The organism is Geodermatophilus dictyosporus (assembly GCF_900115505.1).
Taxonomy (GTDB): domain Bacteria; phylum Actinomycetota; class Actinomycetes; order Mycobacteriales; family Geodermatophilaceae; genus Geodermatophilus; species Geodermatophilus dictyosporus.
This window is the reverse complement of record NZ_FOWQ01000001.1, coordinates 56,041-517,413: the sequence shown is the minus strand read 5'-3', so window position 1 is coordinate 517,413 and position 461,373 is coordinate 56,041. Positions and strand designations below refer to the sequence as shown.

General features: G+C 76.2%; 414 protein-coding genes, 1 tRNA gene, 5 pseudogenes and 2 riboswitches (2 of these 422 cut by a window edge). Of the genes and pseudogenes, 203 read left to right on the top strand and 217 right to left on the bottom strand.

All coding sequences use genetic code 11. From position 1 onward, the window contains the following. From iolC to BMZ33_RS02315, 9 genes are all read left to right on the top strand, one after another. A protein-coding gene (gene iolC, locus BMZ33_RS02355) for a 5-dehydro-2-deoxygluconokinase (protein ID WP_169063778.1) crosses the window boundary here: on the top strand, positions 1-798 show its 3' portion. The gene continues 180 nt to the left of window position 1, outside the view; only the last 798 of its 978 coding nucleotides appear in the window; its start codon lies off the left edge, out of view; the stop codon is at positions 796-798. Continuing rightward, the gene (locus BMZ33_RS02350; protein WP_169063777.1) at positions 791-1,714 is read left to right on the top strand and encodes a class I fructose-bisphosphate aldolase; all 924 of its coding nucleotides are present in this window, start codon (positions 791-793) and stop codon (positions 1,712-1,714) included. Before iolC ends, BMZ33_RS02350 begins: the two co-directional genes overlap by 8 nt. Before the next feature lie 11 nt (positions 1,715-1,725). Next, positions 1,726-2,649 (top strand): 5-deoxy-glucuronate isomerase, encoded by a 924-nt coding sequence (gene iolB / locus BMZ33_RS02345; RefSeq protein WP_091107336.1) that lies wholly within the window; start codon positions 1,726-1,728, stop codon positions 2,647-2,649. Then, positions 2,646-4,583, top strand: coding sequence for a 3D-(3,5/4)-trihydroxycyclohexane-1,2-dione acylhydrolase (decyclizing) (iolD, locus tag BMZ33_RS02340; RefSeq protein ID WP_091107334.1), 1,938 nt, complete (start codon positions 2,646-2,648; stop codon positions 4,581-4,583). Before iolB ends, iolD begins: the two co-directional genes overlap by 4 nt. Positions 4,584-4,609: 26 nt before the next feature. Further along, positions 4,610-5,566 (top strand): sugar phosphate isomerase/epimerase family protein, encoded by a 957-nt coding sequence (locus BMZ33_RS02335; RefSeq protein ID WP_091107332.1) that lies wholly within the window; start codon positions 4,610-4,612, stop codon positions 5,564-5,566. Beyond that, positions 5,563-6,645 carry a Gfo/Idh/MocA family protein gene (locus BMZ33_RS02330; protein WP_169063776.1) on the top strand — a complete coding sequence of 361 codons (1,083 nt, stop codon included), beginning with the start codon at positions 5,563-5,565 and terminating at the stop codon, positions 6,643-6,645. Before BMZ33_RS02335 ends, BMZ33_RS02330 begins: the two co-directional genes overlap by 4 nt. Further along, positions 6,642-7,517 (top strand): sugar phosphate isomerase/epimerase family protein, encoded by an 876-nt coding sequence (locus BMZ33_RS02325; protein WP_091107330.1) that lies wholly within the window; start codon positions 6,642-6,644, stop codon positions 7,515-7,517. Before BMZ33_RS02330 ends, BMZ33_RS02325 begins: the two co-directional genes overlap by 4 nt. A gap of 10 nt (positions 7,518-7,527) precedes the next feature. Then, the gene (locus tag BMZ33_RS02320; protein ID WP_091107328.1) at positions 7,528-9,021 is read left to right on the top strand and encodes a CoA-acylating methylmalonate-semialdehyde dehydrogenase; all 1,494 of its coding nucleotides are present in this window, start codon (positions 7,528-7,530) and stop codon (positions 9,019-9,021) included. Between the two features lie 75 nt (positions 9,022-9,096). After that, positions 9,097-9,951 (top strand): mycofactocin-coupled SDR family oxidoreductase, encoded by an 855-nt coding sequence (locus tag BMZ33_RS02315; RefSeq protein WP_091107327.1) that lies wholly within the window; start codon positions 9,097-9,099, stop codon positions 9,949-9,951. Here BMZ33_RS02315 and BMZ33_RS02310 read toward each other — a convergent pair. Continuing rightward, positions 9,905-10,489 (bottom strand): Lrp/AsnC family transcriptional regulator, encoded by a 585-nt coding sequence (locus BMZ33_RS02310; RefSeq protein WP_169063775.1) that lies wholly within the window; start codon positions 10,487-10,489, stop codon positions 9,905-9,907. The genes BMZ33_RS02315 and BMZ33_RS02310 overlap by 47 nt on opposite strands. A gap of 155 nt (positions 10,490-10,644) precedes the next feature. Here BMZ33_RS02310 and hppD point away from each other — a divergent pair, with 155 nt between their 5' ends. Beyond that, positions 10,645-11,850: a 4-hydroxyphenylpyruvate dioxygenase gene (gene hppD / locus BMZ33_RS02305; protein WP_091107322.1), complete on the top strand. Its 1,206-nt coding sequence runs from the start codon at positions 10,645-10,647 to the stop codon at positions 11,848-11,850. A 32-nt stretch (positions 11,851-11,882) separates the two neighbouring features. Here the strand turns inward: hppD and BMZ33_RS02300 are convergent, their stop codons facing one another. Continuing rightward, positions 11,883-14,207 (bottom strand): transketolase-like TK C-terminal-containing protein, encoded by a 2,325-nt coding sequence (locus BMZ33_RS02300; RefSeq protein WP_091107319.1) that lies wholly within the window; start codon positions 14,205-14,207, stop codon positions 11,883-11,885. Positions 14,208-14,279: 72 nt separating this feature from the next. Here BMZ33_RS02300 and BMZ33_RS02295 point away from each other — a divergent pair, with 72 nt between their 5' ends. Then, on the top strand, positions 14,280-14,633 hold the full coding sequence (locus tag BMZ33_RS02295; RefSeq protein WP_091107318.1) for a nuclear transport factor 2 family protein: 354 nt from the start codon (positions 14,280-14,282) through the stop codon (positions 14,631-14,633). Between the two features lie 32 nt (positions 14,634-14,665). Here BMZ33_RS02295 and BMZ33_RS02290 read toward each other — a convergent pair whose 3' ends face one another. Genes BMZ33_RS02290 through BMZ33_RS02280 form a run of 3 tightly spaced genes read right to left on the bottom strand, consistent with a single transcriptional unit; the run spans position 14,666 to position 17,514 of the window. Continuing rightward, positions 14,666-15,691 carry an NAD(P)-dependent alcohol dehydrogenase gene (locus tag BMZ33_RS02290; protein WP_091107316.1) on the bottom strand — a complete coding sequence of 342 codons (1,026 nt, stop codon included), beginning with the start codon at positions 15,689-15,691 and terminating at the stop codon, positions 14,666-14,668. Continuing rightward, on the bottom strand, positions 15,688-16,458 hold the full coding sequence (locus tag BMZ33_RS02285) for a metal-sulfur cluster assembly factor (protein WP_091107314.1): 771 nt from the start codon (positions 16,456-16,458) through the stop codon (positions 15,688-15,690). Before BMZ33_RS02285 ends, BMZ33_RS02290 begins: the two co-directional genes overlap by 4 nt. A gap of 12 nt (positions 16,459-16,470) precedes the next feature. Beyond that, entirely contained in the window at positions 16,471-17,514 is a 1,044-nt protein-coding gene (locus BMZ33_RS02280) for an amidohydrolase family protein (RefSeq protein WP_091107312.1), read from the bottom strand. A 195-nt stretch (positions 17,515-17,709) separates the two neighbouring features. Here BMZ33_RS02280 and BMZ33_RS02275 point away from each other — a divergent pair, with 195 nt between their 5' ends. The 3 genes from BMZ33_RS02275 to BMZ33_RS02265 all read left to right on the top strand — a co-directional run bounded on the left by BMZ33_RS02275 (position 17,710) and on the right by BMZ33_RS02265 (position 22,507). Continuing rightward, the gene (locus BMZ33_RS02275) at positions 17,710-19,179 is read left to right on the top strand and encodes an AAA-type ATPase lid domain-containing protein (protein ID WP_169063774.1); all 1,470 of its coding nucleotides are present in this window, start codon (positions 17,710-17,712) and stop codon (positions 19,177-19,179) included. Positions 19,180-19,250: 71 nt separating this feature from the next. Further along, complete coding sequence (pta, locus tag BMZ33_RS02270; protein WP_091107310.1) at positions 19,251-21,308, top strand: phosphate acetyltransferase; 2,058 nt, start codon at positions 19,251-19,253, stop codon at positions 21,306-21,308. After that, positions 21,305-22,507 carry an acetate/propionate family kinase gene (locus BMZ33_RS02265; RefSeq protein ID WP_091107308.1) on the top strand — a complete coding sequence of 401 codons (1,203 nt, stop codon included), beginning with the start codon at positions 21,305-21,307 and terminating at the stop codon, positions 22,505-22,507. The genes pta and BMZ33_RS02265 overlap by 4 nt, the downstream gene beginning before the upstream one ends. Before the next feature lie 163 nt (positions 22,508-22,670). On the opposite strand, the gene BMZ33_RS02260 is transcribed toward BMZ33_RS02265, so the two are convergent. Then, a complete protein-coding gene (locus BMZ33_RS02260; protein ID WP_091107306.1) occupies positions 22,671-23,390 on the bottom strand; it encodes a class F sortase in 720 nt (239 codons plus the stop codon). 73 nt (positions 23,391-23,463) lie between these two features. Further along, positions 23,464-24,228: a hypothetical protein gene (locus BMZ33_RS02255; protein WP_091107303.1), complete on the bottom strand. Its 765-nt coding sequence runs from the start codon at positions 24,226-24,228 to the stop codon at positions 23,464-23,466. 269 nt (positions 24,229-24,497) lie between these two features. On the opposite strand from BMZ33_RS02255, the gene BMZ33_RS24370 reads away from it, so the two are divergent. Then, a complete protein-coding gene (locus tag BMZ33_RS24370) occupies positions 24,498-25,172 on the top strand; it encodes a copper resistance CopC family protein (protein ID WP_091107301.1) in 675 nt (224 codons plus the stop codon). Further along, positions 25,169-26,578 (top strand): CopD family protein, encoded by a 1,410-nt coding sequence (locus BMZ33_RS02245; RefSeq protein ID WP_169063773.1) that lies wholly within the window; start codon positions 25,169-25,171, stop codon positions 26,576-26,578. The genes BMZ33_RS24370 and BMZ33_RS02245 overlap by 4 nt, the downstream gene beginning before the upstream one ends. A gap of 9 nt (positions 26,579-26,587) precedes the next feature. Here BMZ33_RS02245 and metH read toward each other — a convergent pair whose 3' ends face one another. Next, positions 26,588-30,391, bottom strand: coding sequence for a methionine synthase (gene metH, locus BMZ33_RS02240; protein WP_091107296.1), 3,804 nt, complete (start codon positions 30,389-30,391; stop codon positions 26,588-26,590). Positions 30,392-30,529: 138 nt separating this feature from the next. On the opposite strand from metH, the gene BMZ33_RS02235 reads away from it, so the two are divergent. Further along, positions 30,530-31,393 (top strand): PAC2 family protein, encoded by an 864-nt coding sequence (locus tag BMZ33_RS02235; protein ID WP_091107294.1) that lies wholly within the window; start codon positions 30,530-30,532, stop codon positions 31,391-31,393. A 169-nt stretch (positions 31,394-31,562) separates the two neighbouring features. On the opposite strand, the gene BMZ33_RS02230 is transcribed toward BMZ33_RS02235, so the two are convergent. The 5 genes from BMZ33_RS02230 to BMZ33_RS02210 all read right to left on the bottom strand — a co-directional run bounded on the left by BMZ33_RS02230 (position 31,563) and on the right by BMZ33_RS02210 (position 38,136). Then, positions 31,563-32,591: an HD domain-containing protein gene (locus BMZ33_RS02230; RefSeq protein ID WP_091107292.1), complete on the bottom strand. Its 1,029-nt coding sequence runs from the start codon at positions 32,589-32,591 to the stop codon at positions 31,563-31,565. Then, positions 32,591-33,856, bottom strand: a complete 1,266-nt coding sequence (gene mshC, locus BMZ33_RS02225; RefSeq protein ID WP_091107289.1) for a cysteine--1-D-myo-inosityl 2-amino-2-deoxy-alpha-D-glucopyranoside ligase — start codon at positions 33,854-33,856, stop codon at positions 32,591-32,593. The genes BMZ33_RS02230 and mshC overlap by 1 nt, the downstream gene beginning before the upstream one ends. Positions 33,857-33,933: 77 nt before the next feature. Beyond that, on the bottom strand, positions 33,934-35,454 hold the full coding sequence (gene glpK / locus BMZ33_RS02220; RefSeq protein WP_091107287.1) for a glycerol kinase GlpK: 1,521 nt from the start codon (positions 35,452-35,454) through the stop codon (positions 33,934-33,936). Positions 35,455-35,513: 59 nt separating this feature from the next. After that, entirely contained in the window at positions 35,514-36,239 is a 726-nt protein-coding gene (locus BMZ33_RS02215) for an MIP/aquaporin family protein (RefSeq protein ID WP_169063772.1), read from the bottom strand. 151 nt (positions 36,240-36,390) lie between these two features. Continuing rightward, entirely contained in the window at positions 36,391-38,136 is a 1,746-nt protein-coding gene (locus tag BMZ33_RS02210; protein ID WP_169063771.1) for a glycerol-3-phosphate dehydrogenase/oxidase, read from the bottom strand. A gap of 161 nt (positions 38,137-38,297) precedes the next feature. Here BMZ33_RS02210 and BMZ33_RS02205 point away from each other — a divergent pair, with 161 nt between their 5' ends. Continuing rightward, positions 38,298-39,323 (top strand): sugar-binding transcriptional regulator, encoded by a 1,026-nt coding sequence (locus BMZ33_RS02205; RefSeq protein WP_169063770.1) that lies wholly within the window; start codon positions 38,298-38,300, stop codon positions 39,321-39,323. A gap of 16 nt (positions 39,324-39,339) precedes the next feature. After that, positions 39,340-40,062, top strand: a complete 723-nt coding sequence (locus tag BMZ33_RS02200) for a maleylpyruvate isomerase family mycothiol-dependent enzyme (RefSeq protein ID WP_091107285.1) — start codon at positions 39,340-39,342, stop codon at positions 40,060-40,062. Here BMZ33_RS02200 and BMZ33_RS02195 read toward each other — a convergent pair. From BMZ33_RS02195 to BMZ33_RS02175, 5 genes are all read right to left on the bottom strand, one after another. Then, the gene (locus tag BMZ33_RS02195; RefSeq protein WP_091107283.1) at positions 40,059-40,445 is read right to left on the bottom strand and encodes a VOC family protein; all 387 of its coding nucleotides are present in this window, start codon (positions 40,443-40,445) and stop codon (positions 40,059-40,061) included. The two genes, BMZ33_RS02200 and BMZ33_RS02195, sit on opposite strands and share 4 nt — an antisense overlap. A gap of 117 nt (positions 40,446-40,562) precedes the next feature. After that, positions 40,563-41,306 carry an SCO1664 family protein gene (locus BMZ33_RS02190; protein ID WP_091107281.1) on the bottom strand — a complete coding sequence of 248 codons (744 nt, stop codon included), beginning with the start codon at positions 41,304-41,306 and terminating at the stop codon, positions 40,563-40,565. 13 nt (positions 41,307-41,319) lie between these two features. Then, positions 41,320-41,871 carry a DUF3090 family protein gene (locus BMZ33_RS02185; RefSeq protein WP_091107279.1) on the bottom strand — a complete coding sequence of 184 codons (552 nt, stop codon included), beginning with the start codon at positions 41,869-41,871 and terminating at the stop codon, positions 41,320-41,322. 35 nt (positions 41,872-41,906) lie between these two features. Continuing rightward, positions 41,907-42,611: a histidine phosphatase family protein gene (locus BMZ33_RS02180; protein WP_091107277.1), complete on the bottom strand. Its 705-nt coding sequence runs from the start codon at positions 42,609-42,611 to the stop codon at positions 41,907-41,909. A 41-nt stretch (positions 42,612-42,652) separates the two neighbouring features. Beyond that, on the bottom strand, positions 42,653-43,486 hold the full coding sequence (locus BMZ33_RS02175; RefSeq protein WP_091107275.1) for an undecaprenyl-diphosphate phosphatase: 834 nt from the start codon (positions 43,484-43,486) through the stop codon (positions 42,653-42,655). A gap of 177 nt (positions 43,487-43,663) precedes the next feature. On the opposite strand from BMZ33_RS02175, the gene BMZ33_RS02170 reads away from it, so the two are divergent. Beyond that, positions 43,664-44,644 (top strand): aldo/keto reductase, encoded by a 981-nt coding sequence (locus BMZ33_RS02170; RefSeq protein WP_091107273.1) that lies wholly within the window; start codon positions 43,664-43,666, stop codon positions 44,642-44,644. Next, positions 44,641-46,602, top strand: coding sequence for an AAA family ATPase (locus BMZ33_RS02165; RefSeq protein WP_091107271.1), 1,962 nt, complete (start codon positions 44,641-44,643; stop codon positions 46,600-46,602). Before BMZ33_RS02170 ends, BMZ33_RS02165 begins: the two co-directional genes overlap by 4 nt. On the opposite strand, the gene BMZ33_RS02160 is transcribed toward BMZ33_RS02165, so the two are convergent. Further along, entirely contained in the window at positions 46,599-47,363 is a 765-nt protein-coding gene (locus BMZ33_RS02160; RefSeq protein WP_091107270.1) for a DUF2470 domain-containing protein, read from the bottom strand. The genes BMZ33_RS02165 and BMZ33_RS02160 overlap by 4 nt on opposite strands. A 121-nt stretch (positions 47,364-47,484) precedes the next feature. Between BMZ33_RS02160 and surE the strand changes: the two genes are divergently transcribed. Further along, positions 47,485-48,273 (top strand): 5'/3'-nucleotidase SurE, encoded by a 789-nt coding sequence (surE, locus tag BMZ33_RS02155; protein ID WP_091107268.1) that lies wholly within the window; start codon positions 47,485-47,487, stop codon positions 48,271-48,273. A gap of 8 nt (positions 48,274-48,281) precedes the next feature. Here surE and BMZ33_RS02150 read toward each other — a convergent pair whose 3' ends face one another. Continuing rightward, positions 48,282-48,542 (bottom strand): hypothetical protein, encoded by a 261-nt coding sequence (locus tag BMZ33_RS02150; protein ID WP_091107266.1) that lies wholly within the window; start codon positions 48,540-48,542, stop codon positions 48,282-48,284. A 130-nt stretch (positions 48,543-48,672) separates the two neighbouring features. Between BMZ33_RS02150 and BMZ33_RS02145 the strand changes: the two genes are divergently transcribed. After that, complete coding sequence (locus tag BMZ33_RS02145) at positions 48,673-48,876, top strand: DUF5703 family protein (RefSeq protein ID WP_091107896.1); 204 nt, start codon at positions 48,673-48,675, stop codon at positions 48,874-48,876. Between the two features lie 4 nt (positions 48,877-48,880). Here the strand turns inward: BMZ33_RS02145 and BMZ33_RS02140 are convergent, their stop codons facing one another. Next, entirely contained in the window at positions 48,881-49,687 is an 807-nt protein-coding gene (locus tag BMZ33_RS02140; protein WP_091107264.1) for an SDR family oxidoreductase, read from the bottom strand. Positions 49,688-49,694: 7 nt separating this feature from the next. Beyond that, positions 49,695-50,393 (bottom strand): aspartate/glutamate racemase family protein, encoded by a 699-nt coding sequence (locus BMZ33_RS02135; RefSeq protein WP_091107262.1) that lies wholly within the window; start codon positions 50,391-50,393, stop codon positions 49,695-49,697. Between the two features lie 81 nt (positions 50,394-50,474). On the opposite strand from BMZ33_RS02135, the gene BMZ33_RS02130 reads away from it, so the two are divergent. Continuing rightward, on the top strand, positions 50,475-51,347 hold the full coding sequence (locus tag BMZ33_RS02130) for a LysR family transcriptional regulator (RefSeq protein ID WP_091107894.1): 873 nt from the start codon (positions 50,475-50,477) through the stop codon (positions 51,345-51,347). Here BMZ33_RS02130 and BMZ33_RS02125 read toward each other — a convergent pair. Then, entirely contained in the window at positions 51,344-52,663 is a 1,320-nt protein-coding gene (locus BMZ33_RS02125) for a M20/M25/M40 family metallo-hydrolase (RefSeq protein WP_091107260.1), read from the bottom strand. The genes BMZ33_RS02130 and BMZ33_RS02125 overlap by 4 nt on opposite strands. Positions 52,664-52,796: 133 nt before the next feature. Between BMZ33_RS02125 and BMZ33_RS02120 the strand changes: the two genes are divergently transcribed. Next, positions 52,797-53,897, top strand: coding sequence for a GGDEF domain-containing protein (locus tag BMZ33_RS02120; RefSeq protein ID WP_169063769.1), 1,101 nt, complete (start codon positions 52,797-52,799; stop codon positions 53,895-53,897). A gap of 16 nt (positions 53,898-53,913) precedes the next feature. Further along, positions 53,914-53,998, top strand: a tRNA-Leu gene (locus BMZ33_RS02115). 101 nt (positions 53,999-54,099) lie between these two features. On the opposite strand, the gene BMZ33_RS02110 is transcribed toward BMZ33_RS02115, so the two are convergent. Together BMZ33_RS02110 and BMZ33_RS02105 are read right to left on the bottom strand one after the other, a co-directional pair. After that, positions 54,100-55,305, bottom strand: coding sequence for a tyrosine-type recombinase/integrase (locus BMZ33_RS02110; RefSeq protein WP_091107258.1), 1,206 nt, complete (start codon positions 55,303-55,305; stop codon positions 54,100-54,102). A 335-nt stretch (positions 55,306-55,640) separates the two neighbouring features. Next, positions 55,641-56,270 carry a TetR/AcrR family transcriptional regulator gene (locus BMZ33_RS02105; protein ID WP_091107256.1) on the bottom strand — a complete coding sequence of 210 codons (630 nt, stop codon included), beginning with the start codon at positions 56,268-56,270 and terminating at the stop codon, positions 55,641-55,643. A 69-nt stretch (positions 56,271-56,339) separates the two neighbouring features. Here BMZ33_RS02105 and BMZ33_RS02100 point away from each other — a divergent pair, with 69 nt between their 5' ends. From BMZ33_RS02100 to BMZ33_RS22955, 3 genes are all read left to right on the top strand, one after another. Next, positions 56,340-57,221: an SDR family oxidoreductase gene (locus BMZ33_RS02100; protein ID WP_091107255.1), complete on the top strand. Its 882-nt coding sequence runs from the start codon at positions 56,340-56,342 to the stop codon at positions 57,219-57,221. A gap of 18 nt (positions 57,222-57,239) precedes the next feature. Next, on the top strand, positions 57,240-58,670 hold the full coding sequence (locus BMZ33_RS02095; RefSeq protein WP_091107252.1) for an MFS transporter: 1,431 nt from the start codon (positions 57,240-57,242) through the stop codon (positions 58,668-58,670). A gap of 543 nt (positions 58,671-59,213) precedes the next feature. After that, positions 59,214-59,663, top strand: a complete 450-nt coding sequence (locus BMZ33_RS22955; protein ID WP_169063768.1) for an SRPBCC family protein — start codon at positions 59,214-59,216, stop codon at positions 59,661-59,663. 183 nt (positions 59,664-59,846) lie between these two features. On the opposite strand, the gene BMZ33_RS22950 is transcribed toward BMZ33_RS22955, so the two are convergent. The 5 genes from BMZ33_RS22950 to BMZ33_RS02065 form a co-directional block, all read right to left on the bottom strand. After that, entirely contained in the window at positions 59,847-59,987 is a 141-nt protein-coding gene (locus BMZ33_RS22950; protein WP_169063767.1) for a hypothetical protein, read from the bottom strand. Positions 59,988-60,385: 398 nt separating this feature from the next. Then, positions 60,386-62,920, bottom strand: coding sequence for an excinuclease ABC subunit UvrA (locus tag BMZ33_RS02080; protein ID WP_091107246.1), 2,535 nt, complete (start codon positions 62,918-62,920; stop codon positions 60,386-60,388). Positions 62,921-63,735: 815 nt separating this feature from the next. Further along, the gene (locus tag BMZ33_RS02075; protein WP_136697175.1) at positions 63,736-64,548 is read right to left on the bottom strand and encodes a hypothetical protein; all 813 of its coding nucleotides are present in this window, start codon (positions 64,546-64,548) and stop codon (positions 63,736-63,738) included. A 417-nt stretch (positions 64,549-64,965) separates the two neighbouring features. Then, positions 64,966-65,163, bottom strand: a complete 198-nt coding sequence (locus tag BMZ33_RS02070; protein ID WP_091107242.1) for a site-specific integrase — start codon at positions 65,161-65,163, stop codon at positions 64,966-64,968. Between the two features lie 23 nt (positions 65,164-65,186). Further along, positions 65,187-65,714, bottom strand: coding sequence for an acyl-CoA-like ligand-binding transcription factor (locus BMZ33_RS02065; protein ID WP_169063839.1), 528 nt, complete (start codon positions 65,712-65,714; stop codon positions 65,187-65,189). A gap of 178 nt (positions 65,715-65,892) precedes the next feature. Between BMZ33_RS02065 and BMZ33_RS24620 the strand changes: the two are divergent. The 9 genes and pseudogenes from BMZ33_RS24620 to BMZ33_RS22945 form a co-directional block, all read left to right on the top strand. After that, positions 65,893-66,123: pseudogene (locus BMZ33_RS24620) on the top strand (SDR family NAD(P)-dependent oxidoreductase); the annotation flags it as partial. Between the two features lie 8 nt (positions 66,124-66,131). Continuing rightward, the gene (locus BMZ33_RS02060; protein ID WP_169063766.1) at positions 66,132-66,743 is read left to right on the top strand and encodes an SDR family oxidoreductase; all 612 of its coding nucleotides are present in this window, start codon (positions 66,132-66,134) and stop codon (positions 66,741-66,743) included. A 148-nt stretch (positions 66,744-66,891) separates the two neighbouring features. After that, positions 66,892-67,713, top strand: a complete 822-nt coding sequence (locus BMZ33_RS02055; RefSeq protein ID WP_091107237.1) for a mycofactocin-coupled SDR family oxidoreductase — start codon at positions 66,892-66,894, stop codon at positions 67,711-67,713. 104 nt (positions 67,714-67,817) lie between these two features. Next, a complete protein-coding gene (locus tag BMZ33_RS02050; RefSeq protein ID WP_091107235.1) occupies positions 67,818-68,654 on the top strand; it encodes a mycofactocin-coupled SDR family oxidoreductase in 837 nt (278 codons plus the stop codon). Positions 68,655-68,673: 19 nt separating this feature from the next. Beyond that, a pseudogene (locus tag BMZ33_RS02045) lies at positions 68,674-68,769 on the top strand (SDR family oxidoreductase); the annotation flags it as partial. A gap of 3 nt (positions 68,770-68,772) precedes the next feature. Beyond that, positions 68,773-69,846, top strand: a complete 1,074-nt coding sequence (locus BMZ33_RS02040; RefSeq protein ID WP_169063765.1) for an AAA family ATPase — start codon at positions 68,773-68,775, stop codon at positions 69,844-69,846. A gap of 66 nt (positions 69,847-69,912) precedes the next feature. Next, positions 69,913-70,845 carry a vWA domain-containing protein gene (locus BMZ33_RS02035; RefSeq protein WP_091107886.1) on the top strand — a complete coding sequence of 311 codons (933 nt, stop codon included), beginning with the start codon at positions 69,913-69,915 and terminating at the stop codon, positions 70,843-70,845. Positions 70,846-71,129: 284 nt separating this feature from the next. Further along, positions 71,130-72,419 (top strand): glycerophosphodiester phosphodiesterase, encoded by a 1,290-nt coding sequence (locus BMZ33_RS02030; protein ID WP_091107232.1) that lies wholly within the window; start codon positions 71,130-71,132, stop codon positions 72,417-72,419. Then, positions 72,416-72,589, top strand: a complete 174-nt coding sequence (locus BMZ33_RS22945; protein WP_169063764.1) for a hypothetical protein — start codon at positions 72,416-72,418, stop codon at positions 72,587-72,589. The genes BMZ33_RS02030 and BMZ33_RS22945 overlap by 4 nt, the downstream gene beginning before the upstream one ends. A gap of 440 nt (positions 72,590-73,029) precedes the next feature. Here the strand turns inward: BMZ33_RS22945 and BMZ33_RS02025 are convergent, their stop codons facing one another. The 31 genes and pseudogenes from BMZ33_RS02025 to BMZ33_RS01870 all read right to left on the bottom strand — a co-directional run bounded on the left by BMZ33_RS02025 (position 73,030) and on the right by BMZ33_RS01870 (position 111,982). Then, positions 73,030-74,706: a phytoene desaturase family protein gene (locus BMZ33_RS02025; RefSeq protein ID WP_091107230.1), complete on the bottom strand. Its 1,677-nt coding sequence runs from the start codon at positions 74,704-74,706 to the stop codon at positions 73,030-73,032. Between the two features lie 36 nt (positions 74,707-74,742). Continuing rightward, positions 74,743-75,543: an AfsR/SARP family transcriptional regulator gene (locus BMZ33_RS02020; RefSeq protein WP_091107228.1), complete on the bottom strand. Its 801-nt coding sequence runs from the start codon at positions 75,541-75,543 to the stop codon at positions 74,743-74,745. A 78-nt stretch (positions 75,544-75,621) separates the two neighbouring features. Next, entirely contained in the window at positions 75,622-75,744 is a 123-nt protein-coding gene (locus BMZ33_RS24365) for a hypothetical protein (protein ID WP_280139171.1), read from the bottom strand. Positions 75,745-75,912: 168 nt separating this feature from the next. Further along, positions 75,913-77,256, bottom strand: a complete 1,344-nt coding sequence (locus tag BMZ33_RS02015) for a hypothetical protein (protein ID WP_091107226.1) — start codon at positions 77,254-77,256, stop codon at positions 75,913-75,915. Next, a complete protein-coding gene (locus BMZ33_RS02010; RefSeq protein WP_091107225.1) occupies positions 77,253-78,086 on the bottom strand; it encodes a tetratricopeptide repeat protein in 834 nt (277 codons plus the stop codon). The genes BMZ33_RS02015 and BMZ33_RS02010 overlap by 4 nt, the downstream gene beginning before the upstream one ends. A gap of 9 nt (positions 78,087-78,095) precedes the next feature. Continuing rightward, positions 78,096-81,878: an eCIS core domain-containing protein gene (locus BMZ33_RS22940; RefSeq protein ID WP_169063763.1), complete on the bottom strand. Its 3,783-nt coding sequence runs from the start codon at positions 81,876-81,878 to the stop codon at positions 78,096-78,098. Positions 81,879-81,881: 3 nt separating this feature from the next. Then, entirely contained in the window at positions 81,882-85,118 is a 3,237-nt protein-coding gene (locus BMZ33_RS01995) for a hypothetical protein (RefSeq protein ID WP_091107223.1), read from the bottom strand. Continuing rightward, positions 85,115-86,377 carry a hypothetical protein gene (locus BMZ33_RS01990; protein ID WP_091107221.1) on the bottom strand — a complete coding sequence of 421 codons (1,263 nt, stop codon included), beginning with the start codon at positions 86,375-86,377 and terminating at the stop codon, positions 85,115-85,117. Before BMZ33_RS01990 ends, BMZ33_RS01995 begins: the two co-directional genes overlap by 4 nt. 1 nt (position 86,378) lies before the next feature. Further along, complete coding sequence (locus BMZ33_RS01985; protein WP_136697174.1) at positions 86,379-87,635, bottom strand: coiled-coil domain-containing protein; 1,257 nt, start codon at positions 87,633-87,635, stop codon at positions 86,379-86,381. Continuing rightward, on the bottom strand, positions 87,632-89,644 hold the full coding sequence (locus tag BMZ33_RS22515; RefSeq protein WP_136697173.1) for an ATP-binding protein: 2,013 nt from the start codon (positions 89,642-89,644) through the stop codon (positions 87,632-87,634). Before BMZ33_RS22515 ends, BMZ33_RS01985 begins: the two co-directional genes overlap by 4 nt. Next, positions 89,637-91,373, bottom strand: a complete 1,737-nt coding sequence (locus tag BMZ33_RS01975) for a hypothetical protein (protein WP_091107216.1) — start codon at positions 91,371-91,373, stop codon at positions 89,637-89,639. Before BMZ33_RS01975 ends, BMZ33_RS22515 begins: the two co-directional genes overlap by 8 nt. Continuing rightward, positions 91,370-93,178, bottom strand: coding sequence for a phage tail protein (locus BMZ33_RS01970; RefSeq protein ID WP_136697172.1), 1,809 nt, complete (start codon positions 93,176-93,178; stop codon positions 91,370-91,372). Before BMZ33_RS01970 ends, BMZ33_RS01975 begins: the two co-directional genes overlap by 4 nt. A 416-nt stretch (positions 93,179-93,594) precedes the next feature. Further along, positions 93,595-95,829, bottom strand: coding sequence for a putative baseplate assembly protein (locus tag BMZ33_RS01965; protein ID WP_091107212.1), 2,235 nt, complete (start codon positions 95,827-95,829; stop codon positions 93,595-93,597). A gap of 1 nt (position 95,830) precedes the next feature. Continuing rightward, the gene (locus BMZ33_RS01960; protein ID WP_091107210.1) at positions 95,831-96,226 is read right to left on the bottom strand and encodes a GPW/gp25 family protein; all 396 of its coding nucleotides are present in this window, start codon (positions 96,224-96,226) and stop codon (positions 95,831-95,833) included. Next, complete coding sequence (locus tag BMZ33_RS01955) at positions 96,223-97,920, bottom strand: hypothetical protein (RefSeq protein ID WP_091107208.1); 1,698 nt, start codon at positions 97,918-97,920, stop codon at positions 96,223-96,225. Before BMZ33_RS01955 ends, BMZ33_RS01960 begins: the two co-directional genes overlap by 4 nt. Next, positions 97,917-98,588, bottom strand: a complete 672-nt coding sequence (locus tag BMZ33_RS01950; protein WP_091107205.1) for a phage baseplate assembly protein V — start codon at positions 98,586-98,588, stop codon at positions 97,917-97,919. Before BMZ33_RS01950 ends, BMZ33_RS01955 begins: the two co-directional genes overlap by 4 nt. Positions 98,589-98,600: 12 nt before the next feature. Beyond that, positions 98,601-99,683 carry a phage late control D family protein gene (locus tag BMZ33_RS01945; protein WP_091107203.1) on the bottom strand — a complete coding sequence of 361 codons (1,083 nt, stop codon included), beginning with the start codon at positions 99,681-99,683 and terminating at the stop codon, positions 98,601-98,603. After that, positions 99,676-99,858 carry a hypothetical protein gene (locus tag BMZ33_RS01940; protein WP_136697171.1) on the bottom strand — a complete coding sequence of 61 codons (183 nt, stop codon included), beginning with the start codon at positions 99,856-99,858 and terminating at the stop codon, positions 99,676-99,678. Before BMZ33_RS01940 ends, BMZ33_RS01945 begins: the two co-directional genes overlap by 8 nt. Next, positions 99,855-101,120 carry a CIS tube protein gene (locus BMZ33_RS01935; protein ID WP_091107198.1) on the bottom strand — a complete coding sequence of 422 codons (1,266 nt, stop codon included), beginning with the start codon at positions 101,118-101,120 and terminating at the stop codon, positions 99,855-99,857. Before BMZ33_RS01935 ends, BMZ33_RS01940 begins: the two co-directional genes overlap by 4 nt. Continuing rightward, the gene (locus BMZ33_RS01930; RefSeq protein ID WP_091107196.1) at positions 101,120-101,629 is read right to left on the bottom strand and encodes a phage tail protein; all 510 of its coding nucleotides are present in this window, start codon (positions 101,627-101,629) and stop codon (positions 101,120-101,122) included. The genes BMZ33_RS01935 and BMZ33_RS01930 overlap by 1 nt, the downstream gene beginning before the upstream one ends. Continuing rightward, on the bottom strand, positions 101,626-103,686 hold the full coding sequence (locus tag BMZ33_RS01925) for a phage tail sheath C-terminal domain-containing protein (protein ID WP_091107194.1): 2,061 nt from the start codon (positions 103,684-103,686) through the stop codon (positions 101,626-101,628). Before BMZ33_RS01925 ends, BMZ33_RS01930 begins: the two co-directional genes overlap by 4 nt. Further along, positions 103,683-104,138 carry a phage tail protein gene (locus BMZ33_RS01920; protein ID WP_091107192.1) on the bottom strand — a complete coding sequence of 152 codons (456 nt, stop codon included), beginning with the start codon at positions 104,136-104,138 and terminating at the stop codon, positions 103,683-103,685. The genes BMZ33_RS01925 and BMZ33_RS01920 overlap by 4 nt, the downstream gene beginning before the upstream one ends. 28 nt (positions 104,139-104,166) lie before the next feature. Further along, on the bottom strand, positions 104,167-106,008 hold the full coding sequence (locus BMZ33_RS01915) for a phage tail sheath family protein (protein WP_091107190.1): 1,842 nt from the start codon (positions 106,006-106,008) through the stop codon (positions 104,167-104,169). Positions 106,009-106,035: 27 nt separating this feature from the next. Then, positions 106,036-106,914, bottom strand: coding sequence for a hypothetical protein (locus tag BMZ33_RS01910; protein ID WP_091107188.1), 879 nt, complete (start codon positions 106,912-106,914; stop codon positions 106,036-106,038). Continuing rightward, entirely contained in the window at positions 106,911-107,498 is a 588-nt protein-coding gene (locus BMZ33_RS01905) for a Pvc16 family protein (protein ID WP_169063762.1), read from the bottom strand. Before BMZ33_RS01905 ends, BMZ33_RS01910 begins: the two co-directional genes overlap by 4 nt. Positions 107,499-107,552: 54 nt before the next feature. Continuing rightward, positions 107,553-108,185: a class F sortase gene (locus BMZ33_RS01900; RefSeq protein ID WP_169063761.1), complete on the bottom strand. Its 633-nt coding sequence runs from the start codon at positions 108,183-108,185 to the stop codon at positions 107,553-107,555. Between the two features lie 857 nt (positions 108,186-109,042). Further along, positions 109,043-109,552 (bottom strand): hypothetical protein, encoded by a 510-nt coding sequence (locus BMZ33_RS01890; protein ID WP_091107181.1) that lies wholly within the window; start codon positions 109,550-109,552, stop codon positions 109,043-109,045. Positions 109,553-109,560: 8 nt separating this feature from the next. Next, complete coding sequence (locus BMZ33_RS01885; RefSeq protein WP_091107179.1) at positions 109,561-110,388, bottom strand: tyrosinase family protein; 828 nt, start codon at positions 110,386-110,388, stop codon at positions 109,561-109,563. Between the two features lie 447 nt (positions 110,389-110,835). Beyond that, the gene (locus tag BMZ33_RS23885; RefSeq protein WP_244524225.1) at positions 110,836-111,369 is read right to left on the bottom strand and encodes a cupin domain-containing protein; all 534 of its coding nucleotides are present in this window, start codon (positions 111,367-111,369) and stop codon (positions 110,836-110,838) included. Further along, positions 111,370-111,624: pseudogene (locus tag BMZ33_RS24615) on the bottom strand (cupin domain-containing protein); the annotation flags it as partial. A 55-nt stretch (positions 111,625-111,679) separates the two neighbouring features. Beyond that, positions 111,680-111,982: a hypothetical protein gene (locus BMZ33_RS01870; RefSeq protein WP_091107175.1), complete on the bottom strand. Its 303-nt coding sequence runs from the start codon at positions 111,980-111,982 to the stop codon at positions 111,680-111,682. 1,260 nt (positions 111,983-113,242) lie between these two features. On the opposite strand from BMZ33_RS01870, the gene BMZ33_RS01860 reads away from it, so the two are divergent. From BMZ33_RS01860 to BMZ33_RS24610, 3 genes are all read left to right on the top strand, one after another. Next, on the top strand, positions 113,243-113,959 hold the full coding sequence (locus BMZ33_RS01860; RefSeq protein ID WP_136697169.1) for a hypothetical protein: 717 nt from the start codon (positions 113,243-113,245) through the stop codon (positions 113,957-113,959). A 511-nt stretch (positions 113,960-114,470) separates the two neighbouring features. Further along, positions 114,471-116,501 carry an SIR2 family NAD-dependent protein deacylase gene (locus BMZ33_RS01855; protein WP_169063760.1) on the top strand — a complete coding sequence of 677 codons (2,031 nt, stop codon included), beginning with the start codon at positions 114,471-114,473 and terminating at the stop codon, positions 116,499-116,501. Continuing rightward, positions 116,387-116,995 (top strand): glycerophosphodiester phosphodiesterase, encoded by a 609-nt coding sequence (locus BMZ33_RS24610; RefSeq protein WP_425283679.1) that lies wholly within the window; start codon positions 116,387-116,389, stop codon positions 116,993-116,995. Before BMZ33_RS01855 ends, BMZ33_RS24610 begins: the two co-directional genes overlap by 115 nt. 305 nt (positions 116,996-117,300) lie before the next feature. On the opposite strand, the gene BMZ33_RS01850 is transcribed toward BMZ33_RS24610, so the two are convergent. Beyond that, positions 117,301-117,888, bottom strand: coding sequence for a hypothetical protein (locus BMZ33_RS01850; RefSeq protein ID WP_091107169.1), 588 nt, complete (start codon positions 117,886-117,888; stop codon positions 117,301-117,303). 183 nt (positions 117,889-118,071) lie between these two features. Here BMZ33_RS01850 and BMZ33_RS01845 point away from each other — a divergent pair, with 183 nt between their 5' ends. Further along, entirely contained in the window at positions 118,072-118,431 is a 360-nt protein-coding gene (locus BMZ33_RS01845) for a carboxymuconolactone decarboxylase family protein (protein WP_091107167.1), read from the top strand. A gap of 96 nt (positions 118,432-118,527) precedes the next feature. Here BMZ33_RS01845 and BMZ33_RS01840 read toward each other — a convergent pair whose 3' ends face one another. Together BMZ33_RS01840 and BMZ33_RS01835 are read right to left on the bottom strand one after the other, a co-directional pair. After that, positions 118,528-119,565: an alcohol dehydrogenase catalytic domain-containing protein gene (locus tag BMZ33_RS01840; protein WP_091107880.1), complete on the bottom strand. Its 1,038-nt coding sequence runs from the start codon at positions 119,563-119,565 to the stop codon at positions 118,528-118,530. Between the two features lie 217 nt (positions 119,566-119,782). Further along, entirely contained in the window at positions 119,783-120,634 is an 852-nt protein-coding gene (locus BMZ33_RS01835; RefSeq protein WP_091107165.1) for a mycofactocin-coupled SDR family oxidoreductase, read from the bottom strand. 280 nt (positions 120,635-120,914) lie between these two features. Here BMZ33_RS01835 and BMZ33_RS01830 point away from each other — a divergent pair, with 280 nt between their 5' ends. The 3 genes from BMZ33_RS01830 (at position 120,915) to BMZ33_RS01820 (ending at position 124,118) form a co-directional block, all read left to right on the top strand. Then, positions 120,915-122,393, top strand: a complete 1,479-nt coding sequence (locus tag BMZ33_RS01830) for an amidase (RefSeq protein WP_091107163.1) — start codon at positions 120,915-120,917, stop codon at positions 122,391-122,393. Between the two features lie 313 nt (positions 122,394-122,706). Next, the gene (locus tag BMZ33_RS01825; protein WP_091107161.1) at positions 122,707-122,994 is read left to right on the top strand and encodes a hypothetical protein; all 288 of its coding nucleotides are present in this window, start codon (positions 122,707-122,709) and stop codon (positions 122,992-122,994) included. Between the two features lie 197 nt (positions 122,995-123,191). Then, positions 123,192-124,118, top strand: a complete 927-nt coding sequence (locus tag BMZ33_RS01820) for an alpha/beta fold hydrolase (RefSeq protein ID WP_169063759.1) — start codon at positions 123,192-123,194, stop codon at positions 124,116-124,118. 130 nt (positions 124,119-124,248) lie between these two features. Here BMZ33_RS01820 and BMZ33_RS01815 read toward each other — a convergent pair whose 3' ends face one another. The 6 genes from BMZ33_RS01815 to BMZ33_RS01790 all read right to left on the bottom strand — a co-directional run bounded on the left by BMZ33_RS01815 (position 124,249) and on the right by BMZ33_RS01790 (position 130,169). Further along, positions 124,249-125,256, bottom strand: coding sequence for an alpha/beta fold hydrolase (locus BMZ33_RS01815; RefSeq protein WP_169063758.1), 1,008 nt, complete (start codon positions 125,254-125,256; stop codon positions 124,249-124,251). Positions 125,257-125,380: 124 nt separating this feature from the next. Continuing rightward, on the bottom strand, positions 125,381-126,289 hold the full coding sequence (locus BMZ33_RS01810; RefSeq protein WP_091107876.1) for an NAD-dependent epimerase/dehydratase family protein: 909 nt from the start codon (positions 126,287-126,289) through the stop codon (positions 125,381-125,383). A gap of 85 nt (positions 126,290-126,374) precedes the next feature. After that, positions 126,375-127,898, bottom strand: a complete 1,524-nt coding sequence (locus BMZ33_RS01805) for an amino acid permease (protein ID WP_091107156.1) — start codon at positions 127,896-127,898, stop codon at positions 126,375-126,377. A gap of 179 nt (positions 127,899-128,077) precedes the next feature. After that, a complete protein-coding gene (locus tag BMZ33_RS01800) occupies positions 128,078-128,347 on the bottom strand; it encodes a hypothetical protein (RefSeq protein ID WP_091107154.1) in 270 nt (89 codons plus the stop codon). A 131-nt stretch (positions 128,348-128,478) separates the two neighbouring features. After that, a complete protein-coding gene (locus BMZ33_RS22935; RefSeq protein ID WP_169063668.1) occupies positions 128,479-128,766 on the bottom strand; it encodes a cyclic nucleotide-binding domain-containing protein in 288 nt (95 codons plus the stop codon). Then, positions 128,757-130,169, bottom strand: coding sequence for an MFS transporter (locus BMZ33_RS01790; protein ID WP_169063757.1), 1,413 nt, complete (start codon positions 130,167-130,169; stop codon positions 128,757-128,759). The genes BMZ33_RS22935 and BMZ33_RS01790 overlap by 10 nt, the downstream gene beginning before the upstream one ends. A gap of 115 nt (positions 130,170-130,284) precedes the next feature. Between BMZ33_RS01790 and BMZ33_RS01785 the strand changes: the two genes are divergently transcribed. The 3 genes from BMZ33_RS01785 (at position 130,285) to BMZ33_RS01775 (ending at position 133,006) form a co-directional block, all read left to right on the top strand. Further along, entirely contained in the window at positions 130,285-131,001 is a 717-nt protein-coding gene (locus BMZ33_RS01785) for a DUF2652 domain-containing protein (protein ID WP_091107149.1), read from the top strand. A 96-nt stretch (positions 131,002-131,097) separates the two neighbouring features. Beyond that, the gene (locus tag BMZ33_RS01780; RefSeq protein ID WP_091107147.1) at positions 131,098-132,528 is read left to right on the top strand and encodes an APC family permease; all 1,431 of its coding nucleotides are present in this window, start codon (positions 131,098-131,100) and stop codon (positions 132,526-132,528) included. Position 132,529: 1 nt separating this feature from the next. Next, positions 132,530-133,006, top strand: coding sequence for a universal stress protein (locus BMZ33_RS01775; protein WP_091107145.1), 477 nt, complete (start codon positions 132,530-132,532; stop codon positions 133,004-133,006). A gap of 23 nt (positions 133,007-133,029) precedes the next feature. Here BMZ33_RS01775 and BMZ33_RS01770 read toward each other — a convergent pair whose 3' ends face one another. Together BMZ33_RS01770 and BMZ33_RS01765 are read right to left on the bottom strand one after the other, a co-directional pair. Beyond that, positions 133,030-133,704 carry a response regulator gene (locus BMZ33_RS01770; RefSeq protein ID WP_091107871.1) on the bottom strand — a complete coding sequence of 225 codons (675 nt, stop codon included), beginning with the start codon at positions 133,702-133,704 and terminating at the stop codon, positions 133,030-133,032. Next, the gene (locus tag BMZ33_RS01765; RefSeq protein WP_091107144.1) at positions 133,701-134,870 is read right to left on the bottom strand and encodes a sensor histidine kinase; all 1,170 of its coding nucleotides are present in this window, start codon (positions 134,868-134,870) and stop codon (positions 133,701-133,703) included. Before BMZ33_RS01765 ends, BMZ33_RS01770 begins: the two co-directional genes overlap by 4 nt. 129 nt (positions 134,871-134,999) lie before the next feature. On the opposite strand from BMZ33_RS01765, the gene BMZ33_RS01760 reads away from it, so the two are divergent. From BMZ33_RS01760 to BMZ33_RS01745, 4 genes are all read left to right on the top strand, one after another. Further along, on the top strand, positions 135,000-135,473 hold the full coding sequence (locus BMZ33_RS01760; RefSeq protein ID WP_169063756.1) for a hypothetical protein: 474 nt from the start codon (positions 135,000-135,002) through the stop codon (positions 135,471-135,473). 1 nt (position 135,474) lies between these two features. Next, positions 135,475-136,551, top strand: coding sequence for a serine hydrolase domain-containing protein (locus tag BMZ33_RS01755; protein ID WP_091107142.1), 1,077 nt, complete (start codon positions 135,475-135,477; stop codon positions 136,549-136,551). Beyond that, on the top strand, positions 136,548-137,087 hold the full coding sequence (locus BMZ33_RS01750) for an LURP-one-related family protein (protein ID WP_091107140.1): 540 nt from the start codon (positions 136,548-136,550) through the stop codon (positions 137,085-137,087). Before BMZ33_RS01755 ends, BMZ33_RS01750 begins: the two co-directional genes overlap by 4 nt. 77 nt (positions 137,088-137,164) lie before the next feature. Then, on the top strand, positions 137,165-137,620 hold the full coding sequence (locus tag BMZ33_RS01745; protein ID WP_091107138.1) for a hypothetical protein: 456 nt from the start codon (positions 137,165-137,167) through the stop codon (positions 137,618-137,620). A gap of 16 nt (positions 137,621-137,636) precedes the next feature. Here the strand turns inward: BMZ33_RS01745 and BMZ33_RS01740 are convergent, their stop codons facing one another. Next, a complete protein-coding gene (locus BMZ33_RS01740) occupies positions 137,637-138,632 on the bottom strand; it encodes a site-specific integrase (protein WP_169063755.1) in 996 nt (331 codons plus the stop codon). 169 nt (positions 138,633-138,801) lie between these two features. Here BMZ33_RS01740 and BMZ33_RS01735 point away from each other — a divergent pair, with 169 nt between their 5' ends. Together BMZ33_RS01735 and BMZ33_RS01730 are read left to right on the top strand one after the other, a co-directional pair. After that, positions 138,802-140,025, top strand: coding sequence for a coiled-coil domain-containing protein (locus BMZ33_RS01735; protein WP_091107134.1), 1,224 nt, complete (start codon positions 138,802-138,804; stop codon positions 140,023-140,025). Positions 140,026-140,149: 124 nt separating this feature from the next. Beyond that, a complete protein-coding gene (locus BMZ33_RS01730; protein ID WP_091107131.1) occupies positions 140,150-141,460 on the top strand; it encodes an FAD-dependent oxidoreductase in 1,311 nt (436 codons plus the stop codon). On the opposite strand, the gene BMZ33_RS01725 is transcribed toward BMZ33_RS01730, so the two are convergent. Beyond that, positions 141,453-141,695, bottom strand: a complete 243-nt coding sequence (locus BMZ33_RS01725; RefSeq protein ID WP_091107129.1) for a hypothetical protein — start codon at positions 141,693-141,695, stop codon at positions 141,453-141,455. The genes BMZ33_RS01730 and BMZ33_RS01725 overlap by 8 nt on opposite strands. A gap of 118 nt (positions 141,696-141,813) precedes the next feature. Between BMZ33_RS01725 and BMZ33_RS01720 the strand changes: the two genes are divergently transcribed. Then, positions 141,814-142,662 carry a tryptophan 2,3-dioxygenase gene (locus BMZ33_RS01720; protein ID WP_091107127.1) on the top strand — a complete coding sequence of 283 codons (849 nt, stop codon included), beginning with the start codon at positions 141,814-141,816 and terminating at the stop codon, positions 142,660-142,662. A gap of 12 nt (positions 142,663-142,674) precedes the next feature. On the opposite strand, the gene BMZ33_RS01715 is transcribed toward BMZ33_RS01720, so the two are convergent. The 4 genes from BMZ33_RS01715 to BMZ33_RS01700 all read right to left on the bottom strand — a co-directional run bounded on the left by BMZ33_RS01715 (position 142,675) and on the right by BMZ33_RS01700 (position 148,601). Continuing rightward, complete coding sequence (locus tag BMZ33_RS01715) at positions 142,675-144,321, bottom strand: thiamine pyrophosphate-binding protein (RefSeq protein ID WP_091107125.1); 1,647 nt, start codon at positions 144,319-144,321, stop codon at positions 142,675-142,677. Beyond that, positions 144,318-145,094: a cyclase family protein gene (locus BMZ33_RS01710; RefSeq protein WP_091107123.1), complete on the bottom strand. Its 777-nt coding sequence runs from the start codon at positions 145,092-145,094 to the stop codon at positions 144,318-144,320. The genes BMZ33_RS01715 and BMZ33_RS01710 overlap by 4 nt, the downstream gene beginning before the upstream one ends. A 75-nt stretch (positions 145,095-145,169) precedes the next feature. Beyond that, on the bottom strand, positions 145,170-146,564 hold the full coding sequence (locus tag BMZ33_RS01705) for an aspartate aminotransferase family protein (protein ID WP_091107121.1): 1,395 nt from the start codon (positions 146,562-146,564) through the stop codon (positions 145,170-145,172). 63 nt (positions 146,565-146,627) lie between these two features. Next, positions 146,628-148,601: a glucuronyl esterase domain-containing protein gene (locus BMZ33_RS01700; protein ID WP_091107118.1), complete on the bottom strand. Its 1,974-nt coding sequence runs from the start codon at positions 148,599-148,601 to the stop codon at positions 146,628-146,630. Between the two features lie 109 nt (positions 148,602-148,710). Here BMZ33_RS01700 and BMZ33_RS01695 point away from each other — a divergent pair, with 109 nt between their 5' ends. From BMZ33_RS01695 to BMZ33_RS01685, 3 genes are read left to right on the top strand one after another with little or no spacing between them, the layout of a single operon-like run. Further along, on the top strand, positions 148,711-149,592 hold the full coding sequence (locus tag BMZ33_RS01695) for an ATP-grasp domain-containing protein (protein WP_169063754.1): 882 nt from the start codon (positions 148,711-148,713) through the stop codon (positions 149,590-149,592). Next, positions 149,589-150,947 carry a circularly permuted type 2 ATP-grasp protein gene (locus BMZ33_RS01690; protein ID WP_091107114.1) on the top strand — a complete coding sequence of 453 codons (1,359 nt, stop codon included), beginning with the start codon at positions 149,589-149,591 and terminating at the stop codon, positions 150,945-150,947. Before BMZ33_RS01695 ends, BMZ33_RS01690 begins: the two co-directional genes overlap by 4 nt. 53 nt (positions 150,948-151,000) lie before the next feature. After that, a complete protein-coding gene (locus BMZ33_RS01685) occupies positions 151,001-152,128 on the top strand; it encodes a nucleotide disphospho-sugar-binding domain-containing protein (RefSeq protein WP_091107112.1) in 1,128 nt (375 codons plus the stop codon). Positions 152,129-152,155: 27 nt separating this feature from the next. Here BMZ33_RS01685 and BMZ33_RS01680 read toward each other — a convergent pair whose 3' ends face one another. Beyond that, on the bottom strand, positions 152,156-154,243 hold the full coding sequence (locus BMZ33_RS01680) for a DEAD/DEAH box helicase (RefSeq protein ID WP_169063753.1): 2,088 nt from the start codon (positions 154,241-154,243) through the stop codon (positions 152,156-152,158). 310 nt (positions 154,244-154,553) lie between these two features. On the opposite strand from BMZ33_RS01680, the gene BMZ33_RS01675 reads away from it, so the two are divergent. Further along, positions 154,554-155,255, top strand: coding sequence for an NRDE family protein (locus BMZ33_RS01675; protein ID WP_091107110.1), 702 nt, complete (start codon positions 154,554-154,556; stop codon positions 155,253-155,255). A gap of 25 nt (positions 155,256-155,280) precedes the next feature. Here BMZ33_RS01675 and BMZ33_RS01670 read toward each other — a convergent pair whose 3' ends face one another. After that, positions 155,281-156,513 carry a YbfB/YjiJ family MFS transporter gene (locus BMZ33_RS01670; protein ID WP_169063752.1) on the bottom strand — a complete coding sequence of 411 codons (1,233 nt, stop codon included), beginning with the start codon at positions 156,511-156,513 and terminating at the stop codon, positions 155,281-155,283. 163 nt (positions 156,514-156,676) lie between these two features. Here BMZ33_RS01670 and BMZ33_RS01665 point away from each other — a divergent pair, with 163 nt between their 5' ends. Both BMZ33_RS01665 and BMZ33_RS01660 read left to right on the top strand, forming a co-directional pair. Continuing rightward, a complete protein-coding gene (locus BMZ33_RS01665; protein WP_091107106.1) occupies positions 156,677-157,138 on the top strand; it encodes an ester cyclase in 462 nt (153 codons plus the stop codon). Between the two features lie 122 nt (positions 157,139-157,260). Next, positions 157,261-157,887, top strand: a complete 627-nt coding sequence (locus tag BMZ33_RS01660) for an antibiotic biosynthesis monooxygenase (RefSeq protein WP_091107104.1) — start codon at positions 157,261-157,263, stop codon at positions 157,885-157,887. Positions 157,888-157,898: 11 nt separating this feature from the next. Here BMZ33_RS01660 and BMZ33_RS01655 read toward each other — a convergent pair whose 3' ends face one another. Continuing rightward, positions 157,899-158,864, bottom strand: a complete 966-nt coding sequence (locus BMZ33_RS01655; RefSeq protein ID WP_091107102.1) for an NAD-dependent epimerase/dehydratase family protein — start codon at positions 158,862-158,864, stop codon at positions 157,899-157,901. Continuing rightward, positions 158,861-160,570 (bottom strand): FAD-dependent monooxygenase, encoded by a 1,710-nt coding sequence (locus tag BMZ33_RS01650; RefSeq protein ID WP_091107101.1) that lies wholly within the window; start codon positions 160,568-160,570, stop codon positions 158,861-158,863. The genes BMZ33_RS01655 and BMZ33_RS01650 overlap by 4 nt, the downstream gene beginning before the upstream one ends. A 184-nt stretch (positions 160,571-160,754) precedes the next feature. On the opposite strand from BMZ33_RS01650, the gene BMZ33_RS01645 reads away from it, so the two are divergent. Further along, positions 160,755-161,870 carry a biosynthetic peptidoglycan transglycosylase gene (locus BMZ33_RS01645; RefSeq protein WP_169063751.1) on the top strand — a complete coding sequence of 372 codons (1,116 nt, stop codon included), beginning with the start codon at positions 160,755-160,757 and terminating at the stop codon, positions 161,868-161,870. A gap of 86 nt (positions 161,871-161,956) precedes the next feature. On the opposite strand, the gene BMZ33_RS22930 is transcribed toward BMZ33_RS01645, so the two are convergent. The 7 genes from BMZ33_RS22930 to recD2 all read right to left on the bottom strand — a co-directional run bounded on the left by BMZ33_RS22930 (position 161,957) and on the right by recD2 (position 169,901). Next, positions 161,957-162,190 carry a phosphoketolase family protein gene (locus BMZ33_RS22930; protein WP_280139177.1) on the bottom strand — a complete coding sequence of 78 codons (234 nt, stop codon included), beginning with the start codon at positions 162,188-162,190 and terminating at the stop codon, positions 161,957-161,959. A 254-nt stretch (positions 162,191-162,444) separates the two neighbouring features. Further along, positions 162,445-163,836, bottom strand: coding sequence for a diacylglycerol/lipid kinase family protein (locus BMZ33_RS01635; RefSeq protein ID WP_091107099.1), 1,392 nt, complete (start codon positions 163,834-163,836; stop codon positions 162,445-162,447). Positions 163,837-163,936: 100 nt separating this feature from the next. Further along, positions 163,937-164,548, bottom strand: coding sequence for a GNAT family N-acetyltransferase (locus BMZ33_RS01630; protein ID WP_136697166.1), 612 nt, complete (start codon positions 164,546-164,548; stop codon positions 163,937-163,939). 61 nt (positions 164,549-164,609) lie between these two features. Continuing rightward, complete coding sequence (locus BMZ33_RS01625; RefSeq protein ID WP_091107095.1) at positions 164,610-164,867, bottom strand: hypothetical protein; 258 nt, start codon at positions 164,865-164,867, stop codon at positions 164,610-164,612. A gap of 82 nt (positions 164,868-164,949) precedes the next feature. Next, entirely contained in the window at positions 164,950-165,999 is a 1,050-nt protein-coding gene (locus BMZ33_RS01620; protein WP_091107093.1) for a PD-(D/E)XK nuclease family protein, read from the bottom strand. A 67-nt stretch (positions 166,000-166,066) separates the two neighbouring features. After that, the gene (locus BMZ33_RS01615; RefSeq protein ID WP_091107091.1) at positions 166,067-167,551 is read right to left on the bottom strand and encodes a DEAD/DEAH box helicase family protein; all 1,485 of its coding nucleotides are present in this window, start codon (positions 167,549-167,551) and stop codon (positions 166,067-166,069) included. Positions 167,552-167,663: 112 nt separating this feature from the next. After that, positions 167,664-169,901 carry an SF1B family DNA helicase RecD2 gene (recD2, locus tag BMZ33_RS01610; RefSeq protein ID WP_091107089.1) on the bottom strand — a complete coding sequence of 746 codons (2,238 nt, stop codon included), beginning with the start codon at positions 169,899-169,901 and terminating at the stop codon, positions 167,664-167,666. Between the two features lie 161 nt (positions 169,902-170,062). Between recD2 and BMZ33_RS01605 the strand changes: the two genes are divergently transcribed. Both BMZ33_RS01605 and BMZ33_RS01600 read left to right on the top strand, forming a co-directional pair. Then, positions 170,063-170,551 (top strand): single-stranded DNA-binding protein, encoded by a 489-nt coding sequence (locus BMZ33_RS01605; RefSeq protein WP_091107086.1) that lies wholly within the window; start codon positions 170,063-170,065, stop codon positions 170,549-170,551. 185 nt (positions 170,552-170,736) lie between these two features. Continuing rightward, positions 170,737-171,711 (top strand): zinc-binding dehydrogenase, encoded by a 975-nt coding sequence (locus BMZ33_RS01600; protein ID WP_091107084.1) that lies wholly within the window; start codon positions 170,737-170,739, stop codon positions 171,709-171,711. Positions 171,712-171,719: 8 nt separating this feature from the next. Here the strand turns inward: BMZ33_RS01600 and BMZ33_RS01595 are convergent, their stop codons facing one another. Next, a complete protein-coding gene (locus tag BMZ33_RS01595; protein ID WP_091107082.1) occupies positions 171,720-171,932 on the bottom strand; it encodes a hypothetical protein in 213 nt (70 codons plus the stop codon). A gap of 80 nt (positions 171,933-172,012) precedes the next feature. After that, positions 172,013-172,834 carry an AfsR/SARP family transcriptional regulator gene (locus BMZ33_RS01590; RefSeq protein ID WP_091107080.1) on the bottom strand — a complete coding sequence of 274 codons (822 nt, stop codon included), beginning with the start codon at positions 172,832-172,834 and terminating at the stop codon, positions 172,013-172,015. 204 nt (positions 172,835-173,038) lie between these two features. Here BMZ33_RS01590 and BMZ33_RS22925 point away from each other — a divergent pair, with 204 nt between their 5' ends. The 3 genes from BMZ33_RS22925 (at position 173,039) to BMZ33_RS01575 (ending at position 176,134) form a co-directional block, all read left to right on the top strand. Further along, entirely contained in the window at positions 173,039-173,869 is an 831-nt protein-coding gene (locus BMZ33_RS22925; RefSeq protein ID WP_169063749.1) for a helix-turn-helix transcriptional regulator, read from the top strand. 82 nt (positions 173,870-173,951) lie between these two features. Further along, positions 173,952-175,514, top strand: coding sequence for an MFS transporter (locus BMZ33_RS01580; RefSeq protein ID WP_091107077.1), 1,563 nt, complete (start codon positions 173,952-173,954; stop codon positions 175,512-175,514). Next, complete coding sequence (locus BMZ33_RS01575; RefSeq protein WP_091107075.1) at positions 175,511-176,134, top strand: TetR/AcrR family transcriptional regulator; 624 nt, start codon at positions 175,511-175,513, stop codon at positions 176,132-176,134. The genes BMZ33_RS01580 and BMZ33_RS01575 overlap by 4 nt, the downstream gene beginning before the upstream one ends. Here BMZ33_RS01575 and BMZ33_RS01570 read toward each other — a convergent pair. Beyond that, positions 176,131-177,747 (bottom strand): amidohydrolase, encoded by a 1,617-nt coding sequence (locus tag BMZ33_RS01570; RefSeq protein WP_091107073.1) that lies wholly within the window; start codon positions 177,745-177,747, stop codon positions 176,131-176,133. The two genes, BMZ33_RS01575 and BMZ33_RS01570, sit on opposite strands and share 4 nt — an antisense overlap. After that, entirely contained in the window at positions 177,744-179,297 is a 1,554-nt protein-coding gene (locus BMZ33_RS01565) for an APC family permease (protein WP_169063748.1), read from the bottom strand. The genes BMZ33_RS01570 and BMZ33_RS01565 overlap by 4 nt, the downstream gene beginning before the upstream one ends. Positions 179,298-179,427: 130 nt before the next feature. On the opposite strand from BMZ33_RS01565, the gene BMZ33_RS01560 reads away from it, so the two are divergent. From BMZ33_RS01560 to BMZ33_RS01545, 4 genes are all read left to right on the top strand, one after another. Beyond that, positions 179,428-180,060: a TetR/AcrR family transcriptional regulator gene (locus BMZ33_RS01560; protein WP_091107071.1), complete on the top strand. Its 633-nt coding sequence runs from the start codon at positions 179,428-179,430 to the stop codon at positions 180,058-180,060. 39 nt (positions 180,061-180,099) lie between these two features. After that, a complete protein-coding gene (locus BMZ33_RS01555) occupies positions 180,100-180,975 on the top strand; it encodes an amidohydrolase family protein (RefSeq protein WP_091107070.1) in 876 nt (291 codons plus the stop codon). Positions 180,976-181,078: 103 nt separating this feature from the next. Further along, positions 181,079-182,362, top strand: a complete 1,284-nt coding sequence (gene aztD / locus BMZ33_RS01550) for a zinc metallochaperone AztD (protein WP_091107069.1) — start codon at positions 181,079-181,081, stop codon at positions 182,360-182,362. Next, entirely contained in the window at positions 182,359-183,228 is an 870-nt protein-coding gene (locus BMZ33_RS01545) for a metal ABC transporter substrate-binding protein (protein ID WP_091107068.1), read from the top strand. Before aztD ends, BMZ33_RS01545 begins: the two co-directional genes overlap by 4 nt. Positions 183,229-183,243: 15 nt before the next feature. On the opposite strand, the gene BMZ33_RS01540 is transcribed toward BMZ33_RS01545, so the two are convergent. From BMZ33_RS01540 to BMZ33_RS01530, 3 genes are all read right to left on the bottom strand, one after another. Then, entirely contained in the window at positions 183,244-183,648 is a 405-nt protein-coding gene (locus tag BMZ33_RS01540) for a hypothetical protein (protein WP_091107067.1), read from the bottom strand. 30 nt (positions 183,649-183,678) lie between these two features. Then, the gene (locus BMZ33_RS01535; protein WP_091107065.1) at positions 183,679-184,539 is read right to left on the bottom strand and encodes an amidohydrolase family protein; all 861 of its coding nucleotides are present in this window, start codon (positions 184,537-184,539) and stop codon (positions 183,679-183,681) included. Positions 184,540-184,609: 70 nt separating this feature from the next. Beyond that, on the bottom strand, positions 184,610-185,407 hold the full coding sequence (locus BMZ33_RS01530; protein ID WP_091107062.1) for an enoyl-CoA hydratase-related protein: 798 nt from the start codon (positions 185,405-185,407) through the stop codon (positions 184,610-184,612). A 78-nt stretch (positions 185,408-185,485) separates the two neighbouring features. Here BMZ33_RS01530 and BMZ33_RS01525 point away from each other — a divergent pair, with 78 nt between their 5' ends. Together BMZ33_RS01525 and BMZ33_RS01520 are read left to right on the top strand one after the other, a co-directional pair. After that, positions 185,486-186,244, top strand: coding sequence for an SDR family NAD(P)-dependent oxidoreductase (locus BMZ33_RS01525; RefSeq protein ID WP_091107060.1), 759 nt, complete (start codon positions 185,486-185,488; stop codon positions 186,242-186,244). Between the two features lie 76 nt (positions 186,245-186,320). Further along, the gene (locus BMZ33_RS01520; protein ID WP_169063747.1) at positions 186,321-186,725 is read left to right on the top strand and encodes a RidA family protein; all 405 of its coding nucleotides are present in this window, start codon (positions 186,321-186,323) and stop codon (positions 186,723-186,725) included. 95 nt (positions 186,726-186,820) lie between these two features. Here the strand turns inward: BMZ33_RS01520 and BMZ33_RS01515 are convergent, their stop codons facing one another. Both BMZ33_RS01515 and BMZ33_RS01510 read right to left on the bottom strand, forming a co-directional pair. Continuing rightward, a complete protein-coding gene (locus tag BMZ33_RS01515) occupies positions 186,821-187,288 on the bottom strand; it encodes a P-loop nucleotide/nucleoside kinase family protein (RefSeq protein WP_091107858.1) in 468 nt (155 codons plus the stop codon). Positions 187,289-187,344: 56 nt separating this feature from the next. Continuing rightward, positions 187,345-188,181, bottom strand: coding sequence for a PaaX family transcriptional regulator (locus tag BMZ33_RS01510; RefSeq protein WP_169063746.1), 837 nt, complete (start codon positions 188,179-188,181; stop codon positions 187,345-187,347). Between the two features lie 121 nt (positions 188,182-188,302). Between BMZ33_RS01510 and BMZ33_RS01505 the strand changes: the two genes are divergently transcribed. Genes BMZ33_RS01505 through BMZ33_RS01495 form a run of 3 tightly spaced genes read left to right on the top strand, consistent with a single transcriptional unit; the run spans position 188,303 to position 192,907 of the window. Further along, positions 188,303-189,913: an AMP-binding protein gene (locus BMZ33_RS01505; protein WP_091107056.1), complete on the top strand. Its 1,611-nt coding sequence runs from the start codon at positions 188,303-188,305 to the stop codon at positions 189,911-189,913. Between the two features lie 5 nt (positions 189,914-189,918). Further along, positions 189,919-192,288 carry a bifunctional salicylyl-CoA 5-hydroxylase/oxidoreductase gene (locus tag BMZ33_RS01500; RefSeq protein WP_091107054.1) on the top strand — a complete coding sequence of 790 codons (2,370 nt, stop codon included), beginning with the start codon at positions 189,919-189,921 and terminating at the stop codon, positions 192,286-192,288. 55 nt (positions 192,289-192,343) lie between these two features. Then, a complete protein-coding gene (locus tag BMZ33_RS01495) occupies positions 192,344-192,907 on the top strand; it encodes a DUF6158 family protein (RefSeq protein WP_091107052.1) in 564 nt (187 codons plus the stop codon). Here the strand turns inward: BMZ33_RS01495 and BMZ33_RS01490 are convergent. Beyond that, the gene (locus BMZ33_RS01490; RefSeq protein WP_091107050.1) at positions 192,891-193,736 is read right to left on the bottom strand and encodes a PaaX family transcriptional regulator; all 846 of its coding nucleotides are present in this window, start codon (positions 193,734-193,736) and stop codon (positions 192,891-192,893) included. The two genes, BMZ33_RS01495 and BMZ33_RS01490, sit on opposite strands and share 17 nt — an antisense overlap. 178 nt (positions 193,737-193,914) lie before the next feature. Here BMZ33_RS01490 and BMZ33_RS01485 point away from each other — a divergent pair, with 178 nt between their 5' ends. The 6 genes from BMZ33_RS01485 to BMZ33_RS01460 are packed head-to-tail and all read left to right on the top strand — an operon-like array spanning position 193,915 to position 199,533. Next, the gene (locus BMZ33_RS01485; protein WP_091107048.1) at positions 193,915-195,147 is read left to right on the top strand and encodes an ABC transporter substrate-binding protein; all 1,233 of its coding nucleotides are present in this window, start codon (positions 193,915-193,917) and stop codon (positions 195,145-195,147) included. A 40-nt stretch (positions 195,148-195,187) separates the two neighbouring features. Next, complete coding sequence (locus tag BMZ33_RS01480) at positions 195,188-196,078, top strand: branched-chain amino acid ABC transporter permease (RefSeq protein ID WP_091107046.1); 891 nt, start codon at positions 195,188-195,190, stop codon at positions 196,076-196,078. Then, positions 196,075-197,112 carry a branched-chain amino acid ABC transporter permease gene (locus tag BMZ33_RS01475; RefSeq protein WP_091107044.1) on the top strand — a complete coding sequence of 346 codons (1,038 nt, stop codon included), beginning with the start codon at positions 196,075-196,077 and terminating at the stop codon, positions 197,110-197,112. The genes BMZ33_RS01480 and BMZ33_RS01475 overlap by 4 nt, the downstream gene beginning before the upstream one ends. After that, a complete protein-coding gene (locus tag BMZ33_RS01470; protein WP_091107042.1) occupies positions 197,109-197,900 on the top strand; it encodes an ABC transporter ATP-binding protein in 792 nt (263 codons plus the stop codon). Before BMZ33_RS01475 ends, BMZ33_RS01470 begins: the two co-directional genes overlap by 4 nt. Beyond that, positions 197,901-198,602: an ABC transporter ATP-binding protein gene (locus tag BMZ33_RS01465; protein ID WP_091107040.1), complete on the top strand. Its 702-nt coding sequence runs from the start codon at positions 197,901-197,903 to the stop codon at positions 198,600-198,602. Positions 198,603-198,609: 7 nt separating this feature from the next. Continuing rightward, the gene (locus BMZ33_RS01460; RefSeq protein WP_091107037.1) at positions 198,610-199,533 is read left to right on the top strand and encodes a DMT family transporter; all 924 of its coding nucleotides are present in this window, start codon (positions 198,610-198,612) and stop codon (positions 199,531-199,533) included. Here BMZ33_RS01460 and BMZ33_RS01455 read toward each other — a convergent pair. Both BMZ33_RS01455 and BMZ33_RS01450 read right to left on the bottom strand, forming a co-directional pair. Further along, on the bottom strand, positions 199,527-201,509 hold the full coding sequence (locus tag BMZ33_RS01455) for an HNH endonuclease signature motif containing protein (protein WP_091107854.1): 1,983 nt from the start codon (positions 201,507-201,509) through the stop codon (positions 199,527-199,529). The genes BMZ33_RS01460 and BMZ33_RS01455 overlap by 7 nt on opposite strands. A gap of 105 nt (positions 201,510-201,614) precedes the next feature. Next, the gene (locus tag BMZ33_RS01450; protein ID WP_169063745.1) at positions 201,615-202,256 is read right to left on the bottom strand and encodes a GNAT family N-acetyltransferase; all 642 of its coding nucleotides are present in this window, start codon (positions 202,254-202,256) and stop codon (positions 201,615-201,617) included. A gap of 134 nt (positions 202,257-202,390) precedes the next feature. Between BMZ33_RS01450 and boxC the strand changes: the two genes are divergently transcribed. The 6 genes from boxC (at position 202,391) to BMZ33_RS01420 (ending at position 209,807) form a co-directional block, all read left to right on the top strand. Next, positions 202,391-204,121, top strand: a complete 1,731-nt coding sequence (gene boxC / locus BMZ33_RS01445) for a 2,3-epoxybenzoyl-CoA dihydrolase (protein WP_091107033.1) — start codon at positions 202,391-202,393, stop codon at positions 204,119-204,121. 2 nt (positions 204,122-204,123) lie between these two features. Beyond that, positions 204,124-205,605 (top strand): benzoyl-CoA 2,3-epoxidase subunit BoxB, encoded by a 1,482-nt coding sequence (boxB, locus tag BMZ33_RS01440; protein WP_169063744.1) that lies wholly within the window; start codon positions 204,124-204,126, stop codon positions 205,603-205,605. Between the two features lie 135 nt (positions 205,606-205,740). Next, the gene (locus BMZ33_RS01435) at positions 205,741-207,423 is read left to right on the top strand and encodes a benzoate-CoA ligase family protein (RefSeq protein ID WP_169063743.1); all 1,683 of its coding nucleotides are present in this window, start codon (positions 205,741-205,743) and stop codon (positions 207,421-207,423) included. Next, on the top strand, positions 207,420-208,487 hold the full coding sequence (locus BMZ33_RS01430) for an NAD(P)/FAD-dependent oxidoreductase (RefSeq protein ID WP_091107031.1): 1,068 nt from the start codon (positions 207,420-207,422) through the stop codon (positions 208,485-208,487). Before BMZ33_RS01435 ends, BMZ33_RS01430 begins: the two co-directional genes overlap by 4 nt. 29 nt (positions 208,488-208,516) lie before the next feature. Next, the gene (fdxA, locus tag BMZ33_RS01425) at positions 208,517-208,849 is read left to right on the top strand and encodes a ferredoxin (protein WP_091107029.1); all 333 of its coding nucleotides are present in this window, start codon (positions 208,517-208,519) and stop codon (positions 208,847-208,849) included. Between the two features lie 40 nt (positions 208,850-208,889). Next, positions 208,890-209,807, top strand: a complete 918-nt coding sequence (locus BMZ33_RS01420; RefSeq protein ID WP_091107027.1) for an LLM class flavin-dependent oxidoreductase — start codon at positions 208,890-208,892, stop codon at positions 209,805-209,807. A 7-nt stretch (positions 209,808-209,814) separates the two neighbouring features. Here BMZ33_RS01420 and BMZ33_RS01415 read toward each other — a convergent pair whose 3' ends face one another. The 5 genes from BMZ33_RS01415 to BMZ33_RS01395 all read right to left on the bottom strand — a co-directional run bounded on the left by BMZ33_RS01415 (position 209,815) and on the right by BMZ33_RS01395 (position 216,184). Next, complete coding sequence (locus tag BMZ33_RS01415; RefSeq protein ID WP_169063742.1) at positions 209,815-211,620, bottom strand: feruloyl-CoA synthase; 1,806 nt, start codon at positions 211,618-211,620, stop codon at positions 209,815-209,817. Positions 211,621-211,671: 51 nt separating this feature from the next. Continuing rightward, positions 211,672-213,243, bottom strand: coding sequence for a DUF6297 family protein (locus tag BMZ33_RS01410; protein ID WP_091107024.1), 1,572 nt, complete (start codon positions 213,241-213,243; stop codon positions 211,672-211,674). After that, complete coding sequence (locus BMZ33_RS01405; RefSeq protein ID WP_091107021.1) at positions 213,240-213,941, bottom strand: ABC transporter ATP-binding protein; 702 nt, start codon at positions 213,939-213,941, stop codon at positions 213,240-213,242. Before BMZ33_RS01405 ends, BMZ33_RS01410 begins: the two co-directional genes overlap by 4 nt. Then, complete coding sequence (gene serA, locus BMZ33_RS01400) at positions 213,931-215,145, bottom strand: phosphoglycerate dehydrogenase (RefSeq protein ID WP_091107019.1); 1,215 nt, start codon at positions 215,143-215,145, stop codon at positions 213,931-213,933. Before serA ends, BMZ33_RS01405 begins: the two co-directional genes overlap by 11 nt. 172 nt (positions 215,146-215,317) lie before the next feature. Continuing rightward, entirely contained in the window at positions 215,318-216,184 is an 867-nt protein-coding gene (locus BMZ33_RS01395) for an SDR family NAD(P)-dependent oxidoreductase (protein WP_169063741.1), read from the bottom strand. 268 nt (positions 216,185-216,452) lie between these two features. Here BMZ33_RS01395 and BMZ33_RS22920 point away from each other — a divergent pair, with 268 nt between their 5' ends. Next, positions 216,453-216,770, top strand: a complete 318-nt coding sequence (locus BMZ33_RS22920) for a hypothetical protein (RefSeq protein ID WP_169063740.1) — start codon at positions 216,453-216,455, stop codon at positions 216,768-216,770. 35 nt (positions 216,771-216,805) lie between these two features. On the opposite strand, the gene BMZ33_RS01385 is transcribed toward BMZ33_RS22920, so the two are convergent. Beyond that, complete coding sequence (locus BMZ33_RS01385) at positions 216,806-217,540, bottom strand: HpcH/HpaI aldolase family protein (protein ID WP_091107013.1); 735 nt, start codon at positions 217,538-217,540, stop codon at positions 216,806-216,808. A 449-nt stretch (positions 217,541-217,989) separates the two neighbouring features. Continuing rightward, entirely contained in the window at positions 217,990-219,045 is a 1,056-nt protein-coding gene (locus BMZ33_RS01380) for a zinc-dependent alcohol dehydrogenase (protein WP_091107011.1), read from the bottom strand. Positions 219,046-219,235: 190 nt separating this feature from the next. Between BMZ33_RS01380 and BMZ33_RS01375 the strand changes: the two genes are divergently transcribed. From BMZ33_RS01375 to BMZ33_RS01345, 7 genes are all read left to right on the top strand, one after another. After that, positions 219,236-219,706 carry a heme-degrading domain-containing protein gene (locus BMZ33_RS01375; RefSeq protein WP_091107010.1) on the top strand — a complete coding sequence of 157 codons (471 nt, stop codon included), beginning with the start codon at positions 219,236-219,238 and terminating at the stop codon, positions 219,704-219,706. Positions 219,707-219,720: 14 nt separating this feature from the next. Beyond that, positions 219,721-221,031, top strand: a complete 1,311-nt coding sequence (locus BMZ33_RS01370; protein WP_169063739.1) for a D-arabinono-1,4-lactone oxidase — start codon at positions 219,721-219,723, stop codon at positions 221,029-221,031. Between the two features lie 168 nt (positions 221,032-221,199). Next, positions 221,200-221,709, top strand: a complete 510-nt coding sequence (locus BMZ33_RS01365; protein WP_091107008.1) for a sigma-70 family RNA polymerase sigma factor — start codon at positions 221,200-221,202, stop codon at positions 221,707-221,709. Beyond that, entirely contained in the window at positions 221,693-222,784 is a 1,092-nt protein-coding gene (locus tag BMZ33_RS01360) for a hypothetical protein (RefSeq protein ID WP_091107007.1), read from the top strand. The genes BMZ33_RS01365 and BMZ33_RS01360 overlap by 17 nt, the downstream gene beginning before the upstream one ends. Further along, positions 222,781-223,767 (top strand): ABC transporter ATP-binding protein, encoded by a 987-nt coding sequence (locus BMZ33_RS01355; RefSeq protein WP_091107005.1) that lies wholly within the window; start codon positions 222,781-222,783, stop codon positions 223,765-223,767. Before BMZ33_RS01360 ends, BMZ33_RS01355 begins: the two co-directional genes overlap by 4 nt. Beyond that, entirely contained in the window at positions 223,764-224,621 is an 858-nt protein-coding gene (locus tag BMZ33_RS01350) for an ABC transporter permease subunit (RefSeq protein ID WP_091107003.1), read from the top strand. Before BMZ33_RS01355 ends, BMZ33_RS01350 begins: the two co-directional genes overlap by 4 nt. Before the next feature lie 20 nt (positions 224,622-224,641). Next, complete coding sequence (locus BMZ33_RS01345) at positions 224,642-225,151, top strand: phosphohydrolase (RefSeq protein WP_091107001.1); 510 nt, start codon at positions 224,642-224,644, stop codon at positions 225,149-225,151. Positions 225,152-225,156: 5 nt separating this feature from the next. Here the strand turns inward: BMZ33_RS01345 and BMZ33_RS01340 are convergent, their stop codons facing one another. Next, positions 225,157-226,350, bottom strand: a complete 1,194-nt coding sequence (locus tag BMZ33_RS01340) for a cytochrome D1 domain-containing protein (protein ID WP_091106999.1) — start codon at positions 226,348-226,350, stop codon at positions 225,157-225,159. A gap of 194 nt (positions 226,351-226,544) precedes the next feature. Here BMZ33_RS01340 and BMZ33_RS01335 point away from each other — a divergent pair, with 194 nt between their 5' ends. The 4 genes from BMZ33_RS01335 (at position 226,545) to BMZ33_RS01320 (ending at position 232,964) form a co-directional block, all read left to right on the top strand. After that, positions 226,545-227,582 carry a 3-oxoacyl-ACP synthase III gene (locus BMZ33_RS01335; protein WP_091106996.1) on the top strand — a complete coding sequence of 346 codons (1,038 nt, stop codon included), beginning with the start codon at positions 226,545-226,547 and terminating at the stop codon, positions 227,580-227,582. Next, positions 227,579-230,128 (top strand): alpha/beta fold hydrolase, encoded by a 2,550-nt coding sequence (locus tag BMZ33_RS01330; RefSeq protein WP_169063738.1) that lies wholly within the window; start codon positions 227,579-227,581, stop codon positions 230,126-230,128. Before BMZ33_RS01335 ends, BMZ33_RS01330 begins: the two co-directional genes overlap by 4 nt. After that, complete coding sequence (locus BMZ33_RS01325; RefSeq protein ID WP_091106994.1) at positions 230,125-231,138, top strand: NAD-dependent epimerase/dehydratase family protein; 1,014 nt, start codon at positions 230,125-230,127, stop codon at positions 231,136-231,138. The genes BMZ33_RS01330 and BMZ33_RS01325 overlap by 4 nt, the downstream gene beginning before the upstream one ends. Positions 231,139-231,215: 77 nt before the next feature. Continuing rightward, positions 231,216-232,964 (top strand): PHA/PHB synthase family protein, encoded by a 1,749-nt coding sequence (locus BMZ33_RS01320; protein WP_091106992.1) that lies wholly within the window; start codon positions 231,216-231,218, stop codon positions 232,962-232,964. Positions 232,965-232,968: 4 nt separating this feature from the next. Here BMZ33_RS01320 and BMZ33_RS01315 read toward each other — a convergent pair whose 3' ends face one another. From BMZ33_RS01315 to BMZ33_RS01300, 4 genes are read right to left on the bottom strand one after another with little or no spacing between them, the layout of a single operon-like run. Continuing rightward, a complete protein-coding gene (locus BMZ33_RS01315) occupies positions 232,969-233,802 on the bottom strand; it encodes an alpha/beta fold hydrolase (RefSeq protein WP_244524230.1) in 834 nt (277 codons plus the stop codon). A gap of 47 nt (positions 233,803-233,849) precedes the next feature. Continuing rightward, complete coding sequence (locus BMZ33_RS01310; protein ID WP_091106991.1) at positions 233,850-235,811, bottom strand: 3-oxoacyl-ACP synthase III family protein; 1,962 nt, start codon at positions 235,809-235,811, stop codon at positions 233,850-233,852. 25 nt (positions 235,812-235,836) lie between these two features. Then, complete coding sequence (locus BMZ33_RS01305) at positions 235,837-241,329, bottom strand: ATP-binding protein (protein WP_091106988.1); 5,493 nt, start codon at positions 241,327-241,329, stop codon at positions 235,837-235,839. Positions 241,330-241,370: 41 nt separating this feature from the next. Then, positions 241,371-242,186 (bottom strand): 3-oxoacyl-ACP reductase family protein, encoded by an 816-nt coding sequence (locus BMZ33_RS01300; protein ID WP_091106986.1) that lies wholly within the window; start codon positions 242,184-242,186, stop codon positions 241,371-241,373. Between the two features lie 191 nt (positions 242,187-242,377). Here BMZ33_RS01300 and BMZ33_RS01295 point away from each other — a divergent pair, with 191 nt between their 5' ends. Further along, complete coding sequence (locus BMZ33_RS01295; RefSeq protein WP_091106985.1) at positions 242,378-242,647, top strand: YciI-like protein; 270 nt, start codon at positions 242,378-242,380, stop codon at positions 242,645-242,647. A gap of 6 nt (positions 242,648-242,653) precedes the next feature. Here the strand turns inward: BMZ33_RS01295 and BMZ33_RS01290 are convergent, their stop codons facing one another. Beyond that, positions 242,654-243,589 carry an AraC-like ligand-binding domain-containing protein gene (locus BMZ33_RS01290; protein ID WP_169063737.1) on the bottom strand — a complete coding sequence of 312 codons (936 nt, stop codon included), beginning with the start codon at positions 243,587-243,589 and terminating at the stop codon, positions 242,654-242,656. A 165-nt stretch (positions 243,590-243,754) separates the two neighbouring features. Here BMZ33_RS01290 and BMZ33_RS01285 point away from each other — a divergent pair, with 165 nt between their 5' ends. Next, on the top strand, positions 243,755-245,884 hold the full coding sequence (locus BMZ33_RS01285) for a molybdopterin-containing oxidoreductase family protein (RefSeq protein ID WP_091106980.1): 2,130 nt from the start codon (positions 243,755-243,757) through the stop codon (positions 245,882-245,884). Positions 245,885-245,912: 28 nt separating this feature from the next. On the opposite strand, the gene BMZ33_RS01280 is transcribed toward BMZ33_RS01285, so the two are convergent. Further along, positions 245,913-246,794, bottom strand: a complete 882-nt coding sequence (locus BMZ33_RS01280; protein WP_169063736.1) for a 3-keto-5-aminohexanoate cleavage protein — start codon at positions 246,792-246,794, stop codon at positions 245,913-245,915. A gap of 61 nt (positions 246,795-246,855) precedes the next feature. Between BMZ33_RS01280 and BMZ33_RS01275 the strand changes: the two genes are divergently transcribed. Further along, positions 246,856-248,031, top strand: a complete 1,176-nt coding sequence (locus BMZ33_RS01275) for an MFS transporter (RefSeq protein ID WP_169063735.1) — start codon at positions 246,856-246,858, stop codon at positions 248,029-248,031. Positions 248,032-248,037: 6 nt separating this feature from the next. On the opposite strand, the gene BMZ33_RS01270 is transcribed toward BMZ33_RS01275, so the two are convergent. Further along, positions 248,038-249,309, bottom strand: coding sequence for an RNA polymerase sigma factor (locus tag BMZ33_RS01270; RefSeq protein WP_091106975.1), 1,272 nt, complete (start codon positions 249,307-249,309; stop codon positions 248,038-248,040). 1 nt (position 249,310) lies between these two features. Next, positions 249,311-249,652 carry a YciI family protein gene (locus BMZ33_RS01265; RefSeq protein ID WP_091106972.1) on the bottom strand — a complete coding sequence of 114 codons (342 nt, stop codon included), beginning with the start codon at positions 249,650-249,652 and terminating at the stop codon, positions 249,311-249,313. A gap of 208 nt (positions 249,653-249,860) precedes the next feature. On the opposite strand from BMZ33_RS01265, the gene BMZ33_RS01260 reads away from it, so the two are divergent. The 4 genes from BMZ33_RS01260 to BMZ33_RS01245 all read left to right on the top strand — a co-directional run bounded on the left by BMZ33_RS01260 (position 249,861) and on the right by BMZ33_RS01245 (position 254,169). Continuing rightward, positions 249,861-251,225 (top strand): cytochrome P450, encoded by a 1,365-nt coding sequence (locus BMZ33_RS01260; RefSeq protein ID WP_169063734.1) that lies wholly within the window; start codon positions 249,861-249,863, stop codon positions 251,223-251,225. 90 nt (positions 251,226-251,315) lie between these two features. Next, positions 251,316-251,750 (top strand): hypothetical protein, encoded by a 435-nt coding sequence (locus tag BMZ33_RS01255; protein ID WP_136697162.1) that lies wholly within the window; start codon positions 251,316-251,318, stop codon positions 251,748-251,750. 202 nt (positions 251,751-251,952) lie between these two features. Continuing rightward, positions 251,953-252,366, top strand: a complete 414-nt coding sequence (locus BMZ33_RS24605) for a WhiB family transcriptional regulator (protein WP_169063733.1) — start codon at positions 251,953-251,955, stop codon at positions 252,364-252,366. A 126-nt stretch (positions 252,367-252,492) separates the two neighbouring features. After that, entirely contained in the window at positions 252,493-254,169 is a 1,677-nt protein-coding gene (locus tag BMZ33_RS01245; protein ID WP_169063732.1) for an AMP-binding protein, read from the top strand. A gap of 114 nt (positions 254,170-254,283) precedes the next feature. Here BMZ33_RS01245 and BMZ33_RS01240 read toward each other — a convergent pair whose 3' ends face one another. After that, positions 254,284-254,889: an SACE_7040 family transcriptional regulator gene (locus tag BMZ33_RS01240; protein WP_169063731.1), complete on the bottom strand. Its 606-nt coding sequence runs from the start codon at positions 254,887-254,889 to the stop codon at positions 254,284-254,286. 48 nt (positions 254,890-254,937) lie between these two features. Between BMZ33_RS01240 and BMZ33_RS01235 the strand changes: the two genes are divergently transcribed. The 6 genes from BMZ33_RS01235 to BMZ33_RS23880 are packed head-to-tail and all read left to right on the top strand — an operon-like array spanning position 254,938 to position 261,762. Beyond that, positions 254,938-256,569 carry a carboxyl transferase domain-containing protein gene (locus BMZ33_RS01235; protein WP_169063730.1) on the top strand — a complete coding sequence of 544 codons (1,632 nt, stop codon included), beginning with the start codon at positions 254,938-254,940 and terminating at the stop codon, positions 256,567-256,569. A 5-nt stretch (positions 256,570-256,574) separates the two neighbouring features. Beyond that, entirely contained in the window at positions 256,575-258,560 is a 1,986-nt protein-coding gene (locus tag BMZ33_RS01230; protein ID WP_169063729.1) for an acetyl/propionyl/methylcrotonyl-CoA carboxylase subunit alpha, read from the top strand. Then, a complete protein-coding gene (locus BMZ33_RS01225; protein ID WP_091106967.1) occupies positions 258,557-259,501 on the top strand; it encodes a hydroxymethylglutaryl-CoA lyase in 945 nt (314 codons plus the stop codon). Before BMZ33_RS01230 ends, BMZ33_RS01225 begins: the two co-directional genes overlap by 4 nt. Before the next feature lies 1 nt (position 259,502). After that, a complete protein-coding gene (locus BMZ33_RS01220) occupies positions 259,503-260,654 on the top strand; it encodes an acyl-CoA dehydrogenase family protein (protein ID WP_091106965.1) in 1,152 nt (383 codons plus the stop codon). Positions 260,655-260,689: 35 nt separating this feature from the next. Further along, the gene (locus BMZ33_RS01215; RefSeq protein ID WP_091106962.1) at positions 260,690-261,340 is read left to right on the top strand and encodes a class I SAM-dependent DNA methyltransferase; all 651 of its coding nucleotides are present in this window, start codon (positions 260,690-260,692) and stop codon (positions 261,338-261,340) included. Continuing rightward, positions 261,340-261,762 carry a dienelactone hydrolase family protein gene (locus BMZ33_RS23880; protein WP_091106960.1) on the top strand — a complete coding sequence of 141 codons (423 nt, stop codon included), beginning with the start codon at positions 261,340-261,342 and terminating at the stop codon, positions 261,760-261,762. The genes BMZ33_RS01215 and BMZ33_RS23880 overlap by 1 nt, the downstream gene beginning before the upstream one ends. Here the strand turns inward: BMZ33_RS23880 and BMZ33_RS01205 are convergent. Beyond that, positions 261,725-262,594, bottom strand: coding sequence for a DUF6807 domain-containing protein (locus BMZ33_RS01205; RefSeq protein ID WP_169063728.1), 870 nt, complete (start codon positions 262,592-262,594; stop codon positions 261,725-261,727). The two genes, BMZ33_RS23880 and BMZ33_RS01205, sit on opposite strands and share 38 nt — an antisense overlap. Then, positions 262,587-263,759: a Gfo/Idh/MocA family protein gene (locus BMZ33_RS01200; RefSeq protein WP_091106954.1), complete on the bottom strand. Its 1,173-nt coding sequence runs from the start codon at positions 263,757-263,759 to the stop codon at positions 262,587-262,589. Before BMZ33_RS01200 ends, BMZ33_RS01205 begins: the two co-directional genes overlap by 8 nt. A gap of 278 nt (positions 263,760-264,037) precedes the next feature. Here BMZ33_RS01200 and BMZ33_RS01195 point away from each other — a divergent pair, with 278 nt between their 5' ends. Further along, positions 264,038-265,429, top strand: a complete 1,392-nt coding sequence (locus tag BMZ33_RS01195) for an MFS transporter (RefSeq protein ID WP_169063727.1) — start codon at positions 264,038-264,040, stop codon at positions 265,427-265,429. Positions 265,430-265,571: 142 nt separating this feature from the next. Here BMZ33_RS01195 and BMZ33_RS01190 read toward each other — a convergent pair whose 3' ends face one another. Further along, positions 265,572-266,633, bottom strand: a complete 1,062-nt coding sequence (locus BMZ33_RS01190) for a LacI family DNA-binding transcriptional regulator (RefSeq protein ID WP_091106952.1) — start codon at positions 266,631-266,633, stop codon at positions 265,572-265,574. 170 nt (positions 266,634-266,803) lie between these two features. On the opposite strand from BMZ33_RS01190, the gene BMZ33_RS01185 reads away from it, so the two are divergent. The 3 genes from BMZ33_RS01185 to BMZ33_RS01175 are packed head-to-tail and all read left to right on the top strand — an operon-like array spanning position 266,804 to position 270,005. After that, positions 266,804-267,970: a Gfo/Idh/MocA family protein gene (locus BMZ33_RS01185; RefSeq protein ID WP_091106951.1), complete on the top strand. Its 1,167-nt coding sequence runs from the start codon at positions 266,804-266,806 to the stop codon at positions 267,968-267,970. Continuing rightward, the gene (locus BMZ33_RS01180) at positions 267,967-269,148 is read left to right on the top strand and encodes a dihydrodipicolinate synthase family protein (protein ID WP_091106949.1); all 1,182 of its coding nucleotides are present in this window, start codon (positions 267,967-267,969) and stop codon (positions 269,146-269,148) included. The genes BMZ33_RS01185 and BMZ33_RS01180 overlap by 4 nt, the downstream gene beginning before the upstream one ends. Further along, positions 269,145-270,005, top strand: coding sequence for a sugar phosphate isomerase/epimerase family protein (locus BMZ33_RS01175; RefSeq protein ID WP_091106947.1), 861 nt, complete (start codon positions 269,145-269,147; stop codon positions 270,003-270,005). The genes BMZ33_RS01180 and BMZ33_RS01175 overlap by 4 nt, the downstream gene beginning before the upstream one ends. 15 nt (positions 270,006-270,020) lie before the next feature. Here the strand turns inward: BMZ33_RS01175 and BMZ33_RS01170 are convergent, their stop codons facing one another. Then, complete coding sequence (locus BMZ33_RS01170) at positions 270,021-270,947, bottom strand: VldE C-terminal domain-containing protein (RefSeq protein WP_091106945.1); 927 nt, start codon at positions 270,945-270,947, stop codon at positions 270,021-270,023. 190 nt (positions 270,948-271,137) lie between these two features. Continuing rightward, a riboswitch (cyclic di-AMP (ydaO/yuaA leader) is annotated at positions 271,138-271,287 on the bottom strand. A 159-nt stretch (positions 271,288-271,446) separates the two neighbouring features. Continuing rightward, on the bottom strand, positions 271,447-272,796 hold the full coding sequence (gdhA, locus tag BMZ33_RS01165; RefSeq protein ID WP_091106943.1) for an NADP-specific glutamate dehydrogenase: 1,350 nt from the start codon (positions 272,794-272,796) through the stop codon (positions 271,447-271,449). A 107-nt stretch (positions 272,797-272,903) separates the two neighbouring features. Here gdhA and BMZ33_RS22495 point away from each other — a divergent pair, with 107 nt between their 5' ends. Both BMZ33_RS22495 and BMZ33_RS01155 read left to right on the top strand, forming a co-directional pair. Continuing rightward, positions 272,904-273,425, top strand: a complete 522-nt coding sequence (locus BMZ33_RS22495; RefSeq protein ID WP_136697161.1) for an ArsC/Spx/MgsR family protein — start codon at positions 272,904-272,906, stop codon at positions 273,423-273,425. 59 nt (positions 273,426-273,484) lie between these two features. Beyond that, entirely contained in the window at positions 273,485-274,882 is a 1,398-nt protein-coding gene (locus BMZ33_RS01155) for an MFS transporter (protein ID WP_169063726.1), read from the top strand. Here the strand turns inward: BMZ33_RS01155 and BMZ33_RS01150 are convergent. The 3 genes from BMZ33_RS01150 to BMZ33_RS01140 are packed head-to-tail and all read right to left on the bottom strand — an operon-like array spanning position 274,879 to position 278,098. Further along, on the bottom strand, positions 274,879-276,537 hold the full coding sequence (locus BMZ33_RS01150) for a bifunctional 3'-5' exonuclease/DNA polymerase (protein WP_091106942.1): 1,659 nt from the start codon (positions 276,535-276,537) through the stop codon (positions 274,879-274,881). The genes BMZ33_RS01155 and BMZ33_RS01150 overlap by 4 nt on opposite strands. A 50-nt stretch (positions 276,538-276,587) precedes the next feature. Then, positions 276,588-277,532: a phosphoglycerate dehydrogenase gene (locus BMZ33_RS01145; RefSeq protein ID WP_091106940.1), complete on the bottom strand. Its 945-nt coding sequence runs from the start codon at positions 277,530-277,532 to the stop codon at positions 276,588-276,590. Positions 277,533-277,570: 38 nt separating this feature from the next. Next, positions 277,571-278,098: a DNA-directed RNA polymerase subunit alpha C-terminal domain-containing protein gene (locus BMZ33_RS01140; RefSeq protein ID WP_091106938.1), complete on the bottom strand. Its 528-nt coding sequence runs from the start codon at positions 278,096-278,098 to the stop codon at positions 277,571-277,573. A 78-nt stretch (positions 278,099-278,176) separates the two neighbouring features. Here BMZ33_RS01140 and BMZ33_RS01135 point away from each other — a divergent pair, with 78 nt between their 5' ends. From BMZ33_RS01135 to BMZ33_RS01115, 5 genes are read left to right on the top strand one after another with little or no spacing between them, the layout of a single operon-like run. Further along, positions 278,177-278,770 (top strand): sugar O-acetyltransferase, encoded by a 594-nt coding sequence (locus tag BMZ33_RS01135; RefSeq protein WP_091106936.1) that lies wholly within the window; start codon positions 278,177-278,179, stop codon positions 278,768-278,770. Further along, the gene (locus BMZ33_RS01130) at positions 278,767-279,321 is read left to right on the top strand and encodes a TetR/AcrR family transcriptional regulator (RefSeq protein WP_091106934.1); all 555 of its coding nucleotides are present in this window, start codon (positions 278,767-278,769) and stop codon (positions 279,319-279,321) included. The genes BMZ33_RS01135 and BMZ33_RS01130 overlap by 4 nt, the downstream gene beginning before the upstream one ends. Positions 279,322-279,344: 23 nt before the next feature. Continuing rightward, positions 279,345-280,550, top strand: coding sequence for an MFS transporter (locus tag BMZ33_RS01125; protein WP_091106933.1), 1,206 nt, complete (start codon positions 279,345-279,347; stop codon positions 280,548-280,550). Positions 280,551-280,585: 35 nt separating this feature from the next. Then, on the top strand, positions 280,586-281,605 hold the full coding sequence (locus BMZ33_RS01120) for an alpha/beta hydrolase (RefSeq protein WP_169063725.1): 1,020 nt from the start codon (positions 280,586-280,588) through the stop codon (positions 281,603-281,605). After that, positions 281,602-282,984: a carboxylesterase family protein gene (locus BMZ33_RS01115; protein WP_169063724.1), complete on the top strand. Its 1,383-nt coding sequence runs from the start codon at positions 281,602-281,604 to the stop codon at positions 282,982-282,984. The genes BMZ33_RS01120 and BMZ33_RS01115 overlap by 4 nt, the downstream gene beginning before the upstream one ends. On the opposite strand, the gene BMZ33_RS01110 is transcribed toward BMZ33_RS01115, so the two are convergent. Beyond that, on the bottom strand, positions 282,939-284,828 hold the full coding sequence (locus tag BMZ33_RS01110; protein ID WP_169063723.1) for a serine/threonine-protein kinase: 1,890 nt from the start codon (positions 284,826-284,828) through the stop codon (positions 282,939-282,941). The two genes, BMZ33_RS01115 and BMZ33_RS01110, sit on opposite strands and share 46 nt — an antisense overlap. Before the next feature lie 259 nt (positions 284,829-285,087). Continuing rightward, positions 285,088-288,462, bottom strand: a complete 3,375-nt coding sequence (locus BMZ33_RS01105; protein ID WP_091106931.1) for a pyruvate carboxylase — start codon at positions 288,460-288,462, stop codon at positions 285,088-285,090. Between the two features lie 205 nt (positions 288,463-288,667). On the opposite strand from BMZ33_RS01105, the gene BMZ33_RS01100 reads away from it, so the two are divergent. Continuing rightward, positions 288,668-289,633 carry an NADPH:quinone oxidoreductase family protein gene (locus BMZ33_RS01100; RefSeq protein WP_091106928.1) on the top strand — a complete coding sequence of 322 codons (966 nt, stop codon included), beginning with the start codon at positions 288,668-288,670 and terminating at the stop codon, positions 289,631-289,633. Positions 289,634-289,759: 126 nt separating this feature from the next. On the opposite strand, the gene BMZ33_RS01095 is transcribed toward BMZ33_RS01100, so the two are convergent. The 3 genes from BMZ33_RS01095 to BMZ33_RS01085 all read right to left on the bottom strand — a co-directional run bounded on the left by BMZ33_RS01095 (position 289,760) and on the right by BMZ33_RS01085 (position 297,037). Then, positions 289,760-294,418 carry an HAD-IC family P-type ATPase gene (locus tag BMZ33_RS01095; protein WP_091106926.1) on the bottom strand — a complete coding sequence of 1,553 codons (4,659 nt, stop codon included), beginning with the start codon at positions 294,416-294,418 and terminating at the stop codon, positions 289,760-289,762. 139 nt (positions 294,419-294,557) lie between these two features. Next, on the bottom strand, positions 294,558-295,613 hold the full coding sequence (locus BMZ33_RS01090) for a class I SAM-dependent methyltransferase (RefSeq protein ID WP_091106924.1): 1,056 nt from the start codon (positions 295,611-295,613) through the stop codon (positions 294,558-294,560). 191 nt (positions 295,614-295,804) lie between these two features. Next, positions 295,805-297,037, bottom strand: a complete 1,233-nt coding sequence (locus BMZ33_RS01085; RefSeq protein WP_169063722.1) for a PucR family transcriptional regulator — start codon at positions 297,035-297,037, stop codon at positions 295,805-295,807. 110 nt (positions 297,038-297,147) lie between these two features. Here BMZ33_RS01085 and BMZ33_RS01080 point away from each other — a divergent pair, with 110 nt between their 5' ends. The 5 genes from BMZ33_RS01080 to BMZ33_RS01060 all read left to right on the top strand — a co-directional run bounded on the left by BMZ33_RS01080 (position 297,148) and on the right by BMZ33_RS01060 (position 303,707). Next, positions 297,148-298,650, top strand: a complete 1,503-nt coding sequence (locus BMZ33_RS01080; protein ID WP_091106922.1) for a flavin-containing monooxygenase — start codon at positions 297,148-297,150, stop codon at positions 298,648-298,650. After that, complete coding sequence (locus BMZ33_RS01075; protein WP_091106920.1) at positions 298,647-299,594, top strand: alpha/beta fold hydrolase; 948 nt, start codon at positions 298,647-298,649, stop codon at positions 299,592-299,594. The genes BMZ33_RS01080 and BMZ33_RS01075 overlap by 4 nt, the downstream gene beginning before the upstream one ends. Continuing rightward, complete coding sequence (locus BMZ33_RS01070) at positions 299,591-300,442, top strand: SDR family NAD(P)-dependent oxidoreductase (RefSeq protein WP_091106918.1); 852 nt, start codon at positions 299,591-299,593, stop codon at positions 300,440-300,442. Before BMZ33_RS01075 ends, BMZ33_RS01070 begins: the two co-directional genes overlap by 4 nt. Positions 300,443-300,462: 20 nt before the next feature. Then, positions 300,463-301,659 carry an AGE family epimerase/isomerase gene (locus tag BMZ33_RS01065; protein ID WP_169063721.1) on the top strand — a complete coding sequence of 399 codons (1,197 nt, stop codon included), beginning with the start codon at positions 300,463-300,465 and terminating at the stop codon, positions 301,657-301,659. 557 nt (positions 301,660-302,216) lie between these two features. Continuing rightward, positions 302,217-303,707: an HNH endonuclease signature motif containing protein gene (locus tag BMZ33_RS01060; RefSeq protein ID WP_169063720.1), complete on the top strand. Its 1,491-nt coding sequence runs from the start codon at positions 302,217-302,219 to the stop codon at positions 303,705-303,707. A gap of 132 nt (positions 303,708-303,839) precedes the next feature. Here BMZ33_RS01060 and BMZ33_RS01055 read toward each other — a convergent pair whose 3' ends face one another. Next, the gene (locus BMZ33_RS01055) at positions 303,840-304,250 is read right to left on the bottom strand and encodes a DUF6221 family protein (protein ID WP_091107813.1); all 411 of its coding nucleotides are present in this window, start codon (positions 304,248-304,250) and stop codon (positions 303,840-303,842) included. A gap of 174 nt (positions 304,251-304,424) precedes the next feature. Between BMZ33_RS01055 and BMZ33_RS01050 the strand changes: the two genes are divergently transcribed. Beyond that, on the top strand, positions 304,425-304,727 hold the full coding sequence (locus BMZ33_RS01050; RefSeq protein WP_091106916.1) for a hypothetical protein: 303 nt from the start codon (positions 304,425-304,427) through the stop codon (positions 304,725-304,727). Between the two features lie 216 nt (positions 304,728-304,943). On the opposite strand, the gene BMZ33_RS01045 is transcribed toward BMZ33_RS01050, so the two are convergent. Further along, the gene (locus BMZ33_RS01045; RefSeq protein ID WP_091106914.1) at positions 304,944-306,077 is read right to left on the bottom strand and encodes a serine hydrolase domain-containing protein; all 1,134 of its coding nucleotides are present in this window, start codon (positions 306,075-306,077) and stop codon (positions 304,944-304,946) included. 102 nt (positions 306,078-306,179) lie between these two features. Between BMZ33_RS01045 and BMZ33_RS01040 the strand changes: the two genes are divergently transcribed. Beyond that, positions 306,180-307,064, top strand: a complete 885-nt coding sequence (locus BMZ33_RS01040; RefSeq protein WP_091106912.1) for a bile acid:sodium symporter family protein — start codon at positions 306,180-306,182, stop codon at positions 307,062-307,064. 96 nt (positions 307,065-307,160) lie between these two features. On the opposite strand, the gene BMZ33_RS01035 is transcribed toward BMZ33_RS01040, so the two are convergent. Then, the gene (locus BMZ33_RS01035) at positions 307,161-308,000 is read right to left on the bottom strand and encodes a DivIVA domain-containing protein (RefSeq protein WP_091106911.1); all 840 of its coding nucleotides are present in this window, start codon (positions 307,998-308,000) and stop codon (positions 307,161-307,163) included. Next, a complete protein-coding gene (locus BMZ33_RS01030; RefSeq protein ID WP_091106908.1) occupies positions 307,997-309,136 on the bottom strand; it encodes a globin domain-containing protein in 1,140 nt (379 codons plus the stop codon). The genes BMZ33_RS01035 and BMZ33_RS01030 overlap by 4 nt, the downstream gene beginning before the upstream one ends. Positions 309,137-309,499: 363 nt before the next feature. Here BMZ33_RS01030 and BMZ33_RS01025 point away from each other — a divergent pair, with 363 nt between their 5' ends. Beyond that, positions 309,500-310,747: a globin domain-containing protein gene (locus tag BMZ33_RS01025; protein ID WP_091106906.1), complete on the top strand. Its 1,248-nt coding sequence runs from the start codon at positions 309,500-309,502 to the stop codon at positions 310,745-310,747. On the opposite strand, the gene BMZ33_RS01020 is transcribed toward BMZ33_RS01025, so the two are convergent. Beyond that, positions 310,715-312,001 (bottom strand): FAD-binding oxidoreductase, encoded by a 1,287-nt coding sequence (locus BMZ33_RS01020; protein WP_091106904.1) that lies wholly within the window; start codon positions 311,999-312,001, stop codon positions 310,715-310,717. The two genes, BMZ33_RS01025 and BMZ33_RS01020, sit on opposite strands and share 33 nt — an antisense overlap. Before the next feature lie 127 nt (positions 312,002-312,128). Here BMZ33_RS01020 and BMZ33_RS24780 point away from each other — a divergent pair. Beyond that, positions 312,129-313,943 (top strand): annotated as a pseudogene (locus tag BMZ33_RS24780) (AfsR/SARP family transcriptional regulator); the annotation flags it as partial. Positions 313,944-314,887: 944 nt separating this feature from the next. Here BMZ33_RS24780 and mug read toward each other — a convergent pair. From mug to BMZ33_RS01000, 3 genes are all read right to left on the bottom strand, one after another. After that, on the bottom strand, positions 314,888-315,565 hold the full coding sequence (gene mug / locus BMZ33_RS23870; RefSeq protein WP_091106900.1) for a G/U mismatch-specific DNA glycosylase: 678 nt from the start codon (positions 315,563-315,565) through the stop codon (positions 314,888-314,890). Continuing rightward, positions 315,562-316,752: an FAD-dependent oxidoreductase gene (locus BMZ33_RS01005; protein WP_091106898.1), complete on the bottom strand. Its 1,191-nt coding sequence runs from the start codon at positions 316,750-316,752 to the stop codon at positions 315,562-315,564. Before BMZ33_RS01005 ends, mug begins: the two co-directional genes overlap by 4 nt. A gap of 87 nt (positions 316,753-316,839) precedes the next feature. Beyond that, positions 316,840-317,118 carry a hypothetical protein gene (locus BMZ33_RS01000; protein ID WP_091106896.1) on the bottom strand — a complete coding sequence of 93 codons (279 nt, stop codon included), beginning with the start codon at positions 317,116-317,118 and terminating at the stop codon, positions 316,840-316,842. Between the two features lie 13 nt (positions 317,119-317,131). On the opposite strand from BMZ33_RS01000, the gene BMZ33_RS22910 reads away from it, so the two are divergent. Next, positions 317,132-317,305, top strand: coding sequence for an alpha/beta fold hydrolase (locus BMZ33_RS22910; protein WP_169063719.1), 174 nt, complete (start codon positions 317,132-317,134; stop codon positions 317,303-317,305). 13 nt (positions 317,306-317,318) lie between these two features. Here BMZ33_RS22910 and BMZ33_RS00995 read toward each other — a convergent pair whose 3' ends face one another. Next, positions 317,319-317,867 carry an alpha/beta hydrolase gene (locus BMZ33_RS00995; protein WP_169063718.1) on the bottom strand — a complete coding sequence of 183 codons (549 nt, stop codon included), beginning with the start codon at positions 317,865-317,867 and terminating at the stop codon, positions 317,319-317,321. A 372-nt stretch (positions 317,868-318,239) separates the two neighbouring features. Between BMZ33_RS00995 and BMZ33_RS00985 the strand changes: the two genes are divergently transcribed. Both BMZ33_RS00985 and BMZ33_RS00980 read left to right on the top strand, forming a co-directional pair. Further along, complete coding sequence (locus tag BMZ33_RS00985) at positions 318,240-319,769, top strand: ATP-dependent DNA ligase (protein WP_091106891.1); 1,530 nt, start codon at positions 318,240-318,242, stop codon at positions 319,767-319,769. A 42-nt stretch (positions 319,770-319,811) separates the two neighbouring features. After that, a complete protein-coding gene (locus tag BMZ33_RS00980) occupies positions 319,812-320,999 on the top strand; it encodes an MFS transporter (protein WP_091106889.1) in 1,188 nt (395 codons plus the stop codon). 16 nt (positions 321,000-321,015) lie between these two features. On the opposite strand, the gene BMZ33_RS00975 is transcribed toward BMZ33_RS00980, so the two are convergent. From BMZ33_RS00975 to BMZ33_RS00965, 3 genes are all read right to left on the bottom strand, one after another. Continuing rightward, on the bottom strand, positions 321,016-321,324 hold the full coding sequence (locus BMZ33_RS00975) for a PspC domain-containing protein (protein WP_091106887.1): 309 nt from the start codon (positions 321,322-321,324) through the stop codon (positions 321,016-321,018). A gap of 97 nt (positions 321,325-321,421) precedes the next feature. Further along, positions 321,422-322,450, bottom strand: coding sequence for an LLM class flavin-dependent oxidoreductase (locus tag BMZ33_RS00970; RefSeq protein WP_091106885.1), 1,029 nt, complete (start codon positions 322,448-322,450; stop codon positions 321,422-321,424). Positions 322,451-322,559: 109 nt separating this feature from the next. Then, positions 322,560-322,844 (bottom strand): Ltp family lipoprotein, encoded by a 285-nt coding sequence (locus BMZ33_RS00965; protein ID WP_091106883.1) that lies wholly within the window; start codon positions 322,842-322,844, stop codon positions 322,560-322,562. 76 nt (positions 322,845-322,920) lie between these two features. Between BMZ33_RS00965 and BMZ33_RS00960 the strand changes: the two genes are divergently transcribed. Beyond that, positions 322,921-323,151 (top strand): hypothetical protein, encoded by a 231-nt coding sequence (locus BMZ33_RS00960; protein ID WP_169063717.1) that lies wholly within the window; start codon positions 322,921-322,923, stop codon positions 323,149-323,151. A 626-nt stretch (positions 323,152-323,777) separates the two neighbouring features. On the opposite strand, the gene BMZ33_RS22905 is transcribed toward BMZ33_RS00960, so the two are convergent. After that, entirely contained in the window at positions 323,778-323,939 is a 162-nt protein-coding gene (locus BMZ33_RS22905) for a hypothetical protein (RefSeq protein WP_169063716.1), read from the bottom strand. A gap of 286 nt (positions 323,940-324,225) precedes the next feature. On the opposite strand from BMZ33_RS22905, the gene BMZ33_RS00955 reads away from it, so the two are divergent. Together BMZ33_RS00955 and BMZ33_RS00950 are read left to right on the top strand one after the other, a co-directional pair. Beyond that, the gene (locus BMZ33_RS00955) at positions 324,226-325,872 is read left to right on the top strand and encodes a glycoside hydrolase family 13 protein (protein ID WP_091107809.1); all 1,647 of its coding nucleotides are present in this window, start codon (positions 324,226-324,228) and stop codon (positions 325,870-325,872) included. Positions 325,873-325,912: 40 nt separating this feature from the next. Further along, on the top strand, positions 325,913-326,308 hold the full coding sequence (locus BMZ33_RS00950) for a YchJ family protein (RefSeq protein ID WP_091106879.1): 396 nt from the start codon (positions 325,913-325,915) through the stop codon (positions 326,306-326,308). Positions 326,309-326,312: 4 nt separating this feature from the next. Here BMZ33_RS00950 and BMZ33_RS00945 read toward each other — a convergent pair whose 3' ends face one another. Both BMZ33_RS00945 and BMZ33_RS00940 read right to left on the bottom strand, forming a co-directional pair. After that, complete coding sequence (locus BMZ33_RS00945) at positions 326,313-326,981, bottom strand: response regulator (protein ID WP_091106878.1); 669 nt, start codon at positions 326,979-326,981, stop codon at positions 326,313-326,315. After that, entirely contained in the window at positions 326,978-328,600 is a 1,623-nt protein-coding gene (locus BMZ33_RS00940) for a sensor histidine kinase (protein ID WP_211202792.1), read from the bottom strand. The genes BMZ33_RS00945 and BMZ33_RS00940 overlap by 4 nt, the downstream gene beginning before the upstream one ends. Positions 328,601-328,743: 143 nt before the next feature. Between BMZ33_RS00940 and BMZ33_RS00935 the strand changes: the two genes are divergently transcribed. Together BMZ33_RS00935 and BMZ33_RS00930 are read left to right on the top strand one after the other, a co-directional pair. After that, entirely contained in the window at positions 328,744-330,162 is a 1,419-nt protein-coding gene (locus BMZ33_RS00935; RefSeq protein ID WP_091106874.1) for a cation:dicarboxylate symporter family transporter, read from the top strand. A gap of 104 nt (positions 330,163-330,266) precedes the next feature. Further along, positions 330,267-331,424, top strand: a complete 1,158-nt coding sequence (locus tag BMZ33_RS00930) for a lycopene cyclase family protein (protein WP_169063714.1) — start codon at positions 330,267-330,269, stop codon at positions 331,422-331,424. A 28-nt stretch (positions 331,425-331,452) separates the two neighbouring features. Here the strand turns inward: BMZ33_RS00930 and BMZ33_RS00925 are convergent, their stop codons facing one another. The 5 genes from BMZ33_RS00925 to BMZ33_RS00905 form a co-directional block, all read right to left on the bottom strand. Further along, positions 331,453-331,821 carry a hypothetical protein gene (locus BMZ33_RS00925; protein WP_091106871.1) on the bottom strand — a complete coding sequence of 123 codons (369 nt, stop codon included), beginning with the start codon at positions 331,819-331,821 and terminating at the stop codon, positions 331,453-331,455. Positions 331,822-331,823: 2 nt separating this feature from the next. Beyond that, positions 331,824-332,342, bottom strand: a complete 519-nt coding sequence (locus tag BMZ33_RS00920) for a universal stress protein (RefSeq protein ID WP_091106869.1) — start codon at positions 332,340-332,342, stop codon at positions 331,824-331,826. A gap of 106 nt (positions 332,343-332,448) precedes the next feature. Next, positions 332,449-333,597, bottom strand: coding sequence for a low temperature requirement protein A (locus tag BMZ33_RS00915; protein ID WP_169063713.1), 1,149 nt, complete (start codon positions 333,595-333,597; stop codon positions 332,449-332,451). A 100-nt stretch (positions 333,598-333,697) separates the two neighbouring features. Further along, a complete protein-coding gene (locus BMZ33_RS00910; RefSeq protein WP_091107805.1) occupies positions 333,698-335,452 on the bottom strand; it encodes a potassium channel family protein in 1,755 nt (584 codons plus the stop codon). Between the two features lie 16 nt (positions 335,453-335,468). Continuing rightward, the gene (locus BMZ33_RS00905; RefSeq protein WP_169063711.1) at positions 335,469-335,867 is read right to left on the bottom strand and encodes a DUF6394 family protein; all 399 of its coding nucleotides are present in this window, start codon (positions 335,865-335,867) and stop codon (positions 335,469-335,471) included. Positions 335,868-336,216: 349 nt separating this feature from the next. Between BMZ33_RS00905 and BMZ33_RS00900 the strand changes: the two genes are divergently transcribed. Both BMZ33_RS00900 and BMZ33_RS24360 read left to right on the top strand, forming a co-directional pair. Next, on the top strand, positions 336,217-336,594 hold the full coding sequence (locus BMZ33_RS00900) for a CU044_2847 family protein (RefSeq protein ID WP_091106865.1): 378 nt from the start codon (positions 336,217-336,219) through the stop codon (positions 336,592-336,594). Continuing rightward, a complete protein-coding gene (locus tag BMZ33_RS24360) occupies positions 336,591-339,170 on the top strand; it encodes a CHAT domain-containing protein (RefSeq protein ID WP_091106863.1) in 2,580 nt (859 codons plus the stop codon). Before BMZ33_RS00900 ends, BMZ33_RS24360 begins: the two co-directional genes overlap by 4 nt. Before the next feature lie 81 nt (positions 339,171-339,251). Here BMZ33_RS24360 and BMZ33_RS00890 read toward each other — a convergent pair whose 3' ends face one another. Next, entirely contained in the window at positions 339,252-341,090 is a 1,839-nt protein-coding gene (locus BMZ33_RS00890; protein WP_091106861.1) for a flavin-containing monooxygenase, read from the bottom strand. Between the two features lie 103 nt (positions 341,091-341,193). Between BMZ33_RS00890 and BMZ33_RS00885 the strand changes: the two genes are divergently transcribed. The 4 genes from BMZ33_RS00885 (at position 341,194) to BMZ33_RS00870 (ending at position 345,079) form a co-directional block, all read left to right on the top strand. Continuing rightward, positions 341,194-342,393 carry a sigma-54-dependent transcriptional regulator family protein gene (locus BMZ33_RS00885; protein ID WP_091107801.1) on the top strand — a complete coding sequence of 400 codons (1,200 nt, stop codon included), beginning with the start codon at positions 341,194-341,196 and terminating at the stop codon, positions 342,391-342,393. 37 nt (positions 342,394-342,430) lie between these two features. Continuing rightward, positions 342,431-342,733 (top strand): DUF2795 domain-containing protein, encoded by a 303-nt coding sequence (locus BMZ33_RS00880; protein ID WP_091106859.1) that lies wholly within the window; start codon positions 342,431-342,433, stop codon positions 342,731-342,733. Between the two features lie 79 nt (positions 342,734-342,812). Beyond that, a complete protein-coding gene (locus BMZ33_RS00875) occupies positions 342,813-344,402 on the top strand; it encodes a tetratricopeptide repeat-containing diguanylate cyclase (protein WP_169063710.1) in 1,590 nt (529 codons plus the stop codon). An 86-nt stretch (positions 344,403-344,488) separates the two neighbouring features. Beyond that, entirely contained in the window at positions 344,489-345,079 is a 591-nt protein-coding gene (locus BMZ33_RS00870; RefSeq protein ID WP_169063709.1) for a peroxidase-related enzyme, read from the top strand. A 12-nt stretch (positions 345,080-345,091) separates the two neighbouring features. On the opposite strand, the gene BMZ33_RS00865 is transcribed toward BMZ33_RS00870, so the two are convergent. Beyond that, positions 345,092-346,204 (bottom strand): alpha/beta hydrolase fold domain-containing protein, encoded by a 1,113-nt coding sequence (locus tag BMZ33_RS00865; protein ID WP_136697160.1) that lies wholly within the window; start codon positions 346,202-346,204, stop codon positions 345,092-345,094. Between the two features lie 183 nt (positions 346,205-346,387). Between BMZ33_RS00865 and BMZ33_RS00860 the strand changes: the two genes are divergently transcribed. After that, positions 346,388-348,121 (top strand): GAF domain-containing SpoIIE family protein phosphatase, encoded by a 1,734-nt coding sequence (locus tag BMZ33_RS00860; protein ID WP_169063708.1) that lies wholly within the window; start codon positions 346,388-346,390, stop codon positions 348,119-348,121. A 58-nt stretch (positions 348,122-348,179) separates the two neighbouring features. Next, positions 348,180-349,199: an LLM class flavin-dependent oxidoreductase gene (locus tag BMZ33_RS00855; protein WP_091106850.1), complete on the top strand. Its 1,020-nt coding sequence runs from the start codon at positions 348,180-348,182 to the stop codon at positions 349,197-349,199. Here the strand turns inward: BMZ33_RS00855 and BMZ33_RS00850 are convergent. Further along, positions 349,182-350,072 carry a diacylglycerol/lipid kinase family protein gene (locus BMZ33_RS00850; RefSeq protein ID WP_091107796.1) on the bottom strand — a complete coding sequence of 297 codons (891 nt, stop codon included), beginning with the start codon at positions 350,070-350,072 and terminating at the stop codon, positions 349,182-349,184. The two genes, BMZ33_RS00855 and BMZ33_RS00850, sit on opposite strands and share 18 nt — an antisense overlap. A 33-nt stretch (positions 350,073-350,105) precedes the next feature. Between BMZ33_RS00850 and BMZ33_RS00845 the strand changes: the two genes are divergently transcribed. Continuing rightward, the gene (locus tag BMZ33_RS00845) at positions 350,106-351,239 is read left to right on the top strand and encodes a MalY/PatB family protein (protein WP_091106848.1); all 1,134 of its coding nucleotides are present in this window, start codon (positions 350,106-350,108) and stop codon (positions 351,237-351,239) included. Positions 351,240-351,243: 4 nt separating this feature from the next. Here the strand turns inward: BMZ33_RS00845 and BMZ33_RS00840 are convergent, their stop codons facing one another. Further along, positions 351,244-352,617 carry an FAD-dependent oxidoreductase gene (locus tag BMZ33_RS00840; RefSeq protein WP_091106846.1) on the bottom strand — a complete coding sequence of 458 codons (1,374 nt, stop codon included), beginning with the start codon at positions 352,615-352,617 and terminating at the stop codon, positions 351,244-351,246. 25 nt (positions 352,618-352,642) lie between these two features. Beyond that, complete coding sequence (locus tag BMZ33_RS00835) at positions 352,643-353,083, bottom strand: flavodoxin family protein (RefSeq protein WP_091106844.1); 441 nt, start codon at positions 353,081-353,083, stop codon at positions 352,643-352,645. A gap of 71 nt (positions 353,084-353,154) precedes the next feature. On the opposite strand from BMZ33_RS00835, the gene BMZ33_RS00830 reads away from it, so the two are divergent. Together BMZ33_RS00830 and BMZ33_RS00825 are read left to right on the top strand one after the other, a co-directional pair. Next, positions 353,155-353,748, top strand: a complete 594-nt coding sequence (locus tag BMZ33_RS00830) for a dihydrofolate reductase family protein (protein WP_169063707.1) — start codon at positions 353,155-353,157, stop codon at positions 353,746-353,748. A 128-nt stretch (positions 353,749-353,876) separates the two neighbouring features. After that, positions 353,877-354,221 (top strand): VOC family protein, encoded by a 345-nt coding sequence (locus tag BMZ33_RS00825; protein WP_169063706.1) that lies wholly within the window; start codon positions 353,877-353,879, stop codon positions 354,219-354,221. Between the two features lie 38 nt (positions 354,222-354,259). On the opposite strand, the gene BMZ33_RS00820 is transcribed toward BMZ33_RS00825, so the two are convergent. Beyond that, positions 354,260-354,553 carry a hypothetical protein gene (locus tag BMZ33_RS00820; protein WP_091106840.1) on the bottom strand — a complete coding sequence of 98 codons (294 nt, stop codon included), beginning with the start codon at positions 354,551-354,553 and terminating at the stop codon, positions 354,260-354,262. A gap of 65 nt (positions 354,554-354,618) precedes the next feature. Here BMZ33_RS00820 and BMZ33_RS00815 point away from each other — a divergent pair, with 65 nt between their 5' ends. Beyond that, positions 354,619-355,188, top strand: coding sequence for a hypothetical protein (locus BMZ33_RS00815; protein WP_091106837.1), 570 nt, complete (start codon positions 354,619-354,621; stop codon positions 355,186-355,188). A gap of 9 nt (positions 355,189-355,197) precedes the next feature. Beyond that, positions 355,198-355,776 carry a GNAT family N-acetyltransferase gene (locus BMZ33_RS00810; RefSeq protein ID WP_091106835.1) on the top strand — a complete coding sequence of 193 codons (579 nt, stop codon included), beginning with the start codon at positions 355,198-355,200 and terminating at the stop codon, positions 355,774-355,776. 20 nt (positions 355,777-355,796) lie between these two features. Here the strand turns inward: BMZ33_RS00810 and BMZ33_RS00805 are convergent, their stop codons facing one another. Both BMZ33_RS00805 and icmF read right to left on the bottom strand, forming a co-directional pair. Then, the gene (locus BMZ33_RS00805) at positions 355,797-356,627 is read right to left on the bottom strand and encodes a helical backbone metal receptor (RefSeq protein ID WP_169063705.1); all 831 of its coding nucleotides are present in this window, start codon (positions 356,625-356,627) and stop codon (positions 355,797-355,799) included. Beyond that, a complete protein-coding gene (gene icmF / locus BMZ33_RS00800) occupies positions 356,627-359,863 on the bottom strand; it encodes a fused isobutyryl-CoA mutase/GTPase IcmF (RefSeq protein ID WP_091106831.1) in 3,237 nt (1,078 codons plus the stop codon). Before icmF ends, BMZ33_RS00805 begins: the two co-directional genes overlap by 1 nt. Before the next feature lie 81 nt (positions 359,864-359,944). Between icmF and BMZ33_RS00795 the strand changes: the two genes are divergently transcribed. The 3 genes from BMZ33_RS00795 (at position 359,945) to BMZ33_RS00785 (ending at position 363,146) form a co-directional block, all read left to right on the top strand. After that, a complete protein-coding gene (locus tag BMZ33_RS00795; protein ID WP_091106829.1) occupies positions 359,945-361,786 on the top strand; it encodes a SpoIIE family protein phosphatase in 1,842 nt (613 codons plus the stop codon). After that, positions 361,768-362,547 carry a sporulation protein gene (locus BMZ33_RS00790; RefSeq protein ID WP_091106827.1) on the top strand — a complete coding sequence of 260 codons (780 nt, stop codon included), beginning with the start codon at positions 361,768-361,770 and terminating at the stop codon, positions 362,545-362,547. Before BMZ33_RS00795 ends, BMZ33_RS00790 begins: the two co-directional genes overlap by 19 nt. A gap of 86 nt (positions 362,548-362,633) precedes the next feature. After that, on the top strand, positions 362,634-363,146 hold the full coding sequence (locus BMZ33_RS00785) for an NUDIX hydrolase (RefSeq protein ID WP_169063704.1): 513 nt from the start codon (positions 362,634-362,636) through the stop codon (positions 363,144-363,146). A gap of 1 nt (position 363,147) precedes the next feature. Here the strand turns inward: BMZ33_RS00785 and BMZ33_RS00780 are convergent, their stop codons facing one another. Genes BMZ33_RS00780 through BMZ33_RS00760 form a run of 5 tightly spaced genes read right to left on the bottom strand, consistent with a single transcriptional unit; the run spans position 363,148 to position 366,242 of the window. Then, a complete protein-coding gene (locus BMZ33_RS00780; RefSeq protein ID WP_091106824.1) occupies positions 363,148-363,537 on the bottom strand; it encodes a DUF4267 domain-containing protein in 390 nt (129 codons plus the stop codon). Continuing rightward, the gene (locus tag BMZ33_RS00775) at positions 363,534-364,091 is read right to left on the bottom strand and encodes a hypothetical protein (protein WP_091106822.1); all 558 of its coding nucleotides are present in this window, start codon (positions 364,089-364,091) and stop codon (positions 363,534-363,536) included. Before BMZ33_RS00775 ends, BMZ33_RS00780 begins: the two co-directional genes overlap by 4 nt. After that, complete coding sequence (locus BMZ33_RS00770; RefSeq protein ID WP_091106820.1) at positions 364,088-364,735, bottom strand: class I SAM-dependent methyltransferase; 648 nt, start codon at positions 364,733-364,735, stop codon at positions 364,088-364,090. Before BMZ33_RS00770 ends, BMZ33_RS00775 begins: the two co-directional genes overlap by 4 nt. Before the next feature lie 32 nt (positions 364,736-364,767). Next, positions 364,768-365,658: an alpha/beta fold hydrolase gene (locus BMZ33_RS00765; protein ID WP_091106818.1), complete on the bottom strand. Its 891-nt coding sequence runs from the start codon at positions 365,656-365,658 to the stop codon at positions 364,768-364,770. Between the two features lie 29 nt (positions 365,659-365,687). After that, complete coding sequence (locus tag BMZ33_RS00760) at positions 365,688-366,242, bottom strand: TIGR03086 family metal-binding protein (RefSeq protein WP_091106816.1); 555 nt, start codon at positions 366,240-366,242, stop codon at positions 365,688-365,690. Between the two features lie 36 nt (positions 366,243-366,278). On the opposite strand from BMZ33_RS00760, the gene BMZ33_RS00755 reads away from it, so the two are divergent. Then, entirely contained in the window at positions 366,279-367,130 is an 852-nt protein-coding gene (locus BMZ33_RS00755; protein WP_091106815.1) for a helix-turn-helix domain-containing protein, read from the top strand. A gap of 79 nt (positions 367,131-367,209) precedes the next feature. On the opposite strand, the gene BMZ33_RS00750 is transcribed toward BMZ33_RS00755, so the two are convergent. After that, positions 367,210-367,623 (bottom strand): TIGR03618 family F420-dependent PPOX class oxidoreductase, encoded by a 414-nt coding sequence (locus BMZ33_RS00750; protein WP_091106813.1) that lies wholly within the window; start codon positions 367,621-367,623, stop codon positions 367,210-367,212. Positions 367,624-367,829: 206 nt separating this feature from the next. Between BMZ33_RS00750 and BMZ33_RS00745 the strand changes: the two genes are divergently transcribed. Next, positions 367,830-368,537, top strand: a complete 708-nt coding sequence (locus BMZ33_RS00745) for an ANTAR domain-containing protein (protein ID WP_091106811.1) — start codon at positions 367,830-367,832, stop codon at positions 368,535-368,537. Between the two features lie 145 nt (positions 368,538-368,682). Here BMZ33_RS00745 and BMZ33_RS00740 read toward each other — a convergent pair whose 3' ends face one another. From BMZ33_RS00740 to BMZ33_RS00730, 3 genes are all read right to left on the bottom strand, one after another. After that, on the bottom strand, positions 368,683-369,543 hold the full coding sequence (locus tag BMZ33_RS00740) for an NAD(P)-dependent oxidoreductase (RefSeq protein ID WP_091106809.1): 861 nt from the start codon (positions 369,541-369,543) through the stop codon (positions 368,683-368,685). 36 nt (positions 369,544-369,579) lie between these two features. After that, complete coding sequence (locus BMZ33_RS00735) at positions 369,580-371,124, bottom strand: MFS transporter (RefSeq protein ID WP_169063703.1); 1,545 nt, start codon at positions 371,122-371,124, stop codon at positions 369,580-369,582. Between the two features lie 95 nt (positions 371,125-371,219). Further along, the gene (locus tag BMZ33_RS00730) at positions 371,220-371,627 is read right to left on the bottom strand and encodes a RidA family protein (protein WP_091106807.1); all 408 of its coding nucleotides are present in this window, start codon (positions 371,625-371,627) and stop codon (positions 371,220-371,222) included. 58 nt (positions 371,628-371,685) lie between these two features. Here BMZ33_RS00730 and BMZ33_RS00725 point away from each other — a divergent pair, with 58 nt between their 5' ends. From BMZ33_RS00725 to BMZ33_RS00715, 3 genes are read left to right on the top strand one after another with little or no spacing between them, the layout of a single operon-like run. After that, positions 371,686-372,297 (top strand): TetR/AcrR family transcriptional regulator, encoded by a 612-nt coding sequence (locus tag BMZ33_RS00725; RefSeq protein ID WP_169063702.1) that lies wholly within the window; start codon positions 371,686-371,688, stop codon positions 372,295-372,297. Between the two features lie 55 nt (positions 372,298-372,352). Beyond that, entirely contained in the window at positions 372,353-373,276 is a 924-nt protein-coding gene (locus BMZ33_RS00720; protein WP_169063701.1) for a helix-turn-helix domain-containing protein, read from the top strand. Continuing rightward, positions 373,273-373,821, top strand: a complete 549-nt coding sequence (locus BMZ33_RS00715) for a dihydrofolate reductase family protein (protein WP_091106804.1) — start codon at positions 373,273-373,275, stop codon at positions 373,819-373,821. Before BMZ33_RS00720 ends, BMZ33_RS00715 begins: the two co-directional genes overlap by 4 nt. A gap of 9 nt (positions 373,822-373,830) precedes the next feature. Here BMZ33_RS00715 and BMZ33_RS00710 read toward each other — a convergent pair whose 3' ends face one another. The 7 genes from BMZ33_RS00710 to BMZ33_RS00680 all read right to left on the bottom strand — a co-directional run bounded on the left by BMZ33_RS00710 (position 373,831) and on the right by BMZ33_RS00680 (position 379,766). Next, a complete protein-coding gene (locus BMZ33_RS00710) occupies positions 373,831-374,430 on the bottom strand; it encodes a YceI family protein (RefSeq protein ID WP_091106802.1) in 600 nt (199 codons plus the stop codon). Positions 374,431-374,508: 78 nt separating this feature from the next. Next, positions 374,509-375,321, bottom strand: a complete 813-nt coding sequence (locus BMZ33_RS00705) for an acyl-CoA thioesterase (protein WP_091106799.1) — start codon at positions 375,319-375,321, stop codon at positions 374,509-374,511. A gap of 60 nt (positions 375,322-375,381) precedes the next feature. Continuing rightward, a complete protein-coding gene (locus tag BMZ33_RS00700) occupies positions 375,382-376,527 on the bottom strand; it encodes a thiolase family protein (RefSeq protein ID WP_091106797.1) in 1,146 nt (381 codons plus the stop codon). 60 nt (positions 376,528-376,587) lie between these two features. Continuing rightward, positions 376,588-377,352, bottom strand: coding sequence for a crotonase/enoyl-CoA hydratase family protein (locus tag BMZ33_RS00695; RefSeq protein ID WP_091107785.1), 765 nt, complete (start codon positions 377,350-377,352; stop codon positions 376,588-376,590). 47 nt (positions 377,353-377,399) lie between these two features. Next, a complete protein-coding gene (locus tag BMZ33_RS00690; protein WP_091106795.1) occupies positions 377,400-378,512 on the bottom strand; it encodes a CaiB/BaiF CoA transferase family protein in 1,113 nt (370 codons plus the stop codon). After that, positions 378,509-379,210: a dienelactone hydrolase family protein gene (locus BMZ33_RS00685; protein WP_280139175.1), complete on the bottom strand. Its 702-nt coding sequence runs from the start codon at positions 379,208-379,210 to the stop codon at positions 378,509-378,511. The genes BMZ33_RS00690 and BMZ33_RS00685 overlap by 4 nt, the downstream gene beginning before the upstream one ends. 55 nt (positions 379,211-379,265) lie before the next feature. Further along, a complete protein-coding gene (locus BMZ33_RS00680; protein ID WP_091106791.1) occupies positions 379,266-379,766 on the bottom strand; it encodes a winged helix-turn-helix transcriptional regulator in 501 nt (166 codons plus the stop codon). 63 nt (positions 379,767-379,829) lie between these two features. On the opposite strand from BMZ33_RS00680, the gene BMZ33_RS22900 reads away from it, so the two are divergent. The 4 genes from BMZ33_RS22900 to BMZ33_RS00665 all read left to right on the top strand — a co-directional run bounded on the left by BMZ33_RS22900 (position 379,830) and on the right by BMZ33_RS00665 (position 384,301). Further along, positions 379,830-380,081 carry a hypothetical protein gene (locus BMZ33_RS22900; protein WP_169063699.1) on the top strand — a complete coding sequence of 84 codons (252 nt, stop codon included), beginning with the start codon at positions 379,830-379,832 and terminating at the stop codon, positions 380,079-380,081. 166 nt (positions 380,082-380,247) lie between these two features. Continuing rightward, a complete protein-coding gene (gene mftD / locus BMZ33_RS00675) occupies positions 380,248-381,489 on the top strand; it encodes a pre-mycofactocin synthase MftD (RefSeq protein WP_091106788.1) in 1,242 nt (413 codons plus the stop codon). Between the two features lie 114 nt (positions 381,490-381,603). Beyond that, the gene (locus BMZ33_RS00670) at positions 381,604-382,593 is read left to right on the top strand and encodes an LLM class flavin-dependent oxidoreductase (RefSeq protein ID WP_091106786.1); all 990 of its coding nucleotides are present in this window, start codon (positions 381,604-381,606) and stop codon (positions 382,591-382,593) included. 58 nt (positions 382,594-382,651) lie between these two features. Continuing rightward, on the top strand, positions 382,652-384,301 hold the full coding sequence (locus BMZ33_RS00665) for a Na+/H+ antiporter (protein WP_091106784.1): 1,650 nt from the start codon (positions 382,652-382,654) through the stop codon (positions 384,299-384,301). Between the two features lie 10 nt (positions 384,302-384,311). On the opposite strand, the gene BMZ33_RS00660 is transcribed toward BMZ33_RS00665, so the two are convergent. Together BMZ33_RS00660 and mscL are read right to left on the bottom strand one after the other, a co-directional pair. Beyond that, on the bottom strand, positions 384,312-385,142 hold the full coding sequence (locus tag BMZ33_RS00660; RefSeq protein ID WP_091106781.1) for an alpha/beta hydrolase: 831 nt from the start codon (positions 385,140-385,142) through the stop codon (positions 384,312-384,314). 70 nt (positions 385,143-385,212) lie between these two features. Continuing rightward, positions 385,213-385,623 carry a large conductance mechanosensitive channel protein MscL gene (gene mscL, locus BMZ33_RS00655; RefSeq protein ID WP_091106779.1) on the bottom strand — a complete coding sequence of 137 codons (411 nt, stop codon included), beginning with the start codon at positions 385,621-385,623 and terminating at the stop codon, positions 385,213-385,215. A 232-nt stretch (positions 385,624-385,855) separates the two neighbouring features. Here mscL and BMZ33_RS00650 point away from each other — a divergent pair, with 232 nt between their 5' ends. The 4 genes from BMZ33_RS00650 to BMZ33_RS00635 all read left to right on the top strand — a co-directional run bounded on the left by BMZ33_RS00650 (position 385,856) and on the right by BMZ33_RS00635 (position 388,750). Further along, the gene (locus tag BMZ33_RS00650; RefSeq protein WP_169063698.1) at positions 385,856-386,584 is read left to right on the top strand and encodes an ANTAR domain-containing protein; all 729 of its coding nucleotides are present in this window, start codon (positions 385,856-385,858) and stop codon (positions 386,582-386,584) included. Continuing rightward, positions 386,581-387,366 carry an MEDS domain-containing protein gene (locus tag BMZ33_RS00645; RefSeq protein ID WP_091106777.1) on the top strand — a complete coding sequence of 262 codons (786 nt, stop codon included), beginning with the start codon at positions 386,581-386,583 and terminating at the stop codon, positions 387,364-387,366. Before BMZ33_RS00650 ends, BMZ33_RS00645 begins: the two co-directional genes overlap by 4 nt. After that, on the top strand, positions 387,363-388,277 hold the full coding sequence (locus tag BMZ33_RS00640; protein WP_091106775.1) for a hypothetical protein: 915 nt from the start codon (positions 387,363-387,365) through the stop codon (positions 388,275-388,277). The genes BMZ33_RS00645 and BMZ33_RS00640 overlap by 4 nt, the downstream gene beginning before the upstream one ends. A 92-nt stretch (positions 388,278-388,369) precedes the next feature. Further along, complete coding sequence (locus tag BMZ33_RS00635) at positions 388,370-388,750, top strand: hypothetical protein (RefSeq protein WP_091106773.1); 381 nt, start codon at positions 388,370-388,372, stop codon at positions 388,748-388,750. Between the two features lie 66 nt (positions 388,751-388,816). On the opposite strand, the gene BMZ33_RS00630 is transcribed toward BMZ33_RS00635, so the two are convergent. The 5 genes from BMZ33_RS00630 to BMZ33_RS00610 all read right to left on the bottom strand — a co-directional run bounded on the left by BMZ33_RS00630 (position 388,817) and on the right by BMZ33_RS00610 (position 393,325). Continuing rightward, positions 388,817-389,401, bottom strand: coding sequence for a hypothetical protein (locus tag BMZ33_RS00630; RefSeq protein WP_091106771.1), 585 nt, complete (start codon positions 389,399-389,401; stop codon positions 388,817-388,819). A gap of 103 nt (positions 389,402-389,504) precedes the next feature. After that, positions 389,505-390,926 carry an NADP-dependent succinic semialdehyde dehydrogenase gene (locus BMZ33_RS00625; protein ID WP_091106768.1) on the bottom strand — a complete coding sequence of 474 codons (1,422 nt, stop codon included), beginning with the start codon at positions 390,924-390,926 and terminating at the stop codon, positions 389,505-389,507. Between the two features lie 87 nt (positions 390,927-391,013). Further along, positions 391,014-392,387 (bottom strand): chromate efflux transporter, encoded by a 1,374-nt coding sequence (chrA, locus tag BMZ33_RS00620; RefSeq protein ID WP_091106766.1) that lies wholly within the window; start codon positions 392,385-392,387, stop codon positions 391,014-391,016. Positions 392,388-392,402: 15 nt separating this feature from the next. Next, entirely contained in the window at positions 392,403-392,834 is a 432-nt protein-coding gene (locus tag BMZ33_RS00615) for a chromate resistance protein ChrB domain-containing protein (RefSeq protein ID WP_091106764.1), read from the bottom strand. Then, positions 392,831-393,325, bottom strand: coding sequence for a Chromate resistance protein ChrB (locus BMZ33_RS00610; protein WP_169063697.1), 495 nt, complete (start codon positions 393,323-393,325; stop codon positions 392,831-392,833). The genes BMZ33_RS00615 and BMZ33_RS00610 overlap by 4 nt, the downstream gene beginning before the upstream one ends. 181 nt (positions 393,326-393,506) lie before the next feature. Here BMZ33_RS00610 and BMZ33_RS00605 point away from each other — a divergent pair, with 181 nt between their 5' ends. Continuing rightward, positions 393,507-394,235 carry a hypothetical protein gene (locus tag BMZ33_RS00605; protein ID WP_169063696.1) on the top strand — a complete coding sequence of 243 codons (729 nt, stop codon included), beginning with the start codon at positions 393,507-393,509 and terminating at the stop codon, positions 394,233-394,235. A gap of 40 nt (positions 394,236-394,275) precedes the next feature. Here BMZ33_RS00605 and BMZ33_RS00600 read toward each other — a convergent pair whose 3' ends face one another. After that, positions 394,276-395,472 (bottom strand): HNH endonuclease signature motif containing protein, encoded by a 1,197-nt coding sequence (locus BMZ33_RS00600; protein WP_091106760.1) that lies wholly within the window; start codon positions 395,470-395,472, stop codon positions 394,276-394,278. Between the two features lie 112 nt (positions 395,473-395,584). Continuing rightward, on the bottom strand, positions 395,585-396,562 hold the full coding sequence (locus tag BMZ33_RS00595; protein ID WP_091106757.1) for a sulfotransferase family protein: 978 nt from the start codon (positions 396,560-396,562) through the stop codon (positions 395,585-395,587). Between the two features lie 76 nt (positions 396,563-396,638). Between BMZ33_RS00595 and BMZ33_RS00590 the strand changes: the two genes are divergently transcribed. The 4 genes from BMZ33_RS00590 to BMZ33_RS00580 all read left to right on the top strand — a co-directional run bounded on the left by BMZ33_RS00590 (position 396,639) and on the right by BMZ33_RS00580 (position 398,766). After that, positions 396,639-397,550, top strand: coding sequence for a glycoside hydrolase family protein (locus BMZ33_RS00590; protein ID WP_091106756.1), 912 nt, complete (start codon positions 396,639-396,641; stop codon positions 397,548-397,550). Positions 397,551-397,658: 108 nt separating this feature from the next. Then, entirely contained in the window at positions 397,659-397,739 is an 81-nt protein-coding gene (locus tag BMZ33_RS24600) for a putative leader peptide (RefSeq protein WP_425283680.1), read from the top strand. A gap of 56 nt (positions 397,740-397,795) precedes the next feature. Beyond that, a complete protein-coding gene (locus BMZ33_RS00585) occupies positions 397,796-398,353 on the top strand; it encodes a cysteine dioxygenase (protein WP_169063695.1) in 558 nt (185 codons plus the stop codon). Then, positions 398,350-398,766 carry a rhodanese-like domain-containing protein gene (locus BMZ33_RS00580; protein WP_169063694.1) on the top strand — a complete coding sequence of 139 codons (417 nt, stop codon included), beginning with the start codon at positions 398,350-398,352 and terminating at the stop codon, positions 398,764-398,766. The genes BMZ33_RS00585 and BMZ33_RS00580 overlap by 4 nt, the downstream gene beginning before the upstream one ends. 51 nt (positions 398,767-398,817) lie before the next feature. Here BMZ33_RS00580 and BMZ33_RS22895 read toward each other — a convergent pair whose 3' ends face one another. Genes BMZ33_RS22895 through BMZ33_RS00570 form a run of 3 tightly spaced genes read right to left on the bottom strand, consistent with a single transcriptional unit; the run spans position 398,818 to position 401,098 of the window. Further along, positions 398,818-398,994, bottom strand: coding sequence for a hypothetical protein (locus BMZ33_RS22895; protein WP_169063693.1), 177 nt, complete (start codon positions 398,992-398,994; stop codon positions 398,818-398,820). Continuing rightward, positions 398,991-400,043 (bottom strand): glycosyltransferase, encoded by a 1,053-nt coding sequence (locus tag BMZ33_RS00575; RefSeq protein WP_091106754.1) that lies wholly within the window; start codon positions 400,041-400,043, stop codon positions 398,991-398,993. Before BMZ33_RS00575 ends, BMZ33_RS22895 begins: the two co-directional genes overlap by 4 nt. Beyond that, on the bottom strand, positions 400,040-401,098 hold the full coding sequence (locus BMZ33_RS00570) for a glycosyltransferase family 9 protein (RefSeq protein WP_169063692.1): 1,059 nt from the start codon (positions 401,096-401,098) through the stop codon (positions 400,040-400,042). The genes BMZ33_RS00575 and BMZ33_RS00570 overlap by 4 nt, the downstream gene beginning before the upstream one ends. Positions 401,099-401,180: 82 nt before the next feature. On the opposite strand from BMZ33_RS00570, the gene BMZ33_RS00565 reads away from it, so the two are divergent. The 3 genes from BMZ33_RS00565 to BMZ33_RS00555 are packed head-to-tail and all read left to right on the top strand — an operon-like array spanning position 401,181 to position 405,045. Continuing rightward, positions 401,181-402,434 (top strand): glycosyltransferase, encoded by a 1,254-nt coding sequence (locus BMZ33_RS00565; protein WP_091106749.1) that lies wholly within the window; start codon positions 401,181-401,183, stop codon positions 402,432-402,434. Then, positions 402,431-404,215 carry a glycosyltransferase gene (locus BMZ33_RS00560; RefSeq protein ID WP_091106746.1) on the top strand — a complete coding sequence of 595 codons (1,785 nt, stop codon included), beginning with the start codon at positions 402,431-402,433 and terminating at the stop codon, positions 404,213-404,215. Before BMZ33_RS00565 ends, BMZ33_RS00560 begins: the two co-directional genes overlap by 4 nt. Before the next feature lie 29 nt (positions 404,216-404,244). After that, on the top strand, positions 404,245-405,045 hold the full coding sequence (locus tag BMZ33_RS00555) for a hypothetical protein (RefSeq protein ID WP_091106744.1): 801 nt from the start codon (positions 404,245-404,247) through the stop codon (positions 405,043-405,045). Between the two features lie 46 nt (positions 405,046-405,091). Here the strand turns inward: BMZ33_RS00555 and BMZ33_RS00550 are convergent, their stop codons facing one another. The 3 genes from BMZ33_RS00550 to BMZ33_RS00540 form a co-directional block, all read right to left on the bottom strand. Beyond that, positions 405,092-405,598 (bottom strand): hypothetical protein, encoded by a 507-nt coding sequence (locus BMZ33_RS00550; RefSeq protein WP_091106742.1) that lies wholly within the window; start codon positions 405,596-405,598, stop codon positions 405,092-405,094. A 147-nt stretch (positions 405,599-405,745) separates the two neighbouring features. Beyond that, on the bottom strand, positions 405,746-406,834 hold the full coding sequence (locus tag BMZ33_RS00545; RefSeq protein WP_169063691.1) for a zinc-dependent alcohol dehydrogenase: 1,089 nt from the start codon (positions 406,832-406,834) through the stop codon (positions 405,746-405,748). Between the two features lie 526 nt (positions 406,835-407,360). After that, a complete protein-coding gene (locus tag BMZ33_RS00540) occupies positions 407,361-407,723 on the bottom strand; it encodes a hypothetical protein (protein WP_091106739.1) in 363 nt (120 codons plus the stop codon). Between the two features lie 310 nt (positions 407,724-408,033). On the opposite strand from BMZ33_RS00540, the gene BMZ33_RS24355 reads away from it, so the two are divergent. From BMZ33_RS24355 to BMZ33_RS00495, 9 genes are all read left to right on the top strand, one after another. After that, positions 408,034-409,059, top strand: coding sequence for a bacteriorhodopsin (locus BMZ33_RS24355; RefSeq protein ID WP_169063690.1), 1,026 nt, complete (start codon positions 408,034-408,036; stop codon positions 409,057-409,059). A gap of 2 nt (positions 409,060-409,061) precedes the next feature. Further along, a complete protein-coding gene (locus BMZ33_RS00530) occupies positions 409,062-410,078 on the top strand; it encodes a Brp/Blh family beta-carotene 15,15'-dioxygenase (RefSeq protein WP_169063689.1) in 1,017 nt (338 codons plus the stop codon). Position 410,079: 1 nt separating this feature from the next. Next, the gene (locus BMZ33_RS00525) at positions 410,080-410,487 is read left to right on the top strand and encodes a four-helix bundle copper-binding protein (RefSeq protein ID WP_091106735.1); all 408 of its coding nucleotides are present in this window, start codon (positions 410,080-410,082) and stop codon (positions 410,485-410,487) included. Between the two features lie 141 nt (positions 410,488-410,628). Next, complete coding sequence (gene pdxY / locus BMZ33_RS00520) at positions 410,629-411,480, top strand: pyridoxal kinase PdxY (protein ID WP_091107772.1); 852 nt, start codon at positions 410,629-410,631, stop codon at positions 411,478-411,480. Between the two features lie 64 nt (positions 411,481-411,544). After that, on the top strand, positions 411,545-413,020 hold the full coding sequence (locus tag BMZ33_RS00515; RefSeq protein WP_091107770.1) for an amino acid permease: 1,476 nt from the start codon (positions 411,545-411,547) through the stop codon (positions 413,018-413,020). 116 nt (positions 413,021-413,136) lie between these two features. After that, the gene (locus BMZ33_RS00510) at positions 413,137-414,399 is read left to right on the top strand and encodes an NRAMP family divalent metal transporter (protein ID WP_091106733.1); all 1,263 of its coding nucleotides are present in this window, start codon (positions 413,137-413,139) and stop codon (positions 414,397-414,399) included. A gap of 14 nt (positions 414,400-414,413) precedes the next feature. Beyond that, positions 414,414-415,163, top strand: a complete 750-nt coding sequence (locus tag BMZ33_RS00505) for a LamB/YcsF family protein (RefSeq protein WP_091106731.1) — start codon at positions 414,414-414,416, stop codon at positions 415,161-415,163. Beyond that, the gene (locus tag BMZ33_RS00500) at positions 415,163-415,762 is read left to right on the top strand and encodes a 5-oxoprolinase subunit B family protein (protein ID WP_091106728.1); all 600 of its coding nucleotides are present in this window, start codon (positions 415,163-415,165) and stop codon (positions 415,760-415,762) included. Before BMZ33_RS00505 ends, BMZ33_RS00500 begins: the two co-directional genes overlap by 1 nt. After that, entirely contained in the window at positions 415,756-416,589 is an 834-nt protein-coding gene (locus BMZ33_RS00495) for a 5-oxoprolinase subunit C family protein (RefSeq protein ID WP_091106726.1), read from the top strand. Before BMZ33_RS00500 ends, BMZ33_RS00495 begins: the two co-directional genes overlap by 7 nt. A gap of 15 nt (positions 416,590-416,604) precedes the next feature. Here BMZ33_RS00495 and BMZ33_RS00490 read toward each other — a convergent pair whose 3' ends face one another. Beyond that, positions 416,605-418,203 carry an ABC transporter permease gene (locus tag BMZ33_RS00490; RefSeq protein ID WP_091106724.1) on the bottom strand — a complete coding sequence of 533 codons (1,599 nt, stop codon included), beginning with the start codon at positions 418,201-418,203 and terminating at the stop codon, positions 416,605-416,607. After that, positions 418,200-419,132: an ABC transporter ATP-binding protein gene (locus BMZ33_RS00485; protein WP_091106721.1), complete on the bottom strand. Its 933-nt coding sequence runs from the start codon at positions 419,130-419,132 to the stop codon at positions 418,200-418,202. Before BMZ33_RS00485 ends, BMZ33_RS00490 begins: the two co-directional genes overlap by 4 nt. Before the next feature lie 160 nt (positions 419,133-419,292). On the opposite strand from BMZ33_RS00485, the pseudogene BMZ33_RS24350 reads away from it, so the two are divergent. Beyond that, a pseudogene (locus tag BMZ33_RS24350) lies at positions 419,293-419,454 on the top strand (MarR family transcriptional regulator); the annotation flags it as partial. Between the two features lie 55 nt (positions 419,455-419,509). Here BMZ33_RS24350 and BMZ33_RS24345 read toward each other — a convergent pair. From BMZ33_RS24345 to BMZ33_RS00440, 9 genes are all read right to left on the bottom strand, one after another. After that, on the bottom strand, positions 419,510-420,568 hold the full coding sequence (locus BMZ33_RS24345; protein WP_169063688.1) for an aldehyde dehydrogenase family protein: 1,059 nt from the start codon (positions 420,566-420,568) through the stop codon (positions 419,510-419,512). Beyond that, positions 420,478-420,801, bottom strand: a complete 324-nt coding sequence (locus BMZ33_RS24340; RefSeq protein WP_280139174.1) for an aldehyde dehydrogenase family protein — start codon at positions 420,799-420,801, stop codon at positions 420,478-420,480. Before BMZ33_RS24340 ends, BMZ33_RS24345 begins: the two co-directional genes overlap by 91 nt. Before the next feature lie 335 nt (positions 420,802-421,136). Continuing rightward, the gene (gene pcaC / locus BMZ33_RS00470) at positions 421,137-421,547 is read right to left on the bottom strand and encodes a 4-carboxymuconolactone decarboxylase (RefSeq protein ID WP_169063686.1); all 411 of its coding nucleotides are present in this window, start codon (positions 421,545-421,547) and stop codon (positions 421,137-421,139) included. Then, positions 421,544-422,323 carry a 3-oxoadipate enol-lactonase gene (gene pcaD, locus BMZ33_RS00465; protein ID WP_091106719.1) on the bottom strand — a complete coding sequence of 260 codons (780 nt, stop codon included), beginning with the start codon at positions 422,321-422,323 and terminating at the stop codon, positions 421,544-421,546. The genes pcaC and pcaD overlap by 4 nt, the downstream gene beginning before the upstream one ends. Then, on the bottom strand, positions 422,320-423,651 hold the full coding sequence (gene pcaB, locus BMZ33_RS00460) for a 3-carboxy-cis,cis-muconate cycloisomerase (protein ID WP_169063685.1): 1,332 nt from the start codon (positions 423,649-423,651) through the stop codon (positions 422,320-422,322). The genes pcaD and pcaB overlap by 4 nt, the downstream gene beginning before the upstream one ends. Before the next feature lie 34 nt (positions 423,652-423,685). After that, complete coding sequence (gene pcaG / locus BMZ33_RS00455) at positions 423,686-424,330, bottom strand: protocatechuate 3,4-dioxygenase subunit alpha (protein WP_169063684.1); 645 nt, start codon at positions 424,328-424,330, stop codon at positions 423,686-423,688. Continuing rightward, complete coding sequence (pcaH, locus tag BMZ33_RS00450) at positions 424,327-425,082, bottom strand: protocatechuate 3,4-dioxygenase subunit beta (RefSeq protein ID WP_091106717.1); 756 nt, start codon at positions 425,080-425,082, stop codon at positions 424,327-424,329. The genes pcaG and pcaH overlap by 4 nt, the downstream gene beginning before the upstream one ends. 73 nt (positions 425,083-425,155) lie before the next feature. Then, positions 425,156-426,841, bottom strand: a complete 1,686-nt coding sequence (locus BMZ33_RS00445; protein WP_091106715.1) for an FAD-dependent oxidoreductase — start codon at positions 426,839-426,841, stop codon at positions 425,156-425,158. Further along, positions 426,838-427,716 carry a hypothetical protein gene (locus tag BMZ33_RS00440; protein WP_169063683.1) on the bottom strand — a complete coding sequence of 293 codons (879 nt, stop codon included), beginning with the start codon at positions 427,714-427,716 and terminating at the stop codon, positions 426,838-426,840. The genes BMZ33_RS00445 and BMZ33_RS00440 overlap by 4 nt, the downstream gene beginning before the upstream one ends. A gap of 271 nt (positions 427,717-427,987) precedes the next feature. On the opposite strand from BMZ33_RS00440, the gene BMZ33_RS00435 reads away from it, so the two are divergent. Then, a complete protein-coding gene (locus tag BMZ33_RS00435) occupies positions 427,988-430,504 on the top strand; it encodes an ATP-binding protein (RefSeq protein ID WP_169063682.1) in 2,517 nt (838 codons plus the stop codon). A gap of 2 nt (positions 430,505-430,506) precedes the next feature. Here the strand turns inward: BMZ33_RS00435 and BMZ33_RS00430 are convergent, their stop codons facing one another. Beyond that, a complete protein-coding gene (locus BMZ33_RS00430; RefSeq protein WP_091106708.1) occupies positions 430,507-431,367 on the bottom strand; it encodes an acetoacetate decarboxylase family protein in 861 nt (286 codons plus the stop codon). Between the two features lie 86 nt (positions 431,368-431,453). On the opposite strand from BMZ33_RS00430, the gene BMZ33_RS00425 reads away from it, so the two are divergent. Further along, positions 431,454-432,230 (top strand): IclR family transcriptional regulator, encoded by a 777-nt coding sequence (locus tag BMZ33_RS00425; RefSeq protein WP_091106706.1) that lies wholly within the window; start codon positions 431,454-431,456, stop codon positions 432,228-432,230. 51 nt (positions 432,231-432,281) lie between these two features. Next, complete coding sequence (locus BMZ33_RS00420) at positions 432,282-433,448, top strand: 4-hydroxybenzoate 3-monooxygenase (RefSeq protein WP_091106704.1); 1,167 nt, start codon at positions 432,282-432,284, stop codon at positions 433,446-433,448. Here the strand turns inward: BMZ33_RS00420 and BMZ33_RS00415 are convergent. From BMZ33_RS00415 to BMZ33_RS00405, 3 genes are all read right to left on the bottom strand, one after another. After that, on the bottom strand, positions 433,445-434,278 hold the full coding sequence (locus BMZ33_RS00415; protein WP_169063681.1) for a hypothetical protein: 834 nt from the start codon (positions 434,276-434,278) through the stop codon (positions 433,445-433,447). The two genes, BMZ33_RS00420 and BMZ33_RS00415, sit on opposite strands and share 4 nt — an antisense overlap. A 9-nt stretch (positions 434,279-434,287) precedes the next feature. Then, on the bottom strand, positions 434,288-435,205 hold the full coding sequence (locus BMZ33_RS00410; protein ID WP_091106702.1) for a ribonuclease Z: 918 nt from the start codon (positions 435,203-435,205) through the stop codon (positions 434,288-434,290). Positions 435,206-435,312: 107 nt separating this feature from the next. Next, on the bottom strand, positions 435,313-435,708 hold the full coding sequence (locus BMZ33_RS00405) for a TFIIB-type zinc ribbon-containing protein (protein WP_091106700.1): 396 nt from the start codon (positions 435,706-435,708) through the stop codon (positions 435,313-435,315). Between the two features lie 63 nt (positions 435,709-435,771). On the opposite strand from BMZ33_RS00405, the gene BMZ33_RS00400 reads away from it, so the two are divergent. Beyond that, positions 435,772-436,950 (top strand): DUF3616 domain-containing protein, encoded by a 1,179-nt coding sequence (locus tag BMZ33_RS00400; RefSeq protein WP_091106698.1) that lies wholly within the window; start codon positions 435,772-435,774, stop codon positions 436,948-436,950. On the opposite strand, the gene BMZ33_RS00395 is transcribed toward BMZ33_RS00400, so the two are convergent. Continuing rightward, positions 436,850-438,061, bottom strand: coding sequence for an MFS transporter (locus tag BMZ33_RS00395; protein ID WP_169063680.1), 1,212 nt, complete (start codon positions 438,059-438,061; stop codon positions 436,850-436,852). The genes BMZ33_RS00400 and BMZ33_RS00395 overlap by 101 nt on opposite strands. 230 nt (positions 438,062-438,291) lie before the next feature. Between BMZ33_RS00395 and BMZ33_RS00390 the strand changes: the two genes are divergently transcribed. From BMZ33_RS00390 to BMZ33_RS00365, 6 genes are all read left to right on the top strand, one after another. Next, on the top strand, positions 438,292-439,467 hold the full coding sequence (locus BMZ33_RS00390; RefSeq protein ID WP_091106694.1) for an acyl-CoA dehydrogenase family protein: 1,176 nt from the start codon (positions 438,292-438,294) through the stop codon (positions 439,465-439,467). Positions 439,468-439,474: 7 nt separating this feature from the next. After that, positions 439,475-440,656 (top strand): acyl-CoA dehydrogenase family protein, encoded by a 1,182-nt coding sequence (locus BMZ33_RS00385; RefSeq protein ID WP_091106691.1) that lies wholly within the window; start codon positions 439,475-439,477, stop codon positions 440,654-440,656. Between the two features lie 86 nt (positions 440,657-440,742). After that, positions 440,743-441,987: a serine hydrolase domain-containing protein gene (locus BMZ33_RS00380; RefSeq protein WP_091106689.1), complete on the top strand. Its 1,245-nt coding sequence runs from the start codon at positions 440,743-440,745 to the stop codon at positions 441,985-441,987. A 176-nt stretch (positions 441,988-442,163) separates the two neighbouring features. After that, a complete protein-coding gene (locus BMZ33_RS00375; protein ID WP_169063679.1) occupies positions 442,164-443,693 on the top strand; it encodes a Re/Si-specific NAD(P)(+) transhydrogenase subunit alpha in 1,530 nt (509 codons plus the stop codon). 2 nt (positions 443,694-443,695) lie between these two features. After that, positions 443,696-445,105, top strand: a complete 1,410-nt coding sequence (gene pntB / locus BMZ33_RS00370) for a Re/Si-specific NAD(P)(+) transhydrogenase subunit beta (RefSeq protein ID WP_091106685.1) — start codon at positions 443,696-443,698, stop codon at positions 445,103-445,105. A 47-nt stretch (positions 445,106-445,152) separates the two neighbouring features. Continuing rightward, on the top strand, positions 445,153-445,584 hold the full coding sequence (locus BMZ33_RS00365) for a hypothetical protein (RefSeq protein WP_091106684.1): 432 nt from the start codon (positions 445,153-445,155) through the stop codon (positions 445,582-445,584). Here BMZ33_RS00365 and BMZ33_RS00360 read toward each other — a convergent pair. Beyond that, entirely contained in the window at positions 445,581-446,408 is an 828-nt protein-coding gene (locus tag BMZ33_RS00360; protein WP_091106681.1) for a pentapeptide repeat-containing protein, read from the bottom strand. The two genes, BMZ33_RS00365 and BMZ33_RS00360, sit on opposite strands and share 4 nt — an antisense overlap. 19 nt (positions 446,409-446,427) lie before the next feature. Between BMZ33_RS00360 and BMZ33_RS00355 the strand changes: the two genes are divergently transcribed. Continuing rightward, positions 446,428-446,811: a VOC family protein gene (locus BMZ33_RS00355; RefSeq protein WP_091106679.1), complete on the top strand. Its 384-nt coding sequence runs from the start codon at positions 446,428-446,430 to the stop codon at positions 446,809-446,811. On the opposite strand, the gene BMZ33_RS00350 is transcribed toward BMZ33_RS00355, so the two are convergent. From BMZ33_RS00350 to BMZ33_RS00330, 5 genes are all read right to left on the bottom strand, one after another. Next, positions 446,808-447,215 (bottom strand): hypothetical protein, encoded by a 408-nt coding sequence (locus tag BMZ33_RS00350; RefSeq protein WP_091106677.1) that lies wholly within the window; start codon positions 447,213-447,215, stop codon positions 446,808-446,810. The two genes, BMZ33_RS00355 and BMZ33_RS00350, sit on opposite strands and share 4 nt — an antisense overlap. Before the next feature lie 33 nt (positions 447,216-447,248). After that, positions 447,249-447,977, bottom strand: a complete 729-nt coding sequence (locus BMZ33_RS00345) for a DUF72 domain-containing protein (protein WP_091106676.1) — start codon at positions 447,975-447,977, stop codon at positions 447,249-447,251. Between the two features lie 64 nt (positions 447,978-448,041). After that, positions 448,042-448,701: a class I SAM-dependent methyltransferase gene (locus BMZ33_RS00340; protein ID WP_091107759.1), complete on the bottom strand. Its 660-nt coding sequence runs from the start codon at positions 448,699-448,701 to the stop codon at positions 448,042-448,044. Between the two features lie 123 nt (positions 448,702-448,824). After that, a complete protein-coding gene (locus BMZ33_RS00335) occupies positions 448,825-449,799 on the bottom strand; it encodes an aggregation-promoting factor C-terminal-like domain-containing protein (RefSeq protein ID WP_169063677.1) in 975 nt (324 codons plus the stop codon). 212 nt (positions 449,800-450,011) lie between these two features. Then, positions 450,012-450,151: riboswitch (cyclic di-AMP (ydaO/yuaA leader) on the bottom strand. A 161-nt stretch (positions 450,152-450,312) separates the two neighbouring features. Next, positions 450,313-451,212 (bottom strand): DivIVA domain-containing protein, encoded by a 900-nt coding sequence (locus tag BMZ33_RS00330; protein WP_091106674.1) that lies wholly within the window; start codon positions 451,210-451,212, stop codon positions 450,313-450,315. A gap of 241 nt (positions 451,213-451,453) precedes the next feature. On the opposite strand from BMZ33_RS00330, the gene BMZ33_RS00325 reads away from it, so the two are divergent. After that, the gene (locus tag BMZ33_RS00325) at positions 451,454-452,551 is read left to right on the top strand and encodes an LLM class flavin-dependent oxidoreductase (RefSeq protein ID WP_091106672.1); all 1,098 of its coding nucleotides are present in this window, start codon (positions 451,454-451,456) and stop codon (positions 452,549-452,551) included. Next, positions 452,548-453,165 (top strand): FMN reductase, encoded by a 618-nt coding sequence (locus BMZ33_RS00320; protein WP_091106669.1) that lies wholly within the window; start codon positions 452,548-452,550, stop codon positions 453,163-453,165. Before BMZ33_RS00325 ends, BMZ33_RS00320 begins: the two co-directional genes overlap by 4 nt. A gap of 48 nt (positions 453,166-453,213) precedes the next feature. Here the strand turns inward: BMZ33_RS00320 and BMZ33_RS00315 are convergent, their stop codons facing one another. From BMZ33_RS00315 to BMZ33_RS00300, 4 genes are all read right to left on the bottom strand, one after another. Beyond that, a complete protein-coding gene (locus BMZ33_RS00315; protein WP_091106667.1) occupies positions 453,214-454,788 on the bottom strand; it encodes an FMN-binding glutamate synthase family protein in 1,575 nt (524 codons plus the stop codon). Between the two features lie 99 nt (positions 454,789-454,887). After that, positions 454,888-456,348, bottom strand: coding sequence for a GntP family permease (locus BMZ33_RS00310; RefSeq protein WP_091106665.1), 1,461 nt, complete (start codon positions 456,346-456,348; stop codon positions 454,888-454,890). A 17-nt stretch (positions 456,349-456,365) separates the two neighbouring features. After that, positions 456,366-457,910 carry a gluconokinase gene (locus BMZ33_RS00305; RefSeq protein WP_091106663.1) on the bottom strand — a complete coding sequence of 515 codons (1,545 nt, stop codon included), beginning with the start codon at positions 457,908-457,910 and terminating at the stop codon, positions 456,366-456,368. Between the two features lie 49 nt (positions 457,911-457,959). Beyond that, entirely contained in the window at positions 457,960-459,294 is a 1,335-nt protein-coding gene (locus BMZ33_RS00300) for an MFS transporter (RefSeq protein WP_091106661.1), read from the bottom strand. Between the two features lie 123 nt (positions 459,295-459,417). Here BMZ33_RS00300 and BMZ33_RS00295 point away from each other — a divergent pair, with 123 nt between their 5' ends. After that, positions 459,418-460,047 (top strand): TetR/AcrR family transcriptional regulator, encoded by a 630-nt coding sequence (locus BMZ33_RS00295; RefSeq protein ID WP_091106659.1) that lies wholly within the window; start codon positions 459,418-459,420, stop codon positions 460,045-460,047. A 9-nt stretch (positions 460,048-460,056) separates the two neighbouring features. Here the strand turns inward: BMZ33_RS00295 and BMZ33_RS00290 are convergent, their stop codons facing one another. Then, positions 460,057-461,373: the 3' portion of an MFS transporter gene (locus tag BMZ33_RS00290; protein ID WP_169063676.1), read on the bottom strand. 108 nt of this gene lie beyond the right edge of the window; only the last 1,317 of its 1,425 coding nucleotides appear in the window; its start codon lies beyond the right edge, outside the window — the gene reads right to left on this strand; its stop codon occupies positions 460,057-460,059.

The window sequence follows — 461,373 nt, the reverse complement described above, 5'->3', positions numbered from 1 at the left end:
GGCGACGACCCCTTCGGCCGGTTCGTGCGGCGGGCGCTGCGGGACCTCTCGGTCGACGACCGGTTCGTCGTCGTCGACCCCGAGCACCCGACGCCGGTGACCTTCTGCGAGGTCTTCCCGCCCGACGACTTCCCGCTGTGGTTCTACCGCCGGCCCACCGCGCCCGACCTGCAGGTGCGCCCCGCCGACCTCGACCTCGACACCGTCCGCGACGCGCGGCTGTTCTGGGCCACGGTGACCGGCCTGTCCGAGGAGCCCTCCCGCTCGGCGCACCACGCCGCCTGGGAGGCGCGCGGACGGCGGCGGCACACCGTGCTCGACCTCGACTACCGGCCGGTGTTCTGGTCCTCCCCGGAGGAGGCCGGAGAGCAGGTCCGGGCGGCGCTGCCGCACGTGACCGTGGCCGTCGGCAACCGCGAGGAGTGCGAGGTCGCCACCGGCGAGACCGACCCCGACCGCGCCGCCGAGGCGCTGCTCGACGCCGGCCTCGAGCTCGCCGTGGTCAAGCAGGGTCCCCGCGGCGTCCTCGGCAGGACCCGCACCGAGCGGGTGGTCGTGCCGCCCACGCCGGTCGAGGTCGTCAACGGCCTGGGCGCCGGCGACGCCTTCGGCGGCTCGCTGGTGCACGGCCTGCTCGCCGGCCTGCCGCTGGAGCAGGTGCTGCGCAACGCCAACGCGGCCGGGGCGATCGTCGCCTCGCGCCTGGAGTGCTCGACCGCGATGCCGACCGCCGACGAGGTCGCCGCGCACGTCGCTGCGCACGCCCCCTCCCCCACCCTGGAGAGCACCCGTGTCTGACACCGCCCTGGACCTGCCCGACGTCGGCACGAGCGCACCCCTGTGCGCCACCTACGCCGAGGTCACCGAGCTGCGCAGCCGCCACCCCGAGGCGATCGGGCAGGCGCTGGCCACCCGCCGCCGGCGCCCGTCGTTCCTGCCCGAGGACGGCCGGCTGATGCTGGTCGCCGCCGACCACCCCGCCCGCGGGGCGCTGGCCGCGCAGGGCCGGCCGACGGCGATGAACAGCCGCACCGACATGCTCGACCGGCTGCGCACCGCGCTGGCCCGGCCCGGCGTCGACGGCCTGCTGGCCACCGCCGACATCGCCGAGGACCTCCTGCTCCTGGGCGCCCTGGAGGACAAGGTCGTCGTCGCCTCGATGAACCGCGGCGGCCTGGCCGGCTCCACCTTCGAGATGGACGACCGGATGACCGCCTACGACGTGCGCGGCGTGGTCGAGGCCCGCTTCGACGCGGCCAAGATGCTCAACCGCTTCGACCTCGACGACCCGGGCACCGTGGTGTCGATGGAGTCGGCCGGCCGGGCGGTGACCGAGCTGGCCCGCGCCGGGGTCGTCGCCATGCTCGAGCCGTTCCTCTCCCGCCGGGTCGACGGCCGGGTCGTCAACGACCTCTCCCCCGACGCGGTCGTCAGGAGCGTGCACATCGCCCAGGGCCTGGGCGCCACGTCGGCCTACACCTGGCTGAAGCTGCCGGTGGTCGACGAGATGGCGCGGGTCATGGACGCCACCACGCTGCCCACGCTGCTGCTCGGCGGCGACCCGTCGCGGCGCCCGGAGGAGACCTACGCGCAGTGGCGCGACGCGCTGGCGCTGCCCTCGGTGCGCGGCCTGGTGGTCGGCCGCACCCTGCTCTACCCGCCCGACGACGACGTCGAGGCCGCGGTGGACACCGCCGTCTCCCTCGTGCACTGACGGGCGACGCCGTGACCGCCACCGCGCCCGACACCCGCGCCCTGCACCTGCCCGCCGGCAGCGCCGCCGCCGGCGACTACGCCCTCGAGGTCACCCCCGAGTCGGCCGGCTGGGGCCACTCCGGCCTGCGCGTCCTGGAGCTGCCCCCCGGCGGCACGCACACCCTGCACACCGGCGAGGACGAGGTCGTCGTCGTGCCGCTGTCCGGCGGCCTGGTCGTGTCCTGCGACGGGGAGATCCTCACGCTGGCCGGCCGGCCGGACGTGTTCGCCGGGCCGACCGACTTCGCCTACCTCCCGCGCGAGGCCACCGCGCAGCTCAGCAGCGAGCGCGGCGGCCGGTTCGCCCTCTGCAGCGCCCGGGCGGGCCGGCGCCTGCCGGTCCGCTACGGGCCCGCGGCCGGCGTGCCGGTCGAGCTGCGCGGCGCCGGCGCCTGCAGCCGGCAGGTCAACAACTTCGCCACCGCCGGCGTCTTCGAGGCCGACGCGGTCATCGCCTGCGAGGTCATCACCCCCGGCGGGAACTGGTCGAGCTACCCGCCGCACAAGCACGACGAGACCAGCGACGCCGAGAGCGAGCTCGAGGAGATCTACTACTTCGAGGTCGCCCCCGGCCCGCAGGGGCAGCCGGGCCTGGCCTACCACCGGGTGTACGGCACCCCGGAACGGCCGATCGACGTGCTCGCCGAGGTCCGCGACCGCGACGTCGTCCTGGTGCCGCACGGCTGGCACGGCCCCTCGATCGCCGCACCCGGGCACGACCTCTACTACCTCAACGTCATGGCCGGCCCCGGCCCCGAGCGGGCCTGGCGCATCGTCGACGACCCCGAGCACGCCTGGGTGCGCGGCACCTGGGCGCAGCAGGACGTCGACCCGCGGCTGCCCCTGCACTCCCCCACCGCCCGCCCCGACCAGAACGGAGCGACCCGACCGTGAGCGCCCCGTCCCACCCCCCGGCCCGGACCGAGACCGTCCGGCTGACCGTCGCCCAGGCGGTCGTCAAGTTCCTCGCCCAGCAGCACACCGAGCGCGACGGGCAGCGTCAGCGGCTGTTCGCCGGCTGCCTGGGCATCTTCGGCCACGGCAACGTCGCCGGCCTCGGCCAGGCGCTGCTGCAGGCCGAGGTCGACGAGCCCGGCGCGCTGCCCTACGTGCTGGGCCGCAACGAGCAGGCGATGGTGCACACCGCCGTCGCCTACGCCCGGGCCAGGGACCGGCTGCAGACCTGGGCGCTGTCGACCAGCGTCGGGCCGGGCTCCACCAACATGCTGACCGGCGCGGCCCTGGCGACGATCAACCGGCTGCCGGTGCTGCTGCTGCCCGCCGACACCTTCGCCACCCGCTCGGCCGGGTCGCTGCTGCAGGAGCTGGAGCTGCCCGCCTCCGGCGACGTCACCGTCAACGACGCGTTCCGGCCGGTGTCGCGCTACTTCGACCGCATCTGGCGGCCCGAGCAGCTGCCCGGGGCGCTGCTGGGCGCCATGCGGGTGCTCACCGACCCGGCCGAGACCGGCGCGGTCACCCTCTGCTTCCCGCAGGACGTCCAGGCCGAGGCCTTCGACTGGCCGGTGGAGCTGTTCGCCGAGCGCACCTGGCACGTCGGCCGGCCGCTGCCCGAGCGCGCCGCGCTGCAGCGCGCCGCCGAGGTGATCCGCTCGGCCCGCCGGCCGCTGATCGTGGCCGGCGGCGGGGTGATCTACTCGCACGCCACCGGGGCGCTCGACGCCCTCGCCACCGCCACCGGCGTCCCGGTCGCCCAGACCCAGGCCGGCAAGGGCGCGCTGCCCTTCGACCACCCGCAGTCGGTCGGGGCCATCGGCTCCACCGGGACGACGGCGGCCAACGCCCTGGCCCGCGACGCCGACGTCGTCATCGGGATCGGCACCCGCTACCAGGACTTCACCACCGCCTCCCGCACCGCCTTCAGCGACCCCGGCGTGCGCTTCGTCAACGTCAACGTCGCCTCCCCCGACGTGGTGAAGCACGCCGGTGTCGCGGTGCAGGCCGACGCCCGCGAGGCGCTCACCGCCCTCGGCGAGGCGCTGGCCGGCTGGTCGGTCGACGACGCCCACCGCGCGCGCACCGCCGAGCTCGCCGCCGCGTGGGAGGCCACGGTCGAGGCGGCCTACCACCCGCCGGTGCCCAGCGCCGGCGAGGGCGGCCGGCTCACCCAGAACGAGGTCATCGGCCTGGTCAACGAGGTGTCGGCGCCCCGCGACGTGGTCGTCTGCGCCGCCGGCTCGATGCCCGGCGACCTGCACAAGATGTGGCGGGTGCGCGACCCGAAGGGCTACCACGTCGAGTACGGCTACTCGTGCATGGGCTACGAGATCCCCGGCGGCATCGGCATCCGGATGGCCAGCCCCGACCGCGACGTCTTCGTGATGATCGGCGACGGCTCCTACCTGATGATGCCGACCGAGCTGGTCACCGCCGTCCAGGAGGGCGTCAAGATCGTCGTCGTCCTGGTGCAGAACCACGGCTTCGCCTCGATCGGCGCCCTGTCCGAGCAGCTGGGCTCCCAGCGGTTCGGCACCCGCTACCGCGCCCGGGCCGCCAACGGCCGGCTCGAGGGCGACGTGCTGCCGGTCGACCTCGCCGCCAACGCCGCCAGCCTCGGCGTCGACGTCCTCACCGCCCAGGACGGCCCCAGCCTGGAGGCCGCCCTGCGCAAGGCCAAGGCCGGCGACCGCAGCACCGTCGTCCACGTCGAGACCGACCCGCTGGTCGACGCCCCCTCCAGCGAGTCGTGGTGGGACGTGCCGGTCAGCGAGGTGTCCACCCTTGAGAGCACCCGGCGCGCCCGCGGGGTCTACGAGCAGTGGAAGGCGCGCCAGCACCCCTACCTGACGCCGTCCGAGCGTCCCTGACCGCACCCCTCCGAGGAGAGGACGACATGACCGTGCAGCAGCCAGGAGGCGCCCGGATCCGGGTCGGGTCCGCGCCCGACTCGTGGGGCGTCTGGTTCCCCGATGACCCCCAGCAGGTGCCCTGGCCGCGCTTCCTCGACGAGGTCAGCGCCGCCGGCTACGAGTGGATCGAGCTCGGTCCCCACGGCTACCTGCCCACCGACCCCGCCCGGCTGGCCGACGAGCTGGCCGCCCGCGGCCTGCGCGTCTCGGCCGGCACGGTGTTCGAGCACCTGCACCGCCCCGACTCCTGGGACGACGTGTGGCGCCAGGTCGGCGACGTCGCGACGCTCACCGCCGCGATGGGCGGCGCCCACGTGGTCGTCATCCCCGACGTCTGGCGCGACCACAGGACGGGCGAGGCGGTAGAGCCGCGCGAGCTCACCGCCGAGGCGTGGGCACGCCTGGCCGCGGGCGTGGACCGGCTCGGCCGGGCGGTGCAGGAGGAGTTCGGCCTGTCCATCGCCTTCCACCCGCACGCCGACAGCCACGTCGGCCGCCAGCCCGAGATCGAGCGCTTCCTCGCCGAGACCGACCCGCGCTACGTCCCGCTGTGCCTGGACACCGGGCACGTCAGCTACTACGGCGGGGACAACCTCGACCTCATCCGCCGCTACCCCGAGCGGATCGGCTACCTGCACCTCAAGCAGGTCGACCCGGCGGTGATCGAGCGGGTGCACGCCGAGGACGTCCCCTTCCCCCAGGCCGTGCAGCTCGGCGCCATGATCGAGCCGCCGCACGGCGTGCCGGACCTGCCGCCGCTGCTGGCCGAGGTCGAGCGGCTGGGCCTGGACGTGTTCGCGATCGTCGAGCACGACCTCTACCCCTGCCCGCCCGACGTGCCGCTGCCCATCGCGCAGCGCACCCACCGGCTCATCGGCTCCTGCGGACTGCCCTCGCTGCAGATCGGCCGGCCCCGCACCCCCGCGGCGGAGCAGGCGTGACCGCCGCCGAGGTCCTGCCCGCCGTCACGCCGGCCGGGGCGGAGACCGCGGACCTGCGCGTCGCCGTCCTCGGCGTCGGCCTGATGGGCGCCGACCACGTCGCCCGGCTGTCCCGCCGGGTGTCCGGTGCCCGCGTGACCGTCGTCAGCGACGCGGCCACGGACCGCGCCGACCAGGTCGCCGCCGGGGTGCCCGGCGCCCGCGTGGTCCCCGACCCGCTGGCCGCGATCGCCGACCCCGGGGTCGACGCGGTCGTCGTCGCCAGCCCGGGCCGCTTCCACGAGGAGCAGGTGCTCGCCTGCATCGAGCGCGGCGTGCCGGTGCTGTGCGAGAAGCCGCTGACCATGGACGCCGACAGCTCGCTGGCCGTCGTCCGCGCCGAGGACGCGTACACCGCGCGCACCGGGCAGCGGCTCGTGCAGGTCGGGTTCATGCGCCGCTTCGACCCCGAGTACGCCGCGCTGCGCGAGCTCGTCGCCTCCGGCGGCCTCGGCGAGCCGCTGCTCGTGCACTGCGCGCACCGCAACCCCGCCGTGCCCGCGGGCGTGACCACCGAGTCGGTCGTCAACGACTCCGTCGTCCACGAGGTCGACGTCGCCCGGTTCCTGCTCGGCGAGGAGATCGCCGCGGTCACCGTGCTGCGTCCGCGGTCCACCCGGCGCGCCGCCGAGGGCCTGTCCGACCCGCTGGTGGTCCTCCTCGAGACGACCGGCGGCCGGCTGGTCGACGTCGAGTGCTTCGTCAGCACCGGCCTGGCCTACGAGGTGCGCACCGAGGTCGTCGGCGAGGACGGCAGCGCGCTGATCGGCCTGGACCCCGGGCCGGTCCGGCTGTCCGCCGGCCCGGGCGGCGCCGTCCGCGGCTCCACGGCCGCCCCCGGCTTCCGGGAGCGCTTCGGCCGCGCCTACGACATCGAGGTGCAGCGCTGGGTGGACGCCGCCCGGCACGGCGGGATCGACGGCCCCGGCGCGTGGGACGGCTACGCCGCCCAGGCCGTCTGCGCCGCAGGAGTGGAGGCGCTGCGCACCGGCCGGCGCACCGAGGTCCGGATGGAACCGCGAGGAGGAACCCGATCGTGAGGATCGCGCTGGACCCGCAGATGCTGCGCGACGTCCCCCTGCTGGAGCTGCCCGACGAGGTGGCCCGGATGGGCTACGAGTGGATCGAGCTCTCGCCCCGCGAGGACCTCGTCCCCTTCTTCAAGCACCCCCGCACCGACACCGCCACCGTCCGGGCGTTCAAGTCCCGGCTGGCCGACGCCGGGGTCGGCATCACCTCGGTGCTGCCGGTCATGCGCTGGTCGGGGCCCGGCGAGGTGGAGCGGCAGGCGGCCGTCCGGTACTGGAAGCGCGCCATCGAGATCTGCGTCGAGCTCGGCGTGGACACGATGAACAGCGAGTTCAACGGCCGGCCCGAGGCGCCCGAGCTCGCCGAGGCGATGTTCTGGCGCTCGATGGAGGAGCTGCTGCCGCTGTTCGAGCGCGAGGGGCTCAAGCTGGCGCTCGAGCCGCACCCCGACGACTTCATCGAGCTCGGGCACCCCGCGATCGACATGGTCCGCGGCATCGACAGCCCCTGCGTGTCCTTCCTCTACTGCACGCCGCACACGTTCCACCAGGGCGACGACGCGCCGGGCATCATCGCCCACGCCGGCGAGCTGCTCACCCACGTGCACGTCGCCGACTCGATGGACCACCGCGCCTCCGACGGCCTGCGGTACATCACCAACCCGCCGGGCAACACCACCCGTGTGCACCAGCACATGGAGATCGGCCGGGGCGACGTCGACTTCGACGAGGCCTTCGCCGCCCTGGCCGGCATCGGCTTCGACGGCGTCCTGACCACCTGCGTCTTCGGCTGGGACGACCAGGCCCGCGAGTCCGGCACCCGGATGCTGCAGGCCATCCGCGAGCTGGTCACCAAGCACTTCCCCGACACCACCCCCTCCTGAGAGGTCCCCCATGCCCACCTCCATCCCGCACTGGATCGACGGCGCCCGCCGCGAGGGCGCCAGCGGCCGCACCGGCGAGGTGACCGACTCGGCGACCGGCGAGGTCACCGGCGAGGTCGCGCTGGCCAGCACCGAGGAGGTCGACGCGGCGGTCGCCGCCGCCGCGGCCGCCTTCCCCGCCTGGCGGGACACCTCGCTGGCCAAGCGCACCGCGGTGCTCTTCCGCTTCCGCGAGCTGCTCAACGCCCGCAAGCCCGAGCTCGCCGCGATCATCACCGCCGAGCACGGCAAGGTCCTCGACGACGCCCTCGGCGAGGTCTCCCGCGGCCAGGAGGTCGTCGAGTACGCCTGCGGCGTGCCCTCCCTGGTCCGCGGCGGCTTCACCGAGAACGCCTCGACCAGCGTCGACGTCTTCTCCATCCGCCAGCCGCTCGGGCCGGTCGCGGTCATCAGCCCGTTCAACTTCCCGGCGATGGTCCCGATGTGGTTCTTCCCCATCGCGATCGCCACCGGCAACACCGTCGTCCTCAAGCCCAGCGAGCAGGACCCCTCCGCGTCGATCTGGATGGCCGAGCTGTGGAAGGAGGCCGGCCTGCCCGACGGCGTGTTCAACGTCGCCCAGGGCGACAAGGTCGCCGTCGACCGGCTGCTCGAGCACCCCGACGTCAAGGCGGTGTCCTTCGTCGGGTCCACCGACGTCGCCCGCTACGTCTACGAGACCGGCACCCGGCACGGCAAGCGCGTGCAGGCCCTCGGCGGCGCGAAGAACCACATGGTCGTGCTGCCCGACGCCGACCTCGACCTCGCCGCCGACCAGGCGGTCAACTCCGGCTTCGGGTCGGCCGGCGAGCGGTGCATGGCCATCAGCGCGGTGCTCGCCGTCGGCGGGGTCGGCGACGACCTGGTCGCCCGCATCGCCGAGCGGACGAGGACCCTGCGCACCGGCGACGGCCGCAAGGGCTGCGACATGGGCCCGCTGATCAGCGAGCGGCACCGCGACCGCGTCGCCTCCTACGTCGAGGCCGGCGAGCAGCAGGGCGCGAAGGTCGTCGTCGACGGCCGGCAGGTGCAGCCCGACGGCGGCGAGGACGGCTTCTGGCTCGGTCCCACGCTGGTCGACCACGTCGAGCCGCACATGAGCGTCTACACCGACGAGATCTTCGGCCCGGTCCTGTCGGTGCTGCGGGTGGACACCTACGAGCACGCCGTCGAGCTGATCAACGGCAACGAGTACGGCAACGGCACCGCGATCTTCACCAACGACGGCGGCGCCGCCCGGCGCTTCCAGCACGAGGTGGAGGTCGGGATGATCGGCATCAACGTGCCCATCCCGGTGCCGATGGCCTACTACTCCTTCGGCGGGTGGAAGAACAGCCTCTTCGGCGACTCCCACGCCCACGGCGCCGAGGGCGTGCACTTCTACACCCGCGGCAAGGTCGTCACCTCCCGCTGGCTCGACCCCAGCCACGGCGGCCTCAACCTGGGTTTCCCGCAGAACAGCTGACGCCGCCCGGCGCCGGCGGGCTCCCCCGCCGGCGCCGGCGACCCCTCCCCCACCCCCCGCACGAGGAACGAGGACATGGCCCCCACAGCGTTCGACCCGCACCGCTTCGCCGGCCGGGTCGCCTTCATCAGCGGCGCCGGGCGCGGCCAGGGCCGGCAGTTCGCCGTCGACCTCGCCCAGGAGGGCGCGGACATCGTCGGCTTCGACATCTGCGAGGACATCCCCGGGGCCAGCACGCCGATGGCCACCAAGGCCGACCTCGAGGAGACCCGCGCCCTCGTCGAGGCCACCGGCCGGCGGATGGTCGCCGAGCGCGCCGACGTCCGCGACTACGCCTCCGTCGAGGCGGTGCTGAGGAAGGGCCTGGCCGAGTTCGGCCGGGTCGACGTCGTGGTGGCCAACGCCGGCATCTGCTGCGGCGCGGGACCGTTCTGGGAGATCGGCCTGCAGGAGTGGAAGGACACCGTCGAGACCGACCTCACCGGCGTCTGGCACACCGTCCGCGCCGCCACCCCGGCGATGATCGAGGGCGGCCGCGGCGGCGCCATCATCATGATCGCCTCGGCCGGCGCGACGAAGGGCTTCCCGAACATCACCCACTACGTGGCCGCGAAGACCGCGCTCGTGGGGATGCTCAAGCCGATGGCCGCCGAGCTCGGCCCGCACTCCATCCGGGTCAACGCGCTCTCCCCGACCAACGTCAACACGGCCATCTACATGACCGAGACGAACAAGCGGCTCTTCCTCCCGGACAACCCCGCCCCCACCGACGAGGAGTACGAGATCGCCTCCCGGCCGCAGCACGTGCTGCCCATCGGCTGGATGGAGACCCGGGACACCTCGGCCGCGCTGCGCTACCTCGCCTCCGACGACGCCCGCTACGTCACCGGGCTGGAGCTGCGCGTCGACGCCGGCGTGGTGCTGCGCTGAGCTCCGCGCCGGGGGCTGCCGGCCGCTCGCCCTCCCGCCGGTAGGGCGAGCGGCCCGACCCGCTGGCCGCCTCGGCGGCCAGCAGCGGCAGCGTCCGCCAGGCCACCAGCTCCGAGAGCACCACCACGCTGGTGGAGCGCACCACCGCCGAGGACCGGTTGAGGTCGACCAGGATCTGCTGCAGCGCCTCGTGCGAGCCCGCCGCCACCCGGCACAGCACGTCGCCGCTGCCGGTGGTCGCGTGCGCCTCCAGCACGCCCGGGATGGCCTCCAGGTCGCGGCGGACGGCGTCGATGGCGCCCTGGGCGATCTCCAGGGTGACGAACGCCTGCACGCCGCACCCCGCGGCGGCGACGTCGACGTCCGGCCCGTACCCGGTGACCACGCCGGCCTCCTCCAGGCGCGCCAGCCGGGCGGTCACCGTCGCGCGGGCCACGCCGGTGAGCCGCGAGAGCTCCAGGTCGCCGGCGCGGTGGTGCTCGCGCAGCGCGGCGAGCAGGGCCACGTCCAGCGCGTCGAGCGGCCGGCCTGCGGTCACGTGCGCCTCCAGCTGTGCGGGTTGCCCACCCCGGCCGGGGTGCAGCTGTGCCATCTGAGCACACCGGGCAGTCGCAGCGACACCGGTTGCCCAGCCGGGTCAGCGGGTGTGCGCTGCCCCCGACGCTGCCGGCACGCCCGACGGGAGACCCGACGATGAGCCTCGACCAGGTCCTCAACGACGAGGAGCGGCTCGCCCGCCTCGATCTCGACCAGCTCAAGCAGCTCGTGGGGCTGGTCGAGCACGACGACTCCGCCGACCCGTTCCCCGTGTCGGGCTGGGACGCGCTGGTGTGGGTGGTGGGCAACGCGCTGCAGACGGCGCACTTCCTGCAGTCGGCGTTCGGCATGGAGCTGGTCGCCTACTCCGGTCCGGAGACCGGCAACCGCGACCACCACGCCTACGTGCTGCGCTCGGGCGCCGCGCGGTTCGTCGTCCAGGGCGCCTACGACCCCGACAGCCCGCTGGCCGACCACCACCGCCGGCACGGCGACGGCATCGCCGACATCGCGCTGGCCGTCCCCGACGTCGACCGCTGCGTCGCGCACGCCCGGGCGCAGGGCGCCACCGTCCTCGAGGAGCCGCACGACCTCACCGACGAGCACGGCACCGTGCGGCGTGCGGCGATCGCCACCTACGGCGACACCCGGCACGGCCTGGTCGACCGGTCCCGCTACAGCGGCCCGTACGTGCCCGGCTTCGTCGCGCGGACGTCGTCCTTCGTGCCCCGCCCGGGCCGGCCGCGGCGGCTGTTCCAGGCCGTCGACCACGTCGTGGGCAACGTCGAGCTCGGCGCGATGGACGCCTGGGTCGACTTCTACAACAGGGTCATGGGGTTCACCAACATGGCCGAGTTCGTCGGCGCGGACATCGCCACCGACTACTCGGCGCTGATGAGCAAGGTGGTGGCCAACGGCAACCACCGGGTGAAGTTCCCGCTCAACGAGCCGGCCCTGGGCAGGAAGCGGTCGCAGATCGACGAGTACCTCGACTTCTACCGCGGCCCGGGCGCCCAGCACGTGGCGCTGGCGACGAACGACATCCTGGCCACCGTGGACGCCATGCGCGCCGAGGGCGTCGAGTTCCTGGCCACCCCCGACTCCTACTACGAGGACCCCGAGCTGCGGGCGCGCATCGGCGAGGTGCGGGTGCCGATCGAGGAGCTGCAGGCCCGCGGGATCCTGGTCGACCGCGACGAGGACGGCTACCTGCTGCAGATCTTCACCCGGCCCACCGGCGACCGGCCGACGGTGTTCTTCGAGCTCATCGAGCGGCACGGCTCGCTGGGTTTCGGCAAGGGCAACTTCAAGGCGCTCTTCGAGGCCATCGAGCGCGAGCAGGCGAGACGCGGCAACTTCTGACCGACCCCCCGCCGCGCTCGGCCGGGTGCTCCTCAGTCGACGAGGTCGAGGGCGGCGCCCACCACCGAGTCGACGTCGAGGCCGTGGGAGCGGTAGACGCTGTCGAGGTCACCGCTCTGGCCGAAGCGGGTCACGCCCAGGTGGGTGGCCGGCACGCCGCGGACGCCGGCCAGGAAGGCCAGCGTGTGGGGGTGGCCGTCGAGCACCGTGACCAGCGGGGCGGCCCGCTCGGCGGGGAACGCGGCGTCGAGCACCCAGCCGGGGGCCTCGTCCAGGCCGCGGCGGGCCTGCACCCCCCGGAACAGCAGGTCGGGGCTGGTCACGCAGACGACGTCGGCGGGGAAGCCGAGGCCGTCGAGCCGCTCGGCGGCGGCCAGCACCTCGGGGACGACGGCGCCCACCGCGGCGAGGGTGACCGCCGGGCGGGCGGCGCGCCGCAGCGGGTACGCGCCGGCCACGACCTGCCGGCGGCGCCGCTCGCGGGCCGCGGGGTCGGCGGGGACGGCGGCCAGCGCCTGGTCCACCGGCCGGGTGGAGAGCCGGACGTAGGAGCTCGACCCGCCGGGACGCCCCATCTGCCCGAGCGCGGCCAGGAGACACCACTCGGTGTCGAGGGCGAAGGCCGGCTCGTAGGACAGGCAGCCGGGCTGCTCCAGCCCGACCGACGGCGTGGTGATCGACTGGTGCGCGCCGCCCTCGGGGGCCAGCGTGACGCCCGAGGGCGTGCCCACCAGCAGCGACTGCCCGCCCGCGTAGATCGTGAACGACCACGGCTCCAGCGCCCGCTCGACGAACGGGTCGTAGAGCACGCCGATCGGCAGCAGCGGCCGGCCCCAGCGCGACCAGGTGGCGCCCAGCTCGCCGATGGCGCCGACCAGGTTGGTCTCGGCGATGCCCAGCTCCACGTGCTGGCCCGAGGGCCGCTCCCGCCAGTGCAGGATCGTCTCGGCGTCGTCGGCGAACCAGTCGCGCCGGTCCTCGTGCGACCAGACGCCGACCTTGTTCACCCAGCCGCCGAGGTTGGTCGAGCTCGACACGTCGGGGCTGACGGTGACCACCCGCCGGCCCACCTCCGGCGCGGCCCGGTTGAGGTCGAGCAGCGTGCGGCCCAGCGCGGCCTGGGTGGTCGCCGTCCCCGAGGGGGTGCGGCCCAGGTCGGCCGGCACCGGCGGCGGCGCCTGTAGGGGGACGTCGGCGCGGCGCAGCCGGCCGGCGGCCGCGGCGAGCAGCCGCCCCGGCGCGCTGTCGGCCGGGAAGCCCGCCCACGGGTCGGCCGGGTCGACGCCGACGTGCGCGGCCAGCTCGTGCAGCTGGGCCTCGGTCAGCAGCGCCGAGTGGTTCTGCGGGTGGCCCTCGGTGGCCAGCCCGTAGCCCTTGAGCGTGTAGGCGATGACCACGGTGGGCCGGGTGTCGTCGATCCGCGTGAACGCCTGGCGCAGCGCGGCGAGGTCGTGGCCGCCGAGGTTGCGCACCGCCGCGACCAGCCCGTCGTCGGGCACGCCGGCGACGAGCGCCGCGACGTCGTCCGCGCCGGGCCCCTCCCCCGGCAGGGTCCGCCGGATCTCGGCCGGTGCGCGGCGCAGCATGCGCTGGTACTCGGCGTTGCTCATCCCGTCGATGCGGTCGCGCAGCGCGGGCCCGCCGGGGCGGGTGAACAGCTCCTCGAGCAGCCGGCCGTACTTGACGGTGAGCACCTGCCAGCCGGCGGCGGCGAACATGCCCTGCAGCCGGGTGGCGCCCATGGTGGGGACGACGCGGTCGAGCGACTGCCGGTTGAGGTCGACCACCCACACGACCTCGCCGAGCTCGGCCACCATCGGGTCGAGGACGGCCTCCCAGATCGCGCCCTCGTCGAGCTCGGCGTCGCCGACCAGCGACCACTGCCGGCCCGTGCCGCCCGCGCCGAACCGGGTGTTGACGTAGCGGCGGGCCAGCGCACCCCAGATCGGGGCGGTGGCGCCGATGCCGACGCTGCCGGTCGAGTAGTCGGCCGGGACGGGGTCCTTCAGCCGCGACGGGTAGGACTGCAGCCCGCCGAACCGGCGCAGCGTGGTCAGCCAGGAGGCGTCGAGCTGCCCGAGCAGGAACTCCAGGGCGTGCAGCACCGGGGAGGCGTGCGGCTTGACGCTCACCCGGTCGTCGGCGCGCAGGTGCTCCAGCCACAGCGCCGTCATGATCGTGACCATCGAGGCGCTGGAGGCCTGGTGGCCGCCCACCTTGAGGCCGCTCGGGTTCGGGCGCACCCGGTTGGCGTGGTGCACGACCGCCGTCGCCAGCCACAGCACGCGCTGCTCGACCTCCCGCAGCGCGGCGTCGTCGGAGCCGGTGGCGGGGGGCCGCGGGGCGGTCAGCGTCATGGTCTCTCCTGTCGGGCGGTCGGGGCACCAGGATGGCGGGTGCCCGGGCCGCCGTCGCGAGAGGACCCGTCCATGACCGCACCCGACCGCGCAGCGCAGCTGCACTCGCTCTACCGGGCGTTCAGCACGCGCGACCTCGACGCGGTGCTGGCCGCGATGAGCCCCGACGTCGACTGGCCCAACGGCTGGGAGGGCGGCCGCGTCCACGGGCGCGAGGGCGTCCGCGACTACTGGGCGCGCCAGTGGGCGCAGATCCGCCCGGTGCTCCGCCCGACCCGGGTCACCGAGCGCCCCGACGGCGCGGTCGAGGTCACCGTCGCGATGACCGTGCGCGACCCCGGCGGCACCCTGCTCTCGCGGGAGACCGTCCGGCACGTGTACCGCTTCGACGGCGACCTCGTGCGGCGGATGGACACCGAGCGGTAGGCCCCGGCCGGTCACCCGGCCGGGACCCCTCCTCACGGCACGAGGATGGCCCGGCCCCGGACCTTCCCGGCGTCGAGGTCGCGGATCGCGTCCACGGCCCGGTCGAGCGGGTACTGCTGGGTGTGCAGGGTGACCTTCCCGGCCTGCGCGAGCACCATCAGCTCGGCGAGGTCGGTGTAGGTGCCGACGATGTTGCCGACGACGTTCTTCTCGCCGGCGACGAACTCCAGCGTCGGGATCCGCAGCTCGCCGCCGTACCCGATGACGTAGAGGGAGCCGGCCGGGCCGGTCATGTGCCAGCCGTCCATCTCCGCGCCCTGCTCGGCGACGAAGTCGAAGACGACGTCCGCGCCTCCGCCGGTGAGCTCCTGCACGGCCTGCACCTGGTTCCCGTCGGCGACCACGGTCTCGTCCGCGCCGATCTGGCGGGCGAGCTCGAGGGCGTCGGGGTTGCGGTCGACGACGACCACCCGGGCGCCCGACAGCGCGGCCAGGCACTGCACGCCGATGTGGCCGAGACCGCCGGCACCCTGCACGACCGCCGTCGTGCCCGGGTGCAGCAGCGGCAGGGCCTTGCGCACGGCGTGGTAGGCGGTGATGCCGGCGTCGGCGAGCGCGGCGACGTCCGCGGGGTTGGTGGAGGGGTCCAGCTTCACGCAGGCGCGGGCGGTGGTGCGCAGGTACTCCGCCATGCCGCCGTCGTCGTTCGACAGCCCCGGGAAGAAGGCGTGCTCGCACTGCATGTCCCGCCCGGCGCGGCAGGCCAGGCACAGGCCGCAGCTGGGCTGGGGGTGCAGGATCACCGTGTCACCGACGGCGACGTTGGTGACCCCCTCCCCGACCCGGTGCACCCACCCGGCGTTCTCGTGCCCGATGACGTAGGGCAGCTCCGGGTCCTGGATGTCGGCCCACTGGCCCTCGAGGATGTGCAGGTCGGTGCGGCAGACCCCGGCGCCGCCGATCTTGACGATGACGTCGAGGGGGCCCTGGAGCTCCGGCTCCGGGATGTCGTCGATGCTGGGGTCGGCGTGGTACTCGTGCACGCGGACGGCCTTCATGAGCGCACCTCCAGGGGGATCAGCGGTCGGTCCTCGGGGCGGGGGGTCTGGTCGGCCTCGGACCCCGGGTAGCGGGTGGTGAGCAGCCCGCGGCAGAAGTGTGCGTTCCCGTCGACGGAGATGCGCACCGAGCGGGCCCGCCGCAGGAAGTGCGCCGCGGCGTCGTGCGTGGGCCGGGTGCCGTCGGCCTCGACCAGCACCGGTGCGCCCGGGTCCAGCGGCAGGCCCACCGCGGCCCGGCGGCGCAGCAGCGCCTCGGTGGTGGGCTCCCCCGCCGGCAGGTCGCCGAGGGTGAGCGCCGCGACGTCCACCGCCGGGTCGAGCCGGAGCAGGGCGGTGACCGCCCGCTCCATCGCGGCGGTGTGCGCCTTGCGGGTGAAGGTGGCCCGCAGCTCGTCGAGGGACTCCTCCGCCTCGTGCCCGAAGGTGCCCCGGTAGCCCAGGCCCGCGGCCAGGCCCCGGTTGATCAGCTCGGAGTCGTGGTGGTCGTCGAGCTCGACGACCACCCGCCCCACCCCGGGCACGGCCGACACCGCGTCGGAGGCGTCGGAGACCATCAGCCAGGCGAAGTTGGGCGCGCAGAACGAGGTGGGCAGCCGCAGGTGCACCTCGACGTGCACCCCGTCACCGGACCCGGCGACCGCCACCGAGCGGACGAAGCCGAGGTCGGTGATCGGCTCGTCGAGCTCGGGGTCGACGACGGTGCCCAGCGCCGCGCGCACCTCCCGCTCGGAGACGGCGGCCCGGTCGGTCAGGACGGCGGTCATGCAGCGTCCCCCTCAGACCGTCGCGAGGTCGGCGGCGGCCGGGTCCCGCGGGCCGGTCTGGGTCTCGTCGGCCTCGGGCAGCCGCAGGTGCTCGGGCACCTGCAGGTCGTAGAGGCGGGCGGCGTTGAGGCCGAGCACCTTCTTCCTCTGCGCGGTGGTGATCGGCGCGTACTCGGTCATGTCCTCGGGGATCTGGAAGTCCACGAACCGCTCGACGAGCCACTTCGGCGTCCAGAGGGCGTAGTCGCTGGAGAACAGGATCCGGTCCTCGCCGATCCAGTAGAGGAGCTCGCCCATGATCTGGGCGAAGTAGCGCGGCCGGGTGTGGATGAAGGGCATCGCCACCGCCAGGCCGCCGTAGACGTTGGGCTCCTGGGTGGCGATCCAGCAGAAGTCCTCCAGCCGCGGCAGGCCCACGTGCTCCACGACGAAGTTCAGGTCGGTGAAGTCGGTGGCCACGTGGTCGACGTCGGCCACGTCGAAGGCGTCGCGGTCCAGCGGGCGGATGGTGGGGCCCTTGTGGATGTGGATGTTCCGGATGCCCAGCTCGCGACAGACCTCGAAGTAGCGGTAGGCCATCGGGTCGGTGAGCTTCCAGCCGCGGGACTCGCCGTGCCAGTCGGCGGTGTAGAGCTTCACGCCCGTGAGCTGCATGCGCTCGGCGTTCTCCCGGAGCTTCTCCAGGCCGTTCTCGCCGTCGCGCGGGTCCCAGTAGTGGTTGTAGGTGAGCTTGTCCGGGTGGGCCTGGGCGAGGGCGAACGCCTCCTCGGTCTGGCCGAAGCCCCGGTGGTAGAACTCCGCGAGGCGGGCCGGCTGGAAGACGGCGTGGTCGACGATGCCGTCGACGAACACGTCGCGCATCAGCCGCTCGCCGCCCTGGTAGAGGTACTCCTCGTAGCCCCAGGTCTCCGACTCCGGCGACAGGTTGCGGTGGTAGTCGTAGAAGCAGTCGATGAACTGCTTGCCGTGGATGTTGCGCTGGTTCTCGGGGCGGGCGTCCCACAGCGCGATGTGGGCGTCCACGACGTAGTACTGCTCGCCGTCCTTGCTGTACATCCGGGGCCTCCGTCGGCGTCGGTGTGAGTGGGGTCACCGTCTGGCCGCCGACGCTAGGCACCGCACCGCCCGCGGTGTAGCCGCGCGGTGTCTCACTTCGGGACAGCGGTGACCACGCTGGAGTGGGTACACTGCGTGGTCTGCGCCACAGCCGGCGCGGCTCCCGTGGCCGGCCTCCCAGCACCGGAGGGACCCGTGGACGACCTGCCGGCCCGCAGCCTCGCCGACCCCGACCTCGCCGGCCGGGTCGCCGCCCCGAGGCTGCGCGCGTCGTGGCACCGCAGCCAGGACTACGGCGTGCCGCCCGACGAGGTCATCCCGGTCTTCACCGGCTCCCCCGACACCGGCTCGCTGCTCTACGAGTGCGCCCACCGGGTGCTCACCGACCTGCAGTCGACCATCGCCAACGAGCCGGTGAGCCTGATGGTCGCCGACTCCGACGGGCTGGTGCTCGCCCGCCTCGGCGACGACCGCGACATCCGGCGCTCCCTGGACCGGGTGCACCTCGCCCCCGGGTTCACCTACAGCGAGCGCAACGCCGGCACCAACGGCCTGGGGCTGTCGCTGGCCGACCGCGCCCCCTCGCTGGTGCGCGCCGGTGACCACTACTGCACCGACCTGCGCGGCTACACCTGCGCCGCGGCGCCGGTGCTCGAGCCGCTCACCGGGCAGCTGGCCGGCAGCATCAACCTGACCACCTGGTCGGAGTCGTCCTCGGAGCTGCTGCTCGGCCTGGCGCAGACCGCGGCGTCGGCCACCAGCGCGCTCATGCTGGTGCGGGCCGGCGGCCGCACGGTCCGCCCCGCGCCGCGCGGCGAGGTGTTCTCCGTCGTCCGCGGGTCCGCCGGGGACGACGACGGCGACCTGTGCGTCTCGGCCGGCTGGCGGGCCGCCCTCGACGAGGCCGCGCGGGCGGTCGCGGCGGGCCGGGTGCTCACCGTCCTCGGCGAGCCCGGCGCGGGCAAGGCGACGCTGGCCGCGCTGGCCCGGCGCCGGCTGGCGGTGCGGCAGCGGCTGCTGCACGCCCGCGCGCCGGAGGGCGGGGACGTCGCGGCCTGGCTGGAGCTGTGGACGCCGGAGCTGCACGACCCGGACACCTGCGTGATCGTCTCGGGCCTGCCGCACCTGCCCGCGTGGGCCGCCGGCGACCTCGCCCGCACCCTGGCCGCCGCGCGCCGCCCCGGCCGGCCGCAGCCGTTCGTGCTGTCGGCGCCGGAGTTCGCCGTGCTGCCCGACCAGCTCGCCCGGCTGGCCGACGCGGTCGTCGAGGTGCCGCCGCTGCGGGCGCGCACCGAGGACGTGCTGCCGCTGGCGGGCCTGTTCGCCCGGCAGGAGCGGCACCGCACCGTCGCCCTCACCCCGCGCGCCGCCCGCGCGCTGACCGGCTGCCCGTGGCCGGGCAACGTGCGCCAGCTGCGCCGGGTGGTGCGCGAGGCCGCCGCCCGCGCCGACGTCGTCGACGTCCACCACCTGGCGCCGGAGGTGCTCGACGGCGGCAGCCGGCCGCTGTCGCGGCTCGAGCGGCTGGAGCGCGACGAGATCGTCCGGTGCCTGACCGAGCCGGGGACGACGATGACCCGGGTCGCCGAGGAGCTCGGCATCGGCCGCGCCACCCTCTACCGCAAGATCGCCCAGTACAAGATCGCGGTGCCGCGGTCCGGCTGAGGCCCCCGCGCTCCGGACGCCGCCCCGCCGCCGGGCCCCTAGGGTCGCGGCAGGGGCGGAGGGAGACGCGGGTGTCGGACGGGCTGTACCTCACCGGCTGCGAGCCGGCGACCGGCAAGTCGGCCGTGGCCCTGGGGGTGTTCGAGCTGCTCTCCCGGCGGGTCGGCCGGCTCGGCGTGTTCCGCCCGGTGGTGTCCTCCCGCGACGGCGCCGACCCGGTCGTGGAGCTGCTGCTGCCCCGCTCGCCCACCGCGCTGCCCGAGGAGGGCTGCGTCGGGGTGCCCTACGCCGAGGTCCTCGCCGACGAGGACCGGGCGCTGTCGGAGATCGTGGCCCGCTACCGCGCGCTGGCGGCGCGCTGCGACCGGGTGCTGGTCGTCGGCTCGGACTTCAGCGAGGCCGGTGCCTCCCGCGAGCTGGCGCTCAACGCCCGCATCGCGGCCAACCTGGGGCTGCCGGTGCTGTGCGTCGTCTCCGGCCGCGACCGCGACCCCGGCGACGTCGCGGTCGCCGTCGGCGTCGGGGAGACCGCCGTGCGGGCGGCCGGCGGCGAGGTGGTCGCCGTCGTGGCCAACCGGGTGCCGCCGCGGCTGCTGCCGGCCGTGCGGGAGCGGGTCGGCGGCGGCGGGGTGCCGGTCTACGTGCTGCCCGAGGCGCCGGTGCTGACCGCGCCCACCGTGGCCGAGGTGGCGCGGGCCTGCGACGCCCGCGTGCTCGCCGGCGACGACGCGGCGCTGGGCCGGGAGACCTCGGGCGTGCTGGTGGCCGCCATGACCATCCCCAACCTGCTCGAGCGGCTGGTCGACGACGTCGTGGTGATCACCCCCGGCGACCGCGCCGACGTCGTCCTCGGGGTGCTGGCCGCGCACCTGTCCGGCGGTCTGCCCGCCCCCGCCGGGCTGGTGCTCACCGGCGGCATCGCGCCGGCCGAGTCGGTCATGCGCCTGGTCGAGCGGCTGCCCGCGGTCGTCCCCGTGGTGGTCACCGACCAGGACACCTACGCGACCGCGACGCTGGCCGGGTCTGCGCCGGGCCGGATCGGGCCGGGGGCGCCGCGCAAGGTCGACGTGGCGCTGGCGCTGGTGGAGGAGCACGTCGACGGAGAGGAGCTGCTCGACCGCACCGCGGTGGCCCGGCCGCGGGTGACCACGCCGCTGATGTTCGAGTACGAGCTGCTCGACCGGGCCCGCGCCGACCGCCGCCACGTCGTCCTCCCCGAGGGCACCGACGAGCGGGTGCTGCGCGCCGCCGAGCGGCTGCTGCGCCGCGGCGTGGTCGACCTGACCCTGCTCGGCGACGCCGCCGAGGTGCGCGCCGCCGCCGCCCGGGCCGGGGTCGACGTGGCCGGGGCGCGGCTGCTCGACCCGTGCGACCCGGAGCTGCGCGAGCGGCTGGCGGTGGAGTACGCGCGGCGGCGGGCGCACCGCGGCGTGACCATGGACGCCGCCCGCGACCTGGTCGTCGACGTCTCCTACGCCGGCACGCTGATGGTCGCCCTGGGCCTGGCCGACGGCATGGTCTCCGGCGCCACGCACACCACCGCGCAGACCATCCGCCCGGCGCTGGAGCTGATCAGGACCACCGAGGGCGTCTCGCTGGTGTCCAGCGTGTTCTTCATGTGCCTGGCCGACCGGGTGGTGGTCTACGGCGACTGCGCGGTCAACGTGCACCCCGACGCCGGGCAGCTGGCCGAGATCGCGGTCACCTCGGCGGGGACGGCGGCGCGCTTCGGCGTCGAGCCTCGGGTGGCGATGCTGTCCTACTCCACCGGCACCTCGGGCAGCGGCGAGGACGTCGAGCGGGTGCGCGCGGCCACCGAGCTGGTGCGCTCGCGCGCGCCCGGCCTGCCGGTGGAGGGGCCGATCCAGTACGACGCCGCCGTCGACGCCGGGGTGGCGCGCACCAAGCTGCCCAGCAGCGAGGTGGCCGGGCGGGCCACCGTGTTCGTCTTCCCCGACCTCAACACCGGCAACAACACCTACAAGGCGGTGCAGCGCAGTGCCGGCGCGGTGGCGGTCGGCCCGGTGCTGCAGGGACTGCGCCGGCCGGTCAACGACCTGTCCCGGGGCGCGACGGTGCAGGACATCGTCAACACCGTGGCGATCACCGCCATCCAGGCGCAGTCGTGACCGGGCGGGTGCTCGTCGTCAACTGCGGCTCGTCGTCGCTGAAGTACCGGCTGGTCGACGTCGGCGCCGGCCAGGCGCTGGCGTGGGGGCTGGCCGAGCGGGTCGGGCAGCCCTCGGGCCGGCTCACCCACTCCCGGGCCGGTGGCGAGCCGTCGGTGGTGGAGCGCCCGCTGCCCGACCACGCCGGCGCGCTGGCCGCGGCGCTGGAGGCCTTCGAGCACTCCGGACCGTCGCTGGCCGACGCCGGCCTGACCGCCGTCGCCCACCGCGTCGTGCACGGCGGCGACCGGTTCTCCGCGCCCGTGCGCATCGACGACGACGTCGTCCGCGCGGTGCGCGAGCTGGCCACGCTGGCGCCGCTGCACAACCCGGTCAACGCCGTCGGCATCGAGGTGGCCCGGCGGGCCTTCCCCGGCCTGCCGCACGTGGCGGTGTTCGACACCGCCTTCCACGCCACGCTGCCGCCGCACGCGCACACCTACGCGGTGCCGCCCCAGTGGGCCCGCGAGCACGGGGTGCGCCGCTACGGCTTCCACGGCGCCTCGCACGCCCACGTCTCCCGCGCCGCCGCCGAGCTGCTGGGCCGGCCCCTGTCCGAGACGAACACGGTGGTGCTGCACCTGGGCAACGGGGCCAGCGCCACCGCCGTCGCCGGGGGTCGCAGCGTCGAGACGTCCATGGGGATGACGCCGCTGGAGGGGCTGGTCATGGGCACCCGCTCGGGCGACCTCGACCCCGCCGTCGTCGCGCACCTGCACCGGGTGGCGGGCCTGTCCCCGGCCGAGGTCGACCGGGCGCTGAACTCCTCCAGCGGGATGCTCGCGCTGGCCGGCACCAACGACCTGCGGGAGGTGCACCGGCGCATCGCCGACGGCGACGAGGCGGCCGCGCTGGCCCTCGACGTGTTCTGCCACCGGGTGCGCAAGTACGTGGGCGCCTACCTGGCCGTGCTGGGCCGCACCGACGCGATCGCCTTCACCGGCGGCATCGGGGAGAACGACGCCGTCGTCCGCGCCGCCTCGCTGGCCGGGCTGGAGACGCTGGGCATCCGGCTCGACGAGGAGCGCAACGCCGTCCGCGCCCCGGGCGGGCGCCGGGTCTCGGCCGACGGCAGCCCGGTCGCCGTCCTCGTGGTGCCCACCGACGAGGAGCTGGAGATGGCCCGCCAGACCGTCGACCTCCTCGCCGCCGGCTCCTAGGACGGACGGCGGACGAGCCGTGTCGGGGAAGCCCGACAGCGCACCGGCCGGGCAGCAGGACGCGACCGTGACCGCACCGCCGCCAGCCTCGTCGGCAGGAGCGACGAGGACCGCAACGGCCGGGTGCTCGCCGCGCCGGCCCACCTGCGCTCCTGACCCCGGCTCAGGCCGGGCGGGTGCCGACCAGCGTGGCGAAGGCGACGACGTTGTCCTCGTAGCTGCCCGCCCCGGGGTCGAAGGCGCCGCCGCAGGTGATCAGCCGCAGCTGGGCGTCGTCGGTGTTGCCGTAGACCGCGACGGTCGGGAAGTCGTCCTTGGCGTGCCGCTCGACCCGGTCGACGGCGAACACCGCGACCGTGCCGTCGGCGCGGGACACCTCGACCTCGTCGCCGGGCGCGAGCGCGCCGAGGTCGAAGAAGACGCCCGGCCCCCACTCGGCGGAGTCGACGTGCCCCAGCAGGACCGCCGGGCCCACCGCGCCGGGCGCGGGGCCGTTCTCGTACCAGCCCGCCCGGTCGTCGGGGGCCAGCGGCGGCACCTCGACGGTGCCGTCGTCGTTGAGGCCCAGCCGCAGCAGGTCGCTGCTCACCCCGATTTCGGGGATGCCGACCGACACCGGCTCGGCCACGTCGGCCGGGGCGTCGGCGGGGGTCGTGTCCGGGGCGGGAGGTGGGGTGGGCGGCGGCACGGTGGAGGGCGCGGAGGAGGCCACGGCGGAGGAGCCCACGGCGGAGGAGCCCACGGCGGTGGGGGCCGCGGCCGGGGTGGGGGCGCTGCGCTGCCCGGTCAGTGCCACGACGAGGGCACCGACGCCGACGACGGCCAGCACGGCGGCGAGGACCAGCCAGGTGCGGGACCTGCGGCGGGCGGGGGGCTCGGTCACAGCGGTCCTCTCGGGAGACGGGGGCCGGGGCCGGGCCGCGCGGGAGGGATCCCGCGCGGCCCGGCCGGCAGGGTCAGGCCTGGTCGGCCTGGCGGCGGCGGTAGCCCACGACGCCGGCGGCGGCCGCACCGGCGAGGGCGAGGGCGCCCACCCCGATCACGGCCTGCTGCTCGACGCCGGCGGTGCTGCCCCCACCGGTCTCGGCGCCGCCGTGGGGCGCGGTGCCCATCTGGGCGGAGACCAGCGGGGCGCAGGCGGCCGGGGCGGTGGCCTCCATCGGCAGCGACGGGTCGAGGTCGCTCATGACGTCGCCGTCGTAGGTGCCGCTGCCGTTCTCGTCGACGCCGTGCAGGACCAGCACCGCGGTGCCGGCGGCGAAGGAGTCGGCCGTCTCCTGCGAGACCTCGAAGGTGCGCTCGTAGCTGATCGTGCCCTCGGTCGGGAAGCGGTCGATCGCCAGGCCGCTGTCGGGCGAGGTGTCGCCGCTGGTGGTCAGCGACGAGCCGATCGCGCCGTAGTAGGGCGCGCCCTCGGTGACGCTGACGAAGCCGTCGCCGTTCTCGTCGTCGGCGTCGGTCGGGCACTGGCCCTGCGCGGCGATGTGGAAGTGCTGGGCGTGGGGAGCGCCCTCGAGCAGGCCGGTCGCCTCGACCATGACCGTGGCCGTGGTGCCGTCGAGGGTCACCATGCCGGTGCCGCTGACACCGGAGCCGTTGAGGGCGGCCAGGTCGGCCTGGTAGCTGCCGCCGTGGTCGTCCGCCAGGGCGGGCGACAGGGTCAGCAGCGGGAACGCGGCCGCGGCGAGGGCGATGGTGGGGACGGCGAGTGCCTTGCGCACAGTGGGCTCCTCCGGGAGTGGTGGGGTCGTGCCGGCACCCGGGGGTGACGGCACGCGGACACGGTTGGGAACCGGGTCCGCCGTGCACCGCGGACGCGTCCCTGCGCCCGCGGCCGGGGTCCCGCAGGACCCCTCGGACCGGTCGGGTCCCCCCTCCGCTCGTGTGCGGAGTCCCGGGCCGTCCACCGCTGCCTTCGTCGTGGGACTCCGGATCGGTTCACACCCGATCGGGTGCAATCCACCGGGCGGCCGGCGGCCGAACACCGGTCATGCGCGTCCACCGCACCCCCGCCCCCGCGCGGGACACCGCCCTCCACCGCCCTGCCGCACTGCTCCTGGTGCTGGGTGCGGCGCTCGTCCTGCTCGGCACCGGCGTGGCACCGGCGGCGGCGCACGACGAGCTGGTGGGCAGCGTCCCGGCGGCCGGGGCCACCGTGCCGGCGCCGGCGCAGGTGGAGCTGCAGCTGAGCGCCCCGGCCCAGGCGCTGGGCACGCAGGTGCTGGTGAGCGGGCCCGACGGCGCCGCGGTGTCGGAGGGTCCGGCCGCGCTCGCGGGCAGCACCGTCGTCCAGCCGCTGCGCGCGGACCTCCCGGCCGGCGGCTACACCGTCGAGTGGCGGGTCACCTCCTCCGACGGGCACCCGCTGGAGGGCGCCTTCTCCTTCACCGTCACCGGACCCGCCACCGCCGCACCGACGGCCGGCCGTCCCCCGTCCACCGCACCGCCGGCCGCGCCCGCTCCGGCCGCTCCCGCTGCGGCGGATCCCGCCACGTCCGATCCCGCCGCGTCCGATCCCGCCGCGTCCGATCCCGCCGCGTCCGATCCCGCCGCGTCCGGGGCGGACGGCGCCGGGGCGGGCGTCTCCCCCGCCTGGCTGGCCGGCGGCGGGCTGCTGGCCGCGGCCGCGGTCCTCGGCACCCGGTCGCTGCGCCGCCGGTCGTGACCGCCACCGCGCGGCCGGAGGCGCCCCCGCCCGCCCGCCCGGCCCGCCGGCTGCCCTCCGGCGTGCTGCCGGCGGTGCTCGGGGTGCTGGGCGTCCTCGTGCTGGCCCTCGCGGTGGGGGGCGCCGTCGGGGCCCCGGCGCCCGCGGGGCTGCCCCGGGCCGGGGCGCCGGTCGAGTGGGGCCTGCCCGTGGCCCGGCTCGCCGCGCGGGTCACCGGGATCGCCACGGTCGGGACGCTGCTCTTCGCCGCCTTGCTGCTGCCCGCTCCCGGCGGCGTGCTCCCGGGAGCGTCGCTGCGGGCGGTCCGGGCGGCCGCGGCGTGGGCCGCGGCGTGGGCGGCGGCGACCGCGCTCACCGCGCTGCTCACCGTCAGCGACCTGCTGGGCGTCGCACCCGGCGGCCTGACCGGGACGGTGCTCGGGACCTTCCTCGCCGGCACCCCCGCCGGCCGGGCCGCGCTCACCGTCGTGCTGCTCGCCGTGGCCGTGGCGCTGCTCGCCCGCCGCTGCCGCCGCACCCCCGCGTCCGGCGCGCTGCTGCTGGCCGCGCTCGCCGGGCTGGTCGTGCCCGTCGTCCTCACCGGGCACTCCGCCGCGGCCGGCGACCACGTGCCGGCGGTCACCGGCCTGGCCGTGCACGTGGTCGCCGCGGCGGCGTGGGTGGGCGGACTGGCCGCCCTCCTCGTGCACGGCCGCGCCGCCGGCGACCTCGCCCCGGCCGCGGCCCGGTACAGCGCGGTGGCGCTGGCCTGCTCCCTGCTCACCGGCGCCTCCGGGCTGCTCGGCGCCTGGCTGCTGCTGGGCGGGGACCTCGCCGGCCCCGCCGCCGCGGCCGGCACCGGCTACGGGTGGCTGCTGCTGGCCAAGACCGCCGCGCTGGTCGCGCTCGGCGTGCTCGGGTGGCGGCACCGGCGCGGCACGCTGCCCCGGCTGCGCGCCGGCGAGCCGGGCGCCTTCCGCCGGCTGGCGGTGGCCGAGGTCGTGCTGATGGCCGCCACCGTGGCGGTCGCGGTGGCGCTGTCGGCGTCCCCGCCCCCGCCCGGCACACCGGAGGCGGCCACCGGCCCGGCCGCGGCTCCCGCCGCCCCGGCGTCACCGGGCACGCCTGCCCCGACGGCGGCGCCCGACCCGATGGCCGGCCACGACCACGGGGAGCTCTCCGTCGGGGTGCTGGTCGACGGCGAGCGCTTCCACGTCCCCCGGCCGGTGGCCCCGGGCTCGCGGGTCACGGTCTTCAACAGCAGCGACACCGAGGTCACGCTGACCGCCGACGACGGCGGCTTCGACGTCGTCGTCCCCGGGCACGCGCTGCTCACCTTCCCCGCCCCGGGGGCACCGGGCGAGTACGGCTTCACCAGCCGGCACGACCCCGGCTTCCGCGACGTGCTCGTCGTCGCCGCGCCCTGACCGGGGCCGCTACTCCTCGTCGGTGCGGTAGCCGAGGTTGGGCGAGAGCCAGCGCTCGGCCTCGGCCAGGGTCCAGCCCTTGCGGCGGGCGTAGTCCTCGACCTGGTCGCGGCCGAGCCGGCCGAGCACGAAGTACCGCGACTCGGGGTGGGAGAGGTACAGCCCGCTGACGGCGGCACCCGGCCACATCGCCATCGACTCGGTCAGCTGCAGCCCGGTGGCGGCCTCGACGTCGAGCAGGTCCCAGATGGTCTGCTTCTCGGTGTGCTCGGGGCAGGCCGGGTAGCCCGGCGCCGGGCGGATGCCCCGGTACCGCTCGGCGATGAGCGCCTCGTTGTCGAGGTGCTCGTCGGCGGCGTAGCCCCAGAACTCCCGGCGCACCCGCTCGTGCAGCCGCTCGGCGAAGGCCTCGGCCAGCCGGTCGGCCAGCGCCTCGAGCATGATCGCCGAGTAGTCGTCGTGCTCGGCCCGGAACGCCGCCACCCGCTCGGCCGAGCCCAGCCCGGCGGTGACGGCGAACGCGCCGACGTGGTCGCGCAGCCCGGTCGCCCTGGGCGCGACGAAGTCGGCCAGCGACCTGCGCGGGGAGCCGTCGCGGCCCTCGGTCTGCTGGCGCAGCTGGTGCAGCACCGCGCGCACCGCCGTCCGCGACTCGTCGGTGTAGACCTCGACGTCCTCCGAGCCGTCCACCCGGTTGGCGGGGAACAGCCCGACGACGCCGTTGGCGGTCAGCCACCGCTCGCCGACGACCCGGTCGAGCATCGCCTGGGCGTCCTCGTACAGCCGCCGGGCGGCCTCGCCGGTGGTCGGGTTGTGCAGGATGTCGGGGAAGCGGCCCCGCATCTCCCACGCGTTGAAGAACGGCTGCCAGTCGATGTAGCCGCGCAGCTCCTCGAGCGGGTAGTCGCGCAACCGGCGGACGAACTGGCCCGCCTCGCCGTGCCGGTGGTCGCAGCCGGGGCCGGTGCAGGCGTCGCGGGCCTGCTGGGCCAGCATCCGCGGCCGCGGCGGGGTGTAGGCCGACCAGTCCAGCGGCGGCGCCGCGGCTCGCGCGGCCTCGAGGGACAGCAGCGCGCGGGTGTCGGTGCGGGCCGCGTGCCGCTCGCGCAGCCCCTCGTACTCGGACTCGACGTCGGCGAGCAGCTGCGGCCGCTGGTCGTCCGACAGCAGCGCGGCGACCACGGGCACCGACCGCGACGCGTCCTTCACCCAGATGACCGGGCCGTGGTAGCGCGGGGCCACCTTGACCGCGGTGTGCGCCCGCGAGGTGGTCGCCCCGCCGATGAGCAGCGGGACGTCGAAGCCCTGCCGCTCCATCTCCGCGGCCAGGTCCACCATCTCGTCCAGCGACGGGGTGATCAGGCCCGAGAGGCCGATGACGTCGGCACCCTCGGCCTTGGCCGTGTCGAGCACCTTCTGCGCCGGCACCATCACGCCGAGGTCGACGACGTCGTAGTTGTTGCACTGCAGGACGACGCCGACGATGTTCTTGCCGATGTCGTGGACGTCGCCCTTCACGGTGGCCATGACGACCTTGCCGTTGCTGCGCTCGGCGTCGCCGGGCCGCTTCTCCGCCTCGATGAACGGGATGAGGTGGGCGACGGCCTTCTTCATCACCCGCGCGGACTTCACCACCTGCGGCAGGAACATCTTCCCCGCGCCGAACAGGTCGCCGACGACGTTCATGCCGTCCATCAGCGGGCCCTCGATGACCTCGATCGGCCGGCCGCCGCGGGCGGCGATCTGCAGGCGCAGCTCCTCGGTGTCGGACTCGACGAACTCGTCGACGCCCTTGACCAGCGCATGGGTGATCCGCTCGCCCACCGGCAGCGCCCGCCACTCCTCGGTGGCCGCCTCCTTCGCCGCGCCGTCCCCGGCGTAGTCGCCGGCGATCTGCAGCAGCCGCTCGGTGGCGTCGGGCCGGCGGGCCAGGACGACGTCCTCGATCCGCTCGCGCAGCTCGGCGGGGACCTCCTCGTAGACCTCCAGCGCCCCGGCGTTGACGATGCCCATGTCCATCCCGGCGGCGACGGCGTGGAAGAGGAACACCGCGTGGATGGCCTCGCGCACCGGGTTGTTGCCGCGGAAGGAGAAGGAGACGTTGGAGACGCCGCCGGACACCAGCGCGCCGGGCAGGTTCTCCTTGATCCAGCGGGTGGCCTCGATGAAGTCCAGCCCGTACCGGGCGTGCTCCTCGATGCCGGTGGCCACCGCGAAGACGTTGGGGTCGAAGATCACGTCCTCGGCGGGGAAGCCGACCTGCTGGGTGAGGACGTCGTAGGCCCGCCGGCAGATCTGCCGGCGCCGCTCGAGGGTGTCGGCCTGGCCCTGCTCGTCGAAGGCCATGACGACGACGGCGGCGCCGTACTTGCGGCACAGCCGGGCCTGCTCGACGAACTCCTCCTCGCCGTTCTTCAGCGAGATCGAGTTGACGATCGACTTGCCCTGCAGCTGCTGCAGGCCGGCCTCGATGACCTCCCACTTGGAGGAGTCGACCATCACCGGCACGCGGCAGATGTCGGGCTCGGCGGCGACGAGGCGGGTGAAGCGGGTCATCGCCGCGACGCCGTCGATCATGCCCTCGTCCATGTTGACGTCGATGACCTGCGCGCCGGCCTCGACCTGCTGGCGGGCGACGGCCAGCGCGGTCGGGTAGTCGCCGTCGCGGATCAGCCGGCGGAAGCGGGCCGAGCCGGTGATGTTGGTGCGCTCGCCGACGTTGACGAACAGCGAGTCGGCGTCGACGGTCAGCGGCTCCAGGCCCGACAGGCGCAGCGCCGGGCGCCGGGCCGGCGGGGTGCGCGGCGGCAGGTCCGCCACGGCGGCGGCGATCGCCGCGACGTGCTCGGGGGTGGTGCCGCAGCAGCCGCCCACGATGTTGACGAAGCCGTCCTCGGCGAAGCCGCGCAGCACCCCGGCGGTCTCGGCCGGTGCCTCGTCGTACTCGCCGAAGGCGTTGGGCAGCCCGGCGTTCGGGTAGCAGGAGACGAAGGTGCCGGCGACCCGGGCCAGCTCGGCGACGTAGGGCCGCATCTCCGCGGCACCCAGCGCGCAGTTGAGCCCGACGGCCAGTGGGCGGACGTGGCGCACCGAGTTCCAGAACGCCTCGGTGGTCTGCCCCGACAGCGTGCGGCCGGAGGCGTCGGTGATCGTGCCCGAGACGACGACGGGCCAGCGCCGGCCGTGCTCCTCGAACAGCGTCTCCAGCGCGAAGACCGCCGCCTTGGCGTTGAGCGTGTCGAAGACGGTCTCGACCAGCAGCAGGTCGGCACCGCCGTCGACCAGGCCGCGCGCCTGCTCCAGGTAGGCCTCGACCAGCTCGGGGAAGGTGACGTTGCGCGCGCCGGGGTCGTTGACGTCGGGCGAGATGGACGCCGTCCGGCTGGTCGGGCCGATGGCGCCGGCGACCCAGCGCGGGCGGTCGGGGGTGCGCGCGGTCATCGCGTCGGCCTCGCGGCGGGCCAGCCGGGCCGCGGCCACGTTGATCTCGTAGGCCAGCGCGGACATGCCGTAGTCGGCCAGCGAGATCGACGTGGCGTTGAAGGTGTTGGTCTCGACCAGGTCGGCGCCGGCCTCGAGGTACTCGCGGTGGATGCCCGCGACCAGCTCGGGCGCGGTGAGCACCAGCAGGTCGTTGTTGCCCTGGACGTCGGTGCGCCAGTCGGCGAAGCGCTCGCCGCGGTAGCCGGCCTCGCTCGGCCGGTCGCGCTGGATGGCCGTCCCCATCGCCCCGTCGAGCACGAGGATGCGCTGCTCGAGCAGGGCGGTCAGCTCCGCCGTCGCGTCGGGACGGGGGGTGGGGGCGTCGGTCACGGGCGTCCTCGGGGGTTCGGTCGGCGGCGGGCGGGCCTGCTGCACGCTCAACGGTCCCGGGCCCTGCCTGTTGTTCCGGGGGCCATCCTCCCACCTCGCTCCCCCGGCGGGACGCCGCGACCGACGTAGGCTCGCAGGGTGACCGACCCCAAGTCCGCCTCCGAGGACCTGCCCCAGCTCGACCGGCCGGTGGTGGTGGTCGCGTTCGAGGGCTGGAACGACGCCGGGGACGCCGCCACCGGGGCGCTCGAGCACCTGGAGCTGATCTGGGACGCCACCCCCCTCGCGGCGCTGGACCCCGAGGACTACTACGACTTCCAGGTCAACCGGCCCACCGTCTCCCTGGTCGGCGGGATCAGCCGCCGCGTCGAGTGGCCGACGACGCGCATCTCGGTGGCCCGCCCGCCGGACAGCGACCGCGACGTCGTGCTCATCCGCGGCATCGAGCCCAACATGCGCTGGCGCGGCTTCTGCGAGGAGCTCATCGAGCTGTGCCGCGAGCTCGACGTGCAGACCGTCGTCGCGCTGGGCGCGCTGCTCGCCGACACGCCGCACACCCGCCCCACGCCGGTCACCGGCTCGGCCTACGACGCCGAGTCCGCCGAGCGCTGGGGTCTGGAGACCTCCCGCTACGAGGGGCCCACCGGCATCCTCGGCGTCTTCCAGGACGCCTGCGTGCAGGCCGGGCTCCCGGCGGTGAGCTTTTGGGCCGCCGTCCCGCACTACGTGTCGCAGCCGCCCTCGCCGCGGGCCACCGTGGCGCTGCTGCAGCGGGTCGAGGAGGTGCTGGAGGTCGCCGTGCCGCTGGGCGCGCTGCCCCAGCAGGCCGACGAGTGGGTCAAGACCGTCGACGAGATGGCCCAGGAGGACGCCGAGGTCGTCGAGTACGTCCGGTCGCTGGAGGAGCGGCAGACCGAGACCGACCTCTCCCAGGCCAACGGCGACCAGATCGCCCGCGAGTTCGAGCGCTACCTCCGCCGCCGGGGTTCCTCCCCCAACTAGCCCGACCCGGTCGCCGGTCCCTCCCGCGGCGGCCGGTCCGGTCGTGCGGCAGTTGGGGATAACGGTCACCCGGTGGAATCCGTCAAGCTGCCGCTCCTGGGGCGTTCCTCGTCCTCCCGGAGCCCCGCAGGACCCCCGGCCCCCGCAGGACACCCCAGGAGGGACGGGGTCAGGTGCGCAGCAGCGGGGTCATGCGGGCCGCGGCGTCCTCGCCGAAGAGCCGGTCGTGGGTGGCCAGCGCGAACCGGTCGGTCATCCCCGACACGTGGTCGACCACCTGCGTCACCAGGTCGGCCTCGGTGTCGCGGTAGGTGGGCGGGATGAGCTCGGGGTGGGCGAGGTGGTGGTCGACCAGCCGGCGGATGACGTCGACCGCCAGCTGCTTCTGCCCCGCGGCGGTCTCGGACACGTACACCCGCCGGAACATGAACGCCCGCAGCTCGTGCATGGCCGCCAGCGACCCGGCCGCCATCACCACTTCTCCCCCGTCGGCGAGCGACCCGGTGACCACGGCGTCGACCATCGCCCCGACCATCGCGCTGCCCGGCTCGCCGAACGCCGCGCGGGCGACCGCCGGCAGGTCGCCGGGCCGCAGCACCCCGGCGCGGACGGCGTCCAGGGCGTCGTGCGAGAGGTAGGCGATCCGGTCGGCGTAGCGCACGCACTCGCCCTCGCGGGTGGCCGGCGGCGGGGTGATCTTCCAGCTGTGCGCGCGGATGCCGTCGCGGACCTCCCAGGTGAGGTTGAGGTGCTCGAGCACCTCCACGATCCGCACCCCCTGCGCCGCGTGGTGCCAGCCACCGGGGACGTAGGGGTCGAAGGCGTCCTCGCCGATGTGGCCGAACGGCGAGTGCCCGACGTCGTGGCCGAGCGCGATCGCCTCGGCCAGCGTCTCGTTGAGGCCCAGCGCCCGGGCGATCGCGCGGGCCACCTGGGTGACCTGCAGCGTGTGGGTGAGCCGGGTGACGAAGTGGTCGCCGTCGGGGTTGAGGAAGACCTGCGTCTTGTGCTTGAGCCGGCGAAAGGCCTTGGCGTGCAGGATCCGGTCCCGGTCACGCTCGTAGGCGGTGCGCAGCCGGTCCTCGGGCTCGGCGACGGCGCGGCCGCGGCCGGCCGCCGAGCGCGCCGCGGCGGGGGCGAGCCCGGACTCCTCCGCCTCGCGCGTCGCGCGGTCGGTGAGCCTGAACCCGCCGGTCATCAGCCCTCCTGCAGCGCGGCGCCGAACAGGTCGACGCCCAGCAGCGCGTCGACCGCGTCGGCCACCATGGCCGGGGCGCCGTCCTCGCCGTCCCCGCCGCCGGCGAGGGTGGCCGCCGCCCAGGTGTCGACGAGGGCGATGGCGCCGGGGCTGTCGAGGTCGTCGGCCAGGCGCTCGCGCAGGCCCGCCAGCACCGGGGCGGCCGGGGCGCCGGTGCTGCAGGCCGCGGCGCGCCTCCAGGTGGCCAGCCGGTCCTGCGCGGCGGCCAGCAGATCGGCGGTCCAGGCGCGGTCGGTGCGGTAGTGGCCCGACAGCAGCGCGAGCCGGATCGCCATCGGGTCGACGCCCTCGCCGCGCAGCTTGGAGACGAACACCAGGTTGCCCCGGCTCTTGCTCATCTTCTCCCCGTCCAGACCGATCATCGCCGCGTGCACGTAGGCCCGGGCGAAGGGCTTGGTGGCGGTGAGCGCCTCGGCGTGGACGGCGGAGAACTCGTGGTGCGGGAAGACCAGGTCGCTGCCGCCGCCCTGCACGTCGAAGCCCATGCCGATGGTGGCCAGCGCGATGGCGGCGCACTCGATGTGCCAGCCCGGCCGGCCCTCGGTGCCGCGCGGGCCGGGCCAGGACGGCTCGCCCTCGCGGCGCCCGCGCCACAGCAGCGGGTCGAGCCGGTTGCGCTTGCCCGGGCGGTCGGGGTCGCCGCCGCGCTCGGCCGACAGCGCCAGCATGGTGGCCTCGTCGTAGCCGGACTCCTCGCCGAAGCCCGGGGCCTGGGCGACGTCGTGGTAGACGTCGCCGGTGCCGTCGTCGAGCGCGTAGGCCAGGCCCTCGTCGAGCAGGGTCTCCACGTGCGCGACGATCCGCGGGATGGTCGCCACCGCCCCCACGTAGTCGTCGGGCGGCAGCACCCGCAGCGCCGTCATGTCCTCGCGGAACAGCGCGGTCTCGCGCATCCCGAGCACCACCCAGTCCTCGCCGTCGCGCTCGGCGCGCTCGAGCAGGGGGTCGTCGATGTCGGTGACGTTCTGCACGTAGTGGACGCCGTGCCCGGCGTCGCGCCACACCCGGTTGACCAGGTCGAAGGCCAGGTAGGTGGCGGCGTGGCCGAGGTGGGTGGCGTCGTAGGGGGTGATCCCGCAGACGTACATCCGGGCCACCCGGTCGGGCGTGGTGGCCACGACCTCCCCGCGGGCGGTGTCGAACACCCGGAGGACCGGGCCGGCACCCGGCAGGGTCGGCAGGAGCGGGGCGGGCCAGGCGAGCACGACGCCGAGCCTAGTTGCGTGGTCGGGCCCACCCCGCGGACGCCGCCCCCACCTGGGGACGGCGCCCGCGGGACGGCTCAGGCGTCGTCGTCGTCGTCGACCCAGTCGAGGGTGCGGGCCACGGCCTTCTGCCACTTGCGGTAGTAGCGGTCGCGGGTGCCGGCGTCCATGGCCGGCGACCACCGCTGGTCCTCCGCCCACTGGCTGGTCAGCTCGTCCTCGTCGGCCCAGAAGCCGACGGCGAGCCCGGCGGCGTAGGCCGCGCCCAGCGCCGTCGTCTCGGCGATCTGCGGCCGGACGACGTCGACGCCGAGGACGTCGGCCTGGAACTGCATGAGCAGCTCGTTGACCACCATGCCGCCGTCGACGCGCAGCTCGGTGAGGTCGACGCCGGAGTCGGCGTTCATCGCCTCCACGACCTCGCGGGTCTGGTAGGCGGTGGCCTCCAGGACGGCGCGGGCCAGGTGGCCGCGGTTGACGTAGCGGGTCAGCCCGACCAGCGCGCCGCGGGCGTCGGAGCGCCAGTGCGGGGCGAACAGGCCGGAGAACGCGGGCACGAAGTAGGCGCCGCCGTTGTCCTCCACCGAGCGGGCCACCGCCTCGATCTCGCCGGCGCCGCCGATGAGCCGCAGGTTGTCGCGCACCCACTGCACCAGCGAGCCGGTGACGGCGATGGAGCCCTCGAGGGCGTACACCGGCCTGCGGTCGCCGATCTTGTAGCAGACCGTCGTCAGCAGGCCGTTCTTCGACGACACCGCCTCCTCGCCGGTGTTGAGCAGCAGGAAGTTGCCCGTGCCGTAGGTGTTCTTGGCCATGCCGGGCGAGAAGCAGACCTGCCCGAAGGTGGCCGCCTGCTGGTCGCCGAGCGAGCCGGCGATCGTGACGCCCGCGAGCGCGCCGGCCTTGCGGCCCTCGCCGTAGACCTCGGAGTTGGAGCGGATCTCCGGCAGCATCGACACGGGGATGCGCATGTCCGCGGCGATCGACTCGTCCCAGGCCAGCGTCCGGTAGTCCATGAGCATCGTGCGCGAGGCGTTGCTGACGTCGGTGATGTGCTGCCCGCCGTCGGTGCCGCCGGTCATGTGCCACAGCAGCCAGCTGTCGATCGTGCCCATGAGCAGGTCGCCGCGCTCGGCCCGCTCCCGGGCGCCCTCGATGTTGTCGAGGATCCAGGTCACCTTGGGCCCGGCGAAGTAGGTGGCCAGCGGGAGGCCGACCTTCTCCTTGTACCGGTCGGCGCCGCCGCCGAGCTCGCCGAGCTCGGTGACGATGCGGTCGGTGCGGGTGTCCTGCCAGACGATGGCGTTGTAGACCGGCTCGCCGGTGGTCCTGTCCCACACGACGGTGGTCTCGCGCTGGTTGGTCAGGCCCACGGCGGCGAGGTCGGCGCCGGTCAGGTCGGCGCGGGCCAGCGCCTGGCCGACCACCTCGCGGACGTTGGCCCAGATCTCGACCGGGTCGTGCTCGACCCAGCCGGCGCGCGGGAAGATCTGCTGGTGCTCCTTCTGGCCGACGGCCACGACGGCGCCGTCGTGGTCGAAGACCATGCAGCGGGTGCTGGTGGTGCCCTGGTCGATGGCGGCGATGTACTGGCTCACGGGGACCTCCGGGTGCGTCGTTGCAGGTGGGGGTGCGGGCGTGTGGAGCGGGGAGCGGGTCAGAAGACCCGGGCGAGCAGGCCAGCGAGGACGCCGCCGATGACGGGGCCGACCACCGGGACCCAGGCGTAGCCCCAGTCGCTGCCCTTCTTGCCGCGGATGGGCAGCACGGCGTGCGCGATGCGCGGGCCGAGGTCGCGGGCGGGGTTGATGGCGTAGCCGGTCGGCCCGCCGAGCGAGGCGCCGATGCCGACGACCAGCAGGGCGACCGCCACCGGGCCGATCTCGGTCGGGGTGTTGCCGAACCTCAGGATCACGTAGACCAGCACGAACGTGCCGACGAGCTCGGTGACCACGTTCCAGACCGGCCGGCGGATGGCCGGCGCGGTGGAGAACGTCGCCAGGACCTCGCCCGGGTCGGGGTGGGCGGCGTAGTGCTCGTGGTAGGCCAGCCAGGCCACGACGGCGCCGAGGAAGGCGCCGACGAACTCGCCGGCGAAGTAGACCAGCGTGCTGCCGACGGTGATGTCGACGCCGGGGGCGTACTCCTCGGCTCCCGAGGCCCACAGGCCCAGGGTGACGGCGGGGTTGAGGTGGGCGCCGCTGCGGTAGGCGGCGTAGACGCCGATGAAGACCGCCAGACCCCAGCCGAAGTTGATCAGCAGCCAGTCGGCGCCGCGGCCCTTGGAGTCGGTGAGCAGGACGTTGGCGACCACGCCGACGCCGCCCAGCAGCAGCAGTCCGGTGCCGAGCACCTCGGAGAAGAATACGGAGACCAGTGACACGTCCTGGGACCTCTCTGTCCGGTTGTGCCGTACGGGGGCCCGCCCGCATCCGGGCGGGTCGTGCGGGATCCGCGCTCCTCCTCTCGCGGGTTCGCGGTCGACGGGGTCGGGGGGGGGGCGGGGCCGGCCGGGTCACCGGCCGGCCCCGGGCTCAGGAGGCGTCGGCGAAGGGCCGGATCTCGGGGGCGCGCAGCCGGGCGGCCTCGGCGGAGCTGTCGTCGGGCATGACCTCGGCGGCCCGCTCGGCCTCGACGCGGGCGAGGTAGCTGGAGACCTCGCGCTCGAGCTGCGCGTCGTCCCAGCCCAGGGGCCCGGCCATGAGCGCGGCGGCCGCGCGCGCCGACGCCGTCCCCCGGTCGGCCTGCTCGTAGGACAGCCGGGTGCGCCGGGTCAGCACGTCCTCCAGGTGCAGCGCGCCCTCGGCGGTGACCGCGTAGAGGACCTCGGCCCGCAGGTAGTCCGGGGCACCCTCGAGCGGCCGGCCGAGGTCGGGGTCGGCGTCGACGAGGGCCAACACCTCGTCGACCAGGCTGCCGTAGCGGTCGAGCAGGTGCTCCACGCGCGTCTCGGTCCAGCCGTGCGCGGCGGCGAGGTGGGCCTTGCGGTTCCAGCGCACCTGGTAGCCGTCGGCGCCGACCAGGGGCAGCTCCTCGGTCAGCGACGCCGGGACCGTCGCGGCCGGGTCCTCGCCGGGCGCGCGGTCGGCCAGCGCCATGTCGACGACGTCGCGGGCCATGACCCGGTAGGTCGTGTACTTGCCGCCGGCGATGACGGTCAGCCCGGGCCGGACGGTGGCCACGGTGTGCTCGCGGGAGACCTTCGTCGTCGAGCCGCTGCCGTCGTCGACCGGCTGCAGCAGGGGGCGCAGGCCGGTGTAGACGCCGAGGACGTCGTCGCGGGTGAGCGGGCGCTCGAGGACGGCGTTGGCGTGCTCGAGCAGGTAGTCGACGTCGGCGGAGGAGGCGACCGGGTGGTCCTTGGCCAGGTCCCACGGGGTGTCGGTCGTGCCGATCACCCAGTGGGTGGGCCACGGGATGATGAACAGCACGCTCTTCTCCGTGCGGAGGATGAACCCGTCCTCGCCGGCGATCACCGACCGCGGGACGGCGATGTGCACGCCCTTGGAGGCCCGCACCGTGAGGCCCTGGGCGCGGAAGAGCTCCTGGGTCTGGTCGGTCCACACGCCGGTGGCGCCGACGACGTGGCGGGCCCGGATGGTGAGGTCGCGGCCGGTCTCGAGGTCCACGGCGCGCACGCCCGCGACCCGGCCGTCCTCCTCCAGGTAGCCGGTCACCTGCGTGCGGCTGGCGGCCAGCGCGCCGTGGCCGACGGCGGTGCGCACGAGCACCTGCACCAGGCGGGCGTCGTCGACCTTGGCGTCCCAGTAGCGGATGGCGCCGATGGCGGCGTCCTCGCGCAGCGACGGGGCGACCCGGCGCAGCGCCTCCTTCGACAGGTGCCGGTGCAGCGGCACCCCCCGGCCGCCGACCCGGCCGAGCAGCCCGCCGAGGGTGTCGTAGAGCGCGATGCCGGCGCCGATGTAGACCCGTTCCCACAGCCGGTGCCGGATCGGGTAGAGGAAGGGCACCGGGTGCACCAGGTGCGGGGCGAGCCGGCCGACGAGCAGGCCGCGCTCGTGCAGCGCCTCGCGGACCAGCGCGAAGTCGAGCATCTCCAGGTAGCGCAAGCCGCCGTGGACCAGCTTGCTCGCCCGGCTCGAGGTGCCCGAGGCCCAGTCGCGCTGCTCGAGCAGGCCGACGGTCAGGCCGCGGCTGGCGGCATCCAGGGCGGCCCCGGCGCCGGTCACACCACCTCCGATCACGAGGACGTCGAGGACCTGGGAGGACATGCGGTCGAGTGCGTCGGAGCGGTTCTGCAGGGACAGGGCGGTGGGCACGGGCACTCCCGGGAGGTGCGCTGGTCACCGACGTGGACGCCGGTTAGCTGAACACCTCAGAGCCTGCCCGGGGTGCGCCGCTAGAGCAGCCCGGTGCACGGATGTGCAGCGGCGGACTACCGTCGCCGGTGGCGAGGACTCGCCGGGGAGGAGCTGCCGACGTGACGCCCGACGACCGCATCGAACGGGTCGCCCGACGGTTCTGGCTGGACAGGGCCACGATGGAGACGATCGCCAACGAGGAGGGCGTCTCCCGGTCGACCGTCTCCCGGGCCCTCGACACCGCGCGGGCCACCGGCGTCGTGTCCATCACGGTCAACCCCGTGCACGGACGTGCAGCCGCGATGGCCGCGGAGCTCGGCCGCCGGCACGGCATCTCGGCCCGCGTGGTCCCCGTTCCGGAGGACGCGACCGGCCCGGCCCGGCTGCAGGCGGTCGCGGCCGAGACCGCCGTGCTGCTCGACGAGGTGGTCGACTCCGGCACCACCCTGGGCCTGGCGTGGGGCACCACGACCAGCGCGGTGGGCCAGCACCTGCGGGCGCGCCCGCTGCGGGACGCGCACGTCGTCCAGCTCAACGGGGCGATGAACACCCACAGCAGCGGGGTCGGCTACGGCAGCGACGTCCTCGGCCGGTTCGGGACGGCGTGGGACGCCCGGGTGCACCACTTCCCGGTGCCGGCGTTCTTCGACCGGCCCGAGACGCGCCAGGCGATGTGGCGCGAGCGCAGCGTGCGCCGCGTCCTCGACCTCCAGCAGGGGGCCGGCGTCGCGCTGTTCGGCATCGGGGCGATGACCGGCGCGGTGCCCTCGCGGGTGCACACGGAGGGCTACCTGACCCCCGGGGACCGCGCCGACCTCCTCGCCGGCCACGTGGTGGGCGACGTCTGCACGGTCTTCCTGCGCGCTGACGGCTCGTGGGAGGGGATCCCGCTCAACGCGCGCACCAGCGGCCTCCTCCCGCCGCTGCTGCGCCGCATCCCCCGGCGGGTGTGCGCGGTCGCCGGCGACGACAAGGTCGCCGGTCTCGTCGCCGCGCTGGCCGCGGGCCTGGTGACCGACCTGGTGCTCGACTCGCGGGCGGCCCAGGAGCTGCTCACCTCCCGTCCGCCCACCCGGCCCGCGGCGTTGTGGCGGCCGCCGCCGGGCCACCCGTCACCGACCGGCGCTAGCGTCCGGGGTACCTGACCCGGGGAGGCCGCCGATGGACCCGTCCGCCCACCTCGCGGCGCTGCGCCGGGCCGACGCCCGCTTCGCCGATGCCGCCGCCGAGGCCGTGCTGGCCGCCGGCTGGGGCGCCGCGGTGCCCGGCTGCCCCGGCTGGACGCTGTCGGACCTGGTCTGGCACCTCGGCGAGGTGCAGCACTTCTGGGCGTGGGTGGTGCGCACGCGCGCACCGCACCCCGGTGGCTACGAGGGCCCGCAGCGCCGTCCCGACGACGAGCTGCTGGGCTGGTCGGCCGGGCAGTCAGCGGAGCTGGAGGTCGCGCTGGCCGCCGCCGACCCCGCCGAGCGGGTCTGGACCTGGGCGCCGCGGCAGGACGTCGCCTTCGTGCTGCGGCGGCAGACGCACGAGGCCGTCGTGCACACCGTCGACGTCGAGCAGGTGTTCGGCGACGTGCGGCCGGTCCCGGCCGACGTGGGCCTCGACGGCGTCGACGAGTGGCTGGAGGTCGTGGTGCCCGGGGTCTTCCCCGACGGCCCGCCCGAGGGCGCCCACCCGGTGGTGCTGCACGCGATCGACGCCGGGCAGGAGCGGACCCTGTTCGCGGGCTCGCGGCCGCAGCCGGTGGCCACGTTGCGCGGCACGGCCGGTGACCTGCTGCTGGCCTGCTGGCGGCGGGTGCCGCTGGAGGTGCTCACCGTGGACGGCGACGGCCTGCAGGCGGCGGCGATGATCGACCTCGTGCGCCTGGACGCGCCCTAGGGCCAGGCCACGGCGTAGCGCTCGAACGCCTCGCCGGTCTGCACGCCGACCACGCAGAACACCAGCCCGGCGGGGTCGGTCATCTGCCAGAACGAGCCCATGTCGGCCAGCCGGCGGGCGCCCAGCGTCTCCAGCCGGGCCACCTCGGCGGGCACGTCGTCGGTCTCGACGTCGACGTGCCAGCGCGGCGGCGTCCCCTCCCCCGTGCGCTGCACCTCCAGGTGGAGGCCGCCGGCGAGGGAGCCGAGGGAGGCCCAGCTGTCGTCGGCGGGGTCGGGGGCGGCGGTGCGGCCGGTGGCGCCGGCCCAGAACGCGGTGCCCGCGGCGTGGTGCGCGGGCGGCAGGTCGAGCAGCAGGACGGCCAGGCGGGATCGGTGCGGCACGTGTCCACTGTCGCTCTGCCGGGCTCCGACCGCGGCCAGGAGCCGTACCCGACCTGCGCCGAGCCCCGCCTCGTCACACCTCGGGAGGCCTCCGGCCCCCACGCGGCGCGACGACCCTCAGAAGGGCGGCCAGGGCAGGGCGGGCCACTCGCCGGAGGGCTCGGGGTGCAGCTGGGTGCGCAGCAGCTCGGCCACCCGCTGCTGGGTCGAGCGCACCTCGCGGCGGGTGAGGTGCTCGTGCAGCGCCTCGCCGAGGTCGCCGCGCAGCTCGTCGGCCAGGCGCTCGAGCACCTCCAGGGCCTCCAGCGGCAGCGGCCTGCCGGCCCAGCGCCACAGCAGCGTGCGCAGCTTCGGGTCGGAGGAGAAGCAGATGCCGTGGTCGACGCCGTACACGTGGCCGGCCGAGGTCGGGATGATGTGCCCGCCCTTGCGGTCGGCGTTGTTCACCACCGCGTCGAACACCGCCATCCGGCGCAGGCCGGGGTGGTCGGAGCGGACGAAGGCGGCCAGGTCGACGTCGGGGTCGCCGTCGATCCACAGCTGCACCATGCCGGGGCCGAACGGGCCGTCGCGCAGCACCGTGGGCGGCACGACCGACCAGCCGGTGGCCTCGCTGACCAGCGCCGCCGACACCTCGCGGCCGGCCAGCGTGCCGTCGGGGAAGTCCCACAGCGGTCGCTCGCCGGCGACCGGCTTGTACACGCACTCGGCCTCGAGATCGCCGGTGCGGACGACGCCGACGAGGGTGACGTTGCTGGCGTCGAGCATCCGGCCCTCGAGGTCGATCTCCCCCTCGAGCAGCAGGCGTCGCGCCTCGGCGTCGCCGACCGGGGTGCGCAGCTCCCGCGCGGGCTCGCTCACCGTCGTCCCCGGTTCAGCGGCGGTAGCCGTTCTGCCGGGGGCAGACGTGCCCGGTCGGGTCCAGCGGCAGCGAGCACAGCGGGCAGGACGGGCGGCCGGCGGCGACGACGCGGCGGGCGCGGGCGACGAACGAGCGGGCCGCGCCCGGGGTGATCGTCACGCGCAGCGCGTCGGGGCCCTCCTCGGCGTCGGAGAGGATGGCCTCCTCGTCGACCGGCTCGTCGGTGGCCGCCACGGCCTCGACGACGACGGCCTGCGCCTCGCCGTCCCAGGCCAGGCCCATCGCGGCGACGCGGAACTCCTCGTCGACCGGCGCGGTGAGCGGCTCGAGGTCGTCGACGTCGGCCTGCGCGGGGACGACGGTGCCGGGCCGGGTGGCCACCTCGTCGAGCAGCTCGTCCATGCGCTCGGCGAGCACCTGCACCTGCGACTTCTCCAGCGCGACGCTGACCACGCGGCCCTCGGCGTCGGAGGCCTGCAGGTAGAAGGTCCGCTCGCCCGGCTGCCCGACCGTGCCGGCGACGAACCGGGACGGGCGGTCGAAGCGGTAGACCTGGCGGGGCACGCGCCCAGGTTACGCGGGCCTCCCGACCACCGCGTTCAGGGAACCGCCGCGCCGGCGCCGCCGCCGACGACCGCGTCGGAGTCCCTCCCCCTGCGGCGCCGGGGCCGCTTCTTCGGCGGGATCAGCGCGGCGACGTCGCCGCCGGTGTCGTTGACCCGGACGACGAACGGGCGGGTCTCGGTGTAGGTGACCACCGAGATCGACGCCGGGTCGACGACGATCCGCTGGAAGCCGTCGAGGTGCAGGCCCAGGGCGTCGGCGAGCACGGCCTTGATGACGTCGCCGTGGCTGCAGGCCAGCCACACCGCGTCGGGGCCCAGGCGGGCGTTCCACTCGCGGACGGCGGCCACCGCGCGGGCCTGGGTCTGCGCCAGCCCCTCGCCCCCGTCGCCGGGGAACACCGCGGCGGAGGGGTGCTGCTGCACGACCTTCCACATCGGGTCCCTGACCAGCTCCTTGAGCGGCCGGCCGGTCCAGTCGCCGTAGCGGGCCTCGCCGAGCCGCTCGTCGGTCTGCAGCTCCAGCTCCCGGCCGGCGAGCACCGCCCCGGCGGTCTGGCGGCAGCGGTCCAGCGGGCTGCTGACCACCGCGGCCAGCGGCACCGGCGCCAGCCGCCGGCCCACCGCGGCCACCTGCGCCTGCCCGGTCTCGTCGAGCTCGACGCCCGGGGTCCAGCCGGCCAGCACGCCACCGGCGTTCGCCGTCGTCCGGCCGTGCCGCAGGAGGATGACGGTGGTCACGACGCCCGAGCCTAGGCGGGCGGAGCGGACGGTGCCGTCCCTCAGTTCGGGGCCAGGACCCCCACGCCGACCAGCGCGAGCAGCGCCAGGCCCAGCACCACCCGGTAGACGACGAACGGGGTGAAGGTGCCGCGGTCGAGGTAGCGCAGCAGCCAGGCGATGACCGACAGGCCCACCCCGAAGGCGATGGCGGTGGCGAGGGCCGTCGGCCCCCAGGAGATCGTCTCGCCGGCGACGTCGCCGGTGAGGGTCTCGTAGACCTGGAAGAACCCCGAGCCGAGGACCGCGGGGATGGCCAGCAGGAACGAGTACCGCGCCGCCGCCGCCCGGGTGTAGCCGAGGACGAGCCCCATGGTGATCGTGCCGCCCGAGCGGGACACGCCCGGCACCAGCGCCATCGCCTGCGCCAGGCCGAACAGCAGCCCGTCGCGGACGGTGAGGTGGCGCAGCTCCCGCTCCTTGCGGCCCACCCGGTCGGCCCAGTAGAGGACCAGCGAGAACGCCACCAGCGCGATCGCGACGATGCGCAGGTCGCGGAAGGTGGTCTCGATGTCCTCCTGGAACAGCAGGCCGAGCACCACGATCGGGATGCTGCCGACGATGATCAGCCAGCCCATCCGGGCGTCGGGGTCCGACCGCTTCGAGCGGTCGGTCAGCGCGCGCAGCCAGGCGACGACGATCCGCGCGATGTCCCGGCGGAAGTACAGCAGGACGGCGGCCTCGGTGCCGATCTGGGTGATCGCGGTGAACGCCGCCCCCGGGTCCCCCCAGCCCGTCGCCTCGCCGACCACCCGCAGGTGGGCGCTGGAGGAGATCGGCAGGAACTCCGTCAGGCCCTGCACCAGGCCCAGGACGACGGCCTCGAGCCAGCCCACCGCCGGTCAGCCCCGGCGTCCGGACGGCGGGCGGGCGGGCGCGGCGGAGGTCAGCGGAGGCACGGGAGGACAGCCTAGGTCGGGTCGCCGGGACGGTCCGGACGCGACCCGCGCGCCGTCCACCACACCGCCCGTGTGCCCGGCCCGTGTCGGCGTCCGGCGGTAGGTTGGCCCGTCGTGGAACAACGGGCGCTGGGGCGCAGCGGCCTGGTCGTCTCCCGGCTGGGGCTGGGCACCATGACCTGGGGCCGGGACACCGACGAGGACGAGGCGGCGCTGCAGCTGACCGCCTTCGCCGACGCCGGCGGCACCCTGGTCGACACGGCCGACGTCTACTGCGACGGCGACAGCGAGCGCCTGCTGGGCCGGCTCATGGCCGACGTCGTCCCCCGCTCGGAGCTGCTGGTGGCCACCAAGGCCGTGGGCCGCACCGGCGCCGGGCCGATGGGCCGCGGCGCCTCCCGCGGGCACCTGCTGGCCGCGCTGGACGCCTCGCTGGAGCGGCTCGGCGTCGACCACGTCGACCTGTGGCAGCTGCACGCCTGGGACGACGTGACGCCGGTCGAGGAGACCCTCGCCGCCTGCGACGCCGCGGTCGCCTCCGGCCGGGCCCGCTACGTCGGGGTGAGCAACTTCACCGGCTGGCAGACCGCGCAGGCGGCCACCTGGCAGCGCGCCTGGCCCGGCCGCACGCCGCTGGTCAGCACCCAGGTCGAGTACTCCCTGCTGCAGCGCGGTGTGGAGCGGGAGGTGGTGCCCGCCGCGGAGGCGCTGGGGCTCGGCGTCCTGGCCTGGTCGCCGCTGGGCCGGGGGCTGCTCACCGGCAAGTACCGCGCGGGCACCCCCGACGAGTCGCGCGGCGCCTCGCCGCAGTGGGCCGGGTTCATCGACGACCTGCGCTCGCCGGCCGCCGACCGGATCGTCGAGGCCGTGGTGACCGCCGCCGACGGGCTGGGCACCACGCCGCTGGCCGTGGCGCTGGCCTGGGTGCGCGACCGGCCCGGCGTCGTCGCTCCGGTGGTCGGCGCGCGCACCGCCGAGCAGCTGCAGGCCTCGCTCGACGCGGAGACCGTGCGGCTGCCCGCCGCGATCCGCACGGCGCTGGAGGACGTGTCGGCGCCGCACTTCTCCTACCCGGACCAGCGGTCGGCCCGATGAGCGCGGTCCCCACCCCAGCGGCTCCCGACCCGGTCTTCGCCGCGTTCTGCGCCGCGGGCCTGTGGCCGGGCCTGGGCAAGCGGGCCGCCGCCGAGCTGCCCGGCGCCGGGATCACCTCGCCCGACGACGTGACCGCCGCGAAGCTGCAGAAGCTGCCGCGGGTCGGCACCCAGCGCGCCGAGCGGCTGTTCTCCTCGTTCCTGTCCGCCCAGCCCACCTACGGCGTGGTGGAGCTGCTGGTCACGGCGGGGCTGGAGGCCCGGCTGGCGTCCTCGGCCGCCGACGCGCTGGGCGAGGACGCCGCCCGCCGGCTGCGCGACGACCCGTGGGCGCTGCTGCGGCTGTCCACCGTCAGCCTGCGCGACGCCGACCGGCTGGCCATCTCGCTGCTGCCCGGCGCCGACCGCAGCGACAGCCGCCGCGGCCGGGCGATCGTCCTCGTGACGCTGCGGACGGCGGCGCGCGACGGGCACACCGTGCTGCCCGCCGACCTGGTGGTGGCCGCACTCCGCGCCGAGGGCGTGGCCGACCCGGTGGCGGCGGTGGTGGCGGCGGTCGAGTCGGGCGAGGTGCTCGACCACGAGCCGCCGGAGCCGGAGTTCGACGAGGACGCCGATCCGGACGCCGAGCCCCCCGAACCCGACCCGGCGCTGCGGACGCTCTCGCTGGCGCGCTTCGGCATGGCCGAGGAGGCCGTCGCCGAGGGCGTGGCGCGGCTGGCGGCCACCGCCGAGCGGATCGCCGACCCCGCCGCCGTCCGGTCGGTGGCCAAGGGCCTCGACGACGCGCAGAAGGCCGCCGTCGCGCAGGTGCTCGGCGCGGGCGTCTCGCTGCTGACCGGCGGGCCCGGCACCGGCAAGAGCCGCACGGTGGCCGCCGTCGTCCGGCTGCTGAGGGCCAAGGGCAGCGAGGTGGCGCTGGCCGCACCCACCGGGCGGGCGGCCAAGCGGCTCGAGGAGCTCACCGACCACCCGGCGACGACGGTGCACCGGCTGCTGGGCTCCCAGGGCTTCGGCGGCGGGTTCGCCCGCAACGAGGAGTGGCCGCTGGACGCCGACGTCGTGGTGGTCGACGAGGCCTCGATGCTCGACGTCGAGCTCACCGCGGCGCTGGTCGAGGCCTGTCCCGACGGCACCCACCTGCTGCTGGTCGGCGACCCCGCGCAGCTGCCCTCGATCGGCCCCGGGCACGTGCTCGGCGACCTCATCGACTCCGGGGTCGTGCCGGTGACCGAGCTGACCACCCTCTACCGGCAGGCCGAGGGCGGCGCGATCGCCCGGCTGGCCAACGCCGTCCGCGGCGGGCAGCTGCCGCCGGTGGACTCCCCTGACCGCGAGGTGGTCGTCGTCCCCGCGTCGGGCAGCGGCGAGGCGGCCCGGCGGGTGGTGCAGCTGGTCACCGACTCGATCCCGCGGGCCCTGCGGATCGAGCCGCGCAACGTGCAGGTCGTGACGCCGGTGCACCGCGGCCCAGCCGGCACGATCGAGCTGAACCGGGCGCTCAAGGAACGGCTGAACCCCGGCGAGGGGACGGTGTTCGGCTTCGACGTCGGCGACCGGGTGGTGGCCACCGCCAACCACCTCGACATCGAGCCGATCGGGTTCGCCAACGGCGAGGTGGGCGTGGTGACCGGCACCGGCGACGGCACGCTCGACGTCGCCTTCGCCTCCGGGCCGGTGACGGTTCCCAACGACGCGCTGCCCGACCTCAAGCACGGGTGGGCGATCACCGTGCACCGGGCGCAGGGCTCGGAGTGGCCGGGCGTGGTGGTCGTGCTGCCGCCCGAGGCCGGCGGGATGCTGTCGCGGCCCCTGGTCTACACCGCGCTCACCCGCGCGCAGCAGCACCTGTCGATCGTGCACGCGTCGGGGGCGGCGCTGGCGCGGGCGGTGCGGGAGGTCGACGTCCGCCCCCGCCGCACCCGCCTGGCCCGGCTCCTGCGTGAGAACGCCGGCTAGTCCCGGCGCGCGAGGCCGGCGCGCAGGGCGCACAGCAGGCGCGACGTCGCCGCGCGCAGCTGGCCCGGGCAGGTCAGCGGCCGCGGGAAGGGCACCCGGACGTCGCGGTGCCCGCCGGGCCGCTCCACCCGCAGCCGGTAGCCGAACCGGTCGACGCCGAGCGGGCGCACCACCTCGCCGGGGCCGACGGCGACCCGGCTGCGCAGCGCGGCGAGGACGTCGGGGTGGTCGCGCTCGAGGTGCTGCAGCACCCCCGCCTCGACGGCGGCGAGCGGGTCGGGGCGGGCGGCGGCGAACCCGGCCGGCGAGACCTCGGTGCAGCCGCCGCCCTCGCGCAGCACCACCTCGGCCAGGTCCAGGCGCAGCAGCGCCGCCGCGCCGCCGACGTCGAGCAGCGCGCCCTCGGGCCGCACCTCGGCGAAGGCCAGCGCGGCGGCGGTGCGGTCGGCCGGGGGCACGGCGGTCAGCCAGCCCGAGAGCCACAGCGTGGCGCGCACCGGGTCGCGCAGCGGCACCGGCGCCCGGTCGCTGACCATCAGCAGCGCCGACAGGTCGGCCCGCTCCTCCACCGCGCGGGCCACCTCGCCGTCGGCGGGGACCAGCACCAGCACCTGGCCGGCCGCCGTGGTGGCGTGCGCGAGCGGGCGGGCCGGCTCGTGCCCGGGCAGGCAGACGGCGGCGGCCGTCCGGGCGGCGGCGGTGCGGGCCCGTTCGGCGGCGCCGGCGACGGACGGTGCCTGCGGACCGGAGCAGGTGGTCACGGAGCTCCCTTGGGTCGATGAGTTAGGACAGCCTAACCACACCCGGCGTGCGGCGGAAGTGTGCCCGGGCTGCCCGCCGGGCAGGACGCCGGCGACCCGCACCGGCTCCCCGGGAGGCCCCGTGACCCGCTCCGGCACACCGCGGCGCGCCCTGGTGACCAACGACGACGGGATCGACAGCCCCGGCCTGCACGCGCTGGCCCGGGTGGCGGTGCGGGCCGGCCTGGAGGTGACGGTGGCCGCGCCGCACGAGGAGCACAGCGGGTCGGGCGCCGCGCTGACCGCGGTGCACTCCTACGGCCGGCTGGTGCTGCACCGGCGGCAGCTCCCCGGGGTGGACGCCGTCCGCACGCTGGCGGTCGAGGCCTCCCCCGGGTTCATCGCCTTCGCCGGCGTCCGCGGCGCGTTCGGCGAGCCGCCCGACATCGTGCTGTCGGGGGTGAACAAGGGACCCAACACCGGGACGGTCGTGCTGCACTCGGGCACCGTGGGCGCCGCGCTCACCGCGACCACGCAGGGGCTGCCCGGGCTCGCGGTCTCGCTGGAGGGCGCCGCGGACTGGACCGCCGAGCACGCCTGGGACACCGCCGAGGAGGTGACCGCCCGCGCGCTGCGCTGGGTGCTGGCGCACCCGCCGGGACCGGTGGTGGTCAACGTCAACGTGCCCGACGTCCCGCCCGGCCGGCTGCGCGGCCTGTGCGCGGCGCGGCTGGCTGCCCACGGCGCGGTGCAGGTCGAGGTCGGCGAGACCGGCGAGGACTTCGTGACCCTGACCTACCGCGAGGCACCCGGGCGGCCGGCGCCCGGCAGCGACGTCGCGCTGCTGCGCGAGGGCTGGGCGACGGTGACCCTGCTGGGCCCGCCGGGCGAGGTGCCCGGCGCCGGCTACCCGGGGCTCGACCCCGCCTGAGCGGCGGGTCAGTCGGTGCGCTCGTCGTCGTCCAGGGGGACGTCGGCCTCCTGCTCGAGGACGTCGGCCTCGTCGGCGTCGCGGTCGCCGACGCCGCGCGGGGTGCCGGCGGTGCCGGGCGAGGTGGCCAGCTGCTGCTCGAGCGCGTCGGCCTCGGGGACGCCGTCGCCGATGCCGCCGACCTCGCCGGCCGAGACGGGGGCGGCGGGCTCGACCAGCGCCTGCTGCTCGGCGCGGTCGGCGTCGTCGGCGGTGCCGGGATCGGTCACGTCGTCCTCCCTCGGTGCGGTGCGTCGGTCGCCGCCCATCCTGCCGCCCCGCCGCCGGTCCCGGCAGCCCCGTGGACGGCAGGTGGCAGACGGGTGACCGGGGGTCGTCGTGCGTGGCAACATCGGTCGGGTGGACGGCGCCGACGACTACGAGTACGCGCCGCTGCGGATCCCGCCGGGCACGTCCCGGTCCGCAGCGGCGACCATGCTGAGCCTCCAGGTCGACGTCGGCGGGTGGGAGCTCGCCCGCCTCCAGCTGCACGCCGACGGCACCCGCAGGGCCGTGCTGCGGCGGCGGGCGCGGCTGTCCTACCTGCCGATGCCGGTCACCTGAGCGGTCACCGCATCGACGGGGGCCGCAGGGCCTCCGGGACGACGGCGGTCTCGCCGGTCGCCGTCCTGGCGCTGGGCACGCCCTTGAACCGGTAGGGCACGGTGCCGACGCCGGGCTGGACGACGTAGGCCGCGCCCGGCTCGCCGGACTCCCACGCCATGACCATCGCGGCGGCGACCTCGGCGGCGGGGATCACCGGGAACCGCGCCGCCTCGAACTCGTGCCGGATGCGGTCGATGATCGCGGTGTCGGCGAACCCCGGGCAGATCGCGGTGATGGTGGTGCCCTCGCGGGCCAGCCGGGGCGCCATCGACCGGACGAAGGCGATCGCGCCGCCCTTGGCCACGCTGTAGCCGGGGTCGGTGGCCATGGGCGAGAGGCCGGCCAGCGAGGCGGTCACCACGATGGCGCCGCCGCCGGCCCGTCTGATCGCCGGCCGCGCGGCCTGCACGCCGTAGACGACGCCGAACAGGTCGATCTCCACCACGCGCATGAACTCGTCGAGGTCGAGGGCGTCGTCGCTCTTGGCGGCGGAGATGCCGGCGTTGAGGTAGGCGGCGTCGAGCCGGCCGTGCTCGGCCTCCACCTGCGCGACGACGGCCTCGTTGGCCGCCCGGTCGGCGACGTCGAGGGCGGCGAAGTGCGCACCCAGCTCCTGCGCCACCGACCGGTTGCGCTCGGTGTCGAGATCGGCGGCGACGACGGTGACGTCCCGCTCGCGCAGCTGCTGCGTCAGCGCGCGGCCGAAGCCGCCGGTGCCCCCGGTGATCAGCGCGACGGAGCCCGGGCCGGGAGGTGTGGGTGAGGTCACCCGGGCATCACACCACGCCCGCCGGGACGGCCAGCGCGCGGTCGACGGCGGCGGTCGCGTGCAGCCGGGCCGACGGCAGCAGCGGCACCGGGGAGTCGTCCGGGCCGAGCAGCAGCTCGAGCTCGGTGCAGCTCAGCGCCACCGCCTGCGCGCCGCGGTCGGCGAGGCGGGCGACCACCCCGCGCAGGTCGGCACGGGTCGCGTCGGAGAGGACGCCGCGGCACAGCTCGCCGAAGATGGCGGCGTCGACCCGGTCCACGTCGTCCGCCGGAGGCACCAGCACGGTGAGCCCGCGGGCGGCCAGCCGGTCGCGGTAGAACGGCGCGCGCACGGTGCCGGCGGTGCCGAGCAGCCCGACCACCGGTCCCGGCGCGGCCGCGGCCACCGCGTCGGCGATGTGCAGGAAGGGCACCGACAGCGCGGCCTCGACCGCGGGGGCGACCCGGTGCATGTAGTTGGTGCACAGCAGCACCAGGCCGGCGCCCGCCCTCTCCAGCGCGCGGGCCTCGGCGGCGAGCAGGGCCGCGGCGTCGTCCCAGCGGTCCTCCACCTGGCAGGCGCGCACGCTGCGGAAGTCGAGGCTGCGCACCAGCAGTGAGGCGCTGGCCAGGCCGCCGAGGCGGTCGCGGACCAGCTCGTTGGCCACCCGGTAGTACAGCGCCGTCGACTCCCAGCTCATGCCGCCCAGCAGTCCGATCGTCTCCACGGCCCCAGGCTGGCGGCACGCGACCTCGTGGACCAGACGACGGGATCGACCACCGGACCCAAGCGCTGCTTGGATGTGCCCGTGGACGCCCGCCGCCTGCTCGTCCTCCGCGAGGTCGCGCACGCCGGCTCGCTGGCCGGCGCCGCACGGGCCCTGGGAACGACCCAGCCGGCGGTGAGTCAGCAGGTCCGGAAGCTGGAGGCCGAGACCGGCACCCCGCTGGTCGTGCGCGAGGGGCGCGGCGTGGCGCTCACCGAGGCCGGCCGGCGGCTGTTGCGCCACGCCGAGGCGATCGCCGACCGGCTCGCGGCGGCCGAGCAGGACCTGGCCTCGCTGACCGGGCTGGCCACCGGGGTCGTGCGGATCGCCGCGTTCCCGACCGCCGCCGCCGTCCTGGTGCCCCCGGCGCTGGCGGCGCTGCGCGACCGGGCACCGGCGCTGGAGGTGCACTTCGCCGAGCTGGAGCCGCCGGAGGCCGAGGCCTCGGTGCGGGAGGGCGGCAGCGACCTCGCCGTCGTCTTCCGGCACGAGGACGACGGCGACGACGTCCCCGGTGACCTCCTGCGCGAGCCGCTGACGCGCTCCCCCGTGCAGGCCATCGTCCCCGCCGGGTCGCCCACCCCCGCCGCGCTGGCCGACCTGCGCGACGAGCCGTGGATCGCCGGCTGCGCCCGCTGCCGCCGGCACCTGCTGCGCTGCGCGCGACGGGCCGGGTTCGTCCCCGACGTCCGCTTCGCCACCGACGACCACGTGGTGGTGCAGCGGCTGGTCGCGCGCGGGCTCGGCGTGGCGCTGCTGCCCAGCTGGGCGCTCGCGGTCAGCGCCCAGCCCGGGGTGGCCGCCGTCGACCTGCCCGACGTCGACGGGCGGGTGGTGGAGACCCTCGTCCGCCCCGACGCGCGCCGGGTGCCCGCGGTGGCCGCGGCGCTCGAGGCGCTGCGGGCCGCCTGCTAGACCGCGCGGAGGAACCGGTCGAGCACCCGGACGCCGAAGCGCAGCGACTCCACCGGTACCCGCTCGTCGATGCCGTGGAACAGCGAGGCGAAGTCCAGGTCGGCGGGCAGCCGCAGCGGGGAGAAGCCGAAGCAGCGCATGCCCAGTCGCTGGAAGCTCTTGGCGTCGGTGCCGCCGCTCATGGTGAACGGCACCGGGCGGGCGCCGTCGTCCTCGCTCCTGAGCGCCGCGACCATCTGGTCGACCAGCGGGCCGTCGAACGTCGTCTCCACGGCCTGGTCGTGGACGATCCACTCGCGCTGGACGCCCTCGCCGATGAGCGAGGCGAGCTGGCGCTCGAACTCCTCCTCCTGGCCGTGCAGGAAGCGGCCGTCGACGGTGGCGCTCGCGGTCCCGGGGATGACGTTGGTCTTGTAGCCGGCCTGCAGCATCGTCGGGTTGGCGGTGTTGCGCAGCGCCGCGCCGATCATCCGGCTGATGCTCCCCAGCCGGGCCAGGGCCTCCTCCGGCTGGTCGGGGTCGATCTCGACGCCGTAGGCGTCCTCGACGGCGGCGAGGAAGTCCCGCATCGGCGGGGTGAGCACGGTGGGCAGCCGGGCCGAGCCGAGCCGGGCGACGGCCTGGCAGAGCCGGGTGACGGCGTTGTCGTCGTGGACGAACGAGCCGTGCCCGGGGCGTCCGCCGGCGGTCAGCCGCATCCAGGCCAGGCCCTTCTCCGCCGTCTGCACGAGGTAGAGGCGCAGGTCGTCGCGGACGGTGATGCTGAAGCCGCCCACCTCGCTGATGGCCTCGGAGCAGTCGGCGACCAGGTCGGGGTGCTCGTCGACCAGCCAGCGGGCGCCGAGCGCGCCGCCGGCCTCCTCGTCGGCGACGTAGGCGAGCACGATGTCGCGCGGCGGCTGCACGCCGGTGCGGGCCCAGTCGCGCACGAGGGCCAGGACCATCGCGTCCATGTCCTTCATGTCGACCGCGCCGCGGCCCCACACGTAGCCGTCGCGCTCCCCGCCGGAGAACGGGTGCACGCTCCACTCCGCCGGGTCGGCGGGGACGACGTCGAGGTGGCCGTGCACCAGCAGCGCCGGGCGGCTGGGGTCGGTGCCCGGGATGCGGGCGACGAGGCTGGCCCTCCCCCGCTCGGACTCGAGGATCTGCGAGCCGATGCCGACCTCGTCGAGCTTGCCGGCCACCCACTCGGCGGCGACCCGCTCCCCGGCGCTGGTGGCGGTGTCGCCGGTGTTGGTCGTGTCGATCCGGATGAGGTCGCTGAGCAGTTCGGCGACCTCGGCCTGGGCCTGGACGGGACCTTCGCTCTCCACCTGGAGAGCGTAGGGCGTCCGCCGATCCGTCGTCGCGACGGTGGATCACCGAGGGCGGACCGTCCCCTGACCTGGTTATCCTCCCGCCGCCGACGGCCGCGCACGCGACGGCCCGGCCTCCCGACCCCTGGAGGTGAGCCCGCTGACGTCCCTGCGGGCGCGCGACCCCCTCGCGGCCGCGCGCAGTGCCGTGCCGCTCCTCGTGGTGTGCGCGGTCGCCGTCTCCGCGTGGACGCTCGTCGAGGCGGGCGCCCTGGGCGGGACGGAGACCGCCGTCTCCTGGGCGGTGGTCGTCCTGCTCGTGGCAGCGGCCGTGGTCTTCCGGCTCGTGCCGGCCGCCCGGCTCGACCGCGTGCACGCGGGAGCGGTGGCGGCGCTCGTCGGCGTCCTGCTCGTCTGCGGGCTGCGGCTGGTCACCGCCGACAGCTCCGTCGCCGCGCACGCCTTCCTCACCTTCCCGGTCCTGTGGACCGCCGTGCACCTCGAACGCGGGGGCGTCGTCCTGGTGACGGGGGCGGCCGTGGTCGCCGACGCGGTCACGGCGCTGCTCCTGCTCCCGCTCGAGGCGGCGCTGACCGACGTCGTGTTCTCGGGGGCCGTCCTCGTCGTCGTCGCCGTGGTCCTGTGCCGGGCCGCGGCGACGCAGGCACGGCTGGTCGCGGCCCTGCAGGAGCAGGCGGAGGTGGACGCGCTGACCGGGCTGGTCAACCGCCGCGTCTTCGACCAGGCGCTGGCCGGGCAGCGGTCGCGGCGGACGTCGTCGGGCACCGCGCTGCTGCTCATCGACGTCGACACGTTCAAGCAGATCAACGACGCGCACGGCCACCCGGTGGGTGACGCGGTCCTCGTGCACCTGGCGGGTGTGCTCCGCGAGCAGGTCCGCGCCGAGGACGCCGTCCTGTCCCGGCTCGGTGGCGACGAGCTCGCCGTCCTGCTGCCGAACTGCCCTGCCGACGTGGCTGCCGGGCGCGCCGCACGGGTGCTCGACGCCGTCCGCGCGACGCCGCTGTCGCTGCCCGACGGGACGTCCCTCCCCGTGTCGGTGAGCCTGGGCGTGGCGCACACCGCCGGCTCGGTGCTCGACGTCCGGGACCTGTACTCGGCTGCCGACCGGGCGTTGTACGCGGCCAAGCGGGCCGGCCGCGGGCGGGTGGCGGTGGCGCCGCCCGTCGCTCCGCACCCGGCCGTGCCGCGGCGGCGGGGGGCGCACGAAGCCGCGCCGTCGGTCGGGTAAGCTCTGCGCTGCACTCGTCCGGGTGGCGGAATGGCAGACGCGCTAGCTTGAGGTGCTAGTGCCCTTTATCGGGCGTGGGGGTTCAAGTCCCCCCTCGGACACAGCACCGCCCCGGTGTTCCTGCAGGTCAGGAGCCGGGGGCGGCGTCGTCTCAAGGTCAACAGCACCTTGTGATACCTATCTGATACTTGTCGCCTCGCCCTCAGCTCTCCAGCAGGGCGGCGAACCGGTCGGCGGCCTGCCGGCCCATGCCCGGGTGCACGTGCTGGTAGACGGTCAGCGTGATGGTGGCGCTCGCGTGCCCCAGACGCTCGGAGACGACCTTGACCGGCACACCGTCGGCCAACAGCAGGGTGGCGTGTGTGTGGCGCAGGTCGTGCAGCCGGATCATCGGCAACTGGTGCTCTCCCAGGGCCCTGCGCGCCCGGGCCACCTGAGCGGTGAAGCGACGGGAGAACCGCTCCGGGTGCCGGTGGCTGCCGTCGAGGTTGCTCAGCACTACCGCCGTGTCGCGCACCAGGTCCGGGGTCAGTTGCCCGCGAGCGGTCCAGTAGGCGCGCAGGGCGGCCACGGTTCCGGCGTCGAGGTCGACGACCCTCGCCTGACCGGTCTTGGTCGGTCCCTCGACCAGTTCCTCGCCGGCGCCCTTCCGCTCCACCACCTCGACGCTGCGGCGCACCGCGATCCGCGCGGCGTCCAGGTCGACATCCCGCCGGCGCAGGGCCAGCGCCTTCCCGCGGCGCACCCCGGTCGCGGCGAGCAGCCGCCAGCTCATGGTCAGGTCAGGGTCCTGGTCGTCGGCCCAGCGGAGGAGGAACTGGGCGAGCTCGGGCGCGGTCCACGCCTGCATCTCGGGAGGACGGGCCTCGGCCGGGCTCGGTGGGGTGGCGCGGTCGGTCGGGTCGACCGCCAGCCGTCCCTGCCTGACCGCGTCACCGAGGGCCGACCGCAGGATGGTGAACACGTAGCGCACCGTCCGGGGTGCGAGACCGCCTGTGCCGTCGGCCCGGCCGGTCGCCTCCAACTTGCGCATCCAGGTGTCGACCATCGGGCCGGTGAGGCGGGTGACCCGATGCGCTCCCAGGTGAGGGTCGATGTGCAGCCGGATGCTCCTCAGGTACGACGCGCGCGTGGAAGGACTCAGCCGTTGGGTCTGTGTCCACTCGGCGAGACAGGCGTCCAGGCGCTGCTCGGACGGCTCGACCCACTCCCCCAGTTCGGCCTTGCGGAGCTCGGCACGCAGGGCGACCGCGGCATCTCGCCTGTTCACGGAGCCATGCTTGAGGACGACCCGAGTCGTCCCGTCCTCACGCTGCACTGCGTACTTGATCAGGAAGCGCGGGCCGGCCCTCGTCCGGTGTTCACTGATCCCGCCGTCGCCCTTGTCGCGTCGCCGCTTGTCGGCCACCCACTGCCCCCCCTCCCCGTCACGGCCGCGGTCGAGGGACCCGCTTCGTCGCCGCGGATGCCCCCTGTAACGGCGTACCGGCGCTGACGCCGCTCAGCCGCCGGCCCGGGCGATCTGTGGATGCACGTCAGCCTGTGGAGGATCCGACCAGGGAGGACCCGGCTGTCCCGTGAAGGCGCTCGCAGATCGTGAGCACCGCCTCATAGTCCGACAGCGTCCGGGGAGGACGAGCTCGACGGCTGTTCATTCCTCCTGCACCTGCAGCCCCAGGGCGCCATCGGGAGGTGCTGAGGCCTTGGTGAACCGGCCACTGGACCACCTGCCTGCCCCACGGATCAGGCCGATCCGGCGACCGCTCGACGGCCGCCCGCCGCCCGGTAGGGCGCCAGCACCTGGCGCAGGTGCTGCCCGACGCGGTCGGCCGGCTGCCCGCTCGAGGTCATGCCCCAGGTGACGAGCGCCCCGTTGTAGACGACGTGCACCAGGTGCGCCAAGGCGTCGACGTCGGCGTCGGCGTCGGCGTCGGCGTCCAGTTCACCGCGGTCCGCCGCGGCGGCGAGGACGTCGCGGATGGCGGCGGTGACCCCTGCGCCGTACCGGTGCGTGATGGCCTGGAAATCCGGGTCGGCGAGGTCCTTGAGCAGGAACGCCAGATGGTTGGCGAACCGGGCGGGGCTGTCGATGTGCGACGCCGTGTCGACGAGTGCCGCGACGAGCGCGTCGAGCAGGCTGCCCGGGGCGGATGCCGCGGTGCGCAGCCGCGCAGGAACGGCGTCGACGTCGTGTCCCGCGAGCGCGAGCAGCAGCTCCCGCCGTGAGCCGAAACGCTGGAGCAGGGTGGCCGGGGCAAGTCCCACCCTGCGGCCGACGTCCCCCAGGGTCAGCCGGTCGGGCCCGATCTCGCCGATGACCACGGCCGCGGCAGCCAGGATCTCGCCGTCGCTGACGGTCCTCGGGCGGGGCATGCAAGGAGACTAAGCGACCATCTTGCGTTAGTAAACGAACGGTTGTTTACTTTGGCTGGGAGGTCTTCCATGGACAGGACACGAAACCGACCCCTCGCCGGACAGGTCGCCGTCGTCGCCGGCGCCACGCGGGGAGCAGGCCGAGGAATCGCCGTCGAGCTGGGCGCCGCCGGCGCCACCGTCTACGTCACCGGCCGCAGCACCCGGCACGGGCGCTCCCCGATGAACCGCCCCGAGACCATCGAGGAGACCGCCGAGCTGGTCACCACCACCGGCGGCAGCGGGATCGCGCTGCGGGTGGACCACTCCCGGTCCGAGGACGTCGCTGCGCTGGCCGACCGGGTGCGGCGCGACCACGGCCGACTCGACGTGCTCGTCAACGACGTCTGGGGCGGCGATCCCCTCACCGAGTGGGACACGCCGTTCTGGCGCCTGGACCTGGGCAAGGTGCAGCAGTTGTGGCAGCAGGCGGTCGTCACCCATCTGCTGACCAGCCAGCACCTCGTGCCGCTGATGCTGGACCAGCACCGCGGCCTCGTCGTCGAGGTCACTGACGGAACCGGCGAGGGCTACCGCGGCAGCCTCGGCTACGACCTCGTCAAGACGGTGGTCAACCGCCTGGCCTTCGCCATGGCGGAGGAACTCAGGCCGCAAGGGGTGACGGTGCTGGCGGTCACGCCGGGCTTCCTCCGCTCGGAGGCCATGCTCGAGATCTTCGGGGTCACCGAGGCCGACTGGCGCGACGGCGCCCGGCGGGATCCGCACTTCGCCTCCTCCGAGACCCCGCGCTTCGTCGGCCGGGCGGTCGCCGCCCTGGCCGCTGATCCCGACATCGCCGCCCGGGCCGGGCTCGTCCACACCAGCTGGGACCTGGCCGAGGAGTACGGCCTGACCGACGTCGACGGCCGCCGGCCGCACTGGGGCCGGCACATCGCAGCAACCGCCCCGTGATCCTCACAGGAGCCCGCCATGACAACCCCTCGCACCCGCCGCGGCGACGTCCTCGCCCTGGCCCTCCTCTGCACCGCGCAGTTCATGCTGATCCTGGACGTCGTCGTGGTGAACGTCGCCGTGCCCTCCATCCGGACGGACCTGGAGGTGCCCGACGGCGCCCTCCAGTTCGTCGCGGTCGCCTACACCGTGGCTTTCGGCAGCCTGCTCGTGGCATTCGGTCGCGCCGGTGACGTCCACGGACGCCGTCGGATCTTCCTCGCCGGCCTCACCGTGTTCACCCTCGCGTCGCTGGCGGCCGGCCTCGCGCAGACCGGCTGGCAGCTCATCGCGTCCCGGGCCGTGCAGGGCATCGGCGCCGCGATGATCTCGCCCACCGCGCTGGCCCTGCTCACCATCCGCTTCGAGGAGGGCCCCGCCCGGAACCGCGCCCTCAGCGTGTGGGGAGCGGTCGGCGCCGGTGGTGCCATCGCCGGCCAGCTGATCGGCGGGGTCCTGACCGAGGTCGCCGGCTGGCGGTCGGTCTTCCTCATCAACGTGCCGGTGGGCGTGCTGGCGATCGTCGCGGCGACGGCACTGCTGTCCGAGTACCGGGAACGCGCCGGGACGCGGCTCGACGGGGTGGCGGCCGTGCTGCTGTCGGGAGGTCTGGTCCCCGCGGTGCTCGCGGTGACCTGGCTGCCGCAGCACGGGCTCACGTCCGCGGTCGTCGTCGCCCTGTCCGCTGCCGCCGTGCTGCTGGCCGGGTTCACCGTTCGGCAGCGGCGCAGCAGCGCACCGTTGGTCGACCTCGGGCTGCTGCGGCGGGCCGGCGTCCGTTCCGGCTTCGCGGCGCTGGCACTCAGCTCGGCAGCTCTGACCACGAGCCTGTTCTTCACCTCGCTGTATCTCCAGGTGGTCGTCGGCCACGGAGCGCTGGCGGTCGGTCTGGCCTTCGCCCCGCTGACCGTCCTCATCCTGCTCATCACGCCGTTCTCGGGGAACGTCGTGACCCGGGTCGGCGCCCGTCCGCCGCTCGTCGTCGGCATGGCACTGATGGCGGTCGGCATGCTGTGGCTGAGCCGCGTGCCGGATGACGGCGGCTACTGGACCGACGTCCTGCCCGGCCTGCTGGCGATGGCGGTCGGCAGCGGGATCAGCTACGCCCCGATGTTCATCGCCGCGACCACCGGCGTGCCTCCGGAGGAGCAGGGCCTCACCTCCGGTCTGCTCAACACCTCCCAGGAGCTGGGACCGGCGATCGGCCTCGCGGCGCTCGCCGGGGTCGCGGCCGCGGTCACCACCGCGCCCACGGCGGCGAGCCTGGCGTCCGGTTACCGGGCGGGCTTCCTCGGCGCGGCCCTCCTCGTCCTGACGGCGACCGTCGCCGCCGCGCGCATGCCCCGGGACATCGGTCGGGCGACTCCGAGCGAGGAGGCAGCAACGACCCCCGTCGCCGGTGTGGCGTAGCCCCAGGAAACCTCCGCCAGGGGGCGAGGTGCTGGGCCTAGGGCTTGACGGTGACGGTGCCCGACGTCGGCCGATCGAGACCCATGGTCATCCGCATGGTGGTGGACTCGCCCCCACCTCCCGGGGCGGAGGCACGGACCTCGAAGGAGCTGGAGCCGTGCCGTGGGCGGCCACACCTGTCTGCACAGGGCAGCGTGCACGAGCGCAGTGGTCCGCTCGACCACTGTCCTCCGGTCGAGGAGGTCAGTAGGGATGCTGACCTGCACGTCCTGCCCAGCACCGTCGCCGTCGGGGCTGCCACTCGTCGACGACAGGGGCGGGACAACCCGTGCCTGGACACCCGCGCCTGGACACCCGCGCCTGGACACCCGCGCCCGGGCCGCCCTGCCCGGGCCGCCCTGCCCGGGCCGCCCTGCCCGCACGCATGCTGCATGGCGGCCTCGCACGGGCGCAGGCAGGAAGGGCTCGCCGGGATCACGTCGGGCGATCAGACTCGCGACGCGGCCGAGAGTGGTCGCCTCCGTCGCAGGCCGAGGAGGACCCGTGCGTCTGCAAGCGGAAGAGGACATCGACGCCGCGCCGTCCGAGGTCTTCCGGTTCGTGGCCACCGAGCACTTCGACAACCATCCGAGGTGGGACCCCTCAGTCGTCGAGATGACGCCGACCTCACCCGGCCCCATGCACCAGGGGGCGACCGCCCGACTCGTCCGGAGTGACGGCGGCAAGCAGACCGAGGGGGTCATGACCGTCACGGAGTACCAGCCGGACAGTCACTTCGCCGCCGTCGTCGACATGGCGCCGTTCCGGCTCGAGCAGCAGGTGCGCTGTTCTCCTGGCGCGGCCGGCGGAACACACCTGCTCCTGGTGATCGACACCCGGGCCAAGCCGCCGCTGAACCTGCTCCTGCCGCTCATGCGACCACGGTTCGAGAAGACGATGCGTGCCAGCGTTCGCTCCATCAAACGGCACGTCGAGGGGCGAGCGCCCCACTGACCGGCTCGGCTGGCTGTCCGGCACGGCGAGACGGTGGCACTGACTGGAGGGAGCGGCACGGGGAAGTTGTCGACCGCACTGCGGATACTGCGCCGGGCCGGCGCGCACGTCAGGGCGCCCACGCGGTGGGCGTCCTGTCGTCGTTCATGAGTCGTCTCGCCGACTCTGACTGGTGTCGAACACCTACCGCTCGGGGAACGGACTGTTGTCCTCGTCCCACGCCTGTGCGGCGGCGAGCAACTCCTCGCGCCGGACCTGGAGCGGCACGTTGTAGACGTAGAAGTCGTAGGGCGCCTCCTCCCCCGCCCGTGGCCGATCCGCCACCGATTCGAAGGACGGGTGGACACGCACGATGAGGGAGTCGCTCTCTCGGGCGCCGACGCTGAACCCGGGGGCGCCCTCCGAGTCGGAGACGCCGAGGTCTCGTGGTCGGACGTCCGCTGGGAGGACGGCCGCCAAACCGCAGGCCGGTGGATCGGCTCGACCGACCGATGACCTGCGAACGCAGCCAGTACGTTGACCTTCGTCGATGCCCATGCACGGGTGGCCGGCTGCCCCACGACGAACTGGCCCATCACGGACGTCGGTTCCTCCGGCCCTCACGATGCGGAGGGCAGCTGCCACGCGCACGACCTCTCACGCAGGGCGGCGTCCCGGACCAGGTCGACGGCGACCGGCCGGCGGACGCGGTCGTGACCGGCCGCGTCAGGCCGGAGGCGGTCTCACCGGACTGCCGAGCGGCCCGACGACGGAGTCGGCTCCGCCCTCGGTAGCCGGGGGGCGAGGAAGCGGGCGGTCTGGCTCTCCGGCGCGGTGGCCACCCGTTCCGGCGTGCCGGCGGCCACGATCCTGCCGCCCTGGTCACCGGCTCCAGGACCCAGGTCGATGACCCAGTCGGCGTCGGCGACGACGTCCATGTCGTGTTCCACCACCACCACGGTGTTGCCCGCGTCGACGAGCTGGTGGAGCTGGCGCATCAGCAGTTCCACGTCAGCGGGGTGCAGCCCGGTGGTCGGCTCGTCGAGAACGTACAGCGTGTGCCCCCGTCGGGCCCGTTGCAGCTCGCTGGCCAGCTTCACCCGCTGCGCCTCGCCGCCGGACAGCTCCGTCGCCGGTTGTCCGAGGCGCAGGTAGCCCAGACCGACCTCCTGCAGCACGCGCAGGCTCTTGGCCACCGGCGCGAGGTCGGCGAGGAAGTCCGTGGCCGCGTCGACGGTCAGGTCGAGCACCTCGGCGATGTTCTTGCCGCGGTGTGTGATCTCCAGCGTCTCGGGGTCGTACCGCGCACCGTGGCAGGTCGGGCAGGGCGAGTACGTCCCGGGGAGGAAGAGCAGCTCCACGGTCACGAAGCCCTCGCCCTGGCACGTCGGGCAGCGCCCCTCGGCCACGTTGAAGGAGAACCGCCCGGCGCCGTAGCCGCGCCTGCGGGCCTCCTCGGTGGCCGCGAAGAGCTTGCGCACCGCGTCGAAGAGCCCGGTGTAGGTGGCCAGGTTGGACCGGGGGGTCCGGCCGATGGCCTTCTGGTCGACGCGCACGAGACGGTCGACGGCCGCAGGCCCCTCGAGCTGCACCGTCACCCCCGCGGTGTCCTGGACGACGTCGTCCGGGTCGGCAGTCGGGTCGTCACCGGCGTCGTCGGCGCCGTCCGTGGCCGTCGCGGGTGAGCCGAGCCGCCGGGAGACGACATCGGCCAGCACCTGGCTGACCAGCGTCGACTTGCCCGAGCCGGAGACGCCGGTGACCGCGGTGAAGACCCCGAGCGGGAACCCTGCCTCGACGTCGCGCAGATTGTGCCGGTCGATGCCACCCAGGCGCAGCTGCCCCGCGGGCTGCCGTCGCGGCCGACCGATCGGCGGCTCCCGGTCGAAGAGGAAGCGCCGGGTCACCGAGGTATCGACGTGGGACAGGCCGGCGACGGGCCCGCTGTAGAGGACGCGGCCGCCCTGCTCCCCTGCCAGCGGGCCGACGTCGACGATCCAGTCGGCGCGGTGGGCCAGCGCCATGTCGTGCTCGATGACGAACAAGGAGTTGCCGGCCGCGGTCAGCTGGTCCAGGACCTTCAGCAGCGGTTCGGCGTCGGCCGGGTGCAGCCCCGCGGATGGCTCGTCCAGGACGTACACCACGCCGAACAGCCCCGACCGCAGCTGGGTCGCGATCCGCAGCCGTTGCAGCTCGCCCGGCGACAGGGTCGGGGTCGTACGGTCCAGGCTGAGGTAACCGAGGCCCAACACGGTGAGCACCTCGATCCGGCCGAGGAGGTCCGCCGTGATCCGCGCCGCGACGTCGGTCGCCTGCGGTACCCGGCGGAGCGTCTCGACGAGCGCGGCCAGCGGCAGGGCGGCCAGTTCGGCGATGTTCCGGCCGCCGACGGTGACGGCCAGGGACTCGGGCCGCAGCCGGCTGCCCGAGCAGACCGGGCAGGTCGAGGTCTGCACGAACCGCAGGACCCGCTGCCGCATGGTCGGGCTCTTGGTGTTGGCCAGGGTGTGCAGCACGTAGGCCCGTGCGCCGGTGTACCGGCCCTGGTAGTCGCGCTGGACCTGACCCACCCCGCGGACGGGGCGCACGGTGACCTCCGGCTGCTCGTCGGTGAACAGGATCCAGTCGCGCTCGGCTCGCGGCAGGTCCCGCCACGGCCGGTCGATGTCGTGGCCGAGCTCGACCAGGATGTCGCGCAGGTTCTTGCCGTGCCAGGCCCCCGGCCAGGCGGCGATCGCGCCGTCCCGGATGCTGAGCGATGCGTCGGGGACCAGGCTGTCCTCGGTCACCAGGTGCACCCTGCCGAGACCGGAGCACTCGGGGCAGGCGCCGGCGGCGGTGTTGGGCGAGAAGGCGTCGGAGTCCAGCCGGCCGGTCGACCCCGGCGGGTAGGTGCCGGCGCGCGAGAACAGCATCCGCAGCGAGTTGGACAGCGTCGTCACGGTGCCGACGGTGGACCGGCTGCTGGGGGTGCCCCGACTCTGCTGCAGCGCCACCGCCGGCGGAAGCCCGGTGATCTCGTCGACGACGGGTGCGCCGACCTGGTGGATGAGCCGCCGGGCGTACGGGGCCACGGACTCGAAGTACCGGCGTTGCGCCTCCGCGTAGATCGTGCCGAAGGCCAACGAGGACTTCCCGGATCCGGAGACGCCGGTGAAGACGACCAGGGCGTCCCGCGGCACGTGGACGTCGACGTTGCGCAGGTTGTGCTCGCGGGCGCCGCGCACCCGGACGAACCGGTCCGTCGGCGAGGACGCGCGGCCCGGTTCGTCGGTCATGGCTCCAGCCTGACCCGCGCCCGGGCCGGAGGGGCACGCGGGGCACACACCCGGTCACGCCGGCGTTGCCCGGACCGTCGGTGCGGGCACCGAGCGGGACGTCACCCGAGCCGGCGTCGCCAGCGGGGCAGCGCGGGGTCACCCGCCGGCTCCTCGTCCGGCACACGCGCGACGCCGGCGTCGCACCGGTCACCGCCACGACGGGGGCGGAAGTGGCTGTGCGGTCCCCCCTGCCAGCGACCGCGCAACGACGCCCGCTCCGCGCACGTCACCCGCCTCGGACTCCCGGGCGGCCGGTCGATCCACACTGCGAGGCTCGGTCGAGACCAGTCGAACAGCTCGGTCAGAACCGTCTGCGCACGTACCGGGTCCTTCCTCGGACACCGCCTCGTCCCGGTCTTCTGCAGGTCAGAAGCCCGGGACGTAGTCGTGCAGGCCTCCGGAGCACCCAGGCCATCACCCGGCGGCTGAGCTGCCGGACCGTCTGCGCGCAGCCGCACCACGTCGCGCCACCTACGGGGCGACACCGGTGCTCATCGCCGGCCTCCTGGTCGACGTGCCGGGCGCCGCCGTCCTCACCGGACCCGACGGCGAAGTCCGGCTGCCTGCTCGCCACCGACGCCACACGGTGGACGAGGCGCGATGACGCTGCGGGCCTTCCTCCGGTGGCAGCCGCAGCACCCAGCTTGTCACGCGGGAGCGCCGGCAGTGCAGGACAGCCCGTCGACGCGCCGCGGGCCCCTCCTGCCGCCCGGTCGTCCGCCCCGAGCGCGCCCGTCGTGCCTCACGGTCCGACGGCTGACCACCGGCCGGCGTCAGGCCGTGGTGGAGAGCCGGTAGAGCGCGGTGTGGTGGACGTGCAGCACGGGCTCGGTGTCGGCCAGGACCAGAGCGTCGTAGCGGACCTCCTCGTGCCGGCCGCGCCGGCCCACGTCGGTGACGCGTCCGTGCACGGTCATCTGCGCAGGCAGCCGGACGATGCCGAGAAAGGTGCAGTCGCTCGAGGTGTGGATCCACGGTCCGAGGGCGACGTTGTGCATGAGCAGCTCGTTGACCAGGCGCAGCAACAGACCGGGATGCGCCCACGACCTCTCCCGGTACAGCGGCAACGGTTCGCCGATCGCATCGAGGTACCACTCGTTCTCCTCGACGGTGCCGGCCTCGTGGACGCTGCCGAACGGCCCGGCGACCGGGTCGATCACTGGCTCGCCGGCGGCTGACACCTCCGCGAAGCCGGCGAGGTCGGGGCGGTCCCCCGTGCGACCGGTCGAGCCCAGGCAGCGCACCTCACCGTCCGCGCCGGTGACGGTCAGCTGGCCACCGGTCACGTCGACGAGCAACTCCTCGCCGTCGTAGACCGGCCGACGGAAGCGCAGATCGACCCGCCCGCCGGACAGCCACTCCTCTCCCCAAGCCGCCACCAAAGGCGTGGTCGTGCGGGCGAAGAGCTCCACCCCGGGCACCAGCGCGCCAGAGAAGCCGAACCGCCGGGCGACGCCGTCATCGTGGATCTTGTTCTCGGCCTCCTCGATGACACGGGCGACGAAGCGGTGCGGCGCAGGGGCGTCCATGTCGCCGGATGCTGCCACCATCGCACCCGTCGCTGGCGGCGCGAGCCAGCCCGGCACAGACCTGAGAACGCGCCGTCGACGAGGTCCCCCGGCTCTCCGCTGGCGCCACACGAGGGATGGCATGGACCGCTGCCTCGCTGTCCGCTTGGCGCCTCGGCCGACAGACGGCACGTCACCGGAACGCGTCCCGCCGGCGCGCCCCGGTTGCGCCGGCCCCGACCTCTCCGAGCCCCGCACGTCACCCGGCTCCGATCGGAGGCCCGGCAGCACGTCCGTGGCCGTGTGCGGAGGTACGGACTCCCCTCGGACACCAGCTGACGGCTCATCGCCAGCCGTCGAGTCGTGTGCGTATGTGACGGGTCGCCCCTCGGACACAGCATCGCCCCGCTGTTCCTGCAGGTCAGGAGCCCGGGGCGCTCTCGTGTCCGGGGCCGAAGAGGCCTCGTGATACCAGTTCGATACTCCACGGTCCGGTCAGCCGTCGAGGAGCGCGGCGAAGCGGTCGGCGGCCTCGCGGCCCATGCCGGGGTGCACGTGCTGGTGGACGGTGAGCGTGCTGGTGGCGCTGGCGTTCCCCAGGCGCTCGGAGACGACCTTCACCGGCACACCGTCGGCGAGCAGCAGGGCGGCGTGGGTGTGGCGCAGGTCGTGCAGCCGGTCGCTTCGGGACACCGGGTGCCTCGAGGTGTGCAGAGTCAGGTCGGGGGTGGCTCGGGTGGGAGCAGGAGGTCGAGCATCTGGGCCAGGGCATCCTCCAGGTCGCCGGCCGGGTGGGTGATCCAGTACTCGTGCGCGGCCAGGGTGGCCGCCAGCACCGCGTGCCCGACGACCACGGGGAACACGTCGTCGCCGGGCTGCCTGCCTCGTGCGAACTCGGCGGCCGCCGCCCGCCACTGCGCGTAGACCTGCGTCGCGTGGGCCTGCAGGACCGGCACCCCCAGTACCAGTTGCGCCCGCTGCAACGCCCACTCCCGCTCCCCTGGTGGGAAGCGCAGGGCCGCCGTCACGGCTCGCACGACGGCTGGGCGGTAGGACTCGCGAGGGTCGGCCGCCGACAGCCCCTCCCGCAGCCGGGCGAGTTCCGCCGGTGAGTCGGCGAAGCAGACGTCGGCCTTGGTCGGGAAGTAGCGGAAGAAGGTGCGCCGACTGATCCCGGCCGCCACCGCGATGTCGTCCACGCTGGTCCGGTCGAAGCCGTGGGCGACGAACAGCCGCTGCGCCACGGCCGCCAGCTCATGGGCGCTGGTGACCGCCGGCCTGCCGCCCCGGTCGCCACTCGCCACTCGCCCCTGTTCCGCCACCCCGGCAGCCCCCTCATCCGGGCACCGCTCGCCCCTCCACTTCTGGCACAGAGTGCCATAACCTGCGGCCCAGATCACAGTCAGTGGGCGGGGCCGGTTCATGAACGGGGATCGCCGTGGGGCGAGTCGAGGGCGAGGTCGCCTTCATCACCGGGGCCGCGCGGCCGAGGTCGACGTCCGCGACCTCGCCGGACTCACCCGGGCCGTCGAGGACGGCGTCGCGCAGCTGGGCCGGCTGGACATCGTGCTGGCCAACGCCGGCATCTCCACCCCCGCGTCGAGCCTGGAGATGGACGAGGAGACCTGGTCCACCATGATCGACGTCAACCTCACCGGGGTGTGGAAGACGCCGCGGGCGTCCGTGCCACACGTCATCGCAGGCGGTCGCGGCGCTCGGTCGTCATCACCAGCTCGCTGGCCGCGATCTACGCCAACGCCGGCACCGCGCACTACTCCGCAGCCAAGGCCGGACTGGTCGTGCTCGCGAAGGTGCTGGCCAAGGAGCTCGCCCCGCAGAACACCCGGGTGAACACCATCCACCCGACGACCGTGGCCACCGACATGATCCTCAACGAGCCGACGTACCGGCTCTTCCGGCCCGACCTGGAGCACCCGACCCGTGCGGACTTCGAGGAGGCCGCGCTGACTCTCGACGAGATGCCGGTGCCGGCCATCGATGCGGTCGACATCTCCGACGCCGTTCTGTACCTGGTCTCGGACGACGGCCGCTACGTCACCGGCACCACCCACGTGGTGGACGCCGGCGGCCAGCTCCGAGCCGCCCCACCCACCACTGACACGAGGAGGACGACCACGGGCGTGCTCGACGGCGAGGTCGCGCTCATCACCTTCGGCGCGCGGGGTCGGGGCCGGGCGCACGCCACCACCTGCGCCCGGACCTCGCCGCGAAGGTCACCGGGGTCACCATCCCGGCCGACGCCGGGCACGTGACCCTCCCCGAGATCGACACCGCACCGGTCAGGTGAGCCGCCCGCCCGACGGGCCGGACACTGCGCCATCCGACCACTCGCGTTGTGACACTTGGTGCCATAACCTGCGACGCAGGTCACACAGGGCTCCGTGATGGGAGGAAGCCACGATGGGCAAGCTCGAGGGCAAGGTCGCCTTCATCACCGGTGCGGCCCGCGGCCAGGGCCGCAGCCACGCCGTCCGGCTGGCGCAGGAGGGCGCGGACATCATCGCCGTCGACCTCTGTGCGCAACTGGAGACGGTCGCCTACCCGATGGCCACACCGGAAGATCTGGCCGAGACCGCCAAGCAGGTCGAGGCGCTCGACCGACGGATCGTCAGCAGCCAGGCCGACGTCCGGGACGTCTCGGCCATGCAGGCCGCGCTCGACGCGGGCGTCGCGGAGCTCGGCCGGGTGGACATCGTGCTGGCCAACGCCGGGATCGCCCAGCAGGGGGGACCCGAGCTGGATGTGCACCGGACCTGGGACGAGGTCATCGGTGTCAACCTGACCGGGGTCTACAACACGGTGCACGTCGCCGCGCCCCGGATGATCGAGCAGGGGGACGGCGGGGCGATCGTGCTGACCAGCTCCACCCAGGGCCTGACCGGCCGGGGCGGCGACGGCAGTGGAGCCACCTCGGGTTACGCGGCGGCCAAGCACGGCGTCGTCGGGCTGATGCGCACCTTCGCCCACTGGCTGGCGCCGCACAACATCCGGGTCAACACCGTCCACCCCACCGGCGTGGCGACCCCGATGGTCGTGAACGACGTGATCGGGAAGTGGATCGAGTCGAACCCCGAGGCCGCGGGCATGCTCGCCAACCTGATGCCGGTCGAGATCCTCGAGGCGGCCGACATCTCGAACGCGATCGCCTTCCTGGACAGCGACGAGGGCAGGTACATCACCGGGGTGACGCTGCCCGTCGACGCCGGATTCACCGTGCGTTAGCCACCGCACGCTCCGGGCGTACGGCGGGCTGGTCCTGCCGCACGGCTCCCGGCACCCTGCATGCCCGCACCCGTACGCGGCGGACTCGACGAGGAGGAACCACGATGGGCAAGCTCGAGGGCAAGGTCGCCTTCATCACCGGTGCGGCCCGCGGCCAGGGCCGCAGCCACGCCGTCCGGCTGGCGCAGGAGGGCGCGGACATCATCGCCGTCGACCTGCTGGACACGGTCGCGACGGTGGGGTATCCGCTGGCCACGCAGGAAGACATGGAGGAGACGGTCCGCCAGGTGGAGGCGCTCGACCGCCGGATCGTCGCCACCAAGGCCGACGTCCGGGACGGCGCCGCGCTCAAGGCCGCCGTCGACGACGGCGTCGCCCAACTCGGCCGGCTGGACATCGTGCTGGCCAACGCCGGGATCGCCAGCTTCGCGCCGGTCGAGGAGATGACCGACGAGATGTGGGACGACATGATCGACATCAACCTCACCGGGGTGTTCAAGACGGTGCGGGCCGCTGTCCCGCACCTGAAGGCGAGCGGCAGCGGCGGAGCCATCGTGCTCACCAGCTCCACCGCCGGCATCAAGGGCCTGGCCAACCTGGCGCACTACGTCGCGGCCAAGCACGGCGTCGTCGGACTGGTGAAGACCCTGGCCAACGAACTGGCGCCGCACATGATCCGGGTGAACTCGGTCCACCCGACCTCGGTGGACACCACGATGATCCACAACGAGCAGACCTACGCCGCCTTCCGGCCGGACAAGGCGCCGGCCGACGTCACCCGGGACGACGTCGGCGAGGCGTTCCAGAGCCTCAACGCGCTGCCGATCCAGTGGGTGGAGCCGGTCGACATCAGCAACGCGATCCTGTGGCTGGTCAGCGACGACGCGCGCTACGTCACCGGGGTCCAGCTGCCGATCGACGCGGGGTCGGTGATCAGGTGATGGCCGGACGCGTCCGGTCGACATCTCGACCGCGATCCTGTTCCTCGTCTCCGACGAGGCGCGGTACATCACCGGGGTGACTCTCCCGGTGGACGCCGGGTACACCCTCACGTAGCCCTTGCCGCGCTCTCGGTACCGCCAGGACCGGGCTCCCGGTGCCGAGAGCGCGCCCCCCTCTTCCGAGGAGCACGTCCTGACCGAGCACACTCCGCATGCCACCGACGACGATCCGGTCGTCACCGGCCACCGGGTCACCTTCGACGACGGCGCGCACGTCCGCGCGATCCGCACCCGCGTCGCTCGCCACCTCGTGGGCCGCACCGGGGAGCTCGACCTGCTGCTGGCCGCGGTCGCCGCCGGCCGCGACGTCCTGCTCGAGGGTCCGCCGGGGACGTCGAAGTCGACGCTGCTGCGCTCGATCACCGCCGAGTGGGGCATCCCGCTGGTCTTCGTCGAGGGCAACGCCGACCTCACTCCCACTCGGCTGGTCGGGCACCACGACCCCGCCCGGGTGCTGCGCGAGGACTACTCCCCGGAGAACTTCGTGGCCGGGCCGCTGGTCGAGGCGATGCGCTCGGGCGGCTTCCTCTACGTCGAGGAGTTCAACCGGGCGCCGGAGGACACCCTCAACACCCTGCTCACCGCCATGGCCGAGCGGCGGATCGCGGTACCCCGGGTCGGCACGGTCGAGGCGCAGGCCAGCTTCCGCGTCATCGCCTCGATGAACCCCTACGACACGATCGGCACCACCCGGCTGTCCACGTCGGTGCACGACCGGCTGTGCCGGCTGGTGATCGGTTATCAGGATGCCGAGGCCGAGCGGGGCATCGTCGGCCGCCGGACCGGGCTGCCGTCGCCGCGGCTGATCGCGGACGCGGTGGCGCTCACCCGGGCCACCCGGGAGCGGGAGGACCTGCGGCAGGGCAGCAGCGTGCGGGGCGCAATCGACGTCGCGCTGATCGCCGCCCAGCTGGCCGCGATCCGCGACGTGCCGCTGCCGGACGAGCCGTCGGTCGCGCCGCCGCGCGGGCTGCCCGAGGAGTACACCGACATCGTCCTGGACGCGATGCTGCTGGCGCTGTCCGGCCGCGTGTTCCTCGACGAGACGCTCGAGACGACGCCGGAGACGGTGCTCCGGGAGATCTGGCAGGACCACTTCCTGCTCCACCCGGCGGCGGCGGAACCCGGTTGAAGAGCCGTCGACGCCGACTCCCCGGTGACCCGCCGCGACCGCCCGGGTGCGAGCCGGACCCGGGGGATGCGGCCACTCCGGCGGAGGCCCAAGCAGCTCACCGAGCAGCCGACGCTCTACGAGCCCTCCCGCGGCGGCGGCGGCATGGCACTCAGCTCCGGCGACCGGCGGCGGACGCGGACGCCGGCGACCCGGGCCGGCGGGACCGCGTCCGGCACGACCGACGAACCGGCCGACCTCATCACGCTGGCCGACCTGGCGACCGAGAGCGGGGCCGACCAGCTCACCCGGGCACGCGCGCGGCAGATCGCCCGCCGGCTCTCGGTGCCGCGCCCGCCGCGCGACCAGCGCTCCCGGCGCGGCGTGGGCGAGCTGGCCAGCCTGTCCTGGAGCGGCGGCTCCGACGAGCTGGACCTGGAGCGCACCCTCGAGGCGATCGTCGGCATCCCGTACCCGGAGGGCACCGACCTGGTGGTGCGCGAGCGGGTGCGGCAGCGGCGCTCGGTCGTGCTCGTCGTGGACGTGTCGGGGTCGATGAAGGGCGAGCGGGTGCGGACGGCGGCGGCCACGGTGGGGGCGCTGGCCGGCGAGCTGGCCCGCGACTCGCTCGCCGTCGTCGCCTTCTGGTCCGACGCTGCGGTGTTGGTGCGGATGGGCGAGCAGGTCGCGCCGCTCGCCGTCCTCGACCTGTTGCTGCGCGTACCGACCCAGGGGCTGACCAACGTGTCCTTCGCGCTGGACACCGCGGCCCATCAGCTGGACGGGGTCCCGCCCCGCGACGCCCGCGTGCTGCTGCTGTCCGACTGCGTGCACAACGCCGGACCGGACCCCCGGCTGACCGCCGCGCGGCTGCCCCGGCTGGACGTCCTGGTCGACACCTCCGGCGAGCAGGACGTCGAGCTCGGCCGCGACCTCGCCCGGCTCGGCCGCGGCCGGGCCAGGTTGGTGCGCGACCACCGGGACGTCGCCGCAGCGCTCTCCGCCGTCTTCACCGACTGAGTCCGGCAACTCGTCACGAAGCGCAGCACGAGGGTGTCCGTCCGTGCTGTTCGGCTGGCCGACGCGGTCCGGGATGCCCTGGCGTCCACTGCAGGCGAAGCCGCCCTGGGTGTCCGAGCCGACGACGCCCGCACCGAGGGACACCGCGCCGGCTCCGGCGACGAGTAGCCGGCGGACCTGCCGGGGCACGGGTCCTCCTCCGTCCAGGACGAGACGTTCCTCCGCACCGGCCGTCCGCCGACCGCTGGAGCGCGCAGGCCCGGGTGAGCGGCTTAGGGTCGTCCGTGGACTTCGCCGACCTGAGCCGGCCGTTCGTCATCGCCCACCGCGGCGGATCCCTGCAGGTGCCCGAGCACACGATGGAGGGCTACCGGGTCGCGGTGGGCCAGGGCCTGGCAGTCATCGAGCAGGACGTGTCGACGCTCGCCGACGGCGCTCTCGGCGTCATGCACGACGGCACCGTGGACCGCATGACCACCGCCAGCGGCAACGTCGCCGATCACACGTCGGTGTCCTGGAAGCAGCTCGACATCGACGCCTCGGTCATCCTCGGCGGAGGGTGGCCCGACGGGCTGCGTCCTCCGCTGTTCGAGGAGGTGCTCATCGAGTTCGGCAACCGTGTCCTCCTCTGCGCCGAGGCCAAGAGCAGCGATGCGATGGGCCCGATGATCGACGCGCTCGAGCGACGCGGTGTCAGCCCGGCGTCCGTGCTGCTGCAGTCCTTCACCCTGGCCGACTGCCGGCTGGCGCGCTCGCGGGGATGGGAGGTCATCTGGCTCGGCAGCACCGACGTCGCGCGGGCCTGCGCCGAGGGCATCGGCTGGATCGGCCCGGAGGCCGGCCACGTCACCTCGACGGTCTGCTCGGCGGCACACGCGGCGGGGGTCGAGGTGGCCTGCTACACGGTGAACCGCCGACACCAGCGGGATGCCCTCATCGCCGATGGCGTGGACGCGATCTTCTCCGACGACCCCCTCTACGTCGCGGGGGACGCGGGCCGTCGCGCCTCGGACCTGTTCGCCCGTCAGGTCTGGCTGCCCGGCATGCTGCCGGACACCAGCCGCGGCCGGTTCTACCCGGACGACTCGTCCTGGGGCTTCGACGTCTCCGACACCGTCACCTCCACGCTCCTGGGTTTCCTCGCACCGCCGGATCCGGAGGCGTTCACGCTGCACCTCGACGTGCGGGTAGACCGGTCGTGCGCGGACAGCCGGAGGTGCTGCGGGTCGGTCTTCCTGAGCACCGACGACCACCCGTACCGACCGTCGTCCGGTTCATCACCCGGCGCCAACGGCTACCTCTTCCTCCTGCGCGGGGACGGCTCCCTGGCCGTCCACCGGGTCGTCGAGGGTGTCGCCACCACCCTGGCGTCCTCCACGGAGGGCCCCGCGCCGACGCCGGGCACCTACGTCCAGCTGCGGATCACCGTCACCGGCTCGGCACTCACCTTCACGCGCACGGACGCGGCGACCGGACCTCTGACCGTGGCGGACGCCACCTACCGCCCCGTGCCCGTCGTGCACCTGGGCAGCGCGTTCGCCAGTGTGCGCTTCAAGGAGGTGGTGTTCACATGACCGACCCACACGAACGCCCGGGCCACGGCCCCGCCGACCCGGACGGCTACCTCGTCGAGCAGGTCCCGGACGGCTACCGGTGGACGTGCCGGGCCGACGGCCGCACCGCCGGGCCGTTCCCCAGTCGCGAGGAAGCCGTCTCCGCCGCCGAGGCGGACCAGACCGCCTGACGCACCGGGAGGTCTGGTGTACGAGGGCCCAGGGGCTCCGCCACCCGCCCGGGCTCACGCGTGTGCGCGCGGACCGTGTCGCCCCTCGGACACCGCACCGCCCCCGGTGTTCCTGCAGCTCGGGAGCCCGGGTCGCTTCCGTGTCCGGGGTCCGGAGGCCCCCGTGACACCGCTCCGGTGGTTCGCGGTCCTGTCAGCCGTCGAGCAGGGCGGCCGCACGCGGTCCACGCCGGGGTGCACGTGCTGGTGTGGACGGGGACAGCCACCTGGCCCGTCACGTCGCAGCGCCCGACCCGCCGAGCGCGGACACGCCGGCCTGGGCGACCACTCTCATCGCGCGGGAGCCCCTCGGTGCCGGGTCGGTCACCGCAGCCGGCTGAGAGCAGTGCGCCCGAGGTCTCGTCGGGTGCCCGGCGTTGCTCGACCTCGGCCGCTGCCGGTCAGCGCGACCGTGAGCCCGTGCCCGCCTGGGCGAGCCGCGCCGGACGGACGACACGCAGGACGCGCCGTGGACCGGTGAGCCGCGCACGGCCGGCAGTGCCGGGGGACGCCAGGAGCCGCTGGGCCACCAGGTGCCCGGAGGCTCCGCCCAGTCCGGCGCCGGGGTGGGTGCTCGCGCCGATGTGCCACAGGTTGGGCACCGTGGTCTCGTGACCGCCGCTGGCGGGGAGCGGCCGCCAGAGGAAGGCCTGGTCCAGTTGCATGTCGCCGCCGTACGGGTCGCCGCCGATCGCGTTGACGTTGTACCCGGCCAGGTCTCCCGGGTGCAGCACGTCGACGGCGCGGACTGCGGCTCGCAGTCCGTCGACGTGACGGGCCAGCCGGTCCAGCGCGCGGGTGGCGACCCCGTCCGCCAGCGTCCGGGTCCACCCCGCGGAGACGTCCAGCTCACCGCCCGCGTCACCTCGAGGCTCCCACGGCATCTCGAGCAGCTGGATCCACAACGAGGCCGCCCCTTCCGGTACCCGGGAGGGATCCAGGACGTGCTGCTGACCGACGACGACGGTGGGGCACGCGGGCAGCAGCCCGGCCTCGGCCTCGGCGCAGGCGACGCCGGTGCTCGCGCTGCCGTCGGACAGGTGGACCACCGGGGTCCGGTTCAGCCGCTCGTCGTGCCACCGCAACGGCGCATCCAGGGCGACGTGCACCTGCAGGGCGGCACGCCCGTAGCGGAAGTGCTCCGCCTCCACGGCGATCTGGCGCTCGACGGTCCCCGGTGGCAGCAGGCTGCCGTACAGGGCGGTCGGCGTGACGGAGGCCAGGACCGCCGTCTCGGCTCCGATCGTCTCCCCACCACAGGTGACCCCCGTCGCGCGGCCGTCCGCGAGGACGATGCCGTCCACGGTGGTACCGGTCATGACCTCGACGTCGAGGGAGTGCAGCAACTCCCGGAACGCCTCCACGAGGCGCCCGGACCCGCCGACGACGACGGGCAACCCCGCGGCGTGGAGGTTGCCGGCGAACAGCGGCAGCAGGAGACCACCGGACGCGTGGTCGGGGCTCAGCCCCGCGTGCAGCAGCCACGGCACCCACAACCGGTCGACCTCGGGTCCGGCGAACTCACGCCGGCACCAGGACCGGCCGCTCGTGAGCCCGTCCCGGAGCCGCTGCTGGGACCCGTCGACACCGTTCGACCAGAACAGCGCCATCGCCGTGCGCACCGACGCCAGCGACCGCAGTTCCCCGGACATGAGCGCGCCGATGGCAGCAGCGTTGTCCGTGACCCACTGCAGGTGCCGGCGGTAGGTGCGGCCGTCCTCCCCGCAGCCGAGGCCGGCCGCCGTCCGACGCACGCTCCGGTAGGCCAGGCTGACCTCCCCGTCGTCAGTGGCGGTGGCGCACAACTCCTCCTCGGTGTTGACGAACTCGAGGCCGCACTCGTGCAGGGCCGTGCCGAGTGCGGCGTAGGCGGCCCCGGACACGAACTGTGGGTGCCAGGACGAGTAGGTGTCGTGCAGGTAGCCCGGTTCGGTCCGCTCCTCCGTCGCGATGAACCCGCCGATCCGCGTGTTGCGCTCGACGAGCGCCACCGTCCAGCCGGCGGTGGCGAGCTCCGCGGCGGCGACCATGCCGTTGATGCCGGAACCGATCACGACCGCGTCGTACGACCGCGTCATCTGCGGGTCTCCTCTGCCGATAGTCGGTGGTCCTCGTCAGTCGGGAACGGGCTCACGGGGCCTCACGTCCCAGCCGGTCGTCCTCGGTCGGACAGGTCGGGGTCGCACCAGCGCCATCAGGTCGTCGGCCGGCTCGACGCCGAGATCACGCAGGAGTAGGTGCCGGTAGGTGTCCAGACACCGCCGTCCCTCCACCCGGTTCCCCTCGGCGAGGTGGGCGACGACGAGTGCCCGCTGGGCGCTCTCCCGCAGCGGTTCGACCGCCACCGCCGTCAACGCCACCTCGATGGCCTCGGCCACCCGCCCGGCTGTGATCAGTTGCCGGCTCAGCGCCTCGAGGGCGTGCAGCATCCGTTGGCGGAGCCGCTCCCGTTCCAGCAGGACCCAGTCGTCGTACCAGCCGGGCAGGAGGTCCAGCGCCTCGCTCCAGGACGGGAGGACGCGCAACTCGTCGAGTGGTGCCGTGCCCTTGATGAGTCGGGTGGCCCAGTCGCTGACCGACTCCACGTCGAGGACCACGTCGTCCCGCAGGCGCAGGGAGCAGTTGTCCACCGCCAGGAGGTCGATGTCGGCTCCGCGGAGCCGCCAGAGCGCCGACCGCAGGTTGCCCGCGGCGCGCTCGTCGCTGCCGTCCGGCCACAAGACGCCGGCGACGTAGCGGCGTTCCACGCGCCGACGCCGGAGGGCGACGAAGGCCAGCAGCCGCTTGCTGCCCTCCGGCACCTCCCGGCGGCGGCCGTCGACACAGACGTACGGACCGCCGAAGAGGTTCAGCACCGACCCCAGCGTCACGGGCAGGGGGTCCATCCCCAGGTCCGCCGACTGCGTCGTTGTCATGTCCACTCCTTCGCCCGTCGCAGGGGGACGACCGTAGGAGGGAGGTCGTCACCGGACCGTCACAACCGACGAACGGCCTCAGGCGACCCCAGGAGCGCCGAACCCCACGAGGAAGCCCTGCACCGCGAGCAGCGCGTCGTCGAGGTCCCGGCACTCCACCACGACGTCGGCGTCCTGCACGCTCACGTCCGGGGTGAGCACGACCCGGTACCGGAGCCGGTCACCGTCCCACTGGACGCGGACGAGGCACACACCGGTCAGCGGTGCGGCAGGTGGCGGTCTCGGGATCGGCCGCACTGATCCCCCGCTTCCTCCGGCCTCCCGCCCGCCGCTGTCCGCCATCAGGTCGGCCTCTCGTGGGCGAGTGCCTCACGGCGCCCGGTAGCGACCGCGTTCGTCGCGGTAGGGGCGCCGCGAGCCTTCCTGGGGGGAGGTCCGCGTGCGCGGTGGACGACCGGGGGTCGCCTCGCCCTGGCCGTAGTCCCTTCCGGGGCGCTGCCCGTGTCCGGTCTCCGGGCTGTCGGTGTACCCGTCCTCCGGGTCCGGCTCGTGGTCGGTCTCGGGCTGACCCATCCCGTAGTCGGTCCCGGGCTGTCCCGTCCCGCTGTCGGTCTGTGGCCGGCTGCGGCCGTACCCGGTCTGTCCCGGGCGGTCCGGCTGCTCGGGGTGCGTCGGCTGCTCGGGGTGCGTCGGCTGCTCGGGGTGCGTCGGCTGCTCGACTCCACCGCGGCCGTACCTGGTCGGCTCCCGGGGGTCCGGCCGGCGGGAGTAGCCACCGCCCCCGGCTGACGGCTCTCCCGGCCCACCGCCGTCTTCCGGTCCGTCACCACCCCCTCCGCCGTATCCGCCGCTGTCGTCTCCGTCCTCCGCGCGGATCCGGGTGTACTCGGCGACGACCTCGGCGACGGTGTCGTCCGCCAGCCGCTGACAGGCGGCCGTCCACGACCGCGAGAAGCACTCCGCGACGGCCTCCTTGCGCTTGAGCTCCCCGATCGCGGCGTGGCCCTTGACCATGCAGGTGAGCGCGTCGCACAGGCAGTCCATGTAGTCGTTGGCGGTGGAGAAGCCGTGCCAGACGGCCTCGATGTGCCGACGTGCGACCAGCACCCGGGCGTAGAGGTGGACCGGCTCGGTCGCACCGGCGGCGATCGCGTCGACGAGACCCTGGACCTCGGCGACAACCCGCTCGACCCGGCCAGGCAACCCGGAAGAGTCCGGTTCCTTGATGAGGTCGGCGAAGCAGGCGGTGGCGTCCTCCGTCTGCCGGGTGATGTCGGCCAGGAGACCGGGGACGTCGTCCGGGTCACACTGGCGGACGTCCTCGTCGTAGTCGCAGTCCCCCTGCCAGCAGCAGCCCTCGCTGTCCCCGCCACACCTCCTGAGACGGTCGGACACCCGCTCGTAGGCCAACTGGAGGTGGTGGAGGTCCTCCTCGTCGAGCTGACACCGCACGCGGTCGACGCAGTCGTCGAGCCGCTGGCGGGCCTGCTGCACCTTCGGCTCCGCAGCGGCGCGTGCCGCGGTGTAGGCCGCACGCGCCTGCCCGTACGCCGTCCGGGCCTCGGCCAGCGCCACGCTCTGCTCGGCGTTGTACTCGGCCTGCTTCTGGATCCCCTCCGCCTGGCACTGCAGGTCGTCGAGCACCTCGGGACTGCCTGCGTGCCTCGGGCGGGCCGGGCCCTCGACGTCGGCCGTTCGGGCGGTGCTGGTCATGACGTCCTCCCTCGGTGACTGAGGCCATCGTGGGGAGGCACTGTCACCGGGCCGTTACCCGGCAGCCGGACCAGGAGGTCCCGCGCCTCCGCCACGTGGACGCCGTGCGCGACGAGTTCCTCCAGCGCCGTCCGGGCCTCGTCCACGGCGCCCACGAGCACGTGCAGCACGGCGAGGTGGAAGCGAGCGTCGGGATCACCGGGGGCCAGGTCGAGCGCGGTGAGCAGGGCCTCCCCCGCGGTGCCGTGGTCCTGGCGGGTGAGCGAGACGACGCCGAGTTGCACCCAGGCCCGTACCGAGTCCGGTCGGAGCTCGGTGGCTCCGTGCAGGACGCGGACCGCCTCGGCGGTCCGGTCCTGGACGGCGAGGGCCGTGGCCAGCGCGATCCGCAGGTCCACGTCGCCCGGCTCGGCCTCGACCGCGGCTGCCCAGGCCGCCGCGGCCTCGGCGGCGCGGCCGACCGCGAGCAGCGTGCGACCCATCGCGTCCCACGCGAAGTGGTCGGCCGGGTCCAGCCGGACCGCCGTGCTCAGCGCGGACAGGCCGCCGTCGACGTCACCGGTCGCGATCTGGGCCATCCCCCGGTGCGCCCACGGAGCGCTGCGGCCCGGGTCCAGTGCGATCGCCCGTTCCGACGCCGCGATCGACTCGGTGTGCCGGCCGGTCGCCGCCAGCAGGTAGCCGAGGTCGGCGTGCGCCGTCGCGTTGTCCGGATCGAGGGCGACGGCCTCGCGGAACAGCCGCTCGGCGTCGTCGACGGCTCCGCGGGCCAGGGCCAGCGCACCGGCGTTGACCAGTGGCTTCGCCGGGGACTCCGGTGTCGTGAACACGGCGTGCTCCTATTCCACGAGTTGCTTCACCAGGCCGCCGAGCAGATCGCTCGGGTTGATCTGCGGGTAGGTCCACTGGATCTGGTCGAAGGACAGCTCGAAGGGCTTCCCCGACTCGTAGTGCAGCGGGAACGCCAGCCCGAAGCGGAGGTTCGACCCGTACTCGAACGCCGCGAGCTTCCACGTCCGGTGGTACAGCTCGACCTCGGTGGCGAGGAGGTCCGCGCTGACGTGGACGAAGGCGTCGACGCCGAACCTGAACTTCGGCTCCACGAAGACCTCGCCACGCGCGTCGAGGACGATCCCGGTCCGGGGGGACCAGTCGATCACCGCAGCCGCCGACGCGGCGCCGACCAGGCCCACCTCGCCGTAGATGGAGACCCCCGCGGTGGCGCTCACGACCGGGATGCCGACCCCCACGCCGCCGTCGACCTGCAGTCGGAGACCCGCGTGCGCGGGGACGACGAAGCTGCCGGTGCCGGTGACCGTCGTGTCGTCGGGCCTGGCCGGGTCGTACGTGACCGACAACGACACGTCCCGCAACTGGCCGGGGCCGAAGCCTGCGGAGACGTACACACCGCCCCTGATCGTGGCGAAGACGCCGATCCGCTGGCCCGCGACCGCGACACCGACGATGGGGATGTCCATCCCGATCGAGAGCAGCTTGCGCTCGACCTTCTCCTCGTCGAAGACGTCGAAGTGTGAGGGCAGCGCGACCTTGCCGGTGACCTCAACCTCGCCTCTGGGGGTGAGCCGCAGGCCGACCGTCCCCTGCAGCCAGGGAGTGATCGTGAGGGTGACGGTGCCGCCGCCGTACGCGGTCAGCGAGCCGTCCTTCGCGATCGGGCCGGTCGGCATCCCCGCGGCGTCGAGGGTGCGGTTGGTGAGCCCGGCCTTGATCGTGCCCTTGGCCGGGCCGCGCTCGTAGCCGAGGTCGGCCGCGACGTCGAAGGCACCGTCGGCGTAGGTGCCGCTGACCGTCCCGGTCAGACCGGGGACGTCGGGCTCGGCGGTGACCGCGCCGGCCAGCGACCAGCCGTCGGCGCCCTCCTCGACGGTAGCCGCCAGCTTGCCGCCCCTGATGGCGGGGATGTCCTTGCCGAGGAGGATCTCCCCGCTGATCGCCATGCCCGTCGTCTTGTCGTAGACGAAGGCCAAGGTGCCCTTGTCCACGCCCTTGAGGCTGGTCTCGAACTCCCCGACCGCCGTCACACCGTCGTCGGTGACCGTGACCTCCGCAGATGCGCGCTTGATTCCCCTGATCTTGTCGGGGCCTACTCCGAGCCTGCCCGCGACTGCCCACTTGCCCTGGCTGTAGGAACCTCTGATCCGCGCGTCACCATCAAAAAGCTCCTTGTCGAAGTCGAGCTGCGCATCGACGGCGAAGTCGGTGCTGGTGCCCTTCCGAGCGGTGATGCTCCCGGTAGCCAATCTCTCGATGCCGAACTCGATCGAGCCCTCGATCGTCAGGCCCGAAGCTCCTGCGCTGAGGACCAGCGTCCCCCCACCGACCTTGAAGGGGCCAGGCAACTGGAGGTCACCCGCGCGGATCACGGCCTCCAGACGCAGTTCGCGGTCGAGAACGGCAGCGATCTCCACGTTCTCCAGCAACTTGAGCGTCGGTTTCGGGATCACACCGCGCCCGACAAACCCCTTGCTGACGTCGAATTCTAGTTCCGGGAACGCCATCGGGCTGAACGGCTTGACCCGCCAGTGGTCGATCCGCCCCGGAGTGACCGCTCCCCCCCACTGCACGCCCTTCATGGGCTTGATGGGCACGGAGAAGGGAGCCTTCTCGGCCAGGCTGTGGTCCTTGAAGGCCGTGCCTTCCAATCTTCCCTGTCCGGAGCCATTGCTGTTGGCCTCGGTGAAGACGACCTTCTCGAAGCTGAACAAGGGTGTGTCCCAGCCCTTGATCGGACTCTCGTCTGCGAGCCGCGGGTGTCTCACCACCCCCCCGCCGAGCACCCTGTCGTAGATCGACAGCTGGTCCTTGCTACCTCGCAGCTCCTCGACCTTCTCGGTCGAGGCGAGGGTCAACGGCGCGACCAGTTCCTCGTTCCCGGGCTTCAGGTCCTCCTCGCTCCAGTAGTCCTGGTCCTTGACGTCTGGGCCGGCACCCTTGATGCCCGTGAAGACGATCTCCCAGCTCTTGCGGGCATCCGTCTCCTTGGGCACCTCGCCGGGATCGACCAGCTTCGGCGCTGTGGTCGCCAGGAAACCGCGGAGCGCGGCATCGATGTTGCCCCGGATCGTCGAGCCGGCGGAGCGGTTGAGCGAGCTGTCCAGCAGCCACAGGTTCGGGTTCGGTTTCTCGTCGTCTCCGCCCAACTGCGCCTCGACGACGTGGTCGATATCGAACGACCGCAACATGCCCGTCTTGTCCCAGGGCGGGATGCGGGTGTCGTTGGCGATGGACTCCGGGCTGCCGATGAGGAAGTGCTGTTGCGTTCCCAACTGCAGGTACCACGCCGGCGTGCCGGTCTGCTTGGCGTTCGGCGCTTGGGCGAGCGTCGATATCCGTTTGGCGATCAGGTCCTGCAGCAACGGCTTGGATCGGCGACGCCACACCGATCCCTGCCTGGTCGGGTTCTCCTCCCGCGTCCCCTGGCGGAGGACGTACTCCGGCGCCGTCATCCGCTTGGCCTTGAACGTCGGCACGGTCAACTGGTGGATCTTGATCTTCTTGCCCTTGGGGTCGATCTCGCCCGGGACACCTCCCGCCACACCAGGAGAACCACCCGCGCCCCCTGACGTGCCGGCACCCGCGCTTCCACCGGAGAGCGGCTTGCGTCGGACAACCGCGCCGCCGAGGCCGGGGCTCTTGCGGTTGACCCCGGGCCGTTGCTGGACGACGTGCGCCAGCTCGTGGGCCAACAACCGCTTGCCCTCGGTGCTGGTCGGGTCGTAGGCGCCGGCGCGGAAGTAGACGTCGTTCCCCCGCGTGAAGGCGAGGGCGTCGAGCGTCCGGGCGGCGTCGTCGGCGGCGCCGTCGTCGTGCACGCGCACGTCGTCGAGCGGGCGGCGGAACGCGCCCTCGAACGTCCTGCGGATCCCCTCGGGCAGCGGCGCGCCCTTGCCGCGGCTGGCGTCCAGGTGGTCCTGCACACCCGGCGGGACCCGCGGTGTCTCCCGGGCGGGGGCCTCCCCTTCGGGTGCCGGTGGTTCCGGGTCCGGCGCCGGGGTGCCGGCCCCGGCCGACCTGGGTCCGGCAGCCGCAGGCGGTGGGACGACCGGGGCGGGACCGGCGGGGGTGGGCGCCTCGGGGACCGCTCCCCCGGCGGACGCCGGCTCCGAGACGGGTCCTGGCACACCGGCCGGCGTCGTGGTGTCGGCCACCGGCCCCGCGGGTGGTGGGCTCCCGGAGCCGACCGGAGCCGACACCGGCGGCGTGGGGAGGCGCTGGTCGGCCACGGGGTCCGCCGTGCGCCGGACCGGCAGGCCAGCGCCAGGAGTGGCGGGGGCAGCACCAGGAGTTGCGGCCGGAGCGGGCACAGGCGCCGCAGCAGGTGACGCAGCGGGTGCCTGCGGGGAGGGCACCGCCGGGGCGGCCTCCACCAGACGCAGCACCCGGTCCGCCGTGTCGTCCGCGGCGCGCTCGGCGGGGTCGTCGACGGGGCCGACCGCCGTGGTGCCCGAGGCGGCCTTGGCCTGCACCTGACGCTCGCCCAGTCCGCCGCCCGGTGCCGCCGGCGCCGCCGAAGCCGCCGAGGTGCCCTTCGGCTCCTCGAGGGCCTTCGGCCGGCTGTCCGGCTTGCGTTCGGCGTCGGCCGACGCCACGTCCGTGGCCATGTGTCACCCGAACTCCGCTGGAGGCGCGATGAGCAGGTACAGCCGGGCCGCCGCACCGTCGGTGCCGCGATCGAACGTCACCGGCTTGACCTCCGGGCCCGTGAGGCCTGCCATCTCTGGCAGACCCTTCAGCCAGTCGACGACCTGACCAGCGAGCGCCCGCAGGGAGTCCCGCACCTCGCCGTTGAGATCAGCGTGCGTCCACACGACCGCCTGGAGCGACCGTTGACTGACGGTCAACTCGACGAGCTTCCTCCGCGTCTCCATCTCGACGTCCGGCAGGTCGAGGGAGGTGGCGCTGACGGAGCCGATCTCGTGCAACAGGGCCGGGTCGGCTCCCGGGACGTCCTCGGCTCGCCCGTCGAGGACCGCTGACCTGAGGCCGGTCTCCTCGGACCGCACGTCGACGACGATGACCGCCAGCTCGTCGGGGTCCGGCTTGGGGTCCCGGTCGTAGGTGACCAGGAAGACGCTGCCGTCGGTGCCGGGGAGCACGAGTTCGGCCGCCGGCGCGGGGACGAAGTCCATCACCTCCCCCGGATCCAGCTCGACGTCCGGGGTCAGTGCGCCGACCACGGCGGTCAGCCGGCCGATCCCGGTCGTGACCGCCTCGGACCCCGCTGCCCCGGTGTAGCCGACCAGAGCGATGCGGCTCCCGCCGTTCACCTGGCGGTACCGCGTCTGCCACTGCGGTGCCGGGGTGAGCAGGTCGTCGGTGCCCTGAGCGAACACGAGGTCCGCCCGGGCCCAGCCTTCCTGCGGGGGGTCCTCGCCGGTGCGCACACCGACCACCACGTCGGGGACCTCGGCCTCCGAGGGGACGCGCAGGACCCAGGCCGTGACGGGTGAGACCGGCGTGGGCAGCACGACGGTGTCCTCGCAGTCCTCCCGGCGCCTGCGGCGGACCAACACCCAGTCCGTCGCGGCCCGCACCTGCGTGGTGGCGGTCGTGCCCTGCTCGGCCGGGAACAGCAGCCGCGCCTGGGTCTCGACGTAGCCGGGGTCGTCCGGGTGCGCGCCGGACAGGATGGTGAGCGCGTGGACCGCGACGACGCGGTACGGGTCACCCGGGCTGCTGATCCGGGCGTCCTCGAGCGCCCGCAGCGTCGCGACCGTCCTGCGGGTCTCCTCCTGGGTGCCCGCCGGCTCCCCGTCCTCGGCCGGCTCACCCGCGGACGGCGTCCCGACGCGGACGGTCGCCTCGCCGAGGGCCTCGACCGGTGTGCCCCTCCAGCCGACGTCCGCTGTGATCGTCCGGTCGGCGGTGCTCACCCGCAGTACCTGCCGGCCGTCGGCCTGCTCGTCCCGGCGCACCAGGAGTCTGACGACCACCGATCGGGGCGAGGCATCCCCGCCGACGAACGGCACGCCACTCAGCTCCAGCGCGACCTCGCCGTCCTGGGTGGCGACCGCCGAGGACGGCAGCCGCCGCAGCCTCGCCGGGAGTCGCACGTCCAGGTGTCCTGTGTTGCCCGCCGGCAGGTGCGCCTCCAGGCAGAACTCGCACACCGTCTCCTCCAGCGGCCGGAGGGAGAAGGGGTCGTCGTCGACGGTGAGGGACACGAGCAGCGCCACGACACGCGCGCCGGATCGCCCCGAGACCGTGACCGGGCCACGCCCGCCCTCGGTACGGGACCGTGCGGTGGCGCCGAGCACTGCCCGGGCGGTCTCGGCGATCCGTTCGTTCGGAGCCTGGCTGATGCCGAAGGACATCTCAGCGAGCCGGTCCCCGGCCGTGGTGACCTCCGTCCCGTCGGAGAGCAGGCCGCCCAGTAGGCGGACGAGCGGACCGAGCTCCCTCGTCCCAGCGGCGGCCACAGCCGAGCGGACGTCGATCGCCCGCCCGAAGCCGATCCGCCCCGCTCCCCAGAGGTGCAGTCGGGCCGGGTCCCCGGCCGCGCGCCGCCCCGGCTCGGACTCCTTGCCCGGTACGCCGAGGTACAGGTCGACGGCGAAGCCGATGCCGGTCCGCGGGCCCTCCGTCGACTGGAGCACCCCATCGGGTACGAGGACGTCGACCTGCTCTCGGGCGGCCGGGTCGGCGATCCCGCGGAGCAGCGAGATGCGGTCCATGTGCTGGGCGCGCTCCAGCTCGTGAGGGACCTGGTCCCGGCGCACTGCACACAGCCGCTGCTCCACCCCGGGTCCGAGCAGGTCCTGGACCTGGCCGCGCACGTCCCCGGCCGGGTCGATGGCCAGGTAGAAGGCGGCGGGCGCCGACACGAAGCCGCGGTCGACGAGGACCCGCGCCGGGACACTCGCCGGCGCAGCCGGAGCTGGAGCCGCGGCCAGCTGGGACTGGAACTGCAGCACCTGGGCCAGGAAGACCGGCCACGGCCGCTGCTCCACCCGTCCGGCCCAGTGACTCCGCGGTGAGGGCTCCATCCGCTCGCGGCGGGCCGTCCACACGTCCAGCAGCGTGATCCGCGACCCGTCCCACCCCAGCACGCCGAGCGGGACGACGTCCTCGCCGGCCAGTGAGCCGGCTCCCGCACGCCACAGTCCTGACCCCAGGCCGGCCGCCGACAGCCCGCTCCCCGCGGCGCGGCGCTCCTCCGCGAACCAGGCGGAGGCCACCTGCGAGCGCAGGTGCAGCTCCGGGCGGGTGACACCGGGCTGGGAGAACGGTCGGAGGTCCAGGACGAGCGGACGCAGCAACAGCGTCACGCCGTCGACGACGTAGGGGCGGTCGGTGGCCGTCACGCAGCCGTCGTCACAGGGTCGGCCGAACACCTCCGCGTGTCCGCACAGGCCGGTGGCCGCGGCCAGGCACACGAGGTACAGCCCCGTCCCGGGCACCACCGCGGCCGCCAGCTCGGCGACGTCCCGGACGCACTCGGTGAACCCGGACGAAGCGGGAGGGGTGGGCGGCGGGCTGCCCGGGGACCGGCTGGTGAGCGCCGCGACGTCGGCCTCGACCCCCACCGGCAGGTGCAGCACCTGGCCGGCGGGGGCGACGGCCAGGCCCGCCGCGACCGACAGGGAGGGTGTGCCGAGGCCGTCGAGCTCGAACCCCCACACCGGGCCGGGGCCCCCCGTCGCCTGGTTGGAGAACTCGGCGTACCGGCGCTGGGCCCGCCGTTCCAGGTTCAGGTCGTCGGCCCGCAGGTACCTGCCGTCGTAGTAGTTGAGCCCCACCAGCGGGGTGGAGTCCGGGACGAAGGTCAGCCCGCCGGACGGACCGGGCAGGACGACGGGACCGGTCGAGCCGATCGGCGAGGCGCTGTCGGTGCCTGTCATGACGGAGCTCCTCGGTCCGGGATCCGACGGACGACGTCACGACCCTGACCCCGCGTGCCCGGCGGGTCGCCGACGAACCCGGCCAGGGGAACGGGTCGGCCGTCGACGAGCCCGACCAGCGGGGTGGGGCCCGTGCCGCGCAGCACCATGCGGTAGGTGACGTCCTCGGTGGGTGCCGCCGGCAGGTCGAAGGTCACCCGGTCGGCCGTGAGTGCGGGCGTGAGCGGCACCGGGTCGCCCCAGCCCGTGTCGACGCGGAACGGCCGCACCTCCAGCGCCGTGGGCACCGTGGCCGCGACGACCTCGCCCCGGAGCTCGATCGTGACCGTGGCGCCGTCGACCCGGACCCGCTCCACCCGCGGCCCACCGGCATCGGCCGGGCACTGCTCGTCGATCGTGCCGTCCAACAGCTCGGCCAGCAGCTCGGACAGGACCCACGTCGGGACGTGGCTGCGCCGGACGGACAGGTCGACGACCGGGGCGTCGAGCCGCCACCTGCCCGGCCCGTGCCGGACGACGGCCATGCCCGGCAGGTCGGCGAGCACGACCTCGCCGGGGTCGTCCTCGGGAAACAGCCGAGTGCGGTCCGCCGGTCGTGGCGGCAGCAGGCCCGGGGGGCCCAGGCCCGCGACGACGTGCGCCGCGACCGCCCGGAAGTCGGCGAGCCGCCCGGTTCCGGTGGTCAGCTCCGGCGGGAGCGTGCCGTCCCGGACCAGCTCCCGGAGCTGGCGGAAGGCGGCGTCGCGCTCGTCGGCGGGTCTTCTCGCGTACGGCCGCAGGTCCAGGTGGGCGAACTCCAGGACCCGGGAGTACCCGACCGACTCCCCGCCCTGCCCGCAGGAGGACGCGACGGTGGGTACCGGCCGGGACAGGCATGCCTCGTGCCGGACGACCAGCCGGGCGTCGAAACGGCCGTCCTCCGTGGTGGTCACCGTGCCGGCCTGCCGCTGGTCCTCCAGCCAGGCCCGCACGTCCAGGCAGAGGTCGACCCCGGAGCTCACCTCACGGCCCAGCCCGTCGGTGCACAGACCGGGGCCGACGGTCAGCTCCGCGGAGTCCTCGCCGACGGTGACCGGGAACCCCCACACCACGCCCTTGCCGTGCTGCCAGGCCTGGTGCAGCGCCAGCTTCCCCCGGGGACCGGCGGACAGGACCTGGAGGTCCGACACCCCGAGGAGCATGCCGAAGTGCACGGCGAGCGAGGTGAACGGGTCGACCTCGAGCGAGGCCGCCAGCGGAGCGGAGCGGGGGGCGGTCATCTCAGCGGTCCCCTCGCACCAGGGACAGCCGGCGGTCCGCCGCCGTCTTCTCCCGTGCGGTGACCTCGTCGGCGGCGGCCGCGAGCACCTCCGCGGCGGCGTCGACCTCGCGCTGGCGGGTGAGCTGGGTGGTCAGTGCGGCTGCGTACGCGGCGTCGGCCTCGGCCTGCCGGCGGGTCAGGTCGGCCACGTCGAGCGCACGGACAGCGGCCAGCTCGGCCTCGACGTCGATGAAGCCGATGGCCAGCTCCGTCACCGCGACCGGGACCATGACCTCCCACCGGTCCAGCGCGCCGTCCGTCCCCTTCTCCACCTCCGCGGCCACGTCCTGGATGGCCACCTGCTCGGGGATCCGGGGGAACTCCGTGATCGCCGTCAGCGTCGCCTCGGCCGCCGCCATCCGCACCGGGCCGCCCTCGACCAGGTCCTGGACCGCCACCCGGGCGACGGTGAGCGCGGCGGCGGCCGCAGCGACCGCGCCGTCGACCGGTGACCGCGCCGAGGCCGCCTGCCGGACCAGCGCCTCCGCGTCGGCGACCGCCTGTGCGCGGGTGACCCCGTCCTTGCGCGCGGCAGCGACCCGCTCCCGCAGGCGGCCGAGCATGCCGGGTCCACCCAGCATCTCCTCCAGCCGTCCTCGGGCCACGGCCGCCGGCTTGGGGGGCGGTGCCGCAGCTGTCGCCGGGCCCGCCGCGGTCGTCGGAGCCGGGGCGGCGGTGCGCCCTCCGGGCGCCGGGATCGGGGCCGGCGGGTCCGAGAGGCGGCCGGCGGTGTCCTGGAGCGCGGTGACCGTCTCGGCCAGGGCGTTGACCCGCGCGGTGGCCGCGGCGGTCTCCTGCCGGGCCCGCGTGAGCTCGGCCGTGGCCCGGGTGAGGTCGGCCCGCGTGCGGGCGGCCTGGGCGGTCTGCCTGACGACGGCGAGCTCAATGCTGGCCAGCTGCTCAGCAGCGGTGAGTCGTGCGTCGTTCCTCGGGCCCTGGTCGATGAGGTTGCGCTCCAGAGCCTGCTCGAGGCGGTGCCGCTCGGGTTGCGAGGTCGCCGCGTTCAGCTGCTGCTGCAGGGTCGACCCCGCCTGCTTGAGGGCAGCCAGCTCGGCCGTGGCCTTCTGCAGCTGTTCGCGGCGCGCAGCGGCCTCGGGCGCCAGGCGGGCGAGGCGGGCCTCCCGGGCAGCGAGGTCGTCGTCGAGCCGGGCCACCTCGGCGGCGTGCACGTCCTTCCCGGTGGTGGGGGCGGTTGGGGTCTGGGTTGCCGTGGTCACGGTGCTCCCCTTCTGGTCGGCGGATCGGCCGGAGTGCCCGGCGGCGGGCCGGGATAGGACAACCCGGCCTTGAGGTGCTCGCGGCGGACGGCGTGCGCCAGGTGCGCCATGCCGATCCGTCGGTCCTCCGGTGCCGGCTCCGCGGCCGCCAGGAACGCGGCGGCCAGGGCGGCGTTGCGGATGAGGGCGCCGGGGAGCTCGTAGACCGCGGCGAGGAGGGGCAGGTCGACGTCGGGCGCGAGCGGTGCGCCGCCGGACAGGTGGGCGCGCCACAACGCCAGCCGGGCGGCTTCGTCAGGCGGGTCGAAGGGCACCACGAACTCGATCCGGCGGGCGAAGGCCGTGTCCAGGTTCTGCCGCAGGTTGGTGGCGAGCACGGCGATCCCGTCGAAGCGCTCCAGGCGGGCGAGCAGGTAGGCGGTCTCGAGGTTGGCGTAGCGGTCCCGGGCGTCACCGACCTCGGTCCGCTTGCCGAACAGCGCGTCGGCCTCGTCGAAGAGCAGTGCGGACCCGCCGCGTTCCGCGGCGTCGAAGACCGCGGCGAGGTTCTTCTCCGTCTCCCCGATCCACTTGGACACCAGCTGGGACAGGTCCACCACCAGCAGGTCCCGGCCGAGCTCGCCGGCGAGCACCTCGGCGGCGAGCGTCTTGCCCGTCCCGGGCGGCCCCGCGAAGAGCATCCGGAGCCCACGCAGTCCGCGGCGGCCGCGCAGCAGGCCCCAGTCGTCGAGCACCTGCGACTGGACGCGCACGCGGTCGGCGGCCTCGTGCAGCTGGGTGAGGCGGTCGGCCGGGATCACCAGGTCGCCCCAGCCCGCGCGGGGGTGCACCAGCGTCGCTCCCACGGGCACCGTGTCCACGGCCTGGGCGTCGACCCGCGCCGACACCTCGTCCCAGCCGGTCGCCGTCCGCACCAGCGCGGCCCGGAGCCGGACGTCGGCAGCGGCCAGCTCGACGTCGCCGGGTTCCAGGGTCGCGGGACCCAGCGGGCCCGGCGGACGACCGAGCTCGGGGAGAGCGGCGTCCAGGGCGGCGCTGCGGTCGGCGGGCGGGTGCGGCCCCGAGGGGAGGACGAGGACCGGACGGGGCCAGGTGCACAGCCCGGTACCGGGAGCGGCCAAGAGCAGCGGAACGGGGAGTCCGGGCACGGTCAGGCGCAACCTCGGCGGCTCGACGTCGGTCCACAGCACCGGGACCGTGCCGCGGACCAGCGCCAGGAGCAGCACCGCGCTGACCGTGGTGCTGTCGCACCGGTCCACGCGCAGCAGGACCGGCTCCCGTCCAGCGGTCGCGGCCAGGGTGGCCAGCCGGCCGGCCAGCGGTCCCGGTCGCGCGCCGGCCAGCACGACCGAGACCGGCAGGCCGCGCTCCACGGCGCGCCGGGCGCCGCCCACCACCTCGTCCCCCAGCCATCCCCCGCTGCCTGCCGCGGGGAGCGGGCGCGGGTCGGGCTCGACGCCCGAGGGCCAGCCGGCGAGACCGGTGAGCGCGTCGAACAGGTGGGGAGCCGGCCGCAGCGTCCGCTCGGGGTACGGCGCGTCGTCGTCCTGCACGACCACCGTCCCGGTCGCCAGCAGGCCCGCCAGCGCAGGGCGCACCGCGGCGCGGGACGGAGCGCCGGGCAGGCCGCCGAGCTCGGCGAGGCTCCCGGCCAGCCCCACCGTCGGCCACGGCCGACCCTGTGGGTGGAGGCCGCGCAGGACGGCCGCGACGCCCTCGTGGTGGGAACCGACCAGGACCAGGGCCAGCAGGTCGCGCTCGGCGGTCCCGAGGGCGAGGCCAGCGACCAACCGGTCGACCGGCTGGGTCGGGCCGGAGGGCAGGTCCAGGCAACCGCCGTCGGCCGGGCCGGGCGCACCGGCGCCCGGCAGGCCGCGCAGGAACCGGGCACCGGCGTCCTCCCCCACGACGTCGAGCGCGACGGCCAGGCGGCCCGCCATCCGGGCCAGCGCGTCGTCGAGCCGGTCCCCCGACCGCACCGGCAGCTCCAGCAACCTCGGCTCAGCCATAGCGGAACCTCACGACGCAGCCGAGCCAGGGCAGGTGCCCGGGGTCGAGGTCCAGACCCGCCCGGCGCACGTCGACGCTGACCTCGTCCGGGTCCAGCAGCACGTCGATCCACCCGGGGTCGGCCTCGATCACCGCCCGTCGCCGGCACACCGCGACCAGCAACGCGCGCTCGTCGGCCAGGTCGCGGCCAGGGGTGGCAGCACCCGCCGGACCGCGGTCCAGCCGGGCGGCGAGCTCGGTGATCAGGGCCTCCACCTCCGGTCCGAGGACGTCCCGGGGGACCGGGCCGGGTGGATCGGCGCCCGGCACGAGGCCGGCGAAGGCCAGCACGGCCGGGTCACCGGGGTCGGCCAGGCCGACGTCCGGGACCGCTCGGGCGACGACCAGTCGGGCCAGGCCGTGCAGCACCGGCCGCAGCGCGGGGCCGAACCGGGCCGGATCGGCGGCCACCCGGGCCGGGAGCCCGAGATCGGCCACCAGGGAGAGCAGGAAGAGCAGGCCGCCCCAGCCGGTGCGTGCCGGGCGTTCCGCCGGTGCCGTCCCCCGCCGACCGGAGGACGACGGTCCGCCCCCCGGGTGCCCGGTCCGCTCCACGGCGTGGTCGGTGACCGGGCCGTGCCGCGGCCGGTCCGGCCGCACTCCTGCCGGCGGTCGCCCGGTCGCCCCGGGTGCCGGCGGCGGGACGTCGGAGGGCGGGTCCGCCACCGTGGGAGGGCCTCCCCCGGTAGCCGGGACGACGGCCGTCGAGCGCCGTGCAGCCCCGGAATCGGACCCTGGGCGTGTGCGGGCACCGGGCTCGGCCCGATCGCGGACGTCTCCGTGACCGCGGTCGGGGTCGAGGCCGGCCGGTCGTCCCGCGGCCAGGTCGGCCGCGAGCACGGCGCCGGCGCGTGCCGCAGCGAGCGCCGGCTCGACCTCGAGCACCGCCGCCGCCCACAGTGCTGCCACGGGACGTGGCGACGCCGAGACCGTGCTGCCACGGAGTGCGCGGGCTATCACCGAGCGGTGCAGGACCGTCGACCGCAGCTCCGCCATCGCCGTCGCGACCTCGCTCGTAGCGGGGACCGGCCCGTCGTGCCAGGCGGAGGTCCCGGCCGGTGTCCGGGCCGCGACGGTGTCCGCCAGGTCCCCGGCCCGCCCGCCGGCGGCCCGCCACGCGGCCTCGACGAGCGCGGCGAGCACGTCCTCGCCGGCCGCCTCGGCGAAGGGCTGCAGTTGTCCGGTCGACGTCACCGTCACCAGCAGCCCGACGACGGCGCCCGGCTCGTCCCGGCCGAGCTCGGCGAGCACCGACGGCAGCACGACGGCGGGATCGGCCAGCAGCGTGTCCGGAGGCCAGAGACCGAGCAGCTGCCAAGCCCACGCGCGCTCCCGGTCGTGCTGCAGGACCGAGGTCACCAGGTCCTCGCGGGCCTGGGTGCGGGAGCGGTAGCGCACGACGTCCGGTCCCCCGCCGGCCACGACGCCGGCGACCGTCCGTTCCACCACGCGCGCCCATCCGGAGACCAGCTGGTCGTCGGTCGCGTCCCACCGCATGTGGTGGCGGGGCAGGCGGACACGGCGCACGCAGACCTGCAGGTCCCGGTCGGGCCCGGGGCTCAGGCCGTCGGGCAACCCGCCGTCGGCCAGCGCGGCGGCCAGGCGGTCCAGGCGCGCCCGCTCGGTGGGGTCGGGGTCGGTGTCCGGGTGCCAGGTGACCGCGAGCCGTCCGATGCTGTCGCTGGTCACGTGTCCACCACCGTCGCTCCGCCGAGCCTGGTCCCGCCGGCCCGGATCCCGGCCCGCCCGCGGCCGAGCACGCCGTCGCGCCCGAGAACGCCGTCCCGGCCGACCCGCAGGGGCCGGACCCCCGACCCCGGACCGACGATCGTCGAGAGCTGCACGTGCAGACCGACCCCCACCCGCATCCCCGAGCCGACCGTGCAGACCTCCACGACGGTGTGCGCGGGACGCTCCAGGTCCAGGAGGTCACGCACGACGGCGAGCTCCTCCTCGTCGACCTCCCGGGTAATCAGCACGCTGAACCGGTGTGCGGCGGCACGGAACGGGTCCGCCGTACGGTCCTCCGTGGGGCGGTCCTCCGCGGGCGGAGCGCCCCCCACGCGCAGCCCGCTGCCCACCACCGCCCGCCGGTCCGAACCGTCCGCCCCGCTGACCGCGGTGGCGGCGCTGCGGAGCCGGAAGGCCTCCAGCACCACCACCGGGACGCCCAGGTAGATCTCCAGCAGCCGGCGGAGGCCGTCGGGGGTGCCGCGGCGGCGGAACAGGCAACCCGCCTCGGCCAGCACGGTCCGGCGCGCCCGCTCCGGCCAGCGGGCGTCGAGGGTCAGCCCGACGAGGGAGGCGAGCCAGTCCAGCATCTCCGGCGGGGCGCTCCACGGGTCCAGCAACAGGTCCCGGCGGACCGAGCGGCCCTCCATGTCTCCGAGCTGACCGTCGACGAGGGCCAGGTAGCGGCGCAGGAAACCCGCGGCGACCGGGTCGCGCCGGTAGGTGGCCGGCAGCTTGTCCAGGAGTCCGTGGCCGGGGAACTCCGCGCGGACCGCCCGCACCCGGGGCGTGGCCGCCCCCGGTCCGTCCAGCTGCAGCCGGAGCCACAGGAAGCGCCCGGGCGGAGCGGCGATCGGGGCCTCGTAGACCGCATAGCGGTCCCCGGGGGGCAGTGGGGACCACGCCAGCTCACGGCCGGTCTCCCGGCGGTGCAGCGGCCGCAGCTGCTCCCGCCCAGGAGGCGGCACGTCGGTCACCTCGTCGGCGGTGGCGGCGCCCACCAGGAGCCGCGTGTCCGGTGGCACGCAGGCCTCGATGAACACCCGCCCCCACTGCTGACGGTGGCCACGGCTGTCCAGCGGCGGCGTGTCCACGGTGCCCGAGGTCTCGTAGCGCACCCGCTCGGCCACCGCCGCCCTGAAGGCCGTGCCGATCCAGTACCCGACCCGGCCGTCGGGGGTGCGCACCAGGCCCCGGCCGTCGTACCCGCGGGCGAGCAGCGGAACGCCGGCGGTCATCTCCCCGGGGCCCCTGGTCCACGTGAGCAGTGCGGCGCCCGCCGGGCCGGCGACGACCACCCGCCCGTCGCCGTCCACCTCCAGGTCGCTGGCCCCGCGCAGGTGCAGCGGAGCCGGTGGCCGCGTCGTGACGGCGACGACCCAGACGTCGGAGCCGTCGCGCAGCAGCAGCCACGGCACGCCGTCGAGGGCGACGGCCAGGCGAGCCGGACGCGCACGGGTCGGCACCCCGGCCAGCACGCCCGGCGGCAGGGGGTGCTCCACGGGTGCTGAGAGGGCGCCGAACCGGAGCAGGGGGCGGGCGCGGGATGCGGTCAGCACGAGCACCGCGCCGTCGCTGGGGGCGGCCGAGTCGACGGCGAGGTCGACCGGCGTCGAGGGGAACCCCACGGTGCGCAGCAGGTGACCGTCGGCGAGGTCGAGCACCTGGACGGTGCCGGTGACGCCGTCCAGGACGAAGAGGTGGTCGTCGCGGTCGGCCGCCAGGGCCCGTGCCCGCAGCGGACGCCGAGGGTCTCCGCCCACCGGCACGAACCCCACCGGACCGGTGGCCGTCGCCGGTCCGGGCGGCGGTCCGTCCAGCAGGTCGACCGGCTCCCCTCGCGCGGGCCAGGGCACCCGTTGGACCTGCCCGCGCTCGGGCACGCCGCGGTAGAGGCAGCCGCGTGGGTCGAAGGCGAGCCCGGCCGGCTCGGGCGGTGGGGGAGCCGGTGCCGGTGGCCGCTCCGGCGCGCAGGGACCGGCCGGTGGCTGCGCCGGGCCGCCGGGGACGGGCCAGGGCGCGGGTGCGCTCGCCGGACGGGGCTCGAGCACCACCTCGGCCCTCCGGGTGTCCACGGCGGTCCCCTGGCGGTCGCAGCGGTCCCAGTCACGGCCCACCACGGGTGTGATGCGCCGCCCGACGGCCCGGTCCGGCGCCGGGGTGGACGGGGTCCCGGCCATCAGCACTCCTCCCTCGGTACCGGGACCGGCACGGGGGCCGGTGCGCTGGGCGACGTGGGCGGCAGCGGGCTGGGGCTGCCGGAGCCGGCCGGTGGCGGTGCGCCGACCACGACGGTCACCTCGCGCAACTCGGGCACCTCCCAGCCGGCCAGCGCCACGGTGCCCGGCACCGGCTCGCCCTCGGACAGGTCGGCGACGAGCAGCTCCTCGATGAACTCCACGCCCTCCACCTGCAGCACCGCCGCCTCCAGCTCCGGACCGTGGACCCGGCGGCCCAGCGGCCAGCCACGCCCCTCCGGGCCGTACGGCGGCAGCGGGGACAGGTACTGGCGCAGGACCAGCTCGACCCATCGGCGCACGCCGATCTCGCTGTAGCCGCGGTGCACCGCCAGTCCCACCGACACGGCGACCGGGTGGTAGGTCGGTGGCACCACGTGGAGCTCGGTGGTCACCAGGCGGCGCTCGTCGAGCCGGGAGCACACCGCGCGCAGCAGCGTCGCGTCGGCGGAGGGCGCGTCCGGGTGCCGGGGGTCCTCGGCAGGCCAGACGACGACGGTGACGACGCCGGCCGCGTCGGTGCTCCTGGTCGGCGGGTGGAACCGCGGCAGGCACTCGGCGCGCCCGACCCCGGGCACGGTGGCCAACTCCCGGAAGTCCTCGGCCACGACGGCACGGTCGTGCCGGCTGAGCTCCCCGGGAATCCGCTCCATCGCTCGGGTCAGCGACTCGGCCTCCTCCCCACCGGCGGTGGGCAGCGGGTTGGTGACGGTGACCCCGGAGACGTCGACGAGCCGGTCGACGGCCCCTGCGGCGACGTTGCCCTGGCGGCCACCGCCGTGGCGGTAGGCCACGGCGCGCACCGGGGCGCCGACCGGCAGCACCCGGCCGCGCACGCTGTCCCCGCACTCGATCCGCCCGGCGCCCGGGTCCAGGAGCAGGGCGCGGTCGCCCGGTGAGCTCGCCGCCAGCGACTCGACCACGTCCCACGGGACCCAGCGCTCGCCGTCCTCGCACACCTCCACGAGCAGGGAGCCCGGCACCACCGGGGTGTTGGTCAGGGCGAGCTCCTGGTGGCTGACCCCCTGACCGGACCCCAGCAGCTCCGTCGGCGCCTCCGCGACCTGCTCGACCTCGGCCGCGTTGACCCCGACCCAGCGCAGGTTGCCGATCTCGGGTACCCCCTGGCGGGGGAAGGCCCGGAGCCAGAAGAGCACCGGCGGCCCGCCGGCGAGGACCGGCGGAGCATCGCCGACCCCCGCGAGGTCCGGGTCCTCCGGCTCGGCCACCCCGAGCTCGGTGAGCCGGGTGGTGGGCAGCTGCAGTGCGACGACGCCGCTGTGCCGCAGCCCGTCGGTGGTGTCCCGGACCACGCCGACCGGCAGGTGGTCCCCGGTGACCGCCGACACCTGCCACACCAGGCTCGAGTCGATCCTGTCCGGCGTCCCGCCGGGGCGTTCGGCGGCGGGTACCAGCCCGGCGTCCCCGGCGACCACCTCCGCACCGGCGCACGGGTCGACGTCGTCGATCGTGGGGCGCTCGCCCTCGGTGCCGAAGCCGAGCACCAACGGCCGGCGGCCGAGCGACCGGTCCACGGGGAGCAGGGCCCGGCGTTGCTCCTCGGGAGCGCCCGGGGTCCCCTCCTGCGCGTGCACGGCCAGCCACAGGCAGCGGTCCACCGCCGAGCGGACGTCCAGCAGCTCCCGGCCGGCGGCGGTGGGGTCGGTGCGCAGCACCGCCTCCTCGTAGGGCTGGGCGGTGTCCTCGTCGAGACCGGCCGCGTCCAGCACGCGGTTCAGCTCGTCGGTCAGGACGGGGTCGGTGGGGAACGCCGTGGCGGCCTTGACCACGGCGGTCACGGTCACCGGCAGCACGGTCACGTCGTTGCCGACGCGGAACGGCACGGAGCCCGCCGTGGCCACCGACCCCAGCGGGACCTCGGCCGGCTCGTCCCCGGCCCGGTCGGCGGTGAAGGTGACCAGCCCGGTGGCTCGCCGGGGCGGGTACGGCGGGACCTGGAGCAGCCGGAGCAGCCACAGCCGGGTCTGGTCAGGGATCTGGTTGAACCGGAACAGCAGCGTCTCCCCGAGGTGGGCGACCAGCTCCAGCAGGGTGACGCCCGGGTCGCTGGGCCCCAGGTCGCTCCACTCGGGTGTGTAGACGGGGATGCGTGCGCGCAGCTCGGCCAGCAGCTGGTCGTAGTCGCGGTCGTCGAGGACCGGGAAGGGGACCGTCACGTCACCCTCCGGGGAGGGTCAGGGGCACCTGGAGCCCGTCCGGGGTCTGGGTGCGCAGGTGGGTGTAGCTGATGGTCAGCAGGACGGTGGCCGGGTCGTCGGTCGGCACCACGTCGACGTCGCCGACGTCGATCCGCGGCTCCCAGGTGCGCAGTGCGGCGTCGACGTCCCGGGCGATGGCGGCGCGGGTGGTCGGGTTGTTCGGCTCCATCAGGTGGCGGCGCAGGGGGCAGCCGAACTCCGGCCGCATGACCCGCTCCCCCGGCTCGGTGTCCAGCACGAGCAGGATGGACTGGCGGACCAGCGCCGGGCCCGACCGCAGACCCAACCTGCGGTCCTGGTCGGGGGCCGGCGGGAACGCCCAGCCACGGCCGAACCCGTGCTCGGGCGTGGTCACGGTTGCACCACCTCCGCGCGGGTGACCCGCCGGGCGAAGGGCCGGGGGGTGTCGGGTGGTGGCACCTGGGCCAGCGCGCCGCGGGCGATCACGGCCAGCGACCGGGTGTCCAGGGTGTCCGGGGGCGGCCGGGAGACGGCGTTCGTGAGCTCGAGGTCCAGCCGTTTGCCGCCGGGTCTCGAGCCGCCGAGCAGCGTCGCCAGCGCAGCCCTGAAGGTCGGCCGGGCGACCACGGAGGCGGCCACGCCGGCATCGATGTCCAGGCCGCCGCCGAGTGCCTCGAAGTCGGCGAGCAGGCCACCGGTGACCTCGGCGTCCGGGGGGAGGCAGAAGCGCAGCACGAGCAGGAACCACAACTGGAAGACGAAGACGACGATCGGGAGGAACAGCTGGAGCACGAAGAAGGCCACGATGGTGATCAGCGGGATCGCGAACGAGCAGATCTGGAAGCCGGCGTTGCCCATCGCCGACGGCGACCTGCTCGCCGTCAGGTCGTCGGTGGTGAACGCCAGCTCGGAACCGGGCGGCGAGCTGAACCGGACGCCGCCCGCGCCGCCCGGCCCCAGGCGCAGTGCGTCGGCCTGCAGCTGGCGCAGGTCCGGGAGCTGCACCGTGACCGGCCGGTTCGCGGTGCCCTCCAGGTCGAAGTGGCCGGCCAGCCGGTAGTGCTCGGTGGGCTCGGACCAGGTGACCGGGCAGCTGCAGTGGGTGCTCTCCCGGGGGCACTCGGGGCGGTGCCGGCGGCAGAAGCAGCGGATCTCGTACTCCTGCTCGTCGTCGAAGCGCGCCGCACCGCCGGGCTCCACGTCGGAGGAGCCGGTGGGGACGACGCCGAAGTAGAGGGTCTGGCCGGTGGCGTCGTGGTCCGGTCGTGTGCGGTCGGGCACCAGCGCGGTGAGCGGGAAGGTCGCCTCGGTCAGCTCGGCCGGCATCTCCTCCACCGGCACCCAGCACCCGACGCCGGTCAGCGGGATCCGCGGACCACCGCCGTCGGACATCGGGCCGGGCGCGCCACCGCCGTCCACCCCGACCGGCACCCAGCCGTGCAGCTCCCGGATCGGCCCCGCGGCCCTGGCCGCGACGGCGTGCGCCTGGACCGCACACAGCGCCGCGTCCTCGGTGGCGGTCAGCGCCGTCAGCCGCCGCTCGAGCGCGACCTGGCGGAGCGGTCCGGCCGTCCGCAGCCGCTGCTCCACCGCACGGCGCTTGCGCCGTACCACGGCCCACTCCCGCAGCGCGCGGGCCGCGGGACCGCCCGGGCCGCCGGGGATGCTGCCCTTCCGGCGGCGGACGACGAAGCCGGCCTCGCAGACGTCGTCGCGCCGAGCGTGCGGGAAGCCCGCCGCGTCGCAGTGCAGGGAGCACACGACGAGGTAGTGCCGGTGGTGGGAGGCCAGGTAGAGCTTGCGCGTGCCCCCGCTGACCGCGCGGGTGGGCAGCGCCCCGATCCCGGCCGCGGTCACCGTGGCGACCCGGTCGGTGTCGTCGAGGAAGTCCAGCCGGCGCTGGGGGTCGGCGAGGAAGGTGTTGACCAGGTCCGGGCCGTCGTACTTCTGCAGCACCGGTGCACTCACCCGCACCGCGCGCCGGGCGTCGGCCGGCCCGGGCGCCGGGTGCCCGTCCAGCAGCGGCCAGTGCCACCAGGGCGCCACGATGCGCCACTCGTGCCCGACCCGGGTCTCGACGGCGGTCACCAGACGTTCCCCGCGCCGGGCGTGTAGCTGGGTGAGACGACGCCCACCGAGGCGACGAGGTTGGTGCAGGAGACCATCCCGTCGAACACGGCCGTGGCCGCGTGCACGTTGAGGGCGCACGCCGTGACCTCGACCGTCGCCTGCGCCCGGACGGTGATCTGGCCTCCGGCCGTGAAGGTCACGGTCGAGCCGTCGGCGTGGGTCACCTGCAGGGTCCGGGCGCCGTCGTCCAGGACGACCCGGTGCCCCTCCCGGCTGGACAGGGTGACCTTCGGCGCGGCTGCGTCGTCGTCGAACTCCAGCACCGCTCCCGACCGGGTCTTGAGCACCCGCTTGTCGTTGGGCCGGGTCGGCGTCACCGGCATCATCTCGCGGCCGTTCCAGCAGGAACCGACGACGTACGGCCGACCGAGGTCCCCCGCTTCGAAGCCGACGACCACCTGGGTGCCCACTGCCGGCAGCGCCACCCACCCCTGGTCGTCGTCGGCGTAGGGGCTCAGCAGCGTGGCCCAGGCCCGGACGCCGGACCCGCTCTCCCCCAGCCACGGGTACCGGACCTCGACCCGGGCCAGGCGGTCGGGGTCCACGATGTCGGTGATCAGCGCGGGGTAGAGCCCGAAGAAGCTCGATCCCGTCCAGTGCAGTGGGTGGCCTGCGCCGTCGGTCATGGGGTCCTCCGGTCAGCGCGCGTTGACGGTGGGGCGCTCGGCGGCGAAACGGGTGCGCAACCCGTGCGCGAGGTCGTAGCTGTGGTGCAGGCGGGTGACGTAGTAACCGCCGCCGTCGAAGGGCCGCCCGCAGCGGGCCAGGGTCACCCGGCTGCCGACGACGAGCTGCGGCGTGCCCGTGGTGGTGCCCCGCAGCTGCACGAACCGCCGCGACCGGCGCAGCATCTCCGCGCGGGCGACCGCGCGGGCCTCGGCCTCGACCACCGGGACGTCACGCACCCGTCGCCCGGGGAGCACCCCGAACACCGCGCGCAGCGTCTGCGGGCCGGTCCGCCCGCCGGTCGTCTCCGCCTCCACCGTCGAGCCCGGTGCCACGGCCTCGATCGCCGAGCGGGAGGTGGCGTCGTAGCCGGAGACGTGCACGGCGGTGCACTGCTCCGCGAGGTCGGCGCGCACCGCGACGTCGATCAGGTCGCTGCCGCGGGTGAGGGTCACCACCGTCCCGGGGCGGCGGTCGCGGGTCGCCAGGTGCAGCACCCCGTCCCCGGCCCACACCTCGGCCTGGAGGCGGTGGGCGCGCTCCCGCAGGAACGCCAGGTCGCTCTGGTTGACCTGCTGGACCACGGCGTACGTCGGGCCGGCGGCGTCGACCTGCGGGGTGAGGCCGTGCCTGCGTGCCACCGCGGCCGCCACGTCGGCGTCGGAGGAGCGCAGGTAGGTGACGCTGCGCTGGCTGAGCCGCAGCTTCATCAGGTCGTCCTCGGCGAACACCCGGACCACGGGCACGTCGCCCTCGGTGAAGTGCACCTCCAGCGCCGAGACGGTCCCGGTGAAGACGATCCGCTCGTTGCCGGGCGGCCCCACGGAGACCTGCAGCCGCCGGCCGAAGTCGAGCACGTCGCCGTCGAGGTGCTCCACGACGTCGGTGCCCGGCCGCTGTCGCGGAGCAGCGGCCAGCAGGTGTGCGGTGAGCGTGCGCAGGCCGTCCAGGTCCTCCTCGACGTCCAGCCGCACCAGGTCCCGTGCCAGTTCGGGCCGGCGCGTGCCGGCCACCGTCAGCACCGGCGACGCCGAGGCGAACACCGGGTCAGCCATCGAAGCCACCTCCCGCAGTGCGGGCGCGGTCGCGGAGGTCGTCCTCGGCCAGGTCGCGGAAGCGCTGCCGCTCGTCCCACGGCTGGGGCCGGGCGGGCTGGGCAGGCCTGCCGCCCGTCGTGGCCATGCCCTGGACGTCCACCTCGCTGCTCACCTCGGCCACGTGCACGGTCATGACCAGCACCCGCAGGAGGCCTGCGTACGGCGTGGCGCACCGCGGCCGGCCAGCGGCAGCGCGCGCCAGCCCGGCACGGTGGGGTCGTCGGTCTCCGGTGCCCGGCCGGCGGCCGGGCGGTCCCGTCCCAGCCGGGGCGCGCCCGGGGTACCCCGGCTCCCCGCGACAAGACCGGGCGCCGCGGACGGCCCCACGGCGACCCGGGGTCGCAGCGGAACACCGAAGCCGTACCGCAGCGACCGGGGGTCAGCGGTCCCGTGGGCCGGTGCCGCCGCTCCCGCGCCGGTGAGAGTCGCCGGCGCAGGGCGGCCCGCCGGATCGGGGCCGGTGGAGAACCCGGCTCGGGTGGCGACCGCGGCCGCCCCCGCGCTGGCCGCCGCGGTCCGGTCCAGGACGGCGGTCAGGCCGCCTGCGGCGGCCAGCGCCGGCCCGTCGACGGTCACCGTCCGCGGCAGCGCGGCCTCCGCCGGTCCCGACGACGGCGCGGGGTCCCCGGCCCCGGCCGGTGGCCCGCCCGGCCCGGGCCCGGCCGACAGCGACGCGGAGAAGTCGACCTGCAGGCCGGCGGCCAGGCGAAGCGGGTCCGTGATGCCCTGCAGGCCCTTCCAGGACCGCGGGTCCAGGCCCATCCGGCTGGCGAAGTCCGGCGCGCTCTCCCCCGCCAGTGCGGTCCCGGTGCGGTCCGGCGGCGGGCCCGGCGGGCGTCCGTCGCGGCCCGGGACGCCGGCGCCGGGAGGCCCCGGCGGCACCGGTGGGGTCGCCCCGGCGCCGGTGTTCGCCCCTGGGCCGGCGCGCGTGGCGTCGAACTCCGGCTTCTGCTCCTTGATCGTCACCGCGCACTTGGCCCGCAGCGGGACACCGTTGGCGGCGAAGAAGTCGAAGTCCTGGTTCAGCGCGGTCATCACGCCGACGACCGAGAAGGAGCCGTACGTGAACCGCAGCCTGGGCGGCACGGCCTTGGCCTGCTTCATCGCCGGCAGCACGAACCGCTCGAGCTGACGGGTCCGGGTCCGCACGTCGACCGGCGCGCCGGACGTGCCCTGGTCGGCGGTGTCGAAGACCAGGTCGAACGACAGCGTCGACGTCGAGCCCTGGTACTGGATCTTCTGCCGACCGGTGTCCTTGCCGAAGTCCACCGTGCTGGCCATCTGCAGCCGCAGGGTCGCCGGGTTGACCTGCACCTCGACCGGGTCCCCCACGCGCGTGGGAGGTGCGCCGGCGGTGGTCGTGACCTCCTCGATCCGGGCCTTGACGAACTCCATCACCGCACCTCCAACCGGAGGCCCTCGTGCGCGATCTGGAGCTCCTCGACGGCGACCTCCCCGGTCCGCGCGTTGAGCTGCGGGCCGATGACCTTCGCGGGGAGTCCCCGGGAGAAGGTCCAGGTGGCGACGGCCCGGCGGTCCTCGTCCAGCACCTCGACCGTGCCGTCGTAGCGGCGCAGCGGGAGCACACCGTCGACGACGTCCTGGAACCACCGCCACAGCGTGGTGTCGACCGTGCCCCCGGCCGGGTGCAGCATGCCGCGGCGCAGGACGATGCGGGAGACCTTGGCCCGGCCGGCGCGCTGGAGGACGCCGTTGTTGCGTCCCCCCTCGACGTACTCGCCGACGTCCATCTCCAGGTCCAGGCCCGAGCACTCCTGGAAGGCGCCGTTCCCCAGAGGCGCTCCGGCCGCCGGGGACGACCGGCGGCCCGGCGGCGGGGGGACCGGCGGGGACGGCGAGAGGGTGACCCGGAACCGGAAGGTGCGGGCGAAGAGGTCGGTCACCGCGGACCCCCCACGACGGCGACCCGCGCCGCGCTGCCGTGCAGCCCGGACTCGATCGCCCCCTCGGCGTCGAGGACGACGTGCACGACGATGAACTCCATCGGCTCCGACGGCGCGACCCCGATCTGCACCACCAGGCGGCCCGTGCCCTCCTCGTCGGGACGGCCGACCTGCAGGAACCAGGACTCCGCCGGTGTCGCCCCGGCGAAGGCACCGGCGTCACCGAGGTCACCCAGCACCTGCTCCAGGTGGCGACGCAGGCCGGCCCGGAGGGCGTCGTCGCCGGGTTCGAAGACCGTCCAGGCGAGCTGACGACGCAGCACACGGTCGAGCAGGAGCAGCAGCCGGCGGACGGTCAGCTGGCGCAGGGCGGGGTCGGTGGACAGGGTCCGCGCACCGGTCAGCCAGACGCCGTCGGCCCGCAGCCGGAAGACGTCGACGCCGAACCGGTGCAGCTCGGCGTGCGCGAGGTCGTCGACCTGGTCGGCGACGTCGACGATCCCGACCGCGCGCTCGTTCGCCGGCCCCCGGCTGATCCCGTCCCGGAGCTCGGAGCGGGCGAGGAGCCCCGCAGCGACCGCGGAAGGCGGCACGTCGACGAGCGGGGCGCCCCGGGCCGGGCCGGGGGCACGGAGCCAGGGGTGGTACGCGGCGGCGCAGGACGAGTCGAACCAGGACCGCCAGCGCAGCACCTGGGCGGCCCGCAACCCCGGGGGGACGTCGAGCAGGGCCACCAGCTGCAGGCGCCCGGCCACCTCGACCAGCCGACGCTGCCGGTCCACCACACCCTGCAGCCCGTCGGGGTCGGTCGGGTCGAGGACGAGCCCCTCCAGCGACCGGCTGGGCTCCGCGGCCGCCCGCGGGCCGGCACCGCCCGGCCGGCAGGGTCGGAAGGCGGCGGCACCGGGCGGTACCTCGGGCGGCGCGGCCGTCGTCGGGGTCGGCCGGGCGTAGAGGTCCGGGACGACGAGGGTGGCCACCTCGGGCACGGTGGCGAACACCTCGACGCCCTCGGTCCCCGCGGTCTCCCCGCCCGATGCGGCGCCGAAGAGGTCCTGCTCGGTGACCAGGTGCCACCGGTCCTCACCGCGGCGCAGGGGCGAGCGGACCTCGAGCGCCGCCAGGTCGTCCGAGACCGCGACGTCGGCGGGGCCGGCGTCGGCGTCGTCCACCGGGGCCAGCAGCCGGGACTCCCGGAGCACCACCGCGTCCAGCGACCGCGGGTGCGCGCTGCGCAGCCCGAGCCCCGGGAGACGCTCGGTGCGCCGGCGCTCGGGATCGTGGTCCGTGACGGTCAACTCCCCCTCGACCAGCTCGACCACCGGCTGCGCCCCGAGCGGGTCCGGCGCCGGGACGAGGCGGTCGAGCCGGGCCACCAGGTCGCTACCCACCGCGTCGGGTCGGCCGACCCGGACGAGCCGGGTCACGGTCGCGAGGACGGCGTCGGGGGCGGTGTCCTCCCCGGTCGGGCGGTCGGCCGCGCGGATCCGCAGCAGGCTCCCGACCGGCACGACCGCCCCCGGTTGCAGGACCAGGCCGGGGCCGGCCGGGTCCTGGGGCCGTCCGGTGCCGTGTGGGCGCACGGTCGCGGCGAGCACCCGGGTGACGAAGCGAAGCTCGACGGTCAGCCGGTCCCCCCAGCTGCCCTCGTTCCGGGCACGCAGCACCAGGCCGTTCGGCAACCGGTACCGCGCGCACCCGGGCGGCTCGGGCACCGGTCGGCCGGCCGGCCGGTGCACGACGCGGACCACGTACGCTCGCCGGCCGCCCTGCACGAAGTAGGCGGCGACGGCGTGCGGGAGCAGTCCGGGGCCCTCGAAGCCGCCGAATGCCTCCACGTAGGCGTCCCAGCTGTCCACGGGCACGGCAACGGACGGCACGAACCGCGTCCCCTCGCCCCGCAGCGAGGGGTCGTCGGCCGGCTCGTAGGCCGGTCCGCGCGGGGCCACGCCGACGAACGCCGCGACGTCCATGGGCTCGGTGGCCGTGCGCGGCTGGGGAACCGGGGGTGCGACGTACACCCCCGGCGCACCCAGCGCGATGCCGTCGGGTGTCACTGGTACTCAAGCCCCTCGTGGACGAGGTGCAGCTCCTCCATGGCGACCTCGCCGCCGCCCTTCGCGGCGAGGGTGGGGCCCACCCACTTCTTCGGCTGGGCCCGGGTCAGCACGATCTCGAGCACAGGGTCGCCGGCCTCGTCGAGCAGGACGATGGTGACCGAGCGCGGCTGGTACTGGCCCTCCCGCACCGCCTTGATCCAGGCGAAGATCTCGGTGGACCCGATGAGCCCGCGCTTGAGCGTGACCTCGTCCAGCTTGAAGGTGTTGGGCACCTTCCGGACGGTGTTGGTCAGGTCCGTGCCCTCGCGGTACTCCGAGTAGTTGACCTCGCTGCCGAGCCCGGAGACGTCGGAGAACCCTCCTCGGATGGGCCCGCCGCCGGTGACCGGCCCGAACTCGACGTTGAACTTGAACGCGCCGTAGGGGTTGTCGCGCAGGATGGCGGGCATGGGCTGGTCCTCTCCGGTCCGGTGTCGGTCAGCCGCGGGCGTCGGCGGTGAACTGGCCGATGCGGAAGATGACGAACTCCGCCGGCTTCACCGGGGCGACGCCGATGAGGCAGATGAGGCGGCCGTTGTCCAGGTCGTTCTGGCTCATCGTGGAGCGGTCGCAGCGCACGAAGTAGGCCTGCTCCGGGGTCGACCCCAGCAGTGCGCCGGTGCGCCACTGGACGTCGAGGAAGTCCTCGACCGTCCGGGTGATGTTGCGCCACAGTGCCTCGCCGTTGGGCTCGAACACCGCCCACTGGGTGGCCTGGTCGATCGAGTGCTCCAGGAAGATGAACAGCCGTCGGACGTTGACGTAGAGCCACTCGGGGTCCGAGCTGAGCGTGCGGGCACCCCAGACCCGGTTGCCGCGGCCGGGGAAGAACCGCAGGGCGTTGATGTTCTCGGGGTTCAGGACTTCGTTGCGTCCCTGGTTGATCGTCGACTCGAACCGGGTGAGGCCGAAGACCACCTCGTTGGCCGGTGCCTTGTACACCCCGCGGCTGATGTCGTTGCGGGCGTAGATCCCGGTCACGAACCCCGAGGGCGGCAGCAGCAGCTTGCGGGTGGGCACGCCGGCGGCGACCGGGCCGTTGGGGTCCAGCACCTCGATCCACGGGTGGTACAGCGCGGCGTACTTGGAGTCGAAGTTGCCCCGAAACGCCCGGATCTCGTTGATGGACGCGTTCTCCGGGCCGTCGACGACCGCGATGCGATAGCGGGTGTCCTCGGCGTGCCGGATCAGGTTCTGGGTGGCCTCGAAACGGGCGTCGGGGTCCGGCATGGCACCGGCGTCGGGGGCGGCGACGATGGCGATGTCGTCGACCTCGGCGAGGGCGGCCAGGCCGGTGGCCCGGCGGCCGGCGTCGTCCGGTGCGGCCTCGGCGCCCCGCAGGGCGGACGGGAAGAGCGGGGCTCCGTCGTCCCCGCCGGTGAGCCGGAAGGTCCGGCTCGGCGCGGCGTCCCCGACCAGTCCGAGCAGCAGCCAGACGGGGCTGGCCGAGGGGGCCGACCAGTCGTAGTCGAACCAGATCACGCAGTCCTCGTCCTGGGGGTCGTCGCGATCGAGCACCCTGTCCAGGGCCCGCCTGCCTCCGGGAGCGAGTCCCAGCCGCGGGTAGACGTCGACCCGGTCGTCGTCGACCGTGACGGCCACGGTGACCTCGACGGGCAGCAGCAGCTCGTCGATGCCGGGCGGGGCGGCGTTCCCGGCAGAGTCCATGAAGGTCTGGGCGTCGGGAGGTCCGCCCGGGGTCCTCTGCAGGACGCGGAGCCGGGACTGGTCGATGGGGGCGTCCCGATCGGGCATGGGGCCGGGTGGCACCACCTCCAGGACCGTGCCGGGACCCACGCCCTTGGCGTGCGCCGTCCCGCCGGGGACGTGGATGCCCACGTCCCCGCCCCGGGTGGCCGTCACCGTGACCGCGACGTTGCCGGCGGACCCGGGCCAGCGGGCGCGGAAACGGCCGACCGACGGGGTCGGGGAGGGCACCGCGACCGAGGCCTCGGCCACTCCGCTGCCGGGGGTGAGTGCCTGGTAGACCCGTGAGACGTACAGTCGGCGACCGCCGTTGAGGAAGTAGGCGCGGGCGGCGTGCGCGAGGTAGGGCAGGCCACCGTCGTCGTAGGGCTGCAGGCGGCCGTACACCCGCTCGAACTCCGCGTAGCTGGTCAGCAGCCGGGGCGCGGTCGTACCGGGTCCGCCAGGGTGTTGCACCGGGCCGTAGTGCGTGCGGCCGCAGAAGCCGGTCGTCGAGGTCGCCACCCCGGCGATGGACTTCGAGCGGTAGCTCACCTCTTCCACGAAGACGCCGGGAGCGAGGTACTCGGGCATGGTCGCCTCTCAGGGGCCGTGGGCGGGTCAGGGCAGCACGAACGGGTCGGGCCGGACGACGTGCCCCCGCCGGCACCGGACGGCGCGGGTGAGGGTGGCCGTGTAGCCGGGCGGCACGGCCGTCCCGGCAGTCACCGGGTCGCCCGGCGTGAGGGTCCCGACTCGTTCGACGGGCAGGTGCCACAGGGGGTCGGCACGTGAACCGGTCGGTGAGTCGACGGGAGCCGAGCTGGCCGGCCTCGGGCGGGCGCGCACGGTCACGTCCAGGTCGAGGGTTCCGGTGCGCGCCATCGCCTGCTGCAGGCGCAGGGTCCCGACCAGCAGCAGGAACTCACCCCGTTGGTCGGCGTGCGCCCGCCAGGACACCGCCTGCGTCCCGCTCAGCCTGGCCTCCACCCGGGCCCACTGCGCCGGGGCGCCGTCACTCGACCACAGCACCCGGCCGCGGACGGCGGTGGCTCCGGTGCTCACGCCGTAGGTCGCCCCCGGGAACAGCGCCGGCCGGCACGCCCGGTCCGGGAACGGGCCGCCCTCGTCGGCTGCCAGGATCGCGGCCACGTCCGGCACCGGGACGGAGAGTCGCCGCGGGACGTACCGCCGTGCACCGTCGACGATCCGCACGTCGAGCCGGGCCGGGGCATCGGTCCTCCGGGAACCGACCAGCACCGCGAACCGCCCGGTCGGGCTGCGGCGCAGCAGCGGCAGACCCGCACCATCGGTCGGGCGGTGCGGGTCGGCCGACGGCTGCGGTACCGGGTGGGGCCGCGGCACGGTCTCCAGGTGGACGGCGATCCCCGCCGGGGCGTCCAGTGGCCCCGGCAGGTCGGCGAGCGCGTCGACCGGCTGGATCCCCAGCCGCAGCCGGTCCAGGCGCTCGTCCCACCCCGGCGCGAGGAACGTGTTCACCGGACCACCCCCGTCCGGGCTCCCCGCACCGACGTGAGCACGGGGTCGGGGGTCGTGCCCGGCGTCGAGATCACGACGACGCGGGCGATGTAGGGGATGCTCAGCCGGAACTCGCACTGCAGGCTGTCGAAGGTCCGCATGAGGTCCTCGGTGGGCATGTCCTCGAGGTAGAGCTGGACCGACTCCGTGGTCGACCACCTGCCGCCGGGCTGCAGCAGCGGACCGCTGAACCCGCCCAGCGACTCGAGGACCTGCAGCGCCCGGCCGATGATGCGGTGCTCGGCCTCGGGGTTCTCACCCCAGGCGGTCAGCAGGTAGTGCAGGTCCAGGGGCAGGTGCGCACTGCCGTCCGTCGAACCGGCAGCCGCCCAGGCCGCCCGCAGCGTCTTGTTGAAGTCGACCCGGTAGAGCAGCACCGACAACGCCGGGCGCGTGATCCTCGGAGCCGGGGGGCGGAGGTCGTCGGTACCGATGAGCTGGGCCGTGGTGAGCGTGCCGTCGATGGGCTGCACGGCCGCGAAGCCAGCTCTGAGCACCGCCTCGATGCTCTTGCCCACCGCCGCGACGCCGCCGAAGTCCGCCACGGTCAGGAGCCTGGCGAACCAGCTGTCACCCGGGCGTCACGAATCGTCGAGCCGTCAGGCGGTGCGGACGCCCGCTGCCCCGGAAACCGGAGCGACGAAGGACGCGTAGACGACCACGTTGCTCCGGTAGCTCCGGCGCTCCTCGTCGAACACCCCGCCGCACGTCACCAGCCGCAGCACCGGCTCGGCCGACGGGCCGTACACGGCCTCCGCGGGGAACTCCGCCTTGGGGTGGGTGCGCACCGAGTCGACCACGAAGTCGACGGTACGGCCGTCGGCACGCCGCACCGAGATCGCGTCGCCGGGCAGCAGCTCGTGGAGCCGGGAGAAGACCGCAGGTCCGCGGTGGGTGTCGACGTGCCCGAGCAGGACGGCGGGGCCGGGGTCGCCGGGCGGGGCGAGGTACCGGTACCAGCCGGCCGGAGCTCCGTCGTCCAGGGGCGGGACGCCGACGGTGCCGTCGGAGTTCAGGCCCACGGGGATCACGTCCGTGCTCAGCCCGATGCGCGGGATGTCGAGGTGGACGGGTTCGGACCGCGGCGGGTGGGGGCTCGGTGTGGCGGTGAGGTCGTCACCGGGGACCGCGACCGGCTTGCTCACCGGGTCCGGGGAACTGCTCGTGGCCGGGGCCGGGACGTGCACGGGCGCACTGCCCAGCCAGGGAGGCAGGCCGAGCAGCAGCAGCACCGCACCCCCCGTCCCCAGGACGGCGCCCAGCAGGGCGGTCCGGCCACGGCGGCGCCGTCGGGTCGCGAGGGAGCGGACCGGCCACGGCGCGCGTGACCGGTCACGGGCCTCGCGGCCGGGACCGGCGAGGTCCACGCTCGACCCCCACGTCCTCGCGACGCCGCACCGCGTAGCCGGCCAGGAAGGCTGCGCCGACCAGAGCCGTCACCCCGGCCGCGACGAGGACGCCGTCCACCGATGACGCCGTCCCTCCCCCACCGGTGTCCGGAGCACCGACTGGCGTGACAGGCGCGGGCGTGCCACTCGAGTCGGAGGCAGTACCCGTGCCGGTCCCCTCACCGGAGTCCGGAGACGCCACGGCTCCGGGAGGGCCCGCGGGTCCGCTGGGTCCGGGCGGACCGCTCGGCCCGGCGGCCCCTGTGGGGCCGGGAGGGCCTGAGGGGCCCGGAGGTCCTGACGGGCCGGCGGGGCCCGTCGGCCCCGGGGTGCTGGATCCGGGGGTCAGGGGCGTGTCCCGATCGATCGGCAGGAACAGCCCGGCGAGAGCCACGAGGGCGACCAGCACCAGGGGGACGAGCAACCAGGACGGACGTCGGCGTTGCGGCAACGTGGCTGCCGGGTCGCCAGCCCCGTAGGACGGCGCCCCACCGCCCTGCCCCTCGCCGCCGGAGCCCGGAGGCTGGCCGTAGCCGCCGGGACCCGTGCCGTTCCGCCCCGGATCCGTCCCGCTCTCTCCATAGGTCGACATGGCGGCATCCCCTCGTGCGGGATCACGGGCTGCCTGCCGCGGTGCAGGCAGGTGGGTCACTCCCCCGCGAGGGTGCGCGGCCTCCGTCACCGCGGCGTCAACGGCGGAGCTAGAAGGCCTCCTCTTCGACGCCGTCCTCCAGGTGACCGTCGTGCCGATAGGTGGCCAGCCGCACGGCGCTGAACTGCAGGGCATCCGTCACCTCGGGACCGGAGTCACCGGGCGTGACCGGGACGACCGTGACCGTCACCCGGGTCACCGGGCCGAGCCGGCGCAGCGCCTCGGTGACGGTCACGACCTTGGTCTGCGGGAGCAGCGGGTGCGGCATGCGCAGGTCGAACCCGTCGACGGTCCGGGCCTTGGGGTTGCAGTGGTCGTCGTCGGTGCCGACGCAGCCGCCGTGCCCGAAGATCGTGAAGCACCCGGCGTAGCCGGCCTCGGGGGTGGTCGGGGTGTCGGCACCGGCTTCCGGACTGTCCAGGTACACCCGGGCGGTGAACGACGGACCCGAGTGGTCGACGTCGTGGAAGATCAGGTCGGCCCGGTCGAAGACGGGGGCCTCCGTCGCTCCCACACCCGGGACGACGACGTCGAGGGGAGGCGAGGTGTAGATCTCCATGGCTGCCTTCAGGGAGTCGATGCCGAGCTCGTGGAGACGGCGTAGTCGTAACCGAGCGCTGTCGTGTCCAGTGTCTGCTCCACCGTCATGGGGAACGGCGACAGAGCCGTCCGAAGGATCGATGCGGGCGGACGTGCTCCGGGGTGCCCCAGCTGCCACAACCGCCAGATCCGGTCGACCATCGCGTGGTGCGCCCAGAAGATCGGGTCGAAGCTGGAGAACTCGACCAGCCGCATGTGACCGAACCGGCCGCCGGTCCAGAGGTGCACGCGGTTGTGCAGCTCCTCCAGCGCCTCGGTGAAGGACGAGTAGTCGGTCTGCTCGAGGGCGCTCTGGACGTCCTGGGCCGTCGGGAGCGGAGGGGTGCCCGGCGCGCCGGGGTCACGCTCGGTCCACTCCGCCGCGAGGACCGGTGGCCGGGCGGCCGCCCCCTGCTCCAGTGCGATGGGGTCCACGGGGGCGGAGAACAGCGGGTTCGGCCGGCCCTCGGGATCCTGCTCCGCCGCGAAGACCGCCGGGATCGTCGGCGTCCGCCAGTCCCACCAGGTCAGCATCGCCTCCGGCACTTGGTCGCGGAGCGCTCGCTCGAAGAAGTACAGGTAGGCGCGGTGCCAGGGCAGGAAGAACGGCCGTCCGTGGGCGACGGTGCAGTCCATGGGGCGCGGGAGACCGTGCAGGCCGGCGAAGTGGTTGTAGCCCCGCTCGTCACCGATCGCCATCGTCGCGGTGAATGCCTCGCGCAGCAGCGCGACCTGCCCGGGGGTGAGGCGGCGAGCGCTCCTTCGCCACCGCACAGGTGCCCCCGCCTGGGGGGAGGACGTGGTTCCGACGGCCATCGACTGTCCTTCCTGTACCGGGTCACGAGCCGCAGCGAGGGGTCCCTCCGACGGGCTGCGGGCACGGTCGGTGCCCCGACCTCCGCGTGCACTGACGTGTCCCGGCCCACGGACGGACGACGCTAGGCGGACGCCGTCACGGCAGCGTCGCGCGGCCGTCCCGGCTCCGTCGCGACGTCCCTCGCGTGCTGGCAGGCGGCCGTGGCCCGGCCGTCGTCACGCAGGACCCTCGCGGTGGACACCGCGACCTCGAAGGCCGCCCCGGCGCCTCCTGCAGTCGCCGGCGGGAGGTCCCCGCGGGCAGGGTCAGCACGCACCCGGCCTCCTCGGCCACGACGGTCACCGTGCGCCCTCCTCCGTCGAGCGCCGCGGTCTGCCCAATCAGCTGCCCCTCGGTCCTGCGCGCCACCCCCCGTGTGCGTGTGTTCGACCCGCGCACGGGCCTCCTCACGTAGACCACGCGTCGAGCTCGCCGACGCTGGTGTCCGCCTCGTCAGCACCCGGCCACTGGGGCATGGTCAGCAACAGCAGCCGCAGCGGGTCGAGCCCCGTGCAGCGGAACTGGAACGCGGTCCGCACCGGGATGCCGACGCTGGTCCCGGAGCGCAGCGTCAGCACGCGCGGTGCGGCGTCGACCCCGCCATCCCACCGGGCGAGTTCACCGAGTCCGTCGAGGACGTACCAGAGCTCGGTCACCGTCCGGTGCCGCACCGCTCGCGTGCGCTGTCCGGGGTGCACGAGGCAGTGCACCAGCCCGCCGGCCGCGAGGGTCGGCAGCAGCCGGATCTCCGAGCCGTCCGGCGCCGCGTAGTCCGCCGCCCAGGGCAGGTCGCGCACCTCCACGGCGGTGGACGACGACTCGGCCGGCGGCTCCTCCAGCACCGGCTCCGGCCCGGCGTCGCGGCTCGGGGTCCACGGGCCCTTCGTCAGGTGAGTCCGTCCGGTGTCCCACGGTGGCAGGACGGCGAGGACCAGCTCCACGGCGTCGACCGCTGTCGACCTGACCTGGTACCGGAGTCCCGGGGACAACAGGAGTGACCGCCCCGGTCGCAGGTCCACGGTCCGTGCTGTCGCACCGTCGTGTGTCCACACCTGTCCGACACCGGCGCAGACGTACCAGATCTCGCTGACTCCGTCATGCCAGGCGGCAGGGGTGGTGTGGCCGGCCGGCAGGATCGCCGAGGTCAGCTCGCCGCCGTCCGTGCGGTGCACCCGGCGGAGCTGCCAGCCGCCCATCGGCGCGGTCCGGTCCGCTTCCTCGGGGAGGCGGTGCGGGTCCACCAGCGCCGGGTCAGGCATCGGCGGGCTCCCGCGGGGTGGGAGCGGCCGGCCGGGGCGTCAGCACGTCGGTCAGCCAGTCCGTGCTGTCGAGGTCCAGTGCCTCGCGCAGCAGTCGCACGTGGTGCCCACTCGGGTGGCCGCCGGAGCCGCCGTCCGGGTCGCTCCAGTACCCGGTGTGGGCCCGGAACGGCCGGTGCCGGGTCCCCCAGGGGCCCGCGGTGACCTCCCGGTCGACCACCCCCGGTCCGAACAGGCCCGACAGCGGACCGCCGAACGGGTCCCCGCGGGGTCCGGCGGCGGCGGGGAACCACACGTTGGTCCACCTCGTGCAGGCGAAGGCGCCGGCGTGGTGCAGCAGGCGCAGCGAGCGCTCCTGCTGACCCGAGCCGTACCGGGTGGGTAGCTGTAAGGAAGCCGGCCGTTGGGCCAGGGCGGAGCGTACCGACCGGACCCGTGCAGGCGGCCCAGGAACTCGTAGACCGAGGCCATGACGTCGTGCCGGACGCCGACGTTGCCGGGGCTGTCGTCGACGAGGCCCGATGGGCTGGCTCGCCATCTCAACTGCGGGCGCGCGGCGCCCCGGACCGGTGTCCGACCAGCAGGTGACTCCCCCATCACGTCGCCTCCTGCCGGACGGGCGCCACGGCTCCGGGCGAGGCGCCCAGAGGCGACGGACGACGCTATGGCAGGGTCGTCACCGCAGCGTCACACGCACTGCACCCCCGGATCGTGACGAGCCGGGTCGCTGGGCGCAGCCCCGCCATCAGCCGCATCGTGCTCTCGCTCGGCTGCACCGCCGTCTCCTCGCGGGGGCGATCCAGGACTGCTCACACGCCCGTAGCGCGTCAGCGGCGTTGACCTCAGCCCGTGCACGCGGACAACCACGCGGTGGGCGCACTCGCGCAACGGCTCGGTCCGGAAGGCGGCGTAAGCGGCCTGCAGCGCCTCGCCGAAACGCCCGGCCGCGGCCAGCCGTGCGGCGACCACTCCAGCGCGTGCATGCGCAACTGCCGCAGCCGTTCCCGCGTGCTGGATGATGCTCGACGTCGCCCGGCCGACAGCCGCCCGTCCCGAGGTTGGGCTGTCGAGACGCAGGCTCCGTGGTCCTCCGACGGTGACTACGTGACTGAGCACGTGGTGAAGACGTGACGTACCGGTGACGACTGGCATGCATCGTTGGCCCGTGGAGCGATGGTCTCGGCGGACAGCAGCCGGAACGGTCAGCGCCACACGGTCGACGCGGGTTGAGGCTCTTGCGACAACCACCGCTGTGGCCCGGATCGTTGTCAGCGATGGTCCTACTGCCGCTGGCGGATGGTGCTGTCGCCCTGGGTGGCTGGCTGCACCGGAGTCCGGAAGCCGCCGGATCCCCGTACCGACGGTGCCGTTGTTCGTCCGGTCGGCGTCTGCATCCCCTGCCGGGACCAGGTCGAGTCACCTGTCGATGCTCCATGGTCTCGGGCACTGTTCTCGGGCGCGCGAGTGCTCACCAGCACGAGAAAGCACCAGCCCATAGGGGACGTAGATGCGCACTTCGGCGCCCAGTTGGCGCTTCCTGTCCTACACCGTCGCGATGGCACTTCTCCTGCTGGGCGCGACGTCGGTCATCGTGTGGCTGGTGGGGACACTCTCTGCGGAGGACTTCTGGAGTGAGGTGCCAAAGGCCTTGCTGGCCTTGACGGTCGGGGTCCTCGTCACCGGCGGAGTCACCTCGGTGTTGTCCGCGCACAACCGTGCTCTGGATGATCGGAGGAGCGACCACGATCTGAGGTTGCAGCTCATCGGAGTCCTACGCGAGGTCCACAACGCATCGAGGACAGCCGCAGTGCGCATCGGCGCTGACCGTTCGGTACGCACGTATGCAGATCAAGTGCATGAACTCGTGGCCGCGCGGGTCAAGGCGCTGGATGTCGACTGGGCGGTGCGTTCGCGGCCTAGGCTGTGTGGAGGGTACGAAGGTGTCAAGTTGGTGAGCGCGTTGCTTCGGCGGGTGTCGGACTACCTAGAAGCGATCATCGACGAATACGCCGCACAATACGGCCGGATGCACGCCATCGAGCTCGCGTCAGCCAAGTGGGACGAAGCAGTCGCGGAGAGCTTGGCGAAGAAGAGCTCACCACCAACCTCGATCGATGTCGCTTCCAGCCTCGTGCCCTGGATCGAGTTGTGCCGACCAGATGTCTTTCCTCGGCTGGCGGATCTGCGATCGAACACGGAGGCTCACCGCAAGGGCTTCAGCACCCCCGTCCATGAAGCCATTGAGATCCTCGTCCGGCAAGACGAGAACTAATGGCGGAGCGCTCCAGGTCCTCACAACTGCGACCGGGCGGAGTCCCGGTCCGGGACGGTGTGCGGTTACAAGCACCACAGCCATGTCCGCGTGCGTGTGTTGCGAGTCGCCCTTCGGACACAGCACCGCTCCGTGTTCCTGCGGATCAAGAGCCCGGGGCGGTTTCCCGTCCAGGTCCCGGGGACGTGCGGACGACGCTCGAGGCACCGGGTCGAGGCGCTCTGAGCGGCCCGTGCAGTGAGCTGTCGGCCACTGCGCTCACTCGGCGAGCTGGACCTGCGTGGGTGCGACTCGACGTGGACCGCTCCGGTAGCCGACCCCGCCGCGGCGTTCCCACGCACGCTCCAGCGCCGCCACCACCTCACCCTGCCGACTGTGGGAACGGTGCAGTGACGGTGTGGTGACGCACGATCGGCTTCGCTGAACCGGGATGCGGCGGAGGGGTACGCCAGAACCCGGAGCACTCCGGTGTCCGCGGCCCGCGGTCCGGAGCGGAGGGGCTGAGCCTGCGATGGACGTCCTGGAGGAGATGCGAGCTACCCGCCTGGCTGGACGTCTCGTGCCGTTCCTGGGAGCCGGTATGAGCCGCACAGTGTGTCGGGACTGGCAGGGGATGGTGCAGACGCTTCAGCGCAAGTCAGGACTGCCCCAGGACCTGGCGGATCCGTTCCAAGGCAGAGGCGACGACCTCAGCCTGATCCGCAAGGCCGACAGGGCGCTCGAGGCCCTGCGCCACGGCCGAGGCCAGAGCACGGCCGACAGCGTCCGTGACGCACTGCTGGAAGGGGAGCCGTCATCCGCGCCGCCGCAGACGACGGCGCTGGCTGCGGCTGACTGGCCGCTGGTGATGACGACGAACTACGACGACCTCTTCCTGGCAGCTGCCCATCAGCGGGCTCTTCGCAGGCGTCACTACAAGCGGGCTGGTGAGGAGGACGGACGCAGCACCCCCTACCAGCTGGCCGGCCGGTCGTCCTCCGACTGCCACCGGGTGCTCAGCTCCCTGAGCCACCCCAGTCCCCCCATCCTCTGGGCTCTCCAGGGTTTCGTCGGCGGCCAGGCGACCATCGGGCTACCAGTCCGGGACGGGGTCGAGAAGACGTGCCTGTACAGGGACTGGGCGTGGCCACGCCTGGTGTCGGGCACGACCTCGCCTGCTGTGCCGGCAGAGCTGCAGGACCAGCTGGTGGTCGGTCACGCCGACTACCGACGCGTCGCCCTCCGGTCGGAGAGCTTCCGCCGGGCGTTCGCCGAGGTCTTCCGGAGCCGCTCGCTGCTGTTCCTGGGCAGCGGACTGGGGGACCGGTACCTCATGGACCTGTTCGGTCAGGTCATCGAGCTGGTCGGGCCGAGCCCCCATCCCCACTTCGCCATCGCCACGCGTGGTGGGCTGCAGCTCGACCTGTTGCAGCGCGACTTCGGCATCTGGGTCCACGAGATCTCCGGTCACCAGGAGCTGCCCGCGACGATCCAGGCTGTGCTGGGGAGCAGCGCGGGGGCCCCGTGCGCGAGCCTGTGGGGCGTTTCGGTCCGGTCGTCGTCGAGGCCGGAGACACCGGATCGCCTCACCATCACCGCCGGCCCACTTCCCAGGACACGGGAACCGAGCACGTGCGTGGTGGTCAGCGGAGGAGGCTCCGAGCCGGGCTACCTCCGGACCGGCCGCCGATCACGGCAGTACATGGCGGACATGGACCTCATCCCCGAATCGGCAGTGGACGACAGCAAGCGCGTGTCGGCGATGTTCCGTCCAGCGCGCGGGCGTCGCTTCATCTGGGAACCGAGGGAACCGCGAGACCCGGGGCGCTGGCCGCTTCTCCTGGTCGCCAGGGTGCGGATGGATCCCACCGAGGTCGAGGGGTGGGAGATGCGACCGACGGTGACCCGCGCCCCCGACGAGGGTCCGGCGGTGCCGGCATCTCCCCCGGCGGGCCGCTCGTGGCGCGATGTCCGCCTGCTCGCACCTGCAGTGCACGAGGTCCTGGAAGTAGCCGCCGAGGCGGGGTGCCAGGACGTGCTCATGCCTCCCTTGAGCGCCGGGAGTCTCCGGGTCAACTCGCCGTCGTCCGCCGTTGTGGAGATGATCCGCGCCTGGGGTTCCTCCCCCTCCCTCACGATCCGGTCACTGACCATCTGTGTGCTCAACCGCGAGGCTCGAGCCGACCTCCGTGCTGGTCGGCTGGTCCCCAGCCGCGTGCTGCCGGCGGTGAGAGGCGAGAGCCCGCCCCGGAGTCTCGAGTACTGGCTGGAGGTCGTCGAGAGGACCGGCCGGGTCCGGCGCGTCCTGCGTGTCGATGATCCTCGTCTGCCGGTGAGGGAGGTGCTGCGCGAGTTCTCGCTCGACCGCCCGGAGTGGCGACTGCGGGTGTGGCCGGCGCCGTGCCTCGGATGGGAGGACTGGGACACGGACGTCATCGACGGCTGGGAATGGACCACCGGTCGGGCGCTCTCCCTCGAGCGCTTCGGCATCCTGCTCGGCTCGACGCTGACCGTCCACCAGCTCGACGGCAAGCCGAGGCGGATCCACCATCCGGGCCGCTGAGGCGGCGCGACGTCGCCCGGGCCTGCGCCGAGGGCATCGGCTGGATCGGCCCGGAGGCCGGCCACGTCACCTCGACGGTCTGCACGGCGGCACACGCGGCGGGGGTCGAGGTGGCCTGCTACACGGTGAACCGCCGACACCAGCGGGATGCCCTCATCGCCGACGGCGTGGACGCGATCTTCTCCGACGACCCCCTCTACGTCGCCGGGGACGCAGGCCGTCGCGCCTCGGACCTGTTCGCCCGACAGGTCTGGCTGCCCGGCATGCTGCCCGACACCAGCCGCGGCCGGTGGTCCCCCGTCGGCTCGCAGCGGCGGTCACCGGGCTCTCCCGCGGGCTCGTCGGGGTCGGCGGAGTGCTCACGACGCCCGGGTCGTCGCCCTGCGCGAGCGCCGCCTCGAACTGGCCGAGTCGCTGCCCTGCCCCTGCGATCCGGGCCGTGTCGGTACACGGTGAGGGTGGTGGAGCCGCGCGCCCGGACGACGTCCCCGTGACCCCGGGCAGCCGAGCCGTGGGAGGTCACACGCCACGGCGCTGAGATCGGGATCGACCCGAGCCACCGGTCACCGAGGTCCGAGGCGACGACTCCGCGACCAGCAGGACCCGTGTCGCCCCGGTGCGGAGGCCGTCGTCGCCGACGCCGAGGAACACCGCAGGCACGCGCGGGTGCGACGACGTCGGCGGTCCGACGACTAGGTGCACCGGACCGTCATCGAGCAGCTGCGGGCACGGACAGATCCGTACCGACCGCTCCGAGGACGTGCCCCTGACGTCCAGCGACGCACACCCGACGACGCTGTCAGTCACCGACCAGGACGCCGTCGGGCGTGCGGAAGACGCCGACCGAGTCGGGGACGTCGCCCTCGCAGACCGGGATGCCGTCCACGCCCATGTCGCAACTGAAGGGCGGATGGTCGACCTCGTCGTCCGCGGACGCCTGACTCGCCGGGTCGATCCGGAACGCCACCAGGGCCTCCCCGTCCGGCTCGACGTAGGAGATCACCACCGCGCCCTCCGGGACGTCGAAGGCGATCCCACCCTCCACCGGACGACCGACCACGCCGTCCCCCGGCTCGACGGTGGGACCCTCCACCTTCTGCGCCCGGAAGCGCAGCGGGTCCACGGACACGGCGCCGTCGGCGGCGGCGACCGTGACCTCGGCGACGAGCTGGGAACTGTCCGCCCGGTCGATGCGGCGGACCCCGTCCAGGGTGATGCTGGCCGCCCTGCCCGCCCGGTCGGTGAACGCGACGGTGTCCCCCACGTCCGCGACGGGCATCGGCGTGTCGGTGCCGGCGGCGACCTCGCCCGGCGCGGCGTCGCCGGCTCCAGGACCGCAACCGGCCAGCAGGGTGAGGCAGGCAGCGAGCAGAACGGTGCGGCGCATGACGACCCCCGGACGGCGGTGTCCCCAGGCTAGCCGCGCACCGGGCTCCCGGTAGCGGCTGCCGGCATGACGGTCCCGTGGGGGCGACCACCCCGCCGTGGACCCGGAGGCCCGGCCGGGCCTGCGCCACAGCGACTCCGGGGCCACCGCGCCCTGCCGGACTCCACCTGCCACCATCACGTCATGGGTCACGGCCACGCCGTCCAGGAGGAACTCCGCGAACCGGCCCGCGCGCTGCGCCGCGCGATCCCCGAGGTCTATGACGGCTACCGCCAGATGCACGCCGCCGCGTACGCCGCCGGCGCCCTGGACGAGAAGACGAAGGAGCTGATGGCCCTCGCGATCGCGGTCAGCAAGGAGTGCGACGGCTGCATCGCGTCGCACGCGCGTGGCGCCGTCCGCACCGGCGCCACCGAGGCGGAGGTCGCCGAGGCCCTCGGCGTCGCCATAGCGATGAACGGCGGACCCGGCACCGTGTACGGCCCGCGCGCCTTCGCGGCCTACCGGGAGTTCGCCGCGGAGGGAGAGCTCCAGCCGGGATGACCCCGGTGGCCTCGCGGCCCGTGCCGGGTGTGCACGGGCCGGTGGGCGGTGCGTGGTGTGCGGCCGCCCGCCGTCGTCCCCGGGTCCCGGCCCGCGTCAGCGGGCGGGGTCGACCACGGTCATCCCGGCGACCGTCGCCCGGTCGAACACGGGCAGCAGGGCGGCCGCCTCCTCGAGGCCGATGGTGCGTGCGACCAGCCGCTGCGGCTGCAGCGACCCGCGCTCGACGAGCGCCATCATCGCCGGGTAGTCGGCCGCGGCCATCCCGTGGCTGCCCAGCAGGTCCAGTTCCCAGCCGATCACCCGCGCCATCGGGACCCGCGGATGACCGTCGACCGGTGGCAGCAGCCCCACCTGCACGTGCCGCCCCCGCCGGCGGAGGCTCAGGATCGAGTCGGCGCAGGTCTGCTCGCTCCCCACCGCGTCGACGGCGACGTGGCTGCCGCCGCCGGTGAGGTCCAGGACGGCCGCCGGGACGTCGGCGCCGTCGGCGTGCACCGTGTGCTCGGCGCCGAGCCCGGCGGCCACGGCGAGGGCCCCGGGGTTGCGGTCCACCGCCACCACCCGGGCTCCCAGCGAGCGGGCGACCATGACCGCGCTCAGCCCGACGCCGCCCGCACCGACCACGGTCACCCACTCCCCCTCGCCGACCCGCGCGCGGCCGACCAGGGCGCGGTACGCCGTGGCGAACCGGCACCCCAGCGCGGCCGCGGCGGTGGAGTCGACGCCGTCGGGGATGCGCACCAGGTTGGTGTCGGCCGCGTGCAGGGCGACGTACTCGGCGAAGGACCCCCAGTGGGTGAAGCCCGGCTGCTGCTGGTCCGGGCAGACCTGGGCCTCCCCTGCCCGGCACCACTCGCAGCGTCCGCAGCCGCAGACGAAGGGGACGGTCACCCGGTCGCCGGGGCGCCAGCGGGCGGCGCCGGCACCGACCTCGACCACCACCCCGGCGAGCTCGTGGCCCGGCACGTGGGGGAACACGACCTCGTCGTGTCCCGCCCAGGCGTGCCAGTCGCTGCGGCACACGCCCGTGGCCGTCACACGCAGCACCACCCCGCCGGACGGAGCCGTGGGCTCGGCCACCTCCCGGACCCGGGGCAGGGCTCGGACCGAGTCGACGACCACCGCGCGCACCGCCACATGCTGCCAGCCCGCCGCCCACCCGCCGGGTGACCGGACGGGCGGTGCCCGCCGCCTCCGACGGACCGGCGGCGTCCCGGGACCTCGGCGCACCGGGCCGCCGAGGAGGCCGCGCCGCAGGACCCGCCGCAGGGAGCCAGGTGCCGGTGACGGCGTCGGTGCTCGGCGTCTCACCCCGGACTGGCCGAGGCCTCCGGCGCGTCGACGGGCGTCACGCCGGGTGCGGCAGCTTGAACGGCTGCATGGCGCCGGCGTCGATCACCGTCGTCGATCCGGTGACGTAGCGGGACTCGTCGGAGGCCAGGTAGAGGACGGCGTTGCTGATGTCCACCGACTCCACCCACGGGACCGGCATGGCGTTGAGCGCCTTCATGCCCTCGGCCGCCTGCTCGCGGGTGGCTCCCTGCACCCCGCCCAGGAAGAGGCCCCAGATCGCCTCGTTCGCGACCATCGGGGTGTCCACGGTCGTGGGGTGGACGGAGTTGACCCGGATGTGGTGCGGGGCGAGTTCCACGGCCAGCGCGCGCATCAGGCCGGTGACGCCGTGCTTGGCCGCGGTGTAGTGCGCGAGGTGGGGGAAGGCGATCAGGCCGGCGATGGAGCTGGTCAGGATGATGGAGCCGCCCTGACCGCGCTCGACCATGGACGGCGCGGTCGCCTTCACCGTCTTCCAGACCCCGGTCAGGTTGATGTCGACGACGTCCTGCCACGTCTCCTCGGTCAGTTCGAGGGCCGGGGCGAAGCTGCCGATCCCGGCGTTGGCGCAGACGATGTCGATGTGCTCGAACTGGGCCAGCCCCTCGTCGACCGCTGACTGCAGGGACGCCAGGTCGCGCACGTCCGCCTGACGGGCCACGATGCGCCGGTCGAGCGCCTCGACCTCCTTCACCGTCTGCTCCAGATCGGCCTCGGTGGCACCGTCGTAGGGCACGGTGTCGATGTCGCGGCACACGTCCACGGCGATGATGTCGGCGCCCTCCTGCGCCAGGCGGACGGCATGGGAGCGGCCCTGCCCACGCGCGGCTCCGGTGATGAAGGCGACCTTGCCCTGAACACGCCCCATAGCCATCTCCTCCACTCGGTCGGGTCGCCGGGGATCCGGCCAGGGGAATGTATGGCGTGGATCACACTCCGAGGCGTGCGTCTGCCGTGCCGCCTCCGTCACGGGCGCGTCGTCACCCCTCGGTGGCGCCGGGCAGCGAACTGCTCAGGCCGGCTCGCCCCGGCGGAGGAGTGCCGACTCCGCCTGCCGAGCAGGCGGTCGCCCGGCCTTGTCGCGGCCGGCGAGCCTCGGCAGACTCCGGGCTCCCGAACGTGCCCGGACGAGGAAGAGGCGGACGACGATGTCCGACGACCTGGCCTACGCCACCGCCACCGAGCTGGCCGCCCGCATCCGCCGCCGTGATCTCTCCCCGGTCGAGGTCATCGACGCTGTCATCGCCCGCATCGAGGCACGGAACCCCAGCCTGAACGCACTCGTCTTCACCGCGTTCGACGAGGCTCGTGAGCAGGCGCGGGAGGCCGAGCGGGCGGTGACGTCCGGCGCGGCGCTCGGCCCCCTGCACGGGGTGCCGACCGCGATCAAGGACCTGTTCGACTTCAAGCCCGGATGGCCGGCGACGTTCGGTGGGATACGTGCACTGAAGAACTTCAGCGTCCCCGCCCACTGCACGTACGCGGAGCGGATGGAGGCCGCCGGCGCCGTTCTCGTCGGCAAGACCAACAGCCCCGTGATGGGTTTCCGCGGTACGTGTGACAACTACCTGTTCGGCCCGTCCCGCAACCCCTTCGACACGACGAAGAACACCGGTGGCTCCTCCGGCGGCAGCGCCGCCGCCGTCGCGGACGGGCTGTTGCCGCTGGCCGAGGGCACCGACGGCGGTGGATCCATCCGCATCCCCGCTTCGTGGTGCGGCCTGTACGGCTACAAGGCCTCCTTCGGCCGCGTGCCCTACACCGGGCGCCCCAACGCCTTCGGTTCGATCAACCCGTTCCTCTTCGAGGGGGCGCTGACGCGCACCGTGGACGACGCCGCCCTCGCCCTCGACGTGCTCGCCGGTTACGACGACCGGGATCCCTTCGCCCTCGACGACCCCGCCTCCTTCGCGGGGGCCACGCGCCGGTCGATCCGTGGCTGGCGGATCGCCTACAGCCCCGACTTCGGCATCCACCCGGTCGACCGCCGGGTCACCGCCGCGGTGGAGCGGGCGGTGCGGGCGTTCGAGGACGCGGGCGCCACCGTCGAGCAGGTCGACCTCGCGTTCGACCACGACCAACGCGAGCTGAGCGACCTGTGGTGCCGCCTGATCATGCCGCTCAACATCGAGGGCCTCGAGGGACTCACCGCGCAGGGCATCGACCTGCTCGGGGATCACCGGGACGACTTCCCCCCGGAGTACCTGCGCTGGATCGACGAGGGCTACCGGCTCAGTGCGCTGGACGTGCTCCGCGACCAGCGGATGCGCACCCACGTGTACGACCGGATCCAGCAGGTGCTGCGCTCCCACGAGCTGCTGGTCACCCCGACCCTCGCGGCGCTGCCCGTGGACAACGCCGAGGACGGCAACACGGTCGGCCCGAGGACCATCGAGGGCGTCGACGTCGACCCGCTCATCGGCTGGTGCCTCACCTACGTCGTCAACTTCACCGGCCACCCGGCCGCGTCGGTCCCCGCTGGGGACGTCGACGGGCTGCCGGTGGGCATGCAGCTGGTCGGCCGTCGCTACGGGGACGCCGACGTGCTCGCCGCGAGCGCGGTCTACGAGCGACTCCGGCCCTGGCAGGACGCATACGCCCGGTGCGCCGGCCGTCCCCTGACGTGATCGCGTCAGTCCGCACGCCCGGAGGGTCAGCCGGCTCCCGGGTCGCGCCGGCTGTCATCCTCCCCCGGCCGGCAGGGCGCCGTCCGGGGGAGAAGTACGCACAGACGGCCGTGTCCGGTCCTCACCAGCGTCGCGACCGTCGACGCCGGACGCGGTCTCCCGGGGGGACGTCCTGTCGCTGCTCGTCATCCACCCCTGCTGGACCGACGCCAGCCCCGAGCAGCTGGCCCGCCTGCAGCGGCTGCTCCCGCCGGTCCGGCTCGTCCCCGAGGGCCCGTGCCTGCACCGCCGTGCGTGGCCGTCCGGGTCCCGGGTGCTCGGCGTCGAGGTGTGGGGGGACGGCGACGCGGCGCGCCGGTACCTCGACGAGTCGCCGCTCGACTCGGCCGCGGCGGGCCTCGAGGCGCCGACCGTGATCGTGCTCGTGTACCCGGACGTCCACCGGTCGGTGCTGCCGATCGTCGTCGGGACGATGGACGAGGACACCTCCACCCCGGGCTCCCTCACCGGCACGGCCACGGGGCAGCAGGCCGCGGCCACGAGCAGGCAGCGCCACGGGTCCCCGGGTGCCGCGGTCACGCGGTCGGGCGCGCTCAGCTGACGGAGGGCGCGTCCGTGCCCCCGCCGGGGGTCGTGCGCAGCCCACACGACGCCGACGTCCACGGCTGCCCGTCCACCGACCGGTCCCGCGCGCCTGGGTCCGCGACGCGGACGCCGTCCGTGGTAGCCCGGCGGCCCCTCGGGTAGGCCCCACGGGACGCGCTGCGCCCGGGCGGCGCGTCGTCCCCCTTGCGAGAGGTGCTCGTGCTGACGGTCGACGGCTTCACGCTGTCCGAGGGGCTCGTGGACGTCGGTGACGGGCACCGCCTCTACGTGCAGGACTGGGGCAAGGCGGACGCGCCTCCGGTGCTCTTCGTCCACGGTGGCCCCGGCATGGGGACCAGTGACGACTACGAGCAGTACTTCGACGCCTCCCGCCAGCGCGTCCTGTTCTGCGACCAGCGCGGCGTCGGACGCAGTGAGCCGTACGGGTCGCTGCAGGACGACACCACCGACCACCTCGTCGCGGACATCGTCCGGGTTCTGAACCACTCCGGTGTGGACGAGGCCGTCCTCATGGGTGGGTCCTGGGGCTCGTGCCTGGCGCTCGCGTTCGCGGTGGCGCACCCGGGACGTGTGCGGTCGCTCGTGCTGTACGGGCTGCTCACCGGCCGGCAGCAGGAGTCGGACTGGCTGAACCAGGGACGGTGGCGGACCTTCTTCCCCGAGGTGTGGCAGTGGTACCTGGACCGGACGCCGGAGGAGCACCACGACGACCCGAGCGCCTACCACTTCGCCCGGATCCTGGGCCCGGACGCGGCACGGGCCCGGGAGTCGGCGTACGCCTACACGACGGTCGACACCGCCGTCATGGACCTGGACGACCGCTTCGCGCCGGCGCCGTTCACCGACGACGTCGACCCGACGTCGGCCCGGGTGCAGGCGCACTACTCCACCAACAGCCACTTCCTGCCGCCCGACCACGTCCTGGCCAACGCCGACCGGCTGACGATGCCCGTCTACGTCGTGCAGGGCAGGTACGACATGATCTGCCCACCGGTGAGCGCCTACGAGCTGGCGCAGCGCCTGCCGCGCGGCGAGCTGATCTGGGCGCTGAGCGGCCACGGGCCCAACCGCGAGAGCTGGAGCCTGCTGCGCACGCTCCTCCTCGAGCTGACGCAGTAGCCGTCCCAGGTCGGTCGGCGTCCGCCGACCAGGACGGTCCCGCCAGGACCGGACGGTGACCTGTCCGACGCCGGCGGGCACGGCGCCGAGCCGCGCGCGTGGCCGTGCTCGGGTGGCCCGAGCTGCCCCGTCAGTCCTCGAGCAGCTCCCGGAGTGCCTCGTCGATGAACGCCTGGTCGTCCGGGTTGAACGGGGCCAGGTGCCCCCAGATCGTCGGGATGGGGCGGGACTCGGCACCCGGGATGTGCTGCGCCTCGTACCCGCTGTCCACGGGCGGGAAGTACGAGTCGGTCTCGGCGTTGAGGATGATCGTCCGCGCGCGGATGGCACCGAGCGCGGCCTCGAAGTCGCCGCCGAACTGCGGGTGGTCGCCCAGGTCGTTGTGCCACCAGGTCCACATCTGGGCGAGCAGGTCGTTCGCGTCGCACTTGACGAAGAAGGCGTCCCAGAAGTAGTCGATGAACTCCTCCACCGTGCTCGCCCCGAAGGCCCGGAACACCTCCTGGCGGTAGAACGGCTCGGAGAACCCCCACCCGGCGTAGAGGGCGGCCATGGCCTTGACGCCGCGGATCGGTGGCTTGTCGCGGTAGAAGCCGTCGTTCCAGTCCGGGTCCGAGGTGATCGCGCGGATGTTGCCCGCGAGGAAGACCTTGTTGAAGTTGGCCGTCCTCGCCGATCCGGAGATCGGCGCGATCGCCCGCACCATCTCCGGGTGCAGGGCGGCCCAGGCGTACGTCTGGCAGGCGCCCATGGACCAGCTGCTCACCAGCCGGATGCGCTCCACCCCGAGCTCCTCGGTGAGCAGGCGGTGCTGCGCCACGACGTTGTCGTAGGTGGTGACGTGCGGGAACCGCCCCCTGTCGAAGGGGGCCGGGGTGTTGCTGGGCGAGGACGACACCGCGGCCCCGAAGTGGTTCGGCACGACGACGAAGTACCGCTGCGGGTCCAGGGCGCGGCCGGCTCCGGTCATCCAGGCAGCGGTGTCCGACGGTGTCGCGGTGAACCAGGTCGGGCACACGACGACGTTGCCGCCGTCGTCGTCCAGCTGCCCGAGGGTCGTGTACCCCAGCCGCGCCCCGGGGAGGACGCCCCCCTTCTGGAGAGCGAAGTCGCCCAGCTCGAAGACCTTGTGCTCCACCGCACGTCCTCCTCCGCCTGCGGGACAGGGAGGCCGACCGTAACGGCAGGCAGGCGGTGGCCGCATCGGCAGGCGGCGGGGGGCCGGCGACCGTCGCACGGCCGCGGGAGGCACCCGGGGGCCGTCACGACCCCGTCGTCAGGCCCCGCCGGAGCTCGTCCAGGGCCTGCGCGAGGCCCACCCGCGGGGCCCAGCCCCACCTCCGCGCGCGGTCGGTGCGCAGGTGCCCGGTCCAGACGGGCTCGTCGGTCCACTCGGGCGCGACGCCCAGCGCGTCGGTCACCGTGCCCAGGTAGTCCCGCCACGTCGCGGGCTCCCCCGCGACGATCACCGCGGTGGTGCCGCCGGCCACGGGGCCGCGCTCCGGGTCGTCGGCGGTCGCGACGGCGCCCGTGGCGACGTCCGCGATGAAGGCCGCCAGGTCATCGACGTGCACCCAGGCCCAGTTCTTCGCCGGGTTCACCCGGCGCTCACCGTCGCGGACCTCCTGCGGTCGGAGCGTGTTCCAGACCGACGTGTCGCCGGCGCCCAGGATCGCCGGCGGGCGCACCAGCACGGTCGTGAGCCCGCCGACCTGCGCCAGCGCGGCGTCGGTGGCGTTCTTGGTGTCGGGATAGTCGCCGCTGCCCTCGGGCAGGAGCGCACCGTCCTCGGCCACGTCGCCGACGCCGGCCGAGCGGTCGTAGACCCCGGCCGTGGACACGTGCACCAGCCGGGCGACGCCGGCGTCCCGGGCGGCCCGGGCGAGGACCGGGGTGCCCTCGGCGCCCACCCGGTGCTGCACCTCCCGGGACGAGCCCATCGGGTGGACGGTCGTGACGACCGCGTCGGCGCCCCGGGTCACCGCTCGGGCGAGGCCCTCGTCGGCGAAGTCGCCGACGTGCTCGGTGACCCCGTCGAGTGCCGGTGCGCTGCCGGCACGCCGGACGACGGCGCGCACCCGTGCGGACCGCTCGACGAGCGCCCGGCAGACCGCGGCGCCCACCAGTCCGTTCGCACCGGTCACCACGACGACGGGAGGGGAGGTGGCCATGCCGTCCACCCTGCCAGCGACCACGCGACGGTGCCCGGGGCCGGCGCGCTCCCCGACGGCGTCACTGGGTGACGCGGCGCGCGGGTCACGGCGCCTCGTTGGGATAGCCCTCCTCGTCCATCCGCCGGATGACGCGGGGGTCGAGCCGCCCCTCCCCGACGGCGGCGTCGACCTCGACGTCGACGACGGCGCCGTGCTCGTGCATCCACCGGTCGGCGCGGGTCTCCGCGGCGACGCCCTCCTCGGTCAGGTGGGCATCGCCGATGACCTTGCGCCGGACGGCGTAGGCGACGAGGACGAGCGCCCAGGCGAGCAGGCTGAGCAGCAGCTGCGAGCGGGTGCTCTCCCGGATGAACATCTGCACGAGGATGGCGACGATCGCGGCCGCCGTGAGCAGGGTCAGGACGGGGTAGAACCACATCTTCACCCGCAGCCGCTCCGGCGGGATCGTCGGCCGCATCCGCAGCTGCGAGAGGGTGATCAGCAGGTAGACGAACAGGATGATCGCGCCGGAGGAGTTGAGCAGGAACAGGAAGACGGTGTCCGGCGAGACGTAGGCGGCGATCACGCAGAGGAACCCGATGACGCTGGAGGCGAGGATCGCCCACGCGGGGACACCGCGCCGGTTGATCCGGAGCATCCGGCCGGGTGCCTCGTGCCGGGCGGCGAGCACGAACAGCATGCGCGAGGCCGTGTAGAGGCCGGAGTTCAGGCAGGACAGCACGGCGGTGAGCACGACCGCGTTCATGATGTCGGCCGAGGCGGGGATCCCCATCTCCTCCATCGCCGACACGTACGGCGAGTCACCGAGCTCCGTGGAGTTCCACGGCAGGATGGTGGCCAGCAGGAAGATGGAGCCGACGTAGAAGATCAGGATCCGGAAGACGACGGAGTTCGTCGCCCGCGCGATGCCGCGCTCCGGCTCGTCGGACTCGGCGGCGGCGATGGTGGCGATCTCAGCGCCGACCATCGAGAAGACCACGATGACGATGCCCGAGACGAGCGTGCCGGCGCCGTTGGGGAACAGGCCGCCGTGCTCGGTGAGGTTCGAGAAGTCGAGGTCGCGGCCCGGCCACAGGCCCAGGACGAACAGCGTGCCGAGGGCGATGAACGCCATGATCGCGGCGACCTTGACGCCGGCGAACCAGTACTCGAACTCCCCGTAGGACGCCACCGAGAACAGGTTGGTCGCCGTCATCAGCACCATCAGGACCAGCGCCATGAGCCACAGCGGGACGTCGGGCAGCCAGCGCTGCAGGATCGCCGCCCCGGCCACGGCCTCGAAGCCGACCACGATGACCCAGAAGTACCAGTACAGCCAGCCCACGCTGAAGCCGGCCCAGCCGCCGAGCGACTGGCGGGCGTAGTCGGCGAACGACCCCGTCGAGGGGTTGGCCACCGCCATCTCCCCGAGCATCCGCATGACCATGACGATCAGGACACCGGTGAGGGCGTAGGTCAGGAACGCCGCGGGGCCGACCTCACCGATGATCGCGCCCGAGCCGACGAACAGGCCCGCGCCGATGACACCGCCGATCGCGATCATCGTGAGGTGGCGCTGCTTGAGTCCCTTGTGGAGGTCGCCGCTCTCGGCTGGGCCGTGTGCCATGTCCGCTCCCTCGTGGAAGACGAGTGGGTGAGGCCGGGCGTCCGATCAAGGATCGGGGCCCTCCGGGAGCCGCGCCACTGCAACGACTCCGCTCGGTGAGGTGGCGTGCGCGGACACCACCCGGCGCGCGGGAGGACCGGCGGACACGCCGGAGATCCCGGATCGGACACCGGTGGGCGTCAGCCCGACCAGGCCGTCGTCTCCTCGAGGGCCACCAGGGCGACGGCCTGGGACGGGGCGAGGTCACCGGAGCGGGCCCACTCGTCGCGCAGGCGCCGGCGGGCGGCCTGCGGGGAGCCCAGGTGGGCGGTGTCCGGGGACCAGGAGTCGAGGAGCACCAGCCGGTGCACCAGGCGCCGGGGCCAGGTCCGTGCCGGTACCGGCCCGCGGTCCGGCCGGGGACCGGGGGCGGGGACGCCGGGCTCGAGGGGGTCGGGTGCGCGGGACACCGGTGCTCTCCTGCGTTCCTCGTCGACGGGTGCGGCGTGCGGGGACGGGGTGGCGTCCCGGCGCCGGTCCCACCGTACGGCCGTGCGGCCGGTCCGGGTCGCACGTCGGGAGGTGACGGTCCGCACGCCCGCTACCGGGCGGGGTCCGGATCGCCGTCCGGGTCGGTCCGGGGCCGGACCGCGTGCCGGTCCCGGTCCTCGGTGAGGTAGCCGCGGACGAGTTGCTCGGCGGTCGAGGAGGTGGCGGAGAACCCGGTGACCGCCGAGACGAACTCGGGACCGCTGAGGGCGGCGAGCTCGGTGTCCACGAGCGCGCGCACGGTCGCCGTCCGCGGGACCGAGCGCAGCAGCGCGATCTCGCCGAACGCGTCGCCGGGCCCGAGCCGGCGGATCTCGTGCCCGCCGGCGATCACGGCCACCTGGCCGGACTCGACGACGTAGAAGTCGTCGCCGGGTCCCCCGCCCGGAACACGTCGGTCCGCGCCGCGACCGGCACCCGGCGCAGGCGCAGCGCCAGGCCCTCGATGGCGGGTACGGGCAGCAGCCGGAGCATGCGGACCCGTCGCAGCAGCAGGATCCGGTCCCTGCGCGTGCCGATGTCGGCGTCGATCGCCCGCAGCGCCGCCCAGCGTGCGGCGACCGCCACCGGGAGGAGGGAGCCGGCGACGGCGAGGGCGCCGGTGCCGCCCAGCCCGGAGACGAGGAGGGGGACCGTCAGCGAGCCGAGCGCCACCGCCAGCGAGAACACCGCCTCGGTCAGGGTGAGCACCCGGGCCAGCGTCCGGTCGGGGACGAGCCGCTGCAGCAGCGTGAAGCCGGTGACGTCGACGAGCGCGTTGGCGGCGCCGACGACCAGGAACGCGCCGACCGCCACGGAGCTGCCGGTGACCAGCCCGACGACGACGAGCGGCACACCCCACATCGCGATCCCGGCGCCGAAGAGCGTGCCGAGCCGGGAGCTGCCCGCGGCGCCGATCGACGCCGTCGCCGCCACCAGGCCGCCCACCCCGAACGCCGCCCAGAGCAGCCCGACCCCCGGGCGGCCCAGGTCCGTGACGTCCACCGCGACCACCACGGCCAGCACCGTCAGGGCGCCGCGGACCACGCACTGCACGCCGCCCAGGACGATCACCTCGGCGGCCCGGGGGCACCGGCGCAGCTCGCGCAGCCCGTCGGCGACGTCCGCGACCACCCCGGCCCGCCCAGCGGGCGGGTCGCCCGCCGGGCGGGCCGACTCGTAGCGCAGCCCGGCGGCCAGCACCCCGGCGACGCCGGCGAGCACGGCCACCGCGGCGAACGCGGCGGCCGTGCTGGCCCCGGCGATCAGCGCGGCGGCGGCCAGCGGGCCGACCAGCGCCGCCAGGCCGTCGAGGACGGCGCGGACCGCGTTCACCCCGGTCAGCTCCTCCGGCGCGGTGCACAGCGCGGGCAAGAGCGCGCCGAGCACCGGCCGGTAGGCGGCGTGGCAGACCGTGGAGGCGGTCAGCAGCGCGTACACGACCACCGGCCGGTCGGCGGCCGCCGCGATCCCCGCTCCCCCTGCGGTGAGCGCCCGGAGACCGCACGTCACCACGAGCAGCCGGCGGCGCGGGACCCGGTCGGCCAGCGCGCCCAGCCAGGGCAGGGCCACCGTCGCGGGCAGCACCCGCAGGAACCCGACCACGCCGACGCCGACGGCGCCGTGGGTGTCGAACGCGTACACGGTCATCGCCGTGAGGAACAGGAACTCGCCCGTCCACGCCGACACCGACGACGCCTGGGCGAGCCGGAGGTTGCGGTTGCGGGTCACCGATGCCAGCGCCTCGCGGTAGGCACCGGGCACGGCGCGGACGCTAGCAGCGCAGCGGCGGCCCGAGGTGGCTCCCGGCAGCCGGCGGGGGCCCACCGGGGACGGCGATCGGCGGTCCACGGCCCCGCCCCGCGCGCTAGGGTCCGGCATGGCGACCCGGCGGGCGCTGCTCCTGATCGCCGACATCGGCGGGTACACGCAGTACATGCAGTTCCACCGCAGCGTCCTCGGGCACGCGGAGGCGGCCACGCGGCGCATGCTCGACCGGGTCGTCGGTGCGGCGCGGGGCTTCGACCTGATCGAGGTCGAGGGGGACGCGGCGTTCCTCTCCCGGGACGTCGACGGGCTGGACGGCCCGGCGACGCTGTCGGCCACCACCCGCGCCGTCGTCGCCATGCACCGCGCCTTCCACGTCGAGCGCCGGTTCGTCGAGCTCAACATGTGCCCGTGCGGGAGCTGCACGCGGACCAGCGACCTGACGCTGAAGTTCGTCGCGCACGTCGGGGAGGTCGCGACCCAGACGATCAGGCGCCGGAGGAAGCTCGTCGGCCCGGACGTCATCTACGTCCACCGGCTGCTCAAGAACACCGTCGACGTCCCGGAGTACCTCCTCGTCTCCGACGACCTGCTCGGCAGCGGGGACACCGCCGACACCGGGCTGCCGGTGCGGGAGGTCCCCCAGGACCTGGAGGGCTTCGGCCCGGTGCGGACCTTCGTCGTGGACGTCGCGGAGCTGGCCGCGCCGGCGCCGCTGCCCGATCCCACGTGGGCACGGCGCCTCGGCAGCACGCTCGGCATGGTCGGCCGGGGTCTCCCGCACGTCCTCCCCCACCGGCGTCCCCGCCAGCTCGCTCCCGCCGGCTGAGCCCCCGGCGGTCCGGGCGGCCCGAGTTGACACCGGTCCCCGGGTGGCGCTTCCGTGGTCGGGCCAGCAGCTCGCCTCCGACGAAGCGGGGACCTCGTGGCCGAGACCAGCACCAGGACCGTCGACGGCGAGGACAGCAGCCTGCGGCGGTCCATCACCGGCGGGCAGCTGTTCTTCTACACGCTCGGCGACGTCCTCGGCTCCGGGATCTACGTCCTGATCGGCCTGGTCGCCGCCGCCGTCGGCGGGGCGTTCTGGATCGCCTTCGCCCTCGGCGTCACCGTCGCGGCCATCACCGGGGCCGCCTACGCCGAGCTGGTCACCAAGTACCCCCAGGCCGCCGGCGCCGCCCTCTACGTCAAGAAGGCGTTCGGCAGCACGGCGCTGACCTTCCTGGTCACCGTGTCGTTCCTGTCGGCCAGCTTCGCGGCGACGGGCTCGCTGGCGACCGGGTTCGCCTCCTACTTCGCCACCCTCTGGGCGGGTCCGCCGGCCCTGCTGGTGTCGCTGGTGTTCGTGCTCGCCCTGGTCGTCGTCAACTTCATCGGCATCACCGAGTCGGTGGTCATGAACATGCTGATGACCTTCGTCGAGGTCGCCGGCCTGGTCATCGTGGTGGTCATCGGCATCTGGTACGTCGCCCAGGGGAACGCCGACTTCGGCGTCCTCGCCGACATCAGCGTCTCCGGCAACCCCGCGCTCGCCGTCCTCGCCGGCATCGCCTTCTCCTTCTTCGCGATGACCGGCTTCGAGAACACGGCCAACGTCGCGGAGGAGACGATCGACCCGCACCGGTCCTTCCCGAGGTCCCTCGTCGGCGGCATGGTCGTCGCCGGCACGGTCTACGTCCTGGTCTCCATGGCCGCCGCGCTCACCGTGCCCACCGACGTGCTCGCGGAGTCCGACGCGGCCCTGCTCGAGGTGGTCAAGCAGGGCATCCTGCCCTTCTCGACCGGCGTCATGGAGACGCTGTTCTCGGTCATCGCGCTGATCGCGATCACCAACACCACCCTGGTCACGATCGTCACCCAGCCGCGGATCCTCTACGGCATGGCCCGGGAGGACGTCGTCCCCGGCGTCTTCGCCAAGGTCCACGCCACCCGCCGCAGCCCGTGGGTCGGGCTGCTCTTCAGCGCGGCGGTGGTCGCGGGCCTGCTGGTCACCGGCAGCATCGTGCTCGAGGCCGGTGGGGGCATCGACCTGGTCAACCGGCTCGCCCTGGTGACCGTCGTGCTGCTCCTCGGCATCTACGCCCTGGTGATCGTCGCCTGCCTGAAGCTGCGCGGGCGGGACGAGCACGAGCACACCTACCGGGCCAACACGCCCCTGCTGGTCGTCGGGCTGGTCGGCAACCTGGCCATCCTCGGGTTCTCGATCTACGACGACCCCTCGTCGCTGATCTGGTGCGCCGCCCTGATCGCCATCGGGGTCGTGCTGTTCCTCGTCGAGTACGCCGCCGGTTCGCGGAACCGCCCGCCGGGCACCCGGCGCGGCGATCCCGAGGCCGCCTCCCGGAGGGACGCCTGAGATGGAGGTCGTCGTCGCCACCGACGGGTCGCCGCAGTCGCTGGCCGCGGCCCGCCACCTCGTGTCCTTCGCGGACCCCGCCAAGATCACCGCCGTCCGGGTCGTGGCAGTGGTCCGGCCGCTGGCCTCGGTCGCCTTCGCCGACGAGATCTCCGAGGCCGAGCACGCCGAGATCGGCGAGGGGACCGGCAGCTTCCGCGCGGCGGCGCAGCGCGCCGTCGACGCGGTGGCGGCCGTCTTCGACGGCTGGGGGCCGGAGGTCGGCAAGCAGGTCCGCAGCGGCTCGCCCGCCGCGGAGATCATCAAGGCGGCGACGGAGCACGACGCCGGCCTGATCGTGGTGGCGGCCGGAGGACGCGGCCTCAGCGACGTCATCCTCGTCGGCAGCACCGCCCAGCGGGTGCAGCACTACGCCCCGTGCCCGGTGCTCGTCGTCCGCCCGGCGCCCCGGCCGAGGAGGGCCGCCCGCCGCACGTGACCCCGCGCCGGTCCCGCCCGGGCTCAGGCGAGGCCGGCCTCGTGGACGCAGATGGCGATCTGCACCCGGTTCGCCGTCCCCGTCTTGACGAGGATGTGGGAGACGTGGGCCTTGACCGTCGCGATGCTCATGAACAGCTCACGGGCGATGTCCGCGTTCGACCTGCCCTGCCCGACCGCGATGGCGACCTCCCGCTCCCGCTCGCTGAGACGAGCCAGCCGGGCCGCCGCGGCGCGGGCCCGCCCCGCACCGGTCGCGCTGTCGGAGGCGTCGACCACCCTGCGGATCAGCTGCGCGGTCACGCTCGGCGACAGCATCGGCTCACCCGCGGCGACCCGCTCGATCGCCTCCACGATCATCGCGGGGGCGGTGTCCTTGAGGAGGAAGCCGCTCGCACCGCTCGCCAGGGCGCGGACCACGTACTCGTCGGCGTCGAAGGTGGTGAGGACGACGACCCTCGGCGGATCCGGTCGCCCGAGGAGCTGCTCGGTGGCGGCGAGCCCGTCCACGCGCGGCATCCGGATGTCCATCAGGACGACGTCCGGGTGCGTCCGCCCGACGACGTCCAGTCCCTCGGCGCCGTCGCCGGCCTCCCCGACGATCTCCACCCGCGGCGAGCCGCCGAGCACGAGCCGCAGGCCGGTGCGCACCAGGGGGTCGTCGTCGACGAGGACCACCCGGACGGCGGCGGCGCTCACCGGTCCCACGGCAGCCACGCGTGGAGGACGAAGTCCCCGTCGGCGGTGCGGCCGTGCTCGAGGCGGCCGTGGCCGGCGGCGGCCCGCTCGGCCAGCCCGACGAGGCCGAAGCCGGCGCCCTCGCTCCCGCCCCGGCCGCCGACGCCCACCGGGTTGCGGACGCAGAGGTCGAGGCCGCGCCCCGGCCCACCGGTCAGCTCGACCGTGACGGCGGCGTACGGCGCGTGCTTGCGCGCGTTCGTCAGCGCCTCCTGCACGATCCGGTAGGCGCTGCGACCGGTGGACCCGGGCAGCTCGTCGAGGTCCTCGACGGAGGCGTGCAGGGTGACGTGCGCTCCGGCGGCGCGCTCGTCGGCGAGCAGCGCGGACAGGTCCCCGAGGGTGGGTTGCGGCCGGTGGCCGGTCGCGTCGACGCCGCGCTCGGGGTCGCGGAGCAGGCCGAGGATCTCCCGGAGGTCGGCCAGCGCGCGCTGGGAGTTGGCCTGGATGACGCCGGCGGTCTCCCGGGTCTGGTCCGCGCTGAGGTCGGTGCGGTAGGCGAGCGCGCCGGCGTGCAGGGCGACCAGCGACATCCGGTGGGCCAGGACGTCGTGCATCTCGCGGGCGATGCGCGCCCGCTCCGCCGTCCGCGCCGTGACGACCTGCAGGGCCTGCTCGCGCTCGGCGCGCTCGGCCCGGTCCCGCAGGGAGGTCAGCAGCTCCCGCCGGGCGCCCACGTACATGCCCACGGCGACGACCACGCCGGTGACCAGTGCGGAGAAGACGAGGTTCCACACCCAGGACAGCGGCTGCTCGGGCTGCACGGCGTACAGGACCTGGCCGGTCAGCACGCCGAGCGCGGCGACGGGCAGGATCTCCCGCCACCTCCGGCGGGTCGCGAGCGACGCCTGGCAGACGGCCCACGCACCGAACGCGCTGGCCGAGAACGCCGTCGCTCCCGTGGTCAAGACCGCGACGGCGACCGGCCGGCGTCGGCGGAACTGCACGGCTCCGACGGAGACGGCCCCGAGCGCGGCGTCGATCCAGAACAGTGCGCCGGCCGATCCCCACTGCTCCCGGAAGAGGGCCAGCCAGGCGCCGCCGAAGAGCACCGCGAAGAGCGTGACGCGCCAGTTCCGGCGGACCGCAGGGTGGGGCCGTCGAGCGGGGTCGGCCGGGCGGCCCATGGCCGGAGCATAGGGCGGACGGCGTGCGGCGACGACCGACCGGAGTCGGCGCCGGACACCGACTTCGGTCGGTGCGCCCACCGACCGGAGGCCGATGCCCGGCCGGTGCGCCCGCGGCAGGCTCGCCCCATGAGCCTCCTCCGAGGAGTCCCGACCGACATCGGGCCGGGACCGCACGACCGACCGGGCGCCGGTGTCCCGCTGGCGCGCCTCCACGCGCTGCGGGCCGGCTACCTGCTCGTCGTCGTCGGCCTCGCCGTCACGCAGGGGCCGTCCTTCGTCCAGGACAGCCAGTCGTGGCCGCTCATGGCCGGGGTCGTCCACTGCGTGCTGGCGGCGGTGTGGGTCCTCGCCCTCCTGGGGATCCGGTACCCGCTGCGCATGCTGCCGCTGGTGCTGTTCGAGATCGCCTGGAAGCTGATCTGGCTGGCCGTCGTCGCCCTGCCGCAGTGGGCCGCCGGGACCATGGACCAGGCCACCTGGGACGTGGCGTTCTCCTGCCTCTTCGTCGTGGTGCTCCTCGCCGTCGTCCCCTGGCGCCACGTCGCCGCCCACTACGGCACCGGGCGCGGGGACCCGTGGCGCCCGGTCAGGGAGGACTGACGTGGACGCGAACGTCACCGAGGCACTGACCCGTGCCGCCGACTCCGCCGCCCGCCGGCACGTCGGGCTCGCGCTGGGCGTGGTCGACGCCCGCAGCGGCGAGACGGCGGTGGCCGGCCGGGGGTCCTCCGGGCGCCCGGACGGCCGGCCCGTCGACGCGGCCACGCTGTTCGAGATCGGCTCGGTCACCAAGACCGTCACCGCGCTCGTGCTGGCCGACGCCGTCGTGCGGGGCGAGGTGCGGCTCGACACGCCCCTGCGGGAGACCGTCCCTGCCGGCGTCCGGGTCCCGTCGCGCGACGGCGTGGACGTCACGCTGGAGCACCTGGCGACGCACCGGTCCGGTCTGCCGCACTCGCCGATGGGCTGGGTGCCGGTCCTCCGGTCCGCGTTCTCCACCGACGACCCGTACGCCGGCGTCTCCGTCCCCGGGCTCTACGACGCGCTGGGACACGCCCGGTTGCGCCGCACGCCCGGCACGGGGCGCCCCCGCTACTCGAACTTCGCCGCGGCGGTGCTCGGTCAGGCGCTCGCCGACCACCTCGGCCACCCCGACTACGCCTCGCTCGTGCGGGACCGGGTGTGCGGGCCGCTCGGCCTGCGCGACACCGTGGTCGTCCCCACCGCCGCCCAGGCGGAGCGCCTCGCCGTCGGCCACGGGCGCCGCCGCCGGCCGATCGAGCCGTGGTACCTCCTGGGGCTGGCCGGCGCGGGCGCGCTGCGCTCCACCACCGACGACCTGCTGACCTACCTGCGCGCCCACCTCCGCCCCGGGTCCACCCCCCTCGCCGAGGCGCTCGCCCTGACGCAGCAGGAGCGGCACCGCAGCCGCCTGACCGGTGGCACGGCGCTGGCCTGGATGCGGTGGCCCTCGCCGGGCGGCCCGGTGCTCCTGCACGGCGGCGCCACGGGCGGCTTCCGGGCGGCCACCGCCTTCGCGCCCGACGCCGGCCTCGGGGTGGTCGCGCTGAGCAACAGCACCCGCAACCCCGAGCAGACCGCCGTCCGCCTGCTGCTGGACCTCACCCGCACCGGCGCCACCCGCTCCGGCCACTCCCCCGGGAGGACCCGGCCGTGACCCGGGCACCCGCCGTCCTCCGGTTCTCCGACCCCAGGAGGCACGGCGTCCACGAGGTGACCGACGCGTACGGCGTCGTCGCGCGCATCGCGGTCGGCCGGACCGGGAACCGCTTCACCGTCACCGACGCCCAGGGCGCTCTCCTCTGCGCCGGCCGGACGAGCCGGTGGCGGCTGCCCCGGCGGTGGGACGTGACCGGACCGGACGGCAGCCCCCTGCTCACGGCACGGGTGCGCGGCATCGCGAGGACCTCCGTGGAGGTCCACCTCCGGCGCGGAGGTCGCCTCCTGGTCCGGGGCCGCGCCTGGCGGCGTGACCTCCGCGTCACCGACGAGCACGGCGAGGTCGTCCTGACCGCGGTCCCCCGTGCGCCCGCGTGGTCCCTCCGGCGGCACGGCCACGCCGTCCAGCAGGCTCCCGGCAGGCTCGAGCTGGCGGAGGTGGTCGCGCTCGTGCACATCTGGGGCAGGACCAGGGAGGAGGAGTCGGCGACCGCGGCGGTCGGCGCGCTCGCCGGCGGGTCCGCGCCCGGGTAGCCGGCGAACACCGGTCGAGGTCCTCGGCCGACGCGGCTCGGGTCCTGCCGGTCACCTCCGTAGGACACGATGGCCGCGTGATCGACACGCTGACGCCGTCCCGAGCAGTCGCCGCCGTGGTCACCGGGGTCGCGACCGCCGTCCACTACGCCACCCCCGACCTCGTCCCCTCGCGCACGGCGCGCGGCTGGACGAAGGCGGGGATCACGGCCCTCGCCGTCGCGGCGTCCGTGCCGGAGCTGCGGGCGACGTGGGCCGACGTGCGGGAGCAGCAGCAGCGCGAGGGCGAGGCACTCCCCGTGGAGGCCCTCCGGTCGCTGCCGGTCAGGAGCCGGGTCGTCGTCCTCGCGTCGGTCGGCGCCGTGCTGGCCGGGTCGATCGGCGGGATCGTCCTCGCCGAGCGGTGGGCCTTCCGCCACGGACAGGCCCGGGCGGCCGCCGGGAGGCGGTGGCCGCACACCGGCCCGGCGCTGCTGTACGGGGCGGTGGCGGGCGGGCTGTGGTTCCTCCCTCCTCCCCCGGCCCCGCGCTGACCTCCGGGCGGAGGGCTCAGAGGCCGAGCCGGGCCGACGCCGGGTCCGCCCAGCGGCTGCTGGAGTCGTAGCCCCGCATGGTGGTCACCGAGGCCCACCTGCCCGTCCGGGCCAGCTCCCGCTCGCTGACGCCGGCCCGGTAGCCCTCGGTGGCGAACGACCGGCGCAGGCTGTGCGGGCTCAGGCCCTCGAGGGGGACGCCGGCCCGCTCCGCGGCACGGCGCAGCACCAGCCGCACCGACGAGCGGGCCATCCGCGTCCGGCCGATCCGGGGCGGGGCGCCGCGCCCGACGCTGCGGAACAGCGGCCCCGGGCCGCCGAGGTCCGCCGCCGCGACCCACGCCTGCAGCGCCCGGACCGGGCACGTCTGCGCCCGCACCCCGGGCGCCAGGGCCAGCACCTCGCCCGCGCCCTCCTGGTCGGTCTTCGACCACCGGATGGTGACGTCCAGGCCGCCGTGCCCGGACGGCGCCAGGTCGCCCACGTCCAGCCCGCAGACGTCGGAGGCCCGCAGCCCCAGGGCGAAGGAGGTCAGGATGATCGCCCGGTCGCGCAGGCCGGCCACCCCGGGCGGGAGGTCCTCGACCAGCGCCCGGATGGTCTGGGTGTCCAGGGCCCGGGCCTTCTTCGGACGGCGGCCGTCGCGGGCCGCGGTGCGCCGGATGCCCCGGAGGACCTCGCGGGTGCCGGGGTGCTCGGACGGGCTGCGGTGCCCGGCCTCGCGGTGCGCGTGCCCGATGCCGGACAGGCGCCGCGCGATCGTCCGCGGGCTCGCCCCCGCGTCGCTCAGCGCCGCCAGGTAAGCCGCCACCGCGGCGTCGGCCGCGGGCAGCGGCTGGAAGCCGCGCTCCCGGGCCCAGGAGCACCAGGCGCGGAAGTCCGCGTCGTAGGCCCTCCGGGTGGACTCCGCCTTGGCGGCGGTGAGGTAGCGCCCGACCGCCACCACGTCCCCGGGGAGCACCAGGCCGCCGGTGGCGTGGTCGACGGCGGGCTCCCCCGGGCCGTCCGGCACGGGAACGACCGCTCCGGACGCCACTCGCTCCTCCACTCCGGCACCCTCCGGTATGGACTCCATAACAGGTGATTATGGAGTGCTCCGTGCGCCTCCGCCCAGGCTGCACTTCCGGAGCGTCCGTTTGTCCGCCCGTGCGTTGACGAACGAACGAGCGCAGACTGGCGCCGTGAGCGAGGCGACGGCGATCTGCGGCTATCCGGACTGCGACCGCCCGGTGGCCCCGCCGCCGCCGACCGGGGGGCGTTCGTCGTACTGCTCCCGCCCGGACCACAACCGCACGACCGCCTTCGCCGCCCGCCGGGCGGGGGCCGCCGCTCGCCCACCTGCCGGGGTGGGGACGCCGGGCGCTGCGCCGGCGGGAGCGCCGGCCGCCGAGACGCTCACCGAGGTCGCCGACCGGCTGCGCCAGACCCTGGCGGCGATCGAGGACCAGGTGGCCCGGGCCCGGGAGGCGCTGGGCCGGGCCGCCGACGCGGAGCTGCTGGAGGCCGAGCGGGCCGCCGTCCGCACCGACGCGCGCCGCGAGGTCGCCGAGGCCGAGCAGCGCGCGTCCCGGGCCGACCGGCAGCGCGCGGTCGCCGAGAAGGCGACCCGGGAGGCCCTCGAGGTCGCGGCGCGGGCCGAGGCCGACGCCGCCGGTGCCCGGGCCGAGGCCGCCGCGGCCGGGGACGAGGCCGCCGGTGCCCGGGACGAGGCCGCCGGTGCCCGGGCCGAGGCCGCCGCGGCCCGGGAGGCCGCCGACGCCGCGCGGGCGGCCGCGGAGCAGGCGCGTGCCGACGCGGACGCCGCCGGAGCGGCCGCCACCGAGGCCGAGGCGGGGCGGCGGGACGCCGAGGCGGGGCGGCGGGACGCCGAGGCAGGACGCGACGCGGCCGTGCGCGACGCCGGGTCCGCCCGCGACGAGGCGGCCCGGGCGGAGGAGGCACGGGACCGCGCCCTCGCCGACGCCGCGTCGGCACGGGAGCGGGCGGCGTCCGCGGAGGCGGCGCGCGACCGGGCGCTGGAGGCCGAGCGCGCCGCCCGGGCCGAGGTCGGACGCGTCCGGGCCGACGCGGCACAGGCGGTCGGCCGGGCCGAGCAGGCGGCGGCGGCCGCCCGGCTGGAGACCACCGCCGCGGAGGGCCGCGTCCAGGCGGCGGTGGCCCGGGCCGACGCCGCGACCGGGCGGGCGGAGGCGCAGGCGGCCCGCGCCGAGCAGTCCGAGCGCCGCGCCGAGGAGAGCCGTCGCGACCGGCTGCGCGCGGAGGAGGCACGGGACCGGGCCGTCGCCGACGCGGCCGCGGCGCGGGCCCAGCTGACGGCCGCACTCCGCCCGCCGGGAGAGCCAGGCGGAGGAGCCGCGGCAGCACCGACCGGAGGTCCGCCCCCCGCGTCGGGCCCGGCCGGCTGAGGGCGCGGCGCCGGGCCGCGGCGCGATCGATCCGCGCCCCGCTGCCCGGCAGCGCGGCTACCGTGTCGCCGTGCAGCACCCGGCCCTCGGGTCGCCGGACACCCGCTGACCGAGCGGAGCCCCCATGAGCAGCACGCGAGCCAGGCCGAGCAGCCCCGCCGCCCCGACCGTGCACCGGTCGAGGTCCGACGCCGTGATCGTGGGAGGTGGCCCGGCGGGGATGGTCCTCGGCCTGCTCCTCGCCCGCGACGGCGTCGACGTCGTGGTCCTCGAGAAGCACGACGACTTCTTCCGCGACTTCCGGGGCGACACCGTCCACCCCTCCACCCTGCGGCTGCTCGGCGAGCTGGGGCTGGCCGAGGCGTTCCTGCAGCTGCCGCACCAGGAGGTCGAGCGGCTCGGGGTGACGACCGACGAGGGGGAGTTCACCCTCGCCGACTTCCGCCGCCTGCCGGGGCCGTTCCGCTTCCTCACCTTCGTGCCGCAGTGGGACTTCCTCTCCTTCCTCGCCGACCGGGCCTCCCGCTCCCCGCACTTCCGGCTGCTCACGGGAGCCGAGGCGGTGGGGCTCCTCCGGCAGGACGGCAGGGTCACCGGCGTCCGCTACGCCACGGCCGACGGCGGCACGGGCGAGGTGTCGGCCACCGTCACCGTGGCGGCCGACGGGCGGGACTCGCGCCTGCGCGCGGAGGCCGGCCTGACGGTCCGGGAGTTCGGCGCGCCGATGGACGTGCTGTGGTTCCGGCTGCCCAAGGGAGCCGGGACCACAGCGCCGCCCTTCGGGGGCGTCGGGCGGCTCACGCGCGGGCGCCTGCTGGTCCTCATCGACCGGGGCGAGTACTGGCAGAGCGCCTACCTGGTGCGCAAGGGCACCGTCGACGACGTCCGGGCGGCGGGGCTGGACGCGTTCCGCGCCGACCTCCTGCGCCTGCTGCCCGGCATGGAGGAGCCCGTCGCCGCCCTCCGGTCCTGGGACGACGTCAAGGTGCTGTCGGTCCAGCTCGACCGGCTGTCCCGGTGGCACCTGCCCGGGCTGCTGCTGATCGGGGACGCCGCCCACGCGATGTCCCCGATCGGCGGGGTCGGCGTCAACCTCGCCGTCCAGGACGCCGCGGCCGCCGCCCGCCTGCTGGCACCGTGGCTGCGCCGGGGCCGGGTCCCCTCCCGCGTCCTGGCACGCGTCCACCGCCGGCGGGTGCTCCCCACCGTGCTGACGCAACGGGTGCAGCGGGCCATCCAGCAGCGCTTCGTCGACCGCCTGCTCGCCGGGGACCGGCCGGTCGCGACGCCGGCCGTCCTCCGGCTGCTGCAGCGCTGGCCCGTCCTGCAGGGGCTCCCGGCGCGCGTCATCGGCCTCGGTGTCCTGCCCGAGCACGTGCGGCCCGCACCGCTGCACGGGCTCCGTGAGCGGGCAGGGGCCGGACGGCTCACCTGAAGAGGTCCCAGAAGCTGCCCGAGGTGTCCCACGGCCGCCCACCGCCGTCCCCGCCCTCGGGCAGCGCGTGCCGGACCAGGAAGAGACCGGCGACGAACGGCAGGATCCCGACCCCGAACCCGATGCCGCCCTGCAGGGCGCGTCCGGGGTCGACGACGGCCAGCACCATGCCGCCGATCGACACCGCCAGCCCCACCACGATCCACACCACGCCCCACACCGTCCGCGCCTGCACGTCCGCTCCTCCCGCCGTCGGAGCGGAGGACTGTCACACACCGCGACGCCGGTCGGGCGGTCCCCGCGCGCGCCGGGACCGGACGAGGATGGTGTCCGGCACGGGAGAGGGAGGCGTCATGGCGATCGAGGACGGCGTCCGCGCCATGGACGAGGGGATGACGACGGACTTCCGCGGGAGGATGGACTACGGGGACTACCTGGCCCTCGACGAGCTGCTGTCCGCGCAGCACCCGATCAGCGACCACCACGACGAGCCGCTGTTCATCATCCAGCACCAGACCACCGAGCTGTGGCTGAAGCTCGCGCTGCACGAGCTGCGCGCCGTCCGCTCGTACCTGGAGGCCGACGACGTCCGCCGCGCCCGCAAGGGCCTGGCCCGGGTCAAGCACGTCTTCCACACGATCACCGACCAGTGGTCGGTGCTGGCGACCCTCACACCCAGCGAGTACACGGAGTTCCGCGGCGTCCTGGGCAACGCGTCGGGCTTCCAGTCCCACCAGTACCGCGCCGTCGAGTTCGTCCTCGGCAACAAGGACGAGCGCGTGCTCCGGGTGTTCGAGGCCCGGCCGCACGCGCACGACCTGCTGGCCGCCGAGCTCGAGGCCCCGACGGTCTACGACGCCTTCCTGCGCCACCTGGCGCGGGCGGGCCACCCGGTCCCGGAGCACGTCCTGCACCGCGACGTCCGCCGGGCCTGGGTGCAGGAGGACGCGCTGGTCCCCGTGTACAAGGCGATCTACGAGGACACCGCGGCCCACTGGGCGGAGTACGCGACCTGCGAGGACCTCGTCGACCTCGAGGACGCCGTCCAGCTGTGGCGCTTCCGCCACCTCCGCACCGTGCAGCGGACCATCGGCTTCAAGCCCGGCACCGGCGGCAGCTCCGGCGTCGGGTTCCTCCGCCGCGCGCTCGACCTCACCTTCTTCCCGGAGCTCTACGCGGTGCGGACGCAGATCGGCACGTGAGCCCCGCCCGGCTCAGTGGCCCCGGAAGGCCTCCTCGAGCCACCACGACGGCCGGCCGCGCGCCACCTTGGCGTCGACGAGCAGGGGCGCGCTGCGCGGGCCGGCGACCCAGGACGCCACGCCGGCGACGTCCTCGACGCCGCGCACCGTGACGGCGTCGAACCCGTACCCGCGGGCGATGGCGGCGAAGTCCGTCTCGGGGAAGCGGACCGTGTCGAGCACGTCCCCGTGCGGGCCGAAGTGGTGGACCTCGGCGCCGTAGGCCGCGTCGTCGTAGACGACGACCACCATGGGCAGGCCCAGCCGGACGACGGTCTCCAGCTCGGCGGCGCCCATGAGCGCGCCGCCGTCGCCGAGCGCGGCGACCGGCAGCCGGTCCGGCCGGGCCAGGGCCGCGCCGATCGCCGTCGACAGGCCCAGCCCCACCGACTGGAACGCCTGGGTGAAGCAGAAGCCGTGCTCGTCGGGGACGTCGAGGAACACGCTCGGGTGGCCCATGAAGTTGCCGGAGTCCACGGCGACCACGCGCTCGGCCGGCAGGACGTCGTCCAGCGCGACGGTCAGCGTCCGCGGGTCCACGCGCCCGGCCTCCCCGGCCTCCTCGAACGGCTCGTCGCGCCACCGGCCGCGCCGGGCGACCCGCTCCCGCACCTCCGGCGTCCGGTACCCGGTCACCGGCTCGGCGAGCTGCGCGGTCACCGCCGCGGCGACCGCCCGGACGTCGCCGACGACCCCGAGGGCGACGTCGCGGTGCGCGCCGATCGCGTCGGCCTCCAGGTCCACCTGGACGACGACGGCGTCGTCGGCGACCAGCCGCCCGTGCCGCGTGGTCCACATGGTCAGTGCGCAGCCCCAGCCCACGAGCAGGTCGGCCCCGGAGATCAGCTCCGCGGCCAGCGGCGTGGCGAAGCCACCGGACACGTCGAGGTCCCACGCGCTGCCCCGGAACAGGCCCCGGGCGACCGCGGACGTGGCCAGCAGCGCACCGCAGCGGTCGGCGAGCCCCTCCAGTGCCGCGCGGCACCCGGGTCCCCGCGACCCGCGGCCGGCCACGAACACCGGGCGGCGCGCGGCCCGCAGCGCCGCGGCCAGCCGCTCCACCGCGGCCGGGTCGGGCGCAGGGGGCGAGGGCGCTGGCGGGAGCGGCGGCTCCCCCGGGGACGCCGGGAGGGCCTGCACGTCCAGCGGCAGGTTGAGGACGACGACCCGCCGGTCGTGGCGGGCGGTCGCGACGGCGGCCGCGGCCTGCCCGACGGCGCCGTCCGCGGAGGTGACCCGCGCCGGCACCGCCCCGACCGCCGCGGCCAGCGCCGCCTGGTCGACGGCGAAGTTCGACCGCGGCGACGTCGCCTCCGCCGTCACGACCACCAGCGGCGTGCGGCTCTTGGCGGCCTCGGTGATCCCGGTCAGGGCGTTGGTGAGCCCGCAGCCCTGGTGCAGGCTGACCGCGGCCACTCCCCCGCTCGTGCGGGCGTACGCGTCGGCCATGGTGGCGGCGCCGCCCTCGTGCCGGGCGGCGACGTAGCGCGCCCCGGCGGCGACCATCGCGTTGGTCACCGCGAAGTTGCCCGAGCCCACGACGCCGAAGACGGCACCCACCCCGCAGCGCACGAGCGCGGCGCCGACGGCCTGCGCGACGGTGCCGCCGGTCGTGCTCACCCGCGCTCGACGAGCGCGAGCACCCGCGCCGGGGACCCCGAGCCGGAGACGATCGGCAGCGGCGCGGCGAGGACGACGGCCCCGGTCGGCGGGAGCGCGGCGAGGTTCTGCAGCTGGGTCAGCCCGTACTTGCCGCTGCCCATCAGGGCCGCGTGGCACGGGAACGGCGGGTCGAAGGAGTGCGCGGCGCCGGCGTCGGTGCCCACCGTCTCCACCCCCAGGCCGAGCACCGGTGACTCCTCGGCGATCCACCGCGCGCACGCCGGGGACACGCCGGGGGTGTGCGGGCCGGTGTCGTCGGCGTTCAGGAAGTCCCGCTGCGAGGCCGAGCGGGCGTCCCAGCCGGTGCGGTAGAGCAGCCACCCGCCGTCGGGCAGCGGGCCGTGCTGCTCCTCCCACTGCCGGACGTGCTCGACCTCCAGCAGGAAGTCGGGCTCGGCGGCGGCCTGCGCGGAGAAGTCCAGGACGGCGGCCGGGGCGAGCAGCCGCCGCGCCGGCACCGACGCCACGTCGTCCCCGTCCCGGCCGGTCACCCAGTGGTTGGGTGCGTCGAGGTGGGTGCCGGTGTGCTCACCGGTCCGGAAGTTGTTCCAGTACCAGGCCGGGCCGCGGTCGTCGTAGCGGCTGAGCTCCTCGAGCTCGAACCGCGCGGTCTGGGCGAACTGCGGCGGCAGCTGGATGACCGGCGTGTCCGCCGACAGCGGCGCGGTGAGGTCGACGACCTCGATGCGGCCGGTGGTCAGGGCCTCGGCCAGCGTGGACAGGATCGACATCGACGTCCCTCGGGCGTGGGGGCGGGAACCGGCACAGCCAAGCAGACGACCGGCTCCCGGGACCACGGACCGGCGTCAGAGCAGCTGCTGGGCCTCGGTCAGCGTGTGGCGCAGGACCTGCTCCATCTCGTCGAACTCCGCCTGGCCGCAGATCAGCGGCGGCGCGACCTGGACGACCACGTCGCCGCGGTCGTCGGGGCGGCAGTACAGGCCGTTGTCGAACAGCGCGCCGGGCAGGAAGCCGCGGACGAGCCGGTCGCGCTCCGCGGCGTCGAAGGTCTCCCGGGTGGCCTTGTCCTTGACCAGCTCGACGGCCCAGAAGTACCCGTCGCCGCGGACGTCGCCGACGATCGGCAGGTCCAGCAGCCGGCGCAGGGTCGCGCCCAGCGCCTCCTCGTGGTCCAGGACGCGCTGGTTGAGCCCCTCGCGCTCCATGAGGTCGAGGTTGGCCAGGGACACCGCGGCGGACACCGGGTGGCCGCCGAAGGTGTAGCCGTGCGGGAAGGCGACGCCGGGGCGCAGGAACGGCTCGACCACCTTCTCCGAGGCGATCATCGCGCCGATCGGGCCGTATCCGGAGCTCATGCCCTTGGCGCAGGTGATCAGGTCGGGCGTGTAGCCGAACTTCTCGCAGGCGAACGTCGTCCCGTGCCGGCCGAAGGCGCAGATGACCTCGTCGGAGACGAGCAGGACGTCGTGCTGGTCGCAGATCTCGCGGACCCGGTCGAAGTAGCCCGGCGGCGGGGTGAGGCAGCCGCCGGAGTTCTGCACCGGCTCGAGGAACACCGCGGCGACGGTGTCGGCACCCTCGAAGAGGATGGCCTCCTCGATCCGGTCGGCGGCCCAGCGGCCGAAGGCCTTCGGGTCGTCGGCGAACTCCGGGTGGCGGTAGAGGTTGGTGTTGGGCACCCGGAACCCGCCGGGCGCCAGCGGCTCGAAGTCCTTCTTCATGGCGGGCAGCCCGGTGATCGCCAGCGCGCCGTGCGGCGTCCCGTGGTAGGCCACCGCCCGGCTGATCACCTTGTGCTTCTGCGGCTTCCCGACCAGCTTGAAGTACTGCTTGGCGGCCTTCCACGCCGACTCGACCGCCTCTCCCCCGCCGGTGGTGAAGAAGACGCGGTCGAGGTCCCCCGGCGCGAGGGCGGCGAGCCGCTCGGCCAGCTCGGCCTGCACGGGGGTCGTGTAGCCCCACACCGGGAAGTAGGCCAGCTCGGACGCCTGTCGTGCGGCCGCCTCGGCCAGCTCGCGGCGCCCGTGCCCGACCTGGACGACGAACAGCCCGGACAGGCCGTCGAGGACCTTGCGCCCCCGGTTGTCCCAGAGGTGGGCGCCCTCGCCGCGGGTGACCACGGGGATCGGCGTCTCCGGGTGGCGGCCCTGGCGGGCGAAGTGCATCCACAGGTGGTCCGCGGCGCGGGCCGCGGTCGCGTCCGGCGCGCCGGCGGGCGGCTGCTCGATCGAGGTGGTCATGACGCTCCTCGGGCTCGGGGGAGGACGGGCCTCCCCCGAGTCTGCGGCCAGCCGGCCCCACCGTCACCCGGGGCGGCGGGGACCGTGCGCGTCCAGCCAGTCGACCATCGCCGTCCGGGTGGCACCGGAGAGCCGGTGCCAGTCGGCCAGGGGCACCCGCGGCACACCGGCGGCCCGGCAGGCGGCGGCGACCGCGCCGGGCGGCGCCTCGGGGTCCCACGCCGGGTCCAGCACGACCGCGGGCCGGTCGGCCACCGCGGCGAGCAGGTCGGCCAGCGTGTACCCCGGCCGGGCCCGCAGCAGCGGCTCACCGCAGCTCGGGGCGGCCAGCACCGCTCCGGCCAGCGGTGCGCCGCCCAGGGCGGCCACGTGCAGCGCCACCAGCGCCCCGGTGCCGTAGGCGGCGACCCAGACCCGGTCGTGCCCGGTGGCGGCGGCCGCGACGGCGGCCACGGCGGCCGCGTCGGCCGTCATCCGGCCCAGCGGCGAGGAGCCCGGTCGCGGCTGCTCGCCGTGCCGCGAGCCGCTGCCGACCGGGTCGTGGCAGGCCACCGTCCAGCCGGCCGCGGCCAGCAGCGCGGGCAGCGGCTCGGCCTGCTCGTACCCCGCCCGCCACCCCGTGGCCGCGCACGGCGGGCCGAGCCAGAGCACCAGCCCGCGGCCGCCGCCCCCGCCCGGCGGGGACAGGAGGGTGACCGCGACGCCGTCCGGGGTCCGCAGCCCCTCCCCCGCCGCCGCCGGCGGGCCCCCGGCCACGGGACCCAGGGCGGCGCGGAGGGCGGCCCGCAGCTCCGCGCCGCGGACCGGCGTCGCGCCGGGGCGCACGCGGCCGGCCGGCCACGGGACCGGGGACGGCGCTGCCGGCGCCTGCCCGGGACGCCGGGGCGGGCCGCCGAGCACCGACTGCGCCCAGTCCAGCTGGGCGGCCACCGCGGACCCGTCGGCCCGGTGGCCGCCGGGGCGCAGCGCCAGCTCGAGGCCGTCGCCCCGGCCGAGCAGGGCGAATGCCTCCCGCGCGGCGTCGACGGCGGCGCGGGCGGCCGGCACGCGCTCGACCGGGTCCTCGACCGCCACCGAGACCAGCACCGGCCGCGGGGCGGCCAGCGCGAGCAGCTCGTGGGCGTCGGTGGGCAGCCGGTGCTCGCGCCCGGCGAACCAGCGCAGCCGCGGGTGGTACCAGCCCGGGTAGTGCCGGGTGAGCAGCTCCACCCCCTCGCCGAAGTGCCGGTCGGTGCACAGCCGGGCGGGGATGGCGCCGAGCACGCCGCTGGAGCTGGAGACGACGCCGGCGAGGCGGTCGTCGAAGGCGGCGGCCAGCAGCGCGGTCTTGCCGTTGCGGCTGTGCCCGCCGACCAGCACCCGGCGGGCGTCCACCCCGGGCTGGTCCTGCAGGGCGTCGAGGACCCGCGACAGCGCCCACGCCCGCCAGGCCAGCCGCCCGGCGACCACCGAGGGGAACGCCCGCTCGACGGCCTCGGTGTCGTCGTCCCCGTCCGCGGCCGAGACCAGGCAGGCGCCCCAGCCACGGGCCAGCGCCGCCTCCGCCCACGGCCCGTGGCTGGACTGCAGGAGGTAGACGGGGACGTCGCGGCGCACGCCGGGCGGGGGCACGGGCAGCAGCAGCCGCGCCCGCACCGACCAGCCTGCGCCGACAGGGCCCCCGCCGACCGTGAGCTCGCCGACAGGGCCCCCGCCGACCGTGAGCTCGCGGACCTCCACGCCGCCCGCCGTGCGCACCCGGTCCACCCGCACGGGCGTGCGGCGCGGGGCGGGCGGCAGGTCCCCGGTCAGCCACCGGCGCCAGCGGGCGCGCAGCACCGCCCGCCGGGCCGGCCACCCCGCAGCTCCGGACAGGCCCTCCACCGGCGACCACGGTCCGGTGCGCGCCGGCAGCCGGGTGAAGTCCGGCGCCGGCTCCCCGCCGGCGGCCAGCCACGCCTCGAAGGGCTCGCTCGGCGGCAGCGCCCCGGCCAGCTCGGCGGTGTAGCGCCGCCGCCGGGCCGCGGCCGTGCGTCCGTCCGGCAGCACCTGCGTCATGCGGGCGCACGCTAGGGCCGGCAGGTGTCGGCAGGGTGGTGCGCGTGTTGCGTCCGTGCTGCGTCGGGCGGGTGGTTCGACGGAGACAGCAGCCGGGCAAGAGGACGGCGTGCGCGTGCTGCTGGTGATCACCGACGAGGACTGGTACGAGGACGCCGGCTACGCGGCCGCCTGGGTGCGGGCGCTGGAGGAGCAGGGCGCCGAGGTCGAGCGGCTGGCCCGGGTGCCGGCCGACTGGCCGGTCGCCGGCCCGCCACCGGGCCGCTACGACCTGGCGATCGCGCACGTGCTGGTCGAGGAGGTGGTCGCCTACGCGCCGACCTTCGCGCTGGCCACCCTGCTCGAGGCGGCCGGCGTGCCGCTGCTCAACCCCGTCACCTCGCTGGTCGCCTCCGCCGACAAGCTGGTGACCCACGCCGTGTGGGCGGCCGCCGGCGTGCCGCAGCCCGCCGCGTGGGACCTGGCCCGGGTGCGCGAGTGGCCGATGCCGGGACGGCGGATGGTCCTCAAGCCCTCGCTCGGCGACGGTGCCCGCTACGTCGAGCTGGTCGGCGACCTCGACGCCGCCCGCGCGGTCGAGGAGTCCTGGCGGGCCGACGAGGCGGCCGGCGGCCACCGGCGCGGCACGTCGCTGCTGCAGGAGTGGATCGCCGAGCCGGCCTGCGCGCGGGTGTTCGCCACGCCCACCAGCACCTCCCTCGTCTACGAGAAGTCCCGCGAGGAGGGCGCGCTGGTCACCCACGGGACGGTGTACCCGCGGGTCTACGAGGCGCCGCCGGAGATGGCGCAGCTGGCCTCGCGGATGGTCGCCGCGCTGAGCGGCGGGCTGATGGGCGTCGACGTGCTGGTCGAGCCCGACGGCCGCCTCGTCGCGCTGGAGGCGAACGCGCCGTTCGGCTTCGACGTCACCGACCCGGAGCAGGGGCGGTGGGTGGCCCGGGCCGCCCTCGACGTCGCCGGGCGCGCGGCCGTGCGGCGGGCGGCCGCGTGAGCGCCGGCCAGGGCCTCGACGAGGCGCTGCTGCCCGACGGCGGCGACCGGCCGCACGCGGCCGCCGCCCTGGCCGCCGTCCGCGCGTACGGCCCGGGCGCGCTGGCCGCCGACGTGGCCCGCGCCGTCGCCGGGCTCGGCATGGAGCACGGTCCCGCCGGCGAGGCGCACCTGTTCACGGTCGACCCCGTGCCCCGGGTGCTCGAGCGGGCGGAGTGGGCGGAGGTCGCCGCCGGCCTGACCCAGCGGCTGCGGGCCCTGGAGGCCTTCGTCGCCGACGCGCACGGCCCGCGCGAGTCGGTCCGCGCCGGCGTGGTCCCCGCCGAGGTGGTCGACACCAACCGCTACCTGGCCCCCGGCCTGCCGACGCCGAGGCGCTGGATCGGCATGGCCGGGCCCGACCTCGTCCGCGGCGCCGACGGCCGGCTCGTCGTGCTGGAGGACAACGTGCGGACGCCGTCGCTGCTGGCCTTCGCCCTGGCCGCGCGCGACCTGGTGGCACCGCGGCTGGGCGTGGAGCCCGGCCCGGTGCCGGTGCGGGCGGCCGCCCGGGACGCGATGGTGCGGATGCTCGCCGCCGCCACCGACCTGCCCGACCCGGTCGTGGCCGTGCTCGGGGACGGGCCGCGCAGCTCGGTGCCGTGGGAGATCGACCGGTTCGGGGAGATGGTCGGCGCCCCGGTCGTGCTGCCCTCGCAGCTGACCGCCCGCGGGGAGGACCTGCTGCTGCCGGACGGGCGCCGCGTCGACCTGCTGTGGCGGCGCACCAGCGAGGAGCGGCTGACCGGCGACGACGGCCGGCCCAACGAGCTCGGCGAGGTGCTGCTGCCCGCCCTGCGCGCCGGCACGGTGACCGTGGTCAACGCCTTCGGCACCGGCGTCGCCGACGACAAGCGCACCTTCCCCTACGTCGAGGACCTGGTCCGCTTCTTCCTCGACGAGGAGCCGCGGCTGCGCTCGCAGCCGGCCTACGACCTCGGCGACCCCGCGCAGTGCCGGGCGGCGCTCGACCGGCTGCCGGAGCTGGTGCTCAAGCCGCGGTCGGGCTCGGGGGGCTGGGGCGTGCTCATCGGCCCGCGGGCCGATGCCGCGCAGCTCGAGCGTGCCCGCGCCGCCGTCCTGGCCGCGCCCGGCGAGTGGATCGCCCAGGAGCCGGTGGCGCTGTCGACCCACCCCACGGTCGTCGGCGGCGCCCTCGTGCCGCGGCACGTGGACTACCGGCCGTACGCCTTCTGCACCGGCGACGGGACGACCGTGCTGCCCGGCGGCCTCACCCGGGTCTCCCTGACCGAGGGCGAGCTGGTGGTCAACGCCTCGCAGGGCGGCGGCGCCAAGGACACGTGGGTGGTCGGCTGAGGACGGCGCCGGCGGGGCTTCCGGTCCGGCGCCGGGCGGGCCACCCTGCTCGCATGCGGGTGCTGCTCGTCGCCTCGCCGATGGTCGGTCACGTCCTGCCGCTGGTCCCGCTGGCCGGCGCGCTGCGCGACGCGGGGCACGACGTGCTCGTCGCCACCGCCGCGGACGCCGTGGCGCCTGCCCGCGCCGCCGGCCTGGAGGTCCGTGACGTCGCCCCGGGCTTCGACATCCGCCGGGTGTTCCTGCCGACGGCCCTCCGGCACCCGGTGCTGGCCGTCCGCTCGGCGAGGGGCGACCCGGGCACCGTCCTGGTCGGTCACCTGTTCGCGCCGGTGGCCGACCGGATGGCCGACCGCCTCGTGCGGCTGGCCGACGAGTGGCGGCCCGACCTCGTCGTGCACGAGCCGCTGGCCGTGGCGGGATCGCTGGTGGCCGCACGGCGGGGCGTGCCCGTCGTCCTGGTCGACATGGCCCTGTTCGACGCGCGGGAGCTCCGGGACTCCGCCGCGGCGCGGCTCGGGCCGGTCCTGCGGCGGCACGGCGTCGACCACGTCCCGGCCGTGGCCGAGGTGCTGGTCACCGCCCCGCCGAGCGTGACCCGGGCGAGCCGGGGGCGGCCGATGCGCCACGTCCCGGTCGCCGGGGACCGCCCGGCGCCCGAGGAGCTGACCCGGCCCGGCCCGCGGCCACGGGTGATCGTCACCCGGAGCACCGTCGACGACCCCCGGCCCGACCCGATGATGCGCCGGGTGGCGGCGGCCGCGGCGGACGCCGACGTCGACGTCGTCCTGGTCCGGCCGGACCGCCGCACCGCCCGCGCGCAGCTGCCGCCCAACGTCACGGTGGTGGACTGGCTGCCCTTCGCCACCGTGTTCCCGGCCGCCGGCGGCGTCGTGCACCACGGCGGGGCGGGCACCCTGCTCACGGCGCTCGCGGCCGGGGTGCCCCAGCTCGTCGTCCCCGGCGCCGGGGACCGCACCGTCCACGCCCGGCTGGTCGCCGCCCGGGGTGCCGGCCTGGCCGTGCCGGCGGGCGAGATCACCGCGGCCCACCTGGAGCGGCTCGTCAGCGATCCCGGCCTCGCCCGGGCCGCCCGCGAGGTCGCCGCGGAGATCGCCGCCATGCCCGCACCGCGGGAGGTGGCCGGGCAGCTGACCGCCCTGCTCGGCGCCCTGCCCTGAGCCGGCCGGCGGTGCCGGACCCGACCCTCAGGAGCCGGTCGGCGTGCCCTGCGACTCCCGCAGCGCGTCGGTCAGCAGGGCGACCAGGACCTCGACCTGCACGTCGTTCGGCGCGCCGGCCGGCCCGTCGGACCCGTCGAGCGCCCGGGCGGCCAGCCCGGCCTTGCTGTCGACGAGCTCGGCGACCCGCGCGTCGATCGTCTGCGCGGCGATGATGCGCCAGGCGGTGACCGGCTCTGTCTGGCCGATGCGGTGGCTGCGGTCGATGGCCTGCGTCTGCTCGGCGTCGGTCCAGGACAGCTCGGCCAGCACGACGTTGGAGGCCACCTGCAGGTTCAGGCCGACGCCGGCCGCGGTCAGCGAGCACACCGCGACGGCGACGCCGGGGTCGGTGGTGAACGCGTCGACGCTGGCCTGGCGCACCTTCGGTGTCTGGTCACCGCGGATCGAGGCGAAGCGCACGCCCTGCCGGGCGAGGGCCTCCTCGGCGGCGTCCATCACGTCGACGTGCTTGGCGAAGAAGACGACCTTGCCGGCGCTGCGCGCCAGCTGCGCGGCGTAGTCCGCGGCCAGCCCGGCCTTCGCCCGGCCGATGCGCCGCATCGTGGCGAAGACGTTCTCGCCGGTCGAGGCGGCCGCGTCCTTCAGCTCCGAGCGGGCCACCCGGCGCACCAGCTCGGCGTCGATCCCCTCGACGGTCCGCGCGCCGTCGGCACCCGGCGACCGGGCCGCCAGCGCCGTCTCGTACTGGGCCACCATCCGGCGCACGAGGTCCCGCTCGGCCGCGCGGATCGACCGCCCGACCGGCCCGTCGAGCTCCACGGGGAGGTCGGCGATGCGGCGGGCGGGGATGTCGGCGGCGACGTCGGCCTTGCGGCGGCGCACGATGCCGAGATCGATCACGCACTGGCGCGCCGCGGCGGAGAAGCCCCGGTCAGCGGGCGTGAGGCCGGTGTCCTCGAGCGCGTCGAGCAGCTCGCCGAGGGGTGCGTCGTCGTCGGTCCAGCCGAGGAACTGCCAGATCGCCCGGAAGTCCTCGACGTCGTTGATCAGCGGGGTGCCGGTCAGCGCCATGAGCAGCGGCCGCCGGCCGAGGGACCGCAGCCGCGCGGACAGCTCCAGGACGTGCCGCGAGCGCTGCGAGCCCTTGTTCTTGATGAAGTGGGCCTCGTCCACGACGATGCCGCGGAACCCGAAGTCGCCGAGCCAGCCCACGTGCCGGTCGAGCACCTCGTAGTTGACGACGACGACGTCGGCGAAGCCGTCGACCGTCTCGCCGTCGCCCTGCACCACGGTGGCCCGCCGGTGCGGCGTCCAGCGGGCCGCCTCCCGCGCCCAGTTGGTCTTGACGACGTTCGGCACGACGACGAGCAGCGGGTGGGCACCGGCCGCCTCCGCGGCGAGCAGCGCCTGGGCCGTCTTGCCCAGCCCCGGCTCGTCGGCGAGCAGGAACGTCCGGTGGCCGGCCGCGGCCGCGGCGACCACCTGCCCCTGGTGCGGCATCAGCTCCGAGCCCGCCGGGGTGAACCGGTCCGTCGGCGCCGGCAGCGCCATGCACGCCGGGGCCCCGCCGCCGGCCCGCTCGAAGGAGCCCAGCAGCGGACCGAGCAGCTCCCAGCCGGACAGGCGGCGCGGACGGGAGGGCCGCTGGGCGACGGCGGAGAAGTCCGGGGCGAGGAAGGGGTTGGCCAGCTGCCGGGAGACCACCGACTGCGGCACGACCCGCCGGTCGGGGCCGGCGGGGACGGCCTCGGGCCGCACCGGCGCGGTCTCCTCGGGCGCCGGCTCGACGCCGAGGTCGCGCAGCATCTCCCGCCGCAGCGACCGGGCGGCGTCCGAGACGACGGCGTCGTCGCCGAGCAGCGCGAGCAGCCCGGCGTCCCGGACGGCGGTCGTCGCGAGGATCGTCGCGACGCCGTCCAGGCGCTTGAGCTGCTCGGCGCGGGAGCCGTCGCCGGCGGCCGCCTGCACGCGGGCTCGCTCCTCCCGCAGCAGCAGGGCGACGGCCTGGAAGCGGGTGCGCACCGAGGGCGTGACGCGCCCGCGCTGGGCGGCCGCCTCGACCTCGCGGGCGGCCCGGGCGAGGGCCGCGAGGAGGTCACCGTCGTGGCGCACCCGTCGGTCCCGCCGGGGGGTGGTGCGGCGAGCGCCCGTCTGGCGCCGGCCTGGTCGAGCCACGAACTCCTCCTCTGCGGTGCCGCGCACGGACGCGGCAGCGTCGCGCGCCGCCCGGCGCACGACGTCGGACGTCCCGTGGGACGTGCCCGGTGTCCCGGGCGCGCAGCCGGCTCGCGGAGCTGGACACTCGACGCCGCCGGCGCGCTCGGCACCTCGGTGTGTCAACGCCCTACAGGGTGCCGCATTCCCGCCCCGCCCGTCCGACCGGAGGTGCGGGCCGCCCGGCGCGTCGCGGGAGGATGGCGGCGTGTGCACCGTCGTCGTCCGCTGGTCGGCGGGCCGGCCCGTCCGGCTCCTCGCCCTGCGCGACGAGCTGACCACCCGCCCCTTCGACGACCCCGGCCGCTGGTGGCCCGAGGCCCCCGACGTGGTCGCGGGCCGCGACCGCGTCGCCGGGGGGACCTGGTGCGCCACCCGGGTCGGGACCGGGGCGACCGCGCTGGTGCTCAACCGGCCGCGGAAGCCGGTGGCCGACCCCGGCGCGGCGAGCCGTGGGGTGCTGCCGCTGCTCGCCGTCACCCACGGCGCGGCCTGGCGCGACCACGTCGACGTCGCCGCGATGGCCGGCTTCCTGCTCGTCCTGGCGACGCCCGACCGGCTCGTCACCTGGGACTCCGACGGCCAGCGGCTGGCGGAGACCGTGCACGCCGAGGGCACCGTGATGGTGACCTCCGGGGGGCCGGAGGACCGCAAGACCGAGCGGTACCTCGAGGCCTTCCGGGCGGCCGACCCGCCCGAGGGGTGGCGCCGCCTGGTGCGGGCCGAGCCGCCCCGGGACGACCCCGGCGCCCTGGTGGTGCGCCACGAGGAGGACGGCCGGGTGTTCGCGACCGTCTTCGGCCAGCTGGTCGAGGCCGAGCCGGGCCGGCTGCGGCTGACCCACAGCCGGGAGCCCTGGACGGCGCGGCCCTGGGACACCCTCGTCGTCGACGAGCGCGCGTCCGCCTGACCCGGCGCCCGGTCAGTCCGCCCGGTCAGTCCGCCCGGGGATCCGCCGGGACGGGGCGGGCGGCGGCGCGCCGGGGCAGGGTCGCGGACGCGAGCGCGGCGGCGAGCGACGCACCGGCGGCGACCAGGAACGCCACGGTGAAGCTGCCGGTCCGGTCGGCGATCCAGCCGCCCAGCTGCGGGCCCACCAGCTGGGCCAGCCCGAAGACGAGGGTGACCGCGCCGAAGGCCGCGGCGAACCGGCGGGGGTCGAGGGTGTCGGCGAGGTGGGCGGCGAGCACGGCCGGGGCCCCGGACAGCGCCAGGCCGAACACCACCGCGGACAGCACCGCCCACGGCTCGGCCCCGACCGGCACGAGCAGGATCGCCCCGGTCATGGCGACGTAGGTCCAGGTCATGGCCGCCCGCCGCCCCACGCTGTCCGACCAGCGGCCCACCAGCACCCCGCCGGCGGTGACGGCCACGCCGACCAGCGCGAAGACCGCCGAGGCGTGGCCGGCGCCGAAGCCGGCGTCGTCCTGGTAGGCGGCCACGAGGAAGGTCATGTAGACGGCGATCGCCAGGCCGTAGCCGCCGTAGGAGAGCATCGAGCCGACCCAGCCGGGCACCGCGCGCAGCGCCGAGACGCGGACCCGCCCGGCGACCGGGGTGACCGGCGGCCGCAGCCACCGCAGCGCCGCGAGCGCCACCAGCGCGGCGAGCACCGCCTCGACGGCCCACACCGGGCGCCACGCGCCGGGGCCGGCGACGGCGTGCACCAGCGCGGTCAGGGCGCTGCTCGCGACCACGCCCACCCCGACGCCGCTGCCGGTGATCCCGATCGCCAGGCCGCGGCGGGCGACGGGGACGGCCGCGCCAGCGATGCCGGGGGCCGGCACCCAGATGAGGGCACCGCCGAAGCCGGCCAGCACCATGCCCGCCACCAGGCCCGGCACCGAGGGCGCCAGCGCGAGGACCGTCAGCCCGGCGGTGGTGAGCAGCAGGCCCACCCGCACGGACGTCGCCGGTGCCAGGCGCTCGGCGGTGAGGCTGACCACCAGCGTCCCGGCCAGGTACGCGGTGAGGTTCAGCGTGCCGATCAGCCCGGCGACGGCGTAGGAGTGCACCAGGTCGGCGTCGACCGCGGGCAGCAGCAGCGCGTAGCCGAAGCGCCCGAAGCCCTGCGCGACGGCGGCGGCCAGCACCAGGAGCGGGATGAGGACCCGCGGCCCGGCGGCGGCGCTCCCCTCCGCCGGCCTGCGGGCACGGAGGGGGCGCACCGGCGCAGCGTAGGACGCCGGACCGGCCCGCACCGGCACCGCCCCGACCGGGTGCGTCGACGGCTCGGAGCCATCCGGCCGGGGCCGGAGGACCCTGGCGCGCGCGGGGTGCGCGCGGACCATCAGCACCGCCCCTCGGAGTACGCGCGGAAGGAGACGTGCCATGACGCAGACCACCAGCTCGACGGTCTCGAGGGAGCGGGCGCGGGAGGCGATGGTGCGCTTCCTCGCCGCCTGGGAGCAGGGCGACGTGTCGGCCGTGGACGAGGTCTTCGCCGACGACCTCGTCTACCACGGGCCCCCGTTCCCCGACATGGGCCGGGCCGAGCTGCGGGACTTCATCACCGGGTTCCGCACGGGCTTCAGCGAGATCCACGTGCAGGTCCACGAGCACCTCGTCGACGGGACCACCTCGGTGCACCGCTGGACGGCCGAGGCCGTCCTCTCGGGGACGACGCCGCTGCTGCCGGGGGTCGAACCGACCGGGAACCGCACGTCCGCCGAGGGCGCGCACGTCCTGCACTGGTCCGGGGACAGGGTGTCCGAGGCCTGGCACGTGGGTGACTGGCTCGGCTTCCTGACCCGGGCCGGGGTGCTGCCGCCGATGCCCGGATCAGCCACCTGACCCCACCGGGTCGCGGACGGCGGTCCGCGCGGGGACCCGTTGTCCGCCGTCCGGCACGGGAGGACCCTCGACCGCGCGGCGACGCCGCAGGGGCGTCGCCGCCGGTCCGAGAGGAGGGCGACGTGTACGCCCGATCCACCACCATCCGCGGCAACCCCGGCTCGCTCGACGACGCCATCGCCTACGTGCGGGACGAGGTCTGGCCGGCGGTGCAGGACATGGACGGCTGCACCGGCCTGTCGATGATGTGCGACCGCGAGACCGGCCGGTGCATCGTGACGTCGGCGTGGGCCGACCGGGAGGCGATGCAGGCCAGCGCGGAACGCGTCCACCCGATGCGGCGGCACCTGGTGGACCGCTTCGGTGCCGACGACGACCTCGAGGTGCGGGAGTGGGAGGTCGCCGTCCTCCACCGCGGGCACCCCGCCGGGGACGGCGCCTGCGCGCGGGTCACCTGGAGCCGCGGCGACCCGGGCAGGGCCGACCAGCTGCTGGACATGTACCGCACCAGCCTGCTGCCGCGGATCCAGGAGATGCCCGGGTTCTGCAGCTGCAGCCTGCTGATCGACCGGGAGGACGGGCGCGCCGTCGGCACGGTCGTCCTCGACGGCCGCGACCACCTCGAGCAGACGCGTGAACAGGCCCGCCTGCTCCGGGAGGAGGGCGTGCGGATCATGGGCATCGACGTCCTCGACGTCGCCGAGATGGACCTCGTCCTCGCCCACCTCCGGGTGCCCGAGACCGTCTGAGCGGCCCTCCCCTACCCCGCACCCCGCACGGCGGCCAGCGTGCGGCGCACGCCCTCGTCGTACGGGGTCGGGGTCAGGCCGAAGGCCCGTGCGGCCGCACCGCCGTCGACCACGAACGGCTGCTCGAACTGGTACACCATCTCGGCGCCCTCGCGGGCCAGCGGCAGGACGGCGCCCAGCAGGCGGACCCGCGCGCTCCCGTGCCGCACGAGCCGGAGCCTCGTGCCCGCCTGCCGGCAGGCCTCGGCCGCCAGCGCCCGGCCGCTGGTGACCCCGGGGTGCGGCACGTGCCACACCGCCGCGTCGGAGGTGTCCCGCGTCCCGACGGCGGCCAGGGTCGCGGCGAAGTCGTCGACGAAGGTGGGCGTCAGCGGCAGGTCGGGGTCGCCGAACCACTGCACGGGCCACCCCCGCAGCGCCGGGGGGAACACGTTGCCGCCGACCAGCGACCGGACGCCGGGCCCGTACAGCTCCCCGGCGCGGACGACGCCGGCCCGGATCCGCCCGGCCGCGGCCGCGGCGAGGACCCGCTCGGCGATCCACGCCCGGAGCACGCCCTTGGCGCTCACCGGCCGCCACGGGGTGTCCTCGGTCATCGGGCCGTCGACCCGGCCGTACATCCACGTGTCGTCGGCGTAGACCAGCCGTGCCCCGACCCGGGACGCGGCCTCGACCAGCGCGTCGGTGACCAGCGGGAAGTCGCTCCTCCAGCGGGCGAGCACCGGCATGACGCAGTGGTAGACGGCGACGGCGTCCCGGCAGGCGGCCGCCAGGGCCCCGGGGTCGGCGGCGTCCGCGGCCGCCGTCTCCACGCCCGGCGTGCCGACGTCGCGGCCGTCGCGGGTGACCGCCCGCACGTGCTGCCCGGCGGCGTGCAGGCAGGCGACCAGCCGCCGGCCGGTCGCTCCCCCGGCCCCCACGACGGCGTGCACGCCCGCCGAGGCGGCGGCGGTGCCTCCCTGCGGGACCGCGCTCACCGCGGCGCCGGCACGCGCACCGCCGCGCCGTCGTACACGGCGGCCAGGTACTCGAGGAGGCCCCGCTCGGCGGCCGGCTGCGCCCGGTGACCGACGTAGCCGTCCGGCCGCACCAGGACCAGGGCACCGGCCTGCGCCCCGTAGAGGCGGTGGGCCTCGCCGTCGACGTCGTGGAAGGCGGGCACGTCCTCCGGGTCCGCGGCCGGCGCACCCGGCGGCAGCACGAGGCAGGGCCGCACCTCGCCGTCCACGGCCGCCCCCGCCTGCCGGGCGGTGCCGGCGAGCCGGGTGCACTCCGCCGGGTCGGCGGGCGTCCCGGGGAAGAGCAGCAGCGACCAGTGCGGTCCCCGGAAGGTGTCGAACAGCCGCAGCGGCAGCCCGTCGGCCCGGCGGCCGCGGGCGTCGGGCGCCCGGTCACCGGCGTGCGGGCCGCGCCGGAACCGCAGCCACCCGGGCAGGCCGACATCCCGGCTCCTGTGCAGGGGCGCCCGGTCCTCCCGGGCCAGGCTCGAGGTGCGGTAGCCGACCCCGAGCTCGGCCGCCCGGTCCAGGACCGCCCGCTGCACGGCGCCCACCTGCAGCAGCGGGGCGAGCACGCGCTCCCTCAGCACCCGCGCGACCGGGGAGGGCGAAAAGACCGCGCTGTGCCCGACGTCGCTGCCCCGCAGCACCGACCGGGCGACCGGCAGCCGCTCCTCCTCGTAGGTGTCGAGCAGCCGGTCGCCCGCCCGGCCCGCGAGCACCAGCGCGAGCTTCCAGCCGAGGTTGTAGGCGTCCTGGATGCCGGTGTTCATCCCCTGCCCGCCGGCCGGGCTGTGCACGTGCGCGGCGTCCCCCGCCAGGAGGACCCGGCCCACCCGGTAGCGCTCCACCAGGGCCACCCGGGGCGCGTAGTCCGACAGCCAGGTCGCGTCGTGCAGGCGGACCCCGGGCAGCCCGCGCTCGTCGAAGAGCCGCTGGAAGAGCTCCAGGGAGGCCGGCTCGACGGTGCCGTCCGCGGCGGGCCGGACGCTCGCCTGCACCTGCCACACCCCCTCGCCGGACAGCGGGTCGGCGGCGAGGTGGTCGGTCCCGTCGAACCAGGCGTGCGACACCCCGGGCTCGAGGCCGTCGATGCGCACGTCGCCGAGGACGAAGTGCTGCGGCTTCCCCGTCCCGGCCATGCGCAGCCCCACGAGGTCCCGGACGGCGCTGTGCCCGCCGTCGCAGGCCACGACGAACCGCGCCCGGACGCGCTCGGTCGGCCCGGCGCCGTCGGAGGCGGTCACCGTCGCCGTGCCGCCGTCGTCGTCCTGCTCGAGCGTGCTCAGCTCGCGGCCGAGCTCCACCCCGCCCCCGAGGGACCGCAGCCGCTCGCGGAGCACCTCCTCGGTGGCCCACTGCGGGACGATGAGCAGGTCGGGGTAGGGGACCCCCGGGGCGGGCGGACGGGCCGGCACCCGCACCTCGGCGGTCAACCGGCCCCCGACGTAGAGCCGCAGGTGGCTGCCCCGCCGTCCCCGGGCCAGCACGGCCTCGGCGACCCCCAGGTCGTCGAGGACCTCGAGGCTGCGCGGCTGCAGCCCCTTGCCGCGGGACCGGTGGTGGAACCCGGTCGCCCGCTCGACGACGCGGCAGTCCACGCCCCGCCGCCGCAGCTCGCAGGCCAGCGTCAGGCCGGTCGGTCCCGCCCCCACGACGAGGACGTCGGTGTCGAACGCGTCCACCGGTGACCACCCCCTCCCCGGGCGGCGCGGCGGGCCCGGGGTGCGGCGCAACGTACGCCGGGGCCGACGGGGCGGCAACGCCCCCGGACGCCCCCGGACGCCCCGGCGTCTCGGATCACCGGCCCGCCGGTGCTCCCCCGGTAGCCTGGGGGTCCGGTCAGGAGGTCACGGGAGGACGCACCGCATGCCCTTCGCGCCGCGGCGGCGCCGCCCGCCCGACGAGCCCCCGCCCGGTCAGCGGTGGACCGACCGGGTGCCCACCCGGCCCCTGGCGCGGCCGGCGGCCGGCGCCGACCGGTTCCCGCCCCACGACGCCCCCGGGGCGCGACCCGCGCCGGCCGACCCCTGGGCCGCAGCGCCGCCGCGGCCCTGGCCGGAGCCGCCGGCCGACCCCTCCGGGCCGGGACCGGCGTCCCCGCGCCGGCTCCGCCGCCCCGACTGGCGGCGGCGCGAGGACGACGTCGCCCGCCCGGAGGACCCGAGGCGCGGGCGGGGCCGCCGGCTGCGCCGCCGCGCCGTCCGCGTCCTGCTGGCCGCCTTCGTGCTGCAGGCCCTCGTCCTGCTCTCGCTGCGCTGGGTCGACCCGCCGACGACGGCGTTCATGCTGGCCAACGAGCAGGGCGCGGTGCAGCAGTCGGTGCCGGTCGAGCACGTGTCCCGCTACTTCCTCGCCGCCGTCATCGCGCACGAGGACCAGGCGCTGCCCTACCGCGACGGCGCCTTCACGTGGGACGAGCTGTCCGGCCGCGCCGAGGCCCGCCTGCGCGGCGAGGAGGACCCGTCCGGGTCGACGATCCCCCAGCAGGTGGCCAAGAACCTCTTCCTCAACCAGAGCATGAGCATCTGGCGCAAGGCGGTCGAGGCCGGGCTGGCCGCGGAGCTGGCGCTGGTGGTCGACGACCGGCGCATGCTCGAGCTCTACGTCAACCACGCCCAGCTCGGTCCCCGGGTGTACGGCATCTGCTCGGCCAGCTGGTACTACTTCGACACCCCGCCGTCCACGCTGTCGGTCGACGAGGCCGTGCAGCTCGTCGGGCTGCTCCCCTCCCCCGGGCACGTGCAGCGCGCGCCCGGCGGCGGCCTCGACTTCGACGTCGAGGACGGCCTCGGGTGGCTGTCGCGCTCGCACGTCGTCAACGCGCAGAACCGGGTGCCGCGGCACATCGCGCAGCAGGGCTTCCAGCCGGTCGAGGACGCCGGGGTCACCGGCCTCGCCCAGGACCAGCCGGACACCGACGACGACTGCTCGGAGCGGCCCGAGGACGTCGCCGAGCTCGTCGCCGCGGAGGGCACCGGGTAGGTGCGGGCCTCAGGCCGACTCCGGCGCCGCGGCCCCGCCTCGTCCTGCGAGACCTCCGGGTGGACCTCGCTGTAGGTGCCCTCCAGTCAGGCGGCCGCGACCGGGCCGGGCCCGCCGTGCCCGGGGCCCATGACGTACATCGCGTCGAGGTCGCGGGCGGCGATGACCCGGTTGAGGTGGGCGTAGAGGAAGTCGAGCCCCGGCGTGGTGCCCCAGTGGCCCAGCAGGCGCGGCTCGACGTGCTCCGGGCGCAGCGGCTCGCGCAGCAGCGGGTTGCCCATCAGGTAGATCCGACCGACAGGTAGTCGGCCGCCCGCCACCACGCGTCGATCGCCGGCAGCTCGCCGTCGTCGAGCGGACCCGCCGCCGTCGACGGCTGCTCGGTGCTCGTGGTCAGGCGGCGCCCCAGGGGGCTCGGGGACGGGCTCGGGGCCCGGCTCCCCGATCCCACCGGCCCGGCCGGGGGGCGGCAAGCCCGGCCCGGACCCGCCGGCGCAGTCCCGGCGGGAGCAGGTGGCAGGACAGCGGGGCGGGGCGGAGGCGGAGGCGGAGGCGGAGGCGGCCGGGGTGCCGGTCACCGGGCCGGCTGCCCCGACCGTCGCACGGCCGGAGGCACCCGCGGCGGGAGCTGCCGGGGGTCGCCTCCGCGGGCGATGCGCACGAGTGCCCGGAGGGCGGCCAGGGCGCCCACCGGCTCGATCGCCGACGGTGAGGCGCCGGGGTGGTGGGCGGCGATCCGCACCCGCAGGGCAGCCGGCCGCACCCGGAAGACGACCGGCGCCGCCAGGACGGCGGCCTCACCGTCGATGCCCACCGGCACGGGCTGCGGCGCCTCGACGCGGAACTCCGGGGTCGTCCACTGGCGCACGGGACGTCGTCGGGGCTGCGTCCGCCCGTCGGGCGGATCGACCACCGTGACGCCCAGCAGGCCCTGGTCGACGGCCGGCCGGGTGCCCGCGCCCGCGGCCCCGCCCAGTCGGTACTGGTTGTTGCCCACGAGGATCACCGCCGCCCCGCGCACCCGGCGGCCGCCGGGGGTGGTCCAGGTCAGGTCCCGCGACCCGCCCCCGGCCGCCAGGGAGCGCGGCACCGTGCCCAGCAGGGTCCGCACCTTCGCCGCGCGGTACCGGTCGTGCTGGACGGCCTCGGCGTACACGCCCAGCGAGACGTTGTTGACGAAGACGCGGCCGTTGACCTCGGCGAGGTCGACCACCCGCTCCCCGCCGCCGACGAGGGCGTCGAGCGCCCCCACCACGTCGGACCGGTCCACGCCGAGGTCGAGGGCGAAGTGGTTGCGCGTCCCCGCGGGGATGCAGGCGTAGGGCAGGCCCGCGTCAGCGGCCACGGCGGCCACCACGGCCTGCGAGCCGTCCCCGCCGGCCATGCCCACGGCGTCGGCCCCCGCGTCCACCGCGCTCCGCACGAGCGCGGCGAGGTCCTGTCCCGGCTGCAGCTCCAGCACGGCGATGCCCCGGTCGCGGGCCGCCGCGGCCAGCCCGGTCCGCGCCGCCCGGCCGTTCCCCGACCGCGGGTTCACCACCACGACCGGCTGCCGGGGCGGGGCGGCGGGCGCGAGCTCGACCTCGGGCCGGAAGGCCGAGCGGGCCGCCGCGTGCCAGACCGTGGCGCCGAGCCCGAGCAGGAGGAGGGTGCGCGAGTAGCCCTCGTCCATCAGCAGGAGGACGCCACCGCCCAGGGCCGCACCCGCGACGGCGAGGCCGGCGACGCGCCCCCAGCCGCGGCGGAGGACCCCCTCCCACGCGCCCGCGGCGACGAGCGCACCGCACCCGGCCAGCAGCAGGCCGCGGGGGAAGTCGTCCACCGCCGCCGCCAGGCCGAGCACCGCCACCCAGGCGGCGGCGGTGAGCGCCAGCGCGGCGGCGGTCCGGCGCCGGCGGGAGCGTCGCGCCCGGCCCGGGACCGCACGACCACGGAGGCCCCGGCGCGGGGGTTGGGGTACCGGCATCGACGGCCGCCTCCCGTACGGACGGTGTCACGGGCGGGTCAGTGTGCTCCCCGCCGCGGCCCGGTGGGCCGGTACGGGTGGCGGCCGCGCCCTCGTGCGCTCAGCGCGGGTCGCGCCACATGGGGGTCATCGGCGGGCAGCCGCCGGGGATGTCGAGGCTGTCGTGCGCGACGAAGCCGTGCCGCCGGTAGAGCGGGACGTTCCGCTCGCAGGTGGACTCGAGGTAGGCGGGCAGCCGCTCGGCGTCGCAGCGGTCGAGCACCGCCCGCAGCAGGGCGCCGCCGAGCCCCTCCGACCGCCGTCCGGGCCGGGTGCCGAGGTAGAGCAGGTACCAGTGCGGCGGCAGGTCGCGGTGGTGGGCGTACTGCGCCGCCCGCACCTGCTGGAAGGCCCGCATCCGCCGGCCGCCGACGCGGAGCCACGCGGGCAGCTCCGCGAGGTCCTGCCGTGGGGTCGGCCGCCAGGAGCCGGGCGGGAACCACACGGCGGCGGCCTCGCCGTCGGCCGTGGTCCACAGGCCGCCGAGGGACAGGCTGCGCGCGGCGTCGATCGCGAACGCCCGGCGCAGCCGCTGCTCCCGCCGGCGCACGCCCGGCGGGAGGAGGTGGCAGAACAGCGGGTCGTCGGCGAAGGCCGCGGCCAGGGTGCGGGTCAGCCGGTCGGCGTCGACGGCCGTGGCCGGCCGGACGGAGTGCTGCACGTCCTCGGTCATGCCGGTCACCGTGCTCCCCGGCGAGCCGCCGTCCCAGGGACCAGCGACCCTCCGCCGCGGGTCAGGCCACGTGCGCCGGTTCCCCGGGCTCGGCCACCACCCAGCCGGTGCGGCCGTGCAGCGGCGGGGTCTTGGTGCCGTCGGTGAACCAGACGACGACGCCCCCGCGGGACCGGCAGCGCGAGCGCACGACGCGCACGCGGCTCCCCTGCCGGGTCCGGGTCGGCCGGACCAGGGGCAGGCCGAAGTCCGAGCCGACGACGTCACTGGTCAGGACGGGCTCCCCGGCGGACAGGTGGGACGTCGGGACGGTGGTCATCGCGGGCCTCCTGGGATCGGGTCGAACACGTGTTCGAGTGTGCACCCTCGGGGCGACGTCCGCCGTCCCCCGGCGTGTCGGCTCAGTCGGGCCGGGTGCCGGTCCGGGTGACCCGGATCGTGCGGGGGCTGCGCGCCGTCCGGGTGGGCACCACCTCGCCGAGGTCGGCCAGCCGCTCGACCGCGGCGTCCTTGTCCACCTGCGTGCGCAGCGCGCCGCCGGACCACTCGCAGTGCAGCCCGCCCGCCGGCCCCGACCGGCCGCGCAGCCGCTCCCGCGCGTACTCCTTGTGCCGCCGGGCCTCGGTCTCGGCCGCCCGCCAGGCGTCGTAGTCGTGCACGGCCTCGACGTAGTCGGCGTCGGTGACCGTGAGGCGGGACTGGCGGGAGACCTCGCCCTCGGTCCCGGGGTCCACGGGCGGGCCCCAGCACAGGTCGAGGAACGGGCACCAGTCGCACATCGCGTCCACGCCGGGGCCGAACCCGTCGCGGGGGACGGCGTCGACGCCGTCGTCCTCCACGGTGGCGTAGACGTCGGTGAGCCACATCAGCGCCTCGGCCGTCAGCGCCGGGTCCGACCCCGCCTCGAAGACGACGTCCTCGCCGGAGTCGCGCGACAGGTAGCGCAGCCGCAGCCCGTCGACGTCCTGGCCGGTGCCGGCCGGCAGGCGGCGGTCGGCGGTCTGGCCGGTGCGCAGCAGCCAGGCGTAGACGGCGACCTGGAACCAGTGCCGGACGGGGACGCCGCGCGTGAGGACCCGCTCGAAGCCGAACCGCGACGTCGTCTTGAGGTCCTCCACGACCGGGGCGTGCCACCAGTCGCAGCGGCCCTTGACCTGCTCTCCCTTGAGCCCGACCTCGGTGAGCCCGCCGTACTGGCGGCGCAGGGCGCGCAGCACCCCGCGGTGCAGCTCGGTGCCGATGAAGGCCTGCAGGCCCGTGCGGGTGTTGGTGGGCCGGCGGCGGGCGACCCGGTAGGCCGCCCGGCGCCGGCACTCGCCGAGCTCGGAGGCGCCGATCACCCGCTGGCGGGAGCGGGCCCGGCGGCGGTCGAGGTCGCGCACGGCCGCGGCCAGGCTGGGCGCGGCCCGCCGCTCGGCGGCGCTGGGGCGGGCGGGCAGGACGGCGGTCACCGCGTCCCCCTTCGGTCGGGGCCGGGGCGGAGCCGGCGGACCGGTCCCGCCCCGGCGGCGGTGGGGCTCAGGCGACGTCCTCGCGGCCGTCGCCGTCGCCGCCGCTGCGCTGCGCGGCGATCACGTCGCGCACCAGGGCGGTCAGCCGCCGGGTCGCGACGTGCTCGACGGGGCGGCCGAACCGCTCGCCGATCTGCGCCTCGGTCACGCCGAGGGCCTCCAGGCTGGCGAGCACGCCCCGCCGGGCCGCGGTGCTGCGGCGCTCCCGCGGGTCGTCCGGGGTCGGCGAGGACTCCAGCAGCGGGTTGGCCGGCACCGCCTCCCGCTCGGCGTCCGGCCGCGGCGCCGCGGCGGCGGCCCGGGCGGCAGCGGCGGCCGCCTGGGCGGCCTGCACCACCGCGGGGGGCGTCTGCGGGACCGACGGGTCGCCGGCCGCCACCCGCCGCCGCCCGGCGGGGTGGGCCTGCACGGCGGCCTCCAGCAGCTGCTCGCGGCGGGCGCGGATCAGCTCCGCGAGCGTGTACGGGCCACCGGGGGTCGGCACCTCGACCTGCAGCTGGCCCAGCCGGTTGGCCGCCGTCCAGACCTCGCGCAGGTCGTCGTCGCCGCGGGCGTCGCCGATCCGGGCGACGAGGTCGCCGGCGTCGGACTCCCGCCGCCCGCCCGTCCGGGGGGCCGGGACGCCGGCGGCGGCCTCCGCGGTGCGCTCGTGCTCGAGCAGCCCGCCGCCGTGGAAGGCGACGAGGTCGCGCACGTGGGCGGTGCCGGGGTCGCACTTGAGCGCGTCGAAGACCAGCCACTCCAGCAGCCGGCCGGTGGCGGCGGAGTCGGTGACCTCGCGGGCCGGGTCGTCGTTGGGCTTGATGCCGACGTGCACGCTGCGCGCCCCCACGATGAGCGGCCGGCGCCCGCGGCGCAGCCGCATCCACACGCTGGCCGCGTACGGGAACTCGCGGTGGGTCTGCACCGACCAGGTCTTCTGCCCCTCGATCGGCCGGCCGTTGGCGTCGACCTCGGTGACCTCCTTGCCGCGGGCGGTCACCACGACGATGCCGGGGAAGGTGAGCAGCTCGGTCTGCAGCTTGCGCCAGCGGGAACCGGCGTCGTTCCACAGGTTCTGGCTGATGGTGACCTCGGCGTTGGGGTCGCGCTTGAGCAGCTCGCGGTTGCGGGCCGACCGCGCGGCGCGGTCGCTGGCCCAGTCCTTGAGGCCGTCCCAGATCGCCGAGCCGGTGTCGATGGCCAGCACCACCGGCGGCTCGCCGGCGTCGGCCGCGCGGCGCGCCTCGGCCTTGACCGCCTGCACGGCGGCGAGCACCGCGGCGTAGGAGCCGTCGTGCTCGATGAGCTGGTAGCGGGCACCAGGGATGGCGCCGTACTCGTCGCCGGCACCCTCGTTGAGGTCGATCCAGTAGAGGGCGCCGATCTTGTCGCTGCTGCTGAACTGGGCGAGCGCCCAGCTCTTGCCCGCCTTCTCCTCGCCCTCGAGCAGGATGCACGGCCACGGGACGCGACCGGTGGGCTTGCGGGTCTTGAGGCCGGGAACGGCCATGGTGGACTCCTTGACGACACGGGGAAGATGTCGATCCGGAATCTACGGACGGGTACCGACAGAAACGGCGTGTCGGCTTGACACCTCGTCGACGTCTTTCTCCGGCGTCCGGTCAGGCCGCCGCGGCGTCCTGCTCGGCCGGGCGGGCGCGCAGCCGGGCGGCCAGCGCGGTGTGCCGCCGTCCGGAGCCCGCGGCGCGCACGGCCTGCCCCAGGGCCCGGGTGGAGCCGACGAGCACGACCAGCCGCTTGGCGCGGGTGACGGCGGTGTAGAGCAGGTTGCGCTGCAGCATCGTCCACGCGCTGGTGGTCAGCGGGACGACGACGCAGGGGTACTCGCTGCCCTGCGAGCGGTGCACGGTGACGGCGTAGGCGTGCACCAGCTCGTCGAGCTCGCCGAAGTCGTAGGCGATCTCCTCGTCCTCGTCGGTGACGACGGTGACGGTCTGCTCGACGGGATCGATCGCGGTGACCAGGCCCTGCGTGCCGTTGAAGACGCCGTTGCGACCCTTGTCGTAGTCGTTGCGGATCTGGCTGACCTTGTCGCCGACGCGGAACACCCGCCCGCCGAAGCGCTTCTCGGGCCGGTCGGGCCGGGCCGGGGTCAGCGCGTCCTGCAGCTGCTCGTTGAGCGCGGCGGCGCCGGCCGGCCCGCGGTGCACCGGGGTCAGCACCTGGACGTCGCGGCGCGGGTCGAGGCCGAAGCGGGCCGGGATGCGGCGGGTGACGACGTCCACGGTGAGGCGGGCGGCCTCCTCGGCGTCGTCGGTGGCGAACAGGAAGAAGTCGTCGAGGCCGCGGACCTGCGGCAGGGAGCCGGCGTTGATGCGGTGGGCGTTGGTGACCACGCCCGAGCGGCTGGCCTGCCGGAAGACCTGCGTCAGGCGCACGTGCGGGACGGGGGTGCCCTCGGCGAGCAGGTCGCGCAGCACCTCGCCGGCGCCGACGGAGGGCAGCTGGTCGACGTCGCCGACGAGGAGCAGGTGGGCGCCGGGCGGCACGGCCCGCACCAGCTTGTTGGCCAGCAGCAGGTCGAGCATCGAGGACTCGTCGACCACGACCAGGTCGGCCGGCAGCGGCCGGTCGCGGTCGAAGGCGGCGTCCCCGCCGGGGCGCAGCTCCAGCAGCCGGTGCACGGTGACCGCGTCGACCCCGGTCAGCTCGGTGAGCCGCTTCGCCGCCCGGCCGGTGGGCGCGGCGAGCACGACGCGGGCGCCCTTGGCCGCCGCGAGGGTGACGATCGAGCGCACCGTGAAGCTCTTGCCGCAGCCGGGGCCGCCGGTGAGGACGGCGACCTTCTCGGTGAGCGCCAGGCGGACCGCCTCCTGCTGGCCCGGCGCCAGTTCCACGCCGGTGCGCCGGTGCAGCCAGGCGAGCGCCGCGTCCCAGTCGACCCGGGCGAAGGCCGCCATCCGGTCGTCGTCGGCCGTCGCCAGCCGCCGCAGCCCCGCGGCCAGGGACACCTCCGCGCGGTGGAAGGGCACCAGGTAGTAGGCCACGGTGGGCGGGCCGCCGTCCCCGGTGGGCAGCTCCTCGCGGATGACGCCCTGCTCGGCCACCAGGCAGGCCAGGCAGTGGCCCACCAGGGTGGCGGGGACCTGCAGCACCTCGACGGCACGGGCGACGAGCTCGGGCCCGGGCAGGAAGCAGTGACCCTGCCCGGTGGCCTCGGAGAGCACGAACTGCACGCCGGCCTCGACCCGCTGGGTGCTGTCGTGCGGGATGCCGACCGCGGCGGCGATGGTGTCGGCGGTCTTGAAGCCGATGCCCCACACCTCGGCGGCCAGCCGGTAGGGCTCGGTGCGGACGACGCCGATGGAGGCGCCGCCGTACTGCTTGTAGATCCGCACGGCCAGCGACGTCGAGACGCCCACGCCCTGCAGGAAGACCATCACCTCCTTGATGGCCCGCTGCTCCTCCCACGCCTCGGTGATCAGCCGGGTGCGCTTGGGGCCGAGGCTGGGCACCTCGGCCAGCCGCGCCGGCTCCTCCTCGATCACCCGCAGCGCGTCGGTGCCGAAGTGGTCGACGATCCGCTCGGCCAGCCGCGGGCCGATCCCCTTGACCAGCCCCGAGCCCAGGTAGCGGCGGATGCCCTGCACCGTCGCTGGCAGCACGGTGGTGTAGTCCTCCACCTGGAACTGCCGGCCGTACTGGGGGTGCGCTCCCCAGCGGCCACGCAGCCGCAGCGTCTCCCCCGGCTGGGCGCCCAGCAGCGACCCGACCACCGTGACGAGGTCACCGCCCCGGCCGGTGTCCACGCGCGCCACGGTGTAGCCGGTCTGGGCGTTGGCGAAGGTGACGCGCTCCAGCGTCGCCTCCAGGACCGAGCCCGCCCGCGCCTCGCCCACCTGCGTCCCCCCCCACCGCCATCCCCTCCGGCCGCCGATGGTGACACCGGCCAGTGACAGTGCCGGGGGCTGCGGTGCGGGCTCCGGGAACTGTCGGTGGCTGCTCCTAACCTCCGGGCGCTCACCTGAGCTGTGCACCGAACGACACGGAGGACCGGATCATGGCCGGCGATACAGTCATCACCGTCATCGGCAACCTGACGAGCGACCCCGAGCTGCGCTGGACGCCCTCGGGCGCCGCGGTCGCCAACTTCACCATCGCCTCGACCCCGCGCACCCTGGACCGCTCGACCCAGGAGTGGAAGGACGGCGACCCGCTGTTCCTGCGCTGCAGCGTCTGGCGGCAGGCGGCGGAGAACGTCGCCGAGTCGCTCACGCGCGGCTCGCGCGTGATGGCGCAGGGCCGCCTCAAGCAGCGCTCCTTCGAGACGAAGGAGGGCGAGAACCGCACCGTCATCGAGCTGGAGGTCGACGAGATCGGCCCGTCGCTGCGCTACGCCACGGCCACCGTCGCCAAGGCGTCCCGGTCCGGCGGCGGTCCGGGCGGCGGGTCCGGCGAGGGCGGCCCGGCCACCGGGAACGGGCGGGGCGGCGGCGCCGACCCGTGGGGCGCGGCGGCCGGCGACGCCGGCGACGAGCCGCCCTTCTGACCCCGGGTCACCGGCCGGGCCTCGCGGTCGGCGACCGCGGGGTCCCGCGCCCGAGGGTGTGGCGTCCCGGGGTGTGGCGTCCCGGGGTGTGGCGTCCCGGGGTGCGGCGTCCCGGGGTGTGGCACCGTCCGGTGCGGGCACGCCGCGCCGGACGGCGGGCACACGGCGGGCACACGGAGGACACCATGTGGGCACAGACGCTCAGCGGCCCCTTCCGCTTCGAGCAGGTCGAGGTCGCCGCGCCCGACGCCGCCGCGCTGTCGCCCGGGCACGTGCTGCTGGCCACCCGCGCCGGGGCCATCTGCGGCAGCGACCTGCCCAACTTCCGCGGCGGCCTGTGGCCGCACCCGGCCGCCGAGGACGGCTGGGGCGCCACCCGGGCGCCGGGCTTCCCGATGCACGAGATCGTCGGGGAGGTCGTCGCCAGCCGGCACCCGGAGCACTCCCCCGGCGACCTCGTCGTCGGCTGGGCGTCGATGTTCGACGGCATCGCCGAGCTGGTGGTCACCGACGGCGAGGGCCTCGCCCGCTACGACACCGCCCTGCCGGCCACCACGGCGGTGATGCTGCAGCCCCTGGCCTGCGTGCTCTACGCCGTCGAGCAGCTCGGCGACGTCTCCGGGCAGGCGGTCGCGGTGATCGGCCAGGGCCCCATCGGCCTGCTGTTCAGCTCCGTGCTCAAGACCCGCGGAGCGGCCCGGGTGACCGGCGTCGACCCGGTGGACCGCGGTGACGTCGCGTCGGTCTTCGGCGTGGACGAGACGGTCACCGCCCGGGCCGAGCGGTGGGCGGGCCGGCTGTCCGACGCCGACCGGCCGTCGGTGGTCGTGGAGGCCGTCGGGCACCAGGTCTCCACGCTGCAGCCGGCCCTGGACGCCGTGGCCCCCGGCGGCGAGGTCTTCTACTTCGGCGTGCCCGACGACCCGGTGTACCCCTTCGACATGATGACCTTCCTCCGCAAGAACCTGACCCTGCGCTCGGGCGTCACCCTGGAGCGGCGCCGGGTGCTGACCGACGCGGGCGCGTACCTGGCGGCGCACCCCGGACTGCGGGAGGCCTACGTCAGCCACGTCCACCCGGTCGCCGACGTGCAGGCGGCCTTCACCGCCGCGATCTCCCCACGGCCGGGGCAGCTCAAGATCGCCGTCGACATGGCCTGACCGGGGGTTCAGGTCCCCCCGCCGGCCCGGGCGGTGAAGCCGTCGAGCCAGTCGCGCACGGCGTCGAGCACGTCGCCGGGTGACGACGCGACGGCGACCGTCACCTCCTCCGCGGGCGCCTGCCCGGTGGCGTCCCGCAGCGTGAGCAGCCGCGCCCGGAACCCCCCGGAGTCCTCGAGCCAGACGCGGATGAGCAGTGCCGCACTCGGCTCGTCGGCCACGTCTCTCCTCGGGGTGCTCCGCAGTGTCGCGGCTCCACCTCGGGGTACCGCGTACCGCGGTCGAGGGGAACGCCCCATGCTCAGCGGTCACGCCCCGTGGCGCAGTCCCCCAGACGGATGACCACCGGCGCGGCCCGGCCGGGAGCGCGGCCTGCGCGCTGCGCGGCGAGCGCCCGCCGCACCCGCGGGACGTGCTCCACCAGCCGGGTCATCAGCGCGGTCGGGAGCACGCCGAGCTCGTCGGCCAGCAGGGTGCAGAACACCTCGTAGGCGCGGACCGCTTCGGCCACGTTCCCCTGGGCCAGGTGGATGCCGACCACCACCCGGTGCGCGCTCTCCCGCAGCGGCTCGGCGCCGACCGCGGCGTGGGCCGCCTGGAGGGCCTCGCCGTGGCGGCCGGCCGAGGCCAGCCGGACCGCCACGGCCTCCAGCGCCTGCACGCGCAGCTGGCGCAGCCGCTCCCGCTCGAGGAGCACCCAGTCGTCGTACCACCCGGGCAGCAGGTCGCCCAGCAGCGCGGTGTCCGGCGCGGCGACGTCCCCGGACCGGACGGACGGCGACACCGCCCGCCGTGCCCAGTCGCTGAGGTCGCGCACGTCGACGCGGACGTCCGCGGCCAGCCGCAGGGTGCTCCCCGACGCCTCGACCAGGCCCGGTGCGGCCCGGTTCAGCCGCCACAGCGCCGACCGCAGGCTCCCGTGCGCGTGGTCCTCGGGGACGTCGGGCCACAGGTGGCCGGCCGTCGCTCCCCGCGTCGGCCGGGAGGACAGGCACAGGTGCGCGACCAGCCGCTGCACCGCGCGGGGGAGCTCGGCAGCGGCCGACCGCCGCGGGCGGCCGGGCAGGTCCAGCCCGAAGCCGTCGAGCAGCGTGACGTGGGCAGCAGGAGGAGGACGGTCCACGCGAGGTCCTTCCGCTCGCGACGGGCAGGGCACGGGGAGGGAGGGCGCCGCCGGCGCCGGTCCCGGCGGGGGGAGGACACACGGTAGCCACGCCCGGGTGGCCGGGGCCGTCCGCGCGCGGCCCGCTACGCACATGTGCGTAGCGAGCCGCGGCGGGACGTTCGTCCCTGCACCAGCAGCGACCGTCGGACTACCCTCAGTCCCGTGTCGCGGGTCACGACCTGTCACGCAGCGTGGCTGGAGCTCGTCGGCGACCTCCTGCAGGCGCGGCCCGGGGCACGGGAGTTCCCGCACGGGCGGGTGGCCGACCTGCTCGTGACGTCCTTCGGCGCGGCCTGCTGCTCGCTGCACGTCGTGGACCGCGCCTGGGTGGACCACGTCGTCCGCGGCTGGCCGGACGGCTACCTGCCGACGGTGCCGCCGTCGGGCCTCCGCCCCGACGCGACCACCCACCCGCTGATCCGCTGGTACGCCGTCACCGGCAGCTCGGCACCCCAGGTCCTGGGGCGGGTGCCCCGCGAGGTGGCCCCGGCGGCGATGGCGGCCGAGTGGTCGGCGTTCGCGCGCCCCTTCGGCATCGCCCGCCAGCTCGCCCTGCCGCTGCGGGCCGGCGGCACGGACGGCGGGATGGCGGCGTACGTGCTCAGCCGTCCCGACGACGACTACGGCGACGCCGACACCGACCTGGCCGCCCTGGTGCTGCCGGCGCTGAGCGCGCTGGTCCGCCAGCACGGGGTGGTGCGCGGCCTGCCGGACGGGCCGGGCGACCGCGCGCGCGACGCCGGCCTCACCGAGCGCGAGCTCGCCGTCCTGACGCTGCTGGGCGCCGGGCTCACCGCCCAGGCCATCGCCCGCCGGCTGCAGACCTCCCCCCGAACCGTGCACAAGCACCTGGAGCACCTCTACCGCAAGCTCGGCGTGCGCGACCGGCTGATGGCGGTCCAGCGGGCCCGCGACGCCGGCCTCCTGCCCCCCGCCCCCGGGCCGGCCCGGATCCCCACCCCCCGCCGCGGCGACCACCTCGACGTCCACTGAGCACCGGCACGTAGTTGGTCGATCGACCAACTACGTGCCATGCTGGACGTGGCCACTCCGCCACGACCGTCCCGAGGAACCCGTGACCCCCCTCCGCCGCTGGTCGGCTCTCGCCGTCCTGGCACTCCCGGTCCTGCTCATCAGCGTCGACATGACCGTGCTCGGCTTCGCCGTCCCCGCGCTCACCGCCGACCTGCGCCCGACGTCGACCGACCTGCTGTGGATCGTCGACATCTACTCCTTCCTGCTCGCCGGCCTGCTGGTGCTCATGGGCAACGTCGGCGACCGCATCGGCCGCCGCCGGCTGCTCGTCGCGGGTGCCGCGGCGTTCGGGTGCGCGTCGCTGCTCGCGGCGTTCGCCACCTCCCCCGCGATGCTCGTCGGGGCGCGGGCGCTGCTCGGGCTCGGCGGCGCCACGCTGATGCCCTCGACGCTGGCGCTGCTGCGCTCGGTGTTCCCCGACGCCCGCGAGCGGCGGCTGGCCATCGCCGTCTGGGCCGCCGCGTTCTCCGGGGGCGCCGCCCTCGGCCCGATCGTGGGCGGGCTGCTGCTCGAGCACTTCTGGTGGGGCTCGGTGTTCCTCCTCAACGTCCCGGTCATGGTCCTGCTGCTGGTCAGCGCCCCGCTGGCGCTGCCCGAGTCGCGCAACCCCCGGCCCGGCCCGTTCGACGTGCTGTCGGCCGTGCTGTCGATCGCCGGCGTCCTGCCGGTCGTCTGGGCCCTGAAGACCGCGGCCCACGACGGGATCGGCGTGCCGGTGCTCGCCGCCCTCGCCGCCGGGCTGGGCCTGCTGTGGACGTTCGTGCGCCGGCAGCGCCGGCTGGCCGAGCCGCTGCTCGACCTGCACCTGTTCGCCTCCCGGGCGTTCACCATCGCGGTGACGACGAACCTGCTGACCGTCTTCGCGCTGCTCGGCCTGATGTTCTTCCTCCCGCAGTACCTCGTGCTGGTGCTGGGGATGAGCCCGCTGGTGGCGGGCACCTGGATGCTGCCGCTGGCGCTCGCGACGGTGGCCGGGTCGCTGGCCGCCCCGTGGCTGGCCCGTCACCTGCCGCTGCGGTGGGTGATCGGCGGCGGCATGGCGCTGGCCGCGGCCGGGCTGGCCGCCGCGACGGGGCTCGGGGTCGACGGCGACCGCGTCGTCCTCGTCGGGGCCGGCCTGCTCATCGGCGCGGGCGTGGGTGCGGCCGAGGCGCTGACCAACGACGTCGTCCTCACCACGGCGCCGCCGGAGCGCGCCGGCGCGGCGGCCGCGGTGTCCGAGACCGCCTACGAGTTCGGCGGCGCGATGGGCACTGCGGTGCTGGGCACCCTGGGCCTGGCGGTCTACGCCGCGCACCTCGACGGCGTCGACGGCGTGCCCGCGGCCGCCACCGCGGCCGCGCGCGAGACGCTCGGCGGCGCCACGGAGGCCGCGGCCGCCCTGCCGGCGGACGCCGCCACCGCGCTGCTGGCCGAGGCCGGGCAGGCGTTCGTCACCGGCATGCACGCGGTGCTGGGCGTCGCCGCCGTGCTGGCCGCGTACGTGGCGGTGCAGGCCGTCGTCCTCCTGCGCGGGACCGGGGCGACCCCGGCCCCCGCGCCCGAGGAGCTGCCGGCCGCGGAGACGACGGCGGGGACGACGGCGGGGACGGTGGCCCGGTGACCGGCGCGAGGCGCCCGCACGTGCCCGTCGCGCAGCGCCGGGCCCAGCTCGTGGCGGCCGCCATGCGGGTCATGCAGCGCGAGGGGGCGTGGGCGCTGACCACCCGCGCGGTGGCGAAGGAGGCCGGCGTCCCGCTGGGGGCGGTGCACTACGCCTTCGGCTCGAAGACCGAGCTGGTGCGCGCGGTCTTCCAGGACGACCGCGAGCGGTCGACGGCGCTGCTGCGGCGCGCGGTCGAGGCCGGGGGCACCCCGGAGGAGGTGCTGACCCGCGCCCTGGTCGGCTACGTCGACACCGTCGTCGCCGACCCCGGGGCCGAGATCGTGCTCCAGGAGCTGACCATGATGGGCGGCCGGGACGACGACCTGCGGGTCGCGGCCCGCGAGTCCACCGAGCAGTACCGCGGCGACGTCCTCGACCTGCTGCACCGGGTGGCCGGGGCGCACGGCGGCACCTGGTCCGGCGACGTCGAGGTGCTGGCCGAGTCGGTGCTGGGCCTGCTGTTCGGCCTGTCGGTCAACTGGCTGTGCACCGGGGACGACGAGCTGTTCCGCCGCTGCGCCGCCGCCGCGGCCCGCGACCTCGCCGCCCGGCTGATCCCGGCCGGCGCCGGCAGCTAGCCGTCCACCAGCGCGCCGCGGTGCACGACGGCGCCGTCCACCACGGTCACCACGACCGGCGCGTCGGCCAGCTCGTCGGGGTCGGCCGCGAGCGGGTCGACGGCGAAGGCGGTCAGGTCGGCGCGCGCACCGACCTCGATCCGGCCCGCGATCCCGGCCTCCCCGGCCGCCCAGGCGGCCGCGGACGTGTACCCCTGCAGCGCCATGAGCGGCGTGAGGCCCTGGTGCGGCTGCACCGGCGCGACGTCCGGCTCGCCCGCGGGCCGGCGCAGCTGCGCGTCGGCGAGCACCCGGCGGGGGTCGAAGGGCGCCACCGGCCAGTCCGAGCCGAGGACCAGCGGCACGCCGGCGTTGCGCAGGTCGCGGCAGCGCCACGCCCGGTCGGCCCGCTCCCGGCCGAGCCGGGCCGACCAGTTGTCGGTGTGGTCGGCGCGGGTGAAGTGCGTGCAGTGCGTCGGCTGCATGCTGGCCACGACCCCCTGCCGGACGAACCGGCCCACGAGGTCCGTCGGCAGGGTCTCGACGTGCTCCACCCGGTGCGGGCCGGCCGGCGAGCGGGGCAGCCCGTCGAGCGCGTCGAGGACGTGGCGCACCGCGGCGTCGCCGATCGCGTGGGTCGCCGTGGGGATCCCCAGCGCCGCCAGCGCCCGGACCGCGGCGGTGTAGTCGGCCGGGTCGGGCCAGAAGCTCTCCGTGGACTCGCCCAGCGCGTCGGGCTGCTCCAGCCACGCCGTCCCGTTGTCGACCGTGCCGTCGACCATGAACTTGACCCCGCCGACCGACCAGCGCCGGCCGCGGCGGGCCTGCAGGTCCACCAGCTCGGCGATCCCGTCGGCGTCCACCCCGGGCACGCACCACGGCGCGAAGCGCAGCCGCAGCGGGAGGTCGCCGAGGTCCTCGGCGGCGGCGACCACGGCCCGGCTGTCGCCGAGGAGGTCCATCACGTGGCCGCCGGTGAGGCCGGTGGCCGCCATCTCGCCGAGCAGGGCGCGCAGCTGGGCGGCCCGGACCGGGACCGGGTCGAGCGGGACGCGCTCCTGCACCAGGTCCATCGCGGGGAACTCGAGCAGCAGCCCGGTGGGGCGGCCGTCGTCGTCGCACACCACGCTGGAGCGCTGCGCGAACTGCCGCGGCCCGTCGACCCCGGCGATCGCCAGGGCGCGGCCGGTGGCGAGGGCGGAGTGCGCGTCGAAGAGCCGGACGAAGGCCGGGCGCCCGTCCACGGCCGCCTCGACGGGGGCGCTGGTGACCGGGCGGCCGCCGAAGAGGTTGGGGTCCAGGCCCCAGGCCTGTACCCAGGCGTCGCGGGGCCGGCCGTCCGCCGCCGCGGCCAGCCGCTCGTGGACCTCCTCGAGCGACCGGGCCGTGGAGAGGTCGACGTCGGCGGTGAGCTGCAGGCCCATCACCGGGTGCAGGTGGCCGTCGGTCAGCCCGGGGGTCAGCGCGGCGGCGCCGAGGTCCACGACCTCGGTGCGCGGCCCGCGCCAGTCGCGGACGTCGCGCCGGGTGCCGGTGGCCACGACGGTCCCGCCGGCAACGGCGACGGCCTGCACCGGGCGCCCTCCGGCCAGCGTGTGCACGGTGTCGGCGCAGAGCACGAGGTCGGCGTTCACGCCGGCGTCCCCTCGGTGGTGCGGGCGGCCGGGCGGGCGGGCACACCGGGGAGGTCCGGCGCGTCCGGCGCCCCGCCGTCCGGTCCGTCGCCGCCACCCTCGCCGCCACCCGTGCCGATGCCCGCGTACGTGGCCGGACGCCGGCGGCGCAGCCAGACCGCCAGGACGGCCCCGAGCGCGAGCGTCGCCGGCACGATGCCGACGAGCGCGGCGTTGACGCCCGGCGACGCGGCGGTGAGCAGCCCGATGTTGGTGACCAGGACGTAGGTCGCGATCGCGAGGAGCACCGTGGAGGCGACCGCGGCGGCGAGCGCGGTCCGGGTGCTCGCCGCGGGGTTGCGCCGGGTGAAGTAGACGACGGCGGCGACGGCGGTGAGCGTCTGCAGCACCAGCACCCCGACGACGCCGGGGGTGTTCACCCACAGCAGGAGGTGGGTGTAGGGGTCGGCGGCGGCGAGGGCGAAGGCGGCGATCACCGCGACGGCCAGGACGCTCTGGACGATGCTCGCCCGGTACGGCGAGCCGAAGCGCGGGTGCACGCGGCCGACCCAGGCGGGGAGCACGCCCTCCCGGGACAGCGCGTGGGTGTACCGGGTGATCGCGTTGTGGAAGGCGATCTGCGAGGCGTAGACGCTGGTGATGACCAGCAGGTGCATCAGCGTGCTGGCCCACGGCCCGACGTGGGTCTCGATGACGGTGAAGAACATGCCCGCGATGTCGTCCCCGGCGGCGGCGACGGCGGCGTCGCTGCCGAACGCCTGGATCACCGCCCAGACGATGAAGCAGTAGAAGAGGGCCATGAAGGCCACCGCGGCGTAGGTGGCCCGGGGGATCGTGCGCTCGGGGTCCCGGGCCTCCTTGCGGTAGAGCACCGTGGACTCGAAGCCCATGAACGCGGCGAAGCAGAACGCGAGGACCCCGCCCATGCCCGGGCCGAAGACGGCGCCCGGGGTGAAGGACACGGCGTCCAGCCCGGAGGCGCCGCCGTCGGCGAGGACGCCGATCGCCATCAGCAGCAGGATCCCGGTCTCCAGGACCAGCAGGACGCCGAGCACCTTCGCGCCGACGTCGATGCCCAGCCAGGCCAGCACCAGGACCAGCCCCACGGACGCGACCGCGATCACCGGCCACGGCACGGTTCCGCCGAAGACGTCGGCCAGCGTCTCCTGCGCCTGGGCGGCGAACAGCCCGTAGACGCCGATCTGCAGGGCGTTGTACGACACCAGCGCCAGGAGGGCGGCGGCCAGCCCCCAGCCCCGGCCGAGGCTCTGGGCGATGTAGGCGTAGAAGGCCCCGGCGCTGCCCACGAAGCGGGTCATCCGCGTGAAGGCGACCGCGAAGACGGTCAGCACGAGCCCCGCGGCGAGGTAGCCGACCGGCGCGCCGACGCCGCCGACCAGGATCGCCAGCGGGGCGACGCCGGCCATGACGGTCAGGGGCGCGGCCGCCGCGACGACCATGAACACGAGGCTCCCGGTGCCGAGGACGCCGCGCTTGAGCTGCCCGGCGTCCGCGTCAGGGCGGCCTGCGGGTGGGGAGGTGGTGGTCACGGCGGGGTCCTCTCGGGGCCTCGGGACGCTAAAGTGAATGACGTTCACTTAGCAGCATGGGTGAGGCGGGCCACACCGGTCAAGCCCCTGGTGCGTGCCAGGCTCGGGGCGGGAGAGAGGAGGGCCGGACGTGGTCCAGCGGCGCAGGCGCCTGCTCGACGTCGACACGATCGTCGACGCGTCCCTGGCCTGCGTGGACGAGACCGGCCGGCTGACGATGGCCGACCTCGCGAGCCGCCTGGGCACCAGCGCGTCCGCCGTCTACAACCACCTGAGCGGCCGGGGGGCGATCATCGAGGCGCTCCGCGAGCGGGTCGTGCTGGCCGGCATGCGGATCCCCCCGCTGGACGGGACGGACTGGACCGGCCAGCTCGCCGCGTGGATGCGCTCCTACCGGGACGCGCTCGCCCGCCACCCCCGGCTGATCCCGCTGCTGACGGAGAACACGATGACCGGCGGGCCGGTGCTGCGCGGCTACGACCGGGTGGCGGCCCTCCTGCGGGAGGCCGGCGTGCCGGCCCGCGAGGTGCTGCTCTGGATCAGCGTGCTCGACAGCTACGCGCTCGGGGCGGCGCTCGACCTGGCGGCCCCGGAGGCGGTGTGGCGGGACGGGGACGGCGAGCTGCCGGCCCTGGACGAGGCGCTGCGTGCGGCCCCGGGCGGGCCGCGCCGGGCCGACGAGGCCTTCGAGATCGGGCTGGCCGCCCTGCTGACCGGGCTGCGGCACCGCCTCGCCGCCGCGACGGGACCGGTCACCGGCTGACCGCGGGCGGCGCGCGTGCCCCGGGGGAACGATGACGGCGTGACCGGACCCGACCTCGACGCGCTGGTGGCCATCGACGTGCACGTGCACGTCGAGCAGGACCTGCACGGCTCCCTGTCCATGGACGACGAGCTGCTCGACGCGGCCGCCGCGTACTTCAAGGGCGACCCCTACCACCCCACCGTGCCGCAGATCGCCGCCGACTACCGCGCCCGCAACATGGCCGCCGTCGTGTTCACCGTCGACGGCGAGCTGGCCACCGGGCACCCGGCGCTGTCCAACGAGGAGATCGCCGCCGCGGCCGCCGAGCACCCCGACGTGCTCATCCCGTTCGCCTCGATCGACCCGCACCGCGGCACCGCCGGCATCCGCGCCGCCCGCCGGCTGGTCACCGAGCACGGCGTGCGGGGGTTCAAGTTCCACCCCTCGATCCAGGCCTTCGAGCCCAACGACCGCCGCCACTACCCCTTCTGGGCCGAGCTCGAGACCCTCGGCGTGCCGGCGCTGTTCCACACCGGCCAGACCGGCATCGGCTCCGGGCTGCCCGGTGGGCGCGGCATCAAGCTGCGCTACTCCGACCCCATGCTGCTCGACGACGTCGCCGCCGACTTCCCCGGCCTGACGGTGATCATGGCCCACCCCTCGGTGCCCTGGCAGGACAGCGCGATCGCCGTCGCCCAGCACAAGGCCAACGTCTACATCGACCTGTCGGGCTGGTCCCCGAAGTACTTCCCGCCCCAGCTCGTCCGCGCCACCAACACCCTGCTGAGGACCAAGGTGCTCTTCGGCTCCGACTACCCGCTCATCCGCCCCGAGCGCTGGATCCGCGACTTCGAGGCCCTCGACGTCCGCGAGGAGGTCCGTCCGCTGGTCATGAAGGACAACGCGATCCGCGCCCTCGGCCTCCGGCGCTGAGCGGGGCGGCCCGCGCAGGGAGCGTCGCTGCACCCCACTAGTGAGAACGATTATCGTTCTGACTAGTGTGGTGGTGTCCCGCCCACTCCGCCCTGGAGGACCCGTGCGCCGCTCCCCGTCCCTCGTCCCCCGCACCCTGGCCCTGTCCGCCGCGCTCCCCCTGGCGCTCGCGACCGGCTGCGCCGCGACCGGTGGGGGCGGCGCGGCCGCCCCCACCCCCTCCGCGTCCGCGTCGCCCGCCGGGCCCACGGAGGTCGCCTCGAGCTCCCCCCGGCTGGCGCTGACCTACGACGGCGGCGTCCAGGTGGTCGACGCCTCGACCCTGGAGGTGCTGGCCGACGAGGAGCTCGCCGGCTTCAACCGGCTCGACCCCGCCGGCGACGGCCGCCACTTCCTCGTGTCCACGCAGGGCGGCTTCCGGCTCCTGGACGGCGGCGCGTGGGCCGAGCCGCACGGCGACCACGCCCACTACTACACGGCCGACCCGGAGCTGACCGACGTCGTGGTCGAGGCCGAGACGCCGGGGCACGTCGTCGCCCACGCCGGCCGCACCGTGCTGTTCGACGACGGCACCGGCGAGGTCACCGCCTTCGACAGCGCGGCGGTGGCCGACCCCGACCGCGAGACCTGGGAGCACCGGACGCCCTCGCCCCACCACGGTGTGGCGCTCGAGCTGGCCGACGGCACGGTGCTCGTCTCCGAGGGCACCGAGGACGCCCGCACCGGGGTCCGGCTCCTCGACGCCGCCGGCACCGTGCTCGCCGCGTCCGACGACTGCCCCGGCGTGCACGGCGAGACCGTCGCCGGCGAGGACACCGTGGTGATCGGCTGCCAGGACGGCGTCCTCGTCGTCGCCGACGGTGCCGTCACGAAGGTCGCCAGCCCCGACGCCTACGGCCGCATCGGCAACCAGGCCGGCAGCCCCGTGTCGCCGATCGTGCTGGGTGACTACAAGACCGACCCGGACGCCGAGGTCGAGCGGCCCACCCGGGTGGCGCTGGTCGACACCGCCACTGCGCAGCTGCGGCTGGTGGACCTGCCGTCGTCCTACTGGTACCGGTCGCTGGCCCGGGGCGAGGACGGCGAGGCGCTGGTCCTCGGCACCGACGGTGCGCTGCACGTGATCGACCCGGTCGCCGGCGTGGTGACGCGGTCGGTGCCGGTCATCGGCGCCTGGGAGGAGTCGGAGGACTGGCAGGACCCGCACCCGCAGCTCGTCGTCCTCGACGGGACCGCCTACGTCACCGAGCCGGCCACGAACTCGCTGCACGCCGTCGACGTCGCCACGGGCGAGGTCTGGGACACCGCGCAGCTCGACGTCACGCCCAACGAGCTGGCCGGCGTGACCGGCGAGGTCGACGAGCACGAGCACGGGCACGGGCAGTGAACCGGCGCCGGCTGCGGGCGGCCGCGCTGGCCGGGGCGGCTGCGTGCGGGCTCACCGGGTGCGCCGGGGGGACCGGTGACGGGGACGGCGACGGGCTCGCCGTCGCCGTCACCTCCGCCCCGCTGGAGTACGTCGCCGAGCGAGTCGGCGGGGACCGCGTGACCGTCACCAACCTGACGCCCCGCGGCGGTGACAGCCACGGGCTGGAGCCGACGCCCGAGGCGGTCGTGGCGCTGGCCGGGGCCGACGTCGTGGTGCACCTGTCGGGCGGCATGCAGCCGGGGGTGGACGAGGTCCTCGCCCAGCAGCCGCCACGGCACCTGGTCGACGCCGTGGACCTCGCCGACCTGCCGCCGGACCCGCACTTCTGGCTCGACCCGGTCCGGCTGGCCGAGCTGGGCGGGCGGGTGGCCGACGAGCTGGCCGACGCCGACCCCGGCAACGCCGGGGAGTACGCGCGCTCGGCCGCCCGGCTCGACGAGGAGCTCGCGGCGCTGGACGCCGAGTACGCGGCGGCCCTCGCGCCGTGCCGGGGCGCCACGCTGGTCGCGGCGCACGAGGCGTTCGGCTACCTCGCCGACCGCTACGGGCTCCGCCAGGTCGGGGTGACCGGGCTCGACCCCCGGGTGGAGCCCTCGCCGGCGCGGCTGCGCGACGCGGCGGAGGAGGTCCGCGACACCGAGGCGCGGACCGTCTTCTTCGAGGCGGCCGCCGGGCCGGCCGTGGCCCGGACCCTCGCCGCCGACCTCGGCACGGCGACCGACGTGCTGCACCCGATCGAGCGGGTGGAGGACGGCGAGACCTATCCCGGGCTCATGCGGAGCAACCTGGCAGCGCTGGCGCGGGGCCTGGCCTGCGACGGCTGACCCCCGTGTCCCGCGTCAGCGGCGCGCGAGGACGGCCAGCGCCAGCGCACCGCCCCACCCGGCCACCACGACCGGCGTCTCGACCGGGTCGAACCCGCCCGGGCGGACACGGTCACGGCTGCACCGCTCGCTCGGGTAGCCCACCGCCAGCCCGGTGCCCAGCCGGCGGAGCACCCGGCGGGCGCGGTCGTCCTCGCCGCGCCACAGCCGGGCGGTGGCCCACAGCTGCGGCCCGAGGAGGTAGGGCGGCGCGCTGTACGCCGTGCCGAACCACAGCCAGTCGCGGACCAGGTGCTCCGGGCTCCCCGTCAGGAACGGGACGTCGAAGTGCCGGCGCCGCCGCAGCGCGACGACGTGGCCGACGGCCTGGGCGGCGAGCTGGACCGAGGAGACCGTCGCGAGCGTCCACCGGTGCGGCACGCCGCCGGAGCGTAGGACCCCTCGGGCGGGTCAGGCCGGGTCGAGCCCGGAGTACACCCGCAGCGCGTTGCCGCCCAGCACGAGCGGGACGACGTCGTCGGGCAGGCCGAGCGAGGCGACGGCGCGGGCGTTGGCCGCCTGCCCCGGCACCCCGGGCCAGTCGGTGCCGTAGATCCACTTGCGGGCCAGCCGGCCGAGGTCGAAGCGGGCGTAGTACTCCGGCAGTCGCTTCGGCGGCAGCCCGGACAGCTCGATCCAGACGTTCGGCCGCGACACCGCGAGGAAGGCCGCGGCGTCGTACCACCAGCCGCGGCCGCCGTGGGCGAGCACGACGTGCAGGTCGGGGAAGTCGCGCAGCACGGCGTCGAGCAGCTGCGGATCGGCGTAGGCGTTGGTCGACCCCGGGAAGCTGCTCGTGCCGCAGTGCACCACCAGCGGGACGCCGCGCTCGACGAGCACCGCGTAGGCCGGGTACATCGCCGCGTCGTCGGCGCGGAAGCCGCCGTGCACCGGGTGGATCTTCAGCGCCGCCGCGCCGAGGTCGAGCTGGCGCTCCAGCTCCCGGGCGATCGGGAAGTGCAGGTGCGGGTTGACGCTGGCCACCGGCCGGAACCGCCGCGGGTTGGCCTCGACCAGCGGCAGCAGGTCGTCGAAGAGCTGGTAGCCGGTGGCCTTGGGGCTGTACTCGCAGAACAGCAGGGCGACGTCGACGCCCTCCTCGGCGAACAGCCGGTCGAGCGTCTCGGGGTCGGGCGTGCCGTCGGCGCGCCAGACCTCCTCGAGGACGCCCGGCCGGCCGAACCGCCGCGCCCAGTCCACCCACGCCGGCGCCAGCGAGGTCAGCGTGGGCACGTGCACGTGCGCGTCCACCAGGACGTGTCCGTCGAGCACGCCTGCGATGCTCTACACCCCTGCGCCGCCGGTCAAGGCCGGGTGTAGCCCGTCGCCGCGCGGGAGCCGCTCACCGGAAGCGGCGGAAGTCCGGCTGCCGCTTCTCGGCGAACGCCTGCGCTCCCTCCATGCCCTCCTCGCTGACCGCGAACTGGGCCAGCCCGTCGAAGGCGAGGTGGGAGATGCCGGAGAGGTGGTCGGAGTCGGCGTTGAAGGAGTGCTTGAGGAAGCGCAGCGCCGTCGGCGAGTAGGAGCCGATCCTGCGCGCCCACTCGCGGGCGGTGTCGAGCAGCTGGTCCCGCGGGACCACCGCGTTCACCAGCCCCCAGCGCTCGGCGGTCGCGGCGTCGTAGCGGTCGAGCAGGAACCAGATCTGGCGGGCCCGCTTCTCCCCCACCACCCGGGCCAGGTACGCCGAGCCGAAGCCCGCGTCGAAGGAGCCCACCCGGGGGCCGGCCTGGGCGAAGGTGGCCTCCTCGCAGGCGACGGTGAGGTCGCACAGCACGTGCAGGACGTGGCCGCCGCCGATCGCGATGCCGTTGACCGCGGCGATGACCGGCTTGGGGATGTCGCGGATGATCCGGTGCAGCCGCTCGATCTCGAAGGTGCCCCACTCCGTCTCGCCGTAGCCGCCGGTCTCCGCGCGCTCCTTGACGTCGCCCCCGGTGCAGAAGGCGCGCTCGCCGGCCGCGGTGAGGATCACCGAGCCCACCCGGTGGTCGGCCCAGGCGTGCTTGAACGCCGAGATCAGCTCGTCCACCGTGCGCCCGCGGAAGCTGTTCATCCGCTCCTGCCGGTCGATGGTGATGACCGCGTGGTCGTCCTCCTCCACCTCGTAGCGGATGTCGGTGAACTCCTCGGGCTTCATCTGCTGGACCCTTCGTCGCGTCCGGTGGGGTATGTCGTCATGTTGACGGTCGTCACGCGGCGGTGGCAAGCTCCGGCCGTGCCTGCCCGCCGCTGCCTGGTCACCGGCGCGGGGCGCGGGATCGGCGCCGCCGTCGCCCGCCGGCTGTCCGCGCAGGGGCACGCCGTGGCCCTCACCGCGCGCAGCGGCGCCGAGCTCGAGGCGGTCGCCGGCGGGCTGCCCGGCCCCTCGCTCGTCGTCCCGGCCGACCTGACCGCACCGGGCGCGGCGGAGGACGTCGTCGGCCGGGTCGAGCGGGAGTGGGACGGCCCGGTGGAGGTCCTGGTGCTCAACGCCGGCGCCGGGGTCTCCGCGCCGCTGGCGCGCACCACCGACGAGGACTGGGCCCGGATGCTGGAGCTCAACCTGACCGCACCCTTCCGGCTGCTGCGCCGCGCGCTGCCCGGCATGGTCGACGCCGGCTGGGGCCGCGCGGTGGCCGTGGCGTCCGTGGCCGCCAAGCGCGGCGACCCCTACGTCGCCGCCTACACCGCCAGCAAGCACGGCCTGCTCGGCCTGGTGCGGTCGGCGGCCGCCGAGGTGGCCGGCCGCGGGGTCACCGTCAACGCGGTCTGCCCGGGCTACGTCGACACCCCGATGACCGAGCGCACGGTCGCGGCCATCAGCGAGACGACCGGGCGCACGGCGGAGCAGGCCCGGGAGGCGCTGGCGCGGCGCCAGCCGATCGGCCGGCTGGTCGACCCGGAGGAGGTCGCCGACGCCGTGCTGCTGTGCGTGGCGAGCGCGGCGGTCACCGGGCAGGGGATCAACGTGGACGGGGGGTCGGTGCAGTCGTGAGCGGACAGGGGCGTGAGCACCGCAGCGAGGAACGAGCGAGGAGCGGAGCGCCCCGCGGGAGCGGACGGGAGGCATCGTGAGCGGACTCGAGCGGGTGGACCCGCCGGAGCTGGCCCGGCCGTCGGGCTTCGCGCACGCCGTCGTCGCCGGTCCGGGACGGGTGGTGTTCCTCGCCGGGCAGACCGCGATGGACGCCGACGGCCGGATCGTCGGGGACGGCGTCGTGGCCCAGTTCGAGCGGGCGCTGGGCAACCTGCTGACCGCGCTGCGGGCCGCCGGCGGGCAGCCGGGCGACCTCGCCTCGCTCACCGTCTACGCCGTCGACCTGGCCGACTACCGGGCGCACGCCCGCGACATCGGCCGCGTGTGGCGCCGCCTGGTCGGGGCCGACTACCCGGCGATGGCCGGCATCGGCGTGGCCCGGCTGTGGGACGACGAGGCGCTGGTGGAGGTCCAGGGCTCCGCCGTCCTGCCCGCCTGACCCGCGGGTCCTCGACCGGCGACGACGGCTGCGGGCGCCCGCAGGTCAGGTCAGCTGTCGGTGCACGAGGGCCAGTGGTCCGCTGCACACTCCGGTCAGCTCCGCCACCCCGCCGGCGGGTCGGGGATGGCGCCGCCGCCGAGCTCGGTGGCGTCGGGCACCTGCAACTGCTCCCGCCATCGGTCCACGTCGGCCTCCGTCATCGGGAACGTCCGCTGCGGCGCCGCCGCCCGGCGGTGCGCGATCCGGGCGAGCTGGACGTCCTCGTCCACGGGGAGGTGGACCACCTCGCAGGATGCGCCGGCCGATCGGGCCAGCCGGCGCAGGGCCGACCGTTCATCGCGGCCCCAGAGCCCGGAGTCGAGCACGACGCTGGTCCCCAGCCGCAGCGCCTGCAGAGCGACCGAGATCAGCCGTCCCTCCAGCACGAAGCGCCTGCCGTCGGCCATCGGATCGCCGAACAGCGGGACCATCCAGTGGTCCGGGGTCAGTCGCAGCGCCCGGTGTCCCGAGGCCAACTCGGTGGCCCGGGTGGTCTTCCCGGCCGCCGGGAGCCCGACCATCAGGAGCACCGTGGCCGCGGACGGGTCCCGGGGTACCGGGTGCGCCGGCACCGTGCTCACCCGGCGACGAGGCGGGCCGCCTGCTCGGCGGCCGGCCCCGCCAGCCGCTCGTGCAGCCGGGCGAAGAGGTCCGCGGCGCGCACACCGTTCCAGTCGGCGGGCAGCAGGTCCAGCGGCAGCCCCGGGTCGGCGTAGGGCAGCGCCCGCCAGTCGGTGAGCAGCCGGACGTAGTCGGCGAAGGCGCGCGCCGGGTCCGGGCGCCCGCGGCCGGCCGCCACGCCGGCGTGCCGGTCGAGGAAGAGGGCGTAGCGCTCGTGCAGCGCGTCGAGGTCCCACCAGCGGGCCACCGCCTCCCGGGCGGCACCCCCGGGCACCCGCGCCCGGGTGAACAGCTCCACGTAGCCGTGCAGGTCCCGGCGGCGCAGCACCTCCTCGGCCTCCTCGGCCAGGTGCGCCGGGGCGATCCAGACGCCGGGCGCCACGGTGCCGAAGCCCAGCCGGGTCAGCTCCGAGCGCAGCCGGTGCCGCTGCTCCCGCTCGGACTCCGGCACGGAGAACACCACCAGCAGCCAGCCGTCGTCGGCCCCGGCCCGCCGCCGGCCGAAGATCCGGGCGTCGCCCTCGGCCAGCGCCTCGCGGGCGGCGTCGGTGAGCGCGTACCCGGCGACGTCCCCCTCTCGCCGGGCCTCGAGCCACCCGCGCCGCTTGAGCCGGGAGACCGTCGAGCGGACGGCGGGCTCGTCGACGCCGAGGGCCGCCATCAGCCGCACCAGCGCCGCCACCGACAGCCAGCCGCCGCGTTCCCGGGCGTACAGGCCGTAGAGGGTCACCACCAGCTGCCGCGGCTGCGTCACCACCCCGGTGGCCACGTCGGCGGGGACTGCGGCGGTCACGGCGACACGATACGGAACCGGGAGCGGTATGCCGCGGTGTTGACTCCCGTCAGGGGAACGCCATACTGAGGCGCAGGGTGCGGCCGGGCCGGACCCGGCGACCTCCGGGAGGCAGATCCCCATGACGCTGAGCGCGCCGTCGCTGACCCCCTCCGCCCACGTGGACACCTTCTGCCGGGACAACCTGCCCCCGCCGGACACCTGGCCGGTGCTGGACCTGGGCGACCTGGCCTACCCCGACCGGCTGAACTGCGCGACCGAGCTGCTCGACGGCACCATCGACCGGCTGGGCGCCGACCGGCCCTGCCTGCGCACCCCCGACGGTGAGGTCTGGAGCTACGGCGAGCTGCGCGCGCGGGCGAACCGGATCGCCGGCGTGCTGACCGGCGAGCTGGGCCTGGTGCCGGGCAACCGGGTGCTGCTGCGCGGGTTCAACTCGCCCTGGCTGGTCGCCTGCTGGTTCGCCGTCCTCAAGGCCGGCGGCGTGGCGGTGACCACCATGCCGATGCTGCGCGCCGGCGAGCTGGCCACCATCGGCGAGATGTGCCGGCCGGCCCTCGCCCTCTGCGACGCCCGGCTGACCGAGGACCTCGAGCGGGCCGCCGTCCCGGGGCTGACCGTCGTCGCCTTCGGCGGGGACGGGCCCGGCGACCTCGCCGCCCGCGCCGCCGCCCGGCCGGACGTCTTCGCCGACGTCCCCACCGCCGCCGACGACACCGCGCTGCTGGCCTTCACCTCCGGCACCACCGGCCGGCCCAAGGCCACCATGCACTTCCACCGCGACGTGCTGGCCATCGCCGACACCTTCTCGGCGCACCTGCTGCGCCCGGAGCCCGGCGACGTGTTCTGCGGGTCGCCACCGATCGCGTTCACCTACGGCCTCGGTGCCCTGGTCGTCTTCCCGCTGCGGGCCGGCGCGAGCGTGCTGCTGCTCGAGCGAGCCTCGCCCGACCAGCTCGCCGACGCGGTGGCCGCCCACGGGGTGACCGTGCTGTCGACCGCGCCCACCGCCTACAAGGCGATCGTCACCGGCGGCCGGGCGCCCGCGCTGGCCGGGCTGCGCCGCGCGGTCTCGGCCGGGGAGACGCTGCCCGCCGCCGTCTGGCACGCCGTGCACGACGCCACCGGGGTGAAGGTGATCGACGGCATCGGCGCCACCGAGATGCTGCACGTGTTCATCTCCGCCGCCGACGACGACATCCGCCCCGGGACCACCGGCCGCGCCGTCCCCGGCTACACCGCCGCCGTGCTGGACGACGACGGCACCGAGCTGCCCGACGGGACGGAGGGCTCCCTCGCCGTCCGTGGGCCGACCGGGTGCCGCTACCTCGGCGGGGACCGCCAGGAGGTCTACGTGCGGCACGGCTGGAACTACACCGGCGACACCTACGTCCGCGACGCCGACGGCTACTTCACCTACCGCGCCCGCACCGACGACATGATCGTCTCGGCCGGCTACAACATCGCCGGGCCGGAGGTGGAGCAGGCGCTGCTCGGCCACCCCGAGGTGGTCGAGTGCGCGGTGGTCGGCGCCCCCGACCCCGACCGCGGCACGATCGTCAAGGCCTTCGTCGTGCTCAACCCCGACCGCACCCGCGAGGTGCCGGCGCACGAGCTGCAGGAGTGGTGCAGACAGGTGATCGCGCCCTACAAGAGCCCCCGGGCGGTCGAGTTCCGCACCGAGCTGCCGCGCACCAGCACCGGCAAGCTGCAGCGGTACCGGCTGCGGTGAGCGGCATGCGGACCGCGGTGGTCGGCGGCGGGCCGGGCGGGCTGTACTTCGCCGCCCTCGCCCGGCAGCTCGACCCGACCCACGAGATCACCGTCTGGGAGCGCAACGCCCCCGACGACACCTTCGGCTTCGGCGTGGTCTTCTCCGACGAGACCCTCGGCGGCATCGAGCACGCCGACCCGGCCGTCTACCGGGAGATGGAGCGGCACTTCGCCCGCTGGGACGACATCGACGTCCACCACCGCGGCCGGGTGACCACCTCCGGCGGGCACGGCTTCGCCGCGATGAGCCGCAGGGAGCTGCTGGGCATCCTGCAGCGCCGCTGCGCCGACCTGGGCGTGACGGTGCACTTCCGCACCGAGTCGCCCGACGTCGAGCAGCTGTGCGCCGACAACGACCTGGTCCTCGCCGGCGACGGCGCCAACTCCGCCGTCCGCACCCGCTACGCCGACGTCTTCCGGCCCACCGTGGAGACCCGCCGCTGCAAGTACATGTGGCTGGGCACCGACCTGGTGTTCGAGGCCTTCAAGTTCTACGTGGAGGAGACGCCGCACGGCGTCATGCAGATCCACGGCTACCCCTACGACCGCACCGGCAGCACGTTCATCGTGGAGATGCACGAGGACGTCTGGCAGCGCGCCTTCGCCGACGTCGCCGCGCTGGACCTCCCGCCCGGGGAGAGCGACACCAAGTCGATCGAGCTGGTCGAGCAGCTGTTCGCCGGCGTGCTCGGCGGGCACCGCGTGGTGGCGAACAACTCGAAGTGGCTGAACTTCCGCTCGCTGTCCAACGAGACCTGGCGGCACGGCAACCTGGTGCTCATCGGCGACGCCGCGCACACCGCGCACTTCTCCATCGGCTCGGGCACCAAGCTCGCCATGGAGGACGCCCTCGCGCTGGCCGCCTGCCTGCACGAGCAGCCCGACCTCGACGCCGCGCTCACCGCCTACGAGCAGGAGCGCCGGCCGGTGGTGCTGTCGACCCAGCGCGCGGCCAAGGCCAGCCTCGAGTGGTTCGAGGACATCGCCCACTACGTCGACCAGCCGCCCGAGCAGTTCGCGTTCAACATCGTCACCCGCAGCCGGCGGGTCACCCACGACAACCTGCGGCTGCGCGACCCGGAGTTCGTCGCGGGCGTCGACGCCTGGTTCGCCCGCAGCCAGCCCGAGCCGGCCGACCCGCGGCCGCCGATGTTCCACTCCTTCCGCCTCGGCGGGCTGGAACTGCGCAACCGCGTCGTGGTCTCGGCGATGGACATGTACTCCGCCGTCGACGGCCTGCCCACCGACTTCCACCTGGTGCACCTCGGCAGCAAGGCCCTCGGCGGGGCCGGGCTGGTGATGACCGAGATGGTCTGCGTCTCCCCCGAGGGCCGGATCACCCCGGGCTGCTCGGGGCTGTACACGCCCGAGCAGGAGGCCGCCTGGGCGCGCGTCGTCGACTTCGTGCACGGCACCACCGACGCGCGGATCGGCGTGCAGCTCGGCCACTCCGGCCGCAAGGGCTCCACCCGGCTGATGTGGGAGGGCATCGACGAGCCGCTGCCCGAGGGCGGCTGGGAGGTCGTCGGCCCCTCACCGGTCCCCTACTCCCCCGCCAACGCCGTCCCCCGCGAGCTCACCGAGGAGGACCTGGCCACCATCCGCGAGCAGTTCGTGGCGAGCACCCTGTCGGCCGCCCGCGCCGGGTTCGACGTCCTCGAGCTGCACTGCGCGCACGGGTACCTGCTCTCCTCCTTCATCTCGCCGCTGTCCAACCACCGCACCGACCGCTACGGCGGGACGCTGGAGGACCGGCTCCGCTACCCGCTGGAGGTCTTCGACGCCGTCCGCGCCGCGTGGCCGGCCGACCGGCCGGTGACCGTCCGCATCTCGGCGACCGACTGGTACGAGGGCGGCACCGACGTCGACGACGCCGTCCGCGTGGCCCGGGCCTTCGCCGAGCACGGCGCCGACGGCATCGACGTCTCCACCGGCCAGGTGGTCAAGGACGAGCGGCCCGCGTTCGGCCGCAGCTACCAGACCCCCTACGCCGACCGCATCCGCAACGAGGTCGGCCGCGAGCTCGGCGTCGCGGTCATCGCCGTCGGCGCGCTGTCGAGCTGGGACGACGTCAACTCCGTCCTGCTGGCCGGCCGCGCCGACCTGTGCGCGCTCGGCCGCCCGCACCTCTACGACCCCCAGTGGACGCTGCACGCCGCAGCCGAGCAGGGCTACAGCGGCCCCGGGGCGGAGTGGCCGGCGCCCTTCCGGGCCGGGAGCCGCCGGCCGCAGACCGGCCGGACCGACGGGCCGCGGCCGCGGCTGGAGCTGGTCCGCAGCGGGCACGCCGGCACGCGGCACGCCCGGTGGCGCCCGGGGCCCGGCCGGCCTTGACGGGCGGAACGGGGACCACACAGATTGGGCCGGCCGACCGAGCGAGGGAGCAGACATGACCGAGCGACCGGGCGTCCCCGCCCGCGACCTGTCCGACGAGGAGCTCGAGCGCCAGGGCGTGCACGCGCACGCCATGCGGCACTGGGTGTTCCTGCACGGCACCGCCGAGCAGTTCCGCACCCACACCGAGCGGATGCTCGAGCTCGAGCAGGAGTACCTGCGCCGGCACCCGCAGCGCACCTGGCAGGGCTCCGGCGGCGAGGCGGCCACCCCGTCGCGCGACGACCGGATCCGCGACCTGGTGCAGACGTTCTCCCGCGCGGTCACGGCACTCCTCGACGAGGAGCCGGCGCCGGCCGCGGCCGCGGGCACGCACCGCGACCCGGAGGCGGCGCAGGTCGCGCTGCTGCAGCGCTTCGCCGAGGCACCCGGCGGGCGGCTGCACAAGCTCGAGGCGCACCAGCTCGCCCGCCAGCTCGCCCCCGACAACCACCTGGTGGCCCGGCTCTACCGGCAGGACCCGCCGCTGCTGCAGGCCGAGAAGGACAGCCGGGTGCTCACCGAGGCCGGCCGGGCGTGGCTGGCCGGGCACGCCGGTGCGCTCAGCGGTCGCGGCTGAGCTCCGCCCACGCCGCCTGGGCCCGCGACGCCCAGGCGGCGTGCCGCTCGCGGAACACCTCGGCCGCCCGGTTGCCGCTCCACCGCGGCGGCAGCAGCTCGCGCGGCAGGCCGGGGTCGAGCAGCGGGAAGCGTCGCCACTCCTGCACGAGGCGGACCTGGGCGACGAGGGCCTGCCGGTCGGTGCGCGGCCGGCGCCGCCGCACGAGGTCGAGGAAGTCCTCGTAGCGGGCCTCGATCGCGTCGAGGTCCCAGGCGCTCCGGGTCAGCGACCGCTCGTCGCCGACCACCCCGGCCTGGGCGAGGAACGACCAGCTGCCCGCCAGCAGGCCCAGGTCGTCGAGGACGCGCCGTGCCTCCTCCTCGCGGTCGACCCGCGGGGTCACCCAGGTGGTGCCGTTGACCGAGCCGAGCCCTGCCCAGCCCAGCCGGGTGCGCAGCTGCTGGCGCAGCGAGCGGGCGTTCTCCGGGATGCCCACGGTGAGCACCAGCCACCGGCCGTCCCAGGACCGCCCCTCCGCGGCGAAGCCGTAGATGCGGTCGGTGCCCTCCCGCAGCAGCCGGGTGCCCGCCTCGGTGAGCGTCCAGCAGGTCTCCCGCCCCACCCGGCTGCCGGCGATCCAGCCGCTGTCGGCGGTCCGCATGATCGCCTGGCGGGCCGCCTTCTCGGCGACGTCGAGGTCGGCGAGCAGGTCGATGAGGGTCGCCGTCCACACCGGGCGGGCGCCGGGCAGCACGAACTCGCCCAGGACGGTGAGCAGCAGGCTGCGGGCGCTGGCCGCGCCGAGCTCCTGGCGCCGCGTGACGAACGGCCCCTCGACGACCTCCACACCCACCATGGTGACACCGCCCGGGTCCGGATCCCCGCCCACCGCCCGGCCGCGGTCACGACTCGGCCACGAGGCCCCCGGTCCGGGGAGTGAGGCTTGACACACTCGGCCGTGATACTACAGCATCGTGCGCTGACCGACGTGCAGTGTAGCACGTCCTGATTCTCCGGAGACGACCATGGCGCTGCACGGCCCGTTCCGCGGACGACTGCTGGGACCACTCGGCGCGGTGGCGCTGCTGTCGCTCACCACCGCCTGCGGCGGCGGCAGCCTGGGCGGCGACTCCGGTGGCGGCGGGGAGGGTGGCGGCGGGGAGGGCGGCGGCACCATCCGCGTCGGCCTGGTGATCCCCCAGGCGGGCGTCTACACGCCGCTCGGCGAGGACATGCAGCAGGGCTGGGACCTGTGGCTGGAGCAGAACGACGGGCGGATGGGCGACTACGAGGTCGAGACCGTCGTCGCCGACGAGGGCGAGGGCCCCGACACCGGCGTCCCGGCCATCCAGCGGCTGCTGCAGGAGGAGCAGGTCGACGTCGTCGTCGGCATCGTCAACTCCGCGACCGCCCTGGGCGCGGCCGAGCAGTTCACCGAGGCGCAGAAGGTGCTGATCGTGGCCAACGCCGGCGCGGGCGCGATCACCGGCGACGCCGCCTCCCCCTACGTGTGGCGGACGTCGTTCACCAACGCCCAGGTGGCCTCGGCCATGGGGCAGCACCTGGCCGAGGAGGGCGTCGGCCCGGTCTACGTGATGGCCCCCGACTACGCCGCCGGCCAGGAGGTCGTCGCCGGGTTCACCGAGGCGTTCGAGGCCGGGGGCGGCACGGTCGCCGGCCAGGCGCTCACGCCCTTCGGCACCACCCAGGACTACCAGCCGTTCCTGTCGGGGATCCGCGAGTCCGGCGCCGCCGCGACCTTCGTCTTCTACTCCGGTGCCGAGGCGGTCAGCTTCGTGCAGCAGTACGACGCCTTCGGCCTCAAGGACACCGTCCCGCTGTACGGCTCGGGCTTCCTCACCGAGGGCAGCGTGCTCGACGCGCAGGGCCAGTCGGCGGTCGGCGTGCAGACGACGCTGCACTACTCCACCGAGATCGACAACGAGGCCAACACCGCGTTCGTCGAGGCGTACCAGGCGGCCTACGACGAGCTGCCGACGGTGTTCGGCATGACCACCTACGACACCGCCAACGTGCTCGCCGACGCCCTCGCCGAGGCCGAGGGGCTCAGCGGCGACCAGCTGTCGGCCGCGCTCGACGGCCTGGGCGAGATCGAGGACAGCCCGCGCGGCCCGTGGAGCTTCACCGGCCAGTCGCCCGAGCAGAGCATCTACCTGCGCGAGGTCACCGACGAGGGCGGGACGCTGATCAACAGCGTCGTCACCGACCTCGGCTCGTTCGCCCAGCCGGGCAGCTGACCGGCGTGCCCGCCCGGGACGCGGGAGGAGGCCCCGACCGGTGATCGAGTGGTTCGACAGCAACCTCGTCAGCATCCTCAACGGCTTCGCCATCGGGTCGCTGCTGTTCATCCTGGCCGTCGGCCTGTCCATCGTCTTCGGGATGATGGACGTGCTGAACCTGGCCCACGGCGCGCTGTTCCTGGTCGGCGCGTACCTGGCCTGGAGCCTGCTGTCCGACGGCGCGACCTGGGGCGGGTTCCTGGCCGCCCTCGGCATCGCCGCGCTGGTCGGGCTGCTCGCCGGCGGGGTGCTGTCGGTCATGACCGAGCCGCTGGCCCGGCGGCCCATCCTCGACCAGGCGCTGCTCACCCTCGGGGTGTCGCTCGTGGTGGCCGAGGTCCTCTCGATCGTCTACGGCAACGACGCCCTGTCGGTCGGGGCCCCGCCCGGGCTGGCCGAGAGCGTGTCGTTCCTGGGCCGCTCCTACCCCGCCTACCGGCTGGCCCTGATCGGCGTCGGGCTGGTGCTGGCCGTCGTCGTCTACGTCGTGGTGGAGCGGACGTCAGTCGGTGCGCTGGTGCGGGCCAGCGTCGCCGACCGGGAGATGGTCTCGGCCATGGGCATCGACAACCGCAAGGTCAAGGTGGCCGTCCTCGGCATCGGGTCGATGCTGGCGACCGTGGCCGGGGTGCTCGGCGCCCCGGTCTACGGCGCCCGGCCCGGCCTGGACGACACCATCCTCATCCTCGCCCTGGTGGTCGTCGTCATCGGCGGCCTGGGCTCGGTCAAGGGGGCGTTCGTCGGCGCGATGGTCATCGGGCAGGTCGAGTCGCTGGGCCGGGCCGTGCTGCCCGACCTGGCCTCCTTCATCCTCTTCGGCACCCTGGCACTGGTCCTGGTGCTGCGGCCGCGCGGGCTGTTCGGCCCGAGGAAGCTGGCCGGGACGTGAGCGCCGCCGTGGAGTCGATCGTCGCCGACACCGCCGCGACCGGCGGCCGGCGCGGTGGGGGACGGCGGCCCTCGTCGCTGCTGCGGGCGGTCCCGGCCGTCGTCGTCCTGGTGCTGCTGGTCGCGGCGCCCTTCGTGCTCGCGCCGTTCGCGACGACGGTGCTCGGCCGCATCCTGGTCTTCGCGCTGTTCGCCGTCAGCCTCGACCTGCTGGTCGGGGTGACCGGGCTGCCCTCGCTCGGGCACGCCGCCTACTTCGGCGTCGGCGCCTACACCGCCGGCATCGTGGCGATCGAGGTGACCAGCGAGGGGCTGGTGCTGGTCCTGGTGGCCGGGCTGGCCGGGGCGGTCGCGGCCGCGGCCACCGGGTGGCTGGCGGTGCGCAGCAGCGGGGTCTTCTTCCTCATGCTGACCCTCGCCGTCGGGGAGATCGTCTACCAGCTGACCACCACGCTGGACTCGGTGACCGGCGGGTCCAACGGCCTCTACGGCATCCCGGCGGTGCGGGTCGGCGGCACCGCGCTGACGCTGGCCGGCTACGTGTACTGGTTCGTCCTGGCCGTCTTCGTGCTCGGGTTCACGGCGCTGTGGCTGGTGTCGCGGTCCCCCGTCGGCGGCGCGCTGCGCGGCATCCGCGACAACGAGCCGCGCATGCGCTCGCTCGGGTACTCGCCGTTCCGCTACAAGTACGTGGCCTTCGTGATCGCCGGTGCCGTCGCCGGCGTCGCCGGTGGGCTGTTCGCCGTCCAGGTCCGGCTGGTGACGCCGACCGAGGCGGGCTTCACCACCGGCGCCCTGGCGCTGCTCGCGGTGATCCTCGGCGGGGCCGGGTCGCTGTGGGGGCCGGTGCTCGGCGCGGCCGTCGTCGTGCTGGTGCGCGACGCGCTGGGCCCGACCCTCGAGGGCCACGGCCCGCTGGTGCTGGGCATCGTCTTCGTGCTCGCCGTCTACCTGCTGCCGCGCGGCTTCGCCGGCCTGGCCGGCATCTCCGCGGCGGTGCAGCGCCGCCGCGCCGCCTCCCGGAGGACACCGTGACCGCTCCCCTGCTGTCCCTGTCGGGGGTCAGCCGGCACTTCGGTGCGCTCAAGGCCGTCGACGACGTCACCCTCGACGTCCCCACCGGCGCGCGTCATGCGCTGATCGGGCCCAACGGCGCCGGCAAGAGCACCCTGTTCAAGCTGGTCACCGGCAGCATGCCGGTGTCGGCGGGCACGGTCAGCCTCGCGGGCACCGACGTCACCGGCCTGCCCGAGCACGCGCGGGCGCGGCTGGGGATCAGCCAGACCCTGCAGCACTCGAGCCTGTTCACCACGCAGACCGTCGAGCAGAACGTGCTGCTCGCCGCGCAGCGGCGGCACGGGTCGCGCGCGTCGCTGGTGCCGCGGCGGCAGGCCGCGGCACGCGAGCGGGTGGACGGGCTGCTGGCCGACGTCGGCCTCGAGCACCGGCGCGGCAGCCCGGTCGCCGACCTGTCCCACGGCGAGCGGCGGCAGCTGGAGGTGGCCGTGGCGCTCGCCTGCGAGCCGCGGCTGCTGCTGCTCGACGAGCCGGCGGCCGGCATGTCACCGGCGGAGAGCGCGCGGCTGGTCGAGCTGGTCCGGGCGCTGTCGGAGACGGTCACCGTGGTCATCGTCGAGCACGATCTGGACGTCGTCTTCGCCCTGGCGCGGTCGGTGACCGTGCTGCACCTGGGGCGGGTGCTGCTGACCGGCACGCCCGAGCAGGTGCGCGCCAGCGACGCCGTCCAGGAGGCCTACCTCGGCACCGGCCGGGAGTCCCTGTTCACCGACACGGCCGGACCGGCCGCCCTGGGGGTGAGCTGAGTGCTCGAGGTCCGCGGACTGCAGTCGGGCTACCGGCACAGCACCGTGCTGCAGGGGGTCGACCTCGACCTCGCCGACGGCCGGGTGCTCGGCCTGCTCGGCCGCAACGGCGTGGGCAAGACGACGCTGGTCAACACGCTCATGGGGCTGGTGCGCGCCTCGGCCGGCACGGTGCGGCTCGACGGCCGCGACCTGACCGGCCGGCGGCCCGACGTGGTCGCCCGCGCGGGGGTGGCCGTGGTGCCGCAGGGACGCCGGGTGTGGGCGCCGCTGACGGTGACCGAGCACCTGGACCTGGCCGCCCGGCGTGGCCGCGGCCGCGGTCCCTGGGACACCGGGCGGGTGCTGGAGCTGCTGCCGCGGCTGGGCGAGCGGCTCAGGCACGGGGCGGGGCAGCTCTCCGGCGGGGAGCAGCAGATGCTGGCCATAGCGCGGGCGCTGCTGACCAACCCGCGGCTGGTGCTGATGGACGAGCCGTCCGACGGGCTGGCCCCCGCGGTGGTCGACGCCATCGGTCAGGTCGTGGTGGGCATGAAGGCGGAGGGGGTCACCCTGCTGGTGGTCGAGCAGGACCTGCACCTGGCGTTCGCGGTGGCCGACGAGATCGCCGTCATGCAGAAGGGCCGGATCGTGCACCGCTGCCCGACGCCGGAGTTCCGCAGCGACAGCACCGTGGCCCACCGGCTCCTCGGCGTGGCCTGACCGCCCGGTGAGCGCCCCGGCACGGTCGCGGCTGCAGCGGCTGGGCGCCCCGGCGCTGTTCGTGCTGCTGTGGAGCACCGGCTTCGTCGGCGCGCAGTACGGGCTGCCCTACGCCGAGCCGCTGACCTTCCTGGGGCTGCGGATGGTCATCGCCGCGGCCCTGCTGGCGCTGATCGCGGTGGCCGCGCGTGCCGCCCTCCTCTCCCGGCCGGCGCAGTACGCGCACGCCGCGGTCGTCGGCCTGCTGCTGCACGCCGGCTACCTGGGCGGGGTGTTCGTCGCGATCTCCCTGGGGGTGCCCTCGCCGGTCTCGGCGGTCGTGGTGAGCCTGCAGCCGGTGCTGACCGTGGTGCTGGCCGGGCCGGTGCTCGGCGAGCGGGCCACCCGGCGGCAGTGGCTGGGGCTCGCGCTCGGGGTGGCCGGTGTCGCCGTCGTCGTCTGGCCGGGGCTGACCGCAGCGGCCGGCGCCGCGTCCCTGTCGGTGGTGGGGGTGGCCGCGTGCCTGGTGGCGCTGGCGGCGGGGACGGCCGGCACGGTGCACCAGAAGCGGTTCGGCGGTGGGATACCGCTGCTCTGGGGGACGGCGGTGCAGTACGCCGCGGCGGCGGTGGTCCTGCTGGCCGGTGCGCTGGCGACCGAGCGGATGACGATCCGCTGGACCGGCGACTTCGTGCTGGCGATGGTCTGGCTGGTGCTCGCCCTGTCGCTGGGGGCGGTGCTGCTGCTGCTCGTGCTGCTGCGGCGCGGGACGGCCGCCGAGGTGTCCAGCCTGCTGTACCTGGTGCCGCCGGCGGTGGCGCTGGAGGCGTGGCTGCTGTTCGGCACGGTCCCGTCGGCGGTGTCGCTCGCCGGGATCGCGCTGACCGCCCTGGGGGTCGCGCTGGTGGTCGTGCCCGGACGGCGCCCGGTCGCTGCTCGGCCGCCTCAGTAGGGCGGGGGCTCGCCGACGGCGGTCAGCCCGGTGGGGGTGGTGACCGTCAGCGTGCCGTCGGAGCGAAGGTCGTAGCGCCAGCCGGGTGCCTGGTGCTTGCCGCGGTGGTGGGTGGTGCAGAACCCGGCCAGGTTGGCCGCCGACGTCTCCCCGGTGGGCCAGGGGCGGAGGTGGTCGAGTTCCCCGGCGGCCGGAATGCGGCGGCGGCAGCCGGGGAAGCGACAGCGCCGGTCGCGAGCGCGGACCCATCGGTCGAGGCCCGCGGCGGGCCGGTAGCCGTCGGTGGGAGCGGGGGCGCCGAGGCCGGGGCGGCAGGTGAGGTCGTGGTCGCAGGTCTCGGGCCGGCGGCGGCAGGCGGGGCGGGCGCAAGTGCCGGCGCGGCGCAGTGCGGGCAGGTCGGTGAGGGCGAGCAGTGCGCCGGTGACGGCGTCGGTGAGGGCGATGCGCGGCCGGTCGGCCAGCCCGCCGCCGGCGGTGGCGGCCAGCAGCGCGGCGAGGTCGGCGCGCTGGGCCTCGCCGACGGCGGCGAGTGCGGTCACGGCGTCGCGGGCGGCGGTGACCCGGCCGGGTGGGCCGGCCTGCCAGGCGGTCTCATCGGCGGCGTCGGCGCGGTCGGCGGTGGTCACCATCCGGTGGGCGTGACCGAGGGCGAGGCCGGCGGCGTGCACCGCGTCCTCGGCGTCCTCGACCGCCCGGTCAGCCACCGCCCACCAGCCCGGGCCGGCGCAGGACACAGCGGAGCCCGGGGCGTCCTCGGGGTGCGGGTGGTCGACCGGCTCCCAGTCCGGGTCGGTATCGCACCCGACGTCCGGCAGAGCGGTGTCCCACTCCGGATCACCAGGCAGTGGCTCCAGTGGCGGGTCGCCGCTGAACGCATCCCGCACGAGCTCGTCGAGCCATCGGTCGAACGCCTCGGCGCTGAGGTCAGCGGCCGCCCGGTCGACCGGGCCACCGTCGCAGTCCCACGGCTCGGTGGCCTCGGGCGACTGGGCGGTGTCGCCCGGAACCTCAGCATCCGGGGCGTCGGCGCCGACGGGTGCCAGGCCGGCGAGGGCGCGGGCGAGCTGGCGGGCCATCTCCGCCGGCACCACCTGCCCGTCCACCTCACCCGGGTGGTCACCACCGAGCAGCGTCTGCACCGACGCCACCACCGTCAGCAGCACCTGCACCGGCGGCAGCTCGGACTCCCCCGGGCGCAACACCAGGTCCAGCAGGCAGTCCACCGTCTTCTCACCGCGCGTGCGGGCGTCGGCCGGATCGGCGTCGAGAGCGTCGACGTGAGCGCCCAGCGCACGCACGAACGCCTGCGCCTCCGGCGTCGAACACACCACCGTCACCGCCGACACGCCCACCGTGCGCTCCGGCCGCACCGACACGCCGCGCTGCCGCAGCGCCCGGGCCAGGTCGCGAGCGGCGTCGCGGGCGTTCAGCCGGGTGACCACCCGCCGCACCCGATCCTCCAGCTGCGCCGGCGTGGTCACCCCGCGTCGGGCGGCCAGCCAGTCCAGCAGCTCCCGCTCGACCCGCGCGCGGAGGGCGGCGTCGGCGATCGGCGCGACGTGCTCGAGCAGGCACCACAGGTGCCCGACGTGCAGCACCCCGGCCTCCAGCGCGTCGAGCACGGCCGGCAGCCGCTGGGTCAGCGTCAACGACCGCTCCAACTCCCCCTCGGCGGCCTGCGCGGTGAGGCCGAGCGCGATGGCCAGCTCCTGGGTGGCCCACTCGCTCACCGGCCGCAGCACGTCGGCGCGCGCCGCCCACCGCTCGGCCGACATCGCCCCCCGCTCGCCCTGCGTCCGGTCGGTCGACGCCGGCCGGCTCGCGGCGAAGGCGGCGACCGCCCGGGCGCGCAGCGCGGTGTGCCGGGCGACCTCCCGATCAGCGGCCTGCGCCGCACCCAGCGGACCGGCCGCCCAGCCCGCGGTCGGGGTGGCACGTGGCGCGTCGAGCACCTGCACCGCCGACCCGTCCGCCATGTACTCGATCATACGTTCGAACGCATGGCGGCACAAGCGGCATGGAAGAGAACACGCTGGTCAGCGGGTGGGCGAGTGCCCGAAGGGCACGGCCGAACGGGCGATTCAGTAGCGGTGCTGCTCCGGGTCGACGTAGCCGCCCATCTCCTCCTCGCCCGGACCGCGGTCGGCGCCGACGGTGGCCGGCTCGTCGTCCCGGCGCGGCCGGCCGGCGGCCCGCTCGCGCTCGGCGAGGTAGCGCGCCTGTCGCCCGTCGGACGGCGGGGTCGCCTCGCCGGTCCCGGGGCGGCCGTCCTGGTGCTGGCCGATGTCACGCGCGCGGTCGCCGACCCGCTTGCGCAGCCGCCCGTCCTCGCCGGCCACGAAGCCGTGGTGCTCGAACCAGGCGGTCACCTCGGCCCGCTCGGGGTGGGTGTCGCGGACCACGTTGAGCACGTAGTTCAGCCCGCGTGCGGCCGCCTCCTCCTCGAGCCGGTGCAGCGCGAAGACGCCGACGCCGGAGCCCCGCGCGGCGGCCTCGACGGCGAGCAGCACCTCGGCGTCGCCCCACACGTCGTCGAGCCAGCCGTAGCCGACGACGGTGCCCCCGCGCTCCACCCGCCACCAGTCGCTCGACAGCCGCTCCCCGGACTGCCGCGCCTCGGTGCGGAACACGCCCTCCGGCACGGTCGCGAAGACCCGCTCGCGGTCGGCGTCCCACCGCGGGTCGTCCTCGTGGACCCAGCGCAGGGTGTCGGCAGCGGGCATGGTGACCTCCGGGGGACGTGTGGCCTGCACCACATGTCTACAACTAAGTCCCCTCTTGCGCAAGGTCGTGTAGCACGTCACCATGGGAGCGACGGGCCCCCCGGGGCCGTCGCGCCCGCACCCCTGGAGGCTCCGTGACCACCGTGGAAGACCGCTCGGCGACGACGGCGGAGGGCCCGGCCCCCGTCGCGGAGCCGGCCGCGACGACCGAGGTGTCCTTCGACACCTCCCCCGACCAGTACCGGCACTGGCGGCTGTCGGTCGACGGCGAGGTCGCGACCCTGACCCTCGACGTCGCCGAGGACGGCGGCATCGTCCCCGGCTACGAGCTGAAGATGAACAGCTACGACCTGGGCGTGGACATCGAGCTCCACGACGCGGTGCAGCGGATCCGCTTCGAGCACCCCGAGGCCAAGGTCGTCGTCGTCACCAGCGCCAAGGAGCGGATGTTCTGCGCCGGCGCCAACATCAAGATGCTCGCCGCGTCGCCGCACAGCTGGAAGGTGAACTTCTGCAAGTTCACCAACGAGACCCGCAACGGCATCGAGGACGCCTCGGCCCGCTCCGGCCTGCGCTCCATCGCCGCGGTCAACGGCACGGCGGCCGGCGGCGGCTACGAGCTGGCCCTGGCCTGCGACGAGATCGTCCTCGTCGACGACAACTCCTCGGCGGTGTCGCTGCCCGAGGTCCCGCTGCTCGGCGTGCTGCCGGGCACCGGCGGGCTGACCCGCGTGGTCGACAAGCGCGGCGTGCGCCGGGACCTGGCCGACATCTTCTCCACCACCGCCGAGGGCATCCGCGGCGAGCGCGCCGTGCAGTGGCGGCTGGTCGACGCCAGCGTCAAGGCCCGCGACTTCGGGGCCGAGGTGTCCCGGCGGGCCGCCGAGGCCGCCGCCGCCTCCACCCGGCCGGGCGCCGGGGCCACCGGGGTCGCGCTGACCCCGCTGCAGCGCGAGGTCGACGGCGACACCATCCGCTACGGGCACGTGCGCGTCGTCCTCGACCGCGCCTCGGGCACCGCGACCCTGACCGTCCTCGGCCCGGAGTCGGTGCCGGGCAGCGTGGCGGAGCTGCAGGAGCAGGGCGACGCCGCCTGGCTGCTGGCCACCACCCGCGAGCTGGACGACGCGATCCTGCGGCTGCGCACCAACGAGCTCGAGATCGGCACCTGGCTGCTGCGCACCGAGGGCGACGGCGCCACCGTGGCCGCCTACGACGAGTTCCTGCTCGCCCACCGCGACCACTGGCTGGTCAACGAGACCATCGGCTTCTACCGCCGCACGGTCAAGCGCCTGGACACCACCAGCCGCAGCCTGTTCGCGCTCGTCGAGCCCGGCTCCTGCTTCGTCGGCTCGCTGGCCGAGATCGCCTTCGCCGCCGACCGCCAGTACATGCTCGAGGGCCAGTTCGAGGACGACGAGGACCCCAAGCCGCCCGCGGTGATCCGGCTGGACGAGTTCAACACCGGCCTGCTGCCGATGAGCAACGACCTCAGCCGCCTGCAGGTCCGCTTCCTCGGCAGCGACGCGGAGCTGGCCGCGGCGGAGGCGGCCACCGGGCGCGACCTGCCGGCCGCCGACGCCGCGGAGCTCGGGCTGGTCACCAGCACGCCCGACGACATCGACTGGGAGGACGAGATCCGCCTGGTCATCGAGGAGCGGGCCAGCTTCTCGCCCGACGCGCTGACCGGCATGGAGGCCAACCTCCGCTTCGCCGGCCGCGAGACGCCCGAGACGAAGGTCTTCGGCCGGCTCACCGCCTGGCAGAACTGGATCTTCCAGCGGCCCAACGCCGCTGGCCCCGAAGGAGCACTCCGCCGCTACGGAACCGGCAAGCGGGCCGACTACGACAGGAAGCGGGTCTGACCATGACCACCACCGAGTCCACCCCCCAGTCCGGCACGGTCACCGGGGACGCCCCCACCCCCACGGGGCCGCTGTCGAAGATCGACTACTCGGAGCGGATCCCCAACAACGTCAACCTGGCCGGCGACCGCAAGCTGCAGCGCGCGCTGGAGGGCTGGCAGCCGAAGTTCCTCGACTGGTGGAAGAACCTCGGCCCCTCCATCCCGACCCACGACGTCTACCTGCGCACCGCCATCGCGGTCGGCCGCGACGGCTGGGCGCACTTCGACCGGGTGCCCATGGAGGAGTACCGCTGGGGCATCTTCCTCGCCGAGCGCGACCCCGACCGCAAGGTCAACTTCGGTGACAAGAAGGGCGAGCCGGCCTGGCAGGAGGTCCCCGGCGAGCACCGCTCGGACCTGCGCCGGCTGATCGTCGTCCAGGGCGACACCGAGCCCGCCTCGGTCGAGCAGCAGCGACACCTGGGCATGACCGCGCCGTCGCTGTACGACATGCGCAACCTCTTCCAGGTCAACGTGGAGGAGGGCCGCCACCTCTGGGCGATGGTCTACCTGCTGCACGCCTACTTCGGGAAGGACGGCCGCGAGGAGGCCGAGGAGCTGCTCAAGCGCAACTCGGGCGACTACGACTCGCCGCGCATCCTCGGGGCGTTCAACGAGGAGACGACCGACTGGCTGTCGTTCTTCATGTTCACCTACTTCACCGACCGGGACGGCAAGTACCAGCTCGGCACGCTGAAGGAGAGCGGCTTCGACCCGCTGGCGCGCACCTGCGAGTTCATGCTCAAGGAGGAGGCGCACCACATGTTCGTCGGGACGACGGGCGTGCAGCGCACCGTCCAGCGGACCGCGCAGCTGATGAAGGAGCACGGCACCGACGACATCTGGCAGTACGGCGGCATCCCGCTGTCGGTGATCCAGAAGTACCTGAACTTCCAGTTCTCCGTCTCCATGGACCTCTTCGGCTCCGAGACGTCGTCCAACGTGGCGGCCTACTACACCGCCGGCCTCAAGGGCCGGTGGATGGAGACCCGCCGCAAGGACGACCACCAGCTGCACGACCTGACCATGGAGGTCCCGGTCATCGAGGGCGGGCAGCTCACCACGCGCACGGTGCCGATGCTCACCGCGCTCAACCTCGACCTGCGCAACGAGTACGCCGCGGACTGCGAGAACGGCGTCAGGCGGTGGAACCAGGAGCTGGAGGACGCCGGCCTGGAGGAGCGCCTGTACCTGCCGCACCAGGGCTTCAACCGCAAGGTCGGCGCCTTCGCCGGGCACCACGTCACACCCACCGGCGAGATCGTCGACGGGGCCACCTGGGAGGAGCGGGTGGGCGAGTACCTGCCGACCCCCGAGGACCGCGAGCGCGTGGCCGGGCTGATGGTGCCGCACTACGAGCCCGGTGAGTTCGCCGGCTGGATCGCCCCGCCGTCGGTCGGGATCAACTCCCTGCCCGTCGAGTACGACTACGTGCGCTTCTGAGCGGCTGACGCACGTCGCTGCGGCCGGGCCCCCGGGCCCGGCCGCAGCCGCACCACCGGCGGCCGGGCCCCGGCCGCCTCCTCCTCCCCCGAGCGGTCCCCCGGCTCGGTCCCCGGCACCGAAAGGGCGCGCACCGTGGCCACCCTCGACACCGCCCCCTCCTCCCCCGCCCTGCTGCCCGGGGCGCCGGCCCCGACCGGTGAGCCGTTCAACGCCGCCGAGTGGCTGGTCACCCGCAACGCGCGGGCCACCCCCCACCGCCGCGCGATCACCGCGATCGACCTCGACGGCAGCGTCCGGACGCTGACCTACGCCGAGCTCGACGAGGCCGTCCGCGCCGTCGCCGCTGCCCTCGTCGCCGCCGGGGTGCGCCCGGAGGAGCGGCTGCTGCTGTGCATGGGCGACTGCCCCGAGCTGCTCGCCGCGTTCCTCGCCGGGCTGCGCATCGGGGCGGTGCCGGTACCGGTGAGCACGATGCTCAAGCCCAGGGACATCGCGGTGCTGGCCACCGACAGCCGCGCCCGCGTGGTCGTGCTGAGCTCGGAGTTCGCCGCGCTCGGCAGTGCCGTCGCCGGCAGCCGCGACCTCACCGACGTCGTCGTCCACACCACCGGGGCGCTGCCCGAGGTCCCCGGGGTCCGCGTCCGGACCTGGGCGGAGTTCACCGCCGCCGGCGCGGACTTCGCCGAGCAGGTCGCCGAGCCCTACCCGACCGTGGCCGACTCCCCCGCGTTCTGGCTCTACACCTCCGGCACGACCGGCACGCCCAAGGGCGCGATGCACCGGCACGGCTCGCTGCGGGACACCGCCGAGACCTACGCGCGCGACGTGCTGGCGATCGGCCCGGACGACGTGACGTTCTCCGTCGCCAAGTTCTTCTTCGCCTACGGCCTGGGCAACACGCTGACGTTCCCGTTCTCGGTGGGGGCGAGCACGGTGCTCGACCGCTCCCGGCCCGGTCCCGCCGGCACGCTGCGGGTGCTCCGCGAGCAGCGCCCGACGCTGTTCTTCGCCGGCCCCACCTACTACGCCGCGCTGCTCGCCGCCGGCCTGCCCACCGACGCCTTCGCCTCCGTGCGCGCCTGCGTCTCCGCCGGCGAGGCGTTCCCCGCCGCGCTGTTCGAGCGGTTCACCGGCACCTTCGGCGTGGAGATGCTCGACGGCATCGGCTCCACCGAGATGCTGCACATCTTCATCAGCGGCCACCCCGGCCGGACCCGCCCCGGCTCCACCGGCGAGCTGGTCGCCGGCTACGACGCGCGCATCCTCGACGACGACGGGCAGCCGGTCCCCGACGGCACCCCGGGCAACCTGTGGGTGCGGGGCTCCTCGGCGGCCACCGGCTACTGGTCGCGCACCGCGGTGACCCGCCGGGTGTTCCAGGGCGAGTGGGTGCGCACCGGCGACACCTACGTGCGCAGCGCCGACGGGTACTACAGCTCCCTGGGCCGCACCGACGACATCATCAAGGCCGGCGGGATCTGGGTCTCGCCGACCGAGGTGGAGGAGCGGCTGCGCGCCCACGACGACGTCGCGCAGGTCGTCGTCGTCTCGGTGCCCGACGAGACCGGGCTGGACAAGCCGGTCGCCTGCGTCGTCCTCGTCCCCGGCGCCGCCGCGGGCCCCGACGACCTCGTGGCCTGGTGCCGCGACGGCCTGGCCGCCTTCAAGCGCCCGCGCCACATCGTCGTGTTCGACGAGCTGCCCACCACCGCCACCGGGAAGCTGCAGCGCTTCCGCATCCGCGAGCTCGCCATCGAGCGCCTCGGCGGCGCCGCCAAGCCCGACCTCACGCCGATCACCGGGGGCCCTGCGTGACCGCGACCGACGTCCTGACCCCGGAGCACCCGGCGGCGGCGGGGCGGGAGGTGCACGTCGACCTGCTCGTCGTCGGCGCCGGCCCCGCCGGGCTCTACGCCGCCTACTACGCGGGCTTCCGCGGCCTGCGCACCGCGGTCGTCGACAGCCTCCCCGAGCCGGGCGGCCAGGTGACGGCCCTCTACCCGGAGAAGCTGATCCACGACGTCGCCGGCTTCCCCGGCGTCAAGGGCCGCGACCTGGTCGCCGACCTCGTGCAGCAGGCCGCCCGCTTCGACCCGGTGTACGTCCTCGGCGAGCAGTCGGAGACGCTCACGAACGAGGCCGGCGAGCGCCCCCGGGCCGGGGACCGGCTCGTCGTCACCACCGACCGGGGCACGCGGGTGCACTGCGGCGCCGTCGTCGTCACCGGCGGGATCGGCACCTTCACCCCGCGGCCGCTGCCCGGCGGCGACCGGTGGGAGGGCCGCGGGCTGACCTACGTGGTCAGGGAGCTGGCCGCGCACGCCGGCCAGGACGTCGTCATCGTCGGCGGCGGGGACTCCGCGGTCGACTGGGCGCTCGCCCTGGAGGACGTCGCGGCCTCGGTCACGCTGGTGCACCGGCGCCGGCAGTTCCGCGCGCACGCCGCCAGCGTCGCGGACGTGCAGCGCGGCCGGACCGTCGTCGTGACCGACGCCCAGGTGAGCGGGCTCGAGGGCGACGACCGGCTGCACACCGTGCACGTCCGGGCCAAGGACGGCACGGTCACCCCCCACCGCGCCCAGGCGATCATCGCCGCGCTCGGCTTCACCGCCGACATCGGGCCGCTGGAGCGCTGGGGCGTCGACACCGCCGACCGCAGGATCGTCGTCGACACCGCCATGCGCACGAACGTGGCCGGCGTCTACTCCGCCGGCGACATCACCGAGTACGCCGGCAAGGTGCGGTTGATCGCCGTCGGGTTCGGGGAAGCCGCCACCGCGGTGAACAACGCGGCCACCTACCTCGACCCCGACCAGCCGCTGTTCCCCGGGCACAGCAGCGACGACCCCGCCGGGATCGGCGCGGCCGCGTCCGCCTGACCCACCCGACCCCAGCCAGAGGAGCCCCCGTGCCCTACGTCATCGGCGCCGAGTGCATCGACACCACGGACATGTCCTGCGTCGAGGAGTGCCCGGTCGACTGCATCTACGAGGGCGACCGCAAGCTCTACATCAACCCCAAGGAGTGCATCGACTGCGGCGCCTGCGAGCCGGTCTGCCCGGTGGAGGCCATCGCCCAGGACCGCCGGGTCACCGACGAGAACGAGCCGCACATCGCCGACAACCGGCGCTTCTTCGTCGAGATCCTGCCCGGCCGCGACGCGCCGCTCGGCAGCCCCGGCGGCGCGTCCAAGGTGGGCAGGATCGGCGTGGACACCGAGCTGGTCGCCGAGGGCTCCTGACCCCGCCGGGGGCCGGCCGGACCCGGAGGGAGGGGCAGCCGTGCGGGTGGTCCTGACGCTGAGCTCCGAGCAGCAGGCCGTCGCCACGGAGGCGCGCGCGGCCGAGGAGGCGGGCTACGACGGGATCGCCACCGGCGAGCACCTGTTCTTCCACAGCCCGCACCCGAACGCCTTCGTCGCGCTCGCCGCCGCCGCCGGTGCCACCAGCCGCATCCGGCTGCTCAGCTCGCTGACCGTGCTGCCGCTCTACCCCGCAGCGCTGGCCGCGAAGCTGGCGACGACGCTCGACCAGGTCTCCGGCGGCCGCTTCGACATGGGCGTCGGCGTCGGCGGCGAGTACCCGCCGGAGTTCGTCGCGGCCGGTGTCGACGTCGCCGAGCGGGGGCCGCGCACCGACGAGGCGCTGGACCTGCTGCGCCGGCTGTGGGCCGGCGGCCCGGTGGAGCACGCCGGCCGGCACGCCCGGGTCGAGGGCCTGGCGCTCTCCCCCGGCCCGGTCCAGCCCGGCGGCCCGCCGCTGTGGCTCGGCGGCCGCAAGGCGCCGGCGATCCGGCGGGCCGGCCGGTTCGCCGACGTGTGGATGCCCTACATGTACACACCCGAGCAGCTGGCCCGCAGCCTCGCCGAGGTGCGCGAGGCCGCCGAGCGGGCCGGCCGCGACCCGTCCGCCGTCCGGGGTGCGGTCTTCTGCTGGGGCGGGGTGGACACCGACGCCGACCGGTCACGCCGGGAGGTCGTCGAGTGGGTGAGCGCGGTCTACCAGCAGGACTTCGCCCCCCTCGCCGACCGGTACCTGCTGCACGGCGACCCCGACCGGGTGGCGGCACGGGCGCGCGAGTTCGCCGAGGCGGGCGCGGACACGCTGGTGTTCTCGCCGGTCGGCGCGGGCGACCGCCGGCGGGAGGGCGTCGGCCTGTTCACCGAGGCCGTCCTCCCGCGGCTGGCCGCCGCCGGCTGACCGGCGGTCAGCCCTCCCGGACGACGACCCGCGGCGGCAGCGGGTCGGCCGACAGCAGCGCCACGAGGTCGGCGCGGCGGTCGCGGACGGCGGCCTGGTTCACGTAGCCCTTGTCGGTGATCTCCCCGGCGTCCAGCCGGGCGGGCTCGGTGAGCACCAGCACCCGCTCGACGCACTGCGAGGAGCCGCCGCCCCGGGCGGCCAGCCGGCGCAGCGTCGCCGCCAGCTCGGCCCGGAGCGAGTCCTCGGGCACGCCGTCGGCGTCCACCCGCGCCGCGTGCTCCGGGTGCAGCCACACCATCGCGGTCACGCAGTCGCCGTCCTGGCCGCAGACCACCGCGTCGGTGAGCAGGCCCTCCGACGCCGACAGCAGCGCGGGCCGCAGCGTGCCGACGCTGACGAAGGTGCCGGTGGACAGCTTGAAGTCCTCGGCGATCCGGCCGCGGAAGACCAGGCCGGCGGCCGGGTCGTCGGGGTCGGCGAGCGCGACGGCGTCGCCGGTGCGGAAGAAGCCGTGCTCGTCGAAGGCGGCCGCGGTGAGGTCGGGACGGCGGTGGTAGCCCGGGGTGACGTTGGGGCCGGTGACCCGGACCTCGGTCTTCTCCCCCACCGGCACCAGCGCCAGCTCCACGCCGGGCAGCGGGACGCCGAGGACGTCGCTGCGGGTGATCGGGAAGTGCGCACTGGTGGCCGCCGGTGCGGTCTCGGTCAGCCCCCAGGAGGTGGTCATCGTCATGGTCGCCCCGTGGTCGGCGGCCAGCTTCTCCAGCCGGTCCCACAGCTGCTGGGGCAGCGCGGCGGCGGCGAAGAAGCCCAGCCGCAGCCGCTCGAGGAACGCCCGCGCCGCCGCCGGGTCGCGCTCGAGCAGCGGCAGCAGCGCGGCGTAGCCGGCGGGCACGTTGAGGTACAGCGTGGGGCGCGCGTCGGCGAGGTTGCGCACGGTGCGGCCGACCAGCGCCGGGGCGGGCCGGCCGTCGTCGATCCACAGCGTGCCGCCGTTGGCCAGCACCATGCCCAGGTCGTGGTTCCCGCCGAAGGTGTGGCTCCACGGCAGCCAGTCGAGCAGCACCGGCGGCTCCACGGCGAGGAACGGCCACACCTGGCGCAGCTGCTGCTGGTTGGCCATCAGCATGCCGTGGGTGTTGAGCACGCCCTTGGGGCTGCCGGTCGACCCCGAGGTGAACAGGATCTTGGCCACGTCCTCGCGGCGCAGCCCGGCGCACCGCCGGTCCACCTCGGCCGTCGGGTCGGCGCCGAACTCCGCCGGCATGACGGAGCCGGGCAGGTCGCCGTCCCGGCTGAGCACCGGCCGGTCGCCGGCGACCGCCGTGACCGCCGCGGCGAAGGTCGCGTCCTCGGCGACGACGAGCCCCGGCTCGACCAGGTCGGCCATCGCGCGGAGCTTGCCGTGGTCGGCGCTCTGCAGCGAGTAGGCGACGCTGGTGGGCACCACCGGCGCGCCCACCGTCATCGCCGCCAGCGCGACGACCAGGTGCAGCCGGCTGTTGCCCGAGAGCACCAGCACCGGGCGGCCGGCCAGACCCCGGTCGAGCAGGCCCTGCGCGATCCGGTCGGCCTGCGCCCGGGCCTCGCCCCAGGTGAGCTGGGCCCACTCGCCGTCGGCTCCGCGCTCGGCGACCAGCAGCCGCCCGGGGTGCTCCTCGGCGTGCCGCCGGAACTCGTGCACCACGCTGGCCGGGTGCCCGGCCAGCGGCTCGGCCGAGCGCAGCAGCAGGCGGCCGTCGGGCAGCCGCTCGGACTCGATCCGCGGGGCGGCGAAGGTCGCGCTCCGCGCGGGGACCGGATCGGGCACGTCCACCCTCCCTGTCGCAGGTGTGATCCGGACCATACGACCTCGGTGCCGTCAGCCGGGCCCGCTCGGGCGGCGGGCCACCAGGGCGAGCGCGCCCGCGCACAGGAGCACCGACCAGCCGAGCTGGACCGCCAGCCACAGCGGGGTCGGCCCGCCGGAGACCAGGGCGGCGGCGAGCGGCAGGCTGCCCACGAGCCCGACGTCGACACCCTGCACGAGCGTGGCGCCCACCCCGGTGGGCAGCGCACCCATCGGCGTCGACACCACCGGCCCGGACCAGTCGACCTCCGGGCGGAACGCGCCCCGCAGCGCGGCTGCGGCCCAGGCCGGGGCCGTGGCGGCGCACAGCCCGGTCCACAGCGCCGGCGTCCCGCCGGCCACGCCGATCAGCAGGCCGGTCAGGGTGGTCACCACCGCGAGCACGGCGAGGGGCACCACCGCCCGGGCGACGGTGACACCGGCGGCCGACAGGGGCAGCAGGCGGTCGAGCGCGGGGACGAGCTGGGCCTGCCGCGCCGGGTGCCCGGCCGCGACGGCCGCCAGTGCCCACCCGGCCGCGCACGCGCCCCACACGGCCACCGGCAGCGCGCCCAGCCCGTCGGTGCGGGCGACCAGCACGGGCACCGCGACGGCGACGGCCACCTGGCCGAGGTGCCACGGCGAGCGGCCCAGCGCGGTGCGGTCGGCGGCGACCACCGCCTGCCAGGCACCGGCGACGCGGGGGAAGCGCCGGCCGCGCCGGGGCTCGCGGGGGCTGCGGGCGGCCAGCGCCCGGCCCAGGTCCCGGGTGTCGAGCGAGAGGGCCGACGCCGACGCGTACTGCGACGTGGCGCCCAGTGCCCGCAACTGCCCGGCGCCGAGGCGCCCGAGGCCGGCCAGCGCGCCGGCCAGCAGGAGGACGGCTGCGGCTCCCGGCAGCACCGCCCAGCCGGCCGGCAGCCCGGGCAGGGGCGGGAGCTCCCCACCGCCGGTGGCCGCCAGGACGGTGGCCGACCCGACCGCCGCCGCGGCGAGGCCGACGGCCACCGCGCCGGCGACCGGTGCCGCCCGGCCGCCGCCTCCGCGGGTCTGGCCGAGGGCGACCGCGCCGACCAGGGCGGCCGCGGTCCCCGCCGTCCCGGCCAGCACGGCGGCCACGCCGCCGAGGGAGGGGGCGTCGGTCAGCGTGAGCGCCAGTGGCAGGGCCGCCACGGCGGCGGTGCCGGCGACGGCCGCGACGACCCGGCCCAGCTCGCCGCGCAGCAGGTCGCGCCGGCCGGCCGGCAGCGGCAGCCACCACGCCGCGGCCGCGGGGGTGCTGCTGACCGGGCCCAGCCGGTCGAGGGCGACGACGAGACCGGCCAGCGCGAGCACCGCGGCCAGCGCCGCGGTGACCCCGGCCGGCAGCACGGTGGCGGTGGCCGGGGCGCCGGCCAGGGTGACCCGCTCGCGCAGCGAGGCCACCGTCCCGGCGAGGACGGCGACGCCGATCGCCACCGAGACCAGGGACCCCCAGGCCTCGGCGAGCCGGGCCGCCACGGTGGTGTCGGCGCGGGCCGCCGTGGCCCGGCGGGTGAGCCGCCGGACCGCGGCGCCGGAGAGCTCGGCGTCCCGGTCGGCGAGGACGGCTGGCGGCGCGCTCACAGCGCCGGCAGGAGGTCGGCGGCCGAGGCCGGGTCGAGGCGCGGGCAGGCGTCCTCGTCGAGCAGGAGGACGTCGTCGGCCACGGCCCGGAGGAAGTCGGCGTCGTGGCAGGCGAACACCACCGCGGCCCCGTCGTCCCGGAGCCGCGCCAGCCGCCCGGCCAGCCGGGTGCGCATCCCCGCGTCGAGCCGGCGCTCGGGCTCGTCGAGCACCACGAGGCGGGCCGGCCGGACCAGTGCGGCGGCCAGCGCCAGCCGGCGGCGCTGCCCGGAGGAGAGCCGGGAGGGCAGCGCGTCGATCCGGCCGGTCAGCCCGAACGCGGCCACCTCGGCGTCCACCACCGCCTCCGGGTCGCGCACCCCGTGGCCCCGCGCGGTCAGCAGCAGGTGCTCGCGGCCGGTCAGCGAGGGGAAGAACGCCTCGTCGTCGAGCACGCAGGCCACGTCCCGGCGGACGTCGGCCCGCCGCTCGTCCACCTCCCGGCCGGCCAGGGTGACCGTGCCGGCCAGGGGCGCCAGGAGCCCGACGAGCGTCTGCAGGAGCGTGGACTTGCCGGCGCCGTTGGCCCCGACCAGCCCCAGCGCCCGGCCCGGCGCCACGGCGAGGTCGACCGGCGCGCAGACCGGCTCGGTGCCGTGGCCGACCCGCAGGTCCCGCGCCTCCAGCAGTGCGGACCCGGGCGTGCGGTCAGTCGGCACGCGTCCCGACGGTGATCAGCCGGACGGTCTCCGGCAGCGCCCGCAGCGCGGCCAGCAGGTCCGGGGGCAGCGCCGCGCTGACGTCGGTGACCGCGTACCCGAGCTCGCCGCGGGTGGCCAGCACCTGGCCGTCGACGTTGAGCCCGTGCTCCCCGACGAGGGCGTCGACGCGCGCCAGCACGCCGGGCACGTTGCGGTGCAGCAGCGCGAACCGGGCGGCCGACGACCCGTGCAGCGCCACCGTCGGCAGGTTGACGCTCAGCGTCGTCGTCCCGGCGCCGGCGTAGTCGGCGAGCTTGCCGGCCACGAAGCGCCCGATGTCGTGCTGCGCCTCCTGCGTCGACCCGCCGACGTGCGGCGTGAGGATGACGTTGGGCAGCCCGCGCAGCACGGAGGTGAAGGCGTCGCCCTGCTCGCGCGGCTCGTCGGGGAAGACGTCGACGGCGGCCCCGGCGACGTGCCCGCTGAGGACGTGGTCGCGCAGCGCCTCGTGGTCGACGACGAACCCGCGGGAGAGGTTGAGGAACAGGCTGCGCCGGCGCATCCGGGAGAACTGCTCGGCGCCGAAGAGACCCGCGTTGCCGGCCCGCCCGTCGACGTGCAGCGTGACGGTCTCGGCCCGCTCGAGCAGCTCCTCGAGGGTGTCGCAGCGCTCCGCGTTGCCCAGCGCGAGCTTGTCCTCGAGGTCGTAGAAGAGCACCCGCATCCCGAGGGCCTCGGCGAGCACCGACAGCTGGCTGCCGATGTTGCCGTAGCCGACGATGCCCAGCGTCCGCCCGCGGATCTCGTGGCTGCCGGACGCCGACTTGTCCCACGTCCCGGCGTGCAGCGCGCGGTCCCGGTCGACCAGCCGCCGGGCCAGGATGATGATCTCCGCGATCGCCATCTCCACCACGCTGCGGGTGTTGGAGTACGGCGCGTTGAACACCGCGACGCCGGCCTCGGCGGCCGCGCGCAGGTCGATCTGGTTGGTGCCGATGCAGAAGGCGCCCACCGCCGCCAGGCCGGGCCGCCGGCGCAGCACGTCGGCGGTCACCTGGGTCTTCGACCGGATGCCGAGCACCTCGACCCCGTCGAGCGCGGCGACGAGGTCGTCCTCGTCCAGCGCTCCGCGCACCGACTCGGTCTCGTAGCCGGCCGCCCGGAGCAGCTCGGCCGCCACCGGGTCGATGTTCTCCAGCAGCAGGGCTCTGCGCCTGTCCAACGACGTCCTCCTCGGAGCGGGGCGGCCGGCGAGGGAGCTCCGCGTGCCGGCCGCGCTGGCCTCCGATGATCGACCATCACCGTCGGCGGCCCGGTGCCCGGTCCGTCGTGTCGGCGTCGCCGGGGGCTCCGGGTCGTCGTCCGGACGGCGGGTCCCGGCCCGTGCGCCCAGGTCAGGGCGCCGACAGCGCCGCCGTCTCGCGCGCCTGGACGCCGGAGGCGCCCGGCCACCGCGCCGGGAACGGCGAGCCGCGGCGCAGCAGGCCGAACAGGGCGGCGCGCGGCAGCAGCCGGGCCGAGGCCACCGACGTCCGGTACAGCGCCGACGGGACGACGACGCGCCGGTTGCGCGCCAGCGCGTCCAGGCCCCGCTCGGCCACCTGGCGGGCGTCGTCGAGGGCCCAGGCGGGCATCCGCCCGATCGCGGGGCCCAGGCCGGCCAGCTCCATGAACTCGGTGGGCACCGTCCCCGGGCACAGCGCGGTGACGGCGACCCCGTGCGGGCGGAGCTCGTCGTGCAGTGCCTCGGTGAACGACAGCAGCGCGGCCTTGGTGGCGGCGTACGTGGCCATCCGCGGCATGGGCACGAAGCTCAGCATCGAGCAGACGGTGAGCACCGCGCCGCTGCGCCGCCGCACCATGGCCGGCACGAAGTGCCCGCACAGGTCCACGGTGGCCTCCACGTTGAGCCGGAGGACGGCGGTCCGGTGCTCGTCGGGCACGGTGACGAACTCCCCGGCGAAGCCCACCCCGGCGCCGTTGCACAGGATCGAGACCTCCAGCCCGAGGTCGGCCACGACGTGCGGCAGGTCCCGGCGGGCGGCCTCGTCGGTCAGGTCGCAGGGCAGCGCGTGCGCCCGGACGCCCAGCCCCGACAGGCGGCGCGCCAGCGCCTCCAGCCGGTCCCGGCGCCGGGCGACCAGCACGACGTCGCACCCACGGGCGGCCAGCGCGGTGGCCAGCTCCGCGCCGATGCCCGACGACGCCCCGGTGACGAGCGCGGTGAGGGGGTGCGTCGCCGTCGGCAGACGGCGGGTCATGGTCGGCCTCCCCGGGTCGTTCCCTGGTCCCTGCCCGTCACCCTGCCCGCAGCCGCCCCGCTCCGTCAGGGCCCTCGGGCCCCGCCGCCGGACCCCGGCGCGGGGACCGGGCGCGGCGGCCGGGCGGGTAGCGTGGTGGGTGCGGGACGCCACCGGTGCCCGCACCGTCCGCCGCGGGCGCAACGCGCCCGGGACGGCGAGGGCGCCCGGGAGGCGTCCCACCGCGGAGCGGCCGTCCGGCCTCCGCCCCCGACGTCTGGATGACCGCGTGAGCGCACCCGCCCTCGTCTTCCTCGCCCCGCCGCCGTCCGGTGGGCCGCACGACCCCGCCGACCCCCCGGTCGCCCCTCCGGCGCGTGACCGGGACCGGCAGCCGGCCGGCCCGCTGCGGATGACCCGCGGCGCGCGGCAGGCCGCCGAGGGCATGCGGGTGACCGACGCCGACGTCCAGGAGTGCCTCGACGCGCCCGACGACGCCACCCCCGACGAGCGGACACCGTCGCGGACCCACTTCCGCCGCGGCCGCCTCGTCGTCCTCGCCGCCGCCGACGGCACCGTGCTCCGGGTCGACCGCCGGCGCCGCTGACCTGCCGCGCCGGCCGCGACCCGGGCGGCGGGTGGTCAGCCCGTCCGGCCCCGGGCGGCCCCGAGGTGGCGCGCCGCGGCCTCGCCCAGCGAGGTGACGTCGACGGCGACCGTGACGATCGTGGCGCCCTCGGCGGCCCAGCCGGCGGCCTCCTCGCCGGAGGGGGCGTGCACGCCCACCGGCACGCCCGCGGCGACCGCGCGGGCGACGACCGACGACAGCACGCCGCGCAGCTCCGCCCGCCGGTCCTCCCCGGTCAGCCCCAGCGACAGGGACAGGTCGCCGGGGCCGACGTACACCCCGTCGAGCCCCTCGACGGCGAGCACCGCGTCGAGGTCGTCGAGCGCGGTCGCGGTCTCCACCATCACGATGACGAGCGGCCGGTCGGCGCCCCCGGAGAGCCGGCCGATCGAGCGTCCGCCGGCGGGGGCGTACCGGCACGCGGCGACGACCTCCCGGGCGTGGGCGGCGTCGCGCACGTTGGGCACGATCACGCCTCGGGCGCCGAGGTCCAGCGGGCGGCCGACGTCGGGGAAGGCGGGGCTGCGGGTGCGCACCAGCGGCACCGAGCCCGCGGCCGTGACCGCCGCCGCGACACCCGGCAGATCGGCCTCGGCCGCGGCACCGTGCTGCAGGTCGACCACCACGTAGTCGGCGCCGGAGCGCGCGAGCACCTCGGCGGTCACCGCGCCGGGCAGCAGGCTCCACAGGCCGTGGCAGGGCTCTCCCCCGGCCCACCGCCGCCGCAGGTCGGCCTCGCTGGTCGCCATCCCCGACTCCTCCCCGGCCGGCCCGGACGCGCGCCCGTGCACCGGCCCGCGACGATCCTGCGCGGCGGCGCGGCCGCGCGCGACCGAGGCCGCGCGACCGGGGGCGCGGCGAGACCCTTCGGCCCTCCCGCGGGCCGGCGGCGGCGCGGACCCCGACCACCGCAGGTCCGCACGCAGCACACCGAGGAGGTCACCGTGTACGTGGGAGTCGTCCACACGATCCGGGACGTCCCAGGACGTCGACCGGGCCGTCTGCCTGTGGCGCGCCCAGCGTCGAGGCGCTGCAGACGGCGCTGGACCAGCTCGCCGGGGCGTACGCGCACAACGACTGCTTCGGCGTCCAGGACGAGACCGTCATGGTCGCCGGGACCGGTGCCGCAGGCCGCCGGCGTCTGAGCCGCCGCCCGCGGGGGCGGGCCGCGGTCCGGCTCACCTCCGCGGGCGGCGCCTCACCCCTGCACGACGACGACCCGCTGCGGGTCACCGGACCGCCGGTGCAGCGTCCGCAGCGCCTCGTCGGCGTCGTCGAGCGCGAACCGGTGGGTGATGGAGCCGCCGAGGTCGAGCCGGCCGGTACCCACGAGGTCGAGCACCCGCCGCAGCGTCGTCCGGGTCCCGCCGTAGGACCCCAGCAACTGGAGCTGCCGGCGCACGAAGAGCGTCGGCGGCAGCACCGTGATCGGGTCGGCGCCCAGGCCGGCGACCACCGCCCGGCCGCCGACGCACAGTGCCTCCACGGCCTGCCCGATGGTCACCTGCGCGCCGACGAACTCCGCCGCCACGTCGACGCCGGTGCCGCCCGTCGCGGCCAGCACGGCGTCGACCACGGACTCCCGCGTCGCGTCGACCGCCACGTCGGCGCCGGCCCGCAGCGCCCGCTGCAGCTGGGCCGGGCGGGTGTCGACGGCGACCACCGGGGAGGCGCCGACCAGCCGGGCGACCTGCACCGCGTGCAGGCCCAGGCCGCCGACACCGAGGACGGCGACCGACTCGCCGGCCGCGAGCCGGGCGACGTCGGCCAGCGCGTGGAACGGCGTGACGACCGCGTCGGTGCAGATCGCGGCCTGCTCGAGCGGGATCGCGTCCGGGACGGTGGCGAGGCTCCCGGCCGGCACGACGACGTACTCGGCCAGACCGCCGTCGGTGTGGATGCCCACGATCCGGCGGTCGAGGCAGATCTCGCTGCGGCCCTGCAGGCAGGTGCGGCAGGTCCCGTCGGAGAGCACGGGGAAGACGCACACCCGCCCGCCGGGCGCCCAGCCCGTGACCGCCTCGCCGACCGCGGCGACCGTGCCGGCGATCTCGTGGCCCAGCGTGATGGGCTGGAACGCCGTCGGGGTGACGCCCTCCACGGCGATGTGCACGTCGGACCCGCACAGCCCCGTCGCGGCCACGCGCACCAGCACCTCGCCCGGGCCCGGCCGCGGCACCGGGACCTCCCGCAGTCGCAGCGGCCGGCCCACCTGCTCGAAGCGGGCCGCCCGCATGACCTCGTCCCCGGCCACGGCACCTCCCGCCCGCCTCCTCCGGCGGGTGCCGGGACGCTACGGGCCGGCGGCCGGGCCGGAGGTGCGCGCCGACGCCGGCGCAGCCGGCCCGAGCGCGTCCCCACCGTGCGTGGCCGGGGGTGGTCGGGTCGTGGCGTGGGTCGTGGCGTGGCGTGGCGTGTGTCGTGGCGTGGGCCAGGATGCCCCCGTGGACACCCCCTTCCCGTCCGTGGCCGAGCTCGCCGCGGAGGAGGACGCCCTGCAGTTCACCTCCTTCACCAACGACGACGCCTGGGACGTCGGCGCCGCGCTGGTGGCCACCGCGCGCCGCGCCGGAGCGCCGGTCGCGGTGGAGGTCAGCCGCGCCGGCCACCGGCTGTTCTCCGCGGCGCTGACCGGCGCCACCCCGGACAACGCCTCCTGGATCGAGCGCAAGACCCGGGTGGTCGAGCGCTTCGGGCACAGCTCGCTGCACGTCCGGCAGACGTGGGCCGAGCGCGGCACGACCTTCGAGGCGGGCACGGGCCTGGATCCCGCGCTGTACGCCGCGCACGGCGGCGCGTTCCCGGTGGTGGTGCGCTCGGTCGGCCCGGTCGGGGTCGTCGTCGTGTCGGGGCTGCCGCAGCTCGAGGACCACCGCATGGTGGTCGCCGCCCTGCGGGCGCACCTCGGCCGCTGAGCCGCGGGGGTAGCGTGGCCGCGCCCCAGCAGCCGCACCCCGAGGAGCCCGCCACGGTCACGCAGGAGGACGCGGTCGGCGCACCGCTGCGCACCTGGGCGGGCAACCTCACCTACCGGGCCAGGCGGGTGCACCGGCCGCGGACCGTCGCCGAGGTGCAGGACGTCGTCGCCCGCAGCGAGCGGGTCAAGGCGCTGGGCTCGCGGCACTGCTTCAACGACATCGCCGACACCACCGCCGACCACGTGCTGCTCGACGACCTCGCGCTGCCCGTCGAGGTCGACGACGCCGCGGGCCTGATCCGGGTGCCGGCCGGGATGCGCTACGGCGAGCTGGTGCGGGAGCTGGCCGGCCACGGGCGCGCGCTGCACAACCTGGCCTCCCTGCCCCACATCACCGTCGCCGGGGCCACCGCCACCGGCACCCACGGCTCGGGCAACCGCAACGGCTCGCTGAGCACGTCGGTCGCCGGCCTGGAGCTGGTCCGGTCCGACGGCGAGCTCGTGGTCCTCGGCCCGGACGACGCCGACCTGCCCGGCGCGGTGGTGCACCTCGGGGCGCTCGGCGTCGTCACGCGGGTCCTGCTGCGGACGCAGCCGACCTTCCGCGTGCGCACCAGCGCCTACCTCGGGCTGACGTGGGAGCGGCTGTTCGCCGACCTCGACGAGGTCACCGCCGCCGCCTACAGCGTCAGCGTGTTCACCGACTGGCACCGGGTGACCTCGGTGTACGTCAAGTCGCGCACCGACGAGCTCGAGGTCGCCCCGGAGGACTTCTTCGGCGCCCGCGCCGCGACCGAGCCGACCCACATGCTGCCGGACGCACCGGTGGAGAACCTCACCGACCAGCTCGACCTGCCCGGGGAGTGGCACGAGCGGCTGCCGCACTTCCGCACCGAGTTCACCCCCAGCCGGGGCGAGGAGCTGCAGAGCGAGTACTTCGTCCCCCGCGAGCACGCGCGGGCGGCCTGCGAGGCGCTGCGCTCGCTGGCCGGGCGCATCTCGCCGCTGCTGCAGGTCGGCGAGATCCGCACCGTCGCCGCCGACGAGCTGTGGCTGAGCCCCGCGCACGGCGGCGACGTGCTGGCGCTGCACTTCACCTGGCTGCCCGACCAGCCCGCGGTCACCGCCCTGCTCCCCGAGGTCGAGGAGGCGCTGCGCCCCCTCGGCGCCCGCCCGCACTGGGGCAAGCTGTTCACCACCGGCGCCGCGGAGCTCGAGCGGCGCTACCCGCGGATGGCCGACTTCCGCGACCTCGTCCGCCGGTACGACCCGCGCGGGGCCTTCCGCAACGACTACCTCGACCGGACGATCGGCCCCGCCTGACCCGCCGTGTCACATCCGCCGGCGCGGCGGTGCTCCGAGGACGTGGGGATCATCGGGCACGGTGGGAGCGCACCGGCGGCCGCGGCGCCGGCCGTCCTGTCCCGCGGGGGACGGCGAGGGCCGGACGGGCGGGCGGCCGGGCGGGCGCGACGGGAGGACGGCGGGACCGTGGCGGGAGGCGACGCCGTCCGGGCCGACCTCGAGCAGGTCTTCCGCACGGCCTGGCCCCGGGTGGTCGCCGTCGCCGCCCGCGTGGTGGGTGACCGGCACCGCGCCGAGGACGTCGCCCAGGAGGTGTTCCTCTCCTTCGCGCGCTCGTCGGTGCCGGCCGGGGAGGCACCGGGGTGGCTGGCCGTCGCCGCGGCGCACACCGCGCTCAACCACCTGCGCTCCGACCGCCGGCGGGCCACCCGCGAGGAGGCCGCCGGCGCCCCCGACCCCACCGCACCCGACGTCGCCGACGACGTCGTCACCCGCGACGAGCGGCGCCGCGTCCGCGCGGCGCTGGCCCGCCTGCCCCGCCGGCAGGCCGTCGCACTCGTCCTGCGGCACAGCGGCCTCAGCTACGCCGAGGTCGCCGCCGCCCTCGACCTCTCCCCCGGCAGCGTCGGCACCACCGTCCGCCGCGCCGAGTCCGCCCTGCGTGAGGAGCTGACCCGCCATGCGCCGCACCACTGAGCGCCACCCCTCCGACGGCACGCTGCGCCGTCTCGTCGACGAGCCGGCCGGCGTCGCCGACGCCGACCGCGAGCACGTCGCCGGCTGCCCGGCCTGCCTCTCCGGCCTGGCCGCCGCCCAGCGCGACGCCACGGCCGCGGCCGCCGCGCTGGGCACCGGCGGCCCCGCCGGCACGGGCACCGACGCCGCGTGGCACCGGCTGTCCGCCGCCGTCGCCGCCGGCCGCCCGCGTCCGGCGGCCGCCCCCCGACGGCGGTGGGCGCTGCGCCGGCCGCTGGTCGCCGGCCTCGGCGTGGTCGTCGTCCTCGCCGGCGGTGGGGTGGCCGCCGCCGGCGACTGGCTGCAGGTGTTCCGCACCGAGCAGGTCGCGCCCGTGACGGTCACCCAGGCCGACCTCGTCGCGCTGCCCGACCTCACCGCGTACGGCGAGGTGGAGGTGCTCGAGGAACCCGACGTCCGCGAGGTGCCCGACGCCGCCGCCGCGGAGGCGGCCACCGGCCTGTCCGTGCCGGAGGTGGCCGAGCTGCCGCGCGGCGTCACCGGCGAGCCGTCGTACCAGGCCGGCGGCCGGATCAGCGCGGTGTTCACCTTCTCCGCCGAGCAGGCGGCGCAGGCCGCCGCCGAGGCCGGCGAGCAGCTGCCGCCCCCGCCGCCGGGCCTCGACGGCGGGCAGTTCCGGCTGACCGCCGGACCCGGCGTCGCCGCGGTGTGGCCGAGCGCCAACGGCGTGCCGGCCCTCGTCGTGGCCCGCGCGGGCGCCCCGACCGGCGAGTCGTCGGGCATCCCGTTCGCCACCGCCCGCGACTACCTGCTGTCCCTGCCCGGCATCCCCGAGGACCTCGCCGCCCAGCTGCGGGGCTTCGGCGGCGCCGGGACGACGCTGCCGCTGCCGGTGCCCGCCGGCCTGGCCACCAGCGAGCCCGCCGACGTCGACGGGGCACCGGCCACCGTGCTCACCTCGCGCGACGGCCTGGTCGCCGGCGTGGTCTGGGTCGAGGACGGCGTGGTCACCGCGGTGGCCGGCTCCCTGGGCGCCGACGAGGTGCTCGCGGTGGCGCGGGGCCTGGACGGATGACCGCCGGTCCCGACCTCGCCGCGGCCCGCGGGCTGCTGGCCGGCCTGCCGCCGTCCCCGGCGGTGTGGTGCTCGGGCCTGCGCAAGCGGTACGGCCGGCGCACCGCCGTCGACGGCGTCTCGTTCACCGTGGGCCGCGGGGAGGTCCTGGGCCTGCTCGGCCCCAACGGCGCCGGCAAGACCAGCGTGATCAAGATGCTGCTCGGCCTGGTCCGCCCCGACGCCGGCGAGGTGCACCTGCTCGGCCGCCCCGGACGCGACCCGCGCGCCCGGGAGCGGGTCGGCTACCTGCCCGAGCTCTTCCGCTACCAGCCGTGGCTGACCGCCGCCGAGGTGCTGGCCCTGCACGTGCGGCTCTCCGGGGCGGCCGTGCCCGACGCCGAGCAGCGCGACCGGCTGGGCCTGGTCGGCCTGGCCGACCGCACCGGCGACCGGGTGGGCGGCTTCTCCAAGGGCATGCAGCAGCGGCTCGGGCTGGCCGTCGCGCTGGTCGCCCGCCCGGAGCTGGTCGTCCTCGACGAGCCGACCAGCGCGCTGGACCCGCTGGGGCGCGCCGACGTCCGCGACGTCGTCCTCGGGCTGCGGGAGGAGGGGGTCGCGGTGCTGCTCAACTCGCACCTGATCGGCGAGGTGGAGCGGGTCTGCGACCGGGTCGTCGTCCTCGACCGGGGGCGGGTGGCCGCCGCCGGCACCCTCGGCGAGCTGCTGGGCCGCCGCGAGCTGCGGTTGCGGCTCACCGGCGTGGGCGCCGACGCCGAGGCCCGGCTGGCCGCCGCCGGCCGGCTGACCCGCAGCGGGGAGAGCTGGACCGTCGAGCTGGCCGGCGACGAGGGCACCGCCGAGGACACCGCCGAGGACACCGCCGACGTGCCCGGCCTCGTCGCCGACCTGGTCGGCCTGGGCGTGCGGGTGCACGCCGTCGAGCCCGGGCGGATCACCCTCGAGGAGCGGCTGCTCGGCATCCTGCGCGGGGACCGGCCGTGACCGCCCGCACGGTGCTGACCCTCGCCGGGCTCACCCTCCGCGAGGCCGCCCGCCGCAAGGTGCTGCGCGCGCTCGCCGTGCTCACCCTGGCGCTGCTGGGCCTGTCCGCGTGGGGCTTCGCCAAGCTGGCCGGCCTGGAGTCGCAGGCCGGCGCGCTGACCAGCGGCGAGGTCCGGCTGGTCGCCTCCCAGCTGCTCAACCTGGTGATGTTCGGGCTGAGCCTGATCGCCGCGCTGGGCACCGCCTTCCTCGCCGGGCCCACGCTGGCCGGCGAGGTCGAGTCCGGCCAGGCGCTCGTGCTGCTGGCCCGGCCGGTGCGGCGCAGCGCCGTCCTGGTGGGCAAGTGGCTGGGGCTGGTCGCCTTCGGCAGCGGCTACGTCGTGCTGGCCGGGCTGGCCCAGTTCCTCGTCGTCCGGGTCACCGTCGACTACTGGCCGCCCCAGCCGGTGACCGGGCTGGCGCTGCTGGCCGCGCAGACCGCCGTGCTGCTCACCCTCGGCCTGCTGCTGGCGACGGCGGTCTCGCCGATGGCCTCGGGCGTGGTGGCCGTCGGGCTGTTCGGCGCCACCTGGATCGCCGGCGTGGTCGGCGGCGTCGGCGAGGCGCTGGGCAACGAGGGCGTGGCCCGGGTGGGCACCGTGTCGCGGATGCTGCTGCCCACCGACGGGCTCTGGCGCGGCGCCATGCACGCCTTCCAGGACCCGTCGGCGGTGCTGGCCGCGGGCGCGGAGTTCGCGGGCTTCCCGTTCCTCAGCGAGGCCGGGCTGACGCCGGCCTACCTCGCCTGGTCGGTGCTGTGGGTGGCCCTGGTGCTGGGGCTCGCCGGGACGGTCTTCGCCCGCCGGGACGTGTGAGCGCGGTTAGCCTCGCGGGTGTGGGGTTCAGCGTTCCCGACGCGCACCTGCTGGCGCTGCGGGCGCACGAGGGTCAGGTCGACCGGCACGGCCGCGACCACTACCTCGCGCACCTGCGGCCGGTCGCCGAGGCGCTGCGCCCGCACGGCCCGTACGCGGAGATGGCCGGGGTGCTGCGCGACGTCGTCGCCGACACCCGCGACCACCCCGAGCCCGACCGCCGCTACGACCTCGACCGGCTGCGCGCCCTCGGCGTCCCCGAGGTGGTGGTCGAGGCCGTCGACGCCGTCACCCCGCGCCCCGGCGAGCCCTACATGTCCGGGCTGATCCGGCGCTGCGCCGCCCACCCGCTGGGCCGGCTGGTGCTGCTGGCCGACAACAAGCACGACCTGGCGGTCAGCGCCGAACTGGCCCGGGTGGACCCGGACAAGGCCCGCAGCCTGCGCGAGGGCCGCTACCGCCCGGCCCGGCGGATCCTGCTGGCCGCCGAGGCCGCCGACCCGGTGCACGGCGGCCGCGTGCTCGTCTGAGGACCTCACCCGCCGGGTGCCGCGTCGAGCACCCGCACGGTGCCGTCGCCGAAGTTCGTGACCAGCAGCCGGCGGCCGTCCGGGGTGACCGTCACGCTGGTCGGGTCCTCGCCGGCGGGGACCCGCGCGGTGACGGCGCCGGCCGCGACGTCGACCACGCCGACGGTGCCGTCGTCGACGTTGGCCGTGTACAGGTGCCGGCCGTCGGGGGCCCAGGTGACGTCCTGCGGCCCGGCCCCGACGCCGGGCACGGTGCCCACGACGGTGTCGGTCGCCGGGTCGATGAGCACGACGTCGCCGCCGATGTAGTCGACGACCGCGACGCGGGTGCCGTCGGGCGAGAACTCCAGGCTGTGCGGCCCGTCCCCGACGGGGACCGTCGTCACCACGTCGTGCGACGCCAGGTCCAGCACCGTGACGACGTCGGAGAAGTGGTTGGTCACGTAGGCCGCGGACCCGTCGGGCGTGAAGGCGATCCAGTGCGGGGACGGCCGCACCGCGATCCGCTGCACCAGGGCACCGGTGGCCGCGTCGAGGACGTCGAGGTGGTCCTCGTCGAAGTAGGGCACGTAGAGCAGCCGCCCGTCGGGGCCGGTCGACAGCGCGTAGGGGCCGCGGCCCACCGGCACGGCGGAGAGGACCCGGTCGGTGGCGGTGTCGAGGGTGACGATCGCGTTGACGGTGTACCCCTCGTCGAAGGCGGCCACGTAGGCCCGCGCGCCGTCCGGCGAGAAGGTGACCATCTGCGGCGGCGCCTGCGGCACGGGGATCGTCGCGGTGGGCTGCGCCCCCTCGGCGTCCACGCGGAGCACCGCGCCGGCCACCGGGTCGGCGATGTAGCCGAACGCGCCGCCGGGGGCCAGCGCCAGGTGGTGCGGGGCCCGGCCGACGGCGACGGCGGGCCCTGCCACGGGGGTCGCCGCGCTGGCCGCCGGCCCGGCCGGCGCGCTCGCCCCGGGTGCGGGTGCCGGGCCCGCCGTCGCCCGCACGTCGGCGGAGTGCTCCCCGTGCGCGCCACCCCCGGCCGCGGCCGGGCTCCCGGACGCCTCCGCGGCCTCCCGCGTCCCCAGGGCACCGCCGCGCCACAGGAGGACGACGGCCGCCGCCGCCACGAGGACCAGTGCCGCGAGCCCGGCGACGGCGACCCGGCGGTGGGTGCGCCGGCGCCGGTGCCTGCCGTGGGAGGGGTGTCTGTCCACGGCCGCCCCCGTCGGTCACGCGGGTTCCGCATAGGCTCTGCGGACGTGCATCGTCGGGGCGTCCGAGCCCCACGACAAGAGGGGACGGCGCCGGGACCTGCGCTCCGGCCGTGTGCGGCGGGGGTGCACGGGTAGTTGCCCCGCACCGAGGGCGGCGCGCGAGGGGCCGGCCCTTCCGAGGACTGGATCCAGGGATGAGCGGCCTGTACACGAACGGCAACACCACGCACCGGTTCGGCAACACCGCCGTCCTGGCGGTGCAGACGGCCGACGCCAGCCGGGTGGTCACCTCCGACGCGCTCGACGACGCGCTGGCCGACACCTACCGCCGGGTGGGGCTGCGCCCGGGCCTGCTCGAACGCCTCGCCGGCATCCGGGAGCGCCGCTGGTGGGCCGAGGGCGTCACCTTCGTCGACGGCGCCGCCGAGGCCGGCGCCAAGGCGGTCAGCGAGAGCGGCGTCGACCCGGCGGCGATCGGCCTGATGGTCAACACCTCGGTCAGCCGCCGGTACCTGGAGCCCTCGACGGCGGTCGCGGTGCACCACCAGCTGGGCCTGCCGCGTTCCTGCCAGAACTTCGACGTGACCAACGCCTGCCTGGGCTTCGTCAACGGCATGGAGCTGGCCGCGGCGATGATCGAGTCGGGCATGGTCGAGTACGCCCTGGTCGTCAACGGCGAGGACGCCCGCCCAGTGCAGGAGCGCACGATCGAGCGGCTCAACGAGCCGGGGACCGTCTCCAAGGACGTCATCGCCCAGTTCGCCACCCTGACGCTGGGCTCCGGCGCGGCCGCGATGGTGCTCGGCCGGGCCGACCGGCACCCCGAGGGCCACCGCCTGGTCGCGTCGGTCAGCCGCGCCGGCACCGAGCACCACGAGCTGTGCACCGGCGACAACGACCTCATGCGCACCGACCTCAAGGGCCTGCTCGACGCCGGGCTGCAGCTGTCGCAGGACATGTGGGCCGAGGCCTCCGGCGAGGTCGACTGGGCGGGGATGGACCGCTACGTCGTCCACCAGGTGTCCAAGGTGCACACCCAGGCGATGTGCGACCGGTTCGCCATCGACCCGGCGCGGGTGCCCACCACGTTCCCGACCCGGGGCAACCTGGGCCCGGCGTCGGTCCCCTACACGCTGGCCGGCCAGCAGGACTCCCTCGCCGACGGCGACCGCGTGCTGCTCATGGGCATCGGCTCGGGCCTCAACGTCTCCTGCCTCGAGCTCGCCTGGTGACGACCCCCGACAGCCCGGCCCTGCCCCCCGACCTGCCGGGCCTGGACCCCGCCTGGTCGCGCACGGTCACCGTCGCCGACGCCACCGGGGCCAAGCACACCTGGCACGTCCTCGACAACGGCGTCGCCGACCCGGTCGGCACGCTGCTGTGCGTCCACGGCAACCCCACCTGGTCCTACCTGTGGCGGCGGCTGCTCGCGGCCGCCCCGCCCGACTGGCGGGTGGTCGCCCCCGACCAGCTCGGCATGGGGTACTCGGAGCGGCTGGGTGGTCCGCGGCCGCTCGCGCAGCGCATCGCCGACCTCGGCGACCTCACCGCGGCGCTCGGTGTCACCGGGCCCGTGGTCACCGTCGGGCACGACTGGGGCGGCGTGATCTCGCTGGGCTGGGCGCTGGAGCACCGCGCGGACCTGCGCGGCGTCGTCCTCGCCAACACCGCCGTCGCCATGCCCGAGGGCGACCGGGGCCCGCTGCTCATCCGTGCCGCGGACGCGCCCGGCGTGCGGGCGGCGGTCACCGTCGGCACGCCGGTGTTCGTCCGGGCGACGACGGCGCTGTCCCACCCGCCGCTGCCCGCCGACGTCCGGCGCGCGTTCGCCGCGCCCTACCGGACCGCGGCGCGCCGGCGGTCGGTGGGCGACTTCGTGGCCGACATCCCCTTCTCCCCCGGGCACCCCTCCCGCCCGGCGCAGGAGGCCGTCGCCGAGGGGATCCGCGGCCTCGGCGTCCCGGCGCTGCTGCTGTGGGGGCCGCGCGACCCGGTGTTCGGGGAGCGCTACCTCACCGACCTGCGCGACCGGCTGCCGCAGGCGCGGCTGCACCGCTACGCGGGCGCCTCGCACCTGCTCCCCGAGGACGCCCCGCAGTACGCGCGGGCCGTCGCGCAGTGGGTGACCGACCTCGGCTCGGACCCCGCCGGGCACCCGGCCCGCCCGGTCGGCGACGGCGGCCGCCGGCTGTGGTCGGCCCTGGAGGAGCGGTCGGGCGACGACGCGGTGGCGGTCGCGGAGGTGGGCGGCGCGACGGTGTCCTGGTCGGCGCTGGCCCGCCGAGTCCGCGACCTCGCCGCCGGCCTGGCCGCCGCCGGGGTCCGGCCCGGCGACCGCGTCGCGCTGCTGCTGGAGCCCTCGGCCGACCTCACCGCCACCGTGTACGCGGTGTGGCGGGCCGGCGCCGTCGTCGTCGTGGCCGACAAGGGCCTGGGCCTGCGCGGCATGCGCCGGGCGCTGCGCGGCGCCGCCGTCCGGCACGTCGTCGGCAGCCGCGCGGGCCTGGCCGCGGCCCGGGCCATGGGCCTGCCCGGGTCCCGGATCGCCGCCGGCCGGACCGGCGTCGGCCTCGGTGCGACGCACACGCTCGAGGGCCTGGCGGCGCTGGGCCGCTCGGCGCCGGTGCCCGCCGAGCCCCCCGTGGACGACGACTGCGCCGTGCTCTTCACCTCCGGCGCCACCGGGCCGGCCAAGGGCGTCGTCTACACCCACCGCCAGGCCGCCGCCCAGCTGGAGCTGGTGCGGGCCACCTACGGCCTGACCGGCGGCGACCGGTTCGTGGCGGCGTTCGCGCCGTTCGCCATCCTCGGGCCGGCGCTGGGCATCGGCTCCGCCGTCCCCGACGTCGACGTCACCGCGCCCGGGTCGCTCACCGCCCCCGCCCTCGCCGACGCCGCGGCCGCCGTCGACGCCACCGTCGTCTTCGCCTCCCCCGCGGCGCTGCGGCGGGTCGCGGCCACCGCCGGCGGGCTGTCCCCCGCGCAGCGGGCGGCGCTCGGCCGGGTGCGGCTGCTGATGTCGGCCGGCGCGCCGGTCCCGGCGGCGCTGCTGCGGTCGCTGCGGGAGGTGCTGCCCGCCGCCGATCCGCACACCCCCTACGGCATGACCGAGGCGCTGCCCGTCACCGACGTCTCGCTGGCCGGCATCGAGGCCGCCGGCGACGGGGAGGGCGTGTGCGTGGGCGCCCCGCTGCCCGGCGTCACCGTGCGGGTCAGCCCGCTGTCCCCCGAGGGCTCCGCCGACGGACCGCTCACCGACGCACCCGGCGTGACCGGGGAGGTCTGCGTCTCGGCCGCGCACGTCAAGGACCGCTACGACGCGCTGTGGGCCCTGGAGCGGGCGGCGTCGCGGGACCCCGGCTTCCACCGCACCGGCGACGTCGGCCACCTCGACGCCGAGGGCCGGCTGTGGGTCGAGGGGCGGCTGCAGCACGTGGTGACCACGGCCGCCGGGGTGGTGACCCCCGTCGGCGTCGAGCAGCGGGTGGAGCGCCTCGACGGCGTCGCCGCGGCCGCGGCCGTCGGCGTCGGACCGGCCGGCGCGCAGGTCGTCGTGGTCGTCGTCGTCCCCTCGGGGCGCCACGGGCGTCCCGCGCGCCGGCGGGCCGGGCTGGCCGGCGCCGGGCTGGCCGACGAGGTGCGCGCGGCCGCCGGCGTGGAGGTGGCCGCGGTGCTCACCAGCCCGCGCCTGCCCGTGGACGTCCGCCACCAGTCGAAGGTCGACCGCGCCGAGGTGGCCCGCCGCGCCGCCCGGTTCCTGGCCGGCGCCCGGCCGTGAGGGTGCTGGTCACCGGCGCCAGCGGCATGCTCGGCCGGGCCACGGCCACCGCGCTGCTCGAGCGTGGCGACGAGGTCACCGTCCTGCAGCGCCGCCCGTCGGGGCTGCCGTGCGCCGAGGTGCTCGGCGACGTCGCCGACCCGGCCGTCGTGCGGCGCGCGGCCCACCGGCAGGACGCCGTGCTGCACCTGGCCGCCAAGGTCGACGTGACCGGGCCGTGGGCGGAGTACCGGCACGCCAACGTCGAGGGCACCCGGGCCGTCGTCGCGGCCTGCCGGGCGACCGGCGTGGGCCGGCTGGTGCACGTGTCCTCCCCGTCGGTGGCCCACGCCGGGACGGCGCTGGCGGGGGTCGGCGCCGAGCCGGCCGACCCGCGGCGGGCCCGCGGCCGCTACTCGCGCAGCAAGGCGATCGCCGAGCTCGACGCGCTGGCCGCCGACTCCCCCGACCTGGCGGTGCTCGCCGTCCGGCCCCACCTCGTGTGGGGCCCGGGCGACACCCAGCTGGTCGGTCGCATCGTCGAGCGCGCGCGGGGCGGCCGGCTGCCGGTCGTCGGCTCGGGCGCGGCGCTGGTCGACACCACCTACGTCGACAACGCCGCGGCGGCCCTGGTCGCCGCCGTGGACGCGTGCGGCTCGGTGCACGGCGAGGCCCTGGTCGTCTCCAACGGGGAGCCGCGCCCGATCGCCGAGGTCCTCGGCCGGCTGTGCCGGGCCGCGGGCCTCCCCGGGCCGCGCCGCCGGGTGCCCTTCGTCGCGGCCTGGGTGGCCGGCGCCGCGGTCGAGGCGGTCTGGGAGGCGACCCGGCGGCGCTCGGTGCCGCCGCTGAACCGGTTCCTCGCCGAGCAGCTGGCCACCGCGCACTGGTTCGACCAGCGCCGCACCCGGGCCGCCCTCGGGTGGCGGCCCGCCGTGTCCCTCGAGGAGGGCTTCGCTCGGCTGGCGGCCTGGTACGCCGCCGGCCCGGTGTCGCCGGTGTCACGGCGGACGGGTCTTCCCCCGAGCCGCTGAGCGCGGTGAGCTGGCACCACCGCGCGTACTCCGGCTACGGTCGACGGCGTGTGATGCGGCTCACAGAGGGGGCACCCGTGACCACCACGACGACGACACCGCCGCGGCCGCGCCCGGCGATCGGCCGGCGAGCCGCGGACGCGGAGCGGGCACCGCGGGACACCCCACAGGGCGTCCCGGTCGAGGGTGGCGAGCCGGTCACCCTGCCCACCACGCGGGGCATGGTGCGCGGCGTGGCGGCCACCTTCGCGCAGCCGCGGCCGCTCGCGCGCGAGGCCGTGCGGCTGGGGCGCGACGCGCTGCGCATCCTGCGCGGCACCGACGAGATCGCCCCGTCGCCGAAGGACGCCCGCTTCGCCGACCCCGCCTGGTCGCTGAACCCGGGCTACCGGCGGCTGGTCCAGTCCTACCTGGCCACCACGGGGGCGCTCGACCGCCTGGTCGAGGACTTCGCGGCCGGCGGGGCCGACTGGCGCGAGGTCGAGCAGGTGCGCTTCCTCTTCAACGCGCTGACCAGCGCCATGGCCCCCACCAACACCCTGCTGGGCAACCCGGCTGCGCTCAAGCGGGCCTTCGACACCGCCGGCCGCAGCCTGGTCCGCGGCGCCCGCAACGCGCTCTCCGACCTGGTGCACAACGGCGGGATGCCGTCCCAGGTCGACCGCAGCGCCTTCACCGTCGGCGAGGACCTCGGCGTCACCCCAGGAGCCGTCGTGTACCGCGACGAGATCGTCGAGCTGATCCAGTACACGCCGTCGACCCCGCGGGTCCGGACCCGCCCGCTGGTCATCGTGCCGCCGCCGATCGGCCGCTTCTACTTCCTCGACCTCCGCCCGGGCCGCAGCCTGGTCGAGTACGCGGTCAGCCGGGGCCTGCAGGTCTTCATGATCAGCTGGCGCAACCCCACGAAGGCGCAGTCGGAGTGGGACCTCGACACCTACTCCGGCGGCGTGCTGAGCGCCGTCGACGCCGCCTGCGAGGTCACCGGCTCCCCCGACGTCACGACGCTGGGCCTGTGCGCCGGCGGCCAGGTGATGACGACGGCGCTCAACCACCTCGCCGCCCAGGGCGACGAGCGGGTGGCCGCCGCCGGCTACGCGGTGACCCTGCTCGACTTCGCCAGCCGCGCCCCGCTGGGCGCCTTCTCCGGTCCCCGGCTGCTCGACGTCGCCCGGCGCAACTCCACCCGGCAGGGCGTCATCACCGCCCGGCAGATGGGCTCGGTGTTCACCTGGATGCGCCCCGACGACCTGGTCTTCAACTACCTGGTGCGCCAGTGGCTGATGGGCGAGGACCCGCCCGCGTTCGACATCCTCGCCTGGAACGCCGACGGCACGAACCTGCCGGCGAAGCTGCACGAGCAGTTCCTGGAGATCTTCTCCGCCAACGCGCTGGTCCGGCCCGGGGCGCTCACCGTGTTGGGCACGCCGGTGCACCTGAGCCGGATCACCGTGCCCACGTTCGTCACCGGCGCGCTCACCGACCACCTCACCCCGTGGCACGGCTGCTACCGGACCACCCAGCTGCTGTCGGGACCGAGCACCTTCGTGCTGAGCTCCAGCGGCCACATCCAGAGCCTGGTCAACCCGCCGGGCAACCCCAAGGCCCGCTACTGGACCGGCGGTGAGCCCGGGCCGGACGCGCACGCCTGGCGCGCGGCGGCCGAGGAGCACACCGGCAGCTGGTGGGAGCCCTGGTCGGAGTGGGCGATCGAGCGCTCCGGCGACGAGGTGCCCGCGCCGGAGACCCTCGGCAGCGCGGTGCACCCGCCGCTGGAGCCGGCGCCCGGCTCCTACGTCCGCGACCGGGTGCCCGCCCGCACCTGACCGGTCAGGACGCCCGGCGCTCCCGGTCCACCAGGGCCCGCAGCTCGGCCGCCATCAGCCGCGGGTACTGCAGCGGCACGAAGTGGGTGGCCGGGACCGTGCGCAGCCGGGCGCCGGGGACGGTCCGCGCCGCGGCCGCGACGTCGGCGACGTCGACCAGCGCGTCGTGGCTGCCGGCCACGAAGGTGACCGGGCAGCGCACCGCCCCGACGTCCAGCGGTGCGTGCTCGGCGACGGCGAGCACCAGGTGCCGGAACCAGCGCCAGTCGTGCCGGGAGAACTCGCGCAGCACCGTGTAGAGGGCCGCCGGGTGCCCCGCCTCCCGCGCCGGGCCGCGCACGCCGTCCGCGGTGAGCAGCTCCGGCCACGGCGGCAGGCTGCCCACGAACACCGGCAGCAGCGGCCCGACCAGCGGCAGCAGCCGGCTGCTCAGCCGCCCCGCCGGGGTCCGCAGCCGCCGGGGCACGCCGAGCGGCGCGAACAGCGCGGAGAACGACCCGCCGGGCACCCCGGCGACGGCCAGCAGCGACCGCACCCGGTCGGGCTGCTCCAGCGCGAGCTCGAACGCCACGTTGACCCCGAGCGACCAGCCCACGACCGTGGCCGAGGACAGGCCGAAGGCGTCGAGCACGGCACGGGCGTCGTCGGCGTGGTCCTCCACCCGCACCCGGTCCCGGTCGGCCGGGCGCTGCGAGCCGGCCAGCCCGCGGTAGGACCAGGTCACCACCCGGAAGCCGCTGTCCGGGCCGACCAGCCGCGGCCACGCCGCCGCCGGCGCGCCCAGCCCGTTGCACAGCAGGACCGGGACACCATCCCCGTCGCTGCTCCAGGCGCGCAGGCGGGTGCCGTCGGCAGCGCGGACCGTGGTGTGGCCCGTCCGACTGCTCAGCCGAAGGCCTCCTGCATCCCCTCGGACGCCGACCCGGTCTGCGCCGAGGCCGTCGGGGCCGGCAGGTCGGCCCCCTGCTCGTGCGGCACGGACGCCGTCTGGACGGCGACCACCGCCGGGTCGACCCGCATGACCGCGTACCCGGCCACGGCGCCCGCCCCGAACCCGGGCGCGAAGACCCGCACCGGCCCGCTGATCACCCCGTCGCGGACCGCGTCGTGGATGGCCAGCGGGATGCTCGCCGAGGACGTGTTGCCCACCTGCTCGATGTTGAAGTAGAGCTGGTCGGCGGTGAGGCCGGCGCGCTCGGCCAGGCCGATGACCATCGTCTTGTTCGCCTGGTGCGGCACGATCAGGTCGATCGCGTCCATCAGCGACCCGTCGCGGCCGTCGGGCGCCGGCAGCTGCCCCAGCTCGTCGATCATCTGGGACAGGTAGCGGCCGGCCAGCGCCTTCACCTGCGGGCCGAACACCGTGATGTTGTTGTCGAACTCCGGGTTGGGCCAGAGGATCGAGTTCACCTCGCTGGCCGGGCCGCTGGCGTAGGTCTTCATGTAGTCGATGTCGCCCTCGGCGCCCTCGGGGGCCGGGCCGACGACCAGCGCCGCCGCGCCGTCCCCGAAGATCATCCGCGACGTGCGGACGTTGCCGATCTTGTCGGAGAACTTCTCCACGCAGACGACGAGGACCGGCCGCTCGACCTCCTGCAGCATCCGCACGGCGTCGGCGACCCCGTAGGGCATCCCGGCGCAGGCGGCGATGACGTCGTACGCGGCGTAGACCTGGTGCATGCCCAGCTGGCCGCAGAGGTAGGTGGCCAGTGACGGGATGAGCCGGGAGCTGGTGCAGGTGCAGACCAGCACGGCGCCGATCTCCTCCGGCTGCCGCCCGGACTTCTCCAGCGCGGCCTCGGCGGCCTGCAGGGCGAGGTCCTCCAGCGGGAGCGAGCTGTACTCGCGCTGCTCGATGCCGGTCTTGGCCGAGATCTCCTCGGCGCTCATCGGCGACCAGTTGTAGGCGGTGTTGCGGATCAGGTCGTCGTTGCTGCACACCTGGTCGCCGTGCACCGCGGCCAGTGCCTCGATCCGTGGCTGCACCGAGAACCTCCGGCGCACGTCGAGCTCGGGGTAGGGCCGCACGGGCGGGCGGGACTCCCGCGGTCCGGCGACCTGCCGCGGCGCATCGCCGGCGCGCAGCCGGCGCAGGAAGGCCCGCACCTCCTTGTCCCGCGGGTGGAAGGCGACCACCCAGTCGTCGTCGCGCATCTGGCTCGCGTCGGCCAGCTCCACCTGCGACCGGTCCCACGGGTACTGGTTGTGCAGCACCATGGCCCAGCGGTGCAGCGCCTCGAGCTCGGGGACGTCCTCGGAGACGTCGAGGATGTCGGTGTACTCGTAGACCGGGAAGTCGGGGTCGTAGCCGCGCAGCCGGAAGGTCAGCGCGCCGGGTTGCTCCAGGAACTCCGCGACCGTGGGCTTGACCGCCGGCAGCGTGGAGGCGTGGTTGCGCCGGTTGGCGAAGACGTCGAACAGGATCTGGAAGATCCGGTCCTCGCAGCCCTCGTTCCACCGTGACGGCAGCGTCGGGTAGGCCTCCTGGACGCCGGTGACCTTCGCCTCGCCGTCCTCCCAGGGCTCCAGGACGGGGAGGAAGACGTCAGGGCGGGTCCGCGGGAGGTCGCCCCAGCGGGTCGGCCGCTTGTCGTACATGGTGATCGAGAAGCGGTTGGCCCAGAACAGGTTGAGCGCGAGGTCCCGCATCAGGTCGTACCGGCTCTCGTAGGCGCCGGTGCGCACCCGTTCGAGGATCTCGGTGCCGCTGGGGGCCTTGGTCTCGAAGTCACGCCGGATGACGCTGTCGAGCTGCTCGAGCGTCTCCATGGTGGAGAAGTCCAGCTCCGGCATGATGTTCGAGGGGAACACCATGCGGCCGTGCCGGTTCAGGACGAACGCGTTCACGCCGTGTCCTCTCAGGTCGGGGTGGTCAGGTCGTGCCGGCTCGCTCCATCCCGCGCTCCACGGCGGCGACGAGGCGGGGCCGCAGCTCGGCGGCGGGGACGATGTCGTGCACCGAGCCCATGCGCCGGGCGCGCTCGATGTCGTGCACGGCCTCGAACTCGGCGGCGACCTCACCGAGCTTCTCGGAGCGGACGGCACTGCGGACGGTCGCCAGCTGCGAGCGCAGGTGGGCCTGCTCGACGCCCTCGGCCGACCCGACGGCCGCCTCCAGCTCGCGCACCCGCGGGTCGGCGGCGGTGCGCTTGTCCACCTCGCGGGAGAACACCACCGCCGCGGCCGGGGCGCCGCCGATCACCGAGGCGTAGGAGCCCTCGACGGCCAGCACCTGCATGTTGTCGTTGAGCACGGCGGAGAAGACGACGAAGGCGCCGCCGTGGTAGCGGGAGACCACGCAGAACACCACCGGGCCGTCGAAGTTGGTGATCGCCCGGCCGATCTCCGCGCCGTACTCCAGCTGCCACTTGCGCAGCGACTCCGGCGACCCGTCGAAGCCCGACAGGTTGGCCAGCACGACCAGGGGGCGGTTGCCGCTGGCGGCGTTGATCGCCCGCGCCGCCTTCCACGACGAGCGGGGGAACAGCGTGCCCGCCGTCCACTGGTCGGGTCCGTCGGCGGGGTGGCTGCCGCGCCGCACGATCGGCCGCGACTCGATGCCCAGCACGGTCACCGGGTGCCCGCCGAGGTGGGCGTCGAGGACGACGGCGGTGTCGGCGTCGGCCATGCCCGCCCACCGCTCGAGCACCGGGTGGTCGGCGTCGGTGACCGCCCGCATGACGGTGCGGATGTCGAAGGCCTTCTTGCGCTCGGGGTTGGCCTCGGCGGAGAAGACGTCACCGACGGTGGTGAAGTCGCTGTCGGGGTGGCTGTGCGGGAAGGAGCGCACGTCGCGGTCGACCGGGTCGCTGGTCGGCGCCGACCGGGGCCAGCGCTCCCCCGGCGCCCGGTAGGCGTGCGCGTAGTGCCGGAACAGCACGTCGAGCGCGCCGGTGAGGTCCGGCGCCCAGTACTGCGCCTGGCCGTTGGGGCCCATGACCCGGTCGTAGCCGCCGATGCCGAAGTTGTCCTCCGCCGACACCCCGCCGGAGTAGTCGAGGGAGTGCTTGCCGGTGAGCACCATCGCGCTGTCCGGCGTCATGACCAGGATGCCCTTGGTGTGCATGAGCATCGTGGCCTCGGCGTTCCAGTAGGGCTGGGCGCCGACGTTGATCCCGGTGACGACGACGTTGATCGCGCCGCCGGCCTGGGTGAACTCGATGATGCGGCGCAGCGCGCGGGAGACCCAGTCCATGTTCTCCGTGCCGCTGTCCATCGAGATGCGGGCGCCGGACGACAGCGCGAACCACTCGACCGGGATGCCGTGCTCCTCGGCCAGGTCGAGGGCGGCCACCACGCGGGAGCACTCGGGCTCGGACACGGTGCCCAGCTGCTTGGTCGGGTCGCCGAAGAGGGCCACCCGCGTCATGCCCTCCGGGTAGCGCGCCGTCGGCGTGGTCACCAGCCCGACGACGATGCCGGCTCGGTTCTGCCCCGGCGGGCGCTGCACCGGGACCAGCCGGCCGCCGTCGAGGTCGTGCTCGACGAAGGACCCGTCCGGCCCGGCCAGCAGGGTGGCCAGCTCGTAGGGGTAGGGCGCCCCCCGGGCCCGCGAGCTGAGCACCTTGGCGGTGTAGTCGTCCAGGGGCCGCAGCGGCTCCCTCGGGCGGTCGGTGACCTGCATCCGCACGCCGGTGCCCGGGCGGTTGGAGAAGCGCACCGCCACCTCGCGCGGCGGCCGGCCCTCCTCCTCCTGCAGGCGGGCCAGCAGCACGATCTGGTCCAGGCCGGCGCCGACGGTCAGCGGCGCGGCGGTGCGCGCGAACTCGGCCACCTCGGCCAGCGGCACCTCGATGGAGGGCCACGCGTAGAGGTGGACGCGGTTGTGCTCCAGCGGCCGCCGGGAGCGCCGCAGCGACTGCGCGCGCCGCAGGCCGTCCAGGCAGGAGGTGAGCTGGCGCTCCACCGTCGGGTAGCCGACGACCGCGCCGCTCTCGTCGCGCACCGGGGTCAGGTCGCGCACCTCGGCCATGGCGATGAACCGCTCGTCGTCCGGGTTGTCCCGCGCCGTGACGTGCAGCAGGTGGGTGTCCTCGGGCGAGGGCACCCGCTCGCCGTCGAACTCCTTCAGCCGCCACAGGTCCAGCCGCTGGGCGGTGAGCGGGTGCAGCCCGCGGATGATGCGCTCCTCGGCGAGCCGGCCGGCCTCGCCCGGGCGGTAGGTGAGCGTCTCGACCTCGCCGTCGGGGGTGCAGACGCTGACGGTCACCCGCCGGCCGGTGCCGAGCGCGGGGACCCCCTCGAGCACGCCGCGCAGGGACTCGGACAGCTCGTCGTCGTCGGCCGGCCGGTCGGGCCAGTCGACGTAGAGGTCGACGACCGCCTGGGTGGGGTCGGCGACCCCGGCCAGCGCGCCGACCACCGACTCCAGCGCCTGCGGCAGCCGCGCGGCGGCGGTCATCAGCGCCAGCAGGTGCAGCCGCCGGCCACCGAGGTCGTAGTCGGCGGTGACGCAGGTGTCGCCGTCGAGCAGCGTCGAGCGCACGTCCTCGAGGCTGCGGCTGCGGTAGTACCGCCGGGTGAGCACCTCGAGCACCGGGTCGGGGACGGCGGTCGCGCGACCCAGGCGCTGCGCCAGCAGGCGCATGAGCGGCTCGGGGCTGGCGACCAGCGCCTCCATCCGCCGGATGCTCTCGGCGGTGTCGCCACGCGCGCCGGCCTCGTCCAGCTCGTCGAGCAGCCGCGCGGCCCGATCGAGCACCTCCTGCCGGGCGGCCCGCACCACCGGCTCCTCGAAGTGCCGGTAGCGGACGGCGCGCGCGAGGTCGCCGAGGGCGGGGTGGCGCAGCTGGGTCGCCACGACCAGCCGGTCGAGCACCTCGCCCACCTCCCCGCGGGCGGGCCCGTCGGGCAGCCGGTCGGCGGTCAGCCAGCGGTCGAGGAGGGCGGAGACGGCGGGCAGCTGCTCGCCGACGCGCTGCTGGGCGAGGAAGAGCCGGTGCACGGCCTCCTCCAGCGCCGGGGAGGACTCGAGGTCCTCGACGCCGTAGTGGGCCAGGGCGCGCCGCAGCCGGGCGCGGAAGGTCTCCGGCAGCGCCTCCCGGTCGGCGTCCAGGGAGTGCAGGTAGGCGTGGAAGTACTCGCGGGGGCTGTGGACCTGGGTGTCGGCCTCCTCCTCCGCGCTGGCCGGCCGGTTGCGCGAGAGCTCGGCGACGTCGGCGAAGGTGACCAGCACGTCGAGCTCGGCGGCCAGCAGCTGCGCGTCGTCGGCCGGGAGCTCGTCGCGCGCGGCGGCGTACTCGGCGACCAGCCGCCGGGCGTGCCCGCCGCTGACGTCGTAGCCGGTGACCAGCGCGCGCAGCGCCGCCAGCCGGGCCAGCGCCCGCGCGCGCGGGTCGCCGTCGGGCGTCGTGGCGTCCTCGGGCAGTGCGACCCGCTCGCCGGCGGCCTCCTCGGCCTCGCCGCCGGCGCGGTCGAGGGCCAGCAGCGGGGCGCCGGCGTCGACCTGGCTGTTGACCGCGGCACGGACCTCGCGGACCCGCCCGGCGAACGGCGCCCGCACCGCCGTCTCCATCTTCATCGACTCGAGGACCGCGACCGGCTGGCCGGCCTCGACCTCGTCACCCGGTGCGACCCGGACGGCGACGACCACGGCCGGGGCGGGCGCGCGGACCAGCCCGCCGACGTCGCGGCCGACCCGGTGGGTCTCGCCGTCGACCTCGACGAGGGTGGATCCCGGAGCCTCGACGGCGACCACCGCGTGGCGCCGCCCGCCGACGGCCAGCCGGGTCTCCAGCGGGCCGAGCCGGTCGACCTCGACGTCGACGACGCGGCCGTCGAGCTCGACCCGGTGCCGGTCGCGGTCGACCGTGGCCACGGTCAGCCGGTACACCTGCCCGCGCAGGCCCAGCTCGATGGTGCGGCCGACCTCGTGCGGCGCCCGGGGCCGGCCACCGCGCGCCGAGGCGAGGAACGCGAGCCGCTCCCGCTCCTCCTCGGCCTCGGCCAGGTCGACGGCCACCTGCACCAGCGCCACCCACGCGCTGGCCGACGGCCGGGGGCCGCCGGTGCCGGTGCGGTCGAGCCACCCGGTGTCGGCGGTGCCGGCCACGACCTCGGGGCGGTCGAGCAGGTCGAGCAGGAAGGTCTTGGTGGTGGTGCCGCCTCGCAGGACGACGGTGGTCTCGCGCAGCGCGCAGCGCAGCCGGGCCAGCGCCTCGGGGCGGTCGCGGCCCCACGCGATCACCTTGGCGATCATGGAGTCGTACTGCGGCGGGACGACGTCGCCGACGCTCAGGCCGGTGTCCACCCGGACGCCGGGGCCGGTGGGCATGCGCAGCAGCTCCACCCGGCCGGGGGCGGGCGCGAACCCCTGCTCGGCGTCCTCGGCGGTCAGCCGGGCCTCGACCGCGTGCCCGGTGGCCGGCGGCGGGGTGCCCTCGAGCCGGCCGCCGGCGGCGACGTGCAGCTGCAGCTTGACCAGGTCCAGGCCGGTGGTGGCCTCGGTGACCGGGTGCTCCACCTGCAGCCGGGTGTTGACCTCGAGGAAGGTGGTGAGCTGCTCCTCGGGCTGGTAGAGGAACTCGACGGTGCCCGCGCCGACGTAGCCGGCGGCCCGCACGAGCGCGACGGCGGACTCGCGCAGCGCGGCGTCCTGCTCCGGCGTGAGCGCCGGCGAGCTGGACTCCTCGAGCACCTTCTGGTTGCGCCGCTGCACCGAGCAGTCGCGCACGCCGGGCGCCCAGACGGTGCCGTGCTGGTCGGCGATGACCTGCACCTCGACGTGCCGGCCGCCCTCGACCAGGCGCTCCATGAACACGCTCGCGTCGCCGAAGGTCCGCTGCGCCTCGGCCTGCGTGCGGGCCAGTGCCTCCTCGAGCTCGGCCGGGTCGCGGACGACGCGGATCCCGCGGCCCCCGCCGCCGCTGCGGGACTTGACGATGAGCGGGTAGCCGATGGCCTCGGCGTGCCGCCGGCCGTCCTCGGGTCCCTCGACCGGGCCGTGGCTCCACGGCGCCACCGGGACGCCGACCTTCTCCGCCAGCACCTTGGCCTCGATCTTGGCGCCGAGCAGCCGCATGGCCTCCGGCGGCGGGCCGACGAAGGTGACGCCGAGCTCGGCGCACAGCTCGGCGAAGGCGGGGTCCTCGGCGACGAAGCCCCAGCCGACCCACGCCGCGTCGGCGCCGCTGGCCCGCAGCGCCCGGCGCAGCTCGGCGTGGTCGAGGTAGGGGTTGACCGCGCCGGTGTCGGCGAGCTGCACCGCCTCGTCGGCGGCGCGCACGAAGGTGGCGCGCCGCTCGGCCTCGGTGTGCAGCGCGACGACACGGGTGCGCGTCCCGTGCTCGGCGTCGAGCTCGCGCACCGCGCGGATCAGCCGCAGCGCGGGCTCCCCACGGTTGACGACGGCGATGCGGTCGAACACCCGGTCCCCTCCCTCGGTGGTGGTCAGCGGTCCTGCGGCGGCTACATGTCCAGCCCGCCGTTGACCCCCCAGACCTGCCCGGTGATGTAGCCCGAGGCGTCGGCGGCGAGGAAGTGCACGACGCGGGCGACCTCCTCCGGCTCGCCCAGCCGGCCCAGCGGGATCTTGGCCTTGAGCCCGTCGAGCACCTTGTCCGGGACGCTGTCGAGCATCTCGGTGGCGGTGTAGCCCGGCGTCACGGCGTTGACGGTGATGCCGAGACCGTCGGTCCTGCCGGAACGCTGCACCTGCATGGCGGCCTCGCGGGCCAGCGTCTTGGTCAGGCCCAGCAGCCCGGCCTTGGCCGAGGCGTAGTTGGCCTGGCCGATGCCGCCGGTCTCGCCGATGACCGAGGAGATCATCACGATCCGCCCGCTGCCCCGCTCGAGCATGTGCTTGAGCGCGGCCTGCGACAGGTAGAAGGCCCCGGAGAGGTTGACGTCGACGACCCGGCGCCAGTCGTCGTCGGTCATCTTCAGCACGGTGCGGTCGGCGGTGATGCCGGCGTTGTTGACCAGGACGTCGAGCCGGCCGTGCTTCTCGATGACCTCGGTGATGGTGCGCCGGCAGTCGTCGGGGTTGCCGATGTCGCCCTTGTGCACGGAGAAGCCCTGGTCGGGGAAGTCCTCGCAGAACTGCTTGCGGAACCGCTCGGCCGCCTCGTCGTTGCCGCTGTAGCCGGCGGCGACGTCGGCGCCCTGGGCGGCCATGCTGCGACAGATCGCCGCCCCGATCCCCCGGGTCCCGCCGGTGACGAAGGCCACCCGGCCGGAGAGCTTGTCGCCGGTCCTGCTGGTCCGTTCCTGGGTCGCTGTCACCGGGTCCTCCTGGGGCTCGGGCGCGGGCGCCTCGTTGTCCTGGACCGGAGCCGGGGTCGCAGCAGACCTCGGTGCTCCGGCATCGGGGTAGGGCGAGCATCGTCGTGACCCGCCAGTAGGACAAGACGAGGGCCGATCACGTCGCGTGAGCCGGGTCGCGCTCCGGCCCGGGGACCGGGCACGGTGGCGGGGTGCACCTGCTGCTCGAGTACACCCTCGCCCCCGACTACCTCGAGCGCCGGGCGGCGCTGCGCGAGGACCACCTGGCCCTCGCCCGGGCGGCCCACGAGCGCGGGGAGCTCCTGCTGGCCGGCGCGCTGCCCGACCCGTACGACCGCGCGCTGCTGGTGTGGACCGCCGGGCGGGACGTCGTCGAGCGGTTCGCCGAGCAGGACCCCTACGTCGTCCACGGGCTGGTGACGGGCTGGACCCTCCGCCGGTGGGACGTCGTCGTCGGCTGACGCCGGTCAGCCCGGCCGGCGCTGCCGCCGGTAGTCGCTCGGGCTGGTGCCGTAGGCCTGCCGGAACGCGCGGCTGAGGCTGGCCGCGTCGGGGAAGCCGCAGCGGCGCGCGATGTCGAACACCGGCGCGGTGCCGCGGGGGTCGGCGAGCTCGCGGCGGCAGCGCTCGAGGCGCCCGGCCCGGATGTGGGCGGCCACCGTGGTGCCCTGCCCGGCGAAGAGCCGGTGCAGGTGCCGCGTCGACACGTGGTGCGCGCGGGCGACGGCGGCCGGGTCGAGGCCGGGGTCGGCGAGGTGCTCGGCGACCCAGCCGTGGATGCGGCGCAGCTGCTCGGCGGCCGGCCCCGCCGGGGTGGCCGGCGCGGCCTGCTCGGCGGCGACGGTGGTGACCAGCTCGGCCACCTCGCCGGCCAGCCGCACCCCGCCGGCCGGTGAGAGGTCGGGCGGGCCGGTGACCAGCTCCCGCAGCACCCGCCCGACGATGGCGCCCAGCCCGCTGCTGCCGTCGATGGTCCGGGCGGTCAGCCGCTGCGACCCGGCCGCGTCGAGGGTGACGCTCGGGCGCGGCCAGGTGAGCACCAGCAGCCCGACGTCGCCGCCCATGTGCCAGGAGAAGGGCCGCCCGGTCTCGTATAGCGCGTAGTCCCCCGCCGCCAGCACCGCCTCCCGCCCGTCCTGGCAGAGCACCGCCGCGCCGTGCGCGACCAGCCCGACCTGCAGGTAGGCCGCGTCGTCGGCCCGGGCCAGGCCGCGGGTGCGCCGGTAGTCGGCCCCGCTGGTCGCGACCGTGGCGACCGACAGGTGCCCGACGGGCGCGCTGCGCACCGACCCGGCGAAGGGGGCGTCGCGGTCGGCGGCGTCGATGTCGAGGGCGACGAAGTGCTCGCGGATGAGGTCGCGCCACCGGTCCAGCCGGTCGGTCGACCCGGTCGCAACGCCCAAGGCCGCCTCGCAGGTGGGCTCCGGCGGTCCGGGACCGCACGCGCAGGGGGGAGGCCAGTCTGGTCGATCCTGTCGCCCAGCGACAAGCCGCAGGGCACCGGTGGCCACGCCGGGGCCCGCGGGGCGGTCGAGACTGCGCCCACCACCGCCCCGCCGGGAGCCGCGATGACCGCCACCGAGGACCGCCCCGCCACCACCACGGTGCGCGGCGCCTGCCCCCACGACTGCCCCGACACCTGCGCGATGCTCGTGACGGTCGAGGACGGCCGCGCCACCGCCGTCCGCGGCGACCCGGAGCACCCGTTCACCCGCGGCGCGCTGTGCGTCAAGGTCAACGACTACGTCGACCGGGTCTACAGCCCGCGGCGCGTGCTGCACCCCCTGCGGCGGACCGGACCCAAGGGCAGCGGCGAGTTCACCCGCATCTCGTGGGACGAGGCGCTCGACGAGATCGCCGGCCGGTTCCGGGAGGCGATCGGGCGCCACGGCCCCGAGACCGTCATGCCGGTCAGCTACCTGGGCACCGAGGGCGTCCTCAACGGCCTCAACGTGGGCGACCCGTTCTTCAACCGGCTCGGCGCCACCGTCACCGAGCGCACCTACTGCGACTCCGGGGCCTGCACCGCCTACACGATGACGATCGGCGCCACGGCCGGCGTCGACCCGGAGAGCCTCGTGCACTCCCGCTACATCGTCATCTGGGCCTGCAACGTGGTGTCGACCAACCTGCACCTGTGGCCGGTGATCGCCGAGGCGCAGCGGCGGGGCGCGAAGGTCGTCGTCATCGACCCCGTCCGGCACCAGACGGCGGCCCGCGCCGACTGGCACATCCCGATCCGCCCGGGCAGCGACGGCGCGCTCGCCCTGGCGCTGGCGCACGTGATCATCGGCGAGGGCCTCACCGACGAGGCGTACGTGCGCGACCACACCCTCGGCTTCGAGGAGCTGGCCGAGCGGGTGCGGCAGTACACGCCGGAGTGGGCCGAGCAGGAGACCGGCATCCCGGCCCCGGACATCCGCACGCTCGCCCGCGAGTACGCGGCCGGCGCGCCCTCGATGATCCGGATCGGCGTGGCGATCGAGCGGCACGCCGGCGGCGGGCAGACGGTGCGCACCATCGCGTGCCTGCCCGCGCTGGTCGGCGCCTGGCGCCGGGTGGGTGGCGGGCTGCTGCAGCTGCCGCTGTGGGCCTTCCCGGTGAACTGGGGGGCCCTGATGCACCCCGAGCTGATCACGCCGGGCACGCGGGTGGTCAACCAGTACCTGCTCGGCCGGGCGCTGACCGGCGAGCTCGGCCTCGACCCGCCGATCACCGCGCTGGTGGTCTACAACTCCAACCCGCTGGTCGTCTGCCCCGAGCAGGAGAAGGTCGCCGCCGGGCTGGCCCGCGAGGACCTGTTCACGGTGGTCAGCGACCAGTTCCTCACCGACACCGCCCGGCACGCCGACGTCGTGCTGCCCGCGACCACCCAGCTCGAGCAGCTCGACGTGATGTTCAGCTGGGGGCACTTCTACGTCTCGCTCAACACCCCCGCGGTCGCGCCGCTGGGCGAGGCGGTGTCCAACACCGAGCTCTTCCGGCGGCTGGCCGCCCGGATGGGGTTCACCGAGCCGTGCTTCACGCGCACGGACGAGGAGATGGTCGCCGAGGCCTTCGACTGGTCGGCGCCGCAGATGCAGGGGATCACCGTGGAGTCGCTGCGCCGCACCGGGTGGGCACGGCTGAACCTGCCCTCGCGCGACGAGTACGCGCCGCACGCCGACGGCGGCTTCCCGACGCCGTCGGGGCGGACGGAGTTCCGCTCGTCGGTCGCCGAGCAGGCCGGCAACTTCGTCGTCCCGCTGTTCCGGCAGGGCTCCGACGAGCACCAGCCCGGCGGGACCGTGGACCCGCTGCCGCACCACGTCCCCTCGCGGGAGCCCGCCGACCCGCGCCACCCGCTGTACCTGATCTCGCCCAAGTCGCACGCGTACCTCAACTCCAGCGCCGGGGACATGCCGGCCCAGCAGCGCGTCCAGGGTGAGCAGACCGTCCTGCTGCACCCCCAGGACGCCGCCGAGCGCGGGATCGTCGACGGGCAGGACGTGCGGGTCTCCAACGACCGCGGCTCGTTCGTGGCGCGCGTCCGGGTGACCGACGCGGTCGTCTCGGGCGTCGCGGTGTGCCCGATGGGCACCTGGCGGCGCAACAGCCGGGCGCTGGCCACGGTCAACGCGGTCACCCCGGTCGCCTTCGCCGACCTGGGCAACGCGCCGACCTTCTCCGACACCCGGGTGCAGGTCGAGCCCGCGTGAGGACCCACCGCCTCCCCGGGGTCCCCCCTCACCCCGGGGAGGCGGTGCTCGCGAGCCGGCGGACCTCGGCCGCGGGAGCCAGGCGCCGGCCGGCCGCCTCCACCGCCCGGGCGGCGCGGGCCACCAGCTCGGCGTTGCCGGTGGCGCACCCCAGCGGCGCGTCCTCCAGGCCCACCCGCAGGTGCCCGCCGCGGGTCAGCGCCGCGTCCCACAGGGCGTCGAGCTCGACGCCGAGGCCGGCCACCATCCAGCGCGCGCCGGGGGCGCAGGCGCCGAGCAGCCGCAGCTGGGCCTCCAGCGCCCACCCGGCGGGCGGCAGGCCGAAGGTGAACCCGGTCGAGAACACGAACCGGTAGACCGGCGGGGGCACGCCGGGCACCGCGTCGGCCAGGACCGCGCCGGTGCGCAGGAAGCCCGGCTCGTAGACGGCGTCGCTGGGCACCAGGCCGTGCTCGGCGCACAGCTGCAGCCCGGTGCGCACGTCGGAGGCGGAGTCGGCGTAGAGGAACCCGTCGCCGCCGTCGGCCAGCTCCGCCGTCGTCGACAGGTCGACCGAGCCGGGGTCGACGACGGCCCACTCGACGAGCCCGGCCCGCGCCAGCCGGGCGACGGTGTCGTGCCGCGCCCGGGCCTGCACCGGTCCGGCCGAGGGCACCGGCCCCATCGGCACCGTCGGGTGGCAGACGACGTCGCGGCGGCGGCGGACCTCCTCGAACACCGGCGCGTAGAGCTCGTAGGCCTCCCGCGGCGCGCCGGCGTCGTCGTAGGCGTGCAGGTGCACCACCGCGGCCTCGGCGTCGGCGCAGGCCACCGCCTCCTCGACCAGCCGCTCGCGCGTCACCGGTGCGAGCGGCTGCCGGGGACCCCACGGCCCGTCGAGAGCGACCTCCAGCCACACCCCGTCGGTCACGGTCGCGCTCCCCCCGGCTCGGCGGTCACCCGCCGGTGCAGTGTCCGCTAGCGTCCGCGCGGTGACGACGGCCCCGGTCGACCAGCGCGTCACCCGGCGCCGCCTGGACCTGCTCACCCTCGGCCTGTTCACCGTCGCGCTGGGCACCAACATCCCGACGCCGCTGCTGCTGGTCTACCGGCGCACGCTGGACCTGTCCGAGGCCGACGTCACCGCCGTCTTCGGCTGCTACGCCATCGGCCTGGTCGCGGCGCTGACCGTGTCGGGCGCGGCCTCGGACCGCTTCGGCCGCCGCGCCCTCGTGCTGCCGTTCGCGGTGCTCGCCGGCCTGGTCTCGCTCCTGTTCGTCCCCGCCGTCGAGCACCTGCCGCTGCTCTACGCCGGCCGGCTGCTGCAGGGCGTGGTGTCCGGCGTGGTGTTCTCGGTGGCCAACGCCTGGCTGCAGGACCTCGCCGGGCCGGCGGGGCAGCAGTCGGCGGCCACCCGCGGGGCGGTGTCGACGTCGCTGGGCTTCGCCGTGGCGCCCGCGATGAGCGGGGTGCTCGCGCAGTACGGCCCGGCCCCGACGACGCTGCCCTACCTCGTGCACGTCGCCGTCCTGGTCGTCGGGCTCGGCGCGCTGGTCGCCGTCCCCGAGACCGTGACGGTGCGCGGCCGCGGCCGGCTGATGACCCTCGGCCTGCCGCCGGAGGCGCGCCGCCCGTTCTGGGCGGTGCTGGCGCCCACCGCCGTCGGCGTGTTCGCGTTCCCGACGGTCGCCGCGACCCTGCTGCCGCTGCTGGTCGTGCCCGGCGGGGTCGGCGTCGCCTACGCCGGCCTGATCGCCGGGCTGGCCCTGGGGGCGAGCGCGGCCGCGGCGCGCGTCGGGCGGCGGGCCGATCGGGGCGCCGGGCCGCTGGGGATGGTGCTCTGCGCGGCCGGCACCGGGTGCGGCGTGCTCGCCGTCGTCACGCGCGGGGAGCTGCTGCTGCTGCCCGCGTCGGTGCTGATGGGCGGCGGGGCGGGGCTGTGTCTGACCGCCGGGCTCACGCTCACCGCGCGGCTGGCCCCGCCGCACACCCGCGGGGCGATGAACAGCGCCTTCTACGCCTTCGCCTACGCCGGCTTCGGCACCCCGCTGCTGCTGGCCTGGCTGGGCGGGCTGCTCGGCACGGTGCCGGTGCTGACCGCCTTCCTCGCCGTGCCGCTGGCGATCGCCGCCTGGCTGTGGCGCGAGCTGCGCCCGCGGCGCGGCTGAGCGCGCTCAGCAGGGACCGGCGTCCAGCGCGCGCAGCCGGCCGGCCAGGAACTCCCGCTCGACGGCGTTCGGGGTGAGCAGCAGCGCCTCGGTGTAGGCCTCCCGCGCCTCGGCGTACCGGCCCAGCCTTCGCAGCAGGTCGGCCCGGGCGGCGGGCAGGTAGCCGTAGCCGGCCAGCTGCGGCTCGGCGGCCAGTTCGTCGAGCGCGGCCAGCCCGGCGGCGGGGCCCGAGGCGAAGCCGACGGCGACCGCCCGGTTGAGCGCCACCACCGGGGAGGGCCACACCGAGGCCAGCACGCCGTAGAGCGCGACGACCTCCGCCCAGTCGGTGTCCGCCCACGCCGGCGCCTCGGCGTGGACGGCGGCGATCGCGGCCTGCAGCGCGTACCGCGACGGCGGCCGCGCCCGCAGCGCCTCGCGCACCAGCGCCACTCCCTCGGCGATCGCCGCCCGGTCCCACCGCGAGCGGTCCTGCTCCTCGAGCAGCAGCAGCCGGCCGTCCGCGCCGGTGCGGGTCTCCCGGCGGGCGTCGGTGAGCAGCAGCAGCGCGAGCAGCCCGGCCACCGCCGGGTCCCCCGGCAGCAGGCCGCGCAGCAGCCGGCACAGCTGCACCGCGCGCGCGACCAGGTCGCGGCGCACCAGCTCCTCGCCTGCCGGCGCGGCGTGCCCGGTGGTGAACAGCAGGTGCACCACCGCCAGGACGGCGTCCACCCGGGCGGGCAGCTCCGCCGGCGGGGGCACCCGGTAGGGGATGCGGGCGACGGCGATCTTCTTCTTGGCCCGCGTGAGGCGGGCGGCCATCGTCGGCTCGCTCACCAGGAACGCCCGGGCCACCTCGGCGGTGGTCAGCCCGCACACCAGCCGCAGGGTGAGCGCGACCTGCGCCGCGCGGTCGAGCGCCGGGTGGCAGCAGGTCACCACCAGGCGCAGCCGGTCGTCGGGGTAGCCGTGCGCGCCGTCGTCCCGCGGGTCGGGCGCGGCCGCCTCGACGTCCGCCTCGACCAGCAGCGGCAGGTGCCGGCGCTCGACGCCGGCGTGGCGCAGCGCGTTGAGCGCCCGCCGTCGGGCCGCCGTGGTCAGCCAGGCCCCCGGCCGGGTGGGGACGCCGGTGCGGCGCCAGTCGGTCAGGGCGGCGGCGAAGGCCTCCTGGACGCACTCCTCGGCGGTGTCGATGTCGCGGGTGACGCGCACCGTCGCGGCGAGCACGAAGGCCCACTCGCGACGGTGCGCGTCAGCGACCGCGGCCGCGACGGCGTCGGCGTCGGCAGCGGCGGACACGTCAGTCGAAGGTCATCACCGGGCGGACCTCGACGCCGCCGAAGCGGGCCGGCACCGTCCGGGCCACGGCGAGCGCGGTGTCGAGGTCGGGCGCCTCGACGAGGTAGTAGCCGCCCAGCGCCTCCTTGGTCTCGGCGAAGGGGCCGTCGGTGACCTCCGCGCCGCGCACGCTGGTCGCCGTGGCCGTCGGCTCCAGCGCCTCCCCGCCGAGCAGCTTCGCCCCGTGCTGCTCGACGCCCGCCGCGAACCGGTCGTGGTCGGCCGTCACCTCGCCGAGCACCTCGGGCGTGGCGGTCGCGTACTGCGCCTCGTCCTCGTAGATCAGGATCAGGTAGCGCGCCATCTCGTCCTCCCGGACTCCGGGGCCCGCCTCCCGGGCCCTCCACCTCTCCGACACCCGGGCACCGTCGGGATCGACAGCTCCGCCCGACACCGTCCCCGATCGGTGCACCCTGCACCCCGGACGGCGGGTGGACGGTGCACCGTGGACTGGGACCCGGTGGCGGGACACCAGAGGATGGACGACGACGCCGGCGGACGGGAGGCGGGACGTGACGGTGCGGGACTCGACGGTGCGGGACTCGACGGTGCGCAGTGCGGTCCGGTGGGCCGCGACCCACGGGGCGATGCGGCTGGCCATCCGGGCCCGGGCCCGCGCGGGCAACCCCGACGCCGAGGTGCTGCGCGACCCGGCCGTGCGCGAGGACCCCTTCCCCCGCTACGAGCGGCTGCGGACGCCGGCGCCGTTCGCCCCCGGGGCGTTCGCCAAGGCCACCGTGCACCACGCCGTGTGCACCGAGGTGCTGCGCAGCGACGCCTTCGGGCAGATCGCCGGCGGCCGCACCGACGGGCTGCCGCCGGTGCTGCGGGCGGCGCTGCGGCTGGCCGGCCCGCGGCCCACCGTCGGCCCGATCGACCCGCCGTCGATGCTCGCCGTCGACCCGCCCGAGCACACCCGCTACCGCCGGCTGGTCACCCGCGCGTTCAGCGCCCGCGCCGTCGCCCGGCTGCGCGAGCGCACCCGCCTCGTCGCCGACGAGCTGCTCGACGACCTCGAGCGCGAGGCCGCCGCCTCCGGCGGGCGCGTCGACCTGGTGGCCCGCTACGCCAGCCTGCTGCCGGTCACGGTCATCTCCGAGGTGCTCGGCGTGCCGGTGTCGATGCGCGAGCAGTTCCTGGCCTGGGGCGACGGTGCCACGCCGAGCCTGGACATGGGCCTGGACTTCCGCACCCACCGCGCGGTCGAGCGCAACCTCGGCGAGCTCGACGCGTGGTTGCGCGGCCACCTGCGCCGGCTGCGCCGCGAGCCCGGCGACGACCTGCTCTCGGCCCTGGTCACCGCGGCCGACGAGGACGGCGGCGGGCTCGGCGAGCAGGAGCTGCTGTCCACCGCGGCGCTGGTGTTCGGCGCCGGCTTCGAGACGACGGTCAACCTCGTCGGCAACGGCGCCGCGCAGCTGTTCGCCGCCCCCGACCAGCGCCGCCTGCTCGCCGAGGACCCCTCGCTGTGGCCCAACGCCGTCGACGAGGTGCTGCGGGTGGACTCCCCCGTGCAGCGGACCGGGCGGCTGGCGCGGCGCGACACCACGGTGGCCGGCACGCCCGTCCGCGAGGGCGAGCTGGTGCTGCTCGTGCTCGCCGCCGCCAACCGCGACCCCCAGGTGTTCGACGACCCGGCCGCCTTCGACGTCACCCGGGCCAACGCCCGCGACCACGTGGCCTTCTCCAGCGGCATCCACTACTGCCTGGGCGCGGCGCTGGCGCGGATGGAGGGCGAGGTGGCGCTGCGGGCGCTGTTCGAGCGGTTCCCCGGCCTGGCCCCGGCGGGCACCGGGCGCCGCCGCCGCACGATCATCCTGCGCGGCTACGAGTCGCTGCCGGTCGTCCTCGCCCCGCGCGCCGCCGTCCTCGGCTGACCGCGGACGGCGCGCGGCTCCCCCTGGTCAGCCCGCGCTCCCGGGCGGACCCTCGCAGACGGCCGGTCCCACCGTCCCCGGGAGGTCCCCGTGTCCCGAGTGCTGACCACGGGCGTCGCCGCGGCCGCCGCCGTCCTGCTCGCCGCCTGCGGCGGGGACGCCGACGACACCACCGCCCCGGCCGCGACCCGGGCCGCCACCGCGCCCGCCGGGCAGGGGTTCTGCGAGCAGGCGGCCGGCACCGACGAGCGGGTCGAGGCGGCGCTGGCCGACCTCGGCGACGCCTCGCTGACCGACGTGGTCCGCGAGCTCGCCGCGGACCTGCGCTCGGTGGAGCCGCCCGCCGCGATCGCCGGCGACTGGGACACCCTGGCCGGCGGCCTCGACCGGCTGGCCGACTCCCTCGCCGACGTCGACCTCACCGACCCCGGCTCGCTGACCGCGCTCGAGGACGTCGCCGGCGACCTCGACGCCGCGAGCGACCGCGTCGACGCGTACCTGCGCGACGAGTGCGGTACCGGCTGAGCGCCCGGTCCCACCCGGCGGGAGCGGCCGGGAGCGTCCCCGGCGCGGCGTGGCGGGTCACGATCCGACAACCGGACGGCGACGTTTCGGCGACTTCCGGCAATGCGCAGCGGGCAGCGTCCTCCGTAATGTCACTGACAGCAGCCAGGTCGTACCGGTCCGTCACTGCCGGTGCGCACACCCCGCCTCAGAGGAGCTTCCCGTGTCCCCCTCCCGCACCCACCTCAGCCTGCTGACCGACCACTCCGCCTACGCCCAGCCGGCCTACGCCCAGCCCACCTACGCCCAGCCCGCCTACCAGCCCGCGCCCGTCTCCTGGGACGACGACGGCTGGAACGGCACCTCCTGGTCGCAGATCGCCATGGGCGACGCCCCCGGCGGCGAGGAGTCCTGGCGGCTCGACGCCCTGTGCGCCGAGACCGACCCCGAGGCGTTCTTCCCGGAGAAGGGCGGCTCGACCCGCGAGGCCAAGCGGGTGTGCTCGGGCTGCTCGGTGCGCGCCGAGTGCCTGGAGTTCGCGCTGGCCAACGACGAGCGCTTCGGCATCTGGGGCGGCCTGTCGGAGCGGGAGCGCCGCCGGGTGCGCCTGCAGCGCCGCACCTCGCTCTCCGCCTGACCCCGCCCGTGCGACGGACCGCCGGCCACCGGCCCGGGACCACCGCCTAACGGGGGTACCGCCCCGCGCTCCGGGGGTCCATCGTCGAGGCGTCCACCCGACGCCGCGACGGACGAGGAGCCCGACGTGACCGAGACCCTGCCGGGGGCGGCCGCCCCGGCACTGCCGTCCTACGCCAGCGGGACCAGCACCGTGCCGCTGCTCGGCGACACCATCGGCGCCGACCTCGACCGGACGGCGGCCCGCGTCGGCGACCACGAGGCGCTCGTCGAGTGCGCCACGGGGCGCCGCTGGACCTACCCGCAGCTCGTCGCCGACGTCGACGCCTGCGCCCTCGGCCTCGACGCCCTCGGCGTGGCCAAGGGTGACCGGGTCGGCATCTGGGCGCCCAACTGCGCCGAGTGGGTGTTCGTCCAGTACGGGACGGCGAAGCTCGGCGCGGTCCTGGTCAACATCAACCCGGCCTACCGCACCCACGAGCTGGCCTACGTGCTGCGCCAGGCCGGCATCTCGGTGCTGGTCGCCGCGCCGGAGTTCAAGACCAGCGACTACCGCGCCATGGTCGCCGAGGTCCGCGGCGAGTGCCCGGACCTGCGCGAGGTCGTCTTCCTGGGCGACCCGGAGTGGGACCGGCTCATGGAGTCCGGCCGGGCCGCCGACCGCGGCCTGCTCGCCACCCGCGCCGCCGAGCTCTCCCCCGACGACCCGATCAACATCCAGTACACGTCGGGGACGACCGGCTTCCCCAAGGGCGCCACGCTGAGCCACCACAACCTGCTCAACAACGGGTTCTTCGTGGGCGAGGGCTGCGGCTACACCGAGGCCGACCGGGTGTGCATCCCGGTGCCCTACTACCACTGCTTCGGCATGGGGATGGGCAACCTCGGCGCCACCAGCCACGGGGCGACGATGGTCATCCCCGCGCCGGCGTTCGACCCGGCGGCGACGCTGCGGGCGGTGCAGGACGAGCGCTGCACCTCGCTCTACGGCGTCCCGACGATGTTCATCGCCGAGCTGGCGCTGCCCGACTTCGCCACCTACGACCTCTCCAGCCTGCGCACCGGGATCATGGCCGGCTCGCCGTGCCCGGTGGAGGTGATGAAGCGGGTGGTCGCCGAGATGGGCATGACCGAGGTGACCATCTGCTACGGCATGACCGAGACCTCGCCGGTGTCCACCCAGACCGGCGCCGACGACGACCTCGACCGCCGCACCTCCACCGTCGGCCGGGTGCACCCGCACCTGGAGGTCAAGGTGGTCGACCCGGCCACGGGGATCACCGTGCCCCGCGGCACCCCCGGCGAGTTCTGCACCCGCGGCTACTCGGTGATGCTCGGATACTGGGACGAGCCGGAGAAGACCGCCGAGGTCATCGACCGCGCCCGCTGGATGCACACCGGCGACCTCGCCGTCATGGACTCCGCCGGGTACCTCAACATCGTCGGCCGGATCAAGGACATGGTCATCCGGGGCGGGGAGAACGTGTACCCGCGCGAGGTCGAGGAGTTCCTCTACACCCACCCCGACGTCGTCGACGCGCAGGTCATCGGCGTCCCCGACGAGCGCTACGGCGAGGAGCTCATGGCGTGGGTGCGGCTGCGCGAGGGCGCCGAGCCGCTCACCCCCGAGGCGCTCAGGGCCTTCTGCGCGGGCAAGCTGGCGCACTACAAGGTGCCCCGCTACGTCAAGGTCGTCGACGCCTTCCCGATGACGGTCACCGGCAAGGTGCGCAAGGTCGAGATGCGCGAGGTGTCGGTGCACGAGCTCGGCCTCGAGCAGGCCGCCGCGATCAGGAACGCCTGAGGCAGGACCCCGCTGCCCCCACCGCTCGCACGCTCGCGCCAGGCCCGTCCAGAGGCTCGCCACGAGCGTGCGAGTGGTGAGGAGGACGGGGTCCTGCTGCCTGCAGCGGGGCCGTCACGCGGTCGCGGCGGCCTCGGCCATCTCGGCGAGCAGGACGCCCATCTCCTCGCGGGGCAGCTGCCCGGCGCTGTGCGGGGTGGAGTTGACCAGCCCGAAGACGGCGTGGGCGCGGGCGCGGCAGGCGTCGGTGCCCTCACCGGGCCGCAGCCGGCGCAGCACGTCGACCCACACCTCGACGTAGCGGCGCTGCAGCCGGCGCACCCGCGCGGCGTCACCGGGGGCCAGCGAGCCGAGGTCGCGGTCGTGCACGGTGATCAGCGCCGGGTTGTCCAACGCGAAGTCGACCTGGAAGGCGACCAGCGCCCGCAGCTGCTCGGCGGGGTCGGGCCCGGCGACGGCCACCCGCTCCCGGCCGCCGGCGAGCAGCCGCTCGCTGATGCCCTGCAGCATCTCGGCGATCATCGCGTCCTTGCTGGCGAAGTGCCGGTAGATCGCCGGGCCGGTCACGCCGATGGCGGCCCCGACGTCGTCCACCCCGACCGACCGGGAGCCGCGTTCGGCGAACAGCCGCGCGGCCGCCTGCAGGATCTGCTCGCGCCGGGAGAGCCGGGTGGCGTCGGCGGCCAGCGCGGTGTCGCTGTCGGCCAGCGCGTCGGTCACCCCGGCAATGCTAGCGGCGGCGTGTGAACGTGCGTTAACCTCCGGCGCGTGGCGTTAACGACGGTTAACAGCGAGCCGGGAGAGGTCACGACGGTCCTCGGCTCACCCCCGGGCGGCACGGGCTACGCGGACGCGCACCGCGCCCTCGTCGCCGACCTGCGCGACCAGCTGGCCCGGGTCGCCGAGGGCGGCGGCGCGCGGGCCCGCGAGCGGCACGTCTCGCGGGGCAAGTTCCTGCCCCGCGAGCGGGTCGACGCGCTGCTCGACCCCGGCAGCCCCTTCCTCGAGCTGAGCCCGCTGGCCGCCCACGACCTCTACGGCGGCGACGCGCCGTCGGCCGGGATCATCACCGGCATCGGGCGGGTCGCCGGCCGGGAGTGCGTCGTGGTGGCCAACGACGCCACCGTCAAGGGCGGCACCTACTACCCGATGACGGTGAAGAAGCACCTGCGCGCGCAGGAGGTGGCGCTGCACAACCGGCTGCCCTGCGTCTACCTGGTCGACTCCGGCGGCGCCTTCCTGCCGCTGCAGGAGGAGGTCTTCCCCGACCGGGAGCACTTCGGCCGGATCTTCTACAACCAGGCCACCATGTCGCGGGCCGGCATCCCGCAGCTGGCCGCCGTCCTCGGCTCGTGCACCGCCGGCGGCGCCTACGTGCCGGCGATGGCCGACGAGGCGGTCATCGTGCGCGACCAGGGCACGATCTTCCTCGGCGGGCCGCCGCTGGTGAAGGCCGCCACCGGCGAGGTGGTCAGCGCCGAGGACCTCGGCGGCGGGCTGCTGCACAGCCGCACCTCCGGCGTCACCGACCACCTGGCCGACGACGACGCGCACGCGCTGCGGCTGCTGCGCCGCATCGTCGGCACGCTCGGCCCGCGCAGCCCGCGGCCGTGGGACGTCGTCCCCGCCGAGGAGCCGCTGCACCCGGCCGAGTCGGTCTACGACGTGGTGCCCACCGACCCGCGCACGCCCTACGACGTCCGCGAGGTGATCGCCCGGCTCGTCGACGGCAGCCGGTTCGGCGAGTTCAAGGAGCTCTACGGCCCCACGCTGGTGACCGGCTTCGCCCGCATCCACGGCCACCCCGTGGGGATCGTGGCCAACAACGGCGTGCTCTTCGCCGAGTCGGCGATGAAGGGCGCGCACTTCGTCGAGCTGTGCGACCGGCGCTCCATCCCGCTGCTGTTCCTGCAGAACATCACCGGGTTCATGGTGGGTCGTGACTACGAGGCCGGTGGCATCGCCAAGCACGGCGCCAAGATGGTCACCGCCGTCGCGTGCGCCCGGGTGCCCAAGCTGACCGTCGTCATCGGCGGCTCCTTCGGCGCCGGCAACTACTCGATGTGCGGCCGGGCCTACTCCCCCCGCTTCCTGTTCACCTGGCCCAACGCCCGCATCTCGGTCATGGGCGGCGAGCAGGCCGCCAGCGTGCTGGCCCAGGTGCGCCGCGACGGGCTGGAGGCCCGCGGCGAGGAGTGGCCGGCCGAGGACGAGGAGGCCTTCAAGGCCCCCATCCGCGAGCAGTACGAGCGCCAGGGGCACCCGTACCACGCCACCGCCCGGCTCTGGGACGACGGCGTCATCGACCCGGCCGAGACCCGCACGGTCCTCGGCCTCGCCCTGTCGGCCACGGCCAACGCGCCGCTCGAGGACGTCGGCTACGGCGTCTTCCGGATGTGAGCGCCGTGTTCGACACCGTCCTGGTCGCCAACCGCGGCGAGATCGCCGTCCGCGTCATCCGCACGCTGCGCCGCCTCGGCGTGCGCAGCGTCGCCGTCCACTCCGACGCCGACGCCGGCGCCCGGCACGTCCGCGAGGCCGACGTCGCCGTCCGGCTCGGGCCGACGCCGGCCGCGCAGTCCTACCTGTCGATCGAGCGGCTGCTCGACGCCGCCGCCCGCACCGGCGCGCAGGCGGTGCACCCCGGCTACGGGTTCCTGTCGGAGAACACCGCCTTCGCCCAGGCCTGCGCTGACGCCGGGCTGGTCTTCGTCGGCCCGCCGGCCGAGGCCGTCGAGGTCATGGGCGACAAGATCCGCGCCAAGCAGACGGTCGGCGCGGCCGGCGTCCCCGTCGTCCCCGGCCGGGCCGACCCCGGCATGACCGACGAGGACCTGGTGGCCGCGGCCGAGGAGGTCGGTTACCCGGTGCTGGTCAAGCCCTCGGCCGGCGGCGGCGGCAAGGGCATGCGGCTGGTGCACCGGCCCGGCGACCTGCGCGCCGCGCTGGTGTCGGCCCGCCGCGAGGCCGCGACCAGCTTCGGCGACGACACCCTCTTCCTCGAGCGCTTCGTCCTCGGCCCGCGGCACGTCGAGGTGCAGGTCCTCGCCGACACCCACGGCACGGTGCTGCACCTGGGTGAGCGCGAGTGCAGCCTGCAGCGACGGCACCAGAAGATCGTCGAGGAGGCGCCCTCGCCGCTGCTGACGCCGGACCAGCGGGCGCGCTACGGCGCGCTGGCCGTCGACGTCGCCCGCGCCGTCGGCTACACCGGCGCCGGCACCGTGGAGTTCATCGTCGGCGGCGACACCCCCGACGAGCCGTTCTTCATGGAGATGAACACCCGGCTGCAGGTCGAGCACCCGGTCACCGAGCTCGTCACCGGGATCGACCTGGTGGAGCAGCAGCTGCGGGTGGCGGCCGGCGAGCCGCTGCCCCTCGGCCAGGACGACGTGGTGCTCACCGGCTCCGCCGTCGAGGCCCGGCTCTACGCCGAGGACCCCGCCCGCGGCTTCCTGCCCACCGGCGGCACGGTCCGCGCGCTCGCCGAGCCCTCCGGCGAGGGCGTGCGGGTCGACAGCGGCCTGCTCGAGGGCCTCGAGGTCGGCAGCGCCTACGACCCGATGCTGGCCAAGGTCGTCGCCTGGGGCCCCGACCGCGACAGCGCGCTCACCCGCCTGGACCGGGCGCTGGCCGGCACCGTCGTCCTCGGCGTGGGCACCAACACCGGCTTCCTGCGGGCGCTGCTCGCCGACGGCGACGTGCGCGCCGGGCGGCTGGACACCGGCCTGGTCGAGCGCGAGCTCGACCGGCTGACCGGCGCGAGCGTGCCGGTCGAGGCGCACGCCGCGTTCGCGCTGTCCCGGCTGGCGGCGCTGCGGCCGGCCGGCCCGGTCGTCGACCCGTGGGACGTGCCCAGCGGCTGGCGCCCCGGCGGCCGGCAGGCGCCGCTGCGCTGGGACCTCGCCGGTCCCGACGGCGAGCGGCTGCCCGTCACGCTCACCGGCGGGGACCGGCTGCGGGTCGGCGACGGCAGTGGGGACGGGGACGAGCACGTGGTCGCCGGCACCCCGGTCGACGGCGGCCTGCTGGTCACCGTCGACGGCCGCACCACGCACGCGAGGACGGTGGTCGACGGCGCGGTCACCTGGGTGCACGTCGACGGCGTCACCGCGGCGCTCGCCGAGCTGCCGCCCGCGCGGCTGCACGCCGACGCCGCCTCGGCCGACCGCACCGTACGCAGCCCGATGCCCGGCACCGTCGTCGCGGTGCCGGTGACCCCCGGCGCCGTGGTCCGCGCCGGGGAACCCCTGGTGGTGGTGGAGGCGATGAAGATGGAGCACACGCTGACCGCGCCGGCCGACGGTACGGTCGACGTCCCGGTGCGGGTGGGCGACCGGGTCGCCGTCGACCAGGAGCTCGCCGTCGTGCACCCGGGCGAGGGGTCGTGAGCACCCCGCTGGCCGGCCTGCCCGCGCGGGTCGAGGTGTACGAGGTCGGCCCCCGCGACGGGCTGCAGAACGAGGCCGTCGCGCTGCCCGTCGAGGTCAAGGCCGAGTTCGTCCGCCGGCTGGCCGCCGCCGGGCTGCGCACGGTGGAGCTGACCAGTTTCGTGCCGAAGCGGTGGATCCCCCAGCTCGGCGACGCCGAGGAGCTGCTCGCACTGCTGGGCGGGGACCAGCCGGCCCGCGCGCCGGTGCTCGTGCCCAACGAGAAGGGGCTGGAGCGGGCCGTCGCCGCCGGCGCCCGCGAGGTCGCGGTGTTCGCCTCGGCCACCGAGTCCTTCGCCCGGCGCAACCTCAACCGCACCGTCGCCGAGTCGCTGGCCGCCTTCGCCCCCGTCGTCGAGCAGGCCCGTACCGCTGGCCTCCCGGTGCGCGGCTACGTGTCCATGTGCTTCGGCGACCCCTGGGAGGGCGCCGTGCCGCTCGAGCAGGTGGCCGCCGTGGCGCTGCGGCTGGCCGAGTTCGGCTGCGCGGAGATCAGCCTCGGCGACACCATCGGCGTCGGCACCCCCGGCCAGGTGGCCGCCCTCCTGGCCCTGCTCGACCGGGAGGGCCTGGGCGCCGACCGCCTCGCCGTCCACTTCCACGACACCTACGGGCAGGCGCTGGCCAACACGCTGCTCGCCCTGCAGCACGGGGTGACCACGGTCGACGCCTCGGCCGGCGGCCTCGGCGGCTGCCCCTACGCCGGCAGTGCCACCGGCAACCTCGCCACCGAGGACCTCGTCTGGCAGCTCGACGGGCTCGGCGTCGACACCGGCGTCGACCTGCCCGCGCTGGCCCGCACCAGCCTCTGGATGGCCGACCGGCTCGGCCGCCCCAGCCCCTCCCGCGCCCTCGCGGCGCTCGCCCCCACGCTCACCACCCCCACGGACCAGGAGTCCTGACGTGCTCGACACCCGCCTGACCGACGAGCAGATCCAGCTCAGGAAGACCGTCGAGGAGTTCGCGCGCGAGGTCGTCGCGCCGGTCTCCTACCAGCACGACCGGGACAGGACGTTCCCGTACGAGGTCGTGCGCCAGATGGCCGACATGGGCCTGTTCGGCCTGCCCTTCCCCGAGGAGTACGGCGGCATGGGCGGGGACTACTTCACGCTGTGCCTGGCCATCGAGGAGCTCGCCCGCGTCGACCAGAGCGTGGCCATCACGCTGGAGGCCGGGTGCTCGCTGGGCGCCATGCCGGTGTACCGGTTCGGCACCGAGGAACAGCGCCAGGAGTGGCTGCCGCTGCTGACCAGCGGGCAGGCGCTGGGCGCGTTCGGGCTCACCGAGGCCGGTGCCGGCAGCGACGCCGGCGGCACCCGGACGACGGCGGTGCTGGCCGACGGGCAGTGGACGATCAACGGCAGCAAGGCGTTCATCACCAACTCCGGCACCGACATCACCCGGCTGGTCACCGTCACCGCCGTCACGGGGCAGCTCGCCGACGGCCGCAAGGAGATCAGCTCGATCCTCGTGCCGGTGCCCACGCCCGGGTTCACCGCCGAGCCGGCCTACGACAAGGTCGGCTGGCACGCCAGCGACACCCACCCGCTGTCCTTCGACGACGTCCGGGTCCCCGAGGAGAACCTGCTCGGCGAGCGCGGCCGCGGCTACGCCAACTTCCTGCGGATCCTCGACGAGGGCCGCATCGCCATCGCCGCGCTGTCGGTGGGCGCCGCCCAGGGCTGCGTGGACGAGAGTGTGAAGTACGCGCGGGAGCGCTCGACGTTCGGCCGGCCGATCGTGCAGAACCAGGCCATCGCCTTCAAGATCGCCCGGATGGAGGCCCGGGTCGTGGCCGCCCGCACCGCCTACTACGACGCCGCGGCGAAGATGCTCGCCGGGCTGCCGTTCAAGAAGGAGGCCGCGGTGGCCAAGCTGGTCGCCGGCGAGGCCGCCATGGACAACGCCCGCGACGCCACCCAGGTGCACGGCGGCTACGGCTTCATGAACGAGTACCCGGTGGCCCGGCACTACCGGGACTCCAAGATCCTCGAGGTCGGCGAGGGCACCACCGAGGTGCAGCTCATGCTCATCGCCCGCGAGCTCGGCCTCTGAGGGACCTGTCGGTGGGCTGTGGTCGGCTGCCCGGCGTGACCGACCTGCTGGCGCGCACGCGGACCGCCTACGACACGGTGGCGCCCGACTACGCCGACCTGCTGCGCGACGAACTGGACCGCAGGCCGCTCGACCGGGCGCTGCTCGGCGTCCTCGCCGAGGACGTGCACCGGCGCGGCGGCGGGCCGGTCGGCGACCTCGGGTGCGGGCCCGGGCGGGTGGCGGCGCACCTGCACCGGCTCGGGGTCGACGTGGTCGGCGTCGACCTCTCGCCGGCCATGCTGCGGGTCGCCCGCCGGGACCACCCGCGGCTCCCGCTCGCCGTGGGCGCGCTGGCCGCGCTGCCGCTGGCCGACCGGGTGCTGGCCGGCGCCCTGGCCTGGTACTCGCTGATCCACACCCCGCCGGCGCTGCTCCCCGGCCTGTGCGCGGAGCTGCGCCGGGTGCTGGCCGACGGCGCCCCGCTGCTGCTCGCGTTCCAGGCCGGCGACGGCGGCGAGCAGCACCTCGCGCGGGCCTACGGTCACGACGTCGACCTGCCGGTCTTCCGCCACGACCCCGACGTCGTCGTCGGGTGCCTGGCGCGGGCCGGCCTCGCCGTCCGGTCCACGACCGTCCGCGCACCGGAGCTCCCCGAGTGCACCGCTCAGGTCTACGTCACCGCCGTCCGGGAGGAGCACCGCTGATGGCCGAGGAGGTGGGCTCCGGCGAGGTGGTCGCCCGCGGCGTCCGCGCGGTGGAGGACCTGCCCGCCGGGCTGGTCTACGCCGGGGTGTCGCTGGGCGTGCTGCCGGCGCAGCGGCTGGCGCAGACCCGCCCCGGCGCCCGCGGCGCGGTGCTCCTGGAGGCCTGCCTGCCGGCGGCGGCGCACGGCGGGTGGCCGGCCGGCCTCCCGGTGCAGGTGCACGGCACGGCCGCCGACCCGTTCTTCGCCGGCGAGGGCGACCTCGACGCCGCGCGGGCGCTGGTGGCCGAGGCCGACGACGGCGAGCTCGTCGTCCACCCCGGTGACCGGCACCTGTTCACCGACCGCTCGCTGCCCTCCTACGACGCCGCGGCCACCGCGCTGCTCACCGGACGGGTGCTGGAGCTGCTCGCACGCGTGTGACCCCGGCCCACGCGGCGACGGCGTCGTCCCCGGGGTCGCCGTCGGCCACCAGGGCGCGGAACGCCCGCCGCACGGTGCCGCCCGGCGGCAGCCGCAGCGGGTGCCGGGCCGCCAGCGAGGACCCGAGGCCCGGGTAGTCGGCCACGCGCACGAACCACGGGTCGGCGCGGGTGGCGTCGTCGGCACCGGCGAGGACGACGGTGCAGCCCGCCGCCCGGTCGGTCCAGGCCAGCCACGCGGCGGGCGAGCCGTGCACGGCCTCCTCCCCCTCCGCGTCCGGGGTGCGCACGTGCGGCTCCCCCGCGGGCGGCAGCCGCCAGGAGAAGCCGCCGTACCCGGCGCCGGGGCGCCCGTTCGTGGCCGGGCTGCCGAGCGCCAGCTCGCCGCCGGTGGCGTTGGTCAGCACGGTGGTGAACCCCAGCTCCCAGCCGCCGGCGACCGGGCGGGCCCGCACCCGGCGGTGCTCGCCGAGCAGCAGCCGCCCGTCCGGGCCGAGCCAGTGCAGCGCCTCGTCGAGTCCGCCCTGGGAGCGGGCGGAGAAGCCCGCGGACTCCACCCGGCCGTGATCCGCGCGCGCGGTGTAGCCGCGGTCGCGGAGGTAGGTCGGCCCGCCCCAGAGGTTGGCGCCGCCGACGTCCGGGATGCCGACCGACACCCCCAGGTGCCACGGGTGGTCGGCGGGCAGCGCGTCGCTCACCGGCACCCCGCCCAGGGTGGTGACCGGGTGCAGGTACGGCCGGGGCGCCAGCGACGGGTCCAGGTCGCGGCCGTCGCGGTACTCGGCGACGACGACCCCGCCGGCCCGCAGCACCGCGACCGGGCGGTCAGCCACGGGCGGCCCCGGCCCCGGCCCGCGCCCAGGGCAGCCCGAGCTCGGAGAACAGCGCACGGTCTGCGGCCGCCCGCTCGACCGCGTCGGCCACACCGGGGACGACGACGTGCGGGTGCACTCCCGCGGTCCCGACGCGCCGGTGCGCCGACGGCACCTCGAGCGGCTCGGTGGCGAGCCGGACCGCCTCCACCACCTGCATGAACGCGCGGGTGGCGGCCAGCGGCACCAGCACCGGGCGGCCCGGCTCGCGGACGGAGGCGACGAGGTCCTCGAGGAGGTCGGTGGCCGGGTGCTCCGTCGTCGACACCTCCCCGCCCCGCTCGAGCCGGACCAGCCCCGGGCGGTAGTGCAGCGTGATGCGCCCGCGGGTGCCGTGCACGACGAGGTACGGCTCGACGTCGCGGTCGGCGCACAGGGTCACGGCCACGGTGACCTCGGTGCCGCGGTCGGTGACCACGCGCAGGCACGAGGTGTCGTCGGCCTCGATCGGGTTGGCCCGGTACAGCTCCACCTGCACGTCGGCCACGGCCGCGGCGCCGTCGATCGCCAGCGCGGTGGCGGTGGCGTGCGCGAACGGGTTGGTCAGCGCGCCGTCGACCACCGGGACGCCGTCGAGGCTGCGCCGGCCGGCCCAGGGCGCGCGTCCGTAGTACGCGGCGTCGCGCTGCCAGGCGCCGGCGGCACCGATGCCCAGCACCTCGCCGATCGCACCGTCGGCCACCAGCGCGCGCACCTGCGGCAGGGCCCGCGAGCCCAGGCTCTGGAAGCCCACCTGGCACAGCCGGCCGGTGCCGGCGAGGTCGGCGGCGAGCTGCTCGAAGCCGGCCAGCGTGGGCGTGGGCGGCTTCTCCAGCAGGACGTCGGACCCGGCGCGGGCCGCGGTGAGCGCCAGCCCGGCGTGCGTGTGGATCGGCGTGCTGACGATCGCGATGCCGGGGCCGGTGACCTCGAGCAGCTCGGCCAGCCGCGGGCCGACCGGGACGTCGCCGGCCAGCACGCGCTGCTCGGCGGTCAGGGGGCGGGTGTCGCAGATGCCGGCCAGGCGCACCGGCACCCCCGCGCGGGTGGCCCGGGCGACGTTCTCCAGGTGCCACCGGCCGTGGCCGTGCGCGCCCACCAGGACGGCGGGGACGGGGCTGGCCCGGTGCGGGCTGGGCGCGACCATGCGGCGTCCTCCTCGGATCGACGGTCGCCGCCACCGTAGCGTGGCGCAGGCCACGTGGGAAAGCGGTTGCTCGCATGTCCTGCTCGCCGCGTCGCCTCCTCCGACACCGGGCTGCAAACCGCATCCCGGCGTCCGTGAGCTACGGCACATCTCGTACTTGACACGTGCCATGGGTCACAGCACCCTGTCCTCGGCAAGCGTTTACCGGGCCGGAGCGGACACCGCCGGAGCCCGACCCCGCACCCCGGCGACCAGTCGTCGACGACCCAGGAGGCGTCATGCACGGAGAGATGCGCGACCGGTCGGGCCCGCCGGCCCACGACCGCGTCATGTCCCGCAAGGCCGCGATGAGCGGCTGGATCGGCAGCACGCTCGAGTACTACGACTTCGCCATCTACGGCCAGGCCGCCGCGCTGGTGTTCCCCGCCGTGTTCTTCCCGTCCGAGGACCCGACGGTGGCGCTCATCGCCTCCCTGGCCACCTACGCGGTCGGCTACGTCGCCCGGCCGCTGGGCGCCTTCGTCCTGGGCAGCTGGGGCGACCGGCACGGCCGCAAGAACGTCCTCGTGCTCGCGATGATGCTCATGGGCGTCTCGACGCTGGCCGTCGGCCTGCTGCCCACCTACGCCCAGGTCGGCCTCCTGGCGCCCGCGCTGCTGGTGCTGCTGCGGCTGGTCCAGGGCTTCGCCGTCGCCGGTGAGCTCGGCGGCGCCAGTGCGATGATCGTCGAGCACGCCCCCGCGGACCGGCGCGGCTTCTACGCCAGCTTCAGCCTGCAGGGCACCCAGGCCGGCTCCATCCTCGCCGCCGCGAGCTTCATCCCCCTGTCCGCGCTGCTGTCGGAGCAGGCCTTCCAGACCTGGGGCTGGCGCATCCCGTTCCTGCTGAGCTTCGTCGTCATCGTGGCGGGCTACGTCATCCGCCGCCGGGTCGCCGAGACGCCGGTCTTCCTCGAGGAGGCCGCGAAGGACGCCACGCCCAAGACCCCGGTGCTCCAGGTCGTCCGCGAGAGCGGCGGCACCATCGTCCGCTGCGTGCTCATGGCCCTGGCCAACGTCGTCGGCACCACCGTCGTCGTCTTCGGCACCGCGTACGCCACCAACGAGGCCTACGGCGTCGGGATGAGCGCGGCCACCTACCTCTGGCTGCCGCTCGCGGCCAACGTCGCGGCCGTCGCGCTGATCCCCTACTTCGGCAAGCTGTCCGACCGGGTCGGCCGCCGCCCGCTGATGATCGTCGGCCCGCTGAGCGCCGGCGTGCTGTCCTTCGCCTACCTGTACGCGGTCGGCCGGAACAACGTGGTGCTGACCGTCGTCCTGGCGATCCTGATGTTCGGCGTGCTCTACCAGCTGTGGAACGCCACCTTCGCCAGCTACTTCCAGGAGCTGTTCCCCACCCGCCACCGGGTCACCGGCTTCGCGGTCTCGCAGAACGTCGGCCTGATGCTCGTGGCCTTCCTGCCCTCGGTGTTCGCGTTCATCTCCCCGCCCGGGTCGACGAACGTGCCGCTGGTCATCGGCGGGCTGACCTTCCTGCTGTGCGTCGTCTCCGCCCTCGCCGCCTGGTCGGCGCCGGAGACCTCCCGTAAGGACCTGCGCGAGCTGGACGGGCCGGCCCCGGCACCGGGCCCGGCCGGCGAGGCCTCCCGCGTGGAGGTCGGCACCGCCTGACCCGCACTCCCCCACGGCGGCCGCCGTCCCCACCCGGGGGACGGCGGCCGCCGCCGTCCCCCGGCCCGTGACGCGCTGGAACGGCCCTCCTGCAGGGACCCGCCGCGAGCTCGCGAGCGGTGGGGGCAGGAGGGTCCTCCTCCTAGGCGGGCGGGCGGGCCGAGCCGGTGCTGCCCCGGACGATGAGCTCCGCGGGGACCGGCACCCGGCGCGGGTCGGCCGCCGGCGGCGAGAGCACCAGCTCCATCGCGCGGGCACCCATGTCCTCCAGCGGCAGCCGCACGGTGGTGAGCGCGGGCTGCAGGTCGCCGGTGAACCACAGGTCGTCGAAGCCCACCACGGAGACGTCGTCGGGCACCCGCCGGCCGAGGTCGGCCTGCAGCGCGTTGAGCGCGCCGACGGCCATGAGGTCGTTGAGCGCGAAGACGGCGGTGACCCGCGGCGCCCGGGCGAACAGCGACAGCGTCGCCGCGTGGCCCCCGGCGCGGGAGAAGTCGGCCTCGACCACCACCGGGGCGCCGCGGTCGCCGCCGAGCTGCTCCCAGCCGTCGAGGAAGCCCCCGAGCCGGTCGGCCACCGTGCGCAGCTCGCGCGGGCCGGTCAGCACGCCGACCTCGCGGTGGCCGAGGTCGCGCAGCAGCCGCGCCACGGACGCCGCACCCCGCCGGTTGGCGGGCAGCACCGTGTCGAAGGGCAGGTCGTGCTCGCTGACCAGCGCCACCCGGCCGCCGCCGTCGGCGAAGTCGGCCAGCGCCCGGCCGAGCTCGTCGCCCTCGTCGATCCGGCCGCTGCCGGCCAGCAGCACCGCGCGCACGCGCTGGGCCTGGAACCGCTGCACGTACTCGACCTCGCGGCCGGCGTCGCGGGAGGTGCTGGCCATCATCGTCAGCAGGCCGTGCCCGGTGGCCACGCGCATCGCGCCGGCGGCGATCGAGGCGAAGTAGGGGTCGTCGACCTCGTGCACGACCAGGCCCGCGACGTTGGTGGTGGCGCGCGCCAGCGCCTGCGCGGGACCGTTCGCGGCGTACCGCAGTTCGGCCGCCGCCCGGCCCACGCGGGCGGCGAGGTCGGGGCCGACCACCCGGCTGCTGCCGTTGAGCACCCGGGAAGCGGTTGCCAGCGACACCCCGGCCCGTTCGGCGACGTCGCGCAGGGTGACGCCGCCCGGGCCGCGCCGGGCCCGCGGATCGGCGTCGGGCTGCACGGACGGAGTCTAGCGGCGCCGGGCCGGGCCGACCTCCCCCGCGCGAGGGGCGCGGGCGGGACCGGACCGCGGCGGCAGGTGGTTGCCTGCGTCACACCGCTGCCCTATCGTGACGGTAAGCGCTTTCCAGCCGCTCGACGGCAGCGCTCCCCCACCGCGAGGAGACCACCATGGGCACCGCACCCCTCGGCATCGTCATGAACGGCGTGACCGGCCGGATGGGCTACCGCCAGCACCTGCTGCGGTCGATCCTGGCCATCCGCGAGCAGGGCGGCGTCCTGCTCTCCACCGGCGAGCGGGTGCAGGTGCGGCCGCTGCTGGTGGGCCGCCGCGCCGCCGCGCTGCAGGAGATCGCCGAGCGGCACGGCATCGAGGACTGGACCACCGACCTCGACGCGGCGCTGGCCGACGACCGGTGGCAGGTCTACGCCGACTTCCAGGTCACCTCGGCGCGGGTCGCGGCGATCAGGCGGGCCATCGCGGCCGGCAAGGACGTCTACACCGAGAAGCCCACCGCCGAGACGCACGCCGAGGCCGTGGAGCTCGCCGAGCTGGCCGCGGCGGCCGGCGTGAGGAACGGCGTCGTCCACGACAAGCTGTTCCTGCCGGGGCTGCTCAAGCTCAAGCGGCTGCTCGACTCCGGCTTCTTCGGCCAGGTGCTGTCGGTGCGCGGCGAGTTCGGCTACTGGGTGTTCGAGGGCGGCTGGCAGCCGGCGCAGCGCCCGAGCTGGAACTACCGGGCCGAGGACGGCGGCGGGATCGTCGTCGACATGTTCCCGCACTGGAACTACGTGCTGGAGGACCTCTTCGGCCGGGTCGAGTCGGTGTACGCGAAGGCCACCACGCACATCACCAGCCGGGTCGACGAGCGCGGCGAGCCCTACGCGGCCACCGCCGACGACGCCGCCTACGGGATCTTCGAGCTCGAGGGCGGCGTGGTCGCGCAGATCAACTCCAGCTGGGCGGTGCGCGTCGACCGCGGCGAGCTGGTCGAGTTCCAGGTCGACGGCACCCACGGGTCGGCCGTCGCCGGCCTGTTCGGCTGCCGCATCCAGCCGCGCAACGCCACGCCGAAGCCGGTGTGGAACCCCGACGTCCCCGACTCCCGCGACTACCGCGCCGGCTGGCTCGAGGTCCCCGACAACGACCCGGTCGAGAACGGCTTCAAGGTGCAGTGGGAGCAGTTCGTCCGGCACGTGGTCGAGGACGCCCCGCACCCGTACGACTTCGCCTCCGGCGCCCGCGGAGTGCGGCTGGCCGAGGCCGGCCTGGAGAGCTCGCGCACCGGCCGCCGCGTCAGCATCCAGGACAGCGACGCCGAGGTGGCGACCCGATGAGCACCGCCGTCCTGCTGGACACCGACGGGCGCACCCGGCTGCTGCCGCTCGGCGAGCCGGCCGCGGTGCGCCGCCCGGCGGCGCCGCTGCGGTCGCGCACCGCCTACGCCGCCGCGCACGTCGTCCCGCGCGTGTCCGGGGAGAACGTGCCGGGGGCGCCGGCCGACGTCGACTGGGACGCCACCCTCGCCTACCGCCACCACCTGTGGTCGTGGGGGCTGGGCGTGGCCGACGCCATGGACACCGCGCAGCGCAACATGGGCCTCGACACCGCCGCCACCCGCGAGCTGGTCCGGCGCAGCGCGGCCGAGGCGCGGTCGGTCGGCGGCGCGCTGGTGGTCGGGGTGAACACCGACCACCTGGCCGACGACGTCGTCCCGCTGGCCCAGGTGGTCGACGCCTACGTCGAGCAGTTGCACGCCGCCGAGGACTGCGGCGCCGGGGTCGTGCTCATGGCCAGCCGGCACCTGGCGCGGGTGGCCGAGGGCCCGGCCGACTACGAGCGGGTCTACGCCGAGGTGCTGGCCCGCGCCGGGGGCCCGGTGCTGCTGCACTGGCTCGGCGAGGCCTTCGACCCGCAGCTGCGCGGCTACTTCGGCTCGGCCGACACCCGCACGGCCGCCGACGTCGTGGTCCGCGTCCTGGAGCGGCACGCCGACCGGGTGCGCGGCATCAAGATGAGCCTGCTCGACGCCGACGCGGAGGTCGCGCTGCGGCGGCGGCTGCCCGACGGCGTGCACCTGTTCACCGGCGACGACTTCCACTACGTCGACCTCATCGCCGGCGACGGCGAGCGGTTCTCGCACGCCCTGCTGGGCGCCTTCGCCGCGATCGCACCGGTGGCCGGTGCCGCCATCGCCGCGCTCGACGCCGGCGACCCGGCCGGCTACCGCCGGCTGCTCGGGCCCACGGAGGCGCTGTCCCGGCAGGTGTTCGCCGCGCCGACGGCGTACTACAAGACCGGCATCGCCTTCCTGTCCTGGCTGAACGGCCACCAGCCGGCGTTCGCGATGGTCGGCGGGCTGCACGGCGCCCGCAGCCTGCCGCACCTGTCGGAGGTGGTCCGGCTGGCCGACGCGGCCGGCGTCCTGGAGGACCCCGAGCTGGCGGCCCGCCGGTGGAACGGCCTGCTGGCGCTGGCCGGCGTCGCCGTCCCGGCGCTGGAGCCGGTCGCGTGAGCGCGCACCCGCGGCTGTCGCTGAACCAGGCCACCGTCAAGCACGCATCCCTCCTCGACGCGCTGGACGCCACCCGCGCGGCCGGGATCGGCGCGGTCGGGCTGTGGCGCGAGCCGGTCGCCGACGTGGGGCTGGAGAAGGCCTGCGCGCTGGTGGCCGACTCGGGGCTGCGGGTGTCGAGCCTGTGCCGGGGCGGCTTCTTCACCGCGCCCCCCGGCCCGGGCCGCACCGCGGCGCTGGCGGAGAACCGGCGCGCCATCGAGGAGACCGCCGCGCTGGCCGCGGCCGGCGCCCCCGGCTCGGCACCGGTGCTCGTGCTCGTCGCCGGCGGCCTGCCCGGGGGCGACCGCGACCTGGCCGGCGCCCGGGAGCGGGCCCGCGACGCGGTCGGCGCGCTGGCCGACGACGCCCGCGCGGCCGGCGTGGTGCTGGCCATCGAGCCGATGCACCCGGTGTTCGCCGCCGACCGCGGGGTGGTCTCCACCCTCGGGCAGGCGCTCGACGTGGCCGAGCAGTTCCCGGCCGAGGCGGTCGGCGTCGTCGTCGACACCTACCACGTGTGGTGGGACCCCGACCTGCCGGCGCAGGTGGCACGGGCCGGCCGCGGCAGGCGGATCGCGAGCTACCAGCTGGCCGACTGGGTGACCCCGCTCGGACCGGACGTGCTGGTCTCGCGCGGCCTGCCCGGGGACGGGCACGCCGACCTGGCGGGGATCAGCGCGCTGGTCGAGGCGGCCGGCTACCGCGGCGACGTGGAGGTCGAGGTCTTCGCCCACGCGCTGTGGGACGCCGACCCGGCCGACGTGGCCGCGCGGACGGCGGCGGCGTTCGCCGCGTCCTCCGGCGTCCGCCGCTGAGCCGGCCGGAGGGCGTCAGCCCACGTAGTTGACGTGCACGTGGTCGTAGTGGTTGGCCGTGGCACTGCCGCGGTCGGCCATCTGCGACCAGCTGCCGCCGGGCGAGCTGAGCATCTTCTGCTGGTAGATCAGGTAGTCGACGCCGAGCTCGTCCCAGTGCGCCACGTGGTAGGCCACGATCGCGTTCCCGAGCGCGGTGTTGCTCATGGTCATGTAGTCCAGGGCCAGGCCCGAGGGGTGGCCGCCCGGGTCGGCCGCGCTGGGCCGGGTGCCGCCCAGGGTGATCGAGCCGGCACCGGCCACGTTGCTGACGACGGCGTTGGCCGCCGCCTGCACGACCGCCTGCACGGCGCCGGAGGTGTTGGTGATCTTCGCGGTGACCGTCGAGGCGGTTGAGGAACCGGCGGTCGAGGAACCGGCGGACGACGCAGCGGACGAGGCAGCGGACGCCGGCGCCGGCGCCTCTCCGGCCTCCTCGGCCGCAGCGGCCTCCTCGGCGGCAGCGGCGGCGGCCTCGGCAGCGGCGGCCGCCTCGGCGGCCGCGGCCTCCTCGGCGGCGCGCTGGGCCGCGGCGGCGGCCTCGGCCTCGGCGCGCTGCTGGTCGAGCACGGCCTGGTCGGCGGCGGCCTGCGCCTGCTGCGCGGTGACCTCCTCGGCCTCGCGGCTGCCGCGGCTGGCGGCGAGGTCCTCGAGCGGCTGCAGGTCGGCGGGGGCCTCGAGCGCGCCGGTCCCGGCGGTCAGGCCCAGCTCGGCGGCGACGCTGGTCGAGCCGGTGGTCTGCGCGCCGGCCTGCGCCGCGGGCTCGGCGCCGACGACGACGTTGACCAGCAGCGCGCCGGCCGCGGCGGCGCCGAGCAGGAGACCGGGCCGGCGGGTGGCCCGGAGGCGGGCGGCCTGGCGGGATCGGGCGGTGCGGCCGGACGAGGTCGTGCGGGGGTCCATGGTGCGGGGTGCTCCGGAGGGGTGCGGGCGCAGCAGCGCAGGGGGCTGCCGCAGGAGGCGGTCAGCGGGGCGGGCGGTCGCGGCAGCGGCGGACTGCCGCGGACGGTCAGCTGCGCGGGGGCGCCGGCGTCCGGGAGGACCGGAGAGGCGGGGGTGCGGCAGGGCAGGCGCGCGCCATCGGGCGGCTCTCCGTTCTTCCGATGGCCGCCTACCGGGTCAGCTGACGGGTTCGGGCGGGAAGCGGCCCTACCTCCCCCGGCGCGTGGCCAGGAGGGGATTCACCCCAGTGGTGCGGTGGGTCCCCGGCTCGCCCCGGGAGGCGACTCGGCGGCGTCCGCCGGTCTCCCCCGTCGGGGGACGTGTCGGCCGGTCGGACGGCGCCACGCTACCGGCGTTATCCGATCGTGACAACGAGTCGACACCGTTTTCGTCGAGTGATCACCGTCGCGGCCCTGCCGATCGACGGCCGGAGGGTGTAGAGGCCGCCGGATCCGGTGGCTCAGACCAGCCCGTGGGCGTGCACCGCCTCGGCCACCTGGAGGAAGCCGGCCACGTTCGCGCCGAGCACGAGGTCACCGGGCGAGCCGTACTCCTCGGCGGTCTCCGAGCAGCGCGCGTGGATGCCCCGCATGATCTCCTCGAGCCGCGCCTCGGTGTGCTCGAAGGTCCACCGGTCGCGCGAGGCGTTCTGCTGCATCTCCAGCGCCGAGGTCGCCACCCCGCCGGCGTTGGCCGCCTTGCCGGGGGCGAAGGCGATCCCGGCCTCGCGGAACACCCGGACCGCGTCGGGCGTCGAGGGCATGTTGGCGCCCTCGACGACGTAGCGGCAGCCGTTGCGGGCGAGGACGGCGGCGGCGTCGCCGTCGAGCTCGTTCTGCGTGGCGCTGGGGACGGCGACGTCGCACGGGACGTCCCAGATGCTGCCGCCCTCGACGAAGGAGGCCGAGGGCACCCGCTCGGCGTACTCGGCGATCCGCGCCCGCTCGACCTCCTTGACCTGCTTGAGGACGTCGAGGTCGATGCCCTTCTCGTCGACGACGGAGCCGCTGGAGTCCGAGCAGGCGACCACCGTGCCGCCGAGCTGGTGCACCTTCTCGATGCCGTAGACGGCGACGTTGCCCGAGCCGCTGACGGTGACCCGTTTGCCGTCGAAGGACTCACCGGCCGCCTCCATCATCGCCGCGGCGAAGAAGGCGGCGCCGTAGCCGGTGGCCTCGGTGCGCACCAGCGCCCCGCCCCAGCCCAGGCCCTTGCCGGTGATGACCCCGGACTCGTAGCGGTTGGTGATCCGCTTGTACTGGCCGAACAGGTAGCCGATCTCCCGGGCCCCGACGCCGATGTCGCCGGCCGGCACGTCGGTGTACTCGCCCAGGTGCCGGTAGAGCTCGGTCATGAACGACTGGCAGAACCGCATCACCTCGGCGTCGGAGCGGCCCTTGGGGTCGAAGTCCGAGCCGCCCTTGCCACCGCCGATCGGCATGCCGGTGAGCGCGTTCTTGAACACCTGCTCGAAGCCCAGGAACTTCACGATCCCGACGTCGACCGAGGGGTGGAAGCGCAGGCCGCCCTTGTACGGCCCGAGGGCGGAGTTGAACTCCACCCGGAAGCCCCGGTTGATGTGCACCTCGCCGCGGTCGTCCTGCCACGGCACCCGGAAGATGACCTGCCGCTCGGGCTCGCAGATCCGCTCGATCGTCTTCATCTCCAGGAACTCGGCGTGGCGGGCCAGCACGACGGCGAGGGAGTCGAGCACCTCGCGCACGGCCTGGTGGAACTCCGTCTCCCCCCTGTTCCGCCGCAGCACGTCTCCGTAGATCCGCTCCACCACCGCCGTGACGTCGGTGCCCATCCGTGCGCCTCCTCGCGTCCGCGGCGTTCCCGACGGTCCGGTTCCGCTCGCGTGGAACGGTGGCAGAGTCCGCGGCGGCGCTCCACCCGGGGTCCTAGGGTCGGGGCGTGGAGGTCTGGTTCGACCCGGCGTGCTCGACGTGCCGCACCGCCCGCGACGAGCTCGACCGGGCCGGCGTCGGGTACACGCTGCGCCGCTACCTCGACGACCCGCCGACGGAGGACGAGCTGCGCGCGGTGCTGGCCGCGCTGGGCCTGCAGCCGTGGGACGTCACCCGGCTGTCCGAGCCGCCGGCCCGGGAGCTCGGCCTGCGCGAGGCTGCCCGCGACACCCCCGCCGACGCCGACGCGTGGATCCGGGTGCTCGCCGGGCACCCGCGGCTGCTGCAACGCCCGATCGTGCTCGCCGACGACGGCCGCGCCTGGGTCGCGCGGGACGGGGACACGCTGAGCGAGGTGGTCGCCGCCGCCCGGGGCACCCGCGAGATGGACCCCCGCGACCCCGACACCCTGTACGCCGAGGGGCCGGTCGCGGCCGAGCCGCCGGCCGACGACCGGCCCGAGAGCTCCCCCCTGCGCGACTCGGGCGGCACCGGCCCCGGCCCCGACGACCTCGACCGGCTGCTCTGACCGGCTGCTCCGACCGGCCCACCGGTTGCTGTGTGCAACGACCTGGGACCCTGGCAGTCGTGGCACCCCGCTCCCCCCGCGCCCTGGTCGCGACGCTGGTCTTCGTCGGGACGGTCGTCGCCGTCATCAGCAGCCTCGGCGCACCGCTGGTCCCGGCGGTCGCGGCGGCCACCGGCGCGGCGCTGCCCGACGCGCAGTGGTCGCTGACCGTCACGCTCCTGGTCGGCGCGGTCGCCACCCCGGTGGTCGGCCGGCTCGGTGACGGGCCGCACCGGCGGCGGGTGGTCCTGGCCGTGCTCGCCGTCGTCACGCTCGGCGGTGTGCTGGCCGCGCTGCCGCTGGGCCTCGGCTGGCTGGTCGCCGGCCGGGCCCTGCAGGGCGTCGGGCTGGGGCTCACGCCGCTGGCCATCGCCACGGCGCGGGAGGCGCTGGCCGGCGAGCGCTCCCGCGCCACCATCGCCGCGCTGTCGGTCACCGTGGTCACCGGGGTGGGCCTGGGCTACCCGCTGGCCGGGCTGGTGGCCGAGGCGGGCGGGGTGGGGGCCGCGTTCTGGGCCGGAGCCGCGGTGAGCGCCGCCGCGCTGGCCGCCGCGGCCGCCGTCCTGCCCGCCCCGGCCGCGGCGCCCCGGCGGCGGCTGGACGTCGTCGGCGCCGTGCTGCTCGGCGCCGGGCTGGGCGGGCTGCTGCTCGCGCTGGGCGAGGCCGAGACGTGGGGCCCGGCCTCGCCCCGGCTGTGGGCGCTGGCCGCCGCGGCGCTGGCGGCGCTCGCGCTGTGGGTCGCCTGGGAGCTGCGCACCCCCGAGCCGCTGGTGGACCTGCGACTGGCCCGCGGCCGGGTCGCGCTGACCGCGCACTCCGCGGCCCTGCTGGTGGGGCTGTCGAACTACCTGCTGCTGGCCGCGGTGCCGGTCATCGCCCAGGCGCCCCCGGCCGAGGGGGCCGGCTTCGGCACGTCGATCGTCGTCGCCGGGCTGGCGCTGCTGCCGTTCTCGGCGGCCAGCGTCGTGGGCGGGCGGCTGGCCCGGGTGGTCGCCGACCGCGCCGGGCAGGCCCGGGTGCTGCCGCTGGCCGCGCTGGCGCAGGGCGCGGCGTTCGTGCTGTTCGCGCTGCTGCGCACCGACCTGTGGCACCTGTTCGCGGTCATGGCGGTGGCCGGGCTGGGCGTGGGCGCGGCGTTCGCGGCGCTGCCGGCGCTGGTGGTCGCGGCCGTCCCGCCGGCGGAGACCGGCAGCGCGACGAGCCTCAACCAGGTACTGCGCTACGTCGGGTTCAGCGTCGGCAGCGCGCTCACCGCCACCGTGCTGGCCGCCGCGACGCCCGCGGGCGGGGGGTCGCCCGCGGCCGGCGGCTACACCGTGCTCGCCGTCGCCGGGGTGGGCGTCTGCCTGCTCACCGCCGTCGTCACGCTGCTGACCGGCCGCCCCGCCCCGGCCGGGGAGGCCGTCGCCGCGCGCTAGCCCGCGTCGGCCCAGGAGCGGACGACGGCCACGTCGAGCGGGAAGTCGACCGGGGAGCCGCCGAACAGCAGCCGGCCGGCCGTGGCCGCGGCGGCGCGCACCGCGGCGGCCACCTCCTCCGCCCGGTGCTCCGGGGTGTGCACCACGACCTCGTCGTGCAGGAAGAACACCAGGTGCGGCCGCTCGGCGGGCGGCCCGTCGCCCAGCCGCCACAGCCGGTTGCGGAGGTCGGCCAGCCAGCACAGCGCCCACTCCGCGCCGGTGCCCTGGACGACGAAGTTGCGGGTGAACCGGCCCCAGGCCCGGCGGGCGCGGTCGCGGTCCTCGCGCGGGCCGTCGTCGACGGGCGCCTCGCCGAGGTCGGCCCCGCGCTGCGCCCACGAGCCGTCGGGGAGCGGCGACCCGCGGCCGAGCAGCGTGGCCACCACCTCCCCGCGCTCGCCGGCGCGGGCGGCGTCCTCCACCAGGCCGATGGCGCGGGGGTAGCGGCGGGCCAGCCGCGGCAGCACCCGGCCGCTCTCCCCGCGGGTGCCGCCGTACATCGCGCCGAGCACGCCGAGCTTGGCCTCCGCCCGGGTGGCCACCGCGCCGCCGGTCACCACGCCCTGGTACAGGTCGGCCGCGCGCGCCGCCTCGGCCATCGCGGCGTCGCCGCTCATCGCGGCGAGCACCCGGGGCTCGAGCTGGGCGACGTCGGCGACCACGAACGCCCAGCCGTCGTCGGCCACCGCGGCCGGGCGGACCTGCGCGGGCACCGACAGCGCGCCACCGCCCTGCGCCGACCACCGCCCGGTGACCACGCCGCCGGGCAGGAACGCCGAGCGGAACCGGCCCCCGCGCACCCAGGTCTCCAGCCACGCCCAGCCGTGCGCGGCCAGCAGGCGGGCCAGCCGCTTGTACTCCAGCAGCGGCGGCACGGCGGGGTGGTCGACCTGCTCGAGGGTCCACTGGCGGGTGTCGGCCACCGGCAGCCCGGCGGCCTGCAGCGCCCGCAGCAGCTCGCCCGGCGAGTCGGGGTTGAGGGCGGGGGCACCGAGCGCCGTCCGCACCTCCGCGGCGAGCCGCTCCAGCACCGGCGGCCGGGCGCCGGCCGGCGGGCGCGGTCCGACCAGGGCGGTGAGCAGCCGCTCGTGGACGTCGGCGCGCCACGGCAGCCCGGCGGCGGTCATCTCCGCGGCGACCAGCGCGCCGGAGGACTCCGCGGCCAGCAGCAGCTCCAGCCCCGCGCGCCGCGGCGAGGCGGCGAGCGCGGCCTGCTGGCGGTCGTGCTCGGCGGCGGGGTCGAGCCGGTCGGCGGGGTCCTCGAGCGGGAACAGCGCGTGCTCGACGGTGGTCACCGGCTGCAGCGCGTCCCAGCCGGCGGCGTCCTCCCCTGCCAGCAGCGCCCGGTCGGCGAACGGCGACCGGCGCAGCACGGCGCGGGCCAGCCGCAGGTCGGTGCAGCGCTCGACGCGGACGCCGGCGTCGAGCAGCGCCGGGTACCAGCGGGTGGTGTCGTCCCACACCCAGCGCACCGGCGCCGGCGTCCGCTCCCGCTCGGCGACGAGGGCGGGCAGCTCGCCGGCGGGCAGCCGGACGACGTCGGACGTCCCGCCGCCGGGGCACCGCCGCACCTCGACGGCGTCCCCGCGGCGGCGGAGGACGATCCGCTCCACCCGCCCAGTGTCGGTGAGGGGTGCGACGGTCCCCGCGGGCGACGCGCCCGTCAGTCCCGCGGCACCACGTTGCGCAGCTCGCCGCCGGCCACGAAGGCGGCGAGGTTGGCCGCCAGGAGCTCGTCGGCGCCCACCGGCCGGCCGCCGGCGGCGTGCGGGGTCAGCAGCAGCCCGGGTGCGTCCCACAGCGGCGAGTCGGCCGGCAGCGGCTCGACGTCGGTGACGTCGAGGGCGGCGCCGCCGATGCGCCCCCCGGCCAGCGCCGCGACGAGCGCCGGCTCGTCGACGGTGGAGCCGCGGCCGACGTTGACCACCAGCGCGTGCGGCGGGAGGGCGGCCAGCCGGTCGGTGTCGAGCGCCCGGGCGGTGTCCGGCGTCGACGGCAGGATCATCACCAGGACGTCGGTGTGCGCCAGCTCGCCGGCCAGCCCGTCCTCGGCGACCACGGAGAAGCCGCCGCGCTCCCCCGCGCTCCTCGCCACCCCCCGCACCGACGCGCCCAGGGACCGCAGCACCGGCGCGAGCGTCTGCCCGATCGAGCCGAAGCCCCACACCAGCACCCGCGCGCCGATGAGCGTGGTCACCGCGCCCTCGGGGTGCAGCGGCTGCAGGCCGCCGAGCTCGCGGGCCCAGCGGTGCTCGGCCTGCGCGGCCAGGGCGGCGGGCAGCCGGCGCAGCAGCGCGAGCACCAGGGCCAGGGCGTGCTCGACGACCGGGCCGTCGTGCAGGCCCGCGCCCGAGGTGACGACGACGTCGTCGGGGAAGCCCGCGGTGAGCACGACGTCGGGCCCGGCGGCGAGGGTCTGCACCCAGCGCAGCCGGGGCATCCGACCGGCGACGGCGTGCAGGTCCGCCCCCGCGTTGCCCCAGACGACGAGGACCTCGGCGTCGCGGTGCTCCTCCGGCACCGGGGCGGCGACCGGGTAGCGCACCGCCTCGACGCCCTCGGGCAGCGCCGGGTCCAGCGGCGTGGAGTCGGGCAGCAGGATCTTCACGCGGTCGGGCCTCCGTCGCTCGGTGCGGGTGCGGTGGCTCAGCCGAGGAGGCGGCGCGCCGTGCGGACCGGCTGCCGCACCCACCAGCGGGCCACGCGCAGGCCCAACCGCCACAGGTCGCCCCACTCCGCGGGCCGCGGCGCCACCGCGGGCGGCTCGCCGGCACCGGCCCGGTCGGGCGCGGGCCCGGTCCCGGGCTCGGGGTCGCCGGGCGGCGGCGGGTCGCCCTCGGTCGCGGGCACCAGCAGGTCGAGCGCGGTCCGCCGCTGCGGTGCGCGGAGCGACTCGAACGACGGGATCGCCGGCGCGGCCGGCCCCTCGTCCCCGGGCGCCGGCGGGGTCCCGGCGCGCGGCAGGCGCGCGGGCGGCTCCGGGACGACGGCGCGGATGGCGGCGATCGTGCTGGGGCCGAGCCCCGGGATCGCGGCGAGGTCGCTCCGGCTGAGGGCCGCGAGGTCGGCGACGTCGGTGACGCCCGCGCGCCCCAGCGCCGCCACCGCCCGCCCGGGGAGCTGGAGGTCCTGCACGCTCCGCCCGGACCGGTTGCCCGGCGACCTGGTCACCATGGCCTCCGACCCTAGCGCCGCCCTCCCCCGTCGTGTCCTCCCCCGTGACCCGGCGAATCGTTGTGTACGGTTGTTCCTATGACCGCGCCCGACACTGCCGACACCCGGACGATGCGCGAGCGGATGCTCGCCGGTGACCTCTACGTCGCCGACGACCCCGAGCTCGGCGAGGCCAGCGCCCGGGCACTGGACCTGGCCGACGCGTACAACGCGACGACGGTCCGCCAGGGCCCGCTGCGCCGCCGACTCCTCGAGGAGCTGCTGGGCGCGGTCGGCGAGGGCACCGAGATCCGCCCGCCGCTGCACGTCGACTACGGCAGCCACCTGCGCATCGGCGCCCGTTGCTTCGCCAACTTCGGCCTGGTCGCCCTCGACGTCGCGCCGATCACCATCGGCGACGACGTCCAGATCGGGCCCAACGTCCAGCTGCTCACCCCCACCCACCCAGTCGAACCCGGGCCGCGGCGCGCCAAGTGGGAGGCGGCCGAGCCGATCACCGTCGGTGACAACGTCTGGCTCGGCGGCGGCGCGATCGTGCTGCCCGGCGTGACCATCGGCGAGAACACCGTCGTCGGCGCCGGGGCGGTGGTCACCCGGGACCTGCCGGCGAACGTGGTGGCGGTGGGCAACCCGGCCCGCATCGTGCGCAGCCTGGACCCGGCCACCCGGTGAGCGCCCCGGCCCGGCGGGCGCGCCGGCACGACCCGGGTCGGCGCGACCGGCTGGTGGACACCGCGCTCGACGTCGTCGCCGAGCAGGGCGTCACCGCCGCCACCCACCGGGCCATCGCGCGGGCCGCCGACGTGCCGCTGGGCTCGCTGACCTACCACTTCGCCTCACTCACCGAGCTGCTCGCCGCGGCCTTCACCCGGCACGTCGACACCGTCGCCGAGCGGTTCGACGAGCGCATGCGCGCCGCACCCGACCGGGCGGCGGCGCTCCAGGCGCTCGCCGAGCACCTCACCGACGACCTCCTGGGCTCCTCGCGCGACCTGGTGCTCGCCGTCGAGCTCTACGTCGCCGCGGCCCGCGACCCGGCGCTGCGCGAGGTCACCCAGGACTGGATGTCGCGCAGCCGACGCAGCCTCGAGCGCCACCTCGACCCGATCACCGCCCGCGAGGTCGACGCCCTGGTCGAGGGGCTGGTGCTGCACAGCGCGCTGTCGACCGACCCGATGACCGCCGCCCAGATCCACTCCGCGCTCACCCGCCTCGCCGGCTGAGCCCGATCCCCAGGACCCCGCCCGTGTCCCTCGCTCCCCCGGCCGTCGACGCCCGCCTGCGCCGCGCCCGCGCCGCCGTCGCCGCCTGCTTCTTCCTCAACGCCGTCTTCTACGCCGGCCTGGTGCCCCGGCTACCGGAGGTCAAGGACCAGCTCGGCCTGAGCAGCACCGCCCTGGGCGCGGCGCTGGCGGCCGTGCCACTGGGGGCGCTGCTGGCCGGGCTGTCGTCGGCGGTGCTGATCCGCCGGTTCGGCTCCGGCCGGGTGGCCTCTGCCGGCCTGGTGCTGCTCGGCGTCGCCGTGTGGACGGTGTCGGTGGCGCCCAACTGGCCGGGCCTGGCCGCCGCGCTGCTCGTGGTCGGCGCCCTCGACGCGGTCGTCGACGTCGCACAGAACGCGCACGGGCTGCGCGTGCAGCGGCTCTACCGACGCTCGATCCTCAACGCCTTCCACGGCGTCTGGAGCATCGGCGCGGTCGCCGGCGGGCTGCTCGGCTCGGCCGCGGCGGGGCTGCGCGTGCCGCTGGGAGTCCACCTGGGCACCTCGGCGCTCCTGTTCGGCGCGGTGGCGCTGGTCGCGTCGCGGGCCGTGCTGCCCGGCCGCGACGAGCCGGAGCCCGGTCCCGGCGCCGTGGCGGCCGGGCCGCCGCGCGGGCGACCCGGCCGGCGGGCCGCCGTCCTGCCGCTCGCGGTGCTCGGCGTGCTGGCCACCTGCGGCGCCTTCGTCGAGGACGCCGGCGCCTCGTGGAGCGCGCTGTACCTGCGCACCGAGCTCGACGCCGGCGCGGCCACCGCGGGCCTGGGCTTCGTCGCGCTGTCGGTGGCGATGACCGTCGGGCGGCTCACCGGCGACCGCGTCGTCGACCGGTTCGGCCGGCGCCGGGTGGCGCGCGCCGGGGGCGCGCTCACCGCCGCGGGGATGGGCCTGGCCCTGGCGCTGCCCTCGGTGCCCACCACGCTGGCCGGCTTCGCCCTGGCCGGCCTGGGCGTGGCGACGCTGGTCCCGGCCGTCTACCAGGCTGCCGACGAGCTGCCCGGGCTGCGGCACGGGACGGGGCTGACGGCGATCAACTGGCTGCTGCGGATCGGCTTCCTCGTCTCGCCGCCGCTGATCGGCGCGGTGGCCGACGCGAGCAGCCTGCGGGTGGCGCTGGTCGCCGTCGTCGTGGCCGGGGTGGGCACGCTGCTGCTCGGACGGTCCCTGCCGGGACGGCGGACCGCGGGCGGCTGACCGGCCCGGCGCGCCCCGCCGCTACGGTCCCTGCGGTGAGCACCCCGACCCCGCGCCGGCTGGCCACCGCGGCCGCGCTCGCCGCACTGACCACCGCCGTCGCCCGCCGCGCCCGCACGGTGCGCGCCGTCCCGCCCGAGCTGCGGACGCGCGACCTCTGGCTGCCCCTGGGCATCGGCTCCCGGCTCGAGCTGCAGGTGGCCCGGCGGCTGTTCCTGGGCCCGACCGAGCCGGTCGAGGGCGTCGAGGTGGCGCGGCAGGACGTCCCCGGCGGGCAGGACGTGCTCGTGTACCGGCCGGCCGCGCCCACCGGGTCCGCCCTGCTGTGGGTGCACGGCGGCGGCACGGTCATCGGCCGGCCCGAGGGCGACTCCGACCTGTGCAGCCGGATGGCCCGCGACCTCGGCGTCGTCGTCGTCAGCGCCCGCTACCGGCTGGCCCCCGAGCACCCCTTCCCCGCCGCGCTCGACGACCTCACCGCCGCGCTGCGCCACGTGCACGCCACCGCCGCCGGGCTCGGCGTCGACCCCGCGCGGGTCGCGGTGGGCGGCGCCAGCGCCGGCGGCGGGCTGGCGGCGGCGCTGGCGCAGCGGGCGCTCGACGAGGGCGTCCCGGTCGCCTTCCAGCTGCTGGTCTACCCGATGCTCGACGACCGCACGGTGCTGCGCGGCTCCCCCGGCCGCCGCGGCCGGCTGGTGTGGACGCCGCGGTCGAACGCCTGGGCCTGGACCGCCTACCTGGGGCACCCACCCCGGGCCGACGAGCACCGCCCCTACGCCGCCCCGGCCCGCCGCCTGGACCTCTCCGGCCTGCCGCCGGCGTGGATCGGCGTCGGCGACCTGGACCTGTTCCACGACGAGGACGTCGCCTACGCCCGCCGCCTGCAGTCGGCCGGCGTCCCGGTGCAGCTGCACGTCGAGCCGGCGATGTACCACGCCGCCGAGGTGGAGCTGCACACCAGCGCGCCGGCCATGCGGGCCTTCCGGCAGCGGGTGTTCGACGCCCTCGCCGCCGGCCTCGGCACGGGCACCCGGACGGCGACCCCCGCGGCGTGACCGGGACGGCCACCGCACCCCGCTTCGCCTGCCCCGCGGGGACGTTCACCGGCCGGCGCGCCGACGGCGTGCTGCGCGCCACCGGCATCCGCTACGCGCGGGCCGCGCGGTTCGCCCGCCCCGTCGCCGAGCCGCCCGCGGCCGGGCTGGTCGACGCGACCGCGTGGGCGCCGGCCTGCCCGCAGCCGGAGGCGCCCGAGCTCGAGCAGCTGTTCGTCCAGCCGATGGGCGACCTCGTGGTCGACGAGGACTGCCTGCGGCTGTCGGTGACCGTGCCGGAGGACGCCGGGCCCGGCGCCGGGCTGCCGGTCCTGGTGTGGGTGCACGGCGGCTCCTACGTCAACGGTGCCGGCGACGCGCCGATGACCGACCCCGCGGCGCTGGTGCGCGAGCAGCGGGTCGTCGTCGTCGCCGTCACCTACCGGCTCGGGCTGCTCGGCTTCCTCGGCGCGGACGGTGACCGGCCGGCCAACCTCGGCCTGCTGGACCTGATCGAGGCACTGCGCTGGGTCCGGCGCAACGTCGCCGGGTTCGGCGGCGACCCGGACGCCGTGACGCTGTTCGGCGAGTCCGCCGGCGGCGACGCCGTCGCCCACCTGCTGGTCGCCGAGGGCGCCCGCGGGCTGTTCCGCCGCGCGGTCGTGCAGAGCGCGCCGCTGGGGCTGTCCCGCGGCCGGGCCCGGATGAGCGCGGCGATGGCCGCCGAGGCCCGCCGGGTCGGCCGGGACGCCCCGGTGGAGGACGTGGTCGCCCACCAGGCGCGGGTGGCGTCCCGGGTGCGGCGGCGGCACGGCCTGGCCGCTGCGATGCCCTTCGGCACCCAGTACGGCCTCCCGCCGCTGCCGGCCGAGGACGCGCTCGGGGCGGCGTGGGCGCAGGCGGCGCCCGCGGTCGACCTGCTCGTGGGCACCACCAGCCGGGAGGTCGCCTTCTTCGTGCCGCTGGTGCCGGCGGCCGCGCGGCTGGCCCGCGTCCCGGTCGTCGGCCGGTTGCTGGTCGAGGCGGTCGTCCGGGTGCTGACGTGGCGCATCTACGGCCGCGACGCCGACCGGTTCGCCCGCCGGCACCGCCGGGCCGGTGGCCGCGCGCACCGCTACACGCTCTCCTTCGGCCCGCCCGGCGCACCCACCACCGGCGCGCACGCCACCGACCTGCCGCTGCTGTTCCCGCACCGGCCCACCTGGGAGGGCTCCGCGCTGCTCGCCGGCATCCCCTGGGCCGACGTCGAGGAGGCCGGCCGGCTGGTGCGCCGGGTGTGGGCGGACTTCGCCCGCACCGGCGAGGTGCCCGCCGACCCGGCGCCGTTCGTGGCGGTCGACGCCGGGCGGGCCGGTCAGCCGGTGGCGGTCGCTGCCGACTCCGGGGCGCCGGTGCCCTGACCGCCACCGTTGCCGGCGCTGTTGCCGTTGCCGCCGCTGTTGCCGGGCGCGGTGTCCCCGGCCCCGCCCCCGGTGGGCGCGGTGGGCTCGGGCGACGGCTCCGGCGACGGCTCGGTGGGCTCCGGCGACGGCGCGGTGGGCTCGGTCGACGGCTCGCTCGACGGCTCCGGGGAGGGCTCCGGCGACGGTTCGGGTGAGGGCTCCGGCGACGGTTCGACGGGCGCCTCGGACGACGGCTCCGGCGACGGCTCCGGGGAGGGCTCCGGGGAGGGCTCCGGGGAGGGCTCCGGTGCAGTGTCGGAGGGGGACGGCGCCGGCTCCTGCGACGGCTCCGGGGACGGGTCCGTCGCGGTGCCGGCGGGCGGCGCCTCCGCCGAGGGCTCCGGTGCCGGGGCGCCCGCGGCGTCGTCGGACGTCCCGCCGGTGGGCGCCGGCGCGTCCTCGGCCGGCGCGGGCTGCTCCTCGGGCGCGGTCGCAGGCGGCGGCGCGGCGACGGTGACCTGCACCCGGTCGCCGGTGCGCAGCGCGGCGCCGGCCGGGTCCAGCGCGGTGACGGTGCCGGGGGCGGCGTCCGCGGTGACCTGCGCGGTCTGGCCCACGGTGAGGCCGAGGTCGGCGAGGTCCGCGGCGACCTCCTCGACCGGGCGCCCGACGTACGCGGCGGGGTCGAGCACGAGGGTGTCCTCGGCCGGGGCCGCCTGCGCGGACGACGGGGCCGGCGCCGCGGCGGCCACGCCGTCGCCGTCGCCCAGCCCGCCGACCAGCGCCACCGCGCCGCCGCCGAGCAGCACGACCGCCAGCACGGCCAGGACCAGCAGCAGCCGCCGGCGGGAACCCCGGTCGCCGGACGCCGCGCCCGCCGCCGGCGCCGTCCCCGCCCACAGCGGCGGGTCGTCGTCGGGGTCGTCGGGGTCCCCGCCGGCGTCCGGGACCACCGCGTCGGGGGTCGCCGCCGCGACGGCGGCCGCGGCGATCGGGCGGGTCGACGGCGCGGCGGACGGCGACTCGGCGACGGTCTCCTCGATGGCGTGCAGGAAGGCGTCGCCGTCGGGCAGCCGGTCGTGCGGGTCCTTGGTGAGCGCCGCGTCGATGAGGTGCCGCACGCCCGGCGGGACGTCGGCCGGCAGCGGCTCGGGGTCCTCGCGCACCTGCTTGAGCGCGACGGTGACCGGGTTGGTGCCCTCGAAGGCGGGGTGGCCGGTCAGCGACTCGTAGCCGACCAAACCGAGCGCGTAGACGTCGCTGGCCGGGCTGACCCGCCGGCCCTCGGCCTGCTCGGGCGACATGTACTGCGCGGTGCCGATGACCTGGCCGGTGCCGGTGAGCGGCACGCTCTCGGCCGACCAGGCGATGCCGAAGTCGGTGAGCTTCACGCCGCCGTCGGGGCGGACCAGGATGTTGCCGGGCTTGACGTCGCGGTGGACGACGCCGGCGCGGTGCGCCTCGGCCAGCCCGGCGGCGGCCTGGGAGAGCACCGACAGCGCGGCGTCGGGGGCCAGCGGGCCCTCCTCGGTGAGCAGCGCCGACAGCGGCGCCCCCTCGACGAGCTCCATCACCAGGTAGGCCACGTTCTCGCCGGTGTCGGCGGCCTGCGTCTCCCCGTAGTCGAGGACCGCGGCGATGTTCGGGTGGCTCAGCGCGGCGGCGTGCCGGGCCTCGGCGCGGAACCGGGCGAGGAACGTCGCGTCGTCGGCGTACTCGCTGCGCAGCACCTTCACCGCGACCGGCCGGTCCAGCAGCACGTCCCGCCCGCGCCAGACCTGCCCCATGCCGCCGGTGGCGATGAGCTCCTGCAGCTCGTAGCGGCCACCCAGGGTCTGCCGACCCCTCTCGACCGTGGTCACACTCGGCTCCGTCCCGTGCTGCTGCCGCGGGGGGTCCCCGCCCGTCGGCCCTCCGCCGGAGGGCACCGCCACCGGCTGCGCGCGGGGCGTCCACGGCCCGCCGCGGCGGTCGGCGCGTCCCGCCCCACCGGGACGGTCGCGCCCAGGTCAGTGCCCCGCCTCGGCGCACCTGAACCACCCGGGCCGCGTCGCCCGCGACACACCGGGAGACCCGGTGACCGACCGTCGCAGGCCGGCCACCGGCAGCGTCGGGAGGCGGTCAGCCCAGGACGACGAGCAGGTCACCGCCCTCCACCTGCTGCACCCGGCCGATGGCCAGCCGCTCGACGGTCCCGCCGACCGGGGCGGTGATCGCCGCCTCCATCTTCATCGCCTCGATGGTGGCCAGCGGCTGTCCCGCCTCGATGCTGTCGCCCTCGGCCACCGACAGCGTGACCACGCCCGCGAACGGCGCGGCGACCTGGCCGGGCACCGAGCGGTCGGCCTTCTCCGCGGCCTTGACCTGGGCGTCCACCGACCGGTCGCGCACGCTGACCGGCCGCAGCTGCCCGTTGAGGGTGCACATGACGGTCCGCATGCCGCGCTCGTCGGGGTCGGAGACGGCCTCGACCCCCATGAGCAGGGTGACGCCGGGCTCGAGGTCGACGGCGTGCTCGTCGCCGGGCCGCAGCCCGTACAGGAACTCCTTGGTGGGCAGCACCGACACGTCGCCGTAGGCCTCCCCGTGCGCCAGGTACTCCCGCGTCGGGCCGGGGAACAGCAGCCGGTTCAGCGTCGCCCGCGGGTCCTCGGCCAGGCCGCGCTCGTCGTCGGCGGAGAGGTCGGCCGGCGGCTCGGCGGGACGCCGGCCCTCCAGCGCGCGGGTGCGGAAGGGCTCGGGCCAGCCGCCGGGCGGGTCGCCGAGCTCGCCGCGCAGGAACCCGATCACCGAGTCGGGCAGGTCGTACTTGCCGGGGTCGGAGGCGAAGTCGTCCACCGAGACGCCGGAGCCGACCAGCTGCAGCGCGAGGTCGCCGACCACCTTGGACGACGGCGTGACCTTGACCAGCCGGCCGAGCAGCCGGTCGGCGGCGGCGTAGGCGTCCTCGACCTCCTCGAAGCGCTGGCCCAGACCCAGCGCGATCGCCTGCTGGCGCAGGTTGGACAGCTGCCCGCCGGGGATCTCGTGCCGGTACACCCGCCCGGTGGGCGCGGCCAGCCCCGACTCGAACGGCGCGTAGACCCGCCGCACGGCCTCCCAGTAGGGCTCGAGGTCGTTGACCGCCGCGAGCGAGAGCCCGGTGGCCCGCTCGGTGGCGTCGGTGGCCGCGACGATCGCCGACAGCGGCGGCTGCGACGTCGTCCCCGCCATGCTCGCCACCGCGCCGTCGACCGCGTCCACACCGGCGGACCAGGCGGCCAGCAGGGTGGCCAGCTGCCCGCCGGCGGTGTCGTGGGTGTGCAGGTGGACGGGCAGGTCGAACCGCTCGCGCAGCGCCGTCACCAGCGTGGCGGCGGCCGGCGGGCGGAGCAGGCCGGCCATGTCCTTGATCGCGAGCACGTGCGCGCCGGCGTCGACGATCTGCTCGGCCAGCCGCAGGTAGTAGTCCAGCGTGTACAGCGTCTCGCCGGGGTCGGACAGGTCACCGGTGTAGCACAGCGCCACCTCCGCGACCGCCGTCCCGGTCTCCCGGACGGCGGTGATCGCCGGGCGCATCTGGGCGACGTCGTTGAGCGCGTCGAACACCCGGAAGACGTCGATGCCGGTGGCCGCGGCCTCGCGGACGAACGCGTCGGTGACGGCCTCCGGGTAGGCGGTGTAGCCGACGGTGTTGCGGCCGCGCAGCAGCATCTGCAGGCAGACGTTGGGCACCGCCTCGCGCAGGGCCGCGAGCCGGTCCCACGGGTCCTCGTGCAGGAACCGCAGCGCGACGTCGTAGGTGGCCCCGCCCCAGCACTCCAGGCTGAGCAGTTGCGGGACGGTGCGGGCGACGTGCCCGGCGACGGCGAGCAGGTCCTTGGTGCGCACCCGCGTGGCCAGCAGCGACTGGTGCGCGTCGCGGAAGGTCGTGTCGGTGACCGCCAGCGCCGTCCGCCCCCGCAGGTCGGCGGCGAACGCCTCGGGCCCGAGCTCGAGCAGCCGCTGCCGGGAGCCCTCCGGCGGCGCGGTGCGCAGGTCGACCCGCGGCAGCTTTTGCACCGGGTCGACCAGGTGCGGGCGCTCCCCGTGCGGCTCGTTCACCGTGACGTCGGCCAGGTAGGTGAGCAGCCGGGTGCCGCGGTCGGCGGAGCTGCGCGCGGTGAGCAGCTCGGGCCGCTGCTCGATGAACGACGTCGTCACCCGGCCGGCGGCGAAGTCGGCGTCGTCCAGCAGCGCGGCCAGGAACGGGATGTTGGTGGCCACGCCGCGGATGCGGAACTCGGCCACCGCCCGCCGCGCCCGGGCCACGGCGGTGCCGAAGTCCCGCCCGCGGCAGGTCAGCTTGACCAGCATCGAGTCGAAGTGCGCGCCCACCTCCGCGCCCAGCGACGAGCCGCCGTCGAGCCGGATGCCCGCGCCGCCCGGCGAGCGGTAGGTGGTGATCCGGCCGGTGTCGGGGCGGAAGCCGTTGGCCGGGTCCTCGGTGGTGATCCGGCACTGCAGCGCCGCCCCGCGCAACCGGATGGTGTCCTGCGACAGGCCGAGGTCGGCCAGCGACTCGCCCGCCGCGATCCGCAGCTGCGACTGCACCAGGTCGACGTCGGTCACCTCCTCGGTGACCGTGTGCTCCACCTGGATGCGCGGGTTCATCTCGATGAACACGTGCCGGCCCTCGCGGTCGAGCAGGAACTCCACCGTGCCGGCGTTGACGTAGCCGATGGCGCGGGCGAAGGCGACCGCGTCGGCGCAGATCCGCTCGCGCAGCTGCGGGTCGAGGTTCGGTGCCGGGGCCAGCTCGACCACCTTCTGGTGCCGCCGCTGCACCGAGCAGTCCCGCTCGAACAGGTGCACGACGTCGCCGCGGGCGTCGGCCAGGACCTGCACCTCGATGTGCCGCGGGTCCACCACCGCCTGCTCCAGGAAGACCGTCGCGTCGCCGAACGCCGACTCCGCCTCGCGCATCGCCGCCTGCACCGCGGCGGGCAGCTCCGCGGGGTCCTCCACCCGGCGCATGCCGCGCCCGCCGCCGCCGGCGACGGCCTTGACGAACACCGGGAACGGCAGCGCCTCCGCCGCGGCCACCAGCGCGTCGACGTCGTCGCTGGGCTCGGTCGAGGCCAGCACCGGCAGCCCGGCCTCGCGGGCGGCGGCGATGGCGCGGGCCTTGTTGCCGGTCAGCTCCAGCACCGAGGCCGGGGGGCCGACGAAGGTGATGCCGGCGTTCGCGCACGACTCGGCCAACTCCGGGTTCTCCGAGAGGAACCCGTAGCCGGGGTAGACGGCGTCCGCGCCGGCCCGCCGCGCGGCCCCGACCACCTCCTCGACCGAGAGGTAGGCCCGCACCGGGTGGCCCTCCTGGCCGATCTGGTAGCTCTCGTCGGCCTTGAGCCGGTGCACGGAGTTGCGGTCCTCCCACGGGAAGACCGCCACCGTGCCGATGCCGAGCTCGTAGGCGGCTCGGAACGCACGGACGGCGATCTCCCCGCGGTTGGCGACCAGGACCTTGGTGAACACGGGCTTCCTCCGGGGGTCGGGTCCGGGGGCAGCCTCTCAGAGGCCGCGGCCGGCGGTCGATCGGCGTCGGCCCCGGCGGCGGACGGCGGCCGGCGCGGCGCGTGACCGCCGCCCGCGCTGACCGCACACCCCGGTGTCCCCGGGGAGCACCGCGCCGGATCTGACATCCTCGCGGTCCCGGTTCCCGAGCCCCTCAGGAGGACGCGTGCGCGCCGCCCGGATCGCCACCCTCGACGGCCCCTCGGCCATCTCCGTCGCCGACCTGCCCGAGCCCGACGGCGCGGGCAAGGTCGTCGTCGACGTGCACGTCGCCGGCGTGACCTTCCCCGAGGTGCTGCTCAGCCGCGGGCAGTACCAGGTCAAGCCACCGCTGCCGTTCGTGCCGGGCAGCGAGGTGGCCGGGGTCGTGCGCAGCGCCCCGGAGGGCAGCGGGTTCTCCCCCGGCCAGCGGGTGGCGGCCTTCCCCGGCTTCGGCGGCTTCGCCGAGGTGGCGGCGGCCGACCCGGGGTTCGTCTTCCCGCTGCCCGACGGCGTCTCCTTCGAGCAGGGCGCCGCGCTGCCGATGAACTACCTGACCATGCACTTCGCGCTGCGCCGCCGCGGGCAGCTGCGCGAGGGCGAGACCGTGCTGGTGCACGGCGCGGCCGGCGGCCTGGGCACGGCCGGGATCCAGCTGGCCAGGGCATACGGCGCGCGGGTGCTCGCGGTGGTCTCCGGCGAGGCCAAGGGCGAGGTGGCCCGCGCCGCCGGCGCCGACGAGGTCGTCCTGGCCGACGGGTTCCGCGACCGTGTCAAGGAGCTCACCGGGGGCCGCGGAGTCGACGTCGTCGCCGACCCGGTGGGCGGCGACCGGTTCACCGACTCGCTGCGCAGCCTCGCCCGCGAGGGCCGGCTGCTGGTGCTCGGGTTCACCGGCGGGGAGATCCCCACCGTCAAGGTCAACCGGCTGCTGCTCAACAACGTCTCGGTGGTCGGCGTCGGGTGGGGCGCGTTCTGGTCCGGCGAGCCGTCCTTCGTCCAGGAGCAGTGGACCGACCTGCTGCCGCTGCTCGAGCAGGGCCGCCTGCAGCCGGTGCTCGGCTCGGTGCACGACCTCGACGACGCCGCGGCCGCCGTCACCGAGCTCGACGAGCGGCGCGCGACCGGCAAGGTGCTGCTGCGCGTCCGCTGAGCGGTGTGAGCCGATCGGCACCTCCTCCTGCCCCACCCGCCCCGCCGCCCGCCGGACACTGGGAGGGGAACGAGGAGCAGGAGGAGGAGGAACCGTGTCGGCAGAGCTGACCGAGCTGCACGAGGACTACGTCTGGCGGGTCAACCGGGCCGTCGCCGAGGACCGCACGGACGTCGTCCGCGAGCTGTACGAGGAGTACTTCGAGGCGGCGCTGGAGCGCATCCTCGCCACCGCCTGAGCCGCGGCCGGCGTCCGCAGCAGCTCCGCGCCGGCGGTGCCCGCGGCGGCCCAGGCCAGGACCACCAGCCACGACAGCGGGTCGAGCGGCCGGCAGCCGAAGAACCGGCTCACCCCCGGCGTCTGGACCACGGCGGCCAGCGCCAGCAGCGAGCCCGCGGCCGTCGCCAGCACCAGCGGGCTGCGCCGCCCCGACCACGCGGTCTGCCCGAGCTGGGTGGCGATGAGCGCGGCCAGCCCCATCGTCCCGGCGTGCCGGCGGCCGGCCAGCCGCCCGGTGGCCCACGCGCCGGTGGCCCCGGCCGCCGTCGCCACCCCGCGGACGGCGACCAGCTCCCGCACCGACGCGGTGAACCCCCGCTGCGGGCCGGCCGTCAGCACCGCCTCCAGCGGGTGCCCGGCCAGCGGGCCGCCGTCGGACGACGGGGCGGCGGTGCGCGGCGCGGCCACCGCGACGGCGAGTGCGGGGAACATGTCGGTGAGCAGGTTGACCAGCAGCAGCTGGCGGGTCCCCAGCGGTGACCGCCCGCCGAACGCGGTGCCGAGCACGGTGAACCCGACCTCGCCGGCGTTGCCCCCGACGAGGATGGCCACCGCGTCGCGCACCCGCGACCACAGCGCCCGGCCCTCGGCGACGGCGTCGACCAGCCGGGTCAGGTCGGCGTCGGTGACCACGAGGTCGGCCGCGCTGCGCGCCGCGGGCGACTCCGCGCCGGCCACCCCGACCCCGACGTCGGCCAGCCGGATCGCTGCCGCGTCGTTGACGCCGTCGCCGGTCATCGCCAGCGTGGCGCCGGCCCTGCGCAGCGCGCCGACCAGCAGCACCTTCTGCTCCGGCGACAGCCGGGCGAACACCGCCGCACCCGCCACCAGCCGGGCCCGCTCGGCCTCCGACGCCCGGGCCAGCTGGGCGCCGGTGACCACCCGGTCGGCGTCGGGGACGCCGGCCTGGGCGGCGATCGCCGCGGCGGTCTCGGGGTGGTCGCCGGTGGCCACCAGCACCCGCACCCCGGCCGCGCGCAGCTGCTCGACGGCGGCCGCCGACGACGGCCGCACCGTGTCGGCCAGCCCCACCAGGCCGCGCAGGGTGAGCCCCTCGGCGGCGGCCTCCAGGTCGTCGGGGCGCCCGTCGACGGCGCGGTCGGCGACGGCGAGCACCCGCAGCCCCGCGCACGCCAGCTCCTGCACCCGCGCCGCGGCGCCCCCGGCGTCGGTGCACCGGCGCAGCACCACCTCCGGGGCGCCCTTGACCACCAGCCGGCCCCCGCGCAGCGCGGCGGAGAGGCCCCGGCCGGTGGCGAAGGGCACGCTGGCCTCCGGCGGTTCCCCCGCGGCCACCCCGCGGTCGCGCGCGGCCGTGACGACGGCGCGGTCGGTCTCGTGCGCCTCGTCGTCGCCGGCGCCGACGGCCGCCGCGGCCAGCGCCAGCAGGTCGTCGTCGGCCAGGTCGCGGTCCAGCGGGACGAGGCGGACCACCTGCAGCCGGTTCTCCGTCAGCGTGCCGGTCTTGTCGAAGCAGACGGTGTCCACCCGGCCCAGCGCCTCGAGCACGCGTGCGCTGCGGACGACGGCCCCGCGCCCCGACAGCCGCCGCGCTGCGGCCTGCTGGGCGACGGTGGCCACCAGCGGCAGCCCCTCCGGCACCGCGGCGACCGCGACGGCCACCCCGGCGCCGACCGCCTCGCGCAGCGGCCGCCGCCACAGCACGCCGAGCGCGGTCACCGCGGCACCGCCGGCCAGCGTCAGGGGCAGCACCGAGCGGGTCAGCTCCGCCAGCCGCGTCTGCACCCCGGCCGGCGGCGGCCCGCCGCCGGCCGCGCGGGTGGCCCGCCCGGCCTGGGTGGCCGACCCGACGGCGACGACCACCGCGCGGCCGCTGCCGGCCACCACCGTGGTGCCGTCGAAGAGCACGCACCGGCGGTCGGCCACGTCGGCGCCGGGGGTGGCGGCCACCGACTTGGCCACGGCCAGCGACTCCCCGGTCAGGCTCGACTCGTCGACCTCCAGGTCCTCGGCCGCCAGCAGCCGGGCGTCGGCGGCCACCACGTCGCCGGAGGACACGACGACCACGTCGCCCACCCGCAGCTCGCCGGCGGGCACCTCCTCGACGCCGCCGTCGCGCTCGCGCCGCACCCGCACGTCCTGCTCGAGCAGCAGCGACTCCAGCGCGGTCTCCGCCCGCACCCGCTGCAGCGCCCCGAGCAGCGCGTTGACCACCGTCACGCTGCCGACCAGCACCGCGTCGGCACTCTCGCCGAGCACCGCGGTGGCGCCCGCACCGGCGCCGAGCACGGGGGTGAGCGGGTCGGCGAGCTCCGCGGCCACGGTGCGGGCGAACCGGGCCGGGCCGCGCAGCAGCGCCGCTCCCGGGACCGGCCGGCGCCGCCGCGGCTCCGGTGCCGCGGGCAGCGCGGCGAGCCGGCGGACGACGTCGTCGGGGTCGAGCGCGTGCCACGGCGTGTGCACCGACGGCGCGGGGTCGGGCCGGCGGGCGACCCGCACCGCCGTCCACGCGCCGTCGAGGAGGGTCGCGACCGTGGCGGTCTTGCCCGGGGTGGTGGCCTTGCGCTGGCCGTACAGCGGCGAGCCGACGGCGGCCAGCAGGGTGCCCAGGACGTTGCCGGTCAGCGCGCTCTGCACGGACCGGCGGCTGACCGCCCGGGCGTCGGCGGTGGCGGCCACGACCCGGCAGACCGGGGCCAGCCCCGGGCCGGTGAGCAGGTCGGCGCCCCACGCCGGCGTGCGGCCCGGGCCGACGGGGGCCACGCCGACGTCGGCGGCCAGCAGCGCGGCCGGGTCGAGCGCCGACACCAGCAGCACGCCGTGTCCCTCGCCCTGCAGCCGGCGGACGACGGCGGCCAGCGGCTCGCCGTCGGTCTCCACCTGCCCGGCCATGCCGGCGAGCTCGCGGGCGCCGGCGTGCGCGGTGAGCACCAGCAGGTGCCCGGCGGAGACCGCCGCGCTCAGCAGCGCCTCGGCGTGCGGGTCGAGCTCGGGGGCGACGAGCACGGTGCCCACCCGGCGGCGCCCGGCGTACAGCGTCCGCTGCTGCCCGCCGTCCGCTGCCGGCCGTGGCGGGCCGAGCCGTGTGCCGCCGTGGTCACCGCCGTGGTCGCCGAGGTGGTCACCGCCGCCGTCGGCGTCCAGCAGCCGCGACGCCGCCGTCCAGACCCGGGCGTCGTCCCACTCGTCGGCCTCGGCGGTGGCCTCGAGCACCACCGGCGGGCCGGTGCACAGCGCCGCGCCGTCGACGACCACGCAGTCGACCCGGTCCAGGCGGCGGTAGACCGACCCGTCCATCGGCAGCACGCCGGCGCGGCACAGCAGCAGGTCCAGCGTGGCGGCGAAGGACTCGCGGCCCTGCAGCGCCGCCTTGGGGCTGAGCGCCTTGACCAGGTCGGCCGCGCGCCCGGGCCGCCGGGTCAGCGCCAGGACGGCGAGCGCGGCGGCCGTGGTGGCCGGGCCCAGCCGCGCCCGGTACCGTTCGAGCACCCCCGGCGGGAGCGGCTCCGGGCGCGGGCCGGCGTCCACGGCCTCCGGGGGGTCCTCGTCCGGGTGCGGGCGGCACAGCTCCTCCTCGCGCCGGCACCACACCTGCCGGCGGGCGCGGGCCTCCAGCGCCTGCTGCAGCGAGGAGACGGCGTTGAGGGCCGGCACCGTGGAGCTCTGGGTGAGCGCGTGCAGGCCGGCCGACAGCGCGTCGAAGGCCAGGCCGGTGCCCACGCCGCCGATCCGCCGGGTGAGCGCGGTGGTCAGCCAGTCCTGCGCGTCGAGCAGCGGCAGGGCGAGGGTGACGTGCCGGGACAGCGGCGGCACCGGCAGCACCCGGCCCAGCGCGGCGACGCCGACGGCGAGCAGGTCGGCGGTGGCCGAGGTGAGGGCGGCCAGCACCGGCTCGAGGTCGGCGGGGTGGTCCTCGCGCTCGGGCAGCCCGGAGTCGCCGGCGACCGCCTCGTGCAGCGCGCCGACGGTCCCGACGACGTCGTCGACGCCGACCCGGCGCTCGTCGACGGCGACCAGCACCCGGCCGACCACCTCGTTGACCGCCGCCCACCGCACGCCCTCGAGCCCCTCGAGGCGCTCGCGCAGGGCCCGGCCGGCGTCGGGCGGGGCGTCCGGCGCGGGCTCGGGCACCTCGACCTGCACGACCCCCGGCCCGGCCCACACCCGCGGGGTGCGGCGCGCCTGCGGCGGCTCGAACATCCCCCTGACGACGCCGGCGAGCTCCCGGACGTGACCGGTGGGCAGCGGGTCGGCGCCGGTGACCAGCCGGCCGACCACGCGCACGCCCGGCGCGGCCACCGCCCGGACCCCGGGTGCGGCGACGGACCGCGCGAGACCGGCCGAGCGGCCGGCGACGGCGGCGGAGAGGTCCGCGGCGGCGCGCACCGTGCGGACCGACGTCCGCGCCGACGTGCGCACCGTGGCGCCGAGCAGGTCCGCCCCGACGAGCGCCGGGGCGGCGGCCAGGCCGGCGCCGGTCACCGCCAGGCGGGCCGCCCCGGACACCGCGGCGCGCGCCGCGCCGTACCGCGGGAGGAGGCTCACCGGAGGACCCCCGGCCACCCGGCCGTCGCCTGCCGTCCGCTCATCGTCGGCCTCCCGGTCCCTCGCCGCTCATCCTGCTCGGGATCGTCCGGATCCGCACCGGGGGACGGCGTCCCGCTCCGGACGTCCGGGACCCGGGTCAGGCGCGGGCCTCCAGCACGAGGTTGAAGGGCGTCTCCGCGGCCCGCCGGACCGAGCCGAACCCGGCGTCGTGCAGGAGCTCGGTCAGCCGTGCCTCGCCCGCCTGGGCACCGAGCGCGGTCCCGGGTTCCGCCGACAGGGAGTGCGGGACGCAGATGACGGTGGAGGCCCCGTAGTACAGCCGTCCCACCGGGTTGAGGTTGTCCTCGACCCGGTCACCGGCCATCGGCTCCACGAGCAGGAGGCTCCCCTCCAAGCCGAGCACCTCGCGGACGTGCCGGGCCGCGCCCAGCGGGTCGGGCATGTCGTGGAGGGCGTCGAAGACGGTCACCAGGTCGTAGTCCGTGCCGGGGAAGTCCGCCGCGGACGCGACCTCGAAGGACACCCGGTCGGCGAGACCGGCCTCGACGGCGCGCTTGCGGGCCAGGTCGACCGACGCCCGGTGGTAGTCGAAACCGACGACGTGCGAGGCGGGGAACGCCTCGGCCATCAGCAGCGTCGACGACCCGTGCCCGCAGCCGACGTCGGCCACCCGGGCACCGGCCCTCAGCCTGGCCTCGACGCCGTCCAGCGCGGGGATCCACGCGGGGACGAGGTTCATCGCGTACCCCGGCCGGAAGAACCGCTCGACGCCCTCGAAGAGCGCCGGGTCGTGCTCGTGCCACGCGAAGCCGGCACCGGCGCGGACCGCCTCGGTGAGCCGGTCGACGCTCTGCGCCACGCCGACCGGGCAGAGGAAGGCGGCGGCCGCCTGCATGCCACCCGGTTCGGCGAGGAGGAACGCCTGCTCCTCGGTGAGGGAGTAGCGGCCGTCGGCCGGGTCGTGGGTCACGTAGCCGCCGGCGGCCTGGCCGGCCAGCCACTCGCGCACGTAGCGCTCCCCGGCGCCCGCCTCGGCGGCCACCTCCTCGGCGGTGGCCGGCATGGTCGCCTGCAGCGCCCGGTAGAGCCCCAGCCGGTCACCGATGACGGCGCTCACGGCGTGGTAGGCCCCGCCGAGGTCGACGACGAAGCGGCCGAGCAGCTGGTCGAGCCGGTCCTGGTCGAGGGTCATGGCAGTCCTCCTCCGGGGATCCCACGGGGTCCGGGGGCCCTGGTGGTGAGGTGCTGCCGGGGAGGCGTCTGCGAGTGCGTCCCCTCGACGAGCAGCGCCTGGCCAGGGGCCGCCCCGTCGGGTGCGGGAGATCGTGGCTCCGGCGCCCCGGCGGGTCAAGGGAGACCGTCGCCACCCGTTGAGGGACGGCGTCAGCCGGCGGTCCCCCGCCAGCGCAGCACCTCCAGCGCCGCGGCGACGCCGAGGACGTCCTCGGCCAGCGGGCGCGGGAGCAACTCGTCGGCGCGCGCCAGCCGGCGCAGCACGGTGTTGCGGTGGGTGTACAGGCGGGTGGCGGTGCGCGAGGCGTTGCCCAGCTCGCGCACGTAGGTGAGCACGGTGTCGCGGGTGTCGGCGTCGGCGGCGGCCAGGCCGCCGAGGGTGTCGGCGAGGAACTCGTCGACGGCCGTCGGCTCGCTGGTCAGCAGGGCGACCAGCTGCACGTCCTCGTAGCGGGCCACCTGCTGCGGGGAGGTGAGCCGGGCCAGCATCCGCTGGGTGGTCGCGGCGTCGAGGTGGCTGCGGCGGAAGCCCTCGACGTGGCGGCCGGGCCGGCCCACGGCCAGCCGGACGTCGGGCGCGCCGGCCAGCGCGGCGGCGAGGTCGGCGGTGCGCGGCGCGGTGCCCACCGGCAGCCAGACCCACAGCGCCGCGGCGCTGGCCACCACGGTGAGCCGGTGCGGCGCGCCGGCGGCCCGCACCGCCGCCTCCGCCGCGGCCTCCAGCTGCTCGGGCGCGGCGCGGCCCGAGCCGCTCCACACGATGACGGCGGTGTGCGGGCCGGACAGGCCGTAGCCCAGCTGCGCCTCCGCGCGGGCCCGGCCCAGCGGCGCGCCCTCCAGCAGCAGGGACACCGCCGCGCGCCGGTCGGCGTGCGCGCCGCGGGTGAGCTCGGCCCGCTCGGCGGCCATCCGCTCGGACACCGCGGCGACGGTGTCCTCGATGAAGGTGGTGATCGACAGCGCCGAGACGTCGAGCAGCGCGCGCAGCTCCGCGGGGTCGCCGGTCAGCTCGAAGCAGATCTCCATCCACCGCCGCCAGGCCACGCCCTGCGCGGTGCGGTAGGTGTCCAGCCCGCTCTCGTCGAGGCCGCGGCGCACCAGGTCGCGGGCGGCCTCGAGCACCTCCGGCTCGGTGTTCACCGGCACCCGGGCGCCGGGTCGCTGCACGTTGGCCGCCGCCCAGTGCAGCAGGTTGACCAGCGTGGCCCGCCGGGTCGCCGCGGCCAGCACCGGGTCCTCGGCCACCGGCCGCATGCGGCTGCCGGCCAGCGCCGCGGCCTGCATGTCGGCCACCCAGTCCGCCTGCGGGTCCAGGGCCACCTCCGCGCCGCGGCGGAACAGGTCGCGCACCCGCGCCGAGACCTCCGGCCAGTCGTCCGCCACCGGGGCAGTGTGCACCAGCAGACGGTCAGACTGGTGCACGTCGTGCTGGCGGGAGGGCGCCCGGGCCACCGATCGTGGGAGGACGCCGTCCCCCGACCCCTGGAGCCCGGATGTCCTCCGTCCCGTCGCCGGCCGCCCCCGAGCACCTCGACGTCGTCGTCGTCGGGGCCGGCATCTCCGGCATCGGCGCCGCGCGCTACCTGACCACCGAGCTGCCGCAGAGGTCCTTCGCCGTCCTCGAGGCGCGCGGCACCTCGGGCGGCACGTGGGACCTGTTCACCTACCCGGGCATCCGGTCGGACTCCGACCTGCACACCTTCGGCTACGAGTTCAAGCCCTGGCGCGACCGGCAGTCGATCGCCGACGCCCCGCGGATCCTCGACTACCTGCGCGAGACGGTCACCGAGAACGGCCTCGACGCGCACATCCGCTTCCACCGCAAGGTCGTCGGCGTCTCCTGGTCCTCGGCCGAGGCGCGCTGGACGGTCGACGTCGAGCACACCGACACCGGCGAGCGCAGCACGCTGACCGCCGGCTGGGTGTTCGTCGCCGGCGGCTACTACCGCTACGACGAGGGCTTCACCCCGCACTTCGAGGGCCGCGAGCGCTTCCGCGGGACCGTCGTCCACCCCCAGCACTGGCCCGCCGACCTCGACTTCTCCGGGCAGCGGGTCGTCGTCATCGGCAGCGGCGCCACCGCCGTCACCCTGGTCCCCGCCATGGCCGCCACCGCCGAGCGGGTGACGATGCTGCAGCGCACGCCGTCCTACGTGCTGCCCGTCCCGCGCGAGGACAAGGTCGCCGCGCTGCTGCGGCGGTGGTTCGGCGACGAGCGTGGCTACGCGCTGACCCGCCGCAAGAACATCGCCCAGCAGCGGGCGATCTACCGGTTCTGCCGGAAGCACCCGCAGGCCGCGCGGAAGCTCATCCGCAGGATCAACACCAGGCTGCTGCCCGAGGGCTTCGCCGTCGACGAGCACTTCAACCCGCCCTACGACCCGTGGGACCAGCGGCTGTGCGCCGTCCCCGACGGCGACCTGTTCCGCGCCATCCGCGAGGGGAGGGCCGACGTCGTCACCGACCGGATCGTCACCTTCACCGAGGACGGCGTGCTGCTGGAGTCCGGCCGCGAGCTGCCGGCCGACGTGGTCGTCACCGCCACCGGCCTCAACGTGCAGGCCTTCGGCGGGCTGCGGCCGGTCGTCGACGGCCGCGAGGTGGACCTGCGGGAGACCGTCGCCTACAAGGGCGTGATGCTCTCCGGTGTGCCGAACCTGGCCTTCGCGATCGGCTACACCAACAGCTCCTGGACGCTGAAGATCGGCCTGCTCTGCGAGCACTTCACCCGGCTGCTGCGGCACATGGACGAGCACGGGTACGACACCTGCACGCCCGAGCCGAGCGACCCGGACATGCCGACCCGGCCGTTCCTCGACTTCGCCGCCGGTTACGTCCAGCGCGCCGTGGACGTGCTGCCCCGCCAGGGGAACCGCGTGCCGTGGCTGACTCCCATGGACTACGCCGACGACGTGAGGCTGCTCCGCGCCGACAGCGTGGTCGACCCCGAGCTCTCGTTCTCCTCCGCCCGCGCCCGCGCGGCGGTGGCGGCGTGACGACGTCCCTCGAGGCACCCGACGCCGTCGAGCACCCCGGGGACCGCTTCGTCGACCTCCCCGCCGGCCCGACGCTCTGCCACCGCGTCGACGGCCCGGACGACGGCGAGCCGCTGCTGCTCGTCGCCGGTCTCGGCATCGACCTGACGTCGTGGCCGCAGCGGATGGTCGACGGCTACGCCGGGCGCGGCTTCCGCGTGGTCCGGTTCGACAACCGCGACGTCGGCCGGTCGAGCCGGGTGGCCACCCCGCCGCCCGGCCGGCTGCGCCAGCTGCTGGCCCGCCCGCGGCCGGACGCCTACGACCTCCTCGACATGGCCGCCGACACCGTCGGCCTGCTCGACGCCCTGGGCATCGACCGCGCGCACCTGGTCGGCATGTCGATGGGCGGGATGATCGCCCAGGTCGTCGCCGCCCGGCACCCGGCGCGGGTGGCCACGCTGACGTCGATCTTCAGCACCACCGGCTCGCGGCGGGTGGGCCAGCCGGCCCGCTCGACGCTCCTGCGGCTGGCCGCCGGCGCGCCGCGCACCGTCGAGGAGCACGTGCAGCGGCACCGGGCGATGCTCGGCCACATCGGCTCGGCGACGTTCCCGCCCGACGACGAGCTCGAGCGCGCCTGGGCCGTCGGCCTGTGGGAGCGCGGCGGCGGCCCCCGCGCCCGCGCCGGCGTCCCCCGCCAGATCAGCGCCATCCAGGCCTCCGGCGACCGCACCGCGGACCTGCGGCGGGTCACCGCGCCGACGCTGGTCGTGCACGGCGACCGCGACCTGATGGTGCACCCGACCGGCGGCCGGGCCACCGCGGCCGCCGTCCCCGGCGCCCGGCACGTCGAGATCGCCGGGATGGGGCACCACCTCGCCCCCGGCGTCGTCGACCGGCTCGTCGAGCTGACCACCGAGCACGCCCGCCAGTCCCCCACCACGACAGGAGCACCGCGATGAGCAGCGTCCACGGCAAGGTCGCCGTCGTCACCGGCGCCGGGTCCGGCATCGGCCGGGCGCTGGCCTTCGAGCTGACCCGGCGGGGCGCGCGGCTGGCGCTGTCCGACGTCGACGAGCTCGGGCTGGCCGAGACCGCCGACCGGGCCAAGGCACTGGGCGCGCAGGTGCACACCGCGCGGGTCGACGTGGGCGACCGGGCGGCGGTCCTCGCCTACGCCGAGGCGGTGGCCGGCCACTTCGGCGTCGTCCACCAGGTCTACAACAACGCCGGCATCGCCGGCGGCGGCCGCACGGTGCTCGAGAGCGAGTGGGAGGTCTACGACCGCGTGCTGCGGGTGAACCTGTTCGGCGTCCTGCACGGCAGCAAGGCGTTCCTGCCGCACCTGGTCGCCTCCGGCGACGGCCACGTCGTCAACGTGTCCAGCCTCAACGGGTACATGGCGCAGCCGTCGCTGTCGGCCTACTGCACCAGCAAGTTCGGCGTCCGCGGGTTCACCGAGACGCTGCGCGCCGAGATGCTCGCCGCCGGGCACCCGGTGCAGGTCAGCGTGGTGCACCCGGGCGGGGTGAGGACGAACATCGCGAACAACACGCTCCGGGAGGCCGAGGAGCTGGGCATCGAGGTCACCGACGAGCAGCGCGCCCGGCTGCGGACGTACAACGAGAAGCTGCTGCGCATGCCCGCCGAGCAGGCCGCCCGGATCGTCGTCGACGGCGTCGAGGCCGGCCGGCCGCGCATCCTGGTGGGCAACGACGCCAAGGTCGTCGACCTGCTGGTGCGGTTGTTCCCCCGCCGCTACCCGCAGTGGCTCGTGCGCCTGGAGCAGCGCGCCGCCGGCGGGCGCTGAGGAGCGCTAGCGTCCCCGGCGTGCCCTCGCTGCTGACCGGTGAGCTCGACCGGCTGCTGACCTTCGCCGCGCGCGCCCGCCGGGACGACGGGGGCTTCGGCTCCCTCACCGCCGACGGCTCGCTCGACCCCGCGCACCCGCGCGAGACCTACGTGACCGCGCGGATGACGCACGTGTTCGCGCTGGCCTCGCTGCTGGGCCGACCGGGGGCGGGCGAGCTGGCCGGGCACGGCGTGGCCGCGCTCACCGGGCCGTTCCGGGACGCCGTCCACGGCGGCTGGCCGGCCTCCCCCGACGCCGACGACACCAAGGCCGCGTACGTGCACGCCTTCGTCGTGCTGGCCGGGGCGAGCGCGGCCGCCGCCGGGGTGCCCGGCGGGGACGCGCTGCTCGCCGACGCGCTCGACGTGTGGGACCGGCGGTTCTGGGACGACGACGCCGGCATGGCCGTCGAGGAGTGGGACGCCGCCTGGACGACGTGCTCCGGCTACCGCGGCGTCAACGCCAACATGCACGGCGTCGAGGCGCTGCTGGCCGCCGCCGACGCGGCCGGTCCGCGCGCCGGGGAGCTGCGGGCCCGCGCGCTGCGGGTGCTCGAGCGGGTGGTGCACGGCGAGGCCCGGTCGCGCGACTGGCGGCTGCCCGAGCACTACGACGCCGGCTGGCGCCCCGATCTCGAGTTCAACGCCGACCGGCCCTCCGACCCGTTCCGGCCCTACGGCGTCACGGTGGGCCACCAGCTCGAGTGGTCCCGGCTGGCGCTGCACGCCCGCGCGGCGCTCGGCGACGGCGCCCCGGGCTGGCTGCTCGACGACGCGGCGTCCCTCTACGACGCGGCCGTCTCCCGGGGCTGGCACGCCGACGGCCACGACGGGTTCGTCTACACCCTGGACTGGTCCGACCGGCCGGTGGTCGCCGCCCGCATGCACTGGGTGCTGGCCGAGGCGATCGGCGCGGCCGCCGTCCTCGGCCGGGTGACCGGCGACGACCGGTACGCCGCCGACCTCCGCCGGTGGGACGAGCACGCCGCGCTGTTCCGGGACGACGCCGTCGGCAACTGGCACCACGAGCTCACGCCGACCGGCCAGGTCGGGACGACGACGTGGCCCGGCAAGCCCGACGCCTACCACGTGGCCCAGGCCCTGCTGCTGCCCCGGCTGCCGGTGCGGGGCAGCGTGGCCGCCGGCGTGCGTGCCGCGCTGGCCGGCGAGGACTGACCGGGTTCGCCGCGTCCCGGTCACCGGCCCCCTGAGGGGACGACACGGTCCCGGCGCGGGGGTTCGACGGCCACGCCGGGACCGGTTCGCGATCCTGCGTGCCCGCTGGGAGTGAGCTGAAACACACCTGCGTGACGAGTCTGGCGGGCGGGGCGCACCCGGGGGGACTCCCCAGGGCCCCGCCCACCGCGAAGCATGCGGTCCCCTCCCCAGCGCCGCAACAGATGTCCCAGACGTCTACCCCTGTCCCCTGTCACCGGGTCGGCTCCACGCCGGCCTCCCCGGCTCACCGCCGCAGTCCCCGCGACCGGTCGCGCCAGTGCGGGGCAGGGCACGAGGAACCATGCGTCAACCCGTGTCCACCTACCCCGGGTGACACTGGTCCTCGGTCTCCTCTGCGGCCGGGTGGTCCCGGGTCTGCCGCGACTACGGGCGATGCCTAGCCGCTCGTTCCAGCCGCGCCATCGCGGGTCAGGGCTTCGAGATCCTCTGCCCGAGTGTCGTCTTCAGCGCTCTGGCCTGCGGGAAGTGTCGTACCCCGGTCGTAGGTTCGTCCCGTGGAGCAGCTCCGGGAGGACCAGCCGCCGGTGATCGCCGGTGGTCTCCTCGGCCTGCTCGTCGCCGAGCCACCCGAGCTGCGGCGGCTGCCGGTCGCTGCGCTCACCCGTGAGCAGAAGGCCGCCGAGCTCGAGCACGTCGCCGCGCTCAAGGCCCGGCTCGCCGCCTACGAGGCCGAACTGGTGCTGGGCCTGGCCGACGACACCCCCGACGACCTCGACCCCCCGCCCGGCACCCCGGGTTCGCAGCGGGGGTCGTGGGCACCGGATCCCGAGCTGCCCGGTGTCTCGGACTTCTTCACCACCGAGCTGGCGGTGGTGCTCAACTGCGGCCGGCGGTCGGCCTCGCTGCTCGCGCAGCGGGCGTGGGTCTATCGGGAGTCGCTGCCCGGCACCTGGGCGGCGCTGGCCGAGGGTGTGCTGGACGAGGCGCGGGCGAAGGTCCTCGTCGACGTGCTGCAGCACACCATCCCGGCGGTGGCCCGGCAGGTGGAGTCCCAGCTGATCGGTGAGGCCTCGAGCTGCACCACCCACACGCTCAGGAAGCGGGCCGTCGCGGCGTTGCTCGCTGTCGATGCGGACGCGGTCGACGCGCGGCGCAGGGAGGCCGAGCGGCAGGCCGACGTGCGCGTCCACCCCTCCCCGCGGGAAGGCATGAGCACCCTGGCCGCGGACCTGCCCGCCCCGGTGGCCGCGGCGTGCTTCGACCTGGTCGACCAGCTCGCGGTGCTGATGAAGAAGGACGGCGACGAGCGCCCGGTCGGGCAGCTGCGCGCCGCGGTGCTCGCCGACCTCGTCCAGTGCCCGTGGGACGACACCCGCCCACCGGTCACCGCCCACCTGCAGCTGTCCGCCACCCTCAGCGCCCTGGCCGGGGGTAGCGGCGAGGCGGGTGAGGTGAACGGGCTGCCGATCACCACTGGCCAGCTACGCGACCTGCTCGCCCGGCTCGACGGGCTGGGTGTGCGCACCCCCGCCGGCGGCTCGGTGACCCTGGCGATGGCCGACGACGACGGCGCCCTGCAGGCGACCACCTCGCTGGAGCAGTTGCGCCGCCTGGCCCGCCGCGGCTGCCCCACCCACCCCGACATCGACTGTGACTGCGGAGTCCTCGACCGGCCCGCCACGGTCGATGGCTACGCACCCTCCGCCGCGCAGCAGACGTTCGTGCACACCCGTGATCGCACCTGCCGCTTCCCCGGCTGTGGTCAACGGGCGGGGTGGGCCGACGCCGACCACGTCGTCCCGCACGCCTGCGGCGGCGCGACCGACTGCGCCAACCTGTGCTGCCTGTGCCGCAGCCACCACCGCCTCAAGACCCTCGCCCCCGGCTGGCGGTTCACCATGAGCCCCGACGGGGTGCTCATCGTGACCACCCCGTCCGGGATCACCCGCACCACGAGACCGCTCGGCATGCGACCACCACCGGGCACCGTGCCCCCACCGCCGCCGCCGGCGCTCGGTCCCGACGACCAACTGCCGCCCTTCTAGAACACCCTCCGTGTCGCCACGTCGACCCATCGACCTGCCGACCCATCGACGTGGCGATGTGGCGACGTGGCGACGTGGCGACGTGGCGACGTGGCGACCCGGGCACCGGCCGACCCGGGCCGGGCGGGCTGCTCAGGGACGCCACTCCTCCCGGTAGTCCGGATGACGCGCGTGCGGCAGTGCCAGGAGGGCGAGCGCCAGCGCGGCCAGCTGGTGGTGGTCGGTGGGGGTGGGCGGGAAGTCGGGCAGGCCGCTGGGCCGGCTGCCGAGGAAGCGGGTGTCCGGGCGGACGTCGCGGCAGGCCTGCACCAGACGGCTCATCGCCGCGCAGTCGGCCAGGACCCGCCCCGGCCCGAAGCGGGCGGCGTGCTCGGCCACCTCCGGTGGCAGCGGCCCGGGGAGGTCGCCGTCCGCGGGGGTCTCGGCGGCCCGGGCGGCGACCCGCTTGTCCTCCGCGATGCGGGCCATGACGAACTCGTCCAGCTCCGGTCCGGCACCCGGCCCCACCAGGGCCTCCGGTACGAACGCGGCCTCCGTGTCCATGCCGGCATCCTCCTGCCGCCGGGGTGCCGGCGGGGCGGGCGCGAGCGCGGGCACCCGTGGCATCGGCAGCATCGCGGTGGTCCACCGGGCGCAGCTGTCCCCGTCCGAGCTCGAACGGGTGGGCGGCCAGCTGCCCACCCGGCCGTGGGGTCGCGACGAGGCCAGACTGGACCGGTGACCTCCCCGACCGACGGGCTGCGGGCGGCGTGGGGCGTCGTCCGCCTGCTCAACACCTCCGGCGGCGGCGTCCTGTGCCTGGCCGGCGCGGTCGACGGCGCCGCCGTCGCCTCCTTCCACCGCCGCTACGGCCGGGAGCCGGCCCACGTCGCGGTCATCGACGCCCGCTCGGTCACCTCGCTGTCGCCGCCGGTGGTCGAGCTGCTGGTCGAGCACCTGGTCGCCGGGTACCGCGCCGGACGGCCGGTGCTGCTGCGCCGCTCGGCGCCGGTCGAGCGGGCCCTCGCCGGTGTGATCTGAGCCGGTTCACCCCCCGTTCACGTCCCCATCGCCGCGGCGCAACGACCCGCACGGAGCCTCGGAGGGGTCCGCACACCCCGATCGAGGAGGAGGAGCCCCGTGCTCACCACCGCCCGCGCCCTGCTGCGCCGCTTCGACCAGTACACCCTCGAGGTGTTCAACCCCGGCCTGCCCTACCGGCCGCGCACCGACCGCCGGCCCCAGCGGGGCTGACCCTCACAGCCACTCGCCGCGCAGCGCCGGCCAGACCCGGTCGAGGTCGTCGGTGCCCGCCTGGTCCCCGTTGCACGAGACGGCGACCGCGACCCGCCGGTCGCCCGACACGGCGAAGCCGCTGAGGAACCCGGCCCACGAGCCCGCGTGGGACAGCGGCCCGGTGCGCTCGACGAAGAGCCCCGCGCCGTACCCCGTACTGCCCTCCACCGGGACCGGGTCGCCCACCTGGGCGGCCAGCAGCTCCGGGCCGCCCAGCGCCCCGGTCCGGTAGACGTCGGCCCAGCGCACCAGCTCCGACGGCGTCGTCTGCACCGACCCGTCGCCCACCTGCTCGAAGCGCGACCCCGCGGGCTGCCACGGGACGCTGGTCGCCGTCCGCGTGTAGCTGCGCGCCGACGTGACGTCGGCGTTCGCGGGGTCGGCGCCGGACGGGTCGAGGACCATCGCCAGGTCCAGCGGCCCGAACACCCGGTCGGCCAGGAACTCCGCCAGCGGCCGGCCGGCGGCCGCGGCGACCACCTCGGCCAGCAGCACGTAGTTGCTGTTGGAGTAGTCGAACCGCGCACCCGGCGGGGCGGCGAGCTCCGGGTGCGCGGCGATGGCGGCCAGCGCGTCCTGCTGGGTCCTCCGGTCGGTGAGCAGCACCCCGGCCGCCTCGAGGTCGGCCAGGTAGTCCGGGATGCCGCTGGTCTGGTGCACCAGGTGCCCGAGCGTCACGGTGCCGGCCCAGGCGGGCAGGTCCGGCACCCACCGCGACAGGGGGTCGCCGAGCGCGACGACGCCGTCCTGCTCGAGCAGCAGCACCGCGGTGGCGGTGAACTGCTTGCTCACCGAGCCGACGTCGAGGGTCGTCGACGTGGTCAGGGGGCGGCCGCTGGCCAGGTCGGCCAGGCCGCGGGCGCCGGCCCACACGACCTCGCCGTCGACGCCCACGGCCGCCGAGCAGCCGGGGGCGTCGTCGGCCAGCACGCGCTCGAGCAGCGCGTCGCTGTCCCGGCTGCTGCGCTCGACGTCGACCCGGTCCGGAACCGTCGCAGTGGTCGTCGCGGTGGTCCCCGTCGCCCCGGTGCAGCCCGCGAGGAGGAGGCACGCGGCGAGCAGCGTCGCGGGGCGGGAGGACCGGCGTCCGGGCACGGGCGCATCCTCCCGTCGGGGACTGGCCCGCGGGGGCACGGCTCGGCCAGGATCGCGCCGAGAGCCGCGGCGACGGCGCCGCGGCGTCCCCGGAGGTCGTCCATGGACTCGGCGCTCGCCACCGTCGCGCTGCCCCTCGCCCTGGCCGTCGTGATGCTCGGCCTGGGCCTGTCGCTCACCGTCGACGACTTCGTGCGGGTCACCCGCCGCCCCCGGGCGGCGGTGGTCGCGCTGGTGCTGCAGGTCGTCGTGCTGCCGGTGATCTGCCTGGGCCTCGTCCTCGCCGCCGGCCTCGACCCGCTGCTGGCGGTCGGGATGGTGCTGCTGGCGGCCTCCCCCGGCGGGACGACGGCCAACCTGTTCAGCCACCTCTTCCGCGGCGACGTCGCCCTCAACGTCTCGCTGACGGCGGTCAACTCGCTGCTGGCCGTGGTCACCCTGCCGCTGGTCACCAACCTCGCCGTCGCCGTCTTCGACCCGCCCGGCGCCGGCGCCGTCGGCCTGCAGTTCGGCAAGTCGGTGCAGGTCTTCGCGATCGTGCTGGTGCCGGTGGCCGTCGGCATGCTCGTCCGGCGCGCGCGGCCGGCCTTCGCCGACCGGATGGACCGGCCCGTGCGGATCGCCTCGGCGGTCGTCCTGGCGCTGGTCATCGCGGGCACGATCGTGGCCGAGCGCGAGAACGTGGTCGGCTACCTGCAGCAGGTCGGCGTCGTCGTCCTGGTGTTCTGCCTGACCAGCCTGCTGCTCGGGTTCGGCGTGCCGCGGCTGCTCGGCGTCGGGCACCGGCAGGCCATCGCCTGCGCCTTCGAGATCGGCGTGCACAACAGCACGCTGGCCATCGCCATCGCGATCACCGTGCTGGGCAGCGTGCAGCTCGCCGTGCCGGCCGCGGTCTACGGCGTGGTGATGTTCCCGGTCGCGGCCCTGGTCGGCTACGCGATCACCCGCTCGTCCCGGTCGCGGTACGGGACGTCGGTCGCGTCCTGAGGTGCCCTCCCGGGCGCACCGGGTCGCGCGGGAGGAGCCGGGAGCGCCCGGACCCCAGGGCCCCGGCGCTCCCCGAGGTCCGGGCGAGCCCCGCGCTCACTGCCGCGGGCGCGCTCCGGCCTCGTCGTCCTGACGGTCCTGGCGCAGCGCGTCCTCGCTGAGCAGCACCGCTGCCGCCTCCACGGTCGACGGCTCGACCGCGCCGACCGGCACGGCAGGGGCCGGCACGGCGGGGGCCCGCACGGCGGGAGCCGGCGCACCCGACAGTGCTGCGGCAGCCGGCGGGCGCTGCACCCGGGGACGGGCCGACACGGCCGGCACGCCGTCCGGGTGCGCGGCGCCCCACTCGCGCTCGACGTCGTCGAGCAGGGCCTCGAGGTAGGCGCGCAGCTGGATGCGGCAGGCCTGGCTGAATGCCTGGAGGTAGACCACCTGCTCCTGCAGCTCCGCGGCCGTGCGGGAGTCGTCGTCCCCGGCCGTGCCCGACGAGGCGGCCTGGGCGGAGATCACGGCGGCGGCCTCCTGCGCCGCCTGGATCATCGCGCCGACCTTCTCGCGCGCCTGCCGCACCTGGTCCTCGTAGTGCTCGCGGGCCTCGGTGGTCACCACGCGGCTGAAGGCCTCGGCCTCGGCCACGTACTGGTCGGCGGTCTGCTGAGCCGCCGCGAGGATCCCCACGGCCTGGGTCGAGGGCGCCTCGCGCCGCTGCTCGCCGTCGATCCGGGCCTCCAGGTCGTGCACCCGGTCCCGCAGCTCGGCCTTCTCCGCGTGCAGCTTGGCCAGCTCCTCGCCCACGCGGTCGAGGAAGCGGTCCACCTGGGTGTCGTCGTACCCGGGGTGGAAGACGGTGGCCCGGCCGAACCGCACGTCGCGGACATCGGCGGGGGTCAGTCGCCGTCCGCCGGTCCACGCGGCGGACTCGGTGGTGGTGGTCATGTGGTCACCTTTCCGTCAACGTCCGGCCCCGGGCGGCTGGGGGCGAAGACCTCGGTGCGGATGCGGTCCCGGGGCAGTCCGTGCTGCAGCAGCCGTTCGACGGTGTCCTCGACCATCGCCGGAGGTCCGGCGACGTAGGCCTCCCGGCTCGCCCACGGCCCGGAGCGCACCACCACCTCGCCGACGTCACCGTGCGCCAGCCGTGAGTGCTCGTCCTCGGAGACGGCCACGGTGACGGTGAGCCAGGGGTGCTCGCGCTCGAGCCGCTCCAGGTCCGCCCGGTCGTAGAGGTCGTCCTCGAGGCGGACGCCGACGAAGAGGTCCACCCGCCGGGGCGGGCCGGTGCGGGCGACGTGGTCGATGATCGCCTTGAGCGGTGCCAGCCCCGTGCCGCCCGCCACCAGCAGCAGGTCGCGGTCGGACTCGGGGTCGAAGCGCAGGTGGTCCACCGGGGGGCCCAGGCGGAGCACGTCCCCGACGTCGACCTGCCGCACCAGGGCGGTGCTGACCGGCCCGCCGGCCCGCGCCCGTGCGTGGATCTCGAGCTCGCCGTCGGGCCGGTGGGCGTTGGCCGGTGAGTAGTAGCGCCACAGCCGCGGCCGCCGCTCCGTCTCCAGCGAGATCGACTCCCCGGGGCGGTAGGGCAGCGGGACCACCGGCCGCAGGCGCAGGACGGCGGTGTCGACGGTGCGCCGCTCGTGCGCGACGACCTCGGCCTCCCACCAGGGCGGCTGGTCGGCCATCTCCTCGGCAGCCTCGACCATCACCGAGGCGACCAGCTCGTAGGCCGCCGTCCAGTCCGCGGCCAGCGCGTCGTCCCAGTCGTCGTCGAAGTGCTCGAGCGTGGCCAGCAGGCTCGCCCCCACCGCGGGGTAGTGCTCGGTCACCGTCCCGAACTTGCGGTGGTCGCGCCCCAGCTGCTGCAGGATCGGCACGAGGGAGTCCAGGTCGTCGACCCGGGCGACCACCTCGCCGAGCGCGGCGAACAGCCGGTCGCGCTGGTGTGCCATCGAGACCGGGAACATCTGCCGGGTCTCGGGGTGGGCGAGGAACAGGTGCGCGTAGAACCACAGCGGCGCCTCGTCCCCGGCGGCCGCGGCCTTGGCGAAGTTCGCCCGCATCGCGGGAATGTCCACGAAACGCCCCCCGTGAACCGGCGTCGTGCGGTCCGGCCGGCCGGCCGGACCGTCGGGACGCCGCTGCCTCGTCCTGCCGCGGTCACCGCCCCGTGAGGACCCCTCCGGCCCGCTGGACTGCGGGTTCACGCGGACGACGAGGAGTCCGGGCGCACTCTAACCACGCGTCCCCGCCGACGGCTAGACCTGTACCGGTACCTCCGCAGTTCCTTTTGGCAGTCGCTCCTGGCAGGGTCGGGCGCGAGGAGCGCCGGTCCGCGGTCGCCCCTCCCCCTGGCAGGCCGGGACGGGCGGGCACGGTCACGGGGCGCTCCACCGCTGGACAGCGCCGTACCGCGTCCGTCGCACGTCCCGAGGAGGACCATGCTCTCCGACCGCTCCCGACCCGTCGTCGAGGCGACGCTGCCGGTGGTCGCCGACCACATCGGCGAGATCGCGAAGCGCTTCTACGCGCACCTGTTCAGCGCCCACCCTGAGCTGTTCGACGGGGTCTTCAACCGCGGGAACCAGGCGGAGGGCACCCAGCAGGTGGCGCTCGCCGGCTCGGTCGCCGTCTTCGCCGGCGCGCTGGTGCAGACCCCGGAGCAGGTCCCCGAGCGCCTGCTGTCGCGGATCGCGCACAAGCACGCCTCGCTGGGCATCACACCGGCGCAGTACGACGTCGTCCACGAGCACCTGTTCTGGGCCATCGTCGACGTCCTGGGCGACGCGGTCACCCCCGAGGTCGCCGCCGCCTGGGACGAGGTCTACTGGCTGATGGCCTACGCGCTGATCAACCAGGAGCGCGGCCTCTACAGCGCCGGCGGGGTGCGCCCGGAGACCGTGTGGCGCGAGTGGGAGGTCGCCGAGAGGATCGACGAGACCCGCGACGTCGTCACCTTCCGGGTCCGGCGGGTCGACGACCGGCTGGTCAAGACCTCCCTGCCCGGCCAGTACGTGACGGTGCAGGTCCCGATGCCCGACGGGGTGCACCAGCCGCGGCAGTACAGCCTCACCCGGGCCGACGACGGCGAGCACCGCCAGTTCTCGGTCAAGCGGGTCCGCGGTGGGGGCAGGCCGGACGGCGAGGTCTCCAACCACCTGTGCGACCGGGTCGGGGTCGGTGACCGGCTGAGGATGTCGCTGCCCTTCGGCGACGTCGTCCTCGACGACTCCGGCCGGCCGGTGGTCTTCGCCAGCGCGGGCATCGGCATCACGCCGATGGCGGGGATGCTCTCGCACCTGACGGTGGCCGGCTCGCACCTGCCCGTCACGCTGTTGCACGCCGACCTCGACGAGGAGTCCTTCGCCCTGCGGGAGCAGGTGCTGTCGGACGTGCGCCGGCTGCCCGGCGCCACCGTGCACACCTGGTACGAGCGGGGGGCGCACAGCACCCTCCCGGTCGACTCCGTGCACGCCGGGGTCATGGACCTCGACGCCGTCGACCTGCCCGAGGGGGCCGCCTACGTCCTCTGCGGCCCGTTGCCGTTCATGCGGGCCGTGCGCAGCGCCCTGCTCGACCGGGGCGTGCCCGCCCGCGACGTCCAGTACGAGGTGTTCGGCCCGGACCTGTGGCAGGCCGACTCGCAGACCGAGCCCTCACCCAGTGCCGCGCACGCCGGGGCCGCCTGACCGGTCGGCCGGACCGCGGCGGCTGGCGCCCTCGAGGACGCGGTGCGGGTCCGTGGCGGCGGCCAGCGCGGCCAGCCGCTCGCGGACGGCGGGCGTCGGCGTCCGCGCCAGCACGTCGGGGGACGGGCCGACGCCGTGCGCCGCCTCCCGCCCGCCGGTGTCGGGGCCGAGGACGTCGGCCAGCTCCTCCACGCAGGCCCAGGTCGCCGCCCGCTGCTCGGCACCGGCGCCGCCGACCACCCGCACCGCCAGCCGCGCCTCGCGGTGGCACAGCGCGCTGCCGCGCTCGGGCACCCAGCCGACCGCGCCGCCGAGCAGCCGCAGCTCCACCGCCCGCGGCGCGCACCGCCGGGCCGCGGCCAGCAGCGCGTCGGCGCCGGCCACCGGCAGCCGGTCGAGCAGCAGCGAGGACTCGACGCCGTCCGCGGGCACGGGCGCGGTGCCGAGGTCGCCGGGACGCCGGACGACGACGTCGTCGCGCCGGGGCGGCACCGCGCCGCGCAGCCCGTCGAGGACCGCGGCGCCGTCGGCGGGATCACCGGTCCAGGCGAACCGCACCGCGACGGTGTCCCGCCCGGACGGGGGCCGCACCAGGAGCAGCGTCGTCCCGGCCTGCGGCGGCAGCGCGGCCGACCAGGTCCGCCAGCGGGCCAGGACCGCGGCGGCGTCGGCGCCGGCCCAGTGCAGCCAGCCGGCGTGCACGGTGGGGGCGGCCAGCAGGTCCAGCTCGACGGCGGTCACCACGCCGAGACCGGGCCCGCCGCCGCGGACCCCCCAGAACAGCTCCGGCGCGTCCTCGGCGGTCACACGGCGCAGCACGCCGTCACCGGTGACCAGCTCGACGGCCCGCACCCGGTCCGGCACCGGCCCGTAGGTGCGCGCGAGCGGCCCCACTCCCCCGCCGGTCACCGCGTCGGCGACCCGCTCGGCCGGCGTCGGGCCGGTGACCGGGGCAACTCCGCACCGCGCGGCGGCCTCGGCCAGCCGCCGCCACCGCACCCCGCCGCCGACCCGCGCCCACCCCGCCTGCGACACGGTCACCTCGTCGAGCGCGTCGACGTCGACCACCAGTCCGCGTCCCGCCGCGCCCCCCACGGGGACGCCGTGCCGGCCGGCCAGCCGCAGCGCGGCGACGACGTCGCCGGGCGCGGCCGCCGACACCACCCCGCCGGCCAGGCGCGCCCCCGGGGACAACCGCCCGCGCAGCGCGGTGGCGAGGTCGGCGGGCAACACGGGCGGCGGTGCGAGCGGCATGGCGGGTCTCCGGACGGGGTGGCGACGGTGACCCGATCGTGCGCGCCCGACTTGCCGTGACCTTGTCACGGGCTTGGGGAACGAAACCGGTGCCGACACCGCAGGTGAGGCCCTAGCCTGCAGACCGATGTCCGTGACCTCGTTCCGCGTGCTCGGGCCCGTCGAGGTCTGGCGCGACGGCGCGCTGCTGCCGACCCGGTCACCGCGCCACCGCGCTGTGTTGGCGGCGCTGCTCGTCGACGCCGGGCGCACCGTCCCGGTGGACCTGCTCGTCGACCGGGTCTGGAGCGGCCAGCCGCCCACCGCCGTCTCGGCGACGCTGCAGTCGATCGTGTCGCGGCTGCGCCGCGAGCTCGAGCCCGACGCCCCGAACGGCCGGTGGACGCTGCTGGTCACTCGCGAGCCCGGGTACCGGCTGGACGTGGCGCCGGAGGACGTCGACGCCATCCGCTTCGTCCAGCTGCTGCGCGCCGCCCGCGACCTGGCCGCCCGGGACGACGCCGCGCGGGCGCGCGCCGCGGTCACCGAGGGGCTGGCGCTGTGGCGCGGCCCGGCCTACGCCGACGTGTCGGCCACCTTCGCCGGGGAGGAGTCCGAGCGGCTCGAGCAGCTGCGGCTGGCCGCCCGGGAGCTCGCCGCGGAGCTGGACCTGCGGCTGGGCCGGCACGCCGAGATCGTCGACGACGTCCGCGAGCTGCTGCGCGCCGAGCCGCTGCGCGAGGGGCTGCGGGCGTCGCTGGTGCTGGCGCTGTACCGGTGCGGCCGGCAGGCCGAGGCCCTGGAGGTGTACGAGGAGGGCCGCCGGCTGCTCGCCGACGGGCTCGGCGTCGACCCCGGCCGGCCGCTGCAGGAGCTCCACGAGCGGATCCTGCGGCAGGACCCGGCGCTGGCCGCGCCGCGCCCGGCCGCTGCCGCACCCGCCGCGGCGCCCACCCCGGCACCGGTGCCGGTGCCGGCCGAGCCGGCGGCGCCCCGCCCGCTGCGGCCGCTGCCGGTGCCGCTGACCGCCTTCGTCGGGCGCGCCCGCGAGCTGGCCGCCGTCGCCGCGGCGCTGGGCGGCCGGCGGCTGGTGACCCTGGTCGGCCCGGGCGGCAGCGGCAAGACCCGGCTGGCGCTGGAGGCCGCCCGCCGCCGCCCCGCGGGGTCGCCGCCGGCGGTGCTCGCCGAGCTGGCCGGTGTCGAGGACCCCGACCTGGTGGCCGCGCAGGTGGCCACCGTCCTGGGCGTGAGCCTGACGGCGGGCGACCCGGTCGGCGCCGTCGCCACCGCGCTGCAGGACCGGCCGCTGCTGCTGGTGCTGGACAACTGCGAGCACGTCGTCGCGGCCGCCGCCGCGCTGTGCGCCGAGCTGCTGCCCCGCTGCCCCGACCTGCAGGTGCTGGCCACCTCCCGGGAGCCGCTCGGGCTGCCCGGCGAGGCGGTGCTGCCCTGCGGGCCGATGCCGGCCGGCGCCCCGGGCAGCGACGCCGAGCAGCTGTTCCTCGACCGCGCCCGGCTGGTCGCCCCGCACCTGGCCGACCCGTCGGAGCCCGACCTGCGGCGGGTGCGCGACCTGGTGGCCGCCCTCGACGGGCTGCCGCTGGCCGTCGAGCTGGCCGCCGCCTGCCTGACCACGCTGCCGCTGGCCGAGGTGGCCGAGCGGGTCGACGACCGCTTCGCGCTGCTGTCGGGGGGCTGGCGCACCGCCGTCCCGCACCAGCGGACGCTGGCCGCGACCGTGCAGTGGAGCGTCGACCTGCTCACCCCGGCCGAGCTGGCCGTGTTCCGCGCCGTGTCGGTGCTGCCGGGCAGCTTCGGCCCCGACGCGGTGGAGGCGGTCGCCGGGCCCGAGGTCGGCGGTGCCGCGGTGGCGCTGCTGCGGGAGCTGGTGGCCAAGTCGCTGGTCGAGCTCGACCACGGCGCCGGCCGCTACCGGATGCTCGAGACCCTGCGGCAGTACGCCGAGCAGGGCCTGGACGACGCGCTCGCCCGGCGGCTGCGCGACCGGCTGGTCGGCCACGTCGTCGCCCTGGTGGAGCGGCTCGAGCCCACGCTGCGCCGCGCCGAGTGGACCGCCAGCGCCCGCCGGCTCGACGCGGCGCAGCCGGCGGTCCGGGCCGCCCTGGCGCACGCGCTGGCCACCGGACAGGGCGAGCCGGCGCTGCGGATCGCCTCGGCGCTGTCGTGGTGGTGGTACCGCCGCGGGCACGTGCAGGAGGGCCGCCGCTGGCTGTTCAGCGCGCTGGAGGCCACCCCCGACGCGCCGCCGCGGGTGCGCAGCGGCGCGCTGCTCGGCGACGCGCTGCTGGCCTACCTCTCCGGCGACGCCCCCTCGATCTGGGCGCGGACCAACGAGATCGTGTCGGCCGACGCGGGCGACTCCGACGGCGTCCTGGCGCTGGCCTTGGTGCTGCGCGGGTTCGTGCGGGCGCTGCTCGGTCAGGCCGACCCCGACGGGGAGACCGCCCGCGACATCGCCCGCGGCCTGGAGCTCGCCCAGGCGTCGGGCATCGCGTGGGTGCAGGCCGAGATCGCCATGACGCTGGGCCAGTTCGCGCGGGTGGCCGGCGACGCCGAGGGCGCGCTGGAGCACCTCGACCGCGCCGAGCGGCTCGCGCTCGGCCTGGGCCACTCGTGGGCGCACTCGTCGGCACTGTGGATCCGCGCCAAGGTGCTCATCGAGCTGGGCCGGGCCCCCGAGGCGCTGGCCCACCTGTGGCGGATGGTCGACCTGACCCACCAGGAGGGCGACGCCACCGGCACGCTGGCCGGGCTGCTCACCGCCGTCGGCGCGGCCGTGGCCGGCGGGCGGGCCCGCGACGGCGCCGTCCTGCTCGGTGCGGTGCGGTCCAGCGCGCGGATGGTCGGCTACGACCCGCTGCGGATGGACCCGGTCGACGGCGGGCGCTACGTCGCCGCGCTCGAGGCCGCGCTCGACCCGCACGACCTGGCCGCCGCGGTGGCCCGGGGGTCGGGGCTCGAGCTCGGCGGGGCCGTCGCGCTGGTGGGCCGGCTGGCCGGGGAGGCACCGGGGACACCGGAGGCACCCGGGGCGCTGGCCGGCTCGGCGCGCTGAGCCGGCGGCCGCAGCGCCGCGTAGTGCCGGGCGAGGTCGGGCAGCTGGTGGTGGGCGTTGAGCCCGCTCGGGTTGGGCAGCACCCAGGTCTCCGCCCCGCCCAGCCGCCGCTCCTGCCGCCCCCACGGGGCGCCCCGCCGGTCGACGGCCAGCCGCCACGCGGTGCCGCCGAGCACCGCCACCACCCGCGGGTGGTGGAGGGCGACCAGCTCCTCGAGCGCGGCCACGCCCGCGCGCAGCTCGCCGGGGGTCAGCTCGGCGGCGGTGCGCGTGGGGCGGTCGACCAGGTTGGTGACGCCGAGGCCGAAGAGCAGCAGTTCGCGGTCCTCCTCGGGGCGCAGCCGCCGCGGCGTGAGCCCGGCCAGGTGCAGCGCCGGCCAGAACCGGTTGCCCGGCCGGGCGAAGTGGTGGCCGCGGGCCGCGGACAGCAGCGAGGGGTTGATGCCGCAGAACAGCACGTCGAGGCCGGGCGCCACGACGTCGGGCAGCGGCTTGCCCACCCGGGTCATCCCGCCGGGACGGGGACCGGCGCGCCCCAGTCGACGGCGTGGTCGCGCACCCAGGCCTGGGGGTCGCGGTGGCGCAGCACCAGCGGCACCACCAGGTCGCGCACCAGGCGGCCCACGGCCGGCGGGGACTTGGCGCTGCTGGTGCGGAACCCCTGGGCGACGACCCGCTCCGCCCGCGCCCGCCGCAGGCCCTCGAACGCGCGGAGGGCCTGCTCCGGCGACAGGTCGCGCAGGCAGCGGGCGAGCACGACGGCGTCCTCGATCGCGAGCGAGGAGCCCTGGCCCGCGGCGGGCGAGGTGGCGTGCGCGGCGTCGCCGATCAGCACCGTGCGCCCGCGGGACCAGCGCCGCACGGTGGGGACGTCGTACGTCGTCCACCCGCGCAGCGGTCCGGGCGTGGCCTCGACCAGCGCCGCCACCGGTGAGCGGTCCCGCCCGTACAGGTCGGCCAGCCGGGCCCGCCACTCCGCGTCCGAGGTGCCCGCGACCTCCTCGGCCGAGGGCTCGCGCGCCAGGGGCGGGTTGGCGAACCACCACGTCCCGCCGGCCGGGGCGGCCAGGTACCCGGCGAAGGCACGGCGGCCGAAGACCATGGTCAGCCGGCCCACCTCGGCGCTGGCCGGCGTGTGCTCCGAGTAACCGGCGGTGTTGAGCACGGGCACGAACCGGGGCGGCGGACAGTCCGGGTCCACCAGCCCGCGGACCGTCGAGCGGACGCCGTCGGCGCCGACGAGGAGGTCCGCGGTCTCGGTGCGGCCGTCGGCGAACACCGCGGTGACGCCGTCGCCGGTGTCGGAGACGGCGGTCAGCCGCGAGCCGTGGCGGACCTCGATGCCGCGGCGGCGCGCCTCGCCGTGCAGGGCGCGGTAGAGGTCCGAGCGGCGCAGCGACAGGCCCGAGGTCCGCCCGGACGCCGGGGAGCCGGTCGGCAGGGTGCCCAGGACCCGGCCGGTGTGGTTGCGGAACTCGATCACCGGCGTGGGGAACCCGACGGCGCGGACGGCGTCCTCGGCGTCGACGGCCCGCAGCGCGTCGAGGCCGTTGACCTGCACGCCGAGCCAGGCGCCGACGTCCCCGGCCGGGGCGGCGCGTGCCTCGTGGACGGTCGCGGCGATGCCCACCTTCTGCAGGGCCATGGCCGCCACCGGCCCGGCGACCCCGCCGCCGACCACGATCGCTCGCGTCATGCCGGGCACCTCCCCCTGACCAGCCCTGCCCGGCATTCCCTCACACCCGGCGGCCGGTCTCCAGTCCTCCCGGCGCGCCGGCCGGGGTCAGTCCATCGCCCGCACCGCCAGCGCCGCCGCGCCGTGGACGGCGGAACTGGCCACCGCCCGCACCGTGGTGGGCCGGCCGGAGCCGCGCGCGGCGCCCAGCGCGGTGAGGACGTCGAGGAGGTTCATGGCGGCGACCAGGAGCAGCCCCCGGTCGACCTCCTCCGGGGTGCGCGCGGTCAGCCCCGCCACCGAGACCGCCAGCGCGCGGCCGAACACAGCGTCCTGCACGCCGTCCGTGCCCACCTGGCCGACCCACTCGAGGACGTCGTCGCGCACGTCCCGGTCCCGGTTGGTCCTGCACGGCGCGGACGACCTGCTGTGCACCGAGGAGTGGGCCCGCTCGCTGTGCCGGCTGGCCCGGGACGGCCGGTTCGTGTCCCTGCCCGGCGCGCACAGCTTCCCCTGGACCCACCCCGCGGCGTGGTCCGCCCCGGTGCGCCGGCTCGCCGAGCGGGGCGGCTGACGGGCCGGCCCGGTCAGCCCTGGGGCACGGCGAGCCGGTCGGCCGCCTCCCGGGCCACCTCCGGGGGCACCCAGTGGCCGCCGGCGAACTCGCGGTAGGTGACGTCGTAGCCGTCCTCGCGCAGCGCCGGCACGATCTCCCGGCTGGTGCGGTCGACCGGCAGCACGTCGTCGTCGGTGCCGTGGGAGACGAACACCGGCGGCCGCCCGGTGCGCGGGCCCGGTGGCACGAAGCCGGGCGAGAAGGCCACCACCTGCCGGAACAGCCGGCCGTTGGCCAGGCCGAGACCGAGCGCGTAGGACGCGCCGTCGGAGAAGCCGGCGACGGCGACCCGTGCGGCGTCGACCGGCACGGCGGCGAAGACCGCCGCCAGCGCCCGGTCGACGACGGCGACGTCCGGGCCGTAGCCGCCTGCGACGGCGTCCCAGGTCGCCCCCCGGGACGCCGGCGCGAGGAGGACGAGCCCGCGCTCGTCGGCCAGCGGCCGCAGCAGGCCGAGGCCGGCCTCCGCGTCCCCGCCGGCACCGTGCAGGACGACGACCAGCGGCGCCGGCGCGGACACGCCCGCCGGCGGCAGGTGCAGCAGCGGGTCGCGCGTCTCCTCGAGGCCGAGCGGGGAGGTGCCCGCCGGTGGCGGCGCGGTGCCGGGCGAGGGCGGCGCCGGGCGGGCGGTCAGCGTGGCCGCGCCGTCCCGGTCCGGTGCACCGGGCAGCCGCCCGCCGCACCCGGCCAGCAGGCCGGCGGCGGCGAGCCCCGCGGCGGCCCCGAGGAACCCGCGCCGGGTGGGCCCCTGGCCGGAGCTCAGCCCCGTGGCCCGTCCTCGGGGTCCGTCCGGCCCACGACCGCCTCCTCGTCCCCGTCTCCGTCGACGGGGCAGGACTGCCCGCGGACGGGCCGCGCCACACCCGGACGGGGCCGGTGCCAGGCTGGCGGCGTGCTGCTCGCCGACGTCGCCGCCGCCTCCGCCGCGGTGGCCGCCACCCGCTCGCGCACCGCCAAGGCCGGCGCCATCGCCGGCGTGCTGCGTCGCGCGGAGCCCGGCGAGGTCGGGCCGGTCACCGCCTGGCTGGCCGGCGACGTCCGCCAGGGCCGCCTCGGTGTCGGCTGGCGCACGCTCGCCCGGCTCGCGCACGACCCGGTGGCCGCACCGGCGCTGACCGTCGCCGCTGTCGACGACGCGCTCACCGCGCTGGCCGCCACCTCCGGCGCCGGGTCGGCGGCCCGCCGCGAGGAGCTGCTGGGCACGCTGTTCGGCGCGGCCACCGCCGACGAGCAGCGCTTCCTCGTCCGGCTGCTCACCGGCGAGCTGCGGCAGGGCGCGCTCGAGGGCGTGGTCCTCGACGCGGTGGCCGCCGCGGCCGGCGTCCCCGCCGAGGCGGTCCGGCGGGCGGCGATGCTGTCGGGCTCGCTGCCGGCCACCGCGGCCACCGCGCTGGCCGGCGGCACCGACGCGCTGGCCGCGGTGCGGCTGGAGGTGGGCCGCCCGGTGCGGCCGATGCTGGCGAGCCCCGGCTCCTCGCTCGGCGACGCGCTGGCCGACCTCGGTGCGGAGGTCACCGTCGAGCACAAGCTCGACGGCGCGCGCATCCAGGTGCACCGCGACGGCGATGAGGTGCGGGTGTGGACCCGCACGCTGCGCGAGGTCACCGGCGCGGTGCCCGAGCTGGCCGACCGGGTGCGGGCGCTGCCGTGCACGACCGCCGTCCTCGACGGGGAGACCCTCGCCCTGGACGACGACGGCGCGCCGCGGGCCTTCCAGGACACGATGAGCCGCTTCGGCAGCGCCGGCCCCGACGCGGCGGTGCTGCTGAGCCCCTTCCTGTTCGACGTGCTGCACCTCGACGGCCGCGATCTGCTCGACGAGCCGCTGGCCGTCCGCCTCGACGCGCTCGCCGGGCTGCTCGCCGCCCCCGAGCACGCGCCGCTGCGGATGCCGGGCGTGCGCCGGCCGACGCCGGAGCAGGCCGCCGGGGTGCTGGCCGACGCGCTCGCCGCCGGGCACGAGGGCGTCGTGGTCAAGGCGCTGGACGCGCCCTACGCGGCGGGCCGGCGCGGCCGGGCCTGGCAGAAGGTCAAGCCGGTGCACACCCTCGACCTGGTGGTGCTGGCCGCCGAGTGGGGCTACGGGCGGCGCACCGGGCGGCTGTCGAACATCTCGCTGGGCGCCCGTGACCCCGACGGCGGGGAGCCGGTGATGGTGGGCAAGACGTTCAAGGGCATGACCGACGAGCTGCTCGCCTGGCAGACGGCCACCTTCCCCGGGCTCGCGGTCGAGACGCCCGCGTGGGGCGTGCGGCTGCGGCCGGAGCTGGTGGTCGAGGTGGCCCTCGACGGCGCGCAGCGCAGCCCGCGCTACCCGGGCGGGGTAGCGCTGCGCTTCGCCCGCGTCGTCCGCTACCGGCCGGACAAGACGCCGGCCGAGGCCGACACCATCGACGCCGTCCGCGCCCTGCTGACCGGCTGACCCTCCGTCGGCGGCCCGCGCGGCGGCTGCGAGCATCGCCCGGTGCGGGGACGGTCGACGGCGGAGCTGCCCCGCGAGGTCGGTGTGCTCGCCGTCGTCGCCTTCGTGGTGGCGCTGGGCTTCGGCATCGTGGCCCCGGCCATCCCGCTGTTCGCCTCCTCCTTCGGTGTCGGGACGACGGCGGTCGGCCTGGCCGTGAGCGCGTTCGCCCTCTTCCGCTTCGTGTCGGCGTTCGGCGGCGGCCGGCTGGTGGAGGTGCTCGGGGAGCGCACCGTGCTCGCCGCGGGGCTGGCGATGGTGGCGGTCACCACCGGCCTGGCCGGGCTGGCGACGTCCTTCCCGGTGTTCCTGTGGCTGCGGGCCGCGGGCGGGGTCGGCAGCGCGATGTTCACGGTCGCCGCGCTGGCGCTGCTGCTGCGGGTGGCGCCGCCGACGGCGCGCGGCCGGGCCGCGGCCACCTACCAGGGCGGGTTCATCCTCGGTGGCATCGCCGGGCCGGCTGCGGGCGGGCTGCTCACCACGCTGTCCCCGCGGCTGCCGTTCTTCCTCTACGCCGGCGCGCTGCTCGCCGCCGGCGCGGTGGCGCTGGTGCTGCTGCGGTCGCCGTCGCAGGAGGCCGCGGACACCGCCGCGGCCGGAGCACCCGACCTCGCCGAGGGGCCGGTGCCGCTGCGGGCGGCGCTCCGGTCGCGGGCCTACGTCGCGGCGCTGGTGGCCAACCTGGGCATCGGCTGGGTGCTGTTCGGCGTCCGCAACTCGCTGGTCCCGCTCTACGTCACCGAGGAGCTGGGCCGGACGGCGGCCTGGGCCGGCGCGGGGCTGCTGGCCGGCTCGGCGGCGCAGGCGCTGGGCCTGCTCCGCTCGGGCCGGCTGGCCGACACGTGGGGACGGCGGCCGAGCCTGGTGCTGGGCGCCTCGGTGGGCACCGTGGCGATGTCGGTGCTGGTGCTGCCGCCCTCCACGGGGGCGTTCCTGCTGTCGATGGCCGGCTACGGCCTGGCCGCCTCGCTGCTGGCGAGCGTGCCCGCGGCGCTGGTCGGCGACGTCAGCCCCGCCCGGGGCGGCCGGGTGGTGGCCGTGTTCCAGATGGCCGCCGACCTCGGGGCCGTCGTCGGCCCGCTGGTGGCCGGCTGGCTCACCGACGTCGCCTCCTACCAGGTGGCGTTCGCGGTGAGCACGGCCGTGGTCGGGGCGGGGCTGGTCGCCGCGCTCGCGCTGCCGCGCCGGTGAGCGCCCGGCCGGGTGCTCAGACGGTGTCGTCGCCGCGGCCGGCCAGCCGGTCGACGAACCGGTCGACCGGGTGCGGCTGCTCACCCGGGGCGAGCGGCTCGCCGGGCGTGAGCACCCACAGGACGGCGTAGAGGACGAGGCCGGCGCCGCCGGCCAGGGTCAGCGCGACGACGGCGGCGCGCCACAGCACGGCGTCGACGCCGGTGTAGCCGGCCAGGCCGCCGCAGACGCCGCCGAGCATCCGGTCGGACCGGCTGCGCCGCAGCTCCCGCTGCGGGGCGGGGACGGTCGGGAGGGCGGTGGGGGGAAGGGGGTTCGAGGTCATGGCACGAGCCTGCCGGGACCGGCGGCCCCGGGACATCGGGGGACGCCCGGAGCGCACCCGGATCCGTCCCTGGCCCGGTACCCCGACCGGACCCCGATCAGAGCCCGGCCACCCGCGGGGCGACCTCGGTGCCGAGCAGCTCGATGCCCCGCAGCAGGTCGGCGTGCGCCAGCCGCGGGTTGGTCATCTGCAAGGCCACCCGGTCGACGCCCCCGAGCTGCCCGGAGACCCGCTGCAGCTTGGCCGCCACGGTGTCGGGGTCGCCCGTGAAGAAGGCGCCGTCCGGGCCGCTGGTGGCGTCGAACTGCGCACGGGTGGGCCGGGCGAAGCCGCGCTCGCGGGAGATCTTCGCGAACATCTCGTGCCAGCCGGGGTAGATGGTGTCGGCGGCGGCCTGGGTGCTCTCGGCGACGTAGCCGAACACGTGCAGCCCGACCCGCAGGGTGTCGGGGGCGTGCCCGGCCTGGGCGCCGGCACGGCGGTAGAGGTCGACGAGGGGCGCGAACTGCCGCGGCTCGCCGCCGATGATCGCGACCATCAGCGGCAGGCCGAGCAGCCCGGCGCGGACGAAGGACTCCGGCGAGCCGCCGACGCCGACCCAGATCGGCAGCGGGTCCTGCACCGGCCGGGGATAGACGCCCTGCCCGGTGAGCGCCGGGCGGTGCCGGCCCGACCAGGTGACGTGCTCGGACGCGCGGATGCGCAGCAGCAGGTCCAGCTTCTCGTCGAACAGCTCGTCGTAGTCGGCCAGCGACAGCCCGAAGAGCGGGAACGCCTCGGTGAAGGAACCGCGGCCGACGACGAGGTCGATGCGGCCCTTCGCGATCAGGTCGAGGGTGGCGAACTGCTGGAACACCCGCACCGGGTCGGCCGCCGACAGCACGGCGACCGCGCTGCCGAGCCGGATCCGCCCGGTGCGCGCGGCGGCCGCGGCGAGGATCACCGGGGGTGCCGAGTCGTAGTACTCGGGCCGGTGGTGCTCGCCGATGCCGAAGGAGTACAGCCCCACCCGGTCGGCGAGCTCGATCTCCTCGAGCAGGTGCTCCATGCGCTCCGCGGGGCCGACGACGTGCCCCGTCGAGGGGTCGGTCACCGCTGCCACGAAGCTGTCGACGCCGAGGTGCACGGGGGTCCTCCAGTCCTGCGGGCGCCGGCGGGCGGACCACCGTTCAACGCTCAACCGCAGTGAACCAGGTCGCGACGACGACGGCGCCCGTCGCTGGGGTCGAGGAGACTCAGAACCCGGCCTGGCTCACGCCGTACTCGGCCTGCTCGGGGGTGAAGCCCTCGAACTCCAGCTGCTCGACGAGGCCGGACCGGGAGAACGAGGTGAAGGAGAGGTACTCACCGGCGGAGCGGGCGGCCTGCTCGTTCCAGTCCACCCCCAGGCTGTCGACGGCCCAGGTGGCGTCGTCGGTGGCGTAGCCCTCGAACTCCAGCTGCTCGATGAGGCCGGACCGGGAGAACGACGTGAAGGAGAGGTAGTCGTCGGCGGACGAGCGCGCGTTCCGCTGACCCATGGTCAGGTCCGGCTCCGGGGCGGGAGCAGGCGCCGGGGCCGGCGCCGGGGCCGGGGCCGGGGCCGGAGCTGGGGCGGTGCTGCGCGGCGCGGGCGCCGGCACCGGGATCGTCGCCGAGGGCGACGGCACGGTGGTCGGGGCGACCAGGTCGGCCGGTGGGGTCGGCGCAGCGGAGCTCGCCGGCGCCGACGTAGCGGTGGCGGACGCACTGGAACCGGCGGCCGCGGGCGTGTTCCCCGTGTCCTCCTTCGGCGACACGGCGGCCCCGAGCACGGCCAGCGCCAGCACACCGGCGGGGATGGCGTAGCGCTTCCGCCGGTACCAGGGGGCCGGTACCCCTGCGCCGGCCGGCGCGGGCGGCCAGGCGCCCTGCGGCACCGCGTGCGGAGGCGGGAACGGCGGTCCACCGAACGGCGGTGGGGCGCCGAAACCCGGTGGCGGGCCGCCGAACCCGGGCGGCGGGCCACCGAACCCGGGCGGCGGGCCCCCGAACCCGGGCGGCGGGCCACCGAACCCGGGCGGCGGGCCACCGAACCCGGGCGGCGGGCCGCCGAACCCGGGCGGCGGGCCACCGAACGGCGGCGGACCACCGAACCCCGGCTGCGGGCCGGAGCCGGGCGGGGGCAGCGGCGTGGGAGCGAAGGCGGCCGTGGGACGGTCGTCAGCCGCCGGAGGGGTGCCGGGCCGGAACGGCGCGCCGGGCCGGGCCGGGGAGCCCGTCGGGCCGCCGCTGTCCTCGGGGTGTGTCACGGGAGAACTCCTGCATCGCTGGAGGCAGACCTCGTCTGCGTTCCGGTGGAGTATCGGAACCGTCGGCAGGTCCTCCACCCCAGTCGCCCGCGGATCGTGGGCGACGGTCCCGGTGCCGTCCTCACGCACGACGGCGCCCCTCCCGCGGGAGGGGCGCCGTCGGCTGCTCGGGTGGGCCTGCGCTCAGGCCGCGGCCTCCCGGGCGGTGTCCGCGGTGGGACGGGGCACCGCCGTCCGGTCCTGCCGGCCGGCGCGCAGGCCGGCGAGGTACCAGGCGGTGCAGTCGGGGCAGCTGGCGATCCAGACGTGCCGGGGGTGACGGAGACAGAGGGCGCGATCGGCCATGGTGGGGTGCTTCCTGCCGCCGCGGGGCGGCCGTGACTCGCTCGAACAGGCAGTGCAACGCCGGGTGCCGCCCCGGGCATCCACCTCCCGGTGTGGGCGTCGCCTCAGCCGGCCCGCCGCCCACCCCGTGGGGTGAACCGGCGCCGGGCCGCCGGGCGCTCCTCGGGGGCGACCCGGGCCGCCACCAGCACGGATGCCGCGCTTCGTCGAGATCTGACGGAGCGCGGCGCCGTCTTCGTCGCATCTGGCCGCTCCCTGTCACGGGATCCCTGCCGATCGTGTGGGCATGTCCGCTCGACTCGTCGCGGCCGGCACCGCCGCCGGCCGGCAGCAGTCCCCCTGGCTCTCGCCGGCGCCGTCCGTCGAGGACGCCTGGTGGCGCTCGGCCGTGGTCTACCAGGTCTACCTGCGCTCGTTCGCCGACGGCAACGGCGACGGCATCGGCGACCTCGCCGGGCTGCGCGCCCGCCTGCCCTACCTCTCGTGGCTGGGCGTCGACGCGCTGTGGATCAACCCGCACTACCCCTCGGGCGGCGCGGACGGCGGCTACGACGTCGTCGACTACCGGGCGGTCGACCCGGAGTACGGCGACGTGTCCGACGTCGAGGAGCTGGTGGCCGACGCCCGCCGGCTGGGCCTGCGCGTCGTGCTCGACGTCGTCCCCAACCACACCTCCGACCGGCACGCCTGGTTCCAGGCGGCGCTGGCCGACCCGCACGGCCCCGAGGCGTCGCGCTACCACTTCGCCCCGCCGTCGGAGGAGCCGCCGAACAACTGGCGCTCGCTGTTCGGCGGCCCGGCCTGGTCGCGCACCCCGGACGGCCGCTGGTACCTGCACCTGTTCGCCCCCGAGCAGCCCGACCTCAACTGGCGCGACCCCGTCGTGGCCGAGGACTTCGAGCGCACGCTGCGCTTCTGGCTCGACCGCGGCGTGAGCGGCTTCCGCGTCGACGTCGCCTACGGCCTCTACAAGGACGCCGGCCTCCGGGACAACCCGGGCGAGTACTCCCCCACCCTCTTCGGGCACGGCCCCGAGCAGGCCATGACCTGGAACCAGCCCGAGGTGCACGACGTCTGGCGCCGGTGGCGGGCGGTCTGCGACGAGTACCCCGGCACGATGCTGGTGGGCGAGGTCTGCCTGGCCGACCTCGACGAGGTGGCGCTCTACTCGCGGCCGGACGAGCTGCACCAGTCGCTGTCGTTCCGGATGCTGAAGTCGCGGTGGGAGACCCCGGCGTTCGCCGAGGCGATCGGCAGCGCGCTCGACGCCTTCGGCCGGGTGGGCGCGCCGGTGTCGTGGGTGCTGGGCAACCACGACAAGGACCGCATGGTCAGCCGCTTCGGCGGCGGCGAGACCGGCCTGGCCCGCGCCCGCGCGGCGGCGCTGCTGTTGCTGTCGCTGCCCGGCTCGGCCTACGTCTACGCCGGCGACGAGCTGGGCCTGCCGCAGGCGCACGTGCCCGACGAGGCCAAGCAGGACCCGATCTTCCACCGCAGCGGCGGCGAGCGCGCCGGCCGCGACGGCTGCCGCGTCCCGATGCCGTGGAACGCGACGGCCGGGGTGGGCTTCTCCCCCGCCGGCGCCGCGAAGCCGTGGCTGCCGGTGCCCGCCGAGTGGAGGCGGCACGCCGTCTCCCGGCAGACCCGCGACTCCGGCTCGGTGCTGCACCTGTACCGCCAGGCACTGGCCGTCCGCGCCGAGCACCCGGCGCTGGGCACCGGCGAGGCCACCGTCAGCACCCGCGGCGACGTGCTGACCGTGCGCTGCACCGGCGGCGGCCGCACCGTCCGCTGCGTGGTGAACATGGGCACCGACACCGCACTGGTCCGCTCGCGCGGGCAGGTGCTTCTGGAGTCCGGCCCCGGGGTGCACAGCTCCGCCCGCTCGGTGGCGCTGCCGCCGGACACCGCCATCTGGATCGCCGAGGACTGAGGCGGCGAGCCCTCCTCCGCCGAGGGGCCACACTGCAGCGGTGAGCCCGAAGCGCTGCCCCTGCGGCACCGGCCTGACCTACGCCGAGTGCTGCGGGCGGCTGCACGACGGGACGGCGACCGCGGGCACGGCCGAGCAACTGGTGCGCTCGCGCTACAGCGCCTTCGCCGTCGGCGACCCCGCGTACCTGCTCGCCACCTGGGACCCGGCCACCCGGCCACCGTCGCTGGAGCTCGACCCGGCGGTGCGCTGGACCGGGCTGGAGGTGCTGGCCACCACCGGCGGCGGGCCGTTCGACGTCGAGGGCACGGTCACCTTCCGCGCGCACGCCCGCGCCGGCGGGGCCGACCACCTGCAGGCCGAGCGCAGCCGCTTCCGCCGGGCCGACGGCCGCTGGCTCTACACCGACGGCGAGGTCGACGGCGGGGTCGGCTGACCGCTCACCGCCAGCGGTACTCGAGCTCGGGCCGGCCGGTGCCGCCGTAGCGGGGCACGCGGTCGACCAGCCCGGTCTCGGCCAGGTACTCCAGGTAGCGGCGGGCGGTGATCCGCGACGCGCCGATCAGCTCCGCGGTCTCGGCCGCCGACACCCCGTCGGCCTGCCGGACGGCGGTGACGACGGCGTCCAGCGTCTCGCGGCCCATGCCCTTGGGCAGCGGCGCGGACCGCGACGGGCGGACGGTGCCCAGCACCCGGTCGATCTCGGCCTGCCCGGCCGCGTCGCCCCCGCCGGTCAGCCGGGCCCGGTACTCGGCGTAGGCCACCAGCCGGTCGCGCAGCGCCGGGTAGGTGAACGGCTTGAGCAGGTAGCCGACGACGCCGTGCACCGCGGCGGCCCGCACGGTGGCCAGCTCCCGCGCCGAGGTGACGGCGAGGACGTCGACGTCGGCACCCGCCCCCCGGATCCGCCGGCACAGGTCCAGGCCCGAGGCGTCGGGCAGGTGCAGGTCGAGCAGCACCAGGTCGACGGCGGTGCGGCCCAGCGCGGCCAGCGCCGCCGCACCCGTGCCGGCGACGCCGACGGTGGCGAACCCGTCGGTGCGGTCGACGTAGGCCCGGTGCGCCTCGGCGGCCACCGGCTCGTCCTCGACCACCAGCACGCGGATCACCGCGGGGCCCCGGCCGGCACCGACAGCGGGATCGACACCCGGAACTCCGCCCCGGGCCCGGGCCGCACGCCCACCGTGCCGCCGTGGCGGCGCACCACCTGCTGCACCAGCGCCAGGCCCAGCCCGCGCCCGAGACCGGCCGGCGCGCCGTCGGGGTCGGCCTTGGTCGACCAGCCGCGCCGGAAGACCCGCTCGACGTCCTCCTCGGCCAGGCCCGGCCCGCTGTCCTCGACCCGGATCTCCAGCCGGTCGCCGTCGTCCCAGACGCCGACCTGCACCTCGCGGGGCGGCTCCCCGGCCAGCGCGGCGTCGATGGCGTTGTCGAGCAGGTTGCCCACGACGGTGACCAGGTCGCCGCCCGGGATGCCGGTCGCACCCACCGAGGTGCCGGGGTCGACGTCCAGACGCACGCCGCGCTCGGCGGCGGTGGCGGCCTTGCCGAGCAGCAGCGCCGCCAGCACCGGCTCCTCCACCGCGCCGACCACCCGGTCGGTGAGCTCCTGCGCCGCGGCGAGCTGGGCGGTGGCGAACTCCACCGCCTCGCGGCTGCGGCCCAGCTCCACCAGCGAGACGGTGGCGTGCAGCCGGTTGGCCGCCTCGTGCGCCTGGGCGCGCAGCGACTCGGCGAAGGCCCGCACGCTGTCGCGCTCGCCGGTGAGGGCCTGCAGCTCGGTGTGGTCGCGCAGGGTGACCACCGAACCGCTGCGACCCGCGGAGCGGGCGGGCGAGCGGTTGACCAGCAGTACGCGGGTGTCGGTCAGGTGGACCTCGTCGACCCCCCGCTCGGGGCTGCCCAGCGCCGCGGCCAGCTCGGGCGGGAGGCCCAGCTCGTCGAGGCGGCGGCCGGCCGGGTCGCCGTCGAGGTCGAGCAACCGGCGGGCCTCGTCGTTGGCGAGGGTCACCCGGCCGTCGCGGTCGAGCAGCAGCAGCCCCTCGCGGACGGCGTGCAGCACCGCCTCGTGGTGCTCGAGCAGCGCCGCCATCGTCGTCGCGTCCAGGCCGCCGGTCTGGCGGCGCAGCCGCCGGCTGACCGCCCAGCTGCCCAGCGCGCCGACGGCGAGGGTGACCGCGGCGGTGCCGAGGATCCCCGGCACCGCCTCGGCGAGGTCCGCGCCCACGACGTCGACGGTGAGGCCGGCCGACACCAGCGCGACGACCTCGCCGCCGTCGCCGAACACCGGGCCGGTGGTGCGCAGCGACGGGCCGAGGGTGCCGGTGTAGGTCTCACTGAAGGTGTCCCCCGCCAGCGCCGGGGCGACGGTGCCCACGAACGGGCGGCCGATCTGCGCCGGGTCGGGGTGGGTGAAGCGGGTGCGGTCGGGCGCCATCACGGTGATGAACGACAGCCCGGTGTCGGCCCGCACCTCCTCCACGAAGGGCTGCAGCACCGCGGTCGCGTCCCCGGCGGCGACGGCGTCGACCACGAGCGGGGAGTCGGCCAGGCTCTCCACCACGGCCCGCGTGCGCTGCTCCGCGGCGCGCTCCAGGGCCGAGCGGGCGTCGAGGTAGGCGACCGCGGTCGCCGTCGTCACCACGGTCAGCAGGACGAGCGCCTGCAACCACAGCAGCTGGCGCGCCAGGCTCGTCCCCCTGCGGACCCGCCCGCGGCGGGTGAGCATCGACACGCTCCGCAGTGTCCCGCTGCGGACGGGTGGGCGTGAACGCAATGAACGCATGCGTGACGCCGGTCACGGCGTCCGGCCCACTGGGAGCGACCACCGCCCGGACCCCGGGCGCCGTCCTCACCCTCCCAGGAGCTCCCATGGCAGCTGGCACCGCGGCCGGCAAGCGTGACCGCACGCACTGGCTCTACATCGCCGTGATCGCCGCCGTCGTCCTCGGCATCGTGGTCGGCTTCGCGTTCCCCGAGTTCGCCGTGAGCCTCAAGTGGCTCGGCACGGCGTTCGTCGGCCTGATCAAGATGCTCATCGCGCCGGTCATCTTCTGCACGATCGTGCTGGGCATCGGCGCCATCCGGCAGGCGGCCAAGGTCGGCCGCATCGGCGGCCTGGCGCTGGGCTACTTCGTGCTCATGTCGACCGTCGCCCTGGCGATCGGCCTGGTGGTCGGCAACGTCCTGCACCCCGGCGACGGGCTGCAGCTGTCCGAGGAGCTCCGCGGCGCGGGCGCCGAGCTGGCCGGCACGGCCGAGGAGTCCGGCGGCACGACCGACTTCATCCTCGGCCTGATCCCGACCACGCTGGTGTCCGCGCTGACCGACGGCTCGGTGCTGCAGGCGCTGCTCGTCGCCCTGCTCACCGGCTTCGCCATCCAGGCCATGGGCCGCTCCGGCGAGCCGCTCCTGCGCGGCATCGGCCACTTCCAGAAGCTGGTCTTCCGCATCCTCGCGATGGTCATGTGGGTGGCCCCGATCGGCGCCTTCGGTGCGATCGCCGCCGTCGTCGGCGAGACCGGGATCGACGCGCTGAAGAGCCTGGCGATCATCATGCTGGGCTTCTACGCGACCTGCGCGGTGTTCGTGTTCGTCATCCTCGGCCTGATCCTGCGGCTGGTCGCCAAGATCAACGTCTTCTCGCTGCTGAAGTACCTGGGCCGGGAGTTCCTGCTGATCGTCTCCACCTCGTCGTCGGAGACCGCCCTGCCCCGCCTGATCGCCAAGATGGAGCACGCCGGGGTCAGCGCGCCGGTCGCGGGCATCGTCGTCCCGACCGGCTACTCGTTCAACCTCGACGGCACCGCCATCTACCTGACGATGGCCTCGCTGTTCATCGCCGAGGCGCTGGGCGACCCGCTGACGGTCGGCGAGCAGATCGGCCTGCTGGTCTTCATGATCATCGCGTCGAAGGGCGCCGCCGGCGTCACCGGTGCGGGCCTGGCCACGCTGGCCGGCGGGCTGTCGGCGCACCGTCCGGACCTGCTCGACGGCGTCGGCCTGATCGTCGGCATCGACCGGTTCATGTCCGAGGCGCGCGCGGTGACCAACTTCGCCGGCAACGCGATCGCCACCGTCCTGATCGCCACCTGGACCAAGGAGCTCGACCGCGGACAGCTCTCGGCCGCGCTGTCCGGCGAGTCCCCGTTCGACGAGGCGACCATGATCGACGACGACCACGGCGGCCCGTCCGACGCCGGGCTCCCGGCCGACGCGACCAACGCCGGTCCCGGCGAGCGCGACGCCGGCGACGCGCTGCGCGAGGCGGCGGCGGGCTCCACCCGCTGACCCGCTCCACCCCGGTGCCCGTCGTCCCCTCCGGGGGGCGGCGGGCACCGTCGCGTCCGGGGGCCGGTGCTGCGGCTCCCGGGCCGGTGTGGTCGGCTGCCGCGGTGCCCGCCCTCGATGTCGTCGTCGCGGGGGCCGGGCCGGCGGGGCTCTCCGCCGCGGCGGCGTGCGCGGCGGCCGGGCTGCGCACCGCGCTGGTCGCGCCGTCGCTGCGGGTGTGGCCGGCCACCTACTGCCTGTGGGCCGACCAGCTGGCGGCGGCCGCCCCGGCGCTCGGCCTGGACCCGGCCGCGGTGGCCGCGGCGTACGCGCCGACCGTCGTCCGCACCGCCGCCGGCGGCGAGCGGCGGCTGGGCCGGGACTACGCCCGGCTGCGCAACGGCGTGCTGCACGCCGCGCTGCTCGAGCGGTTCCGGGCGGGTGGCGGCGAGGTGGTGACCGGTCGGGTGACCGGCGTGCGCGCCGAGGGCGGCCGCGAGGTCGCCGTCCTGGCCGGCGGGGGCGAGCGGGCGGCCGGGGTGGTGCTCGACGCCCGCGGCGGCGGCCCGGGCACGGCGCAGCAGCGGGCGTGGGGCGAGGTGGTGGCCGGCCCGGTCGGGGACCTGGTGCCGCCCGGCGGGGCACTGCTCATGGACTGGGCCGCGCTCGCCGACCCCGCCGCACCGCCGGCCTTCCTCTACGGCCTGCCCCTGGACGACGGCACGGTCCTGCTGGAGGCGACGTCGCTCGCCGCCCGCCCGCCGGTGCCGCTGGACGACCTGCGCGCCCGCCTCGGCGCGCTGCTCGCCGCCCGCGGCCTGCGCCCGGCCGGGGAGGCCGAGCGGGTGGCCATCCCGCTCGACGCCCCGCGCCGCCGCGGCACCGTGCTGGGCGCGGCGGCCGGGCTGGTGCACCCGGCCACCGGCTACAGCGTCGCCTCCTCGCTGCGGCTGGGCCCGCGGGTGGCGGCAGCGCTGGCCACCGGCCGCGACCCCCGGCCGGTGGTGCGCGCGGCCCGCCGCCGGACGACGGCGGGGCTGCTGGGCCTGGGCCTGGAGGTGCTGCTGCCGCTGGACACCGCGGCCACCGACGCCTTCTTCGCCGCGTTCTTCACGCTGCCCGAACGCGCGTGGGCGGCCTACCTTGACGTCGGGTCCTCCCCCGCCGCCGTCGCCGCCGCCATGGCGCGGACGTTCGCCGCCCTCCCCGCGGCCCAGCGGGCCCACCTGCTGCGCACCGTGCTGCGGGTGGGCGGCCGCGCGGTGACCCGGCGCGGCCGGTGAGGCCGGCCGGTGCGCCGCCGGGGTGCGGTCAGGACCGGCGCCAGCCCGGCAGGCGGTGCAGCCACGGGTGCCGGCGGGCCCGCGCGGGCGGGACCGGCGGCCGGCCGGCCACCGCCGTCAGGTCGGCCGTCAGGTCGGCCGGCGGGTCGGCCGGCGGCGGCTCCGGCGGCGCGGGCGCCGGGGACGGAGCGGGGACCGACGCGGCGCGGGACGCGGTCGCGCCGTGCGGGTGGGCGTGCGCCCGCTCGGCCACGCGGGCGCGGCTGAGCTGGTGCTGCACGCCCAGCGGGTCGCAGCGCGAGCCGCGGGCGGCCACGTCGTGCTGCGCCTCCCACTGCGCCACCAGCTTCTCGCCCTCCGTCATCTCCCACGCCCGGCGGGTCTGCGACGGGTCCATGGTCATCCCTCCCGACGGCCCGGGCCCGGCCCGGGCACCTCGACGCGGTCCGGCCGCTCCTCCGGCTGCGGCGCGGTCCCCGACCGGACGACGGTCACCGGGCACGGCGCCGCCTTGAGCAGCGAGGAGCTCACCGACCCCAGGAGCCGCCCGACCGCCCGACCGCGGCCCCGGGCGCCGACGACCAGCAGGTCGGCGCCCTCCGCGGCGGCCAGCAGCGCCTCGACCGGTGCGCGGTGCTCGGCCCGGCAGTCGACGCGCACTCCCGGCGGCACCCCGGCCCCGGCGAGGTCGTCGGCGATCGCCTGCTCCACCGCCCGCCCGTACTCCGCGAGCGGCGGCACGTAGCCGGGCTCCCAGCAGTCCGGCCGCGGCGCGGTCGGGATGCTCCAGGCCCGCACGACCGTCAGCGGCATCCCCGCCCGTCCGGCCATGAGCGCGGCCCAGGTCAGCGCCCCGCGGGCGCACGCCGAGCCGTCGACGCCCACGACGACGGCTCCCCCGGACGACGTCGGTCCCACGGCGCACCTCCTCGCCGGCCGGCGGGGCCGGTCGGGACCAGTGCACCTCCTGGCGGCCGCGCACGGCAGGGCCGGAGGTCCCCGTCGCGGTCCCGCGGCCGGCGGCTCAGACCTCCTCGGTGGCCAGCCGCCCGGAGGAGCGCTGCACCAGGCCGGCCACCACCACGGCGCACACCAGCGCGGCCAGCGCCCCGATGACCGCGACGGCGGGCACGTCGAGCAGCGCGTCGAGCAGCGCCACGCCCGCGGCCAGCAGCGGCCACCACCAGCCGCGGCGCACCTCCCCCGTCATCGCCGACGCGGTGATGCTCGCCGAGGCCAGGTAGGCCGCGACCCCGCCGGCCACCAGCAGCCGGGTCCCCGCGGGCACGTCCCCGGCCTCCACGACGGCGAGCTCCACCCCGGCGCCCACGGTCGCCAGGGCGAGGGTCAGCGGGAGGTGCCCGAACACGTAGACGTCGTGGGAGTGCGCGCCGTTGGACTGCCCGGTCTCGTCGAGCAGCCGCTTGGCGCGCGCACCGGCCAGGTCGAAGTAGCTCCACCACAGGGCCGCCGCGAGGACGAACGCCAGCACCGCCACCGGCAGCGCCTCGCCCGACCAGTCGGCGTCGTAGAGCCCGTGCGCCACGGCGGCCACCGGCTCGCCGAGCACGAGGATGACGAACAGCGCGAACCGCTCGGGCAGGTGCTCGACGTGCAGCGGGACGTCGGCCCGCGACCGCGTGGCCAGCAGCGGCACGAGCGCCTCGACCAGCACCGCGGCGGCCCACAGGGCGAACCCGGCCGGCCGGGGCACGGCCAGCGACACCGCCCACAGCGCCGCCCCCGCCACCGCGCCGGCCAGGTAGAGGCGGGTGATGGGGCGGGCCTCGGGCACGTGCCGGTGGGCCCGCTGGTACTGCAGGACCAGCATCAGCCGCAGCAGCAGGTGGCAGACGACGAAGACGGTGAACCGCTTGCCCGTCGCCTCGGACGCCGCCGCGGCGAGGCCGACGACGGCGGCCATGCTGCCGAGCTTGTAGAGCCGGTACACGACGTCGTCGTGGTCGAACCGGTTGGCGTAGAGCGTCGAGCTGACCCACGACCACCAGACCGTGGCGAACAGGCCGGCGAAGACCCCGAACCCGTGCCAGGTCACGTCCTCGCGGAGCGCGATGGCCAGCTCCGCGACGACCAGCACGAACGCCAGGTCGAAGAACAGCTCCAGCCGCGAGGCGGAGCGGCCGCCGTCGGTGCGCAGCGAAGGCGCCCGCACCACGTCCTCCCGACCGGCCACGCGCGTCCCCCGTCCCGTCCGCCCCGTCCGACCGTGCCCAGTACCCCGGCTGCCGCGGTCCACGCCGTCGGGCCGCCGCTCAGCCGGCGCCGGTCGGCTCCGGGGCGGTCGCCGCCCCGCCGAGCCGGCGCCAGAGCCAGCTGGTCGGCACCCGGCGGCCGGTCACCACGTACTCCACGAGGCCCTCGACCAGCAGCGTCGTCTCCAGGGCCCGGCGCACGCCCGGCCGCCCGGCGCACAGCAGCTGGTCGCCGGGGGCGAGCACGAGGTCGCCGCCGGGGGCCAGCAGCGCCTCGTCGCCGCGCAGCACCAGCAGGGGCACCGCGGCCAGCGGGCGGTCGCGGTCGGCGGGGCTGCGCAGCAGGTCCGCCAGCCGCAGCCGCCCGGCGGCCAGCCAGGCCTGCACCGCCGGCGCCTCGTCCTCGGTGAACCGCAGCTTCCACAGCGGCTCCAGGTGCGTGCCGCAGGCCTCGACCAACCGGTCGACGACGCCGGCCGACCACTCCTCGGGCTGGTGCAGCAGCTCGCGCAGGAAGCGCCACAGCAGCGGCGTGCTCAGCCGGGCGTAGGTGTCGCGGGCGACCACGTCGGTGGGCACCAGCAGCGCGTCGAGGTCCATGGCGGCGAACAGCGCGGCGTTGGTGGGCTGGTTCTGGCGGGCGGCGACGAACAGGTCCGCGTTGACCCGCCGCGCCTCGGCGACCAGCGACAGGTTCGTCGTGTCGTTGTCGGTGGCCGCGACCAGGCCCACCGCCGTCTCCAGCTCGGCGCGCCGCACCACCTCCGGCTCCGCGGCGTCGCCGACGACGTCGACCTCGCCCGGGCTCGGGTCGACGGTGGTCACCTCCAGGCCCTCGGCGCGCAGGTCGGCGGCGAACTGCCGGCCGAAGCGGCCGTAGCCGAACACCGCCCACCGGCCGGGGGCGGGCGCGGAGGCCCGCGGCGGCAGCGCGGCGCCGGGGCCGCTCTCGAGCCAGGTGGTCAGCTGGTAGGACGCCGGGGCGCGCAGCGCCAGCCGCAGGTGGTCGCCGAAGCGGTCGAAGGGGTTGACCACCTCCGGGTGGCCGAAGGACGCCATCCGCTCGGCCACGGCCGCCGACGTCGTGCGGGTGACCACCGGGAGCTCGGGGCGCAGCAGCGCGGCCGCCATCGTCACCGCGAGGTTGACCTCGTCGTCGTTGGTCAGGGCCACCACGCCCTCGCAGTACGGGTGCCCGAGGCCGGCGACGCCGAGCACGTGCGGGTCGCGCGCGTCCCCCAGGACCCCCGGGACGTCGGCGTGGTGGGTGTTGAGCTCGAGGGCGTCGATGCGGGCCTCGGCGACGTCGACGACGGTGAAGCGCCGCCCCAGGGTGTCGAAGGCCCGCCCGAGCGTCTCCCCCGTCTGCCCGTAGCCGGCGATGAGCAGGAACGGCTCGCGCAGCCCCGTCACCTTGCGCGAGACGTGCCGCAGCGCCAGCGCCTGCCGGAAGGCGCGGTCCTGCACGAGGGCGAGCAGCGCCCCGATCGCGTAGGCCCAGCCGATGACGGTGAGGTAGATGGTGCCGGTCACCCACATCCGCTGGGCGTAGGAGAACGCCGTCGGGATCTCGCCGAAGCCGATCGTCGTCGCCGTGTAGCTCATGACGTAGAAGGCGTCGAACACGCTCAGCCGGGTCGCCCCGCCCTCGGTCGACTCCCCCGGGATCAGCGAGAGCCCCAGCACGCTGACGGCGAAGATGACGATCAGGGTGATCAGCGGGGCGCGCATCCGCCGGAGGACGACGAACACCGTCGCCGACCCCTCGGCCCGCGGCACGACCGGCCCGCGGCGCCGTCCGCGCCGGCTCCCCATCGCCACGGCGGGCACGTCAGTGCCGCTGGAAGGAGACGGTCTCCACGACCAGCAGGACGACGGAGACCAGGTTGGCCAGCAGCGCCCCGCCCGACAGCGACACCATGCTGGCCGTCGCGCCGGCGGTGAGGCCCTCGCTGGAGATGTACGCGGCGTAGGCCCAGGTCAGCGACGCCGCGATGAGCTGCAGGTCGGCCACCAGGCTGGTGGCCAGGTGCACCGCGCCGATCTGCGTGCGGTCGCCGAACTTGAGCACGGTGGCGATCAGGTTGACCACCACGGCGGCGAACAGCTCGTACACGTTGTGCAGCTCGGGCCGGTCGAGGTCGCCGAGGAAGAAACCGAAGTTCAGCGTGGCGGCGAGCAGGACGAAGAACCCGAAGACCACCTTCTCGAGGTTCACGCGGTCCGACACCCCCGTCCGCTGCCGCTGGGTCGGCCCGACCCTATCGGCGGGAGCCCGGCGGCACCGGTCGAGCGGCGGGCGGGCCGGCCGGGGCGGTGGCGTCGTCCGCGACGCGTGGCGGCGTCCGGACGCGCCCAACTCACTGGACGGTCACCGGAAGGCTCTCTAGCGTCATCGGTGCGTCATTCGGAAGCAGGTGTTCCGAGGGGGAGACGTGCTCGGCAGTCGGCGCCAGTCGGGAGGACCACGCGCGCGTCGACGCGCGCCCGGGTCCCGCAGCGGCGGGACAGGGGCGCTCCTCCGGAGCTCACCGGGACCGGGGACGACGGTGTCCCGACTGGCGGGTGGGTGATCGGTCGTGGTCGAGCGGGTCGTGGAGTTCGCGCTGGAGAGCGGCGGCACCGTGCTGGTGCGGGTCGGGGACGGCACCGCGGCCGGCGGGTACGCCGGCGGCGAGGTCACCCGGGGGTGGGGGGACCGGGACCAGCGGGTGGTCGAGCAGGCGCAGCAGAGCTTCGAGGCGGCCGTCAGCCGCGTGCAGCCGGCCGTGCAGGCACTCGTGCAGCGCCTGCGGTCGGTGGACCGGAACCTGGCGGAGATCACGGTCGACTTCGGCATCGAGCTCAGTGCCGAGGTGGGGGCCTTCGTGGCCGGCGCCAGCTCCACGGGCAACTTCACGGTGTCGATGACCTGGCGGCCCGGCCGGGACGACCCGGCGGACGGGGCCGCCGGATGACCCAGCGCACCTACCTCGACTTCGACCTGCTGGTCGAACCGGCCTCGCCGGGCAGCTACCGGGCGCGGGTGCTCAACTCCCCGGTCGGCGAGACCCGTCCCGTGCCGGTCACGATCCCGTTCTCCGACCTGGAGCTGGAGAACTTCCTGCTGCGCATCGGTCGGCCGCGCCGGTACCCGGTGCGCGGCCAGGGCGAGCCCGAGGCCGCCGCCGTCCGCGACTTCGGTGCCCGGCTGTTCGACGCCGTCTTCCACGACCAGGTGCACAGCGCCCTGACCGCGAGCCTCGACCAGGCGGAGGGCCGGGACGCCGGACTGCGGCTGCGGCTGCGGCTGACCGACTCGCCCGAGCTGGCCGACCTGCCCTGGGAGTACCTCTACGACAGCGAGGCCCGCCGGCACCTCGCCCTGTCGGAGTGGAGTCCGGTGGTGCGCTACCTCGACCTCCCCGGTCGCATCCGCCCGCTGCCGGTGCGGCCGCCACTGCGCGTCCTCGTGCTCGTCGCCAGCCCCACCGACTTCCCGCCCCTCGACGTGGACGCCGAGTGGGACCGGTTGCAGCACGCCCTCCGGGGCCTGCAGGACGCCGGACGGGTCCGGCTCGAGCGGGCCCCGGCCGGGACCATGGCCGAGCTGCAACGGCTGCTGCGGCGCGGCCAGCACCACGTCTTCCACTACATCGGCCACGGGCGGTACGACGCCGAGCTGGGGGACGGCCAGCTGGCCGTGGAGGGCCCGACCGGCCGGGCGCAGCCCATCAGCGGCTGCGACCTCGGCGCCCTCCTGCACGACCACCGGACCCTGCGCCTGGCGGTGCTCAACTCGTGCGAGGGCGCCCGGGGCGGCCGGCGCGACCCCTACTCGGGGACCGCGCAGAGCCTGGTCCACCAGGGCATCCCCGCCGTGGTCGCCATGCAGTTCGAGATCACCGACCGGGCCGCCATCGCCTTCACCCGCGGCTTCTACGAGGCCGTCGCGGACGGCTACCCGCTCGACGCCGCGCTCGCCGAGGCCCGCAAGACGATCCGGCTCCAGCCGAACGAGGTCGAGTGGGGCACCCCGGTGCTCTACCTCCGCGCCCCGGACGGGCGCGTCTTCGACGTCGCCGACCCGCCGGGCGACGCGGGGAGCGCACCGGCCGCGGGCGGCGCCGCCGGTCCCCGCAGCCCCGCCGCGACCACGACCCCGCAGGGCGGGCGCCCCCGCAGGGCCGCGGCGCCGCGCGCCCGTGCGCAGGGGAAGCCGGCCGGAGGCGAGGGTCCCGACGGGACCCCGCCGGCCGCACCCCGGACGCCCGCGCGCAGCAAGCCGGCCGGGACCGGCGCGGCCGGCCCGGACCGGCCTCCCCCGTCCGCGTCACCTCCCCCCTCCGCGTCCCCTCCCCCCTCCGCGTCCCCTCCCCCGCCGCCGCCCCCGCCGCCGGCGGAGGTCCCGCCGCCGGCGGAGCCGGCGCCGTCGACGCCGGGAGCCCGGCCGTCGCGGCGGCTCCTGCTCGCCGTCGCCGCGGTCGTGCTCCTGGTCGGCCTGGTCGGCGGGACGGTCCTCCTGCTGGACCGGCAGGGCCCGTCCGGTGGGCCGGCCGGCAGCACCCAGCCGGCCCCGACCGCCTCCGCACCCCCGGGACCCGCCGAGACGACCGCCCCCGGTCCCCCGCCCCCGGTGCCGGGCGTACCGCAACCCGCGGTCGGTGCGGAGATCCCGGTGGGCGAGACCCCGGGCTACGTGGTGGCCACCCCGAGCGGGCGCCAGCTCTACGTCGCCCAGCGGGAGGCCCACCAGATCGCGGTGGTCGACGTCGGGCTCGACACGGTGACCGGGCGCATCGAGGTGCCGGAGGGCCCGCCGCAGTTCGTGGCGTTCTCCCCGGACGGCCGGACGGCCTACCTGAGTCTGTACGACGAGGACCGTCCCGACGGGGTGTTCGCGGTCCTCGACACCCGGACGCAGGAGGTCGTCGCGACCGTCCCCCTGGACGGTCGGCCGTGGGCTCCCGCGGTGACCCACGACGGGACGCGGGTCTACGTGCCCGTCGAGGGGCCGGACGTGGTCGCGGTCGTCGACACCGGGACCCACGAGGTCCGGACCCGGATCCCGGTGGACCCCCTGCCGCACTCCATCGAGCTCACCCCCGACGGCGCGCGCGGCTACCTGGCCGACCACACCTCGAACGTCGTCTCGGTCATCGACACCGCGACGGACACCGTGGTGCGGACCGTGCCGGTCGACGCGGGCCCGCACCGGGTGGCGGTGCACCCGGACCGGCCGCTGGTCGCGGCCGTCAACTACGACGCCGACCGGCTCACGGTGATCGACACGGGCACCGACACGGTCGTCACCAGCATCCCGGTCGGGGACGGCCCGCAGGACGTCACCTGGTCCGCCGACGGCCACTTCGCCTACGTCACCAACGTCGAGGCGGACACGCTCTCGGTGGTCGCGGCCCACGACTGGAGCGTCACGACCACGCTGCCAGTGGGCGACGCCCCCACGTCGGTCGCGGTGCTGCCCGACGGGTCCCGCGGCTACGTGACCAACCTCAACGACGGCACGCTCCGGGTGCTGCACCTCTCCGGCTGACCCGGAGGCGGTGGCGAACACGGCGCGCGCTCCGGCGCCGGGGGGCTCGGGGCCTCCCCGGCGCCGGGGTCCGCGGGGCGCTCAGCTGGTGTGGTGCACCTCCTGCAGGCCGTGCACCGGCGTCGGGATGCCGGCGTGGCGGGCCTTGAGCTGCAGCGCCAGGTAGAGGGAGTAGTGCCGCGACTGGTGCAGGTTCCCGCCGTGGAACCACAGCGCCTCCTGCTGGGTGGGCTTCCACATGTTGCGCTGCTCGCCCTCCCACGGGCCGGGGTCCTTGGTGGTGTCCGACCCCAGGCCCCAGACCTTGCCCACCGTGTCGGCGACCTCCTGGCTGATCAGGTCGGCCGCCCAGCCGTTCATCGACCCGTAGCCGGTGGCGTAGACGACGAGGTCGGCCGGCAGCTCGGTCCCGTCCTCGAGGACGACGGCGTCCTCGGTGAGGTGGTCGACCTGCCCGTGCGCGAGCTCCACCTCGCCGTCGGCCACCAGGTCGGCCGCGCCCACGTCGATGTAGTAGCCCGAGCCGCGGCGCAGGTACTTCATGAACAGGCCCGACCCGTCGTCGCCCCAGTCGAGCCGGAACCCGGCGGCCTCCATGCGGCGGTAGAAGTCGGCGTCGCGCTCCCTCATCTGCTCGTAGAGCGGGATCTGGAACTCGTGCATGACCTTGTACGGGATGGAGGCGAACACCAGGTCGGCCTTCTCCGTGGTGACCCCGTTGGCCACCGCCTCCTCGCTGTAGAGCGCGCCGAGGCCGATCTCCATGAGGCTGTCGCTCTTGACGATGTGCGTCGAGGTGCGCTGCACCATCGTCACGTCGGCGCCGTGCTCCCACAGCGCGCCGCAGATGTCGAAGGCGGAGTTGTTGCTGCCGACGACGACGACCTTCTTCCCGGCGTACTCGTCGGGGCCGGGGTGGGCCGAGGAGTGGTGCTGCTCGCCGCGGAAGACGTCCTGGCCCGGCAGCACCGGCACGTTGGGCTTCCCGCTCATCCCGGTCGCCAGCACCAGGTGCTTCGGCCGCAGCGTCAGCTCCTCGCGCTCGTGACCAGGGCCGTCGCGCACCACCTCGACGGTCCACTCGCCGGCTTGCGGCGAGTAGGTGGCGCTGCGCACCTGGGTGCCGCCCCAGTACGGGATCTCCATGACCTTCACGTACGACTCGAGCCAGTCGCCGATCTTGTCCTTGGGGGCGAACACGGGCCAGTTGTCCGGGAACGGCAGGTAGGGCAGGTGGTCGTACCAGACCGGGTCGTGCAGGCACAGCGACTTGTAGCGGCTGCGCCACTGGTCGCCGGGGCGGGCGTGCTTGTCGACGACGAGCGCCGGGACGTCGAGCTGCCGCAGCCGCGCGCCCAGCGCGATGCCGCCCTGACCGCCGCCGACGACGAGCACGTAGGGCTGCGTGGTGCGGCCGAGCTCGGCGTCCTCGCGCGCCCGGCGCTCGGCCCAGGTCTGCCGCTCCCGGTTGACGCCGTGCTCGGCGCCCTTGGGCCGCGCCCGGCCGCGGGGCTCCTCGTGGCCCTTCAGCTCGTGGAGCGTGGTGAGGAACGTCCACGCCCTCGCCTGCCCGTCCTCCTCGACCAGCCGCACCAGGCCCCGGCCGCGGCCGACCGCCGTCTCGAAGGTGAACCAGGCGGTGGTGACGCCGTCGGCCTCGTCGGGCTCCTCGGTCACGGTGAAGCCCGAGGGGTCGGTGCGGTCGAGGGTGGCGGTGAGCAGCTCGGTGACGCCGGCCCGGTCCTCGACGGTGGTGATGTTCCAGCTGAACGCGACCAGGTCGCGCCAGAAGCTGGTGCGCGCGAACAGGCCGGCGGCGCGCTCGACGTCGCGGGCGCGCAGCGCGTCCTCGAGGGCGGTGAACCAGTCCCGGGCCCGCCGGCCCGCGGTGGTGGGGGGTGCGTCGAGGGTCTGCGTCATCGGGAGGGCCTCCTCGCCGTCGCTGTGACGTGGTGTGATGGGGAGCACAGCGCCTCCGCGACGTCGGCGGGAGGGTTGCAGCGGATTGCACGCGGAGGTGCAGGTGCCCGGCTGGTCGGCGGTCGCGCCCGGGACGGACCTCTCCTCCCACGCCCGGGTGCTCACCCGGGTGCACGACGCGGTGATCGCCGGCGGCCGGCCGCCCGTGGCACCGCGCCGGGTGGTGCAGCGGTCGTGGACGCGGGTGCTCGGGATGGGCCTGGACCCCGGGCGGCGGGGTGGCCGCGACCCGCTGCCGCTGGACGCCGTGGAGGCCCGGCGCCGCCGCTCGGCGCTGTCGCTGGTGATCGGCGAGCTGCGCCAGGTGCTGGGCAGCGTCGCCGACGCCTCGCACTTCCTCGTCGTGGTCACCGACGCCGAGGGCGTGGTGCTGTGGCGGGAGGGCGCGGCGGCGACCCGGCTGCACGCCGACCGGCTGGGCTTCGCGGAGGGCGCCACCTGGACCGAGGCGGCGGTGGGCACCAACGCCATCGGAACGGCGCTGGCCGAGGCCGCGCCGGTGCAGCTGTTCTCCGCCGAGCACTTCGAGCAGGCGCAGCACCCCTGGTACTGCAGCGCCGCGCCGATCCACTCGCCGGTCACCGGGGAGCTGCTCGGCGTCGTCGACGTCAGCGGCCCGGCGCTGACCCTCCACCCGGCCATCGGCGCGCTCGTGGAGACGTCGGTGCGGCTGGCGGAGTCGCGGCTGCGGTGGCACCACGAGCAGCGGCTGGAGCGGCTGCGGCGCAGCGCCGACCCGGTGGTGGCCGGCGTGCAGGGCCCGCTGCTGGTGGTCGACGACGACGGCTGGGTGGCGCACAGCTCCGGCGTCGCCGTCCGGCCGCGGGTCGCCGCGCCGCAGGCCGGCCGGGTGGTGGCCGTGGCCGGGCTGGGGCTGTGCACGCCCGAGCGGCTCGGCGAGGGCTGGCTGGTGCGCCCGCGCGGCGCCCGCGAGCCGGTGTCGGCCGAGGTCGACCTCACCGGCCCGCCGGTGCTGCGAGTGCGCGCGGGCGGGGGGCCGTGGGCGGCCGGGCTGACCCGCCGGCAGGCGCAGGTGCTCTTGCTCGTCGCCCGGGCCGGCCGGGCCGGCCTCACCGCCGGGGCGCTGAGCCGCGGCCTGTTCGGCGACGACCAGCACGTCGTCTCCGCGCGGGCGGAGGTGTCGCGGCTGCGCCGGGTGGTCGGTGACCTGGTGGCGACGGCGCCCTACCGGCTGGCCGAGGGCGTGACCCTGACGGTGCGTACCGGTCCCGACGGCGGGTAGCCCCGGGGGCGTCCCGACCCCGGCCGGAGGAGACCCCGTGGCCCACGCCGTGCCCCCGCAGGACGTGCTCGCCCACCTGGGCGAGGTCGACTACCCCGCCGACAAGGCCGCGCTGCTGGCCGCCGCCGAGCGGCACGGTGCTCCCGACGAGGTGCTGCGCGCCCTCCGGACGGTGCCGCCGGGGACCGACTACGCCCACGCCGACGAGGTGGTCCGCGCCCTGGGGCCGGCGTCGGACTCCGGCGAGGACCCCACGCACGCCGCCGAGGCGGCCCGCGCCGATGCGCGGGCGGCGTTCACCGGGCACCCGGCCGACGACGGCGGTCCCGGCGCCGGCTGACCGCCGTCCGCTTACCCGTCCGGGTGGTCGGCCCGCCGGCTCCCTGCGGGGCGGGCCGGCCGGCGCCGAAGACCCCTGCGTGACCAGTCTCGCCGTCCGGCCGGAGGTGGGTCCCGAGCCGGGGCCGGGCGTCCTCGCGCAGCTGGTGGCCGCCCTCGACGAGCTCGAGACGCTGACCCGCTTCGACTCGTCGGAGGCCGCCGCCCGCGCCGAGGCCGCGGTCGCCACCGCCGCCTCGCTCGGGCGCGCCGACCTCGAGCAGCGCGCCCGGCTGGTGCGCGCGGACCTGCTGCGCCGCCGCGGTGCGGTCGACGAGGCCGGCCGGATCGCCCAGGACGTGCACCGCTGGGCCACCGAGGCGCACTCCCGGCACCTGCTGGCCCGCGCCTCCTTCGTGCTCACCGCGGTGTTCCAGGAGCTCGGCGACCTCTCCGGCGCGCTCGAGCACGCCGTGTCCGCCGTCGACCTGCTGGCCGACGACGCCCCGCCGGCGCTGCGGGTCGACCACCTCGTCCGGCTGGCCGACGTCCTGGGACTGTCGTGCGACGACGCCGCCCCCGAGCGCTACGCCGCCGTGCTCCGGCTGGCCGAGGAGTTCGGCGACGTCGACCGGCAGGTGCGGATCCTCAACAACCGCGCCTACACCGACCAGCTCGCCGGCCGGTTCGAGGACGCGCTGGCGGCCAGCACCCGGATGCAGGCGCTGGCCGCCGCGCACGGCACCCCCCTCGACGTGGGCGGGCTCGACACCGTCGCCCGCGCGCTCATGGGCCTGGGCCGGTTCGACGAGGCCGAGGCCGCGCTGCTGCCCGGGCTGGCCCCCGAGGTGCTCGGCGCCTCCGCGGACGGCGACGCGGGCGCCGACTTCCTGCTCACCCTCGCCGAGGTGCAGCGCCGCCGCGGTGCGGTCGACGCCGCGCGGCGCACGCTGGTCGAGTGCGTGCGCCGCTGCCGGCGGCACGGGCTGACCGCGATCCGCGTGCGCGCCCGCGCCGAGCAGGCCGAGCTGCACGCCGCGGCCGGCGACTTCCGCGCCGCCTTCGCCGAGCACAAGCGCCACGTCGCCGAGCTCACCGAGCTGCAGTCGGCCCAGCGCGACGCCCGCGCCCGCACCCTGCAGGCGATGTACGAGACGACGGAGGCGCGCCGGCAGAGCCGCCGCTGGCGCGAGCTGTCGCTGCGCGACCCGCTGACCGGTCTCTACAACCGCCGGTACGTCGACGAGGAGCTGCCCCGCCTGCTCGAAGCGCCCGGCGCCGAGCTGGTGTGGGTGGCGCTGCTCGACCTCGACCACTTCAAGACCGTCAACGACACCTGCTCGCACGCCGTCGGCGACGAGGTGCTGCGCGCCGTCGCCGGGCTGCTCCAGCAGGCCGGCGCGCCCGGCGCAGGCTCCTACGCCGCCCGGCTCGGCGGCGAGGAGTTCGTCCTGGTGCTGCCCGGCCCGGACGCCGGCGCGGTGGCCCGCCACCTGGAGCTCGTCCGCGCCGCGGTCGCCGCGCACCCGTGGGCGCCGCTGACCGGCGGGCTGCCGGTGACGGTGAGCGTCGGCGCCGCCAGCACCGCCGAGGTCGCCGACCGCACCGCCGCCCAGCTCCTCGGCCGCGCCGACGCGCGGCTGTACCGGGCCAAGCGCGGGGGCCGCGACCGCGTCGTCGTCACCGGCTGACCGCCGCCGACGCTCGGCGGCGACGGATCGTCCTGCGGTGCCGGCCCCCGGAGCGCCCGGCGCCGGCGCGCGGCAGGCTGACCGGCGTGAGCACCGACACCCCGATCAGCCGGTTCCCCGTCGTCGACCCCGTGGGCCTGCCCGCCGACCTCGCCGAGCGCTACGCCGACGTGCAGGAGCGCTCGGGCTTCCTGCCCAACGTCTTCGCCGCGCTGGCCTGGCGCCCCGACGAGGCCCGCGCCTTCTTCACCATGCACGACGCGCTCATGGACAAGGACACCCCGGGCCTGTCCACCGGCGAGCGCGAGCTGGTCGTCGTCGCCACCAGCGCGGCCAACGACTGCGCCTACTGCGTGGTCGCGCACGGCGCCATCGCCCGCATCCGCACGCGCGACCCGCACCTGGCCGACCTGGTCGCCGTCGACTGGCGCAAGGCCCCCCTCGACGACCGGCAGCGCGCGATCCTCGACGTCGCCGTCCGGCTGTCCACCGACCCCGCCGCGGTGACCCCCGAGGACCTCGACCGGCTGCGGGCGCACGGCCTGACCGAGGACGACGTGTGGGACGTCGGCGCGATCACCGCCTTCTTCGCGCTGTCCAACCGGCTGGCGCACTTCGCCGCCATCCCGCCCAACCCGGAGTTCCACCTGCTGGGCCGGGTCCCGCGGCAGCGGTGACCCCGCCCGGGGTCAGGACGCCGGCGCCACGCTCCTGGCGAACCGGGAGATGTCGGCGACCGTCGAGTCGTACACGTCGCCGATCGCGGTCTTGAAGATGGAGTCGGCGCCGTGGGTGAGCCCGAGGTTGACCCGGCCCGTGGCGCGCACCCCGGCCGCCTGCAGCCTGCGGTAGTAGGCGATGCCCTCGTCGCGCAGCGGGTCGAGCTCGTTGACCGAGACCACGTGCGGCGGCATCCCGGTGAGGTCCTCGACGGTGGCGAAGTACGGCCACGCCAGCGGGTTCCGGCGGTGCTCGTCGGTGGGGTCGTAGGTGGAGACGAGCACGTCCATCATGAGCGTGTTGAGGAACCAGCCCTCGTTCTCCACCAGCGAGGGCAGCTCGGCGCGCTTGGCGTCCTCGTCCCAGCCGTAGCCGCCGGAGATGTAGGGGACCATCGCGTAGACGCCGGCGATGGCGTCCAGCCGACCCTCGCGCTTGGCCAGCAGCGCGGACGCCAGGCAGAGGTTCGCCCCGCCGGACTCCCCCTGCAGCACCAGGGAGGTCGTGCCGAGGTCGGCGCGGTGGGCGTCGATCCAGGTGAGCGCGTCGGCGCAGTCGTGCAGGCCGGTCGGGAACGGCGCGTGGCCGGCGGTGGAGACGGCGTTGCGGAAGTCGACGGTGACGACGACCAGGCCGGTGGCGGCGAGGTCCTCGCACCAGCGGGTGTGGATGCGGTTGTCGTACTCGAGGATCGTCATCCCGCCCCCGTGGAGGTAGACCAGCCCGGGCAGCGCCGTCCCCTCCGTGCCCGCCGGGCGGAAGACGTGGAGGGCGATCCCGTGGCCGTCCCGCCCGGTCACGGTGCGGGCGGTCCGGGTGACGTCGTCGCGGCCGGGCTCGTCCGCGGCGATGGCCGCGTACAGCTGCTCGAAGGCGTCGTGCGCGCCGCGGACGAACGCCAGCCTGTCCTCCAGCGACGCGGACCGGTCGAACGGCGGCGGCGCGGCCTGGGCGTCGAGGCCGAGGCGGGCGAGGGCCTCGCGCAGCCGCCGGTCGGCGCGGTCGTCGGTGCGGTACTCGGCGGACGGGTCCCCGAGCCGGCCGGGCAGCGGGGTGGACCTGCGGTCGGAGGTGGTGGTCACGGTTCCTCCCGGGGGAGAGCGGGACGACGAGGACGCACCGTAGTGACGCACGTCGCCCGAGGGCAACGAGGTGCGATCCCCGCGCGCACCCGTCCCCGGCGCCACCGGGCCGCAGCCGCGGTCGCGGCCGCGGCGTGCGACACCGCACCGGACCGTCGTCCCACCCCCGGCTACCGTGGGCCCGTGACCAGCGCGGACGGCTCGGCCGGCGACCCGGCGGTCGCCGACGCCGACTTCGACCGGCTCGTCGCGCTGGTCCGCACGCTGCTCGACGTCCCCACCGCCCTGGTGAGCCTGGTCGGCCCCGACGAGCAGGTCTTCCCCGGCGCGGTCGGCCTGCCGCTGCCGTGGCAGGTCCTCCGGCGCACCCCGCTGTCGCACTCCTTCTGCCAGTACGTGCGGCAGAGCGCGCAGCCGCTGGTGGTCGGCGACGCCCGGCAGGTGGAGGTGCTGGCCGACAACGGCGCCGTCGGCGACCTCGGCGTCATCGCCTACTGCGGCGTGCCCCTGCTCGGCCCCGACGGCGAGGTCGTCGGGGCGGTCTGCGCCATCGACGGCCGGCCGCGCGAGTGGACCGACACCGACATCGCGGTGCTCACCCAGATCGCCGGGCTCGCCGCCTCGGAGCTGCGGCTGCGCGCCGCCACCCGGGACGCCGACGCGGCACGCCGGGCCGCCGAGCAGGCCGGTGAGCAGAACCGCCTCCTGCTGCGGTTCGCCGAGACCCTGGCCGACGCCGTCACGCTCCCCGACGTCGCCGCCGCCGTCACGGCCGCCGCCACGGAGGTCCTCGGCACCGTGCGGAGCTACCTCGGGCTGGTCGACCCGCGCACCCGGCGGCTGCACCTGGTGCCCCCCGCCGCCCGCCCGGGCGACGAGACCCCGGCGTGGCCGTCGCTGCCGCTCGGGACCGACCACCCGCCGACGGCGGCCCTGGCGACCGGCCGGGCGGTCCTCCTGCCCGACGCCGCCACCACGCTGGCGCGGTTCCCCGCGGCCGCGTCGGCGGCCGGGGGTCCGGCACCCTTCGAGGCCTCGGCGCACCTGCCCCTCCCGGTGGCCGGCGACCTCCCCGGCACGCTCAGCCTGGTCTGGGACACGCCACGGGCGTTCACCCCCACCGAGGAGGGCCTCGTGCTGGCCCTCGCCCGGTACACCGCCCAGGCCGTGGCCCGCGCGGTGCTGCTGGCCGAGCAGGAGTCGGTCGCCACCACCCTGCAGCGGGCCCTGCTCGGCGAGCTGCCCGCCCCGCCCGGCCTGGAGCTGGCCGCCCGCTACCTGCCCAGCAGCGCCGGCGCGCAGGTGGGCGGCGACTGGTGGGACGCCTTCGAGGACTCCGCCGGCGCCACCGTGCTGGTCATCGGGGACGTCACCGGCCACGACGTCCGCGCCGCGGCGACCATGGGCCAGCTGCGGTCGATGCTGCGCGGCTTCGCCTACGAGTCCGGGGAGCCGCCCGCCCACGCCGTCGACCGCCTCGACGCCGCGGTGGCCGGGCTCCGGGTCGGCGCGCTGGCCACCGCCGTGGTGGCCCGGGTCGACCCCGGCGACGACGGCGGCCGCGTGCTGTCGTGGAGCAACGCCGGCCACCCGCCACCGCTGCTGCGCTCCCCCGACGGCACCGTCGAGGTGCTCGCCTCCACCCCGGACCTCCTGGTCGGCCTGGACCCCGCCCGCCCGCGCGCCACCCACAGCACCCGGCTCGCGCCCGGCAGCACCGTGCTGCTCTACAGCGACGGGCTGGTCGAGCGACGCCGCACCGACCTCGACAGCGGCATCGCCCGGCTCGCCGAGGCGCTCGCCGGGGACGACGCCGGCTCGCTCGACGACCTGCTCGACCGGCTGCTCGCGGGCGTGCCCGGGTCCACCGACGACGACGTCGCGCTGCTCGCCGTCCGGGTGTCGCCCGTCCCCTGACCGGCCTGCGGGAACCGGGCCGGCGCCGGTGGGTCCGGGGGCGGGCAGGATCGCACCCGTGCCCGCCCCCGGCGCCCCGCTCGAGCAGCTCGGCTTCCTCACCATCGGCACGTTCGACCCGGCCGACCCGCGCGCCGGCCACGAGGCCACGCTGCGCGTCATCGAGCTCGGCGAGCGGCTCGGTCTCGACAGCGCGTGGCTGCGGCACCGGCACCTGCAGTACGGCATCTCCTCGCCGGTCGCCGTCCTCGCCGCGGCCACCCAGCGGACGTCGCGGATCGCGCTGGGCACCGCGGTCACCCCGCTGGGCTGGGAGAACCCGCTGCGGCTGGCCGAGGACCTCGCCACCGTCGACGTCCTCTCCGGCGGCCGGCTGCAGCCCGGCGTCAGCGTCGGCCCGCCGGTGCACTGGGACGACGTCAAGGGCGCGCTCTACCCCGACACCGCCGACGCCGAGGACCTCTCCCACACCCGCGTCGAGCGGCTGCTGCGGCTGGTCGCCGGCGAGCCCGCGGCGACGTTCTCCGGCCGTGAGGGCGTCGTCGAGGAGTGGTCGGACCGGGTGCAGCCGCACTCCCCCGGCCTGCGGGCGCGGCTCTGGTACGGCGCCGCCAGCACCCGCTCGGCGGAGTGGGCCGGGCAGGCGGGGATGAACCTGCTGACCAGCAGCGTGGTGCGCGCCGAGGGTGGCAGCACCGACTTCGCCGACATCCAGGCCGGGCAGGTCCGCGCGTACCGGGCGGCCGGGGGCACCGGGCGGGTGTCGCAGGGCCTGGTCGTCGTGCCCACCGACACCGCGACGCCCGACCAGCGGGCCCGCTACGCGGCCTACGCCGAGGCGCGCGCGCCGCGGGTCGGCGTCCCGCAGGGCCCGGGCCGGCTGCTGTTCGCCCCCGACCTGGTCGGCAGCTCCGAGCAGGTCGCCGAGGCGCTGTACGCGCACGCGGGCTTCCGCGAGGTCACCGAGGTCGTGTTCGCGCTGCCGTTCAGCTTCGCCGAGGCCGACCACGAGCAGATCCTCACCGACACCGCCACCCGGCTGGGCCCGCTGCTGGGCTGGTCACCGGCCGGGAGCTGAGGGCACCAGCACCGACCAGGCGGCCGGCTGCACGCGCCAGGTGCGGGCGGTCACCGGGTCCTGCAGCTCGCCGTCGGCGTCGAGCCCGACGGGCTCGCCGGACAGCGACACCTCCCGCCCGCGGACGACCACGACGTCGTCGCGCCCGGCGTGCCGGCCGGTGGCCAGCGCCGCGGCGAACGCCGCCCGCGCCGCCGGGCCGGTCGCGGTGACGACGACGACGTCGGCCAGGCCGTCGTCCGGGCGGGCGTCGGGCGCCAGCGCGGTGCCCCCGCCGATGGTCGGCCCGTTGCACACCCCGGCCATCAGCACCGGGGTGCCGCCGTCGGTCACGGCCGCGCCGTCGACCTCCACCCGCAGCCGCCACCCCGGCGTGGTGACGCCGGCGACGGCGGCGCCGAGCGGGTAGGCGACCGCGCCGAGGGTGTCCTTGAGCCGGTGGGCGCGCTCCCCCGCGTCGGCGCCGACCCCGGCGTGCACCGCGTTGACGACGATGCCGCCGGCGTCGTCGCGCAGCAGGTCCAGCGGCCGCGCCGCCCCGCCGAGCACCACCGCGGCGGCCTCGGCCGGGTCCAGCGGCAGTCCGAGCGCCCGCGCCAGGTCGTTGCCGGTCCCCAGCGGCAGCACCCCCAGGGGCCGGTCGAGGGCACCGGCGCGGTCGAGCGCGGCGACCGCGGCGTGCAGCGACCCGTCGCCGCCGGCCACCACCGGCCGTCGGCCGTCGAGACCGGCCAGCACCCGGTCCAGCTCCCCGGCGTCGGCGGTGGCGGCCACCTCGACGTCGGTGCCGCCGCGGAGGACGTCGAGGGCGGTGTCCAGCGCCTCGTCGTCCGCCGTGCCGGCCGACCGGTTGACCACCACGAGCAGCGTCATGCCCGGATCGTCGCAGCCGGGCAGGATCGGCACGTGGCCGACGACCTCATCGAGCGACTGCGGGCACGCGGCGGGCTGAAGTGGACGCGCCACCCCGGCGCGCTCGGCGCGTGGGTGGCCGAGTCGGACCTGGGCACGGCACCGGCGGTGACCCGGGCGCTGCACGAGGCGGTCGACCGCGGCCTGCTCGGCTACCTGCCCGACTGGCTGGCCGGGGACATGGCCCGGGCCACCGCCGGGTTCCTGCGCGAGCGGCACGGCTGGGACGTGCCGCCGGAGCGGGTGCGGCCGCTGCCCGACGTGCTGGCCGGCCTGTCCGCGGCGATCACCCACCTCTCCCGCCCCGGCTCGCCGGTCGTGCTGCCCACGCCGGCCTACATGCCGTTCCTGGAGGTGCCGCCGGCGCTGGGCCGCGAGGTGCTCGAGGTGCCGATGGCCCGCGACGGCGACCGGTTCGTCTACGACCTCGACGCGCTCGACGCCGCCTTCCTCGCGGGCGGGCACCTGCTGGTGCTGTGCAACCCGCACAACCCGGTCGGCCGGGTGCTGGAGCCGGCGGAGGTGCTGGCCGTCGCCGAGGTGGTCGACCGGCACGGCGGGCGGGTCTTCGCCGACGAGATCCACGCGCCGCTGGTGTACCCGGGGCACCGGCACGTGCCCTACGCGTCGCTGGGCGAGGTGCCCGCCCGGCAGGCGGTCACGGCGACCTCGGCGTCCAAGGCGTGGGACCTCCCCGGGCTCAAGTGCGCGCAGCTGGTGCTGACCAACGAGGCGGACGCGGCGCTGTGGGCGGAGGTGGGCCACCCCGTCGAGCACGGCGCCTCGACGCTGGGAGCCGTGGCCAACACCGCGGCCTACACCGACGGCGGGGCCTGGCTCGACGAGCTGCTCGTCGTCCTCGACGGGCACCGCCGGCTGCTCGCCGACCTCGTCGCCGCACACCTGCCCGGCGTCCGGTACACCCCGCCGGAGGGCACCTACCTGGCCTGGCTGGAGGGCCTCGACGCCGACCGGCCGGGCGACCTGCTGCTGGCGCGGGCCGGGGTCGCGGTGGTCGACGGCGGGCGCTGCGGCGCGGCCGGCCGGGGCGCGGTGCGGCTGAACTTCGCCACGCCGGCCCCGGTGCTCGAGCGGGTCGTCGAGCGGATGGGCGCGGCACTGCGCTGAGCGGTCAGCTGCGGGTGTCGGCCTCGACGGCCTCGAACGCCTTGCGCGCGGCGATGAGCACCGGGTCCCACACCGGCGCGAACGGCGGGGCGTAGGACAGGTCGAGGGAGAGCACCTCGTCGACGGTCATCTCGTTCCAGATGGCGATCGCCAGCGCGTCGACCCGCTTGGCCGCCCCCTCCTTGCCGACCACCTGGGCGCCCAGCAGCCGGCCGCTGCGGCGCTCGGCGATCATCTTGACCCGGATCGGGGTGGCGCCCGGGAAGTAGCCGGCCTTGGTCGTCGAGTCCACCGCCGCGGTGACGAAGGAGTACCCGGCCGCCTCGGCCTCGGCCTCCGACAGCCCGGTGCGGGCGGCCTCGGTGGCGCAGATCTTCGTGATCGCCGTCCCGATGACGCCGGGGAAGGTGGCGTACCCGCCGCCGATGTTGATGCCGGCCACCCGGCCCTGCTTGTTGGCGTGGGTGCCGAGCGCCACCACCACCCGCTGCTTCGACAGGCGGTGCACCGACTCGACGCAGTCGCCGGCCGCCCACACCCCGGGGACCTGGGTGCGCATCCGCTGGTCGACGGCGATGCCGCCCGAGGTGCCCAGCGGGATGCCGGCCTCCTGGGCCAGCCGCACGTTCGGCCGCACGCCCAGGCCCAGGACGACGAGGTCGGCGGGCAGCTCGCGGCCGCTCCGGGTGACCACCGCGCGGGCCCTCCCGTCGGGGCCGACGTCGATGGCGGCGACGCCGTCGGAGAGCACCAGCTCGATGTCCTCGCAGCGGACCGCCTCGGCGATGATCGCGCCGACGTCGGGGTCGAAGGTGCCCACCGGCGTGGCCGACAGGTCGACGACGGTGACCTCCAGCCCGCGGATCCGGCAGGCCTCGGCGATCTCCAGCCCGATGTAGCCGCCGCCGACGACGACGACCCGCTGCACGCGTCCGCTGTCGAGCTCGGCCCGCAGCGCGACGCCGTCGTCGAGCACCTGCACCCCGTACACGCCCTGCGCGTCGATGCCCTCGACCGGCGGGCGCATCGGCACGCTGCCGGTGGCGTAGACGAGGTCGTCGTAGCCCTCGGTGCCCTCGGTGCCGGTCTCGAGGTCGCGCCAGTGCACGACCCCCTCGTCGGTGTCGATGCCGACCACCTCGGTCCGCATCCGGACGTCGAGGCCGGCGGCGCGGTGCTGCTCGGGAGTGCGGGCGACCAGCTGCGTCTCGCGCTCCACGGTGCCGGCGATCCAGTACGGGATGCCGCAGGCGGAGTACGAGGTCGCCCGGCCGCGCTCGAACAGGACGACGTCGAGGTCGGGCCGCCGCTTCTTCGCCTGCGACGCCGCGCTGCCCCCGGCGGCGTCCCCTCCGATGACGACGAGGCGCTTGCTCACCCTCGCAGGCTAGGGCGCCGCGCGGCTACAGGCTCACCGCGACGGTGGCGGCGAGCTCGCGGACCGCCTCCAGGTCGTCCTTGGTGGGGGCGCCGGTGAGGCTCAGCGGTGCGGCGACCTGCCTCCACCGCAGCGCGCCGGTGATCGTGCCGATCGCCCTGAGCGCACCGGCGGTGTCGTCGCCGCCGTGCACGTAGACGCCGAAGGGCAGCCCGACGGTGGCGTCCAGGCAGGGGTAGTAGACGGTGTCGAAGAAGTGCTTGAGCGCGCCGCTCATGTAGCCGATGTTGGCCGGGGTGCCCAGCAGCACGCCGTCGGCGGCCAGCAGGTCGGCCGGCCCGGCCGACAGCGCCGGCCGCTCGGCCAGCTCGGCCTCCGCCACCATCGCCACGCCCTCCCGGACCGCCTCCAGCACCGCCTGCAGGTTCGGCGAGGGCGTGTGGTGGACGACGAGCAGCCGCGGCATGCCGCCCATCCTGCCCACGGCGGGCCGCGACCGTCTGGTGCCGCCGGGCGCGCGCTGGTCTGATGGGCGGCGTGCCCGGAGCAGGCGGCGGCAGGACCCTGGTCGGCAGCGTCCTCGCGACGCTGGACGGGCGCGTCGCCGGCGCCTCCGACGCCCCGGACTGGGCCGCGCCGCACCTGCGCGACGACGCCGTCCGCGAGCACCGGGAGCGGCTGCACGCCGCGGCGACGACCGCGCTGCTCGGCGAGGACGACTTCGTGCGCGCCCGGGGGGCCTGGCCGCCGGTGGCCGGCGACGCCGCCGCCGACGCCCGCGACCGCGCGTTCGCCGGCTGGCTCGACGACGTCGAGAAGATCGTCTTCTCCGCCACCATGACCGAGGCGGGGTGGGCCAACAGCTGGGTGCTCGAGGTCGACCCGTTCCAGGTCGCCTCCCACCTGCGCCGCCAGCGCGGGGGCGACGTCCTCGTCCTCGGCGGGAGCGTCGTCACCCGGCTGCTGGCCGTCGACGCCCTCGACCGGCTGGCCGTCGTCTGGTGCCCCGAGGTGCTCGGCGACGGCCCGCGCCTCTTCGACGACGACCCGTCCCCCGCCCGCTGGACGCTCACCGGCAGCACCGTCTCCGGCACCGGGGCACACTGCGCCGTCTACGACCGCGCGCGCTGACGCCGGACGCCGTCCCCGTGCGGCTCGCGGCGTCGGCGACCACGGCCCGGGCGCAGGGCAGGTCGGCGCCGCAGACCTCGTCGGGGCCCACCGGAGTCCGGGAGCACCGACCGGGCCGGCCTCCGGCCGTGGCGGTGGAGCTGTTCGCGGGCATCCCGGTGAGCGACCACGGGCGGGTGCTGGCCTGGTACGAGCCGCTGCTCGGCGCGGCCCCGGCCATCCGGCCCGACGACGTCGAGGCCGTGTGGGAGCTCGGCGGGCACCGGTGCGTGTACACCGACCTGCGGCCCGCGCACGCCGGCCACGCGATGCACACGCTGTTCGTCGACGACCTCGACGCGTGGGGCGCGGGGATCGCCGCCCCGCGCATCGAGCCGGCCGAGCGGGAGACGTACGCCGACGGGGTCCGGAAGGTCACCTACCGGGACCCGGACGGCGACGAGATCGGCTTCGGCGGGGCACCGGTCGACTGAGGGTCCGTCGGGGCCGCGCGGGCCGCGGACGGCCGGCCTCAGCCGGGGCCGCGGTGGGCCGACCAGAGCTGCGCGGCGCGGTCGGCCGCGTCGGACACCAGCGACACCAGCTCCTCCCGGGCGGGGACGGGGAAGGAGACGTAGGCACCGCGGCCGCCGGCGGTGGGCCGGCCGTACGCCTTCGCCGCGAGGTGCCCGTCGGGCAGCAGGCGGACGTTGAGCGTGGTCAGCAGGAACTCCTCGCCGCGCCGGGTGTCGGTCCAGCGCAGGTCCTCGGGGACGGTGACGTTGATCGCCAGGGCGCTGACCTCGACGGCGACGTCGCTGCTCATGGCGCATGGTGGCACGCCGACGACGTCCGGCCCGCCCTGATCGCGGGTCCGGCAGGATCGCGCGCATGCCGGTCAACCCCCGCATCGGGCCGATCGAGCGGACCACGGGCCGCACGTGGGACGAGTGGCTGCGCTTCCTGGACGCGATCGGCGCGCGCGACCTCGACCACGGGGCGATCGCGCTGCGCGTGTACGAGGAGCTCGGTGACGTATTCGAGCAGCGCGGCTGGTGGACGCAGTCGGTGACCGTCGCCTACGAGCACCACATCGGCCGGCGGGTGCCGGGGCAGCGCTCCGACGGCACCTTCCAGACGAGCGTCAGCCGGGCGACGCCGCTGCCGATGACCGAGCTCATGGCGCGCTGGCGGGCCTTCGCCGACGGCGACGCCGCCGTGCAGGAGGTCGTGGCCGGCGGGACCCCGAGGGTCAGCGGCACCGACCGCCGCACCACCTGGCGGACGCGGGCCGTCGACGGCTCGTCGGTGGTGGTCACCAGCGAGCCGAAGCGGAACGGGACGGCGTCCCTCGTGGCCACCCAGGTGGGGCTGCCCACCCCCGAGGCCAACGAGGCCGCCCGCGAGCGGTGGACGGGGATCGTGGCGCGGTTCCTCGCGGGCGTCGCGCCCGGCCGCTAGCGTCGCGCGATGGGCATCGAGGTCCGGCCGGCCACGGAGGAAGTCTTCGACGACGTCGCCACGGTGCTCGGGCCGAGGAACCCCGACGCGAACGTCTGCTGGTGCCTCAGTCACCGGGTCGACTCGCGCACCAACCGCGAGCTGGTGGGGACGGCACGGCGCGAGTACGTCCGCGAGCTGACCCGCCGTCCGGTCGCCCCGGGTGTGCTGGCCTACGACGGTGGCGAGGTGGTCGGCTGGGCCGCCGTCGCGCCACGGGCGGAGCTGCCCTTCGAGCGGTCGACGAAGATCCCGCACGTCGACGACCTGCCGGTGTGGTCGCTGTGGTGCGTGCGGGTGCGCCCCGGCCACCGCGGGCAGGGCGTCGCGCACGCGCTCGTCCGCGGCGCCGTCGACTACGCGGCGTCGCAGGGTGCCCCCGCCGTCGAGGGCTACCCGGCCGACAGCGGGGACCGGCGGGTCGACACGACGATGGCCTACGTCGGCACGCGGAGGCTGTTCGAGGCGGCCGGGTTCACCAAGGTCGCCGACACCGACGCCGTCGCCGGCGGCTTCCCCCGGGTGCTCGTGCGCCGCTCCCTCGCCTGAGCCGCCGGGCGACGGACCGGTCAGCGGTCCCCGAGCGCCGCGAGCAGCTGCGCGCGGGCGGTGGCCAGCGACGGGCCGTACCAGGTCAGCGCCCGCCCGGACACCAGCACCGACCGCACGCCGGGGAACGCCTCGGGGCCGTCGTCGGCGGTGAACAGGTACGGCTCGTCGGGCAGCAGGACGACGTCGGGCCGCGCCGCCAGGACGTCGTCGACCGCGACGTGCGGATAGCGGTCCTCCCCCGCCCCGAAGACGTTGGCCAGCCCGAGCCGGGCCAGCACGTCGCCGGTGAAGGTGCGCGGGCCGACCACCATCCACGGGTCCCGCCAGACCGGCACGGCCGCCCGGCGGGAGGGCGAGAGTGCCGGCCGGGACCACTCGCGGGCGGCGGCCGTCAGCCAGGCCGGCTCCCCCACGTCGAGCACCTCGGCGAACAGCCGGCGCATCGAGGCCAGCGCCTCCTCGACGGTCTCGATCACCGTCACCCACACCGGCACGCCGGCCGCGCGCAGCCGGTCGACGTCGAGCCTCCGGTTCTCCTCCCGGTTGCAGACGACGAGGTCCGGCCCGAGCGCGGCGATCGCGGCCCGGTCGGGGTTCTTGGTCCCCCGCACGCGGGCGACGTCGAGGCCGGCCGGGTGGGTGCACCAGTCGGTGGCACCCACCAGCCGGTCGGGCACGGTGACCGCCAGCGCCTCGGTGAGCGAGGGCACCAGCGACACCACCCGCCGCGGCGGCCCGGCCAGCGGCACCGGCTCCCCGAGGTCATCGGTGGTGACGTGCCGGAACGGCCCCGCTGCAGGGTCCCGCCACGAGCGGAGCGAGTGGTGGGGGGCAGCGGGGCCCTCCATCAGACGTTCCTGCGGTACTGGCCGCCCACCTCGAAGAAGGCCTCCGAGATCTGCCCGAGCGAGCAGGACCGGACGGCGTCCATCAGCGCCTCGAACACGTTCCCGCCCGACGTCGCCGCCTCCTGGAGCCGCGCCAGCGCGGCCGGTGCCTCGTCGGCGTGCCGGGCCTGGAAGTCGGCCAGCCGCTGCAGCTGCGACTGCTTCTCCGCCTCGGTGGCCCGCGCCAGCTCCACCGGCTTCGGCGGGGTCTCGTCGCGGTGCGGGTCGAGGAACGTGTTGACGCCGACGATCGGCAGCGACCCGTCGTGCTTGCGGTGCTCGTAGAGCATCGACTCGTCCTGGATCTTGCCGCGCTGGTAGCCGGTCTCCATGGCACCCAGCACGCCGCCGCGCTCGGCGATCCGGTCGAACTCGGCCAGCACCGCCTCCTCGACCAGGTCGGTCAGCTCGTCGACGACGGCCGACCCCTGCAGCGGGTTCTCGTTGCCGGCGAGCCCCCACTCCCGGTCGATGATCATCTGGATGGCCAGCGCGCGGCGCACCGAGTGCTCCGACGGCGTGGTCACCGCCTCGTCGTAGGCGTTGGTGTGCAGCGAGTTGGCGTTGTCGTAGATCGCGCACAGCGCCTGCAGCGTGGTGCGGATGTCGTTGAAGTCCATCTCCTGCGCGTGCAGCGACCGGCCCGACGTCTGCACGTGGTACTTCAGCTGCTGGGAGCGGGCGTTGGCGCCGTAGCGGTCGCGCATGGCCACCGCCCAGATCCGCCGGGCCACCCGGCCGATCACCGTGTACTCGGCGTCCATCCCGTTGCTGAAGAAGAAGCTCAGGTTGGGCGCGAAGTCGTCGATCGCCATGCCGCGTGCCAGGTAGGCCTCGACGTAGGTGAAGCCGTTGGCCAGCGTGAAGGCCAGCTGACTGATGGGGTTCGCCCCGGCCTCGGCGATGTGGTAGCCGGAGATCGACACCGAGTAGAAGTTGCGCACCCGGTGCTCGATGAACCACTGCTGGATGTCGGCCATGCAGCGCAGCGCGAACTCGGTGGAGAAGATGCAGGTGTTCTGGCCCTGGTCCTCCTTGAGGATGTCGGCCTGCACCGTGCCGCGGACGGTCGACAGCACCCAGGCGCGGATCTCCTCGGCCTCCCCCGCGTCGGGCTCGCGCCCCTCCTCCTCGCGGAACCGGTCGAGGCGCTGCTCGATCGCGGTGTTCATGAACATCGCCAGCACCGCCGGCGCCGGCCCGTTGATCGTCATCGACACCGACGTCGTCGGGGAGCACAGGTCGAACCCGTCGTAGAGCACCCGCATGTCGTCGAGCGTGGCGATCGAGACGCCCGACGTGCCGACCTTGCCGTAGACGTCGGGGCGCGGGTCGGGGTCGCGGCCGTAGAGGGTGACCGAGTCGAACGCCGTCGACAGCCGGGTGGCCTCGTTGCCCGCCGACAGCACCCGGAAGCGCCGGTTGGTGCGGAACGCGTCGCCCTCGCCGGCGAACATCCGCGCCGGGGCCTCCCCCGAGCGCTTGAACGGGAAGACGCCGGCCGTGTACGGGAACGCGCCCGGCAGGTTCTCCCGCCGCAGGAAGCCCAGCAGCTCGCCGGCGTCCTGCGTGCGGGGCAGCGCCACCCGCGGCACCTTCGTGCCCGAGAGGGTCTCGCGGGTCAGCGGCGTGCGGATCTCCTTGCCGCGCACGGTGTAGACGTACTCGTCGCCCGAGTACTGCTCCACCCGCGCCGGCCACTCCTCCAGCAGCGTGCGCACCTCCGGCAGCAGCTCGCGGTCGGCGGCGGCCGCCGCCTCGCGCGCCGCGTCGGCGGCCGCACCCTCCAGCACCTCCGCCGCGGTGGTCAGGTGCTGGCGGCGGCGGACGACGGCGGCCTGCTCCGCGGTGACCCGGTGGTGACCGCGCACCGCCTCGGCGACGTCGGCCAGGTACCGGGCCCGCGACGAGGGGACGACGCTGGACAGCCCGGTCGAGGCCCGCACGTCCACCCGCGGCAGCACGCCGGAGCCCGCGGGCAGCCCCTCGTCCACCAGCAGGCGGAGCAGCTCCTGGTACAGCGCGGTGACGCCGTCGTCGTCGAACCGGGCGGCACTGGTGCCGAACACCGGCATCTGCTCCCACGGCTGCCCGAACGCCTCGCGGTTGCGCACCATCTGCCGGGCGACGTCGCGGCGGGCGTCCTCCGCACCGCGGCGCTCGAACTTGTTGATGGCGACGACGTCGGCGAGGTCGAGCATGTCGATCTTCTCGAGCTGGCTGGCCGCACCGAACTCCGGCGTCATGACGTAGAGCGAGACGTCGCTGAACGGCACGATCGCCGCGTCGCCCTGCCCGATGCCCGGCGTCTCCACGACGACCAGGTCGAAGCCGGCGGCCTTGACCGCGGCGAGCACGTCGTCGAGGTGCTCGGGCACCTGCGCGCCGGCGGTGCGGGTGGCCATCGAGCGGAAGAAGGTGTGCGAGCCCTCCCCCGACTCCAGCGCGTTCATCCGGATCCGGTCGCCGAGCAGCGCGCCGCCGCCACGGCGGCGGGTGGGGTCGATGGCGAGGACGGCGACGCGCAGCTTGTCCTCCTGGTCGCGGCGCAGCCGGCGCAGCAGCTCGTCGGTGAGCGAGGACTTGCCCGAGCCGCCGGTGCCGGTGATGCCCAGCACCGGCACGGTGCGCGCGGCGGCGGCCTCGCGGACGCGGGCGGCCAGCGCCTCGTCGGCGCCGGCCTCCAGCACGGTGATCGCCCGGGCCAGCGCGCGCGGGTCGCCGGTCAGCAGCGCGTCGGCGTCGGGCCGGTCGGTGGTCAGGTCGACGTCGCAGGTGCGGATCAGCTCGTTGATCATCCCGGGCAGGCCGAGGCGGGCGCCGTCCTCGGGGCTGAAGATCCGCACGCCCCGCTCCCGGAGCGCGGCGATCTCCTCGGGCACGATGACGCCCCCGCCGCCGCCGAAGACCTTGACGTGCGAGGCGCCGACCTCCGCCAGCCGGTCGACCAGGTAGCCGAAGTACTCGACGTGACCGCCCTGGTAGGAGGAGACGGCGACGCCCTGGACGTCCTCCTCCAGCGCGGCCCGGACGACGGCGTCGACGCTGCGGTCGTGCCCGAGGTGCACCACCTCGGCGCCCTGGCTCTGCAGCAGCCGCCGCATGACGTTGATCGCCGCGTCGTGCCCGTCGAACAGGCTCGCCGCGGTGACGAAGCGGACGGGGTGGACGGGCACGTGCAGCTCCGCGGAGGGCATGGCTGCACGGTAGGCCCCAACTAGTAGGACGTCCAACCATCTCGGCGTGTCCGGTCCGGCGCACCTGGGCACGGGACGGGGGTGAGCGAGGTGCCGGGAGCCGACTGGGTGCGCGTCTTCGACGTCGCGCCGGTGCCGCTGGTGCTGCTCACCCCCGGCCTGGTGATCGTGCGGGCCAACCGGGCGCTGCTGCAGAACGCGGCGATGACGCCCGAGGACACCGTCGGCCGGTTCCTGTTCGACGTCTTCCCGATGCCCCCCGACGACCCCGCGGCCGACGGGCCGGTCAACCTGCGCACGACGCTCGAGGAGGCCCGCGACACCGGCCGGCCGGTGGTGATGCAGATCCAGAAGTACGACATCCCCCGGCCCGACGGCACCTTCGAGGAGCGGTACTGGAGCCCGGTGCACGTGCCGGTCCTCGACGACGACGGCCGTGTCGCCTTCCTGCTGCACCGCACCGAGGACATCACCGACTACGTGCGCACGCGCGAGCGGGCCGACGCCGGCCGGCGCCGGGTGGCCGACGTGGAGGCCGACCTGCTCTCGCGCACCCGTGAGCTGGAGCAGGCCAACGCCGAGCTGCGCGCGCTGGGCGAGCGGCAGCGGCGCACCGCCCGGGCGCTGGCCGGACTCGCCGCGGCGGTGTCCGGGCTGGCGTCGGCGGAGAACCGCGCCGAGCTGGTCGCCCGGCTGGTCGAGGGGGGCCGGGCCGCGTTCCACGCCGACCTGCTGGCCCTCGCCCTGCCCGAGCCGCGCACCGGGGACCTCGTCCTCACCGAGGACGGCGCGCCCGTGGGCCGCAGCGTGCCCGCCGGCGGCCAGGACCCCGCGGCGGTCGCCGCCCGCGGCCGGACGGTGCTGGTGGGCGACGCCGGCGCGCAGCCACCCCCGACGCCGGGGCTCCGGGCGTGGGTGGCCCTGCCGCTGCGCACCGGCGGTCGCCTGCTGGGCTCGCTGACCCTCGGCTGGACCGCGCCGCAGGTGTTCGGCGAGGGGGACGTCGGGGTGCTCGAGGCCTTCGCCGCGCAGGCCGCGCAGGCCCTGGACCGGGTCACCCGCCTGGAGGAGGAGCGCCGCCGCGCCTCGGCCACCCGCAGCCTCGCCGAGACCCTGCAGCGCTCGCTGCTCACCGACCCGCCCCGCCCGCCCGGCCTGGACCTCGCCGTCCGGTACCGGCCCGCGGCGCAGGAGGCGCAGGTCGGCGGCGACTGGTACGACGCCTTCGCCTCCGCCGGGGGGACGACGACGGTGGTGATCGGCGACGTCACCGGCCACGACCGGATGGCCGCCGCGGTGATGGGCCAGCTGCGCAACATGCTGCGCGGCATCGCGCACGCCGTGCCGGGCCCGCCGTCGCAGGTGCTCGGCGTGCTCGACGGCGCGCTGGCCGCGCTCGGGATGGGCACCCTGGTCACCGCCGTCCTCGCCCGCGTCGGCCCGGCCCCGGAGGGCGCTCCCGGCCCGCGGACGCTGACCTGGTCCAGCGCCGGGCACCTGCCCCCGCTGGTGGTGCCGCCCGCCGGCGCGCCCCGGCTGCTCGACCGCCGCCCCGACCTGCTGCTCGGGGTGGACCCCACGAGGGCCCGGCACGACGGCGTGGAGGCGCTGCCGCCCGGGACGACCGTCGTCCTCTACACCGACGGCCTCGTCGAGCGCCGCGACGCCGACCTCGACGCGGGCCTCGACCGGCTGCTCGCGGCGGCCGGCGACCTCGCGGAGCTGCCGGCGGAGGAGGTCTGCGACGCCCTGCTCGCCCGGCTCGCCCCGCAGCGGGCCGACGACGTCGCGCTGCTCGCCCTGCGGGTGCACCCGGGGCCGGGACCGCGCGCGGAACCCTCCCCGGCCCCCGCGCGTGGTGCCAGAGTGCCCGCCGTCCCCGATCCGAACGGAGCACTCCCCTCATGGCCTTCCGCAACCTGATGGCGAAGCTCGGCGCCGGCAACGCCAGCGTCGACACCGTCCTCGACTCCCCCGTCACCACGCCCGGCGGCACCGTCACCGGCACCGTGCACCTCACCGGCGGCCAGGTCGCCCAGGACATCGCCGAGTGCCGGGTGTCGCTGCAGGCGCGCGTCGAGGTCGAGAGCGGCGACCACGAGTGGCGCGAGGACGTCGTCTTCGGCACCGCCGTGGTCGCCGGCGCCGGCCGGATCGAGCCGGGCGTCAAGGCGGCCGTGCCGTTCAGCTTCCCCGTGCCGTGGCAGTGCCCGTTCACCGCCGTCGACGGGTGGACGCTGCGCGGGGTCTCCATCGGCCTGCGGACCCGGGTCGACATCCCCGGCGCGAGCGACCCCGGCGACCTCGACGCCGTCGTCGTCGAGCCGCTGCCGGTGCAGCGCACGGTCATCGCCGCGCTGTCCGGCCTGGGCTTCGCCTTCCGCGGCGCCGACGTCGAGAAGGGCCGGCTGGCCGGCAGCGACCTGCCCTTCTACCAGGAGGTCGAGTTCGCCCCGCCGTCGTCGCTGCGCGGCCGGGTCAACGAGCTGGAGGTGACCTTCCTGGCCGGCCCGCACGGCGTGGAGGTCGTGCTGGAGGTCGACCGGCGCGGCGGGCTGTTCACCGAGGGCCGCGACGTCGGCGCCCGGCTGCAGCTGCGCCACACCGACACCGACGTGTCCGCGGTGGCCGCGCAGCTCGACGCGGCGGTCCGCCAGCTCGGCGCCCGGCGCGGCTGGCTCTGAGCACCCCCGACCAGCGGACGACGGCCGCGCGGCTGCGGGCGTTCCCGCGCCGCGCGGCCGACCGGCCCGAGCTGCGCCAGGCCGCCGTGGCCGTCTGCGTCACCTGCGCCGACGACGTGCCCGCCCTGCTGGTCACCCGCCGCGCCGCGGGGCTGCGCGCGCACGCCGGCCAGTGGGCGCTGCCGGGCGGGCGGCTCGACCCCGGCGAGGGCGCGGTGGAGGCGGCGCTCCGCGAGCTGGCCGAGGAGGTCGGGCTGCTCCGCGGGCCCGAGGACGTCCTGGGCCTGCTCGACGACTACGTCACCCGCTCGGGCTACGTGATGACGCCGGTGGTCGTGTGGGCCGGTGCCACCGGCGAGCTCGCACCGGCCGAGGCCGAGGTGGCCGCGGCCTACCAGGTCCCGCTGGCCGACCTCGACGTCGACCCGCAGCTGGTGTCCATCCCCGAGTCCGACGCCCCGGTCATCCGGCTGCCGCTGCTCGGGGGGTGGGTGCACGCCCCGACCGCCGCGGTGGTCCACCAGTTCTGCCGGCTGGTCTGCCGCGGCGAGACCACCCGCGTCGCGCACCTCGAGGCACCGGTGTTCGCCTGGCGCTAGCTCAGCGGCGGTGCCAGCGGGCGGTGCCGTAGGAGGCCACCGCCAGCACGACGCCCGACAGGACGGCGCTGCGGCGGGCCACGTCGCCCTCGGCGCGGGAGGTCCACACCGCGGCGGCGTCGAGGGCGGTGAGCAGCAGCGCCACCTCGGTGGTGCGGCGGGCCTGCGGCGCCGGCGTGCCCAGCAGCGCCGCGCCCATCGCGATGTTGCGGGCGGCCGCGAGCCGGACCAGCAGCGGCAGCGCGACGTCGCCGCGGGCGGCGTCGGGCCGCACCCCCAGCACGCCGGAGATCCAGCGCGGGGCGAACAGCGCCGCGCCCCCGATCCACATCGACAGCGACCCGACGGTCGTGCGGGTGACGTCCCAGTCCCTGCTGCTCAGGCTGCTCACCCGCGGCCCTTGCCCGCGAACTGCCTGGTCGAACCGGCGACCAGCACCAGCACCAGGGCGAGGAAGGGCAGCGTGAGAGCGCTCGCGACGACGTCGCTGACGGTGGCGACGGTGAACGCCGCCACCGACGGGGCGTCCAGCGGGCCGAGGACGCCGTCCCCCCCGAGCGCGGCCACCGACGGCGGGAGGGTGACCAGCGCCGAGACACCGCCGCCGAGGACGACGCCGGCGAGCACCGCGGCCGGGGAGGTGCGCACCGCCCGCAGCGCCGTCGCCGTCCCCCGGCCCAGCGCGCCGCGCGCCCGCACCCGGCCGTCGGCGGGCAGGCCGGTGAGCGCGCCGGTGAGCCACAGCTGGGCGATCAGGCCGGTGGTGAAGCCGACGACGTCGACCAGCAGCGCGTGGGCGCGGCTCGGGTCGCCGTACACCAGCAACTGGCGCAGCACGTCGGGCACGGTGTTGACCAGCGTGACCGCGAGCGACACGGCGTAGACCCGCCCGGCGTGCCGGCGCAGCAGCGCCAGGGCCCCCCGGACGGCCGCGGCCGGGCTCACCTGCGGGTGGCGACGGCCTGCACCCAGCGGTCACCGGCCGCCCGCCGCAGCCTCCCCGGCGGGACGTCGAGGCCCGCGCGGCCCAGCTCCGCGACCAGCTCGTCGGTGGAGAACCGGTCGGCCGGGTGGCGGGAGACCGCGCGCAGCCACGGCGCGTCGACGAAGCGGGCGGTCATCTCGGTGAGGGCCAGCAGCCCGCCCGGCCGCAGCACCCGCGCGGCCTCGGCGACGGCGGCCCGCCAGTCGGGGATGTGGTGCAGCGCGTGGAAGTCGACGACCAGGTCGACGCGCGCGTCGTCCACGGGGAGCGCGGTCGCGTCGCCGACCCGGAAGGTGACCCGGTCGGCGAGGTCGGCGCAGCGCACCCGGGCCCGGCCGACCGAGGCGGGGTGCAGGTCGAAGGCGGTCACCTCGGTGGCGCCGAACCGCTCGACGGCCACCCGTGCACCCAGCCCCCGGCGGCCGGTGCCGATCTCCACGGCCGTCGCGCCACGGGCGCCGAGCCGCGCCAGGATGCGCCCCTCGACCTGCCGGCCGGCCAGGTACCGGAGGCGGGAGTCCACCCACAGCCGGTTCGCGTTCACGTAGGTGGGCGGCACGGAGCTGCTGCCGCGCCGGTCGGTGGCTTCGCTGGTCGGGGCCATGGCGCCCGGCTACCCGATCCGCCGCCGCGCACTCACGACAGCAGCTCCCGGTAGACGTCCCGCGCGTGGTCGAAGACGAGGAAGTGCCCCTCCCCGGCGTACCAGCGCGCGTCCACCGAGGGCAGCATCGCGGCCAGCACCCGGCCGAGCGCGACGGGCACCTGCCAGTCCTGCGTGCCGTGCCAGATGCGCACGTGCTGGCGCACCTCGCCCACCGGGAAGCCCCACGGCCGGAACAGCAGCGCCCGGTCCTCGGCGAGCGCGCCCGCGCCCTGCCGCAGCCCCTCGGTGAAGGTGCGCGCCAGCACCCGCCGCACGGCCGGCCGGCCGAGCACCCGGCGGTCGGCGGGGTTGAGCCGCAGCTGCAGGTAGCGGGGCAGCAGCTGCGGGCGGACGGTCAGCGGCGCGAAGGCCGGGCGCAGCAGCGCCGTCGCCGCCGCCGAGGGACGGTGCGCGGCGGCGCGGACGGACGTCGGCAGCCAGCCCGGCCACGGCCACGGGACGTCGGGCGGCGGGGCGCCACCGAGCACGCCGACCGCCGACACCCGGTCGGGCAGGGCGTGCGCGCAGGCCAGCGCGTACGCGGCGCCGCCGGAGAGGCTGAGCACGGCGGTGCGGCCGATGCCGAGGGTGTCGAGCAGCTGGACGACGTCGGCGGGCCAGTCGGTCACCCGCCGGCCCGGCTGCGGGTCGGAGTTGCCGAAGCCGGGCCGGTCGGGGACGACCAGCCGCACGCCCCAGCGGCGGTAGGCGGCCGGGTCCTCGACGTGGTGCTCCAGCCGGGAGCTGGGCGACCCGTGGCAGCCGAGCACCGGCCGGCCCTCGGGGTCGCCCCACTCGGCGTAGGCCAGCGTGCGGCCGTCGCGGAGCTCGAGCCGGCCCTCGCGGGGGCCGTCGGCGGGGTCGGTGCTGGCGGTGTGCACGCCCCCCGGCTACCCGGTCGGCGCGGGAGTCAGGCGCGGCGGCCCAGCAGCGCCAGCACCTGCGCCTGCCGGCCCGCGCCCTCCGGCGCCTCCAGCCGCCTGCAGATGCCGTCGGTGTAGAGGGCGTCGCCCCAGCTGCGGGCCCCGTCCTCGACGCGGTCGAGCTCGGCGTCGGTCAGCGCGGCGTCCTGGCCGGTGGCGGTGGCGAGGTCCCAGCGGTGGACGACGAGGTCCCAGACGTAGAACTCCTCGAGGGTCTCCCCCACCGTCGTGGGGCCGGCGAAGCCGTCGTACCGCTGCCCGGCGACGGCGGGCTCGCCGACGGCGGCCAGCACCCGCTGGGCGTGGTCGCGCAGCCCGGCGGCGGGGTCGGTGAGGTCGGGCGCGGGGCCGAGGTCGATCCCCCGGCCGGTGAGGAACTCGCGCTGGGTGTCGACCAGGTGCCCGACGACGTCGCGGGCGGTCCAGCCCTCGCACGGCGAGGGCGCGTCCCAGCCGCCGGCCGGGACGGCGTCGACGACGGCGAGCAGCGGTTCGAGGGCGGCGGCGTAGGCGGCCGCGACGGGGGTGGTGAGCGTGTCCATGACGCCAGGCTGGCGGGTGCGGCAGCCTGGGTCTTGATGGAACCCGACACCGCGTCCTCCCCCGCCCCGGGCCGGCCCGACGCGATCGAGCGCGCGCACCTGCGCGACCCGCGCGACGCGACCGCCGTCGTCCACCGCTACGAGGTGGCCGGGCCGCTGGCCCCGCTGGTGCAGCGGTTCTGGATCCCGGTGTGGTCGGTGCCGCCGGGACAGGAGTCGGTGCAGCGGGTGCTGCAGTACCCCGCCTGCCTGGTGGTCGTCTCCCCCGACTACGCCCGGTTCCACGGCGTGGTGCAGGGCCTGTCGACGACGACGCTCTCCGGTGACGGCTGGGCGGTCGGCGTCATGCTCACCCCCGCCGCCGGCGCGCTGGTCGCCGGCGGCCCGGTGGCGCCCTACACCGACCGGCACGTCGACGTCTCCGCGGTGCTCGGGGACGACGGCGCGCAACTGACCGCGGGGGTGCGCGCGGCGATGGCCGGTGACCCGTCCTCGCCCGGCGCGCACGCCGCCGCGATGGCGGTCTACGAGGACGTGCTCACCCGCTTCCTGCCCGTGGACGCCGACGGGCTGCTGGTCGACCGGGTGGTGGCCCTGGTCGAGTCGCGGCCGGACCTCACCCGCGTCGACCAGCTGTGCGCGGAGACGGGGCTGTCGGAGCGCGCGCTGCAGCGGCTGGTGTCGCGCCGGCTCGGGCTGACGCCCAAGTGGCTCGTGCAGCGCCGCCGGCTGCATGAGGCGGCCGGCCGGCTGCGCGAGCGGACGACGACCGTGGCCCAGCTGGCCGCCGAGCTCGGCTACGCCGACCAGCCGCACCTCACCCGCGACTTCGCGCGGGTGACCGGCATGACGCCGGGCGAGTTCGCCGCCCGCTACGGGGACCGGTAGCCGGCGCCCGCCCCGCCGGGTGTCGACCTGGTGTCGTCCCCGGCGCGCGGAGGCGACCCCGGGTCGACGGCGGGCACCGTCAGCCGGAGACGACCTGCCGCTCCGGCTCGATCCAGATCGTCACCCGCTCGGTGGTGATGTTCTCCGGCGGGTAGGGGCGCCCGTCGTACTTCTGCGACAGCTCGTCGATCTGCGCCCGCGCCTCCGGGCCGGTCGAGGTCTCGGCCACCCGGCCGCGCACCTCGGCGAAGCGGTAGGGGTCGGACTCGTCGCGGATCGCCAGCGTCACCCGGGCGTCGCGCTGCAGGTTCTCGAACTTGCGCCGTCCGGTCTCGGTGTTGACGTAGACCCGCTGCCCGTCGGTGCCCACCCAGATGTACTGCGTCTGGATGCGCCCGCTGGGCAGCAGGGTGCTGATCGCCGCGTAGTTGGGGCCCTCCGCGAGCTCGCGGGTGACCGGGTGCAGCTCGGGTCCGTCCTGGGTGTCCGCCACGCCGCTCCCCTACCCGTGGCGGGCGCCGCCACGCGCGACGGCCGTGCCGCCGGCCGGTTCGGGACGACGGCGTATCGTCCACCCCGCGCGTCACACAGCCGGCGTGCCACGGGGCTCGCCCCGCCGTCCGAGGGTCCTGCAGCAGCCGGGACCCGACGTCCCCAGCCGGCTCCCGCTGCCGGCACCGCCTGCTCGGAGTGACTCGCGTGAACCCCGCGGACGGCCGGCTCCCCGGCGTCCTCCTCGACCTCGGCCTGGTACCGGTCGACCGGCCGCTGCCCCTGGTGCTCGAGCAGGTGGCCGGCCTGGCCACCGAGGCGCTGGGCGGCCAGCCGGCGGTCTCGGTGACCGTCGTGGGCACCGACGGCGCGAGCACGGTGGGGACCAGCGCCCAGGTGGCGGCCGACCTGGACGCGGTGCAGTACCGCGCCGGGCGGGGGGCGTGCCTGGACGCGGCCACCACGGGCGAGGTCCGGGTCCTGCCCGACGCGGCGTCCGAGCGGCGCTGGCCCGAGCTGGCCCGGGCGGCGGTCGCCGCCGACCGGCGGGGGCTGGTGTCGGCGGGCTTCCCCGCCGGCCGGTCGGTGCCCGGCGGGCTCAACCTCTACCTGCAGCCGGCCCTGCAGGCCGACACCGGGCTGCGGGCGAGCGCCGAGCGGTTCGCCACGCACGCGGCGGTCACCGTGGGGAACACGCTGCTCTACGCCAGGACCGCCCAGCTGGCCGAGCACCTGCAGGTGGCGCTGGACTCCCGGGCGGTGATCGACCAGGCGAAGGGCGTCCTGATGGAGCGCTACCGGCTGACCGCGACGCAGGCCTTCGAGGCGCTGACCCGGGTGTCGAACCAGACCAACACGAAGCTGCGCGACGTCGCCGTGCACGTGGTGGAGACCGGGCAGTTCCCGCCGGTCTGAGCGTCGGTGCCGGGGCGGTCCCGCCACCCGGCGTCTGGAGTGGCGGGACCTGACCACCACGGCCCCCCGGAGGGTCACGACGGCTCCTCGTAGTGTCCCTGCGCGACGGCGTCCGCGCTCTCCGTGTCCTCCCGGGAGCGCCCGCTCAGCCGCGCAGGCCCTCGACGACCGCGGCCAGGTCCACCGCGCCGGGGTCGCCCACCCGCTCGGTGGCGGCCTCCATGGTGGCCAGCACCGCGGCGGTGAGCCGGTCGGCGACCCCGGCGCTCCGCAGCGCGTCGCGGATGAGCCGGGCGTCCTTGGTGGCGCCGGGGAGGGCGAAGCTCGGCGGGTACTCGCCCGACAGCATCAGGCCGCCCTTGAGGTGGGCGTAGGGCGAGTCGACCGGCCCGCCCTCGATCGCGTCGAGGAAGCGCTGCGGGTCCACGCCCAGGCCGCGGGCGAGCTCGATCGCCTGCGCGGCGCCGGTGGTGAGCATGAACAGCCACGAGTTGCAGGCCAGCTTGAGCCGGCTGCCGGCACCGGCCTCACCGAGCCAGACGGTCTTCGAGCCCAGCGCGTCGAGGACCGGGGCCAGCCGCTCGCGGGCCTCCTCCGGCCCGCTGGCCAGCAGGGTGAGCGCGCCCCTCGCGGCGGGCTCCCGGGTGCCGAGCACCGGGCAGTCGACGAGCACGAGGTCCAGCTCGCGGGCGGCCACGACGGTGCGGTCGGCGCCCTCGACGCCGACGGTCGAGGTCTGCAGCCACGTGGTCCCGGCGGCGGGGGCGGCCTGCCGGACGACGTCGAGCACGGCGTCGGCGTCGATCAGCATGGTGAGCACCACGTCGGCGCCCGCGGCCGCCTCGGCCGGCGAGCCGAACGCCTCCGCGCCGGTGTCGGTGAGCGCCTGCGCCTTGGCCGGGTCGCGGTTCCACACCCGCACGGGCAGGCCGGCCCGCCGCAGCGAGGACACCATCCCGGCGCCCATCGTCCCCGTCCCGAGCACCGCCACCGTCAGGTCCGTCATGCCCCGATCCTGCGCGGCGCGGGGAGCGGGCGCAGGTCAGCCGTGCCAGGCGTGGCCGTGGCTGTGCACGCCGTCGGGCCCGTGCCGCTCGTCGGGCACCGGGCCGCCGTCGTCCGCGACGCGGTCGGCGCCGTCCCGCTCCTCGGCGCGGTTGCGGCGCAGGTCGACCACCCCGAGGACCAGCGCGGCGGCGGCGCCCAGGACGGACACGCACAGGCCCGCCGCCGCGGCCACCGGGTAGTCGTCGCCGGTGGCCGAGAGCACCAGGTAGAAGAGGCCGGGCAGCGCGGCGGTGCCGACGGCCGCCCCGAAGCGCTGCGCCGTCTGCAGCCCGCCACCGGCCGAGCCGGCCATGGCCACCGGCACGTCGCGCAGCGTCATCGTGATGTTGGGCGAGATGACGAACCCGCCGCCGAGGCCGCCGACCAGCAGCGCCGGCGCGATCGCCCAGCCGGCCGCCGACGGCGGCACCAGCAGCAGCACGACCGCGGCCGCGGCGAGCCCGACCATCACGCCGACCAGGCCGTACACCGTCAGCCGCCGCCCGTGGCGCTCCACCAGCCGGCCGGCGACGACGGCCGAGCCCGCCGAGCCGAGGGCGAACGGCGTCACCGCCAGCCCGGACTCCAGCGGCGTGTAGCCCAGGCCGGTCTGGAAGAACAGCGCGAAGACCAGCCAGATGCCGCTGAAGCCGACGAAGTACACCGTGCCCAGCGCGGCGCCGATGCCGTAGCCGCGGGTCCGGGTGACCAGCCGGGGGTCGAAAACCGGCTGCCCGTCGTGGGCGACCACCCGGCGCTCCCAGGCGGCGAACACCGCGAGCAGCAGCGCACCGACGACGAACAGCCACCACAGCCGGGACAGCCCTCCGGACTCCGCCTGCACCAGCGGGAACAGCACCGCCAGCGCCCCGGCGCCGAGCAGCAGCACGCCGACGACGTCGATCCGGCCGCGGCCGCCCGACCCGCCGCGCGGCAGCAGCCGCAGGGCGAGCAGGAAGGCGACGACGCCGATCGGCACGTTGACGTAGAACAGCCACCGCCACCCGTCCGGCCCCGACGCCAGGCCCAGGATCGCCCCGCCGGCGACCGGCCCGACGGCGGTGGAGATGCCGACGGTGGCACCGAAGAGGCCGAACGCCCGCCCGCGCTCGGCGCCGCGGAACAGCTGCTGGATGAACGCGGAGTTCTGCGGCGCCAGGCACCCGGCGGCCAGTCCCTGCACGAGGCGGGCGGCGACGAGCCAGCCGGCCGACGGCGCCGCCCCGGCCGCGGCGCTGGCGACGACGAAGGCGGCCAGCCCGAGGAGGAACAGCCGGCGCCGGCCGAACGCGTCGCCCAGCCGCCCGGCGGGGACGAGCATCAGCCCGAAGGTCAGCGCGTACCCGGAGACCACCCACTGCACGGTGGCCGGGCTGGCGCCGAGGTCGCGCTGCAGCGAGGGCAGCGCCACCGACACGATGCTCACGTCGAGCAGGCTCATGAAGCCGACGACGAGGGTGACCGACAGCGCGCTCCACCGCTTGGGGTCGGGGCGGTACTCCTCCGGACCGCCGGACGAGGTGCGGGGGGCGTCGGTCACGGAGCGGGGTGGCACGACGAGGTGCCCTACCCGGTCGTGCGTGACCGACACCCGCCGCCCGGCGCCCGGAGGCCTCCGCCGCCGTGCGGTGCCCCTCAGTCCAGCACTGCGGTGGCATCGACCTCGACGAGCAGGTCCGGCTCGGCCAGGGCGGCCACCGGCAGCAGGGTCACCGGCCGGGTCAGGTCGCGCTGGAGCCGCTCCTGCGCGCGGCTCACGCCCTCCCCGAGCGCCGCGAGCTTCGACGGGTGCCAGTCGACGACGTAGAGGGTCACCTTCGCGACGTCGTCGAAGCTGCCGCCGACGGCGTCCAGCGCGGTGGCCACGTTGAGGTAGGCCTGCTCGACCTGGGCAGCGAGGTCGCCGGGGCCGACCCGCTCCCCCGTGGCGGTCCGCGCCACCTGGCCGGCCAGGTAGACGGTGCGGCTGCCGCGGGCGACGGCCAGCTGCCGGTAGACGCCGGGGACGGGCAGGCCGGGCGGGTCGATCAGCTCGACGGTCATAGTTCCTCCTGGTGGATCACGGGGCCATAACATAGCGCTGCTATGTCATACTCGTCCAGTGCCCCGACGACCCGACCCGGCCGTGCGCACGCTGCTCGTCGAGCGGGCGGCGCGGATGCTCGCCGACCGCGAGCCGGTGACGCTGCGTGCCCTGGTCGAGGGCACGGGCGCCTCGACCATGGCCGTCTACACGCACTTCGGCGGTATGCCGGGGCTGTGGAGCGCCGTCCGGCAGGAGGGCTTCACCCGCCTCGCCGGGCGGCTGGCCGCCGTCCCCCGCACCGCCGACCCGGTGCACGACCTGGTCGCCCTCGGCGTCGCCTACGCGCGCAACGCCCTGGACGCGCCGGAGCTGTACCGGGCGATGTTCGACGCCCGGGCCGACCTCGCCGACGCCCTGGCCGCCGACGCCACCTTCGACCGGCTGGTCGACGCCGTCGCCCGCGCCCGTGACGAGGGACGCCTCTCCCCGGCGACCGACCCGCGTGCCCTCGCCACGCAGTACTGGGCCGCGGGGCACGGGCTGGTCTCGCTCGTCGTCCAGGGCGTGCTGCCGGCCGGCGGCCTGGCGCCGCTGGCCACGCGCACCGCCGTCGCGCTGCTCACCGCGGCCGGCGACGAGCCCGACCGCTGCCGGGCGTCGGTCGAGCGCGCGTGGGCGGCCGGCTGACACAGCGCAAGAACGGTCGGGCGCCGGGGCCGCCCGGGTCGCCAGACTCGACGGCGTGACACCACCGGGCCGCGACCGCCTCCGCGAACTGCTCGACGCCGTCCTCGACGAGGACAACCGGACGTTGTCGGACATGGCCGGCGACGCCTACGCCTCACCGTTCCACTTCAGCCGGCAGGTGTCGGGCGGCGCCGGGGAGTCCCCGGTGGCGCTGCGCCGCCGGGTGGTGCTCGAGCGCGCCGCCTGGCAGCTGCGCCAGGGCGCCTCGGTCACCGAGGTCGCCTTCGCCGCCGGCTACGAGTCGGTGGAGGGCTTCAGCCGCGCCTTCGCCCGTGCCTACGGCCGCACACCCGGCTCCCCCGACCCGGCGACCGGGGGGCGCGACGCGCACTGGCTGCCCGCGCCGAACGGGCTGCACTTCCACCCGCCGTCGTCGCTGTGGGTCAGCGACGAGCCGGTGCGCCGCGGCGGCGACGCGGTGACCGCGCTGATGGTGCACCACGGCGTCGAGGACACCCGCGCCCTGCTGGAGCTGGCGAAGGGCCTGCCGGACGAGGAGTACCGGCGGGTCCGCTCCCCCGGGCTGACCGTGCTGCCCTGGGACGGCCCGGAGGAGACGCTGGCCGCCGTCCTGGACACGCTCGTCTGGAGCCTCGAGGTCTGGGTCGCCTCCGTCGAGGGCGCCGACCACCCGGTGCGCGGCGCCGACGACGCGGTCGCGCTGCTCGAGCGGCACGACGCGGTCGCCCCGCGCTGGCTGGCCGTCGTCCGCGACGTCGCCCGCCGCGGCGCCTGGAACGACCGGCTGGTCGACGCGCTGTGCGAGCCGCCGGAGAGCTTCGTGCTCGGCAGCGTCGTGGCGCACGTGCTCACCTTCTCCGCGCACCGCCGGCTGCTGGCCCGGCACTGGCTGCGCGCGGCCGGCGTCGCGGCCGACGCCGGCGACCCCATCGAGTGGCTCTCCCGGAGGGAACGATGACCCGCACCGTCTACTACACCGCCACCACGCTCGACGGCTTCATCGCCAGCCGGGAGCACTCGTTGGACTGGCTGCTCTCGCGGGAGGCCGACCACGAGGGGCCGATGGGCTACCAGGCGTTCGAGAAGTCCGTCGGGTCGCTGGTCATGGGCGCCTCCACCTACGAGTGGGTGCGCGAGCACGGCGGGCCGGACGCGTGGAGCTACACGCAGCCGGCCTGGGTGCTCACCCACCGGGAGCTCACCCCCTACGACGGCGCCGACATCCGGTTCACCGCCGCCGACACCGACGAGGAGCTGCGCGCCCTGCACGCCGAGATGGTGGCCGCGGCCGGCGACCTCGACGTGTGGGTGGTCGGCGGCGGGCCGGTGGCCGCGCGGTTCGCCGGGGCCGGGCTGCTCGACGAGGTCGTCGTCTCCATCGCGCCGGTCACCCTGGGCGCCGGGATGCCGCTGCTGCCGGCGCACGTGGAGCTGGTGACCCGGGAGGTCGCGCAGAACGGCGAGTTCGCCGTCGTCCGCTACGACGTCGTCCGGCCCGACTGACCCCGCGCCTCAGGCGCTTCGGATCACCGAGACGTCGAACTCGACCTGGATGCGGTCGCTGACCAGCACCCCGCCGGTGTCCAGCGGGGTGTTCCAGGTCAGCCCCCAGTCGCTGCGCTTGATGGCCAGCGCGCCCTCGAAGCCGACGCGGGTGTTGCCGAAGGGGTCCTTCGCCGAGCCGGTGAGCGTGAACTCCACCGACACCGGCCGGGTGACGTCGCGGATGGTGAGGTCCCCGGCCACCTCGTAGACGTCGTCCTCGACCTGCTCGACGTCGGTGGAGCGGAACACGATCTCGGGCCAGCGCTCGACGTCGAGGAAGTCCGGCGAGCGCAGGTGCGCGTCACGGTCGGCCTGGCCGGTGTCGATGCTCGCCGTCCGGATGCGGATGGTGACGCTGCTGGCCGACGGGTCGGCCGTGTCCAGGTGCGCCTCGCCGGAGAAGTCGGTGAAGGCCCCGCGCACCGTCGTCACCATGGCGTGCCGCGCGCGGATGCCGATCCGGGTGTGCGCGACGTCGATCGTGTAGTCGCCGGTGACGTCGACGAGCGCGGTGGTCGCCGCGTCGAAGTCGGTGGGACCGCTGTCAGGTGCGCGGTGCTTGGCCACGGGTCCGTCCTTCCCCCCTCGGTGACCACCCATCCTCGCCGATCGTCCCGCCCGGCACACGGGCGGGCTCCGTGCGGCTCACCCCGGGCCGGGGCGGAAGGGGTTGCGGCCCGGGCGGAACAGCGTCTCCTGGGTCAGGCTCGCGGCCAGCACGCCGTCCCGGGTGGTGATCGAGCCGGTGTACCAGCCGCGACCGGCGGAGACGGTCGCCGGCACCAGGTCCACCAGCACCCACTCGTCGAGCCGGGCGGGCCGGTGGAACCACAGCGCGTGGTCCAGGGTCGGGCCCGGGGACGCCTCGTCCTCGGGCAGCGCGGACAGGCCGGTGCCGATGTCGGAGAGGTAGGTGAGCACGCAGGCGTGCAGCAGCGGGTCGCCGGGCAGCGGCACCGTGGCCCGGGACCAGAAGCGGGTGGGCCAGGCGGCGCCCGCGTACGGCTGGGCCGGACGGCGGCTCTCCATGGAGAACAGCCGAGGCAGCGTGAAGGGCGGGCAGTCCTCCGGCGCCTCGGCCGCCGGCGCCGCGGACACCTGGAGGTCGGGGCCGGCGGTGGGGGCCTGGAACGACGCCGACATCGACAGCACCACCTCGCCGCCCTGGACGGCCACCACCCGGCGGGCGGAGAACGAGCCGCCGTCACGGTCGCGCTCGACGCGGAAGACGGTGGGCCGGGCGGCGTCGCCGGCGCGCAGGAAGTAGCCGTGCAGCGAGTGCGGGAGCCGGTCGGGCGCGACGGTGCGCCCCGCGGCCAGCAGCGCCTGCGCGGCGACCTGGCCGCCGTAGAGCGGGAACGGGTCGGCGAAGACCAGCAGGCTGCGGTAGAGGTCCCGGTCGACCTCCTCGAGGGTGAGGACGTCGGTGACCGTCGGGGCGCCGGCTGTCTGCTGCACGACGGGTCAACGTAGCCGCGGCCCGGGTCCGCCCCTCGGGGCGGACCCGGGCCGCGCGGACTACAGCAGCTCGAGGATGGTGGCGTTGGCCTGGCCGCCGCCCTCGCACATCGTCTGCAGGCCGTAGCGGATGCCGTTGTCGCGCATGTGGTGCACCAGCGTGGTCATGATCCGCGCACCGGAGCCGCCGAGCGGGTGGCCGAGCGCGATCGCGCCGCCGTTGGGGTTGAGCGCCTTGGCGTCGCCGCCGAGGTCGGCCAGCCAGGCCAGCGGCACCGGGGCGAAGGCCTCGTTGACCTCGAAGGCGCCGATCTCGTCGATCGACAGGCCCGACCTCGCCAGCGCCTTGTGGGTGGCCGGGATCGGTGCGGTGAGCATGACCACCGGGTCGGCGCCGGCCAGCACCGCGGTGTGCACCCGCGCGACGGGCCTCAGCCCCAGCTCGGCGGCCTTCTCCGACGTCGTCATCAGCAGCGCGGCCGAGCCGTCGGAGATCTGCGAGGAGTTGCCGGCGGTGATGACGCCGTCCTCGGGCTTGAACACCGTCTTGAGCGTGCCGAGCTTCTCCACGGTGGACTCGCGGATGCCCTCGTCCTGGCTGACGACCGTGCCGTCGGGGGTCGTCACCGGGGCGATCTGGGCGTCGAAGCGGCCCTCGGCGCGGGCGGCGGCGGCCTTCTCGTGCGAGGCCACGGAGAACTCGTCGCACTGCTGGCGCGACAGGCCCCACCGCTCGGCGATCGTCTCCGCGCCGAGCCCCTGGTTGATCTGCGCGCCGCCGTAGCGCGCGCGGAAGCCCTCGCCGAACGGGTCGGCGCCGGCCCGGGCGGTGCCCATCGGCACCCGCGACATCGACTCCACCCCACCGGCGACGACGACGTCGTAGTGGCCCGCGACCAGCCCGGCGGCGGCGAAGTGCACCGACTGCTGCGACGAGCCGCACTGCCGGTCGACCGTCACGCCGGTCACCGACTCCGGCCACCCCGCGGCCAGCACCGAGGTCCGCGCGATGTCGAAGGTCTGCTCCCCGACCTGGGACACGCAGCCCCAGATGACGTCGTCCACCTCGGCCGGGTCGACGCCCGCCCGCTGCACCAGCGAGGTCAGCACGTGCGCCGACAGGTCGACCGGGTGCACACCCGACAGCCCGCCGTTGCGCTTGCCCACCGGCGTGCGCACCGCCTCGACGATCACCGCATCACGCATCGTTGCTCCCCTCGACCGGCTGTGGTGCCCGGCACACTACGAGCACTCGCCGCAGGTGTGTCAGCGCCCCCGCCACACCGGCGTGCGGCGCTCGGCGAAGGCGGTGGCACCCTCCCGGGCGTCCTCGGAGGAGAACACCGGCTCGATCAGCTCCTGCTGCCGCGCCCAGCCCTCCTCGGCGGTCCAGTCGGCGGTGTGCCGGGCGATCTCCTTGGTGGCCGCCACCGCCAGCGGCCCGTTGGCCGCGACCACCTCGGCGAGCTCGACGGCGGCGTCCAGCGCCCCGCCCTCGTCGACGACCCGGTTCACCAGCCCGACGGCGGCCGCCCGCTCGGCGTCGATCGGCCGGCCGGTCAGCAGCATCTCCATGGCCACCGCGTACGGGACCCGCCGCGGCAGGAACAGCGCCGCGCCGGCCGCGGCCACCAGCGACCGGGTCACCTCGGGCACGCCGAAGCGGGCCGAGCGGCCGGCCACGACGAGGTCGCAGGCGAGCACCAGCTCGAACCCGCCGGCCAGCGCCCAGCCCTCGACCGCGGCCACCAGCGGCTTGCGCGGCGGGGTCTGGGTGATCCCGCACAGCCCCCGGCCCTCGATCGCGGGCCGCTCGCCGCGCAGGAACGCCTTCAGGTCCATGCCGGCCGAGAAGGTGCCGCCGGCGCCGGTGAGCACGCCGGCGCGCAGCTCGTCGGAGCCGTCGAGCTCGTCGACGGCGGCCGCGACCGCCTGCGCCACCGCGCCGTCGAGGGCGTTCTTCGCCTCGGGCCGGTTGATGGTGATGACCTGGACGGCGCCGCGGCGCTCCACCAGTACGGGCTCGGTCACGGGGCGGGCCCCTTCCTCCGCGGCGGGCCGCGGCTCCTGCGCCCCCGTCAGCGGGGGCGCGACCACTCCTCCAGGACGGCCTGCGCGTCGGCCGGGCCGGCCGGCGGCCGCGCGGGCGGGCCCGCCGGCGTCCGGGAGAAGCGCGGCGCGGGTGCGGCCTGCAGCACGCCGTCGACCTCGACCAGCGTGCCGCGCCCGGCCAGGTGCGGGTGCGCGGCGGCCTCGGCCGGGTCGAGCACCGGGGTGACGCAGGCGTCGGTGCCGTCGAAGACCCGCTCCCAGTGCTCGCGCGGCCGACTGGCGAACGCCCCGGCGAACAGCGCCCGCAGCCGCGGCCAGCCGGCCCGGTCCATCTGCGGGGGCAGCTCCTCGGCGGGCAGGCCCAGTCCCGCGAGCAGCGCCGCGTAGAACTGCGGCTCCAGCGCGCCGACCGCCACGTGGCCGCCGTCGGCGCAGCGGTAGACGTCGTAGAAGGGCGCGCCGCCGTCGAGCAGGTTGGTGCCCGGCCGGTCCGACCACGCCGCCTGGCCGCGCAGCGACCACATGAGCTGGGACAGCAGCGCCACGCCGTCGACCATCGCGGCGTCGACCACCTGCCCGCGGCCCGAGCGCGACCGCTCGTGCAGCGCGGCCAGCACGCCGACCAGCAGCAGCATCGACCCGCCGCCGTAGTCGGCGACCAGGTTCATGGGGAAGCGCGGCGACTCGCCCTGGCGGGCCAGGGCGGCGAGCGTGCCGGTCAGGCCCAGGTAGTTGACGTCGTGGCCGACGCGGTCGGCCCAGGGCCCGTCCTGCCCCCACCCGGTCATCCGCGCGAACACCAGCCCGGGGTTGCGGGCCAGGCAGTCGTCGGGGCCCAGGCCCAGTCGCTCGGCCACCCCGGGCCGGAAGACGTCGAGCAGCACGTCGGCCCGGTCCACCAGGCCGAGCACGAGCTCGCGGCCCTCCGGCGTCTTGACGTCGGCGGCCACCGAGCGCCGCCCGCGCAGCACGACGTCGCGGCCGCCGGCGCCCACGGACAGCCCACCGGAGGGCCGCTCCACCCGGACGACGTCGGCGCCGAGGTCGGCCAGCACCATCGCCGCGTGCGGCCCGGGGCCGATGCCGCCGAGCTCGACGACGCGCAGCCCCGCCAGCGGGCCGGTCCCGCCGGCGCTCACGCCGGGGCCCGCAGGTGCCGGTCGAAGAAGCGCAGGATCCGCCCCCAGGCGTCCTCGGCCGAGGGCTGGTGGAAGGACAGGCCGGCGATCCGCTCCAGCACGGAGAACGGCCCGACGTCGTGCCGGTTGAGGAAGGAGTGCCCGGCGTCGGGGTACTCGACGACGTCGTGCTCGACGCCGGCCGCCTCGAGCGCCGCCGCCAGCCGGCCGGCCGCGCCGCGCAGCGCCACGTCGCGGCGCCCGTAGCTGGCCACCACCGGGCACGCGCCGCGCAGCACCTGCTCCAGGTCGGCCGGCAGCGGCCCGTAGTTGGGCGCGGAGACGTCGAACCCGCGGGTGGCGCCGTAGAGCGCGAACCTCCCGCCCATGCAGAAGCCGAGGACGCCGACCCGGCCGGTGCAGTCCTCGCGCCCGGCGAGGAACCGCCGCGCGGCCTCCAGGTCACCGAAGGCCGGGCCCTCCCCGCGGGCGAGGGACCGGAACGTCGAGCGCAGGCAGCGCACCGCGCCACCGGCGGAGAACAGGTCCGGGGCGAGCGCGAGGTAGCCGGCCGCGGCCAGCCGGTCGGCGTGCTGCCGGACGTCGTCGGTCAGCCCGAAGACCTCATGGACGACCACCACCCCGGGCCAGGGCCCCTCGCCCACGGGCGGCACGGCGAGGTGGGCGCGCAGCCGCGGCGTGCTCGCGCCGCCGGGGATCTCGGTGGTGGGCAGGACGGCCTCCCTGGTCGCGGCGCAGCGGGCGCCGCCGACGCTAGCCCGCAGGTGTGTCCGGCGTCTCGGCGGGCCGCCCCGTCGGGGTCGCGGTCACCTCGCGGGGGCCGCCGACGTCGTGGCCGGCCGCGCAGCGCAGCCCGAGCGACACCGGCGCGCCGCAGTCGCGGTGGGTGAGCGCGAGCGGCGGGGCGCCGTCGCCGGCCAGCCACCGGTCGCCCCACTGCATCAGCGCGACCAGCGCCGGGTGCAGGTCGCGGCCCCGGTCGGTGAGCCGGTACTCGTGCCGCTCGCGCTCCCCCGGCGCCCGGTAGGGCACCCGGACCAGCAGCCCCTCGGCGACCAGCCGGTTGAGCCGGTCGGTGAGCACCGCCCTCGGCGCGCCGAGGGCGCGCTGCAGGTCGGCGAAGCGGCGGACGCCGAGGAAGGCCTCCCGCAGCACCAGGAGGCTCCACTTCTCCCCCACGACGGCCAGGGTCCCGGCCACCGAGCAGCGCGCCCGGTCGAAGTCCTGACCGGGGTCCGGCGTGGTGGCGGTCACCGGTGCAGCCTAGGTCACGCTGGGTTCGGTTGACGAACCACGCCGCCGAGAGGATGGTTGGAGATGCAGACCCAGCAGTTCGGAGCCGTCATCGACGCCGTACTGGGGGCCCGCCGGCAGGAGCCGGGACGCCGGCTCGCGCCGTCGTCCGACGACCGGGGAGGACCCGAAATGACCCGCCTGCGCACCGCCCTCATCGCCGCCCGCGCCGCCCGCGCCCGCCGCCGCGACGACCGCGAGATCGCCCGCGCCCTCGCCACCGCACCGACGCTGGAGTCGGCGCACGAGATCGCCGCCCTCGCCGCCCGCCGGTGAGCCGCCGCGCCGCCCCGCCGCGGCGCACCTCCCGACCCGGCCCCGGAGCCCCACGGCTCCGGGGCCGTGCCGTCTCCGGGTGTGGTCTGCGTCATGCTCGCGCCGCTAGGGTGGCACTCAGTGCCAGCCGGGTGGGTCCCGGCGGTCCGACCGAACGGAGACGACGGTGGCGAACGCGTGGTTCGAGACGGTGGCCGAGGCCCAGCGCAGAGCGAAGCGGCGGCTGCCCAAGGGCGTCTACGGCGCGCTGGTGGCCGGCTCGGAGAAGGGCCTGAGCGCCGACGACAACCTGCGCGCCTTCGAGGAGCTCGGCTTCGCCCCGCACACCGCCGGCCTGTCGAACAAGCGCGAGATGACCACCCGGGTGATGGGCCAGGACGTCTCCATGCCGGTGCTCATCAGCCCCACCGGGGTGCAGGCGGTGCACCCCGACGGCGAGGTCGCCGTCGCCCGGGCCGCCGCCGCCCGCGGCGTGGCGATGGGCCTGTCCTCCTTCGCCAGCAAGCCGGTGGAGGAGGTCGTGGCCGCCAACCCGAGGACGTTCTTCCAGATGTACTGGGTGGGCACCCGCGACGAGATGCTCGCCCGCATGGACCGCGCCCGGCGGGCCGGTGTCGTCGGCATGATCGCGACCCTCGACTGGTCGTTCGCCTACGGCCGCGACTGGGGCAGCCCGTTCATCCCGTCGAAGATCGACTTCGAGGCCGCCCGGAAGTACGCCCCGCAGGTGCTCGTGCGCCCGCGCTGGCTGCTCGACTTCGCCCGCACCGGGCGCATCCCCGACCTCACCGTGCCCAACATGGTCGCCACCCCCGGGGAGGAGGCGCCCACCTTCTTCGGCGCCTACGGCATGTGGATGCAGTCGCCGATGCCGTCGTGGGAGGACGTCGCCTGGCTGCGGTCGCAGTGGGACGGGCCGTTCATGCTCAAGGGCGTCATGCGCGTCGACGACGCCAGGAGGGCCGTCGACGCCGGCGTCACCGCGATCTCGGTGTCCAACCACGGCGGCAACAACCTCGACGGCACCCCCGCCCCCATCCGCGCCCTCCCGGCGGTCGCCGAGGCCGTCGGCGACCAGGTCGAGGTGCTGCTCGACGGCGGCATCCGCCGCGGCAGCGACGTCGCCAAGGCCCTGGCGCTGGGCGCGAAGGCCGTGATGATCGGCCGCGCCTACCTGTGGGGACTGGCGGCCAACGGCCAGGCCGGGGTGGAGAACGTGCTCGACCTCCTGCGCGACGGCCTCGGCTCGGCGCTGACCGGCCTGGCCCGCGAGTCCACCGCCGACATCTCCCGCGACGACGTCGTCGTCCCGCCCGGCTTCGAGCGGCGCCTCGGTGTCGCCGAGCCCGACGCGCCGGTGGAGACCACCCAGCCGCGCACCCGGACCCGCAAGGTCCAGCCCGCCTGAGGGAATCCTCCGGGGCGGGTCGCGTTGCACCGTGCAACCAACGTGCACCGCAACCGACGTGCACCGCAACCGACGTGCACCGCAACGAACGCGCACCGTCCCGGAGGTACCCCCGTGCAGATCCCGCTGTCCGTGCTCGACCTCGCCCCCGTCGCCCGCGGCGAGACGGTCGGCAGCAGCATCGCCGCCAGCGTCGCGCTGGCGCAGCGGGCGGAGGAGACCGGGTACCGGCGGGTCTGGTACGCCGAGCACCACAACATGCGCCACATCGCGTCGTCGGCCACCAGCGTGCTGATCGCGCACGTCGGCGCGCACACCTCGACCATCCGGCTCGGCGCCGGCGGCGTCATGCTGCCCAACCACTCGCCGCTCACCATCGCCGAGCAGTTCGGCACCCTCGAGGCGATGTACCCCGGGCGGATCGACCTGGGCCTGGGCCGGGCGCCGGGCTCCGACCAGAACACGATGTACGCGCTGCGCCGCGACGCGGCCTCCGCCGAGCGCTTCCCGCAGGACGTGCTCGAGCTGCAGGGCTACCTGACCGGCCACTCCCGCGTCCCCGGCGTCGAGGCCGTCCCCGGCCGGGGGTCGGACGTGCCGCTGTACGTGCTCGGCTCGTCGATGTTCGGCGCGGGCCTGGCCGCCGCCCTGGGCCTGCCCTACGCCTTCGCCTCGCACTTCGCCCCGCAGGCCCTCGAGCCCGCGGTGGCCGCCTACCGGCGCGACTTCCGGCCCTCCGAGCAGCTCGACGCCCCGTACGTGATCGCCGGCGTCAACGCGATCGCCGCCGACTCGGCGGAGACGGCCCGGGCGGCACGCGAGGCCACCCGGCGGCGGCTGGCCGTCGGCCTGTTCGGCCAGGGCCGCGACCTGACCGACGACGAGGCCGACCTGCTGCTGGCCTCGGGCGCCGGCGTGCACGTCGACCGCATGCTCACCCACACCGCCGTCGGCACCCCCGCCGAGGTGCGCGAGCAGCTCACCGCCTTCGCCCGGCTGGCCGACGCCGACGAGCTGATCGTCGCCCACCAGGCGCCGGGCACCGAGGAGCGGCTCCGCTCGGTCACCCTGGTCGCCGAGGCGATGTCCTCCGTACCGGCGTAGCGCGGCGCCCGGACCGCACCTGCCGGGGATCGGGAACCGCCTCGGGGAGGATGTCGCGGTGCACCCCGAGACCGTCCTGCTGCTCGTCCTGGCCGGCGTCGCGGTCGTCGTGGCCGCCCGGTGGCTGGGCGACCGGACCGGCCTGCCGTCGGCCGCGCTGCTCACCGTCGCCGGGCTGGTCTACGGGCTGCTGCCCGGGCCGAACCTGGCCCTCGACCCCGAGTTCGTGCTCGCCGTCCTGCTGCCGCCGCTGCTCTACAGCGCGGCGCTGGACTCCTCGCTGATCGCCATCCGCGACAACCTGCGCACGGTGGTCGGCCTCTCGGTGCTGCTGGTGCTGGTCACCGCCATGGTGGTCGGCGTCGGGTTCGCGCTGTGGGTGCCCGGGGCGACGCTGGCCGCCGGCGTCGCGCTCGGCGCCGCGGTCGCCCCGCCGGACCCGGTCGCCGCGCTGGCCGTGGGCCGGCGGGTCGGGCTGCCGCCGCGGCTGGTCACGCTGATCCAGGGCGAGGGCCTGCTCAACGACGCCACCGCGCTCACCCTGCTCACCGTCGCGGTCGCCGCGGCCACCGGTGACGGCTTCTCCACCTGGTCGGCCCTGGGCCAGTTCGCGCTGTCGGCGGCCGGTGGCGTGCTGGCCGGCCTGGCCGTCGCCCACGGCATCCGCCCGCTGCGCCGGCTGCGCCGCGACCCGCTGTCGTCGAACGCGATCTCGCTGGCCACGCCGTTCGCCGCCTACCTGCTGGCCGAGTCGGTGCACGTCTCGGGCGTGCTCGCCGTCGTCGTCGCGGGGTTGGTCATCGGTCACAACGCGCCCTACTGGACCTCCGGCGCCACCCGGCTGCAGACCGACGCGGTGTGGCGGCTGGTCGACTTCCTGCTCGAGGGCGTGGTGTTCCTGCTCATCGGCAACCAGCTGCCCGCGGTCATCGGCGGCCTCGGCGAGTACGCGCCCTCGACCGTCGTCGTCGCCGCCGCGGTCACCGTCGGCGGGGTCCTGCTGGTCCGGCCGCTGTGGCTGTGGCTCACCGAGCACGCCCCGCAGGCGCTGCACCTGCGCCTGGGCGCCGGCCCCGAGGCCGAGGACGGCGACCCGCGCACCGTCCCGAGGCAGCTGTCGGGCCGGGAGATCACCGTGCTCAGCTGGGCCGGCACCCGCGGCGTGATCACCCTGGCGGCGGTCTTCACGCTGCCGCTGTCCACCGACGCCGGGGAGCCGTTCCCCGCCCGCGACCTGCTGCTGTTCTGCGCCTTCCTCGCCGTGCTGGTCACGCTGGTCGGGCAGGGCGCCACCTTCGCCCCGCTGGTCCGCCGACTGGGACTGCGGGCCGACGCGGCCGACGGCGCCCGGCTGCGCAACCAGGCGCGCGTCGCCGCCGTCGAGGCCGGGCTGACCCGGCTCGACGAGCTGCAGGCCGAGCAGCACGACCACGTCGACGACGCCGCGATCGAGTCGGTGCGCGGCGCCCTGCGCACGCGGCTCGACCGCTACCGACGGCGGCTGGAGGTGCTCAGCGAGGCCGAGGGCGAGATCCCGATGTCGCCGCGGTACGAGGCGGCGCTGCGGGTGCGCCGGGCGGTGATCGACGCCGAGCGCGAGGAACTGCTGCGCTGGCGCGACCTCGGCCGGCTGCCCGACGAGGGCCTGCGCACCCTGGAGCGCGAGCTCGACCACCAGGAGAACCTGCTGCCCTCCCGGCCCGCGTAGCGCCGGGTGGTCAGCGGGCCGGCACGTGGCCGTCGAGCCAGGCGACGACGTCGGCGAGGACCTCGTCCTGCTCGGGCTCGTTGTGCGGCTCGTGGTAGAGCCCGTCGTAGACGCGCACCGTCAGGTCGGGCGAGCCGGCGTGCCGGCGCACCACCTCGCTGGCCGACGGCGGCATCAGCCGGTCGTCGCCGCCGTGGAGGACCAGCAGCGGCAGCCGCAGGCCGCGCAGCCGGCCGGGCATGCCGGCCGCGCCGGTCATGATCGCGTGGCCGGTGCGGGCGACCATCCTCCCGGTGTGGTTGAGCGGGTCGGTGCGGTAGTCGGCCACCACCTGCGGGTCGCGGCTGACCGTCTCCGCGTCGAGGGTGAGCACGCCCAGGCCCGGCGCCACCCGGGCGAGCAGCGGCGCGACCACCCGCTGCACCGGGGTGGCCGTGCTGGTGTCGAGGGCCGGCGCGGAGACCACGCCGCCGGCGACCCGCTCGTGCGGCTCGCCGGTGAGGTACTGCAGCGCGACCAGCCCGCCCAGGCTGTGGCCGTAGACGAACAGGGGCACGCCGGGGTGCCGGTCCGCGGCGGCCCGGACGGTCGCGGCCACGCCCCCGACGGCGGCGTCCAGGCCGACGATGTCGCCACGCCGGCCGGGTGAGCGGCCGTGGCCGGGGTGGTCGGGGGCGTAGGACGCGTAGCCGGCCTCCCCCAGCCGCTGGGCGACGTGGGCGTAGCGGCCGCCGTGCTCGTGGGCGCCGTGCACCAGCACGACCACGCCGACCGGGTCGGGCACCGTCCAGCCCTGCCAGTACTGGCCCGTCGGCAGCGTCCCCTGGCCGTGTCTGGTCACGCGTCCTCCTCGTCGGTGCTGCTCACCGGCGCGCAGGCTAACCCGCGGGCCGGACCCCGCGGCCCGGCGGTCAGGGCACGACCGGCTCGACGTCCCGGGTGCAGAACATGCAGACCGACGCGTCGACCGGGATGAAGCTCTTGCAGTGGTCGCACTCCCGGTTGCCCTGGGCACCGGCGGTCTCGCGGCCGGTGGCCCGGCGGATGGCCTGGACGAGGAACATGATCGTCACCGCCAGCAGCAGGAAGGACACCAGCGCGGTCAGGAACGAGCCGTAGCGGATCTGCGCGCCGTTGACCGTGAGCACCAGTGCGGTGAAGTCCGGCTGGCCGAAGACGGCGGCCACCAGCGGCAGGATGACATCGCCCACCAGCGACTCGACCACCGTGGCGAAGGCGGCCCCGATCGCCAGGCCGACGGCCAGGTCGACGAGGCTGCCGGAGAAGGCGAAGTTGCGGAAGTTGGTCAGCAGAGTGCGCACGGGTCCCTCCCAGCCGGTCCGAGGAGCCGGAGCGTAGGGGGCCGGCGCGGGCCCGCGCGGCCGGGGGGCGACGGCCCGCGCCGCCGGGACGGGCCACAGGTCGGAACTGCGCCGGGACACGGGCGTGTCGCCTCCCCGAGTGGCACCATCGCGGGACAGCGGTGCCCCACTGGGTCGATGCCACGGACCAGTGCGCGCGATGACGCCGGGAGACCACCGGCTCGGAGGACCTGTGCTCCCTGCGACGACGAGACCCCGCCTCCTCGGCCCCCGTCCCGACCTGGACGGCTGGCTGGCCGCCGCCGCCGCGCGCTGGCACGCCGCCGACGACGCCGCCGCCGCCGTGCGCGCGGTGGTCACCGACCTCGCCGCGCTCCTGCCGGCCGGCGCCGCCGTCTCGGTGGTGCTGCGCGGGGCCGGGCACCGGCCCCGCGACCCGGTCGCCAGCTCCGACCGGGCGGCCACCGTCGACGCCGCCCAGGTCGCGGGCGGCCACGGTCCGCTGCTCGAGGCGCTCGCCGGCACGCCCGCGGGCAGCGCCGACCTCACCCGCGACCCGCGCTGGCCGCAGCTGGCCTGCGCCGCGGCCGCCACGGGGCTGCGGGCGGCGACCTGCCTGCCGCTGGACACCGGACGCGAGGTGATCGGGGCGCTGTCGGTGTACGCCGCCGGCGAGGTGCCCGGGCGGACGGCGCTGCTCCCGGTGGCCGCGCACGCCGCCCTGGCCCTGCGCTCGGTCCAGCGCATCGAGCACCTGGCCGTGGCGCTGGCCAGCCGCGACGTCATCGGCCAGGCGAAGGGAGTGCTCATGGAGCGGTACCGGATCACCGCCGACGCCGCCTTCGGCATCCTCGTGCGCGCCTCGCAGGACACCCACCGCAAGGTGCGCGACGTCGCCGCGCTGGTCACCGAGACCGGGGAGGCGCCGGGCGACCCCGGGACCGCGGACGACGGCCGGTGAGCCGCGGGCGGCACGACTGGGTGGTCCTCGACAGCGAGGAGGCCCACGCCCAGGTGGTCGGCGACTTCGTCGTCGAGGGGGTGCGCGCCGGTGAGTGCGTGCTGCTCACCGGTCTGGGCACGCGGGAACCGCGGCTGTGGGCGCGGCTGCGGCGGGCGGGCGTGGTCCCGCAGACCTGGGAGCCGAGCGCGACGACGGCGGTGCGGGTGGTGCCGCCCGACCCCGCCCGGTTGCCCGGCTACGTCACCGGGGCCCTGGCCGAGGGCTACCCGGGCGTCCGGTTCAGCGGTGCGCTGAGCGCGGGTGCCAACCCGTTCGAGGAGGTGGTCACCGAGCTGGCCGCCCAGGTGCCCCTGACGGTGCTGTGCCCCTACTTCCGCCACCTGCTGGCGCCCGGGCAGACGGCGTCGCTGGCCTCCGCGCACGACCACGAGGTGGACGCGACCGCCCTCTACGACGACGGCACGTTCCGGCTGACCCGGACGCCGGGTGGCCTGCGCCTGGCCGGGGAGCTCGACTCGGGCAACGCCGACGCGCTGCGGGCGGTGCTGCGGGCCACGCCGCGGGGCGACGGGCGGCCCGCCACCTGGGACGTGGCCGACCTGCGCTTCCTCGACGTCGGCGCGGCCGACTCGCTGGTCGCCGCCGCGGCCGGTCCGCCCGGACTGGTGCTGCTCGGCGCCTCCCGGCTGACCTCCCGGCTCGTCCGGCTGCTCATCGCCCGCCACCCCGGCCGCTCCGTGCAGCTGCCCGAGGCCGACGGGAGCGGGAGCGCGCGGTGACCACGTTCGGCCCGGACCCCGGCGCGGTGCTGGCGCCGGTGCACCGGTGCGCGTTCCACGAGGGGGCCGCCCAGGCCGGCGCCATCGCGGCGGAGCTGTGCCGCCAGGCCCTGTCGGCGGGCGCGCCGGTGGTGGCGCACGTGGAGGACGCCGTCCGCCGCGTGCTGAGCGCCCACGTGCCGGACGCCGCGGTGGAGTTCGCCGCACCGCAGGCGCTGCTCGAGTCGCCGATCGACGTGCTGGTCGAGGACTGGCTGCGGCACCGCTCCCGCGGCGCCCGCGGGCCGGTCGCCGTGCTGTGCCAGCGCCCGGTGGGCGACGTCGCGGAGTGGCGCCGCGCCGAGGAGGCGACCACCGCCGCCGTCAGCGCGGCGCCCCTGGCGGTGACCTGCCTGGTCGACAGCGCCGCCGCGCCGGCGGACTGCGTCGCGATGGCGCGCGGCACCCACCCGGTGCTGTGGCTCGACGGCCTGGACCTGCCCAACCCCGACCTGACGCTGGCCGCCGCCCCGAGCGACACCGTGCCGGTCACCGCCGCGGTGCTGGACCCGGACACCCCCGCGCACAACCGCCGCTGGTGGCACGACCGGCTGGCCGAGGCCGGGCTGAGCGAGCCGCGGCGCGACGAGCTGGTGCTGGTGCTGCACGAGGCGGTGATCGCCGCGGCGGCACTCGACGGCGAGCCGGCGGGTGTCCCGGTGCGGCTGCACCACGCGGGGCCGGCCGTGGTCTGCGAGGTGCTCACCCGCAGGCCGTGCGAGCTGCTGCTGCCCTCGATGGTGCCCGCCGACCGCCGGCTGCTCATGCTGTGGCTGGCCGGCAAGGTGTCCCCGGCCGTCACGCTCGCCGCGCTGCCCGAGGGCGGCGGCGCCCGGTTCCTCGTCCGGTCCGAGCCGCCCGACCGCGCCTGACCCGGGCTCCGGTCACGGCTCGACAACGGCGCGCCGGAGCTCCGCACCCCGTGCGGGCCGCCGTCGTTGCTGCCGAGGGGGGTGGTCGAGGAGTGACCGAGCGCGGGGGCGGCGACGTGGTCGTGGGCACGGCGGACGTGCGGCGGCCGGCCGAGGTGCGGGCGTGGGTGCGCGAGCGGGCCGCGGCCGCCGGGTGCCCGCCCGCCGCCGCCGAGGAGCTCGTGCTGCTGGTGTCGGAGGTCCTGGTCGCCGGCGCCGCCCGCTCCGGTGCCGGTGACGGCGCCCGGCCGGTGCGCGCCGTCGCCGGCGCCCACGGCCTCACGGTGGAGGTGCTGCTGCCGGCGCCGCTGCTGCCGCTGCGCGGGGCCGACGCCCGGCTCGCGCTGGCCGCCGCCGCGGCGACCGCCACGGGCCTGGACGCCCGCCCGGCCGGCGACGGCGGCCAGTGGGTGCGGGTCACCGCCCGGACGTGACACCGGCCCGGCCCCCTGCGGGGACCGGGCCGGTGAGGTGGCAGACCCCGCAGGAGGGTCCTCCTGCTAGTCGGGCAGGATGCGGCCGAGCAGGCCCTTGACCGTCGAGCCGAGCCGGTAGGACTGCACCAGCCAGGCGTTGCACACGATGACCGCGCCGGCCAGTGCCGGGACGGCGGCCTGGGTGACCCGCTGCCGCGCCTGCCACTTCTTGATCTCCGGCGGCGTGCCGGCCGAGGGCAGGGTGGCGTCCTTGACCTCGAGGGCGCCGTTCTTGGCCGCCTGCTCGGCCAGCCTGCCGATCTGCGCGCCGGAGTAGGCGGCGTAGGCGGTGGCCCCGGCACCGGCCACGGTCAGCGCCGCCTTGAGGGCGCCCACCGAGCCGTAGCCCTTCTGCAGCGCGAGCCGCTGGGAGTTCGAGCGGGTCAGCTGCAGGCCGGTGATCAGCGTGGCCGCGATCCCGCCGAACTGCGCCGGCTGGAAGCGGCTCCACGCCGAGCTGGCCACCCGGACCTTGTCGATCCCCGTGGTGAGGTCGCTGCCGGACTTGTTCACCCCGGCGATGCCCATCACCGAGCCGCCGAACCACAGGGCGGTACCCAGGTCGTGCACCGCCTGGACCACGAAGCGGTTGTCGGTCGTCGTCGTCATCGGTCCTCCTGTCGAGCGCCGTCGACGTCCCTCTGCTCAGGAGCCCGGTCGCGTCCTGCGACCGCTACCCCGCCGCACGCAGCGGGGAAACGGCCCGGCCGGCTCACTCCGAGGCGCTGGCCGTGGTGCCCTCCGCCTGCTGGCTGCTGCGCGGGCCGATCCACACGGTCTTGGCGTTCGTGAACTCGTACATGCCGAGCTCGGTCAGCTCGCGGCCGTAGCCGCTCTGCTTGACCCCGCCGAAGGGCAGCTCGGGGTAGCTGGTGACCATCCCGTTGACGAACGCCATGCCGGCCTGCACGTCGCGGATGAAGGTCGACCGCTCCTGCTCGTCCTCGCTCCACAGGTTGCTGCCCAGGCCGTAGGGGTGGCTGTTGGCGATCTCGACGGCCTCCTCGAGGGAGTCGACGGTCCAGAGCGCCGCGACCGGGCCGAAGACCTCCTCGGCGTAGAGGTCCATCTCGGGGGTGACGCCGGTGAGCAGGGTCGGCCGGTAGAACCAGCCGGGCCCGTCGACCCGCTCGCCGCCGGTGACGACGGTGGCGCCCTTCCCGACGGCGTCGGCGACGTACTTCTCGACGTCCTCCCGGCCGGACTCGGTGGCCAGCGGGCCGACCTGGGTGTCCTCGGCCATCGGGTCGCCGACGACGAGCGCCGACAGCTTCTCGGCGAACAGCCGGGTGAACTCCTCGGCGACGTCGCGGTGCACGAAGAACCGCTTGGCCGCGATGCAGCTCTGCCCGTTGTTCTGGCACCGCGCGGTGACGGCGACCTCGGCGGCGCGGTCGAGGTCGGCCGACGGCATGACGATGTAGGGGTCGCTGCCGCCGAGCTCGAGCACCGTCTTCTTGAGCACGTCACCGGCGATCGAGGCGACCGACTGCCCGGCCGGGGCGCTGCCGGTGAGGGTCGCGGCGGCGACGCGGTCGTCGCGGAGCACCCGCTCCACGGCCGACGAGCCCACCAGCAGCGTCTGGAACACGTCGGCGGGGAAGCCGGCCTTGCGGAACAGCTCCTCGATGTAGAGGGCGGTCTGCGGCACGTTGCTCGCGTGCTTGAGCAGGCCGACGTTGCCCGCCATCAGGGCCGGCGCGGCGAACCGCATGGCCTGCCAGAGCGGGAAGTTCCACGGCATGACGGCCAGCACCACACCGATCGGCTGGTGCACCACGTAGGCGTCCTCGGCGCCGACGGCGCCGGCGTCGGCCGGCCGCGGCTCGAGCATCGCCGGGCCGTGCTCGGCGTAGTAGCGCAGCCCCTTGGCGCACTTGCCGACCTCCGCCTTCGCCGAGGCCAGCGTCTTGCCCATCTCGGTGACCATGAGCTCGGCGACGGCGTCGGCGTCGGCGTCGAGGACGTCGGCGGCCGCCCGCAGCCAGCCGGCGCGCTCCTGCGGGCTGGTCAGCCGGTAGGCGCGGAACGCCTCGACGGCCCGCCCGATCCGCTCGTCGACGGCGTCGTCGGTCAGCGGCTCGTAGGTCTTGAGCGTCTCGCCGGTGGCCGGGTTGATCGTCGCGATGGCCATGTCGGTCCCTCCCGTCCGCGGCGTGCGGGCTGCACGCCTCTCCGGGAGGGAGCCCTACCCGGCTGCGGGCGGGTCACCCACGGCGGCTCAGCCGACCGGCAGGCCCGCCAGCCCGGCCGCCAGGCCGAGGGCGGCGCACAGCCCGAGGGTGCGCAGCACCGACCAGCGCAGCCGGAACAGCAGGACGGCGGCGACCGCGGCGATGGCCACCGCGACCGGCCGCACGCCGGTGGGGTCGGGCAGCTCCAGCGCCAGCGGCCCGGCCGTGACGGTGTCGGAGAACAGCGTGTGGACGGCGAAGTACAGGCCCAGGCTGGCGATGACGCCGACCACCGCCGCGGTGATGCCGGTCAGGGCCGACGACAGCGACCGGTTGCCGCGCAGCCGCTCGATGTAGGGAGCGCCGAGCAGCACGAACAGGAAGCTCGGCACGAACGTCACCCAGGTGACCAGCAGCGAGGCCACGACCGCCGCGGTCCACGGGTCGAGCCCCCCGGGGGCGCGGAAGGCGCCGAGGAAGGCGACGAACTGCACCACCATGATCAACGGGCCGGGCGTCGTCTCGGCCAGCGCGAGCCCGCGGACCATCTCGCCGGGCGCCAGCCAGCCGTAGGTGGTGACGGCGGCCTGCGCGACGTAGGCCAGCACCGCGTAGGCGCCGCCGAAGGTGACCACCGCGGCGCCGGAGAAGAACAGCCCCTGCTGGGTGAGGGTGCTCCCCGTCCCGGTGAGCAGCGCGACCGCGGCGACCGGCACGCCCCAGGCGAGCAGCCCGACGGCGAGCACGGTGAGGGTGCGGCGGGCGGTGGGGCGCTCGGCGTGCAGGGCGTCGTCGGCGATGACCGGTGGCGGGCCGTCGTCGGCCGGCGCGGCGTGCGCGACGGCCGCGGGCCGGCGGCGGCCGAGCAGCCACCCGGCCAGGCCCGCCACCAGCACGACGACCGGGAACGGGACGGCGAACAGCGCCAGGGCGAGGAAGGCGGCGACGGCGATGGCGACCAGCGCCCGGCCGGTGAGCGCCCGCCTGGCCACGCGCTGCACGGCCTGGGCGACGATCGCGACCACCGCCGGTGCGAGGCCGGCGAACAGCGCGGTGACCGCCACCGTGCTGCCGAAGGCGACGTACACCGCGGAGAGCGCCAGCAGGGCGAGCACGCCCGGGAGGACGAAGAGCCCACCCGCGACCAGGCCGCCGCGGGTGCCGTGCAGCAGCCAGCCGACGTAGGTGGCCAGCTGCTGGGCCTCGGGGCCGGGCAGCAGCATGCAGTAGTTCATCGCGTGCAGGAACCGGCGCTGGCCGATCCAGCGGCGCTCGTCGACCAGCTCCCGCTGCATGACCGCGATCTGCCCGGCCGGGCCGCCGAAGGTCTGCAGCGAGACGAGGAACCAGGCGCGGACGGCGGTGCGGAACGGCGGCACCGCGGTGGCGGGCGCCGGGGTGGCGGTCGGTTCGGGGGTCACGGGTCTCCGTCGGGGTCAGGCCGGCTCGCGGCCGAGCAGCAGGCGGCGGCGGGTGAACTCGTAGAGGCCGTCGAACAGCGGGCCGGAGACGGCGAGCGTGCGCTCGTCGTCGCCGGTCATCGACAGGCCGCGCAGCAGGACGTCGAGGCCGGGCGCCTCAGGGGCGTCGAAGCGGCCGTCGTCGAGGTCGGCCTCGTGGACGATCTCGCCCATCCGCCACAGCACGGGGTCGTCGAGGCCGTGCACGCGCAGCACCGCCTCGAAGGAGCAGTCGCCGCCCACGTGGCCCAGCGCTGCGCCGCGCATGTCGAACGGCGTGGCGTCGGCCGGGACGTCGGCGGGGTCGGAGACGAAGACGAAGTCGGCGCCGGGGTCGACGAACCGGCGGATGAGCCAGGCGCAGGCGGCGCGGTCGACGTGGATCCCGGCCCGGGTCGCCCACCTCACCGGGCGCTCCCCACCTGGTCGCCGGTCGGGGCGACGGCCTCGGCCAGGGTGCGGAGCGCGGCGGCCGCGGCGTCCTTCTCGGCCGGCGGGAAGAAGTCACGGCGGCCGATGGCCCGCCACTCGCCGCGCAACCGGCGCAGCGTCCGGGTCCGCTCGGGCTCGGGCGCCCGGAGTGCGGCGGCCGCCTGCCCGGCCAGCTCCTGGTACTCCTCCGCGCGGGCCGCGGCCATCCCGGCGGCGAGCTCGCGCTCCTGGGCGGCGGTGGCCGGGCGGGCGGTCCAGATGCCGGCGGTGCCCCCGGCGGCGAGGACGTCGTCGGCCAGCCACTCCAGCGACTCGCGGGTGCGGGCGTCGGCGGGGAGCGCCACGACGCCGTCGGCGAGCTGGGCGACGCCGAGCCGGCGCAGCCGCCGCCACAGCGTCGTCCGCGGGCCCGAGGGCTCCCGCGGGAGCCGGTAGGACAGCAGCACCCACTCCCCCGTCGCCGTCACGGCGCAGATGCAACCACGGTTGCAGGGTGTCGTCCAGTGCGCGGGGGCGGTCGCGGGTACCGGGGCGCGCGTGCACCCGAAGTCCCCTCCACCCGGCCCGGTCCTGGCGGCCTTCGGAGCGGCCGGGGCGGTCGCGCGGCCCCTCAGCGGTGGCGAGGGCCGCGCGTGGGCAGTGGGCGACGTGGTGCTGAAGCCGGTGGAGGACGCGGTCGAGGCGGCGTGGCTGGCCGACGTCCTGTCGGGCCTGCACGAGGACGGCTTCCGGGTCGAGCGCCCCGTCCGCTCGGCGGCGGGGACGTGGCTGGTCGGCGGCTGGTCGGCCTGGGGGCACCTGAGCGGGGTGCACGACACGTCGGCGCGGCGGTGGCCCGAGGTGCTGCGGATGGGCGAGCGGCTCGGCGCGGCCCTGCGGCACCTGCCGCGACCCGGCTTCCTCGACGCCCGCACCCACGCCTGGTCGATCGGCGACCGGGTCGCCTGGGGCGAGGAGCCCGCCGAGGTGCACCACGCACCGCTGCGGGCGCTCGCCGACCGCCTGCTGGGCCACGTCCGGCCCGACGACGCCCCGAACCAGGTCGTCGACGGAGACCTGACGGGCAACGTCCTCTTCGCCCCCGGGCTGGCGCCGGCGGTCATCGACGTGACGCCGTACTGGCGTCCGGCGCGGTTCTGCCTGGCCGTCGTGGTGGTCGACGCGCTGCTCTGGCACGGGGCGCCGGCTCGACTGGTGGAGGAGCTCCCGGGCGACGAGGACCGGACGTCCCTGCTGGCCCGGGCGGCCCTGTTCCGGCTGGTCGCGTCGGACCGCCTCGCCCTCGGCCAGGAGCGCGCAGACCGCACCGCCTACCTCCGCGCTGCGACGGCCGACCACGAGCGGGTGCTCGGCGTGCTGGACGCGACTGCGCCCTGAGGGCAGGGCTCTCGCCCCGCGGTCCCGGGCCCGGGATCGGTCAGGCGGCGCGAGGGAGCAGGGGTTCGGGGACGCCGATCTCGGTGCCGTCGGGTCGCCAGGTGCGCCAGCGGCCGTCGGGTTGTCGTTCGACGCGGAAGCCGTGGTGGACCTTGGTGTGGTGCCGCTCGCACAGCAGCGCCGAGTTCGCCAGGTTGGTCTCGCCGCCGTCGAGCCAGTGCACGAGGTGGTGGACCTCCGCCCACCAGGTGGGGGCGGCGCAGCCGGTGAACACGCAGCCCCCGTCGCGCAGCTCGACGGCCCGGCGCAGGTGGCGGTCGGCCAGGCGCTGCTCGCGCCCGAGGTCCAGCGGTGCCCCGTCGGGGCCGAACACCACGCGGCTGATGGTGCCGTCGCAGGCGATCCAGCGGGCGCGGGCCGCGGAGATGACCGCGCCGAAGCCCATCCGCCCGGCCTCGCGGCCGGTGGCGGGGTCGGCCAGGTCCTCGAGGTCGATCACGACGGCGACGTGCGGCTTGACGGTGCGCAGCACCGGCAGCGACCCGGCGGCGAGGGCGGTGTCGCACAGCTGCACCAGCGCGTCGCCGAGGCGCTGGGCCCGTGTGCGGTCGTCCCCGGCGGGCCGGTTCGCCTGCACGAAGGACTCCAGCGCCGCCTGCAGCTTCTCCCCACCGACGGCGTCGAGCTCCCCGCGCAGCGACAGCGACCCGTCGGCGTGCCTGGCCAGCATCAGCCGGCGGCCCTCGGTGGGGTCGAGCTCGGGACCGTCGGGATCGAGCCGGGTGAGGTAGTGCCGCACCGCGGCGACGAAGTCGGCATACGGCTGCTCGAGGGCCAGCCCGGTCAGCACCGCATCGACCTCGATGAGGTCCACGCCGCGCTCGGCCGCGGCCACCAGCCGCTCGGGGATGAGCGCGGTCGCCGCTACGGCAACCTGCTCGGCTGAGACCCAGCCGGCGTCGTGCGCCTCGGCCAGCGCGGGCAGGTGGTCGAGCACCCGCCCGTTCCCCACCACCCGCGCGGCCGCCGCGGCGGAGAGCCGGCAGTGCCCGCGCAACCAGGGGCGCATCGACTTCAGCCCGTCGTGCTCGGCGGCCTGCCGGTGCTCTGCCGCCCGCACCAGCCGGGTCAGGCGGGCGTCCTCCCGGTTGCGGGCGGCGACAGCGACGGCGATCTCGTCGAGCAGTTCGCCGTCGGACAGCCCAGCCGGTGAGGACACCGCACTGCTCGAACACATGTACGGACACTATCGCACACGGCGTCGTCGGGCGACCTGTATCCGCAGGTCAGAGCCGGTGTCCACGAATCCGGCAGATGGCTTGACGGCGGCTACCCGCAGGCCGGCCGCGTCACGCAGACGTCGGGCGGCGGGAGCGGAAGTCGCCGCGGCCGGTGTCGCGGCGCCAGTCGTCGAAGGACTCCCCCGTGAGCTCCTCGAGCAGGGCGACGTCGGGCAGCAGCGGAGCCAGGACGGCGCGGCGCACGTCGACCGGCACCGGCGGCCGCGGCACGCGACCGGCGTGCAGCGCCGCCAGCAGCGGCCGCGACACCTGCCGCCACACCCGCGGCGGGGCGTAGGCGCCGAGGGCCGCGCCGGCGCGGGTGACCCGGGCCAGCGCCCGGTAGCGGGGCGTGTCGGCGACGAACGGCTTCACGTTCTCCGGCGCGACGGTGTGCGCCACCCCCGGCTCGACGCCCAGGAAGTCGCTCACCCGGTCGAGTGTCTCCCGCGGGGTGTCCACCAGCTGCCGGTAGCGCAGCAGGAGCACCTGCGACCGCGGCAGCAGCGCGTACAGGTCGCGCAACTGCTCGCCGTAGCGGCCCAGCCCGCGGTAGTGCCAGAACGGCGCCCAGCCGGCGGCGACCCGCGACTCCTCCCGCTCCACGGCCCGCGCGAAGTCGGCCTCGGGCTCGAGCCCGTCGGCGCGCAGGTGCACCCAGTTCGACCACGCCCGGTCCACCGGGTCCCGCACGACCGCGATGACGCGCACGCCGGGGACGTCGGCGACCAGCCGCCGCTGCGCCGCCCGGTCGTGCAGGTAGAACGGCGTGCTCTCCCCGCGCACCGTCCCGGGCGGGGCGCCGTCGAACAGCCGCAGGTAGTCCGCGCGGCGCCACACCCACTCCCGCGCGCTGTGCGCGTCGCCCGGCCCGCGCTGGCGGCTGCGCGGCGGCGGGCGGCCGCCGGTCAGGTAGTACTTCGGCTCCTTGACCGGCGAGAGGTACAGGCCCGGGTGGGTGGCCAGGGCCGCGTGCAGCGCCGTCGTCCCGGCCTTCGGTGCGCCGGCGATGACGAACTGCGGCAGCCGGTCGGCGTCGTCGCTCATCGGTCCCTCCTCGTCCCGGGTGGTCCGGGGTGTACACACGGGGCTCCCCGCCCGAGCACCAGATCGGAGCCCCCGCGTGACCTCGCCAGCGCCCCGCCCGCCGTCGCCCGACCGGTTCTGGGCCGACGCCGAGGTCGTCGTCGAGCCAGAGGATCCGCGCCCGGGCTCGTGGGCCGGCGGCCCCTCGGCACAGCTGGTCGACGGCACGTGGTGGCTGGCCTACCGGCTGCGCCGCCCGGTCGGCGAGGGCCGCGGCTTCGGCAACGTGGTGGCCCGCTCGGACGACGGCCTGCACTTCGAGCCGGTCGTCGCCGTCGGCAAGGAGCGCTTCGGCGCCGAGTCGCTCGAGCGCCCCGCCCTGGTGCACACGCCCGAGGGCCGCTGGCGGCTCTACGTCAGCTGCGCGACGCCGGGCACGAGGCACTGGCGGGTCGACCTGCTGGAGGCCGCCACCGTCGAGGGGCTGGCCACCGCGGAGGCGCGCACCGTGCTGCCCGGCAGCGCCACCGAGGCACCCAAGGACCCGGTGGTCCGCTGGGACGGCGACCGGTGGCACCTGTGGGCGTCGGTGCACCCGCTCGACGACCCCGACGCCACCGACCGGATGACCACCGAGCACGCCACCAGCCCCGACGGCGTCGACTGGACCTGGCGCGGCACCGCGCTGGCCGGCACGCCCGGCAGCTGGGACGCCCGCGGGGTGCGGTTCAGCGCGGTCGTCCTCGACGGCTCGCGCACCTGGGCGCTCTACGACGGCCGGGCCACCGCGGCGGAGAACTGGGAGGAGCGCACCGGGCTGGCGGAGCACGACGGCGAGGGCGGCTTCCGCGCCGCGGCCGGCGGCCCGTACCTGCAGAGCCCGCACGCCCCGCACGGGCTGCGCTACGCCGACGTCGTGGCGCTGCCGGGCGGGAGGGCGCGGTGGTTCTACGAGGCCACCCGCGCCGACGGCGCCCACGAGCTGCGCACCGTCGTCCTCCCCGCCTGACCGGTCCGGGAACGGGCAGCCGCGACGCACCGCACTCCCCCTCGCCGAGGAAACCGCACCAATCCGGTCGACTTGACACACTATGCCGCCCCGGAGTCACATGGGTGCGTGGCACCCGCCCTGACGCTCACCCGCCGGTCCGCCGTGGACCTGCTGCGGGTGGCCAGCGCGCTGTGTCCGGCCGCCTGAGCGCCGCCCTCCACCCCTCGCGCCCACCGCGGCGCGCCCTGCTCAGGAGAACCCCCGTGACCTCGCTGCTGTCCCCTGCCCGCGACACCTCCCGCGCCACCGCCCGCGACACCGCCCGCGCCACCTCGGTCACCGCCCTGGCCGCCGCCCTGCTCGCCGTCTCCGACGCGCTGCTGCCCCGCGTCGAGTACCGCGAGTCCAGCCGCTGGACCGGCCTGCTGCCCGCTGGCGACGCCGCCGACCTGCTCGACCCGTCCCTGCACGCCGACCTCGCCGCCGCCCAGGTGTGGCTGCTCACCTGGCTGCCCGGCCAGGGCACGCCGCTGCACGACCACGGGGGCTCGGCCGGCGCCTTCGCCGTCGTCGGCGGGGTGGTCACCGAGGACGTCGTCGGCGGCCGCCCGGGCGCCGTCCGCGAGGCGGCCACGGAGCTGTGGGCCGGGCGGGTGCGCCCGTTCGGCCCGCACCACGTGCACCGGGTGACCAACCGCGGGACGCTGCCCGCCGTGAGCGTGCACGTCTACCGCCCCCGGCTGACGCAGATGACCGCCTACCGCCTCGAGGCGGGCACCCTGCTGTCCACCGGCACCGAGCAGGCCGGTTTCGACTGGTGAGCGGACCGGGACCGCGCCCGCCGGGCGCCAAGAGCGTCGACCAGCTGCTGGCGGAGGCCCGCGGGCGGATCACGCGGGTGACCCCGGCGGAGGCCGCGCGGCGGGTGGCCGAGGGTGCGGTGCTCGTCGACATCCGGCCGCAGTGGCAGCGGGAGGCCGACGGCGAGGTGCCCGGCGCGGTCGTCGTCGAGCGCAACCACCTCGAGTGGCGGTTCGACCCGGAGAGCGACGCCCGCCTGCCGCAGGCCACCGGCTACGACGTCGACGTCGTCGTGCTGTGCCAGGAGGGCTACACCTCCAGCCTGGCCGCCGACGCGCTGCGCTCGCTGGGCCTGGCGAGGGCCAGCGACGTCATCGGCGGGCACCGCGCCTGGGTGGCCGACGGGCTGCCCGTCACCGGCGGCACCACCTAGACCGGTCCGGGGACGGCGGCGCGCGACGGAGGCCGCCGCCGTCCCCGCACCTCAGCTCTTGCTCTTGCCCTGCGCGCTGGAGTGCTCGTGCCGGTCGTCGCCCGAGCGGACGTGGTTCGTCTGCTTGGCGGCCCCGGTGGTCACCCCGGCCTCGCTCGGCGACATCCCCTGCTTCTTGGCCTCGCGGGCGGCGGCGCGCTGTGCGTCGGCGTCGTTGTTCTTGCTCATGGGGCGCCGGTACCCGGTCCCCCGCCCGCCACGCCGGAGAGCACGCGATAGGTCCGCGCCGCCATCCGGTCGGCGCCGAGGTCGCGCTCGGCCCGCGCCCGCGCGCGGGCGCCGAGGGCGGTGCGGGCGGCGGGGTCGAGGAGCAGCCCGCGCAGCGCCGCGGCCAGCGCGGCGGCGTCCTCGACCGGGACGACGACGGCGTCCTCCCCCACCGCCGCCCGCACGTCGCCGACGTCGGTGCTCACGCAGGGCAGGCCCTCGGCCATCGCCTCCAGCAGCACCAGCGGCAGCGCCTCGACCCGCGACGAGACCACGAACAGGTCCAGCCCGGCGAGGAAGCCGCGCACGTCGCCGACCCAGCCGGGGAAGGTGACCGGCAGGCCCGCCGCGGCGGCGCGCAGGGCCTCGCCGTCGCGGCCGGCCCCACCGAGGACGGCGTCGAACGGCACGTCGAGCCGGCGCAGCGCCGCCAGCAGGACGTCGAAGCCCTTCTGCGCGGTCAGCCGGCCGAACGCCCCGACCCGCGGCACCGCGCGGCCGGCCGGGCCGGCGGGGTCGGGCGGGACGTCGACCCCGTTGGGGACGACGTGCGCCCGCGCCGGGTCGACGCCGAGGTCGGTCACCACCTGGGCGCGGGCCGCCGTCGACGTGCCGACCAGCGCCGCCAGCCGCCGGTACCGCGCGGCCAGCACGGACCGCTGCCCGCCGGTGCGGGTGTCGCCCACCAGGTGCAGCACGCCCGCGGTGGGCGCGACCTCCAGCGCGGCGTCGACGGCGGCGGCGTTGGAGGCGGGGTCGACGAGGTTGACCACCACGACGTCGGGGCGCTGCGCGGTCAGCGCCTCGCGGGTCGCCGGTGCCGTGGCGGTGTGCCGGGTCAGCGGGACGACGGCGCGGTCGACGTCGAGGTGCGCGAACCCGGGCGCCACGGGCTCGGCGCACACCACGGACGCCGTCGCGCTGGAGGCGGCCGCGCGGCGCAGGTGGTGGGTCAGCCACACCTCCGCCCCGCCCCACGCGTCGGAGTCGGCGACGAAGGAGACCCTCACGAGGCGGCCAGGTCGAGGGCGGCGCCGGCCACCGCGGCCGGCTCGACGGTCAGCGCGCACCGGAACTCGATGGGGCAGGCCAGGTGCGGGCAGGGCGCGCAGGCGACCGTCGGCGTCAGCGCCCGGTGCCGCGGGCCCGGGTGCGCCCACCGCACCGGGTCGCCGGGCAGGAAGACGGTGACGCTGCGGGCGCCGACGGCGGCGGCCAGGTGCGCCGAGCCGGTGTCGTTGCCCACCAGCACCGCGCTGTCGCGCAGGAGGGCGGCCAGCCCGCCCAGGCCGGTCGCGCCGGTGAGGTCCACGGCCGGGGCGCGCATCGCCGCGACCACCCGCCCCGAGACGTCCCGCTCGGAGGACACCCCCGTGACGACGACGGCGAGCCCCTCGGCGGCCAGCGCGTCCCCCACCGCGGCGTAGCGGCCGACCGGCCAGCGGCGGGTGGGTGCCGACGCCCCGGGGTGCAGCACGGCGTAGCGGCCCCGCTCGAGACCGTGCGCGGCGAGGGTGGCGGCGTGCTCGGCCTCGTCGTCGGCGGTGAGGGGGAACCCCATGACCGCCTCGCCGCCCGGCGGCAGGCCGAGGTGCTCGAGCAGCGCGACGTGCCGGTCGGCCTCGTGCAGGTGCAGCGGGTAGCGCAGGTGCAGCGCCTCCGTGCCGGCCGGCGGGTCCCAGCCGGTGGGCGCGAACCCGCCGGTGCGCCGGGCGCCGAGTGCGGCGGTGACCCGGTTGGCGGCCGGCCGGTCGCCGTAGGCCTGCAGCGCCAGGTCGAACCCGCGGGCCCGGGCCGCGGCGGTGAACGGCGTCCAGCCCGGGGCGTCGACCGGGCCGTCGGGGACGCCCGGCGCGCCGGGGAAGGACAGCAGCGCCACGGGGACGCCGAGCCGCGCCACCACCGGCGCCATGCGGCCGAAGGTCACCAGCGTGACCTCGACGTCGGGCCGGGCCGCGTGCAGCCGCCGCAGCGCCGGCACGGTGCACAGCAGGTCACCCAGCCCCACCCGCAGCCGCACGAGGGCCACACGGCGGACGGCGGGGTCGGCGAGCGGCGGGGTCACCAGCGACCCCTTCCCGGGCTGTGTCGTGGACTAACCCGTGGTGCACTACGAGTCCTGCCCCCGAGAAGCCGGAGGTCCCCGCGTGCCCCGCCCCGCCGCCGACCTGCACGTGCTGCGCCTGTGCAGCGTGTTCGAACCGCCGGAGGCCCGGCGGCGCGCGGGCCCGGGAGCCCTCCCGGGGGAGCTCGACTCCCGGGCGGCGCGGTTCGACCCCATCGGCGGCATGCAGAACCACACGGCCACGCTCACCCGCTGCCTCGACTCCCAGGGCGTGCGGCAGACCGTGGTGACCGCACGGCTGGCCGGCCCCCGGGGGACGACGCCGCTCGGCCGCGCCGCCCGGGTGCACCGGACCGGGCTGCCGCTGCCGCGGCTGCGCCAGCTGTGGGCTCTCGCCGGGCTGTCCGCGGTGCTGCGCGCCGGGCGGCAGGCACCGGTCGACGTCGTGCACGCCCACCAGGGCGAGGACCTCGCGACGCTGCTGCTGGGCCGGCTGGCCGCCCGGGTGCACCGCTGCCCGCTCGTGGTCACGCTGCACTGCAGCGTCGGGCACACGCTCACCGGCCGGGGCCCGCGGGTGCGGCTGCTGCGGGCGCTGGGCGGCTGGGTCGAGCGCGGCGCGCTGCGGCGGGCCGACGCGGTCGTCGTCCTCACCACCCGCACCGCGGCGGCCGTGCGGGACGACGGCGTGCCGGCCGACCGGGTCTCGACCATCCCCTCCGGCTTCGACCCCGCGCTGTTCGCCGGCTCCCCCGCCGACGTCTTCCCCGGGGTGGCGCGGCCGCGGATCGGCTACGTCGGCCGGCTCGCGCCGCAGAAGAGCCCCGGCACGCTGGTCGAGGCGTTCGGCCGGATGCGGGAGGAGGCCGCCCTGGTCGTCGTCGGCGACGGTCCCGACCGGGCGCTGGTGCACCGGCTGGCGGCCACGAGCCCGGCGGCCGGCCGGATCACCCTGGCCGGCTTCGTCGAGCACGCGCGGGTGCCGGCGGTGCTGGGCTCCCTCGACGTGCTCGTGCTGCCCTCGGCCTACGAGGAGATGGGCTCGGTGCTCACCGAGGCGATGGCCGCGGGCCTGCCGGTGGTCGCCAGCCGCGTCGGCGGCATCCCCGAGGTGGTGCGGCACGGTGACACCGGCCTGCTGGTGCCCCCCGGCGACGCCGACGCGCTGGCCGCGGCGCTGGACGAGGTGGCCGGCGACCCGGCGCTGCGCGCGCGGCTGGCCGCCGGGGCGCGGGCACGGGCGGTCCACTACTCCTGGCCGGCGCTGGCCGCACGGGTGGCCGACGTCTACGACCGGGTGCTCGGCGTCCCGGCGGTGGAGCAGGCGGCTGCGTGACGGCTCGGGTCGCCGTCCTGGTGCCGGTGCACGACCAGGCGGCCTTCCTGCCGCGCGCGCTGGAGTCGCTGCTCGCCCAGGAGGAGACCGGCTGGGAGGCGGTGGTCGTCGACGACGGGTCGCGCGAGCCGGTCGCCGCCCCCGCCGACCCGCGGCTGCGGCTGGTGCGCACCGACGACAACCGCGGGCTCGGCGCGGCGCTCAACCGGGCGCTGGAGGAGACGACCGCGCCGGTGGTGGCCTACCTGCCGGCCGACGACGTCTGGTTCCCCGCCCACCTGGCCACCCTGCTCGCCGCCCTGGACGGCGGGGCGGTGCTGGCCCGCGCCGAGCTCGCCGAGCCCGCCGACACCCCCTACGCGCAGCTGGTGCAGGTGGCCCACCGGCGCACCGCCGACCGCTGGACGGAGCGGGCCGAGCTGGAGACCGACGACCTCGACCGGCTGATGTGGGCCCGGGTCGCCGCCCGCGGGGCGACGACCGGCACCGGCCGGGTCACCTGCGCCTGGACCCGGCACCCCGGCCAGCGGTCGCGGGCGATCCGCGAGTCCTCCGACGGCGGGCTGAACGTCTTCCGCACCCGCTACCGGGTGGCCGGGCCGCTGCGCTTCGCCTCCACCGACGGCGCGCGGACCGACGAGGTCGCCCGCTACGCGCGGTTCCGCGGGCGCGCGTACCCGCCGTCGCCGGACGGGCTGCGGGTGCTCGTCGTCGGGGAGCTGGCGTTCAACCCGGAGCGGGTGCTGGCGCTGGCCGAGCGCGGGCACTCCCTCACCGGGCTGTGGACCGACCAGGCCCTCGGCGACGCCACCGTCGGGCCGCTGCCCTTCGGGCACGTGCCCGACCTCGACCGCGACCGCTGGCGCGACGAGGTGGCCGCGCTCGCCCCCGACGTGGTGTGGGCGCAGCTCAACTGGCGGGCGGTGCCGTTCGCGCACGCCGTCCGGTCGGCGTTCCCCGACCTGCCGTTCGTCTGGCACTTCAAGGAGGCCCCGCAGCGCAGCGTCGTCCGCGGGGAGTGGCCGCTGCTGGCCGACCTGGTGTGCGGCGCGGACGCCGTGCTGCTGGCCACCGAGGAGGAGCGCGACTGGTTCGCCCTCGCGCTGTCGGGCCGGGTCGACCCCGCGCGGCTCGGCGTGCTCGACGGCGACCTGCCCAAGCGCGACTGGCTCGACGCGCCGCGCTCGCCCCGGCTGTCCGACGCCGACGGGCAGCCGCACGCCGCCGTCGTCGGCCGGCCCTCGGGCCTGGACCTCGACTGGGTGCTGGAGCTGGCCGGCCGCGGCGTGCACACCCACCTCTACGGGCAGGTGCGCGCGCCGGGGCCCACGGGCTCGTGGACCGGCTGGCTGGACGACGCGCTGGCGCGCGCGCCGGGGTCCGTGCACGTGCACCGCGCCGTCGGGCCGGAGGACTGGGTGCGCGAGCTGTCGCGGTACGACGCCGGCTGGCTGCACCGCTTCGACTCGACCAACGGCGGCGACCTGCGGCGGGCCGGCTGGGACGACCTCAACTCCCCCGCCCGGCTGCCGGTGCTCCTGGCCGCCGGGCTGCCGCTGCTGCAGCAGGCCAACCCGGGCTCGCTGGTGTCGGTGGAGCGGGTGCTGCGCGCGGACGGGACGGGGTTGTTCTACCGCTCCGCCGACGACGTGGCCGCGGCGCTGCACGAGGAGCTGGCGACCCGGTCGGGGCACGCCGCGGCGATGGCCGCCCGCGAGCGGCACGTCTTCGACGCCCACGCCGACCGGCTCGTCGACCTCTTCCGCTCCGTGACCCGCTAGTTGTCGTACCCCGCTCCTACGGTCAGCGCGTGGCGGACGCACTGCGGTGGGCGGTCACCGACGGGCCGGACGGCACGTCGGCGGTCGAGCTGCCCGCGGACGCCGTCGGCGCGCGCCGGCTGGCCGCGCAGGCGCGCGGCGGCTTCTGGTGCGCGCGGGCAGCCGGCGGCTGCGGCGGGCGGCTGGTGGTCGGCGACGGCACCCCGCCCACGTTCCGGCACACCGGCGAGGAGCCCTGCGCCCTCCTCCGGCGGGCCGCGTCGGCCGGGCACGCCTACGACCACCTGCGCTACCGGCCGGCCCTGCTGTCGTGGCTCACCGCGCAGGGGCACCGGCCGCGGGTGGCCACGGTGCCCGACGACGGCGGGCACCCCGGCCTGCACGTCGCCGTCGACGCGCTGGGCGCGGCGCTGGAGGTCCGGCTCGCGCCGCTGTCCGACACCGCGTGGCGGGCGCGGGACGACCGGGCGCGCCGGGCCGCGCGGTCGGTCACCTGGCTCTACGGCCCCGACGCCGACGCCGCCGCGGCCACCGAGGCGAGCGTGCGCGGTGCCGCCCTGTCGCTGCGGCGCCACGACCGCGGCCTGCTCGTCGGGGTGCGCGACGCCGGCGACGCGGTGCGCTGGGTCCGCCTGGCCGCCTGCTCGCTCACCGCCGACGGGGTCACCGCACCCGGCCTCGCGGACGCCCGCGCGGCGCACGCCCGGCGCACCGCCGAGCGGCAGGAGGCGGCCCGGCGCGCGGCCCGCCGCGCCGCACGCCGGCCGGGACGGGCCCGCCCCGACGCCGCGGAGGAGCTGCCGCTCTGGCCGCTGGCGTCCACGGCCTGAGGGCGGCCTGAGGGCGGCCTGAGGGCGGCGGGACGCCGCGCGGGCGTCAGGACCGCGTGCGGGTCGGGTGCTCGTCGGGCTCCTGCACCCCGGCCGGGGTCCCGGCCTCCGGCGCCTCGGGACCGGGCTCCGGCACCTCGGGACCGGCCTCCGGCGCCTCGGGACCGGGCTCGGGGGGAACGGGCTCGGAGGGAACGGATCGCCGGTGCACGTGCGGCAGTCGCGCCACCACGCTCGCGGGCAGGTGGACGTGCGGCAGGTGCAGGTGCGGCAGGTGCACGTGCGGGCGCGGCAGGCGCACCTGCGGCACGTGCGGGTGGGGCAGGTGCAGGCTCGGCAGGTGCAGCTGGGCGAGCCGGCCGGACGGGGGTGGCCGGCGGGCCAGCAGCGCGGCGGCGCGCAGCCGGCGGTTGGCCTCCTCCCGCTGCCGCACCGTCGTCGGCACCGCGCGGTGGTCCCGCTCCCAGCGGGCCGTGTCGCTGCGGGCCAGCACGATCACCAGCGCCGTCGAGGCGGCGAACCCGACGACGGCGACCACCGCCCACCACCACATGACGCCCTCCCCATGAGCGCCGCGCCGCGGGACCCGCGGCGGATGGCGACAGGGTCCACCCGGAACCGGAACCGGACAAGCCGGAGGTGCGCGCTACACCGACGACGCGCCGGAGACGCGCCGGAGACGCGCCGGAGGGGCCCTGTGTCAGAACCGGAGCACGGCCTGCAGCGGCGGGGCGGGCAGCCGGCGGGCGGCCAGGTCGGCGAGCAGCGCCGGCCCGTCCTCGAAGGCGACGACGTCGGTCACCAGGTGCCGGCGGACGTCGTCGCCGCGCGCGCGGAGCAGGTCGAGGGTGACGTCGGCCAGCGCGCGGCGCGGCCACTCGCCGGCCGTGCCGCGCGGCACCCGGCCGATCTGCGCGCACACGACCGACAGGCCGTTGTGGTGGAACTCCTCGCCGAGCCGGACCGCCGCGGCGCCGGTCTGGTGGAAGCCCAGGTCGACGACGACGCCCTGCGGCCGCAGCGCCTTGAGCCCGGTGGCCAGGTCGGTGTCGTGTCCGCGGCACTGCAGCACCAGGTCGGCGCCGGCGTCGCCGGGAGCGTGCCGCCAGCGCCGCTTGACCTCGGACCACGCGCCGGCGTCGACGGTGTCCAGGCCGAGCGCCGCGGCGACGGCGCGCCGCGCGGGTGAGGACTCGGCGACGACGACGTCGGCGGCCCCGTGCCGGACGGCGAGCAGCGCCGACAGCAGCCCGACGACCCCGGCGCCGGTGACCAGCACGTGGCGGTCGCGGACGCCGTCGCCCACGCCGCCGCCGGGCCCGGCGAACTGGGCGGTGGCGTGCAGCAGGCCGTTGACGCAGATCGGCCCCATCTGCGCGAGGTAGACGCCGAGCAGCGGGTCGAGGTCGCCGGGCACCGGCAGCACCGGGGTGGCGGCCGGGTCGGCGCAGCGGCCGGTGCGGTGCCCGTACGCCATCGCGACCCGGGTGCCCTCGGCGAGGTGGGGGGTGCGGCTCTCGGTGACCAGCCCGACCTCCATGTAACCCAGGCGGCGCACCGGGTAGCCCGCGGTGGGGCCGTCCGGGGTGAACGAGCGCAGGTCGGCGTCCCAGGACAGCGCGTGGTGCGGGTCGGTGCCGCGGACCAGGGCCACCTCGGTGCCGGCGCTCACGCCGCTGTACTCGGTCCGCACCCACGCCTGGCCGGGACCGGGCTCGGCCTCGGTGTCGTCCAGCAGCGCCGGCTCGCCCGGCGCGACGACGCCGATGGTGCGGACCGGGCGGGTCACGGCCGCACCGCCCCGCCGTCGCCCGGCCCGGTGCGCGTGCCCACCCGGGCGTCCCTGCCCCTCCCGCCAGGAGGCCAACCGCGGACGGGTGGCCGCCCGGTTTGCGTGGGGCGCGACCGGGTAGCGCGCCATCTGTTGCCGGCGGCAACGGCGTTCGGCGCGAGGGACGAGGTCGACGAGCCCGACGGCGCCCGCCGGCACCGACGCCGGCCACCCCGGACCAGCGGGCCCGCCCTCCCGGCCGGAGGACGGGCCCGCTGCCGTGGGGGCGGTGCGGGACCGTCGCCGAGGGCACCCAGCGGTCGGCCCGTGTGGCGTCCACGGCCCACGGCTCCCGATCCGGTCGGCGGCCGGCGCGTGCAGCGCTGCGGCCGCACACCCGGCTCCGCCGCGAGGTCCGCGGGCGCCAGCGCACCGCGCCCGTCCACCGCCGCCCGGCCGGGACCGTGCCGGCCCGGTGGCAGCACCGTGCGGCTACCCGGCCGCCGCGGACCCCGATCGCCGGACGCCGGCGGGTGCACGCAGGTCAGGGGCGGGGCGGGGCCAGGGCCAGGCCCAGGGCGGCGGAGACCGCCCCCACGGCCCCGCTCACGGTCGCCAGGCGCCGGTGCCCGGGCCACAGCGCGGCGGCCGGGACCATGCTGAGCGCGTGGACCGCGTCGACGACGACCCCGCCGACCACCCGGCGCCGGGAGGGCCGGAGCGCCACCAGCGCGTGCTGGACGACCAGCCGACCCCCGAGGAGCCGGACGACCGCGAGCCACGGCTCGGCCTCGTCCGGGGCCACCAGCCCGACGACCTGCCGCGGCCGGGCCAGCAGCGCTACCCCCGACGCGCCCATCACCGAGGCGGCGCACCGCACCGCCCGCTGCCGGAGGAGCGCACTCACCGGGGGACCGCCGCCTGGGCACCGCCCACGGTCCCGCCGCCGCGGACGACCGCGTGGTCCTGCTCGGGCGGGGCGCCACCCCCGGGTCCGGGGTACGGGGACACCAGGATCTCCACGGCGGCTCCTGCCGGTCGTGCGGCGCCCGCTGCTCGGGCCCACGTCTCCTACCCGCAGACCGCCGGGGGACGCGCCGACCCCGCACGGATCGGCTGAGCCGGACGGCCCGACGGGTTGGCGCGGGACCGGGCGGGTAGCGCACCCGCCGGGGTCGAGCTCAGGCCCGCTCGCCGACCCCCGGAGGTCCCTGCACGTGGCCGACACCCCCACGCCCGAGCTGCAGCCCATGTCGCTGGGCCTCTACGACCTCGTGCACTTCGCGCTGATGGCGGCGGGGTTCGCGCTGTTCGCCTACTTCCTCTACACCTGGGCCAGCAGGGAGGAGGTCGGCCGGCGCTACCGACCGGCCCTCTACGCCGGCCTGTGCCTGGCGGCCGTCGCGACGGTCAGCTACCTCGTGCTGTTCGTCAAGTGGGACACCGGGTTCACGCTGACCGACGGCGTGTACGAGCCCAACGCCGAGGCGCGCTTCACCGGCTCCACGCGCTATCCCGACTGGGCCGTCACCGTCCCATTGCTCACCGTCGAGCTCCTCGCGGTCTGCTCGCTGGCCGGCCGCCGGGCGCGCAACCTGCGCGCCACGACGGTGGCCGCGGCCTTCCTCATGATCCTCACCGGCTACTTCGGGGCGCAGGTCGTCGCCGACGGACGGGACCGCACGGCGCTGGTCGTCTGGGGCCTGGTCAGCACCGCGTTCTTCGTCTACCTCGCCGTCGCGCTGATCGGTGCCGTGCGCGCCTCGCTGCCGCACATGGGCGCGGAGGCGGCGGTCAGCCTGCGCAACGCCACCATCGTTCTGCTGTCCAGCTTCGGCGTGTACCCGCTGGTCTACGCGATCCCCGTGTTCGCCGACGTGACCCCGGCGTGGGCGGCCACGGTGCAGGTCGCCTACTCCACCGCCGACGTGATCGCCAAGGTCGGCTTCGGCCTGCTCGTCCACAAGGTGGCCCTGCTGCGGACCGCCGAGGACGTCCGGGCCGGAGAGGACACCCACCCCGAGCCGGTGTGGGTCAGCCACGTGCACCAGAGCGACGGCGTCCTCCCGGAACTGGGCCGGGTCTCCTCCGCGGCCGCGGCCGCCATCCGCGGGGAGCACCACGAGCACGACGACCACCACGACGACGACCACTACGACGACCACCGCCACGACGAGCACTCCCACCGCGGGCACTCCCACCGCGGGCACGGCGCCACCCGGACGGCGTCCGAGCGGGCCTGACCGTGCGGTCGCTCCCGGGCCCCGGGACGGCGGAGCGGGCCGGTACCCCCGTCGCCGTCGCCGCCCGTGCCGCGACGGCCGTCTCGCTGGCCGCCGCGGCCGCCGTCGTCCTCGGGGAGGTCACCGCGGGCTGGGGGGACCTGGCGTGGCTGCCCCTGGTCGCCGGGCTGCTGCTCGGCCTGCCGCACGGCGCCGTCGACCACCTGGTGCCGGCCTACCGGCTGCGCTGGGGGACGGCGCGGCTGGCCGCGTTCGCCCTCGGCTACGCCGCCGTCGCCACGGTCGCCTGGCTGCTGTTCCGCGCCGCACCCGGTCCCGCGCTCGCGGTGTTCGTGCTGCTGTCGGCCTGGCACTTCGGCACCGGCGAGACCGCCTTCGCCGACCTGCGCGCCGGCCGGCCGGTCCGGCGGGCCGTGCTGCCGGCCGCGGTGCTCGGCGGGCTCGTGCTGCTGGTGCCCCTCGCCCGCGGGGCGGAGGAGGCGGCGCCCGTGGTCGCCGCGGTGGTGCCGGGCAGCGACGGCACGCTCCCGCCGGGGATGGGCACCGTGGTGCTCGCGGTGGTGCTGCCTGCCGCGGCCGCCCTCGCCCTCGCGCTGCTGCTGGAGACCCGCTGGACGGAGGCGGCCGAGGTCGGCGCGCTGGCCGTGCTGGTGCTGGTCGCCCCGCCGCTGGCCGCCTTCGGCGTCTACTTCGGCTGCTGGCACTCGGTGCGCCACACCGCCCGCGTGCTCGCCGAGGACCCGGCCAACGCCCCCGACCTGGCCGCGGGCCGGCTGGGTCCCCCGCTGCGCCGGTTCGCCGTGGCAGCCGCCCCGCCCACCGCCGCGGTGCTCGCCGTCCTCGCGCTGCTGTGGTCGGCCGCCGGTGGCTGGCGCGGCCTCGTCGCCACCGACCTGCCGCTGCTGGCGGCCCTGACGGTGCCGCACGCGCTGGTCGTGGCCTGGCTCGACCGCGCCGCGGGTAGGGGGACCGTACCCAGGGCGGCGTCCGCCGCCCCGGTGCCCACCAGGAGGAGCTGACATGCCCGTCGCCGACCGGATGCTGGCCGCGTACCCGAAGGACCTGGGCGGGATCGACCGCGAGCGGCTCGTGGCCTGCATCGAGGCCTGCGTCGAGTGCGCCCAGGCCTGCACCGCCTGTGCCGACGCGTGCCTGTCCGAGGAGATGGTCGCCGAGCTGACGACGTGCATCCGCACCGACCTCGACTGCGCCGACGTCTGCGAGGCCACCGGCCGGGTGCTGTCCCGGCACACCGGCTACGACGCGAACCTGACCCGCGCCGTGCTCGAGGCCTGCGCGACGGCCTGCCGCTCGTGTGGCGACGAGTGCGAGTCGCACACCGACATGCACGAGCACTGCCGGGTCTGCGCCGAGGCCTGCCGCCGCTGCGAGCGGGCCTGCCGCGACCTGCTGGCCACCCTGGCCTGACCAGGCGCCCGGTGGGAGCCGGGTCGACCTGGTGGACAGCGCCCCGGCGGGGCGGGAGCCGAGCACCGGGGTGCTGTCCCGACCGGGGCGCGACCGGTTGCGGGCGGCTCCCCCCGCCGGCCGGGTCATACGGTGGCCGCCATGGTCACCGTCCTGTCGATCCAGTCGCACGTCGCCTACGGGCACGTGGGCAACTCCTCGGCCGTCTTCCCGCTGCAGCGCCTGGGCGTCGAGGTGTGGCCGGTGCACACCGTGCAGTTCTCCAACCACACCGGCTACGGCGCCTGGACCGGGCGGGTCTTCGACGGCCAGGCCGTGGAGGAGGTCGTCGACGGCATCGCCGACCGCGGCGTGCTCGGCACCGCCGACGCCGTCCTGTCGGGGTACCTGGGCTCGGCCGACATCGGGCACGCCGTCGTCGGCACGGTCGGGCGGGTGCGCGCGGCCAACCCCGACGCCGTCTACTGCTGCGACCCGGTCATCGGCGACGTCGGCCGCGGCGTGTTCGTCCGGCCCGGCATCGAGGAGCTCATGCGGGAGGTCGCCGTCCCGGCCGCCGACCTGGTGACCCCGAACCACTACGAGCTCGACCTGCTGGCGCAGACGACGACGCGGACGCTGGACGAGGTGAAGGAGGCCGTCGCGGCCGTGCACGGGGTGGGGCCGCGGGTGGTGCTGACGACGTCGCTGGTCGCCGAGGACACCCCGGACGACGCCGTGGACCTGCTCGCCTCCGAGAGCGGCCGGCACTTCCGGGTGCGCACGCCGCGGCTGTCGGTGGCGGTCAACGGCGCCGGCGACGCGATCGCCGCGCTGTTCCTCGCGCACTGGCTCGACACCCGCTCCGCCGGCGAGGCACTGGGCCGGGCGGCGGCCAGCGTGTGGGGGGTGCTGCGCCGCACCGAGGAGGCCGGGTCGCGGGAGATCCTGCTCGTGGCCGCGCAGGACGAGTTCGTGTCGCCGTCGCGGGGCTTCCCGGTCGAGGAGGTCTGACGCCGCCACTGTGACGTCGGTCGTCCAGCGGGCGGGTCCGGACCCCGGCGCCCAGCATGGGCGGGTGGACCTGTTCCGGACCAAGCCCGTCGAACGCCTCGGGGACGAGGGCGAGGAGCCCACCGCCGCCGGTGTGGGCCACCTGCGCAAGCGGCTGTCGGCCCGGCACCTCGTCGGCTTCGGCATCGGCGTGGTGATCGGCACCGGCATCTTCACCCTCACCGGGGTCGCCGCCCGCGACATCGCCGGACCGGCGGTGGTCGTCTCCTTCGGCATCGCCGGCGTCGTCGCCCTGCTGGCCGCGCTCTGCTACGCCGAGCTCGCCTCCTCGGCGCCGACCGCGGGCAGCGCCTACTCCTACGCCTACGCCACCGCCGGCGAGGTGGTCGCCTGGGTGATCGGCTGGGACCTGTTCCTGGAGTTCGCGTTGGGCGCGGCGGTGGTCGCGCGCGGCTGGTCGGGCTACGTCGGCAACCTGCTCGACCTCCCGCCGTCGCTGTTCGGCGAGGAGGCGACGGTCAACGTCGGGGCGGCGCTGATCGTGGTGCTGCTGACCGCGGTGGCGGTGCTGGGCATCCGCGAGTCGGCCCGGGTCACCGCGCTGCTCGTGGTGGTCAAGGTCGCCGTCTGCGTGTTCGTGATCGTGGCCGGCGCCTGGTTCGTGCGGGGCGCCAACCTCACCCCGTTCGTGCCCGAGGGCCGGCCGGCCGAGGGCAGCGGCGGGCTGGCCCAGCCGCTCATCCAGGCCGTCGCGGGCATCGACCCGGTGGTGTTCGGCATCGGCGGCGTGCTCACCGCGGCGGCCGTCGTCTTCTTCTCCTACACCGGCTTCGAGGCCGTGGCGAACCTGTCGGAGGAGACCCGCCGCCCCGGCCGCGACCTGCCGCTGGGCCTGTTCGGCACCCTGGGCCTGGCCACCGTCCTCTACGTCGGCGTCTCGCTGGTGGTCGTCGGGATGGTCGCCTACGACCGGATCGACCCGGGCGCGCCCATCGCCGACGCCTTCGACCAGGTGGGCCTGGGCTGGGCCTCGGCGCTGATCTCGCTGGCCGCCGTCGCCGGGCTCACGTCGGTGATCCTCGTCGACCTGATCACCGTCGGGCGGATCGGCTTCGCGATGGGCCGCGACGGGCTGCTGCCGCAGTCGGTCGCGCGGGTGAGCCCGCGCACCGGGACGCCGGCGCGGGTCACCCTGCTGTTCGCCGTCCTCGTCCTGGCCATGGCGACGTTCGTGCCGCTGGGCGCGCTGGCCGACCTGGTCAGCATCGGCACGCTGTTCGCCTTCCTGCTGGTGTCGCTCGCCGTCGTCGCGCTGCGCCGCACCCGGCCCGACATGCCGCGGCCGTTCCGGGTGCCGCTGTCCCCTGCCGTGCCGCTGCTGTCGGCGCTGGCCTGCCTCTACCTGATGACCAACCTGAGCATCGAGACCTGGCTGCGGTTCCTCGCCTGGCTGGCCATCGGGCTGGTGGTCTACGCGGTCTACGGCTACCGCCACTCCCGCCTGCGCAGCGCGGCCGGGACCGGATCCCCCGCGCGCTGAGTCCCCGCGTTGCCCGCGGGCGGCGGCCTGGCTAGCGTCCCCTGCGTCGGGCAGCAGCGCTCGCACCGCAGGTCGCGTCGATCCGCACGCACGCCGATCGAGAGCCCGGAGCGCCGATGTCGCACCCCCCGGCCGACGGTCCCACCACCGCCTCCACCGGCACGGCGCCCCCCGCCGGCGGTGGGCGCATGGCGGCGGGCACCCGGTCCACCGTCCTCGGCGCCATGTTCCTCATGGCCACCTCGGCCATCGGCCCCGGGTTCATCACCCAGACGACGACGTTCACCGTCCAGCTCGGCGCCGCCTTCGCGTTCGCCATCGCCGTCTCGATCGTCGTCGACGTCGCGCTGCAGCTGAACGTCTGGCGGGTCGTCGGCGTCTCCGGACGGCGGGCCCAGGAGCTGGGCAACCTCGTCCTGCCGGGCCTGGGCTGGGTGATGGCCGGCCTGCTGGTCCTGGGCGGCGCGGTCTTCAACGTCGGCAACGTCAGCGGCGCGGGGCTCGGCACCGACGCGATGTTCGGCCTCGACCCGAGGATCGGCGGGGCGCTGTCGGCGCTGGTGGCGATCGGGGTCTTCCTGAGCCGGCGCGCCGGGGTCGCCGTCGACCGGATCGTCGTCGTCCTCGGGCTGGTGATGATCGCGCTGACCGCCTACATCGCGGTCACCTCCGGGCCCCCGGTGGGGACGGCGCTGCGCAACGTCGTGCTGCCCGAGCAGGTCGACGTCCTGGCCATCACCACGCTCGTCGGCGGCACCATCGGCGGCTACATCGTCTACGCGGGGGCCCACCGGCTGCTCGACTCCGGCGTCACCGGCCCGGCGCACGTCCGGGACATCACCCGCGGCTCGGTCACCGGGATCGTGGTCACCGGGATCATGCGGGTGGTCCTCTTCCTGGCGATCCTCGGCGTGGTGGCCGGCGGCGCCGACCTCGGCACGGAGAACCAGGCCGCCACCGCCTTCCAGGCGGCCGCCGGCGAGGTGGGGCTGCGGGTGTTCGGCGTCGTGCTGTGGGCGGCCTCGATCACCAGCGTCATCGGCGCGTCCTACACCTCGGTGTCGTTCGTGACGTCCCGGACCCGCACCAGCGACCGCACCCGCACGCTGCTGGTCTGCGGCTTCATCGCCGTCACCACGCTGGCCTTCGTCCTCGCGGGCGCCGCGCCCACGACGCTGCTGGTCTTCGCCGGCGCCTTCAACGGCCTGCTGCTGCCCATCGGCATCGCCGTGCTGCTGTGGGTGGCCACCCGCCGCGCCGACCTGCTCGGCGGCTACCGCTACCCGCGGTGGCTGCTGGCGGTCGGCTGGCTGGCCTGGCTGCTGACCATCTACCTCGCGGTCACCTCCGTCCGCCCGGTCGTCGAGCTGTTCGGCTGAGCAGGATCTGCACCGTGGACCTCAACTCCGACCTCGGCGAGGGCTTCGGCCAGTGGACCCTCGGCGACGACGACGCCCTGCTCGGCGTGGTGACCAGCGCGAACGTCGCCTGCGGCTTCCACGCCGGCGACCCGGTGATCCTCCGCCGGGTGTGCGACCGGGCCGCGGCGGCCGGCGTGGCGGTCGGCGCGCAGGTGGGTTACCGGGACCTCGCGGGCTTCGGCCGCCGGTTCCTCGACGTCGAGCCCGACGCGCTCACCCAGGACGTGCTCTACCAGGTCGGCGCGCTGGAGGCCTTCGCCCGGGTCGCCGGAACGCGGGTGCGCTACGTCAAGCCGCACGGCGCGCTCTACAACGCGATCGTCGCCCACGAGGAGCAGGCGGCGGCGGTGGTGCGCGCGGTCGTCGAGTACGACCGGACGCTGCCGGTGCTGGGGCTGCCCGGGTCGGCGTGGCTGCGGCTGGCGGGCGAGGCCGGGTTGACGACGGTCGCCGAGGCCTTCGCCGACCGGGCCTACACGCCGGAGGGGACGCTGGTGTCGCGCCGGCTGCCCGGCGCGGTGCTGCACGACGCCGGCGAGATCGCCCGCCGCTGCGTCGCGATGGCCACCGGCGAGCCGGTGACCGACGTCGAGGGCGGCGCGCTGGTGCTGGCGCCGGAGTCGATCTGCGTGCACGGCGACACCCCGGGCGCGGTCGCCATCGCCCGGCAGGTGCGAGAGGCGCTGACCGGGGCCGGCGTGGCACTGGCCCCGTTCGCCTGATGCGCGTCCTGCCGAGCGGGTCCTCGGCGCTGCTGGTGGAGCTCGACGACCTCGACGCCGTCCTGGGGTTCACCGCCGCGCTCCTGGACCGCGCGGTGCCCGGGGTCGCCGACGTCGTCCCGGCCGCGCGGACCGTCCTGGTGGTGGCCGACGGCGACCTCGCCGACGTGCGGGCGGCCCTCGAGCGCCTGCCGTGGCGGCCGGGACGGCGCGGGTCGGGCGAGCGGGTGGAGCTGCCGGTGCACTACGACGGCGCCGACCTGGCCGCCGTCGCCGGGCTGCTGGGCACCGACGCCGACGGCGTGGTCGCGGCGCACACCTCGCGGGAGTGGACGGTGGCGTTCTGCGGCTTCGCGCCCGGCTTCGGCTACTGCACGCCCGACGCCGAGCCGTGGGACGTGCCCCGCCTGGCCAGCCCGCGCACCCGGGTGCCCGCCGGCGCGGTGGGCCTGGCCGGCGGGTTCACCGGCGTGTACCCGCGCGAGTCGCCCGGCGGCTGGCAGCTGCTCGGCCGCACCGACGTCGCGGTGTTCGACCTCTCGCGCGACCCGGCGGCGCTGCTGCGGCCGGGGGTGCGGGTGCGGTTCGTGCCGTGCTGACCGTCCTCGCGCCCGGGCCGCTGACCACGGTGCAGGACCGCGGCCGGCCGGGCCTCGGCGGGATCGGGGTGGGCCGGTCGGGGGCGGCCGACCGCGCGTCCGCCGCGCTGGCCAACCGGCTGGTGGGCAACGACGTGGCCGCGGCGGTGCTCGAGTGCACCCTCGGCGGGCTGGTGGTGCGCGCGGAGGCCGACCTGCTCGCCGTCACCACGGGGGCGCGCTGCCCGGGCAGTCCGGTGCACTGCGCGCCCGGCCTGCTCCGGGCGGGCACGGTGCTCGACCTCGGGTCGCCGCCGTCCGGGCTGCGCACGTACCTGGCCGTCCGCGGCGGGGTCGACGTCGTGCCGGTGCTCGGCTCGCGGTCCACCGACGTGCTGTCCGGTCTCGGCCCGGCGCCGCTGCGGGCCGGTGACCTGTTGCCGGTGGGGAGGTCCTCCGGCCCGCCCCCGGGGGTGGACGTCGCCCCGGTTGCCGACCCGCCGTCCGGGCCGCTGACCGTGCGGCTGCTGCCCGGGCCGCGGGCCGACTGGCTGACCGAGGAGGCCCTGCGCCTGCTCGGCTCCGCGCCGTGGACGGTCACCGCGGACAGCAACCGGGTGGGCCTGCGGCTGGCCGGGCCCGTACTGGAGCGCCGGCTGTCCGGTGAGCTGCCCAGCGAGGGGCTGGTGCGCGGCGCGCTGCAGGTGCCGCCGTCGGGCGCGCCGGTGCTCTTCCTCGCCGACCCGCCCGTCACCGGCGGCTACCCGGTGGCCGGGTACGTGGCCGACGACGACGTCGACCGCTGCGCGCAGCTGCGCCCCGGCCAGGAGCTGCGCCTCCGCCGCTGAGCGGGGAGGTGCCCGTCAGCCGGGGACGAGGTCGCGCCGTCGGAAGCCGGTCAGCCCGGCGACCAGCAGCGCGCCCGCCACGGCCGTGAGGAGCGCGAGCCGCGCCGGCGAGACGTCGTCGATCGGCGCGAGCGGGGTCCAGGCCAGCGGCGACAGGCCGTCGACCCAGCCGGGCCAGTCGAGCGACTCGGCGAACAGCGTGGTCACGGTGACGTAGGCCACCGCGCCCCAGGCCACCCCGGCGGCCGGCCGCGGGAGCGCGCCGACCAGCAGCACCGCGGCGCCGGCCAGCACCCACACCGCCGGCAGGTACGCCACGGTCGCGCCCAGCAGCCGCCCGAGCTCGCCGGCGTCCCCGGTGGCGACCGCGCGGGTCCCGGCGGTGGCCGCCCCGGCGGCCACCAGGGCCAGCGAGGAGCCGACCAGCGCCACGGCCCCGTGGCTGCCGAGGAACGCCGTCCGGCCGGTCGCCGTGGCCAGCACCGGCTCGGCCCGTCCCGCCGACTCCTCGGCCCGGACCCGCAGCACCGCCGCCACGGCGTACGCGCCGGCCAGCAGGGCGTCGAGCGACAGGGTGGTGGCGAGGTAGGCGTCCACGAGACCGGGCGCGTCGGGCAGGAACGCCCGGGCCTCGGGGTTGTCGGCGAACAGCGTCTCCACCGACCCCGCCAGCGCGCCGTGGACCAGCCCCAGGACGGCCAGGGCCACGGCCCAGCCGGCCAGTGCACCCCGCTGCAGCCGCAGCGCCAGTCCCAGCGGTGAGCTCAGGGAGCGCGGCGCCGTGGCCCGCCCGGGCCGTGCGGGGACCAGTCCGGTGCCGAGGTCGCGCCGGTCGAGGAGGAACCCGGCGAGGACCAGCAGGGCCGCGGTCACCCCGAGACACAGCAGGAGGGGGGTGACCCGGTCGCCGGAGAAGGGGTGGGTCGCCTGCGCCCAGCCGATCGGCGAGGCCCAGGACAGCCCGTTGCCCTGCACGTCCCCCACGGCCCGCACGACGAACGCCAGCCCGAGGACGAGGCCGGCGCTGCCGTGGGCGGCGCGGGTGGACCCGGTTGCCTGGGCGACGACGGCGGTGACGCCGGTGAACACCAGGCCGGCCGCGCCGACGGAGGCCCCCAGCACCAGGGACCCCGCGACGGGCAGGCCGGTCGCGGCGGCCGCCACCCCGACGGCGAGCGCGGTCGCGAGGCAGGCCAGGGAGGCGACGGCGACGGCCGCCACCAGGGGCGCGTGCCGGCCGACCCGGGTGGCCCGGAGCAGCTCGGTGCGGCCGGCCTCCTCGTCGCCGCGGCTGTGCCGGCCGGTGGTGGTCACCGCCATCAACGCCGCGACCACGATGACGAACGCGGAGATCTCGAACGCGACCGCACCCGCCACGGTGTCCAGCCCCACCGGGGGGCCGGCCAGCGCGATCGTCGCGGCGTTGCTGCCCACGGAGGCCTCGTACGCGGCGAGGTCCCGGGGCGAGTCGTACAGCGCCTGGCTGGACACCGACTGGGTGGCCACCGGGCCGGCTGCGCCCGCGACCCACAGGGGCAGCCGCAGGCGGTCGCGGCGCAGTGCGGCGCGGACCAGCGTGCCGGTCCCGGCCAGCGTCGGGTGGGCCCCGGTCACGACCGCACCGCCCCGACCCGGGCCGGCTGCCGGCGGTCCGCGGCGACCTCGTCCCCGTAGTGCCGCAGGAAGAGCTCCTCCAGCGTCGGGGGGGTGCTGGTCAGCGCCCGGACGCCGGCGCCGGCCAGGTGCCGGACGACGTCGTCGAGCGCGTCGCCGTCGACGTCCATCCGCGCCCGGCCTTCGGCGACCCGGAGGTCGTGGACGCCGGGCAGCCCCGCCAGTCCGTGCACCGGGCGGGCGGTCTCCACCGAGATCGTCGTCCGGGTCAGGTGGCGCAGCTCGGCGAGACTGCCGCTCTGCACCGTGCGGCCGTGCCGGATGATGCTCACCCGGTCGCACAGCGCCTCGGCCTCGGCGAGGACGTGGCTGGACAGCAGCACCGTGCGGCCCTGGTCGTGCAGCGTGCGCACCTCCTCCTGGAACACCGCCTCCATCAGCGGGTCGAGCCCCGAGGTCGGTTCGTCCAGCACGAACAGCTCCGCGTCGGAGGCCAGCGCCGCGACCAGCGCGACCTTCTGCCGGTTGCCCTTGGAGTAGGTGCGGGACCTCTTGCGCGGGTCGAGGTCGAAGCGGTCGAGCAGGTCGGCGCGCCGGACCGGGTCGAGCCCGCCCTGCAGCCGGCCGAGCAGGTCGATCGCCTCGCCGCCGGTGGTGCCCGGCCACAGCGTGACGTCGCCGGGGACGTAGGCCAGCCTCCGGTGGAGGGCCACCGCGTCCCGCCAGGGGTCGCCGCCCAGCAGCCGCACGTGTCCCGCGTCGGCACGCAGCAGGCCGAGCAGGACCCGGATCGTGGTCGACTTCCCCGCGCCGTTCGGTCCGAGGAAGCCGTGCACCTCCCCCGGTGTCACCTCGAGGTCCAGGCCGTCGAGGGCCCGGGTCGCGCCGAAGGTCTTGACCAGACCGGAGACCGAGATGGCAGGCGTCATGTCCCCGGAACGTACTCGGATTTCATAAGTTTGTGAAGTATGTGAAGCATGCGAACCCCGCGATAGGCTCCGGGCGGAGGTGGTCGTGACCGACGACGGTGAGCGGATCGTCCTGCTGCGCTTCGTGGAGCGCTTCGCCCTGGTGCTGCGGGAGGCCGGGATGCCCCCGATGCCCGCCCGCGTCCTCGCGTACGCGCTGGCCGACGACGCCGACCGCTACACCGCCGGCGACCTCGCGCGCGGGCTGGACGTGAGCCCCGCCGCCATCAGCGGCGCGGTGCGCCAGCTGGTCCAGGTCGGGTTGCTGACCCGGCAGCGCGAGCCGGGGACGCGCAGCGACCTCTACGTGCTCGACGACCGCGACCTGTGGTCGCGGTTCATGGCCTCGGAGCTGCAGGCCCTGCAGCGGTTCGTGACGGCGGCGGAGGACGGCATCGAGGTGCTCGGGCTCGACCGGCCCGGTGGCCGGCGCCTGGCCGAGACGCGGGACTTCCTCGCGTTCCTCCACGCCGAGCTCTCCGACGCGGTGGCCCGCTGGCCCGCCGAACGGGACCGGCGGGCAGCGGCGCACGGGACCTGACCGCCGTGGCGGCGGCCGGGTGCAGGCCGAAGACCTCCTCCCGGTGGCCGGGGTGGTCGACGGTGACGTCGGCGAGGACGGTGGGCCGGTGGAAGAGGCCCTCGAGGGTCCCACCGGTGCGGACGGTCGCGCCCTCCGCCACGCTGGCCGTGACCAGGCCGTGCACGCGGTCGCGCTGGCCGGCGTCGATGAGCGGGCCGAGCGCCACCTGCTCGCGGTAGGGGTCGCCGACCGGCAGGTTCGCGACCTTCTCGGTCAGGACCGCCGTGTACTCCTCGGCGATTGACTCGTGCACCAGGTGCCGGCTGGTCGCCATGCAGATCTGGCCCTGGTGGGCGAAGGTGCCCCACGCGCCGACGCTCGCGGCGGCGGTGACGTCGACGTCGGGCAGCACGACGAGCGCGGAGTTGCCGCCGAGCTCCAGGTGGGCCCGCTCGAGGTGCTGCCCGGCCGGTGCGCCGAAGGCCCGGCCGGCCCCGGGCGAGCCGGTGAACGCGATGACGCGGGTCTGCGGCGCGGTGACCAGCGCCTCGCCGACGTCGGCACCGCCCGGCAGCACCTGCAGGACGCCGGCCGGCAGCCCCGCCTCCTCGAAGACGCGCGCGAAGACGGCGCCGCCGGAGACCGCGGTGCGCGGGTCGGGCTCGAGGACGACGGCGTTGCCGAGCGCCAGCGCGGCGGCGATCGCGCGGACGGCCAGGATGGTGGGCACGGTGAACGGCGCGATGACGCCGACGACGCCCGCGGGGACGCGGCGGGCGGTGCTCAGCCGTGGGGCGCCGGTGCGCAGCAGCTCGCCGTAGGGGTGGCTGGGCAGCGCGGAGGCTTCGTAGCACTCCTGCGCGGTCGTGTGCACCCGGAAGTCGCCGAGGGGCTAGATCGCGCCGGACTCGCGGGCCGGCCAGCCCCGGATCTCCTCGGCGTGGTCCTCCAGCACCTGCCCGGCCCGGCGCAGCACGCGGGCGCGCTGCTCGAACGGCGCGGCCGCCAGGCGCGCTGCGCCTCGGCGGCCCGCTCGATGGCCCGCTGCACGTCCTCGGGCGTCGCCCGCCCGACCGGCGCGATGACGTCGCCGGTGGCCGGCTCCACCGCGTCGCAGGTGCCGCCGGACCCGTCGGTCCACGTCCCGGTCCAGACCTCGCCGTGCCAGGCGCCGTCGTCCAGCAGTGCCACGTGTGTCCCCTCGTCCTGAGGTGGTCGCGTCGGCCGATCCTCACCGAGCGGACCCCGTCCCGTCGCACCGGATCGGCCGCGGTGGCGGAGCGATGGCGGAGCGGTGGTCGACGGCCGTCCGGGGGCGACGGCCCCCTGCCCGGCCCCGACCTCGCCTCGTGGTGCCCGACCTCACCCTGCAGCGTGAGGTCGGGCACCACTGGGTGTGGCTGGGCACCTCGTCCATCGCCTCCCCAGCTGACGGACGCGGCCTACCCGCGGAGCTCGTCCAGGATCGGCCCGGCCACCGTGAACGCGTGGTTGGCCGCGGGGACACCGGCGTAGACGGCCGAGTGCTGGATGACCTCGGCGATCTCCTCGTCGGACAGGCCGTTGTTCCGGGCGGCCCGCACGTGCAGCGCGAACTCGTCCCAGTGCCGCAGCGCGATGGTGATCGCCAGCGTCATCAGGCTGCGGTCGCGGCGGGACAGCCCGGGCCGCTGCCAGACGTCACCCCACGCGACGCGGGTGATGAAGTCCTGGAACCCGGCGGTGAACGGCGTCGTGTTCGCCACCGCCCGGTCCACCCACGCGTCGCCGAGCACCTCCCGGCGCGTGCGCATCCCCGCCTCGTGGCGGGCCGCGTCCGTGGAGAGATCCGCGGAGGGGTCGGGCTCGCTCACGCGTGGCTCCCCGCCGCGTCGAGGTGACCCAGCAGCGCGCCGGTCACCTCCAGCGGCTGCTCCAGGTTCGGCAGGTGCGCGCCCGGGCTCACCGACACCAGCGACGCCCCGGCGATCCCGTCGGCGATGAGCTGCTGGTGCGGCGGGGGCAGCGCCGGGTCCTCGGCACCGGAGACGACCAGGGTCGGCGCGGTGATCCGGGCCAGGTCCGCGCGCAGGTCCACCGCGGCCACCACCTCGCAGCACAGCGCGTAGCCCTCGTCGTCCGCGGCGACCACCATCGCCTCCAGCCGGGCCACCAGGTCCGGGTGCGCGGCGGCGTGCTCCGGCGTCAGCCAGCGCTGCACCACGGCCGGGGCGAGCGGCGCGGTGCCCCCGGAGCGGGCGGCGGCGGCCCGGTCGAGGAAGACCTGCGGGTCCGGTTTCGCCGACGACGCCAGGACGGCCAGCCGCCCGACACGGTCGGGCTCCCGGGCCGCCAGCCGCAGCGCCGTCATCCCGCCCAGCGACAGCCCGGCCACGTGCGCCCGCCGCGCGCCGAGCCGGTCCAGCAGCGCGACGACGTCGTCCACCAGGTCGTCGAGGGAGTACGGCCCGGCCGGCGCCGGCGACTCCCCGTGCCCCCGGGTGTCGTAGGTGACCACCCGGTAGCGCTCGGCCAGCGCCGGCACCTGCGGGTCCCACATCCCGCGGGCGGCCCCCAGCGAGTTGGACAGGACGACGACCGGCGCGTCGGCCGGCCCGTCCTCCGTGTACGACACCTCGACGGCGGTCATCCGCGCTCTCCCTCGGTCAGTCGGTCGTGCTCGGCCAGTGCCGCGTCCACCTGCGCGCCGGCCTCGCCCGTGTCGGGTGCGGCCGCGGCGAGGACCGCGGCGGCGTCGACGTCGGTCCGGGCGGCCACCGCCTCGGCCAGCGGCCGCCCGCTCTCCCGCGCCTCCCGCGCGGCGGCAGCGGCGGCGTCGTGCGCGGCGCCACGCCCCAGCGACGGCGCGAGCGCCTCGGCCAGCACGCCGGCCAGCGACCCCTCCCCCGCCTCGGCCACGGTCGCGGCCATCCGGCCGACGTCGGGGCGCAGCCCGCGCAGGCTCTCCGCCAGCCACGACGCCGCCGACCCGACCGTCCCCAGCAGCTCCGTCAGCGACGGCCACTCGCTGTGCCACGCCCCCGCGGCGCGCTCGTGCTCCTGCTCCATCGCGCCCAGCAGCGTGGCCACCAGCCCCGGCGCCCGCCGCGCGCACGCCCGCGCCGAGACCGCCGCCACCGGGTTGCGCTTGTGCGGCATCGCCGACGACCCGCCGCGCCCCTCCCCCACCTCGGCGACCTCGGCCACCTCCGACTGGGCGAGCAGCACCACGTCGAGCGCCACGGTGGCCACCACCCCGGAGGCCGCACCGAGCGCCCCGGCCAGGTCGGCCACCGGCAGCCGCACCGTGAACCAGGGGACGGCCGGCGCCACCAGCCCGAGCTCGGCGGCCAGCGCCTCGCGCACCGCGACCCCGGCGCCGGACGACGCCGCCAGCGTGCCGACCGCGCCGCCGTACTGCACCGGCAGCGTGGCCACCACCTCGGCCAGCCGCAGCCGCGCGCCGTCCAGCCCGGCCAGCCACCCGGCCGCCTTGAGCCCGAACGTCGTCGGCAGCGCCTGCTGCAGCAGCGTCCGGCCCATGACGGCGTCGTCCCGGTGCGTGCGGGCCAGCCCGGCGCACCGCTCCGCGGCGGCGGCCAGGTCGGCGTCCACCGCCTGCACCGCCGACCGCGCCAGCAGCACCAGCGCGGTGTCGAGCACGTCCTGGCTGGTCGCGCCCGGGTGGACGGCGACCGCGTCGCGCTCCCCCACGGCGTCCTGCAGGGCCCGCACCAGCGGCGGGACCGGGTTGCCCGCGTCGGCGGCCCGGGCGACGACGGTCGCGAGGTCCAGCCGGGAGGGATCGGCGCAGACCGCGGTCACCGCGTCGGCCGCGGTCGCCGGCACCAGCCCGGCCGCGGCCGCCGCGCGCGCCAGCGCGGCCTCCACCTGCAGCAGCGCGCGGATCCAGGCGTGGTCGGAGACGGCCGCCGCCGCACCGCCGCGGGCGAAGGTGCCGGCGAACAGACCTGTCACGACGTCCTTCCTACCGGTGGCCGCCGGAGCCCGCTCACACCGCGAAGAAGACCGTCTCGCGGTCGCCCTGCAGGTGCACGTCGAAGCGGTAGCCGTCCTCGGCCGGCGTGGCGAGCAGGGTGGCGCGGCGGTCCTCGGGCACCGACCGCAGAACGGCGTCCTCGGCGTTCGCCGCGGTCTCGTCGGCGAGGTAGACGCGGGTGACCACGCGGTCGAGCAGCCCGCGGGCGAAGACCGAGACGTCGACGTGCGGCGCCTGCAGCCCGCCCTCGCCGTCGGGCACCCGCCCGGGCCGCAGCGTGAACACCGCGAACTCGCCGGTGAGCGTGGCGGCCCGGGCGTAGCCGCGGAAGCCGGGGTGGGACGACGGCCCCCGCGGGTCCTCCGGCGAGGGGAAGCGGCCGTCGGGGTCGGCCTGCCACGTCTCGACCATCGCGTCGGGGACGACGTCGCCCGCGCCGTCGAACACCCGGCCGCGGATCCAGACGCCACCGGGTGTGCCCTCCGCGGCCGCCCACGCCCCGTCGGCCCAGGTCAGCCCGATGGCCAGGTAGGGCCCGACGGTGGCGCTGGGCGTGGTGCCCAGCCGCAGCGGCTCGGTGAGGAAGCCGGTGCCGCGCCGGCCCGAGCGCGGCTGGAAGGGGACGGCCGGGTCCGGGGGCACGTCGAGCGGGTTCACGCCACGTCTCCGTCGTCGTCGGTCTCGAAGGGGGTCTGCTCGGTGCCGCGCAGCACGACGTCCCACTCGAGGGCCAGCGCCCAGTTGTCCTGGGTGCGCTCGAGGGAGTACCGGCTCACCGCCCGGTGCCGGGCCGCGGCCGGGATGGCGTTGTAGATCGGGTCCTGGCCGAACAGCGGGTCGTCGGGGAAGTACATCTGGGTGACCAGCCGCTGGGTGAACGCGCGGCCGAACAGGCTGAAGTGGATGTGCGCCGGCCGCCAGGCGTTGTGGTGGTTGCCCCACGGGTAGGCGCCGGGCCGGACGGTCATGAACTCGTAGCGGCCCAGGCCGTCGGTGACCACCCGGCCCAGCCCGTCGAAGTGCGGGTCCAGCGGCGCCGGCCAGTTGTCGACGACGTGCCGGTAGCGGCCGGCCGCGTTGGCCTGCCACACCTCCACCAGCGCACCGGGCACCGGGCGGCCGTCGCTGTCGAGCACCCGCCCGTACACCAGGATGCGCTGGCCGATCGCCTCGCCGCCGTTGCGCAGGGTCAGGTCGGCGTCCTCCGGGCGCACCCGGTCCTCACCGAGCACCGGCCCGGTGACCTCCGTGAGCCGGTGCGGCAGGTCCACCGGCGTGCGCAGGGGCGCCCGCAGCGCCGTGCTCCGGTACTCGGGGAACCCCACGGGCGTGCGCAGCGCGGCGTCCTCCCGCAGGTAGCGCGGCAGGTGCAGCCCCGACGGGGAGGCCTCGGACGTGGTCCCGGTCATACCGGGACCGTACGGCCGGGCGCGGACGCCGCCCAAGCGTCCGGTCCCGTCCAGCGGAAGGACGGCGCCGCCGTCAGCGGGCGCCGGAGCCGGCGAGCGCCGCCAGGTGGGCGTGCACCAGCGTCACCGCCAGCGCGCCCTCCCCCACTGCGGAGGCCACCCGCTTGACCGAGCCCTGGCGCACGTCACCGGCCGCGAACACCCCCGGCGTGCTGGTCTCCAGCAGCGCGGGCGGCCGCGCCAGCGGCCAGGCCGGCGCCACGCCGTCCCCGGCCAGGTCGGGCCCGGTGAGCAGGAACCCCCACCGGTCGCGGGCCAGCGTGCCGGCCACCCAGTCGGTGCGCGGCTCGCTGCCGATCATCACGAACAGCATCCCCGCCTCCTCCGTCTGCGCGCCGGTGTCCAGGTCGCGCAGCACGACGGTCTCCAGGACGTCGGAGCCGCGGCCGCCGGCCACCTGCACCCGGTACCGGACGTCGACCCGCGGCAGCGCCTCCAGCTCGCGGATGAGGTAGTCCGACATCGTCTCGGCCAGGGACGCGCGGCGGACCAGCAGCGTGACCTGCTCGGCGTAGCGCGACAGGTGCACCGCGGCCTGCCCGGCGGAGTTGCCGCCGCCGACGACGAACACGTGCCGGCCGGCCATCGCCGGGGCCTCGCTGACCGCCGCCCCGTAGAAGACCCCGCGGCCGGTGAACGCCTCCAGCTCCGGCACGCCGATCCGCCGCCACGCCGCGCCGCTGGCCACCACCACGGTGCGGGCCCGCACCGAGGACCCGTCGCCGAGCGCCAGCCGGTGCACGCCGTCCTCGCCGCCCAGCGAGGTCACCGCGCGCATGAAGGAGAAGCGGGTGCCGAAGGCCCAGGCCTGCTGGTAGGCGGAGAACGCCAGCCGGCTGCCGCTGACGCCGGTGGGGAACCCGAGGTAGTTGCGGATCAGCGAGCTGGTGCCGGCCTGCCCGCCCACGGCCTCGCACTCCAGGTGCAGGGTGTCCAGGCCCTCGGAGGCGGCGTACACGCTCGCCCCGAGCCCCGCGGGCCCGGCCCCGACGATGGCGACGTCGTGGACGGCGTCGGGGTCCAGCGGGTCGAACAGGCCGAAGGCCTCGGCGAGCTCGAGGTCGGTCGGGGCCTGCAGCACGGTCTGCTCGGGCCGGAAGCGCACCAGCACCACCGGCAGCCGCGGGTCCTCCAGGCCGAGGTCGGCCAGCATCTCGCGCCCCTCGGGCGAGCCGGCCTCGTAGAAGCCCGACGGGATGCGGTTGCGGGTCAGCTGGTCGCGCAGGTGCTGGGCGTGCGGGTCCCACCGGTCGCCGACGACGCGCACCGCCTCGAACCCGCCGCCCTGCCGCGAGGACCACTCGTCGAGGACCTCGGTGACCGAGCGGTGGAACTCCTCGTCGGCGCGGCCCTGCGGCGCGTACACCCAGCGGTCGAGCCGGCCGACGGTGATCGCCTCGAAGATCGGCCGGGCGGTCTCGAACGCGCCCCACCGCACCAGGGCCACCGCCACCGCGCCGGGGTGCCGCCCGTGCAGGGTGCGCAGCACGTCCAGGCCGTCGGGGTCGCCGTCGCCGAGCGCACCGAACAGCACGGCCACGGCCGGCCCCCCGCACGCGCGCAGCGCCGCCGTCGCCTCCTCCGGGTCGGCGGCGGCGACCACGCGGTAGTCGCAGCCGTAGCGACGGTCGAGCTCCCGGGTGGTGGCGGTGCGCACGCCCGCGTCGCGGGCGACGACCACCAGCGCCGCGCCGGTCACGCCGCCCGCCTCCGCGGCGCGGGCGCCAGCGCCCAGCCCGCGGCGCCGGTGGCGACCACGGCCGCCGTCAGGACGGCGAGGACCCACGCCGCCGGCTCGCCCCACGCGACGGTGCCCGGGTAGCGCAGGACCGCCAGCGCGACCAGGACGCCGAACACGGTGTAGGCGACCGCCGCGGTGCGCAGCCGCTGCAGGTCGCCGGCCAGCGCCGCCAGCGCGGTCGCCAGCCCGAAGGCCAGCAGCCAGGCGGCCACCACCCGCGCGGTGAGCGGCGTCAGCGGCCACGGCCAGAGGGCGGTCGCCGTCGACGGCGCGGCGAACAGCGCGCCGCCGACCGCCAGCAGCACCGCCGACTCCACCGCCAGCGCCACCCGCAGCACCGGCGGCACCGGGTGGCGGCGCGGCGGGTCGGCGCCGGGTGCCCGCTCCTGCGGCACGAGCAGCACCACCATCGCCACCGGGACGACGACGTAGACCGCCAGCCAGAACCAGGCCGCGGCCTGCGCCGTCCACGGCCGGTCGGCGAACTCCGCGGCGAGGTGGAAGCGGTCGAGGTGCAGCACCGTGGCGGCGAGGGTGGCCACGACGAACACCAGGATGGTGAGGACCGGCACCCGGCTGTGCGCCCACACCGGGTCGCGCAGCGACAGCACGACCAGCACGCACCCGGCGGCGTAGCCCGCGCCGAGGAAGGCGGCGGTCAGCGGCGGGGCGATGGTCCAGGCGAAGAGCCGGTCGGTCCGGTCGGCCAGGACGTAGAGCGCGCCGACGGCGAGTGCGGTCAGCACGCTGAAGGCCACCAGCAGGCCGGCCATGGACGGGAGCAGCCGGCGGACGCCGGCGGAGGTGCGGGGGGCGGCCGGGGCATGGTGCACGGGGGTCTCCGAGTCGGCGTCGAGCCCCCGTGCGGTCGTCGAGCGCGGCCATGCAACCACCGTCCGGGGGGCGCTGTCACCGGGTTACGGGGCGGTGCGGCCGTCCCTAGACTCGCCCGCGTCGGCGACCCGGACGGGTGCGCGCCCGTCGGCCGGGGCGGGAGGTGCCATGCCTGCACCGACAGGGCCTGCACCGACAGGGCCTGCACCGACGGGACCGGGCGCCCCGGCGGCCGGCCCCGCGATCGCGACCCCCGACCGCCGGCTGCGGGTGTTCGTCTCCTCCACGCTGGAGGAGCTCGCCGAGGAGCGGCGCGCCGTCCGGGACGCGGTGGCGCGGCTGCGGCTCACCCCGGTGCTGTTCGAGCTCGGCGCCCGGCCGCACCCGCCGCGCGACCTCTACCGGGCCTACCTCGGCCAGAGCGACGTCTTCGTCGGCGTCTACGGCGACCGCTACGGCTGGGTGGGCCCGGGCATGACCGTCTCCGGCCTCGAGGACGAGCTGGAGCTCTCGGCCGGGATGCCGCGGCTGCTCTACGTCCGCACGCCGGCGCCGGACCGGGACCCGCGGCTGAGCCGGCTGATCGAGCGCGTGCAGGCCGACGGCGGCGTCTCCACCACCCCCTACCGCGACCCGGCCGGGCTGGCCGAGCTGGTCGCCGACGACCTCGCCGTCCTGCTCAGCGAGCGCTTCTCCCGCGCGGCACCGGCCCCTCCCGGGCTGGCGGCCGGGTGGCTGCCGACACCGCCCACGCCGATGGTCGACCGCACCGCCGAGCTCGCCGCGGTCACCGGGCTGCTGCGCGACCCGGCCGTGCGGCTGGTCGTGCTCACCGGCCCGGGCGGCATCGGCAAGACGCGGCTGGCGCTGGCCGCGGCCGCCGCGCTCGAGCCCGAGCGGGACGGCACCTGGTTCGTCGACCTCGCCGCGGTCCGCGACCCGGCCGACGTGCCCGCCGCCGTCGCCGAGGCCGTCGGGGTGTCGGCCGAGGGGAGCCGTCCGCTGCTGGAGCAGGTCGCCGACCGGCTGGCCGGGCGCCGCGCGCTGCTCGTCGTCGACAACCTCGAGCAGGTCGCCGCGGCCGCGCCCGACCTGGCGGCGCTGCTGAGCCGGTGCCCCCGCACCCAGCTGCTGGTGACCAGCCGCAGCGTGCTGCGGCTGCGCGGTGAGCACGACGTGCCGATCGAGCCGCTGGGGACGCCGCCGCCCGGGGAGGTCCGGCCGGCCGACGTCGCCGCGGCGGCCGCGGGAGAGCTGTTCGTGGCCCGCGCCCGGCAGGCCGACCCCGCCTTCGCCCTCACCGCGGACACCGCCGGCCCGGTGGCCGAGCTGGTGCGCCGGCTCGACGGCCTGCCCCTGGCGGTGGAGCTGGTCGCCGCCCGGGTGCGCACGCTGCCGCCGCGGCTGCTGCTGCCCCGCCTCGACCGCGCCCTCGACCTCGGCGACCCCGACCTCGACGCGCCCGACCGGCAGCGGACGCTGCGGGCGACCATCGCCTGGAGCCACGACCTGCTCGACGAGCGCGGCCGCGCGCTGCTGGCCCGGCTGTCGGTGTGCGCCGACGGCTGGGCGCTGGACACCGCTGAGGCCGTGGGCGCCGACGACGGCGACCTCGACGTGCTCGACGTCCTCTCCGACCTGGTCGGGCACAGCCTGGTCACCCCCACCGCCGGCGACGGCGACGAGCCGCGCTTCCGGATGCTCGAGCTGGTGCGGGCCTACGCCGCCGAGCGGCTGCGCGAGCGCGGCGAGGAGGAGGCCACCCGCGCCCGGTGGGCGCGGCACCTCGCCGCGCTGGGTGCCCGGGCGGGGGCCGGGCTGGCCGGCCCGGAGGCGCGGCTGTGGCGGGCCCGGGTCGACGCCGAGCTGGCCGACCTGCGCGCCGCGCTGCGCTGGGCGGTGGCCACCGACCGGGCCGAGCTCGCCGTCCGGCTGACCGCGCCGCTGGTGCGCTGGTGGTGGGCGCACGGGCTGCTGCCGGTGATGGCCGGGCTCGCCGAGCAGACGGCGGCACTGCCGTCGGCGGCCGCGCTGCCGCCCGACCTGGCCGCCCGGCTGCGGTGGGCGTGCGCCGCCCTGCGGGTGACGCTGGGCTCCCCGGACGGCGCGGTCGACCTGCTGGACGACGTGGTCACCGACGCCCGCCTCCGGGACGACGCGTGGCTGCTCGGCCACGGGCTCACCGCGCGGGCGATGACGCTGCCGCCGGCCGACCCCCGCGTCGTCCCGCTGCTGGACGAGGGGGTGGCGCAGCTGCGGCGCAGCGGGGACGGCTGGTCGCAGGCCTTCGCCGGGATGCTGCGCGGCGCCGTGGCGCTGGCGCGTGGTGACCTCGCCGCGGTCGACCGGGTCGACGGCGAGGCGCTGGAGCTGGCGCGCGCGGCGGGTGACGACCGGATCGCCGCGCTGCTGTGCGACGCCCTCGCGCTCAGCGCGCTGCTGGCCGGGGACCCGGCGCGCGCCTGGGCGCGGCTGGACGAGGCGGTGGCCCTGCACCGGTGCACGCGCGACCTGCAGGGGGTGGCCGCCTGCCTGGAGGTCTTGGCGGGACTGGCGGTCGCGGCCGGCCGGCACGCGGCGGCCGCCCGGCTGGCCGGCGCGGCCGAGTCCGCCCGCGCGGGTCTCGGGGTGGCGCTCTGGTCGCCGCACCGGGCGCTGGCCGACCGGCTCGGGGAGGTGCTCCGGGCCGGGCTCGGTGCCGAGGAGGAGCGGCGGGAGCGGGCGGCCGGCGCGGCGCTCGACCCCTGGCAGGCCCTGGACGAGGGGCTCGCCGCCGCCCGGGCCTGAGCTCAGGCGGGCACCGAGGCGGGCGGGTACTGGGGCAGCGGCGCCGTCCCGGGGTGGGTCACGGTGAACCGGCCGAGGACGGCGTCGCTGCCGGCGAGCACGGGGACCGGCGGCGAGGTCACCGGCACGAGCGGCCGCCCCTCCGGCAGCGTGCTGCGGTACTCGAGCGCGCGGAAGGCGGCCAGCGGCTCCGGGGACAGCTCCAGCCGGCGCAGCTCGGCGGCCACCGGGTGGTCATCGAGCGCGAGGGTCGCCGACCCCGACCCGGGCCGCGCCTGCCACCGGGCCAGCACGGGGACCGTCGTCTCCAGCAGCCGCCCGGCGCGCACCGACCACAGCGTCCGCGACGAGCTGCCGCGCACGGCGGGTCCGCGGGCGGCCACGGTGTGGGTGAGCACCTCGGTCCCGCCCTCGGTCAGCCGGACCCGCTGCCGGCCGGGGGCGTCGAGGAAGTCCATGTCGGCCAGCCACTTCGGCAGCCCCCACCGCGCCCGGCCGAGGTCGCGGGCCTCCCGCGAGGTCACCGGGAGCTGCAGCACGAAGCCGCCCGTGGCGGGCCGGCCTCCCCCGCGCGCCGCCGGCCCGGCGAGCACGCCGGCGGTCACCCCGACCTCCCCGTAGGGCGCCAGCGCGCGGGTGGCCCCGTCGGCACCGGTCCAGGTGACCGTCCGGTAGCGGAAGGCGTGCACCGCCACCACCGTCCGGCCGCCGGGCCACGGCAGCGGCCGCAGGAGGGGCCGACCCCGGTCGTGGGGCAGCAGCGCGGCGACCGCGGCGGCGGAGGCGAGGTGGTAGGAGCAGGCGACCGCGACGTCGTGGTAGGCCAGCGGCAGCCGCACCGCCTCCTCGCCGGGCCCGGTCACCGGACCATCCCAGCCGGGCCGCGGGCGGGCGCACGAGGGTCCGAGGTCCCGGACGCCCGGTTTCCGCCCAGTGGGAGACTGCCCGCGTGGCGGGTGGCGCGGCGGCCGGTGGGCGCTCGGTGACCTCGCGGGCGCTGGCCGTCCTCGACGCCTTCGACGCGGCCTCGCCCCGGCTGACCCTCACCGAGATCGCCGAGCGCTCGGGCACCCCCCTGACCACCGCGCACCGGCTGCTCGCCGAGCTGACCGCCTGGGGCGCGCTGTCGCGGCGGGCCGACGGCCGCTACGAGATCGGCCGCAAGCTCTGGGACCTCGGCCTGCTCGCCCCCGTCCAGCTCGAGCTCCGCCAGCTGGCCGCGCCCTTCCTGCTCGACGTGCACACCGCCACCCGCGACACCGTGCACCTCGCCGTCCGCGAGGGGGTGCACGCGCTCTACGTCGAGCGGATCTCCGGCCGGGAGTCGGTGCCGGTGGTCAGCCAGGTGGGCAGCCGGCTGCCACTGCACGCCACCGGGGTGGGCAAGGTGCTGCTGGCCTCGGCGCCCGACGAGGTGGTGGCCCAGGTGCTCGCCGCGCCGGAGCGGGCCACCCGGCACACCGTCGTCGACCCGGTGCGGCTCTCCCGCGAGCTGGCCGAAGTCCGCCGCCGCGGCTGGGCGCGCACCGCCGAGGAGATGTCGCTGGGGACCGCGTCGGTCGCCGTCCCGGTGCGGGTGGAGCGGGCCTGCGGGCCGGTGGTGGCCGCGGCGCTGGGCATCGTCGTCCCCAGCCACCGGCGCGACCTCGCCCGGCTGGTGCCGGTGCTCGAGGTGGCCGCCCGCGGCGTCGGCCGCGCGCTGGCCCGCACCGCGCCCTTCCGCTGAACGGGAGCGCGCGGTGTCCACCTGGACGTATCCGGGGTCACACTCGACCGCATGCGCACCCAGATGGGGATCATCGGCGCCGGCCCCGCGGGCCTGCTGCTCTCGCGTCTGCTCGCCCTGCAGGGCATCGACTCGGTGGTGCTGGAGAACCGGTCCCGCGAGTACGTCGAGGCCCGCATCCGCGCCGGGATCCTCGAGCAGAACACCGTGGACGTGCTGACCGGGGCCGGCATGGGCGATCGGCTGCACCGCGAGGGCCTCGAGCACCGCGGCGTGTACCTGCAGTACCCGGGCGTGCGCCACCAGCTGGACTTCCCCGCGCTGTGCGGGCGCCGGGTGTGGGTCTACGGCCAGACCGAGGTGGTCAAGGACCTCGTCGCCGCCCAGCTCGCCGGCGGCCCCCCGCTGCTGTTCGACGTCTCCGACGTGGCGGTCGAGGACGTCGACACCGACAGCCCGCGCGTCCGCTTCACCGACGCCGACGGCGCCGCCCGGGTGCTCGAGTGCGACGTCGTCGCCGGCACCGACGGCTTCCACGGGCCCTCGCGAGCGGTCGTCGCCGAGGGCACCGGCCAGCAGCTGTGGGAGCGCACCTACCCCTACGCGTGGCTGGGGATCCTCGCCGACGCCGCCCCGGCCACCGACGAGCTGATCTACGCCTGGCACCCCGACGGGTTCGCGCTCCACTCGATGCGCTCGCCGTCGGTGTCCCGGCTCTACCTGCAGGTCGACCCGTCGGAGCGGATCGAGGACTGGTCCGACGACCGCATCTGGGAGGGCCTGGCCACCCGGTTCGCGCTCGACGGCTGGGAGCTGTCCACGGGGACGGTCACCGAGAAGTCGATCCTGCCGATGCGCTCGTTCGTCAGCGCCCCGATGCGCCGTGGCCGGCTGTTCCTCGCCGGCGACGCCGCGCACATCGTGCCGCCGACCGGCGCCAAGGGCCTCAACCTCGCCGTGGCCGACGTGGTCCTGCTCTCCCGGGCCGTGGTGCGGCTGCTGCAGGACAAGGAGACCGACCTCGCCGACGCCTACTCCGACACCGCGCTGCGCCGGGTCTGGCGGGCCACCCACTTCTCCTGGTGGATGACCTCGATGCTGCACACCACCGGCGACCCCTTCGACGCCCAGCTGCAGCTCTCCCAGCTGCGCCGGGTCTGCTCGTCGGAGGCCGCCGCCCGCGAGCTGGCCGAGAACTACACCGGCCTGCCCCTCTAGGCCGCCGCCAGCAGGGCGGCGACGCGGTCGGCGGTGCCCGGCGCGAGGTCCAGGTGGGGCAGCACGGCGGCGACCTCGTCGGGCTCCAGGCCCTGCTCGGCCAGCGCGGCGAGCAGCCGGGGGGCGTCGTCGGCCGGCACCGGCGCGGGGAGGCCCGCCTCCCGGACGGCGGCCAGCGCCAGGAACAGCGCGCCGGAGAGGTCCTCGGGCTCGGGCTCGGGTCGCGGGGCGGCCGCGGCGCGGGCGGTGGCCTCCGCGGCGCGCACCAGCGACAGCGGCAGCCCCTCCGCCTCCACCTCCAGCAGCGGCGCGGTGCCCAGCGCGGCCAGCACGAGGTGCTCGGCGTCGGTGCGCAGCGGCTGCTCCCACTCCCCCGCGCGGACGACGTCGCCGAGCTCCGCCCCGTCCTCGCCGAGGTCGTCGAGCAGCTCGGCCCACTGGCCTGGCCGGGTGCGGCGGGCGCGGTCGGCGGCGAGCACGCAGGTCTCGTGCACGAACGGCTCGATCACCTCGCGGTCGAACCGGTCGGCGAACACGGCACCGTCGGCGTCGACGGCGTTGAGCGCGTCCTGGAAGCTGCCGGGGCGGGCGTCGCCGAGCTCGAGCCGACCGTCCTCCTCCCCCGACAGCGCCTGCCCCGTGGCGGCGCGGTCGCCGATGGTGGAGCCGGTGGCCACCAGCCGGCCGCGCAACCGCAGGTGGTGCGGCCGGTCGGACAGGCCCACGCTCCACGCGCAGGCCTCGGCGATGAGCGCGGCGCGCCGCTCGCGCAGCACCTCCCGGCCCAGCAGGCCGAACCAGTCGGGCTCGAATCCCAGGCTCTCGAACACCCTCCCCGCCTACCCCCGGCGGGCGGGCACCGGAACCCGCTGCAGGTCCGCGGCGACGACGAGGTCGCCGTCGAACTCGGCGCGGGCCTCCTCCTCGAGACGACGAGGGTCGGGGTAGCGCTGGGAGAAGTGGCTGAGCACCAGTCGCCGCACCCCGCACTCCGCGGCCACCCGCGCGGCCTGCCGGGCGGTCAGGTGGCCGTACCGCTCGGCCAGGGCGGCGTCCTGGGCGAGGAAGGTCGCCTCGACCACCAGCAGGTCGGCGCCCTCGGCCAGCGCCGGGACGCCGTCGCACAGGCGGGTGTCCATGACGAAGGCGAACCGCTGGCCAGGCCGCGGCTCGCTGACGTCCTCGAGCCGCACCGTGCGCTCCCCCACCCGCAGCACGCCGTCGCGCTGCAGGCGGCCGACGTCGGGCCCGGCGACGCCGGCCGCGGCCAGCCGGTCGGGCAGCATCCGCCGCCCGTCGGGCTCGACCAGCCGGTAGCCGAAGGACTCGACCGGGTGCTCGAGCCGGCGGGTCTCCCAGGTGCCCACCGGGTCCTCGGCGAGCACCCCCTCCCCGGTGACCGGCCCGGCCCGGACGTCGGCCCGGTCGGCGAAGGCGCTGGCGTGCCGCAGCCGGTCGTAGAACACCTGCCCCGACGCCGGGTAGTGGGTGACCACGGCGTGCGCGACACCGTCGAGCGACATCCGCTGCAGCACCCCGGGCAGGCCCAGGCAGTGGTCGCCGTGGAAGTGGCTGACGAACACCCGGTGGACGGCGCTGCTGGGGACGCCGGCCAGCAGCAGCTGCCGCTGGGTGCCCTCGCCGGGGTCGAACAGGAAGCCGCGGCCGTCCCAGCGCAGCAGGTACCCGTTGTGGTTGCGGGTGCGGGTGGGCACCTGGCCGGCGGTGCCGAGCACGACCAGCTCTCGCGCCGCCACGGCCGCGACGGTACCGGCGGCCGGCGGGACCGACCTGTCCGGCGGTCGGTCGTGCTCTGAACACAGGTGTGTGCAGAGCACGACCGGGCGCCGGACGAGGACCGGCCTCAGCCGAAGAGGTCGGAGAGGAAGGACTCCTTGCGCTTCTTGTGACCGTAGGAGCCGTGCGAGGAGCCGTGCGAGGAGCCGTGGCCGCTGCTGCGCACCGCACCGAGCACCTCGTTGACCACCGCGCCCAGGCCCGCGCCGCCGGCGGCCGGGTACTGCGCGGCGTGCGACTGGCCGTAGGCGGGCTGCCCGTGCTGCTGGGGAGCGCCGTGCTGCTGCGGCGAGCCGTGTGACACGGACGGCGCGCCGTGCCAGGAGTTCTCCGCGTCGACCAGCCGCTCGAGCTCGCCGCGGTCGAGGAAGATCCCCCGGCACTCGGTGCACTGGTCGACGTGCACGCCGTTGCGCTCGTAGGTGCGCATGACGCCCTGGCACTTGGGGCAGACGAGGTCCATACCGCACGGTACGACGCACGGACACCTCCCGGCCCGGCGCCGGCCGTGCCACAGTGCCCGCCCGTGACGACGACCCGCACGGTGACCCTCCGCTTCGGCAGCGCCGCCCGGGCGAGCGCCACCCACACCAACCTCTCCGCCGTGCGCAGCGACGGCCCGGTGCTGTGGGTGGCCGGCGACGAGACCGCCACGATCGAGCGGCTCGTGGCCGACGACCCGGCCGCCCCCACCCGCTACGACGACCAGACCAGCTTCTCCCTCACCGACCTCGTCCCCCTGCCCGGCGGCACCGGCCCCGGCGTCGAGGAGGAGGCCGACATCGAGGGCCTCGCCCGCGCCGGCGACGCGCTGTGGGCCGTCGGCTCGCACAGCCTGCGGCGCCGCCGGATCCGCGACGAGCACGACGGCGAGCGGGCCCTGCGCCGGCTGGCGAGGGTCACCGGCCAGCCGCGCCGGCAGGTGCTGGTGCGCATCCCGGTGGCCGACGTCGACGGGCTGCCCACCCTGGTGGAGGACGACGGCACGCGCCGCGCGGCGGTCTTCGGCACCCGCGGCAGGGACCTGCGCGACCTGCTCGCCGACGACGAGCACCTGGCGCCGTTCCTGCCCATCCCCGGCAAGGACAACGGCCTCGACGTCGAGGGCATCGCCGTCTCCGGCGACCGCGTCCACCTCGGCCTGCGCGGCCCGGTGCTGCGCGGCTGGGCCGTGGTGCTCGAGCTGCGCCCCGAGGTCGACGCCCACGACCCCACCCGGCTGCGCCTGCGTCGCTTCCCCGACGGCCGCCGCTACCGCAAGCACGTGCTCCGGCTGGCCGGCCTCGGGGTGCGCGACCTCTGCCCGCAGGGTGAGGACCTGCTCGTGCTCGCCGGCCCGACCATGGACCTCGACGGGCCGGTGTACGTCTACCGCTGGCACGGCGCGTGCGCGGTGGAGGAGCCGACCGTCGTCCGCGGCGACCGGCTCACCCGCGAGCTGGCCCTCCCGTACGGCGACGGCGACGACCACGCCGAGGGCATCGGCCTGCTCGGCCCGGCGGCCGACGGCCGGCTGCTGGTCGTCTACGACAGCCCCGCGCCGGGGCGGCTGACGGCCGACGGCGGCGTGCTGGCCGACGTCGTCGAGCTGCCCCGGGCGACGGTCAGCCGATCCGCACCGGCCGCGCCGCCACGACCCCGGCCAGCGCCAGACCGAGCACCACGGCGGCCAGGAGCAGCAGCGGCGCCGTCCAGCCGCCGGTGAGCCCCGACAGCGCGCCGACGGCCACCGGCCCCGCGGCACCGACGGAGTAGCCGACCAGCTGGCTCATGCCCGAGAGCCGGCCGGCGACGTCGGCGTCGGCGGCGCGCAGCACCACCAGGGTGACCGCCAGGGCGATGCCGGCGCCCTGCGCCAGCCCGGCGACCACGGCCCACGCCGGCCACGCCGCGGGCAGGACGAGCAGTCCGGCGACCGGCACGGCCCAGAGCCCGGCGACGCCGAGGGCGATCCCCGCCTGCCCCGGCCGGCGGGCCAGGACGGCGGGCACGAGCAGGCTCCCCGCGATGCCGGAGGCCTGGTAGACCGAGGCGGCCAGCGACCCGGCGGCGAGGTCGGTGCCGGCGCGGTCGGCCAGCAGCGTGGGCAGCCACGCGGTGAGCGAGAAGTACAGCGTCGAGTGCAGCGCCTGCACGGCGGTCACCGCCCAGGCGACCCGGGACCGCCACAGGCGGGGGCCGGTCCCGGCCGGGCGGGTGCCGGGCACCGCCGCGGCGGCGAGGGCGCCGGTCCGCCGGGCGGCCGCGGCCCAGACGGCGGCGGCGGCGACGGCCAGCACCCCCTCGGCCGCCAGGGCGCCCCGCCAGCCCAGCGCGCCGGCCAGCGGGGCGGTGAGGGCGGCGGTCGCCGCGGCCCCGGCCACCAGCGCCGCGGTGTAGTGGCCGGTGACCGGGCCCGCCCGCCGTCCGAAGCCGGCCTTGACCACCGCCGGCAGCAGCACGTTGCCCACCGTCATGGCGGCGCCGGCCAGGAACGTCCCGGCCAGCAGCACCGGGGCGCCGTCGAGGACGCGCAGCGCCTGGGCCGCGGCCAGGAGGACCAGCGAGGCCAGCACGGCCGGCCCGGGGCCGAACCGGCGGCCGGCCGCGGCGCACGCCGGGGCGAGGACGGCGAAGCAGAGCACCGGCAGCGTCGTCAGCAGCCCGGCGGTGGCCGCGGACAGGCCCAGGTCCGCGCGGACGTCGCCCAGCACCGGGCCCACCGCGGCGATGGCCCCGCGCAGGTTGAGCGCGGCGAGCAGGACGGCGGCCAGGAGCAGCCGGGTGCCCGGCGGTGCGACGACCGGGCCGGGGTCGGGGCGGGACGCGGGGACCATCTCCTGTCGGGTCGGCGGACCGGGACCGGCCCGGCGGCACATCCTGCCGTCGCGCCCGGCCGGCCGCCGTCCCGGTCCCCGGCGGCCGCCCGGCTCGTGGAACACCGGCGGTTAGTGTGTCGGTGCCCCAGCCGGAACGGTCGGAGAGGCGTGCTTACTCACCGGTAACCGGTGTGGGATCGTCGGGGCACACGTCGAGACGGCACCGCCGCCGTCAGGAGAGAGGTCCCATGCGGTTGCAGCTTTCCCCGGAGATGGAGGCCTTCCGGGATGAGATGCGCACCTTCTTCACCACCCAGGTGCCCGCGGAGATCCGCGACACCCTCGCGGCCCGCCGCCACCTGAGCCGCGAGCAGTACGTGCAGGCCCAGCGGATCCTCAACGCCGCCGGCCTGGCCGTGCCGCACTGGCCGGTCGAGTGGGGCGGCCGGGACTGGACGCCGCTGCAGCGCCACGTCTGGCGCGAGGAGATGCAGCTGGCCAACGTCCCCGAGCCGCTCGCGTTCAACACGAGCATGATCGGCCCGGTCATCGCCGCGTTCGGCAACCAGGAGCAGAAGGAGCGCTTCCTGGCCAGGACGGCGAACCTCGACATCTGGTGGTGCCAGGGCTTCTCCGAGCCCGACGCCGGCTCCGACCTCGCCTCGCTGCGCACCACCGCCGTCCGCGATGGCGACGACTGGGTGGTCAACGGGCAGAAGACCTGGACCACCCTCGGCCAGCACGCCGACTGGATCTTCTGCCTGGTCCGCACCGACCCGACGGCGGAGAAGAAGCAGCGCGGCATCTCGATGCTGGTCTTCCCGATGGACAGCCCCGGCGTGACGCTGCGGCCGATCCAGCTGATCGACGGCGGCCACGAGGTCAACGAGGTGTTCTTCGAGGACGTCCGCGTCCCGGCCGAGAACCTCGTCGGCGAGGAGAACCGCGGCTGGGACTACGCCAAGTTCCTGCTCGGCAACGAGCGCGTGGGCATCGCCCGCGTCGGCGCCACCAAGAAGCTGATCAGCCAGGCCAAGCAGCACGCGCGTGAGATCACCGTCGACGGCACGCCGCTGTCGCAAGACCCGCGGCTGACCGCGCGGATCGCGGAGCTCGAGAACGAGCTGGTGGCCCTGGAGCTGACCGCCCTGCGGGTGGTGGCCAACTCCGCCGACGGCAAGCCGCACCCGGCCTCGTCGGTGCTCAAGCTGCGTGGCTCGGAGCTGCAGCAGGCCGCCACCGAGCTGATCGTCGACATCGCCGGCCCGCTCTCGCTGGCCTCCTTCGCCGACGGCGGCTCCGAGGTGCCCGACTGGGCCCGGGTGGCCACGCCGGAGTACCTGAACTACCGCAAGGTCTCCATCTACGGGGGCAGCAACGAGGTCCAGCGGACCATCATCGCCGGCACGATCCTGGGGTTGTGAGGTAGCCGTGGACTTCCAGTACGACAGCGAGCAGAACGACCTGCGCGAGGCCGTCCGCGGCCTGCTGCAGCGGGCCTACGGCGACCCCGAGGTGCGCCGCCGGACGGTCGCCGCCGACCCGGGCTTCGACGAGAAGACCTGGGCCCGGCTGGCCGAGATGGGCGTGCTCGGCCTGCCCTTCGCCGAGGAGGACGGCGGCATGGGCGCCGGCCCGATCGAGGTCGGCATCGTCGCCGAGGAGATGGGCCGGGTCATCGCACCCGAGCCGTTCGTCGAGTCCGTGGTCCTCGCCGGCGGCCTGGTCGCGGCCGTGGGGACCGCCGCGCAGCGGCAGGCGGTCCTCGGGCCGCTGTCCGAGGGCGCGACCGTGCTCGCCTTCGCGCACGCCGAGCCCGGCACCCGGTGGAGCACCACCGCGCGCGGCGTGACCGCCACCGAGGACGGCGGCACCTGGCGCCTGACCGGCGTCAAGGAGCCGGTGCTGCACGGCGCCCGCGCCGACGTGCTGGTGGTCAGCGCGGCCGTCGACGGCGGCACCGCGCTGTACCTCGTGCGGGGCGACGCCGAGGGGCTGACCCGCACCGGCTACCCCACCCACGACGGCACCCGCGCGGCGAACGTGACGCTGGCCGGCACGCCCGCCGAGCTGCTCGGCGAGCTGTCCGGCGAGGGCGGTGGCACGGCGGTGGCCGACCGGTCCGCCGACGTCGAGCGGGCGCAGGCGCTGGCCCGCATCGCCTACGGCAACGAGGCGGTCGGGGCGATGGACACCGCGCTGACGACCACCGCGGAGTACCTCAGGACCCGCAAGCAGTTCGGCGTCACGCTCAACCGGTTCCAGGCGCTGACCTTCCGCGCGGCGGACATGTACGTGTCGCTCGAGCTGGCCCGCAGCACGGCGCTCTGGGCGAGCATGGTCGCCGACGCCGGGGGCGACGTCGTCGCCGCCGCCGACCGCGCCCGGCTGCAGACCAGCCGCGCCGGCCGGCACATCGGCAAGGAGGCCATCCAGCTGCACGGCGGCATCGGGGTCACCGCGGAGTACTCGGTCGGGCACTACACCAGCCGGCTGACCGCGATCGACCACGTGCTCGGCGACGGCGACTGGGCCGCCGACCGGCTCGCCGCGCGGGTCGACGGCTACCCGACGGTCGACCCGCTGGGGGCGCCCTACACCCGCGCGGACTGAGCACCCCGCCACGTGCTGCGGCCGGCGTCCCCCTCGGGGCGCCGGCCGCGGCCGTTCCCGGCCTCGGGGGCCTAGGGTCCGGCGTCGTGCTCGCCTGGCTCCTCCTCGCCGCCCTGGCCGCCACCGGGCTGGCGTGGGCCGCGGCCCGTGCGGTCCGCCGCCGCCGCGGCCGGGTGGCCGCCGCACTGGTCGCCGTCCTCGTCTGGACGGCGGTGGCCGCCGGTGGGCTGCAGCTGTGGGCCCGGGCGTCGCTGGACTCCTCCGGCGTCGCCCGCGCCGTCGTCTGGACGGACGCCGACGTCGACGACCGGCTCCGCTTCCCGTCGCTGCCGGTCCCCGCGGGCGACGACGTCCTGCCGCTGCGCCCGGGCTCGCTGCCGGCCGGTGTCCTCGACGAGGTCACCGTGCCCGGCAGCGGGGCCGAGGACCTCGAGCAGCTGCTCCGGCGGACACGGTCGACGTCCTTCGTCGTGCTGCGCGGTGACGAGGTGCTGCTCGAGTGGTACGGCGAGGGCCGGTCGAGGGAGTCGCTGCAGACGTCGTTCTCCGTGGCCAAGTCGGTGCTGTCGACGCTGGTCGGCATCGCGATCGGCCGCGGCGAGATCGGCGGCCTCGACGACCCGGTGACCGCCTACGTGCCCGAGCTGCTCGACCGCGACCCGCGCTTCGCCGACGTCACGCTGCGGCACCTGGTGACCATGTCCTCCGGGCTGGCCTACGAGGAGCAGGGCCTGCCCTGGAGCGACGACGCGCTGACCTACTACGACCCCGACCTGCGCGCCCTCGCCCTCACCGCCGAGATCGTCGAGCCGCCGGGCCGGACGTGGCTCTACAACAACTACAACCCGCTGCTGGTCGGCCTGGCGCTGGAGCGGGCGGTGGGCCGGCCGGTCGAGGAGTACGCCGCCGAGGTGCTCTGGGGGCCGATGGGCGCCGAGGCCGACGCGAGCTGGAGCGCCGACAGCGAGGCGCAGCGCTTCCCCAAGATGGAGAGCGGGTTCAACGCCCGGGCGCTCGACTACGCCCGCTTCGGCCTGCTGTTCGCCCGCGAGGGCCGGGCCGGCGACCGGCAGGTGGTCCCGGCCGACTGGGTCGCCGAGGCCACCGCGCGCGACACCTCGGGCGACCCGGCCGAGCACTACCAGTACTGGTGGTGGCTCGACCTCGAGCGGGAGGGCCGCTTCCTCGCGCGCGGCAACAAGGGCCAGTTCGTCGCCGTCGACCCGGCCTCCGACGTCGTCGTCGTCCGGACCGGTCGCGAGGCGGTCCTGGAGGACTGGCCGGCGGTGCTGCGCGACGTCACCGACCGCGTGGTGGCGGCCGGGCGCTGACCGGATCCCCCTGCGATCCGCGTCACGTTCCGGTACCGGTGGACCGTGCGGTCCCGGTGGCCTGCCACGATGCAGCCCCGGGGTCCGGCCGCCCGCCTCCCCCGCTGCACCACGCCAGGCCCCGCCGGCGCAGCCCGCCGGCCCCGAGCTGTGAGGGAGTGCGCGTGCTGATCGGCGTGCCCGCAGAGACCCGACGGAACGAGACGCGCGTCGCCGCGACCCCCACCAGCGTCGGCCAGCTGTGCGCGCTGGGCCACGAGGTGCTCGTCGAGGCCGGTGCCGGCGCCCGCGCGGACTCCCCCGACGAGGCCTACGTCGCGGCCGGGGCGCGGATCGGCTCGGCGGCGCAGGCCTGGGGCGCCGACGTCGTCCTGCACGTGAACGCCCCCACGTTCGACGAGGTCGCCCTGCTGCGCCCCGACGCGGTGCTGGTCAGCCTGCTGGCCCCGGCGCTGGCGCCCGAGCTGCTCGACGCGCTGGTCGCCCGCGGCGTCACCGCGCTGGCGATGGACGCCGTGCCCCGCATCTCGCGGGCGCAGTCGCTCGACGTGCTGAGCTCCATGGCCAACATCGCCGGCTACCGCGCCGTGGTGGAGGCCGCGCACGCCTTCGGCCGGTTCTTCACCGGCCAGGTGACCGCCGCGGGCAAGGTGCCGCCGGCCAAGGTCTTCGTCGCGGGCGCCGGCGTCGCCGGGCTGGCCGCGATCGGCGCGGCCAGCAGCCTCGGCGCGATCGTGCGGGCCACCGACGTCCGCCCCGAGGTGGCCGAGCAGGTGCGCTCGCTCGGCGGCGAGTACGTCGGTGTCCCCGCCGACGAGGAGGAGCAGGCCACGGGGTCGGGCACCGGCTACGCGTCGGTCACCAGCGAGAGCTTCGACGCCCGGGCCGCGGTCATGTACGCCGAGCAGGCCCGCGACGTCGACGTCGTCATCACCACCGCGCTGATCCCCGGCCGGCCGGCACCCCGGCTGCTCACCGAGGAGATGGTGGCCAGCATGAAGCCGGGCTCGGTGGTGGTGGACATGGCCGCCGCCCAGGGCGGCAACGTGGCCGGCTCGGTGCCCGACGAGGTGGTCACCACGCCGAACGGCGTCACGATCATCGGCTACACCGACCTGCCCGCCCGGCTGCCGGCCCAGGCCAGCCAGCTGTTCGCCACCAACCTGGTCAACCTGCTCAAGCTGCTCACCCCCGGCAAGGACGGCCGGCTCGTGCTCGACCTCGACGACGTCGTCGTGCGCGGCATGACCGTGGCACGGGCCGGCGAGCGGATGTGGCCCCCGCCGCCGGTGCAGGTCTCCGCCGCCCCCGCGGCCGCCGCGCCACCACCGGCGCCGCTGCCGCCACCGGTGAAGGCGCCCGCGCCCGGGCGGCGGGCCGCGCTGGTCGGCCTGGCCGCCGCCCTGCTGTTCCTGCTGGCCGCCTTCTCCCCCGACCAGCTGATCGGCAACCTGACCGTCTTCGCCCTCGCCGTCGTCGTCGGCTTCTACGTCATCGGGCACGTGCACCACGCGCTGCACACGCCGCTGATGAGCGTCACCAACGCGATCTCCGGGATCATCGTGGTCGGCGCCCTGCTGCAGCTCGGGCACGTCAGCACGGTGGTGACCGTGCTGGCCTTCCTCGCGGTGCTGCTCGCCAGCATCAACGTCTTCGGTGGCTTCGCGGTGACCCGCCGCATGCTCGGCATGTTCCGGAGGGCCTGACCATGAGCGCCAGCACCGCCGCGTCCGCGGCCTACATCGTCGCCGGCCTGCTGTTCGTCCTCAGCCTCGCCGGCCTGTCCAGGCACGAGACGGCCAAGGCGGGCAACGCCTACGGCATGGCCGGCATGGCCGTCGCCCTGGTCGCCACCGTCGGGCTGGCCTGGCGCAACGGGAACGCGCTGTCGGTCGGGCTGATCGTCGTCGCGATGGTGCTCGGCGCGGTCATCGGCATCTGGCGGGCCCGGATCGTCGAGATGACCGGCATGCCCGAGCTCATCGCGCTGCTGCACAGCTTCGTCGGCCTGGCCGCCGTGCTGGTCGGCTGGAACGGCTACCTGTCGGTGGAGGGCGCCCCGGCCGGCGAGGCCGAGGAGCTGGGGCTGCCGGTGGGCATCCACTCCGCCGAGGTGGCGATCGGCGTGTTCATCGGCGCGGTCACCTTCACCGGCTCGATCGTGGCCTTCCTCAAGCTGTCGGGCCGGATCCGGAGCAACCCGCTCGTGCTGCCCGGCAAGAACGCGCTCAACGTCGGCGCGCTGGCCGCCTTCGCCGTCCTCACCGTGGTGTTCGTCGTCTCGCCGGGGCTGGCGGTGCTGTCGGGGCTGACCGTGCTGGCGCTGGCGCTGGGCTGGCACCTGGTCGCCTCGATCGGCGGTGGCGACATGCCGGTCGTCGTCTCGATGCTCAACAGCTACTCGGGCTGGGCGGCCGCCGCCTCGGGCTTCCTGCTCGACAACGACCTGCTGATCGTCACCGGCGCGCTGGTGGGCTCCTCGGGTGCCTACCTGTCCTACATCATGTGCCAGGCGATGAACCGCTCGTTCCTGTCGGTCATCGCCGGCGGGTTCGGCAACGAGGGCGCCACCGCGGCCTCCGGGGACGTCGACGGCGAGCACACCGAGGTCACCGCCGAGGAGGTCGCGCAGCTGCTGCGCGACGCCGACTCGGTGGTCATCACCCCCGGCTACGGGATGGCGGTGGCGCACGCGCAGAACGCCGTCGCCGAGCTCACCCGCACGCTCTCCGACAAGGGCGTCGACGTCCGCTTCGGCATCCACCCGGTCGCCGGCCGCCTGCCCGGGCACATGAACGTGCTGCTGGCCGAGGCCCGGGTGCCCTACGACGTCGTCCTGGAGATGGACGAGATCAACGACGACCTCGCCAAGACCGACGTCGTCCTGGTCATCGGCGCCAACGACACGGTGAACCCGGCCGCGGCCGAGGACCCGGCCAGCCCGATCGCCGGCATGCCGGTGCTGCACGTGTGGGACGCCGGGCACGTCGTGGTGTTCAAGCGGTCGATGAGCACCGGGTACGCCGGCGTGCAGAACCCGCTGTTCTTCCGCGAGAACACCCGGATGCTCTTCGGCGACGCCCGCGAGCGGGTCGAGGACATCCTCCGCGCGCTGTAGCCCGCTGCGGTTGCGCACCGGACGGCGGGGGCGCGACGGTTGCCACCGTGGACCCCTTCCGCCTCGGCATGCCGAAGATCCCCGGCTTCACCGAGCTGCTGACCGCGCTGCAGGCGCAGACCGAGGCGCTCGCGCAGCTGCCGCGCACGCTGACCGAGCTCAACGGCGCCGTCCGCGAGCTGATCGCGGCCACCTCGACGGCGACGTCGGCGATCGCCTCGGCGCAGCGCACCGCCGAGCGGCTGGAGACCCTGGTCGGGGAGCTGGAGGAGCCGGTGCGGGCGCTCAAGCCCGGGCTGGAGCGGGTGGGCCGGGTGCTCGACGACCCGGTGGTGGAGAAGGTCCCGGACATCATCCGCACGATCGACGAGGACCTCCGGCCGCTGATCGCGACACTGCACCAGGCGCAGTCGCGGGTCGCCGGCGTCACCGGCCTGCTGCGCCGCCGCGGCCGGCCGGAGGACGACGACCTGGTCTAGCCGTCCCAGTGCGGCGGGTGCTCCAGACCGGCCGGCAGGCGGGTGGCGGCGTCGCCGCGGGCGGCGGCCACCTGCGGCCGGGTGACGAACAGCGCACCGGAGAGGTCGGCGCCGCGCAGGTCGGCGGCCCGCAGGTCGGCGCCGAGCAGGTCGGTGCGGTACAGGTCCGCGCCGCGCAGGTCGGCGCCGATCAGGTAGGCCCCGCGCAGGCCGGCGGCCCGCAGCCGGGCCCGGCGCAGGTCAGCACCGACGAGGTCGGCCCCGCGCCGGTCCCTCCCCCGCGGCCGCACCCCGGAGCGGGCCAGCTCGCTCACCGAGGTCAGCAGCGCGCCGGCCTCCCGGCGCAGCGCGGCGGTGTCGACGGCGGCGAGCTCCTGCGGCGTCGCGGCGGTCAGCGCCGCAGTGCGGTCGCGGGCGGCGGCGAGTTCCCGGCGCAGCGGCGCGGCGGCGTCGAGTGCCAGTGCCTCGGTCAGGTACCAGAGCAGCTCGTGCAGCTGCCGCTGGACGACGAAGGCGGTGGAGACCTCCGCCGCCCGCTCCCGGTCCGCCCGCCAGCCCGCGGCACCGCCGAAGGTCACCTGCACCGTCTGCTGGCCGGCGCCGAAGCAGTCGAACACCGTGCAGCCGGCGAAGCCGCGCTCGCGCAGCTGCCCGTGGATGCCGCAGCGGTCGTCACCGCCGAGGTGGGGGCAGGCGGAGCCGGCGGGCTTGTCGATCGCGAAGTCGGCCGAGGCGGCGAAGGCCGGTGCCACGCAGCACAGCCCGGCGCAGCGGGTGCAGTCGGCCCGCAGCCCCGCACGGGCGTCGGCGGCGGCGGGGGTCACGGGAGTCCATGATGCCCGGGTGGACGTGCTCAGCAGCCGGGTCCTGCTCCGCACCGCCGACCCCGTGCGGTCGCAGGCGTTCTACCGTGACGTCCTCGGTCTGGCCGTGCACCGCGAGTTCGGGCCGCCGGAGCACCCCGGCGTCGTCTTCTTCCTGGGCAACGGCCTGCTCGAGGTGTCCGGCGCCGCCGCCGGACCGCCGCGCGGGCTGGCGCTGTGGGTGCAGGTGCGCGACCTGGCCGCGGAGGTCGACCGGCTGGCGGCGGCCGGCGTGCCGGTCCTCGAGGAGCCCCGTCAGCAGCCGTGGGGGCTGCTCGAGGCCACCGTCGCCGACCCCGACGGCGTGCAGCTGGTGCTCGTCGAGGTGCCGGCCGACCACCCGCTGCGCCGCGACCAGCGCTAGGCGGTCCCCGCCGGGGGTGACGGGTCCGTGGGCGGGCGGCGCAGCACGTCACCGAAGGACTGCTCCAGCCGCGCCCAGGTCCGGCTCCACTCCTCGATCGGCTCGAGCACCCGCTCGAAGACGGCGAGCTGCTCGTCGAAGGCCTGCAGCTGCCCGATCAGGCCCGCGACGAGCTGGCGCTGACCGCGCACCTGCGAGGCGATCGCCCCCACCTGCGCCGCCGACATCGCCCCGGGCGGGGAGGGCAGCCGCGGCAGCGACAGACCCGACGGGACGGCGCCGGAGGCCAGCCCCCGGGCCCGGTCGGTGAAGCCGCGCAGCTGGGTGACGAACTCCTCGACCGACCGGCTGACCAGGTTGCCCTGGGCCTGCCCCGCCCGCGCCGCGTCGTCCTGCTCGCTCATGGGCTCAGTCTCCCGCCGCCTGGACGGCGCCGCTCAGCCGCCCGTGAGGGCCCGCAGCGTCTCGGCGTTGCGGACGGCGTGCCCGTGGCCGTCGTTGTTGAAGTAGGCGTAGACGTCGCGGCCGGAGGCCGCCCACTCCCCCACCCGGTCGGCCCACCAGCGCAGGTCGTCGTCGGAGTAGGAGCCGGCGTACAGCCAGGTGTCGTCGGGGCCGTGCAGGCGGACGTAGACGAACGGCGCGGTGGCCCGCAGCACGCACGGCAGGCCGGCACCGCTGGTGACGCAGTAGGCCGCGCCGTGCCGCTCGAGCAGCGCGAAGACCTCCTCGACGTGCCAGCTGGGGTGGCGGAACTCCACGGCCACCTGCACCCATCCCGGCAGCAGGGAGAGGAAGTACGCGAGCCGGGCGTCGTCACGGACGGCGGCCGGGTGCAGCTGCACCAGCAGCACGGCGCGCCGGCCGTCCAGCTCGTGCCAGGCCGCGGTCATCCGCTCCACCCAGGCCTCCGGGGCGTACAGCCGCTTGGCGTGGGTCAGGCCGCGCGGTGCCTTGACCGACAGCCGGAAGTCCTCGGGGAGCCGGTCGCGCCACCCGGCGAAGGTCGCCGTCCGGGGCCAGCGGTAGAAGCTGGCGTTGAGCTCCACGGTGCCGAAGCGGCGGACGTAGTGGGCCAGCCGGTCGCGGGGCGGCGTCCCGGGCGGGTAGAGGACGCCCTCCCAGTGGTCGTAGCTCCAGCCCGAGGTGCCGACGTGGACGGTCACCGCTCAGCGGCCGCGTCCGGCCACCGAGGCCAGGCGGCGGTGCCGGTGCCGCCGTGGCGCCGCATCAGGGCAGCCGCCACACCGTCGTGCGGCGGGTGCCCGGCCCCTCGGTCTCGGGGACGTCGAGGGCGGTGACCGGCTCGAGCCGCTGGTGCGGGAGGTAGGGCCGGCCCGGGTCGCCGACGAGCACCTCGCAGCCGCGCGCCCGCGCCCGGTCGAGGAAGGGCAGCACCCGCTCGGTCATCTCGCGGTCGTAGCAGACGTCACCGGCCAGGACGACGTCGACCGCGGGCGGCTCGCGGTCGAGCACGTCGCCGGTCACGCTGATGCCGGCGACGCCGTTGAGCCCGGCGTTGACGCCGATCGCCGTCCGGGAGAACGGGTCGACGTCGCTGGCCAGCACCCACCGGGCGCCGGCGAGGACCGCCGCGACGGCCACCAGCCCGCTGCCGGAGCCGAGGTCGAGCACCGCGCGGCCGGCCACCAGACCGGGGTCGTCGAGGACGGCGCGGGCCAGCGCCTGCCCGCCGGGCCAGGCGGCGGCCCAGAACGGCGGGGCCTCACCCGCGCCGCCGGCCCCGTCCTCCATCGCCTCCCACAGGGCGACGACGTCGTCGGCCACGTGCAGCCGCACCTCGGGGACGAGAGAGGGCCGGCGCACCTGCGTGTGCGCGCGGACGAAGCCCGCGGGCACCACGCGAGTGGCCGGCCCTCCCTGTGTCATCACGCCCAGACTGTCACGCGACGCGCTGAACGGCCCCGCTGCAGGAGCCGGTCATGGGCTGGAACGGCCCTGCTGCAGGGGCCCGTGCCGGGCGGAGCGAGGCGTGGGGGCAGCAGGGTCCTCCTAGTACCAGCCGGTGGCCTGCGAGTGCGCCCAGGCGTCGCACGGCGTGCCGTAGCGGCTCTCGATGTAGATCAGGCCCGCGTCGATCTGCCGGTAGCCGTCGGAGGTCTTGGCGATGCCGGTGCTGGCCCAGGTCGAGTCGAGGAACTGCGGGATGCCGTAGGCGGTGCTGGTGGGGTTCTGCGCGTTGGGGTTCCAGCCGCTCTCCTTGCCCCACAGCTTCTCCAGGCAGCTGAACTGCTGGGCGCTGCCGACCTTGCTCAGCGCGTAGTCCTTGAAGGAGCCCTGGGCGGCCGGCGCCGCGGCGGGGGCCGGCTCGGAGCTCTCCTCGGCCGCGGCCTCCTCGGCGGCGGCCTGCTCGGCCTCGGCGGCAGCGGCGGCCTCGGCGGCGGCCTGGGCCTCGGCGGCGGCGCGCGCGGCCTCCTGCTCGGCGGCGACGCGGGCGGCCTCCTGCTCGGCGGCGATGCGGGCGGCCTCCTCGGCGGCGCGCCGGTCGAGCTCGGCCTGGTCGGCGGCGGCCTGGGCCTGCGCGGCGCTGGCCTCCTCGGCGCTGCGGTCGCTGCGCGAGGCGGCGAGGTCCTCCAGCGGCGCGAGGTCACCGGCCTGCGGAGCGGCCTCGACGTCGGCGGTCTGCCGGTCGGCGACGCCGAGCTGCGCGGCCACGCTCACGGAGGTGCCGGCCGTCTCGGTGCCGGCCTCGGCGGCCGGGCTGCTGGTGGTGACCACGCCGACCACCAGGGCGCCGGCGGCGGCGGTGGCCAGCAGGAGGGCCGGGCGGCGGGGACCCAGCGGCGGGCTGCTGCGGCGCGCACCGGTGCGGGCGGGGCGGCCGAACCGGCGGCGGGCGGGGGTCTCGGCGGCCGGGAGCTCGAGCGTCGCGGGCTGGGCGCCGGTGGGCTCGACGGCGGTGGGCTCGACGGCGGTGGGCTCGACGGTCGCCGGGGCGGCAGGCGTGTTCGGGGTGTGGCTGGGCATGAGGGGGTGGGGCTCCGAGGGAGAGTGGGCGCGCGGCGGCCCGGGTCGCGGGCGTGCGCCGGCGTGCGGCGGTCTACGGGTCCCCGGCGGCGCGGGTCAGCGGCGCCGGGTCAGCGGGGCAGGTGTCGGCCGGGCTCAGGAGGCGCGGGACGCGCGCCGGCTGCACCTGCGGGCCGCGTGGGCCCGGAGGCGGGGCATGCGGGGACTCTCCGTTCCTTCCGTGAGCCGCCTACCGAGTTAGCTGACGGGTTCGGGCGGGAAGAAGCCCTACGCGCTGCACTCGGCAGGCGATTCACCCCAGGACTGCGGTGGGTCCCCGGCTCGCGCCCGCGGGTGCGGACACGACTCGGCGGCGCCCGGCCAGGCTCCCCGGGCGGGGAGGAGACGACCAGCCGGACGCCGGTCACCGTACGGGCCGTTACACGTCCGTGACAACACCGCGGTGACGGAGATCTCCGTGACGGCTGTGACGGGTGGGCCGCCCCCCGCGGCCCGCCCGGCGTGTCGCGCTGCTCAGGACGCCGCGGCGACCGTCCCGCGGCCGGTGCCGTGCAGCTCGGTGACGCCGGCCGCACCGTCGGCGGGAGCGGCGTCCTCACCGGTGCGCCCGTCGGCCTCCTCGCGCGCGGCCTCGCGCCGCTCCGCCAGCACCGGCACCTCGTCGGGCAGCTCGGCGCCGCCGGACAGGGCCGCGTCGTCGGGCAGCGCGCCGGCGACCAGCTGCAGCGCGTCGCCGATCTGGGTCCCCAGCCGGTGCAGCGACTCGCGTGCCTGGTCGCGCTGCGCCCGCAGCGCGGCGAGCTCCGCCTCGACGGCGACCCGCTCCTCCTCCGCCCGGGCGGCGATCTCGGCGGTGGCGCGCTCCTGCTCGGCGGCCGTCCTCCGGCGCAGCTCCTCGGCCTCGCGGCGGGCGGCCCCGACGAGCGCGGCGGCCTCCTCCCGCGCCTGCTCCCGCAGCGCGGTCACCGCCTGGCGCATGTCGGCCACCTTGGCCAGCCGGGCCTCGGCCTCCGTGCGGGCTTCGTCGCGGATCCGCTCCGCGTCCGCCTCGGCGCGCTGCACCATCGCGGCGGCGTCCTCCGGCGTGGGCAGCGACTGCCGCTCGCGCACGAGCTGGGCCAGCCGGCGCCGGGCGTTCTGCAGCTCGGCCGACGCCGCGGCGTAGCGGCTGAGGAGGTGGTCGTTCTCGCGGCGCAGCACGTGCAGCTCGGTCTCGGCCCAGGCGACGTAGTCGTCGACCTGCAGGCGGTCGTAGCCCCGGACGGCGTGGGTGAACACCGGGCCGGTGCCCAGCAGGCCGTCGAGCTCGCCCGGACGTGCGTCGTCGCTGGTCCGGTTGCCCGAGAAGCGGGTGGGCCGCTGTGCCCCGTTCCCCGCCGCGTCCGGAGCGCCCTGGTGCCTGTGCTGCGACATCCCGTTCCCCCTCGGTCAGCCGTGCTCCCCGCGCCTCGTCGAGGCTCCCGGGTTGTCGCCAGGTTCCCAGCGCGGGCGGTCCGGTCGTGCACCCCCGAGATCACGGGACGGTCACCGACGGAGTGGTCCGCCGTGACGTGGCCGGACGGTCACACCGTGGAGTCGGCGGACGCGGGAACACCCGGACTCCGGCACCCGTTGCGTGGACGCAGTAGTTGCACTCTCAACCAGAGGAGCGGAGATGCAGTTCGGCGTCTTCTCGGTCAGTGACGTCACGACCGACCCCACCACCGGCCGCACGCCCACCGAGGCGGAGCGGATCCAGGCGATCGTCCGCATCGCGGAGAAGGCCGAGGAGGTCGGGCTCGACGTCTTCGCCCTCGGCGAGCACCACAACCCGCCGTTCTTCTCCTCCTCGCCGACGACCACGCTGGCCTACGTCGCGGCACGGACCACCCGGCTGCAGCTGTCGACGGCGACCACGCTGATCACCACCAACGACCCGGTGAAGATCGCCGAGGACTACGCGATGCTGCAGCACCTCGCCGGCGGCCGCGTCGACCTGATGATGGGCCGCGGCAACACCGGCCCGGTCTACCCCTGGTTCGGGCAGGACATCCGCAACGGCATCCCGCTGGCGGTGGAGAACTACGCGCTGCTGCGGCGGTTGTGGGACGAAGACGTCGTCGACTGGTCGGGCCGGTTCCGCACGCCGCTGCAGGGCTTCACCTCGACGCCGCGGCCGCTGGACGGCGTCGCGCCCTTCGTCTGGCACGGCTCCATCCGCAGCCCGCAGATCGCCGAGCAGGCCGCCTACTACGGCGACGGCTTCTTCTCCAACCACATCTTCTGGCCGAAGGAGCACACCCAGCGGATGGTCGAGTTCTACCGGCAGCGCTTCGAGCACCACGGCCACGGCTCGGCCGACCAGGCGATCGTCGGCCTGGGCGGGCAGGTGTTCATCCGCAGGAACAGCCAGGACGCCGTCCGGGAGTTCCGGCCCTACTTCGACAACGCGCCGGTCTACGGCCACGGCCCCTCGCTGGAGGAGTTCTCCCGCGAGACGCCGCTGACCGTCGGCTCCCCGCAGCAGGTCATCGAGCGCACCCTCGGCTTCCGCGACTACGTCGGCGACTACCAGCGGCAACTGTTCCTCGTCGACCACGCCGGCCTGCCGCTGAAGACGGTGCTCGAGCAGCTCGACGTCCTCGGCGAGGAGGTCGTGCCGGTGCTGCGCCGGGAGTTCGCCGCGCTCAAGCCCGCGCACGTGCCCGACGCCCCCACCCACGCCTCGCTCGTCGCGGCCCGTGCCACCACCCCGGAGGAGGTGTCGGCATGACCACCCGCACGATCGCCGTGGTCAGCGCCGGGCTGTCGACGCCGTCGTCGACCCGGCTGCTGGCCGACCGGCTGGCCACCGCGACCGTCGCCGCCCTGCGCGAGCGGGGCGAGGACGCCGTGGTCGAGGTCGTGGAACTGCGCGAGCACGCCCGCGACCTGGCCGACGCCTTCGTCACCGGCTTCCCGAACGCGGCGCTGCGCGCGGCGGTCGGGACGGTGACCGGCGCCGACGCGGTCCTCGCCGTCACCCCGGTGTTCACCGCGTCCTACAGCGGGCTGTTCAAGTCCTTCGTCGACGTGCTGGAGGAGGGCGCGCTGACCGGCAAGCCCGTGCTGCTCGCCGCCACTGCGGGCACCGCCCGGCACTCGCTGGTGCTCGAGCACGCCATGCGGCCGCTGTTCGCCCACCTGCGCGCGGTGACCGTGCCGACGGCGGTGTTCGCGGCGTCGGAGGACTGGGCCGGCGGCGACGGCGGCGAGCTGGGCCGGCGGATCACCCGGGCGGCCGGCGAGCTGGCCGACGTCGTCACCGGTCGGCCGGCCTCGGCCCGCCCGGCCGACCCCTTCGCCGACGTCCCCTCCTTCGAGGACCTGCTCCGCGGCGGGTCATGACGGTGCACTCCCGCGGACGTGCACGGGGCACGTCCGCGGGAGTGCGCGTCAGCCGGCGGCGTCCTCGGACGGGGGCGCGGAGCCGCCCTGGGGTGCCCCGGCCGTCATCAGCTCGACGATCGCGGCGCGGTCGGCGGCCGACGGCATGCCCCAGCCGGGCTCGTAGCCGTACACCTCGCCCAGCGGGGTCGACGCCGTCCGCCCGGTGAGCACCTCCACCGAGCCGGTGTCGATGAGGCCGGGGTGCTCGACCCCGCAGGCCTCGGCCACCTTGAGCAGGTCGCGGCGCAGCGTGGCCAGGTAGTTGGCCAGCCGCACCGACTTCAGCGCCGGGTCCAGGCCGTGCGCCAGCCACGCGTTCTGGGTGGCGACGCCGGTCGGGCAGGTGTCGGTGTGGCACTTCTGCGCCTGGATGCAGCCGATGGCGAGCATCGCCTCCCGTGCGACGTTGACCATGTCGCAGCCGAGCGCGAACGCCACGACCGCGTTGTCGGGCAGACCGAGCTTGCCGCCGCCGATGAACGTCACCTGCTCGGCCAGCCCGCGCCGGGCGAAGGTCGAGTACACCCGGGCGAAGCCGAGCTGGAAGGGCAGCGACACCGAGTCGGTGAAGATCAGCGGCGCAGCGCCCGTGCCGCCCTCCCCGCCGTCGACGGTCACGAAGTCCACGCCGCGGCCGGTCGAGGCCATCAGCTCGGTCAGCTCGTCCCAGAACCGCATGTCGCCGACGGCGGACTTGATCCCCACCGGCAGCCCGGTCTCGGTGGCGAGCAGCTCCACCCAGTCGAGCAGGCTGTCGACGTCGCTGAACTCCGCGTGCCGCGACGGGCTCACGCAGTCGACGCCCTCGGGCACCCCGCGGGCCGCGGCGATCTCGGCGGACACCTTGGCGGCCGGCAGCACCCCGCCGAGCCCGGGCTTGGCGCCCTGACTGAGCTTGATCTCCAGTGCCCGCACCGGCGCGCCCGCCACGAGGTCGCGCAGCCGGTCGAGGTCGAAGCGGCCGTGCTCGTCGCGGCACCCGAAGTAGGCGGTGCCGATCTGGAACACCAGCTCCCCGCCGTGCCGGTGGTGCACCGACAGGCCGCCCTCCCCCGTGTTGTGCAGGCACCCGGCCAGCGCCGCGCCGTGGTTGAGCGCCTCGACCGCCGCGCCCGACAGCGAGCCGAAGCTCATCGCCGACACGTTGACCGCCGACGCCGGCCGGAAGGCGTGCCTCCGCCCGCGCGGGCCGCCGAGCACCTTGGCCGAGGGCAGCGCGACGTCGGCGGCCGAGTGCGGGTGCGAGGGCGGGACGGCGCGGCCGAAGGTGCGGTGGTTGATCACCGCGTAGCCGGCCGTGTACTCGAGGTCGTTGTCGGTGCCGAAGCCGAAGTAGTTGTTCTCGCTCTTGGCCGAGGCGTACACCCAGCGGCGCTGGTCGCGGGTGAACGGCCGCTCCTCGTTGTCGCCGGCGACCAGGTACTGCCGCAGCTCCGGCCCGAGCGACTCCAGCCAGTAGCGCGCGTGCCCGAGCACCGGGAAGTTGCGCAGCAGCGTGTGCTCCCGCTGCAGCAGGTCGCGGGCGGCCACCGCCGCCACCGCACCCAGTCCGGCCACCGCGGCCCGTGCCGCACCCCTCATGACGATCCCCTTCCGCCCCGTTGCGGTCCGGGTCACCCCGGGGGGCCATCCTGGCGCGGAACGGCCCCGTCCGGGCCGCTCCGCGCGCTCCGGCGAGGGCTAGAGGAAGAGGCTGAGCACCAGTGCGAGGACGAAGCCGATCGTCCCGAGCAGCGTCTCCATCACCGTCCAGGTCTTGAGCGTCGTCTTCTCGTCCATCCGGAAGAAGCGGCTGACCAGCCAGAAGCCGGAGTCGTTGACGTGCGAGAGCACCGTGGCGCCGCCGGCGATCGCGATGACGATGAGCGCCAGGTCGATCGAGCTGAGCCCCTCGGAGGCCTCCACCACCGGCGCCAACAGCCCGGCCGCGGTGGTCAGGGCGACCGTCGCCGAGCCCTGCGCCACGCGCAGCAGCAGCGAGATGACGAACGCGGCCACGATGACCGGCAGCCCGATGTCGCCGAGGACGTCGGCCAGCGCCGTGCCGATCCCGCTGGCCCGCAGCACGCCGCCGAACATGCCGCCGGCGCCGGTGATCAGGATGATCGCGCACACCGGCCCCAGCGCGCTGTTGACGATCGACTCGACCTGCGCACCGCTCTGCCCGCGCCGCACGCCGAGCACGACCATCGCCACCAGGACGGTGATCAGCAGGGCCACCGGGGTGGCGCCGAGCAGCTGGCCGGCCCGGACGGGGAGCGACGCCTCGTCCAGCGCGCCCACGGTGGCCAGCGTGGACAGGCCGGTGTTGAGGAAGATCAGCACGAGCGGCAGCAGCAGGATGCCGACGACCGTGCCGAACCGCGGCGGCGCCGCCCGGGTCGCCGTCCCCGTGCGCGGCCCGCCCGAGCCGATGGCCGGCGAGGTGCCCTCGACCGACGGGTCGGGCTCGTCGTCGGCGGTGCGCGGCGCGTCGTCGTCCACCTCGTCGGGGACGGCGACGTCGTAGCGGCGCCCGGCCCACAGGCCGTACAGGTAGCCGCCCAGGTACCAGGTGGGCAGGCCGATGAGCAGCCCGAAGACCAGCACCAGCCCGATGTCGGCGCCGATGAGCTCGGCGGCGGCCACCGGCCCGGGGTGCGGTGGCACGAAGGCGTGCATGACGGCGAAGGCGCCGGCGGTGGGCAGGCCGTAGAGCAGCAGCGAGCCGCCCAGCCGGCGGGCGACGGTGAACACGATCGGCAGGAAGACGACCAGGCCGGCGTCGAAGAAGATCGGGAAGCCGAACAGCAGCGCGGCCACGCCGAGCGCGAGCGGGGCCCGCTTCTCGCCGAACCGGCCGATGAGGCTGTCGGCGAGCACCTGCGCCCCGCCGCTGTGCTCCAGCAGCCGGCCGAGCATGGCGCCCAGCCCCACCAGCAGCGCGACGTTGGCCAGCGTGCCGCCGAACCCCTCGGTGAGCGTGGTGACGACGTCCTCGAGCGGGATCCGCGTGGCCAGCGCCACCAGCAGGCTGACCAGGATCAGCGCCAGGAAGGCGTGCAGCTTCAGCTTCATGATCAGGAACAGCAGGACACCCACCGCGGCGGCGGCGATGAGCAGCAGCGGGCCGGCGCCCAGCGCCGGTTCGACCTCGGGCACGGGGGTTCCTCCAGGGGTCAGGCGGGACTGTGGGACGGGCTGTCGTCGAGGGCGTCGAGGGTGGTGAGCACGCCGGTCAGCGCCTGCGTGGACTGCTCGAGCAGCGGGCGCAGCCGCGCGTACAGGCCGGCGGCGGCCGGGTCGGGCTCGACGGGGTCGGAGACGCCGACCAGGGCGGTGGCAGCGTCGAGGTCGGGCAGCGACCCCAGCGCGTGCAGCCCGAGCAGGCAGGCGCCCAGGCCCGTGCCCTCGGGCGAGTCGGCCACCCGCACCGGCAGGTCGAGGGCCGCGGCGAGGGTCCGCACCCACAGCGACGAGGCCACCGCGCCGCCGGTGGCGCGCACCTCCCGGACCGGCAGGCCGGTGGCCGAGAACGCGTCGCGGACCAGTGCCAGCTGCTGGCACACCCCCTCGACGGCGGCCCGGACCAGGTGCGGACGGCGGTGCTCGCGGCGCAGCCCGACGTAGGCGCCGCGCAGCCCCGAGCGCCACCACGGCGCGCGCTCGCCGAGCAGGTAGGGCAGGCACAGCAGCCCGTCGCTGCCGGCCGGCACGCCCGCGGCCTCCTCGAGCAGCCGGGCGTCGAGCGCGTCGGCGTCCTCCCCCGTGACCTCGTCCCCCGAGGCGAGCGCCTGCGACGCCCAGCGCACCACCGAGCCGCCGTTGTTGACCGCGCCGCCCACCACCCAGTGGTCGTCGGTGAGGGCGTAGCAGAACAGCCGGTGCGCGGGGTCGACCGTGGGCGAGGGGACGACGACCCGCATGGCGCCGCTGGTGCCGAGGGACACCGCGGCGACCTCGGGGCGGACCGCGCCGATGCCGAGGTTGGCCAGCACGCCGTCGGAGGCGCCGAGCACCAGCGGGGTGTCCGCGGGCAGGCCGGTCGTGGCGGCCACGCCGGGACGCAGCCCCCGCAGCACCGCCGTGGTGGGGAGCACCTCGCCGAGCTGGCCGGCGCGGACGCCGGCGACCTCGAGCGCCTCGGTGTCCCAGGCGCCCGCGGCGATGCCGTAGAGGCCGGTGGCCGACGCGCAGGAGCGGTCGAGCACCTGCGGCCCGCCGCGCAGCGCCGAGACGACGAGCTCCTTGACCCCGCCCCAGCGGGGCACCGCGGCCAGCCGGTCGGGGTCGTCGGCGCGGAGCGCGGCGAGCTTGAGCAGCGGCGACATCGGGTGCACCGGCGTGCCGGTGCGGGCGTGCAGCCCCCCGGCCCGGCCGTCGGCGCGCAGCGCCTCGGCGAACCCGGCGGCGCGGTCGTCGGCCCAGGTCACCAGCGGACCCAGCGCCCGGCCGTCGTCGTCCATGGGGACCAGGCCGTGCATCGCGGCCGACAGGCAGACGCCGCGGACCCGGTCGCCGCGGTCGCGGGCGCGGGCCGTCACCGCGCCCAGCGCCTCGACGGCGGCGTCGGCCAGGCGCTGCGCGTCGAGCTCGGCGCGGCCGGGCGCGGGCACCGACAGCGGGTAGGCGACGCTGACCAGGTCGCGGACCCGGCCGTCCACGCCGGCGGTGACCGCCTTGGTGGCCGTCGTCCCGGAGTCCAGCCCGACCACCACGTCCATGTCGCGTGATCGTGCCGAGGGCGGGCCGCCCGCGCGACCCCGGCCCGGGTCAGCCCCGGTAGGCCGACCCCCCGCGCAGGCGGGCGCCGACGGCCACGTGCAGCGGCGCGAGGACGACACCGTCGCGGGCCAGCCGCGCCCGCAGCGCCCGCCGGTGGCGCAGCAGGCCCACCAGCCCGACCGCCCAGAACACGTACTGGACGGCGAACGCGGCCCGGAAGGCGCCGAGGTCGTAGGCGGTGGAGGCCCCGGGCGTGAGGAGGTCGAGCACCGCGCCGATGGCCAGGACGGTCAGCAGCGAGGCGACGAAGCCACCGACGTTGACCACGCCGCTGGCGCTGCCCTGCCGCTCGGCCGGGTTCCAGGTGCGGGCGAAGTCGAAGCCGATCATCGAGCCCGGGCCGTTGGTGCCCAGCACCAGCACCAGCACGACGAGCAGCCACACCGGCGCCCGCCCGGGCCACAGCAGCACGACGGTCCACACGGTCACCGTGGCGGCGAGGATGCCCAGCACCAGCACCGAGCGGCGCAGCGGCCAGCGCCCGCACAGCCGGCCGAGCAGCGGGCCCACGCCCATGCCGACGACCACCAGCAGGGTCAGCAGGCCCGCCGCCGTCCCCGGCGCCAGGCCCTGGCCGACCACCAGGAAGGGGTAGCCCCACAGCAGCGCGAACACGGTGCCGGAGAACTGGGTGACCAGGTGGGTGTAGAGGCCGATGCGGGTGCCCGGCTCGCGCCAGGTGAGCGCCAGGCTGCGGCGGACCTCGGCCAGCCCGGCGGGGCGGGTGGTCCGCGTGCCCGGCGGCGCGTCGCGCAGCGCGACGAGCACCAGGACGGCGGCGAGCACGCCCACCGCCGCGGCGCCGAGGAAGGTGCTGCGCCAGCCCGCGCCGTGCAGCAGCGCGACCAGCGGGTAGGCGGCCGCGATCTGCCCGACCTGGCCCAGGATGCCGGTGAGCTGGGTGACGAGCGGGACGGTGGGCCCGGGGAACCAGAAGCCGATCACCCGCAGCACGCTGATGAAGGTCATCGCGTCGCCGGCGCCGACGAGGACCCGCGCGGCCACGGCGGTGGGCACGTCGGTGGCCAGCGCGAGCACCAGCTGCCCGGCGGCCATGGTCAGCGCGCCCACGAGGACCAGCCGGCGGGAGCCGAACCGGTCCAGCGCCACACCGACCGGCACCTGCAGCCCGGCGTACACGGCCAGCTGCAGCACCAGGAACAGCGAGACCGCCGACGCCCCGGCCGAGAAGCGCTCCTGCGCCTCGACGCCCGTCACGCCGAGCGAGGCGCGCTGGAACACGGCGACGGCGTAGGCGGCCAGCGCGGTGAGCCAGACGGCGTAGGCGCGCGCGGAGGCGCGGACGGGCGTCGTGGGGGTCACCCAGGTAGCGACAGCTCCGGCCCGGCGGTTTGTTCCCGGACCGCCGGTGAGCCCGCTCACCGGGCCGCCGGGATCGGGTGTCCCGGGGCGGTGCGCACCCCGCCTGCGCCTACGATCGTCCAGGTGAGCGCCCTGGTCGTGCCCGAGGACGTGACCGAGGAGGACGCCGCCCGGCGGGTGCGCATCCTCCTCGCGCTGGCCTCGTGCATGGCGCGCAAGGGCTACCGCGCCACGACGATCTCCGACATCGCCCGCGCCGGCCGGGTGTCCAAGACCGTCGTCTACACGCACTTCCGGGACAAGGAGCACTGCCTCCTGGAGCTCTACACCCGCGCCTCGGAGAAGATGCTGGCCGCCGTCCGCGCCGCGCAGGAGGACGCCGCGGCCGCGGGCCTGCCCTGGCGCGACCGGCTGCGCACGGCGGTGCGGGCCTACGTGGAGCTGCTGGCCGCCAACCCCGAGGTGGCCTGGGCCTCCCTCGTCGAGGTGCAGGCCGCCGGCCGCCCGGCCCTCACCCTGCGGCGCCGGGTGATCGACCGCTACGTCGAGCTGCTCTGCGGGGTGGCCGCGGAGCTGGCCGGGCGGCACCCCGACGAGGTGCGCCCGGTGGACCGGGCCCTGGTGCTCGCCGCCGTGGGCGGGCTCAACGAGCTGATGCTCGCCCGCGTCGAGCGCGGCGAGGTCACCTCCCTGGCCGACGACACCGACGTCGCCACCGAGGTGCTCGTCCAGCTGGTCGCCCGCCGCTCCTGAGCCGGCGGGTCAGCCGGCCCGCCGGGCCGGCCGCAGCGCCAGCACCGCCAGCGCCCCCGCGGCGCTCAGCCCGGCCGCGGCCAGCGCCGCGGCGTCCCAGCCGTCGAGCAGCGCGCCGGCCGCGCTCGCGCCGGCCGGTGCCGCGGCGGTGACCAGCAGCACCACCAGGGTGGCCCCGACCGCGGCGCCCAGGTAGCGGGCGGTGTTGTTGGCCCCGCCGCCCATGGCCGCGCGCTCGGCGGGCACGTGCGCGACCGCCTCCCGGCCCAGCGCCGCGTTGGCCGCGCCGTAGCCGACGCCCAGGACGACCAGGCCGGGCAGCACCGCGGTGCCCCGGTCGCCGACGTCGAGGACGGCGAGCGCGGCCAGCCCGGCCGCCGACACCGCCAGGCCGGCGGCCAGCAGCAGCCGCCCGTCGACGGCGGGCACCCACCGCAGCCCCCAGGAGGTGGCGGTGGCGACCGCCGACCAGACGACCACCGGCACCGTCGTGGCCAGCAGGCTCTCCCCCAGCCCGCGCTGCAGCACGGTGGCCAGGTAGGACATCAGCCCGACCGTGGCCGCGCCGGTCACCAGCGCCCCGACGTTGGCCGCGACGAAGCCGCGGACGCGGAAGAGCGCGAGGTCGACCATCGGCGCCCGGACCCGCGCCTCGGCCAGCACGAACCCGGCGGCGAGCAGCACGCCGGCGGCCAGCAGCGCCACCGCGGTCGCCGTCCCCGCGCCGGTGCGGGGCGCCACCAGGCCCACCAGCAGGCAGCACACCGCGGACACCAGCAGCACCGGGCCGGCGACGTCCACCCGCGGCCGGCGCGGGCGCGGCGACTCCGGCAGCAGCAGCCGCGCGGCCAGCGCCAGGACGAGGGTGAGGGCGGCGGTGACCGCGTGGGTGGCCCGCCAGCCGGTGTCGCCGTCGAGGACCACCGCGGCGAGCCCGCCGACGCCGGTGCCCGCGCCGAGGCTGGCGCCCCACACGGCCGCCGCGCGCGCCCGCGGCGGGCCGAGCGGGAACACCTGCGCCAGCAGGCCGAGCGAGCAGGCCAGCACCGCCGCGCCGCCGACGCCCTGTACCAGCCGGCCGGCGACGAAGACGCCGGTGGACCCGGCGGCGGCGGTCAGCGCCGCGCCCGCGGCCAGCAGCACCAGCCCGGCGGTGAACACGCGGCGGCGGCCGACGTCGTCGGCACCGGCGCCGGCCACCAGCAGCGCGGCGGCCAGCCCGACGCTCATCGCCGACAGCAGCCAGGCCTGCCCGCCGGGCCCGGCGCCGAGGTCGCGGGCGGTGGCGACGGCGGTGGCGAGCGGGGTGACGAAGGCCGCGAGCAC

Coding starts and splice junctions, on each gene's coding strand:
- BMZ33_RS01055 (WP_091107813.1), bottom strand. CDS start 304,250: ATGGACACGGAGGCCGCGTTCGTACCGGAGGCCCTGGTGGGGCCGGGT.
- BMZ33_RS01200 (WP_091106954.1), bottom strand. CDS start 263,759: ATGGTCGCGCCCAGCCCGCACCGGGCCAGCCCCGTCCCCGCCGTCCTG.
- BMZ33_RS00305 (WP_091106663.1), bottom strand. CDS start 457,910: ATGGACGTGGTGGTCGGGCTGGACTCCGGGACGACGGCCACCAAGGCG.
- BMZ33_RS02280 (WP_091107312.1), bottom strand. CDS start 17,514: ATGTACAGCAAGGACGGCGAGCAGTACTACGTCGTGGACGCCCACATC.
- BMZ33_RS00965 (WP_091106883.1), bottom strand. CDS start 322,844: ATGGGTCAGCGGAACGCGCGCTCGTCCGCCGACGACTACCTCTCCTTC.
- BMZ33_RS22515 (WP_136697173.1), bottom strand. CDS start 89,644: ATGGCTGAGCCGAGGTTGCTGGAGCTGCCGGTGCGGTCGGGGGACCGG.
- BMZ33_RS02230 (WP_091107292.1), bottom strand. CDS start 32,591: ATGACCGGCGGGTTCAGGCTCACCGACCGCGCGACGCGCGAGGCGGAG.
- BMZ33_RS01915 (WP_091107190.1), bottom strand. CDS start 106,008: ATGCCCGAGTACCTCGCTCCCGGCGTCTTCGTGGAAGAGGTGAGCTAC.
- BMZ33_RS01665 (WP_091107106.1), top strand. CDS start 156,677: ATGACGCAGACCACCAGCTCGACGGTCTCGAGGGAGCGGGCGCGGGAG.
- BMZ33_RS00350 (WP_091106677.1), bottom strand. CDS start 447,215: ATGAGCGAGCAGGACGACGCGGCGCGGGCGGGGCAGGCCCAGGGCAAC.
- BMZ33_RS01500 (WP_091107054.1), top strand. CDS start 189,919: ATGCGGACCGCGGTGGTCGGCGGCGGGCCGGGCGGGCTGTACTTCGCC.
- BMZ33_RS00730 (WP_091106807.1), bottom strand. CDS start 371,627: ATGACCGTCGAGCTGATCGACCCGCCCGGCCTGCCCGTCCCCGGCGTC.
- BMZ33_RS02315 (WP_091107327.1), top strand. CDS start 9,097: ATGGCCCCCACAGCGTTCGACCCGCACCGCTTCGCCGGCCGGGTCGCC.
- BMZ33_RS22905 (WP_169063716.1), bottom strand. CDS start 323,939: ATGGCCGATCGCGCCCTCTGTCTCCGTCACCCCCGGCACGTCTGGATC.
- BMZ33_RS00955 (WP_091107809.1), top strand. CDS start 324,226: ATGTCCGCTCGACTCGTCGCGGCCGGCACCGCCGCCGGCCGGCAGCAG.
- BMZ33_RS01335 (WP_091106996.1), top strand. CDS start 226,545: ATGAGCGGCCTGTACACGAACGGCAACACCACGCACCGGTTCGGCAAC.
- BMZ33_RS00320 (WP_091106669.1), top strand. CDS start 452,548: ATGACCACCCGCACGATCGCCGTGGTCAGCGCCGGGCTGTCGACGCCG.
- BMZ33_RS01625 (WP_091107095.1), bottom strand. CDS start 164,867: ATGACCACCGTCCCGACGTCCCACCTGTCCGCCGGGGAGCCCGTCCTG.
- BMZ33_RS01775 (WP_091107145.1), top strand. CDS start 132,530: ATGGAGGTCGTCGTCGCCACCGACGGGTCGCCGCAGTCGCTGGCCGCG.
- BMZ33_RS01035 (WP_091106911.1), bottom strand. CDS start 308,000: ATGACCACCACCACCGAGTCCGCCGCGTGGACCGGCGGACGGCGACTG.
- BMZ33_RS02100 (WP_091107255.1), top strand. CDS start 56,340: ATGGACAGGACACGAAACCGACCCCTCGCCGGACAGGTCGCCGTCGTC.
- BMZ33_RS01195 (WP_169063727.1), top strand. CDS start 264,038: ATGCACGGAGAGATGCGCGACCGGTCGGGCCCGCCGGCCCACGACCGC.
- BMZ33_RS02200 (WP_091107285.1), top strand. CDS start 39,340: ATGGACCCGTCCGCCCACCTCGCGGCGCTGCGCCGGGCCGACGCCCGC.
- BMZ33_RS00390 (WP_091106694.1), top strand. CDS start 438,292: ATGCGGTTGCAGCTTTCCCCGGAGATGGAGGCCTTCCGGGATGAGATG.
- BMZ33_RS00805 (WP_169063705.1), bottom strand. CDS start 356,627: ATGGAGGGCCCCGCTGCCCCCCACCACTCGCTCCGCTCGTGGCGGGAC.
- pdxY (WP_091107772.1), top strand. CDS start 410,629: ATGGTCACCGTCCTGTCGATCCAGTCGCACGTCGCCTACGGGCACGTG.
- BMZ33_RS00420 (WP_091106704.1), top strand. CDS start 432,282: ATGCGCACCCAGATGGGGATCATCGGCGCCGGCCCCGCGGGCCTGCTG.
- BMZ33_RS01950 (WP_091107205.1), bottom strand. CDS start 98,588: ATGACCGACGGCGCAGGCCACCCACTGCACTGGACGGGATCGAGCTTC.
- BMZ33_RS00810 (WP_091106835.1), top strand. CDS start 355,198: ATGGGCATCGAGGTCCGGCCGGCCACGGAGGAAGTCTTCGACGACGTC.
- BMZ33_RS02295 (WP_091107318.1), top strand. CDS start 14,280: ATGACCGCACCCGACCGCGCAGCGCAGCTGCACTCGCTCTACCGGGCG.
- BMZ33_RS00755 (WP_091106815.1), top strand. CDS start 366,279: ATGGAACCCGACACCGCGTCCTCCCCCGCCCCGGGCCGGCCCGACGCG.
- BMZ33_RS01805 (WP_091107156.1), bottom strand. CDS start 127,898: ATGGCACACGGCCCAGCCGAGAGCGGCGACCTCCACAAGGGACTCAAG.
- BMZ33_RS01785 (WP_091107149.1), top strand. CDS start 130,285: ATGGCGACCCGGCGGGCGCTGCTCCTGATCGCCGACATCGGCGGGTAC.
- BMZ33_RS02025 (WP_091107230.1), bottom strand. CDS start 74,706: ATGACGCGGTCGTACGACGCGGTCGTGATCGGTTCCGGCATCAACGGC.
- BMZ33_RS02105 (WP_091107256.1), bottom strand. CDS start 56,270: ATGCCCCGCCCGAGGACCGTCAGCGACGGCGAGATCCTGGCTGCCGCG.
- BMZ33_RS22945 (WP_169063764.1), top strand. CDS start 72,416: ATGACCGACCCACACGAACGCCCGGGCCACGGCCCCGCCGACCCGGAC.
- hppD (WP_091107322.1), top strand. CDS start 10,645: ATGAGCCTCGACCAGGTCCTCAACGACGAGGAGCGGCTCGCCCGCCTC.
- BMZ33_RS01945 (WP_091107203.1), bottom strand. CDS start 99,683: ATGGCTGACCCGGTGTTCGCCTCGGCGTCGCCGGTGCTGACGGTGGCC.
- BMZ33_RS00630 (WP_091106771.1), bottom strand. CDS start 389,401: ATGACGACGACGACCGACAACCGCTTCGTGGTCCAGGCGGTGCACGAC.
- BMZ33_RS22895 (WP_169063693.1), bottom strand. CDS start 398,994: ATGAGCAAGAACAACGACGCCGACGCACAGCGCGCCGCCGCCCGCGAG.
- BMZ33_RS01385 (WP_091107013.1), bottom strand. CDS start 217,540: ATGGCGACCAGCGAGGCCGACCTGCGGCGGCGGTGGGCCGGGGGAGAG.
- BMZ33_RS00975 (WP_091106887.1), bottom strand. CDS start 321,324: ATGACCTCGAACCCCCTTCCCCCCACCGCCCTCCCGACCGTCCCCGCC.
- BMZ33_RS01265 (WP_091106972.1), bottom strand. CDS start 249,652: ATGGCGCGCTACCTGATCCTGATCTACGAGGACGAGGCGCAGTACGCG.
- BMZ33_RS01810 (WP_091107876.1), bottom strand. CDS start 126,289: ATGGCCACCTCCCCTCCCGTCGTCGTGGTGACCGGTGCGAACGGACTG.
- BMZ33_RS00935 (WP_091106874.1), top strand. CDS start 328,744: ATGGCAGCTGGCACCGCGGCCGGCAAGCGTGACCGCACGCACTGGCTC.
- BMZ33_RS02015 (WP_091107226.1), bottom strand. CDS start 77,256: ATGACCAGCACCGCCCGAACGGCCGACGTCGAGGGCCCGGCCCGCCCG.
- BMZ33_RS01600 (WP_091107084.1), top strand. CDS start 170,737: ATGTGGGCACAGACGCTCAGCGGCCCCTTCCGCTTCGAGCAGGTCGAG.
- BMZ33_RS02095 (WP_091107252.1), top strand. CDS start 57,240: ATGACAACCCCTCGCACCCGCCGCGGCGACGTCCTCGCCCTGGCCCTC.
- BMZ33_RS00715 (WP_091106804.1), top strand. CDS start 373,273: ATGACCCGCACCGTCTACTACACCGCCACCACGCTCGACGGCTTCATC.
- BMZ33_RS01070 (WP_091106918.1), top strand. CDS start 299,591: ATGAGCAGCGTCCACGGCAAGGTCGCCGTCGTCACCGGCGCCGGGTCC.
- BMZ33_RS22940 (WP_169063763.1), bottom strand. CDS start 81,878: ATGGCCACGGACGTGGCGTCGGCCGACGCCGAACGCAAGCCGGACAGC.
- BMZ33_RS01135 (WP_091106936.1), top strand. CDS start 278,177: ATGACCGCGCCCGACACTGCCGACACCCGGACGATGCGCGAGCGGATG.
- BMZ33_RS00850 (WP_091107796.1), bottom strand. CDS start 350,072: ATGACGCTGCTCGTGGTGGTCAACCGGTCGGCCGGCACGGCGGACGAC.
- BMZ33_RS01830 (WP_091107163.1), top strand. CDS start 120,915: ATGTCCGACGACCTGGCCTACGCCACCGCCACCGAGCTGGCCGCCCGC.
- BMZ33_RS00910 (WP_091107805.1), bottom strand. CDS start 335,452: ATGGGGAGCCGGCGCGGACGGCGCCGCGGGCCGGTCGTGCCGCGGGCC.
- boxB (WP_169063744.1), top strand. CDS start 204,124: ATGACCACCACCGAGTCCACCCCCCAGTCCGGCACGGTCACCGGGGAC.
- BMZ33_RS01080 (WP_091106922.1), top strand. CDS start 297,148: ATGTCCTCCGTCCCGTCGCCGGCCGCCCCCGAGCACCTCGACGTCGTC.
- BMZ33_RS00595 (WP_091106757.1), bottom strand. CDS start 396,562: ATGAGCGACGACGCCGACCGGCTGCCGCAGTTCGTCATCGCCGGCGCA.
- BMZ33_RS01990 (WP_091107221.1), bottom strand. CDS start 86,377: ATGACCGCCCCCCGCTCCGCTCCGCTGGCGGCCTCGCTCGAGGTCGAC.
- BMZ33_RS01890 (WP_091107181.1), bottom strand. CDS start 109,552: ATGGAGATCTACACCTCGCCTCCCCTCGACGTCGTCGTCCCGGGTGTG.
- BMZ33_RS01720 (WP_091107127.1), top strand. CDS start 141,814: ATGGCGATCGAGGACGGCGTCCGCGCCATGGACGAGGGGATGACGACG.
- BMZ33_RS02020 (WP_091107228.1), bottom strand. CDS start 75,543: ATGACAACGACGCAGTCGGCGGACCTGGGGATGGACCCCCTGCCCGTG.
- BMZ33_RS01615 (WP_091107091.1), bottom strand. CDS start 167,551: ATGGCCGTTCCCGGCCTCAAGACCCGCAAGCCCACCGGTCGCGTCCCG.
- BMZ33_RS02300 (WP_091107319.1), bottom strand. CDS start 14,207: ATGACGCTGACCGCCCCGCGGCCCCCCGCCACCGGCTCCGACGACGCC.
- BMZ33_RS01685 (WP_091107112.1), top strand. CDS start 151,001: ATGCGGGTGCTGCTCGTCGCCTCGCCGATGGTCGGTCACGTCCTGCCG.
- BMZ33_RS02080 (WP_091107246.1), bottom strand. CDS start 62,920: ATGACCGACGAACCGGGCCGCGCGTCCTCGCCGACGGACCGGTTCGTC.
- BMZ33_RS01835 (WP_091107165.1), bottom strand. CDS start 120,634: ATGGGGCGTGTTCAGGGCAAGGTCGCCTTCATCACCGGAGCCGCGCGT.
- BMZ33_RS01170 (WP_091106945.1), bottom strand. CDS start 270,947: ATGGACCCCCGCACGACCTCGTCCGGCCGCACCGCCCGATCCCGCCAG.
- BMZ33_RS01450 (WP_169063745.1), bottom strand. CDS start 202,256: ATGCCCGCTGCCGACACCCTGCGCTGGGTCCACGAGGACGACCCGCGG.
- BMZ33_RS01645 (WP_169063751.1), top strand. CDS start 160,755: ATGCCCTTCGCGCCGCGGCGGCGCCGCCCGCCCGACGAGCCCCCGCCC.
- BMZ33_RS01485 (WP_091107048.1), top strand. CDS start 193,915: ATGGCGCTGCACGGCCCGTTCCGCGGACGACTGCTGGGACCACTCGGC.
- BMZ33_RS02335 (WP_091107332.1), top strand. CDS start 4,610: ATGACCGTGCAGCAGCCAGGAGGCGCCCGGATCCGGGTCGGGTCCGCG.
- BMZ33_RS01920 (WP_091107192.1), bottom strand. CDS start 104,138: ATGCCCGCCATCCTGCGCGACAACCCCTACGGCGCGTTCAAGTTCAAC.
- pntB (WP_091106685.1), top strand. CDS start 443,696: ATGAGCGCCAGCACCGCCGCGTCCGCGGCCTACATCGTCGCCGGCCTG.
- BMZ33_RS00325 (WP_091106672.1), top strand. CDS start 451,454: ATGCAGTTCGGCGTCTTCTCGGTCAGTGACGTCACGACCGACCCCACC.
- BMZ33_RS01090 (WP_091106924.1), bottom strand. CDS start 295,613: ATGACCCTCGACCAGGACCGGCTCGACCAGCTGCTCGGCCGCTTCGTC.
- BMZ33_RS00740 (WP_091106809.1), bottom strand. CDS start 369,543: ATGACGGACCTGACGGTGGCGGTGCTCGGGACGGGGACGATGGGCGCC.
- BMZ33_RS01760 (WP_169063756.1), top strand. CDS start 135,000: ATGAGCCTCCTCCGAGGAGTCCCGACCGACATCGGGCCGGGACCGCAC.
- BMZ33_RS02035 (WP_091107886.1), top strand. CDS start 69,913: ATGCGGCCACTCCGGCGGAGGCCCAAGCAGCTCACCGAGCAGCCGACG.
- BMZ33_RS00700 (WP_091106797.1), bottom strand. CDS start 376,527: ATGCGTGATGCGGTGATCGTCGAGGCGGTGCGCACGCCGGTGGGCAAG.
- BMZ33_RS02320 (WP_091107328.1), top strand. CDS start 7,528: ATGCCCACCTCCATCCCGCACTGGATCGACGGCGCCCGCCGCGAGGGC.
- BMZ33_RS01355 (WP_091107005.1), top strand. CDS start 222,781: ATGACCGCCGGTCCCGACCTCGCCGCGGCCCGCGGGCTGCTGGCCGGC.
- BMZ33_RS02165 (WP_091107271.1), top strand. CDS start 44,641: ATGAGCGCGGTCCCCACCCCAGCGGCTCCCGACCCGGTCTTCGCCGCG.
- BMZ33_RS00500 (WP_091106728.1), top strand. CDS start 415,163: ATGCGCGTCCTGCCGAGCGGGTCCTCGGCGCTGCTGGTGGAGCTCGAC.
- BMZ33_RS00600 (WP_091106760.1), bottom strand. CDS start 395,472: ATGTGTTCGAGCAGTGCGGTGTCCTCACCGGCTGGGCTGTCCGACGGC.
- BMZ33_RS00790 (WP_091106827.1), top strand. CDS start 361,768: ATGGCCTTCCGCAACCTGATGGCGAAGCTCGGCGCCGGCAACGCCAGC.
- pcaH (WP_091106717.1), bottom strand. CDS start 425,082: ATGACCGGGACCACGTCCGAGGCCTCCCCGTCGGGGCTGCACCTGCCG.
- BMZ33_RS01850 (WP_091107169.1), bottom strand. CDS start 117,888: ATGCGCCGCACCGTTCTGCTCGCTGCCTGCCTCACCCTGCTGGCCGGT.
- BMZ33_RS01845 (WP_091107167.1), top strand. CDS start 118,072: ATGGGTCACGGCCACGCCGTCCAGGAGGAACTCCGCGAACCGGCCCGC.
- BMZ33_RS01635 (WP_091107099.1), bottom strand. CDS start 163,836: ATGCCGGTACCCCAACCCCCGCGCCGGGGCCTCCGTGGTCGTGCGGTC.
- BMZ33_RS01505 (WP_091107056.1), top strand. CDS start 188,303: ATGACGCTGAGCGCGCCGTCGCTGACCCCCTCCGCCCACGTGGACACC.
- BMZ33_RS00525 (WP_091106735.1), top strand. CDS start 410,080: ATGCCCGTCGCCGACCGGATGCTGGCCGCGTACCCGAAGGACCTGGGC.
- BMZ33_RS01040 (WP_091106912.1), top strand. CDS start 306,180: ATGGACTCGGCGCTCGCCACCGTCGCGCTGCCCCTCGCCCTGGCCGTC.
- icmF (WP_091106831.1), bottom strand. CDS start 359,863: ATGCCCTCCGCGGAGCTGCACGTGCCCGTCCACCCCGTCCGCTTCGTC.
- BMZ33_RS01515 (WP_091107858.1), bottom strand. CDS start 187,288: ATGGTCGGGCTCCCGGCGGCCGGGAAGACCACCCGGGCCACCGAGTTG.
- BMZ33_RS01025 (WP_091106906.1), top strand. CDS start 309,500: ATGCTCTCCGACCGCTCCCGACCCGTCGTCGAGGCGACGCTGCCGGTG.
- BMZ33_RS01700 (WP_091107118.1), bottom strand. CDS start 148,601: ATGACGCAGGTGCTGCCGGACGGACGCACGGCCGCGGCCCGGCGGCGG.
- BMZ33_RS01005 (WP_091106898.1), bottom strand. CDS start 316,752: ATGACGCGAGCGATCGTGGTCGGCGGCGGGGTCGCCGGGCCGGTGGCG.
- BMZ33_RS24360 (WP_091106863.1), top strand. CDS start 336,591: ATGACCCAGCGCACCTACCTCGACTTCGACCTGCTGGTCGAACCGGCC.
- BMZ33_RS01630 (WP_136697166.1), bottom strand. CDS start 164,548: ATGACCGAGGACGTGCAGCACTCCGTCCGGCCGGCCACGGCCGTCGAC.
- BMZ33_RS00340 (WP_091107759.1), bottom strand. CDS start 448,701: ATGACACAGGGAGGGCCGGCCACTCGCGTGGTGCCCGCGGGCTTCGTC.
- BMZ33_RS01605 (WP_091107086.1), top strand. CDS start 170,063: ATGGCCGGCGATACAGTCATCACCGTCATCGGCAACCTGACGAGCGAC.
- BMZ33_RS24610 (WP_425283679.1), top strand. CDS start 116,387: ATGGACCACCGGTCGGGCGCTCTCCCTCGAGCGCTTCGGCATCCTGCT.
- BMZ33_RS00890 (WP_091106861.1), bottom strand. CDS start 341,090: ATGACGCAGACCCTCGACGCACCCCCCACCACCGCGGGCCGGCGGGCC.
- BMZ33_RS01765 (WP_091107144.1), bottom strand. CDS start 134,870: ATGGGCCGCCCGGCCGACCCCGCTCGACGGCCCCACCCTGCGGTCCGC.
- BMZ33_RS00770 (WP_091106820.1), bottom strand. CDS start 364,735: ATGGCCCCGACCAGCGAAGCCACCGACCGGCGCGGCAGCAGCTCCGTG.
- BMZ33_RS01180 (WP_091106949.1), top strand. CDS start 267,967: ATGAGCACCGCCGTCCTGCTGGACACCGACGGGCGCACCCGGCTGCTG.
- BMZ33_RS24370 (WP_091107301.1), top strand. CDS start 24,498: ATGCGCGTCCACCGCACCCCCGCCCCCGCGCGGGACACCGCCCTCCAC.
- BMZ33_RS22900 (WP_169063699.1), top strand. CDS start 379,830: ATGCAGACCCAGCAGTTCGGAGCCGTCATCGACGCCGTACTGGGGGCC.
- BMZ33_RS00335 (WP_169063677.1), bottom strand. CDS start 449,799: ATGCCCAGCCACACCCCGAACACGCCTGCCGCCCCGGCGACCGTCGAG.
- BMZ33_RS00405 (WP_091106700.1), bottom strand. CDS start 435,708: ATGGACCTCGTCTGCCCCAAGTGCCAGGGCGTCATGCGCACCTACGAG.
- BMZ33_RS01705 (WP_091107121.1), bottom strand. CDS start 146,564: ATGACCACCTCGATCGAGCAGCCGCCCGCCGGCGCGCCGGACGCGACC.
- BMZ33_RS02290 (WP_091107316.1), bottom strand. CDS start 15,691: ATGAAGGCCGTCCGCGTGCACGAGTACCACGCCGACCCCAGCATCGAC.
- BMZ33_RS01455 (WP_091107854.1), bottom strand. CDS start 201,509: ATGGCGGACGGGTCGGCGGTGCAGGTGCTCGACGCGCCACGTGCCACC.
- BMZ33_RS00330 (WP_091106674.1), bottom strand. CDS start 451,212: ATGTCGCAGCACAGGCACCAGGGCGCTCCGGACGCGGCGGGGAACGGG.
- BMZ33_RS00820 (WP_091106840.1), bottom strand. CDS start 354,553: ATGAGCAGCGACGTCGCCGTCGAGGTCAGCGCCCTGGCGATCAACGTC.
- BMZ33_RS02285 (WP_091107314.1), bottom strand. CDS start 16,458: ATGACCGCCGTCCTGACCGACCGGGCCGCCGTCTCCGAGCGGGAGGTG.
- BMZ33_RS01710 (WP_091107123.1), bottom strand. CDS start 145,094: ATGTCGATCCTGTCCACGCTGGCCGAGGCCCTGACCACCGGCCGCATC.
- BMZ33_RS01495 (WP_091107052.1), top strand. CDS start 192,344: ATGACCGAGCGACCGGGCGTCCCCGCCCGCGACCTGTCCGACGAGGAG.
- BMZ33_RS01360 (WP_091107007.1), top strand. CDS start 221,693: ATGCGCCGCACCACTGAGCGCCACCCCTCCGACGGCACGCTGCGCCGT.
- BMZ33_RS01730 (WP_091107131.1), top strand. CDS start 140,150: ATGAGCAGCACGCGAGCCAGGCCGAGCAGCCCCGCCGCCCCGACCGTG.
- BMZ33_RS01860 (WP_136697169.1), top strand. CDS start 113,243: ATGGCACTTCTCCTGCTGGGCGCGACGTCGGTCATCGTGTGGCTGGTG.
- BMZ33_RS01530 (WP_091107062.1), bottom strand. CDS start 185,407: ATGAAGCCCGAGGAGTTCACCGACATCCGCTACGAGGTGGAGGAGGAC.
- BMZ33_RS02055 (WP_091107237.1), top strand. CDS start 66,892: ATGGGCAAGCTCGAGGGCAAGGTCGCCTTCATCACCGGTGCGGCCCGC.
- BMZ33_RS00485 (WP_091106721.1), bottom strand. CDS start 419,132: ATGACGCCTGCCATCTCGGTCTCCGGTCTGGTCAAGACCTTCGGCGCG.
- BMZ33_RS00925 (WP_091106871.1), bottom strand. CDS start 331,821: ATGGACCCGTCGCAGACCCGCCGGGCGTGGGAGATGACGGAGGGCGAG.
- pcaD (WP_091106719.1), bottom strand. CDS start 422,323: ATGACCGCCGTCGAGGTGTCGTACACGGAGGACGGGCCGGCCGACGCG.
- BMZ33_RS00395 (WP_169063680.1), bottom strand. CDS start 438,061: ATGGTCCCCGCGTCCCGCCCCGACCCCGGCCCGGTCGTCGCACCGCCG.
- BMZ33_RS00815 (WP_091106837.1), top strand. CDS start 354,619: ATGCCGGTCAACCCCCGCATCGGGCCGATCGAGCGGACCACGGGCCGC.
- BMZ33_RS00625 (WP_091106768.1), bottom strand. CDS start 390,926: ATGGCCATCGCGACGATCAACCCGGCCACCGGCGAGACGCTCAAGACC.
- BMZ33_RS01395 (WP_169063741.1), bottom strand. CDS start 216,184: ATGACCCGCCGTCTGCCGACGGCGACGCACCCCCTCACCGCGCTCGTC.
- BMZ33_RS02050 (WP_091107235.1), top strand. CDS start 67,818: ATGGGCAAGCTCGAGGGCAAGGTCGCCTTCATCACCGGTGCGGCCCGC.
- BMZ33_RS01140 (WP_091106938.1), bottom strand. CDS start 278,098: ATGGTGACCAGGTCGCCGGGCAACCGGTCCGGGCGGAGCGTGCAGGAC.
- BMZ33_RS00760 (WP_091106816.1), bottom strand. CDS start 366,242: ATGGACACGCTCACCACCCCCGTCGCGGCCGCCTACGCCGCCGCCCTC.
- BMZ33_RS01940 (WP_136697171.1), bottom strand. CDS start 99,858: ATGACCGTGCACGTGGCCGAGGTGAGCAGCGAGGTGGACGTCCAGGGC.
- BMZ33_RS01995 (WP_091107223.1), bottom strand. CDS start 85,118: ATGACAGGCACCGACAGCGCCTCGCCGATCGGCTCGACCGGTCCCGTC.
- BMZ33_RS00510 (WP_091106733.1), top strand. CDS start 413,137: ATGTCGCACCCCCCGGCCGACGGTCCCACCACCGCCTCCACCGGCACG.
- BMZ33_RS01855 (WP_169063760.1), top strand. CDS start 114,471: ATGGACGTCCTGGAGGAGATGCGAGCTACCCGCCTGGCTGGACGTCTC.
- BMZ33_RS01935 (WP_091107198.1), bottom strand. CDS start 101,120: ATGGAGTTCGTCAAGGCCCGGATCGAGGAGGTCACGACCACCGCCGGC.
- BMZ33_RS00315 (WP_091106667.1), bottom strand. CDS start 454,788: ATGAGGGGTGCGGCACGGGCCGCGGTGGCCGGACTGGGTGCGGTGGCG.
- BMZ33_RS00835 (WP_091106844.1), bottom strand. CDS start 353,083: ATGCCGCGGCTGCTCGTCGTCCACCACACGCCCTCGCCGAACCTGCAG.
- BMZ33_RS01020 (WP_091106904.1), bottom strand. CDS start 312,001: ATGCCGCTCGCACCGCCGCCCGTGTTGCCCGCCGACCTCGCCACCGCG.
- BMZ33_RS01185 (WP_091106951.1), top strand. CDS start 266,804: ATGGGCACCGCACCCCTCGGCATCGTCATGAACGGCGTGACCGGCCGG.
- BMZ33_RS01885 (WP_091107179.1), bottom strand. CDS start 110,388: ATGGCCGTCGGAACCACGTCCTCCCCCCAGGCGGGGGCACCTGTGCGG.
- BMZ33_RS00550 (WP_091106742.1), bottom strand. CDS start 405,598: ATGTGGTGGTGGGCGGTGGTCGCCGTCGTCGGGTTCGCCGCCTCGACG.
- mug (WP_091106900.1), bottom strand. CDS start 315,565: ATGACCCGGGTGGGCAAGCCGCTGCCCGACGTCGTGGCGCCCGGCCTC.
- BMZ33_RS01285 (WP_091106980.1), top strand. CDS start 243,755: ATGACCGCCACCGAGGACCGCCCCGCCACCACCACGGTGCGCGGCGCC.
- BMZ33_RS23880 (WP_091106960.1), top strand. CDS start 261,340: ATGGCCGAGGAGGTGGGCTCCGGCGAGGTGGTCGCCCGCGGCGTCCGC.
- gdhA (WP_091106943.1), bottom strand. CDS start 272,796: ATGGGCACCGACGTCACGGCGGTGGTGGAGCGGATCTACGGAGACGTG.
- BMZ33_RS00940 (WP_211202792.1), bottom strand. CDS start 328,600: ATGCTCACCCGCCGCGGGCGGGTCCGCAGGGGGACGAGCCTGGCGCGC.